We start from the raw sequence: 342,838 nt of genomic DNA on the forward strand, positions 1-342,838 counted from the left end.
ACAGATTTAGGCACGAACGGATGGGTACCTAATACAGGCTCAGGTGCAATTAATGAATCTAGAGTATTGGAAAGTGATTTAATCGCTGTTAGAGATCAGTTGCTGGCCGTTGGTTATGATCCAGGTGCCTATGAAGGTTATACGCATGATGCAGAATCTACAAAAGGTCTTTTTAAATTAGATTGGAATATTAATGATAACAACCGTTTGGCGGTGATATATAATTTTTTGAACGCTTCTAAACAGAAGCCTGCCCATCCTACGGCAATACAGTTTAGAGGCCCTAATGCAAATACATTACAATTTCAGAATTCTGGATATGAGCAAAACAATGAGCTTAAATCGGTACAAGTAGAATTGAATTCCACATTGTCAGAAACAGCTTCAAACAAACTTCAGGTGGGGTATACTCATTTTAATGACTATAGAAATCCGTTTTCTTCTCCTGCTCCTTCTATTAATATCGCCAAAGATGGGTCTAACTATATTATAGCGGGTCATGAGCCATTTTCTGCAAATAATAGGCTTGATCAGAAAGTACTTCAAATTACCAACAACTTAAATTTTTATAAAGGAGACCATACCTATACAGTAGGTTTTTCTTTAGAGAAATTTATGTTTGATAATTCGTTTAACCTTACGGCGTATGGATTTTCTAAATTTGGCAGTGTAGATATTGCAGATTTTGATGCGTCTACATATGATTTTGCGGGTCCGCAAGCTACGTTTAATGCTAATAACGCCGTTCCTGACGGAGAAGGTTGGGCATTAGCAGAAACCAACGTAGGTCAATTGGCATTTTACGTACAAGATGAATGGAATGTAAACGAGAAATTAAAATTAACCTATGGTATTCGTTTTGATAAGCCATTATTTTTTGACTCTGCAGAGAAAGCACAAGATGTTATTGATAGAGGTTTTGTTATTGCTGATCGGCCTTATGAAAACCCTAACACGGGCAAAACTGTATTTATAGATAATACCCAATTGCCAACTAATGATTGGTTGATTTCACCAAGAGTTGGTTTCAATTATGATGTTTATGGAGATAGATCTTTGCAATTACGTGGTGGTTCCGGTATATTTACCGGTCGTTTTCCATTTGTATGGTTAGGAAACCAAATTGCCAATCCTGATGTGTTTTTCTTGCAAGCCGTTGATCCAGATTATAAGTTTCCTCAGGTTTGGAGAACCAATTTAGGTGCAGATAAGCGTTTAGATAACGGTATGGTGCTTACGGCAGATGTATCGTATACTAAAGATATCAATGGACCACACGTTCAAAACTGGGCAATTACTTCACCTTCCGCTAATTTATCAGGCGTAGATAATAGAGCAATTTATACCTCGGACGACTTGTTAAACTCTGAAGGGTTTGGTGCAGGGCCTTTTGTATTTACAAACTCGGATAAGGGTAGAATATGGAATGCATCTCTCAAAGCACAAAAAACATTCGACAATGGTTTATATGCCATGTTAGCGTATAGTTATTTAGATGCTAAGGACGTGAACTCTATTGAAGCTGAGATCACATCAGATGCTTTTGCCGGAAACCCTATTGTAAATGATGTCAATGCAGATGTGTTGGCGCATTCTAAGTACGGTGATAATCATAGGTTCATTGGTGTAGCTAGTAAAAATTGGGAATATGGTAACGGTAAATGGGCAACCACCCTTTCTACGTTTTTTGAATATGCGCAAGGGGGTAGATTTAACTATACTTATGGAGGTGATATTAATGGGGATGGTTCTAGTATAAACGACCTTATTTATGTACCTACATCTGCAGAAATTAATCAGATGCAATTTGCAGGTGCTGGTCAAGGAGCTGCTTTGGATACTTACATAGCACAAGATGATTATTTAAGTGACCGCAGAGGGCAGTACGCTGAACGTTACGGAGCTTTAGCACCATGGAGAGGTAGATGGGATGTTAAGTTCTTGCAAGATTATAAAATCAACGTAGCAAAGGGGAAAACCAATATTATTCAATTTAGTGCTGATGTGTTGAATATTGGAAATTTAATCAGTTCTGATTGGGGCTTGGTGCAACAACCAAATAATGTTCAACCCGTTGGTGTAACAGTAGATCCAAGTACAAATGTACCTACGTATACCTTTAATCCAGATTTGATTGAAACGTTTGGCTATGATGCTAGCTTGTTATCTAGATGGCAGGCACAAGTAGGATTGAGGTATATCTTCTAAGATTGTAAAATTAAGTTGTAAAAGCCCTAGCAAATATGTTAGGGCTTTTTATTTTTGCAAAATGAAATATACGAGGCTAACAAAAGAACAATTAGAGGAACTGCATCCAGAATTTATTAATTTTTTGGCGACACAGTCTATAACCGGTGATGAGTGGGATGCCCTAAAAAAGGATAAACCAAAAGTAGCAGAAGAAGAACTAGATGTTTTTAGTGATTTGGTATGGGAGGGTGTATTGACCAAAGTTTCTTATTTGGAGAATATTTCAGACAAGCAAATGCATCTTTTTCATTTGACCGATAAAGAGATGAAATTGATCTCGGTAAAGGTGATGAATCCAGAAATTGATTTGACCACTACTGTTGGTTTTGACTGGTTCAAAAGAAATTGGCAATCAGATTTTGTAGAATATTTGACCGCTGCAAAAGCGTATACAGACGATAAAAATGTAGATAAGTTTTCGTTGCTTCAGCAAGGTGCGGTTATTACAAAAGGAGAATTGTACAAATGGTTCGAAAAAGTAATCGTTACCAAATAAAACACTAAAAATCTAAAATCCATACTACTAAAATATGGCCTTACTTTATGGAAGGTTATATTTGTAATTCAATATAAAAATTAATGGCACAGAAACCATCTATACCAAAAGGTACCCGAGATTTTAATCCATCAGAAATTGCAAAGCGTAATTATATCTTTGATATCATCAAGAAGAACTTTCAGACCTATGGTTTTCAGCCTATTGAAACTCCTTCCTTTGAGAACTCTGATACTTTATTGGGTAAGTATGGAGAAGAAGGTGATCGTCTGATTTTTAAAATATTGAATTCTGGTGATTTTATACGTAAGGTGGATGATGCTACGTATGCAGATAAAAATTCAGCTACAATAGCACCTAGAATTACAGAAAAAGCATTGCGTTATGATCTAACGGTACCATTTGCGCGCTACGTGGTAATGCACCAAAACGAGATAGATTTTCCTTTTAAGCGCTATCAAATTCAACCGGTATGGAGAGCGGATAGGCCGCAAAAGGGTAGATTCAGAGAATTTTTTCAATGTGATGCAGATGTTGTCGGATCCAATTCCTTATTACAAGAAGTAGAATTAATTCAGCTGTATGATGCCGTATTTTCTGAATTAAAATTGGAAGGTGCAACCATAAAGATGAACAATAGAAAAATCTTGGCAGGTATAGCAGAAGTTATCGGGGCTAAAGATTTATTGATAGATTTTACCGTGGCACTAGACAAGCTAGATAAAATAGGGGAGGACGGAGTTAAAAAAGAAATGCTGGCTAAAGGTATTACTGCCGAAGCTATAGAAAAAGCCACTCCGTTATTTTTACCACAAGGCAGCAATGAAGAACAATTAGAGCGTTTAGACGCATTGTTAAAAGATTCTGAGGAAGGTAAAAAAGGACTGGAAGAGCTTCGTTTTATTCTAGAGACAGTTTCTACATTAGGGCTTCAATCTGCTAAATTGTCAATAGATGTTACCCTTGCACGTGGATTGAACTATTATACAGGTGCCATTTTTGAAGTGGCGGCACCAGAAGGTGTAAAAATGGGATCCATAGGTGGTGGTGGTCGTTATGATGACCTTACCGGTATTTTTGGTTTAAAGAATGTAAGTGGTGTAGGTATTTCATTTGGCCTTGATCGTATTTATTTGGTTTTGGAAGATTTAGGACTCTTCCCAGAGGCAATTGATCGATCCCTTCAAGTATTGTGTGTTAATTTTGGGGATAAAGAAGCCATGGCAGCCTTAAAATTGGTAAGTCAACTGCGTAAATCTGGCGTTAAAGCTGATATGTACCCATCTAATGCCAAGATGCAAAAGCAAATGAAATATGCCAATAATCGCAATGTTCCTTATGTCATTTTAATAGGCGAACAGGAGTTGGAAAATAATTCGTTTGTTGTTAAAAACATGAAAGAAGGCTCACAAAAAGAGTACAGTTTAAACAAGGTTTCAGATTTTGTAAGCTATTTAAGCTAAGTGTCTTAATATCAGATAAATTTTTACTGAGTCATTTTTGATTATATTTGGTTAACCAATCTGGTTGTGCAATTTTTTGTCGTATGATCAATATGTGTTTAAATCAAAATAAAATTTTATAATTAAAAATATCATGACGAATAGCAACAAATTATCTGGAAAAAATATACTCATTACTGCCGGTGCTCAGGGAATTGGAGAAGCCATTACCAGGCATTTTATTGACAGTGGCGCCCATGTTGCTATTCATTATTTTTCTAGTGCGGATACGGCAAACGAATTGGTGAAATATGCTACGGATAAGGGATTGAAAGCAATTGCAATATCTGGGGATTTGACCAAAGAAGAAGATGCCAATAGTTTAGTGGAAAAAACGGTTGAAGCTTTAGGAGATCTACATATTCTTGTAAATAACGCCGGTTCATTGGTTGCGCGTAAAATGCTTAATGAAATGGAAACAGAATTTTGGCATAAGGTGATGGATATCAATCTAACTTCAATGATGTTCGTTACACGGGCAGCAGCACCATATTTGTCAAAAAATGAAAATAGTAGTATTGTCAATTTAGCATCTTTGGCCGGGCGTAAAGGAGGACACCCAGGATCTTTGGTGTACTCTACCAGTAAAGGAGCTATTTTAACTTATACAAGGGCACTTGCCTCAGAATTGGGGCCACAGGGAACAAGAGTTAATGCAGTTGCACCGGGACTTATCTTAGGTACTTCATTTCACAATACACACACAACTAAAGAATCTGCTGCAGAAACTACAAAAGGTATACCTATTCAAAGAGCGGGTAACGCTGATGATGTTGCCAGAGCTGTGTTGTATTTAGCCTCTGAATATGATGGCTTTATTACTGGCGCTACGCTTGATATAAATGGCGGAGTTTATAACATGTAGAATTCAATAAAATTATAATAAAACTAGTCGTCTAAAAGTGAATAGTTTTTATGCTATTAATTTACTCTTGTTCTGGTTTAGACGGCTTAAGAGTGTTTATTTTAAAGAACTCATTTTAATAGAGGTATATAGGCTCTATGAACTATATATTCTTTTGGATATTTCTTTAAGAATAGTTTTATAATAAGAATTATCATGAGGTACATAGTTGTATGTAGTAGTGTTACAAATTGCTTTGCTAAATTGATTTAAAGATTCTAGTTTTAAGTCTTTCACCTCACTCTTCTGCTTTTGAAGTGCACTAAATGGTGACTTTAGTTCAGCTATGAACGTGTGATGAAACTCGTAATCTTTCAATGTTCTAGAGTGATTTTTAAAAGATTTATAAATTCCGATTTTTTCTAAATCCGGAGGGGATATAGTTAATCCTATTTCTTCCTGTACTTCTCGTATAACAGAGGTTAAGATAGATTCACTTGCACCAATATGTCCGGCAACGGAAACATCCCAAAGTAAAGGAAACACATCTTTATTTTTAGACCGTTGCTGCATTAGTATTTGACCATTTGGAGTATAGAACCATATATGCACCGTTTGATGAAACCATCCATTCTTATGCGCATCGGACTTCATGGCAGTTTTGCCGGTTAATTTTCCATGAGCATCTAAAATGTCTATAAGTTCATCCATATAATAAAAAAATCCCTCCAAAGATTGAAGGGATTATATAAAATTTATTCGAAGTAGCTAAACGTTTCTCCATCTTTAATGGTAAGCAATGTTTCGTAGATTAAACGAATTACATTCTCCACATCATCTTTATGAACCGTTTCTACGGTAGTATGCATATAGCGTAGCGGTAAGGAAATTAATGCAGAAGCAACACCGCCATTACTGTAGGCAAAAGCATCTGTGTCCGTACCGGTAGATCTAGAAGCGGCCATTCTTTGAAATGGAATCTTTTTCTCCTCGGCCGTTTCAATAATGCGCTCACGTAATTTATTTTGAACCGCTGGGGCGTAAGAAATTACAGGTCCTGCGCCAATTTCAGTATGTCCTTGCACCTCTTTTTTAATCATTGGTGTTGTGGTGTCATGACAAACATCGGTTACTATTGCTATGTTGGGTTTTATAGTGTGTGTTATCATTTCTGCACCACGTAAACCTATTTCTTCCTGTACAGAATTGGTGATGTAAAGACCAAAAGGTAATTCTACTTTATTTTCATGTAAAAGGCGCGCAACTTCGGCAATCATGAATCCGCCTGCTCTGTTATCAATAGCCCTACATACATACTTATTTTTGTTGAGAATTTGAAACTCGTCCGGATAAGTAATTACACAGCCCACATGAACCCCAAGTTTTTCAACTTCCTCTTTGGTTGTAGCACCGACATCAACGGTTATATTCTCAATTTTTGGTGATTCTTCCTTATCTCCTTTACGGGTATGAATGGCAGGCCAACCAAATATACCTTTTACTATTCCGTTTTTTGTATGGATATTTACCCATTTAGAGGGAGCTATTTGGTGATCACTACCACCATTTCTAATAACATGAATAAGTCCGTTATCTGTAATATAGTTAACATACCAAGAAATTTCATCAGAATGCCCTTCAATGACTACCTTATATTTTGCATCGGGATTAATAACTCCAACAGCCGTACCATATGTATCTGTAATAAATGTGTCTACATAAGGTTTTAGGTAGTCCATCCATATTTTTTGCCCTTCCCACTCATATCCTGTTGGGGCAGCATTATTCAAGTATTTTTCCAAAAAGTCTTCAGACTTTTTGGTAATTATTTTTTTATCAGCCATCAATGTAAGTTTAGGATACAAACTTAACAATATTAGCGTTGTATTAATAATAACCTTCTTTAATAATCGTTAATTTTGGTAGGACTTTTGTTTAGCCTATGGTAATGAAATATAACTTTATACTTCTTTTTTTACTGATCAACAGTGTTTTTATTTGCAATGCACAAGTTGAAGAACAGGAGCTTGATTCGATTACCGAAAAAATGATTATTGTAACCGGTGATTCATTAGTGCAAAGCTCAATAGCCTTAGAGGAAGCCTATGTATTTGGTAAGCTCAAGTTCTCTTCTTATAATGAAAAGTTACGTTATTATATTTTGCGTAGAAAAACACAAAAAGTATATCCGTATGCAAAAATGGCGGCTGAGCGTTTGGTGGAGTTAAACGATAGTTTAGCCAACTTGAAGAATAATAGAAAACGTAAGAAATATACCAAAAAAGTACAGAAGTTTATTGAAGAGGAGTTTTCAGAAGAGCTAAAGAAGTTAACGCGAACAGAGGGTCAGATTTTGGTGAAACTTATTTACAGGCAGACGGGTACCACTGCTTTTAGTCTTGTCAAGGAATTAAGGAACGGTTGGCGTGCATTTTGGTATAATACTACAGCAAAACTTTTTAAGATCAGTATTAAAGAAGAATTTCATCCAGATCTAATAGAAGAGGACTATTTAATAGAGGATATTTTACAACGTGCATTTTCTAAAGGTATATTGGAACGACAAGAAACGGTTTTAGATTATGATTATGATAAGTTGTATAATAAATGGAAAAAAACTCCTAAGAACTAACGTGATTTTGTTTTTTCACCGAAGACTGAATTCATGATAGTCATAATGCCTTTAAAGCCCATGAAAACTGCGAAAAAGGCTAGAGTTAAACCAACTATACATACAGGCCAGAACATTGAATGTTCTTGATTTTTAAATGCTTGCCATAAAATGAATGGTGCGGTAAACATTAGTACAACAGTAAATCCTAGTCGCTTTAATCCTTTTACAAGTAAATCTTTATCTGTTCTTCTCATTATCTGTAATTATAATACTATCCTTATATTCTTCTACAATGGCAAAGTAGCCTAAGGCAAAATTATCTATTTTTTCTAAATTGTTAGCCATCTCGTCATTGTCCATACCTGTAATGTTGATGATGTTGCCCCGTACAGTTGCTGCTGGAGTTTGAAATGGACCTTGGTCACCACCAGATTGAACAATGATTTGGTTCATGTAATTGTAAAATTGTTCATCTGCTCCTAACAGGCTAATAGTAACTTCTGAACTTGTGTTCAATTCCAATTCATTGTCGTAAAAGTATGAAAACACAAATGTTTGCCCTTGGTAAAACTCATCTTCGGTTACTAGAAATTCTCCGAAATCTAAGTCTAATACGTAAAAATCATTTGTTGTATCACGATCGGTAAAGGTAACTATAACCTCTGTTTCATCTTCAGAAAACAATGTCTCATCACCTTGTTCTAATGAGTCTATAGGAACTGATTTTACGTAGGTGGTCGTCGCTAGATATTGTTCAATATCTGTTGTAATTATCAATTTGAAAACATCACCTTCATTAATATTACTTACTCTAATTCTCTGATCACTATCAAATGATGGGTCAGGAACCCATTTTCCGCTACCAGGTTCAACTTCTGCTAAATTTGATACTCCGCCACCTTCCAAAATTTCTGGAGTATCTTCTCTGGGAGTACCGTAATAAATGATAGCGCTTTGAATAGTTGCAACTGTATTTTCTTCAAAGAAGGCACTACTCTCTGAAAACATTATTTCAATGGGTAGATGCTCTTCGTTTTCATCCACTCTGATTACCCCGTTTACAATGAGTCTGCTAACATTATCCGGAAGCTCTACATCAACGACATCTTCGCAAGAAGTAAAGAATGTTATGGTTAATATCAGTATTAAATAGCGTTTCATAGCTTATAATTTAAAATTGTAGGTAACCGCGGGTACAATGCCGAATATAGAAGTACGCACCGCTTCGTTGATACCAGTGTCGTCATTCTGTCTAAAGCTAATAGAAGCGGCATTTCTTCGATTATAAACATTGTAAAGGCTGAAAACCCATTCTCCTTTTATTTTTTTGGTTTTATTCTTCCTAGGAGTTAATGTGGCTGAAAGGTCTAGGCGATTATATGCTGGTAATCGTTGTGTGTTGCGTAGACCATAATATGGTACGGTTAAATTTTGAAACTCAAATTGACCGATAGGGTAGTTGGTAGGTTGCCCGGTTTGATAGGTGAAATTACCGCTAAAACTCCATTTCTCAGATACATCATAGCTTACGAACATAGAAATATCATGTGTTTTGTCATACGGAGTGTTGTACCAATTGCCAAAGTTGATACCGGTTTCAATATTGTTACGACTATTATCTGAAGCAGATGACCTGCCCGGTGTACGTTGTTCAGATTTAGAAAGGGTGTATGCTAGCCAGCCTTGAAGATTACCTTCATTTTTACGAAATAATACTTCTAGACCGTAAGCACGGGCTTCTCCATTTAAAATAACCTGTTCAATGGCATTATTGGCAATCAAATTTGCACCATCTATATAGTCTATTCTGTTTTGAACGTCTTTATAGAAAACCTCAGTTTCAAAAGAATAATCTCCGTCTTTTATATTTTTAAAATACCCAAAGGCATATTGATCTAATAATTGTGGTTTTGTAAAAGGTCCGCTGGGTGTCCAAACATCTAAAGGGGTAGGAGAGCTGGTATTGGATAATAAATGTAAATACTGGGCTAATCTTGTATAGCTAGCTTTAATGGAGCTGGTCTCGTTCAGTGTATAAGATAATGACGCCCTTGGTTCAAAATTACTGAAGTTAGATAAGCTGTTTCCTTTACTTGGATAAATAACATCAATAGGGTCGGCTTCCTTGTAAATAAGTAATAAAGGATCAAATTCAACAGGATTATTATCCGCATAAACATTTAGTTCATCTTGGCCTAATCTCATAAAATGACTATAACGTAAACCATAACCTAGACTTAAATTATCTGTAATACGATGCTCAAAATCTATGTAGGTAGCAAATTCATTGGCATATTTCTGAATTAGCTGTTCTTCTATAATTCCGGATTCAGCATTACTAGGTTCAATTTTACCGGGGTTGAATTGGTAGTAAACATTGTTAACACCATAGTTTACTTGTAACTTATCTGTGCTGTAGTGTTTAAGGTCATATTTAATATTGAAATTACGGATGCCGGAATTCCAATTAAATCCTACGAAATCTAATTTTAGTCCGTAATAGTAATCAGAATAAATTAGAGACAGGTTAGAGAAAAGTTTGTCAGAGAACAAATGGTTCCATCTAAAGTTGCCAACCGTATTTCCGTAGGTGTTCACAAAGCTATCATTGATACCAAATACATCTCTACCAAAATAACCGGACAGGAAAATATTATTTTTTTCGGTTACCCTGTAGTTTAATTTGGTGTTCAGGTCAAAAAAATAAGCGGTATTGTCCACATCAAAAAGGGGTAGAAAAAGATGGGCATATGATGCTCTACCACCAATAAGAAATGCAGCTCTATCCTTTTTAATAGGTCCTTCAATTAAAAGTCTACTAGCCACGGCACCAATGCCTCCGTTCATTTTAAACGCCTTACTATTGCCTTCTTTTTGAAAAATATCTAAAACCGATGACACTCTACCGCCATAACGTGCGGGTATACCACCTTTGTAAAGTTTTACATCTTTTATGGCATCAGGATTAAATACAGAAAAGAATCCGAATAAGTGAGATGAATTAAATATGATGGCTTCATCTAATAAGATAAGATTTTGATCGGCTGCACCTCCGCGAACATTAAACCCGGAAGAACCTTCGCCAGCATTGGTTACACCGGGTAATAATAATATAGATTTGATGACATCTGCTTCACCAAGAATTACCGGTATTTTCTTAATAGTGCCAATAGAAAGAGTGTTAACGCTCATTTGTGGCTTTCTAATGTCCATTTTTTCAACGTTCTCGGTAACCACAACTTCCGCCAGTTGTTCCGCTTTTTCCTCTAATAAATAATCTATCCGTTTATTTTCGATAAGTTCAATTTCTTGAATGATATCTTCAAAACCTAGATAACTAATAAGAACCGTGTAAGTGCCAGGAGGTAATGAGATAGAATAAAACCCGTACTCGTTGGTGGTAACTCCGGTATTTAATTTTGGAATGGCAACGGTAACCCCAATTAGGGTTTCGTTACTGTTGAATTCGGCAATAGAGCCACTTAAGGTATATTTTTGTTGTCCCCAGGATGAAAAAGAGAAGCATAGCCATGAGATAAGAATAAATGGTAAATATCCTTTCATCAATTTTTTTAGTAAAAATACTTAGAAATAAAAGATACTCCTACAACTAATTAAAAGGCAAAAAAATACCCCCAACTAAAGTTGGGGGTATTTTGTAAATAAGCTTATTGGATTAAATGGAGTTTAAAATACCATTTAAAGTAGTACTTGGTCTCATAGCTTCAGCAACTAAAGTAGGATCTGGTTTGTAATAACCGCCTACATCTTGCTTAGCACCTTGAGCTTCTATTAATTCAGTAAGAATCTGAGATTCTTTAGCATTGATTTCTGAGCTCACTTTAGAAAAGATAGCTTTTAGTTCAGCATTATCATCTTGTAATGCCAAAGCCTCTGCCCAATATTTAGCTAAAAAGAAGTGGCTACCTCTGGTATCTATTTCTTTAACTTTTCTGGAAGGGGATTTATCGTTCAATAGAAATTTCTCTGTTGCGCTATCTAAAGTATCACCTAGAATTTTAGCTGCAGCATTTGAGTTTTTCTCACCATAAAATTCTAACGAAACTCCTAATGCCAAGAACTCACCTAAAGAATCCCACCTAAGGTGTCCTTCTTCTAAAAATTGTTCTACGTGCTTTGGAGCAGAACCACCAGCACCGGTTTCAAAAAGTCCGCCACCATTCATTAAAGGAACAATAGATAACATTTTTGCACTTGTACCTACTTCTAATATTGGGAAAAGATCAGTAAGGTAATCACGTAATACATTACCAGATACAGAGATGGTATCTTTACCGGCCTTCATTCTTTTTAATGTAAATTCAGTAGCTTTAATTGGCGACATTATTTGGATATCTAAACCAGTAGTGTCTTCTTTAGCTAAGTAACTATTTACTTTTTTAATTAGTTCAGCATCATGAGCTCTGTTTTCGTCTAACCAGAAAACAGCAGGATCATTTGTAGCTTTGGCTCTTGATACGGCTAATTTTACCCAATCTTCAATAGGTGCGTCCTTAACCTGGCACATACGCCAAATATCACCATCGTTAACATCGTGTTCAATTAAGACTTTTCCTGTTGCTGTGTCAATAACTTGAACTTTTCCGTCTTGTTTAATTTCAAAAGTCTTGTCATGAGAACCATATTCTTCAGCCTTTTGAGCCATAAGTCCCACATTTGGTACCGTACCCATTGTTGTTGGGTCAAAAGCACCATGTTCTTTACAAAAATCTATAGTAGCAGAATAAATGCCTGCATAACTACTATCTGGTATAACCGCTTTAGTGTCTTGCGCTTTCCCTTCTGCATTCCACATTTGACCAGAGTTTCTGATCATTGCAGGCATTGAGGCGTCAATAATAATATCACTAGGAACGTGAAGATTGGTAATTCCTTTATCAGAGTTGACCATTGCTAAATCTGGTCCGTTTGCAAGAGCTTCTTCTAAATCATTGTTAATAGCATCTCTTTCGCTAGTAGGAAGTTTATCAATTTTCTGATACAAACTAGCTAAACCATCATTTGGGCTAATACCTAATGTGTCAAAAGTATCAGCATATTTTACAAATACTGGTTTTAGAAAAGTTTCTACAACGTGCCCAAAGATAATTGGATCAGAAACTTTCATCATGGTAGCTTTTAAATGCACAGAGAAAAGAACCCCTTTGTCATTAGCATCTTTAATCTCTTTTTGCAAGAAATCTAATAATGCTGTTTTGCTCATTACAGTAGCATCAATAATTTCTCCTTTTAGTAAAGCTAGTTTATCTTTTAAGATGGTTTCAGAACCTTCTGAAACTAACTTTATCTGTACTGAAGTAGCATCGTTCAATGTCAATGACTTTTCATTGGCCTGAAAATCTCCTTCACCCATGGTGGCTACATGAGTTTTAGAGCTAGAACTCCAAGCTCCCATACTGTGTGGATTCTGTTTTGCGTAATTTTTCACAGCTCTAGGAGCTCTACGGTCAGAGTTTCCTTCACGTAAAACAGGGTTTACTGCACTACCTTTTATTTTGTCGTATTTTGCCTTAATTTCTTTCTCTTCATCATTTTTAGGCTCGTCTGGGTAGTTTGGTAAATTATAACCTTTGGATTGTAATTCTTCTATTGCTTCGTTCAATTGAGGAACAGAAGCGCTAATATTTGGTAATTTAATAATATTCGCTTCTGGCTGCTTGGCCATATTGCCCAATTCTTCCAAATCATTGGTTACCTGTTGATCCTTTGTTAAAAACTCAGGAAATGTAGCGGCAATTCTTCCGGCTAAAGAAATATCTTTAGTTTCTATTTCAATTCCTGATGATTTAGTGAATGCTTTTACAATAGGTAAAAAAGACTCCGTTGCCAAAGCTGGCGCTTCGTCTGTTTTGGTATAAAAAATTTTGGACATTTGCGGTATGTTTTAATTTAAGCGGAACAAATATACGATTTTCTAAAGGTTTGAAAGCGTGGAGCGGTCTTAATATTTTCAGCTTAGGAAGGAAGATTTGTTAAATAACAAAAGCCATATCAATGTACGCATACAATGATATGGCTTTTTAGAAAAAGTTTACGGACAGTTTGTTTTAATTTTTCATTAAAACGGCAACCCTTGATTGCACCCGCTTCACTAATTCAACGTTTTAAAATGTTTTTCGATTCTCAAGTACGTAACCTGACATCTACACATCATTTCTTTTTTGCGGTCTTTATTGTAAAATAGAAACCTAGTATATAGTTTTTCTAAGATTCAATTAATTTTAAGAGCTATAAGTGATAGCTTGTAGTCTTAAAATTTCCCTCATTTAATTACCATTAAATGTTTAGCATAAAACTGCAATACGAAAGAACGTAAACTCCGTAGTGGTTGCAAAATTGGATTCTTTGTCATCCAAATTTTTTAACTACACTACAATGTACAAAAAAATACAATTAAAATGTAAAATTCGTAAACTTTTATTATTCAACACATTATGAACAGCGGTTATTCACTTTTGTTCATAAAAAAAGCACTGTTTCAAAAAATGAGACAGTGCTTAATGTTATTAGGAAAAGAAGTTTATCCTCTAATCTCTTTAATTCTAGCTTTCTTACCAGTTAATTCACGGAAGTAGTAAATTCTAGATCTACGTACTTTACCACGTTTGTTAACTTCAATTTTTTGTAATGCAGGTAAGTTAACAGGGAAGATACGCTCAACACCTACGGTACCTGACATTTTACGGATAGTAAAAGTTTCTGTTGAACCAGAGCCTCTACGTTGTATTACCACTCCTTTAAAGAACTGAGTTCTTGTTTTTTCACCTTCCTTAATTTCGTAGTACACAGTAATTGTGTCACCAGCAGAAAATTTTGGAAAATCTTTCTTCGTTACGAACTCGTCTTGTACAAATTTTATTAATGATTCCATCGTATAGTTAATTGGAATTAAATTAAAGCAACATTCACGATTATCGTCAGAGGTTGTTCTAACAGGGTGCAAAAATAATATTTAAATTAAAACACACAAGCATTTATATGGTTTTTCTATAATATTTCAAATTACACTACTCAAGTAAGTCTGGTCGTAGTTTTTCGGTGCGATCATACGCTTGGTTTTCTCGCCATTCTTCAATCTTTCCAAAATTACCACTTAATAGAACTTCTGGTACATTCATTCCTTTGTATTCTGCAGGTCTAGTATAGACCGGAGGAGCTAATAGTCCATCTTGAAAAGTATCGGTTAAGGCAGAAGTTTCATCGTTCAATACACCTGGTAGCAATCTTATTATAGAATCGCAAAGTACAGCTGCACCTAATTCTCCTCCAGAAAGTACATAATCTCCAATAGAAATTTCTTTGGTAATAAACGCATCTCTCACACGTTGGTCAACACCTTTGTAATGTCCGCAAAGAATAATTATGTTTTCTACCATAGAAAGTGTGTTTGCCATTTTCTGATTTAAGGTGGCGCCATCTGGGGTCATATAGATAACTTCATCATAATTGCGCTGAGATTTTAATTCGGTAATACATTTGTCTATAGGTTCTATCATCAAAACCATGCCTGCGCCACCACCAAACTGATAGTCGTCAACATTACGGTACTTGGTAGAGGTGTAATCCCTTATATTATGAAAATGGACTTCGACCAATCCTTTGTCAATAGCTCTTTTTAAAATAGAGGCTTCAAACGGACTGGTAAGTAGTTCAGGTAATACGGTAATAATATCTATTCGCATCTTTTGAGTTTGCTTCATTATTTAGCCTGCCAAAAGTAATGAAAAGAGTCGTAATTTTTTTTCATCATAATTTCTTGTATAATTTTTAAGAGAGGTTGTGCATTGTTGTTTCCAATGCTAATCCTATAGTACTATTCTCGTTGTAAAATTCTTGTACTTTTAGCAATACCTGATTCTTGTAGAGTCTCCATTATCGTCTGTTTTAACAAACAAATCCTTTAGAAAAAGAGATTTTTGTAGGCTAATAAAGGAAAAGGTATAGTGTAGCTGTATAAGCGCAATAGCCTTGTTATCCTCGTATGCCGCAAATAGGATAGATTCCTCTCTGTCAATTCTATTTGTTAAAACTTGGAGCAGCATTAATATCGGATTCTATTTTATAAAATACCTTACACCCATCAAGAAGGGATTAAAATGTCATTGATTTCAGCTTTTGTAACTTTTTGTATATGCCCTATATAAAAAAAAGCTCCGTAAAGGAGCTTTTAATTATTTAATTTTCTTCTGCTTATTAATCTCGTCTTGGTATTGTCTACTAATTTTTTGCTCTCGTTCTAAAGCTCTTCGTCTGTGATCTTCGTATTCAACCTCTAATTCAGAAAGGTTTTGTTTGGCTTCTTGAGTTAATATATTGCTATTTCTAAATTTATAAATAAACAAACCAAGCATTAAAAATAACCCTCCAATAATTGTCCAAAGGACAAAGTTGTATGTTCCTTTGGAAACTGGTAGTCCTAGAAAAAACATACTATCTTTTTCTTCGGTTACAGCGCCCAGTTTAGTTGTTGTTTCTTCCAACTTATTGTTTAAAGAAGTTATGGTAGTCTCATGTTCGGCAATTGTAGATTTAAGTTCGCCAGTTTTTTTATTCATGGCAGCTATTGAATCTAAAACATTTTTACGAATCTTAAATAGATTGGTTTCTTTTACTACTTCATATCTAACGCCATCGGCTCTATAGTTTCCGGAGCGTTTAGCAATAAAATCGAATTGATTACTGATCGGACCTTCATCTAAAGATAGTTTATCTTCTTCTTGTTCAGTGTCTTGCGCAAATTGTACATTACTAGCTAAGAGAAGTGCTAGAATTAATAATGTTCTACAGAATTTCATGAAATAGATGCTTAGGTTAATTTGAATAAATTAGAATTGACTAAAGTACTTTATAATTGTTGAAATATAAAAAAAACAACAAGGCTAAATGTACCTTTATTTAACTACGTTGCGTATTCATAAATAGATGTTCTACTTTTAAAAAAATTAATAATACGTAAAACGGCGTACCTTGGCAATGTATTTCGCTAACCGAATAACTTGATGTGAATAGCCGTGCTCGTTGTCATACCATATATACAGGATAATATTTTTACCGGTATCTGAAACAATTGTAGCCATACTATCATAAATAGATGGTGCAGAGGATCCTATGATATCTGACGAAACCAATTCTTTATCTAATGAATATTTTATTTGCTCTACCAAGTCGCCTTCAAGAGCATATTTCTTAATCATGGTGTTTACACCTTCTAGGGATGTTTTTTGATTAACATCAAGATTTAAAATGGCTAAAGAACCATTAGGTACTGGAACACGAATAGCATTAGATGTTAATTTTCCTTTTAGAGAGGGTAGCGCTTTTGTTACAGCTTTTCCTGCTCCTGTTTCGGTAATGACCATATTTAGTGCGGCTGCACGCCCTCTTCTGTATTTGCCGTGCATATTATCTACCAAATTTTGATCATTGGTGTATGCGTGAATCGTTTCTAAATGCCCTTTGTCAATACCAAAAGTCTCTTCTATGGCTTTTAATATAGGGGTTATGGCATTTGTAGTGCAAGAGGCAGCTGAAAATATTGAAGTGTTATCTGGGTTGTATTCTAAATGGTTTACACCGTGAACAATGTTTGCAACCTCCTTACCGGGTGCTGTTAAAAGCACTTTTGATGCTCCCTTGGCTTGTAAGTGTCTTTCTAATTGTTCCTTTGTTCTAAATGCGCCTGTATTATCAATTATCAACGCGTCTTTAATGCCATATTCTGTATATGTTATCTCTTCTGGCATATTAGCATAAATAACATGTACCGTTGTGCCGTTGATAATCAGCTTAAGGTTGGCATAATCAACTTTTACAGTACCATTGAAAATACCATGAACTGAGTCGATTCTAAGTAAACTGGCTCTTTTTTCAAGGTTTTCTATACTTGGCCTACCTCTAACCACAATAGCTCTTAAGCGTAATTGGTTTCCTTTGCCGGTTTTAGACATTAACTCTCTGGCAACTAATCTGCCAATTCTTCCAAATCCATATAGAACAACATCCTTGGGGTGTATGCTTTTAAAATCTTGTGCAGATTGTAATTTATCAATTACAAATGATTTTACGTTATTTAAAATATTTGTGTCGGCGTGGTATTCGTAAGTTAATTTGCCAATATCAAGTTTTGATGGAGGGAGCATCATGTCAGATATGGAGCGAAGAATTTCTACTGAATCAAAGATTGATATCGGTTTTTGTACAAACTCACCAGCGTACTCGTGTAAATGAATAATATCACTAACATTCTTATCTATAACCTGATTCTTAAAAAGAACGATTTCAATAGATTTATCATACCATAGATCACTGACAATTTTAATAAATTCTGTTGTAGCTTTTCTTCGATCTGCTTGAAATGCCAGTTCTTTTTCAAATGTGGTTTGTGGAGGCATAATGAGTTGAGTATTTTATAATTCGCACAAAACTAGAAAAATTAACTCCTTAAAATAAATATTTTGCAAAAAAAAGCCTTCGATTTTACGAAGGCTGTATTTTTTGATTTGTTTTTTATTGAAATATTAATCGGTCTCGTTCACCATTTGATCCTACCATAACTATAACGGTCTTGCCGTATTTAGAAATAGCACCAAAAGCAGTGTAAGCATCATCAATATTACCTATTTCATAATCATCTATTTTAACGATTACCTTTTCGGACAAGCCGTAACCTCTATAACGTTCCGGAACTCCGGTAATTTTTACGCCAGATGAAATTTTATATACTTTCTTATCGTGCTCGGTAAGGTTTTTTACTTCTAAGCCCATTTCGGGAACTACCAATTTTTGTCTTTCTTTTAAAACTAAAGGAAGTGTCAATAATTCTTTATCTCTATCAATAACGAAGGCTAGTGTGTCTCCGGGTCTTTTTGTGGAAAGGTAACCGGTTAGGTCAGGGTATTTGTGAACTTTTATTTCATCGACCTTTTTAATGATATCACCAACAACAATACCAGCTTCCTGTGCGGCGGATTCTTCCTCAACAAGTTCAATGAACACCCCATCAATATTATTGATACCTTTTTCAATGGCATCTCTAGTATTTACAGGCGCAGGTCTAATTCCCATGAAGCCTTTTTGCACATTACCGTATTCCAAAATATCTTGAACCACCTTTTTGGCAATATTACTTGGTACTGCAAAAGAATAACCAACATAAGAACCGGTTTGTGAAGTAATGGCCGTGTTAATACCTACTAAATCACCATTGGTATTAACCAATGCACCGCCCGAGTTCCCTGGATTGACAGCTGCATCGGTTTGTATGAAAGATTGATTTCTTCCAAGATTACGAGCTTTAGCGCTTACAATACCGGCAGTAACAGTTGAAGTTAAGTTGAAAGGATTGCCAACAGCAAGTACCCATTCGCCAATTTTAGTATGATCAGAATCACCAAAAGCTAGATAAGGTAGCTTTTCCTTTGGGTCAATTTTAATTAGAGCAATGTCAGAATTAGGATCCGTGCCAATTAATTCTGCATTATAAGTTCTGTTGTTGTTCAGGGTGACCTGTAATTGAGTTGCTTTGTTAATAACATGGTTATTGGTAACAATGTAGCCGTCAGACGAGATAATGACTCCTGATCCGGTGCCTACCTGTGGTACTGCGCTTCTGCTAGTGCCATAAAAAAAATCGAATATAGTTGTAGGCCCTTGGCTAAGTGTTATATTCTTAACATGGACTACGGCGTTCACTGTATTTTCTGCAGCTATAGTAAAATCAACTTCATTTATACCGGCACCCCTGGCAGAGGTTGGTGTGTAGCTAGTGTTTACAACGCTACCATTATTCTCTTGGCTAATTATAGTAAAATTTTCCTTTTGGAAAAATAGTATGTAAGCACCTAATGTAATTGCACCGGCAAAAACGGATACAAACAAGAGACTTGCTAATCTTTTCATATTCATTAAATTTTTAACGCATTATACACAAAATTACTTGTTTTTATGTTATTTAGTAAGCGTTTAACTAGTTTTTAACTACCGGGTCAGAAGCAAATATATGCTATCTTTGAGTCTTTATTTTGAGCATGGAAAAAACGTTTTATAAATATCAAGGTACAGGAAATGATTTTGTGATGATAGACAATCGCAAAGAGCAATTTCCTAAAGAGGATACACAATTAATAGCTAATATATGCCATAGAAGATTTGGGGTGGGTGCAGACGGACTTATTTTATTGGAAAATGATGATGCTACCGACTTTAGAATGGTATATTATAATGCTGATGGAAGAGAAGGAAGCATGTGTGGTAATGGTGGAAGGTGTATTGTAGCCTTTGCCCATTTTCTAGAAATCATAAAAAAAGACACCGTTTTTATTGCAGTAGATGGTTTGCATGAAGCAACTATCGTCAATGATATTGTCAGTCTTAAAATGACAGATGTTGGTGAGGTTAAAGAGAAATCCAATGCTTTGTTTATGGACACTGGTTCTCCGCATCATGTGCAGATGGTGAAAGAACTAAAGTCCTTAGATCTTGCAAAAGAAGGAGCTCGTTTGCGCTATAGTATATATGGAGAAAAGGGTAGTAATATCAATTTTGTGGAAGAAAATGCTGAAGGTGGATTTGATATAAGAACGTACGAACGCGGTGTTGAAGATGAAACCTTATCATGTGGTACAGGGGTAACGGCTGTTGCTTTAGGTATGTATCACTTGGGTAATACAAGTGAAAGGACCATTGCGGTAAATGCAATAGGGGGGCATCTAGAAGTTACTTTTCAAGAAGAACAGGGTGTTTTTAGTAATATCTTTCTTAAAGGAGAAGCAAAACAAGTATTTAAGGGCGAACTAACGTGGTAACATTAAAAGGAGATAAGATATATCTAAGGGCCTTAGAACAAAAGGATCTCCAATTTTTATATGAACTTGAGAATGATACTAGTGTTTGGGAAGTAAGCGGAACGGTTACGCCGTATTCTAAAGATGTGTTGCAACTCTATCTAGATAGTGCTCACAGAGATATTTATGACGTAAAGCAATTAAGGTTGGTGATAAGTTCAAAAGAACATAACGCTGTTGGTCTAATAGATGTTTTTGATTTTGAACCAAATCATAAACGCGCAGGTATTGGTATAGTTGTTTTAGATAAAAATCAAAGAAATAAAGGAATAGGAGCAGAGGCTATAACCCTTTTGTGTAATTATTTATTTGATGTATTGGGTTTGAAACAGGTTTTTGCAAATATTTTAGAAGAAAATGCTCCTAGTTTACATTTATTTAAAAAGCTAGGATTTCTAGAAGTTGGGGTTAAAAAAGATTGGGTGAGGTTTAAGAATGTATATAAGAATGAAGTATTATTGCAAAAAATAAATAGCTAATGTATATCAAGCGCATTTTGTTGGGCGTAATGCTCTTAGGTTTAATTGGAGGTGGGATCTTTGCTTATACCGTTTACGGAACATTTTTTACATCTAACACTAGTTTTAAAAATGATACAGCAATAGTTTTTATTCCTACGGATGCTAAGATTATTGATTTAGAAGAACGACTTTCTCCAATTTTGGAAGATTTTAATTCGTTTAAATCAGCGGCAAAGAGAAAAGGTTATTTGGCTAATATAAAAGCAGGAAGGTATAAGATCGGTAAAGGGATGAACAATAATGATATTGTAAACTCATTACGAAGTAGGAATTTGCCTGTAAAAGTATCTTACAACAATCAAGAAAATATAAATGATTTAGCCGGAAGAATTGCTAGTCAAATAGAAGCTGATAGTGCTTCATTGGTAGCTGCATTTGATGATAAGGAATTTTTGAAGGCGAACGGATTTGATGATGCCAATAAGTTAGCATTATATATACCTAACAGTTATGAGTTCTTTTGGAATACTTCGGCAGAATCATTTAGGGCTAGAATGCTTAAAGAATATAATCGTTTTTGGACAGATGCTCGAAAAGAGAAAGCCAGCGCACTTGGTTTAAAGCCCAATGAGGTAATTGCTTTGGCGTCGATCGTTCATAAAGAAACAGCCAAAGTAGATGAAAGGCCAACGGTAGCCGGGGTGTATTTAAATAGATTAAGAAAAAGAATGTTATTACAGGCGGACCCTACTGTTATCTATGCTATTAAGAAAGAAACTGGAAATTTTGATACCGTAATAAAACGAGTTTTGTATAAAGACTTAGAATTGGATTCTCCTTATAACACGTATAAATACGCAGGTTTGCCACCGGGACCTATTGCCATGCCGGACATAAGTGCAATAGATGCTGTTTTAAATCCTAAAAAGCACAACTATTACTATTTTGTGGCGAACGTAGAAAAATTCGGTTATCATATGTTCGCAGAGAATTTAGCGCAGCATAACCGGAATAAAGCACAGTACATCCGTTGGATTAATGCTCAGAAAATCAATAGGTAAGCTTTCATCCGAATTTTAGTACTTGTTAACTAAATCTGTATTCTTTTAACAGAACCTTCTTAAACTATAACAATTTCAGAACTACCTTTGCGGCAGAAATTTAAGCAAGCAAATAGTAGTAGCCGTAAGTCTTAAGAAATATATGATATGAGAAGATGGATATTAGCAAGTTGTCCTCTTGTTGTGATGTTCATTTTATCTGGTTATGGTTTTAAACCGTTTTCGGTTGAAGTGCCTAAGCAGTTAAAAGTGAAGAAATCAATTTTGGTTTCTAATCCTCAAGAAGAGGCTATATTGGCAAATTATCAAATCGCTCCCCCCTTTCTTGGTAGTCAATTTATAGGTTTTAAAGAAGCGTTAGCTTTTAAAGAGTCTCAAGGTAATTATTTTGTAACAAATACATATGGTTACCTGGGTAAATATCAATTTGGTCTAGGTACACTAGAGTTGGTTGGTGTTTATGATGGTAATAAGTTTTTGAACAACCCTGTGTTGCAAGAAAAAGTATTTCATGTTAACACATCTAGAAATAAATGGATCTTAAGAAAGGATATTAAACGCTATGTTGGTGTAAAAATGAATGGTATTCTGGTGACGGAATCGGGTATTCTGGCTGCAGCACATTTAGCAGGTCCTGGTAACGTTAAGTTATATCTTAGATCTCACGGTCGTATGGAGATTTCAGATGGTTATGGTACTAGTATTTCCAATTATATGAAAAAGTTTTCGGGCTACGATGTTTCTATGATAAAGGCAAGGCGTAATCCTAGAGTATAAGAATTTGGGTAAATAGTCATGGAGCAGGTCTATGATGTGTTGTGGTGAAATTATAATTTATAGTTCAGCACAAGTGTAGAAGTATTTAGACCTCAATTATAGGCTATGTATGAAAATGGAAAACCTTGGTATTTATTTATCAAGGTTTTTTTTATGCCTGAATAATAAAAATAGCAGGTCTTTTATGTAAATCTACATTCTCTCTTTTCCAGTTTATGGCGGTTTTTGTTTTAATGTATTCTGTTGGTAATGTGATATCGGCAGCTACACAAATTCGTGTACTTGGAGCAAGTGTTTTAATCAGCTCTTCTAGCATTTTATTGTTACGGTACGGTGTTTCAATAAATACTTGAGATTGACTGTCTTCTTTTGATTTACGTTCCAAGTTCTTAATGTACTTTTTTCGGTCAGAACTATCTATAGGTAGGTAACCGTTAAAAGCAAAATTTTGACCGTTCATACCACTTGCCATTAGGGCTAATAGAATAGAAGAAGGACCAACCAAAGGAATTACTTGAATGTTTTTATCGTGTGCAATTTTAACTACGGCAGCTCCTGGGTCTGCAATACCTGGGCAGCCAGCTTCAGAAAGTATTCCTACATCAAAACCATCTAAACATGGATTTAAAAAACTTGGAATATCGGTAGCCTCGGTAAATTTATTTAATACAAAAAGTTTTAAGCTTGGTTGTGATTTCCTAGGGCTGATTTTCTTTATAAAACGACGAGCGGTTTTTTCATTCTCAACAACGTAGTAATCTAACTTTTCAATAGTTTGTTTAATTGAAATGGGTAAAACCTCTAAAGGTGGCATTTCGCCTAAGGTGGTAGGAATTAAATATACTTTCCCTGATTTTCCGTTTTGTGTGCTCATCTAATATTGTTCTAATCTGGCGGCTATATAATTGCAAGCCTGGTCAATCATTTGGTATACATTTTCAAATCCGTCTTCAGCATCATGGTAAGGGTCTGGAACTTCTTTGTTTAAGGGGCTAATTTCATTTAAAATTAACCTCACTTTTTCAGTATCCGCCTTATTTCTTGCGCTATTTGTAATGTTGGTATAATTGCTTTTGTCCATAGCATATATGATATCAAAAGCGTCAAAATCAGAAACGTTAAATTTTCTGCATACCTGCTTGCTTATATCCAAGCCATGTGCTTTGGCTACCTTTATAGATCTTGGGTCTGGTGCATTTCCTATGTGATAACCTCCGGTCCCTGCTGAGTCAACATATATTTTGGTTGCATCAACTTTACTTTTTAGTATGCCTTCTGCCAATGGAGATCTGCAAATATTACCAAGGCAAACCATTAGCACCTTCATTCAGAGTAAGTATTAAGAAAATTTATTAGTTAGGTCGTCTATATATTTACGAAACTGTTTATCGGTTTCTGCCAAATTATCTACCGTTTTACATGCGTGTAGAACAGTTGCGTGGTCACGCTTGCCAATTTGAGAGCCTATACTAGCTAATGAAGCTTTAGTAAACTTCTTAGCAAAGAACATAGCTAATTGTCTTGCTTGAACAATATGTCTTTTTCTAGTTTTAGACTGTAAGGTAGCAACATCCATTTCAAAGTAATCTGAAACTACTTTTTGAATGTAGTCAATAGATACTTCTCGTTTGGTGTTTTTTACGAACTTTTCTACAACTTGTTGAGCAAGTTCAATAGTAACTTCTCTTTTGTTTAAAGTAGACTGTGCGATCAAAGAAATAATAGCGCCTTCTAATTCCCTAATATTGGTTTTAATATGTTTGGCAACATATTCAATAATATCTTCTGGTATTTCTACACCATCTCTATATAATTTATTCTTTAAAATAGAGATTCTTGTTTCGTAATCCGGACTCTGTAGTTCCGCAGATAATCCCCATTTAAAACGAGAAAGTAGGCGTTGTTCAATATCCTGCATATCTACAGGGGCTTTGTCCGATGTAAGGATTACTTGTTTTCCGTTTTGGTGTAAATGGTTGAAAATATGGAAAAATACATCTTGTGTACCAGATTTTCCCGATAAAAATTGAACATCGTCAATAATTAATACATCTATTAATTGATAGAAATGAATAAAGTCATTTCGTGTATTTTTCTTGACCGATTCAATATATTGTTGCGTAAACTTTTCTGCAGAAATATATAGAACGGTACGTTCAGGGTATTTGTCTTTTATTTCAACACCAATAGCATGTGCCAAGTGCGTTTTGCCAAGACCAACACCGCCAAATACTAACAATGGATTAAATGATGTTCCTCCTGGTTTGTTTGCTACCGCCATACCGGCAGATCTAGCCAAACGGTTAGAGTCGCCTTCTAGGAAGTTGTCAAAGTTATAATTAGGATTTAACTGCGATTCTATTTTTATATTTCTAATTCCTGGAATTACGAAAGGATTACGTAATTCTGGATTTTTAGATTTGATCGGCACATCCATTTCTTGGGCAGCCATTGCACCTCTATTGGAACTAGGAATTTTTTCGGTAAAAGGTTCTTTGTTACCATAGGTGTTTTCCATTCTAATGATATACACCAACTTTGCAGATTCTCCTAATTCTTTAGTTAAAGCAACTTTTAAAAGTTTAACATAATGTTCTTCTAGCCATTCGTAAAAGAATTTACTTGGCACTTGAATGCTTAATGCGTTTTCTGAAAGTTTAATAGGTTTAATAGGCTCAAACCAAGTTTTGAATGCCTGCGGTTGGATATTATCCTTAATAAACACCAAACAGTTTTTCCATACGGAATTTGCAGTCACACTCATAATAAATTATACTCTTTTAATGGTTAGTGTTGAGCTATAAGTGATTAAAAGAAATCAATATAGGTTCTCGTTCAACTTGGGCAAATATGTGAACAAATTATTGAAAAAAAAAATCGATTGTCATTGAATTTGACCTTTTTTTTTCTCATGTTCGTCAACTTTTCAGGGGATCTTTTAAATATATACTTTTTACTTTAAATAAATGCGCACAAACGAAATTTCTTTTAGAATTAGATACAGTGAAACGGACCAAATGGGAGTTGTTTATCATGGAAACTATGCTCAATACTTAGAGTTGTCTAGAGTTGAATGGTTAAGATCCTTGGGGATATCCTATAAAACTATGGAGGAAGGGGGAATTATGCTTCCTGTAATTAGTTTGTCCATAAATTATTTGAAACCTGCTTTGTATGATGATTTGATAACTGTTAAAGTTTTGTTGAGTAAAAAACCTGCTGTTAGAATTGAGTTTGATTACGAGATAATCAATGAAGCTGGAGATTTGTTAGCTACGGCAAATACGGTGTTGGTTTTTATGGATATGAAACGCAAAAGACCAACGAAGTGTCCGCAAATACTTTTAGATAAACTGGAGTATTAGAAACTATTCAATTTTCTTTATTTCTAATTTATGATAGGCTTTTAAAAGTTCTATTGTTTTTTTGAATTCACTTTTATTAATAGACAATATCATTTTGCATTTCAGATGTAAATCTTGAGATACAATATTTAGTTGATGTTTTTTTACCAAACGCATTACAATATCCATTTCAGAATATTCAAATGTTACTGATAATTGCTGTTGTAAGACGTTCGTAATTATTACGGCATTTTCTAAAGCTAGTTTAGCTGCTTCTTTGTAAGCACTTATCAATCCGCCTACGCCTAGTTTTGTTCCACCGAAAACACGAACCACGGCAACTAAGGTATTAGTGACATCAAAAGATTGTAATTGACCGTAAATGGGCATACCGGCGGAGTTATTCGGTTCTCCGTCGTCGTTTGCACGATACGATTTGGTTTCAACGCCCATTTGCCATGCGTAGCATACGTGATTGGCGGTTGGGTATTTTTTTCTTAATGCTTCTATGTGTTCTTTAATAGTATCTTCGTCAGAAACAGGAAAACAATACCCGTAAAACTTACTCTTACGCTCTTTGAACAAAATAGGTTCAGATGGTTTAGAGATAGTTCTATAAGTGTCCATTGGTTAATTAGATTTGTATTGAGGGAATATCATTATGTTCTGACCAAAGGCGACCAGAATAGTATTAAATTTAAAATTAACAAAGGTTAAACTTGAAAAAAGAAGGTTAAACGTTAAATACATCCTTTAAAGATGGCTTAAAGTTTCAAGAACATCTTCTTTGCCTACTTGCAGGTTCCAACAATGAATGCCAAGTTTAGATGCACTATCCGTATTTTCTTTGGTGTCGTCTAAAAAGAAGGTTTCCTCTGCAATTAGGTTATTTTCTTTTAAAACAAATTCATAAATATCTGCATTAGGTTTGCGCATTTTCATTTCTTGAGATAGGTAGAATACATCAAAGCAGTTTTTGAATCTATTATAGCGGTCCATTCCCATAGACTCTTTTACCTTATCAATATGTAAATCATTGGTGTTGCTTAATAAGAACAATCGGAATTTGTTATCGCTTTTTAATTTTTCAATGAATTCTAATCGTTCTTCAGGGAAATCTAAAATAATGGAATTCCATGCATCTTTAATTTGATCTTTAGAAGCGTTGGTGAAAATAGCCTGTAATTTATTCACGAATTCATCGGATGTCATTAAACCCATTTCATATTCTTTGAAAATGATATCTAAGGCTGGCGTTAACTTGGTGAATCCAAATTTTGCCATTTGTAATAAAGGGGCTTGCTTATCTAGGTTGATAAAAATATCGCCAAAATCAAATATGATGTTCTTAATCATTTCTTAGTATGGTTAGTTGATCGTTTAAAATTTCAACTTGTTTTAGAATCCTTCCTGCTAGTTTGGGGGCTTTTATTCCTTTTTGAAAATTATTTGCACCTTTAAAAATTCGAGCTTCGTCCCAAAGATCTGCATCAATAAAACTTTGTAACGTTTGTGAGCCTCCTTCAATGATGACGCTTTGTATATGTTCTTCGTACATCACGTTACATAGCTGTTGTGGTACATCAGAATTAAAATTGATTATTTTATAGGTTACATTATCTACATATAACTTAGAATCTGTTATTTCGGTACAGACGATAGTTTTTTGTTTTCCGTTAAGCATATGAAAATCTTTAGAAATTTTTAAACTTCTATCTAATACAATTCGTGTTGGTGGGTTCCCTGCCCAATCTCTTAGGTTTAATTGCGGATTATCAGCCAAGACGGTATTTGTACCCGCTAAAATACCAGCCTCTTCACTGCGCCATTTATGCACTAGTTGTCTTGATTTTGAGTTGGTGATCCAATACGGTTTCTTTTCTTCTCCGCGTTTGGTAGGTTCAGGGGCAATAAATCCGTCAACCGTTTCTGCCCATTTTAAAATAATGTATGGTCGTTTTTTGGTAAAATAAGAAAGAAAGCGTCTGTGGTGTTCTTCACATTCCTTTTGTAGAACACCTACTTTTACGGAACAACCAGCTTCTTCAAGTTTTATAATTCCATTACCGGCTACTTTTTCATGGGGATCTTTAAGACCTATGACCACTTTAGGGATTCCCATTTTTATGATTAAATCTGCACAAGGTGGCGTTTTACCATAGTGAGAACAGGGTTCTAAGGTTACATAGATGGTAGATGATTTTAATAAAGAAGGGTCTTTAACAGAATTAATGGCATTGACCTCAGCGTGGGAGCCTCCATAAGCACTGGTAAACCCTTCACCAATAATTTTATTATCACAAACAATTACGGCGCCTACCATTGGGTTGGGTGCGGTACTTCCTAATCCGCTCTTTGCTATTTGTAAACAACGAAACATATAAGTTTCATCAATAGATAGCGAATTTAGTTGTAACAGCATTGAATTATTGGGCTCTTGATTATTAATGGACATCAAACTTTACCTTTATACGCATATCACGTATCTTCACACCTCAAAAATAGTACTTTAAAACCTATTGCCTTGTTCTCATGGAAAATGTCATAATTCGAGAAATTAGAAAAAAAGATAACCTGCAAGTAGCCAAGGTTATACGGCAGGTATTGGCTGATATGGGTGTGCCAAAAATAGGTACAGCTTATGAAGATCCTTCATTGGATAAAATGTTTGAGCATTATCAAAAACCTAAAGCTACCTATTTTGTAGTAGAAGAAAATGGGATAATTTTAGGTTGTGCAGGTGTGGCCCCCTTAGATAATTATGAGGGGAATGTGAGTGAGCTTCAGAAAATGTACTTTTTAAAGGAAGCTAGGGGTAAAGGTATAGGTCATAAAATGATTGCGGTGTGTTTGGAACGTGCTAAAGAATTTGGTTTTACTGCTTGTTACTTAGAAACCATGCATAATATGGAAGCTGCCCAAAAATTATACAAGAAAATGGGATTTGATTATATAGATACCAGAATGGGAGATACAGGTCATTATTCTTGTCCGGTATTCATGTTAAAAACATTTTAAAGGTGCTGCTTAAAGAAATTAAAAACATTTTTCATGCAGAATTGGATGTTATCTACGGTAAGGAAGAAGTAGATAGCTTTTTCTATTTGCTTATAGAGCATTATTTCGATTTAGAGCGATTTATATTGGCAATTCAGCCAGAACTGGTTATTGATAAAGCGCAAGAGATAGTAATTTTCAAGGCTTTATCAGAGTTGAAATTAGAAAAGCCAATTCAGCATATTATGGGAACGGCACATTTTATGGACCTAGATTTTATGGTCAATAAACATGTCTTAATACCCAGGCCGGAAACCGAAGAGTTGGTTCGTTGGGTTTTAGATGATTTTAAAACAGCAACAAATGCGTTGACCATTTTAGATATGGGTACCGGTAGCGGTTGTATTCCTATTTCGTTGGATAAAAACCTTACGGATGCAAAAGTTTTGGGGTTAGATATTTCAACCGATGCATTAAAAGTAGCCGAGGAAAATAACAGATTGCTTAATGCAGATGTCAAGTTTTTACATGCAGATATACTGTCTCTGGAAAAAGAAACCTCAACAAAAGAATTAAACCAGAAATTCGATATTGTTATTTCTAATCCACCTTACGTACGAGAATTAGAAAAAGCAGAAATGCAAAGTAATGTCATAGACCATGAACCTAGTTTAGCACTTTTTGTACCAGACGAAGACCCATTAAAGTTTTATAGTGCAGTGGTTAATTATGCAGCAGAACATTTGAATGAAAACGGTTGTCTGTATTTAGAGATCAATCAGTATTTGGGCGAAGAAACTAAGCATTTATTGTTAGACTCTAATTTTAAGACTATTGAGTTGAAAAAAGATATGTTCGGTAATGACCGTATGATTAAAGGAATTAAAAAATGAAAAGTATTGTAGTGTTTTGTGGTAGTAGTGAGGGTGTGAATACTGACTATGCTTCAAAAGCATACGAATTAGGCGAAACTTTCGCAAAGAACGATATTCAGCTCGTGTATGGTGGAGCTAAAATTGGCATCATGGGAAAAGTAGCGGAAGGCGTTTTGGATCATGATGGAAAAGTAATAGGGGTAATTCCTGTATTTCTAAGAAAGAAAGAAGTGGTTCATGAGGGGTTAACGGAATTAATCGTTACCCAAAATATGCATGAGCGTAAATTGAAGATGCATGACTTATCTGACGGAATACTAATGCTACCTGGCGGATTTGGCACTTTAGAAGAATTTTTTGAAATGTTGACCTGGTCGCAATTGGGGCTGCATCAATATCCGATTGGAATACTAAATACAAACGGATTTTACGATTCTCTCTTAAAGATGATGCACGACATGGTCAACGAAGGATTTGTAAAAGAAGAACATATAAACACTATTTTGGTAGCTGATGATATAGACACATTGCTAAAGAAAATGGAAAATTACATTCCGTTACCAACACCAAAATGGATTAATAAAGAGCAGCTTTAAGGCATATGAAAGCAAAAATAGAAGCACTTAGAAAAGAATTACGCGAGCATAATCACAATTACTATGTGTTGGATAATCCGACAATTTCTGATTATGATTTTGATATGAAATTGAAAGAATTGCAGGAATTGGAAGCAAAGCATCCAGAATTCTATGATGCCAGTTCGCCGTCCTTACGTGTGGGAGGTATGATCACCAAGAATTTTGCAACGGTAGTTCATGAACATAGAATGTATTCCTTGGATAATTCTTATTCTAAAGAAGATTTAGAAGACTGGGAGAAACGTATTCAGCGTAACCTAGGCGATGTGCCCGTAGCATTTACTTGTGAGTTAAAATATGATGGCGCATCTATCAGTATTACCTATGAACACGGAAAACTCGTAAAGGCAGTTACGCGTGGCGACGGAATTCAAGGAGATGATGTTACCAATAATATTAAAACAATCAAATCGGTTCCGCTTCAGTTGAAAGGAGATTATCCAGAAAAGTTTGATATTCGGGGAGAAATCGTTTTGCCGTTTGACGGGTTCCTAAAAATGAACGAAGAGCGAATAGCAAATGGCGAAGACCCGTACATGAACCCAAGAAATACAGCATCGGGCAGTTTAAAACTGCAAGATAGTAGTGCTGTTGCAGAAAGACCGTTGGAGTGTTTGCTATACAGTATTGTGGGTAGAAACCTAAATATAGACTCCCAATTTCATATGTTGGAGAAAGCCCGTGAATGGGGTTTTAAAGTGCCAACCGTAGCAAAGCTTTGCCAGACCACAGATGAAGTTATGGCATTTGTAGAAGAGTGGGATGTAAAACGCCATGAATTGCCTTACGAGACGGACGGAGTAGTAATCAAAGTAAATAGTCTTCAGAATCAAGAAGAATTAGGTTTTACCTCTAAAGCTCCAAGATGGGCAATGGCATATAAGTTTAAGGCGGAGCAAGTTTCTACTACGCTTAATGAAATTACATATCAAGTTGGTCGTACAGGGGCAATAACTCCCGTAGCAAATTTAGAACCGGTTTTGTTGGCTGGTACAACGGTTAAAAGAGCCTCTTTGCATAATGCAGATCAGATAGCAAAATTGGATATTCGTGTTGGTGATACCGTTTTCGTAGAAAAAGGAGGGGAAATTATTCCTAAGATTATAGCTGTAGACTTAACCAAAAGACCTGCAGATTCAAAACTTACGGAGTATATACATCAATGTCCTGAATGTGGAACAGAGTTGACCCGTACAGAAGGTGATGCTAAACATTATTGTCCAAATGAATATGGCTGTCCCCCACAGATAACCGGGCGTATTCAGCATTTTATTTCTAGAAAGGCAATGGATATAGAAGGTTTGGGTGGTGAGACGGTAGAGTTGCTGTTTAAAGAAGGTTTAATAGACGATTATGCGGATCTTTATAAACTCACCAAAGAAGATGTGTTACCGTTAGAGCGAATGGCTGAGAAGTCCGCCGAGAATTTGGTTAAAGGAGTATCAGAATCGGTAAAAGTACCTTTCGAGCGTGTATTGTTCGCTTTAGGTATTCGTTTTGTAGGGGAAACCGTAGCGAAGAAATTGGCAAAAGCGTATAAGAATATAGATGCTTTGAAAGAAGCTGACCTTGAGCATTTGACTTCTGTAGATGAAATAGGGGAGCGTATAGCACAAAGTGTCATAGACTTTTTTGCAAACGAAAAGAATATTGATGCTATAGAAAGATTACGTAGTTACGGTGTTCAATTAGAAATATCAGCAGAGAAATTACAGAACCAGACCGATACTCTTGCGGGGAAAACTTTTGTAGTGTCTGGAGTATTTGAGATTCTAAGTAGAGATGAGCTTAAAAAGAAAATAGAGGATAATGGCGGTAAGGTAGGGTCTTCCATATCATCAAAAACTTCTTTTTTGGTTGCAGGAGATAAAATGGGACCTAGCAAGCGAACCAAGGCAGAGAAGCTAGAAATACCAATTATAAGTGAGAAAGATTTTATAAACATGTTAGCATAAAAATTATGGATGTTTTTACAATAATTTCAGTATTAGTATTTCTATCGGCAATTTTTGGTTACATAAATGCCCGATTTTTAAAACTACCCAACAGTATTGGATTAATGCTAATAACCATTGTATTTACCTTAGCCGTATTTGGTATAGGTTATATTGATGATACTCTGATAAATGCAGAACGGTATATTATTACCCAGATAGATTTTAAATCTGTATTGCTAGATATTATGTTGAGTTTTCTGTTGTTTGCGGGAGCACTTCATACCAATTTTGAACAATTAAAAGTACAACGCTGGCCTATAATTGTCTTTTCTACCTTAGGTGTTTTGGTATCAACCTTTTTAGTGGGCACAAGTATGTACTATTTATTACAGCTTATAGGAATGGAAATTTCCTTTATCTACTGCTTATTGTTCGGGTCATTGATTTCACCTACAGATCCTATTGCCGTATTGGGTATATTGAAGAAAGCAGGAGCGCCAAAACAATTGGAAACCAAAATAGTGGGAGAATCTTTATTTAATGATGGAGTAGGAGTAGTAGTCTTCTTAACGATCTTTCAATTGGCTTCAGCCACTGAGGTTGCGGTAAGTCCGCTAGATATCTTAGAGCTTTTTGGAGTTGAGGTTGTTGGCGGTTTGGTGTTAGGTTTAGCACTAGGTTGGGGAACATGGAAACTAATGAAATCTATAGATGATTATGATATAGAAGTAATTATCACCTTGGCTACGGTAATGGTAGGTACCTTGATTGCCCAAAAGTTCCATTTGTCAGCTCCTTTGGCAATGGTAGCTGCAGGTTTAGTGGTAGGTAATGATACCGTTCGTAATTCTGCCATGTCAGAAACTACAGAAACCTATGTAGATAAATTTTGGGAGCTTTTGGATATTTTATTGAACACTTTACTGTTTGTTTTAATAGGAATGGAAATGCTTGTACTATCTTTTAAAACAGAATATGTAATTGCTGGGTTATTGGCAATTCCGTTAGTGCTTATTTGTCGTTATTTATCCCTATTGATTCCCATTAAGTTCTTTGAGAAGAAATTGGACTTCATACCAAGGACAAATTTGGTGATGACCTGGGGCGGTTTGCGTGGAGGTATTTCTATAGCATTGGCATTAGGCCTGTCTGATGAGATGCATAGAGATGCATTTCTAGTAATCACATATATAGTTGTTGTATTCTCTATTATAGGGCAAGGCTTAACGGTGGAAAAACTTATTAAACGCGTAGTAAAATGAAGCCAAAGACCTATTTAGAATTTGAAAAGAGTTTAGAACTATCCACTGTTCCAAAAGAATGGTCAGACGGATTAAAAGCCGCTTGGTATGATGCCAAAGGCAATTGGGAGGCTTCTCATAATATAGCTCAAGACATGCACAACAATTTAGGTAGTTGGTTACATGCTTATTTACACAGAAAAGAAGGCGACCGTTTTAATGCAGGATATTGGTACAGGTTGGCAAAAAAAGAATATCCAACAATTACCTTAAACGAAGAGCTTAAGGTAATTGTGGAATATATACTTATAAATTGAGTTGAAGTTCTAATTTATTGTTTCTTTGCCTATAAGGTGTGTTCATAATACAATAAATGTTTAACCTTATATATTTGATATGACGTTTTAATCTACGGTAAACTCAAATATGTTCGATTCTACAGGTAATTGACCATCACTGAAATTAAATGTCAATTGCGCTGTGTAGTCGCCATCGAGCATTTGATATATTTCTGCAGTAGCCACATTTCTTTGATGATAGCGAAATAAACCTTCATCAAGTACCTGTTGACTTACAATACTTAAATAGAGTTTTCCGCATTCAGTTGTATAATTATCATAATCTTGAAATAAAGAAACGTATAGTTCACCGTTGGCATCATATATGTTAATAGTGGCACTTTCAGGTGTCCAATAATACTCATCCCAATAACCTAAGTATTCACCACTAAAATGAAGTTTTGTGTAATTGAAACACCCACTGTCATAAGGTCCAACAACCGTTAAAGACCTAATATTGGGTTTAGTGTTGAAAATTTTTAACTTTAATAAACTTTCATCGCCAGTAACGGTATGTCCGCTAATTTGATTGATCCAAGCATGTTTATTTAATAGGTATTGGTAAGTATCATTAATCTCTAATCCAATATACGTTTTCTTGAATTCTTCTCTTGGTGATTGTGATACAAAATCTTCTGGTATAGTAAAGCTTAAAGAGTCCGCAACTATCGTTGAGGTCATTTTTAAACTATCGGTTCTATTTTCATTTACTAGGTATAGAGCAACATCTGTATAGTCACTTAAACCTTCTGCGTGTATTACAATTTCCTTATTGCCATGCGCAAACATTTCTAAGTTGTTTATATATCCTACCAAATCATCAGATAATAGTTATTCATAATCAATTTCAACTGCTTTGGTAGTAAAGTAATATGTTTCGCTATCTAGGCTAGTACTATTATTAGAAACTTCTGCTTTTACCTCATAAGTAGTTGCCTTTTTTAAGCCCGTAAGACTGGCGTAAAAACCTTCTAAAGGAATGGACTGATAAGAATCGTTTGAATTTTTTTCTCGATATAGAATTAGACTATTCTCACTAGAATATCTTCCGGTCATTTTAATGTTTGCTGAGGTAAATTCTACTTCTGAAATGGTCATTTCAAAATCTACAAACTCAAGTTCTGGTTCTGAGTCTTCTGAACTACAGGAGGTTATTAAAATACAGGTAATTAAAAAAATAAAATGGTTAAATGCTTTAAGCATGATAGTGGGTTAAGGTTTAAAAAATTGGGTTCTAAATCAATCTTTTATATAACGTTAATGCTTGTTATTTATTTAGTTGGCCGCTAATTTTTTGAAGAATTTTCTGTAATTAATTGTAAGCTATAAAGTTGAAGATTAATTTCTGTTTTGGTTAACCAATTTAGCAAATTGGCAAAGTGCTTCAAACGATTATGTTTGAACTTTGCAGTATGAAAAAAATATCAAACTTCGGAATATTCACACTGCTGTTAGTAAGCAGTTTAACGATTATGGTAGGTACGGTAATTGCACCATCGTTATTAGGAATTATACAACATAAAGATTTAGGTTTTTCGCCCAGTTGGTTAATTACATTGCCTTCATTGGGTGTCGTCGTTTTTACGCCTTTAATTGGCTGGTTGTTGAATAAGATGAGTCCGCTTAAATTGCTTGCCGTTGGACTTGTGCCATATGCCGTTTTGGGTTTAATAGGTGCTTTTATAGACAATTAATACCTTTTAATTTTAGATTGTTTTCTTCTGGGTGCAGCAATCGTGGCAATTCAAGTTTCGGTAACAGTATATATAGCTGCTCAATATGAAGGTGGGGCACGTATGAAAATGATTGCTTGGCAAGGAATGGCAATAGAGTTAGGCGGCATAGTTTTCTTGGCAATAGGCGGTGTTTTAGGGGAGATATTCTGGCAATATCCCTTCTATATCTACCTCATTGCGTTAGTGTGTCTTTTGTTGGTATTTAAAACTTTACCTAAGATTAAAAAATCCGTCAAAGAAGAGGAGACCTTCGCTAAGGTTACCACAAAGGAAAAACTTAAAACACGGATAATAATAGCATCGTCTTTATTGGCTATGATGTTGTTTTTCATAAGTTTTGTAACCCTACCATTGTATCTGCCCGCGAACTTTGGTTTTAGTGAGTTTGAATCAGGATATCTTATGGCATTCATTTCTGTGATTGCGATTGTTACGGCTAGTCAAATGCCTAGAATGGTTAAATTATTAGGAGATGGAAAGACGGTTACTTTAGGGTTTGTTTTCTTTATGTTGGGCTATATAGTTCTCGCTTTAGTTACAAGTGTACCTTTCTTAATATTGACCGCTATATGTATTGAAATAGGATTTGGATTTACCATTCCACTTTTAAATCATAGGACCATTGAGGTCAGTAATACTCAAAACCAAGGAAAAATTTAGGGTTGTTTTCTATGGCGGTCTTTGGAGGTTAATTCTTGTCTATCTTCATAGAATACATTTCTAAAAATTACATGGCGGCATATGGTGTGGCTGCTGCTTTAGCATTGGTTATTGCGATAGTAATGTATTATCAATTTCGAAAAGCAAGCAAAGATTAAGGTTACTTGAATTCTTTATACTTTTATAGCGTACTATGAAAGCAAAAGAATTTGAATAGCTGGAAAACCAAAATAAAAATCGATTTAAAATTGGATGCGAAAACAGAATTATTATCTGGTAATTCTATGGGTATATATTTTGAATACGATTTAGATAAAACCTTGATAGTTCATTTTAAACCATTGAACGAGGTGTTTGGTGGTGGTGCTCTTTTGGGTACCCGAGGTATATTAATCAATTTTGAGCGTGATCTAATTGATGAAGATGATATAGAGTATGCTTAAGATGTAATGTCGCTATTTAATAAATTTCTGCAGTTTCATATTCAAGATGTAACAGAAGTAAATCAAACAATTAAGATTATTGAATTACTGAAAGATGAGTACTATAGCGATACAGTGTCATACATTATGCTGAAGACCTTGTTGAAGGTGCTATTGTTACATTTAATTCGATTTCAGAATGATGAGTTATTACCTCAAGATATTCATCAAAAAAGAGTATTTCAGTTTTTAGAATTGATGGAAGTTAATTTTCTGACTGAAACGAATGCCGATTATTATGCCAATGAATTGGGGATTAGTACAAAACGTTTAAATCAAGTTCTGCAGGATAAACTAAGTCTAACGGCTAAACAGGTAATTCAGCAACGGCAAATTACTGAAGCGAAACGAAAACTGATTAAAAGTGAGGTTACTACTAAGGAATTGGCTTTTGAATTAGGATTTGAATCTATCAGTAGCTTTTCCAGGTTTTTCAAAAAGAACGTCGGGGTAAGTCCTACGCAGTTTAAAGCATTGAACTAAGGTGTTAATTCGTGTATTTCGTTTGCAATTTTAAAAGTTCTTCATACGGACCTCCTTTTAGTCCTAATAGTTTGGCAAATGCAGGCTCGGTTTTTAAACCACTAGCTTTTAGTTTTATAACTTCTTGCTGAAAGCTATTTCCTTTTTCTTTTAAGATAGCATATTCAATATTCATATGCAGGTATGCATTTTGTTGTTTGGTAGGCGTGTTTTGAGCAAATAGTTCAATTAAGAATTTCTCTGTTTTAAATTCAGCAATAGTGACTTCTTTATCGTTTTGCTTACTTCTGTAAATATGAAAGCCTTGCATCTTAGAAAAGTGATGTATTACAACTGAAGCGAATTTGTTATGATCGTTACATTCGCAAATAATATCAATATCACTTTCGGGTATGTCTATTCCAATGGGGATGGTACCGGTTACAATAGGTGAGTACAATTTAAGATGGTCCAGAATTTTGTACTGTGTAAGATTATTATAAGCGCTTGTTTGCCGCTCATTTCCAACTTTTAAATAATCGATATTTTCAAAATCAATGCTCAATTTCAATCAACTAGGTTGAAAATGTATAATCACGATTTATAAGTGCATTAGCAATGTAAATATAAATCGTGATTTATAAGTCTACTATTAAATCATTTTAAAATCTAACAATAACTCTCCTTCAATAGAAGCCTGTAAGTGGTCTTCTTTAAATGTCTCGCCAGCACCTGTAGCAGGAGTTCCGGTGAATATCATATCTCCAGGGGTCAAGGTCATAAGTGTGGAAACAAAGCTGATAATTTGAGCAAAGTTATATATGATATAGCCTGTGATACCTACTTGTTTCTTTTCACCATTAATTACCAATGGGGGGCAAAAGATTTTTCTAGTTTTTATGAACCCATTAAAGACAGTAATTATATTTTTCAACGTGCCGAATTAGAAAAATCTGGAGAAACAGAGAACTATTATCAGGCAGTAGCTCTTATATTGAAATCATACTGGTTTGGTTTTATGACTTTATCATTTGGTGATATGCCATATACCAATGCACAACAAACTGAAATAGGAGGAGATGAATTCTTTAAACCTGTTTATGATGAACAAAAGGTGATTTTCTCAGGAATATTACAAGATTTAGAACAGGCCAATACACTTTTGAAAAATGCTGGTGTATGTGCCGAGGCTGTAGATGCAGATGTTATGTACAAAGGTGATGCTTTGAAATGGAGAAAATTTGCTAATTCACTTAGTCTCAGATTCTATATGCGATTATCGGAAAAAATCAGTACTGATTTTGATCCAGCTGCTAATATAGCCAAAATGGTCAATAATAGTGGAGAATTTCCAATTTTAGATAGTAATGAAAGTAATGCTTCAATTTCTTTTGTAGGTACCGATGATATCAATAGTTGGATAGGCGGTCCTCTTTATTTTAGTTTTCGTTGAGAATTTTATCGAAGAATACCTTCGGCGACCATTGTCAATGAACTTAAGGCACTAGGAGATCCAAGATTAACTACTTGGGTACGCCCGGTAGATATTCAAATTATGCAAGGAACTTCAAATGAGGTGATTTTGGAAGATGGTGCATTGAAACGTTATGTGGATTTTGATATTACCGCTATAAATAATGATGAAGATGAAGAGAATAACGTTAATACTTCTTTATATGTTGGTCTTGATGTTGCTCTTAACGCACCAAACGATTTTAACCTTGGTGGTACTGTAAATGATTATAAGGATGCGATTAGTGCATTAAATGAGAATATATATCTTGGCTCAGCTTCTAATCCGCATACGTCATATCTTTCTGATATGTATGCAGAAAATTACCACCCACTTGTAAAAGCGGTCTTAATGAGTGCTGCTGAGACTCAATTTATCTTAGCGGAAGCAAGCACTAGCGGCTGGATTTCTGGAGACGCCTTCGGTTTTTATAAAAATGGAATAGAAATATCTTTGAATCAATATGATATTGCTGATGGAGATTCATCAGCGGTTTACAATATAGAAAACAATACGCTTGTACCGTTTAATCAAGACGTTTATATTGCAAACGTTACTCAGTTATATAAAGAATCTTCGAATAAGCTAGCTGTAATTATGGATCAAAAATGGATAACAAATTGGATGACTTCAGAATCGTGGTTCGATTGGCGTAGAACAGGTTTTCCTGCCTTGAACAATTATATTATTTCCGGAACTAATGGGCAAAATACCCCACAAAGATTTTGGTATGACGACCCATATAATGAAGAGCACATGTTAGAGGCTGTTAAGGGTTTGCAACCATCAACTAATGACCAGTGGTCTAAAATGTGGTTATTGCGATAAATACGGTGAATATTAAATAGAAGGTTGGTTTAATAGATATTTTTTTAAAGAATTGAGTTGGTTTTTTTTATTTTAAGCTCAATTCTTTTTTAGAAATAGTAATTGTTCGCCAAATAAAATATTATGAATTCACTTAGCAAGTGAGATAGGGAGGCTGAAGACCAATCTTTTATTGAAGTATTTAAATTGTTATCAACTTTGTAAAATAATTTGATTTTAAAAAAAAACAATTTAATAAAATGTAGCCTCAAAGCGAGTTCTTAAAACAAACAATATTTGCCATGTGCTCATATGGGGCGCAATTTTTTATAACTAAGTAATCAACTTTTGATACGTGACATTCTTGTCAGCCAAAAGTTTTGAACGTTTAAGGAGTCTGTATGACATCACCGTAATGTAGTTTTTCTAAATAGGCGTTCAAGCTTGTAAGATTGATTTTTGAAGCTACTTTTTGATAAAACTCAGAATGTCAAAAATACTTATTCCTATTGTTAATAATTTATAGACCTACAACTGTAAAGCTAAATAACACATAGCTATACACGATCCTAAAAAACAAAACACCCTTTGACCATAAGTATAAAGGGTGTTTTTTATATCATAAAACGTTATTTAATTAAACTCGAAAGCACCTATATCTATGGCGGCACCATTTATAGTTCTAGGCTCTACTCCTGATGGAGATTTAAATTGAAATTCTAGATTTAAAACTTCTGAGGGAATATCCATACCTGCATCGATAGCTTTAGAGCTAGAGGTTAACTTATACAAATTATCCTTATCTAACCCAAAGTCTACCTCAGAAGCCAACATGCTTTCCAATTCTTTGAAATCTAAACTCGTTTCTGCACATCTTCTTTGGTCTTCATCAATATATTTTGTGTTATATGCCGCTATTGTTGCCGTACTAATTAAGTTGTTAGATACTAAACCTGCAGTACCAGATTCTCTAAAAAAACTAATTTGACTATCACCATTACTACTGTTATTTTCGTAGTAAAGTACATTGTTAAATGCTTTTAGCGTTCCTTCGCAAAAAGTTACATCAAAAAATATCTTTCTATAACTTAATTCAATATTACTTTTTATTACAAACGTGTTGTTATAGCTATATAAAGTTCCTTTTCTGTTTCCTCTTTCCATGGGGCTTGCAGAGACATTGTCATTACCGTAGTGTAGCATGGTAGCAGACCCATTTTCATTACCTTCAATAATATTACCTGCTACATACGTTGTTTGAAAAGAGGTTAAACCTGGAAAATAGTCTACCGAATTTTCAGATTCAGCAAGGTTAATTTGTCGGGCAGCAGGTCCGACAAAATAATTGTACATAATAACATCACCTGCAGAACGACTTTTGTAATTTGTTCCTTTTGCGCCTTCTCGTACTGGTCCGAATTGATTTCCTATAGAAACTAAACCTTCAGATTCTATATAAATATTATGCTGCTGAGATACGTCGTAGGTACCGTTATGTTGAATTATATTATTATTTAATCTAACATCTATTAAAGGGTCATTAGCGCTATTATATGCTCCAAATATACCATTACCGTTATGTCGTACTAAACAATTATTTATTTGTATATGAGAACCTCTCATGTATACTCCTGAAGAAGCACGAGAATACGGTTTTAACTCATCTGTACCCATTATGTAAGATTGCTGCGAATCATCTTCCATGTATTGGTGTGCTCCTTGAATTTGCAGGTTGCTAACGTTAATATATTCTGGATGATTTCCATAGTTTCTAGCAATTACTATAATACCAAGATAGGCGGTATTTTCATTAAAATAGGAACTTACGTTTACGGGTCTTACTCTAGCATTAGTTCCATCTAAAATCGGTAATTTACCTGCTTCATCTGGAACACCACAAACACATATAGGTTCTTCTTTTGTACCTTTAGTAGCTATAATTAAACGCTCGTAATATGCTTCGCTTTTTGCATAAATTCTAACGGCATCTCCAGGCCCTAAATTTTCTGTAGGAACATCAATTATATTTTCATATTCCTTACCTGGACCAACTTCATATAATTTACCGTTTCCTTTTGCGTCGCAGATATTTGTGGTTCCTAATATAACATCAGGTGCATCTACTGCATCAGCTATTAGGTTTTCATCGGAATCTTTGTCTTTATTACAAGAGAAATTACAAATTATAAGAAGGCTAAAAGCATAGATTTTCAGATAGCTTTTCATAGGGAGTGTTAGAGTGAGTTATTCTAACGGATTTCCATAAAACATATTGCAATCGGTAGTTTATTTAAATAAAAGAGGCTAAGCAATGTTAAGCCACCTTTTGATGAAATTTTAAAGGTTCATATCATGGATTATAAGGAGTATTAAAATTAACATAAAGAGAACGGGTAATAACCTTCTCATATAATTTTTAGAAGGAACAATCATTTCCTGGTTTTATAGTGCATATTACTTTATTACCAATAATAGACATACAATATTCATGAAGACTATATTTTGCATGTATTAATACTTTACTTAATTACAACACTTTCCTAAAACAAACACTATTCGCCATATGTTCGTATGGAGGATAGTTATCAATTACTGTATAATTATTCTTCTTATAAAGTGCAATGGCTTCGGGCTGGCGTAATCCCGTTTCTAGAACAGTATAGGTGTAGTTCAGTTCTTTTGCCCACTCTTCTAGTACTAGTAGCGCTTTTGAAGCAATTCCTTTACCGCGATAATCTGATTGAACATACATGCGTTTAATCTCTACGGATTCTTCGTTAAACTCCTTAAAAGCACCACAGGCTACCAGTGTTTCGTCACAATAAAGTACAACACAATTTTTCAGCGCATCAATACCGTTAAATTGTGCATAAAAAGCATTCTCGTCTCCATCTCTTAATGCTAAATCAGCATCAAGTAAAGTTACTAGTTCTTTGAAGTTTTGGTTATCGCTAGAGCAACGTTTGTAGTAAAGCATAAGGGGTCTGTTTTTTAGACTTTAATGGTGTACCCGTTCGCGTTAACAGTGCTGTTGTCAAAATAAAAATCAATTCTACCTAGGTTTATTCCAAAACAACCTACTTGATTTACCAAAACATCTCGTTCTGCGGCATTGGTAACAACAGTCGGCTTATCTAGAAATGTATGGGTGTGGCCACCAATGATTAAATCGGTGTATTTTGTTCTTGCAGCAAGCTTTAAATCATCTGGCTTTTCAGTGCTATATTCATATCCTAAGTGGGAAAGGCAAATAACTAAATCGCATTTTTCTTCTTCTTTAAGTTTGGTTTCCATATCGGTTGCCAACTCATATGGGTCGAGAAATACGGTCTCTTTATAAAGTTTTTTGGTTACCAATCCGTCCAACTTAATCCCTAATCCGTATACACCAACTTTAATTCCGTCTTTCTCATAAATCTTATAGGGCTGCGTTAATCCGTCTAAAACCGTATTGGAAAAATCATAATTGGCACTGATAAAGTTAAATTTAGCGTATGGCATTTGCGCTAAAAGTCCGTCAATACCATTATCAAAATCATGGTTACCAATAGTGGTAGCGTCATAATTAAGCATGCTCATTAATTTAAATTCTAGCTCGCCACCATAAAAATTGAAGTAGGGAGTACCTTGGAAAATATCTCCGGCATCAAAAAGAAAAGTATGTGGATTCTCTTTTCTAATACTATCAACTAAACCAGCTCTGCGTGCCAAACCGCCCAATCCAGGAAAATCTGCATGATCGTTGGGGAAAGCATCCACATGACTATGTACGTCGTTTGTATGTAAAATGGTAATGTGTTTCTTTTTAGATGCGTTGCACGAGTTTAGGCCCAAGCCACCAAGGGTTAAAAGACTAGAGGATGCTGCTGTATTTCGTATAAATTTTCTTCTTTCCATCTTACTGTAATTGATAATATCTTAAATCTACTTTTGGGGCAAGGGTATCCACTTTAGAGAAGAAATCTATCATGGCATTTCGTATTTTATAATCGGTTTCCGTTTTGGAAAGTGCATCTTTAAAGAATTCCATGTTATCACCACCGGTCACTAAGTAATCTGAAGTGGCTACGTAGTACGATTTATTCTTGTCTACAGGTTTTCGGTTGATTGTAAAGGTTTTGACTGTATTGTCTTTGTTTAAAATAAGCTGTATACCGGCAACGGGGTGTGCTCTTTTGGACTTTATAAGATAATCGACCATTTTTAATAATGCTTCACCTTTCAGTTCTACGACAACCACCGAGTTTTCAAAAGGCATAACCTCATAAGCTGTTCTTGAAGTAACATTTCCTTTAGAGATGATAGATCTAATACCACCATGGTTTAAAAGCACCATATCAATATTGTTACCGGTGCGTTTTTCAAAAATTGGATTGGTCATGTTCCATACAATATCTGCCATTAAGTTACCGGCCGTAGTGTTGAATTTACCGTCAGTTTTTGAAATTACGAAAGGGGCATAGGCCAAAGTACTATCTAAAATACTTTCAACACGATCATGATAAGGCTGAATAAATTCCTGAATACTGTCAACTGAAGTATAACTGGTGTCAATTGCTATCTGCTTTCCAGTCAGTTCAATAAGATGTTTAGGAGTTTCCTTACATGATACCAAACCTAGGATTGTTATAAATATAACATAATGTTTTATATTTAAAATATCAAAGTGTTTTAACTTCGCCATATAGTTGCAGGGATATTATTTACATTTGTCTAAATGTAAAAATACATGTTTTTTAAAGGAATTAAGGACAAGTTTAAACGGAAATCTGGCCGTAAAATATTAAAACAATTGGTGGTAACACCAGTTGCTGTAACGCGTGAGAGTAAAGGAATACGTTCTGTAGGTTGTATTGTAGATCTAGATAAATTTGAAAAATCTGAAGTGTTTTTTCAGTTTCAGGAAGAGCTATCGTTACACCCCAATGCGGTTAAAATAATTGGATATAAGCGTTTTTATGATAAAAACTCGCCATATGCCACTCCTGTTTTTTCAGATAAGGATTTAGGGTGGAACGGTGATATTGAAAATAGTTATGCCCTTGAATTTTTAGGACGGGAATATGACCTTTTAGTGAATTATTATGATCAGAATAGTCTATTGTTGAATTTAATGTCAGTGAAGACTAAGGCACGGATAAGGGTAGGTTTTAAAGAATTAGGACCAACTTACAATGATTTAATGTTAGATACGCCGTTAAAGGACTTTAAAATATTTAAAAAAGAATTGAAAAAGTACTTGGGCATTTTTAAAGAGATTTAATTATGAAAGATTTAAGGGGAGCAGGAGTAGCGTTAATAACGCCTTTTAAGGAAGATGGATCAGTAGATGTAGAGGCTCTTAAAAAAGTGGTAGCCTTTAATATAGAAGGTAATATAGATTACTTGGTGGTGTTGGGTACTACTGCAGAATCGGTTACACTTTCTAAAGCAGAAAAGCAATTGGTAATGCGTACCGTTGAAGAGGCCAATGCAGGTGTTTTGCCATTGGTTATAGGTATAGGGGGTAACAATACCATGGCCTTGGTAGAAGAACTACAATCTGCAGATTTATCTGCCTATGATGCTATTCTATCAGTATCACCTTATTATAATAGACCTACCCAGGAAGGTATTTACCAGCATTTTGCAGCACTGTCGCAAGCCTCTCCATTGCCTATAATATTATATAATGTACCAGGTCGTACGGGTAGTAATATGTTACCGGAAACCGTTGTGCGCCTAGCACATAAATTTGAGAATATAATTGCAGTAAAAGAAGCTTGTGGAGATATGGCACAGGTAGAAGAATTAATTTTAAAAAGACCAAAAGGCTTTTTAGTGTTGTCTGGAGATGATATTACCGCATTACCAACGATAGTTGCCGGTGGCGACGGAGTTATTTCTGTTATTGGACAAGGATTGCCTAAAGAGTTTTCTAAAATGATTCATGAAGGCTTAAACGGTAATACCCAAGTAGCATATAACTACCACTACAAAATGCAAGATGCTATGAATTTAATATTCGAAGAAGGCAACCCAGCAGGTATTAAAGTTATTTTTGAATATTTGGGCTTGGCAACACCTTTTGTAAGACTACCGTTAATTACCGCTAGTGATGCCTTAAAGCATAAGATTGTTTCATTTATGGAATCTATCAAACGTATACCAGCATAAATATTCGTTAAATCTTCACTAAGTAGAACATTCTTGTAGTGTAAAGCCTGTATTTTTATTGGTTTAAAATGTTTTTTAAATCCATTGATAATCACTAATTTTGCAAAATGTTTTTTAAAATGAGGAGAGTTTTTCCAATACTATTGATTGCCATTACTTTACAATCGTGTAGTGAGTACCAAAAAGTGCTTAAGAACGATGACGTTAAAGCGAAATACGATATGGCCGAAACTTTCTATGAGGAAGGTGATTTTAGAAGAGCTAATAGGCTACTTGAGCAAATTGCACCAAAGTATGTGGGTAAACCTCAAGGTGAGCGGGTTATGTTCTTTTTGTCTAACAGCTATTTTATGCGAGAAGATTACAATATGGCAGGCTATCAGTTTGAGCGTTTTGTGAAATCTTATCCAAAAAGCGATAAGGCTATTGAAGCAAGTTTTTTAGGAGCTAAAAGTTTTTACGAGTTGTCTCCGGAATATTCTTTGGATCAGACCGATACGGACAAGGCGTTGTTGAAATTACAGAATTTCATTAATACATATTCAGAATCTGAGTTTTATGCTGAAGCCAATGCTATGGCACAGGAGCTTAAAATAAAAAAAGAAAAAAAGGCGTTTGAGATATTGAAGCAGTATAATAAATTGGGTGAATTCAATTATGATATGCTTAAATCTGCAGTAGCGGCTAGTGATAATTTTGTTTTGGACAATCCTGGTTCACCGTTTAGGGAAGAGGCAATGTTCGTGAAAGTTAAAGCGTTAACGCATATGGCGGTAAATAGCTTTGAACAATTAAAAGAGGAGCGTTTAAATACAGCTAAAGCTGCTCATGCCACATTAAAAAAGCAGTTTCCGGAATCTAAATTTGATAAGGAAGCTACAGATTTAATTGAAAAAATAGATAAAGAATTACAACGCATGCAAGCGCAGACCGTTGAGTCAAAATAAATAATTTAATTATGAATATGAACGATTTAAAAAACTCTAAAGCATCAGTATCTACGGTAACTATTAACCGTAATGAGTTTGATCAGCCAACTGAAAATATTTATGAGGCTATCTCAATTGCTGCCAAGCGTGCTGTTCAGATCAATTCTGAAATTAAAAAAGAACTTTTAGAGAAATTAGAAGAGTTTGCAACCTATAGTGATAGTTTAGAAGAGGTTTTTGAAAACAAAGAGCAGATTGAAGTTTCTAAGTTTTATGAAAAATTACCTAAGCCACATGCAATGGCGGTAGAGGAGTGGTTGATGGACAAAATCTACCATAGAAACACAGAAAAAGACGCTTAAGAAATATGTTGAACGGCAAAAATGTTCTTTTAGGAATTACCGGAGGAATTGCTGCTTATAAAACAACATTCTTAGTTCGTTTATTTATAAAAGCTGGCGCTAACGTTAAGGTCATTCTTACCGATAGCGCCAGCTCTTTTGTTTCTCCGCTCACCTTAGCTACATTGGCTAAAAATCCCGTAGTGCTTGATTTTGTAAAGACAGAAGAGCATACGGTAGATTGGAACAATCATGTAGAAATGGGGCTTTGGGCAGACTTAATGTTGATTGCGCCGGCAACCGCAAATACCATGTCTAAAATGGCAACCGGTAATTGTGACAATATTTTAATGGCAACCTATTTATCTGCCAAGTGTCCGGTTTTCATTGCTCCGGCAATGGATTTAGATATGTATAAGCATCCTAGTGCAAAAAGTTCTTTAGATGCGTTGACTTCTTTTGGTAACATGGTTATTCCTGCAACTAGTGGTGAGCTTGCAAGTGGTTTGCATGGGGAAGGTAGAATGGCAGAACCCGAGGAGATTATTCGTTTTATTAAAAAGGAATTGTCGCAAGGTTTACCGTTATCGGGAAAGCGCGTATTAATTACGGCAGGTCCTACACATGAGGCAATTGACCCTGTACGTTTTATAGGGAATCATTCCTCTGGATTAATGGGGTTTGAATTGGCGAAAACTGCCGCTAACTTAGGGGCAGAAGTGTTTTTAGTGACAGGGCCTACAAATTTAACCGTTTCTCATGATGCTATTCATGTGGTACATGTGGTATCTGCAGATGATATGTATCATAGCGCACAGCTGTATTATGAGGCGTCTGATATTGTGATATGTGCCGCTGCCGTAGCAGATTATAGACCTAAAACCATTGCAGAGCAAAAGATTAAAAAATCCGAAGATAACTTTACTATTGAATTGGTGAAGAACAGGGATATTCTTAAAACATTCGGAGATCATAAAAAACATCAGTTCCTGGTCGGTTTTGCTCTAGAAACCGAAAACGAAATAGAAAATGCTAAAGGGAAGCTAAAACGCAAAAATTTGGATGCCATCGTATTGAATTCAATGCGAGATAAAGGTGCTGGCTTTGGCGGTGCTACCAATAAAATTTCATTTATAGATACCAATTCTAACATTACTACGTTTGAACTAAAGACCAAGGCAGAAGTTGCCGTGGATATCTTCAATGAAATTATTAAAAGACGGTATGCGTAAGGCAGTATTTCTATTACTTTTTACCTTTATAAGTTTAATTGCAAATGCTCAAGAATTAACTTGTGCGGTTACGATCAATTCTGATCAGCTTTCACAAGGTGATCAGCAGGTTTTTAAGACTTTGGAACGTTCACTGAATGATTTTGTCAATAAGACTAAATGGACCAATAGGGTGTATAAAGAGAATGAAAGGGTGAATGCACAAATGTTCATTACCGTTACTTCTTATGAATCCAATAATTTTAGTGGTAATATTCAAATTCAGTCATCAAGGCCAGTTTTTAATACTTCCTATTCTACACCGGTCTTTAATTATAAAGACAATGCTTTTAACTTTCAATACATTGAGTTTCAACCGTTGATTTTTAATGAGAATCAGTTCGAGTCTAATTTGGTTAGTGTACTGTCCTATTACGTTTACGTTATATTGGGATTAGATGCAGATACATTTTCTTTGGAAGGCGGAACCGAGTTTTATAGAAAGGCGCAGAATATTGTGACCCAAGCACAGGGTAGTAATTCTGTCGGATGGAGCCAGTCTGCAGATTCTAACAGAAGTAGGTTTGAATTAATAGATAATCTATTGTCAAATACCTATAGAGAGTACCGTATAGCAATGTACAACTATCATAGAAAAGGACTTGATATATTGCCTGATAACAATAGTACGGGCAAGCAGATAATTGCAGGTACAATGAATCTTTTTCAGACGATGATCAATAGAAGGCCTAATGCCTTTTTGATTTCAACGTTCTTTGATGCAAAATCAGAAGAGATAAAGAATATTTTTTCTGACGGACCTAAGGTCGATATTGTAAAATTGAAAGAAACTTTGAATAAAATAGCTCCCTTATATGCTGCAACTTGGAACGATATTAAGTATTGAACCATTTTACAAAACAGAATTATAGAGTACCTTTGTGAATCTAAAATTCTAACGTGTGCTTTCAACCCTTTCCATTTCTAATTACGCATTAATAGACCGTCTAGAGGTAGACTTTAACAAAGGTTTTACGGTTATCACCGGTGAAACAGGTGCCGGTAAATCCATTTTGCTAGGGGGTTTGTCTCTAGTGCTCGGTAAACGTGCAGATTTAACCTCGTTGAGGGTTAAGGAGCAAAAATGTATTATTGAGGCTACTTTTGTGATAGATACATACGGACTTCAGAATTTCTTTGAAGAAAATGATTTGGACTATGAAGATTGTACGGTTATAAGACGTGAGATTTTGCCTAGTGGAAAATCAAGAGCTTTTGTAAACGATACTCCCGTTACTTTAGGAGTCTTATCTCGCTTGGGGGAGAGCCTAATTGATATTCACTCACAACATCAAACTATGCAACTTACTGAAAACGATTTTCAGTTGAAGCTGGTAGATGCATTGGCAAATAATCAAAAACGATTAATAGCATATAGGAAAGATCTAAAATCGTATCGTAAAGCTCAAAAAGAATTGGATAAACTTGTTGAAGTACAGGGTGTAGCCAATAAAGAGCAAGATTACAATACGTTTTTGTTAGAAGAGCTTGAAAAGGCACCGTTAAAAGATGGTATCATTGAAGAGCTGGAAGAAGAATATGAGCAACTGAATAATATTGAGTTGATTATGGAGCAATTGTCTAAAGGAGATCAATTGTTTAATGATGAGCAAATTGGTGTTTTGCCTTTAGTGACAGAAATGCGCCAATCACTTTCCAAACTGGTAGATTTTGGTGCCAGCTATAAAGATTTATTTGAACGTGTAAAATCTGTTATGATAGAACTGGATGACGTAAGTTCAGAATTACAGCGTTTGCAAGAAGGGGTTGAGGCAAACCCTGATCAACTAGAGCAAGTGAATAATAAATTACAGTTACTATATAATTTGTTGAAAAAGCATAATGTTAGTGACATCGCCGAATTGATTGAAATAAAGAACGGCCTGGCAGATAAAGTTTTTGAAACAGCCAATTTAGATGTTAAGATTGCTGCTAAAACAACGGAAATTCAAGAGATGCAATCTGTTTTAGAGTCCAAAGCTGTTATTTTAAGGGAAAAGAGAAACGCTGTAATTCCACAATTAAAGAAAAAGCTAGAGTCTCACTTAGGCTTGTTAGGTATGCCAAGCGCATCATTTGAAATAAAATTAAATGCCGCCGAAGCATTTACGGCTACCGGTAAAGATGACCTTTCATTTTTGTTCACCGCTAACAGAGGTGGTAGTTATGGAGAATTGAAAAAAGTAGCATCGGGTGGTGAGCTGTCAAGGATAATGTTGGTAATCAAAGCGATACTTGCCAAATACGAAAAGCTGCCAACCATTATGTTCGATGAAATAGACACTGGTGTATCTGGAGAAATATCTGACCGCATGGCAGATATTATGAAAGATATGAGTGCGGATCTGCAGGTTTTTTCCATTACGCACTTACCTCAGGTAGCATCAAAAGGAAATCACCATTTTAAAGTGTTTAAAACAGAAGGCAAAGAGCGTACCATGACAAATTTAAAAGAACTGACTATTGATGAAAGGGTGGTGGAGTTGGCTCACATGCTTAGTGGTAAAGATTTATCTGATTCTGCATTGGCACATGCAAAACAGCTTTTAAACTCTTCATTGTAAAGGTAACTTTGTGGTTGCCAAAAAGTTAATAAACTCATAGATAACTTCGAAAAAGAGAAGGGTAAGAATGTGGTGGTACATTTAGTCTTTTTACCTATTACTTCAATTCTGTTTTACATATTTTAGATATCTTTGATATATTAAATTAAAAATTAGAATCAACCAACATGGGATATAACTTATTAAAAGGAAAAAGGGGAATTATTTTTGGAGCATTAGATGAAAATTCTATTGCATGGAAAACAGCGCAAACGGTACATGCAGAAGGAGGTACTTTTGTATTGACCAATGCCCCAATTGCCATGAGAATGGGTCAGATAGATGAATTGGCAAAAGAGACCGGTTCAGAAATCATACCTGCAGATGCTACTAGTGTTGAAGATTTGGATAATTTAGTGGCAAAGGCAGTTGAAATTTTAGGAGGAAAAATTGATTTCGTATTACATTCTATTGGTATGTCCGTGAATGTACGTAAAGGTCGTGCCTACACAGATGAAAAATATGATTTCACGGCAAAAGGATGGGATGTTTCAGCCCTATCTTTTCATAAAGTTTTGCAATCCCTTTACAAGGCAGATGCTATGAATGAGTGGGGTAGTGTTGTAGCACTTACTTATATGGCGGCACAAAGAACATTTCCAGATTATAATGATATGGCAGATAATAAAGCATATTTAGAGTCTGTTGCTCGTAGCTTTGGTTACTTCTTTGGTAAAGAAAAAAATGTTCGTGTAAATACAATTTCTCAATCACCTACTGCAACTACTGCAGGGCAAGGAGTAAAAGGTTTTGATGGCTTTATCAGCTATGCGGAAAAAATGTCTCCATTAGGTAATGCATCTGCTCAAGATTGTGCGGATTATACTATAACGTTGTTCTCTGATCTTACAAGAAAAGTGACCATGCAAAACCTATTTCATGATGGAGGTTTCTCTAATACAGGGGTAAGTCAAGAAGTTATAGAGAAGTTTTAATCAATATATTAGTATTCCAATTTTATTGGAGTCTATTTATTAAGGAGCGTACTAATGAACCTATCGTTTTCTTTTATCATTCCTGTATACAATAGACCCAATGAAATTAAAGAACTGTTGGATAGTCTACGTTTACAAACCTATGACAAAACGTTTGAGGTGGTCGTTGTTGAAGACGGCTCTACCATTTCATCTGAAGAGGTCATAGGTGAGTATGTAGACGATCTAGCAATTTCATATTATAAGAAGCCTAATTCTGGTCCTGGTGATTCCCGTAATTACGGAATGGGCAGGGCAAAGGGCAATTACTTTATAGTATTAGACTCTGATTGTATTTTGCCGCCACAGTATCTTGTGGAAGCAGAGAAGAGTTTACAAGAAGATTATGTGCATTGCTATGGTGGTCCAGATGCGGCACATGAATCTTTTTCTACAGTTCAAAAAGCAATTAATTATGCCATGACTTCCTTTTTGACCACAGGTGGAATCCGTGGTGGTAAAAAAGCGGTAGATAAATTTCAGCCCAGAAGTTTTAATATGGGCATATCTAAAGAAGCTTTTGAGAAGGTAGGCGGTTACGGAAATATTCATCCAGGTGAAGATCCGGACCTTACCATACGCATTTGGAATAAAGGATTTAGAACCAAATTAATTTCAAAAGCATTTGTGTATCATAAAAGACGGATAGATTGGAATAAGTTTTATATTCAAGTCAATAAATTCGGTATGGTACGTCCTATATTAAATAAGTGGCATCCAGAGACTAGGAAAATTACTTATTGGTTTCCGACGCTATTCTGCTTAGGATTGGTTATTTCGCTATTGTTAGTATTAGTTAGAGTTAAAATTCCATTGTTGATGTATTCAACATACTTTTTAGTTTTGTTTGTTGATGCACTTATGAAAACACGTAATTTTAAAGTGGCATTCTTATCATTAGTGGCAACAGCGATACAATTTTTTGGATATGGGTACGGATTTTTGAAATCAACTCTGTATATTAATTCTTCAGGTAGAAAACCAGAGGAAATTTTTCCGAAATTATTTTTTAGAGTGAATTGATGGAGCGTTTAGTAGAGTGGATAAAAACAGGTCTAAAGAAGAGAAAGGTAAAAGTCTTTCTGGTGTTCCTATTTTGTGCTTCACTCGCTTGGTTAATTAATAAATTATCACTTACCTATACCAGCAATACTACTTTTCAGGTAGAGTATATTAACATTCCAGAAGCGTTTTTATTGGTAAATAGCCCTAAAGGTGAAATTGAAGTGCGACTACAAGCGGCAGGGTTTCAGTTTTTAGGTTATGAGCTTAAGCCCAAACGTATACGTTTAGATGTTAGTAAATTGGTTCATAAGGATGGGGCTTATTATTTAACGGCCGATCAAATTAGAATTCAGTTAGAATCTCAGCTAAATAATTATAGTGTATTGACAGATTTTGATAGTGATGCTATATATTTCGATTTTACATCTTTAGTGACAAAGAAAGTTCCGGTGAAACTATCTATGGAAATGACATTTGCTTCTAACCACATTCTTGATGGTAATCTTAAAGTAGAACCCGATTCTATTCAAATAACAGGTCCTAAAAGTCAGATTGATACCATAAATCAACTTAGAACTACATTTTTTAAATCCGATTATATAAATAATTCATTTTCAAATGAAATAGGCTTGCTGTTACCAGAGGAATTAAAGGAAACAACGTTTTCTGATCAAACGGTTAAGGTTTCGGGTAAGGTAGTCAAGTTTTCAGAGCAATTAATTCCAGTTCCGGTTCATGTGGTAAATTTACCCGAAAATGTAAAGGTTCGAACATTTCCAGAAATTGTTGAAGTCCGTTGTCAAGGAACCTTAGAGTCTTTAAAAGAACTGGAAGCAGAAGATTTTTTGATAGAGGCAGACTATGCAAAAGTATCTAAAGAGACAGAGAATAGACTCTCTGTAAAGTTGGTGAGCTATCCCAAAACGCTGAATAATGCCGTAATCAGTATAAATGAAGTTGAATTTATACTTCGTAGAGAATGAAAATAATAGGTTTAACCGGAGGAATAGGAAGTGGTAAGTCTACTGTAGCAGCTATGTTCAAAGAACTTGGTATTCCTGTTTATGATTCAGACGCACGTGCAAAGTATCTAATGAATACATCAGATATAGTTATAGAACAATTGATTATGCTGTTGGGAGAAGAAGCTTTTGAAAAAGGAAAGTTGAATAGACGGTATATAGCAGATAAAGTTTTTAAGGACCCGGCAATACTTGAGAAGCTGAGCGGTATAGTCCATCCGGTAGTAAGACAAGACTTCGTAGATTGGACAAAAAAGCAAGATGCATGCTATGTAATTCAAGAAACTGCTCTTCTGTATGAAAATAATTCACAAGAATTATACGACGAGGTTATTTTAGTAACGGCCCCTAAAGAAATGCGTATTGATCGTGTATGTGCTAGAGATAATAGTACAAGACAGCAAGTTGAGGCGCGAATGAACAATCAACTAGGTGATGCCGCTAAAATGAAATTAGCCAATTTCATAATTGATAATACAAATTTGGTAAGCACAAGGGAAAATGTTCTGCAAGTTCACGCATCTATTCTTGCTGACTGTTAGTAATTTAGCAATTTTAACATTTTTGTTAAGTTTAGGTTAAACGTACTAAGCTCTACCTGTTAAATCTTTAATTTTAACACCCAATGAACAAAAAGTTATTTGTGCTCTTAGTGGTTTTAATGAGCCTTTCACTTGTTGGTCTTATTTTCGTTCAAAGTTTCTGGATTAGTAAATCCATAGATAGTGGAGAAGAACAATTCTCCAGTAGTGTTTCTGAAGCATTGAACAGTGTTACAAATAAGATTACCGAAAGGGAATCTAAGAACTACTTTGATAGGTATTTACATGCAAAGGATAGTGCAGGAGGAGAGCTCAAGGGCACTCAGCTCACTAATTTTTTCTTTATTGATAGAGATGTCAATTCTAATGAGATTTTACTGTATGAACACGGTATTTTAGAAGAAGATTATGGAATTTCATCTACGTTCTTTGATAGTAGTGATGGTGCGGATACGACCATTGTTAAAAGTTATACAAGTAAGCGAACTACATCAATATTTAGAGAAGATATTGATTTAGAAGGTAATACGCCTCGTTTAAACCCAATTCAGCGATTTGAAAAAATAGGGGGTCTTAACAAAATGGAAAAGGCGGCCATGGAAGATGTGTTTATGGTTTATGCCAAACGCGTACCTATTCATAAACGTGTTTCTAAACAAGAAATTGAATTGTTATTGCAACGAGAATTGGAGAATAGAGGGGTAGACATTGCATTTGAATATGGCGTATATAGTAATGGTTTGCCTACGAAAGTGAAATCGTCTAAATTTAAATATGCCGAGGCAAATATCTATAGATCTCCAATGTTCGTAGATTATGAGGGAGTTTCAAATTTCGATTTGTTAATTTCCTTTCCAAAGAAGAAACGATTTTTGGTACAATCTATTTTAGGTTTGGCAATGTTGTCATTGCTTTTTACGATAATTATAGTTGTGGCCTATGCAGGAGCAATCTATCAATTAATTCGTCAAAAGCAAATATCTGAGATTAAGACAGATTTCATCAATAATATGACGCATGAGTTTAAAACTCCAATTGCAACTATAAATCTTGCTGTTGAGGCAATTAGGAATCCAAAGATAATTACGGACCAAGAAAAGGTTTTAAGGTATTTACAGATGATTCGTGATGAGAACAAAAGAATGCATGCTCAGGTAGAAAATGTGTTAAGAATCTCTAAGCTAGAAAAAAATCAGCTTGATATTAGTAAGGATAGGGTCAATGTTCACGACATTATAGAAGATGCCATTACTCATGTGGAATTGATAGTCGATGATAGAGGAGGGTATATTCATACACATTTAAATGCTGAGCGCTGTGAGGTGTTGGCCAATGAAATGCATTTTACCAATATCATAGTCAATATATTAGATAATGCAATTAAGTATTCTGATAAGGCACCTAAAATAGATGTGTTTACAGAAAGAGCTAAGAACTATATTATAATTAAAGTACAAGATCAAGGTGCTGGTATGAGTAAGGGTGTGGTTAAAAAAGTATTTGAAAAATTCTATCGTGAACACACAGGTGACATACATAATGTAAAAGGCCATGGATTAGGGCTATCGTATGTTAAAAAAATAGTTGAAGACCACCAAGGTGAAGTATATGCCGAAAGTGAAAAAGGAAAAGGAAGTACATTTTACATAAAACTGCCGTTAATATAAAAATATATGGAAACAATAAACAAGAAAATACTTTTAGTAGAAGATGACCCAAATTTTGGGATTGTATTGAAGGATTATTTGTCAATGAATGACTTTGACGTCACCTTGGCAAAGAATGGAATGGAAGGTTTTGAGAAGTTCAAAAAAGATAATTATGATATCTGTATTCTAGATGTGATGATGCCTTATAAGGACGGTTTCACGTTAGCGAAGGAAATTCGCGAAAAGAATGAGAATGTTCCAATTGTTTTTTTGACGGCAAAAACAATGAAAGAAGATGTTTTAAAGGGATATAAAGCTGGTGCAGATGATTATTTGAACAAGCCCTTTGATTCTGAGGTATTGCTAATGAAATTAAAAGCAATACTTCAAAGAAAAGCTTCTAACGGTTTGGCGGATAGTAAGAAATTTGAATTTACAATTGGTGGTTTCCACTTGAATTCTAAATTAAGATTCTTGAAATACAAAGATGAGGAATCAATTAAACTATCTCCAAAAGAGAATGAGTTATTGCGTTTGTTGGCTTTGCATGAAAATGATTTAATGCCAAGAGAATTAGCATTGACCAAGATATGGAGAGATGATAACTACTTTACATCTCGTAGTATGGATGTTTATATCGCAAAATTACGTAAGTATCTTAAAGTTGATGATACCGTTGAAATATTGAATATACATGGTGAAGGTTTCCGTTTAGTTGTAAAGACTGAAGGAGAATAATTTTCCGAAGCATAATTATAAAAAAGCATCCTAGTAGGATGCTTTTTTGTTTTTACAACTTTTTTATAATATCCGTTACAATTTCATCTGGAGTTTGATCTATGGAAACTGTTAATGCATCTTTAGGAGTTTCTAGATCATCGAATTGAGACTGTAGTAAGCCTTTAGGCATATAATGATTTTTTCTTTTGGTTAGTCGTGCTTCTATAAGTTCAAAACTACCGTCTAAAAAGATAAATTGATGATGGTTCTCTAAATTTTTACCAAGTATTGTTCTGTATTTTTCCTTTAAGGATGAGCAAACAATGATTGCTCCAGTAGCTAAATTTTGAATTCCTACTTCATTAAGTTTTTCTAACCAATGCTGGCGATCAGCATCATTTAATGGATGCCCTTTTCGCATTTTCTCTACGTTAACTTCTGGATGAAAATTGTCACCATCAAAAAAGGGAAATTGTAATTTCTCCGCTAATAGTTTACCAATGGTAGATTTACCACTACCAGAGACACCCATTAAGAATAAGATTTGTTTTTTAACCATGTTATAAATTTACAATTTCATTGTCTATTTCCGGTAGAAGGGTCTTAGGGTTATAATCGTATGCAATCCATTTGGTATCCTTGTTTCTTAAAAACCAGGTAAGTTGTCTTTTGGCGAATCTTCGTGTATTTTTCTTTATTTCAGATATAGCAAAATCTAATGTCCATTCTCCATCAAAATACTTAAAAAGTTCTTTGTAGCCAACTGTTTGTAAAGCATTGTAGTCCTTGTATTCAACTAAGCTATTAGCTTCATCTAATAATCCGGCTTCAACCATAAGATCAACACGTTCATTTATGCGCTGATAGATTAAAGGCCTTTCAGCCTTTAGCCCAATAGATAAAACTTTGAATGCTCTTTCCGCTTTTGGTTTGTTTAGAAATGATGAATATGGAGAGCCGCTACCAATAGTAACTTCTAGTGCTCTGATAACTCTCTGAGGGTTGTAGATGTCTACCTTTTCAAAATATAAAGGATCTAGTTGCTTTAATTTTTTTTGTAAAGCTTCAATACCATTCTCTGCTAGTTCTGTATTTAGGTTTTCACGAATAGATGGGTCCACGGTAGGGAAATTGTTTAAACCATCTGTAACAGCATTAACGTAGAGCCCGCTACCACCAACCATAATTATAACATCATGTATTTTAAAAAGATCAGATAATTTTTGGATAGCGTCTCGTTCAAAATCACCAACCGTATAGTGTTCATGTATGCTTTTATGTTGTATGAAATGGTGTTTTGCTTGTGATAGCTCTTCAATGCTGGGTACTGCAGTACCAATATTCATTTCTTTGAAGAACTGTCTAGAATCTGCTGATATGATTTCGGTTTTGTAGTGTTGTGCCAGATTAATCGCCAATTTGGTCTTACCAATGGCAGTGGGCCCCACTACTGATATAAGTATTTTATTCATTTAATATAGATCCGCAGTTATAACAATGTGTGGCATCATCTCTATGACCTTCTTTGCTGCAAGTTGGACAGCATTGTGTGTTTACATGAACGTAGCTGTCAGATTTCTTTAGGTCAGTGTTGTCTTTGCTTTGTTTGGAAAATTCAGCCGTAACCATACCTGTGGGTACGGCAATAATACCATAACCTAAAAGCATAATAATGGTAGCTATTGCTTGACCTTGTGGGGTTATAGGGGCAATGTCACCATAACCAACGGTAGTAAGTGTTACTATGGTCCAGTAAATACTTGTAGGTATGCTTGTAAATCCAGCTTCATCTCCTTCTATTAAATACATAAGGGTTCCCATCATTACAGAAGCGATGAGCACAGCAAATAGAAATACGGTAATTTTTGCCCTACTGGCTTTTAAAGCTCTTTTTAATTGTGATGCTTCTCCTAAAAAACGAGCAAGTTTGAGAATGCGAAAAACTCTTAAAAGCCTAAATGCACGAACAGCTAAAAGCACTTGTGAGCCTGCAAAAATATAAGAGATGTAAAGCGGTATGGTAGATAGAAAGTCAATGATACCATAAAAACTAAAGATGTATTTACTTGGTTTTTTAATACAGACAATGCGTGCAATGTATTCTATAGTAAAGAAAATGGTAACCAGCCACTCAAGAACAAAAAGGATTTCATGATATTCTGTATCAATAGCCTTAACGCTTTCAAGCATGATAAGAATTACGCTGAATATGATAATTATGAAGAGAATAATATCGAATAATTTACCCATAGGGGTATCTGCTTCATAAATAATTTCATGAATTTTGTGTTTCCAAGGTGATAATTTTTCTTCCTCCTTCAAACTAATCGTTTATTTCTACTATTTTTAGTACGTTTTTCTTTCTTAGATAAGATTCTATAAGATAATTAGCATCGCGAGTACCGTTCATAGGTGTAATTATACTTTCTAAGATATGAATATTATTTATTTGATAGTTTAAATCATAGTAGCCAAAGCCTACTAAAGAGCCGTTTTTAATTAAAATGGCGCTTTGTTCTCCAATTTCTCGACCCTTATCTACGACTACAACTTTATTGGCTTTAATGTTGTTCTGAGTGGTTGCGGTGATAACGCGTTTGTTGTATTCTTCAACGTCTTCTTTGTTAATGCATGCTCCTTTGCAATTTCCATCACTATAACCAGAACAATGGTTGCGAGCTTCACTGATGCCGTTTACTTTTTCACAAAGCCCAAATTCTTTGGTAATTTTATAAAGATAATTCTTAGCACTGAATACACCATTAAAAAGCCCTATAGGCTCTATACATGCTTTATAAGGTTTAATATCCAAGGAAAAATAACCATTTTCATTAACGCTTTTACAAATAGCGTGACTATACATTCTTTTTTTAGGGATAATGCTATACTTAGGTCTTAGTTTTAGTAGCTCTTCATGCTCCTTTAAAATAGCAACAAGTTCATTACCGGTAAGTTCAAAAGTTACTTTTTTAGTGTCTTTGGTTAGCTTTCTGGATTTATTATTGGTCTTGGTGAAGATTTGGTTGACTTTCTTTTTTATATCGGTGGATTTGCTCAGGTGAATAATATCCCCGTCCTTATTGTGCATATAAAAGACTCCGGTTTTATTGGGCAAGTCTTGTATTATATCCAATTGTTTTTCAGATAATTCTCCTTGTGTTTCCTTTCTGATCGTGTCTTTAATGATTATTTTCTCTGAATCCTTGGCAAGTAAAAGTTTAAATAGCTTAATAGTAGCCAATGCATCACCGTTGGCACGGTGCCTATCGCTTACGGGTATACCTAGAGACCTTACCAATTTACCCAAGCTATAGGACTCCGCATCTGGTAATAATAGCTTGGATAGATCTACGGTACAGAGGGTTTTACGTTCAAAGTTATATCCTAAACGTCTAAATTCTGTCCTTAGGATTCTGTAATCGAATTGAGCGTTGTGTGCTACAATAACCGTATCTTCCGTAATCTCTATAATGCGTTTGGCCACCTCGTAAAACTTAGGAGCCGTTCTAAGCATTTTACTGTTTATACCGGTAAGCTTTACAACGAAAGGTTGTATTTCCCTTTCAGGATTTACAAGGCTTATAAATTTGTCGACTACTTTTTGACCATCAAATTTATGAATAGCAATTTCAGTGATTCCCTCTTCGTTAAATTTTCCTCCGGTAGTTTCAATATCTAAAATTGCGTACATGTATTCTAATATAATTTATGGGGTGGTAGTATTTTAGAGGTTAATTTCTAGATCCAAAGATACTACTTCCTATACGTACCATAGTACTACCTTCTTCAATTGCGATTTTATAATCACCGCTCATCCCCATAGAAAGGGTAGTGAAATCGGCATAATTACTTTTAAGTTTTGTGAATAGCATTTTTAATCCGCTGAACTCTCTACGTACTTGATCCATATTATCGGTAAAGGTGGCCATCCCCATTAATCCTTCAATTTTCACATTATTGTAAGCTTTAAACTCTTCATTATTTACTAATTCAAGTAATTCCTTTTCATTGAACCCAAACTTAGTATCCTCTTCGGCAATATGTACTTGAAGTAAGCATGAGATAACGCGATTATGTTTCTCTGCTTGTTTGTTTATTTCTGCCAATAACCTAGGGCTGTCAACCCCATGAACCAAAGAAACGTATTCTGCCATATACTTGACTTTATTACGTTGTAAGTGTCCGATCATATGCCATTCAATATCTTTTGGCAAATTAGCCCACTTTTCTGTCATTTCTTGAACCCTATTTTCTCCAAAAACACGTTGTCCTTCATCATAAGTCTCTTGAATGAATGACATTGGTTTTGTTTTGGAAACAGCAACCAAAGTCACGGCATCAGGAATGGTTTGTTTAATATTTGATAGGTTTTCTTTTATAGACATATCACTTTATACTTCTTGAATACTTTTATTTTGAAAACTGACTTGATACTACCGCTGCTTTTTTACTTTCTGAATAATCATAAAACCCTTCTCCGGATTTTACTCCTTTTTTTCCGGCCATAACCATATTAGCAAGTAATGGTGATGGTGCATATTTAGGTTTTTTGAATCCGTCATGCATCACATTTAAAATAGAAAGGCAAACATCTAACCCTATAAAATCTGCTAATTGTAAGGGACCCATTGGGTGTGCCATTCCTAGTTTCATTACGGTATCAATTTCTTCGACACCTGCAACACCATGGTGTAAGGTTTCAATAGCTTCATTGATCATGGGCATTAAAATTCTGTTCGCTACAAAACCAGGGTAGTCGTTCACTTCTGTAGGTGTCTTTCCTAATTTTTTAGAAAGTTCCATGACAGCAGTTGTGGTCTCGTTAGAAGAGCTGTAGCCACGAATTATTTCTACCAATTTCATTATGGGAACCGGATTCATAAAATGCATTCCAATAACTTTATCGGGTCTGGTGGTAGCTGCGGCAATCTGAGTTATGGAGATGGACGATGTGTTAGAGGCCAAAATGGTATTTGCATCACAAACGTCATCAAGCTCTTTAAAAATTTTCAACTTGATGGTTACATTTTCTGTAGCAGCTTCAATGGCAAGATCAACTTTTGATACACCGGCTTTCAATTCTGTAAAAGATTTGATATTTGCTAGTGTGTTTTCTTTGTCAGATATAGTTATTTTTTCTTTAGCTACCATTCTGTCCAAATTCTTGGCAATGGTGGCAAGACCTTTATCTAAGGCTTCTTTAGAAACATCAATTAAGTGAACCTGAAATTTGTTTTGGGCAAATACGTGGGCAATTCCGTTGCCCATTGTACCTGCACCTATAACTGCAATTGTTTTCATATTTTACTTGGATTAAATGCTGCAATAATTTGTAGTGCCACTTTCAGTGCTTGTGTTCCTTGCTTTAAGCTAACAACAGGAGTTGAGTTATTGTTTATGGCATCCGCAAAAGATTCAAGCTCATCTAAAATGGCGTTGTTGGTCTCAATAGCCGGATTTTCAAAATAAATCTGTTTTTTAATACCCTCTGCGTTTTGTAAAATCATATCAAAATCTCCCGGTGCTTTTGGAGCATCCTTCATCTTTACAACTTCAACTTTTTTCTCAAGAAAATCTACAGATATGTAGGCATCCTTTTGAAAGAAGCGAGATTTTCTCATGTTTTTTAAAGAGATTCTACTAGCCGTTAAATTAGCAACGCAGCCATTTGCAAATTCTATTCTGGCATTTGCAATATCAGGAGATTGGCTTATTACGGAAACTCCGCTAGCGTTTACCTGTATCACTTCAGAATTTACAACACTTAAAATAGCATCAATATCATGGATCATTAAATCTAGAACAACAGGAACATCGGTACCTCTTGGGTTAAATTCAGCCAATCTGTGTGCTTCAATGAACATGGGGTCTTTTATAGCGTGCTTTACAGAGGTGAATGCGGGATTAAAACGTTCTACATGTCCTACTTGTCCTTTTACGCCATATTCGGCCTCTAGGGAGAGTAATGCGTTAGCTTCCTCCAAGGTGTGTGTAATGGGTTTTTCAATGAATATATGCTTTCTTTTTTCAATAGCTTTTTTTGCACAATCGTAATGCGAAAGGGTAGGGGTTACAATATCCACTACATCTACGGCATCCATTAAATCATCAAGATTATTGAAATAAGTATATCCAAACTCCGTACTTACTTTTTCTCCATTAGAATTATCGGCATCGTAGAAACCAACAAGTTCATATTTTTTAGATTCATTTAGAAGTCTAAGGTGGATTTTACCTAGATGCCCAGCTCCTAAAACACCAACTTTTAACATTTGTTTCGTTTTCCTCAAAAATACGCATAGTTAAGATACTTTTATCCTATGGTGTATTTCAATTTATTAAAAAATAAGGATAAGTTTTCGTTGGTTCTTCTGTTGTATAAAGAACTTTACTAACTTTGAAGAACAAACCGATTACCATTGAAAGATACCTTAAAACACAGGGGCATGCGCAACCATCTAGCGCAAGTATTGATAGACAAAGGAATAGCTGACAAAAACGTTTTGGACGCCGTTAGAGAGATACCTAGGCATTTATTTATGGATAGTAGTTTTGAGGGGCATGCCTATCAAAACAAAGCATTTCCTATTGCTGCAAACCAAACAATTTCTCATCCCTATACCGTTGCTTTTCAGACAGAATTATTAGACCTGGAACAAGGACAAAAAGTATTGGAAATTGGTACCGGAAGTGGTTACCAGACAGCTGTACTTTTAAAATTAAGAGTTAAGGTCTACACCGTGGAAAGACAGCTAGAATTATTTAAAAAAACCAGTATTTTTTTTAAGAAAATGGGATACAGGCCTAAACAAGTAATCTTTGGAGATGGCTATAAAGGTTTGCCTAAGGAAGCACCGTTTGATCGCATTATAGTAACCGCAGGGGCGCCCGCAGTGCCTAAAGCTTTATTGTCGCAATTAAAAGTAGGAGGTAGGTTGGTAATACCAATAGGTTTTGAAGAACAAATAATGACTTTGTTCGTGAGAACTACAGAAAAGGAATTTTCAAAGACAGAGTACGGTTCATTTAGATTTGTACCGTTATTGGAAAATAAAAACTAACCGTTGAAATTCTTTTTAATGCGGTCAAGATCCCTTTTGTTATCACGATCTTTTATAGACTCTCTTTTGTCATAGAGCTTTTTACCTTTGGCCAAAGCAATTTGCATTTTTGCAAAGCCTCTTTCGTTTATAAAAACACGAAGTGGTACAATGGTTAGTCCAGAGGTGTTAACTTCTTTGCTGAGTTTTTTGAGTTCCCTTCTTTGTAAAAGTAATTTACGCGCTGCTTTTGGTTTATGATTAAAATGAGATGCGTGAGAGTATTCATCAATTTGCATGTTGATCACAAACAGCTCATCTTTATCATTGAATTCACAAAAACTCTCTGATATAGACGCACGACCTTCTCTAATGGCTTTAATCTCGGTACCTGCTAAAACGATACCTGCCGTATATTTATCTAAAAGCTCGTATTCAAAACGAGCTCTTTTGTTCTTAATGTTTATAGTATTCTGCATTACAGGCAAAAATAAGAACATTTCAATGAATGTCTTAGCCTTTTAAAACTTATTGCTAATGATATTCTTTGTAGTTCATTTAATCTGGACAGTTACAGTTAAAAATTAGTTTTTCTACTGAAGAAATGCCATTGATGGTTTTAACGATAAATAAAGTACCGTTTTCACTGTCGTCAAGATCATAATACTTTTGTTCATCAATTAATTTATTTACAAATTCAGGAGTAGTGTTGCTGTGACCAACGATCAAGACGTTACTATTTAAATTATCGGTTTTAAATTGGTCAATATCAATAGTATTAGGGTCATAGTACTGCACATCTACGTTTTGTTTTACCGATGTAGGAGCAGCCGTCATAGAGGTTCTGTTGTAGTCAGTTGAGTAAATAGCATTGAATTCTACCTCTGAAAGAATTTCAGCCCAATGCATAGCTCTACCTAACCCTTTCTGATTTAGTTCAGGGTCAGAATCGCTAGGATTGTTTCTATCTTTTTCCGCATGTCTGATGAGATAAAAAGTTGAAATAGAAGTTTGTTCTTGCGATGAATCTAATACGGGTTCATCTTTGCAAGAAAGATTGATTGCTAAAAAAATTAAAAGAGCAATTTTTAATGCTTTCATGAAATTTTGTTTGTAGAATTAATTTAATAACTAAAATTACTTCAAATTAGTACTATAAATAGTCTATTTTTTGTTTTTTTGCATATGAAAAATATTTGTGGGGCACTTCTTATTGGTTTTGTAGTTCTAGGTATTAAGGCTCAAGAGGTCGTACTTCCTACTGATTTTAGGCAGCAAAACCTCACTGAATATAACAGTAGTTTAGTAAATCCTGCTTATAGTTTAGATCGTAATAATCCTTCTTCTGTGGCATTATGGGCTAGATGGCAATGGCAATCTTATGATGCCGATCCAACTTCTCTATTCTTAAATTATACGGCGAGACTCAATGATGTTTCTGCTTCAGGTGTTGGTTTTTTTCAGCACAATACGGGAGTTTTCTTAAATACCGGGGCAACTATTAACTATGCCCACACTATAGAATTAAGTGAAGAAGTTGTTTTGGGAGTTGGTTTAAACGTATTCGCCTTTCAACAGAAGCTAGCAGACGATCGCTTTTTTGTGCCTAACCCTATACAAACTACTGCGGAAAATGATTTTATACTCCAAATGGCGCCAGGGGTTAATTTAAGTATTGATAGGTTTAATATTGGATTTGTATCTGAAAACTTGTTCGATTATAATTTTACTTCAAATGAACGCAATACTAGCCCTGAAGATAGGATGTTTCAGGCTTTGGTAAGCTATGATTTTCCAGTAAGTATATTGAGCACAGACGATAGTTCGGTAATTAGACCTATGTTGTATTACAAGACTATTCCCGGATTGGATAATCAAGTAGGATTGACAACATTGCTAACGACAAATAAGTATTGGGTACAGGCAGGATACAATAGTTTCTACGGTTTTTCTGGTGGTGTAGGAGGGCGTTTCTTTAAACGTTTCTCTTTTGGTGCGTTGGTTGAAGTAGGGACCAATTCAGATTTAAAAGGTCAAAATCCATCCTTTGAATTGGTGACGTCTTATAAGTTGGGAACACTGAAAACACCTGAAGAAAAACTTGAAGAACAGCTAATAGCGGAGAAGGAAAAACAAAAAGAGAATGCACTTGTTGGGCAAGAAGGCAATACCTTGTTATCTAATGAACTTACTAAAGCAGAAAAGTTAGCCTTAAGGCGCGAGTCTAAAAAACAAGAGCGTTTAGCGCTTATAGAAAGCAAAAGGATAAAAGATTCCATCCTAGATGCCACTAGAAAATCTAATGCAATCGCAAAAGAGTCAAAGAGAGATATTGGAAGAAAGAGAGATTCTATAGAAAATGCACGGGCAGAGCAAGCATTAGCTAAAGTTAATGCTATAAAACAACAGAAACAACAAGATTCTATAGCAGCGGTAATGAAGAAAGAAGCGGCTGCTGTAGCATTAGCGCAACAACGAAGAAAAGATTCTATTGCGCAAAGTGAAGCCTTGGCTATGAAGAATGAAGTGGTAAATGTTAGAGCTGGTGAGAAATATGAAGAGGTTGCCAAAGAAGGCTCTTTAGAGCCCGGATATTATTTAATAGTCAATGTCTTTGGTACTAAAAAATACTTGGATGCTTTCTTGGCAGATATGCAGAAGCAAGGAATCAATGCTAAATCGTTCTTCAGGCAAAAGAATAAATACAACTATGTGTACCTGGCTAAATATAATTTCATAAAAGATGCAAGAGAAGCTAGGGACTCCAAACTTGGAGGAAAATACACGGATAAAATATGGATATTTAGAGTAACGGGAGAGTAAAAAAAATAGAGCCTTTATTTGGTTATTTTAATTGTGGTTGTAAAGTAGTTTTAGGTTTACTTCAGCTCTCTTTTAATTAAAACATCTAAATACGTAACCGTATTCAATAAATACTTACGATCTTTTGTAACGGTAGCCATTGAAATTGCCCCCTGAATAATGGTAAATAATTGTTTTGAAAACTGTAGAGGAGAAACTGGTAGTTTAAATTCTTCGTTATTAATACCGTTTTCAAATACCAAAGCTATTTTTCCTTCAATATCCTTTATTGTTTCTTTTGCTGCGGCAGCAAGAAGTTTGTTATTGTGTTGGGCATCTATGCCCACATTTAAGATAGGACATCCCCCCATTGTCATGGTGAAAATATCATACTTTTTATAAAAGTCAATTAGATTCTCAATTTTAGCCAAAGCCTTTCCTTCAATTGATAAATGCTCATCTATAGCGGTAAGCAATAAGTTTCTGTTATACTCAAAAGCAGCTAAAGCTAATGCTTCTTTATTCTCGAAGTTACCGTAAAGCGCACCTTTGGTTAAATTGGTAGCCTCAGTTAGATCGCTCATGCTAGTGCCTATATAGCCATGTTTGTTAAATACAGGTGCTACAGTCTCAATGATATACGCGGTAGTTCTTTCGGCTTTAGATGACATAATAGGCTGTTTTATGCGAATATAAATAATTTATACTGCATGGTATATATTGTTGATAAAAAAAGCGCTCATATATTTCATATGAACGCTTTTCTTTCGGTTTTTTTAAAATTAGACTGTAATTTCCTCTTGGTTTCTAAAAACCAGGTTGTTATCAAAAGCGTCTAATAAAACAACGCTATCAGCTTTAATTTCACCGCTTAATAGTGATTTTGACATATTGTTCAGCACCTCTTTTTGAATCGTTCTTTTTACAGGTCGTGCTCCAAATTGTGGATCGTAACCTTTCTCTGCCAAATAATCTATAGCTTCCTCAGTGGCATCTAAAGTAATTTGTTGATTATCTAACATTTTCTTTAGATTTTCTAATTGAAGTCTTACAATTTCTTTGATGTTGTCTTTGGTTAACGGGGTAAACATGACAATGTCATCAATCCTATTTATAAACTCGGGTCTTACTGTTTTCTTTAATAGACCTAGTACTTCAACCCTTGCAGCTTCAGTTGCGCTATACACATCTACGGCATTTTCAAAAGTATCTTGAATGATATCACTTCCCATATTACTGGTCATAATGATAATAGTATTCTTAAAATCTGCAACACGACCTTTATTATCTGTCAATCTACCTTCATCCAATACTTGTAATAAGATGTTGAACGTATCTGGGTGTGCTTTTTCTATCTCATCTAACAGCACTACGGAATAAGGTCTTCTACGCACGGCTTCCGTTAACTGTCCGCCTTCATCATAGCCTACATATCCTGGAGGTGCACCAACAAGTCTACTAACCGAGTGTCTTTCTTGATATTCACTCATATCTATTCTTGTCATGGCATTCTCGTCATCAAATAAATACGAAGCCAGTGTTTTCGCTAGCTCAGTTTTACCAACACCGGTTGTCCCTAGGAAGAGAAACGAACCAATAGGTTTTTTAGAATCTTGCAATCCTGCTCTACTTCTGCGTATAGCATCGGAAACCGCTTCAATAGCTTCTTCTTGACCTACTACGCGCTTATGTAGTACTTCTTCAAGCTTCAGTAGCTTTTCGCGTTCACTTTGCAGCATTTTTGTAACCGGTATACCTGTCCATTTAGCGACAACTTCGGCAATATCATCGCTGGTAACCTCTTCTTTAATTAAAGTACCTGCATGTTGTTGCTCTGCTAGGTCATCTTGTAATTTGGTGAGGTTTTCTTGTGCTTCTTTAATTTTACCATATCTAATTTCTGCCACCTTACCATAATCGCCATTTCTTTCGGCACGCTCGGCTTCAGCTTTAAAATTTTCAATATCTAGTTTTGTCTGCTGAATATTGTCAACAACCGATTTTTCACTCTCCCATTGGGCGAAAATTTCGTTTCGCTCCTCCTTAATATTCGCTAAGTCTAGATTTAATACCTTTAGTTTTTGCTTGTCATTTTCGCGTTTTATCGCTTCAATTTCAATTTCGATCTGCATAATTTTGCGATCCAGAACGTCTAGCTCTTCAGGTTTAGAATTAATTTCCATTCTAAGCTTAGAAGCGGCCTCGTCCATTAGGTCAATAGCTTTATCCGGTAAAAATCTGTTGGTTATATATCGTTGTGATAACTCTACTGCAGAAATAACAGCCTCATCTTTAATACGAACCTTGTGGTGTGCTTCATATTTCTCTTTTATTCCTCTAAGGATTGAAATAGCACTTTCTGTATCAGGTTGGTCTACGACAACTTTCTGAAACCTTCTTTCTAGCGCTTTATCTTTCTCAAAATACTTTTGGTATTCATCTAATGTTGTTGCGCCAATTGATCGTAACTCGCCTCTAGCAAGAGCAGGTTTAAGAATATTTGCAGCATCCATGGCTCCTTGTCCGCCGCCAGCGCCAACTAGGGTGTGTATCTCGTCAATAAATAAGATGATATTGCCATCTGCGCTTACTACCTCTTTGATAACGGCTTTTAGACGTTCTTCGAATTCACCTTTATATTTAGCGCCAGCAATTAAAGCGCCCATATCTAGGGAATAAATTACTTTATCCTTTAGGTTCTCAGGAATATCGCCTTGTATAATTCTATGAGCCAAACCTTCTACAATAGCGGTTTTACCAACACCGGGCTCACCAACAAGAATAGGGTTGTTTTTTGTACGTCTTGATAAAATCTGTAGAATTCTACGAATTTCCTCATCACGCCCAATAACAGGGTCTAGTTTGCCACTATCTGCTAGTTCATTTAAGTTTTTGGCATACTTTTTAAGCGAGTTGTAGCTATCTTCAGCACTCTGTGAAGTAACTTTATCTCCGTTACGCAATTCGCTAATGGCAGCCATTAAATGCTTCTCTGTTGCACCTTGATCTTTTAAAATTTGGGCTATTTTACTTTTAGATTTTAAAATAGCTAAAAAAAGGTGTTCTATAGAAACATATTCATCTTCCATGTTTTTGGCAATGATACTTGCTTCGTTCAACGTTTTACCGGCTTCTCTAGAAAATTGAATATCACCACCATCTACTTTAGGGAAGCTTGATAGTTCTTTTTCTATAATTTGTTGTACCAATGAAAAGTTGATCCCCAATTTTTTAATTAAAAAGGGCATCACGTTTTCTTCAACCTCGGTAAGGGCTTTGAATATATGTTCGTTTTCAATTTGCTGATGTCCGTGGTTTTGAGCAATCAGCTGGGCTTGTTGAATAGCCTCCTGTGATTTTATAGTAAAATTATTTATATTCATTTTCTTTCGGTTTTAGTTAATTGTAATACTTTTGATAGGTAATAGTCAACAATCTTACCAATTGAATTTACAAGACAAAATGGCTGTAAATTTAAAAAACTGAATGACAATAAGTCAGTTAAGGGTTGTTGAAATGACAATATTAAATTAAGAAATTTATGGGAATATTTGGTGGTTTATTTGGTTCTAAAAGGGAAGATGAAGGTAGTTCTTCAGGCATTCCGTGGATACCTCTTAATGCTGTAGATCAATTAAATACTATTAAGGAAGCGTCTAATGGTAGACCTCAGGTGATATTTAAACATTCCACATCATGCGGAATTAGTAGAATGGTGTTAAATATGTTTAAAAGTAGTTATGGTCTTGAGGATGGACAAATGGACCTATACTTTTTAGATTTGTTAGCGAATAGAGATGTTTCTAATGCGGTAGCATCAGAATTTGGAGTGATGCATCAATCTCCTCAGCTTTTAATTGTTAAAAATGGGGTAGTGGTCATACATGATTCTCATGGCTCAATATCAGATATTAAGCTAGAACAATTTATATAATTAAAAAGCCCCGTATTACCGGGGCTTTTTAATTAGTTGAAACGTTGAGTGTTCAATATGTTCTTTAGGTTATTCTTTAAATCTTCACCGGCATCATAGACCATTTGTTCATTGCTGGGGAATGGCACCCTTGCAAGTTGTAACAGGGCTACTAGGTCATTGTCCAACGCTCTTTTATCTCCTTCGTAATTAGCATAGATATGCTCAAATACAAATTGACTTGATAGTGGGTATTGGTTTACTTTCTGTTGTTTTTTTAAATCAATAAAGCTGACCACTCCAGTTACTTGGGCGCTTTTATACTGTGTAAATTGATAAAAATCACACCTAACGGTTTTAAACTTATCTACTTTTATACTATTACCAAGACTGTCCGATACTACATTCCCGTTACTGTCTTCCACAAATGTATACCCATCTTTTATTTGTCTTTCCTTGCTTATTTGTTTCTCTCTAATTTGTTCGGGAGAAATATTGATGTCTTGAAAAGAAACCTCCATTTGGTAGTCATACAATTGATTTTGAATTCTATTGGTGTGGTATTCCGTCCAGTTAGAATTTAATCTGTAAGTGTTTAAGTTTAAAAGTTCGTCTTCTAATCTTTTTGGTATAATTTGATCCGTATTATTGATCATGTTCACAATTACATAATCAAGTCCTTTTTGATAAGCTTCGTTAATTTTAGTGACAACATCCTTATAATTAGGGTTGATCTCATTTAAAAAATTAAGGTCATTATAAGCTTTTCTGTAGTCAGATTTATAATTAGCCTCCTTCAATAGTGTATTGGCATTTGAATACAGAAATTCAGATAACTCAGATTTAGCGGCAAGAAGGTCGTCATCGTAATTCTTAAAAACGAAATGAGCTTTTCTGTTTTCTTCCTGAAGGTATAATGGCAGTAATGGACGAATTCTTTCTTGAATAGCTTTTAACCTTCCATAGCTATTATAAATTTCCTCATAATTTGCAGCGTTTCCATCCTTTTTTAGAAATTTTATATGCTGTAGTTCCCTTTCGGTATTTTTCTTATACCCCTCTTCTAAAAGAATAATATATTGTTGATTGCTTTTTTTTGTCTTATTTTCCGCAATATTCATTACTGCTTTATTAATTGCAGTCTCATAATTGCCAGAATTAAGAGCTTCCTGTGTTTTTTTAAAACCGCCACACGAAAGAAGTATTGCGGTAAGACTAAAAAGTAGATATTTTTTCATTTCTATTATTTTTAAGATTTATAATAGCTATTCAACAGCCATGCCATAAAATGGTTTTTATTAAACGCAAGGGGATAAGGAATAGTATAAATTTGTGGCATTGCTTATATCAGTATTATTATAAGCATTTTATATAAATAAAGTTATTAACTTATTTTAATAAATAAATTTTGTGATTGTGTTATTTTTTAGACGTCATTAAGGGCACTATTTGTATTTTTGCGACTTATTTAAAAGATAAAGTAACATGCAACGCGATACCACAATTTTTAATCTAATTGAAGAAGAGAAGCAACGTCAAATCAACGGAATTGAATTGATTGCCTCTGAAAATTTTACTAGTCCGCAAGTAATGGAGGCACAGGGCTCTGTACTTACAAATAAGTATGCTGAAGGGTATCCGGGAAAAAGATATTATGGTGGTTGTGAAGTAGTAGATAAAGTAGAGCAATTAGCAATAGATAGGGCTAAGGAGCTTTTTGGTGCAGCTTATGCCAATGTACAGCCCCATTCAGGTTCTCAGGCAAATGCAGCAGTGTATCATGCATGTTTACAGCCTGGTGATAAAATTCTAGGGTTTGATCTATCTCACGGTGGTCACCTAACACATGGGTCTCCTGTAAACTTTTCAGGTAGATTATATACTCCGGTATTTTACGGTGTTGATAAAGAAACAGGAAGATTGGATTATGATAAAATTCAAGAAGTAGCTACAAAAGAACAACCAAAATTAATTATCGCCGGTGCATCTGCATATTCAAGGGATATGGATTTTGAACGTTTTCGTAAGATTGCAGATAGCGTTAATGCTATACTTCTTGCAGATATTTCGCATCCTGCAGGTTTAATAGCGAAAGGGTTGTTGAATAACCCAATTCCACACTGTCATATTGTAACTACAACGACTCATAAAACACTTAGAGGACCAAGAGGAGGTTTGATATTAATGGGTGCTGATTTTGAAAACCCATTTGGAATTAAGTTGAAAAATGGAAATTTAAGAAAAATGTCTGCTTTATTGGACTTGGCTGTTTTTCCAGGAAATCAAGGTGGCCCTCTAGAGCATGTTATTGCAGGTAAAGCAATTGCTTTTGGTGAAGCCTTAACAGAATCGTATGCAACCTATATAGCTCAGGTGAAGAAAAATGCCGATGCAATGGCTAAATCTTTCGTGGAACGTGGGTATAATATAATTTCTGACGGTACTGATAACCATATGATGCTAATTGACCTTAGAAATAAAGATATTTCAGGAAAGGATGCAGAGAAAGCATTGGTTTTGGCGGATATTACGGCGAATAAGAATATGGTGCCATTTGATGATAAATCACCGTTTGTTACTTCAGGTATCCGTTTTGGAACTGCAGCTATTACTACTAGAGGTTTGGTGGAAAGCGATATGGAAAAAGTAGTAGATTTTATTGATCAGGTAATTACGAATCCTGAAAATGAAACCATTATAAAAGAAGTAAGAGCAAAGGTAAATGCAATGATGAATACAAGACCAATTTTTAATGCATAATTAAAAACAGGAATAGATTTAGAGTTTTTATTCCGATAAAAACTCTAAATCTCCACTTACGTAACTATTTTTATTTACATCGTAAATAGATGCTTCATCATCTTTGTCAAGATATATTCCCCAAAATTCAGAATATGATTTTGGAGCGGTATTTACTTCATCATCAGTACTGTCTATATTTTCTACAATATCTTCAAATATTGGAACGAAAATTTCATAAGGTTTTTGAGTGAGACCTCTTGTTAAAAAAACATAGTTAAATGCAATTTGCTTTAAAATGTCATTTAATTGGGTGGGTATGCTATTGTTGTATATGCGCTTTATTACGATTACAGTATCGTTTAGAAAGAATGTAAGTTCTTCAATATCAATATTGTTTTTATTATTTAAATTTAAGTTATCTAAAGCGTATTGTAACGGGGATTCATCCATGCCATTATGTCCCCACCTGCCTGTATTGAAGTGTGATAGCAACTCTAACAACTCTAAATTACAAGATATTTCTAAAACTAAACGAATAGAATCACTTGTAATGTGCTTGTTGTTAAGTTTTACATTTGAGAAATAATGAAAACCAGTTGTGCTTAGAAATTCATTTATACCAATAATGTCCTTGGTATATTCCAGCTTTGAATTATTAATGAAATTTTCGTAATTAAATGGCATACGAGTATAAATTTATAGCATTCTTTTATATAAAGATACTTTTCTAACTTCGCAAACTAGCCTAGAAAATCCTTAGAATTTCAGAGGTTATTATAATAAAATAAAAATTATATTTTTAAATAACTGGTAGTTAATGTGTTGCGAGATTGTAATTTATAGGAAGCCGCGAGTTTTAGCTTCGTTGATCAATGCTAGATCATTTCCATTTTTGACATCAAAAAGGGCTTTTAGTTGTCTTTTTCTAGCTTCAACAGTGGTATTTGCTGATCCTATCAATGGCGCTATATCTCTTGTGTGTATGCCTTGAGAAAGATGATATAGAATTTTCTGGTCTTGCTCATCAATTACAATGTCTGTTGACATTCTTCTGCGTATTGCCGATAGGGCGCTAGCAGTATAATATGGGGATTCATTAACAATAGTCTCTACCATAGCTTTGAGGGACATTTCATCAATTTCAGATTTCACCATATATCCATCTGGATTAACCATCTTGAAAATATTGTTTATTCTATAGTTGTCACTATAAGAAGACATGAATACCACCTTTGATTTGGGTACTTCTGCTCTAGCAATAATACCAAGATCTATTCCTGTTCTTGGGTCTTTTGATTCTGGAGAAAACAATTGAATGTCTAAGAGAATGATTTCATAAGGGACCGCTCGTTTAGAGTTTTCAATTTTTGTTTTGCCTTTTTCAAAATTTGTAGCAATTTCGACTTTTACATTAAAATCTGTAAAATCGGAGTCTTCTAAGATGTATTTGTATCCTAGAGCTGTCATTTCGTGGTCGTCTACCGCTAAAATTCGTACAGTATTCATAATTTACGATTCTATTGTAATTTACTAAACGTTTTTAAATTATGTATTATTATTAATACTTGTTTTTTTATTATCGACTTTAACAGGGATATTTAAAGAGATAGTAGTGCCTTTGCCTTCACTAGAATCAATATGAAAGGAGCCGCTTAGCTTATCTATCCTAGAAGTAATATTACGTATACCTATACCTTTTTTACCTTTATTTACGTTATAGCCAATACCGTCATCGCTCATAATAACATTGAAATTGTTGTCATTTCTATAAAAAGTTATTTCAAAGTTAGTGCATTTAGAGTGTTTAATGGCATTCTGAAAAGTTTCTTGAATAATACGGTATACATTTATTTTAATATCACCTGCTAATCTATCCCAATTTTCGTCTTCATTAAAATGGAAATAAGTTTTGATGTTTCTATTCTTATTATTGTTAAGAAGAGTTTCAATAGAGTCGGTGAAATTGTTGATTTTTTGATAGGCACTATGGCTTAATTCATGAGAAATAGATCTTATCTCGTTTTCAATTTCCTGTAATGAACCAAGTGCTTTAGATTTTTCTTGAATAGCTTCATCTGTAGCTCGCTTATTTAATCCGGTTAAAATCATACGTGCACCAAGCATTTTACCTAATACGCCATCATGTAATTCTTCTGAAATTCGCTTTTGTTCTAGGCGTTTAACCTCATCGACTTTTTGCTTTTGCATGAGCATTAAGTTGAATATTTCTTGATTATTTGCTTGCTGTTGCTGATCAAATTGAAGTTTTTGGTTTTTTGCCCGCTGATTGATAATGATGTATATAGAAAGACCGAATAAAAATAAACCTATTGCTATGCCGATCCATATTTGTTTCTGTTTAGAAAGTACTTCTTTCTCACTTTCAAGCTCTATATTTTCAGCTATAAACTCATCTGTTTCAAAACGTATGCGGGCAAATTTGTTCAATTGCTTACGTTCTTCTGTTTGTAGACTATCATTTAATGCTGTGTATTTTGTAAAATACTCTGCTGCATTTTGCTTGTCTAAAACTGCTAAATATTGCCACGTTTTTAACAGTTGTTCGTTTGAATTACCTGCAATTGATAATTCTTCTGCCAATTTAGCCTTGGCAATAGCATTTAATGTATCTCTGGCATAAGCCTTATATTCAGCATAACTATGATAGCTTGACGCCAAACTGCCAGTATCGTCAAGTTGTTCTTTTGTTTCAATAGCTTTGATTAATAAACGTTCAATGTTTAAGGTGTCTTGATTATATAACTTCGAAGTGGCAAGATTACTAATTGCTTTGGCATATAGGGTGGGGTACTTCGTGTATAAGTTATTTGTGCTTAAAACTTTCTCGAAATTTTCAATCGCTTGTGGGTACTGTTTGTTGTTTCTATAGGTTACACCAATGTTATTAATAATACTGGCTTCGTCAATATTGGAATTGGAAGTCTTTTTTAGGTAAAATAAGGCTTCGTTGTAATAAGCTAAGGATTTATCATATTCCTTTAAATCATTCAAAACAATACCTAAAAGATTATAACTACTAAATAATCTTTTGTCGTCTTTAATTGATTTAAAATGTTCAATAGCCTTTATGGTGTTTGCTTCACTGCTTATATAGTCTTTAATTTGCATTTGAATAACGGCCATCTTCAAATGCAATTGCCCGGCACTATATTTGTCCTCAGTAGTTTCGAAAATATCTAGTGCTTCTCCATAATAATAAAATGCGCTATCCCTTATGATTTTATTTTTATAAAAATCTGCTAAATCCCAGTATGCATTAGCCAGACCAATGGAATCATTAATTCTTATATTGGCGGAAATAGCATTTTTATTTATTTTACGGTATAGTAAGTTGTCGGTAATAAAATTTTGGTTATACGATAGTTTAGAGAAATATAATGCTTTTAAGGAATCGTTGTTTGTATTTTCCGCTAGGTTAAAAGCTTTTAATGGTAACACTAATTTTTGTTCTTCTGTAGTCTCAGGTTTATTACTTTCAGCTATCCAGATAGAGATACTATCTTTTGAAGTATTTTTTTCTTGTGTTAGCTTTGTTGGTTCTATTTTTGAACAGCCAATGCATAGTAACAGTAGTAATATTATGGAAAAATGAGGCTTGTTCAACAAAAATGATTTTATGGGGATGAAAAAACCAAGGTATAAAAAAAAGCCTTTGACATGATTGTTAAAGGCTTTTTTTTGTTTTTGTAAATTTTATTTATGCAATCCCTTTTGGCGGTTTTCTATCTCCTGTATCAATAACACAATCGTCACAAGCTAAAGCCTTAGAAATATCGTTCATAAAATCAAATTCATTAGCTGTGTTTTCAATTACTACAGTTGTCATACCAAATGCCATTACTGCTACTGCCAAAATACTTGTTACTTTTTTCATACTGTGTGTTTTAGGGGTTTTTGATTTATTATACAGCCAAAGTAATATCCTTTTGGAAGTATGGAATACAGTATTTTGAAACTTGAGTATATGACCAGGTTCTGTTAGTAAATGACCTAGTTTTGAGAGAATTTTTTAATTTAAGGAAGAGAGGGTGTTTTTTGAGAGAATAGCTTTAAGGCTGTCCATGTTTTCACGGTACGATTTTGAAAAAGGAATATGCTCTTTTACCGCTTTTATGGCGCAAATAGATTTACCAAAGTTTATGCGAGAAACATAACTGGTATTCACAATATAACTTTGGTGAATACGCATAAAGTTATCGGGCAACGATTTTTCAAAAGTCTTTAACGTTTTATAGGCGTTAATAATTGTGCCATCTTTCATGAAAAACTCTGTAGTGTTATTATCAGCTTTCAAATAAAGGATGTCATTTGTATTCAGATACTGAAAGTCATTGTAAGATTTTAAACATAATGTGATTGGTTTTTCCTCTTTAGGCATTTTCTTTTGAAGCTTTAATAGCGACTTGCGAATATCGAATTCATTGAAAGGTTGTAGCCAGTAATCGAAGAAACCATTTTTTATGGCATCGTATGCATAGTTTTTTGTTGAGGCTATAGCTATTAATATAGGTAATTCTTTCATGTACTGATGAATCTCGGTAACCATTAAAAATACTGATGCGTAATCATTATTAAGGTTGATGAAAACAATATCTGGAGCGTATTTTAGAATATCATTTAATCCATCAGTTGGGTTGCTGGTGGTATTTACACACTCAAAATCGCCATATTCGTCCAAAAATGCATGCAGTTGCAAATTTGACACAGCATCTGGATCTATTATGGTATATGTATAACTCAAAAGAATTAGTGTGTACCACGAAATTAAACATAGGTAAGAAAAAGAAGACCTAGAATGTCCTTATAAAAACCAAGGACATATTGATAAAATCAGTGTTTACGGGGACTGTGAGCGAAAAATCTGTCAAAAAAAATCTAGATTCACTTATAAATCCTTCTCTTTTGCCTGAAATGCTCCTAAATCTGGTTCAGCTGATCTTGCTGTTCCAATAATATCCAAAGAGGTAGAATTACCAACATTCACATCTCCTTTATTAATAACTTCTGATTCTAGTCCAATTCTATAATCATTAAGGAAGGGTTGAAAATAATCTAGGTTTCCACTTAATATTACGTTCAAATAATGTGAACCATTTTCAAAATTATAAAGTCCGTCTTCAATGGTTGAAGATTGATTTTCATTATACTTAATAAAACAATTTTGAAAATTAAAATTGAATAAATCCTGATTATTTGGTTGAAGTGAAACTTCATTAGAATTATTGCCATCAATAATACAATTTTTGAAATTAGCTTGTAGTAAATCAAAGCCGTTTTCTGTATTAGAGTTAGATGAATTGCTAATTGTGACGTTGGCATTAGATCTGAAACCCTTGTTCCAATAATTAGCAATAGTAGCATGTGTAAAAGAATAGCTACCACCATTTTCTATTAAAAGTGAAGATTTGCCTGCGGCACCTAAGATTATGTTAGAAGCCTCTATTTTTGCGTTTCTAGTCCAAAGGTTGTGTCTAGAGCTATTAAATATACGGCTGTTGGTGATGGTCAATGTTTTTTCAGGTTCATTAGTTTGCCCTTCTACATATAAGCCTAGCTCGGCGTTTTTAATGGTCAGGTGATCAATACTATTGTTTATGCTTCCTGCACTAATCCAAATAGTTCCCCATTGTCCTGAGATATTTTCAAATTCGGGTTCTAAACGATCTCCTTCAAATATGACCTCATTTTCAAAAAGCGAATCATTAGGGCTTAATTGGCCGTTTATGGTAATGGTTGCCTTATCTTGCACAATAATGCCTGAGTTTTGGTGAAAGTGCACTCTGGTGCCAGGGTCAATAAGAAGCTCTTTGTCTTCGGGTACTATTGCATACCCATAAATTACATAAGACTTCTCTTTTTTAAAATTTAAATGATGATCAGATAATTCGAAGCCTTTTACTGTTATGGGGTTTCCAAATTCATCGTTGTACAAAATAATGGTCTCTACTTTATTTTCTCTGGTATCGCTAGGGTAAAGAAATATAGCATCTTTTGCCAATGTGACCAGTTCAACAGATTTCTGAAAAGGGTCTTTATCAAATAAGATGGCATCCGTATAAAGTAATTCGTTTAGAGAATCATCGGTAATGTCTATCGTTGTTTCTATGAATATAAAAAGACTGTCTTCTGCATAAATAGGTGTATTTTCAAATTCTTTGCCCGCAACGCCATCAACGTTTAATCTATAGAAGCTTTCGTTTCCATTTCTAAGTGCTATGTTAGGGATGATAATATCATCTTTGGTGTTATTATACACTTTTAAGCTGTACGTGCTGCTACCTATATTAGAGAAAACGGTGTCTAGGTAAACAGTATCTCTAGAAAATGAAAAATGTCCATTGCTCTCGGCGTATTCAAAATCTTTTCTACAGGAAGTGCTCCAAAGAAGAGCAAATAAAGCAGAAAGTATAATTAAGATTCTAAGTGCCAAGGTAAAATAGTTTTACATATTAAAGTTACAGGAAAATTTCTTTGATTTCTTCTGGAATCCTAAGTGGTCTGTAAGATTTACTATCCAATAAACACCATTCTGTACTTGACCTAACTAATAATTTATAGGTAGTGCCATGTTTCATCTCTACAATTCTAACACATTTTGCACCAGAGCTAGACGCTATATAAGTAGAAATGATAATAGGGTCGTTTAGTATCGCTGCTCGCTTATATTCTATATGATGCGTTAGTACTACCCAAATAACTTCTTTTTGCATTGTAGCGGTAGCGATCGTTTGCCAGTGTTCTTTAGAGATATCTTGGATCCACTGTACGTAACGTACATTGTTCACGTGGTTTAAATCGTCCAGATCATCCTGTGAAACAACAATTTGTTTTTGAAATGCCATATTGTTATTTTTTTTGAATTTGCACTTCAAACATTTTGTTCCAGAATTTTCCGGTCACAAAAAAGGTTTTGCGTTCTGGGTGATAGGCTATGCCATTAAGTACGTAGTTGGTTTTGTCCCAATTATCGGTTTTGGTAATCATATCACTTAATCCGCTGAAGTTAATAACCCCTTCAATAGCACCTGTTTTACTGTCAATAATCATAACACTTGGTTTCTGATATACGTTAGCATATATTTTTCCGTCAACATACTCTAGCTCGTTTGCCGAATTAAAAATAGAAGAGTTGGTTACGGTTTCTATATAGCCTTCTTCTGTCATGGTATCAGGATTTAAAAACCATATTTTTTCGGTGCCATCACTTTTATAAATTTTAGAACCGTCATTTGTTAATCCCCAGCCTTCATTACTTTTTCCATATTGAAAATTGTCTACTTTTTTAAAGGACTTAAGGTCGTAAATAAAACCTAGTCCGCTTTTCCATGTAAGTTGGTAGATTTTGTTGTTTAATATTGTAATGCCCTCTCCAAAATAAGTTTCGTCCAAATCTATTTGCTCAAATACCTTACCCGTTTTAAAATCTAATTTTCTCAGGAAAGATTGTCCTTTTTTTCCGGTAGACTCGTATAAGGTGTCATTATAAAACTCTAAACCTTGTGTATAAGCTTTTGTATCATGTGGGTATTCGTTGATAATGGTGTACGAGTAAATTTCGGGAGCTTTTTCTGATAGTACTTTTAAGTTTTTGTTGATATCTACCGTTTTTCCTTCAAAAGTGATTCTTGCGGTCAATACTTTGTTGCCAAGTGTGGGTAAATCAAATTTTATTTGGTCATTATATAAAGGAATAGCGGCGCCGTCTATACTATATTTAACACTTTCTATCTGTTTTTTCTTTTTATTTTTAATGCTAACGCCAATTTTTTGATTTAGTTGAACCTGGTTTACATTTTTGTCTAAATTAATTTCGAATAGGGAAGATGCTTTTTGATTACCACTGCCACATGAGGTAAATAAACTGATAATAAGAACGGTACAGATATAATTTATAGTTTTCATTAACGAAATGGGTGTTTAAGTTGATGTAATATGTGTGAGAAAAAAGATTACTTGTTATAATTAGGCAATTTAATTCATAAAAATAAGAAACTAAAGGATTGCCAAAGTTTTAAAAGATTGTATATTTGCACCTGGCAAGTCCTACACGACCAGCTCCTGTAGAATCCCCCAGGGTGGGAACGCAGCAAGGGTATACGGTCGTAGCGGTGCGATGTAGGTAGCTTGCCTTTTTTTGTGCCTTAAAATGAGATTTTATAATTTTAGGCAACACATTCATAACCAATTCTATATAACGTTTAGCATCGCTTATTTTCTATAAAATGAAAACAAAAGTAGTACTAATTACAGGTGGATCTTCAGGTATTGGCAAAGCAATTGGCATACATTTAAAAGCAAATGGCTATAAAGTTTACGGTACAACGCGTAACAAGAGTAAATATCCTTCATTTTCAGATTTTCCGCTTTTAGAGATGGATGTTAGGAATTTAGGTACTATCAAGGAGTGTATTTCGTCATTATTGGAATTAGAAGGTAGAATTGATGTGTTGATTAACAATGCAGGTGTGGGTATTACAGGTCCCATGGAAGAAACTCCCTATGAAGAAGTGTTAAAAGCTTTTGCAACCAACTTCAACGGACCGTTAAATGTGATGAATACTGCATTGCCTGTTATGCGGGAGCAAAAAGAAGGTCTTATTATTAACATCACGTCTATTGCAGGATATATGGGGCTGCCATTTAGGGGAGTTTATTCGGCTTCGAAAGGGGCTTTGGAAATTGTAACGGAAAGCTATAGAATGGAAACCAAATCTTTTGGAGTTCATCTCACTACATTAGCGCCTGGTGATTTTGCTACGAATATTGCTTCTGGTAGATATCATACTCCGGTTTACGAAAATTCTCCATATAAACTCGCTTATAAAAATACTTTAGAAGCTATTGACGCAGATGTAGATAGTGGCGGGGATCCTAATGATGTTGCTAAAAAGATTGCAGAGATAATAAAAACGAAAAACCCTAAACCTCATTACAAGGTAGGTTCGTTTATTCAAAAATTTTCTTTGACTCTTAAGAGCTTATTGCCTGGTCGTTGGTTTGAGAAATTGTTGGAAGGACATAGCTCTTAGTAAATTGACCGTTCTATAAATATTGTTACTTAGTTATGGTAGATGTTAGAAAATCCGTCAACTATAACTGTATTGTTTGTGATAATGGCCTTGTTCATTGGGTAGAGTACCAATTTTTCAGTAAGTTCTTTAAAATCATCACTATGATATTGTGATGCCGGGTTTACGCCATGTGACGATAAAATGTTTTTCCACTCATTATAATCGGTTTTAATATTAATACCAATAAGTTCATAATCAGGTTTCTTTTCTTTTAATATGGATACGCGGTTAAAAATATCCAAATATTGTTTTTTATTAGCGCCTGACCAAAAGTAGAATAAGACTTTCTTGTTTGCGGAAATTTCGGTTAATGTTCTGCTTTCATTATCAAAAGTGATAACAGTCAAATTTGGAATTACTCGTGAAGGTTGAAGGTTTGTGATACCTTGGTAAAGGTTCTCAATTTCTTCAATATGCATATTGTTTTTAGAAACTTTTTTAAACTCTTTTAAGAAGATTTCTGTGTTTTCAGGAGCATCTTTTTTCTTTAAAAGATAATCAAAAGCCACATTTCTAAAGAGATTGTCCCTTAATTCTTTTTCAATTGCAAGGCTGTCAATTAAATGCAATTTATGTTTTTTATAATGCAATTGTCTGCTTCCATCTTCATGAGCATTGTTGCAATCCTTCTTACAACTCATATAGGATAGGTTGCCAAAATGAGCTTTCATGAAATCATAATAAGGCCTTAGGTAGGTCAGTGTATGGTCGTCGTAGTTTACCTTGTTTCTATAATTGTAAAAATCTTTTGGTAATTCATGAAAATTTTCTTCGGCTGTTTTTCTTTTATGTTGAAAAGGATATATTTCTAAGTATCTGTAATATGTATAATTTATACTGCCGGTTAATAGTTTAATTGCTTCTTTGGAAATTGGATTTTCAGAACTCAACTCCTTTAGTTTTGCAACTTTATCTTTTTTTAGAGATTCAATTTTAGCAATAAAATCTAATGGTTCTAGCTCGTAATACTCAGAATACATTGAAAAATCTTCTTTTTCAGTTGCTAAAAAGAGTTCTAATAGAAAATTATTGGATTCTTCGTTACTGCCAGAAAAGACTAATGACTCATCAAAATAAATAGTGTTAAGTCTAACCATTAGACTATCACCTTTTTCTAAATATACGTATTGGTGTTCAGGGGCTAAATTAAAGTGGTATAAGCCATTTTCAATTGATGGAAGCTTAAACTTAAATCTGTTATTGTCATCAAGTTTAGCGGAATCTATTTTAATTCTTCCTTTTAATAAAACCACTTGATCACTTGTAGGGTTTATGATTTCACCAGCAAAGACCACAGTTTCAGAATCTTTATTAGAAGAGGAGCAACCCATTATTAACGCTACGCATGTAGAAAGTAAAATTCTTATCATATAGTATATGGGACTGGTATTAGTCAAAAATAGTAAACCTAATTACCAGTAGTTGTTAATAGCTAGTTAAATGTTGTAAAGCGCTAACTTAAGAATCTTTTGTGGAAATTGATAGTAAACTAGGCAGTAAAACCTTATAAATTCAGTATTTTTGCACGGATTTTTAAAATTTAATTTCTATGTTATCTGTTTCTAATCTTTCTGTTCAATTTGGAAAACGAGTATTGTTCGATGAAGTAAACGTTTCTTTTACACAAGGTAATTGCTATGGTATTATAGGTGCTAATGGTGCTGGTAAATCTACTTTTTTGAAAATTCTTGCAGGACAAATGGACCCAACTTCTGGTCATGTACATTTAGAGCCAGGTAAGAGAATGTCCATTTTAGAACAGAATCATAATTCTGCCGATGATTTTACGGTGTTGGAAGCTGTGGTTATGGGTAACAAACCGCTCTACGAAATAAAAAAAGAAATAGATGCCCTTTATGCTGATTACGATGATAAAAATGCGGATAGAATAGGGGAGTTGCAAGTGAAATTTGAGGAAATGAACGGGTGGAATGCCGATAGTAACGCAGCTGCCTTATTGTCTAACCTTGGTATAAACGCAGATTTACATTTCACTTTAATGTCTGAGTTGGACTCTAAATTGAAGGTACGTGTGTTATTGGCACAAGCGTTATTTGGTAATCCTGATGTGTTGATTATGGATGAGCCTACCAACGACTTGGATTATGAAACGATCAGTTGGTTAGAACATTTCTTGGCAGATTATGAAAACACGGTAATTGTAGTAAGTCATGACCGTCACTTCTTGGATACCGTTTGTACGGATATTGGTGATATTGATTTTGGTAAACTGAATTTATACTCTGGTAACTATACGTTTTGGTATGAAAGTAGTCAGTTAGCTGCTCGCCAACGTGCGCAACAAAATAAGAAGGCAGAAGAGAAAGCAAAAGAATTGCAAGAGTTCATTGCTCGTTTTAGTGCAAACGTTGCAAAAAGTAAGCAAGCTACTTCTCGTAAAAAAATGTTATCCAAATTAAAAGTTGATGATATTAAGCCTTCTAGCCGTAGATATCCTGCAATAATTTTTGACAGGGAGCGAGAGGCCGGTGATCAAATATTAAACGTAGAAGGACTTTCAGCTTCAACTGACGAAGGTGAAATACTATTTAATAACGTAAACATCAACTTGGCAAAAGGAGATAAAATTACCATTATTTCTAGAGATTCTAGAGCAACATCAGCGTTCTATGATATTATAAATGGAAATAAAAAGGCAGATAAAGGTACTTTTCAATGGGGTATTACAACTACCCAGTCTTATTTGCCCGCAGATAATTCAGACTTCTTTACAAGTAACATCAACTTGGTAGATTGGTTGCGCCAATACGCCAAAACTGAAGAAGAGCGCGAAGAGGTTTACATACGTGGTTTCTTAGGTAAAATGCTATTTAGTGGCGAGGAAGCTTTAAAAAAATGTACGGTTCTTTCTGGTGGAGAAAAAGTACGTTGTATGTTGAGTAGAATGATGTTAATGCGTGCTAATGTGTTAATGTTAGATGAGCCTACAAACCACTTAGACTTAGAAAGTATAACGGCATTCAATAATTCTCTTAAAAACTTTAAAGGTACTGTTATGTTAACAACACATGATCATGAATTTGCACAAACTGTTGCAAATAGAATCATAGAGTTGACTCCTAAAGGCAACATTGACAGGTATTCAACGTTTGATGAATATATGTCTGATAAGGCGTTAAAAGATCAGCGTAACAAAATGTACGCTGAATAAGCATAGAATAGATTAACCCAAATCAATGTTTTATGAAAACCTACAAATATGTGGTCTGCTTTGTGCTGGCCTTAAGTTTTTTTGCATGCGAAAAATCTTCTGAACAAGTTGAAGAGGAAGAAGTGGCATCCATTGTGCAAGTAGATTATACGGTCTTCCTACAAAATAACAGTCAATTAAATGGGGTTGTCGTGGAATCAGATAATGAGGGGTTTGCTGTAAAAAGCACGTTGGGTTCATTTAATGACATACCTTCTAACGCTATAACCTATAGAACGGAAACCGGTATAAGTTATTACGCTACTACCAATTGCCAAGCAACATTACAATGGTATAAGGAAGAAAATTCTACTTCTGAATCCGTAACGCTTTTTGAAGACACAAGTGCGTGTGATATTAATGTGCTTGCAATGGCGCATTCAAATGAAATTGTGGCAGTAGCTTATGAGAGAGAGTTGCTAGGTAAGGATAAGCAATCTGTAGTTCGTATAAATTCGTTAATGAGTACGGTTAATAGTCCAACAGAAATCTCTTTAGACAAGAAACCAGTTGATATGGTTATTTCAACAAATAGATTATTTGTACTTACATTAAATGAATTCATAACAGATGAATTTCATTTATCTGCTATTGATTTAAATACCAATGAAGTTTTAATGGAATTAGATCTGGGCTTGGATGCACAACGTTTATTTACCAATACTAATGGTGATGTCATTGTTAGTTATCCTGAATTACACACTATTTTAGACCCTATTACTTTAGATAAGTCGTACACCACTTATGGCAAGAATACAGAACCTGGTTTTATTACAACGACCGATTATTATATGGATAATAGCGGTAAATTTTATTTTCAGAAAAACGTGCCAACAGCAAAAATAGAGGAGGTGCCGGCTATTTATGACTTTGAAAAAAACAATACTGTAGTATATCTATTTGAAAATTTCTTGACGGAGACTGAATTAAATATGAAATACAATATAGCCAATACATCGGCGATAGCGTATGATGAAAAGAATAATTTTGTTCTAATTGGTTATGAGAAAAATGGTCAGGCAGATAAAGGTGGGATTTTAAGAATTACTCCGGCTCCTGAATTTAAATTAATTGATAATATTGATTTGGATGGGGTGCCTAAAACTATATTTGTAAAATAATTTTTTAGGTTTAGCTGTTAAAATATTTGCTATTCCAAATAGCGGTATTAAAGTTTTTGCCCATGGCAAATCCGTAAAAAATTACCACTGAGGTGATGCTTTTGAATATAAATAAGAATAATAGCAAAAAATGAGCATTTGAATTTGATTTGGACAATAATCCATTTGGTATCAATATAGTTATAACAAAACTTATCAATAGTACTAAGAAGGCTAGGTTTACAATATTTTTAAAAGGCCACATTAATAATTTGCGTAACGGATTAAGGTCATTTCCCCACTGATGTATTAAATAATGATACCCATTACCCAGTGGTGCAAATAGTAGGGGGTCGTCTTTATCTTTAAGTTTAAAAAGTTTAGATGGGGCTATTATTTTAAATGCCGTTATCTCTAGATGATGTTCTTTTTCCAAACTTTTAATTTTTGATAAAGCTTCTGGAGGTATAGGTCCTTTAAAATATTTTGTGTCCAAAAAACGTAATCGGTAATCAATACAAATTTGCTTTATTTCTTCAATGTGATAAATTTTGGAACCTTCCAATAAATCTATATTAAAGTTCTTGATACAGCCATCATTGCGTAGTGCTATATTCTGTTCAATTCTGTTAAATTCATGGTCTAGGCTGTTAAGGAGGTCATAAACCTCTTTCATCCTTGTCTCATCAGTTAAAACGCGCTTATTTCTAACTTTAGAAAGTTTTTCGGCAATATTCGTTTTAGGTAGAAACATGTATTTTTTTATCAATTCACTCAAAATTAATGAATTACGGATTTTATTACCTTTTTAACGGCTAAATTATAAGTTAATAAAATGTTAAAATATAGTGGTTAGCTTTATCCTAGCTAGGTGTCAAAGACATCTAATTGTATATTGACGAAGAAATTGATCCGTTTAACGATTTCTAGAACATTTGCCATTTAAGAACCAACTATAATGAAAAAGTGGATATCGCTAATACCCCTATGCGCCCTATTTTTAGGTGTTCAGGTTTGTGCCCAGGATAATATTGTTGAAATAAAATTTGATCATTTAGTACCTGATGTGCCATCAGAAAAGTCCATAATAGAACGTACGGAAAGCTTTGAGAATCATTCCACATTATTAAATGCACTTAGAGTAACAAATTTAGATAAGGTTTTAGATTATACTGGAGACTTCACTTTTTTTGCACCGTCCAACTTGGCATTTGAAAAGCTTTCCAAAGAAACTATCGATAAATTATATAATCCTAAAAATAGAAAAGCATTGAAGGCAATGCTTTCATATCATATCATAGCAGATAAATTATCGGCCTCCAAAATCTTAAAGGCAATGTGCAGGGGTAATGGTATTGCAGAATTTACTACAATACAAGGAGAGAAAATTACAGCTACTATGAAGGGTGTGGAAATCGTACTAACGGATATATCAGGAAACAGTGCGGTTATTACTGCCGCAGACTCCAATCAATCTAACGGTATCATTCATGAAGTGGATACCGTTTTTATTCCAGAAAAAATACTTTGATCAACGAAGTGTTGCGTTCAAATTATTCTCGTAAGTACGTTGTAATTTTGACATTATTTTCTCAATTTGCTTTTCTGTCAAAGTACTTTTATCATCTTGCAAAGTAAAACTAACTGCATATGATTTTTTGCCCTCCGGTAAGTTTTTACCTTCATAAACATCAAAAAGGGTCATTTCTTTTAAATATTTACGTTCTGATCCAAAAGCAAGGTCATAAAGTTCACGGTATGTGGTCTTTTGATCTAAGAGTAAGGCAAAATCTCTTTTTACTTCTGGGTACTTAGGTATTTCTTTAAATACAACCGGTGATGTAGTAATTTGTTTTAAAACAGCACCCCAATTAAAATCTGCATAAAGTATATCTTGTTTAATGTCAAAGTGTTTTAGGATAGACTTTTTTACCAGACCAAAAGACACCAATTCTTTGGTATTGTGTGTAAATGTTAATCCTTCAGAGAACATTACAGAGCTAATAGGTTCACTTTTTAAATGAGTTATACCAAGTCTTAGTAAAACAGATTCTACAATAGATTTTAATTCAAAAAAAGAAGTTGGTGTTGTATTTGACGTCCAATTGTCTGGCATTGAGCCTCCTGATAACAAAATGCTTAAGTATTTTGGTTCTATTCTTTTATTGGCCTTTGCGTAGTAGGTTTTACCAAATTCGAACAATTTCAGATTGGATCTTCTACGGTTAATATTGTAGCTAGCGGTTTCTAAAGCAGAGAATAGAGAAGTTCTACGTAATACGGATAGGTCGCCACTTAGCGGATTAATTATTTCAATTGATCTATCTTCTTCATTCTCATTTCCTAATAAGGTAGTATAGTTAGGGTTTGTTAAGCTATTGGTTAAAATCTCAAAATAGCCTTTTGCCGCAAGTGAGTTACCAATAATCGTTTGTATAATATGGTCTTCAGTAGCTTCTGTAGTGGCAATAGAAGCGTTAAGTTTTTGGCTGAATGCTACATTGTTGTAGCCATAAACCCTTAAAATTTCTTCAATTACGTCTACTTGGCGTTGTACATCAACGCGGTATGAAGGTATTTCAAGTCCCATTCCGGCTTCAGTTACGTTTTTAACCTTAATATCAAGAGAAGCCAATATAGATTTGATCGTATCTTGTGGAATTTCTTGTCCAATAAGTTTATTGATTTTTTCAAACGCAAGAAAAACTTCAAAGTTTGGATGCTTTTTAGGATACAGGTCATAAATATCAGAAGTTATTTCACCACCGGCAATTTCCTTAATGAGTAAGGCCGCACGTTTTAAGCTGTATTCTACATTTTCAATATCAATGCCTCGTTCAAATCTAAATGATGCATCGGTATTTAAGCCATGTCTCTTGGCCGATTTTCTAATAGATACCGGATTAAAATAAGCACTCTCTAAAAAAATTGAGGTAGTTTCTTCTGTAACCCCAGAACCCAATCCGCCAAAAACACCAGCTATACACAAAGGTTTTTCAGTGTCGCAAATCATTAAATCATCTTCATGTAAAGTTCTTTCAACACCATCTAGAGTAATAAATTTGGTACCTTTTGGTAAGGTTTGAACTAAAATTTTATTCCCTTTAATTTTGGCAGCGTCAAAAGCATGTAGAGGTTGACCTAGTTCGTGCAGTACATAATTGGTAGCATCAACAACATTATTTTTTGGCGTAAGGCCAATAGCTTTAAGTCTATTTTGTAGCCAAGTAGGGCTTGGCTGTACGATAAGATTGCTCAAGGTAACTCCGCAGTAACGTGGAGCTAGATCCGTTTTTAGTACATCGACATCTATCTTTAGAGACCTATCGTTTATATTAAAGTGACTTGTAGAAGGGGTGATCAGCTCTTTGTTGATCTCCTTTTGTTTAAGTCCGGCTTTTAAATCTCTGGCTACTCCAAAATGACTCATTGCATCAGCTCGGTTTGGCGTTAAGCCAATCTCAAAAACTTCATCTTCTTCAATTTCAAAAACTTCTGAACATGGTGTACCAACCGCTAGGTTATCATCAAGCACCATGATACCTTCATGACTACTACCAAGGCCTAACTCGTCTTCTGCGCAAATCATGCCAAAACTTTCCTCTCCCCTAATTTTACCTTTCTTAATGGTCCAAGCTTCACCATCAGCCGTATAAAGTGTTGTGCCTATGGTTGCAACCGGTACTTTCTGACCTACTGCAATATTTTTGGCTCCACAGACAATTTGTACAGGTGATTCAAGGCCCAAGTCTACCATAGTGACATTTAGCTTGTCTGCATTGCTGTGTTTTTCGCAACTTAAAACGTGCCCCACGACAATACCTTTTAATCCGCCTTTAACAGATTCAAATTTCTCGACACCTTCTACTTCTAAGCCTAGATCAGTTAAAAGTTCTCCGGTTTTTTCGGATTCCCAATCTATTTGTATGAACTGTTTAAGCCAGTTATATGATATTTTCATTCAAAAAATTTATAGTTCGCAAAGATAAAACAATGCCCTAATACATTCAATAAGCTATGAAGTCTTTATTTTAATTTTTAATTCTAATATTTTAATTGTTAATTACAAACTAAAACTTAATTATGAGATTTGGTATTGTACTACTTTGCGTTTTAATGTTATTTGTTGGGTGTGAGGAAAATACGAAAAATACAAATTTGTCTGAGGGTATGTGGCTTGTAGAGCTAGATGTTATGGATAATCAGGTTTTGCCTTTTAATTTAAAGGTCGTAAAAAATGATGAAAGAGGGTATTCTATGCAAATTTTTAATGCAGAAGAAGTAATAGATCTGGATGAAGTTGAAATTAGGGGTGATTCTATTATTATGCAAACCCCGGTTTTTGAGGGCTATTTGGCAGGTACTTTTACCAAAACAATTATGCACGGGCAGTTTATTAAAGAAAGTTTAGATAGAATTGTACCGTTTACGGCTACGTATGGTACTGTTAATAGATTTGAAACTAAGAATGATAGTGCTTCTAGAAATGTTTCTGGTATTTGGGAAACCTATTTTAGTCCAGATTTAACAGAAGAATATGTTGGTAAGGGTATTTTTTTGCAAGAAGATAATAAAGTAACGGGTACCTTTAGAACTACTACAGGGGATTATAGGTTTTTAGAAGGGGTGCTCGATGGAGATTCTCTAAAACTATCTGCCTTTGACGGAGCGCATGCCTTTCTGTTTAATGCAAAAATTACCGATTCTACTATGCATGGTATTTTTTACTCAGGTAACCATTTTAAAGAGCCTTTCATTGCAACTAGAAATGACGGTTTTGAATTGCCTGATCCTGATTCGTTAACTTTTTTAAACGATGGATATGATAAATTGGCATTTACATTTCCTGATATTCAAGGAAACATGATTTCTTTAAGTGATGAAAAATATCAAGACAAAGTGGTCATCGTTCAATTAATGGGGACCTGGTGTCCAAATTGTTTGGATGAAACTAAATTTTTGGTAGATTATCTAAAGAGTAATGACGACATAGAGGTTATTGGGTTGGCGTTTGAATCTGCTAAAACAAAAGAAAAAGCAATTAAAGGTATTAAACGGCTAATAGATAGGGCAGGTGTTACGTACCCAATCTTATTGGCACAATTTGGGACTTATGATAAACAATTAGCCCAAGAAAAGCTACCTATGTTAAATCATGTACTTTCTTATCCTACTACTATTTTTATTGATAAAAAGGGGAACGTCAGAAAAGTTCATACAGGGTTTAACGGACCAGCTACGGGAAAGAAGTATACAGAATTTAAAACCAGTTTCAGTACATTGATCGCCAAATTGAGCAATGAATAGTTTAGATAATGGTTGATTTTCCTAATCCAATATTTTCATCATTTATTTTAAAACTACCGTCTAATTCCATGATGTTGTTTGCTATAAAATCGCCCACGTAATTGGTACCATATTTAGAACTTCCTAAAATATCTGGAGTAACAATTTTCTTAGAAAATGATTTTAGAACAGCAGCAACCACGGCATCAGACTCTTCATTCATTTTAAAATGCTGTAATAACATGGCAACGCTTAATATAGAAGCAACGGGGTTGGCGATATTTTTACCTGCTGCATCTGGGTATGAGCCATGTATAGGTTCGAACATGGCATGTTCTAGACCTACGGAGGCAGATGGCAATAGGCCTATAGAACCTGCAATAACACTACCTTGGTCAGAAAGAATATCACCAAACATGTTATCGGTTAAAATAACATCGAACTGAGAAGGGTTTAAAATCATCTGTACAGCTGCATTGTCAATAAATAGGCAATTGAGCGTTACATCTGGGTAACTTTCAGATATGGATTGCACAACACGTCTCCAAAGTCGAGATGTTTCAAGTACATTGGCCTTATCAACCAATGTTACTTTCTTTTTTCTAGAACGAGCAGATTTGAAAGCCAAATGTGTAATTCTACTAATTTCAGCCTCTGTATAGGTACAAGTATCCGTAGCGGAGTTATTATCTTGGTTAAAAGATTTTTCTCCGTAATATATTCCTCCAGATAGTTCTCTAAAAATAACTAAATCTGTATGCTTTACCTGGGTTTTGGAAAGGGGCGATTGTTTTATTAATGAAGGAAATACTTTAACGGGTCTAATGTTGGCAAATAGCCCTAATTTTTTACGTAATTTTAATAGACCTTGCTCAGGCCAAACTTTTGCTTTAGGATCATCATCGAATTCAGGTAAGCCCAAAGAACCAAATAATGTAGCATCTGTGTTTTTGCATAATTTTAAAGTTTCTTTTGGCAAAGGACTACCGGTTTGCTTGATTGCAGAAGCACCTATGAGTCCCTTTTTAAAGGTAAAACTATGACCAAACGTTTCTTCAACAGAACGTAAGCACTTTATAGATTGTGCAACGACCTCAGGTCCAATACCATCTCCCTCTAAAACAGCAATGTCTAAATGCATAATTAGCTAATACTTTGTAAATCTATATTTGAAGTCTCTATGATTTGATGAATATCATCATCTTTTACTTCTTTTTTAGTGTCTGCATACCTTAAAAATTCTTGATAAACATCGTCTAGTTGAATTTTAGTTAGTTCATAACCTACAATTTTTGCTCTGTAGGCCAAGGCGGCTCTACCACTTCTAGCAGTCAAAACAATAGAGGATTCTGTAACACCTACATCGGCAGGGTCTATGATTTCATACGTTTCGCGGTTCTTTATAACGCCATCTTGATGAATACCTGAGCTATGGGCAAATGCATTGGCGCCAACGATAGCTTTGTTAGGTTGTACCATCATGCCCATTTTACGGGATACCATTAAACTGGTGTCATAAAGTAGCTTGCTATTTATGGTAGTGTCAAAATTTAAATTAGGGTGTTGGCGCATTATCATGACCACTTCCTCTAAAGAAGTATTTCCGGCACGTTCGCCAATGCCATTAATGGTACATTCAATCTGTCTTGCACCGTTAACAACACCAGCAATAGAATTTGCTGTTGCCAAGCCTAAATCATTATGGCAGTGACATGATAGAATGGCATTGTGTATACCTTTTACATTTTCATGTAAGTATTTTATTTTGGCACCATATTCATCTGGTAAACAATAACCTGTAGTATCAGGAATATTTAAAACGGTAGCACCTGCCTTAATAACAGCCTCACAAACACGAGCAAGAAACTCATTATCTGTGCGGCCAGCATCTTCGGCGTAAAACTCAACATCTTCAACAAAGGTTTTAGCGTAACTAACAGCGGCAACTGCACGCTCTATAATAGCATCTCTATTAGAATTGAATTTGAACTTTATGTGCGAGTCAGATGTACCAATACCGGTATGAATTCTTGGAGTTTTAGCATATTTAAGAGCATCGGCGGCAATTTTGATGTCATTTTTGACCGCGCGAGTCAATCCACAAACTGTAGCATTTTTTACAAGCTTGGCTATGGCTTCAACAGATTGAAAATCTCCGGGACTAGAAACAGGAAAACCGGCTTCAATTACATTAACACCAAGAATATCTAGGCGCTCAGCAATGACCAATTTTTGTTCCCGGTCTAATTTACAGCCCGGTACTTGTTCTCCATCTCTTAAAGTAGTGTCAAATATTTGAACGATCTCTTTACTCATAATTATTTCCGTAGTTTTACTCGTCAAACGAATATATAACCTAAAACAGAATACCTATAAAGTTTGTGAACATGTTTACAATGTTAAGTCAGTTTTTTGGGTATATAAATCACTGAATTTCAATCAATTAAACTATTTTTTTTACGATGACAAATGCGCATAAAGATGCTTTGTTCGTTTTAGTTAAATCACTTTCTAAATCTGAAAAGCGTCAATTTAAGCTTTATGTAGGCAGATTAGGGGTGAATACGGATGCCAAATTTTTGGCCCTGTTCAATCTATTGGATAAAATAAAACACTATGATGAAAAAATTATATTAGAAAGTGGTATTGTTAAGAAAGCACAACTTTCTAATTTGAAAGCACATTTATATAAGCAGATATTAGTAAGTCTCAGGTTAAATCCTGTAAACCAGAATATAAGGGTTCAGATACGTGAGCAGTTAGATTTTGCTACTATTTTATATCAAAAAGGGCTTTACAAACAAAGTCTGAAAATTTTGGATAAGGTAAAAGGCATCGCTATTGAGAATGAAGAAAAGAATATAGCGTATGAGATTGTTGAGCTGGAGAAAATAATTGAAACCCAGTATATTACACGAAGTATTCCTGATAGAGCAAATGAGCTTGCCGTACAAGCAAAGGAATTATCTGGACATAATGTAATGACCAGTAAATTATCAAATTTATCTTTACAACTTTATGGTATGATGCTAAAAGTGGGCTACGTACGAAGTGATGAGGATTTTCAAAAAGTTAAAACGTACTTTAATGATCATTTGCCTTTGTACAATATAGAAGACTTGGGCTTTCGTGAAAAATTATGGCTGTATAAAGCTTATTTGTGGTATAGTTTTCTGACGCAAGATTTTTTATCATGCTTTAAATATGCCAGTAAATGGGTAGATCTCTTCTACGATCATAAAGACATGATTTATTTGAACCCTGTGTTTTTCTTAAAAGGGAACCATTATTTGTTAGAGTCTCTATTTTATGTGCAATATAGTTCCCAGTTTAAAGAAGTGCTTGAAAGATTAGAGTGTACACTTAAAGAAAAGGAGTTTCCGGATAATGATAATATAAACTCTTTGGTATTTATGTATTTAAATGCTAATAAATTAAATTTGCATTTTTTAGAAGGAACCTTTGAAAAAGGGCTGTATTTAGTGAAGATAGTTGAATATGGAATTAATAAACATCGAGATAGAATTGATGTGCACCATGTAATGGTTCTTTATTATAAAATTGCGTGTCTATATTTTGGTATTGGTGATAATAAAAACTGTATTCAATACTTAAAAAAGATTATTGACAATAAGAATTTGAAAATGCGAGAAGATCTAATGTGTTTTGCTCGTGTCTTAAGTTTAGTTGCTCATTATGAGGCGGGTATGGATTATCATTTAGAGGTTCAATTAAAAAGTACATATAAGTTTCTTTTGAAAATGAACGATATGCATGCAGTGCAAAAAGAGATGATTAAATTTCTTAGAAGCTTAGGAGGTATTTATCCTAACCAGTTAAAAGCAGAATTTCAGAAGTTATATAACGAACTTAAAAAGTATGAGGATCACCCATATGAAAAGAGGGCGTTCTTGTATTTAGATATTTTATCATGGTTAGAAAGTCATTTACAAAATAAACCGGTTTCTCAAATAATAAGAGAAAAAGCGTTAGCAAAATCACGTTAAGCATTACTTACATTATTGAATGAAAAATAATCATATTCAGCATTTATTAGAGATTAATTTAGCTATGCTGTTTATAGCAACATCTGGTGCACTAGGACGTTATGTGCAATTACCTGTAACGGTAACCATTGGCATACGGGCCATATTAGCTTTTGTGGCATTGCTTTTTTATTGCAAATGGAAAGGTTTTAGTTTAAAAATAGATAAGAAAGATGCTTTGGTTATTTTTCTTAGTGGGCTATTGATGGGCGTTCATTGGATAACTTATTTTTATGCATTGAAGTTGTCTAATGTAGCTATTGGTATGCTTTCTATATTTACATATCCGGTGATTACTGCGTTCTTGGAGCCTTTTCTTTTAAAAACTAAGTTTCAATTGGTACATCTGCTTCTTGCTGTTTTGGTCCTAACAGGAATGTATTTTTTGAGTCCTACTTTAGACTTCGAAAATAAATATACCATAGCCATTGGTTTTGGAGTGCTTTCAGCTTTGGCCTATTCATTAAGAAATATAATGATGAAAAAGAAAGTTTCAAAGTATAATGGGTCAATGTTAATGACATATCAAACAGCAATTGTTGGCCTTGTTTTATTTCCTTTTATGTTTAGCGTGCCTTTTGAGGCAATTTTAAATCAATGGGAAGTATTGGTAGCCCTTGCTATTCTAACCACGGCTATTGGTCATACCATGTTTTTAATGACATTTAAACATTTCAATATTACCACTGTTAGTATTTTAAGTAGTGTGCAACCTGTTTATGGTATTTTGATAGGAGCCTTATTTTTATCTGAAATTCCAAAAGGAACAACCATTTTGGGGGGATTACTTATTTTGAGTTCTGTGGTAATAGAAAGTATTCGCTCAAAAAGAGCTACTTAATGTTTACTGTGGTATTGATTGTTGAAAACTTGTGTGTTAGATTGTTATTTATGGATAATGATATCTAAAAATGAAGTTTTACTTTAGATTTTAGTTATAATTAACTGGTCAGAATTCCAGTGAAGAATTAAAAAGAACTGATTTGTTTATCCTTGTTACAGATAAGTTTTTTAAAAATCATGTTCTCTTTTCTGCAGATGTTAGAATTGAGTTTTATTCGATACTTGAGATTTTAATGGTAAAACCCTTGTACCCATATTTCGTTAGATTTTTTAATTACTTTACAGGTTTGTTCCGTGGTTATTTGGTAAATTGTTGGTAGTTTTCTGTGAATTGTAAAAATTGTAATTACTGATGTATCTAATAAATGGGGTAATTACCAAGAATAATTATAGTGTTGGTACTAAGAAACAATGAAGTTAAAGGCACGCATTCCAAATGGGGTCATTGGGCGGTGGAGCAATGATTTCAATAGGTTCTTTTTTTACAGGATGCATGAAACGAAGTTTTCTAGCATGTAAATGAATGCTACCGTTAGCATTGCTTCTGTCAAAACCGTATTTTAAGTCGCCTTTTATAGGGTTGCCAATTGCAGTAAGTTGAGACCTAATTTGATGGTGACGACCAGTTTCCAGATCAACTTCTAAAAGAAAATAGCGATCTAGTTTTTTAATTGTTCTATAGGTTAATATAGCTTTTTTGCTGTCTGGTACTTCTTTAATATTTGCGTAAGACTTGTTTTGTTTTGTGTTACGTTTCATATAATGAACCAGTCTTTTTTCCGGTTCTTTTGGGCTGTTTTTTACAATTGCCCAATAGGTTTTTTTAGCATCTTTTTCAGCAAACATTTTATTAAGTCTAGGCAAAGCCTTAGAGGTTTTTGCAAACAATACAATACCAGATGTTGGGCGATCTAAACGGTGAACAACCCCTAAATAAACATTACCAGGTTTATTGTACTTTTTCTTAAGAAAAGCTTTGACAGTATCACTTAACGGTTTATCGCCAGTTTTGTCGCCTTGTACAATATCACCTGGGCGTTTATTAATTATAATAAGATGATTGTCTTCAAATAATACTTGAAGGTTCTCTACGGTAGAATGTTGCTTTTTTGGCAAGGAATATGTTGGTCTTTATTAATATTGCTCGTCATCATTAGGGAAATCTTGACTTTTTACGTCGCTGACATAGTTAGAAATGGCATTTCCCATTTCTTCGTACAGGTTCATATATCTACGTAAAAAACGAGGGTTGAATTCATGTGTCATTCCCAATAAATCGTGAACAACAAGAACTTGGCCATCTGCATGTTTTCCGCCACCGATTCCTATGGTTGGTATAGTTAATTTTTCGGAAACTTTTTTTGTTAGTTTGGCAGGTATTTTTTCAAGTACTAGTCCAAAACACCCTAATTTTTCTAGTAATTTGGCATCATCCATGAGTTTTTCAGCTTCTTCCTCTTCTTTTGCACGCACTGTATATGTTCCAAATTTGTAGATGGATTGTGGAGTTAAACCTAAATGGCCCATAACAGGAATACCTGCGGCAAGAATTCTTTTTACAGACTCTTTAATTTCTGCACCACCTTCTAGTTTTACGGCATGAGCACCACTTTCTTTCATAATCCTAATGGCTGAACGTAAAGCTTCTTTAGGATCGCTTTGGTAACTTCCAAAGGGTAGGTCAACAACGACTAAAGCCCTGTCAATAGCTCTAATAACAGAAGATGCATGATATATCATTTGGTCTAAAGTAATAGGTAAAGTAGTTTCGTGGCCGGCCATGACATTACTGGCAGAATCGCCAACCAAAATAACATCAACCTGTGCCGCGTCTACAATTTTGGCCATTGAATAATCGTAAGCAGTTAACATAGAGATTTTCTCTCCATTCTTCTTCATATCCACTAGTGATTTCACCGTGACCCTTTTATATTCTTTTTTAGCTATAGACATATTCTATTATTGATTAGGAGCGATAAAAGTAAGGAGTTTTAATGAGAATTAGCGCTACCTAATTAGAATCCATTTAAAAGTGTTCATTTAGAATTTGTTTATTTTTACTGCAACCAATTTTTATAAGGACCTATGAAATATTTCGCTTTGCTATTGCCATTTTTATATGTAAATGTAATTAATGCACAGATAGATGAAGAAGTAAAAGTTAAGTACGCCGTTGAGACTTTTTTTTACGCATTAAATGGTAAAAATGAATTTGCAATGAAAGGTGTTGTAGATACCGATGTAAAAATGCAAACGGTAAATTTAAATGTACTAGGTAATATGATTGTTCAAAATACGAATTTTAATGATTTAATAAACTTCATGATAACCACGCCAGATTCTATACCTTTTCATGAAAAGATATTGGATTATAAAATTCAAATAGATGGCGGTATGGCTCATGTTTGGGCACCATATGAATTTTGGTACAATGGTGAATTCAGTCATTGCGGTGTTAATTCATTTCAGTTATTTAAAGAAAAAGACGCTTGGAAAATTATTTATTTGGTTGATTCTAGAAGAAGAGAAGATTGCTATCCATTAACAGAGTAAATTTTATATGTTATTTTCAAGTCCTTGAATTTGATGTAGCTACAGATATAAATTTCTTTGTAACTACTTGGGCTATCTTTCTTATAATTGTGCGCTGTATTGAGGTCTCTACATGTCCCAGTACGTTATTTAAATACCCTAATTTATTATGAAAAGCACCGTATTACGGTAGCTGATAGCTTTTCATAGCAAGGTATTGTGTTTTATTTTTTTTCATTTTGTTCTTGATGTATCTGCTGTTTTAAACGATATTGGTAGAAATGCCATCATAAAAATTAGCATTGAAACCTGATGTTTAAATTGGTTCCACACTAGTATACTATAATACATCATTTGCCCAACAGGTTTTAAAAGGTGTTTAGCCGTTCATTCTATTCTTTTTTTTTCTGAGCGTAAGGTTGTTCCATAGATTACATGTTTTGAGCATATTATTCTTTTTCTTATGCAATACATCTTCAGCTTTTATAAAGATAATAGCTATAAAAATTTCAAGGCAATGCATTATTGGTGCCAATTAAGGTTAGCATAAAATGTGAAGGAAGAAGTGAGGAAAAAAATACCTGATCAAAGAATGTTGCGGTGAAATAAAGAGATCTTTTTGCTGATGATAAAAACTGAACATAAATTAGCATGAAACAAAATAGAATACAATGAAAATATTAGGAATAGGGTCTAGAATATTGCATGTAGCATACGGAAAAGGAGTAATTACCAATGTGTCTAGCAATATGTATTGGGTTACATTTATGGATAAAGGGTTGGAAACTATAGCAATAGACTCTGAATTTGAGGTAATTGAGGCGATTGAAAATGAAGTGGATTCCGTAAGTTTCTTTGATATAGAAAGTTCGTTGGTGGGTATCTTGCAGAAATGGAGTGATGCTACCCAGCGTGTTGCCATTGCAGACAAATGGAAAGGAGGAAATATAGTTTTAGTACCAGGTGAAAATGGCGGTAGTAATAAAGAAATACCTATAAATACTTTCTTTCATAAAATAGTAATGGTACGTGACCGTATTCGTGTTATGGAGCAAAAAATAAATTCAAGTAAGAACTTAGATGATCAAGAGAAAATTGATTTACAACAGTATATTACACGTATTTACGGTAGCTTAACCACATTTAACGTGCTTTTTAAAGCAAAAAGTGATCATTTTATAGGAGAAAAAGCAGGTAAGTAGATTGTTTATGGTTAAGAAGTTGTCACTTAGATACTGAACCCGAAGCAACTTTATAATCTTAAGGCTTTTAAGACAATATCTACGTTAAAATCATGGATTGCATTAGAAAAACGACATTTATTTTTTTTTTGCAGTCCTGAGTTTTTCTAGAGTGTAGTTAATAAATTTAGGATAAAGATTTAAACGTTCTTTATTTCAGAGTGTTTAGTATGTAATGAAAGCCATATATGCAGAGCTAAAGGCTAATTGTTTTAATTTTAAGAATTGTAATTAGCTTAACTTTCATTTTTTATACGAGAATTCCGTTCTCTTTTTTTCTTTATGGATATTTCACTTGATAATGAAAATATCAATATCCCCTGTACTTACATAGAAATCTAATGAAAATTTTAAAAGTAAGGCTTTTGGGGCTTTGTCACAGGTTGCTTGCTCCCTGTTTTAATGAAATAAAGTAAAGACTATCTCAAAAGTTGATATCTATAGTATTGGTATCAATTAAAATATAGAATTTCAATTTAGTTTGTAGTTTTCTATTTGTTCTTATAATGCTTGTTTAGATATTTTTTTTATCAACCATGGTTTTTAAAAGAGCAATAGTTATTTTAGAATAAAATATATAAAATGGGTAAGGTCATTACATTCGGTGAGGTTTTAATGCGAATTTCACCACGGGGAAACAAGAAATTTGTACAATCTAACATTGTTGAATTTTATTTTGGAGGAACAGAATTGAATGTGGGGATCTCCATTTCTAATTTTGGAGGCAATGTAAAACATATTAGTGCGGTATCTGATGATTTTATTGGAGATACAGCTTTGACCTATATTCAAAAGTTTGGTGTAGATACATCGGCAGTAGTGAGATCTAAAAGACCTTTGGGGGTTTATTTCTTAGAGGTTGGTGCTGTAATTAGACCTAGTATGATTTCTTATAATCGATCACACTCTGCATTTTCAGAAATAGAACCGTCTAAAGTAAATTGGGAAACAGCATTGGTAGATGGCAAATGGGTGCATTGGACGGGGATAACACCAGCGCTATCTAAAGGTGCTTTTGATGTTTTAAAGGATGGGTTAAAATTAGCAAGACAAAAGGGCTTGGCTGTATCTGCAGATCCCACGTATCGTAGTGGTTTATGGAAATATGGACAGGACCCAAAAGAGGCTTTAATAGAACTCCTACATTTTTCTACAATATTTATTGGTGGTGTCAATGAAATTAATGAGGTTCTAGGAACGGATTTCGGTTATGAAAATGATAATTTTATAGAAGCAAGTAAACAGTTGATTCAAGAGTTTCCGAGTATTGAAAAAGTTTTCGATAAAATAAGAACTTCACTAAACTCCTCTTGGCATAAGATCAGGGCTAGAATGTGGAACGGAGTTGAGTTTAGGGAAACACAAGATATAGATATTACACATGTAGTTGACCGTATAGGTACCGGTGATGCCTTTGCTGCAGGTTTAATATATGGTCTTCAACAATATGATGATTTTAAGGCTATGGAGTTCGCAAGCGCAGCATGCGCTTTAAAACATACCTATGAGGGTGATGTCAATTTTGCATCGGTAGGCGAGGTAAATAATATCATCGCAGGAAATATTACCGGTAGATTAGTGCGTTAAGTTAAAATGGAAATTATTTCCATTTACGTAGTCTTAGTATCGCCTTTAGTTTATGAACACTTTTAGAAAAAGCAAATGAAAAAGCAAAGGTGGTCAATAGTGCAATGAATGCTAAGGCACCTAGAGCACCGCCAAAGCCCTGAAATAAGTTGTTCTTATTAATATAGACAATACCAAATAGACATCCGGCAATTGCCAAGTGAATATAACTTCTTCTTGTTGTAGTTGAAATCATACCTATAAAAGAGGTTCCTATGAATACTATAGGAATGTTTTTTGTTAGATAAGTATTCAGTAAATCAGGGAAACAGTAAAAAAACAAACCTACTAAAAGAGATAATAGGGCAGATGCTCTCACTGCACCTTGATTATGATAATGACTCACATAGAAAGTCATTGTTGCACCTAAAATACTGGTAACTATTATGATGACATTATTCATTATGCAATTAGGTTAATTAGATATACAAAACATACACCAAGAAAAGCCATAGTACCTAATTTTCCTCCAATGCCAATGAATAAATTTTTTGAAAGTAATAAGAATAATGCAGCTATCATGCCTGCAGAAATTACAACACTTAATGAGGGAATGATCGTATTACTTGACATACCTACAAATACTCCGCAATAAATAGCTGCAGGAAGATTTTTTAAATAGTTAGATTGTTTGTCAAGTTTTGGTAAGAAAGATACTGTTGTACCAATAATACCCGCAGATAATACGCTACCTAATTCATAATTTACGTTTAATATATGGCATGCAATGGCGCCGATAGGCACCCAAATTACAATAGATAATTTCTCATAATCGTAAGTACTATGATGTAAATCTAGATAACGGTATGCAAGTAAAATTATACCAGAAATGATAACAAAAGCCAATAAGGCAAAATAATTATAGGTTTGGTAATTTCTTTTTGCAATTAATAGCAGAAACACAATTTGTACAATTAAAACAGTAGCTAACGTAAGTCTACGGATTGCTTTGTTTTTATTCATCAGGTAATGTAAGTTTTACGGATTTGTAAAATCGTTATAAGCTCCTCTGCAAAGTTTAATAATATGTTTCAGTTGTACTACTCACAATGAAGTTTATTTTTGGTTAAATTGATTTTTTTTTAATAATAGGACTTAAAAAAAAGATTCCAATAAAAATCCGCAGTTTGGGTAACTATAGAATCATTTTTAGAGTCAGGGATGACTTCCCTTATTAAATTGTATAGCTTAGGGCTAGGGAATTTTGGACTATTGAATGTTTAATTTTAAATAAGTAATTACTTTGGGAACGTTCAGGTTAGCCTCAATCACAAATTATACATGCGATTAAGGGGTTGGGCAAGGATTACAGTATCCAAGATGTTTTAAGGAAGCCTACAGAAAGTTGAATAATTAAGAAAATTATCTCATAATTTATCTGTATGGAGGATTTAAGTTATTTTCTGACTTAGAAACCTAAAATTAAAACCGGAGATATAGGGGAAAAGAATAAAACTAATAAATATTAAACTGCTTCCTTTTTTTCGGACAAGTATTTCCAATAACGCTTTGGCACATGTTGTACATGTAACTTGGTGTTAATACGAGATTTAATGGTAGTACTTTTAAAGTAATTGTTCCATAAGTCCTGATATTCATATTCTTCATCAGTAAATGCATTGCTCTTTTCAATACTATTGGTTTGGATATCAGTTAGATCAAGAGAAATAACTTCCACGGTCTGTAAATCATAAAAAATGCCATACTTGCGCTTTACGTCGTAAATAATCCATTGTTGATCGGCATATCTATTTCTAAAGTGTTTGGAGATCAATGGTAATACGTCAAAATCTGGTTCTATATTGGCAAAATAAACGTCATCTTTAGTAAGTTGAAATCGTACAAAAGCCTCCATTCTATGTTTTTCCCTTCCTACTTTATGCGATAATTGATTTATCTTTAAAACACTCGTATCGCTAAAATCTGTAGCACCTAAATATGTACCTCCCATTAATTTTTGAATATAATGATAGAGTAGTGCCTCAATAGTATTCTGTTCACTTAAAAATGCAAAATAGATATTCTTTACTGCCGAATTACTTTTTTTTCGCACTCCATTCCAAACACGTTGCGCTTTATCAATATTGGTAAATATAGTTTCCGTATCCGCAAAGAGTCCACTTTGAAATTGACTATTTTTTTGAATATTGGCGTGCGTTAATTTTTGTTCAAAGCCAACAAAAACAGCAGTCAAAAAACCATTGAAACTACCATCGTAAACTAGAGTTTTTGAAGTATTCATATATACGGTTTTAGAAGTTAAAGAAAAAGATTGTAGATGCAATTTTAAGTCTTTTCTTAATTTTAGTTTTTAATAATACCATTTGGTATCCTATTGCTAAAATTTGACTTTGACTACGATCAACCACGGTATTGAATAATGATATATTCTGTGTATGTAAGGTGTTGTTTAAGTTTTCCATAGTCGTAAACTTTATATTAAGTGATACTTTAATTAAATAATGATAATTGATTGTTATATTGGTTTTTAAATTTTCCATTTTGAGATTGTAGAATCATACCCTTTATGGTGGCTGCATCTAAATCTCTTCGTTCCCAATCATTGGAATTACAGATGATAAAATACTTAGCTCGGTTAAGCGCTATTCCCATTTTTTTAAGATGTTCCCAGTTTAAACTGCGGTACTTTCTTCCGCTTATAATTTTATGGACAGAGCCCATTCCTATCCCAGGAATTCTTGCCAACATCCGTGGTTCGGCTTTATTAATATCTACAGGAAAATGATTGAGATTACGAAGCGCCCACATTAATTTGGGGTCAATGTCCATATCTAAATTAGGGTTATCGGCATCTAATATTTCATTTACACCAAATCCATAAAAACGAAGTAACCAATCTGTCTGATATAATCGGTTTTCACGAAGCATTGGAACTTCAGAACCTAAAGAAGGCAATCTGCTATCAGTAGAAATGGGTACATAACCAGAGTAATACACACGCTTCATTTTGTAATTCTTGTAAAAATGGGTTGCAGAGTACATGATGTCCTTATCACTTTCGCCCGTTGCGCCTACAATCATTTGTGTACTTTGCCCGGCTGGAGCGTATTTGGCGGTACTTTTAATGATTTTTCGTTCTTCTTTATAACGAATAATTTCATCTTTTACCTTTCGCATTGGTTTAATGAAATCTTCATGTTTTTTATCTGGTGCTAAAAGTTTAAGGCCGGAGATAGTGGGGATTTCAATGTTAACCGATAAACGGTCAGCATATAAACCGGCCTCATACATTAGTTCATCACTAGCACCAGGTATGGATTTTAAATGAATATAGCCGTTAAAATTTTCTTCTTCACGTAATTTTTTAGCTACGGCAATAAGTCTTTCCATAGTATGGTCCGCACTTTTGAAAATACCAGAACTCAAAAACAGTCCTTCTATATAATTTCTTCTGTAGAAATTAATGGTTAAGTCAACGACCTCCTGAATTTTAAAAGCAGCTCTTTGTATATCGTTACTTTTTCGGGTAACACAATAAGCACAATCAAAAATACAGTGATTAGTCAGTAAAATCTTTAATAGAGAAACACATCTGCCATCTTCTGTATAGGTATGACAGATTCCGTTTCCGGTATCTCCCAGACCATTATTTTTATTTTTACGATTACTGCCGCTACTTGAACAAGACACGTCATATTTAGCAGCATCTGCCAATATGTTTAATTTTTCTTTTATCCTATTAAAATCCATAGTTGTTAGTAATTAATCCAAAAATATGGAAATATTCCTAATAATGGAAATAATCCAAATAATTTATTGGATATAATCCATATTCACTATATTTGAGGTATCAAGTATGTTAAGTGTTTGATTGAGAACAGGCTATTACTATGGAAAATGAACTGACATTAAAACGATTTACGGATTTGCGTAGAACACTTGGGTATACTCAAGCAGATTTTGCTGCTTTAATAGGTGTTTCAAGTACAACGGCAGATATAGAGCGTGGTAGAACCAAATTATCTGGAAAAGTAGTTTTAGAATTATTAAAACAGTTTAAAATTAATCCGCTATGGCTGTTTGGGGAAAGTGATGAGCAGTATTTAGAAACATCCAAGACAAGTGTTATTCCTAAAGTGGTAACGGTAGATTCTGCGAATAGAGACAACATGGTTCTGGTAAATGCGAAAGCTGCAGCCGGATATCCACAAAATATTTCCGATACCAGTTGGTATCAACAATTACCAGCTTTTGATTTACCTATACCGGAATTTAGAAATGCAACTTATCGTGGCTTTCAAGTAGAGGGGGATAGTATGTTGCCTAATTTGCATCCAGGTGAATGGGTTTTGGCAAGGGCGATTGAACATATAGATTATGTAAGTGCCAATAAAATGTATGTTGTGGTTTTGCAAGATTCCATAATGGTTAAAAAGATAGAGAAGAAACCTAATTCAAATAATGTAACACTAATTTCTCTAAACGAAACGTATCCGCCTTATGATATTAAGCCTTTTCAAATTCAAGAAATTTGGGAAGTAAGCAGTAAGATAACTTTTAATGTAGATGCTACTACTGATAGCGGACTTCTACGACAATTACAGGAGTCTATGAAAGAGCTAAAAGATCAACTACAACATGTTAAGAAAGTGAATTAAACTATTAGTTTAATATTTTTTAATATACATTCCACTTTCTTTTAACGTAAACCCTAAACTTTTATATAGGGAAATTGCGGCAGTTCTATGGTGTCCGCTAAACAATAGCACATCATCAAGTTTTGATGCTTCAGCTTGTTTTAATAGCTTTTCCATTAGCTTTCTTCCAATGCCTTGACCTCTATACTCAGCCGAAACTACAACGTCTTCTATTATACCTTTATGTCCAGAGATAACTTTGTATTTTGCCATCATAGCAATGCCAACTAGTTTATTGTTATCTAAACAAACAACAACTTCTGTAGTATTGTAATCAGCTAATGCAGTTGCGATGTCCAATTGCTTTAATTCGGAATTCAATTGTTTGTAAAGTTCTGAAAGTTGAGATTGCAGTTCTGGCGTAGCTTCGTTAATTGAGAGGAGTTTAATTTCCATATTTAAAAAATTTCCGTATTTAAAAACTTAAAATTACTTCATTTTTCATGATTTTGGTTATCCATCAGCAAATTCTAAAGTACCTAGATTAGGGGGATTGAAATTTGCTCGTAAATAAAGGAACACAATCTTAGGTAGCAACAGTGTTATTTTTGAATTTCACTTTATAAGTTGAGTGCAAATTAAAATGTAAAACGAATATAATTTTATAACTAGCAGAATTTTAGCCTTTTCGGCGTTCTAATAACACCATCATCATTAAACTTAAAATAATAATATGATCATCATTACCGTTCAGTTTTTTTATTTCACTAACCTTAAAGCGACGACCAACTAATGATTTTTCTTTAGATAAGCGCACAACAGTTTCATTGTTGCCATTAATCACCAAATAAGCCGGATTAAGAAATAAACCTGTAAATAGGTTGATAATGGGAATTTGGCCAACCAAACCGTCCATTACTTTTATCCAAGCATTCTCTTCTCTAATAGTATACTTTAATTGTTTATTTGGATCAAATATTTCATAATGCGCTTTCCATATGGAAGCCCATCCTTTACGACCTATTTTTCCGAATTCGTTGCCCGTTTTATCAGAAAAAGAATAGCATGCAGAGAAGTCAATCCACCTATCTGCTTTAATATTGTAAAGTAAATTGGTTTTACTGTCATTTTCATAAACACCAACATTCTCCTTGAATTTGAAAAGCTTTTGTTTTACGTAGGCAACCATTTTGCCATGGGCGTCTACGGCAGAAAAATCATTAGACAGTGTTCCTATATGAAAAGTAAAGTCTAATGGAAATTTATAATCTTGCATGAAATTGAATTGCGTTGTTGAGTTTTATAAACTCTTTTGATAAAGGAATATTATGTTTTTTTTGTAAAAAAAATATAGGTTAACGTCCAGTAACTTCACCTATGGATATAGAGAAAGGACCAAGTTTATGTTGTGTTGGTAAAAATACTCCACTTTCTGTTTTAACCCATTCTTCCCAAGTAGCTTCTACACCGCCAATAGGGATAATTTTTGTCCACAGTTTAAAACTCTTAGGTCTTCCGCTGGGTTCAATGATCCACATGTATGAATCTCCGGGAGTATCCCCACCTTGAGTATAGGTTATCAGTAATGCTTCTGAACCATCTTCCATATCTATCAAATAACGTTCGGTACCACGGTCAAAAGCTTTAAATGGAGCAACTAACCAGAAAGAATCATTATTGAAATAGCTTTGCGCTTTTTCAATGAGGTCTTGTGTCTTTTCATAAGAGGCAGATTCATTATGAGTGGTTGCCGTGCTAGAAGAAGGGGTGATCAAATCTAATTGAACAACAATATCGTCCCAAGCAACGGTAACCATTTCTTTTTCCTTGTTCCAATTATAATGGTGGTCATCTCTAAAAGACCATTCCAAGGTTTTAGTGTTGTTGTAGTTTTTATAATTAAGCGCGTCGAGCATTCTGTAGGCTAAAGCATCCGCTTCTGGTCCTGACTTTCCTGTTGGTAGTGGTTCATTATACAGGTAATACAGTACCCCATAGCAGATGACAGTCAGCAAAAACAGAAGACCAATTAGTTTAAATAATTTATTTATCATAACGTAGTTAAGAATATGATTTTTAGTAATTTATGATTTATGTTTAACGTGTTGACTTGTATTTTTAGACATGTCTAAAAACCAACTGCGGCATCATCTCCTCGTTTATCGGAACCGCCTTCCAGCTTACCATTTTTTAATACACGTATCGCATCAACTTTGCCAATAATAGGTGTTCTTTCTTCGTTAATGATATATCCTTTAGATTTTAGTTGGTCCTTTAAGTTGGTAGGAAATCCGTCCGGTTCAAAAATGACCATGTCCGGTAACCATTGGTGATGAAATCGAGGAGCGTTAACGGCATCTTGCATGCTCATGTTAAACTCATATCCGTTCAAAATAGTTTGCGCAACAGCGGTAATAATTGTGGATCCGCCAGGAGTGCCGACAACCATCCATAACTTCCCATTACGCTCAACAATAGTTGGTGTCATACTACTTAACATTCTTTTTTCAGCGGCAATACTATTTGCCTCTGCACCAACAAGTCCAAACATATTAGGAACACCTGCTTTAGCGCTAAAATCATCCATTTCATTATTAAGAAAAAAACCAAGTTCATCAGAATATAGTTTAGAGCCATAAGCTCCATTAAGGGTAGTGGTGGCCGATATGGCATTGCCCTCTTGGTCCACAATAGAGTAGTGGGTAGTTTCCATACTTTCTACTGCCTCTACATTACCATGGGCTACCTCAGAAGATTTTGTAGCCTTATCGAAAGTGAAATTAGCCATTCTATCTGCTAGGTATTCGTCATTTAATAATTTGTCATACGGTATGTCAACAAAATCAGGATCGCCTAGAAAATAATTTCTATCAGCGTAAGCCCTTCTTGAGGCTTCTGTGAATAATTGTACCATTTTTGGAGAGTTGTGGCCTAGTTTGGCAACATCATGATTTTCCATCATCTTGAATATTTGATTGATGGTGACACCACCACTACTTGGCGGACTCATGGAAATGATATGTAAATCTTTATAGTCGAACGTAATTGGATCTCTCCATACTGCTTGGTATTTTTCTAGGTCTTCTACAGTGATATAGCCACCTTTTTCTTGAATAAACGATGCTAATTTTTTAGCAACCTCACCTTTGTAGAATCCATCTCTACCATTTTTTGCTATGCTTCTAAAAGTATTTGCTAAGGCAGGATATTTAATTGTATCATTAGTTTTGAAAACTGTTGCAAACTTGGTACTGTCGCTATTTACTTCTATAAATTTATTGCGTTGGTTTGCTAATCTTTTTTCTTGATTAGCGGTAACAACCACGCCACGCTCTGCTAAAGCAATAACGGGAGCCATGATCTCCTCTAAAGGTAGAGAGCCAAACTTCTTATGTACTTCAATAATGCCGGCAACAGTACCTGGCACGCCAACCGCTGTAGCTCCTAAAGTACTTTTGCCAGGAATAACATTGCCCAAAGAATCTAAGTACATATCTCTGTGAGCCGATAAAGGAGCTTTTTCACGATAATCCAGTGCTCCAACTTCGCCATCTGCCTTTCTGTATACCATAAAACCGCCACCGCCTAGATTTCCTGCAAAAGGATATGTAACTACTAAAGCCAGCTCTGTAGCTACCATAGCATCAAAAGCGTTACCACCCTTTTGCATAATATCACTACCTATTTTAGATGCCTCTTTGCGTGCAGATACTACCATTGCTTTTTCAGAAACTGTACCTGTTGGAGCTACAGGTTTCTTTTTGCAACTGCCGAAAATTACGAATGCCGCAAGCGTTAATGCTAATTTAAGTTGGTTCATGGTTGGTTAAATTTTTAGTTTATATATGTTGTGTTAAAATGATGTATATCAGATTTTAATATTATTTATTAGTTAATGATTTGAATTTTTTCTTAGAGAAAATGATAAGATCCTCAAAGAATTCGGTAAACTCCTCTTCAAAGGCATTGTAATGTTCTTCAAGGTCATTAATGGCAAAATTCATTTTAGACTTATTGTTGGTTCTTCGGTTCATACCGTTCAGTACACTAGCTATGCCGTCCATTTTAGAATAGTTGAAAATCCAATTATCAGATATCATATAGGGCATCATTTTTTTGACTCCCACAGGTAGAATTTCGTAATTGTCTTCTAGCAGATCATAAAAATCATCCACAAAAACGTCTAACGGAATATCTGAATATTTCGACCAATTTTTGGCCAAGAAGTGGTCGTAATAGATATCAACGATTACTCTACTGTAATGACTGTAATTTGCGTGAAGGCGTTTACTACTAATTTTAGGTATTGCGTGGGTGTCCGTATAGGTATCAATTTGGCGATGCAGCTGTATGCCTTTTTGTATTTTAATGGGTAAGTGGTCGTATTTGTTTGCACGTATGCTATCGGCTATAAAATTTCCTATGGTTATTTCTTTATCGTTAAAGGATAGGTAGATATGTGCTAAAAAGTTCATTTGCCTAAATTATGCTTCGTAAGTCGAATTTACAAAGAAGGGTCATAGTGATACGTATGATACCTTTATATTTGCAAAAAAAAACTTATTCAAATTATATGACACTAATAAAATCTATTTCAGGAATACGAGGTACTATTGGAGGTAAACCAGGAGACAATCTTACACCTATAGATGCTGTAAAATTTGCTGCTTCTTACGGAATTTGGTTGAAAGACTATTCTAAAAAAGAGAAGTTAAAAGTGGTGATTGGCCGTGATGCCAGATTGTCTGGTGAAATGATTCAAAATCTTGTAGTTTCTACTTTAGTAGGTTTAGGTATTGATGTGGTAGATTTGGATTTATCAACAACACCAACCGTTGAAATAGCGGTGCCTATGGAAAATGCCGATGGTGGTATTATTCTAACGGCAAGTCATAATCCTAAGCAGTGGAATGCACTTAAATTGTTGAATGAAAAAGGTGAGTTTTTAGATGCGGCCCAAGGAGCTAAGATTTTAGAAATTGCAGAACAAGAAAATTTTCATTTTGCTGATGTTGATGATTTAGGGGTTATAAATAAAAATGACAGCTATATTGATATTCATATTGATGAAGTTTTAAACCTTTCTTTGGTAGATGCCGAAGTGGTTAAAAAAGCGAAATTCAAAGTAGTGGTTGATGGTGTTAACTCTACTGGTGGAATTGCTATTCCAAAGCTTTTAAAGGAATTTGGGGTAGAAGTTGTTGAATTGTATTGTGATCCAACAGGTCATTTTCCGCACAATCCAGAACCTTTAAAAGAGCATTTAAAAGATATTTGCGATTTAGTAGTTAATGAAAAAGCTGATTTCGGTATCGTAGTAGATCCAGATGTAGATCGATTGGCGTTTATTAGTAATGATGGTGAAATGTTTGGCGAGGAATATACTTTGGTAGCTTGTGCAGATTATGTGTTAGGTAAAACAAAAGGTAATACGGTTTCAAACCTATCATCTTCTAGAGCATTACGTGATATTACACAAAAGCACGGAGGTACCTATGAAGCAGCAGCTGTTGGTGAAGTAAACGTAGTTACTAAAATGAAAGCCAATAACGCTGTTATTGGAGGTGAAGGTAATGGCGGTATTATATATCCAGAAAGTCACTACGGTAGAGATTCTTTGGTAGGTACAGCGTTATTTTTGATGTTAATGGCTGAAAAAGGTGGTACGGTTGCAGAGCTAAGAGCTAGCTACCCAAGTTACTTTATGAGTAAAAAGAAAATTCAGTTAACACCTGGTTTAGATGTTGATGGTATTTTAAAGTCCATGGCAGAAAAGTATGCATCTGAAGAGCTGTCTACTATAGATGGTGTAAAAATTGATTTTGCGGAAAACTGGGTGCACCTTAGAAAGTCTAACACAGAACCTATTATTAGAATATACACCGAAGCTAAAAGCCAGAAAGAAGCAGATGGTTTGGCGGACCAGATTATTGGAGAAATAAAGTCTATAGCAGGTTTGTAATATTAAGACCTGTTGATACATAAGAAACCGGAAGTAGTTCAACTACTTCCGGTTTTTTCTTTTTATATTTTTAGTTTACATCGGCAAATGCCGCTGGTTGTTTTCCTCTGTGTTTCCAGCGTTTGTGTGTCCATAAATAATATGCTGGTTGCTCCCTTATTTGTTTTTCGGTAAGTCTTAGAAAAGTATCTGTAATCTCATGCTCTTTGGTTTCCTTGCTGTTTATGGCTATGGGAATAAACTCTGCCTTGTAATACCCACGTTTAACCTTGCTTACTTTAAGGAAAACGGTAGCTAATCCTGTTTTGCGGGCCAAAGCTTCTCCACCATTAAAAATTGGTACGGTAACCCCCATGAAATTTGTCCAATAATGAGCTCTGTGCGCTTGTGGAGATTGGTCACTGACCATACCATAGGTGGATCGTATATTATTCCTATAATTCTGAATAACCGTTTTTGCGGTTTGGGCTTGTGTAATTAAGGTGGTATTCCATCTGGCTCTTACTTTTCTAATGAAATTATCAAAATAAGAGTTGTTTATTTTTTGATAAACGGCATATCCTTTAGAGTTGACATAATTGTTGATGCTTACGTTCCATTCCCAATTAGCATAGTGTGCACAAAGAATTATAATACTTCGTTCTTTTTCAATTTCCCGTATAACTTCCGGATTCAGAACTTGGTATTTTTTAGCTACGGACTCTTTACTGAGGCTCATAGTTTTTACCATTTCTAGAAACGTATCACAAAGATGTTTGTAGAATTCCTTTTCAATACATTGAATTTCTTTTTTAGACTTATCGGGAAAAACTAAATTCAAATTCTCTTGTACCACGTTTCTTCTATAACCGAATATGCGATATATGAAAAAACAAACAATATCAGATAAACCATAAAATAAGCGATGTGGCAAAATGGAAACAATCCATAAAAATGGATAGATCAAAACAAAGGCCAATAGTTGCATTCTCAAAAAAATTATAAGCAAATATAGTTATATTTGATGCCAAATAAAGGGCAGATAATGTACAACATTGATATAGCGACTATTGTGATAATTGCGGCAAATGTATTAGTGTCAATGAAGGGGTTCAATGATACTTCTTTTTTTGAACGCTATAAATTCAGTATTGGTGCCATTAAGGCGGGTCAGAAAGATCGAATGGCAACATCAGGATTTTTGCACGTAGATATTTCTCACTTACTTTTTAATATGTTAACCCTCTATTTCTTTGCAGGTGTGGTGATTAATTGGTTTGATGCAGCTACATTTTTGATTATCTATGCTGTTAGTCTTTTAGGAGGTAGTTTGTTGGCTTTAAGCTTTCATAAAGATGAACCTTATTATTCAGCGGTGGGTGCTAGTGGTGCCGTAACCGGTATATTGTATTCTGCTATTCTGCTGCAGCCAAATATGCAATTGGGTATTATGTTTATTCCAATTCCTGTTCCTGCGTATGTTGTTGGTATAGGGTATTTGTTATACTCCATTTATGGTATGAAAAAACGCTTAGGAAATATTGGTCATACAGCTCATTTTGGCGGGGCTATTGGAGGATATGCTTGTACGTTGTTGTTTATGCCCAGTCTGTTACAAACAGAGACACTTATGGTTGGTTTGTTGGCATTGCCTATAGTTCTGTTATTGGTGCTTGAAAAAATGGGTAAAATATAATTGTTTCTTTCTTTTGTGATTTGGCATTATAATCCGCCAAAAAATATATTTTTTTTATTGTATTTCTCTGTACATAGGCAACATTTGCGCGGGTTGGGTCGTTATTGCAAAAAACCGAATTATCATGAAACCAGCCTTACCTGTAAGAAAAATAGTATTAATTACAATAGCAGCTTCGTTATTTATAACAAGCTGTAGTGATGAGACTACAATTTTCGAAAACCCAGAAGACAATTTAGTAAGTGAAACAGATCAATCTAAGCTAGATCAAAGTATAAGCTTTGATCGTGCCGGTGTTTTGGATATTTTAGAAGATCCTATTGCCAGTGCAAAAAAATCAAGTGTTACCGGAAAAAGTGAAGAAGAGGAAGCAGGAGATTATCCGCTTTCCCTAGTAGCTCAAATTGCCCCTCCTTCATTTGCGAACGGAGGAAATTTAGCTGCTACCCACGTGGCTTTACATGGAGATTATGGTTATGTAACTTATAATACGGTAGGAGAAGAGTATGTTGGTGCTATAGATGTAGTCGATATTAGCGATCCTACAAGTCCTAGGGTAACCTCAAGAGTATACTATACAAATGCAGATTTAAACTCAATTGCCTATGATAATGGATATATATATGTTGCAGGGGGTGTAGATGCTGAACAATCGGTTACTGCAACGGCAAATTCTTTAGTTGCAAAAATTGCAGTAAGTGGCGGCAGGATGAATACGTCTAACATTGCTTATGGCTTTCAAGAAGGCTTTAATGCTACAGATGTACGTATAATTAATAATAATGTGGTAGTAACCAGTGGTCAAGACGGCTTTGTAGTCATGTATGATAAAAATGACTTAAGTGTATTGAATGAGGCTGCTTTTTCAGATTTACGTTCTGTTGCTTATAACGGTAGTGAGATAGCTATTTTAGATGCGGCACAAGGGGTTAATTTTTTAGATCAAAATTTGAATACAACTCGCAGTTTAGCTATTGATTCTGATTTTGGAATAGATGCCAAGCGAACATTAGATTTCTTAAATGAAAATATTATTGTTTCAGAAGGAGCAAAGGGAGCTGGCGTGTATCATGCAACTTCAGGAAATTTTATAGAGTACTTGCCAATTTTAACCAGTCCGGAAAATGCTGAACCCGGAGAAATAGTTACCAATGGTGTAGCGGTGAACGAAAATGTGCTATTAATGGCTAATGGTGCTGGTGGGTTAAGTCTTTCGGAAATCAAAGATGACCAAACTGTTGGTGTTGGTGTAATTGAATTGACGGGTTCAATAAATTATGTAGCATCAAAAGGGGATTATATTTTTGCTGCTTCCGGAAAAAAAGGTTTTCAGATTATCAAATTAAACAGGCCAGATGAGAGCCTGGTGCAACGTTGTAAGGATTTGAGTCCATACTTTGGTAGTTCATTTTTAAATATAAATAGTGGTGTAGACCGTGCTTACAGCGGTTATAAAAGATTTTATACTATAAATGTTGCTGGCAATTTGTTGTTATGTGGTTCTTGGAGTGTAAGCAATGGTGTGACCATTAATGATGGTGGTTTGTTTGAAATGAAGGGCACTATAGTGGTTGGTAGAAATTATAAAAGAAGAAATGTAGTTATAAATTCTGGCGGAACCTTAAGGGTAGAAGGTAACCTCACCATTTATGGGGATTTGGTCTTAGGTGATGGTGCAGCTATAGAGTTTATTGGAGAAGATGATGTAGTGAATATTTTTGGTGATGTAACCAGAGGGACTAATACTACGGTAGAAGGAACCTTTAGGGATGTTAGAGGAGCATTTTAAATGAGTAAGAATGAGATGTAAAAAGCCCGAACAAAAATATTGTTCGGGCTTTTTTTTGTGGTTTATAATGATAATTAGTCCAATAATTCTGCCACTTTAGCTTCTAAGGCAGGACCTCTTAGGTTTTTAGCAACGATTACTCCGTTTTCATCCAAAAGGAAAGCTGCGGGTATTGCCTCAACGTTATATAGCTTTGCAATAGGGTCGTTAAAGTAAGCAATGTTAGAAATATGATTCCAGACCAAGCCATCTTCTTTAATTGCTTTTTTCCAAGCTTCATCGGTTCTGTCTAAAGAAACACCTAGAACATTTAATCCCTTGTCGTGGTATTTGTTGTATACCGCAACAATATTTGGATTCTCAGCTCTACAAGGTCTACACCATCCGGCCCAAAAATCTATTAAGGTTACTTTTCCCAACACATCTTTTAAGGCAAGTTTGGTTCCATCTAGACTGGGACCTGAAAATTCAGGGGCCTTAGCGCCAATGCTTGAGTTTTTACCAGCTGCTTCTGATGCTTTTAGTTTGTCAATGCCTTCTGAAATTTGTTTTCCAGGTTTAGAACTTTTAATTTCTTCGGAAAGCGTTTTGTAGATTCCTTCTGCTTCTTCTGGCTCAATTGCTTTTGTGGCAATTGCTCTATCCAAGACCAAGGCAGATATTAAAGCATTAGGATGGCCTTTAATATAATCTAGCTCAAAGGTTTTGTACTCTTCTTGTAATTCTTTTATTTCATCTTGTAGCGCCAATGCTACTTCCCCAGATGCAGCTCTCATATCTTGTTGAATAGATTGTGCTTGTAGGGAGATTTCTCTTGATTGCTCCATATAATCCGAAAAAGAATCATTTTGAAAAGTTCCGCTAATATCGGCAAATCCCATACTGTCTTTTTGGGCGTTAAATTGTATTTCTCCGTTTTCAAGTATTACCGCTGTGTAGCCGGGTAGTTGGTCAACAAAGATATAGTGAAGTTCAGGGATGTCAGATTTGCCTGTAAACGTAAACTCGCCATTTGTAGTGGTGGCGGTATCTACTTCTATTGGTTGATTGTTTTCTCCTATTTTCTTCAAGAAAACACGAGTGCCATCTGTCATTTCACCTCTCAATTTACCATTTAGGGTAAAGCTTTCTGGTTTTGAGTTGCAGCTGAACAATAAGACTCCTGCAAGCAGTATTACAATACTATTTTTCATAAATTTCACTTAGGTTAAGTTACAAATGTACTTATATATAGGATATAAAAAAAGACCCTTAACGTAATGGCTAAAGGTCTTTTTGTAATTGTTCTAATTGGGTTAAAACTGGTAACGTATACCTAGTCCTATGTCAAAATCAAAATTATCAGAGAACCCGTCATAACCTACAACGCCCAGTTCTGGTCTAAAATCTAACGATAGAATTAATGGTATGTCAAAATTGTATTCTATTCCTATATCACCAGCGGCAAAAACGAATAAACCACCATCATCTCCAGGGAAATCAACGCTTCCTAATCCGCCACCAACTCCGTAATACCATTGAAAATCACCCTCTATTGGTCTTACCCATTGGTGTAGTCCGGCTATTTTAAATGCATTGAAATTTCTACTATCTCTCCATCCCAGGTCAAATTCTGCCCTGGTGTAACGTGTTAATGATTTTTGATAACTGATTTCTGCTCCAAACCCGTCACTATCTCCTAATCGTAGCCCTAATGCATGGTTTGAAATTTCTTGTGCGGAAAGTGAGCAGGTTGCCATAAAAATCAATACTGTAATACCTTTTAAAATCTTCATATAGTTATTCTTTTTTGTGATGAAAAATGAGCCAATTTGTAATGTAGCTCACACAATAAAACTTAATTTAGCACTCAAAATTGTGTTACGTTGGATAATAATTCGCTGTTAAAGTTACGACAAGATATAGAGGGAGATGTACGATTTGATAATCTTACGAAAACTATTTATGCTACAGACGCATCTGTATATAGAAAAATACCTTTAGGGGCTGCTTTCCCAAAGAGTGTTGATGATATTAAAAAAATTATACAATTTGCCAATGATGAAAATATTGGACTCATACCTAGAACCGCAGGTACTTCATTGGCGGGGCAATGTGTGGGTGATGGTTTGGTGGTTGATGTATCCAAGCATTTTACGGAAATAATAAGTTTAGATCAAGAAAAGAAGCAAGTAACCGTTCAGCCGGGAGTTATAAGAGATGAACTAAATCAATATTTAAAACCTTTTGGGTTGTTTTTTGGACCTAACACATCAACATCAAATAGATGTATGATCGGTGGCATGGTCGGTAATAATTCATCAGGTACCACGTCTATTCAATATGGAGTAACAAGAGATAAGGTTGTTTCCATGAAGACCATCCTGTCAGATGGGAGTGAAGCTGAATTTGGAAGAATATCAGCAGCTGAATTTAAAGAAAAACAATACCAAAATACATTTGAAGCATCTCTTTATAGAAGTGTATATGAAGAATTGATTGATAAGGAGATAGCTGGTGAAGTAAAAGAGCAGTTTCCAAAACCCGAAATTCATAGAAGAAGTACTGGCTATGCTGTTGATGAATTGTTGAAATCAGATGTTTTCGGGGGCAGGTTGCCTTATTTTAATATGGCAGAGTTGCTTTGTGGCAGCGAAGGTACCCTGGCTTTTACCACTGAAATTACGGTTCAATTAGATGACCTGCCGCCAGCTCTATCGGCAATGGTCGTTACGCATTATACCTCTCTGGAAGATTGCTTGATGGATGTGGTTCCGGTTATGGAACACCCATTGCAATTGTGTGAAATGATGGATAAGGTCATTTTAGATTGTACAAAAAATAATCGTGCGCAATTGGCAAATCGATTTTTTGTAGAAGGGGATCCTGCGGCATTATTGATGTTGCAAGTGTCTGCACATACCGAAGCTGAATTGAAAGAGGCTATTGCTTCGTTGCAGAAAACAATAGCAAATTCGGGACTCAGTTATGCCAATCCTGTACTGTATGGAAATCAGATTTCTAAGGCTATAGAACTGCGAAAGGCAGGTTTAGGTTTGTTGGGTAATATTGTAGGTGACATGAAAGCTGTAGCCTGTATTGAAGATACTGCGGTGGCTTTACCGGATCTTAAAGACTTTATTGCGGAGTTCTCTGTAATTATGAAAGGTTATGGGCAGAGTGCCGTTTATTATGCGCATGCAGGTGCCGGAGAATTGCATTTACGGCCTATTTTAAATCTGAAGAAATCAACAGATGTTAGTCTCTTTAGGAACATAACTACAGATGTTGCCAAACTAACTAAAAAATATAGAGGCTCCTTTAGTGGTGAGCATGGCGATGGTATTGTGCGAGCGGAATTTATTCCGATAATGATAGGGAATAAGAACTATGAGCTGCTAAGAAGAATTAAATCTTATTTTGATCCTAAGGGTATTTTTAATCCCGGTAAAATTGTAGATGCCTATCCTATGGATAAGTCGTTTCGATATGAGATTGACCGTGAAGAACCAGAGATTAAGACGTTAATGGACTTTTCGGATAGTGAAGGTATACTTAAAGCTGCCGAAAAATGTAATGGAAGTGGTGATTGCAGAAAAACCCACCACATGAATGGTGGTATGTGCCCCAGTTACCATGCAACCAAAAATGAAAAAGATACTACCAGGGGTAGGGCAAATACGTTGAGGGAGTTTTTGACCAACCCAAATAGTACAGCGAAGAATAGTTTTGATAGTCCTGAGATTAAAGAAGCTTTTGATCTTTGTTTAAGTTGTAAGGCGTGTGCAAGTGAGTGCCCAAGTAATGTGGATGTGTCTACTTTAAAAGCAGAATTTTTATATCAATATCAAGAGGCTAATGGCTATTCTTTTAGAGGTAAATTATTTGCATATAACACCAAATTAAACGGATTGGGGAGTAAGGTTTCTGGTCTTACAAATGCCATGTACGATTCCAAGTTAATTGGCGGATTATTGAAAAAAACTAGTGGTGTGGCTAAAGAGAGAAGTCTTCCAAAAGTTTATAGTTTTAATTTCGATAAACACCTTCAAAAAGCTAGTATTCAATACAATAAGTCTAAGAATAAAGTGGTGTTATTTATTGATGAGTTTACAAAATACTTAGATATTGAAGTTGGTAAAGATGCTATAGAACTATTGACTGCTCTGGGTTATGATGTTGAGTTGTACTATGCAGAAAGCGGTAGAACATTTCTATCAAAAGGCTTTTTAAAACAAGCTCAAAAATTGGCAATTAAGAATGTTCAAGAACTTAAGAAATTTGCAGATGCAAATACACCGGTTTTAGGTTTGGAGCCTTCAGCCATATTATCTTTTAGAGATGAATACAAGCGTATGACATCAGATAAAGTTGCAGCTCAAAAAATTGCCGATAATTCATTTTTAATTGAAGAGTTCTTGGCTAAAGAAATTGCTGATGGCTATTTAAAATCGTCTGACTTTACGGAGGAAGCTAGAGATATAAAAATTCATAACCATTGTCATCAAAAAGCATTAAGTAATCAAAAAGTAACGTTTGATGTATTAAATCTGCCAACAAATTATAAGGTAACTATTATAGCATCGGGCTGTTGTGGTATGGCCGGTTCTTTTGGGTATGAAGAAGAGCATTATGAAACCAGTATGAAAATTGGATCATTAAAGTTATTCCCTGCGGTGAGCAAATCGTCAGCAGATACCATAATTGCTGCCAACGGTACAAGTTGTAGGCACCAAATTTTTGATGGCACTAAAAGAATAGCAAAACACCCGGTAAGTATTTTGAAAGAGGCTTTGGTGTAACGGTTAATCCAATAGTCCGCCTTTTTCTTTCTGATTCTTTAGTTTTCTTGCTTTACGGTCTGTTATTGTAGCGATAAGCTCATTCATATTCATAGACTTAAGTTCTTCATCCATATAAAATGAAGCTAGTTTGTCATTTTCGTAGCGGTAGAGTTTCCAACGTTTAAAAGAGTATTCAAGTGCGGTCATATGTTTAACCCAGTCTCCGGAGTTTAGATATAGGCACTCTCCTTTTTTCGTTTCAAAAAGTTGTTTGTTAGGTGCATGGCTATGGCCACAAACCACATGGTCATAATGTTGCCTTATTGCTAATTTAGACACGTTCTTTTCAAATAAAGCTATTTGTTCTGGGTCGCGCTCGCCATATTCCAATGCTGGGTTGGAGAACGGCTTATTTTTCTTGCCAAATAAACCAAATACCTTGGTTTTTAATTTTGCCAGTTTTAATAAGGTATCAAACCCAACACTTCCAAAATTAAGCAACCATTGTGAGTGGCGAAATGAAAAATCGAAAATATCGCCATGAAAAAATAGAGTGGTTTTTCCGTTAAGTTTTAAGGTAAGTCTATTAGAAACTTGTATTACGCCCATATAGATGTCGTCTATTTTTCTGAAAGGTACGTCTCGGTTACCGGTAATATAATGTACTATGGTACCTTTAGCTGCCAAAGAGAATATTTTCTTTACAACTTTTAGATGGGAAGGCGGAAAGTAGTTGTTTCGCATTTTTTTTGCATCAAGAATATCACCATTAAGAATAAGAATCTTTGGGTCAATGCTAGATAAGTATGTCAATAATTCCTCCGCATGACAAGCGTAAGAACCTAAGTGAACATCTGATAAAACAGCTATTTCAAGACGGCGTTTTTTCAAGGAGATAATTTTTAGAGCAAAATTAAATCTAATAGTTTGTATAGCAGTTGTTTATATGGTCAACAGTTGTTAATCATAAGGTTAAGTAAACATTATCACAAAAGCGTAAGGTTAAGGTAATATTATGCACTTTATAAATTTTTCTTTCAAGCATTTAACATTTACCTTTGAACCTAGTTGAATTGTTAGTTTTGTAATTCATATTACATTATTTAGAACTTAGTTATTATGGCAGGAAATACCTTTGGCAATATATTTAGGGTAAGCACTTTTGGAGAGTCTCATGGAAAGGCAATTGGGGGAGTTATAGATGGCTGCCCATCAGAGATAACGTTGGATTTTGATGCCATACAAAATGATCTTAATCGTCGTAAACCCGGTCAGTCTGCTATTGTTACCCAGCGAAAAGAGCCGGATGAGGTAGAGTTTTATTCAGGAATATTCGAAGGAAAAACTACGGGTACCCCAATTGGGTTTGCAATTCATAACACCAATCAAAAATCTAAAGATTACGGACATATCAAAGATTCTTATAGGCCATCGCATGCAGATTATGTGTATGATAAAAAATATGGTTTTAGGGATTACCGTGGTGGTGGTAGAAGTTCTGCTCGTGAAACTGCCAGTAGAGTAGTGGCTGGTGCTATAGCTAAGCAGTTCTTGAAAGGCATAGAAATACAGGCTTTCGTTTCTCAAGTAGGAAACATGAATTTAGGTAAACATTATACGGAGTTAGACTTGTCATTGACAGAATCTAATGCTGTTCGCTGTCCAGATCCGGAAATGGCTGTAAAAATGGAGGATTATATAAAATCTATTAAGAAAGACGGAGATACCATTGGCGGAATTATTACGTGTGTAGCCAAAAATGTACCAATTGGTTTAGGGGAACCTGTTTTTGATAAGTTACATGCAGAATTGGGAAAGGCAATGTTATCTATAAATGCCGTTAAAGGCTTTGAATACGGAAGCGGATTTGAGGGTGTTAAGATGAAAGGCAGTGAACACAACGATCAATTTAATAATGATGGTTCTACAAAAACCAACTACAGCGGTGGTATACAAGGTGGTATAAGCAACGGTATGGATATCTATTTCAATGTTGCTTTTAAGCCGGTAGCCACTGTTATTCAAGGTTACGAAACCATTGATAAAGAGGGTAATACCATTAAAACACAAGGTAAGGGCAGACATGATCCTTGTGTAGTTCCAAGAGCTGTACCTATAGTTGAGGCTATGACCGCATTGGTCTTGGCAGATTATGCCTTATTAAACCGTACAATTAAATTATAGGTTGCGTTTTTAGCACTTTTCCTAGCAAAATACTATCTTTCTTCCCTAAATTAATTTTTATATGAGGAAGCTTGAGTTGCATTGGCAAATTCTAATCGGAATGTTAGCAGGGGTTTTATTTGCTTTAGCCATGGTTCAGTTAGATTGGGGACCGAAATTCATATCGGATTGGATCAAGCCTTTTGGAAACATTTTCATCAACTCGTTAAAGCTTATTGCGGTTCCTCTTATATTGGGTTCGTTGATAAAAGGAGTGTCCGATTTAAAGGATATCTCTAAACTTTCTCAAATGGGCGGTCGTACCATCGGTATTTATATCGTAACTACGGTTATCGCCGTTACTATTGGTTTAGGGGTTGTAAATATTGTAAAGCCTGGAGCTTCAATTACAGAGGCAACAAGAATAGAATTAGTTGATAATTATAAAGGTGATGCCGATGCTATTAAGAGCAAGGCAGATAAGCAGAAAGAAGCTGGACCGTTACAGGCCTTGGAAGATTTGGTTCCAAGTAATATTTTTGCTGCCGCTTCTGATAACGGCAACATGTTGCAAGTTATATTCTTCGCCATATTCTTTGGCGTAGGTCTTATTCTCATACCTGAAGAAAAAGCTGCTCCGGTTAAAAAATTCTTTGATGGTTTCAATGAAGTAATATTAAAGCTAATAGATTTAATTATGCTAGCTGCGCCCTATGGTGTATTTGCTTTATTGGCGGCGTTGATCGTAGAATCGCCTAGTTTAGATTTATTCAAGGCACTGGCGTGGTATGCATTCTGTGTAGTATTGGGACTTTCCTTAATGTTGGGGGTTTACCTTTTATTGGTGTGGGTATTTACAAAAATCTCTCCGAACAAATTTATGAAAGGGATGTCTCCTGCTCAACTTCTTGCATTTTCAACAAGTTCAAGTGCGGCTACTTTGCCTGTAACTATGGAAAGGGTTGAAGAGCATTTAGGAGTAGATGAAGAGGTAACAAGCTTTGTTCTTCCTATTGGAGCAACTATCAATATGGACGGTACTAGCTTATACCAGGCTGTTGCCGCTGTTTTTATTGCCCAGGCATTTGGTATGGATTTAAGCTTGTCGGCTCAATTAGGAATAATTGTAACCGCAACATTGGCCTCTGTAGGTAGCGCAGCAGTTCCCGGAGCCGGTATGGTCATGTTGGTTATTGTTCTAGCGCAAGCAGGTATACCAGAAGCGGGTTTAGCATTGATATTCGCTGTAGATAGGCCTTTAGATATGTGTAGAACGGTAATAAATGTATCTGGTGATGCCTCTGTTTCTATGATGGTCGCCAAATCCGTTGGAAAGTTACGTGAACCTAAAGTTAAAAATTGGGATGATAATTATAAGAAATAGGTGCTGCACCATGTAGAGCTGCTAGTTTTGTTTAGATTTTTTCTCTTCTAATCTATCTGCACCATCGGTAGCGTCCTTAAAGCTTAGGTCATCATCAATGACGTTTTTATAGGCTTGTATCCACGCATTTCTGAATATTCTGGTTACCGTAGGCCAAATTTTAGTTTTAACACTATTTAAATCACCTTCAACGGGTATTTTGGTAGCTAGGGTATCCTGCTTGTGGTTTTTGAGAATAAATTTGAAGAAGCCTACGAAGCCTTCCCATAGCGTTTTTAGAAATCCGTCTTCTTTGCCTATTAATTTTGCGTTCTTAAGTATGGGCTTAAAAGAACCTTTCATGTATCCGTCTGCAATAGCCAGTTCTCCAAATAAGTCAAAAGTACCTTCATCAAAATCTATACCTGCGTAATAATTGGTGAAATCATTAAGTGCTTTGGCATTAGCGTTTTCTAGGCTAAAGGAAATATCCATGTCCGGAATTTCTCTTACCAAATTCATGTCTCCATCTAAAATTACATTTCCATTACCTATTGATGTGGCTGTAGCGTGTATGTTAGAAGGTAGTGTTCTTGTTTCTTCCACAACATTACGTAGGTTAGAAGCCTCTAATTGTACTTTGGTTAAATGTAGGTCAATATTAGGATCTGCCTGTACTTGTAAAAAAGCAAACTTACCATTTTCGACCATCAATCGGTTAATGTCTATTGGAACCAAATCGGTAAGGGCTTTAGACCAGTCCTCAGTATTGGCTTGTTGCGTAGTGTCCTGTTGATCTTCAAATACATACAGTACGGTAGGCTCTAACATTTCAATTTCACTCACTATTCTCCCGTGAAAAAGAGCGTTCCATTCTACGGATATATCAGTTTTCTTAAAATCTAGAAAAGGTATTTCGGTAGTACCGTTTACCGTATTCAAATACATGCCGTGTATGGTATAAGCGCCACGGATAATAGAAAGGTCAATATCTTCAACGTGACCATAATATCCAGGAATATCTGCAAGTACTTTGTTTACATAATTTTTTACGAAGTAGGGAAGTGATAAGCGAATTGCAATGAGAAGTACCATCAATAGTACCGGTATCACATATCTTTTTTTCTTATAATTTTTCCTTCGTCCTTCGCTCATGTAATTCAATATTTATTTTGAACCTTGATAAGATAAGTGAATGAAACTAAAAGTACTGGTTTACGGAGCGATAGGGGTAAAAGTAGAAGCGTTAGGATTAAAAATAGCTTATAAGAGCCATTAGGGTATACTTTAAATGAATTTGCTTTTTAGTTCTTCTGTAGGAATCATGCATGCCTCTTTTTTACCGTACCATTTGTATCTATTCGCAGCAATAAAATCGTATACGATATTTCGAAAAGACTCCGGTAGCCATAGTAAAATAGAGGAAATTGTACGGAGACCTTTTAAATTCTTTCCAATTTCAAGTGCGGCTGTTGACTTTATATAATAAGCAATATTGGGCTCGATAAGGAGTATGGAATCAATTTCGTTGGTGTCAATATTACGCTCGGCCAATAATTTTTCGCCTGTTTTACTCTGTATGGCGGCATATCTAAATACATCATTATGATCTCGCTTAATAGCAAACTGAACACTGCTGTTGCACAAGTTGCAAACACCATCAAAGAGAATGATTTTTTTATTTGAATTCACAGGATAAAATTAAAACAATATTTAGACAACTTCTCTATAATATCCTTTTAAAGAATAGTTGCGAATATTCTTAGGTTTATGGCTATTTTAGGTATTATATAACTGCGTTAATCGTATACGATTTAATGTAACCATCAGTAAATGAGCGTTATTTCTTTTTTTCAACCATTTCAAGCTGGTCTACGCTAACATTGGTGGTGAATATGCCATAGTTGACAATGGCCTTTCCTTTTTCAAGTGAATCTATACTACCAACAGCCTTACCATCTAACATACGTACGCGGTCACCAATTTTAAATACAGGTCTTGGCTTATTCTTTTCCTTGAAAATGGCTTTCTTCTTTTCAACCTTCTTTTTCTCACGGATAACTTTGACCTCTTTTTGGACTTCTTGAGCCACTTTTGCTTTTTTAGCTCTTTCCGCCTTGGCTTGATTTGCCGTTTTCTTCTTTCGCTTGCTATTCTCGGTTTCCACTATTCTCAATAGTTCAGATACCAAGGGTCGTTTCTTGTTATCTTGAAAATATTTATCTGCTGCAACATTGACTTTGTTCCCTAATTGTATCATGCGTTGATCGTGGTCATATAACTCTTGGTAATTTTCAAGTTTAGATTTGATCTTGGCATTTAGCTTTTCTAATCTTTCGTTCTCTTCTCGTGCCTTATCTTCTTCCTCTTTTAATCTAGAGCCTGTTTGTGCCATTTTACTACGTTCTTTTTGCAGTTTGGCAATAGTGGCATCAAAACGAACTTTGCCGCGTTCTATTTTCTTTTTGGCTTTGTTGATCAGCGAGTAGGGGATGCCGTTCTTTTGTGCGACTTCAAATGTAAACGAACTACCTGCTTGTCCTAAAATCAATTGAAAGGTAGGTTCTAGCGTTTTGCCATCAAAGAGCATATTGGCATTGGTTACATGTGGTAGCTCGTTGGCCAATGCTTTTAAATTGGCATAGTGGGTAGTAATTACTCCGTATGAGCCTCTTTCATAGAAAACTTCCAAGAAAGCTTCGGCAAGTGCACCACCTAATTCTGGATCACTACCGGTACCAAATTCATCGATTAGGAATAAAGTGTTATTATCGCAACGCTTTAAGAATTGGTTCATGTTCTTTAAGCGGTAACTGTACGTACTTAAATGATTTTCAATACTTTGGTTGTCTCCAATATCCGTTAATATCTTTTTAAAGAAACACACTTCACTTCTTTCGTGCACGGGAATCAGCATTCCGCTTTGTAGCATTACTTGAAGTAGCCCAATCGTTTTTAAGGTGATACTTTTACCACCGGCATTTGGACCTGAAATGACGATAATTCTATTTTCTTCGTGCAGTTCAATGGTTTGCGGATACGTCTTTTCGCCCTTTCGTTTATTGTTCAAAAATAATAATGGATGATAAGCATCACGCAAAAAGAGTTTATTGTTAGTGTTGATTTTTGGCAATAGCGCATCAATATCTTCTGCGTGCTTAGCTTTTGCGGCAATCACATCTACTTGCGTAAGAAAATCTTGATAATCGCTTAAAAGAGCTCTAAATGGTCTTATTTTATTTGTTAGTTGTTTAAGAATGCGTTGTACTTCTTCTTTCTCCTCAAACTCCAGATTATTAAGTTCTCTACTATACTTTAGAGCAGCTTCAGGTTCAATGTAAACTATGCTTCCGGTTTTTGATGTGCCCATTACGGCGCCCTTCACTTTCTTTCTGTACATGGCCTTAACCGCCAAAACGCGTCTGTTTTCAACAACAGATTCCCTAATTTCATCTAAATAATCAGATGCTTGGTAGGTATTTAAAGCAGATCCAAAGCTTTGACTAATTTTTCCACGTACTGCATTTATTTGTCTTCGGATGGTAAACAATTCATCAGATGCATTATCCTTTACCTCTCCAAATCGGTCAATTACGTTATTTATTAAAACCGGAATCTCCGTGTTTTGCTCAAGCTTTAAAGCAAAATCATAAAAAAGGGGGTAATATTCCTTGAATTTTTTAAAGAATTTTTGGTGTTGTGCTACCGTAGTACAGATACTTGCTATTCTTTTGAATCCCTGAAGTTCTAACGTCGTGTTTTCAATCTTAAGAAGTTTCAGGTCGGTATTAATGGCATCGAACCCGTGATTGGGAATTCGGTTTTCACTAATAACCGATGATAGGTATTCTGCTGTTTTTCCAAGTTCCACCTTAATAACCTCGTCAGTTATAAAAGGAGCAATTTCCAATGCAGCTTCTTTGCCCAATTCTGTATGACAACGTGCAGAAATTTGTTTTAATACAGAAGGAAATTCTAAGTCTTGTAATGTTTTGGAATGTATATTGGCCACGTTCTATTTTAATGAGCTGCAAAGGTACGCATTGACAATGAAATTTTATAAATGAGATTGTACTGAGCTTATCTGTAGTATGGGCATTGATGAATTGGCGTTGATTTTAGGTAATGTTAATAGTACCTTTGAATTTAAATTGGAATACGATATTACCATGGACATTGATTTGGATAGGAGTTGGGCGAAACAGTTGGCGCAAGAATTTGACAAGCCCTATTTTAAAGGCTTGATGCAATTTGTAAAGCGAGAATATGATGCGCACACATGTTATCCGCAGTATTCGGATATATTTTCAGCTTTCAATTATTGTGGGTTTGATGATACAAAGGTGGTCATTATTGGACAAGATCCCTATCATGGACCAAATCAAGCAAATGGCTTGTGTTTTTCGGTTAAGGACGGAATTAAACATCCGCCATCATTGATCAATATTTTTAAGGAAATTGAAAGCGATTTAAGCATCCCTTACCCAGAAAGTGGTAACCTTGAACGATGGGCAAAACAAGGTGTTCTTCTGTTGAATGCTACGCTTACCGTTAGGGCTCATGAAGCGGGAAGTCACCAAAAACAAGGGTGGGAGGTATTTACGGATGCTGTAATTTCTAAACTATCAGAAAAAAAGGATGGTATAATTTTTATGCTTTGGGGAGGTTATGCAAAGAAAAAAATAAAGCTAATCAATACTGATAAGCATTTCTTATTAACCTCTGGTCACCCGTCCCCGTTAAGTGCCAATCGCGGATATTGGTTTGGAAACGAACATTTTTCTTCTTGCAACAAAATATTAGGTGATTTAGGCAATAAAAACATATTGTGGTAAGTTTGGTAAATAATTAGTGCTTTAATTCTATAATGTACTTTGGGGTGCAAGGGTAGGGCAAAAACTTAATAACAGTTAAAATGAATAACTTAGATAGACTAAATACTATTTTATTGGTAGACGATGACGATGCAAGTAACTTCTTGCATTCCATTTTTATCAATAAATTAGATATGGATGTGAATATTAACTCTGCACTCAATGGTCAAGAAGCTATAGATTTTATCCTTGGAAAAGGGCAGGAGCAGTTAGAATTGCCATGTATGGTCATGTTAGATTTAAGAATGCCTGTCATGGACGGGTGGCAATTTATGGATGCTTATGACGACTTAGTTCCTAAAAAGCTTAAAGATCAAATTACGATAGTTCTTGTAACTATAAGTGACAACAAGGAGGATAAAAAACGCGCAACAGATAATAAGTATATTGCGGATTTTGCTCAGAAACCGCTTTCAGATGAAACATTTAAAGCATTAATTCAGAAGCATTATAGCTTAGCCTCTATTTAATTATTTTAATATTTGAGAGGCCGGAATTACTTTTTCTATCAAATTTAATTCCTTCAATGTATGTTGCACTGTTGTCAACGTGCCTTCTGGTAGTTGTTTTTGGCTCCATTCCGTAAGTTGCAACCACGCTTGTATGTCTTCTAATTTTTGATGATACCTATTTGCCAAGGTAGTATCTATCCTGGGAATCTGTTTGAACTCAGCCGTATACATATTGATGATTTCAAGAATATGATTCAATATGCTTTCGTTTTCTTTCAAAAACGTAGTAGTACCTACCAAGACAAAGCATGGCCATGGTGTGGGGCAATTTCCTAAGTGTTTAAAAACACCATCATCTACAAGGGGTTTTGTAGTAAAACGTTCCCACATAAAATAATCCGCACTACCAGAGGAAAGCCCTTCTACGGCTCCTTCTAGATTATTCACTAATTCAAATTTTAAATGCTCGGTATCCCAACCCATCTCTGTTGCTTGCACGTAAGACATTAAATGGCTACCGCTACCGTAGCGGCTAATAGCGGCCGTAGTGTCTTTTAAATCGTTTAGGGAATTATAAGAGCTTTTGGCATCTACGTGAATTCCCCAAAGAAGGGGAGAGGCAATGTACTCCTGAATAATTTTTACCTCATTGCCTTCGGTTATACTTTTTATGATTCCTTCTGTTAAGATGATAGCAAGGTCGGTATCGTTGTTTTTAAGCATTTCACTCATTCTACCGGTACCTTCGGGAACTTCCGTCCATTCTAAATTAATTCCTCTTTCTTCAAATGCACCTTCTTCGATGGCCAAATGCCATGGAAGGTTAAAATGTTCAGGTACACCTATAATCTTAACAGTTTTCATCTAATTTATTTTTAAGGTAATCGTATATGGCGTATTGGGAGCGTATACGTTCTTCATTAGGCAATTGTTCCACTTTTTTATTGGAGTTTTCCAAATCCAGCACACGAGCTTTTTGGTTGTCGTTGAGCTGTAGGCTTAAAATGTGTTTTAATTCTTCAAAAATATCGGAATCTAGAATTGGGGTCAATACTTCTATCCGTCGATCTAAGTTACGGGTCATCCAATCTGCGGATCCAATATACATCAATTCATTTCCTCCATTTTCAAATAGGTAAATTCTACCATGCTCTAAAAAACGATCTACAATGCTGGTTATGAATATATTATCTTTCATTCCTGTGTTAGGGTCATCATTAGCGGTTAGGTAACAACAAAAGCCCCTAACTATGAGTCTAACTTCAACACCGGCATTAACGGCCCTGTACAAGGCCCTGATCATATCAGAGTCTTCAAGACTGTTCATTTTAGCGGTAATGGCTGCTTTTTTACCTTTACGGGCAGCATTGATTTCGTTTTGAATAAGGTTTAAAAATGTAATTCTGGTGGTAAAAGGCGAGACCATTAGGCGTTTTAGCTTGGGAACTATAATTTTTCTTTCCAAAACTTGAAAAACCTGGCCTAAATCTTTAGTAATTTTTTTATGTGCGGTAAACAGTCCGTGGTCACAATAAATTTTAGCCGTTTTAGCGTTGAAATTACCGGTACCTATGTAGGCATATCGCTTTACTTTATCATCTTCATTTCTAAATACCATGGCTATTTTAGAATGCACCTTTACCTGAGGGATGCTAAAAATAACTTTGGCACCCTTTTCCTCAAAAATGCGCCCCCATTTAATATTATTGGCTTCATCGAACCTGGCTTGAGCTTCAACGAACAAGGTAACCTCTTTACCGTTATCCAATGCGGTTAAAATGGCATCTGCCAATGATGAAGACTTAGCTATGCGGTAAATGGTCATTTTTATTGCAGTAACATTGGGGTCTGTTGCTGCTGTGGTCAAAAAATCTTCTACCACTCTAAAGTCTTGGTACGGAAAATGTACCAATTGGTCTTTTATGGAGATACTATCAAAAATATTCTCCGTAGAAGTTAATACCGGATGTGGTAATGCCGGTTTTTCTTGATATTGTAAGTGTTCCGTTCCTTCCGGTAATGGAAAAGAAAAGAAATCGGATAAATTATGGTATGCTCCGCCAGGGGATAAGTCTACCGTTCCCAATTTAAAATCGTTCTTAAGTGATGCTATTAGCCAACTTGGCATAGATTCATCATAAAGTAAACGGGTTGCTTGACCGTATAAACGCTTATCTAACGAATTATAGATTTTTTCTACCAATTCAATATCGGAATAGTCATCTTCTAAATACAATTCGGCATCCCTAGAAATTTTGATGGAATAACAGCCCATAATATTTTTCTGAGGTAGTAATTTTTGAATGTTCAGTCTAATGGCATCATCTAGATAACAAAATTGATGTCCGTCACCGGGTAACCTTATAAATCTGTCGTGCTTTTTATTCGGTATCTCAACAATGCTATATGCTTGGTTAGGATGGGTTACGGCTAAATAGAGTGCCCCATCTGTTAATTCCAAGTTTTCTTTATGTACGGCACAAAACTCTCTTATACGCTCATCAAATAAGGACTCTAAAAATACTTTTTGTTCGTTCGTAAAGTTAGAGGTATTGCGAACATAGATATTATAATCTTCTAATTCTGCAAGGGTAGCTTTTATAACTTTACCAAACTCAACTTGTTGCTCATTAATTGTTTTTAATATGTGCTGTAGGGTGGTATTGGCTTTGAACATTAATTTCTTTCGAAACTTTTTGTCCAGATGCTTTATTTGGCGAAGTTGAGAGACACGTACTTTAAAGTATTCATCTAAATTAGAAGAAAAAATAGCGAGAAATTTTAATCGTTCTAGCAATGGCGTGTCGGCACTTTTGGCTTCAAGCAGCACACGTTCATTGAAATAGAGCCAATTAATATCTCTATGCTTCAGGTTGTCTTTTTTCATGATAAGATTTACGTAAAAATAAGAAGTACAATAGTAAAATATTGTAAAAGTATGTTAAGCCAACCGTTTCAAGCAAAATTCTATTAAGCGGTCCACGGATGCTGTTGGAGTAACTGAAAATTCTCCGGTAGCCCTATTGGCTAAAATACAGTTTAGAGAAACTGCCTCATGGCCTAAAAGTTGAGCCAGGGCATAAATACCCGAAGTTTCCATTTCTAGATTGGTTAGTTGAAGTTCTTTAAAATTGAAGGTCGATAATTTCTCCAACAATTCCATCTGGCTAGGTGTAATTCTTAATTGACGTTGTTGTGGTCCGTAAAACCCTGTGTTTGTTGCTGTAAATCCTAATCGTATACGATTATCGCTGAACAGTTCCCCAAGTTTTTCAGAGTAGGAGAGTACATAAGGTCTGGCTTTATAGGGATTCCATGAGGTATGGGCTATAAATTCATCTTCTATGTCCGGGTAGTTGATGTTATCATGCTCGTAGAAGTGTAGTAATCCGTCAAAACCTAAAGAATATTTGCTGATTAAAAAAGTATCAATAGGAATATCTGGCTGTATAGCTCCTGTTGTTCCTATTCTAATAATATCTAAAGAGGTATGCTTTTCTTTGAGTGTTCTTGTCTTAAAATCAATATTCACAAGGGCGTCTAACTCATTTATAACAATATCGATATTGTCGGTACCAATTCCTGTAGATATTACTGAAATACGTTTACCGTTTAAATGTCCGGTATGGGTGTGGAACTCACGCTTACCTTTCTTTACCTCAATAGTATCAAAATGTTGAGAAACCTGGTGTACCCTATCTGGGTCGCCAACGGTGATAATGGTGGTTGCAATATCTTCTGGTAATAAATTGAGGTGGTAGATGCTACCATCTTCATTGATGATAAGCTCAGCAGGCTTTAGTTGCATGCTATAATTTTAAGATTCGGTTCGTACTAGTGTTGTAAAGGAAATTGTACTTTAAAGCACCGCCCAGATACACATCGTTGTCCTGAATACAAGAGTAATAACTGGTTTTTCCTTCTAAGATTTCTTTACCTTTCTTGGAAAGGCGCACAGGATTTAAGTTTGTAATCAATGGTTTTAGCCTAGTTATGGCACGGTCATACTGTGTGTTTGAAAAACCTAAGTTTCCTTGGTTTTTAAGTAAGACATCCATGTACTGTGTTTTTGACTTGGGTTTCTTGTCAATGGCAAGTTGTAAAATGGTATTTTCCATTTCATTTAAACCGTTATTAATACTAGGGAAACGTTTTAAATGCGTTTTTACGGCATCTCCTAGATAATCAAATTGGTAATCATTGAAATCTGTTAAGTTCTCTAAGCGAATTGGATTGTTACTACAATATAATTGCCAGACGTAATCTGCGTACTCCGTATCATCTTGTGATAAGACTTTTTTATTCTTATATAAATTTAATAATTGGTCATCAGATAGCTCGTTTAGGCTGTATAATTTATCAGATTCATCTTCTTTTCCGCTACAGACCAAAGAAATTTGAGCATATTTTCTGTGGGTTAGCAACCAGCTAATTACGGCCAGCATGTTTACTTGGCAAAAAAGATCATACTCGAACCAAAGCACGATATGATCTTGTTGTTTGTGGCTACATAAAGACCTATATTCTTTTAGGGTCTTTTCTATAAACCAAGATTTTGATACTTTATAATTTTTGTGAAGGAATTCAAAACGAGCTTTCCAGAAAGATTCTGTACCTACATTGGGTAGTGTTTGTCCTTCGCATAGCATTTCGCGCCATGTGATGACATCGCCATCTAAGTTTAATTTTTGAAGACGTTCGGTGAAAACATCGCCGTTGGTTATGTGCAAGAGAGAACTCATACCAGGTTTGATTTAGTTTGATTAGATTAAAAATAATATTAATAACAACGTTATAAAATTATTTAACAGAAAACAAATGGAACTTTCAAGGTAGCTTTTTTCACTGAATTAACCGCCTACACGTTTAACGGAGAAGCCTTTATCTTTCAGGATAGCCATGATTTTGTCTCTATAATCGCCTTGTATAATTATTTTATCATCTTTAAAACTACCGCCAACGCTCAATTTTGTCTTTAATTCTTTGGCTAACTTCTTAAAATCTTCATCGGCTCCGGTGTATCCTTCTAGAATAGTTATGGGTTTGCCTTTACGCTTTTCATACTTACATATAATAGGATCGTCTTGAAGCCAAATAGGATTATCTGTTGTTTTTTCAAAGGGAGTTTCCTCAGCTTCGTGATCGGGAAATAAGTTTTTTAGTTGGTCTTTAAGGTCCATTGTAGTTACTTTTTAATTAGCCCAAGGTCAATTAATCTTTCATGTAAAAATTCACCGGCTGTAATGTCTTCGTACAGCTTCGGGTGGTCTTCATCAATGCAATTCTCTAAACAATTTAAAGGCATTTCACTTACCGGATGCATAAAAAACGGAACTGAATATCTAGAAGTGCCCCATAATTCTTTTGGCGGGTTTACTACTTGGTGTATGGTAGACAATAGTTTGTTGTTCGTTAAACGCGATAACATATCGCCAACGTTGATCATCAATTGGTCTGGTCTTGCAATGGCATCAACCCATTCGCCATCATGGTTTTGTACTTGTAAGCCTTTACCGTGGGCACCCATTAATAAGGTTATAAGGTTAATATCACCATGAGCTGCAGCTCTTACGGCGTTTTTAGGTTCAGATGTAATAGGAGGATAATGTATTGGTCGAAGAATTGAGTTTCCATTTTTTATGAAATCATCAAAATAGAATTCATCTAAATTTAAGTGTAAGGCTAGTGCACGTAAAACATACTTTGCTGTTTTTTCTAACATTTTATAGGTCTCTTTACCAACCTCGTTAAATTTTGGTAGCTCTTTTACTATGACGTTTGCAGGGTATTCTTGTTCTAATGCGTCATCATCCTCCACATATTGTCCAAAATGCCAGAACTCCTTTAAATCGCCCTCTTTTTTACCTTTAGCATGTTCTTTACCAAACGAGGTATAGCCACGTTGGCCACCAATACCTTCTATTTGATATTCGTCTTTTACAGCAGCGGGTAAATTAAAGAATTGCTTGATTTCTGAGTATAAACTATCTACAAATTCTTCGGACAAGAAGTGTCCGCTTAAAGCTACGAATCCTATATCTTCAAAAGCTTTTCCAATTTCATCAATAAACTTTTGCTTTCTTTTTGGGTCTTCCGAAAGAAAATCCGACAAATCAACACTAGGGACTAAGCTCATAATTTAAAAGATTTTACGTAAAATTAATAATTATTGTCCATTTATAAGTGTTGTTATGGTCGATACTTGCTAGATGCATTTTTGTTACATTTATATTTTAATAGCCAAAATTGATCTAATTAATGAATTATACCGATTTTAAAGTTGCTCAAGATGATAAGTTGACACTTTATAAAGCAATGCTTAAACCTCGTATGATAGAGGAGAAAATGTTGATTTTATTACGACAAGGTAAAATTTCTAAATGGTTTAGTGGTATTGGTCAAGAGGCAATTTCTGTTGGGGTTGCTTCTGCCTTAAGCCGTGACGAATACATATTGCCAATGCATAGAAACCTTGGGGTGTTTACTACAAGAAAAATACCGTTGTACAGGTTATTTGCGCAGTGGCAAGGTAAGGCGAGCGGATTTACCCAAGGGCGTGATCGTAGTTTTCATTTTGGAACACAAGATTTTAAGATTGTGGGGATGATCTCGCATTTGGGGCCACAATTAGGTGTGGCAGACGGAATAGCGCTTGCACATAAATTAAAAAAAGAAAAGAAGGTAACCGCTGTTTTTACAGGAGAGGGGGCTACGAGCGAAGGGGATTTTCATGAAGCGTTGAACGTTGCTTCCGTATGGGATTTACCGGTACTTTTTTGCGTAGAGAATAATGGCTATGGCTTATCTACACCTACAAACGAGCAATTTCGTTGTGAAAATATTGCGGATAAGGGTGCCGGCTATGGCATGGAGTCTCATATTATAGATGGTAATAATATTTTAGAGGTCTATTTTAAAGTCGCCCACTTGGTGAGGGATATGAGAATAAACCCTAGACCGGTGTTGTTAGAATTTAAGACCTTTCGCATGCGTGGGCACGAAGAGGCAAGCGGCACAAAATATGTACCTCAAGAACTTTTAGACACTTGGGCGAAGAAGGATCCGTTAGCGAATTACACAAAGTATTTATTAGGCGAAAAGCTGTTGACCGAGGAAAGTATAGCGCGTTATAAGGCAAATATTCAGGCGGAAATTGATGAGCATCTAAGAAAAGCCTCTGACGAAGATGCTATAGTGCCTAATGAAAGTAAAGAATTAAATGAGGTGTATCAAAAAATTGACTTCAAGGAGGTTAAACCAATCAGTGCTGTAGCTAATATACGCTTGGTCGATGCTATATCAGAGGGATTGCGGCAATCTATGAAGAAATTCGATAATCTTGTTATCATGGGGCAAGATGTTGCGGAATATGGTGGTGTCTTTAAAATAACAGATGGCTTTGTCAATGATTTTGGTAAAGAGCGTGTACGTAATACACCAATTTGTGAATCGGCAATAGTAGCTGCGGCAATGGGGTTGTCCATTAACGGAATGAAGGCTGTTATGGAAATGCAATTTGCAGATTTTGCAAGTAGCGGTTTTAATCCTATTGTCAACTATTTAGCGAAGAGTTATTACAGATGGGGAGAAAAAGCAGATGTGGTAATTAGAATGCCTTGTGGTGGTGGAGTAGCCGCCGGTCCTTTTCATTCTCAGACGAATGAGGCCTGGTTTACCAAAACTCCAGGTCTAAAAGTCGTATACCCTGCCTATCCTTATGATGCAAAAGGATTGTTGGCTACCGCTATTGAAGACCCTAATCCTGTATTGTTTTTTGAACATAAAGGTTTGTATAGAAGTCTATATCAAGAAGTGCCGGTAGATTATTATACCTTACCGCTGGGTAAGGCCAGTCTTTTAAAACAAGGAGATCAGATTACCATTGTAACGTATGGTGCCGGTGTGCATTGGGCTTTGGAAACTTTAGAAAACAATCCAGATATACGTGCAGATCTTTTAGATTTACGAAGCTTACAGCCATTAGATACTAAAGCTATTTATGATTCCGTGGTAAGAACCGGAAAGCTAATTATACTTCAAGAAGACAGTCTGTTTGGGGGCATTGCCAGTGACATCTCTGCCATGGTGATGGAGAATTGTTTTGAGTATTTAGATGGTCCAATTAAAAGAGTAGGTAGTTTAGAAACCCCCATTCCTTTTAATTCCAAGCTAGAGCAGCAATATCTTGCCAAGTCTAGGTTTGAATCAGATTTAAGAGAACTTATCGCCTATTAGGGAAATCCGTTAACAAAAATGTTAAAAGAGGTAATAGGTAAAGGTTTTTAGAAGCATCTTTGCCTTGTTATTTGGTGGAAATGTTAGGTAGCATCCATCCAAAATTTAACAATTAACGTATATAGATCAAACCTAAATAATTTACTTATGAAAAAAATGATTTGGCTTTTTAGTATCGTAATTTTAATATCCTCATGTTCAGTATCTAAGGATGCAAGAGGTAAGCGAAACTTATTAAGCGGCACATGGACATTGAACAATGTTTCTTTTGAAGGTAACAATGGCAATGTTAAAGCGTTATTATTTAATGATGTTGAAGATATTTGTCTAGAAGGCAGTCAGTGGTTCTTTCGTGATAATAATAGTACGGGTAAGTATACCATTAGCCCATCTACATTTTGTACCGGCGGAGATCGTTATATAAGATGGTCCGTAGTAGAACGTGAAGAGAACTATAACAGTCAGTTACAATTTAAATTTATCGATGAGAAATATAAAGATATTTCTGGTGGTGTAGGCTACCGTTTAAATATCCAAAACCTTACCGAATATGCTATGACATTAAAATCTAACGTTATGGTAGAGGGTACTCCAATTAATGTTGTTTACGAATTCACTAAAAATTAAAACCTACTTAAAACTTAAAATAAGCATATGAAAACAATGATATTACGCAGAACTAGTTACATTCTTGCTCTTGCCATGGTAATGAGCTGTAGTACGGTAAAAAACGCAAATAAAACACAAAAAGGGGCGGTAATAGGTGCATCTGGTGGTGCCGTTATTGGCGGAATCTTAGGAAATAACGTCGGTAGTGGAAATAATACTGCCTTAGGTGCTATTTTAGGTGCTGCCATAGGTGGTGCTGCCGGTGGGTATATTGGTAATAGAATGGACCGTCAAGCAGAACGTATTGAAGAAGAAATTCCTGGTGCAGAGGTTAAGCGTGTTGGTGAAGGTATCAATGTAACGTTTAATGAAGATGCCGGTGTGTATTTTGATACCAACAAATCTAATGTTCAAGGTACTTCAGCTACTACTTTAAATAAATTGGTAAATATTTTTAAAGAATATCCTAAGTCTAATGTTTTGGTAGAAGGTCATACCGATAGTGCTGGTGCGGAAGAATATAATTTAAAACTGTCTAAGCAAAGAGCAGAGTCCGTTACCAACTACCTAATTAGCAAAGGTATCGATGCTAGTCGTTTTGATACCAAATGGTATGGTGAAATGCAGCCGGTAGGTGATAATAGCACTACAGCAGGCAAAGCTAAAAATAGACGTGTAGAGTTGGCTATTGTAGCTAGTGAGTCTTTAAAACAAGAAGCACAAACACAAACCAACTAAGAGATACAAATTTTAGTATTGAGTTAAAATTAAAGCCCTGCAAATGCAGGGCTTTTTTTGTTTTTGGTGTAACTTCCATGCAGTGAAAGAGCATAGCATAGTAATTATTGGAGGTGGATTGGCAGGTTTGACTGCCGCCATTCATTTGTCTTTGGAAGGCTTGGATGTTGCCGTTATTGAAATGAAACCATTACCGCATCATAAAGTATGTGGTGAATATGTATCCAAGGAAATACAACCGTATTTAAAACGGTTAGGGATAGACCTTAAATTTGAGGGAGCTGTAGACATCTCAAAGTTTCAAATAAGCACTCAAGACGGCTACATAGTGGAAACCGATTTGCCATTGGGCGGATTCGGGATTAGTAGATATGCGCTTGATCATTTGCTATATCAAAGAGCACAGGAATTGGGTGTTCAGTTTTATTTTGAGAAAGTGATTGAAACAGTTTTCAAAGAAGACCTTTTTACCATTAAGACCAAGTCCGGATGCTATTCTTCTAAAATAGCCATTGGGGCTTATGGTAAACGTTCTGTTCTTGACAAAACTTTAGATAGGGATTTCAGTAAGAGAAAGCAATCTTGGTTGGCTGTAAAAGCACATTATAGCATAGCCGATTTCCCTAAGAATTTAGTGGCATTGCATAATTTTAAGGGCGGTTATGGCGGACTATCACAAACAGAATCTGGAGCTGTCAATTTCTGCTACCTGGCTCATTATGATAGTTTTAAGAAGTATAAAGATGTAGAAAGTTTTAATACGGAGGTAGTTGCCGAAAACCCGTTTTTAAAGCAGTTTTTATCAAGTGCCAAGCCCATATTTGACCAGCCTATGACCATAGCCCAAATAGCATTCGATAAAAAAGAAAATGTTGTGGATCACATGCTTATGTGCGGAGATACTGCGGGACTCATACATCCTTTATGTGGTAATGGTATGGCAATGGCTATTCATAGTGCAAAAATAGCTTCTGAATTTATTGTACGTTTTTTTAAAGATGCAGATTATTCCAGAAATATTTTAGAACAAGATTATAAGGGGGCCTGGGCAAAAGCTTTTAAAAAACGTCTGTGGTTCGGCAGAAAATTACAAGGTATTCTAATGAACAAAACATGGGTTTCGGTAGGAATAAAATCCGTTGGAAGGTCCAATTCAATATTGAAGTTTATTATTTCTAAAACCCATGGGGACTTGATAGCATAATGAGAGATTTTACACATAGAAGTAGTGAAGTGGAGCTTATGGATACCTTTTCTGGTCCCATAAATGAGTTGGAAACCATACTACAAGACATCAATAGGGTAAATAAATTGCTGGGTGGTTATCGTATTACTTTAAGTGCTGTTTTTGAGTTGATTAGATTGGGTTTTAAGGAATCGTATACGATTTTAGATATGGGTTGCGCGGAAGGAACCATGCTAAGAAAGTTGGCAGATGTGGCTAGAAAACGAAATATAAAACTAAAATTGATCGGAGTAGATTTTAATGAGCAAGGCTTGCAATTGGCACGGCAATATTCCAAATATTATCCAGAGATCAGTTATGTAAAGACCGATATTTTAAAGTCCGATTTTTCTGAATGGGATATAGATGTAGTAATGACCACATTGACCTTGCATCATTTTACGGATAAAGGAGTGCTTAAGTTTGTAAATCGGTATGTAGAAATAGCAAAATTGGGCGTAGTGATAAATGATTTGGAGCGGAGTCCCGTTGCCTATTATTTATTTAAGGCATTCAGTTTCTTCTTTATTAAAACGGAAATTGCCAAAAAAGACGGCCTGTTATCCATCCGTAGGGCATTTAAAAAGGAAGAATTACAGCATTTTGCAGGTCAGGTAACCCAGGCATCTCATCACATCAAATGGAAATGGGCATTTAGATATGCATGGATTTTAAAAAAGAAATAGGTAGATTGAAGATTAAGAACAACTATGAATCATACAAGAATTGTTAGTGTAACCAAAGAATTGCCACCGTATTCTAGAGATACTAAGGATATTATTCCCCTTGTAGAATTCTGGCTGAGCGAACAAGAGGAGCGTTTCTCTAGAAAGGTCGTTAAGATTTTTGAAGGTGCGGCGGTAGATAAACGGTATTCAATTATGCCACCAGAAGATGTATTTGTAACCACTTCTTTTGAAGATAAAAACAAAATATATAGTAAGGAAGCCAAGCGAATGGGAGTAAATGTGTTAAAAAACGCACTAGAGAAAAGTAATTGGACCGCTACTTCTTTAGATTATATCATTACGGTAAGTTGTACGGGTATTATGATTCCGTCTTTAGATGCATATTTGATCAATGAATTGGGTATGCGGCAAGATGTTGTAAGGCTCCCGGTAACAGAAATGGGTTGCGCCGCTGGAGTATCCGGACTTATTTATGCCCATAACTTCTTAAAATCAAATCCAGGTAAGCGTATTGCTTTGGTTGCTGTTGAGAGTCCCACTGCAACCTTTCAGCTAGAAGATTTTTCCATGGCAAATATGGTAAGTGCCGCTATTTTTGGAGATGGCGCAGCTTGTGTTTTACTATCATCTGAAGAAGATGCGGTTGGTCCAAAGATCATTGGGGAAGAAATGTATCACTTTAAGGACGCTACCCAAATGATGGGGTTTGATCTAACCAATCACGGATTAAAGCTGATTCTTGATCCCGCAGTGCCAGAAACCATTTCCGATCACTTTGGGGATATCGTACATCCATTTCTAGAAAAGTATGGGAGTGATATTGAGAACGTAGACCACTTAATATTTCATCCCGGAGGAAAGAAAATAGTACAGACAGTAGAATCGCTTTTTGGTGCTTTAGGTAAGAATATAATTGATACAAGAGAGGTGTTGCGTTTGTACGGTAATATGAGTAGCGCTACTGTTTTATACGTGTTAGAGCGTTTCTTAGAAAAAGATATAGCAGCAGGTGAACAGGGATTAATATTGAGTTTTGGTCCCGGGTTCTCTGCACAACGGGTTTTAATAGAATGGTAAAACAATCAAAAAGTAATTATGAAAAGTAAGCATTGGGCATTGATTTTAGGAGGAAGTAGCGGTCTAGGTCTAGCTACGGCAAAGAAATTGGCTCGTCACGGGTACCATATTTTAATCATGCACCGTGATCGCCGTGCCGCTATGGATGATATTGAAAAAGGATTCGATGAAATTCGTGGCTTTGGTAATTCATTTTTAGCCATGAACGTAGATGTGTTGAATGCCGATAAACGCTCAGATATTATTTCTAACATTCAACAGCAACTCCCACAAGGACATCAAATAAAAGTGTTGATACATAGTGTGGCAAAAGGAACGTTGAAGCCCATGCATTCAGAAAGCGGACCAACGTTGACAGCTACCGATTTTAGAATCACTTTTGATGCCATGGCACTGAGTTTATATGATTGGACCAAAGCATTGGCAACGGCGGGGTTGTTTGCTGAAGATACGCGCATCATATCATTTACAAGTGAAGGGAATACGAAGGCATTACCAAATTATGGAGCTGTTTCTGTGGCTAAAGTGGCTTTAGAGGCATTGACCAGAAGTATTGCGTTAGAGTTTGCACCAATGGGTATAAAGGCGAATTGCATACAGGCAGGTATTACCATGACCAAATCCTTTTCTATGATTCCCGGATACGAAAAGATAAAGGAAAATGCGTTAAAAAAGAATCCGCAGAACAGATTAACACTGCCCGAAGACGTTGCAAATGCAGTGTATTTGCTAACTATGGATGAAGCAAAATGGATTACCGGAACCGTGATTAAAGTGGATGGTGGAGAAAGTTTGATGTAATATAATGGTGATGAAAGAATCTTATGATTGGATATTGAACCGCTTGCCCTACACAGAACCATTTCTTTATGTAGAGGAGATTAGTTATGTAAATGATAAAGGTGCGGAAGGCAGTTATCGGTTTTCACCTGATGCCCATTTTTACAAAGGCCATTTTAAAAACAATCCTGTTACTCCGGGAGTGCTATTGACCGAATGTTGTGCACAAATTGGCTTGGTATGTTTGGGAATACATCTATTAGGGAAAGAGACGAAATTAGAAAATATAACCATTGGCATGAGCAGCTCACAAATGGAATTTTTGCTACCCGTTTTTCCGGGGGAATGTGTTAGGGTGGTGTCGGAATTGGTTTACTACCGATTTCAAAAATTAAAATGTGAAGTGAAAATGTATGATGAAGATGATAAACTGGTCTGCAAAGGAGTTTTGGCAGGCATGATAGACACAGGAAATGAATAGACGTGTTGTAATTACGGGCTTGGGAGTATGTGCGCCAAATGGTGTAGGGCTTACTGATTTCACCAATGCTTTGCTGGATGGTAAAAGCGGACTACGGCATCAGCCAAATTTAGAGAAGTTGGGCTTTGGTTGTCAAGTAGCGGGAGAACCTTTAGTAAAAGATAAGCTCATAGAATATTATTTTACGCCATTAGAACGTAGGGGCTTGAATGCTACGGGAATTGTATACGGGGTCATAGCAGGTATAGATGCTTGGAAAGATGCCGGTTTAGAGAAAAATACAACAGATGAACCAAGTTGGGACCGTGGAGTTATTTTTGGAACAGGAATTTTAGGGGTCGATAAGTTTAGGGAAGCTATTCATTTAATTGATGAAGGAAATGTGCGTAGGCTTGGCAGTACTTCGGTAATCCAGACTATGGCAAGCGGCATAAGTGCCTATTTAGGCGGATTGCTAGGTTGTGGAAATCAAGTTACTACGAACTCCGCAGCATGCACTACGGGTACCGAGGGTATTATTATGGCCTACGACAGAATTAGTCAGGGTAAGGCTGAAATTATGCTGACAGGTAGTTGTAGCGATAGTGGACCGTATGTATGGGGTGGTTTTGATGCCATGCGTATTCTACCAAGAGGTTATAATGACAATCCCACAAAAGCAAGCAGGCCTATGAGTGCCACAGCGGGCGGATTTATACCCGGAAGTGGCGCAGGAGCTTTGGTGCTAGAGTCATTAGAAAGTGCAAAGAAACGTGGAGCACGTATATATGCAGAAGTACTTGGAGGAGAAATCAATAGCGGTGGTCAAATAGGAGAAGGATCCATGACTGCACCAAATAGTATAGCGGTGCAGCGCTGTATTCGTAATGCCATTACAAATTCGGGAATTGAAGCTTCTGATATTGATGTCATCAACGGACATTTAACCGCAACGTCTAAAGACGGACTGGAAATAGAAAATTGGAGTAAAGCACTGGAAAGAAAATATGATGATTTTCCGTATATAAATTCTTTCAAAGGATCGGTGGGTCATTGTTTGGCTGCGGCAGGTAGTATAGAAAGTGTAGCCACAGTTTTACAATTTAAGGAACAGGTGGTTTTTAAAAATGTAAACTGTGATGATATCCATCCGGAGATTTTAGCAGTCATATCAGAATCTTGCATCCCAAGGGAAACCAAAAGACATCAGTCAAAAATTATCGCAAAGGCAAGCTTCGGATTCGGAGATGTAAATGCGTGTGTTATTTTTAAATCATTTTCAAAAGAATAAATATATACCAAAAAGTATTTTTAATAAAATTCACATATGCTTAAAGAAGAAAAGTATCAGAAATTAAAAGATATAATAAAAATCTATCTGCCGGAAGACGTAGCAGTTACTGACATTGAACAAGACAGTCACTTCATGAACCATTTAAATATCAACTCTGCCAATCTTGTGGATATTGTTTTGGATGTTGAAGATGCTTTTGACATCCGCCTAGAAAATGAGGATATGGAAAAAATGCAAACCGTCAATGACGCCATGGCCATTATAGATACTAAATTGGCAGCAAAATAAATTGCATTAGCTGTAATGGTGCATTATTTTTTCTCTTTGGTTAACGTAGAAGCTAAAATGCCAGATATCAATGCTACCGAAATAACGGTCAAAGAAACCCATTCAGGTAAGTGAACATAATGGGAAAACAACATCTTTAAACCCACAAAAGCTAAAATAACAACAAGGCTATAATTGATATATCTGAACTTTTCTAGCATTCTTGAAATTAGAAAATACATAGAACGTAATCCTAGAATAGCTAAGATGTTAGAGCTGAATACAATAAATGGGTCAGCGGTTATTGCCAAAATTGCGGGTATACTGTCTAATGCAAACAGAATATCGGTCAGTTCAATTACGATTAAGGCTACAAATAGGGGAGTAGCAGCATTAAGGCCCATTCGTTTTACAAAGAAATCATGACCGTGCATGGTTGTGGTAACCGGGTAAATCTTTTTAATTTGCCTAAATACGAATGAATTTTTGGGGTCAAAATTATCATCATCACCCTTCAACATATTAAACGCCGTGTAAAGCAAGAATACACCGAATACATAAATAATCCATTCAAATTTCGTGATCAGGGCTACGCCGAAAAGAATCATTAAAGCCCTAAAAACGATGGCACCTAAAATTCCCCAAAATAAAACTCGGTGTTGGTACAAAGGTGGAATTTTAAAAGAGGAGAATATTACCGCAATAACAAAAACGTTGTCTACACTTAGTGAAAGTTCAATTAGATATCCTGTAATATATTTTAATACAGCATCATTAGGTGATAGGCCCGTTGGGTTCGCAATAATTTCTTCGCTAAAAAGCCAATAGATAACGCCACTAAAAGCAAAGGCTACCGTAACAAAGATAGCCGTCCAGATACCGGCTTCTTTTGACTTTATAACATGTTCATCCTTATGAAAAACGCCTAAATCCAAGGCTAGGAATATTAGAACTAAGGTGATAAATACAATCCAGACTATCATAAAGAAATTTTCAAGCTGCAAAGGTATTAAAAATTGATTTCATGTATTTCATTTCTTTCAAATGTTCAATGGTTGAAAATCAACGTATTAAATTTTGCTGTGAGATTGCAAATATGAATTGGAATAATGGATATAGTTACTGTAATCCTATGAAAAATTAACCAGAAAAAATGAAGTGTCAAAATATAAGGAGAAAAAGAATATCAGTCCCGGTTAGCGCGCATTTAGATTATAATTGTTTAAAATATGCAGTTGAAAAAACAAATGTATTAGATCTTAGGTAATTTTAAATAAGGAGTTACAGAACACATTTATACTTCTGGTTAAAGTGGATTATGGATAAACCGTTCCTAAGGACATGGCATTTTTGCAGTGTGATTTAGTGTACTGCTATGATATGAAAGAAATGTAAGGTGCTATCCAGATATATGATGCAAGAAGAAAAATATTATACGATAATTGAGATTTAAATGCTTCGCAATCTTGCGCAAATATAAACACCATATACAGCTCGGAACTTTACGAGCATGTCTTTAAATTGCTTATTTCATTAACATAAGCGAAATCCATGTGCTAAATAGTTACCTACCGTATCTACAACTTACGCTGAATTGTAAATAGCAAAGAGTGTAAAAAAAATGCAGTCTAATGAGACTGCATTTTTGCTTTTCTTTTTTCTAATTGGCGTTGTAAATCCTCAATAGAGGAAGCAATAGCTGCTTCAAAACTACCGGAAGATGACTGTGCGAACAGGCGTGGACCTGGTGCGCTCAATCGAATATTACATACCATTCCAGAATCAGGAGAAGAGGTATTCTCTTTTTTAAAGAAAACATCGGATCGAACAATAAAATCATATTTATCCAATAATTTCTCTATTTTCTCAGCAGCCATAATTTCTAATCGGTTGCTAGCTTTTACATCGTCGTATTCAAAATTGATATTCATAGGCTAAAAGTTTAGTTTAAGGTACTCATTTCAGCAACGCATTACAACTAAAAAAATCTTAATATTTTTTAATGTAGGCGTTAAGAATTACTAATCGTTTTGTTTCTATACCGTTAGCTAAAATGCGTTTAATTTAAAGTAAAGTTAAACTTACACAAACATAGCTTAAATATGCGCCTCTTTTTTTATATTGAAGTATAATTCCCACAATTTTTCTTAATTAAAACAACTGTCATGGAGAACGTACAGGACAAATCTATGTGTTTAGGTAAATTGGAGCGTTGTTATCATACGATACAACAATTTAAAAAAAGGGTAGATTCTTATATGTATGAGCCTACCACTATGGCGTTGTTTGAAACCAAGTTGTATTTAAAGGGTAGGATCACAAAGCTTTCAGAAACCAATCAAAAATTGTTGGGATACTTGAAATCTTCTAATGAAATATTGCCTGAGCATTATAAACAGGTTAATTATCACATACGTGAAACATTTGAACTTGAATTCGATTTTTTAGAATATACTATGAGATTTAGACCACCCGTTTAAATGCCCATTTTTGGGTTCAATGGTTTTAAAATATCTAAAATGATGTAAAGTTTTAGTATTAAAGGTGTTCTAAACAAAATCATAGTATTTTAGACCTAGAACACTTATGAATTTAATATGAAATTTTTCATGCGATCATTTATATGCTGCACATTTTTCTGTACGGCTATAATGAACTCACAAAAGAACCATGCTGTACATACAAAAACAGGCGAAGAGAATGAAGGTCCGGTAATGTTTCAATTTGAGCCTGATTACGAAACTGCCGTACAGTTGCAAAGAGAAGCGTTGAAACAGAAAATTAGAGGATTGGATACTCTAGATATATCTGATCGAAAGCGTCGCCGTATGATCAAGGTTTTATATAAAGCATCTGGCAAGGTAAACCTTAAGAAGTCAGTTGAAGTGGATACTAAATTTGGGAAAGAAGAGTCTGAAGATTAAATTTCACCTTTTGGCATAGATTTGGTAGCTTATTAGGTGTAAAAAATTATCCGCTATGAGAAAATTACTTTTATGTATAAGTGCTATAGGTATTCTGGTAAGTTGTTCGTCTTCAAATACCGTAATTAATTCAGCTCATCCTATTCATGAGTTAATGAAAACAAAACAGATCATCTTTGAGGCACAATCTGCAAGCCCTATGGTTACTTCTAGTTTAAATGCCATTGCAGACAACGGACTTATTCCGTCTGGTAGTACCATTTCCCGTATAGATTTAAACGGCAATACTAATTACCTGAAGATTTTTGGTGATAGTGTTTCCGCTGATTTGCCTTTTTTTGGGGAACGCCAGTTTGGTGGTGGTTATGGAACCGATACGGGAATTGAGTTCAATGGACTTCCAGAAAGTTACTCACAAGAATTTAATAGCAATAAGCAAAAGTATACCATAAGATTTCAGATTAGCGATACCTCAGATCTATATACCATTTATATGGAGGTCTTTCCTAACCAGAATGCTGTAGTATCCATAAACATGGCCAATAGAAACCCAATCCGATTTAATGGTACTATAAAAGCTTTAAAAGAAGAGGAATAACCTATTAAGAACGAGTTTTTTGACTTTTAATGTTAAGAAGAGGATAAAAAGTGAAGGTTTTGCCATATTTTTCGTTATTCCCTACTGAGAACGATACCTTTGCGCCTCAATTAAGTTAAATAGTAGAATTTAATAGTATGAGTAAAGTAAAAGCAGATAGTCAAGTAAAAGTACATTACACAGGTAAATTAAGTAATGGTGAAATATTTGATAGTTCAGTAGATAGAGAGCCATTAGATGTAAAATTAGGACAAGGTAGTTTAATACCAGGTTTTGAAAAGGGATTGCTTGACATGGAGGCAAACGATAAAAAGACCATCGTTATCGCTAAAGAAGATGCATACGGAGAAAAGCAAAAAGAGCTTTTTCAAACGGTTCAAAAATCAGATTTACCACAGGATATGGAGCCTAAAGTAGATATGGCACTTATGGCTACGAATGCAGATGGTAGCGAAAGACAGTTACGTGTTGCGGAAGTAAACGAGAATGATATCGTTGTTGATGCAAATCACCCATTGGCAGGTGAAGACTTGACCTTTGAATTAGAATTGGTAGAAGTTAAATAAGACACTACATTTAGTAGATGAAAAACCGCCTATTTGGCGGTTTTTTTGTTTCTAAGGGTACCGGTTTCATAATGCTAAATAGTATATTTGAACATGCATTTAAGAACATTTATATACCTAATTTTTACGATGGTGATCGTAGCCTGTAAAGAGGAAAAGACCCAGAAGGCAGCACCTGAAAGTATTGAAACCACTACTGAGAAAGTGGTGACTTCAACCTATGAAGATTTAGAAGGCAACCCAGTAGAATTAAGCGATTATAAAGGTAAGCGTGTAGTACTTAATTATTGGGCAACATGGTGCAGACCTTGCATAGAAGAAATGCCAGATATGGAGAAGGCCCAAGCCATTTTAGCTGATGAGGATTATGTATTTCTATTTGCATCTGATCAATCTATAGATACGATAAACAAGTTTAAAGAAACGCGTGGTTTTAATTTAGATTATATAAAGTTCAACGGGGTATATGCCAAGATAAATGTAAGTGCCTTGCCGGCAACATTTGTTTATAATGCAGTAGGGGAGCAGGTGTTACGTTTTGATGGAGGTTTGAAATGGGATAGTCCTGAGATGATTGAAAAATTAAAAGCAGTACAGTAATGCGGTTATTACTCAATTCCTTTATTCTTTTTGTAGGGTTTGGTTTATTTTATGGTTGTAATGAAAAACCTAAAAAATCAGAATCGGAAGCATCGATGATTATCGTTGAAGAAATGAAATCTCCTGCTACCCCGGCGAGTGCATTGCCGCATCTAATGTCTAATAAAGATGTTGCGCTACTTTCATGGGTAGAAACTCCAAACGATTCCTTGGCAGTAATGAAATTTTCAGAATTGATCAATGGCGAATGGCAAGAAGCGCAAAATATACTGAGTGGTACAGATTGGTTCGTAAACTGGGCAGACTACCCAATGATTTCCGAAAACAATGGTAATCTGTGGTCCCATATTCTAAAGAAATCTACCACAGGTACCTATTCATATGATGTAAAGATGAACGTAAAGCCTAAAGGTGTAACAGGTTGGAAAACTGCATTGTCTTTACATACCGATGGCACACCCACAGAACACGGTTTTATAAGTGTAGTCCCCTATAAAAATAACTTCTTTGTGAATTGGCTAGATGGTAGAAATACCGAAGAAAATGAAGCAGGTGAGCGCGGAGCAATGACCTTGCGTGGCGGTGTAGTTTCTGTTACGGGACAGCTATTGAAAGAGTATGAGCTGGATACTAAAACGTGCGATTGTTGCCAGACTACCTCTGCGATAACCGATAACGGACCAATAGTAGTCTATAGAGATCGCTCAGACAATGAAATACGAGATATCAGTATTGTACGTCAGGTGAAAGGGGAGTGGACAACACCACAAGTACTACATAAAGATGATTGGCAGATCAAAGGGTGTCCGGTAAACGGACCAAAAGTAGATGCCTTGGGTAACAACTTGGTAGTAGCTTGGTTTACAGGTGCATCAAAAAAACAAAAAGTACAAATCGCTTTTTCTTCGGATGGCGGAGCAGAATTTAGTCTACCGGTTACGGTTGCCGAAGGTATGATTATGGGTCGTGTAGATGTACTTTGGATGGACGAAGATTACGCAGTGGTAAGTTGGATGGAAGCCGATGACAAAACCGCCTTGTTCAAAACTATGCGGGTAGGTACAGATGGTACAACTTCTAAAAGTCAATTGATTACTGAAATGGCCGATTCTAGAAAGTCGGGATTTCCACAAATGGAAATCATCGAAGAAATCCTATATTTTGCATGGACCGAGCAAGTTGGGGCAGTAACAAACATACGGACAGCAAAGTTGTCCATAGATGCGTTTAAACCTAATTGACCGACTTCAATTCTATATCAAAAATCAATACAGAACCACCAGGTATGCCGTTATAGTTAAAGCTGCCGTACGCTAGGTGAGACGGAACAAGTAAAATTCCTTTGCCACCTTCATTGAACAATTGAATTCCTTCTGTCCAGCCTTTAATAACTTGATTAAGACCAATGGCCAAACCCGCTGTATTTTGATCAAAAACAGTACCGTCTAGAAAATATCCTTTATATATTACGGTTACATTAGAAGAAGCGGACGGTTTTACGCCGTCTCCTTGGTTTTCAATGATGTAGTGCAATCCAGAAGCAGTGGTTTGTGATTCTAGATCGTTAGCGGTTAAATAGGTTTTTATCTCTTCTTCATTGATAGTAGTATAATCAATAGGGTCTACATTGATAGGGTCTTTGTCATCTGATGATAAACAAGAAACCATAGTAGTGGTAATAAAAAGGAGTATAAGGTATTTCATTATCTGAGTATTTGGGATATTGGTTTTTATTTAAATTAAATGCTTTCTTATATAGTGAGAGGAATGTACGGTAAAGTAGATAAGTTCCGTTTAGGCAATAAAAGTATTTACGGAAAAACGGATACTACAATTTTTATAGAGGTATTTTTGAAATTTTATAGCCTGGGATTGCGATTCAAAAATAACGGCTTCTGTAATGCTGTTCGCTAAAACAAGATGCCCAATAAGATACTCTACGTAGTAGGTATTGTTTTCAGAAAGAAGAACAAAATTTGGCTTATTCGTCACGCTATTTATTTTATGATACTAAAATAATGCATTTATTTATGTGATTCTAATTTTTTTAGATTTCCTTGTGAAATGTATATTTTATTAGGGTTGTTATTATTTTGTTTTCCATTTTTCATGCCATTTGCATACCAATGAAAATGACGGTTTTAAAGATGAAATGGATGCCTCATAATTTAAACAGTAATAGCGAATTGCCTTAGAAGTATTGCGATGGAAAAAATACATTACATGCCTGAAATTGTACAGGGTAGCTATAGAATAGGGTTAGCATATTATAATTTCTATGACATAGAATTAAGGGAAATTACAGTGGTAGTAAAACATTCTATTTTACATAATATAAATTATAGTACAAAGCATAGCATTTGAACCAGACAACAGAATTTCCGTTTGTAAGCTATAATTCTATATTATATAAAATAGCCCTCAAGCGCTGAGAATCGATTAAAACTTACAACAGGGTCATTAAACTTTTTTAAGCGGTGTCTGCGACGCATATTTTCATTTGTTCCATAATTTGTCGTTATGTAAAATAGCCGCTACCAAACGCTCGATTGTTTTATAAAATCAAATTGCTCTGGCAATTTATTTTAAACACAATTATCCATCGCTTGCCAACGCCAAAATAAAAGCTAACCTTTTTGCTATAATTAAAAATTGCGTATTTGATATAATGTACGTAATAAAAAATTTAGGCGATTCTCGTGGATAGCCACAAGAGCATAAATTTTAAGAAAAATAAAATTCTATGCACTTGTTATATTTAGAACTTCAATTAATCTTCTTTTTAATATTTCATTATCTTTTGTCTTGAAACAAAAGAAACAAAAATTCAAGGCTGCATATAATTTTGGAAACAATTAACGGCTCATTCGCTATATTTTAGGAAACATTGTAACTCGTTAAGATTGCTTTGAAATCCCTTGTATAATTGAAACTCTTTAGAAACTGTATTACTAAACCCCTAAAATATGGACGCTCATTTCTTCTATTGTTTTAACCAAAATTTTATAAGGCCGAGAGAAACATCGAGATTCTATTTTACATAATACTATGAAATAAGAATTAATGGTTAATCTAAATTTACAAGCTATTTAATATCTTCTTTTCTATCTCATTGAACCCTTTATTACTAGGTACGTGTTTAGATTCCTTAAGTAAAACTACTTCCTTTAAAGTTGGAAAAATTCTTTTCGATCTTTTTATCATTTTCCCTCCAGGAAACATAAGATCTTTTTCTGCTGCAAAAATTGTAATTGGTGTATTTAAATTTTGAGCGTTCTTTTTGGATATTGTTGGTAATGGCGAAAAGTCCATATTACAATGTTGAAAAGTAGTTGACATAAATGCTAATGCAAAATCATCATATTCGGTAAAAAGCACATTCATTACTTTTTTAATGTATTGCTGATTATTTGTTTTTATAAATTTTTTTAAAGGCAAAAACATTTTAAATAAGCCTAAAAGAGGATTTCCGTTTACTATATAAACAGGCGCAATTAGGAATACTTCTTTTATATGTACTTGACTATACTCAAGAGCTTTTAAACTTATGAGTCCACCAAAAGAAAATCCTACTAAAGTTACATTGGTAAGGCCTAATTTAATAACCACCTCTAATAACCATTGTCCGTAGTCAAGAGATTTCATATCTAACCTATCTTCATCACTTTTGTTAGGTTGCGCAAGTACATCTATTGTATAAACACAAAATTTAGAGGAGAGTTTCGGAAATGATTCTAAAATTAATGGTGCACAGCCTCCAGTGCCATGAATAAGTAATAAAGGTGGTTGTTTAACATCTCCAGTTATGATGATATTTGTGTTACCAAAACTTGTCTCTATCCTTTTTTCGGAATATTCAATATTGAGCTCATTTAATTTTTGATTATAAAGGTTTAGAATTTTTTCTTTTCCTTCTTGTGATTTGAAAAACATATACTGTTCTTATTTTGATTGATGATTTATTAATGTGAGGTACTATATATTACAGGCATTTGCCCTTTCCATTTTGCCCATAAGTCATTATCGTATATTAAACTAGCCATAAAATGGCCAACATTTATTCGGCTCACTTTACCTGCATTAAAAATAGCGCTTCTGGTTGGTGAAGGATGTATTTCGTAATCGGTTACCTCTTCCTCATTAATTAAGCCATCTGGTCTTACTGCAGCCCATTCAATAACATTATTATTTTGACCAATTTGAGTTCGTAAGTAATCTGCCGCTTTTTCATTATCTACATGAGGTGGTAATAACAAACGAAGCAATCCAATGACACATTTTTGTGCAAAAGATATTGGCTCGTTTAAATCGCGATTACGATTGCCAGTGGTGTTCATTAAGACAAACTTTGTAGGATTTTGTGGATTATTTGATTTTACAGCATTGCATAATCGCCTTGTAGCATCTGTAACTAATCTTCTAGGTTTTCCATAAATTCCTTTAAAGGTTAAATTATGCCCAAGGCAAGAAGCAACTGCATGACAATCGCTTACAATAGCACGCATTTCTGCATCACTTAAGTCTAATACACTTGCAGTGATAATTTGTAAGTTCTTATTGATTTTCCAGGATTCTGGCAATTTATCTTGAGATCTTACAATTACTTTTACTTTATGTTTTTCATTTAGTAGATGTTCTACTAATTTGCTTCCTGTGGCACCACTTGCCCCTACTACTAAAACTGTCATATTGATTATATTTTGATTGATTGATGTACTTTAAAGACGATGAGCCACTATAATTGTTTCACTTACTAATGCTTTTATTTATTCTATGTGAATGGCGTACCTATAACATGGAAAACCAAATCGAATACTATATGAGCCATAATAGCTACCAAAAGACCTCTTTTCCAAAATATCCATCCAAAGGTTGAACCGGTTATTAAGTTTCCAACCATAGTCACACCAATTGAAAAAGGAGTTAACTCAACAAAATTCTTTGATAATGGAAGGTGTATTAATCCGAAAAACAATGCAGAAATAATAATACCTGTCCAAATCATTTTGTTAGTTGGGTTATCTACTTTTCTGAAGAATTGAAGAATTGCAATTATTAGTGACATTAATCCTAATCGAAACATTATCTCTTCACTAATACCTGCAGAGAAAGCAACAAGTGCATAAAAAGGTTTGGATGGTCGCGATATTTTACCAACAACTGGATACAATTCTTTCTGTAATTCAAATAATCCTAATAGAATTAAAGCAACCACTGTAGCCAAAATAACACTAGAAAAAATAGCTTTCCAGTCTATTAATTTTGCAACAGGTAGTTTTGAAAAAAATCTAGTTATAAGAGGTGCTCCCAGATTAGTCTTAGCCGAAAACCATAATCCAATAAACACCAAAATAGTACCTAAAACTAAGCTACTAATCCCAATAGTTATGACGTCATCTAAAACAGATTCATTTAAACGAACGTTAGACATTCCTGCTTCTATATTTAATCTTTTTACCTCTCTGCTAAATGGAATGTTTATTAATGATCCTATTAAAAAAAGTAATAACACACTAATAGCAGTTTGCCAACGATGATTTTTCTTTTCTTCTTTATTTTTCATGATTGATAAAGTAAATAAACTATTCAATTACTTGTAGAATACCAACCATTGCCGATAAGATAACCAGCCAGTGGATTATTATGTTAATGTATAATTTTTTAGAAAAAAGAAAAATAATTCCAAATATAATGCCCCAGGCAAAATACCATCCAAACCAAATTCCATTTCCAGTAATTGAGTCTATTGCTCTCATTCCGTGTTGAAAAATAAAAGGTATTGAAGCTATTAGTACAGCTAGCCATTTGTTTACTTTACGACTCATTAAAGACTTTATTGCAAAGCCTCGGTATACAATTTCTTCTACGATACCAGCAACCAATGCTAAAAAGACAAAAATCACTCTAGCTGTTGTTGTTTTGGGGCTAAATGAAGGGATTGAGTTTAATTTTTCAACGTTTATAGTTGATTTAGCCAATGCCATTTCTATAAAAATGAGTAATCCAAATGCAATAATTAAATATCCCATAATAGAATAAATCATTTTCTTTTTAGATAACGCAATTCCAATATCACTCCATGACCAATTAGAATCTTTTAAAATTCTTGATATGATGTACAATTGAAGTAAATACCAAGAAATGATGAGTATATAATTTAAATAATAGGCATCTAAAAATGAATTTAACGATTTAAGGTCAATACCTGATATAACAGGTTGACTTGAAAGTAATATTGAAATAAGTGTCGCAATAATTGGAAACCCAATTAATACTCCAAGTATTTTTGATAGTTGTATGGACGTTTTAGTTTTCATCTTTTTTGTATTTCTGCTATTATTGATTTTTAGTCAAAGTAATGGAATACATTAATAAAGGGAAAGGAAAAGTACAGGGACGTAAGATTTGAGGTTTAAGCGTTTTATATTAAGATTCTATATCTTTCTCGTATTATTTTTTCGTTGTAGGTTAGTTTTTTCTTTTTCTATAATATCGTCAATAAAGACATTGACATTTAATTCTTTCAATTCTGCGTACAGCTTTTTATTTTGGTTTGCTTTTTCTGCTAATTTGTATTTCATTTCCTGGTATTTCAATCTAGCCCAATCATTTTTACGCAAAAAATTACGCATCAAAATGTGTCTTTCTAATGGTTTACTATTCGTTAAACAAACATAAAGATGATGAGTAATTGTGTCTAAAACACAATGAGAAGATTCTCTGTTTCTTTTAAAAACCTCTCGTTTTTCAAGCCCTTGATTTCCGTTATGATAATACCCGATTTTAATTAGTCCAGATTTTATTTTTTCAAATTCTGATTCGTTTTTGTAAATAATATCAATGTCAATTATTAGTTTTGAATCCAAATTTGGGACAGAAGTACTGCCAACGTGTTCAATGTGATATTCAATTCCATTTAAACCAATTTCAATTTCACGTTTTAGTTCTGCGAAATTTGTAATCCAGTCGGTTGTATATTTTTTTATTAACATAGGATTTTGGTATATGACACAAAATTGTTCGTTAAAGTTTTAAAATAGAGGTTTACTTTCTTTTATTTTCTAGAATTCCAAATAGGTAATGAAATACTACTGTTACCAGTGAAATTTATTTGTAAAGGAATTACAGCATCTTTAATATTTTCTTCATTGACATCTTTTCCAGTACCATAATTTATTTGCGCGTTGTTGTTTTTATTTACATTTACAACAACTACAATACGACTTCCTTTTTCTAATTTTTTACTGATTAATTTAGAATTATTAAAAGAGATTTCTGTGAATTCATTTGGTGTTAATAAAACACGTTTTTCTCTATCTTTTGCAAAACTTGCTCTACCAATATAATAGCTTAAATGAAAATATTTGTTTTCTGGTGTTAGTTGATATACAATTACAGAATAATCAACGTCTTTTTTATTAATTGAAAATTCAAGATTCCCAAAAAATGATCCGTTAATAAGAACATCTTCTTTTAAAGCTTCAGATTTAAAAACCAATCCATCTTTTAAGTTGATTTGTTCACGTTCTAGAGGCCAAGGGTAATATTCGGTATTAGTAATGCTTTCTCTATCTTTAAAATCGACTGTCATTTCAATTTCAGAAGCATTAACATCTGATATTAAGGTATAAAAATCATCAACTTTAGTTGCACTTAGATGAAAAGTTAAGGTGTCACTTGTCATAGCATTTAAACTTGATTTATGCATCCAAGTATCAGTATCCATTACTTGGAAGTTTACTTTATCTTTTAAAATAATTGGCTTTTCTTTTCCTTTTAAAATGTAATCAAACCATTGATAAATAATGTCCTCTTCAATGTTTATTAAAGCAGTTTTGTCTAGTTTATAATTTCTTAAACTTTCCTCTGGTTTCGTTTGTGCAGTCCAATGATCATAAGGTCCAACTAATAAATAATGGTTTGGATTTTTCGCATATTTATGATGCTCATTAAAATAATACATTGCTCCTCTTTGTGAGTCATCATAATAACCAGTAATTGTTAAAATTGGAATGTCAATCTTTGCAAATTCTTGTTTATATGGAATCATTTTTTTCCAAAAGTCATCATAACTAGGATGTTGCATGTAGGTATTCCATAATTTATTTACTTGTCCATCTAAACTATCTAACTTATTAAAAGCAACTCCAGTTTTGTACCACGTATTTTTTAAGGTATTCCAACGATTAAAATCATTTGAAGCTTTAAAGTCTAAAAACTTGTTGTTGGTTACATAAAAATTCCAAGAATATGAATAATTATGTAGCACATTATTTTCCATTGGATAATCAATTCCAGGTGCAATTGCTACCATTGGAACTATTGTTTTTAACGATGGATGCACTTTGTGTTTCATTGAAGCCCATTGTGTAAAGCCATTATAACTTCCACCAACCATTGCAACTTTTTGATTAGACCAAGACTGTTTGCTAATCCAATCAATGACTTCATACACATCTGTGTTTTCATATTCAAGAGGTTTTATGTCGCTTTTACTCCGTCTTTTTCCTCTTGTATTGGCAATGACTCCAACATATCCTTTGGATGCAGCTAACGTTGTTGAAGCCACATTTGTTCCTGTATAAATTGAAGAAACTAATATTGCAGATTTTTTAGTAGTTGAATTTCCTTTTCGTTTTACGACTACAACTGAAACTTCTGCACCATCTTTCATCGGAATTACGATACTATCATTTACAGCATATCTGCGTTTATGATCTTGCTTTATTTCTTCAAAATAAATAGCTCTAGTTGATGAAAACACAGTGCTTAAAAAATATTTTTTTACTAAATCTATAGCTGTAGCTTGTGCTATTTTTTCTGATTTAATATTGCTATACGTATTCTTAAAATTGCTCACGTAATAATCTGTAGGATCTCTAATTATTAATGCTTTATCTAAATTAATAACTTGTATATCATCAGATTTCTTTACGTATTTTCTGTAAGATTTTTTAAAGGCACCTTTAAAGTTCTTAGAAAGCTTTGCCTCTACATAATGCATGTATATATCTAAATAATGTCTTTGATCTATTGGTGTTTCTTTAATTCTTTTTTTGAAAGTAACTAAAGCCTCTTTATAATTACCTCTAATTAACTGGAACTTAAATACATCTAATTTTGATAAGTTTTGAGTATCACATAATACTGCTAATTGCTGCATTTGATTTGCAAGCGCTACAGAATCTGATAGTTCCACCTTCTTAAATGCCACTTCTTGCGCAAAAGAAGTCATACTAATTGTGCTTAAAAATAATATCAGGACTGATTTTTTCATTGTTACTTTTTATTTGGGTTCGAGTAACGAATTAACTCTTCACTGTACAAAAAACCGTCTTGTGTTTGCGTCATTTTAATAAAGTTTTTTATTCCTGGTGCGTATAACCAAACTTCATCCGTTTGTGCGTTGTATCCTCTGGAATTTGAAACGGTTCCTTTGTATTCTATGGTATAAGCCATAAATGTTCCTGCTCCTACTCTTTCTTCTTTAAAAGACAAAACTTCTGCATCTTGACTTTGTTTTCCTGTGGTACCATCTTGACTTGTCCAGTTTTTTTCATATTTCCATTTTTTCCCTACTTCTAATGGCCACTTATATTTTGGTGTTTTGCTTGTTTCTGGTTTTACTATATCTGATACTGGAATAGTGTCTTTTCCAATGATCATGCCTAAAGCACCATCTATATTAATTATTTTTCTTGTGTCTTCTCCATCTGAACGTACTTCTCCTTCAGTTGTTACACCTTTATATTTCCAAGTCCATGTTTCTCCAACTGCATAATCGGTTAATGTTGGCTGTTTTACTACTAAAGTGTTGTCTTCACAGCAATAAAATAACAGAGAAATGATAATTAGAAAAATGATTTTTACTATTTGAAATACTTCTTTTAAATAACTAATAATATGGCTTTTAAATTAATTATAGTACAAAGTAAAGGTGTATTTTTCTATCAAAAAAGGAAAAGTACATGAGCGCAAATAAATGCAAATGAACGTTAGATAACGGAACGATTACTTCTTTATAAACTATTCCAGTTTTTAAACTTGACGGATTGCCTGCTAGATACTTCTACTTTTTCTCCAGTAGTTAATATAATTTGTAATTTATTATTGAAGTATGGATGAATCTCTTTAATGTAGTTTATGTTAATGATTTGACTTCGATTAACTCGAAAAAAGACTTTAGGATCTAATTTTTCTGCTAATAAATTTAAAGAACGCTTAATCATCGCTTTATCAGAACCAAAATAAAGACGTGCATAGTTTTCTAAAGATTCAATAAAGTAAATATCTGTTAGCGGAATAAAATGACATTTTTCACCATCTTTAATAAATATCTTTTGATGCATTGGTAAGGCAGTAGGCTCTAATTTTACTCTTTTAGATAATTCCAACTTTACCTTTTCAATAGTTTTAGAAAAACGTTCATCTCTCAATGGCTTTACTAAATAATCTAACGCATTCATCTCAAAAGCTTTTACAGCATATTGGTCATAAGCAGTAGTAAAAACAACATCTGGTACATTTGTTAATTCTTCCAATAAATCAAATCCAGATTTACCAGGCATGTGAATATCCAAAAATAAAATATCTGGTTGTAATTCTTCAATTAAAGATATGGCCTCATCTACATGACTTGCTTCACCAATAATTTCAAACTCTTGATGTTTTTCTAATGCACGTTTTACTTCTTCTCTCGCTAAACGTTCATCATCAATAATTATGGTTTTATATCTTTTCATCTTCTATATGCATTGGAATTATTATTTCTGCAACTACACAGTCATTATCTTTAGCTGTTAAACAAAAACTAGCGTTTTTTTTATATTGAATTTCTAGGCGTTTTTTTAAATTTTTTAAACCTAATCCAACATTTTTATGTTGATTAATTACTCCAGGATTCTCAACCGTAATATGAATATTGTTATCCTTCTTTTTAATTTTCAAGAAAATAATGCCACCACCAATTTTTAAGTCGATTCCATGTTTAATTGCATTTTCAATTAACAACTGTATACTTAGCGTAGGAATCTTATAATTAATGAGGTCGTCATCAATATTGGTTTTTAATTGAAGACGTTCTTCAAAACGCATTTTTTCTAATTCGATATAATCTTTTACCAAAGACAATTCTTCTTTTATAGGTATTAAATCTTTGTCTTTTTCATATAATGATGAACGCAACAAATCTGATAATAAATCAATAGCTCTTCTAGCAACGTTAGGGTTTTCAATTACTAATGACTTTATTGAATTTAGCGAGTTGAATAAGAAATGTGGATTTAATTGCGCTGATAAATTATCTAATTGTGCTTGTTTAGCTATGATAGATAATTGAGCATTTTCTTTTGCTGTAACAACTTCTTTCTGATAATAATGATACAAATGATACGCCAATAACCAAATGGACATTAATCTTAGCCCAGTAAGTAATATCGGATCCCAGTAAATAATAGATTCTAATAAATTTTTATTCTCACCAGCAATCAAGGTCCAGTAAGCATACCATTTTAAATTGTTTATTAACACATATAAAACGGCTAATAAAAGTATTGTAGGCACTAAACGGATTAGTAATTGCCTCATGGGCAAACTACTCCATTTTGCTTTTAAAGCAAATAATCTGTACATATGTGTTAAAAATATTCCTATAGAAATATCTAATACATAATTTAAAAACGTGTAGAAAATACTATAATTATCTCTTGTATATACTGTATATGCCCAATAAATAGAAACAATGCTCCATCCTATTAATTGGCATTTCCAATAAAGAGAAATCGTAGTATTACTTGTATTTGTTTTTTTGAGATTCATTCTTAGACAAAGCAACGAAATACTTTTAAATAGTGAAAGGAAAAGTACAGGAACGTAAAATAATAGGTTTAAGTGTTATATATAAAATCTATTCCATTCCACACACATTATGCTTCCCTCCTACGTCGTCGCATAAAAAGTGTTCCATTAACATTGTAGAAGAAGCTTTTTAGAATAAATTTTTTCAAGAAACTGTAGTAAAAACTTTCACTTTTAACCAAAGCTCAAGTTACATAACGCAGAACATTATAGTACAATTGTAGTAGTTTCGTGTATAGCGCGTATTCCGCGCTATTTGACATAGTTGCGTTATAAGCCCTGCAAGTGGATTATAACAAAGCAATTATGACAAAACGAAACTACGGTAAGTTCAACTGTATTCTATTTAAGGCAGCCACATCAACCCGCAGATTCTTAAAAGTCATCCGCAGGATAAATTTTATTCACTCGTAAATTTAAACACAATTTTCCAACGCTTGTCCAGCGCCAAAAAAAGCAAGACTTTTAGAATATTTTGAAATACACGATTTATATGAAACTATCCGTTAGTAAATTTTTCAGGAGATTCTCGTCAGCTTGCCGCAACAGCTCAAAATTTCGAAAATAAAATTTCTGAGCACTTGCTACCTCTTGTCTTTGATTGAAGCTTTTCTTTTAGCTTTTTTAACATTATGTAAAATAGAATTTTAGTTACTTAAACTCGTTTAACTTAAATCCATTTTTAGCGTTTCTACTTTTACCGTAATAATTAATTGGGACTTTGAATAGCTTTGACAATTTGGAAATCTTATCGTTAAGATTGCTTTGAAATTCGTTGTGTATTTTTAACTATTAAGAGAGCTTATTGCTAAACTCCTAAAATATGTACGCTTCACTCACCTATTGTTTTACCAAAATTTTATGAGGTCGTTTTTTCTCCGATTATGTTATAGCTCATTCATTGTAAAAAATGCTATTATAAAATCATCTTGAAATTGTTTTTATGATTTAGAAATTATTTAAAAATTTCCTTCTCTTTTCACGTTCAGCGTATTCAAGTTCATTATCTCTGCGAGTTTTAATATGATTACGAATAGCTCTTGTTTTAGTATTCAACTTCATGTTTTCTACCAACCTTAATAGTTTTTCCCATTTTGCAGCTCTTATTGCACCAATTATAGCATTACCATGATATACAACTTGATTGTCTGTCCATTCAACTTTTTTAAAACATTCCAAATCTTGATTTTTTAATACATAAAATTGAAATGCTTGTTCAAATAAAGATTTCCTGTTAGTATGAATAATATCGAACACAATTCGAATCATTTGTGCTTGTTCACTATTCCTAGCAATTAAGCTTAGAAGGTATTTGTCTGCTCTTTCGCTATTACTATTAAGTGATTGGAAAAAAGCATTCGCAAAGTGTTCTGAAATAAAGTAATAATCTAAATTATTAGCCATATACTCCATTACTTCATCTAATATTTCTTCAGCATTAGATAATTCCCAAACTATTGAGAATTCTTTGTGGTCTCTGGCTCTTTTAAGAGTATCTTTTTCAATAATAACTTTTAAAAACTCTAGGAAGAACCTGTTATCTTTTTGAAGTACTGCTAAAAAACATTTACCTCCATAATCAAAGTGATGGTCGAGTTCATCTTGCTGAATGTAAGCTTTCTTTAATAATTCGGTATCCTCAACTAAAGAGACGACTTTAATAAAAAATTCTTCACGTAACCAAATTTTCATATTATCATCATCAATTCTTCTTACAACAATCTGGAATACTTTAATGAGGACTTCAGCATCAAGTTTTTCATATTTTTTTAGTCGCTGAAACTGAATTCCAAAGTTTGCATTAATAGTGTTTAAGGCTTTATAAAGTCGAGTAATATGCTTCTTTATAATTGATGCTTCGGGAAGACTCGTAAGTACCTCTAGCTTCCATCTTTCATGCAGTTTTCTTGTTTTAATTACTTTCCAAAATCGTTCTGCTAATTCTGGATTAGCTGTCAGGTTATCTATTACATTATAGGGTATGGATAAATCTGAATTAAACCTTCCATCATCCTGAAGTTTTACAAATGCTATAAAAGTTGTAAACCCAATTTCACTATCATTTTTTAAATTAGCCTTAATAATAGCTTCACAGACGTTGAATTGAGAATATATTTTAATCTGATTCCACTCTAAAATCTCGCGATACTTTGAGATAAATTGGTTGACGTCTCTTTTTCTTTTAAACTTTAATTTCTTTGCAATATCAGATTTTTTTAGTTCATCAAATTCTCGATAATTTTCAAAATCGTATTCTTCTTTACCTCTACGTCTATCCCAGTTTACTAGCTCAAATAAAGAATACGTTGGATGTCTAAAAGTTGATTTCAATCTTTTTAAATCAGGAAAACTATATTTTACTTTTCTTGAAGAACGTATCATTTCTAGAACATAATAACAATGATGAAAAGATTTGTTGTTTAGGTTTGAATCTATCCAGGGAATTAAATAGTCTAAATCAAAAGCAAAAGTATATTTACTATCTTTTTCATGTGTCATTGAAAAGTTTAGCATTACCTCAAAAACCTCATTTGGATATTCATTATAGAGATTACAAAGTGCATATAGTATTTTACCACGAGATAGTTTAACTGAAGCAATATTAGAATCATCTTTTTTAGATTCTTTTTTACTCATATAGCTCCATCTCAATCTCTTTAGCAATTGGTTTGAGATAGCAAAAAAAGAAAGCGCTTCTTGTCTTCCTTGTCCAGATTCCTCAATTAAATAATCTATTAGAATAGCATATCTTTCGAAATGGTTGATGTAATCCTCATCAAGAAAATAAATATTTTGGTCTATGTGGTAAATTAACTGTGATAGATGTTTTTGTTTCTTTTTGACAAATTGAAATGACAATTCGAGTGCATCCAAGAAAAACATAGGGTTTTTAAAAAAGTTTGATAGTAAGACTAAATGTTTTTCTCGTTTATTTGTACTAGCAAAATCATTAGTTTCATATTCCGTTTTTAATTTATCTGTTGTTTCAGTATCTAATAAGCTAATCCGTTCTTCTAAATATATTATACATTCATCAGGCAAAAATTCCCACGAGAAATTATAAAAGCGAAATGCTTTTTCTTCATCTGATTTAATAGTAGACCAATAAGAAGTAAGTGTAGGCTTAATTTCTTTGATTATAACTTCTTTTCCAAAATTTTGATACATAGGATAAACTGTATCCTTAAACCTATATTCTAGTTGTTCGAAGTAATTGTTCCAAAGCTGTGCAAAAGACAATAATTTGTCTTTGATGAAAACTTTGCAGAAAAAGTAAGTAGAGAGATTTTGTTCGCCAATTCTAACGTGCTCATAATTCAGCTCAACCAAATCCAAGCTGTGCAATTTATCAAAAGCTTCTCTTAATTCATCACTAGAAATTGAAAAAGAACTCACAACCGAATTTAGTAACTCATTATCATCATAAGGTAGCGTATAAAAAAAGGAAATAATACCTAATGCTTTTAATATACGTTTATCCTTAAAAGCATCTTCATCACTCACGAACGTTTCGAAGTATTTCTCGAACAAATCTGCAACGTTATTAAGTGATTCAAGCTTATTTGTTTCTCTGGCAATTATAGCCATCATTACAGCTAAACGTGCATTTCCTTTTGCAATATCATAAATTTTAAGTTGATATTTTCCATGTCGAACTTCAAAAGGTTTTTGTTCTATAATGGCTTTGATTTCCTCAAAATTAAAACCTGAAATTTCGACGATTGAATTTTTATATTCACTCATCCATTCACGAACATTATCTAAAGCATAATCACGAACAGTTAAAACAAGTTTAAGTTTACCATTATCTAAACTTCTATAAAAACCTAATATTTGCTCAAATTTATCAACTCTATTCACATCATCAACCAGTAAAATATTGTTGTCGTCTCCTTCAAAATAAGCTCCTAAATCTCCAATTAGGTCTGCTCCCTTAGGTGAAATAGCGAAACCATTATAATCTAAATAAGATTCAATGAACTTGTTAATTGATTTTAAAGCTAGCTTTGTTTTACCTACACCAGCTGGACCAGAAATAATAAGAATATCATTATCTGCTAGTTTAGATTTAATGTCCTTAAGTTCTTCATTTCTATGTAGAAATATACCAGCTAATGGTGTTGCTAGTTTTTGTTTACCTTTGTCATATTCTTCTACGAATTTTTCTAATGAAACAATTTGACCTGTATCAAGTGGAATTCCTAAATAGTCTTTAGCTAGGTTTTTATGATGAAAAAAGATTTCTGTTGCTAATGTATCAAGACTGTAATGCATTGGTACTGTACCCAAAATTTCGACAGCTTCTTTGTTGACTTCTTCAATTTCGACAACTTTTAGGTTTGAATTATAACATAAAATAATCTCCTGAATTTTATTAATAGGAATCCCTGTTTTGTCTACGTCCAAACAACCAGAAATATCTTTTTTTAGCTTATTTAATAGACTTCTTCCTTTATGCTCTGTTGTCGTGGATTCTACAAATAAATAAAGTCCGTTGGGCATTTGAATAAAAGAATCTGGTGTACCTCGTGTAGTCTTTTGCTTAATGTCATGAGCACCTGTACGCGAATATGCTTTATAACCACGATTCCTTAAACTTAAAAAGCAATCACAAAGCTCTTGAAATTCAGTTTCATTAAAATTTTTAAGCCTTTCTTTTATGGTAGATAGTTGATTCATTTACTATTTAAGAGCTGATCATTATTATAACTAAAGTAGAATTTGAATATAATAAATTTTGTAGGAATTATTTTGTTGGAAAGCCGTAAAGTAAACAAAGTTTTTAACACAGATTTCCATTCCACACACATTGCCTTCCCTCCTTTCAATAAGTGTTTATTCATTGCTAGTTATTTATTAGAATAGGTATTCATGAACCTCGTACCTCGGTTTCATTACCTTTTCAGGGAAAGTTTAGAAGAAAAAATTTAAAGAAAGTGTAGTAACAACTTTCGCTTTTACCAAAGCAAAGTTATATAACGCAGAACATTTTAGAACAAAGTAGCTAGTTGTGTAAAACGGCGCATGCGTGCATTTGATATAATATTAGATATGACGCCTTTAGGTTCATATCGTCAGATATTATGTAAAAGCCGTTTTACTGGAATGTTTATTGATTTCTCTAAATAGGAGTTTGAGAGATGTTTACTTAAAGATGCTATGTCAGCCGAAAACATTTTTTCTCTTTTGAGGAAAACCATTTAACCATCATATGGCAATGACCTATTTCACTTTCGGACAAAAGGAAATGCCTTATGAATAATTTCATAAGGCATTTTCAGATAATAAAACAAACAATAGAATGTTTCTAGTTGGCAGATATAGTTACTTTAACAAGATTATAACCTCCTCTTGGATCTCCGTATCCCACTACTCCTGCGGGTGAACTTATGATTCCTTTACCGAACTGAAGATCTTCAATCTCTGACACTCTACGAATAGCGGTGTTTTCGTCCGCAGCTCCGGAATTGGGACCTGATTGTCTCATAGGTTGATCGGCTCCAAATCCTACTGCTTGGTCTACCTCTGTTCCTGCGTCGTATAAATAGGATTTTTCAGTAGCATCTGGTCCACTTTTTGGGGTTCCATTTTCATCAAATAAAGGATATCCCTCATTGTTATACGCCATGAACCAATCATTGGAACTTACTAGCATGGTGTTATAACCAAATTTATATCCTGCGGGAACATCCTCTAAAGTAAAGGTAAAACTTTGCCCAGGCGCAATTGGCATGGCTTCATTGCTCTTTGCAACAGGAATACCCAAAGTAGTATTGATATAATCAAAAATGATTTGATTGTTTCCGTCTTCAGCGCTTTCCTCAATTCCGCTTCCCACAACTGCGGCCTGTCCTTGAGTGAATACGGGATCGCTTTCCGACTCAAATGCGTAAGCGACTGCCGGAGCAAATACACCATAAGAAGAGGATAGTCGTAAAGGAGCTCCGGTGCTTCCTGTTTCTGTAAACCATTCATATAGGTTTGATGGGTTTCCTTGAACGGCAATTTTAGCCAATCCTAGTTCCCTATCGGGTTCTCCTGTAGTAAATAATGCATTGTCCAAGGCATGAATAACCGCAATACCAGGGGCTAAGATTACGGGCACATTAGCATCCATGGCACCTTTTAAGTTGGTAATCAACAAACGGAAGGTTCTGGTACTTTCATCATAGTCCAAGGTCACTTTCACCATTGAGGTAACATCTGTTGTTACAATACGTACGGTATTGTCATCATCAGGCTCACCTGCTACATCCCCGCCTGGAACCGATGTAAACGTTTCAGGATTTTCCGCTTCGGTACCAGAATCCCATAGATATATTTTATTGGTTACATCTCCCGTAACAGGATTGCCATTTTCAAACAGTTCTAGACCAGTTGCTACTGGAGCATAAAACCAGTCATTTGAAACAACTTGCATTGTAGCAAAGCTAAGTTTGGAGCCAGGCACGGCTTGAAAATCAAAATAATAAGATCCATCTTTATTTGTAACTGGACCTGGAGCGTCTGCCCCATTAGGAGTATTGAACACTTGTACGGCCAAATAATTAATAATGTTGGTTATCGTAATATTAAAGCTACTGGTTATAGGTTCTGTTATTACATTGACCTCACCGAAGGTCAAGGTTGTAGTTTCGTTCCAGTCGGTAGCAACATCTCCTTCACCATCATAGGCGATAGCATTGTTCGCATTTGTTACTACAGGAACAAAATCACCGGCAACCCATTGACCAGCGGCAATAGCAACATTTTCTCTTGCACTGCCGGTTGCACCCCATTGTACAAAATCGACAAGGGCGTTTGAATTGGTAAATTCATTAGTATTGTAAAGACCTAATCCACCTTCATTATCAGGTAGGTCATAACTTACTACTAGATATTCTGAAGAAGCCAAGTCAATGCTTCCGCGTATAGGAGTAAGCGTTCCTATTTCTACATATTGACCTGGTCCTAGGCATAACCAATAGTTAGTTAGATCTACACTTTCGGTACCGTTGTTTAAGATTTCAATGGTATCCTCCCCTTGATATCTGACCTCGTTAAGCACTACTGATGTTAACTCATCGGTCATAGGTTGTTCGGGAGTTTGTTCCTCTTGTTGTTCTTCAGCAATTTGGGCCGAAGTATCATCATTCTCACATGACGCTAAACCTAATACCAGCATAGCGGCCAGTGTACTTTTTAAAATGTTGTTTTTTTTCATAATAGTTATATTGTTTTATTGTAGCGTTACAAAATAAAGACCATGAGATAACAGGTGAATCACAAGAGAATAAACATATTGTGATAGGTTGTATATAATTTTGTTAGAAGTATTAAGATTTTATTAAGATTTGGAGATGAGTACACCTTAATGTCAAGCGTGTTTTCAATAGTAACTGTTAGAGGAATTATATAATAGCCGGAAATCTATGGTTTATAAGTTTTGATCGGCAATTAAAAATTGTAGTAAAATACCATTGCACACACATTACACTTCCCTCCTGCCATCGGGACAGTTAATAAGTGTGTATTCATGGATGGTTTATTGTTTTTGAGGAAATTCATGAACCGCATACTACGGTTTCATTACCTTTTTAAAGAAAGTTTTTAAAAGATAAATTTAAAGAAGGTGTGTTGCCAATTAGGTTGCTTTACCCAGGTAAAGTTACATAACGCGAAATATTAGAGTATATTTTGTAGGGTTGGTGTAACCAGTGGCGGAAGCAATAAGCAAGAAAGCTGGTGCGTTGGCGGAATGCCACTGAAGATTAATCTATAATTAGTCATTATTTAAAATAGCCGCTACCAAATACTAGATTGCTTTTTAAATTATAAAATGGACTTTTATGTGATGTATAATACCCAAACTTGATTTGTTCCGGTAACGTAAAAGTTCCGGTTCAATATATGGGGAGCAATCGCATAGTTGCACTCACTGTGGGCGGCTGTTTACCCATTAGTTTTTTGTAAATCTAAAAAGCACTTAACTGCCAATAGAACAAATAGATAGCAATAACTAAAACGGCAAAAGACCATAAGACTTTTGCCGTTGGGTATTCTAGAAAATAAAATTTAAACCACTTTCTTTAAATCAAGTGAAATTTTCTGCCCGTCAACTAATACATATCCTTTTAGTTGATTATTCTCCAATGTTAACACCACCTTTACTTCACTCTGGTAATCTACTTGTACGTAAAAACTAACGGTGTCCTTTGAAACAGATACATTGGTGCCTTTAAAACTACTATTGTTTACCGTTACTTCTACATCCAATGCCTCATCTTCCATATAAAACCGAAGGTTTCCTTTTTGGTATTCATAAGGCAGATCATAACTATTATACGCCCAATCCCCTACAAAATCGTTGGCTTTTGTTGGTGCCACAAAAGCGAGATTAAGTCCAATAGTGCCCATTACTAAGGTCAATAAGATAATTTTTTTCATATTATTAAAGATTTATTTGAACCCAAATGTATACTTAGATTTTCGGTATATATGCGGTCTGGGACGAAATAGACCTATTTGGGATAGATAGTTTTATGGGCTTTAAACTGCTTGGTAAGGTTAGCCTCGTAAGATTTGGAAACCGGTATGGAAACCGCTGCGCCATTTAAATATACTACGGTTTTTCTACCTTGTTTTTTTATACAATTTACCGCTGGCAATCGTATTATAAAAGACCGATGGCATTGTACCATTTCCATATCCTGGAATTGCTCCGATATATTTTTTAAACTAATGCGGATACTTTTACTTTCTACCCCAGACGCTCCTAGATAGTATAGCTGCACATAATTACTCTTAGCTTCTAAGTACAGAATGGTACTTTTTTTAAGTATAAGCCGTACTGCTCCATTTTCGTCTTTTACATGCTTCATGTTATGGATATGGCTTAAACCATCATGCGGTGGTTGTCCATACTTTTTAACATATACCTGGGCACACAGTAATGCCAAGCCATAGGGTAAAAGAATGGCCTTTAAAAAATATTTAGCGGTTAACAACCATTCCGTCATATATGGATTGTTTGACGCTCCATAAAAATAAGTAAGCAACGAGATTATCACCAACCACTCCGTAATACTGGTTAGTAAAACATGGTATATAGTATACACCTTTAAGTTACATAGTTTATACCATAACCACTGGTCAACCATGACTACAAAACAACTCATAAGTACTAAGGACAATAGGTGACCGCTATAAGAAGATCTGCTTCCTAGCAACCAAGACTCTATATTGAAAGGATTAAGGACCCATAGCAAAAAGATACCACTCAGCATTAAGGTGACCATAAATACCAAACGACCTTTTAAGGTATTAAAACCCGCATACTTTATGTTAAAAATGTATTGCATTCGTTGGTCATCTGTGGTTCCGTAATACCTAATACCCTATGTGAAAGGAGTGTAACAAAAATAGCATTTAACAGCGTTAGGTCATACCCCAATATTGTATAAAAAATAGATATAGATATACAAAAATTTAAAGTCTACGGTAGACTTAGCCATTGTATAAGCTTCACTGTACAAAAACAATCGTTCTCAGTACCATTTCAAACAGCTTTTTAGAAATATAATTAAAGAAAGAGAAGTGTCAATTATACCAGCATGTGGACTGACGAAAAAAACAAAAGGTCTCCTGGACCTTTTGTTTTTGTGCAGTAACAAAGTAATGTGCCATAATGCTAAGCATTATAGTACAAATATGATTATGGCTTTTTTATGAGAGGAATCCATAGAAAGCTATAATTCAGATGATTTATTTCTTTTTCATTGGAGGTAAATCGAAAGCTGTTGCTTCGTGTTCAAAATGATTTCTGTGAGAACCATCGCAAAAAGGTTTGTTATTAGAACGTCCACAACGACATATACCTAACACTGTTCTACCTTGTAAGTTATACGAATTACCTTGGCTATCAACAATTTCAAAATCTCCTTCTACTTTTACAGAACCATTGTTATTTATGGTTAGTTTCGTCTTGCTCATACTATTAAATTCCTTTATTTGATTTTGGTAAAAATAGGAATATAGATTTAATTATTAGTGCGAATAATTAAGAGTTATTAATTTAAAAAAACATGTGAAAGCTCCTTATTTGTATACGCATCACTATCCAAAGTATATAGAAAAAACACCGCTTATGAAATAGTGAATTTGCTTTTAACGGAAATATAAAACGTATAAAAAATAATGATATTACTATTTAAAAATGAATAGATACGTTTAAAAACCGATTACTGATACCACACACATAATACGCTGTTTCATTACCTTTCTAGAAGATAGTATTTAGAAGGTAAAATTAAATTAGATGGTAACAATTTTGACTGCAAATCATCTGTTTAGAAAATAGAGATTTTCATCTCTATGCTTAGATTGTAACCAAAGCTTACTTTACATAACGTAAACTCGTTTTTTTCATATCATTTATTTCTTCTTCGTTGATGTACTTGGTATTAATGAAGGCTTATTGCTTGGCGTATTTTTGTTTTATTTATAAAGTGGCTAATTCACGGCTAAACTTAATAATACAATCTAAAATCAAGCAACTTACACACATTGTAATGTCTTTGGTGCAGCTCTTCAACCACCTCAAACATATCATCATCTTCTTTAAATAAGTTGAAGAAGGCTTTGTCTAAATTTGCACTGCTGACCCCGTTAAACGCATTTCCATAGCCAGAAACTGCTTTGGCATTGGTAATATCTAAAAAGTATTGCGCTTCCTCTTCGTCCAGGTCAAGAATTTTGGCGTTTGAAAAGTGCAGGATTTTCCCTCGTAACCGACCCTCAAAAATTTCGGCAATCTCCTGTAGCGTATAATAATAGTCGTTTAGGCAGATACTATTTGCTTCGCCATGCATGACTAAATAAATGATTTCATAATCTTTAAAATTATGGTCATCTAGCACCAGTGCATTTAGGCTATCTTCTAGACCTTCAATAGTATCGCATGTTTTGTAAATACTTGCTATGCCATATTTCATGGCTAGTTGCTCTAGACTTTGTTGCGCTTCGGTAAGGGCTTCGTTTTCTATATCATCGACACCTTCTAAACAGTAAATGAAATGGTCTTCATCTGTTAATTGGGTTTGGGGTAATTGTCGTCTTTTCTCTAACAAGATTTTGTATTATTTGGGGTATATGGAATACAAAATTACTGTAACTGTTCTATTCTTAATAACGTTTTTGGGGTAAATATGAGTTGTAATAGGTAATGTTATCCTCCTATAGCTAATTGCTGGGGTTGTGCTATTGCTGCAAATTTTTGCCTCTAGGTTTCAACCTACGAACCCCAAGTCCAATCAAAACGACTATTAAGGCCATAAAATACATACTGGTAGTACTACTTTTAATAACCGAAAATATACTGGTGATAGTTACCGTAGTTTCTGTAAGAGTTGGGTAGGTATTCAGCATAGAAATAATACCCATGTTTTCCAAATAATCTGCTAGACCTGCAATTACGGGCAATAGACACAGGTATAGGTATTTCGGGTTTAGTTTAGGTAGTTTTAAAAGGAAATACGCCAGTACTGCTGCATAGGAAATACCAAAGAGTAATGGATAGATCATATCTACAGGAATTTGTTTGGTGAGATACATTTGGCGACCGGTATCCCCTAGCGTTTGAAAAAGGGTATTTACATACGCTAAATCATATCCTGCGGGCATCATATCTAATAATTGCAATCCGTTCGAAAATTCCATCGTAGCCGGAATGGTAACTAACAGCATATACGCATATACGATGTTGGTGAGTAAGAAAAGCACTAGAACCTTCTTACCGGAATGTTGTTTATTTACCTGTTTTATGAATCTTTCCATTTTTCTACTGAGCTATTTAATTAATTTTCTTGCGATGAACTATAGATAACCGGCATCTGCCCTTTCCAGGTACTCCATAAGTTTTTGTCATTGATAAGGCTGGCCATAAAATGAGCAACATTGATACGACTTACCTTACCGGCATTGAATATGGCGCTACGTGTGGGCGAAGGGAAAATCTCGTATGCACTTACTTGGTCTTCGTTAATTAATCCGTCTGGTCTTACGGTAACCCATTCTACGGCCCTGTTGTTCTGTCCAATTTGGGTACGCAAGTAATCCGCAGCTTTTCCATTATCAACATGAGGAGGCAATAGCAACCTCAAAAGAACAATGACACATTTTTGTGCAAGTGAAATGGGTTCATGAATATCACGGTTACTATTACCGGTTGTATTCATTAAAACAAACTTGGTAGGTTTTTGCAGTCGGCTTGCTTTAATGGCATTGCATAGACGTTTGGTGGCATCTGTAACCAGTTTTCTAGGTTGTCCGTACATTCCTTTAAAAGTTAGGTTGTGACCAAGACAGGAAGCCACGGCATGGCAATTGCTTACCAAATTTTGCAGTTCAGAATCGGTCAGGTCCAAAATACTTGCGGTAATAATATGAAGGTTGTCCTTGTTTTTCCAAGATTCAGGGAGCTTATGGGGAGAACGTACCACTACTTTAACGGAATGTTGTTGCAAAAGAAGTTGTGCTACCAATTGCCTACCTGTAGCGCCACTTGCGCCTACTACTAAAACTGTCATACTGATTTGATTTGATTGATTGATGATTTGAATGTAAGACGATGAAAACCTAAAATTGTTACATATTAAAGAGTGTAAGTATTTAATTTTAAGTATGTTATGAGGTTGTTGGCTATTCTGATTTACGTAGTATTTTAACCACTCTGCTATGGGTAATCTGTAGTAAATTCCATTGATAGCCTTCAAAATCTGTCGTGTTCATAAACTGCACCACTACGGCGTCTATATCTTTATGGTATTCTGCCAAACATTGATAGCCGGCAGCCAACCCACCATGATTAAAATCATAAAGGGAGGTGTAGATTTCCATTTCTTCTTCGCTAAGTAAAGAACCGTCGTTTAATGCCCTTACGAATTTGCCAACATCTTCAGCAGTAGCTAGCATCATGCCGTTATTCTCATTTTTAAAATCTTTATCGATTCCTACATAATAACCACTCATAACATCGTCTAAGTTTACATCATCAATTGAGCCATACGTATTGTTAAGTCCGAGCGGAATTAAAATTTCTTTTTTGAAGTAGTCATATCGACTACCGCCAGTTACTTGCTCTATAATTCTGGAAAGCAGTAAATAATTGGTGTTAGAATAGCCATAATCTTCATCTGGTTTAAAATGGGCTGGCAAATCGGTTGCATAGGTTAATACATCTATACCGGTATTTGGTTGGTTTTTCCAATAATCGGGATTATCGGTGAAATTGGGAATGCCACTTCTGTGCTTTACCATCATTTTTAATGTAATCTTATCTGCATGTTCAATGCTACCTAAAAGTTCTGGAAAATAATCGGTAAGCGGTTCATCTAGGTTGATACGATTTTCATTGGCTAATCTTGTAATGGCAACCGCCACATATAGCTTGCTTATACTGGCAATTTTGAACAAAGCATTTGGCTTAACGGGTATTTTCTTTTCCGTGTTATGATATCCGGCACCATATAATGCCGATGGTTTACCGGCTTGGTCTACGTAAACAATGACTCCATCAAATCCGTAACCTGCCGTTTGGTCTACTTGCTCTTGTACCGTATTCGGTAAAGGTAGTATCCATGCTTTTACAAGGATCCACGGTACAAACCATAAGGAAATGAATGTACTTGTAAATAATATGATTCTAAAAATCTGTTTTTTCTTATTGACTTTTGGTTGAGCATGTTCCATTTTTCTGTCCCGTTGGTGTGATTGATATGACAAACATATATGGAATCAAGATAACATTAAATTGAGAATTACTGAATTGTAATATTTTGGGGATGAGTTGGTTGTTTGATTGTATTTTTTGAATAACCGGGGTGGTTCTGCTATTTGAAAACTATCTTGAGCTAATACGTGTAAAATATGATTTTCTTGTTTTTAATCAGCAAATTCTTTTTTTCTTTATATCATAGTGTATAAAGACCTTGTCATCCTATAAGGAATCGTGATGTAGTAAGTTACGATCCACTAGCGTTAAACAGCCCAACAAAATCACCATCAATTTCTTTACAGTTATCAAAAAATGTATTAAGAGTAACCATACTTAGGTCCATTCTATATTTTTAAAAAATTGTCAAGCGTAAATTTTAACTAGCATCATCCGTTTAGTTGATTACTATAGTTAGCTGTTTGTTAATAGTTTAAAGTGGTATTAGTTACCGCTACCCCTTTATACAACTAACCATTATGTTATGGAGAATAAAGAAATAGAACAGAAAGATCATCAGAAAGAACTGGAAAAGAAATCTTCAGATATTAAAGATGACAATGAATACAGTGTAATTCTTAGTAGGGTTATTCATGAAGGAGAAGAAATTTTCAAGATAAAGAATAAAGCCATGTTTTTAAGTGCGGTAATTGCCGGTTTAGAAATTGGGTTTAGCTATTTTCTTATTTGTACGCTGTATTATTTAATGAACGGTATTATAGATACCACTATTATATTCAAACTATTTGCAGTGGTTTACCCTGTTGGGTTTATACTTGTTATCCTTGGTAAATCTGCTCTGTTTACTGAGCAAACCTCGGTATTGGCTTTGCCCATGTTGAATGGGCAGCGTAGCATTTGGGAGTTATTTCGGGTATGGGGCGTAGTTATTTTAGGCAATATTATAGGCGGCAATATTTTTGCTGGTTTTATAGGGGTACTTGCGCCGCATCTAAACCTTTTTACGGAAGAGACCATGATAGAAATTGGAGCTCATGTTTTAAAGGAGACCTCTTGGGTATTATTAGCGAGTGCCATTGTTGCCGGATGGTTAATGGGGCTACTTACTTGGTTACTGAACAGTACCATGAATTCTCTTACCCATGTTGTTCTTATAATCATGATAACCGGTGTTATTGGCTTTGGAGGGTTTCACCATAGTATTGTGGGCAATATAGAGGTGTTCGGCGCCTTTTTACATACTAGTGAAATTAGCGCTCTAGATTACCTATGGTTTCTGTTTTTGGCTTTATTAGGAAATAGTATTGGAGGCGCAGTAGTTGTGGGTCTTTTTAAATACCGAATTTTTGAATCGAACTTTAAAGAGGAGCTTTAACTATTTTAGATATACCACCGAGTATTAAGGGTTTTTCAGGGTTGGTTGATGTAAATACCAATAGCAATACATTCCTGTTTTATGGTACGACCAATAAAGCAATGTCGTTACAAATTAGCAACGCTATAGAAGGTAAATAAGCATTCCCATGAGTATTGTAAAAGGAAATTGAGTTTATAGGACATAAAAAGAAACCTCGTCAACAAATTTTATACTACAGTAACAAAGATGTATTCTTCGTCTTCACGTCAATAAAATAATGGTATGCACTAAAGATTTTATAGTACTTAAAATAGCTTGCAAACTGATAATCAGTATTTTATTGGAAAAAAGAATAATGTATATGATATTACATTGATATTCCTCAAATATTTTTAACGCAAAAAGGATTAATAAATGAAAAGTGAATTGACCCAATTTATATTGGCAGGTATTTTAGGAACGGTGGTAATGACCATAATAATGTTGGTAGCACCGCACATGGGTATGCCCGAAATGGCACCCTGGAAATTATTAGCAGGTACCCTAAATGTACCCATAGCAGTAGGATGGATTTTGCATTTTATTATGGGTATCCTATTTGCTTTGTTTTACGAATATGTATTTGCTCCAAAAGTCAACATTTCTAATCTTTTCTTGAAAGGAATTGCTTTTGGTATCGTAGCACTCATACTAGCACAAATTGGTATGGAGGTATTAGGAATGTTATTTGAAATGCCACCTATGGATGGGTCTATGCCAATGCGCTTACTAGCGATGCTCATAGGTCATGTAGTATTTGGTGTGGTCACCGTAAAAGTAATTGGTAAATAAGAAAACTATGAAAAATACAGATTTTAGTACGTTAAAAGCAATTTTTATCAACTGTACCTTAAAGAAATCACCCTCTAAAAGTCACACACGCAATTTAATTGACGTGTCTGCTAAGATTATGAAATCTGAAGGAGTTGATGTAGAGATTCTAAGATTAGCAGATTATGATATACCGGTTGGTGTACAGCCAGACATGACCGAAGCAGGATATGACAAGGATGATTGGCCAAAAATTTATGATAAGGTAATGGCGGCAGATATATTGGTGATTGGTACCCCTATTTGGCTAGGAGAGCGTTCATCGGTAGCCACAAAACTTATTGAGCGCTTATATGCCATGAGCGGTTATCAAAATGATAAAGGACAATACGTGTATTATGGTAAAGCCGGTGGTTGTATAATTACTGGTAATGAAGATGGTGTTAAACATTGTTCTATGGGGCTATTATATGCACTACAACATATTGGTTATAGTATACCGCCACAGGCAGATGCAGGTTGGATTGGTAAGGTTGGTCCCGGACCCAGTTATGGAGATACCGAATGGGATGGCGAAAAAATTGACCCACCGGTAGGTTTTGATTCGGAATTTACAAATCGTAACACAACCTTTATGTCCTATAATCTCATGCATTTAGCTAAAATGCTGAAGGATAATGGGGGATATCCGCCTTACGGAAACTCAAGAAAAGATTGGGATGATGGTACAAGATGGAATTTTGAAAATCCGGAGTATAGATAAATAACGGATGATTTTTTCATCCAAATTATAAAATATAAAGAACACTATTATGAGTAAGAATGTATCAGAACAACTACTCGATATTTTGCAAAGTGTCGGGGTAGATAAAATATACGGAGTAACGGGCGATGCCTTAAATTTTTTCGTTAAAGCAATTGAAGGGCGAGACACTGTAGACTGGATTGGCATGAAACACGAGGGCAATGCATCTTTTGCTGCCTTTGGTCATAGTCAAACAAGTAATAATTTAGCCGTATGTGCAGGTACTGTTGGTCCCGGTGCTTTACACTTGATTAATGGATTGTACAATGCTAAAAAAGAACGTACACCAGTAATTGCAATTACCGGTCAAATTGATCAGAAACAACAGGGAACCAACTTTTTTCAAGAAGTAGATTTAAAAAAGGTATTTGATGATGTTTGTGATTATCAAGCCGTGATAGAAACACCAGAACAGGCACCTATGGTTGTACAACGCGCCATTAAAATAGCCATGGCCAATAATGCTGTTTGTAGAATAGAGTTAGCGGCAAATGTTGCTGAAATGAAGGCGGCAAACGAAGAATTTATACACCCTATTAAAAAGTATTCTTCTCGTTTAATACCCGATGAGAATAGCATTATTGAGGCTGCTAAGCTTTTAAATGGCGCAACTAAAGTAGGTATTTTAGCAGGAGATGGTTGTCGTGAGAGTCGTGCTGCAGTACTAGAATTGGCTAAAAAATTACAAGCGCCGATTACGCATAGTTTACGTGCTAGCGATATTTTTGATCATGATACGGACAATGTAGTAGGGCTAACCGGGTTAATTGGAAACCCTTCAGGTTATAATGCCGTAATGAAATGTGACTTATTGCTAATGTTAGGAACCGATTTTCCCTATATAGATTTTCTTCCGCATCAAACAAAAACGATACAGGTAGATATTCGACAAGAAAATATAGGAAACAGAACGTCGGTATCACTTGGGGTCTGGAGTGATATATCATCATTCTTAGAATTATTAAATCCGAGAATTGAGCAAAAAAGTGATTCCGACTTCTTAGATAAATTAAGAGGTAATTTTAAAGATTGGAGAGCTAATATGAAAGAGCAAGCCTCCCCTACCCGTGACCATGAACCGTTACACCCACAAATATTTGCAGATTTGGTAAATGAGCACGCAGCCAATGATGCCATTTTCACGGTTGAAACCGGTACTTCGGCTATTTGGGCGGCACATCATATGTCTTTTCACAATCAAAGACGACTTACAGGTTCATTTAATCATGGTTCTATGGCAGTAGGGTTGCCTTCGGCCATTGGTGCGCAGTTTGCAAATAAAAATAAAGAAATATGGGCTTTTTGTGGAGACGGAGCATTTAATATGTCTATGCAAGATTTCATAACCGCCGTTAAGTATGAATTACCGATTAAAGTGTTGGTATTCAATAATTCAGAATTAAGTTTTGTGAAACTGGAAATGGAAGAAGCAGGCTTGGCAGCGAGTTTAGATGCCTTACATGAAACCAATGTCAATTTTGCCGAATATGCTAAGCTTTGTGGTGGTGATGGTGTAAGAGTAGAGCATGCTGAAGATATTGATGCGGCTATTATGCAAGCGAAAGCAAGTAAAAAACCATTTATAATCGATGCTGTAGTGAGCAGCGGTGCATTGTCTTTACCGCCACATATTGGCTTAAAAGAAGCTATAGGTTTCGGTACCTCTAAAGTGAAAGAAGTAGGTCAAGTAATTAGCGGAGATAAAGGGCAATGGGATAACCTGAAAAAAGAGTTGTATTCATATTTTGATTGATATTTGTGAGTTTGTAGTATAAAAGCTGTTGTATATTTAAAAGCGATTCTTAACATCTAATTTTTAGATATTAAGAATCGCTTTTTATTTAATCGAACTCTACAAACCCATCAACTTAAACTGAGTAACGAAATCATCATCAATATCTTTATAGCTATTGGTGCAATAGACATGGTCAATGGTTTCTTTGAGTTCCTCAAATCCATAGTTGAATTGTGCGTGGGTAACATATAGATACACCTTTGCGGCACCTTGCTTTTTCAACGCTTCCGCCAAGAATTTAAATGTTCTGCCTCCATCGGCAAGATCATCAACAATTAAGCATTGCTTATCTTTTACGTCACCTTGTATACTAATCACCGGAGCACCATCTACTCGCACTTTGTTGGACGGTACCAAATCTGCATTCAGTTTTTCGGCAATTTCATGGGTGGTTTTATACGCACCAGCATCGGGACTCACCAATACTGGATTTCCAATTTCATTAAAAGCTTTTTCAACATAATCTACATGCGATATTTTTTCTGCATTATCAATTAACGCCAATGAAATAGGACTATGTGGGTGTAAAATGGCAACGGAGTCGAATTTCATGTCGTTGATGAACTTACAGATGACTTTTAAATCAAAAGATTCTCCTTTATGGAAACGCCTATCTGAACGTTGCCCAATTAGACAAAAGATAGTGAGTTTGGCAATGGCTGTTTTGTTGGTTACATTTTCAGCATCCCAAGCTTCTTTTATGGCAGCAGCACTGAACAAATCTTCATAACTGTTTCCTCTTATTTTAATATGAATATCTCCGCTTTCCGTGATTTTGGCGGCAACTTGTCCGTCTTTAAATTTTTTAATTTCGTATTTCATATCCTAATTCTTATTGTTGAAATTATCTATTTCTTGTTTCAATATATGATTTGAGTTTCCGTAACTGACAATACGCACATCTAATGGCGTTTTTCTGAATTTCTCTAGTGCTTTGAACAATGATTCTACTATCCAATCTAGATCATTACCAAAAGCCCCACCTCCTACCAAGGTTAAAAATACCTTGTTTGATTTGTTGTTTTTTAGATTTATCAGTGCCGTGTGTAACGTAGCTTCATAGGTGGCTTCTAAAATTATTCTGGCAAAATTCTCCCAGTAATACCATTCGATATGCGAATATGCTACCGGCAAAGCAGAGCAATATATTTGAGATACTATCTGTTTTTTATCCGTTAGGGTAACTTCAGTATTCCATTGCGTACCTACTTTTAGTTTACCCTTTAGAAACGCTCTTTGGGCATCTGTAAAACCTCCTAATTGCTTATTAATGTTGAGTAAGCCTTTTTGACCTAAAACAGCATAACCGTTGGTCATTTTCCATAATTGGAGCTCTTGATTATGAAGCTCTTTACCGATCCCATCTAAACAATCAATCTGATGCCCATCCGTTTGCCCAATTTGACCATTAACCGGAGCAAAATAGTTTCTGTAAATCGTTCCTGCACCGCAAGCGATGGCACAAGCGGGACCTTGGGTGAAGTCATTTTCGTAAATACCAACTCCCGCGCTAGGCGACACTTCAGGACCGACCATTTCTAATAAATTGAACTGCGATGCAGCTTGAAATAACGCGTGCTCATTTCTAGGGTCGGCATGTAAGTCTTGAATATCGGCAACCATTTCAGAAACCTTTATTTTAACAGTACTGTCATTGTTGGTTTGCTGATTTCTTAATTGTTCTAAGGAAACAACTTCTAGAGAGCCAAATTGATAGGATTTGTTATTGATTTTAGAAATTAAATACTGTCCGTCAATAGTGATATGATCACGCACATTTTCGGGTGATACTTCATCAAATCCTGTCAATTCTTTAAACCACATCATCAGTAATTCTTAAAGATTGGTATTAATACGGTCTCTTATTTCTTGTATGTTCGTTTGGTTTACAAACTTTCCGTCTTTATAGATTACTTGTAGCTCGCCCGTGCTTTCTTCTTCTGGCGTTACTTGATCGATCAATGCATATGCTCCGTTTTGCAATTCCACCTTTACCAATCCTTTAGCAGATTTTTTAATTCCGTCATCGGTAATAGGATCTTTGAAAATTTCTCTACGTTCGCCGTTTACTACAACAGAAGTTGCTTTCATGGCAAAACCAAAAGTATCTCTGGTATTAAATTGGTAGGTAAAAGAACCAATACCCAATACTACATTGGTCGTAGCAAAACCTTTATCGCTTAAGCGTTGACAGATAGCCTCTGCTCTTTCTGTGGTAATACTATCACCATAGATAGCACCAATGTGACTATCCAATACTTTAAAACCTTGTTCGTTTACGGTACCTCCAAAAATATCCCAAAGAAGTTCCACTACCCCTTTATCTTTTGGTGTGTTGCTACCAAGCTCACGAGACTCGCCACAAATGATGTCAACAGGATCTCCGCTGTCTGGTCTAATGACCAATTTACCATCTCTAGAAAGAACTTCTTCTTTGAGCTTTGGAAGGTATTCGGTCAATACCTTCCATAGATCCCATGTATCACTTACAACCGATAAAATTCCCGCAGGGTAGGTATTCATTAAAGCCCTGAACGTACCAATTTCATCATCTTTTGTACCGGCACACATCACGGAGTGTTCGGTAGCATTTACAGAACCGACTACAAAACCTTCAGCCTTATAATAGTGACGTAAGCTACTAATGACCGGCAAGGTATCTGACCCTAAGAATACAGATGCATGACCCATACCAGATGAAATAGCACTTTGCAGTCCGCCCATACCTCGCATAGAAAAATCGTGACCTTGAAAATCGATGAAAGCCATATTGTCTTTATCAGTTTCTAATGTCCATTTTTTGAAAATTCGTTTGTAACATAAAGCAATAGAAGCTGATGTCATTGGTTGCCATAGCATAGTAGATAAAATGGTTTCTAGGAAATTAGTGATCCAGTAGAATTTTTTATCCGTATTTACCACAGTAACCATAGGCACTCTAATAGGAACCTCTACCCCTTCCACAATGGATTTCACCTTAATAGGCAAGTATTGAAGGTCGTGCAATTCCTCATAATGCGTAACATCATAGTCGGTACCTAAATACAGGGATAACTCTTCTTTCAATTCATTACAAACCTGTGCTTTTGGCTTAGAAAAGAAGTTATCCTGAAAATAATCATGCAACCATTGGAACACATATTGTTGGCCAAAAGAAACTACTTTATCACAACCCTGAGGTGCATATTTATTACTTCTTGGTGTCCAGTTAGAATATACCTCTTCTGTTCCTTTAGGGTATTGCTGGTGGTGTCCTGTTTTGTATCCGTCTGTTAATAGTAATCCGTTCATAATGTGTATTTATAGGCTGTTTTTCAACAGTGTTTAAGCTTCTTTTATATTACTGAATATGGGTGTGTTGTATTGTTTGCAATGGGTATGTACATCACTACTTATGTAAATTTCTTTCGGACAGATAATCATGGGGCTGTTCCACTTTATGCACTTCCTTAATGCTACAAAAGAAATGGGTGATTTAGAATTTTTAAGAAAATTCAATAGTATAAAATCCGATTGCTGTAAAGCAGCTAACTGCCACTTAATGTGTTGCTTCATTTGCGCAGCGTTCAGTTCATGGTAATGGGTATGTGTTGGGTCAAAAATATCATGTGTACCAAACTCGGCAATTACTTTTGCGCTCCAACTCCCCTTCTGTTTATGATCCATATTACCTGCTAGAAAAATAGAACGCCGGTTGCGTTTATTTATTGGTAGTATGTCGTTAGATGTGTACATCATGAAAATCAATTTGCGTAATAATAACGCAAATGTAAAATATAATTTGAGTTCATAAAGCATTATTTGTGTTTATTTTACGCAAATTAAAAAGGAGTAGCTTAGATTTCGAAGATAATACCCTCCTTCTTTAGTTTGAAGTACCTGTTTTTATTGAACATAAAGAGGTTTGCAGGTCTACCGGAGCCCTTGGAAACCTTTTCATCCAATTCATCCAAGATATTTAGACCAAGCATTTTTTTTCTAAAATTACGTCTGTCAATGTCCCTACCTAAAACGGAACTATACAGTTTTTCAAGGTCGGAAAAAGGGAATTTGGTATCCAACAATTCAAACCCAATGGGTTCATAGGTAATTTTAGCCTGTAAGCGTGTAATGGCAAGTTTTAGAATTTCGGCATGGTCAAAAGATAGTTCGGGTAAATTGGTAATGGAGAACCACTGTGCCTCTTCCGCATCGGTTGAAGCGGCAAGTTTAAAAGCACTAGGTTTTATCAACCCGAAATAGGCAACGGATACTACTCTTTTTCTAGGATCTCTATCGGGTTTTCCAAAGGTGTATAATTGTTCTAAGTAATTAATCTTGATTCCCGTTTCTTCCTTCAGCTCCCGCGCTACCGCTTCTTCTAAAGATTCCGAGTCTAAAACGAATCCGCCAGGAATAGCCCATTTTCCTTTAAAAGGTTCATATTTTCGTTTGATGAGCAGTACCGAAATAGTTTCAGATTCATACCCAAAAACCACGGCGTCAACAGAAAGCTTAATTGATTGTTGCATACTATGCGTATATTTTACGCTAATATATGAAAGAATACATAGAGAAGAAACGTTTACCTTCTACATTAGCGACTTACCATGGTGACTGTTCTAATGAATACATATCGATTTTAAATCAAAAGAAACTTTTAAAAGGGACAATCAAAAAACAAAACATTTTTTATGAATCATATCTGCCGTCTTATTCCTAAATTTGCTTTGTAAACTTTAGGAGTAGCTATTTCATAGTTTGAGAAATATCCTTAGAACCTGATTTGATTAATATCAACGTAGGAAAAAGTTAACAGGAGCAAACTCCTGTCCTTTCCATTTTTCAATTCATTTTTTATTTCTATCCGTTTACACTGTAATCAACATCATTGTAGCGTTATGCGCTTTAATAATTAATAAACAGATGATAAACGTAAAAGTCAATAACACCCCTCGCCTATTCAAGGCCAATACTACTTTAGAAGCTATCATTACTGAACTAGGTATTTCTGTTAAGGGTATTGCCGTAGCCGTAAATGAAACTATAGTTCCAAAATCAGACTGGTCTTCTGCCACACTGAACGAAAGTGATGTGGTGTTGGTCATTAGAGCTACTCAAGGGGGTTAGATATTACTTTTTAAGCACTCTAACAGCACAGCGAAATTGAAATTTAGTTAATAAACGCAACATTAAATATGAAAAAAAAAGATACAGCTCCAAAACAAGATGGCATTACACGTAAGCCTTTTCCAAATTCCAAGAAAATTTATATTTCCGGTAAAATGCATCCACAAATTAAAGTGGCCATGCGTGAAATTGAATTAACCGATACGGTAGACTCCATTACAAAAAAGAAAACACCAAATGAACCGGTTACCGTTTACGATACCTCTGGTCCATATACCGATCCAACTAAGGAGATCAATATACACAACGGTATAGAAAGGATTAGGGAGCAATGGGTGTTAGATAGGAACGATGTAGAAGAATTAGGCGCTTTTTCCTCAGAATATTGTAACCAACGTTTACAGGACCAACGTTTAGATCACATGCGTTTTGGCCATTTAAAAAAGCCAATGCGTGCTAAAAAAGGACATAATGTAACCCAATTACATTACGCTAAAAAAGGAATTATTACTCCTGAAATGGAGTATATAGCTATACGTGAAAATCAGCGTATAGATGAAATGACAGCAATTAAAAAGCAGCATAAGGGGGAACATTTTGGAGCTGCCATACCTGCAAAGATCACCCCAGAATTTGTACGTAGCGAAGTGGCTAGAGGAAGAGCCGTAATACCTTCTAATATTAACCACCCAGAGGCAGAACCTATGATATTAGGGCGTAATTTCTTGGTGAAAATAAATGCCAATATCGGTAACTCTGCCGTAACTTCATCTATAGAAGAAGAGGTAGAAAAGGCAGTATGGGCATGCCGTTGGGGTGCAGATAATATTATGGATCTATCTACCGGAGAAAATATTCATGAAACGCGTGAATGGATCATTCGTAATTCTCCTGTTCCTGTAGGTACGGTACCCATTTATCAGGCATTGGAAAAAGTAAACGGTGTGGCAGAAGATTTAACCTGGGAGATTTTTAAGGACACCTTAATAGAGCAAGCAGAACAAGGTGTAGATTATTTTACCATACATGCCGGTGTTTTGTTGCGTTACGTACCTATGACGGCAAAGCGTGTAACGGGTATTGTATCTCGTGGAGGGTCTATTATGGCAAAATGGTGCTTGGCGCACCATAAAGAGAGCTTTTTATACACTCATTTTGAAGATATCTGTGAGATTTTAAAACAGTATGATGTGGCCTTCTCCTTAGGTGATGGCCTACGTCCAGGTTCAGTGGCAGATGCCAATGATGAAGCTCAGTTTGCAGAATTGGAGACCTTGGGAGAATTAACGCAGATTGCCCGCAAGCATGAAGTACAGTGTTTTATAGAAGGTCCGGGGCACGTACCCATGCATATGATCAAAGAAAATATGGAAAGGCAAATAGAGGTTTGCGATGAAGCTCCTTTTTATACTTTAGGCCCCTTGACAACAGATATTGCTCCAGGTTACGATCACATAACTTCAGGTATTGGTGCAGCTATGATCGGTTGGTACGGTTGTGCCATGTTATGTTATGTAACTCCAAAAGAACATTTAGGTTTGCCTAATAAAGAAGATGTTCGTGTGGGTGTTATTACTTATAAATTGGCTGCCCATGCCGCAGATTTGGCCAAGGGTCACCCAGGTTCACAACATAGAGACAACGCTCTAAGTAAAGCGCGTTTTGAGTTTAGATGGGAAGATCAGTTCAATTTAGGGCTGGATCCTGAACGCGCGTGCGAATACCATGATGAAACCTTGCCTGCAGCAGGAGCAAAAATTGCACATTTCTGTTCCATGTGCGGACCAAAATTCTGTTCTATGAAAATTTCACAAGAAGTAAGGGATTTTGCGGCAGCCAACGACATTGTTGACAATGAAGTAATACAAAAAGGAATGGATGAAAAATCTAAAGAGTTTAAACAAAAAGGTTCAGAAGTGTACCTTTAAGGGTAGTAGGAAGTTCCCACGCTAAATAGCGTGGGCAGGCTTTCCATTTCAATCTTTTGCAGAAAAAGCAAAAGGATTTTTATTGCAATCCTTAACTCAAAAAAATAAAAATGATCGTAGTCATAGCACCAGAAAAAGACATTCCCCATGAAATTGAAATACTTCATCAGTTATTTCAAGAAGGTTTGGTGTATTATCATTTAAGAAAGCCATTTAAAAACTACCAAGAACATTGCAATTACTTAGATGCGATCGATAAAAAATACCATAACAGAATCGTGGTACATTTATATCATGAATTGGTCAATACATATGACCTAAAGGGCGTCCATTTTCAGGAGCAAAAAAGAATAGATTACATAGACAATCCTGGTCAGTATTTTAAAAAGTTGGATATGTACGGTAAAACCATTAGTTCTTCTTTTCATGACCCAAAGGTATTGGAACAGTGCGGTTTTGAATTCGATTATCATTTACTGAGTCCCGTTTTTTCTTCTATTTCTAAAAAGGGATATGAAGGCAAAGGCTTTGATGTCAACCACATTGATAAATTGATTGTAGGTATGGGCGGTATTAGCGATAAAACAGTAGCAGCAACACTGAAGCTGGGTTTTAAGGGAATTGGCGTGTTAGGCGGAGTTTGGAATATGGAAAACCCTTTAGAAAGCTTCCTGGCATTGAAAACCCAATATGAAACTGTTGTTCAAGAGCAGCGGAAAGCATCCATCAGAAATAGGAATTTATAATAAGAAAGAATATGATACCCACATTACATTATATATCGCAAGGCAGTACACCAAAAGAACATTTAGAGAACATACAAAAAGCCTGTACCTCTGGTGTAGAATTGGTACAGTTGCGCTTAAAAAATCAGTCGGAAAAAGTGGTATTGGAGACTGCAAAAAAAGCAAGGGAAATAACGGCGAATTATCAAACCCGATTGATCATTAACGATTCCTACAAAATAGCAGCTGAGGTAAAAGCGGACGGAGTGCATTTAGGTAAAACCGACACCTCCCCTACTGTGGCCAGAAAAGAAATGGCGTCTTGGCAAATTATTGGTGGTACCGCCAATACGCTAGAGGACTGTGAGGCCCTAATAGCTCAAAAAGTAGATTATATAGGCATGGGACCATTTCGATTCACGGAAACCAAGGAGAACCTGAGTCCCGTTTTAGGCTTGAACGGTTATCTGACCATACTTGAAGAATTGAAGACAAGTGTACCCATTATTGCCATAGGCGGTATTGTTGCCGATGATATTACCGGCATTATGAAAACCGGTGTATACGGCATTGCAGTATCGGGAGAAATTACCCGGAACTTCAACGGCATACCTACATTGAAGAAATTAATCAACGGAGGTCCATTACAGGAAGAGCGTTGGATATCAGAAGAAAAAAGAAAATAATATGTTACAAATAGCGGATAAAAAATTTACCTCAAGATTGTTTACGGGAACGGGAAAATTCAGTTCGTCACAAGTAATGAGAGAGGCTTTATTAGCCTCTGACAGCGAATTGGTGACCGTAGCCTTAAAACGTGTGGATATTGAAGATGCCCAAGATGATATCTTACAGCATTTAAACCATGCGCACATCAATCTATTGCCCAACACCTCTGGCGTACGTACAGCTAAAGAGGCGGTTTTTGCGGCCCAATTATCTCGGGAAGCCCTGGAAACCAACTGGGTGAAATTAGAAATACACCCTGATCCAAAATATTTGTTGCCCGATCCCATAGAGACCTTAAAAGCAGCCGAAGAATTGGTGAAATTAGGATTTGTAGTGATGCCCTATATACATGCCGATCCTGTATTGTGCAAACGATTGGAAGAAGTGGGCGTGCAATGCGTAATGCCTTTAGGTGCACCCATAGGAAGTAACAAAGGCTTAAAGACCCAAGATTTTCTAGAGATTATAATAGACCAAAGCAATGTGCCGGTAATTGTAGATGCCGGTATTGGGGCACCTTCGCATGCTGCTTATGCCATGGAATTAGGTGCAGATGCCGTGTTGGTAAATACGGCGATAGCCGTTTCTCAAAATCCTGTAGCAATGGCAAAAGCATTTAAAATGGCCGTAACAGCGGGCAGAATGGCTTTTGAAGCAAAATTGGCACCCGTAGTTCATAAAAAAGCAGCAGCCAGTAGTCCGTTAACCAGTTTCTTGAATTAGAATATGAGCAGTTTTAAAAACATATTGGATACCTATAATTGGGATGACACCTTACAGAGCATATTTTCTAAAACAGAGAACGATGTGTTATGTGCATTGCGTAACACCAAACGGGATTTAGAGGATTTTAAATCATTGATTTCTCCTGCCGCCAAGCCCTATTTAGAAGAGATGGCACAGTTGAGCAGGCAGTTGACGAAAAAGCGTTTTGGGAATACCATACAGATGTATTCGCCCATGTATTTGAGTAACGAATGTCAGAACATTTGTACCTATTGCGGGTTTAGTATGACCAATAAGATTCCACGACGTACCTTGACCGATGCTGAGGTATTAAAGGAAGTTGCCTATATAAAATCGAAGGGATATGACCATATATTACTAGTAACGGGTGAAGCCAATAAATTGGTTGGTGTAGATTATATCAATAACGCTTTGCAATTGATTCGTTCCCAATTTTCTAATATCACTATAGAAGTACAACCTTTACTGCAACATGAATATGAGCAATTGATAGAGAGCGGACTCTATGCAGTATTGGTATATCAAGAAACCTATCATAGGGAAGAGTATAAAAAACACCATCCGAAAGGTAAAAAATCCAACTTTGACTTTAGGTTGGATACGCCCGATCGCCTGGGCAAAGCTGGAATTCACAAAATTGGTTTAGGCGCTTTATTCGGATTGGAAGATTGGCGTGCGGATAGCTTTTTTACCGCCTTGCATTTAAAGTATTTACAGAAGACCTATTGGAAAACAAAGTACTCCATTTCTTTTCCACGATTACGACCGCATTCTGGCGGATTGGAGCCTAAAGTAGAAATGACCGATCCAGATTTGGTACAATTAATTTGTGCATTTCGGTTATTGGATGAAGATGTAGAGTTATCCATGTCTACCCGAGAAAGTGAGGTGTTTAGAAATAATATTGTCAATTTAGGAATCACTTCGATAAGTGCCGAGTCTAAAACCAATCCTGGCGGTTATGCCGTAGCACCCGAATCTTTAGAGCAATTTGAAATCTCTGATGAAAGACCAACAGAGGTAATTACAGAAATGCTGAAAAGTAACGGATTGGATGTGGTATGGAAAGACTGGACCAATAATTGGGAGTAATTTTATTTAAACAAACCCTGCAGATTTTCTAAAACACCAAGGGCAGCTTTTTCACCAGCGATCATGGCTGCATTTAATGAGCCATTTAATTGCACGTCGCCAGATAAAAATATAGTCTCTGTCAAGCGGGTTTCCGATGGTGATATTTCGTAGTGCAGTTCACTCAACTTTGGTAGCGACTTAGGTATGCTGTAGTGTTTTATAAATGTACTAGAAGTGATTCCGCAAAGTTCAGTTAACTCTTTTTGAACTTGAGCTTTTAATTCTTCTCCAGATAAACCTTTATTATCGACAACAGTAACAGATAGCAATTGTTTACCGTCGTTTACAGATGTTTGCAGACTAGTGTGATAAAAGATGTTGTTGATAATAGCATTTGGTTCAGGAATAAGTCCGATCAATGGTTTTTTAATAGCTCTGCTTTCCGTTTCAAAATATAAAGTATCGCAATGCTGCCATTCAATAGCCTGATTTTTCAAATTATGAATTAAGCTACTCGCCTCTGTCGCGATAATTATAAATTCACTCTCCAGTTCTTGACCATTTGCAAGAAGTATTTTTCTGTCTGTAATTGAAGATACGGCTGTATTATATAATATAGTAGTGTTTTTCAGTTTTTTTAGAAGTTGTTTCGGAATCTCCTTAATACCTCCTTTGGGTAAAGCAGCACTGCCTTCACCAAACATTTTATAAACAAATTCGAACATTCTACTAGAAGTATCTAATTTGTTTTCAAGAAATATTCCACCAAAAAATGGGGTAAAGAAATCGTTTATCATATTAGTAGAGAAATTTAATTCTTTCAAATATGAAAGTGTAGATTGTTCTTTGTCAGAGAAAATCTCCTCAACGGTTTTATTTTTAAGTCGGGTATTTAATTTTAGAATTTTTAATTTATCCGCAACAGTACCAATATTGGCAAATAGTGTAGAAAATAATAAAGATGCATCTCTAAGGGGATCGCCTATTATTTCTTGTTTTCCATTTTTGAAAATGGATGCACCAGGTAAAAACTCTTGCAGTTCTAATGATTTGTAATCAAGATATTTTTGAGCCGCCGGGTATGCGGTTAACAAAACTTGAAATCCGTGATCTAATTGATAACCGTTGTTAATATCTGTTTTGACTTTACCGCCTACCTTATCGCTAGCTTCAATGACCACAGGTGAATAGCCATGTTGTTCTAATACAGTTGCGGCTACTAATCCGCTAATCCCTGCACCTATGATGTGTATTTTATAATCCTGTTTATTCATTTAATAATTTTGTTTAACTAAAATTGCTTAAAGATAAACAAAATTAGTATTTTTGAATTGAGGTTAATAATGACCTTTACTACAAAACTACTTTAAAATGAATTATTTAATAATCGCATTTCAAATAATTGTTGGCATCAGTATTTTAAATGTTTGGCTTGTACAAAATAAAAAGTCCACTATGTGGCGCGGAGGAAATGCCCAGACTATAATGGAAGAATTTAAAGTTTACGGTCTTTCGGAAACGATGTGTTTTATAGTCGGATTTTTAAAGGTTATTCTTGCCATTTTTCTTCTTGCCGCTATTTGGATTCCTGTATTAAAGCAACCTGCAGCTATAGGTTTAGCAGCTTTTTTATTAGGATCTATAGTTATGCATTTTAAAATAAAAGATCCTTTATTTAAATCTTTTCCTGCCGCTTTGTTTTTAACGTTGTGTTTGCTAATTGCCTTTTTATAAAGCTTACGAAACAAGCAGATTATAATAGCTTACCGCAATAAATAGATTAATGAGACCAAGAATCAGTGATGGTAAAGATTCTGCTATGCTATCTTTGATTTTAATTCTAACACCAAAGCCTAAAAACATTAGAAGCGCTAGTCCTGCTGCAGAAATTAGAATTAATATTGGAGCCAAGAAAAATCCAAAGATTACACCTAATGCACCTGAAATTTGAAGGTATGCCGTTAACACTCTTTGCTTCTTTAATCCAAACCTGATAAATTCATCTTTCATCTTTTTTGACCATAAGCATTCCACTCCGTAGTATAAGAAAGCACTACTGGATAATAAAACAGCGATGTTTAAGAAGCTCATGATAAATGGAGTAATGTTGATAAAGTAACAACAGTTATGAATTAAGCTGCTCTATTTTTTTCATAACTTCTTCAGCTTCAAAAGTTTTTTGATCACTCATTTTTCTATTTGTCGTAGACAATGTATGGGCTTCTTTCAACAGCTTTTCATATTGCACTTGCAATTTTTCCTTTTCCGACTTCTTTTTAAATATTCCGAACATACTTTTTAAGATAATAGTAAGTTATACTGAATTTAGATTTAAAGATACGTAATGTTTAGATATTTTTAATTAAAACTCAACAAAATTGTATTACAGAATAGTTGTAAATACGAAAAGGGTGCTAATGATGTCAGCGAGGTATTGGTAGCGCAAACTATCTAGTTAAAGTTTAATTGGATTTTACCATTCTTACTTCTGCTAATTTTTCTTTTAGCAGTTCTACGTCCAAAGATGCTAATAAAGTTATAAGGTTAGGAAATCGTGTTCTATGGTAGCCAAAGCGTTTATCTGTAAATTCCGCAATAGCTTTTTCTTTGCTCCAATTATCAAATACCATTCTAGATGCGGCTACAATAACTCCTGTTCTATCAGAACCATGCCAACAATGAACAAGAACAGGTTTTTTTGCCTGTTGTATGCTGTTCAAGGCATTAAAGACATCATCAAAATCTATGGTTGATGCTTTCAATGGAATACGTTCTAAATTGATATGTAAACCCTTTATTTTTTTTTCATCTGTTGCTTGGCGTCTAAGATTAACGATAGATTGTATTCCCATAGCTTGTAGCTCACGCATTCCCTTTTTAGAGGGTTGCTCGGAGCGATATAAGCTATCATTCAGTTTATACAGGTTATGAAAATTATCTGTCGGTATTTTCTTAAAATTAGACTCTTGATATTTATCTAAAGGCACAGAAAAAGAAAAGGATAAAAAGGAAAACAACGTAATGTAATAGTATTTTTTTGTGATGAGCATAGTTTGAATTTCCTATATTTTTCTACTTCAAATTATACAAACAAGGATTTTTGCATGAGTTATTTTAAATAACTGTACCATTTTCCAACCAGCGTTGTAACAACCCATCATTATGAGAGATCGCTACAAGATGAAATTTAGTGAAACGTTTAAAAACTCGTGATTCTTTAAGGGTTTCCATACAAACTGAAACCGGATTAAGATAATTGGAATGAATTAAGAACAACTCCCCTTCCCGTTTTAAAAGATAGCCTACATGTCCTTCGTCAAATCCTATAAAATAAAGTCCTTCTTGGGTTAGTGTATCAATTTCGTCAAAAGCTTTTTCATGGGAGTCGTGTTCAACTTGGCTAATTACTGAGCCACAACTAATCATTTTAGCTTCATCAATTGGTGATTTTTGAGCCAATTTATATCGGTTGATATTTACGCCCATATCCCGCAATGTAGTAGAAATAAAATAACCGCATGCAATTTTACCTTCATTGGGCGTAGCGGTATGCCCGCCAAAACTCCAAGGAGTACCGTACCAATGTGGTATAATTTTATCAACTAACTGATTGGCAAATTCCGTTTTAACGTGGTCTAGTGAAATGGTACCTAATCTAAGGTCTTCTTTTAATCGTAGACGCAGTTGATCGGTATTTTCTTTAGTATTGGCATATGAGTCAACAATAGAATCTGATGACGTATGAAGCAAAAGTGTTTCTTCACTAAAATTATTTGATGTTTTAAATCTATGATTAGAAATACTATAATCCTTTACCTTGTCATTTTTAGGTGATATATCATTAGAAAACCCTAAAGAAAGTAAAAGTGAAAAAAGAAACATAGGCTAGTATAGATTTTAGGATAGGCCACTATTATTAGAACGTGTTAGTTATGAGTAAATTACATATGTAAATTTAAAATTTTATGAAGGTCGTTGATCGTGTTTATACGCTTAAGTTAACCGCCCACCACACGTCATAGTCTCTAGGTACAAGGGGTCTATAGCTTTGAAACCCTTGATCAGCAATTTTTAATCCTTTAATCTTTCCTTTTTCATCGCGTACATAGCTGATGAAAATGAAGGAATGTCCGTATGGATCTAGTTTTTTAACGTTTGCCCCTTTAACAACCTCTATGTAATCCTCTTTATATCGCCATACTTGCATAAGCGCGCCCGGTTTTAATTGACCGGACCAAATTCCTGTAGCGTCTACCAACGTACCCATACCGGCATATACAATAGCACCAGCATTACCTTTTCCTCTATACCTTTCCGGTAAACTTTGCCAACTTTTATCTGGTTTTGAAGCGGTAACATACAGCAGATTGAACACTTGTTTTGGTGTATATATGTTGGTAGCCATGCTATCAGGTAAATCTTGGTACGGTAAATGACCATGGACCTCTTTATAGGCCTTTACAAAACGATCTTTACTAACGGCTAAACAATGTCCCCCAGGTTCTTTAACTTCACTGGTAAGGTAATTTTGAACAATCTTATTGGCTACGGGACTAATATGCTTAAGATATGACGCTTTGGATATGCCGTTTTCTTCACTATTAATTTCTTCTTGTTTGAATAAATCTGTGACAATGATTTCTTTAGTTATACTATCTGGGTGTATACCAATATATGAATGGTCATCAAAACCATAAGGTAGAATATTAGCAATATTTTTGGCTGAATTACCTTGTACTTGGGCGGTACTATTATCAACATTTAACGTTTCTACATGCTGCTTGTCATTTTTAGTGGTAGCACAGCCCCAGACAATTAAACCAATAAAGGCGTAATAAAAAATTAAGTTTTTTGATCGTTTTTCTGCACTCAAGTGTCTCATCTTACAAATTTGTAAACACCTTATTTTAAATAGGATGGATATACACAATAGTTGTTTGCCTCCTATTATTAAATAGCATTATTGCTATACGTATAAAGTTAAGTAAATTGTACGCTATATATAAGTTAAGTGATTGATAAAAAATGATCAATATAGATTTTGAGAACATCTATATTTCCATCCAATACTATGATTAGCTAATCTTCCCGTAACCGAGAAATTACGGTACCTACGTTTTTTTCTTCAAACTTGCCTAAAAACTGAAGAGCATAGGTGACTATTTTTGATTTTGGACTTTTTATAAACTCGCCAATTTTTAACACGGTGATATCCATTTGCTGGATAGCAGTATCTTGGTGACCGGACCCTAATCCCCAGAGCAGATTGGCATTAATCCATGATAGCTCACGAGCTTTACCTAAACTAAAGTTGATAATTTCTTCATCAGTATTCTTTCCGACAATATCCAATAGAAATAGTAATGGAGAAACCCGACTTAGGCGATCTTGCATTTCATTAACGATATTGCCCAGAATATGATTTACTTTATTAAAGTCATTTTCTATAGCTGATATTTCTTGACCTTTCATAACAGCGCTTGCGGCTAAGCCCAAATCAAGATTGATGTGGGTGTTGATACCTAGCATAATGTGCTGTAATATAGTTAAAGGTTCGTTTTTGGAACTAAAGGCAAATTGCCAAGATGCACTAATTGGTTGGTTTGTAGTATAACCGTTATATGCGTCTATGTAGTAATTGGCAAAGGCGACATCAAAGGTTTCCATACGGGGGTTATCTTCAAAATTGCCTAATTGTACTTCTTTCAGAATTTCAGCGGTAACCCTTCTATACAAAAAGGCGAAGTAGCCAATACGGTCATTGTAAAGGATAGCATTATCGATAATATTGTCCAATTGATGCAGGACTTCTGGTATGGTGGTTGGTTGGCTAATTTTAGATGTTTTAAGTTTTTGTCCATTAAATTTATGAATGAAATAAAAACACTCAAGTATCTAAAATTAATTCTTTTTCAGGTTTTGACAGCTGATCTAGGTTACAATTTTAATTATCTTACTTTTTTTGCCGAAGTTGATTTTAATTTTATAGATGGTGATGGCTTGCGAATCTTTTTCAGATTTGATGAGACATTTGGCTGATTTTAAAGTCCATTGTGGGTACATTTTCATGACACGACTTAAAATGCTATTTGGCAAAGGAATATTTATATATTTCTGTTTGTTTTTAATTACATTTCCTTCATGATCATACACATTGGTTATTTTATTTTTCCCTTCTCTAAAATCTACAGTGTAAGTTGCCCTTTCTTTAGGTGTATATATCGCATTAGTAGTAATATCATAATTAGAGACTAAATTTTGAAAATTGACTACGCGTGCAGAAATGGTATTGGGTTCAAGAGGTTTAGGTGTTTTGCTTTTGATTTCTAACAAATGTTTCTTATTCGTTATACCCAAGGCAACTTCGTTTTGAGAAAAAATTGGATGTATTAATCCTATAAAGACGAAACTTAAGAAATAGGTTTTCATAACTATAATCTGTTTAAGTTAGTTAAAGAATTTAGAAAAAATCAAGCTTTAATTAAGCCATGATCTATGTTCTAATTTATAACTAAAAGTTTGGTCTATTTCAATTTAGACAATAGACAAACACTATACAAAATGAATTCAAAAGTCTTTTAGCGCCAGTAAAATAAGGAGGTTTGTATGTTTATAAACTTTGAATATAATTATCCAAATCTTCATTCTTAGAAAGGTTCAATTTTTTTCTTAATCGGTACCTACTTGTATTTACGGAGGATAAGGTTATGTTTTGAAGGACTGCAATTTTGTGACTTTCAATTTTTAATCTAATCAATGAGCATAACCGCTTTTCTGTTTTACTGAGGTTGGGAAATTTGGTATTTAATTCTTTATAAAAGACATCACTTAGTTGATCTAATTTTTGATAAAACGTATTTGTGTCCATATCAAAGTTGATTCTATTTTGTAATTCTTTTTCAAAAGCATCAAATAACTTTTTTCGTTCCCTACCTTTAGTAGTTTTAAGGTAACTTAATTTATTTGCCAGTGCTATGGCCCATTCTTGATTTTGGGTTAGGTTGAGTGCAAAATCAGATAAATCACGTTGCTTTGATTCTATCTCACTTTTCAGTTTTTTATTTTTCAACTCTGCAATTTGCTGTCTATTTTGGGCATTTATGATATGCTGCTTTCTATTAAAGTACAAAGACAAGAAAAAGCCTAAAACAGAAATGGATGAAATGGAGATTATCCATAGTTTTAATTCTTGATTTTTTATTTTATTTTCTTTTAACTCCTTTTCAATAGCATATTTAGTTTTTAATCGCTGGAATGCAACATCATCTATCATGTTTTTAACAAGATATTGTCTTTCGAAATTTACTTTAACGATACTATCAGATAAATGTCTGGTTTTCTTAGAAAGTTTATAGGCATCTTCAATTTTATTCTGTACAAATAAAACACGTTCCTTAGCTTGTAAATATTGTAATCTTGAACTTGGTTCTAGGTTCTTTGTAGATTTTGAATCGATCAATATTTGGTGCATTTGATGTAATACGTTATCTACTTCTTCTAGTTGATTCAGGTCTATGGAGGTATTGATTAATTGTGCACCGGCAGCAGCTAAGCGTACAGCATCTAAGCTTTGAAAATCTTTATCATTAGATTTTTTGAGTTTTGACACTTGGTAAAATTCAAAGTTATCTCTATACAGTTCATTGGCTTCTGCAATCTTACCTTGTTCTACATAAATATCTGCAATATTATCTCTTACGCTACCAAGTAAATGATTTATAGGCTGTATAGATTTTGTAAGGACCAGTGACTGATTGAAATATAGTAGCGCAGAATCCAATTCTTTCTTTGTCCAATAAAAGAACAAGCCATAATTGTTTAGTGCCGAGGCCCTATTTAAATTTTTTAATTTTTTGGTGAATTTTATATTCTTTCTATGTGTAATTCCTGCACTATCTAGTAGGGAGGCTTTCGCATAAACATCAGCCAAATAACCGTATGATTGTGCGCGGTAGTGAGTAAATTTGACTTTCTCCTGTGGTGTAAATAACAATTCGTTTTTAGTATAGTAAGTAAAAAATTTATTATAAAGATGTATAGCTTCTTTTGTTAGACCTAGGTACCTACAGTTATACGCATATGTGTAATAATGAAGTAAGACTAATTCATGGTTATTGGTTATTTGATTTACTAAATCATCTATTTCAAAATAATAAGCCCAATATATTTCATCATTGAGTTTAATATTCTTTGTTTTAATTATTTCATGTAATTCGTAATACTTATCAAGAGATTCTTGGTTTGAAAGCGTATGTTGAGAAACAGCAAATGATGAAATTAATAAAACTACATAAAGAAGGTATGGTTTTATGAGATTCAAAGTTTTTGATAGGTTGGTTGTCTATTCAAATATACAGTAACCAACTAAATAACGAAATGTTAATTAGCTCATTTTAAAGTGTATATGTGCTAATTTGATGCCGGATAGTAATGAAAGGTATGTATAGGTATCTAAAGAGTGATAAGAATTCATTTAAAATTTTAGAACCATTGAGTTTCTCATTTCATATGAAAACACGATAAACTCACTAAAAACCTACTTCTTTGGTATTTTTATAGGTTATTTAAATATAGACATTGCTCCAAATTAAGTCATAGAGCTAAAATTGTATGGAAATTAATAGGTACAAAAATTAATACAACTCCCTGATTTTTATATTTCTAAACCAAGACTCAAAATACCAATTTTGTAGCGCAATTTTACCTTGGGCAACTTTACCAAAACCAGGTGCATCTTTAAAGTTTGATTTGGCAATTTTATTTTTCCAAGTGGTGGAATTTATTTCCTCTTCGGCCGTAAGAATACCATTGAGGTAAAACTGTATTTTTCCATCTAGTTGAATAATTTTTGTGGTATTCCATTGCCCCACAGGGTTAGCTTCAACAGTATTTAATTGTGGTGATAATCCCCAAATGGTGCCAGGTCTTTTTAAGGGAGTTTTAGTATCCATGTGTTCTGGTTCTAATAATTGGTACTCAACACCAGTGTTGTAGGTAGCCTTATATTCTGGAGTTTCCTGTACATTGATAAATACTCCTCCGTTTCCGCGGAGCGCCATCTGCCAATCAAACTGTAGTTCATAGTTTTCATAAGCCTTATTGGTTACTAAGTCTCCAAATACTTTACTTTCATCCGTAGCATTACAAAATATCATACCATCCCTTACTTCCCATGCGGAGAATTGGGTAGAATCTGGTTTGTTAAAAAGGTGCCAACCATCTAATGTTTCACCGTTAAAAAGTAAGCTCCAACCCTGCTCCTTTTCAATATCCAATAATTGATTGTGTACCTTATTTTTAATTGCTAGTTCTTTAGAACGAGAAATTTCAAAATTCTTTTTATGATCAGTCTTACAAGAGGTTGCAATTAAAACGAATAATATTGAAGCGCAAAAGGAAATTCTAGTCATTGATATAATTTGATGTAGCGTTCTAAGGAACCTCTACAAATTGAAACTGGAGACTAAAATAATGAATTCAGGCAAATGATAAACGTGTTCTGTTATTCTTTCGTAGCCAAATAATTAATATCTACCCCTTCTAAATACTTTAAATCTTGATTAGCAGCTATTGAATTGATCATAGCCTTACCAAATTTACTACTGGTGGTCACAGATTTTAATTTTTTCATTATTGGATAGAATGGCTTCATTATACTATATATGTATTTGTACCAGCTGGTACCTGAGCTAACATCTCCTTCGGGTAAAAGTGCACCTAGCCTAAACATATAAGCATCTTTAAAACCTTTGTTTAACACATAGTTTTCGGTTTTACCTTTCACTCTTGCCCACATAATTTTTCCTTTTGCGCTAGCGTCTGTTCCTGCTCCCGATACGTAATTAAAAACCATATCAGGATTTGCTGCATAGCAGGTATCCACTAAAGATTTAGTGACGTCATAAGTGTACTTGGTAAACTCCGCTTCATTTTTTCCCACTGATGAAACTCCCATGCAATGAAAACATGCGTCATATTGAGGTAACTCATTTTCCAATGAACTAAAATCAGAAAAATCTAAATGAATAATCTCTTTCAACTTAGGATGCATAATGCCGACGGGTCTTCTATTAATAACTAAAATCTCGGCGATTTTGTCGTTTACCAAGCATTCATTGAGCGTTGAACGACCAACCATACCGGTAGATCCTGTGATGATTACATTTAATCCCTTAGCCATACTACCTTAAATTTAAAGAATTAAGCAAAGTTAAAAAGAAAGAAGAGTCATAAATAACACAATGTTCAGCAATTAGAACACAATAGTTGGGTTGATCAAAAGAGAATCGACAACTATCTTATATTCACTTTTTTTTGATGCGTTATTCCACAATTTTTATGTCAATAGATGTCCTGCTTTGCCAACCGGTGGCATCTGTTACCGAATACGCACAGTGGTAATCGCCCGTATCTATATCATTAGGAATGGTCACCGGAATATTAATTTCATAACTTGTTTTAGACCCTGCAATGGTATAGTTTTCTACAAATATTAAAGGATTTTCAGCTTGTTGTAGTGCTCCTAAATTACAATCTCTTACTTGATCATCATGTGTATGATGGTCAAAATTATGATGAATATCAATACTGTAAGCAGCCAACTGGCTGTTGTCTGTTACCATTGCCCTAAAATTATAGGTCTCGCCTCTGGTCAAAAATGCACAACCTTGGGGAAAACCGGTTGTATAGTTCACGGTAATAGTTGGTTTTTCTTCATCTATTTCTGTGCTATCATCGCTAGAACATGCCGTAATTAATAGTATAAAGGATAAAAAATATAAATATTTAAATGTAGATTTCATAAGATTAGATTTAAAACCACACAGCATGTTGTATGCCGTGCGGTTTTGTTTTATAAATTAAGCAGTAACATCAATATGTGTTTCGTATGCTATGGTGTTGCCATCTTCATCTTCAACCGTAAAAAGTACATGGTATTCTCCTGCCGGAGCAGTAGCAGGAACAACAATATGCTCATGAAATTCAGCCTCAGATGCTTCATGATACCCATCTAAAAATTCCGCCTCAAAATCCCACTCTTCTTCTCCGTCTGCTGGTGTAAGGTCATGTGCATGAATATCAACAGTAATATTATGTATACCATGGGCTGCATCAATCATAAATTCAATATGGAAATCATCTCCTCTAGCTACTGTTTCATCCATTTCAAACCCACTAATGGTAATGGTGTCCATAATTTGAAGATGTCCGTCTACTTCTGTGCTATTCCCCAATTCATCGGTTACCAAAAGTTCAATGTGGTACTCCCCTGCCGGTATATCGGAAGGAACATCTACATGTTCATGGAATTCAGGATTAATTACTAAGTATTTAGCATCTGTAAAAACTTGTTTGAATTCCCAATCTACTTCGCCTTCTCCAGCGGTTACCGCGTCAGAATGAATAGAAAGCGTAATACTACTAACTGTAGCCTCTGCATTAATTTCTGCAGCTAAGTGAAGGTCTGTACCTTTAAAAGCGTAAGCTTCTTCTGATTCATGATCATGATCCTCGCCCTCGTCATGGTGACCTTCACCAAATTCAAAACTGGTAATTTCTGGAGCACTTAACTCCATACTACTGTCATCATCACTACTACACGATTGTAAAAAAAGACCCGCAGAGGCTACGATTGCTAAAAATTTTAAATTTGATTTCATAAAAGTTGTTTTCATGGTGTTTAATTTTAATTTTAATTTGATTACTGATTACTGATTACTGATTACTGATTACTGATTGCTAATTGTTTAAAAAGGTATTGTTAGTGATAATGAGATGTTTCTACCAGCCTCTGGTACGTCTATAAGTCTGTAAAAACTGGTATGATTAAAATATTTGGTATTGAATACGTTGTTCAGTTTCACGCGCATTTTTAGCGGTAAATTATTTTTGAATACCTCAATTTCTGATAAGAGAGACATGTTTAACACTTGATAACCATCGGTTTTTTCTTCTGGCGGAACTATTTCTTCTTGTGCTGCGGTAATTCTATAATCCGCAATCAACTGAGGTTTGTCAAAAAATAGAAGTTTTTCAAATTGGTACCTGGCAGATAACAAACCGGATAAAGGCGGAGAAAATGGTAATGTAAATCCTTTTTTTGGACCACTTGTTTGCGCTGAATACACGTATTCTATAGATGCATCTAATTGCAAGTTTTCAGTAATAGTAGCACGTGTGTTGAGCTCACCTCCAATCCTAAAAACTTCGGCTTGAGTGTATTCATAAATTTGTATGGTTTCGTAATAGTTTGAAGTCGGATTCAGGTAAATATAGTTTTGAAAAATATTTACAAACGGACTAACGCCAATACTAAAATGGTTTTCTGTGTGCTCTACGGATAAATCTAGTTGATACGAAATTTCTGGGTCTACATCTAGATTACCCCTTTCATAACGATACATGTGATAGTTAACTCCGTCCGATGCCAATTCGTTAGCCAATGGCATTCTAAAACTTCTACCCACATTGAGTTTGTAACTGGTTTTATCTTGAATATAACTAAGCCCTAAAGAAGCACTAAGACTTCCAAAATCAAAGGTTTTGTTTTTAGACCTTTGTTGGTGAATATAGGATATGGAACCATCGGCATTATGTACCGTTGAAGGATACCAATCGTAATATGCCTTGGTGTCTATCCTACCAACATCATAACGTAGACCCGCTAAAACATAAAAATTTGAGTTGACTTTAAACTGATCATACGCAAAAACACCCGCTGTAAATCGGTTGTATTCAGGGATTAAAAAACCCCATCCGCCAATATTATTATTTTGGTATTCCGTATTTAGACCAACCACCATATTATGTTGATCAGTAAGATTAAAGGAGTCTCTAAAATTTAAGGAGTAGGTGTTTTTAACGAACAACCGTTCTTTGGTATTCGGTGGCGTAGGCATATATCCGTGCGGTACCGGTTCTGAATGTTCTTCCCTATTGTTATTTTGATAACCAAGGTCTAAATGCAATACATGTTCCCCGGCACTGATAGACGTGTTATTCGTTATTTTAAAGTGATTAACCTTGTGGTATGGAAGGTCAACATCTCTATTTGCGCTATCATAATCTATACTAGAAGTTCGTACTTCTAAACCATGTGCATTGGCAAAGAAGCCATTTTTTGCATTTACATTACTAAAAACGGTTTCAGATTTAAATCCTTCTGTCACATAACCAATACCTAAACTGGCATTGGCTTCATTACCGGCGGTATTTCTTAAATTATTATCATCTAATTTGAAAACATAGTTTTCGTAGTTGATCCTATCTGCAGGTACTTTGTAATCTCCATAATCCCTATAGGTAAGTCTACTACGATAAAACCATTTATCTTTTCTAGAGGTTACACCGGCAGAAACCCCTAGAAGATCATTGTTGCTTTCTCCAATAATATTGACTTCACCCCCAAAAGAATTAGGTAACGGAGTTTGGTTAGGCTGTATATCTACCACACCGGCAATAGCATCTGAACCATATAATAAAGAAGCCGGACCTTTTATAATCTGTATGTTTTCAATACCATGCTGATCAATTTCAAGTCCGTGGTCGTTTCCCCATTGCTGTGCCTCATGCTTTATGCCGTTTTGTACCACGGCAACTCTATTGAAACCTAAACCTCTAATTACTGGTTTAGACTGTCCAGAACCAATATTTATGGTACTTACACCGGCAACTTTACTTAAAGTCTGCATTAAGGTGTTTTCTCTATTCTGATCCAGAAATTCTTTGGAAACCGTTTGAGAAACAATAGGAACCTCCAAAGCTTCCCTTTTTCTGGTCTTTCCGTTTACTTTTACTTCATCAAGAACGGTAGTAGCTTCAATAAGGAAAACCTTTACCTCTTTCATGTTCTGCCCTACTATAACACTAAAGGTTGTTGGTTCACACCCTATATGAGATACCGTAAAGGAGTAGGTACCTTCAATTACATTATTGATGGTGAAAGCGCCAGATGCTGATGAAACAGCGTAAAGATTTTTTCCGAGAATAGTTGCACCCTGCGCCGGTGTTAAGTCTTTTGCGTGTTGCACAATGCCTTTTATTTGAAAAAAATCTTGTGCAAACACGGTTGTACACAGGCTACATAATAGCCCTATAACCAGTATTTTTTGAAACATAATAAAGTACTATAAGAATTAAAAAGTTGTCTTAAGAAAACATGACAAAATCTTTACATTTAGCTTATTTGAAAATAAGTACAGCTGTAACCTCCCGGTCATCTTTATGTGATACGGTAAATGGATTACTTAATTACTAAGCGCAATATGTAAAGAGAACTTATAGCAATGTAGGCGGAGGTCTAGAGAAGAGCGCCATTGAAATAACGGCACTAGTATCAGAATAAGTGTAATTGTTGATTACTTCTGGCGTTATAAAAAGAAACTTCTTTTTTACAGGAAAATCATTGAAATTTGCAGCAATAGTAGGTATTGCACTTTGTGAAATAGCATAGTCACAAATACTACATGCAGCTACTTCATCAACATCATCTGTATGAGACATTGTATGAATACCGGTCAATTTCATGGCTAGAAAAAGAACAAGTAAAACACATGTAATAAGTTGTTTTATAGGACTAGGTTTCATTAGAATGGGAGCAAATTTTAAATAATTCGGAATCAGTTTTAGTTACTTATTTTTTTTTGTCTTAGTAGTTTTAAGAATTTATTTTGTGTGTCAGATTTAGAAAAACATCGATCATATTCATTAGTTGTAGTGGAACTATCTTTATCCTTAATATCCCTAGAAGAGACACATAGGACTTTGCATACTTAAAGAAATAGGATTGTCCTCTATGATGTTTAACTGTTCTTTATTCTTCATTTGCACAACAATTACCTGTAGCACATTTACAGCGATTTCTATTATATAGGTGCAGTATTACCAATGCAATGGCAGGTATATATATGGCAACTTCTGGTATAGGTATTAATTCTAATTTTTCGTTGAGTAGTATTACCGCCAATACAGACCAACTTAGCCAGAGCATTAGTTTAGTCCATTTAAGAGTCGTGTTTTGGGTAGACCATAAAACGGCAAGAAATGAAATTGTCAAGAACAAGTAATCCAAGAATTTCCACCACATTGGTGGTCCGTCACAACAGGTTGCAGCACCAGCTTGGGCTAGAAATAAAAACGGAGTGGCAATGCAATGAACAAGACATAATGAATTAGCAAAGGTTCCTAATAGGTCTGATTTTTGTGTAATTAGTATCATTGAAATAACTATTAATACAACTGAGTTGCAAATGTAAGTATAATATTTGTTAATGCAACAAGGTTGCGTTATATTTGTTATATGGGAGTAATTAGAAAAACTAAAGCAGTAGAAGTTTTGCTTAATGAATTTAACACTAGCACAGTAGCTATTTCTGCAAAAGCATTAATTGAGCAGTTAGGTGATACATTTAACAAGACGACCATTTATCGCGTTTTGGATAAGTTGGAAGATGATGGGGTTCTACACTCTTTTTTAGGAAAGGAAGGCTTAAAATGGTATGCAAAATGTAACGGTTGTACGGCAAAAGAACATAAAGATGTTCATCCTCATTTTCAGTGTCTTGTATGTGGAAAGGTAGATTGTTTATCCATTAATGTAACCATACCTAAAATACCGAATAGGAAAATTGAAATGTCTCAGTTCTTAATACAGGGTAAATGTGAAGATTGTTTTACTTAAAACCCATTATTTATGTCGTAATTATTATTGAAGCAAATCTTGAGTTCTTGCCGTAAATTAAAGGATTGATCAAGATTAAAAATAAACCACATTCAGATATATATTTAGGTACATTAAAAAAATGTTTTTAATGCACAACATACCATTGTAATACATTAAATATTGTATAGCTATGTTTTATGTTTGTTTATTACTAAAGGTGACGGGATCGCATTTACTTTCTCATCATGCAGATGATGTAGATGTTGAGCATTGCCAGGTGCGTCATAGGACCACTGCGTTTAATTTTTCTCTGCTTTTAGAGATACAACCTGTTGTTGTACCACCAACAGAATTTTACATCTGGGAACCAACCATTTCTATTTCCCCTTTAGGTGTAGTCTTAAACCAAAGACACTAATTTAGTAATCTCTTAGCTAGTCCATCTGCATGCTTTTATCTAAGGAATTAATAGCAGACCGATTTGCTTTTTAAGAACCGAATACGGTAAAAACAGCAAGTAATGTTTTGGTTACTGGCTTGTATAATACCTATAATATTCGTGGTATCCCGTAAGCCGATCATTGTCAGGTACGCAACCGTATGCGTACCGGTCAAAACTATTTCTTACCACCCAATATTTCACAGTTAGAACGTATAGAAGTTATAATAGGTCCTTTATCGCTTAGGTTTTCCAGTGCTGATCCAGGCGGTAGATAGCTGAGTTAGTATAAAAATATAGTTCATGACTTCAACTTTATGATTGTTCGTGATTATTAGTTAATAGCAGAAGTTGATTTTATAAAGTTAATTACCTGTAAAAACCCTAATAATTAGTAGGAATTTTTTGTAAATAAATTAACGTTTTTTAAGATTTAGAAGGTCTGTTGATAGTCTAACTTTGCTGCCTTAAAATTGTTATCAAGAATCTCAAAAAAAGGAGATAGCAACCTGCAATAACAAGCAAGGTGCTAAATAGATAAGCCATTTAATTGGAAAAAATGTTAATTCATGATTCTTCTAATTTATAGCTATTTCCTTCTTTTGAATTTGAAGAAAGAGAAATGGAAAAAAATAAAAAAATTACCCCAAAATTTTCAGCTTTATTACCCCTGTTCGTATTTGTATTTACGTTTTTAGGCGTAGGTATCTATCAGAATGACTTTTATGCTCTACCTGCCCCCATAGCAGTGATTGTGGGTATTATATTTGCATTTATATTTTTTAAGCAAACCATTACGGCTAAAATAGATACGTTGTTAAAAGGTTGTGGCGATGACAAAATATTGACCATGTGTCTCATTTATTTGTTGGCAGGTGCATTCGCAGCTATTACCAACGTAACAGGAAGTGTAGATGCTATTGTTAATCTAGGTTTAGATGTTATTGCCATTCAATATATATATGTTGGTATTTTTATTATTGCCGGTTTTTTATCGGTCTCCACAGGAACCTCGGTTGGTGCTATTGTAGCATTGGCGCCAATTGTTATAGGTTTTGCAGATGAAAGTAGCGCTGATCTAGCCATACTATGTGGTGCATTATTAGGCGGTAGTATGTTTGGTGATAATTTATCTATTATTTCAGACACTACCATTGCAGCAACACAATCTTTAGGTTGTAAAATGAGTGATAAATTTAAGCAGAACATAAAGATCGCTGTACCGGCTGCCCTGTTTACAATTGCAATTTTAATTTTTCAAGGTTCAGACTTGGAATCTGACTTAACAGAAAGCGCTGTATACAATTATTCCATTTTAAAAATTATGCCTTATGTATTAGTGATTGTTCTATCTATTGTAGGGGTCAACGTATTTGTAACACTCTTATTAGGTACTATTGCCGCTGGAGTTTTAGGTATTGCTTATGGTGATTTTACATTAATTGAATCAACTAAAATAGCCTACACGGGCTTTACCAATATGACTGAAATATTTCTATTATCATTATTGACCGGAGGCTTAGCTGCTATGGTTAGAAGAAATGGTGGTATTGAATTTATATTAGTGAAAATCAAGAAACTTATTAAAAATAAAAAGTCTGCCCAATTTGGTATTGCCGCTTTAGTTAGTACTATAAATATGGCCATTGCCAACAATACGGTATCAATTATCATTGCCGGTCCCATCGCTAAGACTATAAATGACGAGTATCATTTAGATAATAAAAAGACAGCATCGATATTGGACATTTTTGCTTGTATTTTTCAAGGGGTGTTACCCTATGGGGCACAAGTATTAATGATTTTAAGCTTTTCAAAAGGAAAGATTGATTATTTAGATTTGATTGGTAATACGTGGTATCTACTATTACTGTTCACTTATACTTTACTATTTATTGCATTTAAACGTCAATTGAAAGCTTAAGTTTAGCGGTAAAAAAAGAAGTAGTATCAATTCCTAATTAATTGCATAAAACAAAAATTTTATGCTTTTACCTTGTTTAATTGTTAGTATATGGTGTTAAACTTAAGCACAAACTATAAACAGAGTGTTAAATCATATCCTTGATTGTAAGAACTTTCCTTAAAAAATTAACTTTGATAATCTAAGATAACGGATACTATTTTAAATGAAGTAGGTAGACTTAGAACTGTTGTTAATATTCTGATAATCAGTATATAACAGAATATTTTTTTTGTTTATTAAATAAGTATTTAATCAATTTTCAATTTATAAATCATTAATTATGAAACACTTAATCACTGTGTGTGCAGCTATTTTATGCGGAGCCATTTCTTATGGGCAATGGCAGGTTTCCGCAAGTTCTGGCTATGCCATTGGTAGTGCAACAATGAAATTAGGAGAACGAGTTAATAGCTCTGGTACGGAGAACTCTTATGGTAGCTACGGAGAAGGCGTTAATTTTCAGGTAAGGGGTACATATTTCTTCGATAAAAATTTTGGTGTTGACCTAGGAGTAGGATATTTACACGGATCAGACCAAGATGTATCTGTAGTTAATTTACCAAGTACAGAGGTTGATGCGGTTGCCAGAGCAAGGGCATTTGGTGCTTCTGCATCTATCGTATATAAATTCACCAATAATATATATGGTCGTTTTGGAGCTTTATTGAAATTAGGAGGAAAGACGGAGGGAGTTATTTATCAAAAATCTGTGTTCTCAGAACCAGAGGCAGAAGCGTTGGGCGTGCCAAATGGTTCATTTTCTGAAACCAATTATACCGAAGATTTTCATGGGCAATTTCCTTTAGGTTTTGTAGGTGCACTTGGCTATAAGTATGACCTTGATTCTAATTTCAGTGTTTTTGCAGAAGTGGAGTTTTATGGAATCAGTTTAAAGCGAAAAGATTCTGAAATTTCTGAGTTCAATACAGATGTTAAACTTCCTGACGGTACCGTTGCGGTTAGCGGATTATATACTATTGATAATTTACCGGAAGGTGTCAACAAAAAGACAACATATGTAGATAAACTATCAAATACCAATACAGATACTACTAAAGAACTTTCGCAAAAAGTTCCTTATTCTTCATTTGGTTTAAACATTGGTATTACCTATAAATTCAAAAAGACCAATAAGGAGTAATCTTATCAATTTTTAATATGGAAACCCTATTTAAATTAATAGTTTAATAGGGTTTTTTTAGTTATTTTAGGTATCTAGAATAAGCTGTTTGCTACACTTTAATGGATTGATATGCAAGGTTTTACATTATTTTTTATTGAAATGACTTGTAGTTTATTAAAGTAATTGAACCATGAGGAAGCCTACAATATATAAAGGAAAAACACAATTCAGATTTCAACGTATGCGTCTAAGAATTTATATCTCAATTTTAGGGTAAAAGAATACTGACACACAAATTATTCTGTTTATAAAACGTATATTTAACTATTATGCATGCATAGCAAATGGTATAAAATAATTGGTTAGATGACAAAATACAAACATATTTTTGAACCCTTAGATTTAGGATTCACCACTTTAAAGAACCGGATTTTAATGGGTTCAATGCACACCGGATTAGAAGAGGAAAAAAATGGTTTTGATAAAATTGCCGCTTATTATGCGGAACGGGCAAAAGGTGGCGTAGGATTAATTGTTTCTGGAGGAATTGCCCCCAACTGCCAAGGTTGGACAGCTCCTTTTTCTGCACGGATGAGTACTAATAAGCATGCCAGACATCATAGGACCATTACAGATGCCGTACATAAAGAAGGCGGTAAAATTTGTATGCAAATATTGCATGCTGGGCGGTATGGGTACCACCCATTTGCAGTGGCACCTTCAGCGATAAAATCGCCCATCTCCCCTTTTAAACCTTTTAAACTAAAGAAATCTGGAATTAAACGTACGGTAAAAGACTTTGTCAATTCAGCCAAACTAGCCCAAATTGCGGGTTATGATGGCGTAGAAATTATGGGTTCTGAAGGGTACTTGATCAATCAATTTATAGTAGAACGCACCAATAAACGTACCGATGCCTATGGCAGCAACTACGAAAATAGAATACGTTTACCTATAGAGCTGGTTAGGCAAACCCGTTTAGCGGTGGGCAAATCCTTTATTATTATCTATCGCTTATCTATGTTAGATTTGGTAGAAAAAGGGAGCTCTTGGCAAGAGGTAGTTGCCTTGGGTAAAGAAATAGAGAAAGCTGGCGCTACCATTATAAATACAGGAATTGGTTGGCATGAAGCTCGCATACCCACCATTGCAACATCTGTACCCAGAGCTGCATTTACATGGGTGACTAAGAAAATGAAAGAAGAATTATCTATTCCGTTAATTACCTCTAACAGAATAAATATGCCAGGAACTGCAGAAAAAGTTTTAGCGGAAGGGCATGCGGATATGGTTTCTATGGCGCGACCGTTTTTGGCAGATCCAGAGTGGGTTAATAAGGCAGAAACCAATAGAGCAGATGAAATAAATACATGTATTGGTTGTAACCAAGCATGTTTAGATCACGTTTTTGAACGTAAAGTAGCTAGTTGTTTGGTGAATCCGCGTGCATGTCATGAAACGGAACTGAATTATAATCCAACGGAAATTAAAAAAAGAATAGCTGTTGTAGGAGCCGGTCCTGCAGGTTTGGGAGCATCAACCGTTGCAGCTCAGCGTGGGCATGAGGTTACGCTTTTTGATGCTGAAAATGAAATAGGAGGTCAATTTAACCTTGCAAAACAGATACCTGGTAAAGAAGAATTCTATGAAACCATTCGCTATTTTAATAAACAATTAGAGCTGCATAAAGTAACGGTGAAATTAAATACAAGAGTAACGGCAGAAGACTTGCAAAATGGCAATTTTGATGAAGTTATTGTAGCGACCGGAATAAAACCAAGAACTCCCAAAATTGAAGGTGTTGACCACCCCAAAGTGCTAAATTATATAGATGTTTTAAAGTTTAAAAAAACAGTGGGTAAGCGTGTTGCTGTTATTGGAGCTGGCGGAATCGGTTTTGACGTTTCTGAATATCTTGCACATGAAGGGGAAAGTACAGCTTTAAATATTGATGCATGGCTTAAAGAATGGGGAATTGATAAAAGCTTAGAAGCTAGAAGTGGTATAGAGAATGTACCTTCAAAAATACACCCTTCGCCTAGAGAGATTTTCATGTTTAAGCGTAGTAAGGGGAAGTTTGGTGGCAAACTTGGTAAAACTACAGGTTGGATTCATCGTACTACTTTAAAAAAGAAAAAAGTGCACTTTATCAATGAAGTTCAGTATACTAAAATAGATGATGAAGGCTTACATTACCTACAAAAAGGTGAGCAGAAGTTATTAGCCGTAGATAATATAGTTATTTGTGCAGGACAATTACCATTTAAAGAACTATTAGAACCACTGCAGGCAAAGGGCTTAAAAGTGCATATCATTGGTGGTGCAGATGTGGCTGCAGAATTAGATGCTAAAAGAGCTATAAACCAAGCTTGTAGATTAGCTGCCGAAATTTAAAATAGTGCTAGCTATTAAAAGCATAACCTAGGAATCATTTATTCTTCTGGAGATAAGAATATGAAATACTTATTTTTCATTTTAAACATTTGCCCATAGTATAGTTAAATTTAAATTGTATTGGAATCATAGATATATTTTTAGGGATGTGTTTTAGAAATAATCCTTTAAAGTTGCTGTACAAAATGATACCTTAAAAAAGCAATATCTTTGAGAATAGAAATCTATATTAAAACTATACTTAAATAATGGCTACTGAATCTCATATATCTGTAAACGGACATACGCATGTACTTTATAAAGAAAATGCCTTGTCTCAAGAAGAACTTATAAAACAGAGCGAGGATTTTTATAAGCTTTTAGATGAACGAAGATCGGTAAGAGAATATGCAGATATCCCTGTGCCAAAAGAAGTGATTGAAACTTTAATTAAAACAGCATCTACTGCACCTTCTGGAGCGCATAAACAACCATGGACCTTCTGCGCGGTATCTAACTCTGTACTAAAAACAAAGATTAGAGCAGCTGCAGAAGCGGAAGAGAAAGAAAGCTATGAAAGTAGAATGAGTGAACGTTGGAAAAAAGATTTGGAACCTATGGGAACCAATATGTACAAGCCCTTTTTAGAAGATGCACCTTGGCTTATAATCATTTTCAAAAAAGTACATGATTTGGATGCTGATGGCAAAAAAGTAAATAATTACTATGTAAACGAATCTGTAGGTATTGCTGCAGGAATGTTGATTACAGCGATACACAATGCAGGTTTAGTTACCCTAACCCATACTCCTAGTCCTATGAACTTTCTAGCAAAGCTATTGGGGCGACCAAGTAATGAACGCGCATTTCTATTGTTACCAGTTGGGTATCCAAAGGCACCAACATATGTACCAGATATAGAAAGAAAACCATTAAATGAGGTTTCTGAGTTCTACGAGTAATACTTTAAGTAAAAATATTTTAAATCCTATCTAATAATTATTTAGATAGGATTTTTATGCTCATTAGTAAGTAGTTTTTTGAACTAGGTAGATGGTTTTATATTCTGATTTACTTGAAATAAATTCTGAGGGTCATAACTATTTTTGATTTTAACCAGCCTCTTGTAATTGTGTTTATAACTGGCCTTAATTCTATCTTGACCTTCATTCATCATAAAATTAGCATATGCACCACCGGCAGAAAAAGGATGTAACGCCTCTTGGTATGCTTTGCACCATTCAGTTATCTCTGTAGCTTTATTAGGATCAGGAGATACACCAATGAAAACCCCGGCATATTTAGCATTTCTATATGCCCACGGCGTATCTTCAGCGCCTACTCTACTTGCTGCTCCCGTAATGGGGTACAAATGCATTTGTGATAAAGGTGTTGGTATTTTAGAGCCGTATTTTAAATGTTTAGCACGAATTTCAGGCGTTAAATCATTGAAAAAATCGGCACGCCAGTACCACTGTAGCCCTGGGGGTAATAAACCATCAAACATGCCTTGTAAGCTTGGGTAGGGCATTTCGCCAACATGGGCAAAAACAGGATCTAAATCTAAAACAGGTTTAAAGATATCTGCGAATTTATCTGGGTCACCGGTATAACACCAAACTATAGCACAAAATTTCTTATGGTGTAATTCCGCAGGAAAAGGAGATTCAGGTATTATCATTGTTGCAATGAAGCCGTTGAGATCTTCAGATACATCGTGTATGAAAGTGTCGTACCATTCCATGATTTCTTCTACTTTTTCTATAGGCCATAAGGTTGGACCTCCAGTAATCATTTTTACAGGATGGGCTTGAAAGGTAAAAGAAGTAACCACTCCAAAATTACCGCCACCGCCACGTATGGCCCAAAACAAATCTGTATGCTTAGTGGCATTTACAGTTACGAAATATCCATCTGCTAAAACCATTTCAGCTTCAATAAGGTTATCTATGGTAAGTCCGTACTTTCTAGATAAATAGCCCACGCCACCACCAAGCGTTAGGCCGCCAACACCGGTGCTAGAAATCATACCAGAAGGTATTGCCAGACCAAATTCATGTGTAGCGCTATCAACTTCGCTCCATAGGTTACCACCACCCACTTTTACTGTATTATTAGTAGCATTAACATCAACGAACTTAATACCTGAAAGGTCAATTACTAAACCATCATTGCACAGGCCTAACCCAGCTCCATTATGACCACCACCTCTTACAGCAACTAACAAATTGTTATCTCGCCCAAAGTTAACAGCAGCGACTACATCATCAGCATTTTTGCAAAGAGCGAATAGTCCGGGGTGTTTATCAATCATTGCATTATACACTTTTCGGGTCTCATCATAACTGGCGCTTGAAGGCAAAACAATGCTTCCTTTTAAAAGCTTTTTAAATTCATTGATGTGGTTTGATGGTATTTCAGCAACTGTATTTTTCATTTTATATAAATTTAAATCTAAACTTTAAATAATATAATTTAATGTATTGATATAAAGTAATTAGAAGATATTATGAATAATCCATTTTTATAATTTATTTAATGGCGAATGGTGTTCATGAACCATTTTCCAACCATCTGTTGTTCTAACAAACAACAAAGTTATTTGGTCATTTACTATTACTACATCTTCACCAAACTTCAACTCAAAGTCTGAATGAAATGTTAGGTTAGCAACATCACCATACACCGCTATTTGCAAATCTTTAGCATCGAATTTTACCACTTCGGTTACAGAACCGAAAACTGTACGTTCATGAGCTTCATTTGCCGTATCTCCATTTCGTGGTTCACCGTTCTTGAATTCTGTAAACTTTGGGCCATAGGCATGAAAGGATATCAACTTATCCAAATTGCCATCTTTTATACTTTGAGCTATAGCTCCAAAAGTTTCTAATACCTCTTGTTTTGCCTCGGGAAATTCTTCGTTTATTAAATCAATTTTTGCATCGTGAGATACTGTTTCTGCCGAAAAACCTGTCAATAAAATACCCGAAATCATTAATACTACTAATGTCCATTTTGTCTTCATAATTAAAATCTTTATTTGGTTCTCAACAAAACTAGCACAGAAGTATATGTTCAGATTCCATTTTTAGACCAAATAAAAGCACTTTTGGATCACTAAGTAATTACGTGTAATAACCTGTATTACATTGTTTTATTTTTAAAATATATAGCTAGATGGCTGAATTCCGTATTTTTTAAAGAAACATTTAGAAAAATAAGCAGGACTATTAAATCCTGTAGAATAAGCAATTTCAGAAATGTTGGTATCTTGTTTTCGTAATAAAGCTAAAGCTTTATCTAATCGATAGTCTCGTAAATACGTGTTGGGAGATTTTCCGACTAAATCCATCATCGTTCTATAAAATTTTGACTTACTGTAACCTAAATTTTCTTCAAAATCATTTACGGTAGTAATAGAATGAGACCAAATTTTCGCTGTAATATTCATGAGAGACATTAGAAATTCCTCATCCTTAGATTTTACAACAACTATGGAATCGCTGTGTATAGGTTTATTTTGATTTTCACTTTCATAGAGGTCATTTACAGCCTTGGTTATTGAGAAATTACCTTTAGAAATGTCACTTAAACAATCTGATGTCCTGATAGTGTCCTCGAAAATTTCGTCTTTATTGGTTACCGGTATGCCAGCGCTCATGCCAATTTTAAACTCCAGATCAGGGGTGACAATAATATTGTGGCTTTGAATAATTTCTGTGGCGCAATGAATACCGTCACTAACCGAGGCAAAAGACACTAGAAATAAATTAGTTTCATGGCGAACCAAGCCACCATTATATTTAGCTATTAATGTTTTTATTGCAGTAGTATATCCTCTAATTGCTGCCTGAAGTGTAGTAATATCTTTAGTTCGTAAGCTTTTGTTTTTTATTTTAAGTATCATTAACGTTCTAAAAGCGGGGTCGTTTATTATGTTTAGACTATCGTCTTTAGATTTTTCAGGATCTTCAATTCGACCAAGAAACGATTCTACAATAGTATCGTTAACCTCAATAATTCGGGTAGGAACGGCACCATGCGCATTTTCATGTAACTCGATAAGCGCTTCTTTACTTGGAGCTTCAATTAGGCAAAAGGCAGTTTTTCTTATCTCATCGCACCAATAAGTGAGTCCGCGGCAACCATATTCATGTTCAATATCTAAATCAGCTTTATGCATTTTGGCAACATGTGCAGCGGTAACTCCATCAGGTAGGTCGTGTAAATCTAGAAATAAAGGCATCCTCTTTGTTTTAGTGTAATACTTACATGGTTCAACTAACAAGAATGATATATGTCGTTCTTGCTATTTTGTATGCACCAATTCTATTTAAGGGGAATGTTTTGAAATTACGTAATTTCTAAGAAGTAATGGTAGTTAAAGGTGTAAATATTTGATTATCTATAATTTAGATTTATTTGAGCCTAATTCCATTAGGCTATTGATATATAACTAATGCTATAAAACAACAAATCCCCATTCGAAAATGGGGATTTAAGTTGCGGTAAAAGTGCAACTATCGCCTTCTACCTACTTATGCCATAGCCAATTCCTGTAATTCCTTGGCTGCATTAGCAGGATCTTTTGCACCATAGATAGCTGCACCAGCTACTGCAACCGTTACGCCAGATTTTTTAACTGCGGTAATACTGCTTAAATTAACACCACCGGCAATCGAAACTGCCACTCCTGCCCTTGTTGCTTCATCAATTAATACTTGTATTGAGTAACCGTCTTCTGCCTGCTCATCTAAACCAGCATGTAATTCCACAAACTCCGCTCCTAGAGCAATGGCTTCTTGCGCGCGTTTTACTCTATCTTTTACTCCGATTGTATCTACAACCACACCTTTACCATGTTCTTTTGCAGCCTTAACAGCACCTGCAATGGTTGAATCTCCTGTTGCGCCCAACACTGTAATGTAATCTGCGCCAGCACCAAAAGCCATATTTGCTTCCAGCTCACCAGCATCAGCAGTTTTAAAATCTGCTAGTACCAATTTATCAGGAAAAGCATCTTTCATTTTTCTAATTCCCGTTAAACCTTCACTTTTAATAAGTGGAGTACCCAATTCGATAATATCAATGTAAGGAGCCACTTTTGTTGCTAATGCAATTGCGTCATCAATGTTTAATAAATCTATTGCTACTTGTAATTTTGCCATAATATTCTATTTTAATTGTTTTATTTATTTTTTAATGGTATTCCTATTCCATATTTGCGTGGCGTTTCCATAGTTCTGCTGCGGTACTGCCATCCAGATCCCAAAGGGTTTGTATCAATGCATCAAAACTTAAAAGCAACGATTGTTCAAAAAGGCTTCCTGCATATTGTTTGGATACATTCTCATCTCTTGCCTGTTTTTGTGCTGCGGGTATTACTATGGTATAATTTGCTAAAGTTGCCAAATTAGAAGTGTTGTCCGTTGTAAAACAGATGACATCTGCCCCAACATTTTTGGCAGTTTCAGCAGCTCTTACAATTCCGCTTGTTGTACCCGATCCAGATCCAGCAATCAATACATCTCCTTCTGCAATTGCCGGTGCCGTGGTTTCACCAACAACATGAACTTGATATCCTAAATGCATCAATCTCATCGCAGAAGCTTTCATCATCAACCCCGTTCTACCAGCTCCCATTACAAAAATGTGTTTAGCATTGTTTATCGTGGGAATCAATTTCGCTAATTGATTATAGTTAATGGAATGAATCAGTTTTATATGCTCATTGATAATAGTGCTCATAGCACTTTCTATTAATTGTGATTCTTTATTTTTAAGGATGTCTTCCATAATTATTCCGGCTTATCTTACTGCATGTCATTAGTCAGGTACAAAGTTATAGCTGTAATTGTTCGGATAATGTTACTATTTGACAGATGTGTGGTACAATTTGCCCATAGCGCAATAATCATTGGTGTTATTTTCTATTTTTGTGGTACATTTTGGAAATATCGAAGTTTTGGCTTGTAATTTATGCTCGCTAAAACCGACTGTGGAATTGTTTAAAAATAGAATTATGTTGAGTGATAAAGTATTATACATAAAAGATTTAGGTAACTGTCCCCCGGCCTATTTGAATGATCCTGCAAGAAGAGATTTCTTTGAAATTGTATGGTTGGTCAATGAGGATGCGCTACATGAGCCACAACACGATTTTCAGACATTAAAAGGAGATTGGATTTATCTGATTCCCCCATATAGAGTTCACCAACTAAACAAAGCGGGTAAGAACGGAGTCTTAATTTCTTTTAAGCAAGAACTGTTGGAAGGTGATTTAAAAGAATTTCTGATGGATGTTTTTAGAATGTTCAATATACAAGGAGAATTTTCTTGCCTACAGGTAAATGAAGAAACCTCTAAAGGTTTGGCAACTGTTTTACAATTATTGAAAGATGATTATAATAAGGAAACGGTAAACCTGATTATGATAAAAGCATTGTTAAAAGTATTTCTATTAAAGTTAATTCATTTAAAAGAGCAGCATTTTACATTACAGGATATTAATGAAAAACGAGTGTATGAGTTTATGCTGTTGCTAGAGAACAACTACAAAGAAGAGCGAAATGCCAAGTTTTATGCGGAACAATTGGGTATTAGCGCCAAACGTTTGAATCAAATCTTAAAAGAAAAATTAGATAAAACTGGAGTACAATTAATTCATGATCGCTTAATTCTAGAGGCAAAACGGCAAATTATTCATAGTGAGAATACCATTAAGGAAATTGCTTATAATCTAGATTTTAAAGATCACTCCTATTTTAGTCGTTTCTTTAAGCAGCATGCAGAACAAACTCCGCAAGAATTTCAGAACAAGGTGAAAGAGCATGTTATCTTGCACGATAATACCTTGTATAATTAAGAAGCAGTTCTTAAAAACAAAGTACAAATATTGTGCTTGCGTTTTTCACAGTAGTTTGCCGACCTAAATTTAATGATTTGACAAAATAAGAGCTATATGAGGATAAATATTAAAGTTTGTGAAGTAATTATTTAATATTGTTAAAAAAATATCAATAAATATTTATTTTTATTAGGATTTTATCAAAAAATAGTTTAGTTTATAATAACGATAAAAACAGATATTATATATGAGGCAACTGAAGATCACTAAGCAAATTACCAACAGAGACACGAAATCATTAGAAAAGTATTTTCAAGAGATATCAAAAATTGATTTAATTACTGCAGATGAAGAAGTGGAGCTAACTAGAAGAATACGTGAAGGAGATCAAATTGCCCTAAATACATTAGTTAATGCTAACCTACGTTTTGTAGTTTCTACGGCAAAACAATATCAAGGAAGCGGATTACGACTTTCAGATTTAATCAACGAAGGAAATATTGGGTTGGTAAAAGCGGCAAAACGTTTTGACGAAACTAGAGGTTTTAAATTTATCTCTTATGCCGTTTGGTGGATCAGACAATCTATATTGTCTTCTATTTCAGATCAAGCTCGTATGGTTCGTATTCCTTTAAACAAAATTGGGGAGATAAGTAAAATCAATAAAGTATACGCTACTTTAGAACAATCTTTACAAAGACCACCAAGTACTACTGAAATTGCTAAAGAACTTGATATGAGCAGTACGCAAGTAAAACTAGCAATGAAAAATACAGGAAGGCATTTATCTATGGATGCCCCTTTTCAAGAAGGAGAATCATCAAATTTATATGATGTAGTAAGTAATAAAGATGCAAACCGACCAGATGCCAATATGATGATGGATTCTCTTAAAACGGATCTTAATCAAGCATTAAATACACTACCGAGTAGAGAAAGTGAAATAATTAAGCTTTATTATGGCATAGGTGAAAGTCACCCAAAAAGTTTAAGTGAAATAGGAGAGCTTTTTGATCTTACTAGAGAAAGAGTACGACAGATAAGAGAAAAGGCTGTTCGTAAACTGCGCAACAAGTCTCAAAATGAAATGCTGAAGGCATATTTGTAAACTACAGATCCTTATATATAAAAAATCCGACTTACAAAGTCGGATTTTTTATTTGGTAGCGTATTGTAGAATAATCTTTTTATTGTAATCGTTAGCTTATTTTTTCTTTTTTGGCTCTTCCGGCTTTATATGTAAACTAGTATTTTGCGCTATGTGGTTTGCCAATATTTTCTCTACCAGCTCTTCTTTGGTCAAGTGATGAAATATGGTTTTCACTTTAGTTTTAAATTCTTCTGATATTTCCCGGTTAGGTTTGGTCTTAAAGATTTTCTTTGCCCAAAGTAGGGTGTTGTTTTCTTCTATACTCTGTGTATCTGCCTTTTGGAATTTAGAGAACGATATGCCCAATTCCTTTTCAAAATCAAAAACTTCGGCAACCTCTTCTTTTTGTAAGATGGTCAATGAAAGGCCCTTCGCTCCTGCTCTAGCTGTACGTCCACTTCTGTGAACATAGGCATCATAGGTGTCTGGTAAATGGTAATTGACTACATAACCCAATTCTTTAACATCTAAACCACGAGATGCCAAATCCGTCGCCACAAGAATATTGATATGCCCCTCTCTGAACTGACCCATTATGCGGTCTCTGATGCCTTGAGATAAACTTCCATGTAATGCTCCAGAAGAAAATTTATTAATGGCTAGTTTTTTGGCTAGCTTATTTACTGCAGCTTTCGTTTTACAGAAAATTATACCTTGTTGTCCCTCTTTTGTATTTAAAAAATGCATAAGAACCTCTAATTTCTCAATAGGTTCTACAACCATATATTTGTGGTCAATACCTTTATGACCAAGGGTAGCCATATCTGCCTCTTTATGTACAACATGTTTAGACATGTAGTTTTGAACCAATTGTTTAATTGCTCCAGACATGGTAGCGGTAAAGAGAAATGTACGTCTAGTTTTAGGAATGCCGGCAATAATGGTATCTAAGTCTTCTTTTAAGGCAGTGACCATTTCATCGGCTTCATCTAAAACCAAATACTTCAATTTTTTAATATCTAAAGCTTCACGTTTCACCAAGTCCACCAATCGACCAGGGGTAGCCACAACAATTTGAGTAGGTGTTTTAAGTCGTTCTATCTGCGGTTTTATTGGAATACCACCACATAGCGCAGCAATAGAAATATCAGATTCGTTAGATGAGTATGCTAATAAGTTAGCCTGTATCTGTTGCGCCAATTCTCTAGTAGGTGCTAAAATTACCGCTTGTACGGTCGTACTTTTAGTATTGATCAATTGTAATAATGGCAAACCAAAAGCAGCAGTTTTTCCGGTTCCGGTTTTTGCCAAAGCAACAAGGTCATCTTTTTGATCAAGAATAACGGGAATACATTTTTTCTGAATATCGGTAGGTACGGTAATCTGTAATTCTTCTAGACTTTTCTGTAAATTATTAGAAATTCCTAAATCTGAAAATTGGCTTGACATAACATAATTTTCGTCAAAGATAGGTACAGTTATTCAGGGAGTAACAATAATCTGTTTATAAGTGATGTAGATTTCTGATAATGTCCCATTTAATCTTGCCAGCCCCAAGGAGCATCTGGCGTTGCAATGGGGTTGGTAATATCCATTACTACTTTAAAAACTCTGTCAGAACCAAGTCTTCTCAAATTATAGGTAAATGTGGTGTCATCTAAAGTAATCCACCAAACATTTGTTGCCGCACCCGGAATCATTTTTTGGGTAGCCACATCGGCAGGAAAAAACTGAATATCTGCCTTACCGGGATTACTTGCGGTACCACCATAAAAATTTACTTCATCTTCACTGCCATCTTCATGTCTATGATCATGTTTTAAGGTAAGAATACCATCATTTTTGGTTAAAATCCATGTTCTTGATTTGTCATCACCTACAAAAAAAGGAACTTTAATTTCTGTATCTGAACATGATTTAACATGCATAACTAGTCTTTTTCCACCAAAGTTTTCATCTTCTTCAGGTAATACTAGACTTCCTTCATATGCCTTACCGCAATGAGATTGTAACGTATTCCAAAATACTTCTGAAGGAACGTGTTCTTGCCCCAATACAGGAAAAGGAATTAAAAAAGTAATACTGTAAAGAATCTGTTTTAATGTCATGTTGCTGAGTGGTCTAGTTTTTCAAAAATAAGAAAAAACCATTGTTGAATTTTCGTGTATCCTTCCTAGGGTTGTTTAATTCAGAAAATAAACATCTCTAGGTTTCAATAAAAACTAAACAGCCTCATCCCACTGAATCCACCTGTCCATCCCCTCTTGGTACCATTTATCTCCTTGTAAAAGCGTTACATCATTAGTACGTTCAATCTTAAACTCAATGGGCTGGTTGTAAAGTTGCCCAGCTTTCCAAGCATTAAAACAGGCAATGAGTGTATCAATTTCTTCATCCTTGGTCAGGTCCATATCCATTTTGTATAGTTGTTGAATTAAAGGAATAACAGCTTCTGGGCTGTGGGCATCATAATGAATTAATGGTGATAAACGTATAATTTGCTCGTTTAGATTTTTGCCCGTTGCAGCTTTTAAAAACATCATGGCAATATAATTGGCAGTATCTGGCGGTTGGTATAAAATGGTTTTTGCTTGGTGTAATACCGTTTCTTTAAAGAAATTGAATTGAGGTTTCCACTTAGAAAAAGCAAATTTCTTTCTTCTAAATATTAATGCGACCTGTTTCCAATCCCAAAACTCTTTTTTGGCATCGGCAGACATAAGCGAATTACTTGTGCCTAGGGAAACAAGGCGTATGCTCTTTAAATCTACGTCCAATTTGTAGGCTTCAATGATTCCTGCTAGAATGGGGTTGTTAAATCCGCCTAAAGCACCATCCCATAACTCATAGAATATATCACTTCCTTGTGCTTTAAAACGTGCAGGAAAATCGAAATATTGAACAGGAGCGTTTGATGATCCGTTTATAGCCTGAGTTAGCTTAACAGAATCGTAAGAATCAGGATTTGTGGAGAAGGACTTAAAAAATTTAGCTCGGTTATTTAAGGCGTCATAGGTAGCAACCACAAGTTTAAGTGACTCTTTACCAATAAATTTAGGAAGCTTGTCCATCTGAATTTTATCAACTTGCGGAAACAATTGCTCAAACGCTTCTTTTTTACGTTTGGCGCTATATTTGGGGCCAAATCCGGCATTGAATAACCCCAGATAATCCACCGGAAAATAGCGGTCTTTAAAGGTGTTTTTATGAAAAATGAGTTCTCTGTTCTTTTGTTCCTTAAATAAAGATATTGCTTTATCTATGGTATAATTTTCAGCAAGAGCTGCTAAAACAATGCTACCACCAGAATTAGCAATAACCAGATCAAACTTTTTAAGTATTTGGTGACCCTTACTATTTCCATACCTATCTTTTAAGGTAAGCAATTGAATAATTGCCCAGCTACCACCGCCATCAAGAGAAAGAATTTTATACATTTTTTTGAGGACACTAAGTTTAAGGTAATTGATTCTAATTAAGAAACAAAAAAGTACGAGGGAACTACCTTGAATAGAATAGCTAAAAATAAAATAATTTGAAATACAATTTGTATAGAATGTTCTTAGAAACTTTGAGGTTTTAGTGTTATTCTATATTTAATTTAATAAATTTCAACAAACAAATGGAAAATCAATATCTTATTAAGTTAAGAATAAACAATATTGTTTTACAAATTGGTTATCGCTACCTGACTAAGAAAAAGGCAAGAATTTTATTTGTTATGTTCTTTTTAATAGACGCAAAAAATTATCTTAAATTTTAAAAATGCTAAAGAAGTATTATTTGTCCAAAAAATATTACGCCATTCCATTTGTTTTAGCCTTCTTTTCAATAGCGTCTAATATACTTCTTGCACAAACCCGTAATGATGATTTTCTAGAACTTAAAAAATTAAGAACCTCACCAAACTTTAATCCACTAACAGAAGCTTATATTGACCTATTAGCCAGAATAGGAGCAAAAGCTTTTTTATATAAACCAGACAGTACATTAATATATTTGAACGAAGCCTATGCATTAAGCAAGAAAATTAAGTATGTAAAGGGGCAGTCTAAAATATTAAATAGTTTGGGCAATTATTATATTCATAAAGGTCATCTTGATCAAGCGTATGAAAAACTTCAAAAATCTTTAGCGATTGCCGATAAAAATAATTTACAGAACGAAAGAATTGATGCGCTAAATTATTATGGAGGAGCGTTGTGGCAAGAAGGTAAAAATGAGTTGGCCTTAAGCAAATACCTAGCGGCCTTACCTATTGCTGAAAAGGTGAATGATGTATTGATGATGGGGGTGCTTAATGGTAATATAGCTTTGCTATATGATGATAAGAAAGACTATGATACCGCCCTGTTATTTAATGAAAAATCATTAAAAATTAGCAAAGCAAATAATTTGGATATTGCTGTAGCACAGGCACTATTAAATAGGGCGGTAATATATAAAAAGCAAAAAAAATATGCCTTAGCTGAAAAAACCGTAAACGAATGTATTGCAATTTTCCAGGAAAATAAGAATATAGATTGGCTAACCTATTCCTATATGGAAATAGGAAGTATTGCCATTGAACAACACCATTATTTAGAAGCTCAGAAATGGTTTGAAAAATCAATTAAGATTATTGATGAAATCGATTTAATTATAGGTTATACCAAAGCATATTTGGGAATGGCTAAATCTTACTTTGGAATATCAAATTTAGAAATGGCCGAAACCTATGCCCTTAAAGCCCTTAAAGTATCTAAAGATCTAAATAAGTTTGAATCTATAAAAGAGACTAATCTTGTTTTAGCCCAAATATATCACGACAAACGGAATCACTTAAAGGCTTTTGAGTATCAATCTAACTATATTAAAATGTTAGAAACAACAGCTATAGATGGAATGCAAAAGGGACTTAACGCATTACGTAGTGAAATTATCTTTGAAAATCAGAAACAAATTTTAGTGGACGAAAATGAAGCTGCAATTCAAAAACAAAGAAACTACATTTTTGCAGGAATAGTGGCTTTTTTAGTATTATTAATTGTTCTATTATTAATTTACAGAACACAAAAAATACAAAGAAAATTTAATATTCAATTACAAAAGCAGCAGCAAGTATTGCTAAAGCATGAGGGTGAATTAAAAGAGGCCAATGCTACTAAAGATAGGTTGTTCTCTATTATTGCGCATGATTTAAGAGGACCTGTAAATTCATTTCATTCCTTGATAAAATTATATGTAGATAATGGCTTAACAAAAGAGGAAATTGATATGATTTTTCCAAAGGCATTACAAGAAATTACCAGGATTTCAGATATGTTGAACAATCTTTTAATATGGGCAAAAACGCAGATGTTTGGTTCTGTAAATAATCCTAATAACTTAGACCTTAATTTTTTAGTAAATGAAAATATAGAATTGTTACGTCCATTAGCTCAGAAGAAATCAATTACTTTAATAAATAATTTTCCAGAGAGTATTATAAGTTTCAGTGACGGAGATCATATTAATATTGTACTAAGAAATTTAATAAGTAATGCTGTAAAATTTACCAAAGAAAATGGAGAGGTTATCTTAAATGTTATGGAATTGAAAGAGAAGTATCAAATAGAAATAAAGGACAATGGTCTTGGAATGACAAAGGAAGTCCAAGCTAAACTTTTTGATAAAAATACCACTGAAACTACCTATGGTACCAGCAACGAAAAAGGAACAGGTATAGGTTTGCTTCTAAGTCAGGAAATGGTAATTGCAAATGGTGGAGAGATTTGGGCAGAGAGTTCTCTTGAAAAGGGTACTTCCATTTTTTTTACGGTCCCATTAAAATCCAAAACAAATTAGTTTTTTAAGCCCATATCCTTCTTTCTCTACATTCCTAGACGTTGTTAAAAATAGACCATTGCTTTTTATATTTAAACCGCTAGTCTTGTCTTATGAGGTAATAATTAATTCGGTTTATTATTCAGAGCTATAGTTTTACGTAATTAAAGTTCTGTTAAAAAAAAGAATGAACGTTCATTTTTAGTAACTTTGCCCTAAGATATTTTAGACATGGCAGCACTTCAAAAAAGTATAGACAAACGTAATGCACTAATTAATGCAACGATTAAGCTTGTGAATAACAATGGGTTTCATGCAACGCCTATGAGCAAGATAGCAAAAATGGCCTGTGTTTCTCCTGCGACTATTTATCTCTATTTTGAAAATAAACAAGATTTGGTAAATAGGACCTATGTAGAAGTTAAAGCGAATTATACGGCTTACGCTTTTGCAACATATGATGAAAAAATGACCGTAAAAGATGGGTTTGAGGTTATTTGGAAAAGGATAGCAGAATTTAAGTTAAAAGAAAGCGCAAATGCAATGTTTTTGGCTCAATGCGATAATACCCCAATGATTGATGAAGCCAGCAGACAAGAAGGTATTAAACATTTACAGCCATTACTAGATCTATGGAAACGTGGTATTAGCGAAGGCGTAATTAAACCCATGTGCGACTACATGCTATATGCATACACTATAAATCCTCTTTCCTTTCTAATGATAGCGGAAAACCGAGGTTCCATATTATTAAACGAAGAACAGTTGACCCAAGCATTTAATGCTGCTTGGAGCAGTATAAAAGTTTGTGATTAGTATGAAAAAGACAGCTATAATTTTGGGAGCTTCAGGTTTAACCGGTGGTTTATTATTAGAAAAACTAATAAGTGACGATAGGTATATAAACATAAAATTATTTTCAAGGTCACGAATTGAAGGTTTGCCAAATAAAGTACATCAATATATAGGTAACTTATTAGAGCTTGACCAGTTTAAAAAAGAATTTACGGCAAATGAAGTGTATTGTTGTATAGGTACCACAGCTAAGAAAACACCAGATAAAAGGCTTTACAGGGCTATTGATTATGGAATCCCTGTGGCGGCAGCCAAATTGGCTAAGGAAAATGGTATTTCTACTTATATAGTTGTTTCTGCAATGGGTGCAAATAAGAAGAGTAAGGTTTTTTACAACAAAACAAAAGGCGAAATGGAGCAAGATGTTGTAAACCAGAATATACCTGCCACTTCCATTTTAAGACCATCATTAATTGGAGGTGAAAGAGAGGAACAAAGAGTGTTGGAGAAAATAGGTATAATCGTTTTCAAAGTATTGCAACCACTATTAATTGGTCCATTAAAAAAGTACAGATTAGTTGATGCGGGTACTATAGCACTAGCCATGATAAAACTAGCAAATAAAACAGGTAATTCAGATGTAGTTGTTACATCTAATGAAATAGAAAAAATAGCAAAAACGAACTTGAGATAAGATATAAAAATGGAATTAATAGATAAATTAAATTGGAGATATGCCACTAAGGCAATGAACGGTAAAAAAATTGCTGAAGATAAAGTAGAACGGATTTTAGAGGCAGCCCGACTTGCACCTACGTCAAGTGGGATGCAACCATTTGAGGTTATAGTGATCAAGAATCAAGATTTAAAAGAACAGATTAGACCAGTAGCATGGAATCAATCTGTGATTACGGATTGCTCTCACCTTTTGGTTTTCGCCGCTTGGGATAATTATACCGAAGATAGAATCAATTATATGTTCGACTTCACCAATGAAATCCGTGGTTTTAAAAATGATGGTTGGGAAAATTACCGTAAAATGCTATTAGATATGTATCCGCAGCGAGATGCGGAAGAAAACTTTAATCACGCCGCAAAACAAACCTATATTGCTTTTTCACAAGCAATTGCAGCAGCGGCATTTGAAGAAGTAGATGCAACCCCTGTTGAAGGTTTTGATCCAGATAAAGTAGACAAGATTTTAGGCTTGCGGGACAAAGGACTACGTAGTGCTGTGCTTTTACCATTAGGGTATAGAAATGAAAGTGAAGATTGGTTGGTGAATTTGGTAAAGGTTAGAAAGCCTATGCAAGATTTAGTAACCGTTATAGATTAATCCATCAGAAAAATAATACATAATAAAATATTAAATAGAAGAGAATGAACAATTTTGAATATAAGAATCCCACTAAAATTATTTTTGGGAAGGATACGATAGAAGAATTAGGTAAAGAATTACCCGAAGATGCAAAAGTGCTAATGCTCTACGGGGGCGGTAGTATTAAGAAAAATGGTATCTATGAGCAAGCTATGACTGCATTGTCAGGCATTGAGGTTGTAGAATTTGGAGGAATTCCTGCCAATCCTGAATACGCAATTCTGATGAAAGCCTTACATCTTATTAAAGATGAAAAGATTACATATTTATTAGCTGTAGGTGGTGGTTCTGTAATTGACGGTACCAAATTTTTATCTGCCGCAGCTGTGTATGATGGCGATACCCCATGGGATATTTTAACGAAAAATATAAAAACAAAAAAAGGAATGCCTTTTGGTACTGTTCTAACTTTACCGGCAACAGGTTCTGAAATGAACTCTGGTGCGGTGATAACTAGAGAAGAGACAAAAGAAAAATTAGCCATGGGCGGACCAGGATTATTCCCTGAGTTTTCAATTTTAGATCCACAGGTCATAAAATCTATTCCTGAGCGTCAATTGGCAAACGGAATTACAGATGCTTTTACACATGTATTAGAACAGTACATGACCTACCCCATAGACGCTTTGTTACAAGACAGGTTTGCAGAGAGTATTCTACAAACGTTGATTGATGTAGCTCCAAAAGTTTTGAAAGACCCAACGGATTACAAACCAGCTGCAGATTTTATGTGGAGTTGTACAATGGCCCTCAACGGATTAATACAACAAGGTGTTCCAGGAGATTGGGCAGTTCATATGATGGGGCATGAGTTAACTGCATTGTTCGGTATTGATCATGCACGAACCTTAGCGGTAATTGCACCAAGTCATTACAAGTACAATTTTGAAGCTAAAAAAGAGAAGTTGGCGCAGTACGGTGAACGTGTTTGGAACATTACCGAAGGTAGCATTGAAGACAAAGCTTACGCGGCTATTGAAAAAACCGAGGCATTTTTTCACGAATTGGGAATTGATACCAAATTATCCGATTATACAAAAGAGTACGAAGGTACTGCCGAAGAAATTGCCAAACGTTTTACGGAGCGTAATTGGAAATTAGGAGAGCGTCAAGCGTTAATGCCAGAAGACGCACAGAAAATAGTAAAAATGGCTTACTAAGTTCATTTCATACAAGTTTTTTATGGAGAGCTGCCTTGAAAGGCAGCTCTTTTTTGTTGAATAAAAAATACAAATAGTTATGTCTATGGTCTAATTATAGAAAACAATATCTTCGCGCGCATTATGTGGATGTATCTCGGACTTTTAGCGGCTCTTTTCTTAGGATTACACAACTTATGCAAGAAACACGCGGTACAAGGTAATGACGCTTTTTCCGTTCTTTTAGGCACATTGGTTGCCGGATTTCTATTGTTTTTACCCTTATTTATTGGTTCAAAATATTACCCTGAAGAACTACAGAACATTGATTTGTTTGTATCTAGTATTTCTCTGAAAACACATGGGTTTATATTTATAAAGGCAATGATTATGGCTTCATCATGGGTGCTGGCATATCAAGCTTTAAAACATTTACCAATTACCATAGTAACGCCGATACGTTCTGCTGGTCCGTTTTTTACTTTTATCGGGGCAATTTTCATTTATCAAGAGCGTCCAAATCTCTGGCAGTGGATCGGTTTTTTTCTAATTATTTTTTCTGTTTTTCTATACTCTAGAATTGGAAAAAAAGAAGGTATACATTTTAAAAGTAATAAATGGATATATGCTATTGTAGGAGCCACTTTTTTAGGTGCATCAAGTGGTTTGTATGATAAATTTTTGATACAAAGTTTAGCGTTAAACCCTCCTACCCTTCAGTTTTGGTTTTGTACCTACACCATGTTAATTATTGGTATGGTAGTACTTTTTACACGTGCTACAAACCCCAATTTAAAAGGCTCTTTTAAGTGGCGGTGGACCATACCCATGGTGGGTCTTCTTTTACAGACTGCAGATTATTTTTATTTTAAGGCATTACAAGACCCAGATGCATTGATTATGCTTTTATCTGCCATAAAAAGGAGTCAGATACTGATAGCGGTCGTTGTTGGCGGATTTATTTTTAAAGAACGGAACAAACGTAAGAAATTGGTGCCATTGGTAGGTATTATGCTGGGTGTCTTCCTTATTTTATATTCATAAAAAGATGATTTTTTTTAGGCAACAGGAAAATACGGAATTATAATAATGATTGCCCATTTGTAGGCTGTATCTTTGTATCATAGCCGTTTATTTAATTAGTTAAGCTAGCAATATGTCATTTAAAAAATTGAATCCGCACTTATTAGAGCGTTTAGAATATCTTTCCATTACAGCACCAACTTCATTTCAGAAGAAAAGTATACCTGTTGTAAAAAGTGGAGCTAATGCATATTGTACCGCTCCAAAAGATAGTGGTAAAACCACTACTTTGATATTGACCACGTTACAGAAGTTAAAATGCAAAGCAGAAGGTAATGCCCCAAGAGCTGTAGTGGTCGTAGAGAATAAAGAGAAAGTATTGGAACTTTATGACAAGTTTTTTGAATACACTAAGTATACGGATGTTAGGCTTTATGCAAGCTATAAAGAACTACATATTGATATTCAAAAATCTGAAATTTTTGAAGGTATAGATGTACTGATTACCACTCCTACAACCCTACACAAATTGTTTTTATTAAATGGCGTAAGTACATCACAATTAAAGATATGCAGTATAGATGATGGTGATTTTTTAATTCAAAAATCAGATTATACGGCAATGATTACGGTTGCACAAAGTATCATGAAATGTCAGTATGTAATATACTTGGAAAAGATGCATCCTAAATTAGAACGTTTTCAGGATTTCTTTATGGAGCGCTCCAATCATGTGAAGATGTAAATTGCCTTTATGTATACCCTTGTTCTTGAAGTGTTTTGATCGTACAGTTATAGCCGATATCAAAAATTAAATCAATTTTTCTCATATCAAAAGTGGCAAATTCACAAAGTTCTTGGGGAGAGATTACAAATTCGCAATCTGTAAATTTGGCAAGGGATTCTGCAGCAGATTTAATTTTATATGCGCGGTCTAGAACATTATAAGAGTGTTTTAAATCTGTGATTTCAACAGGTTTTAAGGCATTTACATAACTCCCAATTATTTTGTTGCAGGTAGGTATTAGTGGTTCTACGGGAAAATTATTAAGTACGCCCCCATCAATATAATAAGAGCCATTAATAGCTATTGGCGAAAACATACCAGGAAAAGTAGCAGATGCCAAAACTGGTTTAATTAACTGACCCTTATTAAAAATAACCAATTCGCCCTTGATGATATCGGTTGCAGTTATAAATAATGACTTTGGTAAAGAATTAAAATTATCTTGCGGAAAGAATTTTTTAAACTCGTCATAAAATTTTTCGGTGTCTAATATTCCAGGTTTATTCCTAGCAAATTTTTGGGTGTGGAAAATGGGAATTACTTTAAAAAACTCTATTATTTCTGACCATCCAATTCCACCTGCATAAAGCGCTCCAACAACAGCACCAGCACTAGTGCCAGAAATATAATTAGGAAAAATGTTATGCTCTTCCAAGGCTTTTATCACGCCTATATGGGCTACACCTCTTATTCCTCCGCCGGACAGTACTAAACCAATATTCATTGTTAGTTATTTTTTGTATCCATTATTATTTAAAATGTGCTACTGTGCAACGATTTCAAAATTTACTAATCCGCCGTTAATTTTCGCCTTTTTTAAAATTCCATCTTCATAATGATAAATGTTTTCTTGGTCTTTTGCATTTATCTTCTTGTAAACATGGTTGCCTAAAGGCACAATGGTATTAAAACTGCCATCTTGCTCAGAGTAACATTTTTCTATATTGATCGGTTCTTTAAAATATAATAATATGGTAGTATAAGTAATATCACCTTCAACTACCTTTTCTTTTTTACTGTTCTTGGAAATTTGGTAATGGTTGCCTTTCCAGTTAGTTGTGATGTCTGTATGTGGCTTATTATTAACATCAATTAATACATTGGCTTTTTTTAGAAGATTATTCTCATAAGTGACATCATACTTGTAGTTCACTTCAATTTCTTTGATAATTCTGGCGTTTATTGTGGTGATACTTTGGTAATTAACCTTTGAGTTCCTAGTGGTTTTTATCGCTTGTAATTTACCCACAATTTTATCTTTATGAATGATATTGAAGCTAAGTGTATTATAAGGTTGGGTGTTAACCTTGTTATCTTTCAAATTTAAAAACAGAAGCGTGCAAATGGTTAGAATAAGATGAGTTGAAGACATGCTAAGAGCTATTTTATGAGTTTTAATAACTAGTCATAAAACTAAGAAAATCTATGCTTATAAAAACTAACCTGCGTCATGTTTTAATAGTGATAAAATACAGCAAACCAATCATAAACAACAAACGTTTATGGAAAGATCTATAATCGTTTGTAATAATAAACATTCAATTTCATTTATTCCATATCAACGATACCTACAACTACGTAGGCTCTTGAACCGTCTACTTGTACTTTTTCGTACAAAATATTAGAATATTCATAGTAAGTTAAATTATCTACAATTACTTTTTCATAACCATCAGGTAATTCATAGACTATAGTACCAATTTCTGGTTCTACCACCTCATATCCTGCATTAGACGCTACATAAAAGATACCATCCACATTAAAGTATAAGTGGTTGTTAAAATTAATTCTCACATAGTTTTGAGGTAACCTATGAATTCTAAACCCAACCTTGGGCGCTATGGAAATATATCTGCCCCGTGAAGCCGTATAGTATCTATTATTAGAATAGTAATAATTTTGACCATTATGTTTTATTACAGCGCTATTAGGTACAGTTCTCACGGAAACAATTTTTTTAGTTGGCGTTCTATATTGCACTTTTTTACTAGATACCCTACCTGGAGTCTTTGCAACCGTAGTAGTTCTTGTCGTTGTCATTTTTGTTACTGTTCTTTTACGAGTCTGTGCTGTACTTGGTATGGCCAATGCAACCAACAGTAACCCTAGAACTGTGTATGTTTTAGTATTTGATTTCATCGTTTTACATTTAAAAGGTTAAACTTTTATATTCCGTTCCATTCTTTGACATGTAAATGTAGCAGTGGTTTAATCTATAACCGTGTAAATACTATTGAAATAGACGCTTAGGGAATTACTATCTACGAACCTAGGTATGTTATAAAAGTTTAAAACTATTTTTTGGGAGGAAAACACCTTAATTTTACTCGGTAATTGAGATTTAAAAGCACCGTTCGTTCAGGCGAGCCTGCATACAGGTTGATTACGCGGTTTAATTGGTAGAATTGTTTTGCTGATTCTCCAATACTTTTCTTATAGATTCACTATCCCAATGAGTGTCATACGCAACAATGCCTCTTTTAAAATCTTCTTCCAACAATCGTTCTTGCTCTTCAAGTTCTTTTCTAAGTTTAAAAAGGTAATCATCATCGCCTTTGGGTTCTGTAGCCAATCTTCTTAAACTAGATTCATCATATTTAATGAAATTCTGGACTTGTCTATTTAAGGTGTATTTTCTAAAACCAAGTTTACTTAATACATCTTTTGCTAGAGAAAGAGATGTATCCAGTGATTCTCTGTAAATATTTTCAAAGCCCATATTCAGCAATTCATAGGCGTCATTTCTATTCTGGGCACGTATCATCAATTCTACATGAGGGTATTTTTCCTTAACAAGTTTAGTAATTTCCTGTGTTACGGGCGGGTTATCAATAGCGCATATCAATATTTTAGCTTGGGCAATGCCTGCAGCTTCAAGAAGGTCTATTCTAGTGGCATCACCATAGTATACTTCAAACCCCATTTTACGCAGCACATCTACCCTATTAGAGTCTTGATCTAGAATAGTGGCCTCTATACCGTGAGAACGCAAAAACCGACCTACCGTACTACCAAAATGTCCAAAACCAACCAAAATAACATTTTGCGATTTCGCAATATGGTCCATAGGTCTTTTAATAGATTCCTTAGTTCCAATTTTAGGCAAGATAAAACGTTCATTGATGATGCTTATAATAGGAGTTATTGACATGGTCAATGCTGTTATTACCAACATAATATCCATCTCTTCTTGGTTCAGGATATTCAATTGAAATGCAAAGGAAAGTAATACAAAAGCAAATTCTCCTATTTGTGCTAAGCCAAAAGTTAATAACAAGTTTTGGTCTAGCTTTAATTTAAATACCTTACCCGTAATAAAAAGTACTACAGCTTTGATCAGAATGACCGCTAGTAAAATACCACCAATAGTCAGCGGAATTTTAGCAATGACCACAAAATTAATGGAAGCGCCAACAGCTATAAAAAACAAACCTAAAAGAAGGTTTTTAAAAGGCTCTAGGTTACTTTCAAGTTCATGCTTGTATTCGCTATTAGAGAGTACAACACCACCTAAAAATGCACCTAATGCGGGAGAAAGTCCCACATATTCCATTAAAAAAGAAATACTGAATACAATTAACAAAGCAGAAGCGAATAAAAGTTCTCTGACACCAGTTTTGGCAACTCTTCGTAACAAGGGTACGATCAAATATTGACCTGCACCTATAATCAATACTACAGATAAGATAATAGCCAATGTTTGGTATCCTATGGGCAAGGTATCTAAAAGGTTACCGGTAGCTTCATGGCTGTCTACAGCAGCTTCGCCATTAGAATTGGAAAGCAAGGGAATTGCACCTAACATGAATATAACGATGATGTCTTGAAATAATAAAATAGAGAAAGCTGCGTTGCCAAAGGTAGTCTCCATGAGTCCTTTTTCATCAATGGTCTGCATGGCAATAGCAGTTGAAGATAAGGCAACGGCCATAGAAATCACCAATGCAACCTTCCAGTCAAAATTCAACAAAATAAAAAATAGATAAGAGAGTAAAAGGGTTCCGCCAACTTGTAAACCACCCATGCCAGCAATAGATTTACGCATGTTCCAGAAGTTTTTTGGCTCAATCTCCAATCCGATCAAAAATAGCATCACCACCACTCCAAATTCTGCAAAATGAAGAATGTCATCTCCCTCTTCGCCCATAAATCCTAAAACATACGGACCAATTAGAACTCCGGCAATTAAATAACCTAAAACAGAACTTAAACCTAATCTTTTGGCTATTGAAACGCAGATAATTGCTCCTAATAAAAAAACAATAGCATCAAATAGTAGACTTCCGGTCATAATTGGTTGGTTCTAGTGTCTTAAAGGGAAACCGTTTTATGTTCTTAAAACGGATTCCTTTCTTTGCAGGTTATCAATTAAAATACTGTAATTCTTGCCATAGATTTCTAGTTCTTCATCAGACAATTTATAGGTACCCATTACGGTAAATGGTTTGTGATACGTCATAAGACACAAATTGGCAGTCTGCTCAAAAGGCCTTAAAAATTCAGTTATGGTATAACTATTACTACCTTGTGTACAGTATAGTTCTTTACTACCACCAGTGGTTATAGCGTTTAAGCAGATTTTTGAATTTAAAGCTTTGCCTTTAGGTCCGTAGGCCCAATTGAACTCCAAAACCATATCGATCCATTGTTTTAATAAAGGCGGACAACTGTACCAGTACATAGGGTGATGCCAAATTATAACATCATGTTGCTCAATTAATTCTTTTTCAAAAGGGACATCAATATTAAAATCAGGATACTGTTCATACAGGTCATGAAAAGTTACTCCTACTTTATTTTTAATATGATTTACTAAAACTTTATTTGCCCGTGATTTTTCAAACTTTGGGTGGGCAAATAAAATAAGTATTTTTTTCATGCTCTAGTAAATTATTAAAAATAAAAAAGGATTGTTGTAAATTATTACTTTGTAATTAGGTCAAAGGAAATTTTAATACCTTCAATGATCATTCCTGTACCGATAATGGCAATAATCAAACCCATAATTTTGCCAATTACGGAAATAACGTTGTACCCCACTAATCTAACGATTAAGTTACTTAGTCTAAAAGTCAAATACGTTAATAAGCTCATGAATGCAAAAACTGCAATTACAATTGCTATATGTACTGGTTGTGCACTAGATACAAAGTTCATAGCGGTAACTATGGTACCAGGACCTGCCAAAATTGGAATAGCCAATGGTGACACGGCAATATTCTCATCAATATTTACGTGCTTAATGTTTTTTACATTCGATTGTTTTGATTGTAGCATTTCAAACCCGATATAGAATATTAATATTCCACCAGTAATTTTAAACGCCGGTATGCTGATGTTAAATAATTCGAATATATACTTCCCTAAAAGAACAAATACCAATACAATTATAAATGCGATAAGATTGGCTCTTTTATTAATACTTGCTTTTGTTTTTTCATCGGCACCTTGTGTCAGCGATAGAAAAACGGTCATATTTGATATTGGGTTTGTTATGGCAAAAAAGCCAGTAAAAACAGCAATTGAAAATGTAATTAAATCATCCATTGTTCGGTTCAAAATTTAATAGCACAATAACTTCAATTCCCATTAAAATTCCTAAAGTATTCTGATTCTTTTGATTTTTTCTCATTTCTTGAAAATAGTCAATATTGTTTGCTTAAAAGTTTTTCGAGAAAATTTTTATTCAAAAGGCATAAAATATTTTTGTAACATTAAGTAATACTTCCATTATAGCCTTAGACGTAAGTATCTTTTTGGATATCACTATAATGACCTTTGTCATTATTAAAATACAGAGCTTTTTCAATCTTATTCGTCATATTCAAATCATACAAGATGTCAATCCCTTTTTCTATAGAAGGCCAATGTTATCCGTAGGCTTCATGAGCCATCATGGTATTCAGGAACGAACCTGAATTTACTAAAACCACCAAAATACGTAGTTCTTTTTTTGGGCTATATCAAAACTCCACAATGTTAAGACTTATTTACTTTGTGCAAAAGCACTATTATCTTGTAGACCCATGCCGCCTTAAAGCGGTATTCAAAGAAACTGGGAATTTTGCAGTAGAATTAAGAGTTACTGTATTAAGTGTATCTGCTTTTTTCAATAACGTTAAAATGGCATTTGTAAATTGATACAGCGCTAAATAAATTACGACTAATGGGACATATACCATTAGCCGTAATTTTATGTTTAGTCTTTAAAACATCTAATTAACTTGTTGTTTATGAGGTGTTTAAATTTTAATTTCCTTGTTAGGAAACACGCTGTTGTTGCATTAAGATTCAACTACGATTGGTGTCCTAATTTTATTTTTCTGTCTTTTTTAAGTAATCCGGTAATTCTTTACTCAACCAGTCTTGACGTACCGGAACGTGAACATCCAAGTCCACCGTTTTTTCCAATGCCCAAAATTCATGAGGTACATTCTCTGGAAAAACAATCACTTCTCCGCCTGAAACAATTACAAATTCCTCTTTACCGTCTATGATGGTTTTAATTTTCACCTTACCGGACATAATGTAAGTAATTTGCTCGTTAGGGTGTTGGTGCCAAGGAATGTGAGCTCCTTTTTCCAAATTAAAAATCGTCATTTGTCCTTTTTGACCGTGAAACCATTTCCTTTTAATTCCTTCACCAATAGTTTCTGATTCCATTTCATCAAAATTAAAATGTTGCACTTTTAAATTGGCTACAGATTCTATCGTGTTTACTTGCGCAGTAGTTGTTTTACTGACAAATAATGCTATTACAGCTAAAGCTGTTAGTGTACTTTTCATTTCTATATTTTTTTTAAATACGTCATAGTTCTAGTGAAATTGTACTTGTGTTTATTAGTATGGAACAGCAACCGTGCTCCCAAATTCTAGATATATTTTAATTTCCAAGCTATTTCAATAAAACACCCGAAGTGATATGCTAAAATGTTAATTAGTAGTTGTTTAGTAAGTTCAATTAAACTTCTATTTTCCGAATTTTGTATCGAAAATATTATGAGCAAAATTGCTTCTCGATATCCTTCTTTCTATGGACGTGCATACTTTAGGTGTCTCCAAAACCTACTATAAATCACAATTACAATAAAGAGATTTAAAACCCCTCTTAAACAACTTTACTTTTTGCTTTTGGCGTCTCTAACATGATGTTTAGAAGAAAACCTACATTAACTAGTGGTATTTCCCCTTTGTTTTCTATTACGTACATCAGAATTAGAATTCTTGAAATTATATTTGAGTAAAAATTTCGCTTTCCGGTAATCTAGATTTTGGGGTTTTATCCGTAGCATTGAAATCAGATTCAGCGTGGTATCCTAGAGACACAGCTACTAATGATGTAAATCCTTTTTCTCTTAACCCAAATTCTTCATCTAAAGCTTTTACATCTATACCTTCCATTGGTGTAGCATCTAAACCTAGACTAGCGACTCCTAATAAAAAGCTACCAATGTTAAGGTATACTTGCTTTTCCATCCAATGTTGTAAATCTTTTAAATCATATTTATGAATACCTGCAAAAGCTTTAACTGCACCTAAGAATCCGTTTTTTATATCTTCATTTGGGAATCTTCCGGCTTTATCTTCCGTATCTGCAATGTGCTGATAATATGTATCGTCAGCATCTGTTTTTACACAAAACAATACTACTGCAGCGGCATTGGTAACTTTAGGTTCGTTAAAATGAAAAAATCCTTGTGTTCCTTTTGCCATACGTGCCTTACCTTCTGTAGTTTCAGCAACTATAAAGTGCCAAGGTTGTAGGTTTACACTAGACGGACTCATTCTTAACAAGTTTTTTACTTCAGCCATATCTGTATCAGATATCTTTTTGCTGGCGTCATATTCCTTTGTTGTGTATCTCGAGTTTAATGTTTCTTTTAAATTCATTTTTATCTTTTTAATATGTTGATTGTATTTTCTAAACACAAAGATAAATGGGGAATACAGTCCATTTACTGTACAAAAAAAGGAGATGTTGGTATAAATGGAGGTTTTTTAAAGGTTGAATCTTAAAATTTTGCCAATAAACATTTTAAGGTATTAAAAACGACGGTTTTTAATACCTTAATTAATTTTTGAACCTTTATTAATACAATATTATGCCGTAAGTTCTGTCATCTTAAACGCAGTAACGTTCTCTAATTTATCTTTAGAGACAACCCTATAAGCAGCAATATGCTTGCTTTGAGAATGCTTGGTCAAATAATCTTGATTTACCCATTTTTCGTGAAACAAAAACAAATTAGGATTCTCATTGTCTTGATGTAAATCGTAGGCGATATTACCTTCTTCCCCTCTTGTGGGACCAATAAGTTTTAATAACGCTGCTTTTATTTCTTCTCTAAATTCTTCTTTTACTAAAATATGTACGACTAAGGTTAAATATGATTTTTTCATAGATTTTTTTGAAATTGGATTTTTGAGAAAATTGATGTTATACAGCTTGTTACTTTCTAATATGCAGATGAAATTTTTAAAAAAGGGAACATCTTACTGTTTTACGGACTTCTTCTGTTGAAAATAAATTTGTTCAATTAAATAAAACCATTTAGTAACAAGTCTATATCTTATCTGAGCCTATTCAAAGATAATAGCTTTACATTAATGTTATGGGTATTAATCATGGTAAAAACTGTATAAATAAAGGTTAATTATTGTTAAACAAGGTGCTTTTAGCCTATTTTCGTCCATTCATCACTTAATAAACCTAAAAATGCAAGTATTAGAAGCCTGTAAACCTTTTGAAATACAAGAGATTGAATTGACGGAATGGCGACAACGCCCTGTTAAGAATAATTTTTTTGAACTGGTTTTAATTAAAGATGGTGAAGGCACGCAATGTATTAACTATAATGACTATACCTATGGAAAGAATAGTATGTTTCTGTTGCCACCATTAAAATGTCACTCATTTACCATAGAGAAACCAACACGTTTTGTCTTTCTAAAATTCACGGATTATTTTTTTAAAAATGCGAATAGAATAAATATTGATCGAAACGAGTGGTTTAAAGAAGCTTCTTATATATTATCTAATTACAACCAATTACCGGGAGATATTATAAAGAATGAGGTTGATCGTAATTATTTAGAAAATCTTGTGAATATGATTCTGCAAGAATCTAGAAATTATAGTGATGAGTCAGTTAATCTGATCACTAGTTTAATGACCAGTATTTTAGAAATTTTAATTCGTAATATTAAAAAGAGCAGTTATTATGAACTGCCTAAGAAGAATACAGATGATAGAATCACCAAAATGCTGACCTATATCAACGAAAATATTGATAAGACAGAATTACTTAAAGTAGATAATTTAGCCGATGTTTTTCAAATGTCACCCACCTATGTAAGTGAGTATTTTAAGAAACAGGTTGGCATGTCTTTACGTGAATATATCATAAAAGGAAAGTTGAAATTAGTAGAAATACGATTGTTAAATTCCGACTTTAGGCTAAATGAAATAGCAGATGAACTGGGTTTTACAGATGTAAGTCACTTATCAAAAACTTTCAAGCGTTATACAGGTTCATCTATTCGAGATTTTAAGAATAACGGAGAATATATGTTGTTAAAAAGGGATTCTTGCACACCAACTATTAGTGCCTAAGCGATTATTTCCATTTTTTTTGATTCTCTAATCAATGCACTTGCCAGTACGGTGGTAGCATCAATAATTAAGCTATCTTCAATTTTTTCATATTGAATGGCTAAAGGTATTTCTGTACAACCTAAAATAACGGCTTGCGCACCTTTTCTCGATAAATAAGTTGCAGCCATACCTAGATTTTCTTTTGCCTTCTGGTTTACCGGATTGGAAAATGCTTTAATGCCGTAACTAGTATCGTAAATAGACGGATGTACAAATAGATCTTGAATATCTTCAGATGGTTGAATCACTTCAATATTATATTTAGCAAGTACTTCGGGGTATACTTTCGCAAGAATAGTACCAGTTGTACCCAACACTCCTACTCTGGTAATTTCAGGATATTTGTCAGATATATACTTACCCACTTCTTCAATAAGATTCACAAGAATGCAAGATTCTGGAATACTTTTTTCTATTAAGCTTAAAATAGGTTTGGCATGTGCCGTATTACAAGGTATACCTATAATGCCTGCTCCACTAGCTATTAATGAGGCTATTATTTCAGAAATGGCTATACCAGGATTTACGTCCGTTTCACCTAAAAGATATTTGGTACGGTCAATAATTTTATGTGGAACAGAAAGCATAGAAACCGGTAAATGCTCCTGGTCAGAAGTAGCTTCGGTTAGATCGTACACTTTCTTAATTAAATCTATACCGGCATAACTACCAACTCCACCAACTATGCCTATCATTTTATTTGTCATCATAACTCTATCATTAATTTAAAAAAAGAAATAAGGCATCAAATTAATGGCATTTAAATAAGTAATGGTCATAATAAATCTATAATTTCTTATTAGTCTTTATACAGGCTGGTTTTAAGTCTTTGTTTTAACTCGTTTGTGAGCAATCTTAGCTCAATTCCATATCCGTCAATACTTCAGCTCATCTGGTTAAAATTAGTTCTAATTAGCCCTTAAATTTAGTATGAACAAAAAAAATGAACATGGAACTAGATAATAAAGTAATAATTATAACTGGTGCATCTAGCGGAATAGGTAGGGCAACAGCAATCAAATTAGCAGATAACGGAGCAAAAGTTGTTTTAATGGCGCGTAGTGAAGATGAGCTTAACGATTTAAAATCTGACATCACCAAGAAAGGTGGCGAGGCTTTAGTTGTTACAGGAGATGTAACTAAGAAAGATGATTTTCAAAAAGTAGTGTCTAAGACTAAAAGAGAGTACGGTAAAATCACCGGATTAATTAATAATGCAGGGTTAATGCCACTGTCATTCGTTGAAAAATTAAAGACAGATGAATGGGAGAAAATGGTAGATGTTAATATTAAGGGGGTTCTTAACGGTGTAGCGGCCGTATTACCGGAATTAAAAGAAAATAAAGGCGGTAATATCATTAACATTTCATCAATGGCAGCCAATAGATACTTTCCTGGTGGAGCGGTGTACTGCGCTACAAAATCTGCGGTAAAAATGTTTTCTGAAGGATTGCGTCAAGAGTTGGCTCCTAAATACGGTATAAACATTACCTCTATTGAACCAGGTGCGGTAGCTACCAATTTAACCAGCACAATTACAGATGAAGATATTAAAGATAAAATGAAGGAAATGCAAAAAATAGAAACGCTAGAAGCGGAAGATATTGCAAACTCCATCTATTACGTGTTAACACAGCCAGAAAGGGTAAACATCAACGATGTCTATTTGGTACCAAGTGAACAACAGTAATAATAATTCAAAAAAAAGAAAAGAGATGTCTACGACAATAAAACAAGATACATTTAAAACAATTAACCCTACTACAGGTAAAGAAATTGCGTCACACACGTATATGACAGATGCTCAGGTAGAGGAAAGCATTCAACAATCTCATAAAGCTTTTTTAAAGTGGAAAATGAAAAGCGTTGAAGAACGTGGAGAGGTTATAAAGGCAATTGGTAAAGAATTACAGAATTATAAGAAAGAGCTGGCAGAACTCATGACCAATGAAATGGGAAAATTGCTAAAACAAAGTAATCAAGAGGTAGATTTATGTACTGCAATCTGTACTTATTCCGCAGAAAAGGCTCCAGAGTTTTTAAAGAGTGAAGAACGAGAACTTTCTAATGGAGGAAAGGGCATTATAGCCTACTCACCAATGGGAATTATCTATGGTATACAGCCCTGGAACTATCCTAGTTATCAAGTATTAAGATATACAATCGTAAACCTGATGGCAGGTAACAGTATTTTATTGAAGCACGCCTCTAATGTTACGGGTACCGCCAAATTATTAAAAAACATTTTTGAAACTGCAGGCTTACCATCTAATCTTTTCAACGTAATGGTGATTGAGCACGATCAATCTAATGCTATTATTGAGCATAAGTTGGTAAGGGGAGTTACTTTGACCGGTAGTCCCGTTGCAGGAGAGAAAATTGGAGAAATGGCAGGGGCACAGTTGAAAAAAACCGTGTTAGAATTAGGTAGTAATGATGCTTATTTGGTGCTTGATGATGCCGATATTGATTTGGCGGTTGAAAAAAGTGTAATGGGCCGTATTTATAATAACGGGGAAACTTGTATAGCAGCAAAACGGTTTATAGCTACCGAAACAGTTTATGATGAGTTCAAGGAGAAATTTGTAAAAGCTATGAAAGCCCTTAAAAGCGGTGATCCAAAACAGGAAGAAACTGATTTAGGTCCAATGGCGCGTGAAGATTTAAGGGAAAAGATTCACGAACAAGTTCAAGAAAGTGTAGAAAAAGGAGCTGTTGTATTATGCGGAGGTCAGATTCCTGAAGGAGAAGGCTACTTCTACCCTGCCACAGTTTTAAGTAATGTAGAGTCTGGTCAACCAGCCTATGATGATGAGCTTTTTGGACCAGTAGCTTCTTTAATTAAAGCAAAGGATAATGAAGATGCAATGCGTATTGCCAATGATAGTAGATTTGGACTAGGTGGCGGTATCTTTTCTAAAGATGTAGAAAAGGCAGCAGAATTAGCCGAAAAACATTTTGATACAGGAATGGTATTTATAAACTCATTTGGCTTAGCGGAACCTAATATGCCGTTTGGCGGAGTTAAAGATTCTGGATACGGACGAGAACATGGCGGTTTTGGTATGAAGGAATTCGTCAATGTAAAGTCTATCATGATCATGGAATAAATACTCTAATAATTAAAAAGCATCTTTCAGAGATGCTTTTTTCTATTATAACTATTAATGCTTTATATAAACCTTTGTTAAAAATGAATGTTCATTCTTTTTTTGTAATACCTTTGAACCGTGATAGTAATAGCATATTAAATCTTGGTTGTAACTAATGAAATGGTCATAAGTACTAATGTTTAAAATGGTTCTGTGAAGGTTTTTAAAGAAACGATAACACTTAAATAAATAACGTATGAATAAGTCAATTAATTTAAAACAACGTCCAGTAGGTACTCCTACCCTTTCAGATTTTGAATTTGAAGAATTAGACGATAATCTTACAATCTCTGATGGAGAAATTCTATTAGAATCAAACTATATATCTGTAGATCCCTATTTACGTGGTAGAATGAGTGATGCAAAATCTTACGTTCCGCCATTTAAAGTAGGAGAACCTATTAGTTCAGGTATTGTTGCCGAGGTATTGGAATCTAAAAATGAAAAATTTCAGAAAGGTGATTTTGTAACTGGATTATTAGAATGGAAAGAACAGCAAATTTCTAATGGAGAAGATTTACAGAAAATAGATAAAAGTAAAGCACCATTAAGTGCTTTTTTAGGTATTGTAGGTATGACCGGTTTAACAGCGTACCTAGGCCTTCATGAAATAGGAAAACCCCAAAAAGGGGAAACTTTAGTAGTATCCGGTGCTGCAGGTGCAGTAGGGAGTGTTGTAGGCCAGATAGGTAAAATACTTGGTTTACATGTCATTGGTATAGCCGGTACAGATGAAAAAATTGAAATATTAAAGTCAGAATTCGGTTTTGATCACGGAATCAATTATAAAACGACCGAGGATATGAAATCTGCTATTGAAGCTGCGGCTCCTAACGGTGTAGATATCTATTTTGATAATGTAGGCGGACCCATATCCGATGCAGTATTATTTAATATTAACCAGTTTGCGCGTATCATTAACTGTGGTGCAATTTCGGTTTATAACAATACAGAAATTCCTATGGGAGTTGCCGTGCAACCTTTCTTGGTCAAGAACAGTGCTTTAATGCAAGGATTTATCGTATCTAATTATGCGGATAAATTTCCAGTTGCTATGAAACAATTATCTGCTTGGTTAGGTGAAGGTAAATTAACGTATAAGGAAACCATTGTAGAAGGGTTTGAGAATACGCCACAAGCGTTTTTGGATATGATGGACGGAAAGAACAAAGGTAAAATGATAGTTAAAGTCTAATTTAAAGACCAACTAAAAATCAATAATTTAATAAAAAAATATGAAAATATTATTTGTATTAACCTCTCATGATGAATTGGGAGACACAGGAAAGAAAACAGGTTTTTGGATCGAAGAGTTTGCAGCTCCGTATTACACGCTATTGGATAAAGGTGCAGAAATTACCGTAGCTACACCAAAAGGAGGTCAAGCTCCAATTGATCCAAGTAGTGATACCGAAGATGCCCAAACTAAGGATACTAAGCGTTACAAACAAGATAATGTTGCTCAGGATACGATCAATCATACTAAAATTTTAGCAGAAGTAGATGCTTCAGATTTTGATGCCATATTCTATCCGGGCGGTCACGGACCATTGTGGGATTTAGCTAATGATGCAACATCAATTAAATTGATAGAAACATTCAACGAACAATCGAAACCAGTAGCATTTGTATGTCACGCTCCTGCAGCATTAAAAGATGTTAAGGGAACAGATGGTCAGCCATTAGTAAAAGGTAAGAAAGTTACGGGATTCACAAATAGTGAAGAAGCAGCTGTACAGTTGACAGAAGTTGTTCCTTTCTTGGTAGAAGATATGTTACAGGAAAATGGCGGAATCTATTCTAAGAAAGAAGATTGGGCAGCCTATGCTATACAAGACGGTAATTTAATTACAGGTCAAAATCCTGCATCATCAGAATTGGTAGCGGAGAAAATATTGGCTGCACTGAAATAAAAAAATAGTTTGGTTATTAGTTAAAAGGTCCAGAAAATCAATTGGTTTTCTGGACCTTTTCTTTGGTATTATTTCTTATTATAGTTAACGGAATAGGTATTAAATACCAATCCGCCATCATAGGCTTCGGTTTCTGTGAGTTGTAATAGAGCACCTTGTTTAGATTCTCCAAATAGTCGTACGCCTTCCCCCAATATTAAGGGATTAATTTTCACTTTAATAATATCTATAAGTTCGTTTTCAAAAAGCCACCCGGCAAAAACACCACCTCCACATAAGTAAATATCCGTAGTTGAGTTTTGTTTGAGTTCTTTTATTTTTTCAAGATCGTAATTAGCGATAATATGTACCTGATCACTAATTTTATCAAACTGTAATGAATTAGAGAAAATATAGTGTTGCATGTGCGCATATGCTGGCTGACCAGGTTTTAATCCGTAGGCATATCCAAATTCATAGGTGTTTTTACCCATGATAGTGGTTTCAAATTCCTTTAAATCTGACATGTACTTAGAAACCCCACTACCCTCGCCTACAAAGCCGCTAATATCTCCATCTACACCACAGATAAATCCGTCAATAGAAATGGCTACGTAATAGACTACATTTTTCATTTAATATTTTAGAATGACTTTTAAAAAAGAATGTTGAGTGTAATTTAATTAAAAAAGTGAATAAAATATTCATTCATGTATAAATAACTAGTTATGAATCATCTATAATTTTAAAATTGAAATTGTGAATATCTATTGCGTTTTTAGGTGTTTCAAACTATGACTAAGAAGTATATTTAGCACCCCAAAAAAATGGAAAATATGAGTGCAACATGGTACGAGTGTAAAATAAAATATAGAAAATTAGACGAAGCTTCAGGTATGTTGAAGGTAAAGACAGAACCTTTTTTGGTAGATGCCATATCTTATACCGAAGCAGAAAGTAGAATTACCGAAGAAATGTCAGCTTACTTGAGTGATACCGAAGAAATTAAAATCACCAATATCAAGGTTGCTAATTTTGCTGAAATTCATCCGTTCGAGAATTCTGACCGTTGGTTTAAATCAAAAGTATCTTTAATCGCTTTTGATGAAGAAAGTGGTAAAGAACGTAAAACCAATATGTATTTGTTGGTACAGGCAAATGATGTTAAGGAGGCCTATGACAATACCATAAGTGTCATGAAAGATACCATGGGAGAATACTCTGTACCTTCTATTTCAGAATCACCGATTATGGATGTATTCCCTTATTTCTCAGGGGAAGAAGATGATATGGAGCGAGTTGAAAAATTCAATATATTGAAAGATTCTGTTCCGGTTGATAATACAATGGATGAAGCATTGGAGCTTAGCGATGTTTTAGGTAACGAAGAGGAATAATATAAAGAGTAAGGTATAAAAAAAAGAGGACCATTTTGGTCCTCTTTTTCTTCAAAATATTTTATTTACTTTATTAAAAGCACATCATTAATAACGTGTATTACTCCGTTAGATGCTTTTACATTTCCTAAAACAACTTCGGTTTTATTTCCTTTCTCATCTTTTAGCTCCATCTTATCATTTTTAAGACTTGCCGTTAAATCTTTTCCCCCCACAGTTGTAAATGTGTATTTACCATTGGCTCCTTTTATTGCGGCTACCAATTGATCACTAGTAATTACTCCTGATACTACATGGTATTGTAAAACTTTGGTCAGCATCTCCTTATTTTCAGGCTTTCCCAATTCTGCAATGGACATTTTTTTAGGTAATTTTTCAAATGCATTATTAGATGGTGCAAATACGGTATAACTACCAGGTTCTGATAACATTTTATCTAAATCTGCAGCTTTAACGGCAGAAACCAAGGTAGACAATTCAGCATTTTCACTGGCTACTGAAGCAATACTTGTTGCCATCATCTCCTTTTTCTTGGCATCTTCTTTCATTTTCATTTCTTCAGCCTTAACGTTAGCTTCTTCCATGGCTATTTTTTCTTCCATAGCTTTTTTGTCAGCGTCCATTTTTGCTTGGTCTTTACAAGATCCCAATGCTAGTGCAGCAAAGGCAATAAGTGCTAAACTTTTAATATTTCTAGTTTTCATAATTATTTGTTTTGATTATTGATATTTCACATGTCTGTCATTGGACAGCTAGATATTGAGCTTATGCTGAGTATTTTAATCTTAAACCGTCTCCAATACTGTTCTTAAGATGGTCAATGTTGCTACGTAGTTTTTAACATATAGTTCAAGATTAATGATGATCAAAAGAATCCATTGAAGTAGTAAACTTGCAATGGATTCATACACATGAGCAATATTTTCATTATACCGGAACTTTATCTGAATGTTCTCTTCTGTCCCAATTTCTATGTTTCGCTATACTTTTAATGAAATTCGATGCAGAATCGTTGATGTGAATGGCTTTGTCATCTTTAAAGTTTGTAACAAAAGAATAATCTAATACTTTTTCCCCTTCATCATCAACAGCTATAGCTTTACAATATTTAAATGTTTCATTAATGAATTTGATGTATTTTCCATTATCTATTAAAGTCGTTACGGACTTTTCACCTCCTGGAATATAAATAGCATCAAAAAGAACACTTTCAGTAGTAGCAATGGCTGCATCAACTTTATGATCAACATCCTGATCGCATTTTACAGTGCCGCCATGAGGAGCTACTATTTTCATCATGGCGCCTTCTTTTTCTAATGCTTCTTTTATTGGTTTATAATTTTTCATGCTAAAACCATCAGCTACAAGAACAGCTACTTGTCTTGTTGCAATACTGTCAAACTTTGTATTTGCCATACTCAACGCTTCTGACTTTTCTAAATAGTTTTTCTTTTTACCAGGCTGATGTTTCTCAACGTCTGCATCTGCGCCAATTGCTTGATTAATTGGTTGTTCAATTTCTTTAGGAATATCCATGCCTAAACCATCAGCAACGGTTTTGGCAAGCTCTTCATCAATCTGTGAAATCAACCAAAGCATACGTTGTTTTATATGATCATGGTTACACTTGCCTAGTTCAAATGTGTAAGCTGCGGCAACATGCTCTTTTTCCCAATCGGCAAGACTTCTATAGAATAAGGCAGGTTGAGAGAAATGATCACTGAAACTCTCGCTACGGGTTCTTATTTTTTTAGCATCTATTCGTTCTTCATAGGAATGAAATGCACCTTCTGCCATTTTGGATAAATGAGGACAACCGCCGCTTAAACTATTCGGAAAATAAGCGGTTTGCCCTTTAGGGATTTCCATTTGCATATGAGCATCACGTTGGTTGTTATGTGTATCTACAACCGGACGGTTAATGGGAATCTGATGAAAATTAGGGCTTCCTAAACGCGATAATTGTGTGTCTCTGTATGAAAATAAGCGCCCTTGCAATAAAGGGTCATTCGTGAAATCGATACCAGGCACAATATGTCCGGGTAAAAAAGCTACTTGCTCAGTTTCTGCAAAGAAGTTCTCAGGATTCTTGTTTAAAGTCATTTTTCCAATGATTTTAACCGGAACTATTTCTTCTGGAATCAACTTCGTAGGATCCAATAAATCAAAATCATATTTATGTTCATCGGCTTCAGGAATAATTTGTACCCCTAGCTCCCACTCTGGATAGTGTCCTGCCTCAATGGCATCCCATAAATCTCTACGGTGAAAATCTGAATCTGCTCCATTGATCTTTACGGCTTCTTCCCAAGTAACGGAGTGTACTCCCAAAGTTGGTTTCCAATGAAATTTTACAAAATGTGCTTCTCCTTTGTCATTGATCAATCTAAAGGTATGAATACCGAACCCTTCCATCATACGAAAGCTTCTAGGGATTGCCCTATCGCTCATTGCCCAAATATGGTTGTGTAAAGTTTCGGTTGTTAATGATACAAAATCGTAGAACGTATCATGGGCAGATGCCGCTTGTGGAATTTCTTTATTTGGTTCCGGTTTTACGGAATGAATTAAATCAGGAAACTTCATGGCGTCCTGTATAAAGAAAATAGGCATGTTATTACCTACCAGATCCCAAGTACCTTCTTGAGTATATAATTTTACGGCAAAACCTCTAACATCTCTAGCTAAATCTGGCGAGCCTTTAGAACCGGCTACGGTAGAAAAGCGAACAAATACAGGAGTTTTTCGTGTAGTATCGGTGAAAATACCTGCTTTACTATATTGTTCTATACTTTCGTAAAGCTCAAAATATCCATGTGCGGCACTACCTCGAGCATGTACAATTCGCTCAGGAATTCGTTCATGATCAAAATTTGTAATCTTCTCGCGTAAAAGAAAGTCTTCTAATAAGGTAGATCCGCGTTCTCCAGATTTAAGACTGTTATTGGTATCGTTTACTTTTAAACCTTGGTTTGTTGTCAAGGCTTTATCAGACATATTTTTTTGATATTTTTCTAAGTCTTTTTGTTTAGATGTATCGGTTGTTTTATTTTTCATTATATAGACGTTTTCATATTGATTGCCCTAAAATTACTGGTAACCAAAATGTATAGTTAGCTGTGAAAAATGAAAAACAGACTCAAAAAGAAATTAGTGCTAAGATTTTTTTAAGATATATGTGATTGTAAATGATTGATTTATGCGGAGAATGATAAATATTTAAGCTTTCTTAAAAAATAGAGTTTTCTTTGGTTAAGAATATCTAATTCCTAGAATTTTAAATGCGCGATTAGTTTTACCAATTTGAAGAACGGCAACATCATTTACTTTTTTTGAAATTAATGCTTTTGCAATAGGAGATAGAAATGAAATTTTATTTGCTGCAATATTTGCCTCGTCCACACCCACAATTTGAAACTCTTTTGGGGTTTTGGCATCACCGATCAATAAGGAGACGATAGCTCCAAAACGAACTTCGTCCTTAGGCTGATCATCTAAGTTTACCACCTTTGCCGAAGAAATACGTTCATTTAATAGTTGTAATTTGGCATTTATTAAATTGATGGCAATACGCTGTTCCTTTTCATTATCTTGACGAGCAAGTTGTTTATCATGTATTAGCTTATCTTTTTCGCTCAAAAGTTGAAGCAAGCCATTTTCGGTAACATAATTAGTTGCGCCTACAGGTAAATCTGCCCTAGGTGGCACCATGGGTATTTCTTCCTGATCTTCTTCCTTTACAAATCCTCTGCTCATTATCTATCATTTTTTTTTAAAAATAATATTTCAGCTGAATTTCTATTAATGAGATTCAATTTATAATTACCTCAATTAAGGTAGCTATAGAAAAACGATAATTAGATTTCTTCTTGCCTAAATTGTACTAAATTTTGACTTTAGGTATTCAATGAATTAGTATTGATGTATTCTAAAAATTGTGGTTTGTATTGTTCAGAAACCGTAATACGTTGTTTGTTGATTATGATTTGGCTACGCTCAATTACTTCAACATATTTTAATGCAACAATGAAGGATCTATGAACCCGCATAAAATTAGATGCCGGCAATTCTTCTTCTAAACTTTTAAGGCTCATTAAAGTTAATATAGGCTTTGGGGTATCTTTTAGCCAAATTTTTATATAATCCTTTAAACCTTCAAAATACAATACATCGGCAAGTTTAATGCGTAATTGCTTGTATTCAGATTTTACAAATAAGAATTCTTTTTCTTCAGAAACTACATAGGTTTTAGATGATTCACCCGCTCTCACTAACGAAAACCACGCTAATGCTTTATTGGCAGCGGTTAAAAATTCAGCATAATCAAAAGGTTTAAGTAGATAGTCCAAAGCTTCTACCTTAAAGCCCTCTAGTGCATATTGGTCAAAAGCCGTTGTAAATATCACCCTAGATTCTTTTGGTAACATTTTAGAGCATTCCAGTCCTGTTAAGTCTGGCATCTGAATATCTAAAAAAAGTAAATCAACCTTTTCGGTATTTAAATATTGCATGGCTTCAATGGCACTACTACATTTTTTCTTTAGTTTTAAGTATGGTGTTTTTTCTACATAACTTTCCACTAAATTGACAGCCATAGGTTCATCGTCAACAATCATACAGGTAATCTGAACAGCTTCCATACTACGTTTCAATTTTTAGGTATACCGAATAAATCCCATCTTTATTTTTTTGCTTAAATTGATGTTTATTAGGGTATAATAATTCTAGTCTTTTTTCCAAGTTAGACAATCCAATGCCAGAACCACTCTTGTCCGTTGTTTGCTTAGGGAAATTGTAGTTTTTAATCTGAAAAACAACGCTGTTTTCTTTGGTTATCATATCAATTGAAATTACACTTTCCTTACTGGCAGAAACTCCATGTTTAAAAGCATTTTCGATTAACGAAATAAACAATAATGGTGCAATTTTAATCTGTGGCTCATTGATCGGAAAGCTAGATTCTACCGTAGTTTTTTCCGTAAGGCGCAACTTCATTAAATCAATGTACTTTCTCATGAATTCTATTTCTTTAGAAAGCAACACCATTTCTGTGTTTGTTTCATAGAGCAGGTAGCGCATAAGTTTCCCTAGGCTATGTATAGTAGACTTCGCTTTATCAGGAGATAAATCTACCAATGAATAAATGTTATTTAGCGAATTAAAGAAAAAGTGTGGCTGTAGTTGATATCTAAGGTGTTGCAATTCTGTTTGCAACTTAAAGTTATCTGCTTCTTTCTTTTCTGCCTCTGTTTTTACCCATCGTTTTGTTGCTTTGATAGCAATAGAAAATAATAATGGAGCTGCATAGGATAACATTTGAATGTAAAGAAATAATTTAAATGGCGGCCCTACCCTGTTCTCATCTAAATTTGGTCTTTTAATCAGATCTTGAAAGAAAATGTTTTCGATCTGCTCTTTTAGAAGGATACCTAAGGCTATAATTATAATATTGACGCCAATAAAAATGAACGTTTTCTTCGTAAAAAGAAATCGATCTATCAGCACAAAATAATTCAGATAAAAAATGATGGCATAAAAGAACATGGGTATGAAAAAATGGGCAATCAGCCTATTTACATCCTGTTCCTGTCCATAAGACAAAATAAAAGGCATACTAAACAGCACCAACCATATAAGCAGGTGCTGTATAAATAGTATTTTAGTGTTTTTATACATAATTACTTATTCGTAGCGTAATGCCGTAATTGGATCTAAGGCAGATGCTTTTTTTGCCGGATACCATCCAAAGAAAATACCGGTAACTGCACAAACAGCAAACGATATTACTATAGAATACATTGCCACGCTCGTTGGCCAATGTAAGAACTTTTCAATGAAAACGGTAGCACTTAGTCCTAAGATTACACCAAGGAGTCCTCCCGTAATACTAATCAAAATAGCTTCTATCAAGAATTGAAATAGAATATCAGAACCCTTACCGCCAACTGCCATACGAAGTCCAATTTCTTTAGTTCGTTCTTTTACAGATACATACATGATGTTCATAATACCTATACCACCTATCAACAAAGAAATACCGGCTACAGCAACTAATAGAACCGTTAGCATTTCACTGGTAGAACTAAAGGCAGCTATCAATTCTTCCATAGAACGTACAGAGAAATCATCATCTTCGTTATCCATCAACTTATGTTCTGCACGTAAAATATCCGTCACTTCAACTACTGCTTCAGGCGCATCATCTTCACTAACCGCCGATGCCATAATCTGATTTAAATAGTCAATAGCCAAAATACGTTTTTGAACTGTAGTATAAGGGGCAACTACCACATCATCTTGGTCTTGACCAAAGGTATTTTCTCCTTTTTCCTCTAAAACACCAATAACCTTGAACGGAATATTATCAAAACGAATCATCTGTCCTACAGGATCTTGGCCATCAGGAAAAACATTATCAACTACCGTTTGACCTAATATGACCACCTTAGAAGCAGTTTTTACTTCGGCATCGGTAAACATACTACCGCTTTGTAGCCCTACCACTTTAATATCCAAATATTCTGGGTTAACACCATAAATAGTACTGGGCCAGTTATTGGCACCGCTAATTACTTGTCCGCCACCATTGACTACGGGAGTACTATAGCTTAATAGGGTAGATTTCTCTTTTATGGTTTCATAATTATCTAGTGTTAAAGTTTGTACATCTCCACCACTACCTCTTGCAGGACCACGATCGTCAGTACCAGGTCTTATGGTGATCATATTGGATCCCATACTAGAAATAGTACTTCTAATACTTTCTTTTGATCCTTCGCCAATAGCCAACATAGCAATTACCGATGCAACACCGATAATAATACCCAACATAGTCAGCAATGTTCTAACTTTATTTAGAACAATGGCTTTATATGCGATTTTAAGTAGATTTAATATTCTCATAGTTAATGATCTTCTTTTGGCAATTTAGCCAGTTCGTTTGCTGCAGATTGTATGTTTTGGTTCTTATAATCTTGAATGATATTTCCATCTTTTAAAACAATGGTTCTACTGCTAAATGTTGCAATATCTGGTTCGTGGGTAACAAAAGTAATCGTAATACCTTGCTTGTTTAATTCTTGAAACAAAGACATAATTTCATATGATGTCCTTGTATCTAAATTTCCCGTGGCCTCATCTGCCAATATCATTACCGGATTGTTTACCAATGATCTAGCAATAGCCACACGCTGTTGCTGACCACCAGAAAGTTGAGATGGGGTATGATGTAATCTTTCACCTAAACCAACCATTTCCAAGGCTTTTATAGCGCGTTCCCTACGTTCTTCGGTAGAAACTTTACTATTATATAAAAGTGGTAATTCTACATTCTCTATGGCAGATGTTCTAGCTAAAAGATTATAAGATTGAAATATGAATCCTATCTTTTCATTTCGTATAGTAGCCAATTCATTTCTACTTAAATCTTTCATGCTAACACCATCGATCTCATAAATGCCAGAAGTAGGTTGGTCTAAGCAACCAAGAATGTTAAGCATGGTGCTTTTACCTGATCCACTAGAACCCATGATGGTTACGAATTCACCTTCTTCAATAGTAAATGAAATTCCACGTAAGGCATAAACAGTTTCTGTGCCCATGGTAAACTCACGCTTTAAGTCCTGTATTTTTATAATTTCTTTACTCATAGCGTTTTATTTTTTACCTCCTGGTGGTTTTGGCATAAACGGACTCTCTTCTGAACGACCTGCTGGCGGACCAGATAATGTAGTTTCCGATTTTAAACTATAAACCAGTTTATCACCCGTTTTAATACCATTTAGAATTTGAACATTTACGCCATCACTTGCACCTAACGCTACTTTTTTAGGAGCAATAGCTCCGTTAGATTCCATAACCCAAACCAAAGTAGCATCATCTTCCTCAGCTATTCGTCCGCCTTGTGGACGCTCAGCCACAATATTCTCTTGTTCGTTATATGCCATCATTTCAGGAGGAGAGGGTTTAAAGTTGATAGCCTTTGCCTCTACGGACAAAACATCCTTTAATTCTAAAGTGTATATTGAAATAGTAGCAGTCAGTCCTGGCTTTAATCTTAAATCGGGATTGTCTGCTTTGATAACCACCGTATAGGTAACTACATTAGATGTAATTGTTGGGTCTAATCTTACCTGCGTTACTTCACCTTCAAATTCTTTACCTTGGTATGCATCAACAGTAAAGCTTACCCGTTGCCCCTCTTTTACCACTCCTATATCCGCTTCATCAACATCTGCTTCTACTTGCATTTCTTTCAAATCTTGGGCAATGGTAAATAAAGTTGGTGTACTGTAGCTTGCCGCTACGGTTTGTCCTTCATCAATATCTCTTGAAAGCACTACCCCGTCTATAGGAGAATATATATTGGCATAACCCAAATTTGTTCTTGCTTGTTGAAGATCTGATAAACGCTGAGTAACAGTTCCCTTTGCTGTGGTATAGTTATATACCGCATCATCATAATCAGATTTACTGATTACTTGATTGTCATATAAAGTTTTTTGCCTCTCGTAAATGGTTTGCAGATAATTACGATTACTAATCGCATTATCATATGATGCTTGAGCTTGCGTAGCTGCAGCCTTAAGATTGGTTTTATCCAATTCGGCAATCAGCTGTCCTTCTGTTACCACGCTGTTGTAATCCACATAAATCTTTTCTACAACTCCTGATACTTGTGTACCCACATCAACCTGGTTGATAGGTTCTATAGTTCCAGTAGCGGTAACCATGGTAGTTACGTCACCTTTCTTGGCAGCAACTGTTTTAGCTTCAATAGCAGTATTGTCATCTCCTTTTAGAAAGCTATAAGCCACAAAAGCTAAGATGGCCAAAACGATACCGCCTATTATGATTTTATTCTTATTTTTCATTTTGATTAAAGTTTAATTTCGTTTCCTTGATAGAATTGCAATAATTGATGGTATAAAATATTTAGGTATTTAGATTGTATGTAATTTTGTTGCGCATTGGTATATGTATTCTGACTTACCACCAGATCGGTAGTACTTAAATCTCCCAGTTCGTATCTCTTTTGCGCAAGATTATAAGATTGTTCTGCAGCACTTTGCGATGCTTCTGCGGCAACTAACTGTTCTTGGGAAGAAAGTGCGTATTGGTACGCCGTTTCTACTTTTTTAATAACTTCTTTTTCAACGGTTTGCTTTTGTATTTCTGCTTTTTCTATATTGAAAGTGGCAGTTTGGACAGCTGCTTTAGTCTGGTTTCTATTAAAAATGGGGATGTTTAAACTTAAACCAAGTCGCTGGTTAAAATTTACATCTAGCTGATCATAGAATGTATTGTCGCTAATACTTGTGTACCCAGAACCAAGACTACCAGTTAATGATAACGTTGGCAAATACCCGCCTTTGGCAATCTCCAACTCTTTCTCATTGATTAAAATTTTGGTGTTGCTAGCTTCTACCTCCGGTAAGTACGATAGCGCATTTGTATAGATAGCTTCTTTGTTTAATTCTAGATGAATTAAATCTTCATTTTCTTCAACTGTTTCTATTTGCAAATCTTCTAGCGGAGATAATTCCAGTAATTGCTTTAGGTTTATAATATTAAGCTCGTAATCATTTTTCGCAGCAATAACGTTATACTTATTAGTAGCTGCTTGACTTTGCGCTTCAGTATAATCGCTCAATGCAATAGTACCGGCTTCTAATCTAGATTTTGCACGTAATACCTCTTTTTCAGAAGCATTTAAATTATTTTGGGCAATGGTAATACCTTCTTTACTAAATAAGGTTTGTAGATATGATTCTAAGATGTTGATAACAATATTGTTTTTAGCCTCTTGTGCCAATAAACTATTCTGCTCAATTAAAAGCTTATTTTGTTTTATCTGATTGCTCAACTGATTCCCTTGAAACAATGTTACCGAACTGTTTAGGCCCAAGTTGGTACTATGAATCTGATCAGAAACATAATCGCTTGTAATAGGGTCAATAGTAGTACCACTAGAGAAATTTTGAGATGCACTACCAAATAGATTGGGTAATTTGGCAGATTTAGCCGTTTTGTAATCTACCTCAGAAATGCTGGTGTTTATTTCAGCATCCTTTAAAGTAATATTATTTTCTATAGCATAAGTAATACAATCTTCTAAAGACCATATTTTTGATTCCGCCTGATTTTCAACTTCTTGCGAAAAACCAAAGTGAGCAAATATAATGCCTGCTATGATTATAAATTGTTTCATTTAAAGTGTGTTTTTAATTAACACACCAAAAGTGAAACTTTAAACTACTTTATAAAAAAGGAATAGAAGTATGCCTATTTTCTTTATACGGAAGATGGAATTTTATCGACGAAAATTTTGGGCAATTGATGTTTGAATATCAATTGCCCATTTTTTAATTAGTTAAGTTTTACTTGTTCTTTAATAGCAGTATATTGCTGTTGAAGGTCTTTTAATCGCTCTACTTCTTCATTCCCCGGTATTTTATCTGCACCACCAACAATGTAAGATAAGTAGGCTATTTGCGGAACCAGCATTTGCTGCGGATAAGCACCTTCATCATTCTTGATTTCTTTTAATGTTTTCTCTAAAGAAGCTTTTTTATCTCCTGTACTTTTCTTGATCTCAGCCTCTAAGTTTGACTGAAATTTTCGAGCTTCGGTCAATAAATCCAATACTTTATTTTCGAAAGCTAGGTGGTCAGCTATAATTTTTTCATCGATACCTTCTTCGGCTAATCTAGGGTCCACTAGAATTTCAAATGGTTGCTCAAAAGTTTCCTTGCCTACAGTTAATTTCACAATATATGTTCCCGGTGGTACCATAGGTCCATTTTTGTAACTTCTAGATTCTTTATCGCTCCATGCGCCTTTTTGGCGCATATTCCACTGGAACCTATTTAAACCTTTCTTAGTTTCTAGTTTCGTATCAAAATAACTAAAGGACATGCTCAAGCTCATATTGTCCACTTCTTCTTTAGTAGATTTCACTTTTGTAGAATCACTTATGATAGTTACTATAGATTGATTGTTAGCATCTAAAATTTCTAATTGTACTTCGCTTTTGAGTTCTTTTGGTAGGTAGTAATCAATCAATACTCCAGTTGATGGATAATCAGGGAAACCTTTAGCTCTGCGAGGTGTTCTATATCTAATGGTGTTATCCGGCTGAAATAAAACAGGAGTATCTTTTAAAGATCCGATTGCCGGATTTCTTAATGAAGTAATATTATCCAATACCCAGAAACCACGCCCCATGGTACTTAAGACCAAATCGCCTCTATTGATGATAATATCGGTAATTGGTGTTACAGGTAAATTCTGTTGAAACGCTGTCCATTTTTGTCCATCATTAAATGAAACGAACATACCATATTCTGTACCGGCATATAGAAGTCCCGCTGTTTTTGGGTCTTCACGTAAAACTTTACTGGTATAATCAGACGGAATTCCGTTAGTCAACAATTCCCAAGATTTACCATAATCTTCGGTTTTATAGAAATATGGAGTAGGGTCACCTAATAAATGTCTGTCTACGGATATATAAGCGATTGCAGGATTAAATTGAGAAGGTTCAATAGATTCTACTCTACCTCCTTTTGGCATTTTCTTAGGCGTTACGTTCGTCCAAGTTTGACCGCCATCTTTAGTTAAAGAAACCACACCGTCATTTGAGCCTGTCCAGATTAAGTCTTTTTTAATTTTTGATTCTCTGATAGAATAGATGGTACTGTAATATTCTTCACCGGTAATATCTCTAGTAATGGGACTGCCAGAAATCACTTGCTTATCAGCTTTAAAAGCGGTTAAATCAGGAGAAATGGTTTCCCAAATCACTCCGTCATTTCTAGTTTTATGTACAAATTGAGACCCCATGTACACCACATTTGGATCATGTGGTGAAACATGAACAGGAGCAACACGCTGAAAACGATATTTTAAATCTTTAGGATTATGACCGTAAATATTAGAAGCACCAATAGAATATTCCCTACCTACTCCGGTAATTTTGTTATAGACACTAAAACGACCTTTACAGTTGTTATAAACGATATTATGATTTCCCGGTTTTGGTATGGACGGACCGGTTTCACAACCACCCACCTCAATCATTACCTGTGTACCTTGTGCTGAAGTGCCACTAGGTGCTGAACTTGGTATAGCAATGGTCGTATTATCTTGTTGTGCACCATAGATCCAATAAGGATATTGATCATCTACAGCAACTTGGTATATTTCTGCCGTTGGTTGGTTAAATTGTGATGACCATGTTTTACCACCGTTATGAGAAACATTGGCACCACCATCGTTACATTGAATCAATAACTCCGGATTGTTGGGATTCAACCAAATATCATGATTATCACCATGAGGAACGGACATCATTGCCCAATTTTTTCCGCCATCGGTAGATTTTAAAAGCGGATTCGCATTGGAATAGACAATATCAGGGTTTGTTGGGTCTAATTCTATGTTAGTATAATAAAACGGTCTGTTGACCAAACCTTTATTACTAGAGGTCTGTATAAATGTTTTGCCTTGATCTACAGATTTATACACTCCGCCTTCATCACCTGGTGCTTCAATTACTGCATATAGAATACTTGAATCCACTGCTGAAACTGCTAAATCTATTTTTCCGATTAATCCTTGTGGCAATCCCGTTTCTAGTTTGATCCAATCTTGACCTCCGTTCACAGATTTATAGATTCCACCTTCTTTGTTTTCTCCTCCAGAAATGATAGTCCACGGGGTACGTTGCGCTTTCCATGCTGCTGCATAAATTACATTGGGGTTACCCGGTAATAATTCTAAATCTGCGAATCCGGTTGTGTTAGATATGTGCAGCATCTTTTCCCAGGTAGCGCCACCATCGATCGTTTTATAGATGCCACGTTCTTCATTTGATTTAAAGGCATCACCAATTGCAGCCACCCAAACCACATTGCTATTTGTAGGGTCAATTTCCAAGGCACCGATCTGTCCGGCTTTTGCAAGTCCAATATGGTCCCATGTCTGTCCGGCATCAATAGATTTATAAACCCCTTTTCCACTGATGATATTGCTACGCAATCCGTCAGAACCCGTACCAACATATACAATATTAGGGTCGTTAAGAGCAACTTCAATCGCACCAATAGAAGGCGTATCAAAGAATCCGTCAGAAATATTGTTCCAAGTAGTTCCGTAATCATCGGTTTTCCATACTCCGGCACCAGAGGCACCTAAGTAAAAGGTACCGGGTAAAACAGGAGTACCGGTAACCGTAGTAACACGACCACCTCTTTGCGGACCAATGGTACGGTATTCAAAGGAAGAGTAGTCTTGTGGAAAAAGTAGTGTTGAACAAAGGATACAGGTTAAAAAGAAGAGAATGGTAATTAATTTTTTCATCGCGAGTTTGAATAAAGTTTAGTCAGAACCTAAAGTTACTTAAACCCACAATGATAGCATGGTCTTCAACACATTTTTGCGATTATCTTTTTTCCGTTAATTAAATTATGTGATAAATCAGATAATTGATTTTAATTTTTTAGTTATAATCATTGATTTAAAAGTAGCGACTTGAACAGTTTTGTTCAGAAACTTGTTTTTACAATTGTATTGGTCAATTCCTTCAATATCATTAAATATGTACCCATCATTTTAAACACCTAATTATATGAAAATGATAAGTATACAAAAAATAATAAACGGAAGACCTATAATTCTTGTTCACCAAAACTATAAATTTAATTCTGCTATTTATAGCTCTTTTTTTGGGTAGCATCCATTTTAAAGCATTAGAGTAGAATAACACCAAACAATAATATCAACAATTACAAGTTCTAAAAACGTTTACTACCAATCAATGGGGAAGTAATCTTTTAAAAATTTACCACACCAATGCTTTCCGGTATTAATACCATCAAATAATGGGTCCATAACCCTAGCTGCACCATCAACAATATCTAATGGAGGCTGAAAATCGTGAACTTCTTGTTTCTTTTTAGCCAATTCTGCTGGATCTTCATCAGTTACCCAACCGGTATCAACAGCATTCATAAAAATTCCGTCTTTTGCCAATTCTCCGGCAGCGGTATGCGTTAACATATTAAGGGCAGCTTTCGCCATATTGGTATGTGGGTGACGAGATTCTTTGAAGAAACGGTGAAATTTACCTTCCATCGCCGTCACGTTAATAATATGCTTTTGACCGGTATTCTCCTTCTTCATCAATTCGGCCAAACGATTGCATAAGACAAAAGGCGCTACGGAATTCACCAACTGAACTTCAATCATTTCCGTGGTTTCTATCTCGCCTAACTTTAAGCGCCAGCTGTTTGTTTTACGTAAATCTACTTGTTGTAAATCCGCATCCAATTCTCCCGTGGGGAAAACCTCTTGTGCTACAAGGGCATTATCAAAACTGTACGGAATTTGAGAAAGTTTAGCAGAAGCCCGTATACCAATACCAGGTTCTGGTCCGTGCCAAGTTACCGGCATATTTTGATTAGGAGATGCTTGTTTGCTAAATCCTTTTAACTCATGTAGACAGCTTTCATGATCGCTCAACACCATTTGGGCAAACTTAGGTAACGAAGAAATTTCTTTCTCTTCATTTTCCATTAAATGATGGTAGAAACCAGCGGGTCTACGTACCGTTTGTGCAGCATTATTTATTAAAATATCTAGCTTATCATATTGCTGTTCTATGAAATTGCAGAATATTTCAACACTAGGTATATGTCGCAAATCTAGACCGTGAATTTTTAGTCTGTGCCCCCACTCCGTAAAATCTTCCTCCTTAGAAAAGCGAAGCGCGGAATCTACAGGAAATCGTGTGGTTGCAATAACGGTTGCGCCACCACGTAATAACATTAATGTAATATGATATCCAATCTTTAAACGAGATCCGGTAATAACCGCAACCTGTCCTTTTACATTGGCATTCTGAAATCTTTTGGCATAATTAAAATCACCACAATCACTACACATGGTATCATAAAAGTGATGAAGTTTAGTAAACTCCGTTTTACAAACGTAACAGTTACGTGGCGTAGTAAGTTCCGGTAAATCTTTACTTGCAAGTTCTGCTGCGGGTAATAATTTTGGAGCAACAAAAACATGGGCTTCACGTGCACTACGAATGCCGGTTTCTTTGCGAGCGTGCTTATCCCGAACGGCTTGTTTTCTTTTTTCGTTACGTTTGGCATCTTTAACCCTTTTTGCAAACTCTTGTTTACTAGGGCGAGATAATTGTCCGGCAACTTTAATCAAGGCAATTCTTCTATCCTCAGGAATTTCAAAAATTTGGTTCGTATCCGTAACCAATCGATTTAAAATTTCAATACAACTTTCAATCTCGTTTAAATCGATTTCAGTTTCGTTCTCGTGCTGTTTATCCTTCATCATACTACCTTAAAAAGGGCAAAAATACTAACTATGATTAAAGTACGGTAATACGTACTTTTTTCTTTTTTAAACGGGAATTGTTCAACTCATTTACAAGTTGATCAGATTTATTTTTAGGCACTGCTACAAAAGCACAGTCTTGCTTTAGTTCAATGTTCCCTAATTCATCGCGGTTTAATCCGCCCTGTTTAAAGAAAAGTCCCGCAATATCACCTTTGGATATTTTATCTTTTCTTCCTCCAGAAATAAATAAGGTTTCCCAAACTGGATCTCCTAAGTGCTTTGTCTTACCAATATTTATTCCATTTGATTCAGAAATAAATTGAGGTAAACGTTCATTTTTCAATTTTAGAACATACGCCGTACCAGCTTCGTTTACGCGAGCGGTTCTCCCGTTACGATGAGTGAATTCTTCCATGCGATGTGGTAATTCATAATGGATTATGAACTTTAATTCAGGGATATCAATTCCCCTTGCCGCTAAATCTGTTGCAATTAAAATACGGCTACTGCCATTTCTAAATTTGATTAAAGCACGCTCACGGTCTTTCTGTTCCATACCACCAGAAAAACATTCATGTTGAACACGTTGCTGACTTAAATATGCACTAACAGTTTCAATACTATCTTTAAAATTACAGAAGATAATTCCCGGTTCTTCGCCTATGTGTTTTAGAAGTTGAACAAGGGTTTTTAATTTATCCTTATCTTCAGAAACAACGGTACTTATTGTAAGTTGAGACGGCGTATCTTTTTTAAGGAAATTCACTCGTTTCGGATGCTCTAAACCAACAAACTTAGGAATCTTAACACCTTCAGTAGCAGACGTAAGAATTCGTTTTTTAAGGTTGGGAAGCGCTGCGAGAATTTCACTCATCTCCTCTTCAAAGCCAACTTCTAAAGACTTATCAAACTCATCAAGAACCAGTGTTTTAATATGGTCTTTGGTAAAGCGATCTGCCATAAAATGGTCAAGAATTCTACCAGGGGTACCAATTAGTATAGCAGGAGTATGTTTGAGCTCTATCTTATCCTTGGACATTGCTCTACCACCGTATATTGCATTCACCTTAAAACCGGTACCCATATTACGGATAACCTGTTCTATTTGAATGGCTAATTCTCTAGAAGGGACCAAAATAAGTGCCTGTACTTCAGGATCATCATGGTCCAAAAATTCTAAAACCGGTAAAAGAAAGGCTAATGTTTTTCCTGTACCGGTGGGAGAAAGTAAAATGGTATTGTTAGATGAAGAGATAGCACCTAATGCACTCTCTTGCATTGGGTTCAACGCATCAATATTCAACTTTGATAAAATCTCTTTTTGATTTTTCATGCGTTTTTTATGACCATTTAATTAAATACGATTATGCTTCTTGAAGCTCTCGTTTAGATTTTCTGTAAAGATAATTTGGGAATATCGTTCTTTTTGCAAACCTGTTCAACTTATTAGCGTTGATCATCTTTTGGAAAATAGGTTTAGTAACTCCAAAATATTCATACGTAGCACCATCTACAAAAGTAACTTCTAAAACCAAACCGTTAAGTTGAAAATCTGCAACACCAGAAATAACAGATAAATTATATTCTTCCTTGTTGGCTTCTTTGGTTTCTGGAGCAATACTTACTAGAAAGTGGTACCCGTCAATAATACGACGACTTTGAACTTCCGCCTCTTCTCTCTTTTCATCACCTTCTTGAAATTTGTCTGGATGCCATTCCTTTACCAAACTTCTATAGGTAGATTTTAGGGCTTTAAGTTCAATATCCTTTTCAACCCCGAAGAGTTTTTTGTATTCATTTATACGCTTCATAATGCAGCTTTTTTGCGGCTGCAAAACTACATCTTTATTTTGACCTGAATGCTTGAAATTCAGTAATAAAAGAAAATTATTATTCAGGTAATCTGTAGTTACTCTTTTTTAAGACCTTTTTCAAGAACTGACTTAATGCCTGCTAGATTTTCTGAAAATTCCATCATCTGAGAAAGTACTTGTGCCATTTCATTGGCATTGCCAAAACCTTTTAATTTATTGTTCTTTATAAATTGCTCTTTTATGGCACTCCAGCGCGTATCTTCTTCGGTTGTTAGATTACCTATCAGTTCATTATATTTTAATAAATTAGCCTCTGCAGAACCCGTTAGTGTTTGGGCTTCATTCTCGTAATGCGAACGCAATAAGGTATTTAATTCTCGATCGTTCATTATGGGTACGATTTGGGCAACGAGCTTATTCATATCCCTATAACTACCTTGAAGCTTAAAAGAAGGTTCTGTTCGGTACTCGTCTTGCATGGCTGCACTTTTAATGTATGTAGCGTTAACTTTCAACAATACATCTCTTATGCGTAATACCTTTTCTAAAACTTTTTTGTATTCTTCAACTTCTTGGCTGGAATGATTTCCAATTAGCTGACCTTCATCAGATTTAGATTCTATTTGTTCCACCAAAGTGTACACATCTTCAAATGCTTTACTAGCCAACTGTTGTAAAATAGGATTCGCTGTAAGTGAATTTTCTACCAAGCTCAATCGAAATAAATGTTCGGTTTCGCCAATGATATCACCTAGATTGTAGATATCTGCACGGTTAGCCAACATATCTGGAATCTGGAATTTCTCTCCACTTTCCGTATACGGGTTACCTGCCATGATTACGCAGAACTTTTTACCACGTAAATCGTATGTTTTTGGCTGACCTTCATAAACCCCTTCTATTTTACGGGTACCATCTGATAGGGAAATGAATTTCTGGAGAAACTCCGGATTACAATGCTGGATATCATCAATATACAACATGACATTGTTACCCATTTCAAAAGCTAAATTCAGCTTTTTCAATTCTTCTCGAGCTGCACTATTTTTAGCCGAAGCAGGGTCTACATTGGTAACTTCATGACCAATTGCAGGACCATTAATTTTCACGAATATTAAACCGAGTCTATTGGCTATATATTCCATTAAGGTAGTTTTACCGTAACCTGGTGGAGATATCAAAAGTAACATGCCCATTCTATCGGTACGTTTGTTAGCCCCTACCGTTCCTAATTGTTTGGCTAAATTATTACCGAAAATTGGCAGATAAACTTCATCAATCAATTTATTACGAACAAAGGAAGTTAGTACTCTTGGCTTAAACTCTTCAAGCTTTAAATCGTGTTTTAATTGTTCGGTAATTTCAAGTTTTGTCTTTTTAAAGTGGAGAAATGCTGGGACTTCATCTACTAAAAACAAGTTAAGTCTGGCAACAAAGTCGTGATAGTTAAACGAATACTGTCCGTTACTTAGAGTTTCATGAGAACCTCTTAAATCTTTAATGATTTCATTAGGCGAAACAGCTTTGATTTTAGAAGCCGATTCATCTCTGAATAAAAGTGCCGCTACAATTTCATTTTCATATCTATGAAGGTTGATGGCGGTATCCACATCTTTTTTAGATTTTAAAAACGCCCCTACCCATTGTTTAACCAAACGAACTTTAGTTGCTAGGTTGGGTGATTCTTCAACACTTTTCTTGAACTTTAAATCTGCCTGTTGTGATTTAAGGAGTTTAAAAAACGCTTCTTTTAATTGAATGGCAAAACTGCTAAATACGAATTCGGCATCTGATTTTAATTCCTCAAAAATATATTGAGCAATATCAGCACTTAAAATAGCATCGAACAATTTAGATTCTTTAGCAAACACTTCAATTTTCTGTATTAATAAATCTATGATGGAAGCATACTCTTTAGAATCAGGGAAATACATGAGAACTTCGCCTGAAGCTTTTAAATTAGCATCAAGTTCTTCTCTTATATCTTTGTCTAAATCGTTCCAGAAAAATTGTGCGTAACCGCGTATTTCCGGTCGGTAAGTCAGTAAATCCAGCTCATTGTGTTTGTGTACCAAAACCTTCAAAATTTTAGATGCATCAACATCATGAACGCCTTTAATATATCCTTCAGAATAGTCATTTCTACTTTGTTCTTGTACTACTTTTAAAAGCTCTTCTTCACTTAAGGTCAGAAAGGCATCTTCATCAGCGTTACTAAAAATTTTATAGGCTAAATAGGCTCCACGATAAATATCATCGGTTTCAGATACATATTCTTGGTTCCATAAATGCCTATTCTTTACAAACTCTTCATTGTTTAGAACCTTGTAAAAATCGGTTCCCGTTAAATGATAATTAAGCTCGTTATCATGAAACACAATCGTAAGGTCTAACTGTTGTTTATTGACTCCAAATTTGTGTTTGCCTAAACGTATAACATTATCACCATCCTCATAAAGGTCTAGTTTGTCTTTTAGCTTTCTTAAAGCATCTTCCCTAGCCGTCTTTAGTTGGGTTTCAATTTCTTCTGCCTTACCACTATCATCCAATTCTTGCAATTGAGCAATGATATCGCGCAGCTTGTTGATCATTAAATCCGAGGCAAAATAACCATTGATTTCAGCAGCAGTATCAAAACTCTGCGCCTTTTTCTGAACGCCTTTTAAAATCCTTGCAGAAGCACCGGTTAAAGCACTTGATTTTTTATTACGTTTCTCAATTAGAGAGTTTTTTCTAGCATCGAAAGCAGCGTAAACCTCTTCTCTCTTTTCAATGATAGTTTCAATAAATTCTTCAAAATCAGTGAATTTACCTTCAAGCTCTTCTAATTGAATAGATGTTTTGGTTTGATATTCATCACACTTTTCGGGCGTAGATGCCATATCAAGATAATTGATGATACTTTGGTCGATCAATTTTAACTGTGCGGCAAATTCTGCCTTAGCTTCAGATATGCCTAAGGAATTTCTTTTGTTTTTTAAAGCAGCCTTAAGCTCGTTAATGGTCGAGAATATTAAGGAAATATCATCAATAATTTTAGTGGAATGTGCTGTATCTTCAATTTCTAAATTAGAAACGATATCAATCAACATTTCAAGATCAGTACTGATCTCGTTTATTTCTTCCTCTTTCTTTTTTGCTTCTATTACCTTTTTGACCGTTTCAATAAACGCCTTCTTTTCTTTAACCGCATCATGGTATGGTTGTAAGGCGTTCGGGTTTAACAAAAACTGAACACAACGTTCAGAAATCTTTTTAGTTTGTTCGGCAATTCTTACTTCTAAAGATTCAAGGTATTCCAAATCAATATAACGCACTTCTTTAAGAGAAATGGCTTCACCTCTAATAGAACGCAATCTGGTTAGCAAAGCAACAAACTCATCTATATTTTTAAACGAAGTACTCTTAATTTTGCTAAATAGCTCCTCAGCATTTTGCGCTATTAATTTAGACTGATTTTTAGCATTTTTTCGAAGCTGAACTACTTTTTCAAACTCGTCAATAGCGGCATTAGATGCTTTATTGATTTCTTCAATGGGTTTGTTCAGTTGATGTGTTTCTGGTTCTGGCAACCAATAATACGCATCAATAATATCCTTTGAAAATTTAGCGATGTCACTGTAGAGTCCGGCATAATTATCATTTTTATTTAATAATGTAATTAACCCGTTAACTTCAGCCATTGCTTTTACAATGTCTTTATTTCCAATCTTGTATAACAGTGTATCTTCATGTTGAGAAGGCACGTAATCACCTTTTAAATACGGCGTTTGCCAAATTTGAACAACGTGGTGTTTGGTCTGTTCTTGCTCGGTTTTAAAATAACAAAGCTCTCCATTTTCTAAGATGGTAAATCCATTACAAATGATAGGTGTTTTTATCACCTGACTGATAATATTGTAGGACATTAAATTATATAATCCCTCGGCGGCAGAATAAAATACATATAGAAAATCCTCACCATTAGGCGAAACAATGCGCTCTTGAAACTTTACATTATCTATGGCATTATCAAAAATATGGTACTCCCCTGTCTGTAAATAATATCCCGTAGGGAAAATAATACCTTGATCATCTGGTAATAGAATACAAGCATCTTTAACCGAATCTATTTTTTGTACCTCTTTCATCTTGTCATTAAAGACAAAATAGCGCGGAGATTCTTGAAACGGTTTTATCTCTAAAACAATAAGATTACCAAGGTCACCAAAGCGATATTGACCATCATCTAAGGTTTGGTCAACATATTCAACAGGCTCATCTAAAATACCTTTGCCTTCTTCTGTATTATTTTCAACCTTTATGGTTAAGTCTCCACCAATTGTTTCTACAAACACACGATCTTTAATAGATACATGAGAATGATCCCCATAACGGTGCATGTCTCTTGTAGCTTCTTGCCATTTAAATTCTTGTTGAACAGGAAATTTATATTCATGCTCGCTACGGTTATCAACATATTTTAAAGTGTCATTTACCAACAACCACTTAAAGGTTTTAATATCGGTAGGGCTTTCACTCAATTGAAAGACCATATGAAGATAGTTTCCAACAATAGCAAAGTTGGAAAAAATGGTATTACGGTAATATTTATACAGATTGGTGAAATCTGTTTTAAAAGTTTCATCGTCTAAAAGAGTAAGGTCGGTGGCTTTAAAACTATAGTCCTTAAACTTATAAGCGCTGAACACATCTTTTATTGTAATCTCGGTTCTAAGACCAAAATGTACATTATACCCAAACAGACAGGTGTTACCAAATGAAACAATATCTCGTGCTATACAATTATTCTCTGTATTGATTCTATCATTAGCAATCAGCTTTGTTTCTAAGGAGCCAAAAACGGTTTTTCTATCAGTATTTAGTTCAATTAACTTAGACTGTAACAGTTCCTTTTGCTTTTGCAAGCGGTTTTTAATTACATCATAAGTGCCACCATCTAAAATATGTTCTTCCGTATTTGCTGTCTGGGCTTTTTCTGCCATAAAATTACTAGGCTTTTGTACTACATTTATAATTTACTTTTGAGCGATGAATAAAATACAAGGAATTACCTTAGCTTTTTATCACTCATTCCCAAGCCCTTTGCAAGGTTGAACAGGTTACTGAAGAGCGTTTGCTCATCATTGTCGTTAGACTTAGATTTTAAGTCCATCAGTAAATTAGCAATGGTCAAATTCTTAAGGTCGTCTGATGAGATTCCGTATTTATCAGCGAATTCCTTTACCTTCTCCAACAAGTTGCCTTTAACATCGTCACTACCTAAAATGGCATCTTTTACATCTTGAATATTGGAACTGTTCTCCACCAATCTATCGTAGCCTTTACCTTTTGTAATTTGTCCGATAATTTGTTCAAAGAACATTGTTTCACCACCAACAATATCAATTTTGGCAGCTTTCAATGCATCACCAATAACTTGCGCTTGTGCATCGGCAATATCTTTCTGTATATTGATGTGGGCAAGATCTACTTGTAATTCTTTATCTAAACGTAGTTTAAACTCTTCATGCTCTTTACCAACACCGTCTAATTTCTTCATTGCATTAGCTTTCTCTTCTATACCAGCAGCATCTGCCATGGCTTTTTCTTTGATGACATCAGCCTCTGCCAATCCATCTTTACGTTTCGCTTCAGCTTTCGCTTCAATACCTACGGCTTCAGCTTTAGCCTTCTTCTCAATGATGATAGCTTGTACTATTCCCTCACGCTCAAAAGCATCTGCTTTCGCATGCATAACCTGAGCCTCAGACATACCAACGGTTGCTTCCTCTTTCGCTTGTGCTTCCGCTAAAATCTTACGTGCTTCAGCCTCTTTCTCACTAGCTTCTTTATGTGCCAGTGCTTCAATATTGATTTCCTCGGCTTTTTGTTTTGCAGCTTCTTTTTGAGCCTCTGCAGCTTTAATCGTTTTAATTAAATCTTCTTGTGCATTTGCCTCTGCAATCGTAATTTTTACTTGTTTCTCACGATCGGCAGTTTTAAAAGCTTCAATATCTTTCATGTTTTCTTGCTCTTCCACCACTCCTTTTTCAAGGGTAACGCGATCACGAATAACATCTTGAATATTCTTTTTCTCAACTTCGACTACTTTCTCTTTTTCAATCTGAGCCAGCGTAACTACTCTTTCTCTTTCCGTAGCCTCTAAAAGTCTGTCTTTTTCTACTCTTTCCGTCTCTACGGCATCTGTACGTTGCTTGTTCTTTAAGGCAACGATTATTTGACGCTCCATATTCTCTTCGGCAACTTTTACTTTTTCTTGGGTAGCTATACGAGCAGTTTCCGACTTTAAACGCTCTTCTTCAGATACTTTTAAAGTTTCTGCCTCTTCACGAGATTTTATGTTCGCAATCTCTCTTTTTTGTTGCTCTTCTTTTTCAGCTAACTGCTTATCCAGCTCTAAAATGGCTTCACGTGCTTCAACATCTTGTTTACGTATGGTCTTCTCCTCGTCACGCTTAATAAGGTTAGACTTAACATTTTGAGCAGCAGTAAGATCATTAATCTTCTTGATACCTTCTGCATCAAGAATATTATCTGCTTTCAAATGCGCAACAGCCGTTTGCTCCAGGTAATCTATAGCACAATCTTCTAAGGTATAACCATTTAAATCAATACCTATAATATCAACAATCTCATCTCTAAACTCTCTACGCGCTTCATATAATTGTATAAAGTCGAATTTTTTACCAACGGTTTTTAAGGCTTCAGAGAATTTAGCTTCGAATAATTCTTCTAAGGTTTCCTGACGCGATGCTCTTTGTACTCCTATAGTCTGTGCCACTTTTTTTATAAGGTCCACTTCATTATTTACCCTAACGAAGAATGCCACTTTTATATCGGCACGCATATTGTCTTTACAAATTAAGCCTTCTGTCGCTAATCTTTCAATTTGGATTTTCTTTACAGAAATGTCCATAACTTCTACTCTGTGAAATACAGGAACAACGTAAAGACCTTTGTCCGTAGCTACTTTAGTTCCTCCAAATCCGGTTCTGACCAAGGCTTGACCCTGATGAACTTTCTTGTAGAACATGGCAATGATTGCAAAATAAACAATGATAAGGAAGAGGATTATTCCCAGACCTATACCGATAATTGAAAAGATGGATTCCATAAATAATTTAAGTTTTATTGGTTATACGATTGAACTAAAAAGTAGGTGTGATCCGCGGACCGTTTAATAATTAATACTGAACTACCGTAGGTTAGTGGCTTACGGTCCAAGGATTTTACATAAATAGAATGGCTGTTACCGTCTGCTTTTACTTCTGCATTTCCCATTTTATCTTCGGTAATATTGGAAAGCAAAGTTGCCTGTCGGCCTAAAAAATCGACAGGAGCATCACCGTCTTTATTCAGTTGTTTAAAAAAGGCCTTGAACGGAGTGGTAAACAACTTATTAATAAACAACGCCGGAAAAAACGCAGCTAGCATAATGATAAAACCGATATAGTTCTCATAGGTAAAAGTTATAGTGGTCAGTAAGGTTGTCATCAACCACCAAACAAATATCCAGCAGGTAAATGTGAACATAAAAGGCAGTCCTACAAAGTTGAAATAGATAAGAAAAATTTGCCACCATTTTAGAGGTCTGCGTCTTTTTCCTAGCACATCATCTTGATTTATTTCGGTATTGGAGATATCTTCAAAATCAAGATTACCTCCTTCAATACCGGCATCTAGGTCAATATCTGCACTTACATCTACATCAATATCTACGTCTAGATCTAGGTCAAAATCAAGACCACCGATCATGGTAATGATCCAGTAAACTAATAGCAGTATCAATAATAGGGTCAACGTAAGGTTTACCTCAGAAAATAATATGTCTGTTAGTTGATTCAATTTTCTATTTTTTCGGTTTGTTAAACCCTAATTGTTCTTTAAGTTTTTGAAGTTCATCATCTGCAGCAGCTTCAGTAGTATCGGCAGCCTTGTCCAATTCATCATCAATAGATTTACTTGAATTTGCGATATCGCCATAAGCCTCGGCCAAGGCTTCTTCCTGGGCAATTTTCTCCTTCATTCTTTCTAACATAGAAACCGTACCGGTACTATCTAATTCCGCCATTTGCTTGTTCAAGTTTTTGGTAGCATTGCTCACCTTTACACGAGCTTTAAGCGTTTTAAGCTCATTCTCCCAATTGTTGATATTCGCTTTTAAAGCCTCAACGTTCCCTTGCATTTGGCTTACGTTAGCCTCAAACTTTTCCGTTTCCGTTTTAGTAGCTTCCAATTGTTTCTCGTTCGTTTCTTTTTGCATTAATGCTTCCTTGGCAAGTCTGTCCGCTTCAGTAGCGTCCATTTTCTTACTGTTGGCCTTCTTTAAAATGATAATGGCTTTATCTTGATATTCCTTTGCTTTGTTTTTGTAAACGTCTTGATCATTCTTAGAACGTATAGCAAGTGCTTTTACTTGTGCAAGAGCCTCTAAACTTTTTTCCAAGTCTAATTTCATGTCTCTAATGCCTTGTTCCGTCATCTTAATGGGGTCTTCCATTTTGTCAATTGCCGAGTTTGTTTCAGCTTCTCCTATTTTAAATAGCCTTTTAAATATATTCATGATTTATTATTTTTAATATTTAGAAAATTCAATGATTTGGTCAGAGTATTCACTCATTAATAAGCTTAAAGAATTAAGACTGGCTTCAAACTCGTTTAAATCCATATTCTCAATTTGCAATGTATCTCTGAATATGACCCGGTTTGCTGTTTCATCTAGCACAAATGCACCATGAATGATGTCTCTATTCTTTTGAAGTAAATTTTTAAAGATTTTTTCTGATTGATTGTGAACAGAGAATATAAATTGCTCCATAATCAAAATTGGGGGTGACACCCCTAAAATCAAATTTTTAATTCCGGAATCTTCTTTCTCTACAACCAAAATTCCGTCTGCCCTATTCTCCTTAACAATAGTAAAGTTTAATTGAAGTAGATAATCTCTGGTTATATTAAAATGGTTTTTCATAAATGTTGGTTTTTGTAAGTGTATTCTTAGATTCAATAATACAAAATAATATTGGTGCGTTTTCCTAAATTGACAATAGGAGCGCTAAAATGTAAATTACTAGGATGACCATAATATTGAGTTTTAAAATTGGTTAAACAAAATTTAATTGCTCAAAACAATAGCAATCTAAATAAATATTGCTAATTTTGTTAGACAAATATAATTATTTTTTTATTAATTGCAAATTTTATTAGCAACAAATGTCATACTTCGGAAAGAACATAAGAAAAATAAGAAGTTTAAAAAGTCTAAGTCAACAGGCTTTTGCGGAGCTTTTTGAGCTGAAAAGAGGTACATTAGGCGCCTATGAAGAAGGAAGAAGTGAACCCAAAATTGAAACCCTAATAAAAATTGCTAATTATTTTAGCATACCTATTGATGATCTACTTACCACAGAATTAACCGTAAATAATTTATTAAAGTTTAAAGGTAATTTAACGGTAGAGCAAGACCTTGGAGAACAAGAACTTTTTATTAAAGTTCCATGTATAACATCCTTAAATCAAGCAGATTATATTAATTACTATAATAAGGATTCTTATATTCAAGATTTGCCTTTTTTATCATTACCTATAAATCCTGATAAACAGTTTAGGGCATACACCGTTCAGAACTTAGAAATGAGTAAAAACGAATTGGGAATGTTCCCAAAGGACATTGCAATTGGTGAATGGGTTCCTCCTACCGTATATTCTAAACTGAATAATGGCACTTTAGTTTTTACGGTAACCGATAAACATATTATTTTAAGAAGGTTATTTATTACCAATGAGAGTTTTGTATTACGGGCAGAACATAAAAATGTGGATGATGTAGTTCTTTCTTTAAAGGAAATAAGAGAATTGTGGCGCGTTAGGTATGTATTCTATCATAGATTGCCAGAGACCAATTTTAATTTGGAAGAAAAATTATTTCAACTGGAAAAAGATTTCGACCGGCTTAAAAATGATCTATAATAAAAAAAGCCCTTCATCACTGAAGGGCTTTTTCTTAAACTTGAAAGTATATATGTCTTAGATAACTTTAACGTTCACTGCGTTTAAACCTTTGTTACCTTCTTTAAGTTCGAATTCAACTTCATCGCCTTCACGAATTTCGTCGATCAACCCAGAAATGTGTACAAAGTGATCTTTTTCAACTCCTTCTTCAGTGATAAAACCGAAACCTTTTGTGTCATTGAAAAATTTTACTGTTCCTTTACTCATTGTAATGTAATTTAATTTATAATACTTATTAAGTGACAAAGATGACGCCAATAGTTGACAAACAGCATTTAAAGTACTTTTATATCTGTTTTTTATGATTTTTTTAAGAGTTTTTAGGCGTCATTGGAGAAATTTGTTCATTTGTAAGCAATTAACAAGCCATATTTTCTCTAATTAAAAATATTATTGATTAGAGTATCCGGCAATTACATAGTCCAATATCCAATTTATTCTTAAGCGAGTTATTTATTTATATTTCCTATACACTGATAGCCCCCAAATTAGAAAATCTAAAAACTGTCCTTTTTGCTAACTTCTACATAATTAGCGATTTAAAACTGTTTTTGGTTCAATCATAGGGTTAGAAAAGCTAAGGCATTGTTACAAAAAGAAACTATTTGTATTTCAGTTTTAAAAAGGCACCTTGCAATTTTCTTGTAATGGGACCTTTTTCATTTTCTATGTATAGCTGATGTTCATCGATTTTTTGAATTGCAGCAATTTGAGTACTTGTTCCTGTTAAAAACGCTTCATCAACCATGTTGACTTCTTCCAATGTAATAGCGCTTTCTCTAACCTCTATACCTAGAGATTTACAAAGTTCAATGACTACAATTCTAGTAATTCCATTAAGGATATACTCATCTGCCTTATGGGTATAAACAATTCCTTCTTTTACAAAAAAGACATTGCTATGAGAAGCTTCAGTGAGTAGTCCGTTTCTGTGTAATATAGTTTCATAGCAATCATGCTGTACGCCTTCCTCGTTCAACATAACATTTCCTAAAAGCGAAGTCATTTTAATATCACACCTAGACCACCTAAAATCTTTTCGGGTAATTACATGTGCATTTACCATATTTATTTCAGGCAACACCTTTGGCACAGAATACATCATTAGCGTAGGTGTAATGTCTGAAGGATAAGAATGTTGCCGTGGTGCTACTCCCCTAGTAATCTGTATATACAACATACAGTCCTTATTGGTTAACCGTACCGCTCTCAATAATTTCTTAATCTCGTTTGGAAGCAGGTTTGCATTAAAATCTATACTAATTTTGTGCAGACCTGACTGTAGTCTTTCTAGATGCTCTTTCTCATAAAAGAATCTCCCGTTTATCTGAGCCATAACTTCATAGAGTCCGTCACCAAAAATAAATCCGCGGTCAAATACAGAAACCTTAGCTTCCTGGGGATTTACAATTTGTCCGTTTACATAAACTTTATCTGGATAATTCATAGGTGATGGTTTATGATATAGATGATTTTTATTTCATGGAAGTGGTTAAAAATGATGTTCATAGAAACCGCTACAAAATTAACATCTTGTTCCATATAACAACCTTGTAATTCTATTTTTTCGATGGATGAAAATTGAAAACCAATAGGCAGAACTTAAAGATATCATTTTTCTATCTAACCTCTAGGGATCAAAAATGGTCAAAGAATTAAGAACTAAAAAGCAGCCTATATAGGCTGCTTTTTTTAAAATAATAAGTTTGCAGTTTTTTAGTTGTTACTGGCTACGGCAGTATCACTGTAGGAAAGTCTATAGATAGCATCGCCAAAATCATCTGATATAAGCATAGAGCCATCTTTTAAAACTAACATATCTACTGGTCTACCAGATGCTTTTTGCTCAGATTCATCTAACCAACCGTTAATAAAAGGTTCGCTATTAACAGCTTCACCATCTTCAATTTGGACCATCATAATTCTATAGCCTACTTTTTTACTTCTGTTCCATGAGCCATGTTCTGCAATAAAAGCCTTGCCTTTATATTCTGACGGAAACATGTTGCCTGTATAGAACTTAATACCTAAAGGAGCCACATGTGCGTCTAGCTGTAAAGCAGGTGCAACAAAATCTGAGCATGGGCGTAAATCGCCAAATTCAGGATCTTTAACCATACCGCCATGACAAAAAGGATAGCCAAAATGTTGTCCTGCTTCTGTTACGGTATTCAATTCGCAAGGCGGAATATCATCACCCAACATATCACGACCGTTATCTGTAAACCACATTTGCTCTGTATCTGGATGCCAGGTGAAACCTACGGAATTACGTACGCCTCTTGCATAAATTTCACGGTTGCTTCCGTCTGGGTCCATTCTTGAAATAGTTGCAAAACGTTCATCTTCATCGGTTCTGTTACAAATATTACATGGCGCACCAACAGGTACATACAATTTGTCATCAGGTCCAAAAGCAATATATTTCCATCCGTGGTGAAATTCCGTCGGAAAATCATCATAGATTAATTCTTTCTCCAGTTCCCCACCTATCTGCTCTTCAATATTTGGATATTTCCAAAGACTCCCTACTTGGGCAACATACAAATCGCCATTTCTCATAGCAATTCCGTTAGGTACCTCCATAGTATCAAGAACCATTATGTTATCAGCTTTAAAGTCCCCATTCGTATCTTTTATCGCATAAACTTTATTTTCTGTTCTTGTACCCACAAATAAAGTTCCGTTATCACCCATTGCCATGGAACGTGCACCATCTACTCCCCTAGCGTACACATCAATTTGAAATCCTTCTGGAAGGTTCAATTTTAGTAATGCCAAATCTGTACTATCTAGTTCAATTTCCTTTGTTGTGCCGTCATTATTTTCTTTATTCTTCTCTTTACAAGAGTGTAATGAAGTAACTACGGCGATAACCATAATTAACTTTAAAAATGAAATTTTCATATTAAGGTAGTTTTAGTACGAAGATAGGCAACATGATTTTATAAGTGGATTTCCCTATATTTTAATATAAAAAAGCCGATTTTAACAGAGTTAGCATCGACTTTAATCAACCAAACAACATTTTAATAGTTATGAATTTGCATCCATAGCCTTTCCAATAAGGGTGTTCCCTTGTATAATTTCAAAAGTTCTATTAATAGCAGCATCATCATGCAATGACCTCACTAAGGTTTGGGCTACATCATCTCTAGTAATAGAACCTTGTTTATTTAATTTATTCTGTAATTCAATTTTACCTGTACCGGTATCATTTGTTAGTGAGCCCGGTCTAACAATGGCGTACATTAAATTAGTAGATTTTAAATATTCATCTGCATTATGTTTTGCTTTTAAATACTCCTTTAGGTCGCTAGCTTTATCAGGATTGTCCGCGCCCATTGAACTTAACATTACAAACTTTTTAATATTGGCTTGTTTAGATACATCTATAAGATTTTTGGCACCTTCTTGATCTACTTCAATTACTTTTTTACCGCCAGAACCAGCAGCAAATATTACTTTATCTATATTTTCAACAGTATGTGACAGGTCTTTTTCCAAATCACCTAAAACTGTTCTTATATCGTTTTTTTCAAATTGTTCTTGCTGTTCTTTTTTACGAACCATGGCTACAGGTTCAAAATACTGAGAACTTTTTAAAAGGGTTACTATTTTTTTTCCTGTGGTACCGTTAGCACCAGCAACTAATATATTTTCCATCTTCAATTATTTAGATGCAAATTGGCAAAATTAACTTGCTTAGGTTGATGCGTTACCTGAAAATATTAATCCAAAGACCCTGCAATTATGCATAATTTCTTTCATTGTAAAAGAGCACGAATAACAATGGTTTGTGTCAAATGCTGAGGGTAAGAAATGGTAGCTTACCATAAATTGATTAAAATAAAAGATATGAAAAGTGAAAATAAAAATACAAGCTATAATGCTGAAGTAACTACAGATGATTTGCAGGCATTGGGAGAAAAGATAAAAAATACAAGAACGGATAAAGGTGATGATAGTCAATTAAACGACCGCGAAAAAAATGTTGATTTTGCAGGAAAAGATTTAGATGTACCCGGAAGAGATTTACCGCCAAAACAGTCACAAGACTCTTTAAAGGACGAAGAAAACCAATTGTATAGTCAAGGTGGTTCGGGTAATGAGGATTTAGAGCGAAATACGGACCACATTAAATAATATTGCAACAAAATTTAAGCACAAAAAAAGCAGCCACTGGCTGCTTTTTTTTTGAATTAATAATAACAACTAACTAAGATGTGAAATCAGTTCAATTTCAGCATTTAATAATTTTGAAATTGGGCAAACCGATTTTGCTTTTTCCGCAATTTCATTGAACTGGTCGTTCTTGATTTCTGGTACATCCCCTTTTAAATCAAGAATTATCTTAACAATCTCACCATCTTTAAATTCTACCTTAGCTTCCACGTCAAGCGAATTGGGTGTATAACCTTCTTCGCCCAATAAAAAACTCAATTGCATAGAAAAACAACCTGCGTGGGCTGCTCCTATAAGTTCTTCAGGGTTGGTGCCATTACCATGCTCAAACCTAGTGTTGTATGAGTATTGCGTATCTTGCAAAACTGTACTTTCTGTTGTTAAGGTTCCTTGTCCCTCTTTTCCGCTACCTTTCCAAGTAGCGTATGCTTTTCTTATAAAATTCATATGTATATTCTAATAGTTAATAATAATTATGCGTGTTCTGTCTTTTGGTTATACCTAGGGTAATCAATGTAGCCTTCTTTACCACCGGAATAGAAGGTGTCCGTATCCCATTCTGCCAGGTCATAACCATTGGCAAAACGTTCTACCAAATCTGGATTGGAAATAAAGAGTTTACCGTACGCAACTAAATCTGCATTACCGGCTTCAATAATTTTGTTTCCAGACTCTTGATCAAATCCTGCATTGATTATTAAAGTGCCGTTATATAAAGGCCTAAAATGTTCAGCTATATTTTTTACGGCATAAGGTATTTCTGAAACATCTGTAAATGGTTCGGAAAGGTGAATATATGCCAAATTATAATCGTTTAATTCTTTAATGATATATTCAAATGTTGGTATGGTATTTTCATCCATGGTTATACCGAACATGCCATCTAAAGAAGGATTGAACCGTACACCTATTTTCTCTTGTGGTACCACTTCTTTTATGCTATCTAATACTTCAAAAAAGAAACGTGTTCTGTTTTTAATTGAACCGCCATATTTATCATTTCTAATATTAGAAGTTCCATTAAAAAATTGGTGAAATAAATACCCGTTAGAAGAATGTATTTCTACGCCATCAAAACCAGCTTTAATAGCATTTTTTGCCGCATTCTTAAAATCATTTACCGTTTGTTTGATGTCTTCAGTAGTCATTGCTTTTGGTGTAACCGTATCCTTAAAGCCTTCTGGTGTAAAACTTTGAGCGTTGGGGTTAAGGGCCGACGGCGCCAAAGGCAAATCACCATTATGAAAATCTGGATGTGACATTCTCCCTACATGCCATAACTGAATGAATATCTTACCTCCCTCATGATGCACTTCATCGGTTACTTTTTTCCACCCCTCTATTTGTTGTTTAGAATATATACCCGGTGTATTTACATATCCTACCGCTTGTTTTGAAACTTGGGACCCTTCGGTAATAATTAACCCTGCAGAAGCTCTTTGCTTGTAATAAGGCACATGTAAATCTTCTGTAGGAACATTACCGTCATTGGCAGCCCTGCTACGTGTCATAGGAGCCATGACTACCCTATTCTTTACACTTAGATTTTTATGAAATGGGGTTAAAATTGCTTGCTTACTCATTTATTTTAATATTAAAATGGCTAATTCTTGGCTAACAAAGTTCTTAATAAAGGACTTAGAATTTTAACTCTAATCACTAAAAATTTATAATTAATCCTTAAAAAGTAGATTTACTTCTGCTTAATATTATTTTTGCTTTTTTTAAATTTTAAAACCTTAGAAATTTTTTATCGTAAGTAATTTTAAAGACAACCATTTTAAATCAAAATTTATGAATTACCGCCATATGAAGGCAATTAAGCTTTTAACTTTCTTTCTATTATTAGGTGTATTCTGTGAAGCAAATGCCCAAAGTCTAAAAGGTGTAGTCACTGACAAAAACGGTGTAGCCTTAGAAAACGCAGGTGTTTTCAACCAGTCAACAGGGCAACATAGTCACTCTAACCTTTCTGGTTCATTTTCGCTTCCGGGAACTACTTTAAATGATTCCATTTTCTTCTCCAATTTGGGCTTCAAAACTTTTATTTTGGTTGTGAATCAGCAACATTTAAATGAAGGAATCCATGTAAAGTTAGAAGAATCTAGCATTAATTTAAATCAAGTAGTTGTGGTATCAAAAGTAAATGCCATGAGTAGAATTGTAAATATTGATGTGCAAAACGATCCCGTAAAATCATCTCAAGAAATTCTAAGAAAAGTGCCAGGACTTATTATTGGTCAGCATGCCGGAGGTGGAAAGGCAGAACAGATCTTTTTAAGAGGATTTGATATTGACCACGGTACAGATGTGGCGTTAAGTGTTGATGGTATGCCTGTAAACATGGTGTCTCATGCCCATGGACAAGGTTATGCAGATCTTCATTTTGTAATACCCGAAACTATTGACAATATTAACTTTGGAAAAGGACCCTATTATGCCGATAAAGGAGATTTTAATACTGCAGGATATGTAGATTTAAGCCTTAAAAAAAGTATTGATAAGAGTATGGTTTCTTTTGAAACGGGACAATTTAACACCAATAGGTTTGTTGGTATGTTTGATGTATTGGAAAGCAGTAAGAGTAATGCATATATAGCTTCTGAATTATACCTAACGGACGGTCCTTTTGATTCTCCTCAAAATTTTAATCGTTTAAATATTCTTGGTCGTTATAATTATAAAGATGTTGGAACGGAAGAATTGACATTGACCGCTTCGCATTTTCAAAGTAAATGGGATGCATCGGGTCAAATTCCTCAGCGGGCAATAGATCAGAACATTATTGGTCGTTTTGGCGCTATAGATGATACCGAAGGCGGACAAACTAGTAGAACAAATTTGATGTTAAATCACACTAAGTTTTTAGGCGAAGATCAATTTTTAAAGACAAGAGCTTTTGTAAGCAAATATGATTTTGAGCTATTTTCCAACTTCACGTTCTTTTTAGAAGATCCGGTGAATGGTGATCAAATTCGCCAGTATGAAGATAGGACTATAATGGGTGCAGAAACGGTTTTTGAGCAAATCAATATTGCTGTTGGTGAACATGATACCTTTAAATATTCTGGTGGTGTCGGTTTTAGAAATGATAATGTAGATGATGTCACTTTAGAGCATACCTTAAATAGAAAAACGGTTCTAGAACAATATGCGTTTGGTGATGTAGATGAAACAAATGTCTATGGTTTTGTAAATGGTGAATATAAAACAGGTAATTGGACCTTTAATCCGTCTGTACGAGTAGATTATTTTAACTTCGATTATGAAAACAAATTGAGTGAACTTTACGATAATAAAAGTGAAAGTAAAGCAATTGTTAGTCCGAAGCTAAATACTTTATATTCGGTAAACCGCAATTGGCAATTGTTCTTAAAAACAGGTTTAGGTTTTCACTCTAACGACGCACGTGTTGTCACGGCCAATGAAGGAAGAGATGTGTTGCCCAAAGCATATGGTGTAGATTTTGGAACCATAATTAAACCGGTTGATAAGCTAGTATTGAATGCGACCTTATGGGGCTTGCTTTTAGACCAGGAATTTGTCTATGTAGGTGATGCTGGTATTGTAGAACCTAGTGGTAAAACGAGAAGAGTTGGTGTAGAACTTGGTGGGCGTTATCAGTTATCAGATTGGTTATACCTTTATAGTGATGTTAACTATACCTATGCTAGAAGTACAGAAGAAGCGGATGGTGAAGATTATATTCCCCTTGCACCAGATTTCACGGCAGTAGGCGGACTATCAATTACCGATTTAGGTAATTTCTCCGGTAATTTAAACTATAGATATTTGGGTGATAGAGCGGCAAATGAAGATAATAGTATTATTGCTGAAGGGTATTTTGTAACCGATCTAAACCTGAATTATGATATTAAAAACTGGACAATCGGTGTAATCGTAGAAAACCTATTTGATACCGAATGGAACGAAACTCAGTTTGCTACAGAAAGTAGATTGTTTAATGAAACTGCATCCGTAGAGGAAATTCACTTTACTCCCGGAACTCCTTTTTATTTAAGAGGAAAGGTTTCTGTGAGGTTTTAAAGAACTATTACAAGAACAATATTTTAAAAGGTTGATCCATTGCTTATGTAATGAATCAACCTTTTTTTAGACCAATATTGCATGCAAGAAGTTTTTAAAGATTTTAGTACCGGTGGATTATTGAAAATAGGTAATGAATTATTATTAGAGTCCTATACAAAGCCAAAGCAAGCGGGTATCTATATTTTTATAAGAACTACTACTCAAAAGGCATATTTAGAGGTGGATGGTGTTCCATATACCATTTCTGAGCATAGCCTATTGGCATTGACACCAATTCAATTTTTGCATTATACTGATGGTCAAAATTTAATCGTATATCAATTTAACAGAGAATTTTATTGTATTAAAGACCATGATCAAGAAGTAAGCTGTGCCGGTCTGTTATTTTTTGGCAATGCACATATACCTGTTATAGACTTAGGAGAGAAAGAACAGCGAAAGTTTGATACGTTACATGAGGTCTTTGTAGACGAGTTAGAAACCGAAGATACCATACAGGCAGAAATGCTGCGTATGCTCATGGCGCGTTTTATGATCATGAGCACAAGATTACTTAAAGCAAAAGAAGGTTTCAGTAATAATAGTAATGACGTAAAAGTAGATTTGTTACGAGGATTTAATTTATTGGTTGAAGAGCATTATAAGACAGAACATTCAGTTGCGTTCTATGCCAATAAATTATTTAAATCACCTAAGACGCTTTCTAACACTTTTTCAAAATTCAATACCACTCCCCTTCAAATAATTCATGAGCGAATTATTCTTGAAGCAAAGCGCTTACTTATTTACACGGATAAGACCGCAAAAGAAATTGCTTATGAAATAGGCTTTGATGATGCATCTCATTTAAGTCGTTTGTTTAAAAAGCAAACCCTACAGTCTCCTTCTGATTTTAAGAAACAACTTAAAAAATCCTATTAGGGAAAAATTGACAACACCTTGGGTGAAATTGCCCGTTTTAAGAGTCATAATATCTAGATCTTTGTAGTGTAGAATAAAAACATCAAAGACATGAACTTAAAACACAAATCAATCTTCAATTTAATAGAAATATTTACATCTAAAAAAGCAGATGTTGTTAATAGTATTGACGCTAAACAACATTGTGAGCATAACCATATATCAGATTACTATTGTGATTCTGATGAGTCTTCTAGATTTAAAAAAGTATTCGGTTCTTTTTTATAAGGGAAAAATAGACATGCAGAGAGGAAATCTCTACATGATAAGAATAGCACTTCCAATATACCTTTGTACCAGATAATTTAAAGAATAAATCAATAATATTAAAACAAAATAACATGAGCACATTTAATGTACCAACGAGAGAAGAAGTAAGCGAAAACAATCAAGTAATTTTCGACAATTTGAAAAAAGCATTAGGTTTTGTACCAAATTTATATGCTACCTATGCAAATAGTGATACGGCCTTGGAAAATTATTTAAATTTTGCCAATGCAAAAACTTCATTGTCTGCGAAAGAGAAAGAAGTGGTAAATCTTGCAGTAAGTCAAGTAAACAACTGTATCTACTGTTTATCTGCCCATACGGCAATTGGTAAAATGAACGGATTTAGTGATGAGCAAATTCTTGAATTAAGAGCAGGTAAGGCCTCTTTTGATCCTAAATTGGATGCTCTAGCCCAATTGGCAAAAAATATTACTGTAAATAGAGGACGTACAGATCAAAATGTTTTGGAAAACTATTTTTCAGTAGGGTATACCAAAGCCAACTTAATTGATACAATAGCACTTGTGGGAGACAAAACAATTTCTAACTACGTGCATAGTACAACACAAGTACCAGTAGATTTTCCAGTTGCAGTTTCTTTATAAATACAATTTTACAAACAATAATTATTAATCTATCCATTAGAGCAAAAGCTCATTAAATTTTAAACACATGAAAAAAGTATTATCAATTTTAGTTATCGTATTAGCATTCTCATTTAACGCAAATGCTCAAGATAAAATGATGAACCAACCAGTTAAAAAAATTGCCCTAGAGCAAACAACTGGTGAGTTTACCCAAAAGTCTATTACCGTTAGTGAAGGAACTTATGTTTTTGACGTTGCTAACAATAATGTAGGTAAAGATGTTGGTTTGGTATTGGTGAAAAAAGGGAAAGACGCCTCTAAACCAGAAAATCACATTCAGACGGCATATGTAACGGCAGCAGTAAAGAATAACACTGTAGGTCATTCTAAAGCAACAAAATTGGAAAAAGGAGAGTATGTATATTTCTGTCCTTTAAATCCTACTCCACAGTATAGTCTTATTGTAAAATAAGTACTAAATGGTTAAAATGAAAAGGGCTGTTCTTAAATGAACAGCCCTTTTGTATTTTATGTTATCTGATAAAACAAAAACAGTATATAGAACTTAATCTTCTGGCGGATGACCGTGAATATCTTCAAATACGGTATCGAAATTCTCGCGTAAGTAAGCATTTAATTTCTTTTGATAATCATCTTTTAACCAGCTTAAAAAATTGTAGGTACTCTTACTTATACATTTACCATAAACATGAATACGATTATCAATATCTTCTTTTAGAAGTTTTGCTAGTGCTATAGCATCATATACGTCCTCACTATTTTCTATACACATGTACGCATGCTGTGCAATAGAGCGTTCCAGAACAACCTTAGAAGATTCCCCGGCAAAGGTTGCCGTTTTATAGGTTTCCTTGATATCGAAATAGGTTTCTTTAGAATTTTTAAAAGCTGCCTTTACCTCTTCTGAAAGGTCTAATTTAAAGTCACTTTCAATATCTTCATCATCACGAATACGATCCATGTAGAAATTAGGAGACTTAAAAATAGCTCCCCAATCTAAATCTGCACCCCAAGGCCCAAATCGATATAGGTTGTTACCTAAATCAATTACTGTAAATTTAGATTTATTATTCAAAACCCTTGATCCTCTACCGATCATTTGATAGTAAAGTGTTAGCGATTTTGTTGCTCTATTAAGAATAATAGTATCAATAGTTGGTTCATCAAAACCAGTGGTTAAGATACTTACCGATGTTAAAATGGCATCAGGTGTTTCTTTAAACCATTTTAAGGTATGTTTACGTTGTTTTTTGGTAGCGGTATTATCTAAATGTCTAATATTTAAACCAGCAGCTTCAAAAGTATGATACACTTGAATAGATGTTTCAATACCATTATTAAAAATTAAGGTCTTTTTTCCTTTAGAATGTTTAGTGTAAGCTTCTAGAAGCTTGTTTAACATTGCCGGACTCGTGTATAAATCAGCAGATGATTTTACGGTATAATCACCGTTAGACCCTATTTCAAGGGATGTTAGCCCCATATCGTACTGAAAAACTTCAGCCCTGGCTAAGAAATCATTGGCAATTAGGTTTTCTATGGTTTCTCCTGGTATAAGCTCATCATAGTTTTTGTTCATTGGCAAGTCCTTGTTAGAACTTAACGGAGTAGCCGTTACACCAAGAACAAAAGAATTTTCAAAGAACTTAAAAAGCTTGGTAAATGAGTTATAATGTGCTTCATCAATAATTACCAGGCCAACATCGGATATATCCAATTGGTCATCGTTCAACCTATTATTTAAGGTTTCTACCATGGCTACATAGCAACTGTAACGCTCATGATCATCAAGATTTGCCTTACTATTGACTACTTTGTTTACAACACCAAAACTAGTAAGCATCGATGAAGTTTGGTTACAAAGTTCAATACGGTGCGTCATAACCAAAACCTTCTTGTTATGATTTTTTAAATACTGCCGTACCATTTCGGAAAAAATCACTGTTTTACCACCACCGGTCGGTAATTGGTATAGCAGGTGATAATCATCTCGTTCTGAATCGAACTTGTCAAAAATTTGTTGAATTGCTCCTTGTTGATAGCTATAAAGTTCCTTTTCGGTCTTTCTATCTTGTAATTCAAAAACTGTCTCTTGCATAAAATCTTCTCTGGAGTGTACAAAGGTAACATTCTCTCCATTACATTACTAATTCATGGGTTAAAAAGGGTATCTTTTGCGACTATTTGTAACCTAAATTAATTGTAATCGTATAAAATTTTGGAACAATTCCATTTTCAAGTGTATAAACCGGTGGGTATGCTAAGTCAGATGACATCAGGTGAAGACCGTCAACTTCGTAAAAAGCGATTTTTAAGTGAATTGTTACATTTTACGGAAGGAATAATGCCTGTAGGTAGATTAGATGAAAAATCTGAAGGATTATTATTAATGACTACGGATGGTAAATTAAGTGATACCATTAATAGTTCAGGGATAGAAAAGGAGTATTTAGCACAACTAGATGGTTTAATAACTGCTGATGCTATTAAAGAGCTGGCAAAAGGAGTAACTATAGGTTTGTTTGGGAAGAAATATACCACCAAATCATGTGTTATTCTACTTCTCAATGAACCCCCGGTCCTGCCTCAAGCAGATACAACCTTAAGAATAGGTAGGCATAGACCTACCTCTTGGGTCCGTGTTATAATAAAGGAGGGGAAATTTCGTCAAATACGTAAAATGACAGCGGCAGTCGGTTTTCCAACGGTTCGTTTAGTACGTATAAGAATTGGTAATATTGAATTAGGGCAAATGAAACCTAAAGAAGTGTTACCGGTAAAAATTAATCTTTCACCTTCCTAGGAATGCGTTTGCCTGAAAACCGAGAAAGTATGGTAAGACTCTTTTTTGAGTTGATAAAATATACTCCGGTCAGTAATACCACAGATGCAATGGCAGATTGTAGGGTAATGTTTTCATCTAAAAAATACCATCCTAAGAGCATGGCTACTATTGGATTTACATAGGTAGATGTAGCAACCTTTTCTGGTGAAACTATGCGCAACAAGTAATTGAATGCCGTAAATGTAATTATACTACCAAACGTAATTAAAAGGGACATTGACCAAATAACGGGGGTACTCCAATGAATTGGTGATATCCATTGTTCTCCAAATAAGGTACTCATAACTAATAATGATAATCCGCTAGTTAGCATTTGATAACCGGTATTTACAAAGAAGTTCTTGGGTAGATCTGCTTTACCAACAAACAAACTACCATAAGACCAACTTGTCATACAGACAAAGATAAGGACCATACCGAACAATGCTCCTTCTTGGGCAATGATCTGTTTTTGACCTACTAGTAGAAGAATACCGGTAATTCCCAGAATAACGCCTACTATAGACATTGGTTGTATTTTTTTACCTTGTAGTACACGCATCATTAGCAAGACCACTAATGGTTGTGCAGAAACCTCTAAGGCTGCAAAACCGCTATCAACATACTTTAATGCCCAGACAACCACTCCATTTCCAAAGGTTAGAAAAAGAAAACCTGCTAGTATACTATTCTTAAATTGTTGCTTGGTAACTTTAAGAGAATAGCCTAATATTCTTGAAATAATAAAAATTAAGCTACCGGCAGTTAAAAAACGAATACCTGCCAACATAAAGGCAGGTAATTCCGTAACTGCAATTTTATTCCATAAATAGGTAGATCCCCAAATGAAATAAATGGCAAAAAATGACACTACTACCAGAACGGTGTTACGTTGCATTTTTACCATAAAAAAAATTAAAACTAAATCTTCTTAACACGAACGGCGTTCATACCCTTCATGCCTTTTTCCAACTCGTATGAAACTTTGTCGTTTTCCATAATTTCATCAATTAGGCCACTAACATGAACAAAGTATTTTTCATTGTTTTCAGCGTCAATAATGAAACCAAAACCTTTAGTAGTATCAAAGAAAGAAACTTTACCGTTTCTTACCGGATCAAATTCTTCAACATCACCTTCTTCTTTTTTAGGAATTCCTAAAACGATATCTTCTGCTTCAATTTCTACTTTCATTGCTGGATCAGGTGGAGTGTCTACCAAGTTTCCATTGAAATCTACATAAGCAAGTGGAATACCTGAAGTACCACTTTCTTTTGCAGCTGCTTTACGAGCAAGCATTTTTTTCTTTTTTTCTTCACGCTTTTTTAAGCGTTTTTTTTCTTTTTCAGTTTTATTAAATGTTTGTTGCGATTTTGCCATTCGTAATTTTAATGATAATAATAGATTTTGCAATAAAGGAATTGAAATACGTGGTGACGTGTATAACAAACGGTATGTTTTTTGAGTAAACTATAATCCCATTCGTTGTAAGGCCATTGCAAGAATCATCTGCATCCCTCTAAAGTTCTACAAAGATATGATTTGTATTCCAATTATTTAGCATTTATAGGGTTCAAACTAGCAAACTTTTAAGAGATGTGATTAAAATTTTTAAATAGCATCCTATTACGCAGTCTATTTTAGAGTTTCCTCTACCCTACAAACGCCTTAAAATTAAATAAACAATTAAATATTGTTAAAATTAACTTTCCTATTAATAATGTAAAACACTTTAAATCAGATTATTAACTGTAATTTTGCGATTTAAATTGTTAAAAAATAGTACCTTTTTATGCATAGTACTGTAACAAATTACAATATGCGTCGTCTAGTAAGTATAACAAAAATATTAATCATCAATTTAAAAACAATCATCATGAGAACTTTTATCAGAAACACACCAACGGAAACAAGAAGAAACACATTCTTTTCCAGTTTTAAAAACAGTAAAAGAGTGCAATGGGTATCCTCAAGAAATCACACCCATTAATCATTCATCAATCATAAATCTATTCATCAATCCTACGGTTAATCACCGTTTAAAAAACAAACATCATGAGAACTTTTATCAGAAACACACCAACGGAAACAAGAAGAAACACGTTCTTTTCCAGTTTTAAAAATAGTAAAAGAGTGCAATGGGTATCCTCAAGAAATCACACTCATTAGTCATTCATCAATCACAAATCTATTCATCAATCCTACGGTTAATCACCGTTTAAAAAACAAACGTCATGAGAACTTTTATCAGAAACACACCAACGGAAACAAGAAGAAACACGTTCTTTTCAAGCTTTAAAAACAGTAAGAGAGTACAATGGGTATCCTCAAGAAATCACACTCATTAGTCATTTATCAATTAAAAAACCATTCATCAACCCTACGGTTAATCACCGTTTAAAAAACAAACGTCATGAAAAAATTTCAAAAAGTATTACCTAGAACTTCAACCAAACTTAATTTATGGAATGCCATAAAAGACAAACAGAGAAAACTACTTTCAGTTGAAAGACACCTAGCCTATTAAATTCTAAAAAGATATGAATTCAATACTCGTATCTTTTTTCATGTCCAATTGTTTTACCTCATATATGAAAACAATTCTAATATCGTTATAATCGTATACGATATATTATATTTGAAGTATGCCGGTTAAAATGAACTTAAGAGATCAAGTACGGGAGTATCTGTTATCAGAAATGACAACAGGCAACCTTAAAACCGGCAAGACCATCAATTTAGCAGCGCTTGCACGGCATTTAAAGGTTAGTGTTACTCCAATTAGAGAGGCATTAACCCAATTACAGCAATCGCATATTATAAAAGCGGTACCCAATAGAGGTTTTATAATTGCAGAATTGGATGTAAAAGAGGCTGAAGACTTGTATGAGCTTGTGGCTAATTTAGAGGTTATGGCTATTGAAAACTCTGAGTTTACCCAAGAACATATTTTACAACTGAAAGAACAGCAAGAGGTCTTTGAAAATGCCACTGATGCACTTTCCAGAATACAGGCCGACCTAGAATTTCATCGATTATTGACCAAAAATTACAAAAATGATCTGGCACTGAAAATTCTACATGATTTAAAGACACGTATTTTCTTTTATGAGCGTGCCTTTACAAATGATGACTCTTTCTATAACAAATCTGATAATCAGCATGAATCTATTATTTCTGCAATTGCAGATGATAATGTACCTACGGCTTCCCTCCTACTAAAAATGAATTGGATGTTGATTTTAAATTACATTCAAAAGAAACTTACAGAGTAAATACTACTCTAAATCTTGCAATAGTTCCTGCGCAGATCGGGTTACTTTTAAATAACCGTTATACGCCCATTTACAGAAAAATACCATAGCAACCATGGTAATGGCAAATAGTACATATTGCTCTGTTTTTAAACTGGTAAGGAATACATTTTTATTAGAAATAATTTTCGAAGTAACGGGTACTATAAAGAATAGTCCCATAAAACCAATAGCAATGCCAACTTGTTGCAATTTTAAAAGCCTATTCTTCGTCTTTAAGTAGTGTTTTAAATTATCTTTATACGAGCCGTTTAAAATATCAATATTCTTTATTCTTTTTAAAGTGGTAAGTACCATTGCAGGTAAGACAATTAAAAATGACAGGGTAAGTACACCGCATACTTGTAAATACCATGTATCTAATTTACCAAAGTTGAGTAATACAAAGAGGGCAATAGCGAAACAGACAAAGGCACCTATAGTTTCGTATTTGGTAATAGTGGTGAATGTATTCTGATATTTCTGCTTTGTCATATCTAATATAATTTTATTAGTTAATTTTTTTTGATGATTTAATTCATTGCTTAGTTGCGTCCAGGCGGATTGTAATTCTTCTAGTTCCATGATTAATGTTTTGTCATGTTAGTTTTTAATTTCTTTTTTATACGAGATATTTTAGTGCCCACATTGCTATTACTTAGTCCGGTAATTTGCGCTATCTCTTTATAACTTTTACCTTCCAATAAGAGAAAAATGAGTCCTTTTTCTAAGGTGTTTAAATGTTTTAAGTGCAGATACAGCAGTTTTAACCGTTCTTCAAAAACATCGTCTTTGTAATCAGATTGATTAATGAATACATCTGCCACGGGAACAGAATCTGGTCTTCTCTTTTTCTTTTTAATGAAAGTTATAGCCGTGTTCATAGCAACACGATACATCCATGTGGTAATTTTGGCATCGTTCCGAAACGAATCAAAATATTTCCAAAGCTGGTAGACCACTTCTTGAAAGAGGTCTTCTTGATCTTCTTTATTATAGGTGTAAATAGAGGTCACCTTATATAATAGTGCTTGATGTTCTCGTATTAAATCAGTAAAGACATCTTTTTTATGCATGTATAAAAACGTATTTCCCCATTAGTATGATTCTAATTTCTTTTGTCACACTTTAATGTAAATTCTTTTTTAAATTAGGGTAAAAACATCCTAACTCATACAACATGAGGTATATATATTCGTTTTATTAAGAAATAAATAAAATTATGCAGTTCTTAAATCCGGAAATTGAAGCATTGACAAAAAGAAAAGCCACAAGAAGCTTGGTTAAAAAAGAAATTTCATGTGGTATTTTCCAAGATGTGAATGATATTCCTGTTGTAGAAGAAACTGTTGTACTAAAAAAAGTATAACTACTCTTTAAATAATGAGGCGTCTAAACCAGGAATAAGGTGTAGTGCGTTTTTATAGTATAGTTTTTTCAACACATCATCAGGTAAGTTCAATCCGTACATGGACCAAAATGCATGGTATTTCTTGTAATATGGAAAATACTCGTCATTACTTTCCAGTACTCTAAAATATGTAGGAAATTCTTCAGGTTTCCAGCTATCCTTGCCGAACAACACCCTGTCTTGGTATTTTATAAAAAAGGCTCTTGCATGCTGTGGCTGCCTTCCTAGTTCAGCAATAACCGCAGATATGCCAACATTCATATTGGGCATTGCATCTAACAACTCCCCCAATTTCTCAAGATTATTGGCATGCCAGCCCATGTGAGCATTTATGAATTTTGTATTCGGATGTTTTTTAAACACGTTGTGCTGCTCCTTAATAATTTGCTCAAAAGGCGCCGGATCTGTTGCCGTACGTTTTCTTCTTGGGTGTGTTTTTAGTTCTAGCCAACGTTCATTGTTGGCATTCATTTCATCCCAGAAGGACTTAGGGTCTGCCGCATGAATTAACACAGGTACTCCCATTTCTGCACACTTTGCCCAAATAGCATCTAAACGGGGATCATCTATGGCCAAGCGCTTACCATCTGCATCTATGTTTCTTAAACCAAGACTTTTAAAAATCTTTAAACCTTTAGCTCCGTTCTTTATGTCTTGTTCTAATTGAGCAGCAGCTTGTTCTCCCCATTCCATATCTTTTGCACCTTCAAAATCTACATTGGCGAAGACCACAAATCTATTAGGATAACTTTTATTAATGTTAGCTATTTTCTCCTTTAAGCTAGTCCCGGATCTGCCACTTAAATTCACCATAATAGCTTCGTTCATGGCATCCATATGAGTAATTAAACCGTTTAAAGCTTCTACGGACATGTCTCTTTGGTGACTATGTATATCAATAAAAGGAAACTTTGCTTTTGTGATTTCTGCCCCAGGTACAACTAAAGTGGATGTTGGATTGTATTCTTCAAACCCCATTTCTTGTGCATTCATTGAAGGTACTGCAAGAGAAATAAAAAGGGTACATACTATAAATTTTAGATTCTTCATATTAAGCTTTGGTATCTGAATTTGTTTTATTGATGAGTTCTTCGTATTCCTCTTTGGTATCTATATCAATATTTTGATGTGCAACTTCAAAAGAAATGATAGCATGCTTTTTATGGTTCAAAAGCTTTTTTGCTCCGTAATCACCTTCTAAATTAGATAAATCATCAAACAGCAATTTAGGAAACAATGCGGGTACGCCTACCTTTTTGCCATAGTTTGTTGCAATAATTTTAGACGGATGCTGGTAGAATTCTTCCATTAAAGAATTAAGGTATGTATAATGAAGTAAAGGTTGGTCCGCAAGGCAAATTAAAATTCCGTCCACCTCTGCTTTTCCCTTAAGAACAGTATTAACTCCGTATGCAATACTATTCCCTAGTCCCTTTGTCCAATTAGGGTTTATTGCAATACCGATATCCTTATCATTCAAATTGCACTCAGATATTATAATTTCGGCGTTTGAACCTAGTATAACATGGGTAGCTGTCGCATTACTTTGCTCAACGGTTTTTATAGTTTCTAATAAGAAGTTTGAATCTTTCCATGGCATTAATTGCTTAATGCCGTTCATACGACTAGAAGCTCCAGCAGCCATTATAAGCACAGCAATATGTAATTCTTTCTTCAATTCTAAATCGTATTCAATTTATCTTTTAACTTCAAAGGTGTCGTCTTTCTAATAATTGTTAAAACTTCTGCTAAAATAGATATCGCAATTTCTTGCGGAGTTTCTGCGCCTATATTCAATCCTGCAGGACCGTGAATGTTTTCAATAAAGTCTACATCAATATCCATATCATGTTCTAGTAATTCAGATAATAATTTCTCCCTTCTTTTTATAGGTCCTAAAATACCTAAGTATGCCGGGTTACTATTTTTCAACCTCATTAAATACTTTAAGTCCTTTACATAACTATGTGTCATTAAGAGAAGGGCAGTATAATTGTCTATGGCTTTCACAGGAAAATCTTCTGGCTCAAAATTCAATAATGCATCTATACCCGGAAAATCTGTAATGCTCTTATTTTCCTGTGGGGTTACGGCAACGTTTACTTCCCACCCCATACTCAATCCAAAATGAGCCAATTGAACGGCATCATGCTCACCTCCTATTAATAAAAGCCGTTGGCAAGGTTGCATGGTCTGCGTGAAAAGCAACCCTGTAGACTGTTCTTTGGTGTGGGTATTGAAAGTGTAAGAAGTTGAGTTTAGGTTTATAAACGTACCAAATTCCTTAAACACCCCATATTCCTTTTTATATGTTGTGCTGAGATCAAAAGATTGACGATGCTCAATGACAAAATTAAAATCATTTATAAGTGCTTCATCTGGTGAAAAGTACTCTAATAATATATAAAGAACACCTTCACAACCTAGTCTAAATCTACCATCATAAGTCATTAATTTAGACATTTCATTCTTAAATACAGATTGTGCCTGAAATAAAACTTCTTTCTCTACACAACCACCACTGACCGCACCGATCATTACGTCATCTTCACGAATAAGCATACGAACACCAGGTTTGCGATATGAAGATCCGTCTAAATCGACCACGGTTGCCAGAACGCATTTTATATTTGCCAGCTGAGCAACACTATACTCTTTAATAATCTTCTTGAATTCGTGCGTCATTAATAACCAGTTTTACGACTTCTAATGTAGTGAAATTAAGACTAATATTTATAAAGTTTATTAGACCTTAGCGCTAACAAACTAAGGTATTTTGACAATTTTAGATACTTGGTACAATTCTATTTAACAATCTTTAACATTAATTTTTTTATTCGCCATAATTTAAATAAACTTTGACCGTTCTGCTAGTTGAACCTATAATTAATGAATATGAAAAAAATTTGGAAGTCTTTTAGAGTGTTATTTATTTTAGCACTACTTGTTTCTTGTGGTAATGCTGATGACGATGTTAATTTGGACCTAAATACAGGTGACGGACTAGGAAAAGGTACGGTGGTTGATGATTGTTTAGGACTGGAAGAAGGAGAACTTGTTTTATCTATACAGGATCAATATACAACCTTGCCCGGTAAAGTATCTGTATTTTTTAGAGTGTCTGATACTAGCGGAAATCCTGTACCAGGTTTAACAGCAAATCAGTTTACCATTTATGAACAAGGTAGAAACGATGATTGTTTTAATACCATATCTACATCAGAATCTTCTGCACGTATATCACCGAACTCGCAGATTTTTTCTAACAATACCTTATTGGTGTTAGATTTAAGTAATAGTGTACTAAGCAGTAGCCTTGAGGAATTGAAATTGGCATCTACTAGTTTTATTGATGCTGTTATGCCATCAACTTCATCTGAAGCTGTAAAAATGGCTATTTATTGGTTTGATGGTGAGGATGAATTACATTTATTAAATGATTTAACCTCTTCAAGAGTTGAATTAAAAGATGCGGTAGAAGGTATAACCGATGATATCAGCAATGATCCTTCTACAGATTTATATGGTGCCGTAATAAAGTCAACAGATATTGCGTCTGATTTAGTGAAGGTATCTACTGCAGACGGTAAAATTGGTGCAGCATCCATAGTACTATTTACTGATGGTACAGATCAGGCCTCTCGTTTTAGAGAAGAAGATGCACTAAAAAAGGTAGATGAGGCAAATGCTAACATATCATTTTTTAGTATTGGTCTAGGAGCAGAAATAGACACAGAAGTTTTAACTGCAATAGGTAAAACAGCTAGTGTATTTGCTACCAACAAGGATGAGTTGGAAAGAACCTTTAGAGACATCTCGGAAAAAGTATCGGAAAGAGCAAATAGCTTTTACTTATTTGAATACTGTAGTCCTAAAAGAGATGGTAGCGGTGAAAATAATTTAGCTATTGAAATTAATACAGGTTCTAGACATGGAGCAGTACAAACCAAGTTTAGTGCCAACGGATTTACTGGTGGTTGCCAATAAGTAATTCATCAACAAATTAAAAAAGAAGCATGAAAATGCTTCTTTTTTTTTACCTAAAAATGCTGTAAACAACCTATTGATAATCATTTTGTTGTGCTATATATTGGCTGAATCAGGGAAATTGCTCAAACTATTTGAACATCCGTTTCTCGTTTTGTCCCGTATATAAAACCGATTAGAATATTATAAATTTAAAGAGAACAAAATGAAAAGATTATCCTTAGTTACTATAGTATCGGTAGCCCTTTTGACTTCATGTGTATCTAAAAAGAAATACGTTGCATTAGAAGGAAACCTATCTCAAACGCAGAGTACCTTACAAAAGACTCAAATTGAAAAAGAAGAGCTACAAGCTCAAATGGCTAAAATTGAAGCTCGTGTGGAGGAGTACAATTCTAAGATCAACTCCTTAAAAGAATTGAACGATAGCCAGCTAAATAGCGTTGACGATGTTACCGTTATGAGTAACAATACCAAAGCTAAGATGAGAAATACATTGAAAAATGTTGATCCGGCTAAATTAGCCGGTGCAAAAACCTTACAAGATTCAATGAACTTAGCGGTTTCTTATAAATTGAAGCAATCAATTTCTGACGAAAGTGAAGACATTGATGTAAGCATTGATAAAACTGTAGTGATGATCAATATCTCTGATGAGTTATTATTTAACACGGCTAGCTACAGGGTAAGCAGCAAGGCAGATAAAATTTTAAAAAAACTGGCTGATGTTATCAAATCGGAGCCAAGTATGGAAGTTATGGTTGAAGGCCATACAGATTCTAGAACAATTAACACGCCAACAGTTACCGATAATTGGGACCTTAGCGTAAAACGTGCTACTTCAATAGTACGTAAGCTACAAAAAGAATATGATGTTGATCCTTCTCAATTAATTGCTTCAGGAAGAAGTAGCTACTTACCTTTAGTAGAAAATGATACTAAAGATCATATGGCAATGAACAGAAGAACAAAAATTATCATCTTACCTAATCTAGATAAGTTCTTTGCACTTTTAGATGCAGAAGATACTATGTAAGGATTACAACAGTTCTATATACATAAAAAGGGAAGCAATTGCTTCCCTTTTTTTATGCTTTAGATTTAAACCTACTACCTGAAAATCATTGCATTTGGAACTTGAATGTCAGATTTTTCTAAATCTACCAAAAACCCGTTAATGACTGCATATGCTATAACTCCGTCTTTTTCTAAAAAGAATGTAGGGTTGATTCCTGGCATTAAATTCAACTCGGGAATTGTAAATTTTGTTCCAATCAAGTGTACAGGAAAAGGGGAATTAATATTTTTTGCAGGAAATGATGATAAACGCAAATAACCATAACTTTGCTTTAATATATCATTAAAGTTCAATGCCTCAACCTCACTGAAATTATGTAATGTCGTTGGATATACTTTTGCCTTCTTTATGGTATAACCGGTGGCATCTAAAGTTTCATACCCATAATAGGTAGAAAGATCTCCCTGATCTAAAATCCTACTACTGTACCAAAAAGAATTGTGGTCTGGATAATCTACTTCAATCTGGTTGATACCCAAATCAATAGTATACGTACTACCCATAAGTTCATAGTTTGCACCTACAATCTTTAGATCAAACAGTTTTCTATCGTTCTCCGGAATTTTCTCGTATTCTTCAATACCGATCGATTCATAAGATTTTTGAGCGATGGTATATATGGCGGATAAAATAGAAGTATAATTTAGTTTTCTGATTTCTTGCTTTTCAATATCCTCAGGAAATCCGCCCGATTCAATTAAAATGGTACTAGTTCCCCATTTCTGAATATTATCACCAAAAGCTCTTGGCTCAAAATCATCATTATATCTACCAACTTGACCTGGGGCATATTTTTGTAGAATATCATTCATGAACACAATGATTTTCATGGCATTACCACGAGTTTCATTGATGTCTTTCTCATAATTATACGCAGGAGCCAAGTATGAAATAGTGGCTGGTTTGTCGGTACGCTCCGCATTGTAATAAGTGCTTTGATCGTGAAGATTGAATCCGAAATCGGCATCTAGACTATCCCTAACTCTTTTCAACGTTTGAGATTCTGGAGACTGTAAGCGCAAGGCATCTCTATTAATATCTATTCCCAATAAATTTCTACGTTGGTAAAGCTCCGCTCCATCAGGATTTAGCATGGGCAAAAAATGAACTGTAAGATTGGCAAGAATAGCTTCTTTTTCTTTTTTGAAATCTGTGCTATCGAAGAAATTAAGGATATCAAAAATTGCCTGCGTTGCCGTTGGTTCATCGCCATGCATTTGAGACCAAAGAAAAACATTGGTTTCGCCAGTACCAATACTGATCAAGCTTAAATCTTTACCGCCAATAGATTTACCAACGGTATTTACTTTAAATTTATCATTAGCAGAAAGTGTATTTATAAGTGGTTGTATATCTTCTCTTTTAATACGTCGTTTACCAATAGTACTTTCTTTGTAGTTCTCGTAAGTGTCGTATAATTGAGTTGTAATATTATCTGATTGCCCTATAGCAGAAAATGCGCATAAGCTAAGTATAGAGAGTAGTATTCTTTTCATTATTTTAATTTTATTTCTATTGTTTTTTTGGTAACTCATTAAATTCTAAATTCTTCACGGCCTTTCTAACGTTAGCCATAAACTCAGTTCCTGGATCTGTTTTAACAGTTCTATAGCCTTCATCAATTTCTAGCCAAAGTGGATGATTTTCAAAAAGGGTGTATTCATAATGGCCTATTAAGTAGTCAATATCATATTTCTCCTTTAAATACTTCACCAACCATATATTAGATTTTAATTGCGCTTTTGTTAAGGGTAACTCTTTGGTACCACCAACGTTCTCCACACCGATAGCACAATGGTTAAGACCAATAACATGGCGTGCCATGGTAGTTTCTGGCAATAACCGATAAATAGTACCGTCTCTATCTACCATAAATTGAGAAGACACATTTAAGCCACTTACATTTTTAATATCCGGTCTCCAGTTTGGTAAAGTAACCGGGTCAAAAGTTTTGAAAGACTTTTCAAATGTAGGTATGACCGTCCAATGCAGTACAATCATTTTAGGTTCAATTTTAGGAGAATCTTGCACAAGTCCGTATCTATTTTGAAGATATTCAAGAGTCAATATTTTACGTTCCTCATTAAATGTAATAGGATGCTCCACAATGGTTTTTGTAGAAGAACAAGCAGATAAAATACAGACTAATACCAGATAAAATATAGGTTGTTTCATTATTTAATACGTTCAATGCTATCTTTTTCAACGGCATAGGTTATGGTTATTTTCTTTCTTCCCCATTCTTTTGCTAGCTTGATATTTTCACCCATGTAAATATCAATACGGTTACGCCAACGAGAATGCATTTTATCTTTTACTAAATAAACACCCTCAAAGGTATCTATCTTCACCATGGTGTTATAGCTTAATCCTTTCTTTAATAAATCTCTAGAAACGGCGATCCATTTTTGACCAGGTTTTATAGAATCTCCCCAAGCTGTAATTGCCGGGTGCTCATAAGACGTTTGGTACGGAAGAGAATTATAGGCAGTTGCCGTAACTTCTAAAGGAACCCAATTATACTTGTCATTCACAGGTTTTTCTGAACAGCTAAAAGCTATGGACAAGAAAACTACAATGAACAATTGTTTTATCATACCTACTAATGTAGCTTATTTTCTAAAATTAATAGGTCGGTATAACTTTCCTTCCAGGCTTCTTCTAAATATTCTGGCACGGGAGTAAAAGAATAATTTAAAGCGCTTAGTACCAAATCATCATCGCCATCATGATCAATATCGGCAGCATCCATCAAAAACCACCTACCCATATTGGTGTCTGCAAAGTGTTCAGAAGTAAAAGAATATGTAGCGCTTTCCTCATTTTTTAGATACACCAAATTATAATCCGGATGCTTTTCATAGTCAGGAAAAGTTGCCAGTAAGGCAAAGTCTACATCGCCATCTTTATCAAAATCATTGGCAATAACCCTTGTGGCACCATTTAAAGGATAGAAGTAGGTTTCCTTAAAATTATTAGTGCCATCATTTAAGTGAATACGCATGCCGTGGTAAGGTTTATGAATAATAGATTTATCGGCATTATCACCATTTACGGTAACAATATCATCAAATCCGTCCCCATTATAATCCACCAGTTCAAACCAACTAGAACCATACACAGGATTAAAACGCAATACTTTTTCTATATCAAAGTTTAAATTTTCTTTCTGATACAAAAAATAGATTGCTTCATCACCTTGTGCAGCCATAACCACCAGATCATCTTTTCCGTCGTTATTCACATCCTTGGAGATAACCCGTATAGTCCCTGGTACATTTAATAGCGTTTTGTTATTATAAAATCCGTATGCATCCTTTTCTAGTAGTGTCAACTTACCTTTAAGGTTCCCAAATTCACTTATAATTATTTCTTCATTACCGTTATTATTTAAATCGGTATATAAGGTATGTACCGGTCTGTGTAGGGAATCTTGTAAAACGGCGGTAGCACTTCCATTTCTTATAACTGCTTTTCCCCTAGGTATTTCATTGGGATCCATAACTCCCATATTGGTCACAAAAATACGATCTCCTATAATTCTTGCATCGGTAATGGCAAAATTAAAATTACTCAATAATTCATTTTTTTGTGTATCTAAATTATAAGCGGAAAGTACGCCCCTCCTATCACCCGTTAATATCTTATGATGTAGTGTATCTATCTTTAAAAAAGTATATAAATTACCTTTTACACTATCTAGAGTTATCGGTTTTGTATTAAATTGAGAAAGCTCAGCATTTTCTATTTTAATCGGATTGTTTACTACACTATCAGGTGCCATACGAAGAATGTAGTCTACCAGTAAATTCCAATCTTCTTCTTTAATAATAGGTCTGCTAGGATAAATTCCGGTTTTTATAATAGCAATTTGCTCATCAAAAGAATGTTTGTAATAGGGATGGTGTTCCGGTGTTATGATTCCTAAACGTGCTCCCATTTCTGGAAGTACATTATTTTTCCAAATATGTTTGGGCAAATCATTGATATTCGGCGCAATATGGCAACTGGCACAATAGGTTTTATAAAGTACCACTTCCTTCTTACGTTTCTCTGTGTTACACGATACAATTAAGCATAGCGAAATAAAATAGATGACAGATTTAAAATCCATTAAAATTTGATAGTTTTATTAAATTTGGAATTGAAGAATGGAAGATACCTATACCTCTATAATCTAGCAAGATATAAATGCTTGCTTTTCTTTAAATTTGTAAGGCTATGAAAAAAGAAAAGAAACCAGATAACGTAGTTTTTAACGAGGACACACAAGAGTATCACGGAAAACTATCCCCTTTTGCTACGGGAGTATCAGCTCCAAAAATTACGCCACCAGACGTTACTTCGTGGAAAAACACCCATATAGTAAGTGCCAATAATCAATTTAAGGCGCAATATGAAGCCCTACAGGCAACGTATAAAAAACTTATGGATAATTTTGAATATAACAACCTTGTCTATAGTGCTAAATTTAGCTTTGAACCCATTGTTGGTAAAGCATACCACCTTTACAAAGCCAAAGATGAAAGTACATTTCTATCCTTGATCTTACCTCAAGAATGTAATTTTAACCATATAGGTAGCTTTAGGTTAACCGCTGATAAAACGTGGGAAAAACTGGAGTAATACACCACCAACAATTAAGTAAAGAACACGATAATAATGAAGAAAATAAAATTACTTCTTGGAATAATTTTAGTAAGTATCATTGCCGCGGCATATTTTAATTATCCAAAACTAAATTTAATTTCTGGCTATGCCTCTAAAAACATGGCATCCAGTGTTTTTATTGCAAATAGGGATAAAGACGATATTACATTGAATGACAATAACATGCCAATGATTAAATTGGCAGATTCTGAGTTGTCAAATGAGAAAAAATCTGCATCTGCCACGGTATACGGACTCATGCCAAGAACTGCCGTCTATAAAGAGGGACTTGGTGCTGTACTTACCAATAAAGAGTTTTCCAAGCATAATTTCCATATTGTCCCCAATAGATTTAAAGTAAAAGACACCCTGCCTTTCCCCTATGGTAACAACGGAACTATAGATACTGTTTTAGAAAATGTTGCTTATGATATATTAGAAGTGGCATTCGAAAATGCTTTTCTAGATCCTGAACAAAAAACAAGATCTCTTTTAGTAGTTCATAAAGACCAAATCATTGGTGAGCGCTACATTCAAGGATTTTCTAAGGATACCAAAATTCTAGGGTGGTCCATGACCAAAAGTATTTTAGCTACGCTTTATGGTATTTTGGAGTATAAAGATAAAATTGATTTGGAGTACAAACCATTTTCTAATGAGATACGAATGAAGAATCAGAAAATGAACATTACGCTAAACCATTTATTACGAATGCAAAGCGGATTGGAATGGGAAGAGAACTATTTTAAAATCTCTGATGTTACCCGTATGTTATTCTTAGATTCTGATATGACCTTGGCACAGCGAAATAAGAAAATTGTAGCCCCACCTACAGAAATTTGGAACTATTCTTCTGGTACCACCAACTTACTTTCAGGAATTCTACGAGAGCAATTTAATTCGCATCAAACTTATTTAGACTTCCCCTATAAAGAATTGATCGATAAAATAGGGATGAACTCTATGCTTTTAGAGACCGATTTAACAGGAAACTATATATTATCTTCTTACGGATGGGCAACCACTAGAGATTGGGCAAAATTTGGATTGCTATACTTGAATAAGGGAGATTGGAACGGTAATCGCATCTTTTCAGAATCTTGGTCAGACTATGTTTCTAAGCCAACCATTAATTCTAACGGAACCTACGGAGCACACTTTTGGTTGAATGCCGAAGGAAAATATGAAGACATTCCTACAGATCTATATTCGGTTAACGGATTTCAAGGGCAACGCATCTTTATAATTCCATCAAAAGATTTGGTAGTCGTAAGAACCGGGTTAAAAGAACAAACGGATGAACAATTCAATACCCTATTAAAAGAAATCATAGCATCTATTCGATAAAAGGGTCTAAATTTTAACCTTTTCTACACAATACCACATATTTGATGCAGTTCACAACAGAATCCTCTTGTCTGGCAACAATAGTTTCAAAGAAGGTTAAATGATATATACATTTACAGTGTTATTAAAAACGACATAAAGATTTTTCATTTTCATATAGTGTTCTCGTAAAAGAGTCTGATCTTCACAGATCGGACTCTTTTTAGTTACAGGTGTTTCAGTGCTCAGTATTCTGTATTCAGTTGACAGTGCTCAGTAGACGGTGATCAGTTCTCAGGTGAAAAGTAGGAAGTAAAAAGTGCTAAGCCCTTAGCCTAAAAAAGTTCATTTTTCCTTTTGGAGAAATGAACTTTTTTAATACAACCATCAACGGACAACCATCAACGGACAACCATCAACGGACAACCATCAACGGACAACCATCAACGGACAACCATCAACGGACAACCATCAACGGACAACCAACTTACGGTAGCCATTTATTCTTTCCAAAATCAGGTTTACGTTTTTCCAAGAATGCATTTCTACCTTCTTTTGCTTCTTCGGTCATGTAGGCTAATCTTGTTGCTTCACCTGCAAATACTTGCTGACCTACCATTCCGTCATCGGTTAGGTTCATAGAGAACTTTAGCATTTTTATAGAAGTAGGTGATTTCTCCAATACTTCTTGTGCCCATTGAAAAGCGGTATTTTCTAATTCATCATGAGGTATAACGGCATTTACCATACCCATTTCAAAAGCATCTTGCGCAGAATAGTTTCTTCCTAAAAAGAATATTTCTCGAGCTTTTTTCTGTCCCACCATTTTAGCCAAATAAGCAGATCCGTATCCACCGTCAAAGCTGGTAACATCGGCATCGGTTTGTTTAAAAATAGCGTGTTCTTTACTCGCCAATGTCATATCGCAAACCACATGCAAACTATGTCCGCCACCAACGGCCCAACCCGGCACTACGCAAATAACCACCTTTGGCATAAAACGAATCATTCGTTGTACCTCTAGAATATTCAAACGGTGTTGACCATCTTGACCAACATAGCCTTTCTCTCCTCTAGCTTTCTGATCCCCACCAGAACAGAAAGACCATATGCCGTCTTTAGTAGAAGGACCTTCTGCAGAAAGCAGAACCACTCCAATAGAAGTATCTTCTTGAGCATCATAAAACGCCTTAATAAGTTCACTTGTAGTATGTGGTCTAAAGGCATTACGCACGTTAGGCCTGTTAAACGCTATACGGGCAACGCCGTCACATTTCTTATAGGTAATATCATCAAATTCTATCGCTGTTTTCCAGTTTGGTGATTTCATAATTTCTAACAATTCTATTATCGTATAAAGATAAGGGTTCATGGTATACTCGTCCAAATTAGAATAGTACGTAGCATCATAAAGAATGGACAGGTTAACTCTATCGAGTCAGTTATCCATTTGTTTGAAACACTACTTTTATCCAATAACTGCTATGTTTACGGCTAAATAAATAGTGCGTTTCATGAAACAATCCCTTTTTGCATTTATAAAATCGCTTCGTGAATTTTTAGCGAATAAATTAAACCAGTATAACACTACATTACCCTATGTAATTACCGTGATTATTGCGCTTATCATAGTTGTTGGTGGTATAAATATATTTGTAGAATTAACAGAAACCTTAAAGACAGAAACCCTTGCCACTTATGATACGGCAATTACGGATTATGTAATTTCTTACCGCACTCCTACTCTTACGCGCTACTTTAAATTTATGACCCATGTTGGTGATATTTATGGCTATTTAATAGTACTAACTGCTTTTCTGTTAGTCTCTCTTCTTGTTTTTAAACGATGGAAATATGTGTTGCAGGCATCCTTAGTTTTGGCATTGGCCACTATCTCTAACATGATGTTAAAACGATTTATTGATCGCGCAAGACCTGGAATAGAACATTTGGTCTCTGTAGAAACTTTGAGTTACCCAAGCGGTCACGCAATGAGTGCAATGGCGTTCTACGGATTTCTAATTTTTCTGGTCACCAAGTTCACTATGCATAAAGTGATGAAATATGTATTGATTATCGCTTTAATAACAATCATTTTAAGCATTGGTATAAGCAGAATTTATTTAGGTGTTCATTTTCCTTCGGATATAGCAGGCGGATTCATTGCTGGAATCATATGGGTGGTGTTCTGCGTATTGGTATTTGACTTAATTCAGTTATTTAGAAGAGATCCACAAACTTAAACTAGAAACATGATAATTGTCATTTAATTTAAGCATGTTTTAAGTAATTTCAGCCCAAAATAAAAGAGCAATTATATCTATATGAAAATAGCCGTTTTTAGCACAAAATCTTATGACCAAGAATATTTTGAAAAGTACAATGATAAATATAACTATAGCTTTTCATTCTATGAAACTGCTCTAAATGTAGATACTGCTAAACTAACTACAGGAAATGATGTCGTTTGCGTATTTGTTAATGATGTAGTAGATAAAGCTACTATAAAAGTGTTGGCATCAAATGGTGTAAAGTTGATAGCGTTGCGTTGTGCAGGATATAACAATGTAGATTTAGAAGCCGCTGAAAATCATAATATTAAAGTGGTAAGAGTACCGGCTTATTCACCAGAGGCAGTTGCTGAACATGCTTTGGCGCTAATCCTAACCTTAAATAGAAAAACTCATAAGGCTTATAACCGAGTAAGAGAAGGCAACTTTTCCCTAAAAAATCTGATTGGTTTCAACCTGAATACAAAAACTATTGGTGTTATTGGAACGGGGAAAATTGGAGCTACCTTCTGTAAAATATTAAATGGTTTTGGATGTAAAATTATTGCTTATGACATTGCAGAAAACGAAGAGGTGGTGGCAATGGGCGTTGAATTTTTGTCTTTAGAAGAAGTGTGTGCGCAAGCCGATATCATTTCGCTGCATTGCCCATTGAACAAGCATACAAAACATATTGTCAACAAAGAATCTATCGCTACAATGAAAGATGGTGTTATGATAATTAACACGAGTAGAGGCGCTTTAATCAATACTGCCGATACTATTGAAGGGCTCATTAAAAAGAAAATTGGATACTTAGGTATTGACGTATATGAACAAGAAGAAAACCTTTTCTTTGAAGATTTATCCGAACATATCATTCAAGATGAGCAAATATTAAGACTAATGAGTTTCCCTAATGTATTAATTACTTCTCACCAAGCATACTTTACCAAAGAAGCTATGGACCAAATAACCACAATTACCTTAGAGAATATCAAGGCTTTTGAAAATGGCAACGAATTGATCAATGTGGTGAAGTAAACGTAAATAGGTTTTATTAAATTAATTACCTGTATGAAACTATATACTTACCTTTTGTAGTGAAATAGCGTATTTTATTCCTCCTGGAGCGGTATTAAAAATGTAATCCTAAAAGGAAATCCCCCATATATTCTTTCATGATATTGATAATCCTAGTAGTTTTGAGTGCCTAGATGTGACTACCTTTTTTTTGCTGGAATTATTGAAATAGAGGATCACTATCCTACGCATCCACCTAAAATTCATTTTTTTTGCAGGGCTAATAGTTACGGAGGGAATGGTCCTTGCCCGAATTTATGAGGAAATCAAAGCCAGCGCTCTTAATATAGCCTCAGGTTATGAAAAAGCAGCGGGCAGGGCTCCTAATTCGCTTTTTGAAATGATTTCTGATTTTAAGAATAATAATTAGTTTCATACAATGGCAACATATATATTGTTTAATCAATCGGCATTTTGCTATAATTTTTGAGTAATTGGATATGGGAATAGTTGAAACCATTATAAAAAAGGTCTTGGAAAAGGGAACTATTATAGAGAAAATAAAACTGTCAACATCGGTATATAAAATTCGTATTCAGAGTGATGCCGTTGCATCTTATGACTTTGTTCCAGGTCACTTTATAAGGTTAGGTGTTGGTATTGGGCAAGATGAAACTTCCATGAAAGACAAGGTCAGAAGCTATAGTGTTTGGGATATAAACAAACAAAATAATACCATAGATGTAGCTATTGCAACACATAGTCATGGTATAGGTGCAAAATGGATAGAAAATTGTAACCTCAATGATACGGTGCATTTCAAGTGGAAAAAAGGGAAGTTTTTAATTGATGATTCTGCCGATAGTTATTTGATGATCGGTGATTTATCTGCTCTATCTCACCTATATATCATTAACCGAAATCTACCGGATTATAAACAGGTTAAGAGCATTATTTACAGTCAAAACAGTACTGATTTTTTTGCCGATGTTAATGGGTCAAATCCGTTTGATTTTCATGTGATGAGTGAAAACCCATCCACAGAAATTATCCAAAAACTTAATAGCATAATACCTGAGATGAAAGGCGATACTATGGTGTATATTGCTGGTGATAGTCGCGTTTGTATTGCGTTGACCAATTATTTCAGAAAAGAATTGAATTGGAGTACCAAACAGATAAAAACAAAACCTTTCTGGAATCCTGATAAAAAGGGATTGGAATAATTGACATATAGAAAAGGTACTTAATCCATATCCATGATCTTAAAAGTTCGTCCCGTTCTCTTTAATATAACCAACTATTAGTGCCGTGGATAATCATAGAACTTGTTAGACATGTGAAACTAGCCTAAACAGAAAAGGTGTATTTGGTAATAGGTAATGCAGAAAAACAGACTAACAATGATAGTTTGGCAGAATTATAGTTTTTTCATTAGGTAAATTTATACAACACCTTTTATTTGATGAAACCAGTGCTTTAATAGCAAAAATAGACTTGCCTGGGATTGCCCATGCAAACTTCGTCTTCAATGTCATTGGTCATTGTTCATTGTTCATTGTTCAAGAAATGATATTTTTGAGTACAACAGTGTGTATCAGTCAGATATGAATATTGAAAAGAAACTTGAATAATTAAACCTCATGAAAGCGTTTACCAGAAAAAAATACGGAGGACCAGAAGTACTGCAATTAGAAGAAGTTGCTAAACCGGTTCTAAAGGACAATCATATTTTGGTGAAGGTAATGGCAAATTCTATTAATCCGGCAGATTTGCATTTACTGCGAGGAAAACCCCTTATTACCAGACTTTCATTAGGGCTCTTTAAACCAAAAAACAAAATTCTAGGGGCTGATTTTTCTGGAGCTATAGAAGAAACTGGAAATGGTGTAGGAAGCTTTAAGGTTGGCGACCACGTATTTGGTGAAATGTTAGGAGGTGCATTTGCAGAATATGCCTGTATTCCAGTCAATGTATGTGCTAAAATGCCAGTAACTATCAATTTCTCAATTATGGCAAGTATTTCTGTTGCGGGTTTAACCGCATACCAAGCACTTATTACACACGGAAAAATTAAAAAAGGGGAATCGGTTTTAATAAATGGTGCTTCAGGTGGCGTGGGCCATTTTGCAATACAAATAGCAAAAGCCTATGGAGCAAAGGTCACGGCAGTTTGTTCCTCAAGAAATATCGCCTTTGTACAAACTATTGGCGCAGATAAAGTCATGGCTTATAATCTGGTTAATGTGCACGAGCATAATGGTAGTTATGATGTAATTATTGATATCCACGGAAATCTAAATCATTCCGATTATAAAAGAATGGGTAAAAGGGGTGTCATGATCGGTTTTACTACTATGAGGCACATGCTTTCTGTTCTATTAAAAAAGGCTTTTAGTAAATTTCCTTTGACCCATTTTACCGCTAAAGCCAATACCCAAGATTTAAACATATTGGCATTGCTTGTAAAAGAAGGCAAGATGAAAGCGCATATAGAAAAGACTTTTTTATATCCTGAAATACCAGATGCTATAGCGCATATTGAGCAAAGGCGAACACGTGGTAAAGTGGTAATGACCTGGAGTAATGGTCATTAGTTAGCAGAAACTTTACCAATATGCAACAGGATTATTTTATCGATATGGTAAAAATCCTGAAATCTATTCATATCTTATAGGTTTATACTTAAGAAAAATGAAAAAATACACCATTGCCTTAGCATCATTACTATTTCTTTTTTGTTGTACAAGCTGCAAGAATACTAGTAAAAGGACCACTGATTCCACCGAAAATACATCCAAAGAAAATGAGCCGGACAAAACCGTGTACGCAAGTGACGTTATTCCGTTTTTCAATGATTGGAAATTGATTTTGGGTGATGGCTCTAATGCAGGCATCGCCAATGATTTTGAAAATAAAGATTACTTCTATACCACTAATGATGGCAAAGATGATTGGGTCGTTTTTAAAGCTCCCAATGGTGGTAATACACATGGCACATCTAACAATACAAGAACAGAATTGGCACAGATTAAAAAGTGGTATCCAGAAACAGCAGACGACAAATTGACGGCAACACTTAAAGTGATGAACGTTTCTACCACGGGTGATGCTCGTGTTGCGGCTACTCACGCGGTAGTAGTTGGTCAAATTCATAGTGCCGATGCATTTGAGAACGAACCTTTGAAAATATTCTACAAGAAATACCCAGGACAAACAAAGGGTTCTGTATTCTGGCATTATGAAATTAATACGGCTGGCGATGATAATACAGGTAGATGGGATTATTCATCGGCAGTTTGGGGCAACGACTTTTCTGTAGTCGGTGAAACGGCAAATTCGTATCCTACAGAGCCAGAAGATGGTATTGCATTGGGCGAAGAATTCAGTTATGAGGTTGTCGTAAAAGACGGCATCATGAGCTTGAAATTTATGAGTGAGGGACATGAAACCAAAACATTTACCAAAAATTTATTGGAATCTGAATATACTACAAAAGCAGCCATCCCAGAGCAAACCAAGAAATTATTCTTCCCTATAGGTCAAGATGGTGTGGAACGAAAAAAAGCATATACTGGCGAAGGTTGTTTCTTTAAGTTAGGAGCATATAATCAAACCAATGGAAAATCCCCAAGTGAAAATAGGAACTGGTGCTCAGGTGCAGAAACGCATGGTGGCGATATTCAAAAGCAATATGCAGATGGTAACTACGCAGAAGTTTGGTTCAAAACAGCAAGTATATGTGTAAGTGATGCAGCCGTTTCCAATGAAGGGTATTTTACCAAAAACGATTAATAATATATGAGTAATTTATTTTGGTCATATTACTTTTCCACAATTTTAAACTCAAGCTTTTCAATTTTAGTAGTGATTTCTGATTTGCCATTCTTAATGGTATACCCACCTACTAAATAATACTCATTATTATATGTAACTAATTGAGCACTTCTACGACTTTCATAGAACGGAGTGCTCATTGTGCCAAAAGTATTGGTAACAATATTATAGTAGAAAAAATTTAAAGTTGACGGGTCAGAGATTATATTACCTTCACTATCACCTGTAGGTACACCTCCTAATCCAAAAATGAAATAATCGCCGTATTGACAAGCTACACTTTCATCTAAGTGATTTTCTGTTCCAAAGTTGCTAATCGTTTCAAAAGAAGTGAAATCATCATTGAACTTAGATATCTTCATACTTTCCCAACCACTTAAACTTACAATATAATTTATTTCATTTACGGTAAATGCATTTGTTGAAATGGGATACCAACCACCGTCATTAGTATAAGTACTATGTATATTCAATTCATTGGTCAATAAATCATAGATAAAAATATTTTCTTTGCCATTAATTTGATCTACAAAATAAACTGCGTCGTCTTCTTCAATATAGAAACCTTCCTTTGAAAAAATACCAAATGTATTGGTCAGTGTTTTTATCTTTTCCCAGTTTGCCATTTCAAAATCATACACATATAATCCATTTCTTATAAGCCTATGCCATTTATTATTGCGAATAAAATTTATACCTAATTCAAAACTAGAGTCAGGAGTATCTACATCTGTTGCATGCAAACTCCAAGTATTGGTAGAAAACTCAAACATATAAGTTTCATCTTCTGCAGTTGCATACATCTTATCTTCATGTACAAAACAAGAGCTGAAACTTTTGCCAAGAGTATCTTCAACCAATGTCGCGCGTACGAAATCAAGTCCTTCTATAACTTCCTTTTCCTCGACAGTAGTATCGATAACAATACCATCTTCTTCTGTATCAGAAGAACAGGAAAATGTTAAAAATGTCAATAACAATAAGATGCTTTTAATGATAATTTTCATAACTATTTAGTTTCCAATAATATGGTTGATGCTGGTTTGCAACAACTTTAATTAAACGGAATAAAGTTGTGATTATTTCAAAGGAAAAAGTATCTCGTTAATAACTTATTACAATGGTAATATGATAATGTTTTTTATATTTTTTAAAATAGCGAACTTAGTTGATTACATTTATATATGAAATGTATCGCTAAAAACGACTATCATAATGAGCAGTATTGCATCGGTATTACAACAAATTAGATCCCAAAGTCCTTTAGTACATAACATCACCAATTATGTGGTCATGAACAATACCGCCAATGCATTGTTAGCTGTAGGTGCATCACCTGTTATGGCACATGCCAAAGAAGAAGTAAAAGACATTGTTACTATTTCCTCTTCCTTGGTTATTAATATGGGTACGCTTAGTGAAAAATGGGTAGAAAGTATGCTTATGGCTGCCGAACAAGCAAAATTAACCAAAACTCCGTTTGTATTTGATCCTGTCGGTGTTGGCGCATCGGCCTATAGAACAGAAGTGGCACAAATGATTCTAAAAGCTGCTACGCCTAATGTTATACGTGGAAATGCATCTGAAATTATGGCGTTGGCAAAATTGACGAATTCTACAAAGGGAGTTGATAGTACTATGGATACGCAAGATGCTATTGAAGGCGCAACCCTACTAGCAGAGAAATTTAAGAATACGGTAGTTATTAGTGGTGCAACAGATTATATCATCACCGGAGATACCGTTAGTAAGATTGAAAACGGGAATCCCCTTATGGCTAGAATCACCGGTATGGGCTGTACGGCAACTGCAATGATTGGTGCCTGTTTAGGTGTAGAAGAAAATGCACATTTGGCGGCAACTGCGGCAATGGCAATTATGGGAGTATCGGGAGATATGGCGAATAAAAAAAGTGTAGGACCGGGTAGTTTTCAAATGAATTTTTATGACAGCTTGTATGATATTACTCCAGATATTTTAGCCGCAAAAGTGAAGACCAATGCCTAAAGTGGACTACACCTTAATGTATGTAACCGATGATAGTATAAAACAGGATAACACCTTTTTTAACATTCTGGAAACGGCGTTGTTGGGTGGCGCAACCATCATTCAATTACGGGAGAAAACTTGTGATACGGTTACTTTTTACCAACGCGCTTTGCGATGTAAAGCATTGTGTGACAAATATAATATTCCACTGATAATTAATGACCGATTGGATATAGCTCTTGCCATAAATGCTGATGGCGTACATATTGGTCAGGCAGATATGCCATACAGTGTTGCACGTAAATTATTGGGCAATAGTAAGATTATTGGACTTTCTGTAAGTACCAAAGTACAAGCGGTTCAGCCCAATGCACAGGCGGCAGATTATATTGGCATCTCCCCAATATTTTCAACGAAAACCAAAAAGACAGATTTAGCTAAGCCCTTGGGTATTCTGGGGCTGAAAGAAATACGGGAATTATACAACAAGCCAATTGTCTGCATTGGAGGAATCCATAAAGGCAACGCACAAGAAATTATAGCTAATGGAGCTGACGGAATAGCAGTAGTTTCTGCCATTTCTAAAGCAGCACATCCTGAAGCGGCAACAAAAGAACTTAAAGAGATATTATGCAAGACTGGTACAAACTAGCAAGAGAACAGACAGATTATATTTTAGAAGCCATAAAAGAGCAGTCCTTTATCAAAGAGCTGATGAATGGCACGCTATCTACAGAAGTATTCCAATTTTATATTAATCAAGATGCCATGTATTTGGCGGAGTATAAAAAAGTACTGGCAGCCATTGGGGTAAAATGTGAGTACGCAGATGACACTCAATTTTTTTTAGATTCCGCCACGGGGATCATCAATGTGGAAAATGCGTTACATCAGATTTTTCTGAAAGATAATCAATTGGTACATGAGCCCTCTCCTACTTGCGAGTTGTACACCAGTTATTTAACGCGTATGGTAGCCAATCATTCATTAGAAGAAGCATTGGCTGCCGTACTGCCCTGCTTTACCATATACAAGGAGATTGGGGATTACATACAGGCGAACCAAACGAACAAAGCAGATAATCCGTATCAAGATTGGATAGATACCTATGGTGGCGAAGCATTTGCTGCCTCGGTTAATAATGCCATAGCCATAACTAACAAATACGCTGCCAACGCACCTGTTAATGTTTTAAAGAGAATGGAATCCGCCTTTGAAAAAGCATCAAAATTGGAATGGATGTTTTGGGACAGCGCCTATAATAAAGAAGCATGGAAGATATAAAAACGTCATATAAAAGTGTATTATCCATTGCCGGAAGCGATTCTGGTGGTTGTGCGGGTATACAGGCAGATATTAAAAGTATAAGTGCCTGCGGAGCCTATGCCGCTACAGTAATAACTGCCACTACCGCACAGAATACAACGGGAGTTACGGACATACACGCCATACCCATTTCTCATATAGAAAAGCAGTTAGATGTCGTGCTAAGTGATATCAACTTCGGAGCCATTAAAATTGGAATGCTCCATTCTTGTGAAGTAATTAAAGTAGTGCAAGATAAACTAGCGGAATACAAACTAAAGAACATTGTTTTAGACCCTGTAATGGTCACCACATCTGGTCATAAATTAATTACGGATGATGCTATTGAATGTCTAAAGAACTTTCTACCTAATGTACATTTAATTACGCCCAATATTCCAGAAGCAGAACTGTTGATCAATGAAAAAATTAATAGAAGCAATATGGAAGAAACGGCACAGAAAATTGGAAGGATCTACAAAACTTCGGTACTTCTTAAAGGCGGACATATAGAGGACAATAATGAAATGACGGATGTCTTTTACGTACATGACACAAGGAAAATAGAAACAATTACCAATCCAAGGATAAACACGAACAATACCCACGGTACAGGTTGTAGTCTTTCTTCAAGTATTGCCGCTTTTTTAAGTTTGGGCCAACCCATGGAAAAAGCTATTAAAAAAGGCTGTGCTTATGTCAATGAAGCCATAGCCGCTGGTCAGCTTAAAAGGCTAGGTCATGGCAATGGACCTATTAATCATTTTGGGCTGTAGGGAAATTTCTTATCAATTTAATGACATTCATTTCAGTTTTTTCGAATACTTAGTCTAGCACTAAATAAAATAATTCTATTTTCTTACGTATTATTAAATTTAGATTTAAATTAGGTCATTAAGTTAATTTTTCAAACAACACGAGATATTTATGAGTTTAACTTCAGATAATGCAGCAGAATCATTAACCGGGAAAACTTTAAAAAATGGATGGAAAGTAGTAAAGAAAATAGAGCAAAAAATAGGTGGCTCAGGTGGTTTTTTTAGTTTTTGTTATCTTGTGCGAAAAGGTAATGAAGAGGCGTTTCTTAAGGCACTTAATTTTCAAGCTTTTTTTCAATTATTTAAGGGAAAATCTATTGTCGAAATCTTAAACGAACAAACTAATGCTTATCAATTTGAAAAAAAATTGTTAGAAAGATGTAAAGATAATAAGCTTAGCAAAGTATCTAAAATAATTGACGAAGGAGAAGAGTTTTTAGATGGCTTCACAATACCAAATGTTCCATATTTAATTTTTGAAATGGCTGATGGTGATGTTAGAGGACATATGAATTATAGTAAGGATGTCGATGTTGTTTGGAAACTAAAATCTCTACATAATGTTGCAGTTGGATTGAATCAACTACATAGTGTAAAAATTGGACATCAAGATTTAAAGCCTTCAAATATTTTAGTATATGATAATGGTTTGACTTCAAAAATTGGTGATTTAGGTAGATCACTCTGTTCTGATATAAAAGCACCACATGAAACTGGTAATTTTCCTGGAGATTTAAACTATGCGCCGCCCGAATTTCTTTACAGATATATCCACCCTGATTGGAACTTCAGAGTTCGCTCAACAGACATGTATTTATTTGGTAGTCTTGTGGTTTTTTATTTTTCTGGAGCTAATATGACAGCTTTAATTGGAAAAAATTTGAATCCTTCGTTTAAGTGGACCAATTGGAATGGTAATTTTAAAGATGTAAATGATTATTTGGTAGATGCTTTTTACAAAGCTCTGAAGGAATTTAAAAATATTATTAAGGATAAGATTTTAGCTGATGAATTATTAAAAATCGTAGAATATTGTTGTTTTCCAATACCTGAAAAGAGAGGTCATCCAAAGACTATTCCCATTGATTCTAAAATGGCTAATTTCAATCAATTCCAATTTCATAGAACTGTTTCTAAATTTGATTTACTTCAAAGAAAAGCAATGCTTAAGTTAAAATAATGGCTGTAATATATGAATTAAAAGAAAGAAGATTAATACCTAATTGGCGAGATTTTAAAAGGACTCTTCAATTAGGTGAACTTGTTCAATCAAATATATCTTCTATACCCTTAAAACTTACTATAGATAGGACAACTCAAGATTGGCAGTTTCAAAAAAACATGGGAACCGCAGCAGACTTAGTAAATTCTGCCTACATTTCTGGACACAATAATGAATTAGTTGAAGAAGCTATTAGTTATATAAAAGCTAATAGTCAAAAATCTTCATCTAGTTTAAATGACTTGGTAAAATTAATTGAAACGGTATCTTTTGATAAACAGGTAATCACCAATAATTCCTTGTTGGAAATTGATGTAGAAACAATTAGTGAATTTCAAACGTTCATTAATAACACTACATTTCATAAAGTAATTAATAAAACAAAAAACAAAGCCAAAGCAGAACTCAAAAATCCGATAACATGGGTAGAGCTCGCTAGATTATATTCTATGCGGGGTCAAGAGAAAAAAGCTGAAAATGCAATTTTGACTGCGTTGTATTTAGCTCCAAATAATAGATTTGTACTTAGGTCTGCCACACGTTTCTTTATTCATTTTAACGAATATGAAAAAGCCATATTTTTCTTAAGAAAATCAGAAAACATAAAAAAAGATCCTTGGCTTATATCTGCACATATTGCTACATCTTCTATTATGGGAAGATTTTCTCCATTTATCAAGGCAGGTAAATCACTTGCTAGTTCTGGAGATTTTTCAAATTTTGAACTAACTGAGTTAACAAGTTCCTTAGGAACCTTGGAGTTTAAAGATGGATCTTATAAAAAAGCTAAACAATTTTTTGAAAAATCACTATTAGCACCAAATGATAATAGTCTAGCTCAATTGGAATGGGTTTCAAATGACGACAAAAGATTTAAATTTAATCCTCTTAACTTCGAAAACGTAATCAATCCTTTTGAGGCTAGGGCAATGGAGTTTTTGAGTAGAGGCAATTGGGAACTAGCATTTAATAACACTATTAAATGGTTTTTGGATATGCCTTTTTCAAAACGTCCAATTATTTTGGGTTCTTACATTGCCAGCTCATTATTAAAAGACAAGCACGCGGCTCAAATTTTATGCCAGGTTGGACTACAAGCTAATCCCGAAGACCCCACTTTATTAAATAATATGGTTTATAGTATAGCGACATCTAACGATTTGACCATGCTTGATCGTTACGTTTCTAAAATGATGGAAGTTGATATTAATAGTCTTCCAATTGAACGTCAAATAACATATAATGCAACTTTTGGTTTGGCTGCTATTAAAAAGACTGAAATAGATCTTGGAATTAGTCTGTATAATAGAGCGATTGATTTAGCTACGAAAAATAAAAAAGAATATCTCAAAAAAATTGCAATAATAAATTTTACTAATGCACTGATTGATATTAAACATCCAGATCGATTCAAGTATTTTGATATTGTTAAAAATATTAAGGTCAAAGAAGATGAAAAAGAATTATCTCAGTTTAAAAAAGATTTAGAAAAACGGATTAACTAAATTTTTATTTATTAGATTAAACTGAAAAAGCTCACAGATCTTAGTATAAGTAAACTTATCCCAAATATACAGATAGCTTCACTCCGCTCGCTATGACGAATTAAAAAACGTCTTTGCGAGGAACTTTTTCGCGACGTGGCAATCTGTTTAATTTGCGTAAATGGCTATGTTTAAAGTAATACTGTCACTTCGAGTGATTTTTTGGTTGAAGCATCGTAGAAACCAAAAAGTGGTATCGAGAACTTTGGTACACAAAACCGTTCTCTATACTAATTTCTTCTGCCTCGAAATTCACTCGAACTGACAAAATGGTGAATCGGATAGTTACGGTCACTGAGCATAGCCGAAGCGAGCATGTTCCAAACAAACAGATAATCACCCTCCCCTCGCTATAACGAATATCAATCATTGATGTGTCTGCAACAATATTGCGAATGCCAATCTAGTTTTATACTTTTGATCGACTTTAAAATTAGCTATGGAATACGCAGAAAATATACTTGGTACCATCGGTAATACGCCTCTTGTTAAAATAAATACACTTACAGCAGGGTTACCTTGCTTGGTGTTAGCTAAATACGAGACTTTTAACCCTGGGAACTCGGTAAAAGACCGTATGGCCTTGAAGATGATCGAAGATGCAGAGGAAGACGGAAGGCTACAGCCTGGTGGAACTATAATTGAAGGAACATCGGGTAATACAGGTATGGGATTGGCTTTAGCCGCCATAGTAAAGGGGTACAAATGTATTTTTGTTCTGGCGGATAAACAGTCTAAAGAAAAGTGCGATATTTTAAGAGCGGTGGGTGCAGAAGTTGTCGTTTGCCCCACAGCGGTAGAGCCGGAAGACCCAAGGTCTTATTACTCCGTTTCTAAGCGATTGGCAAAGGAAATTCCTAATAGTTGGTACGTAAATCAGTATGACAACCCTAGCAACGCTCAAGCGCATTACGAAAGCACGGGACCAGAAATTTGGAAACAGACCGATGGTAAGATTACGCACTTTGTAGTGGGTGTTGGTACCGGAGGTACCATATCTGGTGTTGGAAAGTATTTAAAGGAACAGAACCCTAATGTAAAAATTTGGGGTGTAGATACCTATGGTAGTGTATTTAAAAAATACCATGAAACGGGCGTTTTTGATGAAAAGGAAATCTACCCATATGTAACCGAAGGAATTGGTGAAGACATTCTGCCAAAAAATGTAGACTTTAATATCATTGACGGTTTCACGAAAGTCACCGATAAAGACGGAGCAGTGTATACCCAACGTTTAGCAAAAGAAGAAGGTATGTTCTTGGGCAACTCCGCCGGATCTGCCATAAAAGGCGTATTGCAATTAAAAGAACACTTTACCAAAGACGACGTGGTAGTCGTATTATTCCATGACCACGGTAGCCGTTATATTGGTAAAATGTTCAATGATGATTGGATGCGTGAAAAAGGCTATATAGAATAGCCTTTTTCAGTAGCACTTACATACTATCTACAAACTGTTTAAATACTCTTTTATGCTGCTCCAAATCTAGATCAGGAGAAAGGGAGACACGGGCAATATAGTCCTTGTCATCCTCTTTAGTGGTGCCTTGTGTAGAAGTAGCCGGTATGGTCCAGTAACAACCTTGTAACTGTCCGTAGCTTACACAGTACTTACTCTCATTAGGTATTTCAGTAATCATTAAATTGATCAATTTATGATTCATTTCCCGTTTGTAGGCTTCTCGTTCTTCTGCCGTATTTCCTTTTGTGGGTAGGTCCAAAGAAAAGACCGATGGCGTAAATCCTTCGTCTGCCAATTCATCCGATACAAAATTGATTTTTGCTTCCGGTAATATTTCTGATATGAACTGTACAAATTCGTAGGTGTTCACATACGCTTTATGAATTCTATCCTTCATTGACGGCATTTGCTTCGCCAAAATTTCATACTGTAAATCCGTTGCTTCATTATCGCAAAGATGTAGGTGAAGTTCTATTTTTTCAATTAAAGCTTCCGCCTTTTTATTCGCTATACAATAACCAGCCGTACATTTTCCGCCACTTGGAAATTTTGACCCGCTCGCAAATGAAATTGTTCTTACGGAGGATAGAATATCTTCATCCCCTAAAAAGTGAACATTTGGGCAAAACGTTTGATCCAGAATAAATACGGGATCTATAGCTTCGCTCCCACTAGCCGTTTCTCGTTTTGCACTTAAAACATCTCTTAATTTATCTAGTTCAGGAACTTCAACTCTGGGGTTTGTCGGTATTTCAGCAATAATAAATGGTATGGCATCTTCTTTTGCTAATTTATCAAGAACAATGTCAATACTTTGTACCATATCATTATCACCATCCACAGGTAAATCAACTATCTCAATAGCATCGCTACAAGCAGCCACACGCCTTGCTTGATCGTTGGTACCACCATAACAATTTGGTGGAACCACAATTTTAATTGCCTTACCCTTGTGGTTTTCTAAAGCATGGTCAACCAAGCCCATCATAATGGCATATTGAATGGATAATCCGCTTGAAGCTACCAGCGGAGTTGTATTTGTACCACTAACTTCTCTAATTACATCTAATACGGCAGCCTTGTTCTCCGCTGCATTTGATTTTTTAATGTCCGAAAAAGGTTGTTTTACCAAGGACTGTAAAGCTGTAAGACAGTTTGCGGGAGTCATGGCAACGGTTTCCCTTCTTCTTACATGCTGAATATCTGAAATGTATGTGGTATTCTGTTCACCATTCACCAAAAGTATACTACCCAAATTACCGTGAAGGTTGATATAGAAATCGATATTCGGATTTAAATCTACCGCAGCAATTTCCTTTTGTTCCGATACTAAAATAACACTACCATCAAAATCTTTAACATCGCTTGCTTTTTCTACCTGTTGTAAGGTAAAAGTATAGCCGTAGACGGTACGTAATACTTCTGCATCCAAAGAACTAGGCAATTCTCCGGTAAATGCAATAAGTGTATTCTTATTGGATAATAAATTTGTTCTTAAGATGGATAAAATAGGCGTCGTCTTTGACTGAAAACTAATGACCTTCTCTGAGTCTAGATTGTTCATATTTCCAATTGCCCATTCTAAAACACAAGACAACGGATGACCAAGTCTGATGTAATCATAAGCCGTAGGTAAATTGTGAAGCGCAACGGCATGAGCATTATGCTCTTTTGCTAAAGCTTCAAATTGGTCTAAAAATTGAACTTTTGCCAGTTCTTCATTATAAATATCTAACCGATGGGTCGTTAGGTTCAACCAGTCAGCTGGCATATTGTTTAATACATTCTCTATATATTCTAGCATTTTATTTCGCTCCATTCTTATCATCATTTTATCTATTCAAAATTACGTAATAATTGGTGTTTTTATAGAATTCAGCTAGCAGTTTCAGCTGGCAGTCTCAGTTTTCAGTATTCAGTTTCAGTCTCAGCTGGCAGTCTCAGTTTTCAGTATTCAGTTTCAGTATTCAGTTGGCAGTATCAGTAATCAGTTTTCAGTATCAGTTGGCAGTTACGCTGTTCTGAATTCAACAGAAGAACATTATGTGTTCCAATCCCTTTGCGCTTAGGATCACCATAGGTTTACAAGATTGTCATTTCGAGTGGCTTTTTGTTGTAGCATAGCGGAAACCAAAAGTTGTATCGAGAACTTTGGTACACGGAACGGTTCTCGATACTAATTTCTCGTGCCTCGAAATTCACTCGAACTGACTAGGCGTTTCTTTTAGTTAAATATAATCAGTTTTCAGTACCAGTTGGCAGTCTCAGTTTTCAGTTTCAGTTAGTAGTTACACTGTTCTGAGCTTAGCAGAAGAACCTCATGTGGTCCTAAGCTTTCGAACTTCGCTCAGGATGATATTTCGTAACCAAGAATGTCACTTCGAGTGGCTTTTTATTGTAGCATAGCAGAAACCAAACAGTTGTATCGAGAACTTTGGTACACGTTAGGGTTCTCGATACTAATTGCTCGTGCCTCGAAATTCACTCGAACGGATAGAACGTTAAATAAGAAATCCAAGGTCAATTTGAACAAAACGCAAACTCTCAGCGCTTGTATTCTATTGTTGAAAAAACGAACTTCGTTATAGTTGGCTAACAATAATCAAAACTTCAATTAGTTTTCCATTGCCATTAATTTAATATAAACGAGAATGCACCTTTTAAAAAAAATTCCCGCCTTCCTATTAGTAATACTATCCTTTACCGCTTGTACTACCAGCCCAAGTATATCGGGTAAAATAGAAGGCATAGAAAAGGAGAATGCAACCGTCTATTTAATTCAGCCAGCAACATTTCAAGATGTGGCAGCTTCCTATTTAGGTAAAATTATAGACTCCGCTATTGTGAAGTCTGACGGAAGCTTTAGATTCAAACATCTGCCAACGGGTAAAGAACCGACATTGCTGGAGCTTGCCGTGCAGCCCACAGGAAAAACTGGTAGTTATTTAGAGAACGACAACCCAAAAGAGGCGAATTACATGCCTATTGTTTATCAATTTGGAGAACCTATTCACATAACAGCAAAGTATAATGAGTTCCAACAAAGTTTTAAGTTAGATCAGCCATCTGAAATAAATAAGGCATTGTTAGCATTAAGAGATATAAAATCAACTGCCTACCAAACCTATTTAGCTGAAAAGAAATGGCAAGTAGAAGAAGGTGATGAATTAATGGCAAAAGAGCATGCTGTATTACAATACCAAAAAGCCTTAATGGAATTCGCCGATGGCACTATGCAACTATTTCCTGCACTAGTAGCTTTACGTTGGGTAAGCCCGGAGAAAGATTATGAACGTGTACCCGAATTTTTAGTGGACCAATGTAATAAATGGAACAAAACACAACCGGATCACCCTTGGGTGAAACAACTGTGTAAAAAAAGCGAACCCGAAAATTTACCGGTATTGATAGGCGATGAATTCCCTAATATCCAATTACCGATGATGACGAAAGACACCTTGCTTCTTAATGATCTATTGGGTAAAAAATTGACGATTGTGGACTTATGGGCATCTTGGTGTGCCCCTTGCAGAATAGAGAACCGAAAAGTTCTAGTACCCCTTTACAATGAATATCATGAACAAGGATTAGAAATAGTTGCCTATGCTTTAGAAAGTGATGAAGCAGCCTGGAAAGCCGCGGCAACACGCGATGGCGCAGATCGTTGGTTACAAGCCTCAGATTTACAAGGTGATGATGCCCCTTTCTTAAAGAAAATACGTGTACGTACCATACCTGCCAATTTTATTCTTGATAGTAACGGCGTAGTCATTGTAAAAAATTTGCATGGTGAAGAATTAACGAATTTGGTGGAAAGTAATTTTGAAAAGTAAGTAAGAATTACATTATAATTAGTTATTTCGTTAATAACTTGGTAATAACTCATCAAGTAAGTACTTGTTTTCAATTTTTGAAATATAGAACTTAGCTTTCTCTCCCCCGAAGCATAATAAAAACAAAACAGCTAAAAAGAATTGTAACTCGTCTGAGCTCTCTACGTTGTGTTAAAACGTAAATCGTCCTAAAAATGAACATTTAAACTAAAAACACCAACGCACAAATAGAACATTTGGTTTTTTGGCTAACACAAGAGCCAACGCTGAAAAAATCAAAAGAGCTGTTTCTTGCCAACGCTAAACATAATGAAATTGAATGATAGAAAGTTCTAAAATATTAAGTAGTCTAAACACTTCACCAAGTGTCGAACTGTTACGCTTGAGAAATAGAGATATAATTGTTGAGTTTTTGGTTGAGCTTTTTTCAAATAAGCAAGTAGTAATTTCTTCCGACAAAATTCATACTCAATTAGCAGACTTTTTGGAGTATAAAAAAATTGAGAATGATGAAGAGAGTGAAATCACTGTCTTTGACACCTATGAAGATAAAGCCAAAAAATATATTCTCAATTGGACTAACAAAGGTTTTTTAACGAATTATCCTGATGAACAAGGTGATGTCTATTATGAACTCTCGGCTCATTCTAGTAAAGCCATAGATTGGTTAGGGAGTTTAAAAAAAGAAGAATTTGTAGGTACTGAATCAAAATTCAACAATATTTTAAATCAATTAAAAGAACTGGTCGAATTTACCAATGAGGATACTGAAAAAAGAATAGAGCTTTTAGAAGAGAAGAAACTTGAAATCGAACAACAAATCCAGCGAATAAAAATAGGTGAAGATGTTAAAGTTTTTGAGGAATTCGAAATACTTCCACGTTTCAATCAAATCAATCAATCCGCAAAAGAACTATTGTCAGATTTTAAAGAAGTAGAGGATAATTTTAAAGATATTACAAAAGGGATTTACAGAAAACACGCAGATGGTAGTTTAAGTAAAAGTGATATTTTGGAATTTACCTTTGATGCTCTCGAAGGACTTAAAGAAAGTCAACAAGGAAAAAGTTTTTATGCTTTTTGGTCTTTCATCTTAAATCCTGAATTACAGAGTAAATGGGAAAGATTGACCTCAGAGCTGTATAAAACATTAGAAGAAAAATCTATCCCTATTAGTGACCCATTCTTAAAAGGAATGAAAAAGCACCTTCACTATTCAGGACAAAAAGTATATAAAGCCAACGATAAAATGGCTGATAAGCTAAGCAGAATTATTCGTGAAAGTGAAAGTTCCAAATCTGAGCTAACTAAAAGAATAATTCAAGATATTAAAAAAAGTCTTGTAGAAGTAAATAGTAAAAAACCAAATTCTGATATTTCATTCACGTTAGAAGATAGTCCAGAAGTTAATATCGCATTTGAACGGAAACTGACCTTTGAACAAAAAGAAGAAACAATTTATTCAGAAAAACCACAAATTGCTAATGAAGACATTACATCTTCTATTCATTTAAGTAAATTATTTTCTCAATCAAACATTGATAAAGAACTATTGAGAAAAAGAATAAAAGATATTCTTAAAGATAAGTCCCAAACAACAGTTTTAGATGTTATTGAAAATTATGGCGGTCTTGAAAAAGGTTTACCAGAATTGTTTGGATATATTGGTGTTTCAAAAGAATTCAAACATATCATAAATACTGATAAAACTCAGCGTATAATTTTTGATATTAAAAACAATAAACAGATAACAATACCCGAAATCATTTTGACCAAATGAGCAATTTAGAACAAAGCATTAAGCCATATAGCAAAGCAATAGTAAAACTTCTTAAAGGAGTTGTCGAAAGAAACTCAAACGTATGGGAAGATATTATCTATTATCAAGAACAGATTCAGGAATATGTGGCTCAAATTGGCTTGGAACTCATTGTAAAAAAAGACGATGGGTTTGCATTTGTAAAGCAATTTGAAAACAGCGAAGGCAAAACACTTGGGTTAATAACAAGACGTCAGATAGGATTTGAAACATCCATAGTTCTTTTGGTATTGAGACAAAGTTTAGAAGATTTTGATAGTAATCCTACACAGTTAACACCTGAAAAATTTATATCAGACACTGAAATTAAAGACGAATTGGAACTTTTTTTGCAGGAAGGATACAATAAGATGAAGTTTCAACAACAGCTAAATAAATACATTTCAAATGCTGTAGAATTGGGCTTCTTAAAAGAGGTTTACAAGAAAGACAAAGAAACTAAATATCAAATACACCGAATTATCAAAGAAAAAATAACGCTGGATATATTACAGGGTTTCAAAATAAAATTACAAGAATATGTTGAGTCTGTTTAGCACTAGTTCTGATACTGCTGGTTTCAGACTTCAATATATGGAAGTTTTTAACTGGGGAACGTTTGACCAAAATGTATTCAGAATAAACCCACAAGGTCATAATTCATTGCTAACTGGTGCAAATGCATCGGGTAAAAGTACGTATATAGATGCTCTACTAACCTTAATGGTTCCAGCCAAAAGAACTAGATTCTACAATCAATCTTCCGGAGTTGAAAAAAAAGGAGACCGAACAGAAGAAACTTACGTTCTTGGACATTATGGCAATATTCAAGAAGAAGGCAAATCTACAACATCCACTCAAAAACTGCGTGAAACAAACACCTATTCTGTAATCCTTGCTCATTTTCAAAATACAGAAGAGAAAAATATAACGTTATTCCAAGTACGCTGGTTTTCAAATAATGAAATGAAAAGGCAATTTGGTATTGCCCACATTCCTCTTGAAATAGAAAAAGATTTTAGTCAGTTTGATTCTAAGGGTAACTGGAAGAAACATTTAGACAAAACATACAACGAAAACATTACAAAGCGTAAAATTGAATTTTTAAATGGACCGACTGATTATGGCGAAAGAATGTACCATTTATTTGGTATGCGCTCAATCAAAGCATTGAGTTTATTTAATCAAGTGGTTGGAGTAAAGGTTTTGGAAGATTTAGATGAATTTATAAGGACAAATATGCTAGAAGAGCAAGATGCCGAAACGGAATTCATCCAATTAAAAGAAAGCTTTTTGACATTAATGGATGCCAAAACCAATATTGAAAAAGCTAAAGAACAGATTGCACAACTTACACCGATTAATGACATTGCGAATAATCTAAATGAAATTCAAAAAAAATTACAGCAATTAGAAGATTCAAAAGAAACAGCTGTCTTTTGGTTTGCTAAAAAAGGGGTAGAATTAGGCGAAAAAGAATTAGAGAGCTGTAAAGATAAATTAGAGCAATTAAACAATGAGTTAACTGAACTCAGAAGTCAAGAAGAAAGTCTGAAAGCAGACGAAAGAAAAATTTCAATTTCTATTGAAAAGGATGAAGTGGGAAGTAAAATCAAGGATCTAGAAAAGGAAATAAAACAAATTACTAAAAGTCGAGATTTAAGAAGTGGAAAACTTGATGATTATAACAAAATCGCCCAAAATATAAGCCTGACAAAAAACCCAAATACAGAATACTTTACTACAAACCGTGAAAAAGCGAAAAAATTAAAGATAGAAACACAGGGGAAAATAGAAGATGAAAGCGAAAATTTTCGCTTGCTAAAAAACAAGGCTGATGATTTTGAAAAATCCACGGATGATTTAGTAAATACCATTAAGACATTACAAGAAAACAAGAACAACATTCCTGTAAATGATGCTAGAATTCGCGAAGAATTAATTGAACATATAGGAGCCACAAAAGAAGAAATTCCTTTTATTGGAGAACTTATTCAGGTAAAACAAGAAGAGATGGCTTGGGAAGCTTCCATTGAAAAGGTACTTCACAATTTTGCATTGCGATTGATTGTTCCACCAAAATATTATTCTGAAGTAAACAAATATGTTAATGGTAATAATTTACGAGGTAGAATCCGTTACGACAAATACGAAGAAGAAGATTATCTCAAAAATTTTCAAAATAAAAAAACCAACTATAAATCGTTGGTTAATAAAATTAATATTAAAACCAAAACACCATATTACGAATGGATTGAGAACTATTTAGAAGCGCAGTTTGATTTTGTTTGTGTAGATAACCTTTCAGAATTTGAACGCTATTCAAAAATGGCAATCACACAAAACGGATTAGTTAAATTCAGAAAAGGAAAACACGAAAAAGACGATCGTAAACATATTTCAAGAAGAGAAAATTTTGTTTTGGGTTGGGATAATACCGAAAAGGTTTCTGTTTTGAGAAAAGAACTTAAAAAGCAACAAGGACTTCAAATAGAAAATAAAACTGCTATTTCCGACAAAAAAACTGAAATAAAAAACTTAGGAACATACAGAGATGAATGCCACAACCTATTTTCAAAATTTGATAAATACGATGACATAAACTGGGAAACTTATGCTAACCAAATACAGGAAAAAACAGAGCAGAAAGAAGATTTAGAAAAGACTAATGACAGTGTAAAAAAGTTACAAGAACAGTTACAAAAAGTACAAGATGATTTAAAACAACTATCTGAAGTTAAAATTGAAAATAAAGTAATAGAAAAAGGTAAAAAGCAAACAGAAATTGATTCTGTTATTAATACTGTAAATAATAACAAAGCTATCTTTGAGCATTTAGGTGAGATTGTTGTTTCAGAACTCGAAATAAACAATCCTGATTTGGAAGATATTGATTACGCTAATTTTGAAATAACCCGTAATAATTTTCAAAATAAAAACTCAAAAGAAACATCAGAGTTAAATAAGCAAAAACAAGGTAAAGAAAGAGAAGTTGTTATTAAAATTAATGCTTTTAAACATCCAACGGAAACCATAACAAACAAATTCAAAGATTGGCGTTCTGATGTTAATTCATTGCCTGATTCCACTAACTTAGAATTCATTGGTGAGTATCAAAAGTTTTTGGAAAAGTTAGAAAACGACAATCTTCCAAAATTCGAGAAAAAATTCAATGATTATTTACAAGAAACAATTACCAATAAAGTAGGCGATTTTAGAATGTTCTTCGAAAATTGGTCAGATTCAATTAAAGAAAACATTGAAAATCTTAATGAATCATTGAAAGAAATTGATTTTAAAAATAAACCCAAAACATACATTCAACTAGTCGCACCGAACAAAATCAATGATGAAGTAAAAGAATTCAGGAAATTACTCAATGATGCCATTCCTAATATTAGGGAAGTTGATTCTTCCATTGATGGACGAAAACATCATTTTTACAATCACATAGAACCGTTAATTTCAAAGCTTGATAAAGAAGACTGGCGTAAAAAAGTAAGTAATGTTCGTTCGTGGTTCAATTACAAAGCTGAGGAATTTTATAAAGAAAATGACCAAAAATTTAAAACTTATGAAAATATGGGGCAACTTTCTGGTGGTGAAAAAGCGCAACTTACTTATACCATCTTAGGTTCTGCAATAGCATATCAGTTTGGCTTAACCAAAGAAGGACTACAAAGTGATTCATTTCGCTTTATAGCTATTGATGAAGCATTTAAAGCACAAGATGAAGATAAAGCTCGTTATTTGGTAACGCTATGCAAACAACTTCATCTACAATTATTAGTGGTTACACCAAGTGACAACATTCATATTGTAGAAAATGATATTTCATTTGTACATTTTGTTGAACGAAAAGAAGAACGACATTCTTGGCTTTACGATATGCCAATTGAACAATTCAAAAAAGAAAAAGAGAATTATTTAGACAATCAATGATTACGCCACAGGAAATAAGGAAAAAAGCCGAAAGGAAATATATAGATTATCTCAAATCATTGGTTAGCAAAAAACCTTTCGATAAACTAATAATTAGAGGAGATAAAAAATATACTAAATCATCTTTGCCTGAATTTGAGAAGGAAATACAGGCAATTGTCAGTCAATCCAAAGAAAAGAGTGCCTATGGTTATAGTTTAGATTTTCAACAAGTTAAAACAAAGCATTTAGGCACACAGGATTTACCTATATCCATATATTTTGAAACGGAACAAGATTTTTTGAAATTTTTGGGTAATCAAAAAGAGGTTGATTTTTTTAAATTAAACGTGAAGAAGATAACTAATGTCTTCCCTTATTTGGAAGAATGGATAATCAATAAACCTATAAAGGTTATTCAAAATGAAAAAAAATGGGATGATATATTGAAAGTATGCTTGTATTTTAAAAACAATCCTTTACCAAGCTTATATGTTAGGGAATTACCAATAAAAATTCATACAAAATTTATAGAGGATAATAAAGGAGTCATCAAAGAGTTGCTTGATGTAGTAATTTCAGACTATATTCAAAAAGATAAAAAGCAATTTGAAAAAAGGTTTAACCTTAAATATGCTGAGCCACAAATTCGATTTAAAGTACTTGACCAAGAAATAAGTCAAACATTTTTTTCAGGATTAGATGATATTGCTATTCAAATTAGTCAGTTTGAAAATCTTCATTTACCAATTGAAAAAGTTATTGTATTTGAAAATAAAACAAATTTCTACACTGCTCTAACACTACCGAAAATGAGAAAAACTATTGCGCTTTTTGGAAGCGGTTTTAGAGTTTACAATTTAAAAAATGTGAAGTGGTTCAAAGATAAAACAATACTTTATTGGGGAGATTTAGACGCTCAGGGTTTTGAAATATTATCTCAGTTTAGAGGATATTTTCCTAATGTGAAAAGCATTTTTATGGATAAAAAAACATTTAATAAGTTTTTTGAAAATGATAACGGTACGCTTTCGAAAGTTTTGACAAAACTCAACCTAACTGAAAAAGAGAAAATGCTTTACGATATTTTAAAAGAAAATAACTGGCGTCTTGAACAAGAAAAAATTCCGCTTGACTATGTGAATTCTTATTTTGAGAAAGAATATGCTAACGCTTTAAACCATACACATTAGCAATTACACAAGCCTACGATAAGCCAAAAATCACAAAAGAGTATGTCTTGCCAACGCTAACGTTCAAACTAAATAACAAACATCGGAAAACCAATCTTAACGGAAAAAGCACTATGCATAACTAAGAACTGAGGAAAAAAAACATAGCTAATATAGACTTTCTTAGAGTTTTTTGTGTATTTGCAAAGTCCGCCAAATTTTAATTTGGCTTTTAAGAAAAATAAAATTAAATTAAAAAATTCGGCTCGTGCATAACCCGAAAGGTCAGCGTCTATTTACACGATACGTTTCATATACTAACCGATAACGAAATCCAACCAACTACCCCCTATTCTTCTCCTCAATCCATTTACTCATAAACTTGGTAGCGGTCATAGTTTGGTGTTGTAATAAAGCTCCTGTAAAGTTCTGTTTTCTATGAGTAGCTATATTTTTTTGAAGCTGTTCAACTTGCGCTATTAACATATTTTCTAAGCTCGATTTAGCATATAACGTATTGATCAAAATCTTCCCTTGGTCTTGAGCATTTTTCCAAGTATGTTGTGTGGTATATAATCTAACAGCAGCTTTCACAAAAGCGGTATGGTCATTTTCTATGTAACCGTTCCAATCCAGAATACCGTGCATGCCTTCTGCACCAATGGTGGTAGTAACACTGGGTGTACTGTTTACTATGGCAGAAAGTAGTTTTCCTTTAATTCCCGCTCCGAAACGCAGCGGAGCTAGGCATACTTTTGCCGATTGCATGACTTCATTGGCATCGGCTGCCCTACCGTGAACTAGAAATCCGCCTACAGGGTTATTCATTTCTAGTATTTGCTGCGGCAAATAAGCACCGTAAATATGTAATTTGGCTTCTGGTAATTGTTTGTGAATTAAGGGCCAGACAGTCGATTTTAAGCATTTTACCGCATCAATATTGGGCGCGTGTTTTCCGCCACCTATGAATACAAAATCCGATCTTTCGTCAAAGGTTTTCCAAGTGGTCTCGCTGGTAATTTCGTTTACCATAAAAGGGAGTAACAATAATAGACTTTTATCTATGTTGAGTACATCGGTCAGTAATTCCAGTTCATAGCTAGAAATGATCAAAGAGAGATCACAGCGATAAATACTAGCAATTTCTCTTTTGGTTTTATCATCTGCCAACCAAGCATCCGTAGTAAATGGAATATCTTTTTTGAAGCATTGCTCACGCACATGACGTAGGGAATGTAAATCTTCGGTATCTAATATACGAAGCGCATCGGGGCAGTTTTCCGCCACGCGCCACCCAAATTGTTCTTCGGTCAAAAAGCGATCAAACAACACCACATCAGGATTCAAATCGGTAACAAAAACATCAAAAGAACTATCGTTCATTTTAATATCCGCCGTCTGGTATCCAAGCGCCTCCATATCCGCCGAGAAATCCGATTTCGAAGCCGCTGACCCTACGGTAATGGAATACCCTTGCTTTTTAAATACATCTAATAATTGCATCATCCGCACCCCAGCAGCTGTAGATGCAGGTTCTGGCCATACGAGAGCGATTACGAGGAGGGTTTTGGGATTTTTTTTTAAGTACAAAGTCGGAAGTATTAAGTACAAAGTTCGGAAAATGGTTGGTGGTTGGCAAGTTTTTAGTGGGCAGTATCAGTCTTCAGTGGGCAGTTTTCAGTAACAGTTTACGGTACTCAGTTTTCAGTGAGCAATAACGGTGTTCGGTTTTTATGTTTAGTTATAGTGTCACTTCGAGTGGCTTTTTGTTGTAGCATAGCGAAAACAAAAAGTTGTATCGAGAACTTTGGTACACGGAACGGTTCTCGATACTAATTTCTCATGCCTCGAAATACACGCGAACTGACAAATGATAATTCGGTCATTTAGCGGAGCCGAAGTATTGGTTCGGTTACTTGTGAGTTTGCGCTTTTAGTAGGCAGTTTCAGTGTTCAGTTAGCAGTTTTAAAAACGTTATTGCGAGGAGTTTTTCACAACGTGGCAATCTGTTGAATTTATGTAACTATTTGTCTTTAATGTAATACTGTCACTTCGAGTGGCTTTTTGTTGTAGCATAGCGGAAACCAAAAGTTGTATCGAGAACTTTGGTACACGAAAGGGTTCTCGATACTAATTTCTCGTACCTCGAAATACACTCGAACTGACCAGGCGTTTCCTTTATGTAAATGTATTCAGTTTTCTGTGATCAGTATCAGTATTCAGTATCAGTTGGCAGTTACACTGTTCTGAGATCAGTAGACGAACTTCACGTGTTCCAATCTCTTCGCGCACAGAATAAAAAAATGTCACTTCGAGTGGCTTTTTGTTGTAGCATAGCGGAAACCAAAAAGTTGTATCGAGAACTTTGGTACACGAAAGCGTTCTCGATACTAATTTCTCGTGCCTCGAAATTCACTCGAACTGACAAATGATAATTCGGTCATTTAGCGGAGCCGAAATAGTGGTTCGGTTACTTGTGAGTTTGCGCTTTTAGTAGGCAGTTTCAGTGTTCAGTTAGCAGTTTTAAAAACGTTATTGCGAGGAGTTTTTCACGACGTGGCAATCTGTTGAATTTATGTAACTATTTGTCTTTAATGTAATACTGTCACTTCGAGTGACTTTTTGCTGCAGCATAGCGGAAAACAAAAGTTGTATCGAGAACTTTGGTACACGATAGCGTTCTCGATACTAATTTCTCATGCCTCGAAATTCACTCGAACTGACCAGGCGTTTCTGTTATGTTAATGTATTCAGTGTTCAGTTTCAGTTGGCAGTGTTCAGTTTCTTTGCGTCTTTACAAGGAACTTTTCGTGACGTGGTAATCTTTTGAATGCAAATGGTTGATAGTTATGGTTTAAAACAGCGAAACTTATAGTTTAGCGGCGAACATTTTAGAGATTTTAGAACGTAATTTTCGCTCATAATCATCTTCTAGCCACTCTTTGTAATTCTTGGTGTTGTTCATTATACAATAAGAATACTGTCTTACACGATACTTAATTTCCTCTTTTAGTTTTTTAGCTAGAATACGCGCATCAAAAACATCTTCAGAATTTTCAAAACAAATTTTCGCATGTTGCTGAATACTCTTTTCAAGAACCAATTTAGATTTCTCGCCGTTGGCAAAACTCTTTTTATATTCCGCTTTAATATCAAAATCGATATCGGTTGAATTTGCAAATTCAGCTCGTAAATCTGCCGGCATTTCATATACGAATTCCCGTTCTATCTCCTCGTCATTCTTAATGTTCTCCAGGTAAAAATCTGGAAAATGGAAAATCTCTTGCCAGTCTATACCGGCATTCCACAGTCCAAAACGGGCTACGTTATTTCCCATATCAATAACATTGAACTCTTGCTTTTGAGGAAGGTATCTAGAACCACGACCGATCATTTGAAAATAAAGGGTCAGCGAACGTGTAGCTCTATTTAGAATAATAGTTTCTACACTAGGCTCATCAAAACCCGTAGTCAATATACTTACCGATGTTAAAATGGCATCAGGCGTTTCTTTAAACCATTGTAGAATTTCTTTTCGCTCTGCGGCGTTATTCTTATTATCTAGGTGACGAATATTATAACCCGCTTTTCTAAAAGTTTCACACACGTACCTAGACGTATTTATTCCATTATTAAAGATCAAGGTCTTAGTACCTTTTGCAATTTCGTTGTATGCAGAAACCAGCTTGTTCAGCATACTGTGGTTACCGTAAAGCTCATCAGATGACTTCACCGTATAATCACCGCTTATCCCTAATTTTAGGCTTTGCAGGCTAACATCATAGTTATACATATTTGCCTTTGCCAAGAATTTTTTCTGAATCAACGATTCAATAGACTCTCCCACAATCAACTTTTTATAGTTGTCCTTCATGGGGAGCTTAATGTTTGAACTTAAAGGAGTGGCGGTTACCCCTAATATTACAGAATTTTCAAAGAATTTAAAAAGCTTACGGAAAGAATTATAATGCGCTTCATCAATAATAACCAGTCCGATGTTGTTGATCTCTACCTTTTCTTCCTGTAACCTGTTGTTCAGCGTTTCTACCATGGCAACAAAGCACATAAACTCGTCTTGATCTTGCCATTCTTTTACTTCACTATTGATTATTTTGTTCTTTACACCAAAACCGTTCAACATACGTGAAGTCTGCTGACTTAATTCTATACGGTGTGTAAGTACAATGACCTTCTTATTGGTTTTTGCAATATAGCGTTTGGCAATTTCAGAGAACACCACCGTTTTACCGCCACCGGTAGGCAATTGATACAGCAGGTTAGAATTATCGCCATTTTCTTCTAAATATTTAAAAATGGCATGTAGATCTTCCTCTTGATAATCGTACAGGGTTTTCTCAGTAGTTTGGTTATGTAGCTTCAAAAGGTTTGTTGTCGTTTATATAGGTTAATAATGCAAAAACCTTATAAAACTATGAGATTTTTATGGGTCTAGGAAATAAAAAACTTGAAAAAAACAATATTAATAGCCCTTGTCAGCATCTACTAAATTTTGCAATTTTTCTCCGGTGCCCAACCTTTTATAATTTTCCACTATCTGTGGTATTACGGAATTAGTATCTGAAACACTTGCGTGATGGGGAGTCATATGCACCTTTTTATGATTCCAAAAAGGATGTGCTTTAGGTAATGGCTCTGTATGATATACATCTAAACAAGCACCGGATAAATGTCCGGAATCCAATAAGGCAATTAAATCATCATCCACCAAATGTCCGCCACGGGCAACATTAATAACAAACGCATTCTTAGGAAGCAGAGATAACAGCTCTTGGTTCAAAATACCTTCGGTTGCAGGTGTTAACGGTAGTAGACATACTAGAATATCTGTGGACTTAAGAAACTCTTTCTGTTCATCAGCGCCAGAAAATGTCTTAACACCATCAATAGCCTTTTTGCTTCTACTCCACCCTTGAACCTTAAAATTGAAAGAAGAGAGGTCACTTGCCGTAAGCGCGCCTAATTCACCAAGACCCAAAATACCGACGGTAACATCTTTAATTCTTTTATAGTCTTTAGGCGACCATATATTGGCTACCTGATCTAATTTATAGGTATTTAGGTTCTTTAAATGCGCTAGTATAACCGCCAACACATGTTCAGACATATCGCCTGCTAAAAAGGGATCTACAATACGGGTGATAGGAATGTTCTTAGGGCGTTTATCATCTTCAAAAATATAATCTACTCCGGCACCGGCAGAAGCTATACACTGTAAATTGGGATAATTGGCCAATGAGCCGGTAGGATGTTTCCAAATGACCGCCATGGTAATTTCATCTTTTGGGTGTTCTTCTAGGTAACTATATACCTCTAGGGAACTATCTGCATTGAGCAATGCATTTTTCCAAAGTTCAATTTTATCATCTTGTCTTATAATTACTATTGCCATATGTTAATCTATAATATCCAATGCTTTTGAGAATTCTTCTTCAAAAAGCCATTTTTGTTGTTGTGTTTCAGTGTAAATTTTTAGGATACGCTCTCTAAATTCAGGAAAAATTCCTTGAACTGTAGTAAATTGAATTACTTCATTGAAAGAATTGAGCATACTTCTGTAGAAGGAATCCGGCACATTTTTCTCCATGGAATAAGTCTGTGCAATTTCTAGGTTATAGCACATGACATCTGCAATTAAATGTGGGTCTACCCCTAACTTTATAAAATGTTTTAGAAATTTCTGGGCTACGGAGCGTCTTGCTTTTGGACGTCTTCGCTTAAGCGGAAAATATTCATTTGATATTTTTGCTTTGGCATCTTGAACGAGTTTATCTTCTTTAGGATTAAAGGCAAAATCATAATAGGTTTTAACGGCAGGGAATTTTTCGTACAACTCTAGTATTTGCTCTTCAAGTGCTTTTTTGGGAAGCTTGGAAAGATACGTTTTTAATGCCCGTTTACTCATAAAATTTCTGTGTCAATATTCAAAAATACGCTTTACAGAAACAACCTCCTAAAAGCATTGGTCCATCTTAAAGCTAACAAATGCTGTAGAAGTATAGTGAAATACATTAGGAAATATGAATAAAAAGCGGTATACTGTAAACTTGTACAACTTCTAAATTCCATACACACATATGAGGCAACTAAAGATTATCAAGCAGGTAACGAATCGTGAGTCTAAATCACTGGATAAATATTTGCAAGATATCAGTAAAATTGATTTGATTACAGCGAATGAGGAGGTAGAACTAGCGCAAAAGATCCGTGAAGGTAGTCAAGCAGCTTTGGAGAAATTGACCACTGCAAACTTGAGGTTCGTAGTTTCGGTAGCAAAACAATATCAAAATCAAGGTCTTAAACTACCAGATTTAATAAACGAAGGAAATTTAGGCTTGGTAAAAGCAGCAAAAAGATTTGATGAAACCAGAGGATTTAAATTTATTTCCTATGCCGTTTGGTGGATTAGACAATCTATATTACAAGCTTTGGCAGAGCAATCTAGGGTTGTTCGTTTACCATTGAACAAAATTGGATCGATCAATAAGATTAAAAAAACATTTTCTTACCTAGAACAAGCTCACGAGCGTCCGCCTTCTCCTGAAGAGATTGCAAAAGAATTGGAAATGACGGTTTCTGAAGTTAAGCAATCCCTCAAAAACTCAGGTAGACATGTATCTATGGATGCGCCTTTACGTGAAGGTGAGGATTCTAACTTGTATGATGTATTACGTTCAGGAGAGTCTCCAAAACCAGATAATATTCTGTTGCAACAGTCTTTAAATACGGAAATCAATAGAGCTTTAGAAACCCTATCTCCAAGAGAGGCAGATGTTGTTAAGCTTTATTATGGGATTGGTGATCAACAATCTATGACTTTAGCAGAAATTGGCCAGACGTTCGATTTAACAAGAGAACGTGTTAGACAAATACGTGAAAAGGCTATTCGTAAATTACGACATGCCTCTAGAAGTAAGTTACTTAAAACCTATTTAGGATAAAAGCTTTGGAGCAAGATTGCGAGGCCTTGAATAGAAAACATTAGTGATTGTTCACTGCAAGCGTCTGCATATTTAAATCTCTATTAAAGCGTAAACTTATATTTTAAAAAATAAAGCGCCCGTTTATACGGGCGCTTTATTTTTATCTCAGATTTGACAACACTACGAATAAGTTAATTTATTGATATTAAAATTTACAAGGATGTTGTTAAGGTCTTGGATAAAATTTTGATACGATGAAAATTCTTGATTTTGGTGTGCCATAGGTGCATTTTTTGGGGTTAAGGTTCAGTTTACATATAATCCAACTCAGCTAGCTCATTGATACTAAGAATTTCATTTAAATCTTGAAGAAATACAAGGTATTCCTCACCATAGGTGTCATAAAGCATATTGTAGGTTTAAAGGTTAATTTTGATTTGGGTATTCATATCTTGAAGTAAATATATACTCATGATAAAAGTGTACCAACAAAATGTGGTGAACCAATTTAAAAGTGTTGTAAAACCCATTAAAAAGTGTTGTTTGACATTTAATACCAATCGCCCCTGCAATTTACTGAGCTTTACATATTGTATTTCATCCTGTTTATTGGTATTTAAACGATATGAAGTATCAAGTTAACGTAGTACTAGTAGGTTACAACATAAAATCCCTTCATATAATATAATATACTCATGACATTTGGTTTTGCTATACTTCATGGCTACAGACCCATAACCTATTGAACTAATTAAATACATTGAATTACGCTTTTGCAATACCCTTACCATATCTACGTTGTAAAAGTAACCGCATTGGTATGTATATTTTCACAACTATAATGAGGTTAAAAATTACAAATTGATGAAGAGATCCTCCCCTATTCTTTTGAGCTATAAAATGGTTATACTATTAGCTTTCTTTTTTATAGAAAATCCGGTAAAAGCGCATAGTACACCATCAACTTTTTCTTCAAAAATAAAAGAAACAAAAGCCTTAGTTCTAAATAGCCATAGTTTTAATACACATGAACGTAGCACCTTTACCTACGCATCACAAACCGAAGCCGTAGAACGCGGATTAACAATCATTCATCTACAAGCAGATCATACGTTTGAGTTCAAGACTTTTGATACGTATGGAAGTAAAGAAGATGTACAGGCATTTATAGAAGTACTTTCTAGAATGGTAGACGCTAAAGCAGTATTTGCCTTATTGGCGCATGATTCCGCCGCAGCACAATTAACGGCTTATAAAAAGCAATTGAGCACATTAGGCTTTATACAACTAAGTACCTTAAAAGGAAGGCAAGCTTACATTATGCATAATATTAACGGCGTTATTACTGAGCAAGTAAATGATAACTCGATTACAGAAACGATAACAATCAATACCAGTAATGGTACTAAGGAAATTTACTTTCCAAGAGAAGTGTATGAATTTGAATCTAGCATAGATAGATACATTGCCCATGCCGGTGGAGAAATTAACGGTGTTAAATCTACCAACTCTAAACATGCTTTAGATGAAAATTATAATAAGGGATTTCGCAATTTTGAATTGGATATCATAGAAACATCCGATGGAAAACTGGTAGCGGCACATGATTGGAATATGTGGGCACGTTTTACTGATTATACGGGAAGCTTACCACCTACCCACGCCCAATTCATGAAGCAAAAAATATATGGCGATTATACTACCTTAGATATGGACGGCATAAATACGTGGTTTAAAAATCACCCAGAAGCTACTTTGATTACCGACAAAGTAAACGACCCCATAGCCTTTGCCGATGCCTTTGTGGACAAAGACCGTCTAATTATGGAACTCTTTAGTGTAATGGCAGTAGAAAAAGCTTCTGAGCATGGCATACAGACCATGATTTCTCAAGAACCCCTATTAGCCATTAAGGGAGATAAAGTAAATTTTCTTAAAGTAAACAATGTAAAACATGTTGCCGTTTCTAGAAGAATAATTGCTAGTCAGAAAAAATTAATGCTAGAATTAAGAGATGCGGGAATTAAGGTATATGTCTTCAACGTAAACTTCGATGCAGGAAAAGATGAGCAATATGTATATGATAATGAATTAGGTTTGGTATACGGAATGTATGCAGATAAATGGATACCTGCCATGCGTTCTAAAAATTAAACTCATAGGTTAACCCTGCCGAGATGGAATAAAAATAACTGCCAGGGTCAAAAGATTGTTCTTGTCTTAATACGCCTATATTAGTTTTATAAGCGTTTAAATTATTCTTGCTTGTGAATTGATATTCAAAACTCAATCGTTGCGATTCTATATACAATAAGGTTTCTGCCAACAATTGATCTCCAGAAGTAAACTGTCGCAATTCGGGAGAGAAACCGACCCCTACGTTTAATCCCATATAGTTTTTGGCATCCTTTAGATATTTTCGCACCAATAAGTTCCCCGATACATTGGTTAAATTATCAGATTCAGGTGTTATATATGAGCGTAAAGAGAAATAATAGTTACCCGTGTAATATCCCAAAGAGTTGGTAATATATTTGACATTTTTAGTGGCAAAATTTATAAATCTACCACCTGCAGAAAATTCAATTCCGTTTTTATGGTTGTAATACACATCGCCACCCACTTTATGGTTAGGATATAAATCTGACTCAGAATATCCATAATTAATATAGGCATAGAATCCTTTTGCAATTTTAGGATACAAATCCAAATCTAACTGAATACCGTTCTTCCCTACTCTATTGCTATTATTAATTCTAGGTATAAGAGTACCGTAAGGTGTTTGTCTTTTATAAGAAATACTAGATGTGGTAATGGGATCAAAACGTTTATCAAAAAATGTAACGGCACTATTGACCATGACCGTATTCTTTAATTTCTCTTCGGTTACGGGTGTTGTATGCACACTCTCCATTTCTGCTACAGTGGTTTCATTAAAAGTAGGAGATGATTTCTTAACACCGGTAAATTTGGTGTGGACTGTACTTTCTACGTTAAACCAACCATCAGAATCGTATTCAGTACCATTTACGCCATCTGTTGCAACCGCCTGTAACCTCACTATTTCTTGGTCATTTTCTATATGAATCAATGCTTTATTGGCAAGACCTAATGCCGTAGCATAATTCTTGGCATACAATTCATTTTTAACTGCAGAAATCCAGGCTGCTCTATGGGTTTTATTTTTTGATAGAATGTTATTGAACTCGGATCTCGCTAAATTATAATCCCCTCTCCAACTCAAGGTACTTGCCCAAAGTACTGAAGTTTCAATTTCAGTTTCTGGTTCGTTCACCAAATTAGACAGCATTTTATGAGCCGTATTGGTTTTACCTTCATATGCTAAGGCATAAGCCGTTTCAAAAGAAGAAATAGTAGGCTGCATAGCTTGACTACTAGCCTTGTTGTATACCAAGGATAGTAAAACCAATAAAAGGATATGTACCCTACTCTTCTTCATTTTTCTATGGATGCTAACGTATTTTTAGCCTCTTTATTGGTATTTTTATGAATTTTGACACCTGCTTTTCGTGCAGCATTTTTAGCCCTAGAAATCTTACTGGAAATTTCATTGGCACTTGCACTATTCTCCTGAACAAGATCAACTAATGCAAGCCCTTCCGCATATTTATCGTACCAGAAATACACATCAAAAAGCGCCGCATAAGAATCTATATAATTAGGGTTCATGGCAATACACGCTTTTAGAATTTTTACCGATTCTTCATAATTGCCTTTCCAAATATGTACTCTACCCGATAAAATTTTGGTATCTATATGACTTGGAGATTCTGAAAGTATGTAGCGACATAGCAAAAGGGCATCGTCCCATTTTTTATCAAAAGCCAAATCTCTTGCCTTAAAAAAGGAACGATCAAAATTACTTCCGTCATACATACTATTGATCCAGGTGATTTCTGCCGGAGTAAACTTTTCCTTCTGCACAGAAAAAATAGTTAAGCTATCAGGAATGATTTTGTTCTCCGTCGTCACATAATGATTCACAGATTTAAACCGTTCTAGACTTTTCTCCACTGAACCAATCCCAAAAGCAGAGCTGAAATCCATATCTTCATCTAGCTCCACGATATCACCATCAGTATATAACTTTTCTCCGCTGATGTATTCTTTTAACTCATTCTTATTACGCATTAAAGGAATGTTCTTGGTGGATCTAAATGCGGTTTCCATATCAAGAGCACCACCCATCCAAGCTACTTTTTTAGGCATTTTCATTTCATATGCATTGTCCAATAAAGCAAGAATTGATGGCGTTACATCAAAATGAGAAGAAATAGAACTCATTTTACGAGTTGTTTTTAACATGGGGCTGTACATGATCAGCGGCACATGAAAACGACTAATAGTATTACGCTGTGGTATAGGAATAAGTCTGTGGTCACCGGTAAATATGAAAATGGTATTCTCATAATTAGGTTGCAATTTATAAGATTCCATAAACCATTTTATGGCATCATCTGTATATAACAACGTGGCAAAAACATTAGCATTCTTTTCAACAATCTTTTCTACTCTAGAATCAAAATCGCCTTTAGCCAATATATCTTTGACTCGGTTTTCAAAAAAATTCTGGTTTGGCGGAATAAACGGTTCATGGGTACTAATGGTCATGTACACCTCTAATCTAGGTTGATCTTTACTCCTTTCTAAACTCAGACTTTTCTTGAATAATTCCTTATCAGGATATCCCCAAGAAGAACCCGCGGCATCTTCTGCCTGTTGTTGGTACTTATTTCCGAATCCGGATTTATCTAAAACAAAATCTAAATGCTCACTTCTCAAAAATCGGTCTACTTTATCAAAAGAACTATTGGTTCCCTGATAAAAAGAAGTGTGATAGCCATTGTTTTTAAGCACACTGAACATGGTGAGTTTATTGGGGTATTCTTCTAGCTCCATGAATCCGCTTTTACCAAATGGTAAGGATCCTAGTAATGATGGCAATACTCCGAAAGTTCTACCCGTATTGCTCAGGAAATTTTCCCAGTATAATGATTTGGTGGTTAGGGAATCTAGATACGGTGTAAATCCGCCAAACTCGGCACCTTTACCCACAAAATCCCTGCCTAGACCTTCAACCATTACAAAAACGATATTTGGTTTCTCTTCTTTTAACTCAAAATAAGCACCCAATACATTCTCAATAGTAGAACCTTGTACCAACGGATATTCTTCTGTTGATGTGTATGAATTATCTTCAGTACTCGTATTATATACGTTAACAGCCAAGTATTGTACTTTGTTCTGATTAATAGGTTTCCCATTCGTAAATATAGAAGCCATAAAAAGACTGAACAATACAATGGTAAATGGATACATCTTACTGATTCTATGGTAGAATTTAGAAGTGATTCTATATAGTCCTAAAAAGAGACCTATTAAAATAATTACAGCAATAAGCAGATAAACAGAAATCATAAAACCGCCAGAATTAGCTAAGGTAATTTTCACATCTGTATAGCTATATCCTAAAATATCTGAGCCTAACGGTACCAAAGTAGTAGAGTAATACACGGTAAGAATAGCTTCAAAAATCAACACCAGGCTTAAGAAACCAAAAACAAGATTAAAGCCATATTTAGGGCGTAAGTTTTCCCAGAAATTAAAAGGAAACACCATAACGATACCCATTAAAGCGGTAAAACCAATTTGATGCACAATGGCTTTTAACAAACTAACCGAAAAAATAGTATCGATAACACCTTTATAGAACAGCATACCATATTGAAAAAGCGTTAATACGAACAGACATCCAAAAAAGGATATCATAAGCCGTGTATACTGCTTTAAAGAATATCTATCTATACTACTTGTGTTCATTGCTGCTAGGATGCTTTTGCAAAACCTTTTCTAACTTGGGATCCCCAACCAGATTTTATTTTAAATAATTTTTTATAATTACCCCTAACCGCAGCATATACTACAATAGGATGAAAAATGAATGGCTCCAAAATAGCCAAGCCCATTAGTATTAAAAGGTCTTTTGTTTTTTGATATTGATGATATGAATACACGTCCCATAAAATAGCATAGAAAGAAATCATGATTGAAAACAAGAATATGGCCAATGTAATCATGAAAAAGAATTCCCAGTTTAGAATGCCCAGGAATGCAAAAAGTAAAATGGTAATAAAACCAAAAAACTCTAACAATGGAGAAAGCCACTCATAGAAAAACCAATAGGGATAGCTTAATAAGCCCAATCTACCATACTTTGAATTGAACAACATGTCTTTATGCTTAAATAAAGTCTCTAAGTTTCCACGAGCCCAACGATCCCGTTGATTCACTAGTATGACCTCCTCCCTTTAAACCGGACCGTTTAATACTAGAGAAAACCGGGCGAATAAATGTTTAACTTTAAATAGATTATTTGCTTATGAAACGATC

Annotated in this window: 323 protein-coding genes, 1 other RNA gene and 2 riboswitches (1 of these 326 only partly in view); of the genes, 141 read left to right on the forward strand and 183 right to left on the reverse strand. The window is 34.8% G+C overall.

All coding sequences use genetic code 11. From position 1 onward, the window contains the following. From BW936_RS09170 to BW936_RS09185, 4 genes are all read left to right on the forward strand, one after another. Positions 1-2,208: the 3' portion of a TonB-dependent receptor gene (locus BW936_RS09170; protein WP_076548098.1), read on the forward strand. Its footprint begins 900 nt before the window's first position; 2,208 of the gene's 3,108 nt are visible here — the last part of the coding sequence; its start codon lies off the left edge, out of view; its stop codon occupies positions 2,206-2,208. Between the two features lie 61 nt (positions 2,209-2,269). Then, positions 2,270-2,746, forward strand: a complete 477-nt coding sequence (locus tag BW936_RS09175; protein WP_076548099.1) for a DUF6495 family protein — start codon at positions 2,270-2,272, stop codon at positions 2,744-2,746. A gap of 83 nt (positions 2,747-2,829) precedes the next feature. Next, positions 2,830-4,209: a histidine--tRNA ligase gene (gene hisS / locus BW936_RS09180; protein WP_076548100.1), complete on the forward strand. Its 1,380-nt coding sequence runs from the start codon at positions 2,830-2,832 to the stop codon at positions 4,207-4,209. 133 nt (positions 4,210-4,342) lie between these two features. Further along, complete coding sequence (locus tag BW936_RS09185) at positions 4,343-5,113, forward strand: SDR family NAD(P)-dependent oxidoreductase (RefSeq protein WP_076548101.1); 771 nt, start codon at positions 4,343-4,345, stop codon at positions 5,111-5,113. A 135-nt stretch (positions 5,114-5,248) separates the two neighbouring features. On the opposite strand, the gene BW936_RS09190 is transcribed toward BW936_RS09185, so the two are convergent. After that, entirely contained in the window at positions 5,249-5,824 is a 576-nt protein-coding gene (locus tag BW936_RS09190) for an NUDIX hydrolase (RefSeq protein WP_317042885.1), read from the reverse strand. 23 nt (positions 5,825-5,847) lie between these two features. Further along, positions 5,848-6,936 (reverse strand): M42 family metallopeptidase, encoded by a 1,089-nt coding sequence (locus BW936_RS09195; protein WP_076548103.1) that lies wholly within the window; start codon positions 6,934-6,936, stop codon positions 5,848-5,850. Between the two features lie 104 nt (positions 6,937-7,040). Here BW936_RS09195 and BW936_RS09200 point away from each other — a divergent pair, with 104 nt between their 5' ends. Then, positions 7,041-7,724, forward strand: a complete 684-nt coding sequence (locus tag BW936_RS09200; RefSeq protein WP_076548391.1) for a DUF4294 domain-containing protein — start codon at positions 7,041-7,043, stop codon at positions 7,722-7,724. Here BW936_RS09200 and BW936_RS09205 read toward each other — a convergent pair. The 10 genes from BW936_RS09205 to BW936_RS09245 form a co-directional block, all read right to left on the reverse strand. Next, on the reverse strand, positions 7,721-7,960 hold the full coding sequence (locus tag BW936_RS09205) for a DUF6095 family protein (protein WP_076548104.1): 240 nt from the start codon (positions 7,958-7,960) through the stop codon (positions 7,721-7,723). The genes BW936_RS09200 and BW936_RS09205 overlap by 4 nt on opposite strands. Continuing rightward, on the reverse strand, positions 7,944-8,867 hold the full coding sequence (locus BW936_RS09210; protein ID WP_076548105.1) for a DUF4249 family protein: 924 nt from the start codon (positions 8,865-8,867) through the stop codon (positions 7,944-7,946). The genes BW936_RS09205 and BW936_RS09210 overlap by 17 nt, the downstream gene beginning before the upstream one ends. Positions 8,868-8,870: 3 nt before the next feature. Beyond that, positions 8,871-11,270 (reverse strand): TonB-dependent receptor, encoded by a 2,400-nt coding sequence (locus BW936_RS09215; RefSeq protein ID WP_076548106.1) that lies wholly within the window; start codon positions 11,268-11,270, stop codon positions 8,871-8,873. Between the two features lie 112 nt (positions 11,271-11,382). After that, positions 11,383-13,599, reverse strand: coding sequence for an NADP-dependent isocitrate dehydrogenase (locus BW936_RS09220; protein WP_076548107.1), 2,217 nt, complete (start codon positions 13,597-13,599; stop codon positions 11,383-11,385). A 648-nt stretch (positions 13,600-14,247) separates the two neighbouring features. Next, a complete protein-coding gene (gene rplS / locus BW936_RS09225; protein WP_076548108.1) occupies positions 14,248-14,598 on the reverse strand; it encodes a 50S ribosomal protein L19 in 351 nt (116 codons plus the stop codon). Between the two features lie 136 nt (positions 14,599-14,734). Further along, on the reverse strand, positions 14,735-15,409 hold the full coding sequence (gene trmD, locus BW936_RS09230; protein ID WP_076548392.1) for a tRNA (guanosine(37)-N1)-methyltransferase TrmD: 675 nt from the start codon (positions 15,407-15,409) through the stop codon (positions 14,735-14,737). 159 nt (positions 15,410-15,568) lie between these two features. Next, positions 15,569-15,769: a hypothetical protein gene (locus BW936_RS19475; RefSeq protein WP_143744091.1), complete on the reverse strand. Its 201-nt coding sequence runs from the start codon at positions 15,767-15,769 to the stop codon at positions 15,569-15,571. A 129-nt stretch (positions 15,770-15,898) separates the two neighbouring features. Further along, positions 15,899-16,522, reverse strand: coding sequence for a tRNA (guanine-N1)-methyltransferase (locus tag BW936_RS09235; RefSeq protein ID WP_076548109.1), 624 nt, complete (start codon positions 16,520-16,522; stop codon positions 15,899-15,901). 147 nt (positions 16,523-16,669) lie between these two features. Then, entirely contained in the window at positions 16,670-18,118 is a 1,449-nt protein-coding gene (locus tag BW936_RS09240; protein WP_076548110.1) for a glyceraldehyde-3-phosphate dehydrogenase, read from the reverse strand. Between the two features lie 115 nt (positions 18,119-18,233). Next, on the reverse strand, positions 18,234-19,625 hold the full coding sequence (locus BW936_RS09245; RefSeq protein WP_076548393.1) for a S1C family serine protease: 1,392 nt from the start codon (positions 19,623-19,625) through the stop codon (positions 18,234-18,236). Between the two features lie 128 nt (positions 19,626-19,753). Here BW936_RS09245 and dapF point away from each other — a divergent pair, with 128 nt between their 5' ends. The 4 genes from dapF to BW936_RS09265 all read left to right on the forward strand — a co-directional run bounded on the left by dapF (position 19,754) and on the right by BW936_RS09265 (position 22,868). Next, positions 19,754-20,530: a diaminopimelate epimerase gene (dapF, locus tag BW936_RS09250; RefSeq protein WP_076548111.1), complete on the forward strand. Its 777-nt coding sequence runs from the start codon at positions 19,754-19,756 to the stop codon at positions 20,528-20,530. Continuing rightward, a complete protein-coding gene (locus BW936_RS09255; RefSeq protein WP_076548112.1) occupies positions 20,524-21,048 on the forward strand; it encodes a GNAT family N-acetyltransferase in 525 nt (174 codons plus the stop codon). Before dapF ends, BW936_RS09255 begins: the two co-directional genes overlap by 7 nt. Continuing rightward, entirely contained in the window at positions 21,048-22,091 is a 1,044-nt protein-coding gene (gene mltG, locus BW936_RS09260) for an endolytic transglycosylase MltG (RefSeq protein WP_076548113.1), read from the forward strand. Before BW936_RS09255 ends, mltG begins: the two co-directional genes overlap by 1 nt. Before the next feature lie 147 nt (positions 22,092-22,238). After that, entirely contained in the window at positions 22,239-22,868 is a 630-nt protein-coding gene (locus tag BW936_RS09265) for a hypothetical protein (RefSeq protein WP_076548114.1), read from the forward strand. A gap of 151 nt (positions 22,869-23,019) precedes the next feature. Here the strand turns inward: BW936_RS09265 and BW936_RS09270 are convergent, their stop codons facing one another. The 3 genes from BW936_RS09270 to dnaA are packed head-to-tail and all read right to left on the reverse strand — an operon-like array spanning position 23,020 to position 25,632. Next, the gene (locus BW936_RS09270) at positions 23,020-23,742 is read right to left on the reverse strand and encodes an SAM-dependent methyltransferase (protein ID WP_076548115.1); all 723 of its coding nucleotides are present in this window, start codon (positions 23,740-23,742) and stop codon (positions 23,020-23,022) included. Beyond that, entirely contained in the window at positions 23,743-24,195 is a 453-nt protein-coding gene (locus BW936_RS09275; RefSeq protein WP_076548116.1) for a low molecular weight protein-tyrosine-phosphatase, read from the reverse strand. Positions 24,196-24,207: 12 nt separating this feature from the next. Further along, on the reverse strand, positions 24,208-25,632 hold the full coding sequence (gene dnaA, locus BW936_RS09280) for a chromosomal replication initiator protein DnaA (protein ID WP_076548117.1): 1,425 nt from the start codon (positions 25,630-25,632) through the stop codon (positions 24,208-24,210). A 202-nt stretch (positions 25,633-25,834) separates the two neighbouring features. On the opposite strand from dnaA, the gene BW936_RS09285 reads away from it, so the two are divergent. After that, a complete protein-coding gene (locus BW936_RS09285; RefSeq protein WP_076548118.1) occupies positions 25,835-26,233 on the forward strand; it encodes an acyl-CoA thioesterase in 399 nt (132 codons plus the stop codon). 3 nt (positions 26,234-26,236) lie between these two features. Here the strand turns inward: BW936_RS09285 and BW936_RS09290 are convergent, their stop codons facing one another. The 3 genes from BW936_RS09290 to ribD form a co-directional block, all read right to left on the reverse strand. Next, a complete protein-coding gene (locus BW936_RS09290; protein ID WP_076548119.1) occupies positions 26,237-26,839 on the reverse strand; it encodes an IMPACT family protein in 603 nt (200 codons plus the stop codon). Positions 26,840-26,965: 126 nt separating this feature from the next. Beyond that, positions 26,966-27,568 (reverse strand): HAD family hydrolase, encoded by a 603-nt coding sequence (locus BW936_RS09295; RefSeq protein ID WP_076548120.1) that lies wholly within the window; start codon positions 27,566-27,568, stop codon positions 26,966-26,968. After that, positions 27,561-28,667: a bifunctional diaminohydroxyphosphoribosylaminopyrimidine deaminase/5-amino-6-(5-phosphoribosylamino)uracil reductase RibD gene (gene ribD / locus BW936_RS09300; RefSeq protein ID WP_244156199.1), complete on the reverse strand. Its 1,107-nt coding sequence runs from the start codon at positions 28,665-28,667 to the stop codon at positions 27,561-27,563. Before ribD ends, BW936_RS09295 begins: the two co-directional genes overlap by 8 nt. Positions 28,668-28,744: 77 nt before the next feature. On the opposite strand from ribD, the gene BW936_RS09305 reads away from it, so the two are divergent. From BW936_RS09305 to BW936_RS09330, 6 genes are read left to right on the forward strand one after another with little or no spacing between them, the layout of a single operon-like run. Further along, complete coding sequence (locus BW936_RS09305; protein ID WP_076548121.1) at positions 28,745-29,230, forward strand: GNAT family N-acetyltransferase; 486 nt, start codon at positions 28,745-28,747, stop codon at positions 29,228-29,230. Between the two features lie 2 nt (positions 29,231-29,232). Next, positions 29,233-30,102, forward strand: a complete 870-nt coding sequence (prmC, locus tag BW936_RS09310; RefSeq protein WP_076548395.1) for a peptide chain release factor N(5)-glutamine methyltransferase — start codon at positions 29,233-29,235, stop codon at positions 30,100-30,102. Next, positions 30,099-30,680, forward strand: a complete 582-nt coding sequence (locus tag BW936_RS09315; protein ID WP_076548122.1) for an LOG family protein — start codon at positions 30,099-30,101, stop codon at positions 30,678-30,680. Before prmC ends, BW936_RS09315 begins: the two co-directional genes overlap by 4 nt. 5 nt (positions 30,681-30,685) lie before the next feature. Further along, complete coding sequence (ligA, locus tag BW936_RS09320; RefSeq protein ID WP_076548123.1) at positions 30,686-32,677, forward strand: NAD-dependent DNA ligase LigA; 1,992 nt, start codon at positions 30,686-30,688, stop codon at positions 32,675-32,677. 5 nt (positions 32,678-32,682) lie between these two features. After that, positions 32,683-33,921, forward strand: coding sequence for a cation:proton antiporter (locus BW936_RS09325; protein WP_076548124.1), 1,239 nt, complete (start codon positions 32,683-32,685; stop codon positions 33,919-33,921). Continuing rightward, positions 33,918-34,217: a hypothetical protein gene (locus BW936_RS09330; protein ID WP_076548125.1), complete on the forward strand. Its 300-nt coding sequence runs from the start codon at positions 33,918-33,920 to the stop codon at positions 34,215-34,217. Before BW936_RS09325 ends, BW936_RS09330 begins: the two co-directional genes overlap by 4 nt. Positions 34,218-34,304: 87 nt before the next feature. Here BW936_RS09330 and BW936_RS09335 read toward each other — a convergent pair whose 3' ends face one another. Both BW936_RS09335 and BW936_RS09340 read right to left on the reverse strand, forming a co-directional pair. Continuing rightward, a complete protein-coding gene (locus BW936_RS09335; RefSeq protein WP_076548126.1) occupies positions 34,305-35,027 on the reverse strand; it encodes a hypothetical protein in 723 nt (240 codons plus the stop codon). 42 nt (positions 35,028-35,069) lie between these two features. Further along, on the reverse strand, positions 35,070-35,441 hold the full coding sequence (locus BW936_RS09340) for a hypothetical protein (protein WP_076548127.1): 372 nt from the start codon (positions 35,439-35,441) through the stop codon (positions 35,070-35,072). 209 nt (positions 35,442-35,650) lie between these two features. On the opposite strand from BW936_RS09340, the gene BW936_RS19900 reads away from it, so the two are divergent. From BW936_RS19900 to BW936_RS09350, 4 genes are all read left to right on the forward strand, one after another. After that, positions 35,651-35,932, forward strand: coding sequence for an MFS transporter (locus BW936_RS19900; RefSeq protein WP_244156200.1), 282 nt, complete (start codon positions 35,651-35,653; stop codon positions 35,930-35,932). 42 nt (positions 35,933-35,974) lie between these two features. Further along, a complete protein-coding gene (locus BW936_RS19905) occupies positions 35,975-36,634 on the forward strand; it encodes an MFS transporter (RefSeq protein ID WP_244156201.1) in 660 nt (219 codons plus the stop codon). A gap of 209 nt (positions 36,635-36,843) precedes the next feature. Further along, positions 36,844-37,077 carry a hypothetical protein gene (locus tag BW936_RS19910; RefSeq protein ID WP_244156202.1) on the forward strand — a complete coding sequence of 78 codons (234 nt, stop codon included), beginning with the start codon at positions 36,844-36,846 and terminating at the stop codon, positions 37,075-37,077. A 6-nt stretch (positions 37,078-37,083) separates the two neighbouring features. Further along, entirely contained in the window at positions 37,084-37,599 is a 516-nt protein-coding gene (locus BW936_RS09350) for an AraC family transcriptional regulator (RefSeq protein WP_244156203.1), read from the forward strand. A gap of 4 nt (positions 37,600-37,603) precedes the next feature. Here BW936_RS09350 and BW936_RS09355 read toward each other — a convergent pair whose 3' ends face one another. Beyond that, positions 37,604-38,149, reverse strand: coding sequence for a DUF4269 domain-containing protein (locus tag BW936_RS09355; protein WP_244156204.1), 546 nt, complete (start codon positions 38,147-38,149; stop codon positions 37,604-37,606). Positions 38,150-38,230: 81 nt separating this feature from the next. Continuing rightward, positions 38,231-38,449, reverse strand: a complete 219-nt coding sequence (locus BW936_RS19915) for a fumarylacetoacetate hydrolase family protein (protein ID WP_244156205.1) — start codon at positions 38,447-38,449, stop codon at positions 38,231-38,233. Between BW936_RS19915 and BW936_RS20115 the strand changes: the two genes are divergently transcribed. Both BW936_RS20115 and BW936_RS20120 read left to right on the forward strand, forming a co-directional pair. Next, complete coding sequence (locus BW936_RS20115; protein ID WP_076548129.1) at positions 38,384-39,031, forward strand: SusD/RagB family nutrient-binding outer membrane lipoprotein; 648 nt, start codon at positions 38,384-38,386, stop codon at positions 39,029-39,031. The genes BW936_RS19915 and BW936_RS20115 overlap by 66 nt on opposite strands. Positions 39,032-39,133: 102 nt before the next feature. Beyond that, entirely contained in the window at positions 39,134-39,919 is a 786-nt protein-coding gene (locus BW936_RS20120; RefSeq protein ID WP_076548130.1) for a SusD/RagB family nutrient-binding outer membrane lipoprotein, read from the forward strand. Positions 39,920-40,531: 612 nt separating this feature from the next. Here the strand turns inward: BW936_RS20120 and BW936_RS09375 are convergent. From BW936_RS09375 to BW936_RS09390, 4 genes are all read right to left on the reverse strand, one after another. Then, positions 40,532-42,124 (reverse strand): right-handed parallel beta-helix repeat-containing protein, encoded by a 1,593-nt coding sequence (locus BW936_RS09375; protein WP_076548131.1) that lies wholly within the window; start codon positions 42,122-42,124, stop codon positions 40,532-40,534. Positions 42,125-42,425: 301 nt separating this feature from the next. After that, positions 42,426-42,875, reverse strand: a complete 450-nt coding sequence (locus BW936_RS09380) for a GNAT family N-acetyltransferase (RefSeq protein ID WP_076548132.1) — start codon at positions 42,873-42,875, stop codon at positions 42,426-42,428. A 14-nt stretch (positions 42,876-42,889) separates the two neighbouring features. Further along, the gene (locus BW936_RS09385) at positions 42,890-43,795 is read right to left on the reverse strand and encodes a bifunctional metallophosphatase/5'-nucleotidase (RefSeq protein WP_076548133.1); all 906 of its coding nucleotides are present in this window, start codon (positions 43,793-43,795) and stop codon (positions 42,890-42,892) included. A 1-nt stretch (position 43,796) separates the two neighbouring features. Next, the gene (locus tag BW936_RS09390) at positions 43,797-44,582 is read right to left on the reverse strand and encodes a 5'-nucleotidase C-terminal domain-containing protein (RefSeq protein ID WP_076548134.1); all 786 of its coding nucleotides are present in this window, start codon (positions 44,580-44,582) and stop codon (positions 43,797-43,799) included. Positions 44,583-44,627: 45 nt separating this feature from the next. Between BW936_RS09390 and BW936_RS09395 the strand changes: the two genes are divergently transcribed. The 13 genes from BW936_RS09395 (at position 44,628) to BW936_RS09455 (ending at position 57,128) form a co-directional block, all read left to right on the forward strand. Next, positions 44,628-45,161, forward strand: coding sequence for a DUF6913 domain-containing protein (locus BW936_RS09395; RefSeq protein ID WP_076548135.1), 534 nt, complete (start codon positions 44,628-44,630; stop codon positions 45,159-45,161). Between the two features lie 2 nt (positions 45,162-45,163). Next, complete coding sequence (gene dapA / locus BW936_RS09400; protein WP_076548136.1) at positions 45,164-46,054, forward strand: 4-hydroxy-tetrahydrodipicolinate synthase; 891 nt, start codon at positions 45,164-45,166, stop codon at positions 46,052-46,054. A 119-nt stretch (positions 46,055-46,173) separates the two neighbouring features. After that, positions 46,174-47,001, forward strand: a complete 828-nt coding sequence (locus BW936_RS09405; RefSeq protein ID WP_244156206.1) for an outer membrane protein assembly factor BamD — start codon at positions 46,174-46,176, stop codon at positions 46,999-47,001. A gap of 17 nt (positions 47,002-47,018) precedes the next feature. After that, positions 47,019-47,345 carry a DNA-directed RNA polymerase subunit omega gene (locus tag BW936_RS09410; RefSeq protein WP_076548396.1) on the forward strand — a complete coding sequence of 109 codons (327 nt, stop codon included), beginning with the start codon at positions 47,019-47,021 and terminating at the stop codon, positions 47,343-47,345. Positions 47,346-47,350: 5 nt separating this feature from the next. After that, complete coding sequence (gene coaBC / locus BW936_RS09415; RefSeq protein ID WP_076548138.1) at positions 47,351-48,556, forward strand: bifunctional phosphopantothenoylcysteine decarboxylase/phosphopantothenate--cysteine ligase CoaBC; 1,206 nt, start codon at positions 47,351-47,353, stop codon at positions 48,554-48,556. Next, positions 48,549-49,442: a type IX secretion system protein PorD gene (porD, locus tag BW936_RS09420; RefSeq protein WP_076548397.1), complete on the forward strand. Its 894-nt coding sequence runs from the start codon at positions 48,549-48,551 to the stop codon at positions 49,440-49,442. The genes coaBC and porD overlap by 8 nt, the downstream gene beginning before the upstream one ends. A gap of 55 nt (positions 49,443-49,497) precedes the next feature. Further along, on the forward strand, positions 49,498-51,159 hold the full coding sequence (gene recN, locus BW936_RS09425) for a DNA repair protein RecN (protein ID WP_076548139.1): 1,662 nt from the start codon (positions 49,498-49,500) through the stop codon (positions 51,157-51,159). 167 nt (positions 51,160-51,326) lie between these two features. After that, complete coding sequence (locus BW936_RS09430; RefSeq protein WP_076548140.1) at positions 51,327-52,133, forward strand: enoyl-ACP reductase FabI; 807 nt, start codon at positions 51,327-51,329, stop codon at positions 52,131-52,133. 54 nt (positions 52,134-52,187) lie between these two features. Further along, a complete protein-coding gene (locus BW936_RS09435) occupies positions 52,188-53,195 on the forward strand; it encodes a glycosyltransferase family 2 protein (protein ID WP_076548141.1) in 1,008 nt (335 codons plus the stop codon). Beyond that, the gene (locus BW936_RS09440) at positions 53,195-54,160 is read left to right on the forward strand and encodes a CdaR family protein (RefSeq protein WP_076548142.1); all 966 of its coding nucleotides are present in this window, start codon (positions 53,195-53,197) and stop codon (positions 54,158-54,160) included. Before BW936_RS09435 ends, BW936_RS09440 begins: the two co-directional genes overlap by 1 nt. Further along, on the forward strand, positions 54,157-54,741 hold the full coding sequence (gene coaE / locus BW936_RS09445) for a dephospho-CoA kinase (RefSeq protein WP_076548143.1): 585 nt from the start codon (positions 54,157-54,159) through the stop codon (positions 54,739-54,741). The genes BW936_RS09440 and coaE overlap by 4 nt, the downstream gene beginning before the upstream one ends. Before the next feature lie 83 nt (positions 54,742-54,824). Further along, positions 54,825-56,408: a sensor histidine kinase gene (locus BW936_RS09450; protein WP_076548144.1), complete on the forward strand. Its 1,584-nt coding sequence runs from the start codon at positions 54,825-54,827 to the stop codon at positions 56,406-56,408. 6 nt (positions 56,409-56,414) lie between these two features. Continuing rightward, complete coding sequence (locus tag BW936_RS09455) at positions 56,415-57,128, forward strand: response regulator transcription factor (RefSeq protein ID WP_027067244.1); 714 nt, start codon at positions 56,415-56,417, stop codon at positions 57,126-57,128. A 52-nt stretch (positions 57,129-57,180) separates the two neighbouring features. Here BW936_RS09455 and BW936_RS09460 read toward each other — a convergent pair whose 3' ends face one another. Genes BW936_RS09460 through BW936_RS09490 form a run of 7 tightly spaced genes read right to left on the reverse strand, consistent with a single transcriptional unit; the run spans position 57,181 to position 63,382 of the window. Further along, complete coding sequence (locus tag BW936_RS09460; protein ID WP_076548145.1) at positions 57,181-57,669, reverse strand: gluconokinase; 489 nt, start codon at positions 57,667-57,669, stop codon at positions 57,181-57,183. Position 57,670: 1 nt separating this feature from the next. Next, positions 57,671-58,582, reverse strand: coding sequence for a tRNA (adenosine(37)-N6)-dimethylallyltransferase MiaA (miaA, locus tag BW936_RS09465; protein WP_076548146.1), 912 nt, complete (start codon positions 58,580-58,582; stop codon positions 57,671-57,673). Beyond that, complete coding sequence (locus BW936_RS09470) at positions 58,575-59,432, reverse strand: ion transporter (RefSeq protein WP_076548147.1); 858 nt, start codon at positions 59,430-59,432, stop codon at positions 58,575-58,577. Before BW936_RS09470 ends, miaA begins: the two co-directional genes overlap by 8 nt. A gap of 1 nt (position 59,433) precedes the next feature. After that, entirely contained in the window at positions 59,434-60,801 is a 1,368-nt protein-coding gene (locus BW936_RS09475) for a 3'-5' exonuclease (RefSeq protein WP_076548148.1), read from the reverse strand. Positions 60,802-60,841: 40 nt separating this feature from the next. Beyond that, positions 60,842-61,495 carry a YggS family pyridoxal phosphate-dependent enzyme gene (locus tag BW936_RS09480; RefSeq protein WP_076548149.1) on the reverse strand — a complete coding sequence of 218 codons (654 nt, stop codon included), beginning with the start codon at positions 61,493-61,495 and terminating at the stop codon, positions 60,842-60,844. Positions 61,496-61,520: 25 nt separating this feature from the next. After that, a complete protein-coding gene (locus BW936_RS09485; protein ID WP_076548150.1) occupies positions 61,521-62,411 on the reverse strand; it encodes a 3-hydroxybutyryl-CoA dehydrogenase in 891 nt (296 codons plus the stop codon). Continuing rightward, positions 62,408-63,382 (reverse strand): Gfo/Idh/MocA family protein, encoded by a 975-nt coding sequence (locus BW936_RS09490; RefSeq protein ID WP_076548151.1) that lies wholly within the window; start codon positions 63,380-63,382, stop codon positions 62,408-62,410. The genes BW936_RS09485 and BW936_RS09490 overlap by 4 nt, the downstream gene beginning before the upstream one ends. A 147-nt stretch (positions 63,383-63,529) precedes the next feature. On the opposite strand from BW936_RS09490, the gene BW936_RS09495 reads away from it, so the two are divergent. Next, positions 63,530-64,171 (forward strand): protein-L-isoaspartate(D-aspartate) O-methyltransferase, encoded by a 642-nt coding sequence (locus BW936_RS09495; protein ID WP_076548152.1) that lies wholly within the window; start codon positions 63,530-63,532, stop codon positions 64,169-64,171. Here the strand turns inward: BW936_RS09495 and smpB are convergent. Both smpB and BW936_RS09505 read right to left on the reverse strand, forming a co-directional pair. Beyond that, positions 64,168-64,629, reverse strand: a complete 462-nt coding sequence (gene smpB, locus BW936_RS09500) for an SsrA-binding protein SmpB (protein WP_076548398.1) — start codon at positions 64,627-64,629, stop codon at positions 64,168-64,170. The two genes, BW936_RS09495 and smpB, sit on opposite strands and share 4 nt — an antisense overlap. A 79-nt stretch (positions 64,630-64,708) precedes the next feature. Further along, a complete protein-coding gene (locus BW936_RS09505; RefSeq protein ID WP_076548153.1) occupies positions 64,709-65,251 on the reverse strand; it encodes a SixA phosphatase family protein in 543 nt (180 codons plus the stop codon). A gap of 84 nt (positions 65,252-65,335) precedes the next feature. Between BW936_RS09505 and BW936_RS09510 the strand changes: the two genes are divergently transcribed. Then, entirely contained in the window at positions 65,336-66,973 is a 1,638-nt protein-coding gene (locus BW936_RS09510) for a PorP/SprF family type IX secretion system membrane protein (protein WP_076548154.1), read from the forward strand. Between the two features lie 56 nt (positions 66,974-67,029). On the opposite strand, the gene BW936_RS09515 is transcribed toward BW936_RS09510, so the two are convergent. Further along, complete coding sequence (locus BW936_RS09515) at positions 67,030-67,623, reverse strand: TetR/AcrR family transcriptional regulator (protein ID WP_076548155.1); 594 nt, start codon at positions 67,621-67,623, stop codon at positions 67,030-67,032. 111 nt (positions 67,624-67,734) lie between these two features. After that, the gene (gene clpB / locus BW936_RS09520; protein WP_076548156.1) at positions 67,735-70,335 is read right to left on the reverse strand and encodes an ATP-dependent chaperone ClpB; all 2,601 of its coding nucleotides are present in this window, start codon (positions 70,333-70,335) and stop codon (positions 67,735-67,737) included. A 158-nt stretch (positions 70,336-70,493) separates the two neighbouring features. Here clpB and ytxJ point away from each other — a divergent pair, with 158 nt between their 5' ends. Beyond that, positions 70,494-70,886, forward strand: a complete 393-nt coding sequence (gene ytxJ, locus BW936_RS09525) for a bacillithiol system redox-active protein YtxJ (protein ID WP_076548157.1) — start codon at positions 70,494-70,496, stop codon at positions 70,884-70,886. A 32-nt stretch (positions 70,887-70,918) separates the two neighbouring features. Here the strand turns inward: ytxJ and BW936_RS09530 are convergent, their stop codons facing one another. Continuing rightward, positions 70,919-72,103, reverse strand: a complete 1,185-nt coding sequence (locus tag BW936_RS09530) for a hypothetical protein (protein ID WP_076548158.1) — start codon at positions 72,101-72,103, stop codon at positions 70,919-70,921. 247 nt (positions 72,104-72,350) lie between these two features. Here BW936_RS09530 and glyA point away from each other — a divergent pair, with 247 nt between their 5' ends. Next, the gene (glyA, locus tag BW936_RS09535) at positions 72,351-73,625 is read left to right on the forward strand and encodes a serine hydroxymethyltransferase (RefSeq protein WP_076548159.1); all 1,275 of its coding nucleotides are present in this window, start codon (positions 72,351-72,353) and stop codon (positions 73,623-73,625) included. Positions 73,626-73,652: 27 nt separating this feature from the next. On the opposite strand, the gene BW936_RS09540 is transcribed toward glyA, so the two are convergent. The 8 genes from BW936_RS09540 to BW936_RS09570 form a co-directional block, all read right to left on the reverse strand. After that, entirely contained in the window at positions 73,653-74,291 is a 639-nt protein-coding gene (locus BW936_RS09540) for a hypothetical protein (RefSeq protein WP_076548160.1), read from the reverse strand. 153 nt (positions 74,292-74,444) lie between these two features. Next, positions 74,445-75,113, reverse strand: coding sequence for a response regulator (locus BW936_RS09545; protein ID WP_076548161.1), 669 nt, complete (start codon positions 75,111-75,113; stop codon positions 74,445-74,447). Between the two features lie 39 nt (positions 75,114-75,152). Then, complete coding sequence (locus tag BW936_RS09550) at positions 75,153-77,231, reverse strand: tetratricopeptide repeat-containing sensor histidine kinase (RefSeq protein WP_143744093.1); 2,079 nt, start codon at positions 77,229-77,231, stop codon at positions 75,153-75,155. A 94-nt stretch (positions 77,232-77,325) separates the two neighbouring features. Further along, a complete protein-coding gene (locus BW936_RS19620) occupies positions 77,326-77,502 on the reverse strand; it encodes a hypothetical protein (RefSeq protein ID WP_159439011.1) in 177 nt (58 codons plus the stop codon). 135 nt (positions 77,503-77,637) lie between these two features. Further along, positions 77,638-78,369 carry a LytR/AlgR family response regulator transcription factor gene (locus BW936_RS09555; RefSeq protein WP_076548163.1) on the reverse strand — a complete coding sequence of 244 codons (732 nt, stop codon included), beginning with the start codon at positions 78,367-78,369 and terminating at the stop codon, positions 77,638-77,640. Positions 78,370-78,513: 144 nt separating this feature from the next. After that, positions 78,514-80,058, reverse strand: a complete 1,545-nt coding sequence (locus BW936_RS09560; protein WP_076548164.1) for a hypothetical protein — start codon at positions 80,056-80,058, stop codon at positions 78,514-78,516. 25 nt (positions 80,059-80,083) lie between these two features. Further along, positions 80,084-80,470: an acyl-CoA thioesterase gene (locus BW936_RS09565; protein WP_076548399.1), complete on the reverse strand. Its 387-nt coding sequence runs from the start codon at positions 80,468-80,470 to the stop codon at positions 80,084-80,086. Positions 80,471-80,474: 4 nt separating this feature from the next. After that, the gene (locus BW936_RS09570) at positions 80,475-81,530 is read right to left on the reverse strand and encodes a glutaminyl-peptide cyclotransferase (protein ID WP_076548165.1); all 1,056 of its coding nucleotides are present in this window, start codon (positions 81,528-81,530) and stop codon (positions 80,475-80,477) included. Positions 81,531-81,662: 132 nt separating this feature from the next. Between BW936_RS09570 and ffs the strand changes: the two genes are divergently transcribed. Then, positions 81,663-81,761: signal recognition particle sRNA small type (ffs, locus tag BW936_RS09575), an RNA gene on the forward strand. Positions 81,762-81,850: 89 nt separating this feature from the next. Next, positions 81,851-82,657 (forward strand): SDR family oxidoreductase, encoded by an 807-nt coding sequence (locus tag BW936_RS09580; protein ID WP_076548166.1) that lies wholly within the window; start codon positions 81,851-81,853, stop codon positions 82,655-82,657. A gap of 29 nt (positions 82,658-82,686) precedes the next feature. Here BW936_RS09580 and BW936_RS09585 read toward each other — a convergent pair whose 3' ends face one another. Then, positions 82,687-84,069, reverse strand: a complete 1,383-nt coding sequence (locus BW936_RS09585) for a transaldolase (RefSeq protein ID WP_076548167.1) — start codon at positions 84,067-84,069, stop codon at positions 82,687-82,689. A gap of 179 nt (positions 84,070-84,248) precedes the next feature. Between BW936_RS09585 and BW936_RS09590 the strand changes: the two genes are divergently transcribed. Both BW936_RS09590 and BW936_RS09595 read left to right on the forward strand, forming a co-directional pair. Then, a complete protein-coding gene (locus BW936_RS09590) occupies positions 84,249-85,871 on the forward strand; it encodes an ABC-F family ATP-binding cassette domain-containing protein (protein WP_076548168.1) in 1,623 nt (540 codons plus the stop codon). A 32-nt stretch (positions 85,872-85,903) separates the two neighbouring features. Beyond that, a complete protein-coding gene (locus BW936_RS09595) occupies positions 85,904-87,031 on the forward strand; it encodes a hypothetical protein (protein WP_076548169.1) in 1,128 nt (375 codons plus the stop codon). A 10-nt stretch (positions 87,032-87,041) separates the two neighbouring features. Here the strand turns inward: BW936_RS09595 and BW936_RS09600 are convergent, their stop codons facing one another. Beyond that, positions 87,042-87,764: a hypothetical protein gene (locus tag BW936_RS09600; protein WP_076548170.1), complete on the reverse strand. Its 723-nt coding sequence runs from the start codon at positions 87,762-87,764 to the stop codon at positions 87,042-87,044. A gap of 204 nt (positions 87,765-87,968) precedes the next feature. Between BW936_RS09600 and BW936_RS09605 the strand changes: the two genes are divergently transcribed. Beyond that, positions 87,969-88,541, forward strand: coding sequence for a fasciclin domain-containing protein (locus tag BW936_RS09605; protein ID WP_076548171.1), 573 nt, complete (start codon positions 87,969-87,971; stop codon positions 88,539-88,541). Here BW936_RS09605 and pheT read toward each other — a convergent pair whose 3' ends face one another. Further along, entirely contained in the window at positions 88,542-90,971 is a 2,430-nt protein-coding gene (pheT, locus tag BW936_RS09610; protein WP_076548172.1) for a phenylalanine--tRNA ligase subunit beta, read from the reverse strand. It abuts the gene before it with no gap. A gap of 122 nt (positions 90,972-91,093) precedes the next feature. Here pheT and BW936_RS09615 point away from each other — a divergent pair, with 122 nt between their 5' ends. After that, positions 91,094-92,317, forward strand: coding sequence for a TlpA family protein disulfide reductase (locus BW936_RS09615; protein WP_076548173.1), 1,224 nt, complete (start codon positions 91,094-91,096; stop codon positions 92,315-92,317). Between the two features lies 1 nt (position 92,318). On the opposite strand, the gene leuB is transcribed toward BW936_RS09615, so the two are convergent. Both leuB and BW936_RS09625 read right to left on the reverse strand, forming a co-directional pair. Next, positions 92,319-93,437 carry a 3-isopropylmalate dehydrogenase gene (gene leuB, locus BW936_RS09620; RefSeq protein ID WP_076548174.1) on the reverse strand — a complete coding sequence of 373 codons (1,119 nt, stop codon included), beginning with the start codon at positions 93,435-93,437 and terminating at the stop codon, positions 92,319-92,321. Positions 93,438-93,439: 2 nt separating this feature from the next. After that, positions 93,440-94,612 carry a 2-isopropylmalate synthase gene (locus BW936_RS09625; protein WP_076548175.1) on the reverse strand — a complete coding sequence of 391 codons (1,173 nt, stop codon included), beginning with the start codon at positions 94,610-94,612 and terminating at the stop codon, positions 93,440-93,442. A 146-nt stretch (positions 94,613-94,758) separates the two neighbouring features. On the opposite strand from BW936_RS09625, the gene BW936_RS09630 reads away from it, so the two are divergent. Continuing rightward, entirely contained in the window at positions 94,759-96,303 is a 1,545-nt protein-coding gene (locus BW936_RS09630; RefSeq protein ID WP_076548176.1) for a hypothetical protein, read from the forward strand. A 19-nt stretch (positions 96,304-96,322) separates the two neighbouring features. After that, entirely contained in the window at positions 96,323-97,183 is an 861-nt protein-coding gene (locus tag BW936_RS09635) for a DMT family transporter (protein WP_076548177.1), read from the forward strand. A 419-nt stretch (positions 97,184-97,602) separates the two neighbouring features. On the opposite strand, the gene BW936_RS09640 is transcribed toward BW936_RS09635, so the two are convergent. Continuing rightward, on the reverse strand, positions 97,603-98,301 hold the full coding sequence (locus tag BW936_RS09640) for an RluA family pseudouridine synthase (RefSeq protein WP_076548178.1): 699 nt from the start codon (positions 98,299-98,301) through the stop codon (positions 97,603-97,605). An 18-nt stretch (positions 98,302-98,319) separates the two neighbouring features. After that, complete coding sequence (gene panB / locus BW936_RS09645) at positions 98,320-99,138, reverse strand: 3-methyl-2-oxobutanoate hydroxymethyltransferase (RefSeq protein ID WP_076548179.1); 819 nt, start codon at positions 99,136-99,138, stop codon at positions 98,320-98,322. Positions 99,139-99,270: 132 nt separating this feature from the next. On the opposite strand from panB, the gene BW936_RS09650 reads away from it, so the two are divergent. The 3 genes from BW936_RS09650 to BW936_RS09660 all read left to right on the forward strand — a co-directional run bounded on the left by BW936_RS09650 (position 99,271) and on the right by BW936_RS09660 (position 102,545). After that, complete coding sequence (locus tag BW936_RS09650; protein WP_076548180.1) at positions 99,271-99,738, forward strand: hypothetical protein; 468 nt, start codon at positions 99,271-99,273, stop codon at positions 99,736-99,738. A gap of 650 nt (positions 99,739-100,388) precedes the next feature. Further along, positions 100,389-100,919 (forward strand): hypothetical protein, encoded by a 531-nt coding sequence (locus BW936_RS09655; RefSeq protein WP_076548181.1) that lies wholly within the window; start codon positions 100,389-100,391, stop codon positions 100,917-100,919. Between the two features lie 621 nt (positions 100,920-101,540). Next, entirely contained in the window at positions 101,541-102,545 is a 1,005-nt protein-coding gene (locus tag BW936_RS09660; RefSeq protein WP_076548182.1) for a sugar kinase, read from the forward strand. A 13-nt stretch (positions 102,546-102,558) separates the two neighbouring features. On the opposite strand, the gene BW936_RS09665 is transcribed toward BW936_RS09660, so the two are convergent. The 4 genes from BW936_RS09665 to BW936_RS09680 form a co-directional block, all read right to left on the reverse strand. Continuing rightward, entirely contained in the window at positions 102,559-102,987 is a 429-nt protein-coding gene (locus tag BW936_RS09665) for a hypothetical protein (protein ID WP_076548183.1), read from the reverse strand. Further along, positions 102,987-103,547, reverse strand: coding sequence for a hypothetical protein (locus tag BW936_RS09670; RefSeq protein WP_076548184.1), 561 nt, complete (start codon positions 103,545-103,547; stop codon positions 102,987-102,989). Before BW936_RS09670 ends, BW936_RS09665 begins: the two co-directional genes overlap by 1 nt. 502 nt (positions 103,548-104,049) lie before the next feature. Further along, positions 104,050-104,826 carry a TIGR03915 family putative DNA repair protein gene (locus tag BW936_RS09675; RefSeq protein WP_076548185.1) on the reverse strand — a complete coding sequence of 259 codons (777 nt, stop codon included), beginning with the start codon at positions 104,824-104,826 and terminating at the stop codon, positions 104,050-104,052. Positions 104,827-105,035: 209 nt separating this feature from the next. Then, on the reverse strand, positions 105,036-106,295 hold the full coding sequence (locus tag BW936_RS09680; protein ID WP_076548186.1) for a putative DNA modification/repair radical SAM protein: 1,260 nt from the start codon (positions 106,293-106,295) through the stop codon (positions 105,036-105,038). A gap of 140 nt (positions 106,296-106,435) precedes the next feature. Between BW936_RS09680 and BW936_RS09685 the strand changes: the two genes are divergently transcribed. Further along, complete coding sequence (locus BW936_RS09685; protein ID WP_076548187.1) at positions 106,436-107,203, forward strand: XRE family transcriptional regulator; 768 nt, start codon at positions 106,436-106,438, stop codon at positions 107,201-107,203. A 9-nt stretch (positions 107,204-107,212) separates the two neighbouring features. On the opposite strand, the gene BW936_RS09690 is transcribed toward BW936_RS09685, so the two are convergent. From BW936_RS09690 to BW936_RS09710, 5 genes are all read right to left on the reverse strand, one after another. Then, positions 107,213-107,638, reverse strand: a complete 426-nt coding sequence (locus BW936_RS09690) for a GNAT family N-acetyltransferase (RefSeq protein ID WP_076548188.1) — start codon at positions 107,636-107,638, stop codon at positions 107,213-107,215. Between the two features lie 223 nt (positions 107,639-107,861). Next, positions 107,862-108,458, reverse strand: a complete 597-nt coding sequence (locus BW936_RS09695; RefSeq protein ID WP_076548189.1) for an LURP-one-related family protein — start codon at positions 108,456-108,458, stop codon at positions 107,862-107,864. 79 nt (positions 108,459-108,537) lie between these two features. Beyond that, complete coding sequence (locus BW936_RS09700) at positions 108,538-109,236, reverse strand: hypothetical protein (protein WP_076548190.1); 699 nt, start codon at positions 109,234-109,236, stop codon at positions 108,538-108,540. 74 nt (positions 109,237-109,310) lie between these two features. Then, positions 109,311-111,002 (reverse strand): gamma-glutamyltransferase, encoded by a 1,692-nt coding sequence (ggt, locus tag BW936_RS09705; protein ID WP_076548191.1) that lies wholly within the window; start codon positions 111,000-111,002, stop codon positions 109,311-109,313. Between the two features lie 61 nt (positions 111,003-111,063). After that, on the reverse strand, positions 111,064-111,657 hold the full coding sequence (locus BW936_RS09710; RefSeq protein ID WP_076548192.1) for an acyl carrier protein phosphodiesterase: 594 nt from the start codon (positions 111,655-111,657) through the stop codon (positions 111,064-111,066). A 98-nt stretch (positions 111,658-111,755) separates the two neighbouring features. Here BW936_RS09710 and glmM point away from each other — a divergent pair, with 98 nt between their 5' ends. After that, the gene (gene glmM, locus BW936_RS09715; protein ID WP_076548400.1) at positions 111,756-113,144 is read left to right on the forward strand and encodes a phosphoglucosamine mutase; all 1,389 of its coding nucleotides are present in this window, start codon (positions 111,756-111,758) and stop codon (positions 113,142-113,144) included. A 70-nt stretch (positions 113,145-113,214) separates the two neighbouring features. Here the strand turns inward: glmM and BW936_RS09720 are convergent, their stop codons facing one another. After that, positions 113,215-114,111, reverse strand: coding sequence for a lysophospholipid acyltransferase family protein (locus tag BW936_RS09720; protein WP_076548193.1), 897 nt, complete (start codon positions 114,109-114,111; stop codon positions 113,215-113,217). A gap of 57 nt (positions 114,112-114,168) precedes the next feature. Between BW936_RS09720 and BW936_RS09725 the strand changes: the two genes are divergently transcribed. Together BW936_RS09725 and BW936_RS09730 are read left to right on the forward strand one after the other, a co-directional pair. Further along, entirely contained in the window at positions 114,169-114,819 is a 651-nt protein-coding gene (locus tag BW936_RS09725) for a rhomboid family intramembrane serine protease (RefSeq protein ID WP_076548194.1), read from the forward strand. A gap of 124 nt (positions 114,820-114,943) precedes the next feature. Next, complete coding sequence (locus BW936_RS09730) at positions 114,944-116,608, forward strand: LVIVD repeat-containing protein (RefSeq protein WP_076548195.1); 1,665 nt, start codon at positions 114,944-114,946, stop codon at positions 116,606-116,608. A 74-nt stretch (positions 116,609-116,682) separates the two neighbouring features. Here BW936_RS09730 and BW936_RS09735 read toward each other — a convergent pair whose 3' ends face one another. Beyond that, positions 116,683-117,801: a TlpA disulfide reductase family protein gene (locus BW936_RS09735; protein ID WP_076548196.1), complete on the reverse strand. Its 1,119-nt coding sequence runs from the start codon at positions 117,799-117,801 to the stop codon at positions 116,683-116,685. A gap of 102 nt (positions 117,802-117,903) precedes the next feature. Further along, the gene (locus BW936_RS09740; protein WP_076548197.1) at positions 117,904-118,383 is read right to left on the reverse strand and encodes a hypothetical protein; all 480 of its coding nucleotides are present in this window, start codon (positions 118,381-118,383) and stop codon (positions 117,904-117,906) included. 90 nt (positions 118,384-118,473) lie between these two features. Between BW936_RS09740 and BW936_RS09745 the strand changes: the two genes are divergently transcribed. After that, positions 118,474-121,389 (forward strand): FAD-binding and (Fe-S)-binding domain-containing protein, encoded by a 2,916-nt coding sequence (locus BW936_RS09745; protein WP_076548198.1) that lies wholly within the window; start codon positions 118,474-118,476, stop codon positions 121,387-121,389. Positions 121,390-121,392: 3 nt separating this feature from the next. On the opposite strand, the gene BW936_RS09750 is transcribed toward BW936_RS09745, so the two are convergent. Further along, on the reverse strand, positions 121,393-122,262 hold the full coding sequence (locus tag BW936_RS09750; RefSeq protein ID WP_076548199.1) for a UDP-2,3-diacylglucosamine diphosphatase: 870 nt from the start codon (positions 122,260-122,262) through the stop codon (positions 121,393-121,395). Positions 122,263-122,490: 228 nt separating this feature from the next. Here BW936_RS09750 and aroC point away from each other — a divergent pair, with 228 nt between their 5' ends. Continuing rightward, positions 122,491-123,555, forward strand: a complete 1,065-nt coding sequence (gene aroC, locus BW936_RS09755) for a chorismate synthase (RefSeq protein WP_076548200.1) — start codon at positions 122,491-122,493, stop codon at positions 123,553-123,555. 61 nt (positions 123,556-123,616) lie between these two features. Then, on the forward strand, positions 123,617-124,918 hold the full coding sequence (locus tag BW936_RS09760; RefSeq protein WP_076548201.1) for a dicarboxylate/amino acid:cation symporter: 1,302 nt from the start codon (positions 123,617-123,619) through the stop codon (positions 124,916-124,918). A 21-nt stretch (positions 124,919-124,939) separates the two neighbouring features. Here the strand turns inward: BW936_RS09760 and BW936_RS09765 are convergent, their stop codons facing one another. From BW936_RS09765 to BW936_RS09775, 3 genes are all read right to left on the reverse strand, one after another. Continuing rightward, positions 124,940-126,052 carry an AsmA family protein gene (locus BW936_RS09765; protein ID WP_076548202.1) on the reverse strand — a complete coding sequence of 371 codons (1,113 nt, stop codon included), beginning with the start codon at positions 126,050-126,052 and terminating at the stop codon, positions 124,940-124,942. A 132-nt stretch (positions 126,053-126,184) separates the two neighbouring features. Continuing rightward, a complete protein-coding gene (locus BW936_RS09770) occupies positions 126,185-126,589 on the reverse strand; it encodes a thiol-disulfide oxidoreductase DCC family protein (protein WP_076548203.1) in 405 nt (134 codons plus the stop codon). Positions 126,590-126,737: 148 nt separating this feature from the next. After that, positions 126,738-128,909, reverse strand: coding sequence for an endonuclease MutS2 (locus BW936_RS09775; RefSeq protein ID WP_076548204.1), 2,172 nt, complete (start codon positions 128,907-128,909; stop codon positions 126,738-126,740). 157 nt (positions 128,910-129,066) lie between these two features. Here BW936_RS09775 and BW936_RS09780 point away from each other — a divergent pair, with 157 nt between their 5' ends. Next, positions 129,067-129,732, forward strand: a complete 666-nt coding sequence (locus BW936_RS09780; protein WP_076548401.1) for a uracil-DNA glycosylase — start codon at positions 129,067-129,069, stop codon at positions 129,730-129,732. 113 nt (positions 129,733-129,845) lie between these two features. Continuing rightward, on the forward strand, positions 129,846-130,241 hold the full coding sequence (locus tag BW936_RS09785) for a response regulator (RefSeq protein WP_159439012.1): 396 nt from the start codon (positions 129,846-129,848) through the stop codon (positions 130,239-130,241). Here BW936_RS09785 and BW936_RS09790 read toward each other — a convergent pair whose 3' ends face one another. The 6 genes from BW936_RS09790 to BW936_RS09815 all read right to left on the reverse strand — a co-directional run bounded on the left by BW936_RS09790 (position 130,242) and on the right by BW936_RS09815 (position 136,359). Continuing rightward, positions 130,242-131,087 carry a substrate-binding domain-containing protein gene (locus tag BW936_RS09790; protein ID WP_076548206.1) on the reverse strand — a complete coding sequence of 282 codons (846 nt, stop codon included), beginning with the start codon at positions 131,085-131,087 and terminating at the stop codon, positions 130,242-130,244. Continuing rightward, positions 131,074-133,110 (reverse strand): polyphosphate kinase 1, encoded by a 2,037-nt coding sequence (gene ppk1 / locus BW936_RS09795; RefSeq protein ID WP_076548207.1) that lies wholly within the window; start codon positions 133,108-133,110, stop codon positions 131,074-131,076. The genes BW936_RS09790 and ppk1 overlap by 14 nt, the downstream gene beginning before the upstream one ends. Before the next feature lie 54 nt (positions 133,111-133,164). Then, positions 133,165-134,031 (reverse strand): nucleoside phosphorylase, encoded by an 867-nt coding sequence (locus BW936_RS09800; protein ID WP_076548208.1) that lies wholly within the window; start codon positions 134,029-134,031, stop codon positions 133,165-133,167. A gap of 1 nt (position 134,032) precedes the next feature. Next, positions 134,033-134,965, reverse strand: a complete 933-nt coding sequence (locus tag BW936_RS09805) for a DUF1835 domain-containing protein (protein ID WP_076548209.1) — start codon at positions 134,963-134,965, stop codon at positions 134,033-134,035. A gap of 108 nt (positions 134,966-135,073) precedes the next feature. Further along, the gene (locus BW936_RS09810) at positions 135,074-135,403 is read right to left on the reverse strand and encodes a translation initiation factor (protein WP_076548210.1); all 330 of its coding nucleotides are present in this window, start codon (positions 135,401-135,403) and stop codon (positions 135,074-135,076) included. Between the two features lie 5 nt (positions 135,404-135,408). After that, positions 135,409-136,359 (reverse strand): isopenicillin N synthase family dioxygenase, encoded by a 951-nt coding sequence (locus BW936_RS09815; protein WP_076548211.1) that lies wholly within the window; start codon positions 136,357-136,359, stop codon positions 135,409-135,411. A gap of 122 nt (positions 136,360-136,481) precedes the next feature. On the opposite strand from BW936_RS09815, the gene BW936_RS09820 reads away from it, so the two are divergent. The 10 genes from BW936_RS09820 (at position 136,482) to BW936_RS09865 (ending at position 145,618) form a co-directional block, all read left to right on the forward strand. Beyond that, entirely contained in the window at positions 136,482-138,458 is a 1,977-nt protein-coding gene (locus BW936_RS09820) for an alpha-ketoacid dehydrogenase subunit alpha/beta (RefSeq protein WP_076548212.1), read from the forward strand. 147 nt (positions 138,459-138,605) lie between these two features. Then, a complete protein-coding gene (locus BW936_RS09825; RefSeq protein WP_076548213.1) occupies positions 138,606-139,085 on the forward strand; it encodes a lipocalin family protein in 480 nt (159 codons plus the stop codon). A 27-nt stretch (positions 139,086-139,112) separates the two neighbouring features. Next, positions 139,113-139,805, forward strand: a complete 693-nt coding sequence (locus BW936_RS09830; protein ID WP_076548214.1) for a YiaD family glycine zipper/OmpA-like lipoprotein — start codon at positions 139,113-139,115, stop codon at positions 139,803-139,805. Positions 139,806-139,887: 82 nt separating this feature from the next. After that, positions 139,888-141,009: an NAD(P)/FAD-dependent oxidoreductase gene (locus tag BW936_RS09835; protein WP_084182047.1), complete on the forward strand. Its 1,122-nt coding sequence runs from the start codon at positions 139,888-139,890 to the stop codon at positions 141,007-141,009. Beyond that, positions 141,009-141,716 carry a methyltransferase domain-containing protein gene (locus BW936_RS09840; RefSeq protein WP_076548216.1) on the forward strand — a complete coding sequence of 236 codons (708 nt, stop codon included), beginning with the start codon at positions 141,009-141,011 and terminating at the stop codon, positions 141,714-141,716. Before BW936_RS09835 ends, BW936_RS09840 begins: the two co-directional genes overlap by 1 nt. A gap of 24 nt (positions 141,717-141,740) precedes the next feature. Further along, entirely contained in the window at positions 141,741-142,796 is a 1,056-nt protein-coding gene (locus BW936_RS09845) for a type III polyketide synthase (RefSeq protein WP_076548217.1), read from the forward strand. 18 nt (positions 142,797-142,814) lie between these two features. Then, positions 142,815-143,597 (forward strand): enoyl-ACP reductase FabI, encoded by a 783-nt coding sequence (locus BW936_RS09850; protein WP_076548218.1) that lies wholly within the window; start codon positions 142,815-142,817, stop codon positions 143,595-143,597. 10 nt (positions 143,598-143,607) lie between these two features. Then, positions 143,608-144,057 (forward strand): 3-hydroxyacyl-ACP dehydratase FabZ family protein, encoded by a 450-nt coding sequence (locus BW936_RS09855; RefSeq protein ID WP_076548219.1) that lies wholly within the window; start codon positions 143,608-143,610, stop codon positions 144,055-144,057. Then, positions 144,050-145,327, forward strand: coding sequence for a beta-ketoacyl-[acyl-carrier-protein] synthase family protein (locus BW936_RS09860; protein WP_076548220.1), 1,278 nt, complete (start codon positions 144,050-144,052; stop codon positions 145,325-145,327). Before BW936_RS09855 ends, BW936_RS09860 begins: the two co-directional genes overlap by 8 nt. A 36-nt stretch (positions 145,328-145,363) precedes the next feature. Beyond that, positions 145,364-145,618, forward strand: coding sequence for an acyl carrier protein (locus BW936_RS09865; RefSeq protein ID WP_076548221.1), 255 nt, complete (start codon positions 145,364-145,366; stop codon positions 145,616-145,618). Between the two features lie 23 nt (positions 145,619-145,641). Here BW936_RS09865 and BW936_RS09870 read toward each other — a convergent pair whose 3' ends face one another. After that, a complete protein-coding gene (locus BW936_RS09870; RefSeq protein WP_076548222.1) occupies positions 145,642-146,580 on the reverse strand; it encodes a TerC family protein in 939 nt (312 codons plus the stop codon). 645 nt (positions 146,581-147,225) lie between these two features. Then, entirely contained in the window at positions 147,226-147,528 is a 303-nt protein-coding gene (gene hpf / locus BW936_RS09875) for a ribosome hibernation-promoting factor, HPF/YfiA family (RefSeq protein ID WP_076548223.1), read from the reverse strand. A 234-nt stretch (positions 147,529-147,762) separates the two neighbouring features. Here hpf and BW936_RS09880 point away from each other — a divergent pair, with 234 nt between their 5' ends. The 6 genes from BW936_RS09880 (at position 147,763) to BW936_RS09905 (ending at position 151,526) form a co-directional block, all read left to right on the forward strand. Further along, a complete protein-coding gene (locus tag BW936_RS09880; protein WP_076548224.1) occupies positions 147,763-148,077 on the forward strand; it encodes a hypothetical protein in 315 nt (104 codons plus the stop codon). 129 nt (positions 148,078-148,206) lie between these two features. Further along, positions 148,207-148,521 carry a hypothetical protein gene (locus tag BW936_RS09885; protein WP_143744095.1) on the forward strand — a complete coding sequence of 105 codons (315 nt, stop codon included), beginning with the start codon at positions 148,207-148,209 and terminating at the stop codon, positions 148,519-148,521. 55 nt (positions 148,522-148,576) lie between these two features. After that, complete coding sequence (locus tag BW936_RS09890; protein ID WP_076548226.1) at positions 148,577-149,119, forward strand: DUF4251 domain-containing protein; 543 nt, start codon at positions 148,577-148,579, stop codon at positions 149,117-149,119. 137 nt (positions 149,120-149,256) lie between these two features. Beyond that, on the forward strand, positions 149,257-149,685 hold the full coding sequence (locus tag BW936_RS09895; RefSeq protein ID WP_076548227.1) for an FKBP-type peptidyl-prolyl cis-trans isomerase: 429 nt from the start codon (positions 149,257-149,259) through the stop codon (positions 149,683-149,685). Positions 149,686-149,778: 93 nt separating this feature from the next. Continuing rightward, positions 149,779-150,285, forward strand: a complete 507-nt coding sequence (locus BW936_RS09900; RefSeq protein WP_244156207.1) for a peroxiredoxin family protein — start codon at positions 149,779-149,781, stop codon at positions 150,283-150,285. Beyond that, positions 150,285-151,526, forward strand: coding sequence for a hypothetical protein (locus tag BW936_RS09905; protein ID WP_076548229.1), 1,242 nt, complete (start codon positions 150,285-150,287; stop codon positions 151,524-151,526). Before BW936_RS09900 ends, BW936_RS09905 begins: the two co-directional genes overlap by 1 nt. Here the strand turns inward: BW936_RS09905 and BW936_RS09910 are convergent. From BW936_RS09910 to BW936_RS10005, 20 genes are all read right to left on the reverse strand, one after another. Then, entirely contained in the window at positions 151,519-151,989 is a 471-nt protein-coding gene (locus BW936_RS09910; protein ID WP_076548230.1) for an FKBP-type peptidyl-prolyl cis-trans isomerase, read from the reverse strand. The two genes, BW936_RS09905 and BW936_RS09910, sit on opposite strands and share 8 nt — an antisense overlap. Positions 151,990-152,079: 90 nt before the next feature. Beyond that, positions 152,080-152,277: a hypothetical protein gene (locus BW936_RS09915; protein ID WP_076548231.1), complete on the reverse strand. Its 198-nt coding sequence runs from the start codon at positions 152,275-152,277 to the stop codon at positions 152,080-152,082. A 1,086-nt stretch (positions 152,278-153,363) separates the two neighbouring features. Continuing rightward, positions 153,364-154,218, reverse strand: a complete 855-nt coding sequence (locus BW936_RS09920; RefSeq protein WP_076548232.1) for an alpha/beta fold hydrolase — start codon at positions 154,216-154,218, stop codon at positions 153,364-153,366. A gap of 29 nt (positions 154,219-154,247) precedes the next feature. Continuing rightward, a complete protein-coding gene (locus BW936_RS09925) occupies positions 154,248-154,973 on the reverse strand; it encodes an NAD(P)-dependent oxidoreductase (RefSeq protein ID WP_076548233.1) in 726 nt (241 codons plus the stop codon). An 83-nt stretch (positions 154,974-155,056) separates the two neighbouring features. Then, on the reverse strand, positions 155,057-155,848 hold the full coding sequence (locus BW936_RS09930; protein ID WP_076548234.1) for a CPBP family intramembrane glutamic endopeptidase: 792 nt from the start codon (positions 155,846-155,848) through the stop codon (positions 155,057-155,059). Between the two features lie 19 nt (positions 155,849-155,867). Then, entirely contained in the window at positions 155,868-156,602 is a 735-nt protein-coding gene (locus tag BW936_RS09935) for a CPBP family intramembrane glutamic endopeptidase (protein WP_076548235.1), read from the reverse strand. Positions 156,603-156,719: 117 nt separating this feature from the next. Further along, positions 156,720-157,277 (reverse strand): GrpB family protein, encoded by a 558-nt coding sequence (locus tag BW936_RS09940; RefSeq protein WP_076548236.1) that lies wholly within the window; start codon positions 157,275-157,277, stop codon positions 156,720-156,722. 62 nt (positions 157,278-157,339) lie between these two features. After that, the gene (locus BW936_RS09945; RefSeq protein ID WP_084182041.1) at positions 157,340-159,562 is read right to left on the reverse strand and encodes a CocE/NonD family hydrolase; all 2,223 of its coding nucleotides are present in this window, start codon (positions 159,560-159,562) and stop codon (positions 157,340-157,342) included. 2 nt (positions 159,563-159,564) lie between these two features. Beyond that, positions 159,565-159,951 (reverse strand): hypothetical protein, encoded by a 387-nt coding sequence (locus tag BW936_RS19925; protein WP_244156208.1) that lies wholly within the window; start codon positions 159,949-159,951, stop codon positions 159,565-159,567. A gap of 353 nt (positions 159,952-160,304) precedes the next feature. Beyond that, positions 160,305-161,027 carry a LytR/AlgR family response regulator transcription factor gene (locus BW936_RS09955; RefSeq protein ID WP_076548238.1) on the reverse strand — a complete coding sequence of 241 codons (723 nt, stop codon included), beginning with the start codon at positions 161,025-161,027 and terminating at the stop codon, positions 160,305-160,307. Next, the gene (locus BW936_RS09960; protein ID WP_076548239.1) at positions 161,014-162,102 is read right to left on the reverse strand and encodes a sensor histidine kinase; all 1,089 of its coding nucleotides are present in this window, start codon (positions 162,100-162,102) and stop codon (positions 161,014-161,016) included. Before BW936_RS09960 ends, BW936_RS09955 begins: the two co-directional genes overlap by 14 nt. Before the next feature lie 987 nt (positions 162,103-163,089). Further along, a complete protein-coding gene (locus BW936_RS09965; RefSeq protein WP_076548240.1) occupies positions 163,090-166,821 on the reverse strand; it encodes an nSTAND3 domain-containing NTPase in 3,732 nt (1,243 codons plus the stop codon). A gap of 628 nt (positions 166,822-167,449) precedes the next feature. Continuing rightward, positions 167,450-169,345 (reverse strand): spondin domain-containing protein, encoded by a 1,896-nt coding sequence (locus BW936_RS09970; RefSeq protein ID WP_076548241.1) that lies wholly within the window; start codon positions 169,343-169,345, stop codon positions 167,450-167,452. Positions 169,346-170,196: 851 nt separating this feature from the next. After that, positions 170,197-170,568, reverse strand: coding sequence for a hypothetical protein (locus BW936_RS09975; protein ID WP_076548242.1), 372 nt, complete (start codon positions 170,566-170,568; stop codon positions 170,197-170,199). A 74-nt stretch (positions 170,569-170,642) separates the two neighbouring features. Beyond that, positions 170,643-171,482 (reverse strand): LytTR family DNA-binding domain-containing protein, encoded by an 840-nt coding sequence (locus tag BW936_RS09980; protein ID WP_076548243.1) that lies wholly within the window; start codon positions 171,480-171,482, stop codon positions 170,643-170,645. Positions 171,483-171,885: 403 nt separating this feature from the next. Further along, positions 171,886-172,113 (reverse strand): CDGSH iron-sulfur domain-containing protein, encoded by a 228-nt coding sequence (locus BW936_RS09985; protein WP_076548244.1) that lies wholly within the window; start codon positions 172,111-172,113, stop codon positions 171,886-171,888. A gap of 536 nt (positions 172,114-172,649) precedes the next feature. Continuing rightward, the gene (locus BW936_RS09990; RefSeq protein WP_076548245.1) at positions 172,650-173,249 is read right to left on the reverse strand and encodes a DUF6642 family protein; all 600 of its coding nucleotides are present in this window, start codon (positions 173,247-173,249) and stop codon (positions 172,650-172,652) included. Between the two features lie 130 nt (positions 173,250-173,379). Beyond that, positions 173,380-173,955, reverse strand: coding sequence for a hypothetical protein (locus BW936_RS09995; protein WP_076548246.1), 576 nt, complete (start codon positions 173,953-173,955; stop codon positions 173,380-173,382). A gap of 20 nt (positions 173,956-173,975) precedes the next feature. Beyond that, positions 173,976-174,707, reverse strand: coding sequence for an NAD(P)-dependent oxidoreductase (locus tag BW936_RS10000; RefSeq protein ID WP_076548247.1), 732 nt, complete (start codon positions 174,705-174,707; stop codon positions 173,976-173,978). 112 nt (positions 174,708-174,819) lie between these two features. Beyond that, positions 174,820-175,869: a serine hydrolase domain-containing protein gene (locus tag BW936_RS10005; protein WP_076548248.1), complete on the reverse strand. Its 1,050-nt coding sequence runs from the start codon at positions 175,867-175,869 to the stop codon at positions 174,820-174,822. Positions 175,870-176,375: 506 nt separating this feature from the next. Here BW936_RS10005 and BW936_RS10010 point away from each other — a divergent pair. The 4 genes from BW936_RS10010 (at position 176,376) to BW936_RS10025 (ending at position 180,577) form a co-directional block, all read left to right on the forward strand. Continuing rightward, positions 176,376-177,227, forward strand: coding sequence for a formate/nitrite transporter family protein (locus BW936_RS10010; protein ID WP_076548249.1), 852 nt, complete (start codon positions 176,376-176,378; stop codon positions 177,225-177,227). 396 nt (positions 177,228-177,623) lie between these two features. Continuing rightward, positions 177,624-178,040 carry a DUF6789 family protein gene (locus tag BW936_RS10015; RefSeq protein ID WP_076548250.1) on the forward strand — a complete coding sequence of 139 codons (417 nt, stop codon included), beginning with the start codon at positions 177,624-177,626 and terminating at the stop codon, positions 178,038-178,040. Between the two features lie 7 nt (positions 178,041-178,047). Further along, a complete protein-coding gene (locus tag BW936_RS10020) occupies positions 178,048-178,782 on the forward strand; it encodes a flavodoxin family protein (RefSeq protein WP_076548403.1) in 735 nt (244 codons plus the stop codon). Positions 178,783-178,831: 49 nt separating this feature from the next. Further along, positions 178,832-180,577 (forward strand): thiamine pyrophosphate-dependent enzyme, encoded by a 1,746-nt coding sequence (locus BW936_RS10025; RefSeq protein WP_076548251.1) that lies wholly within the window; start codon positions 178,832-178,834, stop codon positions 180,575-180,577. A 99-nt stretch (positions 180,578-180,676) separates the two neighbouring features. On the opposite strand, the gene BW936_RS10030 is transcribed toward BW936_RS10025, so the two are convergent. The 5 genes from BW936_RS10030 to BW936_RS10050 are packed head-to-tail and all read right to left on the reverse strand — an operon-like array spanning position 180,677 to position 185,130. Then, complete coding sequence (locus BW936_RS10030) at positions 180,677-181,441, reverse strand: phosphoribosyltransferase family protein (protein ID WP_076548252.1); 765 nt, start codon at positions 181,439-181,441, stop codon at positions 180,677-180,679. 3 nt (positions 181,442-181,444) lie between these two features. After that, entirely contained in the window at positions 181,445-182,443 is a 999-nt protein-coding gene (locus BW936_RS10035; protein ID WP_076548253.1) for a hypothetical protein, read from the reverse strand. 12 nt (positions 182,444-182,455) lie between these two features. Further along, positions 182,456-183,910: a nicotinate phosphoribosyltransferase gene (locus BW936_RS10040; protein ID WP_076548254.1), complete on the reverse strand. Its 1,455-nt coding sequence runs from the start codon at positions 183,908-183,910 to the stop codon at positions 182,456-182,458. 33 nt (positions 183,911-183,943) lie between these two features. Then, positions 183,944-184,417 (reverse strand): nucleoside 2-deoxyribosyltransferase domain-containing protein, encoded by a 474-nt coding sequence (locus BW936_RS10045; protein ID WP_076548255.1) that lies wholly within the window; start codon positions 184,415-184,417, stop codon positions 183,944-183,946. 38 nt (positions 184,418-184,455) lie between these two features. Then, the gene (locus BW936_RS10050; protein ID WP_076548256.1) at positions 184,456-185,130 is read right to left on the reverse strand and encodes an NUDIX hydrolase; all 675 of its coding nucleotides are present in this window, start codon (positions 185,128-185,130) and stop codon (positions 184,456-184,458) included. A gap of 199 nt (positions 185,131-185,329) precedes the next feature. Beyond that, positions 185,330-185,423, forward strand: a riboswitch (TPP riboswitch). 101 nt (positions 185,424-185,524) lie between these two features. On the opposite strand from BW936_RS10050, the gene thiS reads away from it, so the two are divergent. From thiS to thiH, 6 genes are all read left to right on the forward strand, one after another. Then, the gene (gene thiS / locus BW936_RS10055) at positions 185,525-185,728 is read left to right on the forward strand and encodes a sulfur carrier protein ThiS (protein ID WP_084182042.1); all 204 of its coding nucleotides are present in this window, start codon (positions 185,525-185,527) and stop codon (positions 185,726-185,728) included. 68 nt (positions 185,729-185,796) lie between these two features. After that, entirely contained in the window at positions 185,797-187,656 is a 1,860-nt protein-coding gene (gene thiC / locus BW936_RS10060; protein WP_076548257.1) for a phosphomethylpyrimidine synthase ThiC, read from the forward strand. A gap of 110 nt (positions 187,657-187,766) precedes the next feature. Continuing rightward, complete coding sequence (locus BW936_RS10065; RefSeq protein ID WP_076548258.1) at positions 187,767-188,402, forward strand: thiamine phosphate synthase; 636 nt, start codon at positions 187,767-187,769, stop codon at positions 188,400-188,402. 11 nt (positions 188,403-188,413) lie between these two features. Further along, a complete protein-coding gene (gene thiE, locus BW936_RS10070) occupies positions 188,414-189,067 on the forward strand; it encodes a thiamine phosphate synthase (protein WP_076548259.1) in 654 nt (217 codons plus the stop codon). 1 nt (position 189,068) lies between these two features. Then, the gene (locus BW936_RS10075) at positions 189,069-189,833 is read left to right on the forward strand and encodes a thiazole synthase (protein WP_076548260.1); all 765 of its coding nucleotides are present in this window, start codon (positions 189,069-189,071) and stop codon (positions 189,831-189,833) included. A gap of 3 nt (positions 189,834-189,836) precedes the next feature. After that, positions 189,837-190,949, forward strand: a complete 1,113-nt coding sequence (thiH, locus tag BW936_RS10080; RefSeq protein WP_076548261.1) for a 2-iminoacetate synthase ThiH — start codon at positions 189,837-189,839, stop codon at positions 190,947-190,949. A 2-nt stretch (positions 190,950-190,951) separates the two neighbouring features. Here the strand turns inward: thiH and BW936_RS10085 are convergent, their stop codons facing one another. Further along, complete coding sequence (locus tag BW936_RS10085) at positions 190,952-192,205, reverse strand: NAD(P)/FAD-dependent oxidoreductase (protein ID WP_076548262.1); 1,254 nt, start codon at positions 192,203-192,205, stop codon at positions 190,952-190,954. A 97-nt stretch (positions 192,206-192,302) separates the two neighbouring features. Between BW936_RS10085 and BW936_RS10090 the strand changes: the two genes are divergently transcribed. Next, positions 192,303-192,665, forward strand: coding sequence for a DoxX family protein (locus tag BW936_RS10090; protein WP_076548263.1), 363 nt, complete (start codon positions 192,303-192,305; stop codon positions 192,663-192,665). 3 nt (positions 192,666-192,668) lie between these two features. Here BW936_RS10090 and BW936_RS10095 read toward each other — a convergent pair whose 3' ends face one another. From BW936_RS10095 to BW936_RS10160, 15 genes are all read right to left on the reverse strand, one after another. Beyond that, positions 192,669-193,022 carry a DoxX family protein gene (locus BW936_RS10095; RefSeq protein WP_076548264.1) on the reverse strand — a complete coding sequence of 118 codons (354 nt, stop codon included), beginning with the start codon at positions 193,020-193,022 and terminating at the stop codon, positions 192,669-192,671. A 34-nt stretch (positions 193,023-193,056) separates the two neighbouring features. Continuing rightward, positions 193,057-193,224, reverse strand: a complete 168-nt coding sequence (locus BW936_RS19480; protein ID WP_143744099.1) for a Lacal_2735 family protein — start codon at positions 193,222-193,224, stop codon at positions 193,057-193,059. Positions 193,225-193,393: 169 nt separating this feature from the next. Beyond that, positions 193,394-193,981: a dual specificity protein phosphatase family protein gene (locus BW936_RS10100; RefSeq protein ID WP_076548265.1), complete on the reverse strand. Its 588-nt coding sequence runs from the start codon at positions 193,979-193,981 to the stop codon at positions 193,394-193,396. 64 nt (positions 193,982-194,045) lie between these two features. Next, positions 194,046-194,813: a hypothetical protein gene (locus BW936_RS10105; protein WP_076548266.1), complete on the reverse strand. Its 768-nt coding sequence runs from the start codon at positions 194,811-194,813 to the stop codon at positions 194,046-194,048. A 103-nt stretch (positions 194,814-194,916) separates the two neighbouring features. Continuing rightward, the gene (locus tag BW936_RS10110) at positions 194,917-195,813 is read right to left on the reverse strand and encodes a hypothetical protein (protein WP_076548267.1); all 897 of its coding nucleotides are present in this window, start codon (positions 195,811-195,813) and stop codon (positions 194,917-194,919) included. A gap of 197 nt (positions 195,814-196,010) precedes the next feature. Next, positions 196,011-196,826, reverse strand: coding sequence for a DUF5995 family protein (locus BW936_RS10115; RefSeq protein WP_317042887.1), 816 nt, complete (start codon positions 196,824-196,826; stop codon positions 196,011-196,013). Positions 196,827-196,862: 36 nt separating this feature from the next. Beyond that, positions 196,863-197,360, reverse strand: coding sequence for a hypothetical protein (locus BW936_RS10120; protein WP_076548269.1), 498 nt, complete (start codon positions 197,358-197,360; stop codon positions 196,863-196,865). 181 nt (positions 197,361-197,541) lie between these two features. After that, positions 197,542-199,251 (reverse strand): transcriptional regulator, encoded by a 1,710-nt coding sequence (locus BW936_RS10125; protein ID WP_076548270.1) that lies wholly within the window; start codon positions 199,249-199,251, stop codon positions 197,542-197,544. A gap of 313 nt (positions 199,252-199,564) precedes the next feature. Beyond that, on the reverse strand, positions 199,565-200,341 hold the full coding sequence (locus BW936_RS10130; RefSeq protein ID WP_076548271.1) for a 3-keto-disaccharide hydrolase: 777 nt from the start codon (positions 200,339-200,341) through the stop codon (positions 199,565-199,567). A gap of 92 nt (positions 200,342-200,433) precedes the next feature. After that, positions 200,434-201,111 carry an NAD-dependent epimerase/dehydratase family protein gene (locus tag BW936_RS10135; protein WP_076548272.1) on the reverse strand — a complete coding sequence of 226 codons (678 nt, stop codon included), beginning with the start codon at positions 201,109-201,111 and terminating at the stop codon, positions 200,434-200,436. 142 nt (positions 201,112-201,253) lie between these two features. Further along, a complete protein-coding gene (locus tag BW936_RS10140) occupies positions 201,254-201,733 on the reverse strand; it encodes a DUF4625 domain-containing protein (protein WP_076548273.1) in 480 nt (159 codons plus the stop codon). Between the two features lie 57 nt (positions 201,734-201,790). Next, positions 201,791-202,606, reverse strand: a complete 816-nt coding sequence (locus BW936_RS10145) for a DUF4625 domain-containing protein (protein ID WP_084182043.1) — start codon at positions 202,604-202,606, stop codon at positions 201,791-201,793. 72 nt (positions 202,607-202,678) lie between these two features. Then, a complete protein-coding gene (locus BW936_RS10150; RefSeq protein WP_076548274.1) occupies positions 202,679-205,048 on the reverse strand; it encodes a TonB-dependent receptor in 2,370 nt (789 codons plus the stop codon). Positions 205,049-205,208: 160 nt separating this feature from the next. Then, positions 205,209-205,517 carry a hypothetical protein gene (locus tag BW936_RS10155; protein WP_076548275.1) on the reverse strand — a complete coding sequence of 103 codons (309 nt, stop codon included), beginning with the start codon at positions 205,515-205,517 and terminating at the stop codon, positions 205,209-205,211. A gap of 226 nt (positions 205,518-205,743) precedes the next feature. After that, the gene (locus BW936_RS10160; RefSeq protein ID WP_076548276.1) at positions 205,744-206,148 is read right to left on the reverse strand and encodes a MerC domain-containing protein; all 405 of its coding nucleotides are present in this window, start codon (positions 206,146-206,148) and stop codon (positions 205,744-205,746) included. Between the two features lie 81 nt (positions 206,149-206,229). Between BW936_RS10160 and BW936_RS10165 the strand changes: the two genes are divergently transcribed. From BW936_RS10165 to BW936_RS10190, 6 genes are all read left to right on the forward strand, one after another. Continuing rightward, entirely contained in the window at positions 206,230-206,610 is a 381-nt protein-coding gene (locus tag BW936_RS10165; protein WP_076548277.1) for a Fur family transcriptional regulator, read from the forward strand. A 172-nt stretch (positions 206,611-206,782) separates the two neighbouring features. Continuing rightward, entirely contained in the window at positions 206,783-207,010 is a 228-nt protein-coding gene (locus tag BW936_RS10170; RefSeq protein WP_076548278.1) for a hypothetical protein, read from the forward strand. Positions 207,011-207,502: 492 nt separating this feature from the next. Beyond that, positions 207,503-207,601: riboswitch (SAM-I-IV-variant riboswitch) on the forward strand. 52 nt (positions 207,602-207,653) lie between these two features. Continuing rightward, positions 207,654-208,955, forward strand: coding sequence for a Na+/H+ antiporter NhaC family protein (locus BW936_RS10175; RefSeq protein ID WP_076548279.1), 1,302 nt, complete (start codon positions 207,654-207,656; stop codon positions 208,953-208,955). Positions 208,956-209,277: 322 nt separating this feature from the next. Then, positions 209,278-210,138, forward strand: coding sequence for an outer membrane beta-barrel protein (locus BW936_RS10180; RefSeq protein WP_076548280.1), 861 nt, complete (start codon positions 209,278-209,280; stop codon positions 210,136-210,138). A 348-nt stretch (positions 210,139-210,486) separates the two neighbouring features. Then, complete coding sequence (locus tag BW936_RS10185; protein ID WP_076548281.1) at positions 210,487-212,514, forward strand: NADPH-dependent 2,4-dienoyl-CoA reductase; 2,028 nt, start codon at positions 210,487-210,489, stop codon at positions 212,512-212,514. Between the two features lie 248 nt (positions 212,515-212,762). Beyond that, positions 212,763-213,455 carry a nitroreductase family protein gene (locus tag BW936_RS10190; protein ID WP_076548282.1) on the forward strand — a complete coding sequence of 231 codons (693 nt, stop codon included), beginning with the start codon at positions 212,763-212,765 and terminating at the stop codon, positions 213,453-213,455. Positions 213,456-213,538: 83 nt separating this feature from the next. On the opposite strand, the gene BW936_RS10195 is transcribed toward BW936_RS10190, so the two are convergent. The 5 genes from BW936_RS10195 to hxlB all read right to left on the reverse strand — a co-directional run bounded on the left by BW936_RS10195 (position 213,539) and on the right by hxlB (position 218,292). After that, positions 213,539-214,930 (reverse strand): FAD-binding oxidoreductase, encoded by a 1,392-nt coding sequence (locus tag BW936_RS10195; RefSeq protein WP_076548283.1) that lies wholly within the window; start codon positions 214,928-214,930, stop codon positions 213,539-213,541. Positions 214,931-215,017: 87 nt separating this feature from the next. Next, entirely contained in the window at positions 215,018-215,521 is a 504-nt protein-coding gene (locus BW936_RS10200; protein WP_076548284.1) for a YybH family protein, read from the reverse strand. Between the two features lie 135 nt (positions 215,522-215,656). Continuing rightward, positions 215,657-216,742, reverse strand: coding sequence for a nickel-binding protein (locus tag BW936_RS10205; RefSeq protein WP_076548285.1), 1,086 nt, complete (start codon positions 216,740-216,742; stop codon positions 215,657-215,659). Positions 216,743-217,034: 292 nt separating this feature from the next. After that, positions 217,035-217,664 carry a 3-hexulose-6-phosphate synthase gene (hxlA, locus tag BW936_RS10210; RefSeq protein ID WP_076548286.1) on the reverse strand — a complete coding sequence of 210 codons (630 nt, stop codon included), beginning with the start codon at positions 217,662-217,664 and terminating at the stop codon, positions 217,035-217,037. 43 nt (positions 217,665-217,707) lie between these two features. Then, positions 217,708-218,292 carry a 6-phospho-3-hexuloisomerase gene (gene hxlB / locus BW936_RS10215; RefSeq protein ID WP_076548287.1) on the reverse strand — a complete coding sequence of 195 codons (585 nt, stop codon included), beginning with the start codon at positions 218,290-218,292 and terminating at the stop codon, positions 217,708-217,710. A gap of 226 nt (positions 218,293-218,518) precedes the next feature. Here hxlB and BW936_RS10220 point away from each other — a divergent pair, with 226 nt between their 5' ends. Next, positions 218,519-219,361: a helix-turn-helix domain-containing protein gene (locus tag BW936_RS10220; protein WP_076548406.1), complete on the forward strand. Its 843-nt coding sequence runs from the start codon at positions 218,519-218,521 to the stop codon at positions 219,359-219,361. A gap of 229 nt (positions 219,362-219,590) precedes the next feature. Continuing rightward, positions 219,591-220,451, forward strand: coding sequence for a sigma-70 family RNA polymerase sigma factor (locus BW936_RS10225; protein WP_076548288.1), 861 nt, complete (start codon positions 219,591-219,593; stop codon positions 220,449-220,451). Positions 220,452-220,547: 96 nt separating this feature from the next. Here BW936_RS10225 and BW936_RS10230 read toward each other — a convergent pair whose 3' ends face one another. The 3 genes from BW936_RS10230 to BW936_RS10240 all read right to left on the reverse strand — a co-directional run bounded on the left by BW936_RS10230 (position 220,548) and on the right by BW936_RS10240 (position 223,870). Further along, entirely contained in the window at positions 220,548-221,882 is a 1,335-nt protein-coding gene (locus BW936_RS10230; RefSeq protein ID WP_076548289.1) for a DEAD/DEAH box helicase, read from the reverse strand. Between the two features lie 89 nt (positions 221,883-221,971). After that, entirely contained in the window at positions 221,972-222,541 is a 570-nt protein-coding gene (locus tag BW936_RS10235; protein WP_076548290.1) for a hypothetical protein, read from the reverse strand. A 114-nt stretch (positions 222,542-222,655) separates the two neighbouring features. Beyond that, a complete protein-coding gene (locus BW936_RS10240) occupies positions 222,656-223,870 on the reverse strand; it encodes a patatin-like phospholipase family protein (RefSeq protein WP_076548291.1) in 1,215 nt (404 codons plus the stop codon). A 328-nt stretch (positions 223,871-224,198) separates the two neighbouring features. On the opposite strand from BW936_RS10240, the gene BW936_RS10245 reads away from it, so the two are divergent. From BW936_RS10245 to BW936_RS10275, 7 genes are all read left to right on the forward strand, one after another. Further along, on the forward strand, positions 224,199-226,259 hold the full coding sequence (locus BW936_RS10245; RefSeq protein WP_076548292.1) for a tetratricopeptide repeat-containing sensor histidine kinase: 2,061 nt from the start codon (positions 224,199-224,201) through the stop codon (positions 226,257-226,259). A gap of 210 nt (positions 226,260-226,469) precedes the next feature. Continuing rightward, on the forward strand, positions 226,470-227,054 hold the full coding sequence (locus BW936_RS10250) for a TetR/AcrR family transcriptional regulator (protein WP_076548293.1): 585 nt from the start codon (positions 226,470-226,472) through the stop codon (positions 227,052-227,054). A 1-nt stretch (position 227,055) separates the two neighbouring features. Then, complete coding sequence (locus BW936_RS10255; RefSeq protein ID WP_076548294.1) at positions 227,056-227,727, forward strand: NAD(P)H-binding protein; 672 nt, start codon at positions 227,056-227,058, stop codon at positions 227,725-227,727. A gap of 9 nt (positions 227,728-227,736) precedes the next feature. Then, the gene (locus tag BW936_RS10260; protein ID WP_076548295.1) at positions 227,737-228,369 is read left to right on the forward strand and encodes a nitroreductase family protein; all 633 of its coding nucleotides are present in this window, start codon (positions 227,737-227,739) and stop codon (positions 228,367-228,369) included. A gap of 44 nt (positions 228,370-228,413) precedes the next feature. Further along, a complete protein-coding gene (locus BW936_RS10265) occupies positions 228,414-229,571 on the forward strand; it encodes an iron-containing alcohol dehydrogenase (RefSeq protein ID WP_076548296.1) in 1,158 nt (385 codons plus the stop codon). Between the two features lie 123 nt (positions 229,572-229,694). Continuing rightward, positions 229,695-230,594 carry an EamA family transporter gene (locus BW936_RS10270; RefSeq protein ID WP_076548297.1) on the forward strand — a complete coding sequence of 300 codons (900 nt, stop codon included), beginning with the start codon at positions 229,695-229,697 and terminating at the stop codon, positions 230,592-230,594. A gap of 112 nt (positions 230,595-230,706) precedes the next feature. Further along, the gene (locus tag BW936_RS10275) at positions 230,707-231,318 is read left to right on the forward strand and encodes a DEAD/DEAH box helicase (RefSeq protein WP_076548298.1); all 612 of its coding nucleotides are present in this window, start codon (positions 230,707-230,709) and stop codon (positions 231,316-231,318) included. A 7-nt stretch (positions 231,319-231,325) separates the two neighbouring features. Here BW936_RS10275 and BW936_RS10280 read toward each other — a convergent pair whose 3' ends face one another. From BW936_RS10280 to BW936_RS10325, 9 genes are all read right to left on the reverse strand, one after another. Then, positions 231,326-232,084, reverse strand: a complete 759-nt coding sequence (locus BW936_RS10280) for a patatin-like phospholipase family protein (protein WP_076548299.1) — start codon at positions 232,082-232,084, stop codon at positions 231,326-231,328. A 39-nt stretch (positions 232,085-232,123) separates the two neighbouring features. Next, complete coding sequence (locus BW936_RS10285; RefSeq protein ID WP_244156209.1) at positions 232,124-232,681, reverse strand: DUF6134 family protein; 558 nt, start codon at positions 232,679-232,681, stop codon at positions 232,124-232,126. Positions 232,682-232,908: 227 nt separating this feature from the next. Then, the gene (locus tag BW936_RS10290) at positions 232,909-233,499 is read right to left on the reverse strand and encodes a DUF6515 family protein (protein ID WP_076548301.1); all 591 of its coding nucleotides are present in this window, start codon (positions 233,497-233,499) and stop codon (positions 232,909-232,911) included. Between the two features lie 253 nt (positions 233,500-233,752). Further along, entirely contained in the window at positions 233,753-235,651 is a 1,899-nt protein-coding gene (locus BW936_RS10295; RefSeq protein WP_076548302.1) for a monovalent cation:proton antiporter-2 (CPA2) family protein, read from the reverse strand. Between the two features lie 36 nt (positions 235,652-235,687). Then, positions 235,688-236,239, reverse strand: a complete 552-nt coding sequence (locus BW936_RS10300; protein WP_076548303.1) for an NAD(P)H-dependent oxidoreductase — start codon at positions 236,237-236,239, stop codon at positions 235,688-235,690. Positions 236,240-236,283: 44 nt separating this feature from the next. Then, positions 236,284-236,907, reverse strand: coding sequence for a MarC family protein (locus BW936_RS10305; protein ID WP_076548304.1), 624 nt, complete (start codon positions 236,905-236,907; stop codon positions 236,284-236,286). Positions 236,908-237,675: 768 nt separating this feature from the next. Beyond that, entirely contained in the window at positions 237,676-238,146 is a 471-nt protein-coding gene (locus tag BW936_RS10315) for a cupin domain-containing protein (RefSeq protein ID WP_076548306.1), read from the reverse strand. Positions 238,147-238,590: 444 nt separating this feature from the next. After that, a complete protein-coding gene (nfsB, locus tag BW936_RS10320) occupies positions 238,591-239,250 on the reverse strand; it encodes an oxygen-insensitive NAD(P)H nitroreductase (protein WP_076548307.1) in 660 nt (219 codons plus the stop codon). Positions 239,251-239,460: 210 nt separating this feature from the next. Then, positions 239,461-239,760 carry a putative quinol monooxygenase gene (locus tag BW936_RS10325; RefSeq protein WP_076548308.1) on the reverse strand — a complete coding sequence of 100 codons (300 nt, stop codon included), beginning with the start codon at positions 239,758-239,760 and terminating at the stop codon, positions 239,461-239,463. A gap of 316 nt (positions 239,761-240,076) precedes the next feature. Between BW936_RS10325 and BW936_RS10330 the strand changes: the two genes are divergently transcribed. Further along, positions 240,077-240,973, forward strand: a complete 897-nt coding sequence (locus tag BW936_RS10330; protein ID WP_076548309.1) for an AraC family transcriptional regulator — start codon at positions 240,077-240,079, stop codon at positions 240,971-240,973. Here the strand turns inward: BW936_RS10330 and BW936_RS10335 are convergent. Then, positions 240,970-241,725: an aspartate/glutamate racemase family protein gene (locus tag BW936_RS10335; RefSeq protein WP_244156210.1), complete on the reverse strand. Its 756-nt coding sequence runs from the start codon at positions 241,723-241,725 to the stop codon at positions 240,970-240,972. The genes BW936_RS10330 and BW936_RS10335 overlap by 4 nt on opposite strands. 239 nt (positions 241,726-241,964) lie before the next feature. Here BW936_RS10335 and BW936_RS10340 point away from each other — a divergent pair, with 239 nt between their 5' ends. From BW936_RS10340 to BW936_RS10355, 4 genes are all read left to right on the forward strand, one after another. Beyond that, positions 241,965-242,705: an SDR family oxidoreductase gene (locus BW936_RS10340; protein WP_076548311.1), complete on the forward strand. Its 741-nt coding sequence runs from the start codon at positions 241,965-241,967 to the stop codon at positions 242,703-242,705. 25 nt (positions 242,706-242,730) lie between these two features. Further along, positions 242,731-244,125: an NAD-dependent succinate-semialdehyde dehydrogenase gene (locus tag BW936_RS10345; protein ID WP_076548407.1), complete on the forward strand. Its 1,395-nt coding sequence runs from the start codon at positions 242,731-242,733 to the stop codon at positions 244,123-244,125. Between the two features lie 238 nt (positions 244,126-244,363). Continuing rightward, positions 244,364-245,362, forward strand: coding sequence for an NADP-dependent oxidoreductase (locus BW936_RS10350; protein WP_076548312.1), 999 nt, complete (start codon positions 244,364-244,366; stop codon positions 245,360-245,362). Positions 245,363-245,402: 40 nt separating this feature from the next. Then, positions 245,403-246,080 carry a type 1 glutamine amidotransferase domain-containing protein gene (locus BW936_RS10355; protein ID WP_076548313.1) on the forward strand — a complete coding sequence of 226 codons (678 nt, stop codon included), beginning with the start codon at positions 245,403-245,405 and terminating at the stop codon, positions 246,078-246,080. 68 nt (positions 246,081-246,148) lie between these two features. Here the strand turns inward: BW936_RS10355 and BW936_RS10360 are convergent, their stop codons facing one another. After that, positions 246,149-246,694, reverse strand: a complete 546-nt coding sequence (locus BW936_RS10360) for a dihydrofolate reductase family protein (protein WP_076548314.1) — start codon at positions 246,692-246,694, stop codon at positions 246,149-246,151. Between the two features lie 201 nt (positions 246,695-246,895). Between BW936_RS10360 and BW936_RS10365 the strand changes: the two genes are divergently transcribed. Further along, positions 246,896-247,456 carry a DUF4494 domain-containing protein gene (locus BW936_RS10365; RefSeq protein ID WP_076548408.1) on the forward strand — a complete coding sequence of 187 codons (561 nt, stop codon included), beginning with the start codon at positions 246,896-246,898 and terminating at the stop codon, positions 247,454-247,456. A 65-nt stretch (positions 247,457-247,521) separates the two neighbouring features. Here the strand turns inward: BW936_RS10365 and BW936_RS10370 are convergent, their stop codons facing one another. From BW936_RS10370 to BW936_RS10455, 18 genes are all read right to left on the reverse strand, one after another. Next, positions 247,522-248,160 carry a fasciclin domain-containing protein gene (locus BW936_RS10370; protein WP_076548315.1) on the reverse strand — a complete coding sequence of 213 codons (639 nt, stop codon included), beginning with the start codon at positions 248,158-248,160 and terminating at the stop codon, positions 247,522-247,524. Positions 248,161-248,383: 223 nt separating this feature from the next. Beyond that, a complete protein-coding gene (locus tag BW936_RS10375; protein WP_076548316.1) occupies positions 248,384-250,513 on the reverse strand; it encodes a catalase in 2,130 nt (709 codons plus the stop codon). A gap of 195 nt (positions 250,514-250,708) precedes the next feature. Next, the gene (locus BW936_RS10380) at positions 250,709-251,212 is read right to left on the reverse strand and encodes a GreA/GreB family elongation factor (RefSeq protein ID WP_076548317.1); all 504 of its coding nucleotides are present in this window, start codon (positions 251,210-251,212) and stop codon (positions 250,709-250,711) included. Positions 251,213-251,352: 140 nt separating this feature from the next. Continuing rightward, positions 251,353-252,096: a LytR/AlgR family response regulator transcription factor gene (locus BW936_RS10385; protein WP_076548318.1), complete on the reverse strand. Its 744-nt coding sequence runs from the start codon at positions 252,094-252,096 to the stop codon at positions 251,353-251,355. 1 nt (position 252,097) lies between these two features. After that, a complete protein-coding gene (locus BW936_RS10390) occupies positions 252,098-253,069 on the reverse strand; it encodes a sensor histidine kinase (protein ID WP_244156211.1) in 972 nt (323 codons plus the stop codon). 69 nt (positions 253,070-253,138) lie between these two features. Next, entirely contained in the window at positions 253,139-254,359 is a 1,221-nt protein-coding gene (locus BW936_RS10395) for an ABC transporter permease (RefSeq protein ID WP_076548320.1), read from the reverse strand. A 2-nt stretch (positions 254,360-254,361) separates the two neighbouring features. Next, entirely contained in the window at positions 254,362-255,105 is a 744-nt protein-coding gene (locus BW936_RS10400; RefSeq protein ID WP_076548321.1) for an ABC transporter ATP-binding protein, read from the reverse strand. 6 nt (positions 255,106-255,111) lie between these two features. Next, the gene (locus tag BW936_RS10405; protein WP_076548322.1) at positions 255,112-256,329 is read right to left on the reverse strand and encodes an efflux RND transporter periplasmic adaptor subunit; all 1,218 of its coding nucleotides are present in this window, start codon (positions 256,327-256,329) and stop codon (positions 255,112-255,114) included. A 5-nt stretch (positions 256,330-256,334) separates the two neighbouring features. After that, on the reverse strand, positions 256,335-257,666 hold the full coding sequence (locus BW936_RS10410) for a TolC family protein (RefSeq protein WP_076548323.1): 1,332 nt from the start codon (positions 257,664-257,666) through the stop codon (positions 256,335-256,337). Between the two features lie 158 nt (positions 257,667-257,824). Next, positions 257,825-260,818, reverse strand: coding sequence for a WD40/YVTN/BNR-like repeat-containing protein (locus BW936_RS10415; RefSeq protein ID WP_076548324.1), 2,994 nt, complete (start codon positions 260,816-260,818; stop codon positions 257,825-257,827). Between the two features lie 447 nt (positions 260,819-261,265). After that, positions 261,266-262,816: an SDR family NAD(P)-dependent oxidoreductase gene (locus BW936_RS10420; RefSeq protein WP_076548325.1), complete on the reverse strand. Its 1,551-nt coding sequence runs from the start codon at positions 262,814-262,816 to the stop codon at positions 261,266-261,268. 37 nt (positions 262,817-262,853) lie between these two features. Beyond that, positions 262,854-264,155: a DEAD/DEAH box helicase gene (locus BW936_RS10425; RefSeq protein ID WP_076548326.1), complete on the reverse strand. Its 1,302-nt coding sequence runs from the start codon at positions 264,153-264,155 to the stop codon at positions 262,854-262,856. A gap of 31 nt (positions 264,156-264,186) precedes the next feature. Then, on the reverse strand, positions 264,187-264,633 hold the full coding sequence (locus BW936_RS10430; RefSeq protein ID WP_076548327.1) for a KTSC domain-containing protein: 447 nt from the start codon (positions 264,631-264,633) through the stop codon (positions 264,187-264,189). 98 nt (positions 264,634-264,731) lie between these two features. Continuing rightward, positions 264,732-269,621, reverse strand: a complete 4,890-nt coding sequence (locus tag BW936_RS10435) for a DNA repair ATPase (RefSeq protein WP_076548328.1) — start codon at positions 269,619-269,621, stop codon at positions 264,732-264,734. A 65-nt stretch (positions 269,622-269,686) separates the two neighbouring features. After that, entirely contained in the window at positions 269,687-271,753 is a 2,067-nt protein-coding gene (locus tag BW936_RS10440; protein ID WP_076548329.1) for an SPFH domain-containing protein, read from the reverse strand. 14 nt (positions 271,754-271,767) lie between these two features. After that, a complete protein-coding gene (locus BW936_RS10445) occupies positions 271,768-272,484 on the reverse strand; it encodes an OB-fold-containig protein (RefSeq protein WP_076548330.1) in 717 nt (238 codons plus the stop codon). A gap of 4 nt (positions 272,485-272,488) precedes the next feature. Next, complete coding sequence (locus BW936_RS10450) at positions 272,489-273,202, reverse strand: PspA/IM30 family protein (RefSeq protein ID WP_076548331.1); 714 nt, start codon at positions 273,200-273,202, stop codon at positions 272,489-272,491. Between the two features lie 12 nt (positions 273,203-273,214). Continuing rightward, positions 273,215-273,610, reverse strand: coding sequence for a type III secretion system chaperone family protein (locus tag BW936_RS10455; protein ID WP_076548332.1), 396 nt, complete (start codon positions 273,608-273,610; stop codon positions 273,215-273,217). Positions 273,611-273,852: 242 nt separating this feature from the next. Here BW936_RS10455 and BW936_RS10460 point away from each other — a divergent pair, with 242 nt between their 5' ends. Beyond that, positions 273,853-274,608 carry a helix-turn-helix domain-containing protein gene (locus BW936_RS10460; RefSeq protein WP_076548333.1) on the forward strand — a complete coding sequence of 252 codons (756 nt, stop codon included), beginning with the start codon at positions 273,853-273,855 and terminating at the stop codon, positions 274,606-274,608. Between the two features lie 57 nt (positions 274,609-274,665). Here the strand turns inward: BW936_RS10460 and BW936_RS10465 are convergent, their stop codons facing one another. From BW936_RS10465 to BW936_RS10480, 4 genes are all read right to left on the reverse strand, one after another. Beyond that, positions 274,666-274,857: a cold-shock protein gene (locus BW936_RS10465; protein WP_027067037.1), complete on the reverse strand. Its 192-nt coding sequence runs from the start codon at positions 274,855-274,857 to the stop codon at positions 274,666-274,668. A gap of 394 nt (positions 274,858-275,251) precedes the next feature. Then, complete coding sequence (locus BW936_RS10470) at positions 275,252-276,097, reverse strand: aminotransferase class IV (RefSeq protein WP_076548334.1); 846 nt, start codon at positions 276,095-276,097, stop codon at positions 275,252-275,254. A 269-nt stretch (positions 276,098-276,366) separates the two neighbouring features. Continuing rightward, positions 276,367-277,557: a PQQ-dependent sugar dehydrogenase gene (locus tag BW936_RS10475; RefSeq protein WP_076548335.1), complete on the reverse strand. Its 1,191-nt coding sequence runs from the start codon at positions 277,555-277,557 to the stop codon at positions 276,367-276,369. A gap of 129 nt (positions 277,558-277,686) precedes the next feature. Then, on the reverse strand, positions 277,687-278,316 hold the full coding sequence (locus BW936_RS10480; protein WP_076548336.1) for an SDR family oxidoreductase: 630 nt from the start codon (positions 278,314-278,316) through the stop codon (positions 277,687-277,689). A gap of 192 nt (positions 278,317-278,508) precedes the next feature. Here BW936_RS10480 and BW936_RS10485 point away from each other — a divergent pair, with 192 nt between their 5' ends. After that, the gene (locus BW936_RS10485) at positions 278,509-278,796 is read left to right on the forward strand and encodes a hypothetical protein (RefSeq protein ID WP_076548409.1); all 288 of its coding nucleotides are present in this window, start codon (positions 278,509-278,511) and stop codon (positions 278,794-278,796) included. 69 nt (positions 278,797-278,865) lie between these two features. Here the strand turns inward: BW936_RS10485 and BW936_RS10490 are convergent, their stop codons facing one another. Next, on the reverse strand, positions 278,866-279,282 hold the full coding sequence (locus tag BW936_RS10490) for an OsmC family protein (RefSeq protein ID WP_076548337.1): 417 nt from the start codon (positions 279,280-279,282) through the stop codon (positions 278,866-278,868). 26 nt (positions 279,283-279,308) lie between these two features. Next, entirely contained in the window at positions 279,309-280,418 is a 1,110-nt protein-coding gene (locus BW936_RS10495) for an alkene reductase (protein ID WP_076548338.1), read from the reverse strand. 211 nt (positions 280,419-280,629) lie between these two features. Between BW936_RS10495 and BW936_RS10500 the strand changes: the two genes are divergently transcribed. The 5 genes from BW936_RS10500 to BW936_RS10515 all read left to right on the forward strand — a co-directional run bounded on the left by BW936_RS10500 (position 280,630) and on the right by BW936_RS10515 (position 285,174). Then, positions 280,630-282,882, forward strand: a complete 2,253-nt coding sequence (locus BW936_RS10500; protein ID WP_394333582.1) for a TonB-dependent receptor — start codon at positions 280,630-280,632, stop codon at positions 282,880-282,882. Between the two features lie 81 nt (positions 282,883-282,963). Next, a complete protein-coding gene (locus BW936_RS10505; protein ID WP_076548340.1) occupies positions 282,964-283,806 on the forward strand; it encodes a helix-turn-helix domain-containing protein in 843 nt (280 codons plus the stop codon). A gap of 90 nt (positions 283,807-283,896) precedes the next feature. Beyond that, on the forward strand, positions 283,897-284,073 hold the full coding sequence (locus tag BW936_RS19625; RefSeq protein ID WP_159439014.1) for a hypothetical protein: 177 nt from the start codon (positions 283,897-283,899) through the stop codon (positions 284,071-284,073). A 113-nt stretch (positions 284,074-284,186) separates the two neighbouring features. Beyond that, entirely contained in the window at positions 284,187-284,720 is a 534-nt protein-coding gene (locus BW936_RS10510) for a carboxymuconolactone decarboxylase family protein (RefSeq protein WP_076548341.1), read from the forward strand. Positions 284,721-284,787: 67 nt separating this feature from the next. Next, the gene (locus BW936_RS10515; RefSeq protein WP_076548342.1) at positions 284,788-285,174 is read left to right on the forward strand and encodes a hypothetical protein; all 387 of its coding nucleotides are present in this window, start codon (positions 284,788-284,790) and stop codon (positions 285,172-285,174) included. Positions 285,175-285,267: 93 nt separating this feature from the next. Here the strand turns inward: BW936_RS10515 and BW936_RS10520 are convergent, their stop codons facing one another. After that, the gene (locus BW936_RS10520; RefSeq protein WP_076548343.1) at positions 285,268-286,821 is read right to left on the reverse strand and encodes a DEAD/DEAH box helicase; all 1,554 of its coding nucleotides are present in this window, start codon (positions 286,819-286,821) and stop codon (positions 285,268-285,270) included. Between the two features lie 120 nt (positions 286,822-286,941). Here BW936_RS10520 and BW936_RS10525 point away from each other — a divergent pair, with 120 nt between their 5' ends. Further along, positions 286,942-287,526 (forward strand): pseudouridine synthase, encoded by a 585-nt coding sequence (locus BW936_RS10525; RefSeq protein ID WP_143744101.1) that lies wholly within the window; start codon positions 286,942-286,944, stop codon positions 287,524-287,526. Here the strand turns inward: BW936_RS10525 and BW936_RS10530 are convergent. Further along, positions 287,507-288,445 (reverse strand): EamA family transporter, encoded by a 939-nt coding sequence (locus tag BW936_RS10530; protein ID WP_394333583.1) that lies wholly within the window; start codon positions 288,443-288,445, stop codon positions 287,507-287,509. The two genes, BW936_RS10525 and BW936_RS10530, sit on opposite strands and share 20 nt — an antisense overlap. A 23-nt stretch (positions 288,446-288,468) precedes the next feature. Next, the gene (locus BW936_RS10535; RefSeq protein ID WP_027067021.1) at positions 288,469-288,927 is read right to left on the reverse strand and encodes a cold-shock protein; all 459 of its coding nucleotides are present in this window, start codon (positions 288,925-288,927) and stop codon (positions 288,469-288,471) included. A gap of 1,277 nt (positions 288,928-290,204) precedes the next feature. Here BW936_RS10535 and BW936_RS10540 point away from each other — a divergent pair. Further along, a complete protein-coding gene (locus BW936_RS10540) occupies positions 290,205-290,822 on the forward strand; it encodes a GntR family transcriptional regulator (RefSeq protein ID WP_244156212.1) in 618 nt (205 codons plus the stop codon). 3 nt (positions 290,823-290,825) lie between these two features. Here the strand turns inward: BW936_RS10540 and BW936_RS10545 are convergent, their stop codons facing one another. Together BW936_RS10545 and BW936_RS10550 are read right to left on the reverse strand one after the other, a co-directional pair. Next, positions 290,826-291,425, reverse strand: a complete 600-nt coding sequence (locus tag BW936_RS10545; RefSeq protein ID WP_076548347.1) for a hypothetical protein — start codon at positions 291,423-291,425, stop codon at positions 290,826-290,828. A 2-nt stretch (positions 291,426-291,427) separates the two neighbouring features. Then, positions 291,428-291,916: an RNA polymerase sigma factor gene (locus BW936_RS10550; RefSeq protein WP_076548348.1), complete on the reverse strand. Its 489-nt coding sequence runs from the start codon at positions 291,914-291,916 to the stop codon at positions 291,428-291,430. A gap of 146 nt (positions 291,917-292,062) precedes the next feature. On the opposite strand from BW936_RS10550, the gene BW936_RS19730 reads away from it, so the two are divergent. Then, positions 292,063-292,209 (forward strand): hypothetical protein, encoded by a 147-nt coding sequence (locus BW936_RS19730; protein WP_167368350.1) that lies wholly within the window; start codon positions 292,063-292,065, stop codon positions 292,207-292,209. Here the strand turns inward: BW936_RS19730 and BW936_RS10555 are convergent, their stop codons facing one another. The 3 genes from BW936_RS10555 to BW936_RS10565 are packed head-to-tail and all read right to left on the reverse strand — an operon-like array spanning position 292,210 to position 294,936. Further along, a complete protein-coding gene (locus BW936_RS10555) occupies positions 292,210-293,301 on the reverse strand; it encodes an amidohydrolase family protein (RefSeq protein WP_076548349.1) in 1,092 nt (363 codons plus the stop codon). It abuts the gene before it with no gap. 1 nt (position 293,302) lies between these two features. Then, on the reverse strand, positions 293,303-293,929 hold the full coding sequence (locus BW936_RS10560; protein ID WP_084182045.1) for a nucleotidyltransferase family protein: 627 nt from the start codon (positions 293,927-293,929) through the stop codon (positions 293,303-293,305). 2 nt (positions 293,930-293,931) lie between these two features. Then, a complete protein-coding gene (locus BW936_RS10565) occupies positions 293,932-294,936 on the reverse strand; it encodes an XdhC family protein (protein ID WP_076548350.1) in 1,005 nt (334 codons plus the stop codon). Positions 294,937-295,146: 210 nt separating this feature from the next. Here BW936_RS10565 and BW936_RS10570 point away from each other — a divergent pair, with 210 nt between their 5' ends. Both BW936_RS10570 and BW936_RS10575 read left to right on the forward strand, forming a co-directional pair. Beyond that, entirely contained in the window at positions 295,147-296,238 is a 1,092-nt protein-coding gene (locus BW936_RS10570) for a vWA domain-containing protein (protein ID WP_076548411.1), read from the forward strand. A gap of 205 nt (positions 296,239-296,443) precedes the next feature. Then, entirely contained in the window at positions 296,444-297,274 is an 831-nt protein-coding gene (locus BW936_RS10575; protein WP_076548351.1) for an OmpA/MotB family protein, read from the forward strand. A 74-nt stretch (positions 297,275-297,348) separates the two neighbouring features. On the opposite strand, the gene BW936_RS10580 is transcribed toward BW936_RS10575, so the two are convergent. From BW936_RS10580 to BW936_RS10595, 4 genes are read right to left on the reverse strand one after another with little or no spacing between them, the layout of a single operon-like run. Beyond that, positions 297,349-298,812, reverse strand: a complete 1,464-nt coding sequence (locus BW936_RS10580) for a M14 family metallopeptidase (protein WP_076548412.1) — start codon at positions 298,810-298,812, stop codon at positions 297,349-297,351. A 16-nt stretch (positions 298,813-298,828) separates the two neighbouring features. Continuing rightward, complete coding sequence (locus BW936_RS10585) at positions 298,829-299,491, reverse strand: N-acetylmuramoyl-L-alanine amidase (protein WP_076548352.1); 663 nt, start codon at positions 299,489-299,491, stop codon at positions 298,829-298,831. After that, the gene (locus BW936_RS10590; RefSeq protein ID WP_076548353.1) at positions 299,491-299,913 is read right to left on the reverse strand and encodes a 3D domain-containing protein; all 423 of its coding nucleotides are present in this window, start codon (positions 299,911-299,913) and stop codon (positions 299,491-299,493) included. Before BW936_RS10590 ends, BW936_RS10585 begins: the two co-directional genes overlap by 1 nt. Positions 299,914-299,918: 5 nt before the next feature. After that, positions 299,919-301,430: an FG-GAP-like repeat-containing protein gene (locus tag BW936_RS10595; RefSeq protein WP_076548354.1), complete on the reverse strand. Its 1,512-nt coding sequence runs from the start codon at positions 301,428-301,430 to the stop codon at positions 299,919-299,921. A gap of 107 nt (positions 301,431-301,537) precedes the next feature. Between BW936_RS10595 and BW936_RS10600 the strand changes: the two genes are divergently transcribed. Continuing rightward, entirely contained in the window at positions 301,538-301,942 is a 405-nt protein-coding gene (locus BW936_RS10600; protein WP_076548355.1) for a DUF2452 domain-containing protein, read from the forward strand. A 36-nt stretch (positions 301,943-301,978) separates the two neighbouring features. Further along, positions 301,979-303,313, forward strand: a complete 1,335-nt coding sequence (locus tag BW936_RS10605) for a serine hydrolase domain-containing protein (protein ID WP_076548356.1) — start codon at positions 301,979-301,981, stop codon at positions 303,311-303,313. A gap of 466 nt (positions 303,314-303,779) precedes the next feature. On the opposite strand, the gene BW936_RS10610 is transcribed toward BW936_RS10605, so the two are convergent. Next, positions 303,780-304,622: a 1,4-dihydroxy-2-naphthoyl-CoA synthase gene (locus tag BW936_RS10610; protein WP_076548413.1), complete on the reverse strand. Its 843-nt coding sequence runs from the start codon at positions 304,620-304,622 to the stop codon at positions 303,780-303,782. Between the two features lie 184 nt (positions 304,623-304,806). Here BW936_RS10610 and BW936_RS10615 point away from each other — a divergent pair, with 184 nt between their 5' ends. The 6 genes from BW936_RS10615 (at position 304,807) to BW936_RS10635 (ending at position 310,380) form a co-directional block, all read left to right on the forward strand. Then, positions 304,807-305,535, forward strand: a complete 729-nt coding sequence (locus BW936_RS10615) for a phosphatase PAP2 family protein (protein ID WP_076548357.1) — start codon at positions 304,807-304,809, stop codon at positions 305,533-305,535. An 81-nt stretch (positions 305,536-305,616) separates the two neighbouring features. Beyond that, on the forward strand, positions 305,617-306,606 hold the full coding sequence (locus BW936_RS10620; protein WP_076548358.1) for a 2-hydroxyacid dehydrogenase: 990 nt from the start codon (positions 305,617-305,619) through the stop codon (positions 306,604-306,606). 277 nt (positions 306,607-306,883) lie between these two features. Beyond that, positions 306,884-307,015: a hypothetical protein gene (locus BW936_RS20055; RefSeq protein ID WP_262493998.1), complete on the forward strand. Its 132-nt coding sequence runs from the start codon at positions 306,884-306,886 to the stop codon at positions 307,013-307,015. A 70-nt stretch (positions 307,016-307,085) separates the two neighbouring features. After that, positions 307,086-307,811, forward strand: a complete 726-nt coding sequence (locus BW936_RS10625) for a siderophore-interacting protein (RefSeq protein ID WP_076548359.1) — start codon at positions 307,086-307,088, stop codon at positions 307,809-307,811. 417 nt (positions 307,812-308,228) lie between these two features. Beyond that, positions 308,229-309,182 carry an NAD(P)-dependent alcohol dehydrogenase gene (locus tag BW936_RS10630; RefSeq protein ID WP_076548360.1) on the forward strand — a complete coding sequence of 318 codons (954 nt, stop codon included), beginning with the start codon at positions 308,229-308,231 and terminating at the stop codon, positions 309,180-309,182. 97 nt (positions 309,183-309,279) lie between these two features. Then, positions 309,280-310,380, forward strand: coding sequence for a polysaccharide lyase family 7 protein (locus BW936_RS10635; RefSeq protein WP_076548361.1), 1,101 nt, complete (start codon positions 309,280-309,282; stop codon positions 310,378-310,380). A 29-nt stretch (positions 310,381-310,409) separates the two neighbouring features. Here BW936_RS10635 and BW936_RS10640 read toward each other — a convergent pair whose 3' ends face one another. Beyond that, positions 310,410-311,429 (reverse strand): Kelch repeat-containing protein, encoded by a 1,020-nt coding sequence (locus BW936_RS10640; RefSeq protein ID WP_076548362.1) that lies wholly within the window; start codon positions 311,427-311,429, stop codon positions 310,410-310,412. 208 nt (positions 311,430-311,637) lie between these two features. Here BW936_RS10640 and thiM point away from each other — a divergent pair, with 208 nt between their 5' ends. The 7 genes from thiM (at position 311,638) to BW936_RS10675 (ending at position 318,720) form a co-directional block, all read left to right on the forward strand. Next, complete coding sequence (gene thiM / locus BW936_RS10645) at positions 311,638-312,429, forward strand: hydroxyethylthiazole kinase (protein ID WP_076548363.1); 792 nt, start codon at positions 311,638-311,640, stop codon at positions 312,427-312,429. After that, entirely contained in the window at positions 312,422-313,063 is a 642-nt protein-coding gene (gene thiE, locus BW936_RS10650) for a thiamine phosphate synthase (RefSeq protein ID WP_076548364.1), read from the forward strand. The genes thiM and thiE (BW936_RS10650) overlap by 8 nt, the downstream gene beginning before the upstream one ends. Further along, positions 313,042-313,695 carry a thiaminase II gene (gene tenA / locus BW936_RS10655; protein WP_076548365.1) on the forward strand — a complete coding sequence of 218 codons (654 nt, stop codon included), beginning with the start codon at positions 313,042-313,044 and terminating at the stop codon, positions 313,693-313,695. Before thiE (BW936_RS10650) ends, tenA begins: the two co-directional genes overlap by 22 nt. Further along, the gene (gene thiD, locus BW936_RS10660; protein ID WP_076548366.1) at positions 313,683-314,492 is read left to right on the forward strand and encodes a bifunctional hydroxymethylpyrimidine kinase/phosphomethylpyrimidine kinase; all 810 of its coding nucleotides are present in this window, start codon (positions 313,683-313,685) and stop codon (positions 314,490-314,492) included. Before tenA ends, thiD begins: the two co-directional genes overlap by 13 nt. Positions 314,493-314,643: 151 nt before the next feature. After that, positions 314,644-315,714: a protein kinase domain-containing protein gene (locus BW936_RS10665; RefSeq protein ID WP_076548367.1), complete on the forward strand. Its 1,071-nt coding sequence runs from the start codon at positions 314,644-314,646 to the stop codon at positions 315,712-315,714. Then, positions 315,714-317,261 carry a tetratricopeptide repeat protein gene (locus BW936_RS10670; protein WP_076548368.1) on the forward strand — a complete coding sequence of 516 codons (1,548 nt, stop codon included), beginning with the start codon at positions 315,714-315,716 and terminating at the stop codon, positions 317,259-317,261. The genes BW936_RS10665 and BW936_RS10670 overlap by 1 nt, the downstream gene beginning before the upstream one ends. A gap of 478 nt (positions 317,262-317,739) precedes the next feature. Then, the gene (locus BW936_RS10675; RefSeq protein ID WP_076548369.1) at positions 317,740-318,720 is read left to right on the forward strand and encodes a PLP-dependent cysteine synthase family protein; all 981 of its coding nucleotides are present in this window, start codon (positions 317,740-317,742) and stop codon (positions 318,718-318,720) included. A gap of 16 nt (positions 318,721-318,736) precedes the next feature. Here the strand turns inward: BW936_RS10675 and BW936_RS10680 are convergent, their stop codons facing one another. Next, positions 318,737-320,581 (reverse strand): PLP-dependent aminotransferase family protein, encoded by a 1,845-nt coding sequence (locus BW936_RS10680; protein ID WP_076548370.1) that lies wholly within the window; start codon positions 320,579-320,581, stop codon positions 318,737-318,739. An 832-nt stretch (positions 320,582-321,413) separates the two neighbouring features. On the opposite strand from BW936_RS10680, the gene BW936_RS10685 reads away from it, so the two are divergent. The 5 genes from BW936_RS10685 (at position 321,414) to BW936_RS10705 (ending at position 329,507) form a co-directional block, all read left to right on the forward strand. After that, a complete protein-coding gene (locus BW936_RS10685; RefSeq protein ID WP_076548371.1) occupies positions 321,414-322,595 on the forward strand; it encodes a TlpA family protein disulfide reductase in 1,182 nt (393 codons plus the stop codon). 319 nt (positions 322,596-322,914) lie between these two features. Then, complete coding sequence (locus tag BW936_RS10690) at positions 322,915-324,375, forward strand: DUF3375 domain-containing protein (RefSeq protein ID WP_244156213.1); 1,461 nt, start codon at positions 322,915-322,917, stop codon at positions 324,373-324,375. Beyond that, a complete protein-coding gene (locus BW936_RS10695) occupies positions 324,372-324,950 on the forward strand; it encodes a DUF4194 domain-containing protein (RefSeq protein ID WP_076548372.1) in 579 nt (192 codons plus the stop codon). The genes BW936_RS10690 and BW936_RS10695 overlap by 4 nt, the downstream gene beginning before the upstream one ends. A 37-nt stretch (positions 324,951-324,987) precedes the next feature. Beyond that, a complete protein-coding gene (locus BW936_RS10700; RefSeq protein ID WP_244156214.1) occupies positions 324,988-328,335 on the forward strand; it encodes an ATP-binding protein in 3,348 nt (1,115 codons plus the stop codon). Next, positions 328,332-329,507: a Wadjet anti-phage system protein JetD domain-containing protein gene (locus BW936_RS10705; RefSeq protein WP_076548374.1), complete on the forward strand. Its 1,176-nt coding sequence runs from the start codon at positions 328,332-328,334 to the stop codon at positions 329,505-329,507. The genes BW936_RS10700 and BW936_RS10705 overlap by 4 nt, the downstream gene beginning before the upstream one ends. A 321-nt stretch (positions 329,508-329,828) precedes the next feature. Here the strand turns inward: BW936_RS10705 and BW936_RS10710 are convergent, their stop codons facing one another. The 4 genes from BW936_RS10710 to BW936_RS10725 form a co-directional block, all read right to left on the reverse strand. Then, a complete protein-coding gene (locus tag BW936_RS10710) occupies positions 329,829-331,076 on the reverse strand; it encodes a glycosyltransferase (RefSeq protein WP_076548375.1) in 1,248 nt (415 codons plus the stop codon). A gap of 1,279 nt (positions 331,077-332,355) precedes the next feature. Continuing rightward, positions 332,356-333,867: a DEAD/DEAH box helicase gene (locus BW936_RS10715; protein WP_076548376.1), complete on the reverse strand. Its 1,512-nt coding sequence runs from the start codon at positions 333,865-333,867 to the stop codon at positions 332,356-332,358. Between the two features lie 99 nt (positions 333,868-333,966). Then, entirely contained in the window at positions 333,967-334,896 is a 930-nt protein-coding gene (locus BW936_RS10720) for a 2-hydroxyacid dehydrogenase (protein WP_076548377.1), read from the reverse strand. Between the two features lie 3 nt (positions 334,897-334,899). Beyond that, positions 334,900-335,409 carry a DUF6155 family protein gene (locus BW936_RS10725; protein WP_076548378.1) on the reverse strand — a complete coding sequence of 170 codons (510 nt, stop codon included), beginning with the start codon at positions 335,407-335,409 and terminating at the stop codon, positions 334,900-334,902. 172 nt (positions 335,410-335,581) lie between these two features. Between BW936_RS10725 and BW936_RS10730 the strand changes: the two genes are divergently transcribed. Both BW936_RS10730 and BW936_RS10735 read left to right on the forward strand, forming a co-directional pair. After that, positions 335,582-336,445, forward strand: a complete 864-nt coding sequence (locus BW936_RS10730) for a sigma-70 family RNA polymerase sigma factor (protein WP_076548379.1) — start codon at positions 335,582-335,584, stop codon at positions 336,443-336,445. Between the two features lie 846 nt (positions 336,446-337,291). Then, positions 337,292-338,581, forward strand: a complete 1,290-nt coding sequence (locus tag BW936_RS10735; protein WP_143744105.1) for an interleukin-like EMT inducer domain-containing protein — start codon at positions 337,292-337,294, stop codon at positions 338,579-338,581. Here the strand turns inward: BW936_RS10735 and BW936_RS10740 are convergent. From BW936_RS10740 to BW936_RS10750, 3 genes are read right to left on the reverse strand one after another with little or no spacing between them, the layout of a single operon-like run. Next, complete coding sequence (locus tag BW936_RS10740; RefSeq protein WP_076548381.1) at positions 338,571-339,887, reverse strand: YaiO family outer membrane beta-barrel protein; 1,317 nt, start codon at positions 339,885-339,887, stop codon at positions 338,571-338,573. The two genes, BW936_RS10735 and BW936_RS10740, sit on opposite strands and share 11 nt — an antisense overlap. Next, a complete protein-coding gene (locus BW936_RS10745) occupies positions 339,884-342,268 on the reverse strand; it encodes a sulfatase-like hydrolase/transferase (RefSeq protein WP_076548382.1) in 2,385 nt (794 codons plus the stop codon). The genes BW936_RS10740 and BW936_RS10745 overlap by 4 nt, the downstream gene beginning before the upstream one ends. Positions 342,269-342,273: 5 nt before the next feature. Next, positions 342,274-342,738 carry a glycosyltransferase family 2 protein gene (locus BW936_RS10750; protein ID WP_244156215.1) on the reverse strand — a complete coding sequence of 155 codons (465 nt, stop codon included), beginning with the start codon at positions 342,736-342,738 and terminating at the stop codon, positions 342,274-342,276. Between the last annotated feature and the right edge of the window lie 100 nt (positions 342,739-342,838).

The sequence above is a fragment of the Maribacter ulvicola genome (assembly GCF_900155985.1).
GTDB lineage: Bacteria > Bacteroidota > Bacteroidia > Flavobacteriales > Flavobacteriaceae > Maribacter > Maribacter ulvicola.

What these genes read in the sequence shown, in the direction of transcription:
- BW936_RS09390 (WP_076548134.1), bottom strand. Translation starts at nt 44,582, where the DNA reads ATGGCGAAGTTAAAACACTTTGATATTTTAAATATAAAACATTATGTT.
- BW936_RS19475 (WP_143744091.1), bottom strand. Translation starts at nt 15,769, where the DNA reads ATGCTGCTCCAAGTTTTAACAAATAGAATTGACAGAGAGGAATCTATC.
- BW936_RS10670 (WP_076548368.1), top strand. Translation starts at nt 315,714, where the DNA reads ATGGCTGTAATATATGAATTAAAAGAAAGAAGATTAATACCTAATTGG.
- BW936_RS10165 (WP_076548277.1), top strand. Translation starts at nt 206,230, where the DNA reads ATGGGAGTAATTAGAAAAACTAAAGCAGTAGAAGTTTTGCTTAATGAA.
- BW936_RS10195 (WP_076548283.1), bottom strand. Translation starts at nt 214,930, where the DNA reads ATGAAAAATACAGTTGCTGAAATACCATCAAACCACATCAATGAATTT.
- BW936_RS09870 (WP_076548222.1), bottom strand. Translation starts at nt 146,580, where the DNA reads ATGATAGTCTGGATTGTATTTATCACCTTAGTTCTAATATTCCTAGCC.
- BW936_RS09380 (WP_076548132.1), bottom strand. Translation starts at nt 42,875, where the DNA reads ATGCTTTACTACAAACGTTGCTCTAGCGATAACCAAAACTTCAAAGAA.
- BW936_RS10590 (WP_076548353.1), bottom strand. Translation starts at nt 299,913, where the DNA reads ATGATAAAACAATTGTTCATTGTAGTTTTCTTGTCCATAGCTTTTAGC.
- BW936_RS09710 (WP_076548192.1), bottom strand. Translation starts at nt 111,657, where the DNA reads ATGAACTTTTTAGCACATATCTACCTATCCTTTAACGATAAAGAAATA.
- BW936_RS10490 (WP_076548337.1), bottom strand. Translation starts at nt 279,282, where the DNA reads ATGAATTTTATAAGAAAAGCATACGCTACTTGGAAAGGTAGCGGAAAA.
- BW936_RS10415 (WP_076548324.1), bottom strand. Translation starts at nt 260,818, where the DNA reads ATGAAAAAATTAATTACCATTCTCTTCTTTTTAACCTGTATCCTTTGT.
- BW936_RS10265 (WP_076548296.1), top strand. Translation starts at nt 228,414, where the DNA reads ATGAACAATTTTGAATATAAGAATCCCACTAAAATTATTTTTGGGAAG.
- BW936_RS10325 (WP_076548308.1), bottom strand. Translation starts at nt 239,760, where the DNA reads ATGAAAAAATCATATTTAACCTTAGTCGTACATATTTTAGTAAAAGAA.
- BW936_RS09340 (WP_076548127.1), bottom strand. Translation starts at nt 35,441, where the DNA reads ATGCTTAAAGCATTTAACCATTTTATTTTTTTAATTACCTGTATTTTA.
- BW936_RS09545 (WP_076548161.1), bottom strand. Translation starts at nt 75,113, where the DNA reads ATGAATACTGTACGAATTTTAGCGGTAGACGACCACGAAATGACAGCT.
- BW936_RS10620 (WP_076548358.1), top strand. Translation starts at nt 305,617, where the DNA reads ATGAAAATAGCCGTTTTTAGCACAAAATCTTATGACCAAGAATATTTT.
- BW936_RS10435 (WP_076548328.1), bottom strand. Translation starts at nt 269,621, where the DNA reads ATGGCAGAAAAAGCCCAGACAGCAAATACGGAAGAACATATTTTAGAT.
- BW936_RS10475 (WP_076548335.1), bottom strand. Translation starts at nt 277,557, where the DNA reads ATGAAAATTTCATTTTTAAAGTTAATTATGGTTATCGCCGTAGTTACT.
- BW936_RS10035 (WP_076548253.1), bottom strand. Translation starts at nt 182,443, where the DNA reads ATGTGGTTTAAAGAATTGACAGGATTTGATGAAGTATCACCCGAAAAT.
- BW936_RS10730 (WP_076548379.1), top strand. Translation starts at nt 335,582, where the DNA reads ATGAGGCAACTAAAGATTATCAAGCAGGTAACGAATCGTGAGTCTAAA.
- BW936_RS10410 (WP_076548323.1), bottom strand. Translation starts at nt 257,666, where the DNA reads ATGAAACAATTTATAATCATAGCAGGCATTATATTTGCTCACTTTGGT.
- BW936_RS10425 (WP_076548326.1), bottom strand. Translation starts at nt 264,155, where the DNA reads ATGAAAAATCAAAAAGAGATTTTATCAAAGTTGAATATTGATGCGTTG.
- BW936_RS09730 (WP_076548195.1), top strand. Translation starts at nt 114,944, where the DNA reads ATGAAACCAGCCTTACCTGTAAGAAAAATAGTATTAATTACAATAGCA.
- BW936_RS19925 (WP_244156208.1), bottom strand. Translation starts at nt 159,951, where the DNA reads ATGATCATTGGAAAAGACACTATTCCAGTATCAGATATAGTAAAACCA.
- BW936_RS10630 (WP_076548360.1), top strand. Translation starts at nt 308,229, where the DNA reads ATGAAAGCGTTTACCAGAAAAAAATACGGAGGACCAGAAGTACTGCAA.
- BW936_RS10230 (WP_076548289.1), bottom strand. Translation starts at nt 221,882, where the DNA reads ATGTCAAGCCAATTTTCAGATTTAGGAATTTCTAATAATTTACAGAAA.
- BW936_RS09505 (WP_076548153.1), bottom strand. Translation starts at nt 65,251, where the DNA reads ATGAAAGCATTAAAAATTGCTCTTTTAATTTTTTTAGCAATCAATCTT.
- BW936_RS10540 (WP_244156212.1), top strand. Translation starts at nt 290,205, where the DNA reads ATGAACTTAAGAGATCAAGTACGGGAGTATCTGTTATCAGAAATGACA.
- BW936_RS09175 (WP_076548099.1), top strand. Translation starts at nt 2,270, where the DNA reads ATGAAATATACGAGGCTAACAAAAGAACAATTAGAGGAACTGCATCCA.
- BW936_RS10685 (WP_076548371.1), top strand. Translation starts at nt 321,414, where the DNA reads ATGCACCTTTTAAAAAAAATTCCCGCCTTCCTATTAGTAATACTATCC.
- BW936_RS10045 (WP_076548255.1), bottom strand. Translation starts at nt 184,417, where the DNA reads ATGCTTTATGAACTCAAATTATATTTTACATTTGCGTTATTATTACGC.
- BW936_RS09285 (WP_076548118.1), top strand. Translation starts at nt 25,835, where the DNA reads ATGCGCACAAACGAAATTTCTTTTAGAATTAGATACAGTGAAACGGAC.
- BW936_RS10695 (WP_076548372.1), top strand. Translation starts at nt 324,372, where the DNA reads ATGAGCAATTTAGAACAAAGCATTAAGCCATATAGCAAAGCAATAGTA.
- BW936_RS10705 (WP_076548374.1), top strand. Translation starts at nt 328,332, where the DNA reads ATGATTACGCCACAGGAAATAAGGAAAAAAGCCGAAAGGAAATATATA.
- BW936_RS10680 (WP_076548370.1), bottom strand. Translation starts at nt 320,581, where the DNA reads ATGGAGCGAAATAAAATGCTAGAATATATAGAGAATGTATTAAACAAT.
- BW936_RS10700 (WP_244156214.1), top strand. Translation starts at nt 324,988, where the DNA reads ATGGAAGTTTTTAACTGGGGAACGTTTGACCAAAATGTATTCAGAATA.
- BW936_RS09970 (WP_076548241.1), bottom strand. Translation starts at nt 169,345, where the DNA reads ATGAAAAAAAACAACATTTTAAAAAGTACACTGGCCGCTATGCTGGTA.
- BW936_RS19625 (WP_159439014.1), top strand. Translation starts at nt 283,897, where the DNA reads ATGAACTTAAAACACAAATCAATCTTCAATTTAATAGAAATATTTACA.
- BW936_RS09690 (WP_076548188.1), bottom strand. Translation starts at nt 107,638, where the DNA reads ATGGAAATTAAACTCCTCTCAATTAACGAAGCTACGCCAGAACTGCAA.
- BW936_RS09385 (WP_076548133.1), bottom strand. Translation starts at nt 43,795, where the DNA reads ATGGAAAGAAGAAAATTTATACGAAATACAGCAGCATCCTCTAGTCTT.
- BW936_RS10220 (WP_076548406.1), top strand. Translation starts at nt 218,519, where the DNA reads ATGTTGAGTGATAAAGTATTATACATAAAAGATTTAGGTAACTGTCCC.
- coaE (WP_076548143.1), top strand. Translation starts at nt 54,157, where the DNA reads ATGAAAATAATAGGTTTAACCGGAGGAATAGGAAGTGGTAAGTCTACT.
- BW936_RS10480 (WP_076548336.1), bottom strand. Translation starts at nt 278,316, where the DNA reads ATGGAAAATATATTAGTTGCTGGTGCTAACGGTACCACAGGAAAAAAA.
- BW936_RS09530 (WP_076548158.1), bottom strand. Translation starts at nt 72,103, where the DNA reads ATGAAAAAATATCTACTTTTTAGTCTTACCGCAATACTTCTTTCGTGT.
- BW936_RS10170 (WP_076548278.1), top strand. Translation starts at nt 206,783, where the DNA reads ATGTTTTATGTTTGTTTATTACTAAAGGTGACGGGATCGCATTTACTT.
- BW936_RS10370 (WP_076548315.1), bottom strand. Translation starts at nt 248,160, where the DNA reads ATGAAAACTAGAAATATTAAAAGTTTAGCACTTATTGCCTTTGCTGCA.
- dnaA (WP_076548117.1), bottom strand. Translation starts at nt 25,632, where the DNA reads ATGAGTGTGACTGCAAATTCCGTATGGAAAAACTGTTTGGTGTTTATT.
- BW936_RS10225 (WP_076548288.1), top strand. Translation starts at nt 219,591, where the DNA reads ATGAGGCAACTGAAGATCACTAAGCAAATTACCAACAGAGACACGAAA.
- BW936_RS10520 (WP_076548343.1), bottom strand. Translation starts at nt 286,821, where the DNA reads ATGCAAGAGACAGTTTTTGAATTACAAGATAGAAAGACCGAAAAGGAA.
- BW936_RS10555 (WP_076548349.1), bottom strand. Translation starts at nt 293,301, where the DNA reads ATGAAGAATCTAAAATTTATAGTATGTACCCTTTTTATTTCTCTTGCA.
- BW936_RS10440 (WP_076548329.1), bottom strand. Translation starts at nt 271,753, where the DNA reads ATGGAATCCATCTTTTCAATTATCGGTATAGGTCTGGGAATAATCCTC.
- BW936_RS10330 (WP_076548309.1), top strand. Translation starts at nt 240,077, where the DNA reads ATGCAAGTATTAGAAGCCTGTAAACCTTTTGAAATACAAGAGATTGAA.
- miaA (WP_076548146.1), bottom strand. Translation starts at nt 58,582, where the DNA reads ATGAATAAAATACTTATATCAGTAGTGGGGCCCACTGCCATTGGTAAG.
- ribD (WP_244156199.1), bottom strand. Translation starts at nt 28,667, where the DNA reads ATGTCCATTAATAATCAAGAGCCCAATAATTCAATGCTGTTACAACTA.
- BW936_RS10395 (WP_076548320.1), bottom strand. Translation starts at nt 254,359, where the DNA reads ATGAGAATATTAAATCTACTTAAAATCGCATATAAAGCCATTGTTCTA.
- BW936_RS10145 (WP_084182043.1), bottom strand. Translation starts at nt 202,606, where the DNA reads ATGAAAACAACTTTTATGAAATCAAATTTAAAATTTTTAGCAATCGTA.
- BW936_RS10160 (WP_076548276.1), bottom strand. Translation starts at nt 206,148, where the DNA reads ATGATACTAATTACACAAAAATCAGACCTATTAGGAACCTTTGCTAAT.
- BW936_RS10565 (WP_076548350.1), bottom strand. Translation starts at nt 294,936, where the DNA reads ATGACGCACGAATTCAAGAAGATTATTAAAGAGTATAGTGTTGCTCAG.
- BW936_RS09215 (WP_076548106.1), bottom strand. Translation starts at nt 11,270, where the DNA reads ATGAAAGGATATTTACCATTTATTCTTATCTCATGGCTATGCTTCTCT.
- BW936_RS10255 (WP_076548294.1), top strand. Translation starts at nt 227,056, where the DNA reads ATGAAAAAGACAGCTATAATTTTGGGAGCTTCAGGTTTAACCGGTGGT.
- BW936_RS10040 (WP_076548254.1), bottom strand. Translation starts at nt 183,910, where the DNA reads ATGAACGGATTACTATTAACAGACGGATACAAAACAGGACACCACCAG.
- BW936_RS09700 (WP_076548190.1), bottom strand. Translation starts at nt 109,236, where the DNA reads ATGATAAATAAATTATTTAAACTAATTGGTCTTCTGTTTTTGCTGACT.
- BW936_RS10610 (WP_076548413.1), bottom strand. Translation starts at nt 304,622, where the DNA reads ATGAAATCACCAAACTGGAAAACAGCGATAGAATTTGATGATATTACC.
- BW936_RS10585 (WP_076548352.1), bottom strand. Translation starts at nt 299,491, where the DNA reads ATGAAACAACCTATATTTTATCTGGTATTAGTCTGTATTTTATCTGCT.
- BW936_RS09515 (WP_076548155.1), bottom strand. Translation starts at nt 67,623, where the DNA reads ATGTCATCTAAAGCCGAAAGAACTACCGCGTATATCATTGAGACTGTA.
- hpf (WP_076548223.1), bottom strand. Translation starts at nt 147,528, where the DNA reads ATGAATATCAATTTTGAATACGACGATGTAAAAGCTAGCAACCGATTA.
- BW936_RS10455 (WP_076548332.1), bottom strand. Translation starts at nt 273,610, where the DNA reads ATGAAAAACCATTTTAATATAACCAGAGATTATCTACTTCAATTAAAC.
- dapF (WP_076548111.1), top strand. Translation starts at nt 19,754, where the DNA reads ATGGAAAAAACGTTTTATAAATATCAAGGTACAGGAAATGATTTTGTG.
- smpB (WP_076548398.1), bottom strand. Translation starts at nt 64,629, where the DNA reads ATGCAGAATACTATAAACATTAAGAACAAAAGAGCTCGTTTTGAATAC.
- BW936_RS10305 (WP_076548304.1), bottom strand. Translation starts at nt 236,907, where the DNA reads ATGGATGATTTAATTACATTTTCAATTGCTGTTTTTACTGGCTTTTTT.
- BW936_RS10245 (WP_076548292.1), top strand. Translation starts at nt 224,199, where the DNA reads ATGCTAAAGAAGTATTATTTGTCCAAAAAATATTACGCCATTCCATTT.
- BW936_RS09825 (WP_076548213.1), top strand. Translation starts at nt 138,606, where the DNA reads ATGAAAAAAATGATTTGGCTTTTTAGTATCGTAATTTTAATATCCTCA.
- BW936_RS10050 (WP_076548256.1), bottom strand. Translation starts at nt 185,130, where the DNA reads ATGCAACAATCAATTAAGCTTTCTGTTGACGCCGTGGTTTTTGGGTAT.
- BW936_RS10725 (WP_076548378.1), bottom strand. Translation starts at nt 335,409, where the DNA reads ATGAGTAAACGGGCATTAAAAACGTATCTTTCCAAGCTTCCCAAAAAA.
- BW936_RS10505 (WP_076548340.1), top strand. Translation starts at nt 282,964, where the DNA reads ATGCAAGAAGTTTTTAAAGATTTTAGTACCGGTGGATTATTGAAAATA.
- BW936_RS10010 (WP_076548249.1), top strand. Translation starts at nt 176,376, where the DNA reads ATGGAGAATAAAGAAATAGAACAGAAAGATCATCAGAAAGAACTGGAA.
- BW936_RS09305 (WP_076548121.1), top strand. Translation starts at nt 28,745, where the DNA reads ATGGAAAATGTCATAATTCGAGAAATTAGAAAAAAAGATAACCTGCAA.
- BW936_RS10420 (WP_076548325.1), bottom strand. Translation starts at nt 262,816, where the DNA reads ATGAAGGATAAACAGCACGAGAACGAAACTGAAATCGATTTAAACGAG.
- BW936_RS09670 (WP_076548184.1), bottom strand. Translation starts at nt 103,547, where the DNA reads ATGAATAAAAACAAAGCAATCCGTAGACTTACGTTAGCTACTGTTTTA.
- BW936_RS09540 (WP_076548160.1), bottom strand. Translation starts at nt 74,291, where the DNA reads ATGCCATTTAATTACGAAAATTTCATTAATAATTCAAAGCTGGAATAT.
- thiM (WP_076548363.1), top strand. Translation starts at nt 311,638, where the DNA reads ATGAGCAGTATTGCATCGGTATTACAACAAATTAGATCCCAAAGTCCT.
- BW936_RS10460 (WP_076548333.1), top strand. Translation starts at nt 273,853, where the DNA reads ATGTCATACTTCGGAAAGAACATAAGAAAAATAAGAAGTTTAAAAAGT.
- BW936_RS10235 (WP_076548290.1), bottom strand. Translation starts at nt 222,541, where the DNA reads ATGACATTAAAACAGATTCTTTACAGTATTACTTTTTTAATTCCTTTT.
- BW936_RS10375 (WP_076548316.1), bottom strand. Translation starts at nt 250,513, where the DNA reads ATGAAAAATAAAACAACCGATACATCTAAACAAAAAGACTTAGAAAAA.
- hisS (WP_076548100.1), top strand. Translation starts at nt 2,830, where the DNA reads ATGGCACAGAAACCATCTATACCAAAAGGTACCCGAGATTTTAATCCA.
- BW936_RS09565 (WP_076548399.1), bottom strand. Translation starts at nt 80,470, where the DNA reads ATGGCATTTCAAAAACAAATTGTTGTTTCACAGGATGATCTGGACGAT.
- BW936_RS10365 (WP_076548408.1), top strand. Translation starts at nt 246,896, where the DNA reads ATGAGTGCAACATGGTACGAGTGTAAAATAAAATATAGAAAATTAGAC.
- BW936_RS10020 (WP_076548403.1), top strand. Translation starts at nt 178,048, where the DNA reads ATGAAAAATACAGATTTTAGTACGTTAAAAGCAATTTTTATCAACTGT.
- BW936_RS09805 (WP_076548209.1), bottom strand. Translation starts at nt 134,965, where the DNA reads ATGAGTTCTCTCTTGCACATAACCAACGGCGATGTTTTCACCGAACGT.
- glmM (WP_076548400.1), top strand. Translation starts at nt 111,756, where the DNA reads ATGACACTAATAAAATCTATTTCAGGAATACGAGGTACTATTGGAGGT.
- porD (WP_076548397.1), top strand. Translation starts at nt 48,549, where the DNA reads ATGCGTAAGGCAGTATTTCTATTACTTTTTACCTTTATAAGTTTAATT.
- BW936_RS09580 (WP_076548166.1), top strand. Translation starts at nt 81,851, where the DNA reads ATGAAAACAAAAGTAGTACTAATTACAGGTGGATCTTCAGGTATTGGC.
- BW936_RS09925 (WP_076548233.1), bottom strand. Translation starts at nt 154,973, where the DNA reads ATGACAGTTTTAGTAGTAGGGGCAAGTGGTGCCACAGGAAGCAAATTA.
- BW936_RS09290 (WP_076548119.1), bottom strand. Translation starts at nt 26,839, where the DNA reads ATGGACACTTATAGAACTATCTCTAAACCATCTGAACCTATTTTGTTC.
- BW936_RS09840 (WP_076548216.1), top strand. Translation starts at nt 141,009, where the DNA reads ATGAGAGATTTTACACATAGAAGTAGTGAAGTGGAGCTTATGGATACC.
- BW936_RS09395 (WP_076548135.1), top strand. Translation starts at nt 44,628, where the DNA reads ATGTTTTTTAAAGGAATTAAGGACAAGTTTAAACGGAAATCTGGCCGT.
- BW936_RS09605 (WP_076548171.1), top strand. Translation starts at nt 87,969, where the DNA reads ATGAAAAAGTGGATATCGCTAATACCCCTATGCGCCCTATTTTTAGGT.
- BW936_RS09845 (WP_076548217.1), top strand. Translation starts at nt 141,741, where the DNA reads ATGAATCATACAAGAATTGTTAGTGTAACCAAAGAATTGCCACCGTAT.
- BW936_RS09735 (WP_076548196.1), bottom strand. Translation starts at nt 117,801, where the DNA reads ATGAAAAATAGTATTGTAATACTGCTTGCAGGAGTCTTATTGTTCAGC.
- ppk1 (WP_076548207.1), bottom strand. Translation starts at nt 133,110, where the DNA reads ATGAAAAAAGACAACCTGAAGCATAGAGATATTAATTGGCTCTATTTC.
- BW936_RS09270 (WP_076548115.1), bottom strand. Translation starts at nt 23,742, where the DNA reads ATGAGCACACAAAACGGAAAATCAGGGAAAGTATATTTAATTCCTACC.
- BW936_RS09885 (WP_143744095.1), top strand. Translation starts at nt 148,207, where the DNA reads ATGCGATCATTTATATGCTGCACATTTTTCTGTACGGCTATAATGAAC.
- BW936_RS09895 (WP_076548227.1), top strand. Translation starts at nt 149,257, where the DNA reads ATGAGTAAAGTAAAAGCAGATAGTCAAGTAAAAGTACATTACACAGGT.
- BW936_RS10550 (WP_076548348.1), bottom strand. Translation starts at nt 291,916, where the DNA reads ATGCATAAAAAAGATGTCTTTACTGATTTAATACGAGAACATCAAGCA.
- BW936_RS10275 (WP_076548298.1), top strand. Translation starts at nt 230,707, where the DNA reads ATGTCATTTAAAAAATTGAATCCGCACTTATTAGAGCGTTTAGAATAT.
- BW936_RS09265 (WP_076548114.1), top strand. Translation starts at nt 22,239, where the DNA reads ATGAGAAGATGGATATTAGCAAGTTGTCCTCTTGTTGTGATGTTCATT.
- BW936_RS10290 (WP_076548301.1), bottom strand. Translation starts at nt 233,499, where the DNA reads ATGAAATCAAATACTAAAACATACACAGTTCTAGGGTTACTGTTGGTT.
- thiS (WP_084182042.1), top strand. Translation starts at nt 185,525, where the DNA reads ATGATAAACGTAAAAGTCAATAACACCCCTCGCCTATTCAAGGCCAAT.
- BW936_RS10150 (WP_076548274.1), bottom strand. Translation starts at nt 205,048, where the DNA reads ATGTTTCAAAAAATACTGGTTATAGGGCTATTATGTAGCCTGTGTACA.
- BW936_RS09480 (WP_076548149.1), bottom strand. Translation starts at nt 61,495, where the DNA reads ATGTCTATAAAAGAAAACCTATCAAATATTAAACAAACCATTCCTGAT.
- ytxJ (WP_076548157.1), top strand. Translation starts at nt 70,494, where the DNA reads ATGGGAATATTTGGTGGTTTATTTGGTTCTAAAAGGGAAGATGAAGGT.
- BW936_RS09630 (WP_076548176.1), top strand. Translation starts at nt 94,759, where the DNA reads ATGACAAATGCGCATAAAGATGCTTTGTTCGTTTTAGTTAAATCACTT.
- BW936_RS09955 (WP_076548238.1), bottom strand. Translation starts at nt 161,027, where the DNA reads ATGAAAAGATATAAAACCATAATTATTGATGATGAACGTTTAGCGAGA.
- BW936_RS10600 (WP_076548355.1), top strand. Translation starts at nt 301,538, where the DNA reads ATGAAAAAAGAAAAGAAACCAGATAACGTAGTTTTTAACGAGGACACA.
- BW936_RS09205 (WP_076548104.1), bottom strand. Translation starts at nt 7,960, where the DNA reads ATGAGAAGAACAGATAAAGATTTACTTGTAAAAGGATTAAAGCGACTA.
- BW936_RS10175 (WP_076548279.1), top strand. Translation starts at nt 207,654, where the DNA reads ATGGAAAAAAATAAAAAAATTACCCCAAAATTTTCAGCTTTATTACCC.
- BW936_RS10575 (WP_076548351.1), top strand. Translation starts at nt 296,444, where the DNA reads ATGAAAAGATTATCCTTAGTTACTATAGTATCGGTAGCCCTTTTGACT.
- BW936_RS10515 (WP_076548342.1), top strand. Translation starts at nt 284,788, where the DNA reads ATGAAAAAAGTATTATCAATTTTAGTTATCGTATTAGCATTCTCATTT.
- BW936_RS09685 (WP_076548187.1), top strand. Translation starts at nt 106,436, where the DNA reads ATGGAAAATGAACTGACATTAAAACGATTTACGGATTTGCGTAGAACA.
- BW936_RS10390 (WP_244156211.1), bottom strand. Translation starts at nt 253,069, where the DNA reads ATGCCTTTTATTTTGTCTTATGGACAGGAACAGGATGTAAATAGGCTG.
- BW936_RS10260 (WP_076548295.1), top strand. Translation starts at nt 227,737, where the DNA reads ATGGAATTAATAGATAAATTAAATTGGAGATATGCCACTAAGGCAATG.
- BW936_RS10025 (WP_076548251.1), top strand. Translation starts at nt 178,832, where the DNA reads ATGAGTAAGAATGTATCAGAACAACTACTCGATATTTTGCAAAGTGTC.
- thiC (WP_076548257.1), top strand. Translation starts at nt 185,797, where the DNA reads ATGAAAAAAAAAGATACAGCTCCAAAACAAGATGGCATTACACGTAAG.
- BW936_RS09850 (WP_076548218.1), top strand. Translation starts at nt 142,815, where the DNA reads ATGAAAAGTAAGCATTGGGCATTGATTTTAGGAGGAAGTAGCGGTCTA.
- BW936_RS09985 (WP_076548244.1), bottom strand. Translation starts at nt 172,113, where the DNA reads ATGAGCAAGACGAAACTAACCATAAATAACAATGGTTCTGTAAAAGTA.
- BW936_RS10030 (WP_076548252.1), bottom strand. Translation starts at nt 181,441, where the DNA reads ATGAAATACGAAATTAAAAAATTTAAAGACGGACAAGTTGCCGCCAAA.
- BW936_RS09490 (WP_076548151.1), bottom strand. Translation starts at nt 63,382, where the DNA reads ATGTTAAAAGTTGGTGTTTTAGGAGCTGGGCATCTAGGTAAAATCCAC.
- BW936_RS09865 (WP_076548221.1), top strand. Translation starts at nt 145,364, where the DNA reads ATGCTTAAAGAAGAAAAGTATCAGAAATTAAAAGATATAATAAAAATC.
- BW936_RS20120 (WP_076548130.1), top strand. Translation starts at nt 39,134, where the DNA reads ATGCAAGGAACTTCAAATGAGGTGATTTTGGAAGATGGTGCATTGAAA.
- BW936_RS10635 (WP_076548361.1), top strand. Translation starts at nt 309,280, where the DNA reads ATGAAAAAATACACCATTGCCTTAGCATCATTACTATTTCTTTTTTGT.
- BW936_RS10295 (WP_076548302.1), bottom strand. Translation starts at nt 235,651, where the DNA reads ATGACCGGAAGTCTACTATTTGATGCTATTGTTTTTTTATTAGGAGCA.
- BW936_RS10155 (WP_076548275.1), bottom strand. Translation starts at nt 205,517, where the DNA reads ATGAAACCTAGTCCTATAAAACAACTTATTACATGTGTTTTACTTGTT.
- BW936_RS09760 (WP_076548201.1), top strand. Translation starts at nt 123,617, where the DNA reads ATGAGGAAGCTTGAGTTGCATTGGCAAATTCTAATCGGAATGTTAGCA.
- BW936_RS10535 (WP_027067021.1), bottom strand. Translation starts at nt 288,927, where the DNA reads ATGGCAAAATCGCAACAAACATTTAATAAAACTGAAAAAGAAAAAAAA.
- BW936_RS10450 (WP_076548331.1), bottom strand. Translation starts at nt 273,202, where the DNA reads ATGAATATATTTAAAAGGCTATTTAAAATAGGAGAAGCTGAAACAAAC.
- BW936_RS09375 (WP_076548131.1), bottom strand. Translation starts at nt 42,124, where the DNA reads ATGAAAAGCTATCTGAAAATCTATGCTTTTAGCCTTCTTATAATTTGT.
- BW936_RS10355 (WP_076548313.1), top strand. Translation starts at nt 245,403, where the DNA reads ATGAAAATATTATTTGTATTAACCTCTCATGATGAATTGGGAGACACA.
- BW936_RS10205 (WP_076548285.1), bottom strand. Translation starts at nt 216,742, where the DNA reads ATGCCTTTATTTCTAGATTTACACGACCTACCTGATGGAGTTACCGCT.
- BW936_RS10240 (WP_076548291.1), bottom strand. Translation starts at nt 223,870, where the DNA reads ATGTATAAAATTCTTTCTCTTGATGGCGGTGGTAGCTGGGCAATTATT.
- BW936_RS10625 (WP_076548359.1), top strand. Translation starts at nt 307,086, where the DNA reads ATGGGAATAGTTGAAACCATTATAAAAAAGGTCTTGGAAAAGGGAACT.
- BW936_RS09855 (WP_076548219.1), top strand. Translation starts at nt 143,608, where the DNA reads ATGAAAGAATCTTATGATTGGATATTGAACCGCTTGCCCTACACAGAA.
- BW936_RS09945 (WP_084182041.1), bottom strand. Translation starts at nt 159,562, where the DNA reads ATGAAAAAATCAGTCCTGATATTATTTTTAAGCACAATTAGTATGACT.
- BW936_RS10740 (WP_076548381.1), bottom strand. Translation starts at nt 339,887, where the DNA reads ATGAAGAAGAGTAGGGTACATATCCTTTTATTGGTTTTACTATCCTTG.
- BW936_RS09350 (WP_244156203.1), top strand. Translation starts at nt 37,084, where the DNA reads ATGTCGCTATTTAATAAATTTCTGCAGTTTCATATTCAAGATGTAACA.
- BW936_RS09295 (WP_076548120.1), bottom strand. Translation starts at nt 27,568, where the DNA reads ATGATTAAGAACATCATATTTGATTTTGGCGATATTTTTATCAACCTA.
- ggt (WP_076548191.1), bottom strand. Translation starts at nt 111,002, where the DNA reads ATGAACCAACTTAAATTAGCATTAACGCTTGCGGCATTCGTAATTTTC.
- BW936_RS09900 (WP_244156207.1), top strand. Translation starts at nt 149,779, where the DNA reads ATGCATTTAAGAACATTTATATACCTAATTTTTACGATGGTGATCGTA.
- BW936_RS09600 (WP_076548170.1), bottom strand. Translation starts at nt 87,764, where the DNA reads ATGTTTCTACCTAAAACGAATATTGCCGAAAAACTTTCTAAAGTTAGA.
- BW936_RS10495 (WP_076548338.1), bottom strand. Translation starts at nt 280,418, where the DNA reads ATGAGTAAGCAAGCAATTTTAACCCCATTTCATAAAAATCTAAGTGTA.
- BW936_RS10315 (WP_076548306.1), bottom strand. Translation starts at nt 238,146, where the DNA reads ATGAAAAGTACACTAACAGCTTTAGCTGTAATAGCATTATTTGTCAGT.
- thiH (WP_076548261.1), top strand. Translation starts at nt 189,837, where the DNA reads ATGAGCAGTTTTAAAAACATATTGGATACCTATAATTGGGATGACACC.
- BW936_RS20055 (WP_262493998.1), top strand. Translation starts at nt 306,884, where the DNA reads ATGGTCCTTGCCCGAATTTATGAGGAAATCAAAGCCAGCGCTCTTAAT.
- BW936_RS10640 (WP_076548362.1), bottom strand. Translation starts at nt 311,429, where the DNA reads ATGAAAATTATCATTAAAAGCATCTTATTGTTATTGACATTTTTAACA.
- BW936_RS10300 (WP_076548303.1), bottom strand. Translation starts at nt 236,239, where the DNA reads ATGAAAAAAATACTTATTTTATTTGCCCACCCAAAGTTTGAAAAATCA.
- BW936_RS09890 (WP_076548226.1), top strand. Translation starts at nt 148,577, where the DNA reads ATGAGAAAATTACTTTTATGTATAAGTGCTATAGGTATTCTGGTAAGT.
- BW936_RS10485 (WP_076548409.1), top strand. Translation starts at nt 278,509, where the DNA reads ATGAAAAGTGAAAATAAAAATACAAGCTATAATGCTGAAGTAACTACA.
- BW936_RS09655 (WP_076548181.1), top strand. Translation starts at nt 100,389, where the DNA reads ATGAAAATATTAGGAATAGGGTCTAGAATATTGCATGTAGCATACGGA.
- BW936_RS10665 (WP_076548367.1), top strand. Translation starts at nt 314,644, where the DNA reads ATGAGTTTAACTTCAGATAATGCAGCAGAATCATTAACCGGGAAAACT.
- BW936_RS09800 (WP_076548208.1), bottom strand. Translation starts at nt 134,031, where the DNA reads ATGCAACTAAAGCCTGCTGAGCTTATCATCAATGAAGATGGTAGCATC.
- BW936_RS09485 (WP_076548150.1), bottom strand. Translation starts at nt 62,411, where the DNA reads ATGAAAACAATTGCAGTTATAGGTGCAGGTACAATGGGCAACGGAATT.
- BW936_RS09185 (WP_076548101.1), top strand. Translation starts at nt 4,343, where the DNA reads ATGACGAATAGCAACAAATTATCTGGAAAAAATATACTCATTACTGCC.
- BW936_RS10720 (WP_076548377.1), bottom strand. Translation starts at nt 334,896, where the DNA reads ATGGCAATAGTAATTATAAGACAAGATGATAAAATTGAACTTTGGAAA.
- BW936_RS09980 (WP_076548243.1), bottom strand. Translation starts at nt 171,482, where the DNA reads ATGCAATACATTTTTAACATAAAGTATGCGGGTTTTAATACCTTAAAA.
- rplS (WP_076548108.1), bottom strand. Translation starts at nt 14,598, where the DNA reads ATGGAATCATTAATAAAATTTGTACAAGACGAGTTCGTAACGAAGAAA.
- BW936_RS09790 (WP_076548206.1), bottom strand. Translation starts at nt 131,087, where the DNA reads ATGAAAACTGTTAAGATTATAGGTGTACCTGAACATTTTAACCTTCCA.
- BW936_RS10095 (WP_076548264.1), bottom strand. Translation starts at nt 193,022, where the DNA reads ATGAGCTTCTTAAACATCGCTGTTTTATTATCCAGTAGTGCTTTCTTA.
- BW936_RS10405 (WP_076548322.1), bottom strand. Translation starts at nt 256,329, where the DNA reads ATGAAAAATAAGAATAAAATCATAATAGGCGGTATCGTTTTGGCCATC.
- BW936_RS10110 (WP_076548267.1), bottom strand. Translation starts at nt 195,813, where the DNA reads ATGAGACACTTGAGTGCAGAAAAACGATCAAAAAACTTAATTTTTTAT.
- BW936_RS09220 (WP_076548107.1), bottom strand. Translation starts at nt 13,599, where the DNA reads ATGTCCAAAATTTTTTATACCAAAACAGACGAAGCGCCAGCTTTGGCA.
- BW936_RS10595 (WP_076548354.1), bottom strand. Translation starts at nt 301,430, where the DNA reads ATGGATTTTAAATCTGTCATCTATTTTATTTCGCTATGCTTAATTGTA.
- BW936_RS09765 (WP_076548202.1), bottom strand. Translation starts at nt 126,052, where the DNA reads ATGAGCGAAGGACGAAGGAAAAATTATAAGAAAAAAAGATATGTGATA.
- BW936_RS10340 (WP_076548311.1), top strand. Translation starts at nt 241,965, where the DNA reads ATGGAACTAGATAATAAAGTAATAATTATAACTGGTGCATCTAGCGGA.
- BW936_RS10735 (WP_143744105.1), top strand. Translation starts at nt 337,292, where the DNA reads ATGAAGAGATCCTCCCCTATTCTTTTGAGCTATAAAATGGTTATACTA.
- BW936_RS09920 (WP_076548232.1), bottom strand. Translation starts at nt 154,218, where the DNA reads ATGTTTTTCAAATCACAAGAAGGAAAAGAAAAAATTCTAAACCTTTAT.
- BW936_RS09615 (WP_076548173.1), top strand. Translation starts at nt 91,094, where the DNA reads ATGAGATTTGGTATTGTACTACTTTGCGTTTTAATGTTATTTGTTGGG.
- BW936_RS19480 (WP_143744099.1), bottom strand. Translation starts at nt 193,224, where the DNA reads ATGTTCGGAATATTTAAAAAGAAGTCGGAAAAGGAAAAATTGCAAGTG.
- BW936_RS10185 (WP_076548281.1), top strand. Translation starts at nt 210,487, where the DNA reads ATGACAAAATACAAACATATTTTTGAACCCTTAGATTTAGGATTCACC.
- BW936_RS09975 (WP_076548242.1), bottom strand. Translation starts at nt 170,568, where the DNA reads ATGAAAAAAATTATCTTATTGACCTTAGTAATGGGCACTATTGGACTT.
- BW936_RS09240 (WP_076548110.1), bottom strand. Translation starts at nt 18,118, where the DNA reads ATGCCTCCACAAACCACATTTGAAAAAGAACTGGCATTTCAAGCAGAT.
- BW936_RS10135 (WP_076548272.1), bottom strand. Translation starts at nt 201,111, where the DNA reads ATGGCTAAGGGATTAAATGTAATCATCACAGGATCTACCGGTATGGTT.
- BW936_RS10530 (WP_394333583.1), bottom strand. Translation starts at nt 288,445, where the DNA reads ATGCAACGTAACACCGTTCTGGTAGTAGTGTCATTTTTTGCCATTTAT.
- BW936_RS10180 (WP_076548280.1), top strand. Translation starts at nt 209,278, where the DNA reads ATGAAACACTTAATCACTGTGTGTGCAGCTATTTTATGCGGAGCCATT.
- BW936_RS10065 (WP_076548258.1), top strand. Translation starts at nt 187,767, where the DNA reads ATGATCGTAGTCATAGCACCAGAAAAAGACATTCCCCATGAAATTGAA.
- BW936_RS09880 (WP_076548224.1), top strand. Translation starts at nt 147,763, where the DNA reads ATGGAGAACGTACAGGACAAATCTATGTGTTTAGGTAAATTGGAGCGT.
- BW936_RS09935 (WP_076548235.1), bottom strand. Translation starts at nt 156,602, where the DNA reads ATGAAAACTAAAACGTCCATACAACTATCAAAAATACTTGGAGTATTA.
- BW936_RS10545 (WP_076548347.1), bottom strand. Translation starts at nt 291,425, where the DNA reads ATGGAACTAGAAGAATTACAATCCGCCTGGACGCAACTAAGCAATGAA.
- BW936_RS09940 (WP_076548236.1), bottom strand. Translation starts at nt 157,277, where the DNA reads ATGTTAATAAAAAAATATACAACCGACTGGATTACAAATTTCGCAGAA.
- BW936_RS09460 (WP_076548145.1), bottom strand. Translation starts at nt 57,669, where the DNA reads ATGGTTAAAAAACAAATCTTATTCTTAATGGGTGTCTCTGGTAGTGGT.
- nfsB (WP_076548307.1), bottom strand. Translation starts at nt 239,250, where the DNA reads ATGAATTTAAAAGAAACATTAAACTCGAGATACACAACAAAGGAATAT.
- BW936_RS10130 (WP_076548271.1), bottom strand. Translation starts at nt 200,341, where the DNA reads ATGACTAGAATTTCCTTTTGCGCTTCAATATTATTCGTTTTAATTGCA.
- BW936_RS09815 (WP_076548211.1), bottom strand. Translation starts at nt 136,359, where the DNA reads ATGAGCTTAGTCCCTAGTGTTGATTTGTCGGATTTTCTTTCGGAAGAC.
- BW936_RS10465 (WP_027067037.1), bottom strand. Translation starts at nt 274,857, where the DNA reads ATGAGTAAAGGAACAGTAAAATTTTTCAATGACACAAAAGGTTTCGGT.
- BW936_RS09995 (WP_076548246.1), bottom strand. Translation starts at nt 173,955, where the DNA reads ATGGAAAGATTCATAAAACAGGTAAATAAACAACATTCCGGTAAGAAG.
- BW936_RS10280 (WP_076548299.1), bottom strand. Translation starts at nt 232,084, where the DNA reads ATGAATATTGGTTTAGTACTGTCCGGCGGAGGAATAAGAGGTGTAGCC.
- BW936_RS10430 (WP_076548327.1), bottom strand. Translation starts at nt 264,633, where the DNA reads ATGAAGCGTATAAATGAATACAAAAAACTCTTCGGGGTTGAAAAGGAT.
- BW936_RS09665 (WP_076548183.1), bottom strand. Translation starts at nt 102,987, where the DNA reads ATGAATAATGTCATCATAATAGTTACCAGTATTTTAGGTGCAACAATG.
- BW936_RS10140 (WP_076548273.1), bottom strand. Translation starts at nt 201,733, where the DNA reads ATGAAATCTACATTTAAATATTTATATTTTTTATCCTTTATACTATTA.
- BW936_RS10075 (WP_076548260.1), top strand. Translation starts at nt 189,069, where the DNA reads ATGTTACAAATAGCGGATAAAAAATTTACCTCAAGATTGTTTACGGGA.
- BW936_RS09510 (WP_076548154.1), top strand. Translation starts at nt 65,336, where the DNA reads ATGAAAAATATTTGTGGGGCACTTCTTATTGGTTTTGTAGTTCTAGGT.
- BW936_RS09210 (WP_076548105.1), bottom strand. Translation starts at nt 8,867, where the DNA reads ATGAAACGCTATTTAATACTGATATTAACCATAACATTCTTTACTTCT.
- BW936_RS09680 (WP_076548186.1), bottom strand. Translation starts at nt 106,295, where the DNA reads ATGGATTTTAATAGGATAAAAGAAAAATTAAACATATTGGCAGATGCT.
- BW936_RS10690 (WP_244156213.1), top strand. Translation starts at nt 322,915, where the DNA reads ATGATAGAAAGTTCTAAAATATTAAGTAGTCTAAACACTTCACCAAGT.
- BW936_RS09650 (WP_076548180.1), top strand. Translation starts at nt 99,271, where the DNA reads ATGAAATATTTCGCTTTGCTATTGCCATTTTTATATGTAAATGTAATT.
- BW936_RS19730 (WP_167368350.1), top strand. Translation starts at nt 292,063, where the DNA reads ATGCAGTTCTTAAATCCGGAAATTGAAGCATTGACAAAAAGAAAAGCC.
- trmD (WP_076548392.1), bottom strand. Translation starts at nt 15,409, where the DNA reads ATGCGAATAGATATTATTACCGTATTACCTGAACTACTTACCAGTCCG.
- coaBC (WP_076548138.1), top strand. Translation starts at nt 47,351, where the DNA reads ATGTTGAACGGCAAAAATGTTCTTTTAGGAATTACCGGAGGAATTGCT.
- BW936_RS10270 (WP_076548297.1), top strand. Translation starts at nt 229,695, where the DNA reads ATGTGGATGTATCTCGGACTTTTAGCGGCTCTTTTCTTAGGATTACAC.
- BW936_RS09450 (WP_076548144.1), top strand. Translation starts at nt 54,825, where the DNA reads ATGAACAAAAAGTTATTTGTGCTCTTAGTGGTTTTAATGAGCCTTTCA.
- BW936_RS09965 (WP_076548240.1), bottom strand. Translation starts at nt 166,821, where the DNA reads ATGAATCAACTATCTACCATAAAAGAAAGGCTTAAAAATTTTAATGAA.
- BW936_RS10120 (WP_076548269.1), bottom strand. Translation starts at nt 197,360, where the DNA reads ATGAAAACCTATTTCTTAAGTTTCGTCTTTATAGGATTAATACATCCA.
- glyA (WP_076548159.1), top strand. Translation starts at nt 72,351, where the DNA reads ATGCAACGCGATACCACAATTTTTAATCTAATTGAAGAAGAGAAGCAA.
- BW936_RS09435 (WP_076548141.1), top strand. Translation starts at nt 52,188, where the DNA reads ATGAACCTATCGTTTTCTTTTATCATTCCTGTATACAATAGACCCAAT.
- BW936_RS09780 (WP_076548401.1), top strand. Translation starts at nt 129,067, where the DNA reads ATGGACATTGATTTGGATAGGAGTTGGGCGAAACAGTTGGCGCAAGAA.
- BW936_RS09330 (WP_076548125.1), top strand. Translation starts at nt 33,918, where the DNA reads ATGAAGCCAAAGACCTATTTAGAATTTGAAAAGAGTTTAGAACTATCC.
- BW936_RS09195 (WP_076548103.1), bottom strand. Translation starts at nt 6,936, where the DNA reads ATGGCTGATAAAAAAATAATTACCAAAAAGTCTGAAGACTTTTTGGAA.
- BW936_RS09660 (WP_076548182.1), top strand. Translation starts at nt 101,541, where the DNA reads ATGGGTAAGGTCATTACATTCGGTGAGGTTTTAATGCGAATTTCACCA.
- BW936_RS09905 (WP_076548229.1), top strand. Translation starts at nt 150,285, where the DNA reads ATGCGGTTATTACTCAATTCCTTTATTCTTTTTGTAGGGTTTGGTTTA.
- tenA (WP_076548365.1), top strand. Translation starts at nt 313,042, where the DNA reads ATGCAAGACTGGTACAAACTAGCAAGAGAACAGACAGATTATATTTTA.
- leuB (WP_076548174.1), bottom strand. Translation starts at nt 93,437, where the DNA reads ATGCATTTAGACATTGCTGTTTTAGAGGGAGATGGTATTGGACCTGAG.
- BW936_RS10605 (WP_076548356.1), top strand. Translation starts at nt 301,979, where the DNA reads ATGAAGAAAATAAAATTACTTCTTGGAATAATTTTAGTAAGTATCATT.
- aroC (WP_076548200.1), top strand. Translation starts at nt 122,491, where the DNA reads ATGGCAGGAAATACCTTTGGCAATATATTTAGGGTAAGCACTTTTGGA.
- BW936_RS09820 (WP_076548212.1), top strand. Translation starts at nt 136,482, where the DNA reads ATGAATTATACCGATTTTAAAGTTGCTCAAGATGATAAGTTGACACTT.
- BW936_RS10190 (WP_076548282.1), top strand. Translation starts at nt 212,763, where the DNA reads ATGGCTACTGAATCTCATATATCTGTAAACGGACATACGCATGTACTT.
- BW936_RS19900 (WP_244156200.1), top strand. Translation starts at nt 35,651, where the DNA reads ATGAAAAAAATATCAAACTTCGGAATATTCACACTGCTGTTAGTAAGC.
- BW936_RS09570 (WP_076548165.1), bottom strand. Translation starts at nt 81,530, where the DNA reads ATGAAAACTATAAATTATATCTGTACCGTTCTTATTATCAGTTTATTT.
- BW936_RS09695 (WP_076548189.1), bottom strand. Translation starts at nt 108,458, where the DNA reads ATGCAAGATTATAAATTTCCATTAGACTTTACTTTTCATATAGGAACA.
- BW936_RS09275 (WP_076548116.1), bottom strand. Translation starts at nt 24,195, where the DNA reads ATGAAGGTGCTAATGGTTTGCCTTGGTAATATTTGCAGATCTCCATTG.
- BW936_RS09625 (WP_076548175.1), bottom strand. Translation starts at nt 94,612, where the DNA reads ATGAGTAAAGAGATCGTTCAAATATTTGACACTACTTTAAGAGATGGA.
- thiD (WP_076548366.1), top strand. Translation starts at nt 313,683, where the DNA reads ATGGAAGATATAAAAACGTCATATAAAAGTGTATTATCCATTGCCGGA.
- BW936_RS09325 (WP_076548124.1), top strand. Translation starts at nt 32,683, where the DNA reads ATGGATGTTTTTACAATAATTTCAGTATTAGTATTTCTATCGGCAATT.
- BW936_RS09235 (WP_076548109.1), bottom strand. Translation starts at nt 16,522, where the DNA reads ATGAAATTCTGTAGAACATTATTAATTCTAGCACTTCTCTTAGCTAGT.
- BW936_RS10500 (WP_394333582.1), top strand. Translation starts at nt 280,630, where the DNA reads ATGAATTACCGCCATATGAAGGCAATTAAGCTTTTAACTTTCTTTCTA.
- BW936_RS10105 (WP_076548266.1), bottom strand. Translation starts at nt 194,813, where the DNA reads ATGTTTCTTTTTTCACTTTTACTTTCTTTAGGGTTTTCTAATGATATA.
- BW936_RS10745 (WP_076548382.1), bottom strand. Translation starts at nt 342,268, where the DNA reads ATGAACACAAGTAGTATAGATAGATATTCTTTAAAGCAGTATACACGG.
- BW936_RS09430 (WP_076548140.1), top strand. Translation starts at nt 51,327, where the DNA reads ATGGGATATAACTTATTAAAAGGAAAAAGGGGAATTATTTTTGGAGCA.
- BW936_RS09590 (WP_076548168.1), top strand. Translation starts at nt 84,249, where the DNA reads ATGTTATCTGTTTCTAATCTTTCTGTTCAATTTGGAAAACGAGTATTG.
- BW936_RS10380 (WP_076548317.1), bottom strand. Translation starts at nt 251,212, where the DNA reads ATGAGCAGAGGATTTGTAAAGGAAGAAGATCAGGAAGAAATACCCATG.
- BW936_RS09740 (WP_076548197.1), bottom strand. Translation starts at nt 118,383, where the DNA reads ATGAAGATTTTAAAAGGTATTACAGTATTGATTTTTATGGCAACCTGC.
- BW936_RS09860 (WP_076548220.1), top strand. Translation starts at nt 144,050, where the DNA reads ATGAATAGACGTGTTGTAATTACGGGCTTGGGAGTATGTGCGCCAAAT.
- BW936_RS10085 (WP_076548262.1), bottom strand. Translation starts at nt 192,205, where the DNA reads ATGAATAAACAGGATTATAAAATACACATCATAGGTGCAGGGATTAGC.
- BW936_RS09595 (WP_076548169.1), top strand. Translation starts at nt 85,904, where the DNA reads ATGAAAACCTACAAATATGTGGTCTGCTTTGTGCTGGCCTTAAGTTTT.
- BW936_RS10615 (WP_076548357.1), top strand. Translation starts at nt 304,807, where the DNA reads ATGAAACAATCCCTTTTTGCATTTATAAAATCGCTTCGTGAATTTTTA.
- BW936_RS19620 (WP_159439011.1), bottom strand. Translation starts at nt 77,502, where the DNA reads ATGAAAAAAGTAACAAGTATTTTGGCAGTAGCAGTAATGGCATTTGGT.
- BW936_RS09245 (WP_076548393.1), bottom strand. Translation starts at nt 19,625, where the DNA reads ATGAAAAGATTAGCAAGTCTCTTGTTTGTATCCGTTTTTGCCGGTGCA.
- BW936_RS09720 (WP_076548193.1), bottom strand. Translation starts at nt 114,111, where the DNA reads ATGCAACTATTGGCCTTTGTTTTGATCTATCCATTTTTATGGATTGTT.
- BW936_RS09830 (WP_076548214.1), top strand. Translation starts at nt 139,113, where the DNA reads ATGAAAACAATGATATTACGCAGAACTAGTTACATTCTTGCTCTTGCC.
- BW936_RS10470 (WP_076548334.1), bottom strand. Translation starts at nt 276,097, where the DNA reads ATGAATTATCCAGATAAAGTTTATGTAAACGGACAAATTGTAAATCCC.
- BW936_RS09200 (WP_076548391.1), top strand. Translation starts at nt 7,041, where the DNA reads ATGAAATATAACTTTATACTTCTTTTTTTACTGATCAACAGTGTTTTT.
- BW936_RS09675 (WP_076548185.1), bottom strand. Translation starts at nt 104,826, where the DNA reads ATGAATACTTCAAAAACTCTAGTTTACGATGGTAGTTTCAATGGTTTT.
- BW936_RS10250 (WP_076548293.1), top strand. Translation starts at nt 226,470, where the DNA reads ATGGCAGCACTTCAAAAAAGTATAGACAAACGTAATGCACTAATTAAT.
- thiE (WP_076548259.1), top strand. Translation starts at nt 188,414, where the DNA reads ATGATACCCACATTACATTATATATCGCAAGGCAGTACACCAAAAGAA.
- hxlA (WP_076548286.1), bottom strand. Translation starts at nt 217,664, where the DNA reads ATGGCAAAATTACAAGTAGCAATAGATTTATTAAACATTGATGACGCA.
- BW936_RS09440 (WP_076548142.1), top strand. Translation starts at nt 53,195, where the DNA reads ATGGAGCGTTTAGTAGAGTGGATAAAAACAGGTCTAAAGAAGAGAAAG.
- BW936_RS10100 (WP_076548265.1), bottom strand. Translation starts at nt 193,981, where the DNA reads ATGCTCATCACAAAAAAATACTATTACATTACGTTGTTTTCCTTTTTA.
- BW936_RS09930 (WP_076548234.1), bottom strand. Translation starts at nt 155,848, where the DNA reads ATGAAAAATAAAGAAGAAAAGAAAAATCATCGTTGGCAAACTGCTATT.
- BW936_RS09810 (WP_076548210.1), bottom strand. Translation starts at nt 135,403, where the DNA reads ATGGACCTTAAAGACCAACTAAAAAACTTATTTCCCGATCACGAAGCT.
- BW936_RS09585 (WP_076548167.1), bottom strand. Translation starts at nt 84,069, where the DNA reads ATGATAAGAATTTTACTTTCTACATGCGTAGCGTTAATAATGGGTTGC.
- BW936_RS10005 (WP_076548248.1), bottom strand. Translation starts at nt 175,869, where the DNA reads ATGGAACATGCTCAACCAAAAGTCAATAAGAAAAAACAGATTTTTAGA.
- BW936_RS10400 (WP_076548321.1), bottom strand. Translation starts at nt 255,105, where the DNA reads ATGAGTAAAGAAATTATAAAAATACAGGACTTAAAGCGTGAGTTTACC.
- BW936_RS10090 (WP_076548263.1), top strand. Translation starts at nt 192,303, where the DNA reads ATGAATTATTTAATAATCGCATTTCAAATAATTGTTGGCATCAGTATT.
- ligA (WP_076548123.1), top strand. Translation starts at nt 30,686, where the DNA reads ATGAAAGCAAAAATAGAAGCACTTAGAAAAGAATTACGCGAGCATAAT.
- BW936_RS09335 (WP_076548126.1), bottom strand. Translation starts at nt 35,027, where the DNA reads ATGTTTGCGCATGGCAATAAGGAAATTGTAATACACGCAGAAGGTTTA.
- BW936_RS10570 (WP_076548411.1), top strand. Translation starts at nt 295,147, where the DNA reads ATGAAAAAAATTTGGAAGTCTTTTAGAGTGTTATTTATTTTAGCACTA.
- BW936_RS09410 (WP_076548396.1), top strand. Translation starts at nt 47,019, where the DNA reads ATGAACGATTTAAAAAACTCTAAAGCATCAGTATCTACGGTAACTATT.
- hxlB (WP_076548287.1), bottom strand. Translation starts at nt 218,292, where the DNA reads ATGGAAGACATCCTTAAAAATAAAGAATCACAATTAATAGAAAGTGCT.
- BW936_RS09960 (WP_076548239.1), bottom strand. Translation starts at nt 162,102, where the DNA reads ATGAATCTCAAAAAAACAAATACAAGTAATACTACGATTTCTCTTTAT.
- panB (WP_076548179.1), bottom strand. Translation starts at nt 99,138, where the DNA reads ATGTCTATAGCTAAAAAAGAATATAAAAGGGTCACGGTGAAATCACTA.
- BW936_RS10345 (WP_076548407.1), top strand. Translation starts at nt 242,731, where the DNA reads ATGTCTACGACAATAAAACAAGATACATTTAAAACAATTAACCCTACT.
- thiE (WP_076548364.1), top strand. Translation starts at nt 312,422, where the DNA reads ATGCCTAAAGTGGACTACACCTTAATGTATGTAACCGATGATAGTATA.
- BW936_RS10000 (WP_076548247.1), bottom strand. Translation starts at nt 174,707, where the DNA reads ATGACAGTTTTAGTAGTAGGCGCAAGTGGCGCTACAGGTAGGCAATTG.
- mltG (WP_076548113.1), top strand. Translation starts at nt 21,048, where the DNA reads ATGTATATCAAGCGCATTTTGTTGGGCGTAATGCTCTTAGGTTTAATT.
- BW936_RS10015 (WP_076548250.1), top strand. Translation starts at nt 177,624, where the DNA reads ATGAAAAGTGAATTGACCCAATTTATATTGGCAGGTATTTTAGGAACG.
- BW936_RS09910 (WP_076548230.1), bottom strand. Translation starts at nt 151,989, where the DNA reads ATGAAATACCTTATACTCCTTTTTATTACCACTACTATGGTTTCTTGT.
- BW936_RS09475 (WP_076548148.1), bottom strand. Translation starts at nt 60,801, where the DNA reads ATGTACGCAATTTTAGATATTGAAACTACCGGAGGAAAATTTAACGAA.
- BW936_RS10350 (WP_076548312.1), top strand. Translation starts at nt 244,364, where the DNA reads ATGAATAAGTCAATTAATTTAAAACAACGTCCAGTAGGTACTCCTACC.
- BW936_RS09405 (WP_244156206.1), top strand. Translation starts at nt 46,174, where the DNA reads ATGAGGAGAGTTTTTCCAATACTATTGATTGCCATTACTTTACAATCG.
- BW936_RS10675 (WP_076548369.1), top strand. Translation starts at nt 317,740, where the DNA reads ATGGAATACGCAGAAAATATACTTGGTACCATCGGTAATACGCCTCTT.
- BW936_RS09455 (WP_027067244.1), top strand. Translation starts at nt 56,415, where the DNA reads ATGGAAACAATAAACAAGAAAATACTTTTAGTAGAAGATGACCCAAAT.
- BW936_RS10335 (WP_244156210.1), bottom strand. Translation starts at nt 241,725, where the DNA reads ATGATGACAAATAAAATGATAGGCATAGTTGGTGGAGTTGGTAGTTAT.
- BW936_RS09635 (WP_076548177.1), top strand. Translation starts at nt 96,323, where the DNA reads ATGAAAAATAATCATATTCAGCATTTATTAGAGATTAATTTAGCTATG.
- BW936_RS09725 (WP_076548194.1), top strand. Translation starts at nt 114,169, where the DNA reads ATGTACAACATTGATATAGCGACTATTGTGATAATTGCGGCAAATGTA.
- BW936_RS10200 (WP_076548284.1), bottom strand. Translation starts at nt 215,521, where the DNA reads ATGAAGACAAAATGGACATTAGTAGTATTAATGATTTCGGGTATTTTA.
- BW936_RS10385 (WP_076548318.1), bottom strand. Translation starts at nt 252,096, where the DNA reads ATGGAAGCTGTTCAGATTACCTGTATGATTGTTGACGATGAACCTATG.
- BW936_RS09315 (WP_076548122.1), top strand. Translation starts at nt 30,099, where the DNA reads ATGAAAAGTATTGTAGTGTTTTGTGGTAGTAGTGAGGGTGTGAATACT.
- clpB (WP_076548156.1), bottom strand. Translation starts at nt 70,335, where the DNA reads ATGAATATAAATAATTTTACTATAAAATCACAGGAGGCTATTCAACAA.
- BW936_RS10580 (WP_076548412.1), bottom strand. Translation starts at nt 298,812, where the DNA reads ATGAAAAGAATACTACTCTCTATACTTAGCTTATGCGCATTTTCTGCT.
- BW936_RS10510 (WP_076548341.1), top strand. Translation starts at nt 284,187, where the DNA reads ATGAGCACATTTAATGTACCAACGAGAGAAGAAGTAAGCGAAAACAAT.
- pheT (WP_076548172.1), bottom strand. Translation starts at nt 90,971, where the DNA reads ATGAAAATATCATATAACTGGCTTAAACAGTTCATACAAATAGATTGG.
- BW936_RS10360 (WP_076548314.1), bottom strand. Translation starts at nt 246,694, where the DNA reads ATGAAAAATGTAGTCTATTACGTAGCCATTTCTATTGACGGATTTATC.
- dapA (WP_076548136.1), top strand. Translation starts at nt 45,164, where the DNA reads ATGAAAGATTTAAGGGGAGCAGGAGTAGCGTTAATAACGCCTTTTAAG.